Annotated in this window: 422 protein-coding genes, 3 tRNA genes, 10 pseudogenes and 2 riboswitches (1 of these 437 only partly in view); of the genes and pseudogenes, 213 read left to right on the top strand and 222 right to left on the bottom strand. The window is 54.0% G+C overall.

Going from position 1 to position 461373, the window contains the following annotated elements:
• Positions 1 to 321 carry the 5' portion of a TAXI family TRAP transporter solute-binding subunit gene (locus ACRBCU_RS02175; protein WP_431363711.1) on the bottom strand. 723 nt of this gene lie to the left of the window's left edge, so 321 of the gene's 1044 nt are visible here — the first part of the coding sequence; it begins with the start codon at positions 319 to 321; its stop codon lies off the left edge, out of view.
• 83 nt (positions 322 to 404) lie between these two features.
• On the bottom strand, positions 405 to 1013 hold the full coding sequence (locus ACRBCU_RS02170) for a LuxR C-terminal-related transcriptional regulator (RefSeq protein WP_431363724.1): 609 nt from the start codon (positions 1011 to 1013) through the stop codon (positions 405 to 407).
• Positions 1014 to 1106: 93 nt separating this feature from the next.
• Here ACRBCU_RS02170 and ACRBCU_RS02165 point away from each other — a divergent pair, with 93 nt between their 5' ends.
• The 6 genes from ACRBCU_RS02165 to ACRBCU_RS02140 all read left to right on the top strand — a co-directional run bounded on the left by ACRBCU_RS02165 (position 1107) and on the right by ACRBCU_RS02140 (position 6952).
• The gene (locus tag ACRBCU_RS02165) at positions 1107 to 2306 is read left to right on the top strand and encodes a substrate-binding domain-containing protein (protein ID WP_431363710.1); all 1200 of its coding nucleotides are present in this window, start codon (positions 1107 to 1109) and stop codon (positions 2304 to 2306) included.
• Positions 2307 to 2383: 77 nt separating this feature from the next.
• Positions 2384 to 3151, top strand: coding sequence for an ABC transporter ATP-binding protein (locus ACRBCU_RS02160; protein WP_431363709.1), 768 nt, complete (start codon positions 2384 to 2386; stop codon positions 3149 to 3151).
• A complete protein-coding gene (locus tag ACRBCU_RS02155; RefSeq protein WP_431363708.1) occupies positions 3148 to 3852 on the top strand; it encodes an ABC transporter ATP-binding protein in 705 nt (234 codons plus the stop codon). Before ACRBCU_RS02160 ends, ACRBCU_RS02155 begins: the two co-directional genes overlap by 4 nt.
• 8 nt (positions 3853 to 3860) lie before the next feature.
• Positions 3861 to 4853, top strand: coding sequence for a branched-chain amino acid ABC transporter permease (locus ACRBCU_RS02150; protein ID WP_431363707.1), 993 nt, complete (start codon positions 3861 to 3863; stop codon positions 4851 to 4853).
• A gap of 1 nt (position 4854) precedes the next feature.
• A complete protein-coding gene (locus tag ACRBCU_RS02145; protein WP_431363706.1) occupies positions 4855 to 5931 on the top strand; it encodes a branched-chain amino acid ABC transporter permease in 1077 nt (358 codons plus the stop codon).
• 91 nt (positions 5932 to 6022) lie between these two features.
• Positions 6023 to 6952: a carbohydrate kinase family protein gene (locus ACRBCU_RS02140; RefSeq protein ID WP_431363705.1), complete on the top strand. Its 930-nt coding sequence runs from the start codon at positions 6023 to 6025 to the stop codon at positions 6950 to 6952.
• 11 nt (positions 6953 to 6963) lie between these two features.
• Here ACRBCU_RS02140 and ACRBCU_RS02135 read toward each other — a convergent pair whose 3' ends face one another.
• Both ACRBCU_RS02135 and ACRBCU_RS02130 read right to left on the bottom strand, forming a co-directional pair.
• A complete protein-coding gene (locus ACRBCU_RS02135) occupies positions 6964 to 9399 on the bottom strand; it encodes a GcvT family protein (protein ID WP_431363704.1) in 2436 nt (811 codons plus the stop codon).
• Between the two features lie 81 nt (positions 9400 to 9480).
• Positions 9481 to 10434 carry a LysR family transcriptional regulator gene (locus tag ACRBCU_RS02130; RefSeq protein ID WP_431363703.1) on the bottom strand — a complete coding sequence of 318 codons (954 nt, stop codon included), beginning with the start codon at positions 10432 to 10434 and terminating at the stop codon, positions 9481 to 9483.
• Positions 10435 to 10514: 80 nt separating this feature from the next.
• On the opposite strand from ACRBCU_RS02130, the gene ACRBCU_RS02125 reads away from it, so the two are divergent.
• Positions 10515 to 12035: a trimethylamine methyltransferase family protein gene (locus ACRBCU_RS02125; RefSeq protein ID WP_431363702.1), complete on the top strand. Its 1521-nt coding sequence runs from the start codon at positions 10515 to 10517 to the stop codon at positions 12033 to 12035.
• Here ACRBCU_RS02125 and ACRBCU_RS02120 read toward each other — a convergent pair.
• The gene (locus tag ACRBCU_RS02120; RefSeq protein ID WP_431363701.1) at positions 12027 to 13679 is read right to left on the bottom strand and encodes a thiamine pyrophosphate-dependent enzyme; all 1653 of its coding nucleotides are present in this window, start codon (positions 13677 to 13679) and stop codon (positions 12027 to 12029) included. The two genes, ACRBCU_RS02125 and ACRBCU_RS02120, sit on opposite strands and share 9 nt — an antisense overlap.
• Positions 13680 to 13801: 122 nt before the next feature.
• Between ACRBCU_RS02120 and ACRBCU_RS02115 the strand changes: the two genes are divergently transcribed.
• Positions 13802 to 14596, top strand: coding sequence for a phosphate/phosphite/phosphonate ABC transporter substrate-binding protein (locus ACRBCU_RS02115; RefSeq protein ID WP_431363700.1), 795 nt, complete (start codon positions 13802 to 13804; stop codon positions 14594 to 14596).
• 12 nt (positions 14597 to 14608) lie between these two features.
• Here ACRBCU_RS02115 and ACRBCU_RS02110 read toward each other — a convergent pair whose 3' ends face one another.
• Positions 14609 to 15454: an EamA family transporter gene (locus ACRBCU_RS02110; RefSeq protein ID WP_431363699.1), complete on the bottom strand. Its 846-nt coding sequence runs from the start codon at positions 15452 to 15454 to the stop codon at positions 14609 to 14611.
• A 170-nt stretch (positions 15455 to 15624) separates the two neighbouring features.
• Between ACRBCU_RS02110 and ACRBCU_RS02105 the strand changes: the two genes are divergently transcribed.
• Positions 15625 to 17994 (top strand): DUF1989 domain-containing protein, encoded by a 2370-nt coding sequence (locus tag ACRBCU_RS02105; protein WP_431363698.1) that lies wholly within the window; start codon positions 15625 to 15627, stop codon positions 17992 to 17994.
• A gap of 64 nt (positions 17995 to 18058) precedes the next feature.
• A complete protein-coding gene (locus ACRBCU_RS02100; protein WP_431363697.1) occupies positions 18059 to 18469 on the top strand; it encodes a group II truncated hemoglobin in 411 nt (136 codons plus the stop codon).
• Position 18470: 1 nt separating this feature from the next.
• Here the strand turns inward: ACRBCU_RS02100 and ACRBCU_RS02095 are convergent, their stop codons facing one another.
• The 6 genes from ACRBCU_RS02095 to ACRBCU_RS02070 form a co-directional block, all read right to left on the bottom strand.
• The gene (locus ACRBCU_RS02095) at positions 18471 to 19070 is read right to left on the bottom strand and encodes a dimethylsulfonioproprionate lyase family protein (protein WP_431363696.1); all 600 of its coding nucleotides are present in this window, start codon (positions 19068 to 19070) and stop codon (positions 18471 to 18473) included.
• Positions 19071 to 19205: 135 nt separating this feature from the next.
• Positions 19206 to 20540 (bottom strand): flavin-containing monooxygenase, encoded by a 1335-nt coding sequence (locus ACRBCU_RS02090; RefSeq protein ID WP_431363695.1) that lies wholly within the window; start codon positions 20538 to 20540, stop codon positions 19206 to 19208.
• Between the two features lie 63 nt (positions 20541 to 20603).
• Positions 20604 to 21938: a type III glutamate--ammonia ligase gene (gene glnT / locus ACRBCU_RS02085; RefSeq protein WP_431363694.1), complete on the bottom strand. Its 1335-nt coding sequence runs from the start codon at positions 21936 to 21938 to the stop codon at positions 20604 to 20606.
• 71 nt (positions 21939 to 22009) lie between these two features.
• Positions 22010 to 23356, bottom strand: coding sequence for an FMN-binding glutamate synthase family protein (locus ACRBCU_RS02080; RefSeq protein ID WP_431363723.1), 1347 nt, complete (start codon positions 23354 to 23356; stop codon positions 22010 to 22012).
• Positions 23357 to 23371: 15 nt separating this feature from the next.
• Complete coding sequence (locus tag ACRBCU_RS02075) at positions 23372 to 24055, bottom strand: protein GlxC (RefSeq protein ID WP_431363693.1); 684 nt, start codon at positions 24053 to 24055, stop codon at positions 23372 to 23374.
• On the bottom strand, positions 24056 to 24985 hold the full coding sequence (locus tag ACRBCU_RS02070; protein WP_431363692.1) for a class II glutamine amidotransferase: 930 nt from the start codon (positions 24983 to 24985) through the stop codon (positions 24056 to 24058).
• Between the two features lie 211 nt (positions 24986 to 25196).
• Between ACRBCU_RS02070 and ACRBCU_RS02065 the strand changes: the two genes are divergently transcribed.
• The 6 genes from ACRBCU_RS02065 (at position 25197) to ACRBCU_RS02040 (ending at position 30803) form a co-directional block, all read left to right on the top strand.
• Entirely contained in the window at positions 25197 to 26603 is a 1407-nt protein-coding gene (locus ACRBCU_RS02065) for an ammonium transporter (RefSeq protein WP_431363691.1), read from the top strand.
• Positions 26604 to 26629: 26 nt separating this feature from the next.
• Complete coding sequence (locus tag ACRBCU_RS02060; protein WP_431363690.1) at positions 26630 to 26800, top strand: hypothetical protein; 171 nt, start codon at positions 26630 to 26632, stop codon at positions 26798 to 26800.
• Between the two features lie 155 nt (positions 26801 to 26955).
• Complete coding sequence (locus ACRBCU_RS02055; RefSeq protein ID WP_431363689.1) at positions 26956 to 28107, top strand: aminomethyltransferase family protein; 1152 nt, start codon at positions 26956 to 26958, stop codon at positions 28105 to 28107.
• Between the two features lie 63 nt (positions 28108 to 28170).
• Entirely contained in the window at positions 28171 to 28767 is a 597-nt protein-coding gene (locus ACRBCU_RS02050; protein ID WP_431363688.1) for a dimethylamine monooxygenase subunit DmmA family protein, read from the top strand.
• Positions 28764 to 29726, top strand: a complete 963-nt coding sequence (locus ACRBCU_RS02045) for a PDR/VanB family oxidoreductase (protein ID WP_431363687.1) — start codon at positions 28764 to 28766, stop codon at positions 29724 to 29726. Before ACRBCU_RS02050 ends, ACRBCU_RS02045 begins: the two co-directional genes overlap by 4 nt.
• A gap of 9 nt (positions 29727 to 29735) precedes the next feature.
• On the top strand, positions 29736 to 30803 hold the full coding sequence (locus ACRBCU_RS02040; protein ID WP_431363686.1) for a heme-dependent oxidative N-demethylase family protein: 1068 nt from the start codon (positions 29736 to 29738) through the stop codon (positions 30801 to 30803).
• 28 nt (positions 30804 to 30831) lie between these two features.
• Here the strand turns inward: ACRBCU_RS02040 and ACRBCU_RS02035 are convergent, their stop codons facing one another.
• From ACRBCU_RS02035 to parC, 8 genes are all read right to left on the bottom strand, one after another.
• On the bottom strand, positions 30832 to 31497 hold the full coding sequence (locus tag ACRBCU_RS02035; protein ID WP_431363685.1) for a helix-turn-helix domain-containing protein: 666 nt from the start codon (positions 31495 to 31497) through the stop codon (positions 30832 to 30834).
• Positions 31498 to 31635: 138 nt separating this feature from the next.
• Entirely contained in the window at positions 31636 to 32202 is a 567-nt protein-coding gene (locus ACRBCU_RS02030; RefSeq protein ID WP_431363684.1) for a sarcosine oxidase subunit gamma, read from the bottom strand.
• On the bottom strand, positions 32195 to 35134 hold the full coding sequence (locus tag ACRBCU_RS02025; RefSeq protein WP_431363683.1) for a sarcosine oxidase subunit alpha family protein: 2940 nt from the start codon (positions 35132 to 35134) through the stop codon (positions 32195 to 32197). The genes ACRBCU_RS02030 and ACRBCU_RS02025 overlap by 8 nt, the downstream gene beginning before the upstream one ends.
• Positions 35131 to 35418 carry a sarcosine oxidase subunit delta gene (locus tag ACRBCU_RS02020; RefSeq protein WP_431363682.1) on the bottom strand — a complete coding sequence of 96 codons (288 nt, stop codon included), beginning with the start codon at positions 35416 to 35418 and terminating at the stop codon, positions 35131 to 35133. Before ACRBCU_RS02020 ends, ACRBCU_RS02025 begins: the two co-directional genes overlap by 4 nt.
• Positions 35418 to 36668, bottom strand: coding sequence for a sarcosine oxidase subunit beta family protein (locus tag ACRBCU_RS02015; protein ID WP_431363681.1), 1251 nt, complete (start codon positions 36666 to 36668; stop codon positions 35418 to 35420). Before ACRBCU_RS02015 ends, ACRBCU_RS02020 begins: the two co-directional genes overlap by 1 nt.
• Positions 36669 to 37179: 511 nt before the next feature.
• Positions 37180 to 38355, bottom strand: a complete 1176-nt coding sequence (tuf, locus tag ACRBCU_RS02010) for an elongation factor Tu (protein ID WP_431363680.1) — start codon at positions 38353 to 38355, stop codon at positions 37180 to 37182.
• Between the two features lie 88 nt (positions 38356 to 38443).
• Positions 38444 to 39163, bottom strand: a complete 720-nt coding sequence (locus ACRBCU_RS02005; protein ID WP_431363679.1) for a hypothetical protein — start codon at positions 39161 to 39163, stop codon at positions 38444 to 38446.
• A 62-nt stretch (positions 39164 to 39225) separates the two neighbouring features.
• Complete coding sequence (parC, locus tag ACRBCU_RS02000; protein ID WP_431363678.1) at positions 39226 to 41529, bottom strand: DNA topoisomerase IV subunit A; 2304 nt, start codon at positions 41527 to 41529, stop codon at positions 39226 to 39228.
• Positions 41530 to 41709: 180 nt separating this feature from the next.
• Here parC and ACRBCU_RS01995 point away from each other — a divergent pair, with 180 nt between their 5' ends.
• From ACRBCU_RS01995 to ACRBCU_RS01965, 7 genes and pseudogenes are all read left to right on the top strand, one after another.
• Entirely contained in the window at positions 41710 to 42255 is a 546-nt protein-coding gene (locus ACRBCU_RS01995) for an SH3 domain-containing protein (protein WP_431363677.1), read from the top strand.
• 57 nt (positions 42256 to 42312) lie between these two features.
• Complete coding sequence (locus tag ACRBCU_RS01990; RefSeq protein ID WP_431363676.1) at positions 42313 to 43155, top strand: SDR family NAD(P)-dependent oxidoreductase; 843 nt, start codon at positions 42313 to 42315, stop codon at positions 43153 to 43155.
• Between the two features lie 69 nt (positions 43156 to 43224).
• Positions 43225 to 43425, top strand: coding sequence for a twin transmembrane helix small protein (locus ACRBCU_RS01985; protein WP_431363675.1), 201 nt, complete (start codon positions 43225 to 43227; stop codon positions 43423 to 43425).
• Between the two features lie 3 nt (positions 43426 to 43428).
• Positions 43429 to 44001, top strand: coding sequence for a cob(I)yrinic acid a,c-diamide adenosyltransferase (locus ACRBCU_RS01980; protein WP_431363674.1), 573 nt, complete (start codon positions 43429 to 43431; stop codon positions 43999 to 44001).
• 203 nt (positions 44002 to 44204) lie between these two features.
• Positions 44205 to 44797 (top strand): annotated as a pseudogene (locus ACRBCU_RS01975) (electron transfer flavoprotein subunit beta/FixA family protein); the annotation flags it as partial.
• A gap of 2 nt (positions 44798 to 44799) precedes the next feature.
• Positions 44800 to 44962: pseudogene (locus ACRBCU_RS01970) on the top strand (electron transfer flavoprotein subunit beta/FixA family protein); the annotation flags it as partial.
• A complete protein-coding gene (locus ACRBCU_RS01965; protein ID WP_431363673.1) occupies positions 44962 to 45888 on the top strand; it encodes an electron transfer flavoprotein subunit alpha/FixB family protein in 927 nt (308 codons plus the stop codon). The pseudogene ACRBCU_RS01970 and the gene ACRBCU_RS01965, both read left to right, overlap by 1 nt.
• A 57-nt stretch (positions 45889 to 45945) precedes the next feature.
• Here the strand turns inward: ACRBCU_RS01965 and ACRBCU_RS01960 are convergent, their stop codons facing one another.
• From ACRBCU_RS01960 to ACRBCU_RS01925, 8 genes are all read right to left on the bottom strand, one after another.
• Complete coding sequence (locus ACRBCU_RS01960) at positions 45946 to 46770, bottom strand: DUF6473 family protein (protein WP_431363672.1); 825 nt, start codon at positions 46768 to 46770, stop codon at positions 45946 to 45948.
• A gap of 118 nt (positions 46771 to 46888) precedes the next feature.
• Positions 46889 to 47782 (bottom strand): lysophospholipid acyltransferase family protein, encoded by an 894-nt coding sequence (locus tag ACRBCU_RS01955; RefSeq protein WP_431363671.1) that lies wholly within the window; start codon positions 47780 to 47782, stop codon positions 46889 to 46891.
• 51 nt (positions 47783 to 47833) lie between these two features.
• On the bottom strand, positions 47834 to 48112 hold the full coding sequence (locus ACRBCU_RS01950) for an HPr family phosphocarrier protein (protein WP_431363670.1): 279 nt from the start codon (positions 48110 to 48112) through the stop codon (positions 47834 to 47836).
• Between the two features lie 17 nt (positions 48113 to 48129).
• On the bottom strand, positions 48130 to 48522 hold the full coding sequence (locus tag ACRBCU_RS01945; protein ID WP_431363669.1) for a PTS sugar transporter subunit IIA: 393 nt from the start codon (positions 48520 to 48522) through the stop codon (positions 48130 to 48132).
• Between the two features lie 37 nt (positions 48523 to 48559).
• Positions 48560 to 49456: an RNase adapter RapZ gene (gene rapZ, locus ACRBCU_RS01940; protein ID WP_431363668.1), complete on the bottom strand. Its 897-nt coding sequence runs from the start codon at positions 49454 to 49456 to the stop codon at positions 48560 to 48562.
• 19 nt (positions 49457 to 49475) lie between these two features.
• Complete coding sequence (locus ACRBCU_RS01935) at positions 49476 to 49907, bottom strand: HPr kinase/phosphorylase (protein ID WP_431363667.1); 432 nt, start codon at positions 49905 to 49907, stop codon at positions 49476 to 49478.
• Between the two features lie 6 nt (positions 49908 to 49913).
• Positions 49914 to 51632, bottom strand: a complete 1719-nt coding sequence (locus tag ACRBCU_RS01930) for a sensor N-terminal transmembrane domain-containing protein (RefSeq protein WP_431363666.1) — start codon at positions 51630 to 51632, stop codon at positions 49914 to 49916.
• Positions 51632 to 52333 (bottom strand): response regulator transcription factor, encoded by a 702-nt coding sequence (locus ACRBCU_RS01925; RefSeq protein WP_431363665.1) that lies wholly within the window; start codon positions 52331 to 52333, stop codon positions 51632 to 51634. Before ACRBCU_RS01925 ends, ACRBCU_RS01930 begins: the two co-directional genes overlap by 1 nt.
• Before the next feature lie 364 nt (positions 52334 to 52697).
• Here ACRBCU_RS01925 and ACRBCU_RS01920 point away from each other — a divergent pair, with 364 nt between their 5' ends.
• The 3 genes from ACRBCU_RS01920 to selD all read left to right on the top strand — a co-directional run bounded on the left by ACRBCU_RS01920 (position 52698) and on the right by selD (position 57729).
• Positions 52698 to 54296: a phosphoenolpyruvate carboxykinase gene (locus ACRBCU_RS01920; RefSeq protein ID WP_431363664.1), complete on the top strand. Its 1599-nt coding sequence runs from the start codon at positions 52698 to 52700 to the stop codon at positions 54294 to 54296.
• 102 nt (positions 54297 to 54398) lie between these two features.
• Positions 54399 to 55436, top strand: a complete 1038-nt coding sequence (locus ACRBCU_RS01915; protein ID WP_431363663.1) for a lipocalin-like domain-containing protein — start codon at positions 54399 to 54401, stop codon at positions 55434 to 55436.
• A gap of 127 nt (positions 55437 to 55563) precedes the next feature.
• On the top strand, positions 55564 to 57729 hold the full coding sequence (gene selD, locus ACRBCU_RS01910) for a selenide, water dikinase SelD (protein WP_431363662.1): 2166 nt from the start codon (positions 55564 to 55566) through the stop codon (positions 57727 to 57729).
• Here selD and mnmH read toward each other — a convergent pair.
• Positions 57703 to 58764 (bottom strand): tRNA 2-selenouridine(34) synthase MnmH, encoded by a 1062-nt coding sequence (gene mnmH / locus ACRBCU_RS01905; protein ID WP_431363661.1) that lies wholly within the window; start codon positions 58762 to 58764, stop codon positions 57703 to 57705. The genes selD and mnmH overlap by 27 nt on opposite strands.
• 71 nt (positions 58765 to 58835) lie before the next feature.
• Between mnmH and ACRBCU_RS01900 the strand changes: the two genes are divergently transcribed.
• The 5 genes from ACRBCU_RS01900 to yacG all read left to right on the top strand — a co-directional run bounded on the left by ACRBCU_RS01900 (position 58836) and on the right by yacG (position 61796).
• Positions 58836 to 59735, top strand: coding sequence for a carbon-nitrogen hydrolase family protein (locus ACRBCU_RS01900; RefSeq protein ID WP_431363660.1), 900 nt, complete (start codon positions 58836 to 58838; stop codon positions 59733 to 59735).
• Between the two features lie 82 nt (positions 59736 to 59817).
• Positions 59818 to 60036 carry a translation initiation factor IF-1 gene (infA, locus tag ACRBCU_RS01895; RefSeq protein WP_085311012.1) on the top strand — a complete coding sequence of 73 codons (219 nt, stop codon included), beginning with the start codon at positions 59818 to 59820 and terminating at the stop codon, positions 60034 to 60036.
• Between the two features lie 76 nt (positions 60037 to 60112).
• Positions 60113 to 60691, top strand: coding sequence for a Maf family protein (locus ACRBCU_RS01890; RefSeq protein ID WP_431363659.1), 579 nt, complete (start codon positions 60113 to 60115; stop codon positions 60689 to 60691).
• Complete coding sequence (locus ACRBCU_RS01885; RefSeq protein WP_431363658.1) at positions 60688 to 61710, top strand: ribonuclease E/G; 1023 nt, start codon at positions 60688 to 60690, stop codon at positions 61708 to 61710. The genes ACRBCU_RS01890 and ACRBCU_RS01885 overlap by 4 nt, the downstream gene beginning before the upstream one ends.
• A complete protein-coding gene (gene yacG / locus ACRBCU_RS01880) occupies positions 61707 to 61796 on the top strand; it encodes a DNA gyrase inhibitor YacG (protein WP_431363657.1) in 90 nt (29 codons plus the stop codon). Before ACRBCU_RS01885 ends, yacG begins: the two co-directional genes overlap by 4 nt.
• A gap of 617 nt (positions 61797 to 62413) precedes the next feature.
• Here yacG and ACRBCU_RS01875 read toward each other — a convergent pair.
• Positions 62414 to 63337 carry a hypothetical protein gene (locus ACRBCU_RS01875; RefSeq protein WP_431363656.1) on the bottom strand — a complete coding sequence of 308 codons (924 nt, stop codon included), beginning with the start codon at positions 63335 to 63337 and terminating at the stop codon, positions 62414 to 62416.
• Between ACRBCU_RS01875 and ACRBCU_RS01870 the strand changes: the two genes are divergently transcribed.
• Positions 63336 to 64484, top strand: a complete 1149-nt coding sequence (locus ACRBCU_RS01870; RefSeq protein WP_431363655.1) for a hypothetical protein — start codon at positions 63336 to 63338, stop codon at positions 64482 to 64484. The genes ACRBCU_RS01875 and ACRBCU_RS01870 overlap by 2 nt on opposite strands.
• On the opposite strand, the gene ACRBCU_RS01865 is transcribed toward ACRBCU_RS01870, so the two are convergent.
• The 3 genes and pseudogenes from ACRBCU_RS01865 to ACRBCU_RS01855 all read right to left on the bottom strand — a co-directional run bounded on the left by ACRBCU_RS01865 (position 64465) and on the right by ACRBCU_RS01855 (position 67378).
• Positions 64465 to 64914, bottom strand: coding sequence for a hypothetical protein (locus ACRBCU_RS01865; RefSeq protein ID WP_431363654.1), 450 nt, complete (start codon positions 64912 to 64914; stop codon positions 64465 to 64467). The two genes, ACRBCU_RS01870 and ACRBCU_RS01865, sit on opposite strands and share 20 nt — an antisense overlap.
• A gap of 180 nt (positions 64915 to 65094) precedes the next feature.
• Positions 65095 to 66265, bottom strand: a pseudogene (locus tag ACRBCU_RS01860) (IS3 family transposase).
• Positions 66266 to 66640: 375 nt separating this feature from the next.
• Positions 66641 to 67378, bottom strand: coding sequence for a glutathione S-transferase family protein (locus ACRBCU_RS01855; protein WP_431363653.1), 738 nt, complete (start codon positions 67376 to 67378; stop codon positions 66641 to 66643).
• 101 nt (positions 67379 to 67479) lie between these two features.
• Here ACRBCU_RS01855 and ACRBCU_RS01850 point away from each other — a divergent pair, with 101 nt between their 5' ends.
• Positions 67480 to 68388 carry a LysR family transcriptional regulator gene (locus ACRBCU_RS01850; protein WP_431363652.1) on the top strand — a complete coding sequence of 303 codons (909 nt, stop codon included), beginning with the start codon at positions 67480 to 67482 and terminating at the stop codon, positions 68386 to 68388.
• A 30-nt stretch (positions 68389 to 68418) separates the two neighbouring features.
• Here ACRBCU_RS01850 and ACRBCU_RS01845 read toward each other — a convergent pair whose 3' ends face one another.
• The gene (locus tag ACRBCU_RS01845) at positions 68419 to 69363 is read right to left on the bottom strand and encodes a LysR family transcriptional regulator (RefSeq protein ID WP_431363651.1); all 945 of its coding nucleotides are present in this window, start codon (positions 69361 to 69363) and stop codon (positions 68419 to 68421) included.
• A 196-nt stretch (positions 69364 to 69559) separates the two neighbouring features.
• Here ACRBCU_RS01845 and ACRBCU_RS01840 point away from each other — a divergent pair, with 196 nt between their 5' ends.
• The 4 genes from ACRBCU_RS01840 to ACRBCU_RS01825 all read left to right on the top strand — a co-directional run bounded on the left by ACRBCU_RS01840 (position 69560) and on the right by ACRBCU_RS01825 (position 75268).
• Complete coding sequence (locus tag ACRBCU_RS01840; protein ID WP_431363650.1) at positions 69560 to 71191, top strand: alkaline phosphatase family protein; 1632 nt, start codon at positions 69560 to 69562, stop codon at positions 71189 to 71191.
• A 22-nt stretch (positions 71192 to 71213) separates the two neighbouring features.
• Positions 71214 to 72260, top strand: a complete 1047-nt coding sequence (locus tag ACRBCU_RS01835) for a TAXI family TRAP transporter solute-binding subunit (RefSeq protein WP_431363649.1) — start codon at positions 71214 to 71216, stop codon at positions 72258 to 72260.
• A gap of 65 nt (positions 72261 to 72325) precedes the next feature.
• Positions 72326 to 74674: a TRAP transporter fused permease subunit gene (locus ACRBCU_RS01830; protein ID WP_431363648.1), complete on the top strand. Its 2349-nt coding sequence runs from the start codon at positions 72326 to 72328 to the stop codon at positions 74672 to 74674.
• Between the two features lie 246 nt (positions 74675 to 74920).
• The gene (locus ACRBCU_RS01825) at positions 74921 to 75268 is read left to right on the top strand and encodes an MOSC domain-containing protein (protein ID WP_431363647.1); all 348 of its coding nucleotides are present in this window, start codon (positions 74921 to 74923) and stop codon (positions 75266 to 75268) included.
• Between the two features lie 82 nt (positions 75269 to 75350).
• Here the strand turns inward: ACRBCU_RS01825 and ACRBCU_RS01820 are convergent, their stop codons facing one another.
• The 9 genes from ACRBCU_RS01820 to ACRBCU_RS01780 all read right to left on the bottom strand — a co-directional run bounded on the left by ACRBCU_RS01820 (position 75351) and on the right by ACRBCU_RS01780 (position 85646).
• Positions 75351 to 76187 carry an NAD-dependent epimerase/dehydratase family protein gene (locus ACRBCU_RS01820; RefSeq protein ID WP_431363646.1) on the bottom strand — a complete coding sequence of 279 codons (837 nt, stop codon included), beginning with the start codon at positions 76185 to 76187 and terminating at the stop codon, positions 75351 to 75353.
• A gap of 3 nt (positions 76188 to 76190) precedes the next feature.
• Positions 76191 to 77402, bottom strand: a complete 1212-nt coding sequence (locus ACRBCU_RS01815; protein ID WP_431363645.1) for a pyridoxal phosphate-dependent aminotransferase — start codon at positions 77400 to 77402, stop codon at positions 76191 to 76193.
• The gene (locus ACRBCU_RS01810; protein WP_431363644.1) at positions 77399 to 78172 is read right to left on the bottom strand and encodes an HpcH/HpaI aldolase family protein; all 774 of its coding nucleotides are present in this window, start codon (positions 78170 to 78172) and stop codon (positions 77399 to 77401) included. Before ACRBCU_RS01810 ends, ACRBCU_RS01815 begins: the two co-directional genes overlap by 4 nt.
• Complete coding sequence (locus ACRBCU_RS01805; RefSeq protein ID WP_431363643.1) at positions 78172 to 79383, bottom strand: NAD(P)/FAD-dependent oxidoreductase; 1212 nt, start codon at positions 79381 to 79383, stop codon at positions 78172 to 78174. Before ACRBCU_RS01805 ends, ACRBCU_RS01810 begins: the two co-directional genes overlap by 1 nt.
• Positions 79380 to 81089, bottom strand: a complete 1710-nt coding sequence (locus tag ACRBCU_RS01800) for a hydantoinase B/oxoprolinase family protein (protein WP_431363642.1) — start codon at positions 81087 to 81089, stop codon at positions 79380 to 79382. Before ACRBCU_RS01800 ends, ACRBCU_RS01805 begins: the two co-directional genes overlap by 4 nt.
• The gene (locus ACRBCU_RS01795) at positions 81086 to 83173 is read right to left on the bottom strand and encodes a hydantoinase/oxoprolinase family protein (protein WP_431363641.1); all 2088 of its coding nucleotides are present in this window, start codon (positions 83171 to 83173) and stop codon (positions 81086 to 81088) included. The genes ACRBCU_RS01800 and ACRBCU_RS01795 overlap by 4 nt, the downstream gene beginning before the upstream one ends.
• Positions 83174 to 83268: 95 nt before the next feature.
• Positions 83269 to 84168, bottom strand: coding sequence for a LysR family transcriptional regulator (locus ACRBCU_RS01790; RefSeq protein ID WP_431363640.1), 900 nt, complete (start codon positions 84166 to 84168; stop codon positions 83269 to 83271).
• Between the two features lie 206 nt (positions 84169 to 84374).
• Positions 84375 to 84899: a hypothetical protein gene (locus ACRBCU_RS01785; RefSeq protein ID WP_431363639.1), complete on the bottom strand. Its 525-nt coding sequence runs from the start codon at positions 84897 to 84899 to the stop codon at positions 84375 to 84377.
• A 27-nt stretch (positions 84900 to 84926) separates the two neighbouring features.
• A complete protein-coding gene (locus tag ACRBCU_RS01780; protein ID WP_431363638.1) occupies positions 84927 to 85646 on the bottom strand; it encodes a DUF1499 domain-containing protein in 720 nt (239 codons plus the stop codon).
• A 77-nt stretch (positions 85647 to 85723) separates the two neighbouring features.
• Between ACRBCU_RS01780 and ACRBCU_RS01775 the strand changes: the two genes are divergently transcribed.
• The 3 genes from ACRBCU_RS01775 to ACRBCU_RS01765 all read left to right on the top strand — a co-directional run bounded on the left by ACRBCU_RS01775 (position 85724) and on the right by ACRBCU_RS01765 (position 90687).
• Positions 85724 to 86311, top strand: coding sequence for a TetR/AcrR family transcriptional regulator (locus ACRBCU_RS01775; RefSeq protein WP_431363637.1), 588 nt, complete (start codon positions 85724 to 85726; stop codon positions 86309 to 86311).
• A gap of 120 nt (positions 86312 to 86431) precedes the next feature.
• Positions 86432 to 87583 (top strand): efflux RND transporter periplasmic adaptor subunit, encoded by a 1152-nt coding sequence (locus tag ACRBCU_RS01770; protein WP_431363636.1) that lies wholly within the window; start codon positions 86432 to 86434, stop codon positions 87581 to 87583.
• Entirely contained in the window at positions 87580 to 90687 is a 3108-nt protein-coding gene (locus tag ACRBCU_RS01765; RefSeq protein WP_431363635.1) for an efflux RND transporter permease subunit, read from the top strand. The genes ACRBCU_RS01770 and ACRBCU_RS01765 overlap by 4 nt, the downstream gene beginning before the upstream one ends.
• A 398-nt stretch (positions 90688 to 91085) precedes the next feature.
• Here ACRBCU_RS01765 and ACRBCU_RS01760 read toward each other — a convergent pair whose 3' ends face one another.
• The 31 genes from ACRBCU_RS01760 to ACRBCU_RS01610 form a co-directional block, all read right to left on the bottom strand.
• Positions 91086 to 91445, bottom strand: a complete 360-nt coding sequence (locus ACRBCU_RS01760) for a Lin0512 family protein (RefSeq protein ID WP_431363634.1) — start codon at positions 91443 to 91445, stop codon at positions 91086 to 91088.
• Positions 91442 to 91786 (bottom strand): Lin0512 family protein, encoded by a 345-nt coding sequence (locus ACRBCU_RS01755; RefSeq protein WP_431363633.1) that lies wholly within the window; start codon positions 91784 to 91786, stop codon positions 91442 to 91444. The genes ACRBCU_RS01760 and ACRBCU_RS01755 overlap by 4 nt, the downstream gene beginning before the upstream one ends.
• Positions 91787 to 91869: 83 nt before the next feature.
• Positions 91870 to 92829 (bottom strand): lipoyl synthase, encoded by a 960-nt coding sequence (gene lipA, locus ACRBCU_RS01750; protein WP_431363722.1) that lies wholly within the window; start codon positions 92827 to 92829, stop codon positions 91870 to 91872.
• A 142-nt stretch (positions 92830 to 92971) separates the two neighbouring features.
• Positions 92972 to 94048 carry a 2,3-butanediol dehydrogenase gene (locus ACRBCU_RS01745; RefSeq protein ID WP_431363632.1) on the bottom strand — a complete coding sequence of 359 codons (1077 nt, stop codon included), beginning with the start codon at positions 94046 to 94048 and terminating at the stop codon, positions 92972 to 92974.
• A 195-nt stretch (positions 94049 to 94243) separates the two neighbouring features.
• Positions 94244 to 95296, bottom strand: a complete 1053-nt coding sequence (locus tag ACRBCU_RS01740) for an ABC transporter ATP-binding protein (RefSeq protein ID WP_431363631.1) — start codon at positions 95294 to 95296, stop codon at positions 94244 to 94246.
• Between the two features lie 23 nt (positions 95297 to 95319).
• Positions 95320 to 96240, bottom strand: coding sequence for a carbohydrate ABC transporter permease (locus ACRBCU_RS01735; RefSeq protein WP_431363630.1), 921 nt, complete (start codon positions 96238 to 96240; stop codon positions 95320 to 95322).
• A complete protein-coding gene (locus tag ACRBCU_RS01730; RefSeq protein WP_431363629.1) occupies positions 96237 to 97121 on the bottom strand; it encodes a carbohydrate ABC transporter permease in 885 nt (294 codons plus the stop codon). Before ACRBCU_RS01730 ends, ACRBCU_RS01735 begins: the two co-directional genes overlap by 4 nt.
• Positions 97122 to 97255: 134 nt before the next feature.
• The gene (locus tag ACRBCU_RS01725) at positions 97256 to 98572 is read right to left on the bottom strand and encodes an ABC transporter substrate-binding protein (protein ID WP_431363628.1); all 1317 of its coding nucleotides are present in this window, start codon (positions 98570 to 98572) and stop codon (positions 97256 to 97258) included.
• A 230-nt stretch (positions 98573 to 98802) separates the two neighbouring features.
• Positions 98803 to 99540: an ABC transporter permease gene (locus ACRBCU_RS01720; RefSeq protein WP_431363627.1), complete on the bottom strand. Its 738-nt coding sequence runs from the start codon at positions 99538 to 99540 to the stop codon at positions 98803 to 98805.
• Positions 99537 to 100190 carry a TenA family protein gene (locus ACRBCU_RS01715; protein ID WP_431363626.1) on the bottom strand — a complete coding sequence of 218 codons (654 nt, stop codon included), beginning with the start codon at positions 100188 to 100190 and terminating at the stop codon, positions 99537 to 99539. Before ACRBCU_RS01715 ends, ACRBCU_RS01720 begins: the two co-directional genes overlap by 4 nt.
• Positions 100190 to 100894 carry an ABC transporter ATP-binding protein gene (locus tag ACRBCU_RS01710; RefSeq protein ID WP_431363625.1) on the bottom strand — a complete coding sequence of 235 codons (705 nt, stop codon included), beginning with the start codon at positions 100892 to 100894 and terminating at the stop codon, positions 100190 to 100192. The genes ACRBCU_RS01715 and ACRBCU_RS01710 overlap by 1 nt, the downstream gene beginning before the upstream one ends.
• On the bottom strand, positions 100891 to 101559 hold the full coding sequence (gene tenA, locus ACRBCU_RS01705) for a thiaminase II (RefSeq protein ID WP_431363624.1): 669 nt from the start codon (positions 101557 to 101559) through the stop codon (positions 100891 to 100893). The genes ACRBCU_RS01710 and tenA overlap by 4 nt, the downstream gene beginning before the upstream one ends.
• Positions 101556 to 102491, bottom strand: coding sequence for an ABC transporter substrate-binding protein (locus ACRBCU_RS01700; RefSeq protein WP_431363623.1), 936 nt, complete (start codon positions 102489 to 102491; stop codon positions 101556 to 101558). The genes tenA and ACRBCU_RS01700 overlap by 4 nt, the downstream gene beginning before the upstream one ends.
• A gap of 13 nt (positions 102492 to 102504) precedes the next feature.
• Positions 102505 to 103461 (bottom strand): ThiF family adenylyltransferase, encoded by a 957-nt coding sequence (locus ACRBCU_RS01695; RefSeq protein ID WP_431363622.1) that lies wholly within the window; start codon positions 103459 to 103461, stop codon positions 102505 to 102507.
• Entirely contained in the window at positions 103458 to 104054 is a 597-nt protein-coding gene (locus ACRBCU_RS01690; protein WP_431363621.1) for a thiamine phosphate synthase, read from the bottom strand. The genes ACRBCU_RS01695 and ACRBCU_RS01690 overlap by 4 nt, the downstream gene beginning before the upstream one ends.
• The gene (locus ACRBCU_RS01685; RefSeq protein ID WP_431363620.1) at positions 104051 to 104821 is read right to left on the bottom strand and encodes a thiazole synthase; all 771 of its coding nucleotides are present in this window, start codon (positions 104819 to 104821) and stop codon (positions 104051 to 104053) included. Before ACRBCU_RS01685 ends, ACRBCU_RS01690 begins: the two co-directional genes overlap by 4 nt.
• Position 104822: 1 nt before the next feature.
• Entirely contained in the window at positions 104823 to 105020 is a 198-nt protein-coding gene (gene thiS, locus ACRBCU_RS01680; protein WP_431363619.1) for a sulfur carrier protein ThiS, read from the bottom strand.
• Complete coding sequence (locus tag ACRBCU_RS01675) at positions 105004 to 105987, bottom strand: FAD-dependent oxidoreductase (protein ID WP_431363618.1); 984 nt, start codon at positions 105985 to 105987, stop codon at positions 105004 to 105006. The genes thiS and ACRBCU_RS01675 overlap by 17 nt, the downstream gene beginning before the upstream one ends.
• Complete coding sequence (thiD, locus tag ACRBCU_RS01670; protein WP_431363617.1) at positions 105984 to 106769, bottom strand: bifunctional hydroxymethylpyrimidine kinase/phosphomethylpyrimidine kinase; 786 nt, start codon at positions 106767 to 106769, stop codon at positions 105984 to 105986. The genes ACRBCU_RS01675 and thiD overlap by 4 nt, the downstream gene beginning before the upstream one ends.
• A 57-nt stretch (positions 106770 to 106826) precedes the next feature.
• Positions 106827 to 106934: riboswitch (TPP riboswitch) on the bottom strand.
• Between the two features lie 6 nt (positions 106935 to 106940).
• Complete coding sequence (locus tag ACRBCU_RS01665) at positions 106941 to 107999, bottom strand: ABC transporter ATP-binding protein (protein WP_431363616.1); 1059 nt, start codon at positions 107997 to 107999, stop codon at positions 106941 to 106943.
• Between the two features lies 1 nt (position 108000).
• Positions 108001 to 109104, bottom strand: a complete 1104-nt coding sequence (locus ACRBCU_RS01660) for an ABC transporter ATP-binding protein (RefSeq protein WP_431363615.1) — start codon at positions 109102 to 109104, stop codon at positions 108001 to 108003.
• Between the two features lie 13 nt (positions 109105 to 109117).
• Positions 109118 to 110047, bottom strand: coding sequence for a carbohydrate ABC transporter permease (locus ACRBCU_RS01655; protein ID WP_431363614.1), 930 nt, complete (start codon positions 110045 to 110047; stop codon positions 109118 to 109120).
• Positions 110044 to 110901, bottom strand: a complete 858-nt coding sequence (locus ACRBCU_RS01650; RefSeq protein WP_431363613.1) for a carbohydrate ABC transporter permease — start codon at positions 110899 to 110901, stop codon at positions 110044 to 110046. The genes ACRBCU_RS01655 and ACRBCU_RS01650 overlap by 4 nt, the downstream gene beginning before the upstream one ends.
• Before the next feature lie 80 nt (positions 110902 to 110981).
• Complete coding sequence (locus ACRBCU_RS01645) at positions 110982 to 112613, bottom strand: ABC transporter substrate-binding protein (protein ID WP_431363612.1); 1632 nt, start codon at positions 112611 to 112613, stop codon at positions 110982 to 110984.
• Positions 112614 to 112713: 100 nt separating this feature from the next.
• Positions 112714 to 114444 carry a sigma-54-dependent Fis family transcriptional regulator gene (locus tag ACRBCU_RS01640; protein ID WP_431363611.1) on the bottom strand — a complete coding sequence of 577 codons (1731 nt, stop codon included), beginning with the start codon at positions 114442 to 114444 and terminating at the stop codon, positions 112714 to 112716.
• 164 nt (positions 114445 to 114608) lie between these two features.
• Positions 114609 to 115088 carry a peroxiredoxin family protein gene (locus ACRBCU_RS01635; protein ID WP_431363610.1) on the bottom strand — a complete coding sequence of 160 codons (480 nt, stop codon included), beginning with the start codon at positions 115086 to 115088 and terminating at the stop codon, positions 114609 to 114611.
• Positions 115089 to 115115: 27 nt separating this feature from the next.
• Positions 115116 to 115448, bottom strand: a complete 333-nt coding sequence (locus ACRBCU_RS01630) for a carboxymuconolactone decarboxylase family protein (RefSeq protein WP_431363609.1) — start codon at positions 115446 to 115448, stop codon at positions 115116 to 115118.
• Between the two features lie 137 nt (positions 115449 to 115585).
• Positions 115586 to 116686, bottom strand: a complete 1101-nt coding sequence (locus ACRBCU_RS01625; protein WP_431363608.1) for an acetoin dehydrogenase dihydrolipoyllysine-residue acetyltransferase subunit — start codon at positions 116684 to 116686, stop codon at positions 115586 to 115588.
• 6 nt (positions 116687 to 116692) lie between these two features.
• Entirely contained in the window at positions 116693 to 117700 is a 1008-nt protein-coding gene (locus tag ACRBCU_RS01620) for an alpha-ketoacid dehydrogenase subunit beta (RefSeq protein WP_431363607.1), read from the bottom strand.
• Positions 117701 to 117728: 28 nt separating this feature from the next.
• On the bottom strand, positions 117729 to 118709 hold the full coding sequence (locus tag ACRBCU_RS01615; RefSeq protein ID WP_431363606.1) for a thiamine pyrophosphate-dependent dehydrogenase E1 component subunit alpha: 981 nt from the start codon (positions 118707 to 118709) through the stop codon (positions 117729 to 117731).
• Positions 118710 to 118725: 16 nt separating this feature from the next.
• A complete protein-coding gene (locus tag ACRBCU_RS01610; RefSeq protein WP_431363605.1) occupies positions 118726 to 119766 on the bottom strand; it encodes an ATP-NAD kinase family protein in 1041 nt (346 codons plus the stop codon).
• Positions 119767 to 119870: 104 nt separating this feature from the next.
• On the opposite strand from ACRBCU_RS01610, the gene ACRBCU_RS01605 reads away from it, so the two are divergent.
• A complete protein-coding gene (locus ACRBCU_RS01605; RefSeq protein ID WP_431363604.1) occupies positions 119871 to 120323 on the top strand; it encodes an NUDIX domain-containing protein in 453 nt (150 codons plus the stop codon).
• A gap of 186 nt (positions 120324 to 120509) precedes the next feature.
• On the opposite strand, the gene ACRBCU_RS01600 is transcribed toward ACRBCU_RS01605, so the two are convergent.
• Positions 120510 to 121049, bottom strand: a complete 540-nt coding sequence (locus ACRBCU_RS01600) for a CoxG family protein (protein WP_431363603.1) — start codon at positions 121047 to 121049, stop codon at positions 120510 to 120512.
• 79 nt (positions 121050 to 121128) lie between these two features.
• On the opposite strand from ACRBCU_RS01600, the gene ACRBCU_RS01595 reads away from it, so the two are divergent.
• The 7 genes from ACRBCU_RS01595 (at position 121129) to ACRBCU_RS01565 (ending at position 129034) form a co-directional block, all read left to right on the top strand.
• Positions 121129 to 122406: a hypothetical protein gene (locus ACRBCU_RS01595; protein WP_431363602.1), complete on the top strand. Its 1278-nt coding sequence runs from the start codon at positions 121129 to 121131 to the stop codon at positions 122404 to 122406.
• A gap of 731 nt (positions 122407 to 123137) precedes the next feature.
• A complete protein-coding gene (locus ACRBCU_RS01590; protein ID WP_431363601.1) occupies positions 123138 to 124412 on the top strand; it encodes an ABC transporter substrate-binding protein in 1275 nt (424 codons plus the stop codon).
• 63 nt (positions 124413 to 124475) lie between these two features.
• Entirely contained in the window at positions 124476 to 125195 is a 720-nt protein-coding gene (locus ACRBCU_RS01585) for an ABC transporter ATP-binding protein (protein WP_431363600.1), read from the top strand.
• Positions 125192 to 125908, top strand: a complete 717-nt coding sequence (locus tag ACRBCU_RS01580) for an ABC transporter ATP-binding protein (protein ID WP_431363599.1) — start codon at positions 125192 to 125194, stop codon at positions 125906 to 125908. The genes ACRBCU_RS01585 and ACRBCU_RS01580 overlap by 4 nt, the downstream gene beginning before the upstream one ends.
• Positions 125908 to 126771: a branched-chain amino acid ABC transporter permease gene (locus ACRBCU_RS01575; RefSeq protein WP_431363598.1), complete on the top strand. Its 864-nt coding sequence runs from the start codon at positions 125908 to 125910 to the stop codon at positions 126769 to 126771. Before ACRBCU_RS01580 ends, ACRBCU_RS01575 begins: the two co-directional genes overlap by 1 nt.
• 3 nt (positions 126772 to 126774) lie before the next feature.
• Entirely contained in the window at positions 126775 to 127758 is a 984-nt protein-coding gene (locus ACRBCU_RS01570; protein ID WP_431363597.1) for a branched-chain amino acid ABC transporter permease, read from the top strand.
• A 145-nt stretch (positions 127759 to 127903) separates the two neighbouring features.
• The gene (locus tag ACRBCU_RS01565) at positions 127904 to 129034 is read left to right on the top strand and encodes a muconate/chloromuconate family cycloisomerase (protein WP_431363596.1); all 1131 of its coding nucleotides are present in this window, start codon (positions 127904 to 127906) and stop codon (positions 129032 to 129034) included.
• Positions 129035 to 129042: 8 nt separating this feature from the next.
• Here the strand turns inward: ACRBCU_RS01565 and ACRBCU_RS01560 are convergent, their stop codons facing one another.
• Positions 129043 to 129933 (bottom strand): LysR family transcriptional regulator, encoded by an 891-nt coding sequence (locus tag ACRBCU_RS01560; protein ID WP_431363595.1) that lies wholly within the window; start codon positions 129931 to 129933, stop codon positions 129043 to 129045.
• Between the two features lie 219 nt (positions 129934 to 130152).
• On the opposite strand from ACRBCU_RS01560, the gene ACRBCU_RS01555 reads away from it, so the two are divergent.
• The 3 genes from ACRBCU_RS01555 to ACRBCU_RS01545 are packed head-to-tail and all read left to right on the top strand — an operon-like array spanning position 130153 to position 132309.
• Entirely contained in the window at positions 130153 to 130539 is a 387-nt protein-coding gene (locus tag ACRBCU_RS01555) for a hypothetical protein (RefSeq protein ID WP_431363594.1), read from the top strand.
• Positions 130536 to 131396, top strand: a complete 861-nt coding sequence (locus ACRBCU_RS01550; RefSeq protein ID WP_431363593.1) for an alpha/beta fold hydrolase — start codon at positions 130536 to 130538, stop codon at positions 131394 to 131396. Before ACRBCU_RS01555 ends, ACRBCU_RS01550 begins: the two co-directional genes overlap by 4 nt.
• Before the next feature lie 28 nt (positions 131397 to 131424).
• Positions 131425 to 132309, top strand: coding sequence for a dioxygenase (locus tag ACRBCU_RS01545; RefSeq protein ID WP_431363592.1), 885 nt, complete (start codon positions 131425 to 131427; stop codon positions 132307 to 132309).
• An 85-nt stretch (positions 132310 to 132394) separates the two neighbouring features.
• Here the strand turns inward: ACRBCU_RS01545 and ACRBCU_RS01540 are convergent, their stop codons facing one another.
• On the bottom strand, positions 132395 to 132868 hold the full coding sequence (locus ACRBCU_RS01540) for a MarR family winged helix-turn-helix transcriptional regulator (RefSeq protein WP_431363591.1): 474 nt from the start codon (positions 132866 to 132868) through the stop codon (positions 132395 to 132397).
• 104 nt (positions 132869 to 132972) lie between these two features.
• Between ACRBCU_RS01540 and ACRBCU_RS01535 the strand changes: the two genes are divergently transcribed.
• Complete coding sequence (locus ACRBCU_RS01535) at positions 132973 to 134886, top strand: FAD-dependent monooxygenase (RefSeq protein WP_431363590.1); 1914 nt, start codon at positions 132973 to 132975, stop codon at positions 134884 to 134886.
• On the opposite strand, the gene ACRBCU_RS01530 is transcribed toward ACRBCU_RS01535, so the two are convergent.
• From ACRBCU_RS01530 to ACRBCU_RS01480, 11 genes are all read right to left on the bottom strand, one after another.
• Entirely contained in the window at positions 134867 to 136411 is a 1545-nt protein-coding gene (locus ACRBCU_RS01530) for an acyl-CoA dehydrogenase family protein (protein ID WP_431363589.1), read from the bottom strand. The two genes, ACRBCU_RS01535 and ACRBCU_RS01530, sit on opposite strands and share 20 nt — an antisense overlap.
• A gap of 2 nt (positions 136412 to 136413) precedes the next feature.
• Positions 136414 to 136878 (bottom strand): DUF3237 domain-containing protein, encoded by a 465-nt coding sequence (locus ACRBCU_RS01525; RefSeq protein WP_431363588.1) that lies wholly within the window; start codon positions 136876 to 136878, stop codon positions 136414 to 136416.
• Entirely contained in the window at positions 136878 to 137753 is an 876-nt protein-coding gene (locus tag ACRBCU_RS01520; RefSeq protein WP_431363587.1) for an amidohydrolase family protein, read from the bottom strand. The genes ACRBCU_RS01525 and ACRBCU_RS01520 overlap by 1 nt, the downstream gene beginning before the upstream one ends.
• Before the next feature lie 14 nt (positions 137754 to 137767).
• On the bottom strand, positions 137768 to 139585 hold the full coding sequence (locus ACRBCU_RS01515) for a feruloyl-CoA synthase (RefSeq protein WP_431363586.1): 1818 nt from the start codon (positions 139583 to 139585) through the stop codon (positions 137768 to 137770).
• Positions 139582 to 140070, bottom strand: coding sequence for a MarR family winged helix-turn-helix transcriptional regulator (locus ACRBCU_RS01510; RefSeq protein WP_431363585.1), 489 nt, complete (start codon positions 140068 to 140070; stop codon positions 139582 to 139584). The genes ACRBCU_RS01515 and ACRBCU_RS01510 overlap by 4 nt, the downstream gene beginning before the upstream one ends.
• Before the next feature lie 4 nt (positions 140071 to 140074).
• Complete coding sequence (locus ACRBCU_RS01505) at positions 140075 to 140842, bottom strand: crotonase/enoyl-CoA hydratase family protein (RefSeq protein ID WP_431363584.1); 768 nt, start codon at positions 140840 to 140842, stop codon at positions 140075 to 140077.
• Between the two features lie 10 nt (positions 140843 to 140852).
• Positions 140853 to 141656: an SDR family NAD(P)-dependent oxidoreductase gene (locus ACRBCU_RS01500; protein WP_431363583.1), complete on the bottom strand. Its 804-nt coding sequence runs from the start codon at positions 141654 to 141656 to the stop codon at positions 140853 to 140855.
• Between the two features lie 98 nt (positions 141657 to 141754).
• On the bottom strand, positions 141755 to 142063 hold the full coding sequence (locus tag ACRBCU_RS01495; RefSeq protein ID WP_431363582.1) for a thiamine pyrophosphate-dependent enzyme: 309 nt from the start codon (positions 142061 to 142063) through the stop codon (positions 141755 to 141757).
• Positions 142064 to 142129: 66 nt separating this feature from the next.
• Positions 142130 to 143629, bottom strand: a complete 1500-nt coding sequence (locus ACRBCU_RS01490; protein WP_431363581.1) for a TRAP transporter large permease — start codon at positions 143627 to 143629, stop codon at positions 142130 to 142132.
• Entirely contained in the window at positions 143630 to 144211 is a 582-nt protein-coding gene (locus ACRBCU_RS01485) for a TRAP transporter small permease (protein ID WP_431363580.1), read from the bottom strand.
• Positions 144212 to 144270: 59 nt separating this feature from the next.
• A complete protein-coding gene (locus tag ACRBCU_RS01480) occupies positions 144271 to 145311 on the bottom strand; it encodes a TRAP transporter substrate-binding protein (RefSeq protein ID WP_431363579.1) in 1041 nt (346 codons plus the stop codon).
• Between the two features lie 1008 nt (positions 145312 to 146319).
• Between ACRBCU_RS01480 and ACRBCU_RS01475 the strand changes: the two genes are divergently transcribed.
• From ACRBCU_RS01475 to ACRBCU_RS01445, 7 genes are all read left to right on the top strand, one after another.
• Positions 146320 to 147495: a tyrosine-type recombinase/integrase gene (locus ACRBCU_RS01475; RefSeq protein ID WP_431363578.1), complete on the top strand. Its 1176-nt coding sequence runs from the start codon at positions 146320 to 146322 to the stop codon at positions 147493 to 147495.
• A gap of 48 nt (positions 147496 to 147543) precedes the next feature.
• The gene (locus ACRBCU_RS01470) at positions 147544 to 149148 is read left to right on the top strand and encodes a site-specific DNA-methyltransferase (RefSeq protein WP_431363577.1); all 1605 of its coding nucleotides are present in this window, start codon (positions 147544 to 147546) and stop codon (positions 149146 to 149148) included.
• 3 nt (positions 149149 to 149151) lie between these two features.
• On the top strand, positions 149152 to 151794 hold the full coding sequence (locus ACRBCU_RS01465; protein ID WP_431363576.1) for a DEAD/DEAH box helicase: 2643 nt from the start codon (positions 149152 to 149154) through the stop codon (positions 151792 to 151794).
• 76 nt (positions 151795 to 151870) lie between these two features.
• Complete coding sequence (locus ACRBCU_RS01460; protein ID WP_431363575.1) at positions 151871 to 153091, top strand: hypothetical protein; 1221 nt, start codon at positions 151871 to 151873, stop codon at positions 153089 to 153091.
• Complete coding sequence (locus ACRBCU_RS01455; RefSeq protein ID WP_431363574.1) at positions 153092 to 153910, top strand: hypothetical protein; 819 nt, start codon at positions 153092 to 153094, stop codon at positions 153908 to 153910.
• Between the two features lie 81 nt (positions 153911 to 153991).
• Entirely contained in the window at positions 153992 to 154201 is a 210-nt protein-coding gene (locus ACRBCU_RS01450; protein ID WP_431363573.1) for a helix-turn-helix domain-containing protein, read from the top strand.
• A gap of 566 nt (positions 154202 to 154767) precedes the next feature.
• Entirely contained in the window at positions 154768 to 155793 is a 1026-nt protein-coding gene (locus ACRBCU_RS01445) for a tyrosine-type recombinase/integrase (RefSeq protein ID WP_431363572.1), read from the top strand.
• Between the two features lie 103 nt (positions 155794 to 155896).
• Here the strand turns inward: ACRBCU_RS01445 and ACRBCU_RS01440 are convergent.
• The 4 genes from ACRBCU_RS01440 to ACRBCU_RS01425 form a co-directional block, all read right to left on the bottom strand.
• Positions 155897 to 155973, bottom strand: a tRNA-Arg gene (locus ACRBCU_RS01440).
• A 64-nt stretch (positions 155974 to 156037) separates the two neighbouring features.
• The gene (locus tag ACRBCU_RS01435) at positions 156038 to 157426 is read right to left on the bottom strand and encodes a sensor histidine kinase (protein WP_431363571.1); all 1389 of its coding nucleotides are present in this window, start codon (positions 157424 to 157426) and stop codon (positions 156038 to 156040) included.
• A 93-nt stretch (positions 157427 to 157519) separates the two neighbouring features.
• Positions 157520 to 158938 (bottom strand): dihydrolipoyl dehydrogenase family protein, encoded by a 1419-nt coding sequence (locus tag ACRBCU_RS01430; RefSeq protein WP_431363570.1) that lies wholly within the window; start codon positions 158936 to 158938, stop codon positions 157520 to 157522.
• 2 nt (positions 158939 to 158940) lie between these two features.
• Positions 158941 to 159678, bottom strand: coding sequence for a TVP38/TMEM64 family protein (locus tag ACRBCU_RS01425; RefSeq protein WP_431363569.1), 738 nt, complete (start codon positions 159676 to 159678; stop codon positions 158941 to 158943).
• 289 nt (positions 159679 to 159967) lie between these two features.
• Here ACRBCU_RS01425 and rpmH point away from each other — a divergent pair, with 289 nt between their 5' ends.
• Genes rpmH through yidD form a run of 3 tightly spaced genes read left to right on the top strand, consistent with a single transcriptional unit; the run spans position 159968 to position 160750 of the window.
• Entirely contained in the window at positions 159968 to 160102 is a 135-nt protein-coding gene (gene rpmH / locus ACRBCU_RS01420) for a 50S ribosomal protein L34 (RefSeq protein ID WP_009831305.1), read from the top strand.
• A gap of 25 nt (positions 160103 to 160127) precedes the next feature.
• Positions 160128 to 160532: a ribonuclease P protein component gene (gene rnpA, locus ACRBCU_RS01415; RefSeq protein ID WP_431363568.1), complete on the top strand. Its 405-nt coding sequence runs from the start codon at positions 160128 to 160130 to the stop codon at positions 160530 to 160532.
• Positions 160529 to 160750: a membrane protein insertion efficiency factor YidD gene (yidD, locus tag ACRBCU_RS01410; protein ID WP_431363567.1), complete on the top strand. Its 222-nt coding sequence runs from the start codon at positions 160529 to 160531 to the stop codon at positions 160748 to 160750. Before rnpA ends, yidD begins: the two co-directional genes overlap by 4 nt.
• Here the strand turns inward: yidD and ACRBCU_RS01405 are convergent.
• Positions 160747 to 161682, bottom strand: coding sequence for an alpha/beta fold hydrolase (locus ACRBCU_RS01405; RefSeq protein ID WP_431363566.1), 936 nt, complete (start codon positions 161680 to 161682; stop codon positions 160747 to 160749). The genes yidD and ACRBCU_RS01405 overlap by 4 nt on opposite strands.
• A 138-nt stretch (positions 161683 to 161820) precedes the next feature.
• On the opposite strand from ACRBCU_RS01405, the gene ttcA reads away from it, so the two are divergent.
• Together ttcA and ACRBCU_RS01395 are read left to right on the top strand one after the other, a co-directional pair.
• The gene (gene ttcA / locus ACRBCU_RS01400) at positions 161821 to 162663 is read left to right on the top strand and encodes a tRNA 2-thiocytidine(32) synthetase TtcA (RefSeq protein WP_431363565.1); all 843 of its coding nucleotides are present in this window, start codon (positions 161821 to 161823) and stop codon (positions 162661 to 162663) included.
• Between the two features lie 75 nt (positions 162664 to 162738).
• Positions 162739 to 163869 carry a lytic murein transglycosylase gene (locus ACRBCU_RS01395; RefSeq protein ID WP_431363564.1) on the top strand — a complete coding sequence of 377 codons (1131 nt, stop codon included), beginning with the start codon at positions 162739 to 162741 and terminating at the stop codon, positions 163867 to 163869.
• Between the two features lie 4 nt (positions 163870 to 163873).
• Here the strand turns inward: ACRBCU_RS01395 and ACRBCU_RS01390 are convergent, their stop codons facing one another.
• Positions 163874 to 164701, bottom strand: a complete 828-nt coding sequence (locus ACRBCU_RS01390) for an SDR family NAD(P)-dependent oxidoreductase (protein WP_431363563.1) — start codon at positions 164699 to 164701, stop codon at positions 163874 to 163876.
• A gap of 122 nt (positions 164702 to 164823) precedes the next feature.
• On the opposite strand from ACRBCU_RS01390, the gene ACRBCU_RS01385 reads away from it, so the two are divergent.
• Genes ACRBCU_RS01385 through ACRBCU_RS01375 form a run of 3 tightly spaced genes read left to right on the top strand, consistent with a single transcriptional unit; the run spans position 164824 to position 170121 of the window.
• Entirely contained in the window at positions 164824 to 165390 is a 567-nt protein-coding gene (locus ACRBCU_RS01385) for an ImuA family protein (protein WP_431363562.1), read from the top strand.
• On the top strand, positions 165332 to 166816 hold the full coding sequence (locus ACRBCU_RS01380; protein WP_431363561.1) for a Y-family DNA polymerase: 1485 nt from the start codon (positions 165332 to 165334) through the stop codon (positions 166814 to 166816). Before ACRBCU_RS01385 ends, ACRBCU_RS01380 begins: the two co-directional genes overlap by 59 nt.
• Positions 166813 to 170121, top strand: a complete 3309-nt coding sequence (locus tag ACRBCU_RS01375; RefSeq protein WP_431363560.1) for an error-prone DNA polymerase — start codon at positions 166813 to 166815, stop codon at positions 170119 to 170121. Before ACRBCU_RS01380 ends, ACRBCU_RS01375 begins: the two co-directional genes overlap by 4 nt.
• On the opposite strand, the gene ACRBCU_RS01370 is transcribed toward ACRBCU_RS01375, so the two are convergent.
• From ACRBCU_RS01370 to ACRBCU_RS01335, 8 genes are all read right to left on the bottom strand, one after another.
• The gene (locus tag ACRBCU_RS01370; RefSeq protein WP_431363559.1) at positions 170118 to 170588 is read right to left on the bottom strand and encodes a hypothetical protein; all 471 of its coding nucleotides are present in this window, start codon (positions 170586 to 170588) and stop codon (positions 170118 to 170120) included. The two genes, ACRBCU_RS01375 and ACRBCU_RS01370, sit on opposite strands and share 4 nt — an antisense overlap.
• Complete coding sequence (locus ACRBCU_RS01365; protein WP_431363558.1) at positions 170581 to 172740, bottom strand: efflux RND transporter permease subunit; 2160 nt, start codon at positions 172738 to 172740, stop codon at positions 170581 to 170583. Before ACRBCU_RS01365 ends, ACRBCU_RS01370 begins: the two co-directional genes overlap by 8 nt.
• Before the next feature lies 1 nt (position 172741).
• Positions 172742 to 173239, bottom strand: a complete 498-nt coding sequence (locus ACRBCU_RS01360; RefSeq protein WP_431363557.1) for an isoprenylcysteine carboxyl methyltransferase family protein — start codon at positions 173237 to 173239, stop codon at positions 172742 to 172744.
• Positions 173239 to 174303, bottom strand: a complete 1065-nt coding sequence (locus ACRBCU_RS01355) for a type III polyketide synthase (RefSeq protein WP_431363556.1) — start codon at positions 174301 to 174303, stop codon at positions 173239 to 173241. The genes ACRBCU_RS01360 and ACRBCU_RS01355 overlap by 1 nt, the downstream gene beginning before the upstream one ends.
• 237 nt (positions 174304 to 174540) lie before the next feature.
• Entirely contained in the window at positions 174541 to 175788 is a 1248-nt protein-coding gene (locus ACRBCU_RS01350; protein WP_431363555.1) for a glycerate kinase type-2 family protein, read from the bottom strand.
• 82 nt (positions 175789 to 175870) lie between these two features.
• The gene (locus ACRBCU_RS01345; RefSeq protein WP_431363554.1) at positions 175871 to 178030 is read right to left on the bottom strand and encodes a PAS-domain containing protein; all 2160 of its coding nucleotides are present in this window, start codon (positions 178028 to 178030) and stop codon (positions 175871 to 175873) included.
• Positions 178031 to 178036: 6 nt separating this feature from the next.
• The gene (locus ACRBCU_RS01340) at positions 178037 to 179206 is read right to left on the bottom strand and encodes an FIST N-terminal domain-containing protein (RefSeq protein ID WP_431363553.1); all 1170 of its coding nucleotides are present in this window, start codon (positions 179204 to 179206) and stop codon (positions 178037 to 178039) included.
• 25 nt (positions 179207 to 179231) lie between these two features.
• Positions 179232 to 179942, bottom strand: coding sequence for a response regulator (locus ACRBCU_RS01335; RefSeq protein WP_431363552.1), 711 nt, complete (start codon positions 179940 to 179942; stop codon positions 179232 to 179234).
• Positions 179943 to 180133: 191 nt separating this feature from the next.
• On the opposite strand from ACRBCU_RS01335, the gene ACRBCU_RS01330 reads away from it, so the two are divergent.
• The 4 genes from ACRBCU_RS01330 to ACRBCU_RS01315 are packed head-to-tail and all read left to right on the top strand — an operon-like array spanning position 180134 to position 184356.
• Positions 180134 to 180646, top strand: coding sequence for a CoxG family protein (locus ACRBCU_RS01330; RefSeq protein WP_431363551.1), 513 nt, complete (start codon positions 180134 to 180136; stop codon positions 180644 to 180646).
• 38 nt (positions 180647 to 180684) lie between these two features.
• Positions 180685 to 181170 carry a (2Fe-2S)-binding protein gene (locus ACRBCU_RS01325; RefSeq protein WP_431363550.1) on the top strand — a complete coding sequence of 162 codons (486 nt, stop codon included), beginning with the start codon at positions 180685 to 180687 and terminating at the stop codon, positions 181168 to 181170.
• A 23-nt stretch (positions 181171 to 181193) separates the two neighbouring features.
• Positions 181194 to 183563, top strand: a complete 2370-nt coding sequence (locus tag ACRBCU_RS01320; RefSeq protein WP_431363549.1) for a xanthine dehydrogenase family protein molybdopterin-binding subunit — start codon at positions 181194 to 181196, stop codon at positions 183561 to 183563.
• A 13-nt stretch (positions 183564 to 183576) separates the two neighbouring features.
• On the top strand, positions 183577 to 184356 hold the full coding sequence (locus ACRBCU_RS01315; RefSeq protein ID WP_431363548.1) for an FAD binding domain-containing protein: 780 nt from the start codon (positions 183577 to 183579) through the stop codon (positions 184354 to 184356).
• A gap of 71 nt (positions 184357 to 184427) precedes the next feature.
• Here ACRBCU_RS01315 and ACRBCU_RS01310 read toward each other — a convergent pair whose 3' ends face one another.
• From ACRBCU_RS01310 to ACRBCU_RS01265, 10 genes are all read right to left on the bottom strand, one after another.
• Positions 184428 to 185699 (bottom strand): amidohydrolase family protein, encoded by a 1272-nt coding sequence (locus ACRBCU_RS01310; protein ID WP_431363547.1) that lies wholly within the window; start codon positions 185697 to 185699, stop codon positions 184428 to 184430.
• Positions 185699 to 186643, bottom strand: coding sequence for an ABC transporter permease (locus tag ACRBCU_RS01305; RefSeq protein ID WP_431363546.1), 945 nt, complete (start codon positions 186641 to 186643; stop codon positions 185699 to 185701). The genes ACRBCU_RS01310 and ACRBCU_RS01305 overlap by 1 nt, the downstream gene beginning before the upstream one ends.
• A 4-nt stretch (positions 186644 to 186647) precedes the next feature.
• Entirely contained in the window at positions 186648 to 187697 is a 1050-nt protein-coding gene (locus tag ACRBCU_RS01300) for an ABC transporter permease (protein WP_431363545.1), read from the bottom strand.
• Positions 187687 to 189228, bottom strand: coding sequence for an ABC transporter ATP-binding protein (locus ACRBCU_RS01295; RefSeq protein WP_431363544.1), 1542 nt, complete (start codon positions 189226 to 189228; stop codon positions 187687 to 187689). The genes ACRBCU_RS01300 and ACRBCU_RS01295 overlap by 11 nt, the downstream gene beginning before the upstream one ends.
• Positions 189229 to 189234: 6 nt before the next feature.
• On the bottom strand, positions 189235 to 190239 hold the full coding sequence (locus ACRBCU_RS01290; protein WP_431363543.1) for a BMP family protein: 1005 nt from the start codon (positions 190237 to 190239) through the stop codon (positions 189235 to 189237).
• A gap of 108 nt (positions 190240 to 190347) precedes the next feature.
• On the bottom strand, positions 190348 to 192780 hold the full coding sequence (locus tag ACRBCU_RS01285) for a GcvT family protein (protein ID WP_431363542.1): 2433 nt from the start codon (positions 192778 to 192780) through the stop codon (positions 190348 to 190350).
• Between the two features lie 8 nt (positions 192781 to 192788).
• Positions 192789 to 193664 (bottom strand): phosphotransferase, encoded by an 876-nt coding sequence (locus tag ACRBCU_RS01280; protein ID WP_431363541.1) that lies wholly within the window; start codon positions 193662 to 193664, stop codon positions 192789 to 192791.
• Positions 193661 to 195643, bottom strand: a complete 1983-nt coding sequence (locus ACRBCU_RS01275; protein WP_431363540.1) for an ABC transporter permease — start codon at positions 195641 to 195643, stop codon at positions 193661 to 193663. The genes ACRBCU_RS01280 and ACRBCU_RS01275 overlap by 4 nt, the downstream gene beginning before the upstream one ends.
• Positions 195644 to 196657: a quaternary amine ABC transporter ATP-binding protein gene (locus ACRBCU_RS01270; RefSeq protein WP_431363539.1), complete on the bottom strand. Its 1014-nt coding sequence runs from the start codon at positions 196655 to 196657 to the stop codon at positions 195644 to 195646. It lies immediately after the preceding gene.
• Between the two features lie 65 nt (positions 196658 to 196722).
• Positions 196723 to 197655, bottom strand: coding sequence for an ABC transporter substrate-binding protein (locus ACRBCU_RS01265; RefSeq protein WP_431363538.1), 933 nt, complete (start codon positions 197653 to 197655; stop codon positions 196723 to 196725).
• A 201-nt stretch (positions 197656 to 197856) separates the two neighbouring features.
• Here ACRBCU_RS01265 and ACRBCU_RS01260 point away from each other — a divergent pair, with 201 nt between their 5' ends.
• Both ACRBCU_RS01260 and ACRBCU_RS01255 read left to right on the top strand, forming a co-directional pair.
• On the top strand, positions 197857 to 198672 hold the full coding sequence (locus ACRBCU_RS01260) for an inositol monophosphatase family protein (protein ID WP_431363537.1): 816 nt from the start codon (positions 197857 to 197859) through the stop codon (positions 198670 to 198672).
• Positions 198673 to 198735: 63 nt separating this feature from the next.
• Entirely contained in the window at positions 198736 to 199506 is a 771-nt protein-coding gene (locus tag ACRBCU_RS01255; RefSeq protein WP_431363536.1) for a DeoR/GlpR family DNA-binding transcription regulator, read from the top strand.
• On the opposite strand, the gene ACRBCU_RS01250 is transcribed toward ACRBCU_RS01255, so the two are convergent.
• The 8 genes from ACRBCU_RS01250 to ACRBCU_RS01215 are packed head-to-tail and all read right to left on the bottom strand — an operon-like array spanning position 199503 to position 208694.
• The gene (locus tag ACRBCU_RS01250; RefSeq protein WP_431363535.1) at positions 199503 to 200648 is read right to left on the bottom strand and encodes an iron-containing alcohol dehydrogenase; all 1146 of its coding nucleotides are present in this window, start codon (positions 200646 to 200648) and stop codon (positions 199503 to 199505) included. The genes ACRBCU_RS01255 and ACRBCU_RS01250 overlap by 4 nt on opposite strands.
• A 4-nt stretch (positions 200649 to 200652) precedes the next feature.
• Entirely contained in the window at positions 200653 to 202026 is a 1374-nt protein-coding gene (locus ACRBCU_RS01245) for an aldehyde dehydrogenase family protein (RefSeq protein WP_431363534.1), read from the bottom strand.
• Between the two features lie 6 nt (positions 202027 to 202032).
• Entirely contained in the window at positions 202033 to 203415 is a 1383-nt protein-coding gene (locus tag ACRBCU_RS01240; RefSeq protein ID WP_431363533.1) for a glutamine synthetase family protein, read from the bottom strand.
• Positions 203415 to 204911: a phage tail sheath family protein gene (locus ACRBCU_RS01235; protein ID WP_431363532.1), complete on the bottom strand. Its 1497-nt coding sequence runs from the start codon at positions 204909 to 204911 to the stop codon at positions 203415 to 203417. Before ACRBCU_RS01235 ends, ACRBCU_RS01240 begins: the two co-directional genes overlap by 1 nt.
• Before the next feature lie 51 nt (positions 204912 to 204962).
• Positions 204963 to 205994 carry a TRAP transporter substrate-binding protein gene (locus ACRBCU_RS01230; RefSeq protein ID WP_431363531.1) on the bottom strand — a complete coding sequence of 344 codons (1032 nt, stop codon included), beginning with the start codon at positions 205992 to 205994 and terminating at the stop codon, positions 204963 to 204965.
• 44 nt (positions 205995 to 206038) lie between these two features.
• Positions 206039 to 207367 (bottom strand): TRAP transporter large permease, encoded by a 1329-nt coding sequence (locus tag ACRBCU_RS01225; protein ID WP_431363530.1) that lies wholly within the window; start codon positions 207365 to 207367, stop codon positions 206039 to 206041.
• On the bottom strand, positions 207367 to 207936 hold the full coding sequence (locus tag ACRBCU_RS01220; RefSeq protein ID WP_431363529.1) for a TRAP transporter small permease subunit: 570 nt from the start codon (positions 207934 to 207936) through the stop codon (positions 207367 to 207369). The genes ACRBCU_RS01225 and ACRBCU_RS01220 overlap by 1 nt, the downstream gene beginning before the upstream one ends.
• Entirely contained in the window at positions 207924 to 208694 is a 771-nt protein-coding gene (locus ACRBCU_RS01215; protein WP_431363721.1) for an N-formylglutamate amidohydrolase, read from the bottom strand. The genes ACRBCU_RS01220 and ACRBCU_RS01215 overlap by 13 nt, the downstream gene beginning before the upstream one ends.
• 129 nt (positions 208695 to 208823) lie before the next feature.
• Here ACRBCU_RS01215 and ACRBCU_RS01210 point away from each other — a divergent pair, with 129 nt between their 5' ends.
• The 5 genes from ACRBCU_RS01210 (at position 208824) to ACRBCU_RS01190 (ending at position 213814) form a co-directional block, all read left to right on the top strand.
• On the top strand, positions 208824 to 209696 hold the full coding sequence (locus ACRBCU_RS01210) for a MurR/RpiR family transcriptional regulator (protein WP_431363528.1): 873 nt from the start codon (positions 208824 to 208826) through the stop codon (positions 209694 to 209696).
• Between the two features lie 163 nt (positions 209697 to 209859).
• Positions 209860 to 210921: an extracellular solute-binding protein gene (locus tag ACRBCU_RS01205; protein WP_431363527.1), complete on the top strand. Its 1062-nt coding sequence runs from the start codon at positions 209860 to 209862 to the stop codon at positions 210919 to 210921.
• Positions 210922 to 210986: 65 nt separating this feature from the next.
• Positions 210987 to 212096, top strand: a complete 1110-nt coding sequence (locus ACRBCU_RS01200) for an ABC transporter ATP-binding protein (RefSeq protein WP_431363526.1) — start codon at positions 210987 to 210989, stop codon at positions 212094 to 212096.
• 3 nt (positions 212097 to 212099) lie between these two features.
• Positions 212100 to 212966, top strand: a complete 867-nt coding sequence (locus tag ACRBCU_RS01195; RefSeq protein WP_431363720.1) for an ABC transporter permease — start codon at positions 212100 to 212102, stop codon at positions 212964 to 212966.
• Entirely contained in the window at positions 212963 to 213814 is an 852-nt protein-coding gene (locus ACRBCU_RS01190) for an ABC transporter permease (RefSeq protein WP_431363525.1), read from the top strand. The genes ACRBCU_RS01195 and ACRBCU_RS01190 overlap by 4 nt, the downstream gene beginning before the upstream one ends.
• On the opposite strand, the gene ACRBCU_RS01185 is transcribed toward ACRBCU_RS01190, so the two are convergent.
• Positions 213811 to 214533 carry a type 1 glutamine amidotransferase gene (locus ACRBCU_RS01185; protein WP_431363524.1) on the bottom strand — a complete coding sequence of 241 codons (723 nt, stop codon included), beginning with the start codon at positions 214531 to 214533 and terminating at the stop codon, positions 213811 to 213813. The genes ACRBCU_RS01190 and ACRBCU_RS01185 overlap by 4 nt on opposite strands.
• 78 nt (positions 214534 to 214611) lie before the next feature.
• On the opposite strand from ACRBCU_RS01185, the gene ACRBCU_RS01180 reads away from it, so the two are divergent.
• Genes ACRBCU_RS01180 through ACRBCU_RS01170 form a run of 3 tightly spaced genes read left to right on the top strand, consistent with a single transcriptional unit; the run spans position 214612 to position 217829 of the window.
• A complete protein-coding gene (locus ACRBCU_RS01180) occupies positions 214612 to 215868 on the top strand; it encodes a cytochrome P450 (RefSeq protein WP_431363523.1) in 1257 nt (418 codons plus the stop codon).
• A gap of 11 nt (positions 215869 to 215879) precedes the next feature.
• On the top strand, positions 215880 to 217169 hold the full coding sequence (locus tag ACRBCU_RS01175; protein ID WP_431363522.1) for a glutamine synthetase: 1290 nt from the start codon (positions 215880 to 215882) through the stop codon (positions 217167 to 217169).
• A 9-nt stretch (positions 217170 to 217178) separates the two neighbouring features.
• Entirely contained in the window at positions 217179 to 217829 is a 651-nt protein-coding gene (locus ACRBCU_RS01170; RefSeq protein ID WP_431363521.1) for a GntR family transcriptional regulator, read from the top strand.
• 11 nt (positions 217830 to 217840) lie between these two features.
• Here the strand turns inward: ACRBCU_RS01170 and ACRBCU_RS01165 are convergent, their stop codons facing one another.
• The 5 genes from ACRBCU_RS01165 to ACRBCU_RS01145 form a co-directional block, all read right to left on the bottom strand.
• Positions 217841 to 219079 (bottom strand): Tm-1-like ATP-binding domain-containing protein, encoded by a 1239-nt coding sequence (locus ACRBCU_RS01165; protein WP_431363520.1) that lies wholly within the window; start codon positions 219077 to 219079, stop codon positions 217841 to 217843.
• Positions 219080 to 219118: 39 nt separating this feature from the next.
• Positions 219119 to 220603: an aldehyde dehydrogenase gene (locus ACRBCU_RS01160; RefSeq protein ID WP_431363519.1), complete on the bottom strand. Its 1485-nt coding sequence runs from the start codon at positions 220601 to 220603 to the stop codon at positions 219119 to 219121.
• Between the two features lie 5 nt (positions 220604 to 220608).
• Positions 220609 to 222126 (bottom strand): tripartite tricarboxylate transporter permease, encoded by a 1518-nt coding sequence (locus ACRBCU_RS01155; protein ID WP_431363518.1) that lies wholly within the window; start codon positions 222124 to 222126, stop codon positions 220609 to 220611.
• A 13-nt stretch (positions 222127 to 222139) separates the two neighbouring features.
• Complete coding sequence (locus ACRBCU_RS01150; RefSeq protein ID WP_431363517.1) at positions 222140 to 222679, bottom strand: tripartite tricarboxylate transporter TctB family protein; 540 nt, start codon at positions 222677 to 222679, stop codon at positions 222140 to 222142.
• A 68-nt stretch (positions 222680 to 222747) separates the two neighbouring features.
• Entirely contained in the window at positions 222748 to 223692 is a 945-nt protein-coding gene (locus tag ACRBCU_RS01145; RefSeq protein WP_431363516.1) for a tripartite tricarboxylate transporter substrate-binding protein, read from the bottom strand.
• A gap of 114 nt (positions 223693 to 223806) precedes the next feature.
• On the opposite strand from ACRBCU_RS01145, the gene ACRBCU_RS01140 reads away from it, so the two are divergent.
• From ACRBCU_RS01140 to ACRBCU_RS01115, 6 genes are all read left to right on the top strand, one after another.
• Positions 223807 to 224616 carry an IclR family transcriptional regulator gene (locus ACRBCU_RS01140; RefSeq protein WP_431363515.1) on the top strand — a complete coding sequence of 270 codons (810 nt, stop codon included), beginning with the start codon at positions 223807 to 223809 and terminating at the stop codon, positions 224614 to 224616.
• Complete coding sequence (locus tag ACRBCU_RS01135) at positions 224613 to 225959, top strand: aspartate aminotransferase family protein (protein WP_431363514.1); 1347 nt, start codon at positions 224613 to 224615, stop codon at positions 225957 to 225959. Before ACRBCU_RS01140 ends, ACRBCU_RS01135 begins: the two co-directional genes overlap by 4 nt.
• A 163-nt stretch (positions 225960 to 226122) precedes the next feature.
• On the top strand, positions 226123 to 227397 hold the full coding sequence (locus ACRBCU_RS01130) for a flavin-dependent oxidoreductase (RefSeq protein WP_431363513.1): 1275 nt from the start codon (positions 226123 to 226125) through the stop codon (positions 227395 to 227397).
• A gap of 261 nt (positions 227398 to 227658) precedes the next feature.
• Positions 227659 to 228825 carry a helix-turn-helix transcriptional regulator gene (locus ACRBCU_RS01125; protein WP_431363512.1) on the top strand — a complete coding sequence of 389 codons (1167 nt, stop codon included), beginning with the start codon at positions 227659 to 227661 and terminating at the stop codon, positions 228823 to 228825.
• 102 nt (positions 228826 to 228927) lie between these two features.
• Positions 228928 to 230271 carry a hypothetical protein gene (locus tag ACRBCU_RS01120; RefSeq protein ID WP_431363511.1) on the top strand — a complete coding sequence of 448 codons (1344 nt, stop codon included), beginning with the start codon at positions 228928 to 228930 and terminating at the stop codon, positions 230269 to 230271.
• A gap of 840 nt (positions 230272 to 231111) precedes the next feature.
• Positions 231112 to 232641, top strand: coding sequence for a peroxidase family protein (locus ACRBCU_RS01115; RefSeq protein WP_431363510.1), 1530 nt, complete (start codon positions 231112 to 231114; stop codon positions 232639 to 232641).
• A gap of 69 nt (positions 232642 to 232710) precedes the next feature.
• Here ACRBCU_RS01115 and ACRBCU_RS01110 read toward each other — a convergent pair whose 3' ends face one another.
• Complete coding sequence (locus tag ACRBCU_RS01110) at positions 232711 to 233388, bottom strand: GntR family transcriptional regulator (protein ID WP_431363509.1); 678 nt, start codon at positions 233386 to 233388, stop codon at positions 232711 to 232713.
• A 314-nt stretch (positions 233389 to 233702) separates the two neighbouring features.
• Between ACRBCU_RS01110 and ACRBCU_RS01105 the strand changes: the two genes are divergently transcribed.
• From ACRBCU_RS01105 to ACRBCU_RS01070, 8 genes are all read left to right on the top strand, one after another.
• Positions 233703 to 234677 carry a TRAP transporter substrate-binding protein gene (locus tag ACRBCU_RS01105; protein ID WP_431363508.1) on the top strand — a complete coding sequence of 325 codons (975 nt, stop codon included), beginning with the start codon at positions 233703 to 233705 and terminating at the stop codon, positions 234675 to 234677.
• A 74-nt stretch (positions 234678 to 234751) separates the two neighbouring features.
• On the top strand, positions 234752 to 235285 hold the full coding sequence (locus tag ACRBCU_RS01100; RefSeq protein ID WP_431363507.1) for a TRAP transporter small permease: 534 nt from the start codon (positions 234752 to 234754) through the stop codon (positions 235283 to 235285).
• Between the two features lie 3 nt (positions 235286 to 235288).
• On the top strand, positions 235289 to 236575 hold the full coding sequence (locus tag ACRBCU_RS01095) for a TRAP transporter large permease (protein ID WP_431363506.1): 1287 nt from the start codon (positions 235289 to 235291) through the stop codon (positions 236573 to 236575).
• A 15-nt stretch (positions 236576 to 236590) separates the two neighbouring features.
• Positions 236591 to 237025, top strand: coding sequence for a GlcG/HbpS family heme-binding protein (locus tag ACRBCU_RS01090; RefSeq protein WP_431363505.1), 435 nt, complete (start codon positions 236591 to 236593; stop codon positions 237023 to 237025).
• Between the two features lie 9 nt (positions 237026 to 237034).
• Positions 237035 to 237916, top strand: coding sequence for an NAD(P)-dependent oxidoreductase (locus tag ACRBCU_RS01085; protein ID WP_431363504.1), 882 nt, complete (start codon positions 237035 to 237037; stop codon positions 237914 to 237916).
• A 58-nt stretch (positions 237917 to 237974) separates the two neighbouring features.
• Positions 237975 to 238718, top strand: coding sequence for an SDR family NAD(P)-dependent oxidoreductase (locus tag ACRBCU_RS01080; protein WP_431363503.1), 744 nt, complete (start codon positions 237975 to 237977; stop codon positions 238716 to 238718).
• 17 nt (positions 238719 to 238735) lie between these two features.
• Positions 238736 to 239047 (top strand): cupin domain-containing protein, encoded by a 312-nt coding sequence (locus ACRBCU_RS01075; RefSeq protein ID WP_431363502.1) that lies wholly within the window; start codon positions 238736 to 238738, stop codon positions 239045 to 239047.
• 5 nt (positions 239048 to 239052) lie between these two features.
• On the top strand, positions 239053 to 239970 hold the full coding sequence (locus ACRBCU_RS01070; protein ID WP_431363501.1) for a sugar kinase: 918 nt from the start codon (positions 239053 to 239055) through the stop codon (positions 239968 to 239970).
• A 112-nt stretch (positions 239971 to 240082) separates the two neighbouring features.
• Here ACRBCU_RS01070 and ACRBCU_RS01065 read toward each other — a convergent pair whose 3' ends face one another.
• Positions 240083 to 240871, bottom strand: coding sequence for an SDR family NAD(P)-dependent oxidoreductase (locus ACRBCU_RS01065; RefSeq protein WP_431363500.1), 789 nt, complete (start codon positions 240869 to 240871; stop codon positions 240083 to 240085).
• Between the two features lie 143 nt (positions 240872 to 241014).
• On the opposite strand from ACRBCU_RS01065, the gene ACRBCU_RS01060 reads away from it, so the two are divergent.
• Entirely contained in the window at positions 241015 to 241926 is a 912-nt protein-coding gene (locus ACRBCU_RS01060) for a LysR family transcriptional regulator (protein ID WP_431363499.1), read from the top strand.
• 59 nt (positions 241927 to 241985) lie between these two features.
• On the opposite strand, the pseudogene ACRBCU_RS01055 reads toward ACRBCU_RS01060, so the two are convergent.
• The 18 genes and pseudogenes from ACRBCU_RS01055 to ACRBCU_RS00970 form a co-directional block, all read right to left on the bottom strand.
• A pseudogene (locus ACRBCU_RS01055) lies at positions 241986 to 245192 on the bottom strand (reductive dehalogenase).
• Positions 245193 to 245447: 255 nt separating this feature from the next.
• Positions 245448 to 246203 carry a hypothetical protein gene (locus ACRBCU_RS01050; protein ID WP_431363498.1) on the bottom strand — a complete coding sequence of 252 codons (756 nt, stop codon included), beginning with the start codon at positions 246201 to 246203 and terminating at the stop codon, positions 245448 to 245450.
• 220 nt (positions 246204 to 246423) lie between these two features.
• The gene (locus tag ACRBCU_RS01045) at positions 246424 to 247590 is read right to left on the bottom strand and encodes an ABC transporter substrate-binding protein (protein WP_431363497.1); all 1167 of its coding nucleotides are present in this window, start codon (positions 247588 to 247590) and stop codon (positions 246424 to 246426) included.
• A 49-nt stretch (positions 247591 to 247639) separates the two neighbouring features.
• Positions 247640 to 249520 (bottom strand): AMP-dependent synthetase/ligase, encoded by a 1881-nt coding sequence (locus ACRBCU_RS01040; protein ID WP_431363496.1) that lies wholly within the window; start codon positions 249518 to 249520, stop codon positions 247640 to 247642.
• Between the two features lie 9 nt (positions 249521 to 249529).
• A complete protein-coding gene (locus ACRBCU_RS01035; RefSeq protein ID WP_431363495.1) occupies positions 249530 to 250324 on the bottom strand; it encodes an ABC transporter ATP-binding protein in 795 nt (264 codons plus the stop codon).
• Positions 250321 to 251112 carry an ABC transporter ATP-binding protein gene (locus ACRBCU_RS01030; protein WP_431363494.1) on the bottom strand — a complete coding sequence of 264 codons (792 nt, stop codon included), beginning with the start codon at positions 251110 to 251112 and terminating at the stop codon, positions 250321 to 250323. Before ACRBCU_RS01030 ends, ACRBCU_RS01035 begins: the two co-directional genes overlap by 4 nt.
• A complete protein-coding gene (locus ACRBCU_RS01025; protein WP_431363493.1) occupies positions 251109 to 252215 on the bottom strand; it encodes a branched-chain amino acid ABC transporter permease in 1107 nt (368 codons plus the stop codon). The genes ACRBCU_RS01030 and ACRBCU_RS01025 overlap by 4 nt, the downstream gene beginning before the upstream one ends.
• Before the next feature lies 1 nt (position 252216).
• Positions 252217 to 253092: a branched-chain amino acid ABC transporter permease gene (locus ACRBCU_RS01020; protein ID WP_431363492.1), complete on the bottom strand. Its 876-nt coding sequence runs from the start codon at positions 253090 to 253092 to the stop codon at positions 252217 to 252219.
• A gap of 386 nt (positions 253093 to 253478) precedes the next feature.
• A complete protein-coding gene (locus tag ACRBCU_RS01015; protein WP_431363491.1) occupies positions 253479 to 253796 on the bottom strand; it encodes a hypothetical protein in 318 nt (105 codons plus the stop codon).
• Between the two features lie 11 nt (positions 253797 to 253807).
• Entirely contained in the window at positions 253808 to 255322 is a 1515-nt protein-coding gene (locus tag ACRBCU_RS01010) for a GMC oxidoreductase (RefSeq protein ID WP_431363490.1), read from the bottom strand.
• Between the two features lie 28 nt (positions 255323 to 255350).
• Positions 255351 to 256112 (bottom strand): SDR family NAD(P)-dependent oxidoreductase, encoded by a 762-nt coding sequence (locus ACRBCU_RS01005; protein ID WP_431363489.1) that lies wholly within the window; start codon positions 256110 to 256112, stop codon positions 255351 to 255353.
• Complete coding sequence (locus ACRBCU_RS01000) at positions 256105 to 256725, bottom strand: HD domain-containing protein (protein WP_431363488.1); 621 nt, start codon at positions 256723 to 256725, stop codon at positions 256105 to 256107. The genes ACRBCU_RS01005 and ACRBCU_RS01000 overlap by 8 nt, the downstream gene beginning before the upstream one ends.
• Positions 256722 to 258161, bottom strand: a complete 1440-nt coding sequence (locus tag ACRBCU_RS00995; protein ID WP_431363487.1) for an aldehyde dehydrogenase family protein — start codon at positions 258159 to 258161, stop codon at positions 256722 to 256724. Before ACRBCU_RS00995 ends, ACRBCU_RS01000 begins: the two co-directional genes overlap by 4 nt.
• Before the next feature lie 12 nt (positions 258162 to 258173).
• Positions 258174 to 258767 carry an HD domain-containing protein gene (locus tag ACRBCU_RS00990; protein ID WP_431363486.1) on the bottom strand — a complete coding sequence of 198 codons (594 nt, stop codon included), beginning with the start codon at positions 258765 to 258767 and terminating at the stop codon, positions 258174 to 258176.
• A 52-nt stretch (positions 258768 to 258819) separates the two neighbouring features.
• Entirely contained in the window at positions 258820 to 260631 is a 1812-nt protein-coding gene (locus ACRBCU_RS00985; protein WP_431363485.1) for a PEP-utilizing enzyme, read from the bottom strand.
• A gap of 25 nt (positions 260632 to 260656) precedes the next feature.
• Positions 260657 to 261730 (bottom strand): PEP/pyruvate-binding domain-containing protein, encoded by a 1074-nt coding sequence (locus ACRBCU_RS00980; protein ID WP_431363484.1) that lies wholly within the window; start codon positions 261728 to 261730, stop codon positions 260657 to 260659.
• 3 nt (positions 261731 to 261733) lie between these two features.
• Complete coding sequence (locus ACRBCU_RS00975; RefSeq protein WP_431363483.1) at positions 261734 to 262960, bottom strand: cytochrome P450; 1227 nt, start codon at positions 262958 to 262960, stop codon at positions 261734 to 261736.
• Positions 262961 to 263064: 104 nt separating this feature from the next.
• Entirely contained in the window at positions 263065 to 264498 is a 1434-nt protein-coding gene (locus ACRBCU_RS00970; RefSeq protein WP_431363482.1) for an AfsR/SARP family transcriptional regulator, read from the bottom strand.
• A 102-nt stretch (positions 264499 to 264600) separates the two neighbouring features.
• Here ACRBCU_RS00970 and ACRBCU_RS00965 point away from each other — a divergent pair, with 102 nt between their 5' ends.
• From ACRBCU_RS00965 to ACRBCU_RS00885, 17 genes are all read left to right on the top strand, one after another.
• A complete protein-coding gene (locus tag ACRBCU_RS00965) occupies positions 264601 to 266202 on the top strand; it encodes a GMC family oxidoreductase (protein WP_431363481.1) in 1602 nt (533 codons plus the stop codon).
• A gap of 39 nt (positions 266203 to 266241) precedes the next feature.
• A complete protein-coding gene (locus tag ACRBCU_RS00960; protein WP_431363480.1) occupies positions 266242 to 267495 on the top strand; it encodes an ABC transporter substrate-binding protein in 1254 nt (417 codons plus the stop codon).
• Between the two features lie 68 nt (positions 267496 to 267563).
• On the top strand, positions 267564 to 268520 hold the full coding sequence (locus tag ACRBCU_RS00955) for a branched-chain amino acid ABC transporter permease (RefSeq protein ID WP_431363479.1): 957 nt from the start codon (positions 267564 to 267566) through the stop codon (positions 268518 to 268520).
• Position 268521: 1 nt separating this feature from the next.
• Positions 268522 to 270285: a branched-chain amino acid ABC transporter ATP-binding protein/permease gene (locus tag ACRBCU_RS00950; RefSeq protein ID WP_431363478.1), complete on the top strand. Its 1764-nt coding sequence runs from the start codon at positions 268522 to 268524 to the stop codon at positions 270283 to 270285.
• Positions 270282 to 271019 carry an ABC transporter ATP-binding protein gene (locus tag ACRBCU_RS00945; protein WP_431363477.1) on the top strand — a complete coding sequence of 246 codons (738 nt, stop codon included), beginning with the start codon at positions 270282 to 270284 and terminating at the stop codon, positions 271017 to 271019. The genes ACRBCU_RS00950 and ACRBCU_RS00945 overlap by 4 nt, the downstream gene beginning before the upstream one ends.
• A gap of 205 nt (positions 271020 to 271224) precedes the next feature.
• On the top strand, positions 271225 to 272406 hold the full coding sequence (locus tag ACRBCU_RS00940) for a helix-turn-helix domain-containing protein (RefSeq protein WP_431363476.1): 1182 nt from the start codon (positions 271225 to 271227) through the stop codon (positions 272404 to 272406).
• Between the two features lie 244 nt (positions 272407 to 272650).
• On the top strand, positions 272651 to 273010 hold the full coding sequence (locus tag ACRBCU_RS00935) for a glycine zipper family protein (RefSeq protein WP_431363475.1): 360 nt from the start codon (positions 272651 to 272653) through the stop codon (positions 273008 to 273010).
• 187 nt (positions 273011 to 273197) lie between these two features.
• Entirely contained in the window at positions 273198 to 274049 is an 852-nt protein-coding gene (locus ACRBCU_RS00930) for an SDR family oxidoreductase (RefSeq protein ID WP_431363474.1), read from the top strand.
• A gap of 31 nt (positions 274050 to 274080) precedes the next feature.
• Positions 274081 to 274743, top strand: coding sequence for a hypothetical protein (locus ACRBCU_RS00925; protein WP_431363473.1), 663 nt, complete (start codon positions 274081 to 274083; stop codon positions 274741 to 274743).
• A 29-nt stretch (positions 274744 to 274772) separates the two neighbouring features.
• A complete protein-coding gene (locus ACRBCU_RS00920; protein ID WP_431363472.1) occupies positions 274773 to 275813 on the top strand; it encodes a serine hydrolase domain-containing protein in 1041 nt (346 codons plus the stop codon).
• Between the two features lie 130 nt (positions 275814 to 275943).
• A complete protein-coding gene (locus tag ACRBCU_RS00915; RefSeq protein WP_431363471.1) occupies positions 275944 to 277008 on the top strand; it encodes a serine hydrolase domain-containing protein in 1065 nt (354 codons plus the stop codon).
• A 332-nt stretch (positions 277009 to 277340) separates the two neighbouring features.
• Positions 277341 to 277997, top strand: a complete 657-nt coding sequence (gph, locus tag ACRBCU_RS00910; RefSeq protein WP_431363470.1) for a phosphoglycolate phosphatase — start codon at positions 277341 to 277343, stop codon at positions 277995 to 277997.
• Positions 277998 to 278067: 70 nt separating this feature from the next.
• Complete coding sequence (gene phnD, locus ACRBCU_RS00905; protein ID WP_431363469.1) at positions 278068 to 279042, top strand: phosphate/phosphite/phosphonate ABC transporter substrate-binding protein; 975 nt, start codon at positions 278068 to 278070, stop codon at positions 279040 to 279042.
• Between the two features lie 66 nt (positions 279043 to 279108).
• Positions 279109 to 279906 carry a phosphonate ABC transporter ATP-binding protein gene (gene phnC / locus ACRBCU_RS00900; RefSeq protein ID WP_431363468.1) on the top strand — a complete coding sequence of 266 codons (798 nt, stop codon included), beginning with the start codon at positions 279109 to 279111 and terminating at the stop codon, positions 279904 to 279906.
• A complete protein-coding gene (gene phnE, locus ACRBCU_RS00895; RefSeq protein ID WP_431363467.1) occupies positions 279903 to 280712 on the top strand; it encodes a phosphonate ABC transporter, permease protein PhnE in 810 nt (269 codons plus the stop codon). Before phnC ends, phnE (ACRBCU_RS00895) begins: the two co-directional genes overlap by 4 nt.
• A complete protein-coding gene (phnE, locus tag ACRBCU_RS00890) occupies positions 280712 to 281527 on the top strand; it encodes a phosphonate ABC transporter, permease protein PhnE (protein ID WP_431363466.1) in 816 nt (271 codons plus the stop codon). Before phnE (ACRBCU_RS00895) ends, phnE (ACRBCU_RS00890) begins: the two co-directional genes overlap by 1 nt.
• On the top strand, positions 281491 to 282417 hold the full coding sequence (locus ACRBCU_RS00885) for an HAD-IIA family hydrolase (protein ID WP_431363719.1): 927 nt from the start codon (positions 281491 to 281493) through the stop codon (positions 282415 to 282417). Before phnE (ACRBCU_RS00890) ends, ACRBCU_RS00885 begins: the two co-directional genes overlap by 37 nt.
• 24 nt (positions 282418 to 282441) lie before the next feature.
• Here the strand turns inward: ACRBCU_RS00885 and ACRBCU_RS00880 are convergent, their stop codons facing one another.
• Positions 282442 to 282789 (bottom strand): hypothetical protein, encoded by a 348-nt coding sequence (locus tag ACRBCU_RS00880; protein ID WP_431363725.1) that lies wholly within the window; start codon positions 282787 to 282789, stop codon positions 282442 to 282444.
• Between the two features lie 8 nt (positions 282790 to 282797).
• Positions 282798 to 283516, bottom strand: a pseudogene (locus ACRBCU_RS00875) (helix-turn-helix domain-containing protein); the annotation flags it as partial.
• Between the two features lie 177 nt (positions 283517 to 283693).
• On the opposite strand from ACRBCU_RS00875, the pseudogene ACRBCU_RS00870 reads away from it, so the two are divergent.
• Positions 283694 to 284328: pseudogene (locus ACRBCU_RS00870) on the top strand (tyrosine-type recombinase/integrase).
• Between the two features lie 576 nt (positions 284329 to 284904).
• Here ACRBCU_RS00870 and ACRBCU_RS00865 read toward each other — a convergent pair.
• From ACRBCU_RS00865 to ACRBCU_RS00845, 5 genes and pseudogenes are all read right to left on the bottom strand, one after another.
• Positions 284905 to 286419: a sulfatase-like hydrolase/transferase gene (locus ACRBCU_RS00865; RefSeq protein ID WP_431363465.1), complete on the bottom strand. Its 1515-nt coding sequence runs from the start codon at positions 286417 to 286419 to the stop codon at positions 284905 to 284907.
• Positions 286416 to 287906, bottom strand: a pseudogene (locus ACRBCU_RS00860) (tripartite tricarboxylate transporter permease). Before ACRBCU_RS00860 ends, ACRBCU_RS00865 begins: the two are co-directional and overlap by 4 nt.
• A gap of 107 nt (positions 287907 to 288013) precedes the next feature.
• Positions 288014 to 288556, bottom strand: a complete 543-nt coding sequence (locus ACRBCU_RS00855; RefSeq protein WP_431363464.1) for a hypothetical protein — start codon at positions 288554 to 288556, stop codon at positions 288014 to 288016.
• Positions 288557 to 288628: 72 nt separating this feature from the next.
• Positions 288629 to 288943 carry a hypothetical protein gene (locus tag ACRBCU_RS00850; RefSeq protein ID WP_431363463.1) on the bottom strand — a complete coding sequence of 105 codons (315 nt, stop codon included), beginning with the start codon at positions 288941 to 288943 and terminating at the stop codon, positions 288629 to 288631.
• Between the two features lie 24 nt (positions 288944 to 288967).
• The gene (locus ACRBCU_RS00845; protein WP_431363462.1) at positions 288968 to 289576 is read right to left on the bottom strand and encodes a Bug family tripartite tricarboxylate transporter substrate binding protein; all 609 of its coding nucleotides are present in this window, start codon (positions 289574 to 289576) and stop codon (positions 288968 to 288970) included.
• A gap of 125 nt (positions 289577 to 289701) precedes the next feature.
• On the opposite strand from ACRBCU_RS00845, the gene ACRBCU_RS00840 reads away from it, so the two are divergent.
• The 7 genes and pseudogenes from ACRBCU_RS00840 to ACRBCU_RS00810 all read left to right on the top strand — a co-directional run bounded on the left by ACRBCU_RS00840 (position 289702) and on the right by ACRBCU_RS00810 (position 296062).
• A complete protein-coding gene (locus ACRBCU_RS00840; RefSeq protein ID WP_431363461.1) occupies positions 289702 to 290190 on the top strand; it encodes a MarR family winged helix-turn-helix transcriptional regulator in 489 nt (162 codons plus the stop codon).
• Between the two features lie 3 nt (positions 290191 to 290193).
• Entirely contained in the window at positions 290194 to 290319 is a 126-nt protein-coding gene (locus tag ACRBCU_RS00835; RefSeq protein ID WP_431363460.1) for a hypothetical protein, read from the top strand.
• Positions 290320 to 290331: 12 nt separating this feature from the next.
• A pseudogene (locus ACRBCU_RS00830) lies at positions 290332 to 291639 on the top strand (sulfatase-like hydrolase/transferase); the annotation flags it as partial.
• Between the two features lie 35 nt (positions 291640 to 291674).
• Complete coding sequence (locus ACRBCU_RS00825; RefSeq protein ID WP_431363459.1) at positions 291675 to 293060, top strand: FAD-binding oxidoreductase; 1386 nt, start codon at positions 291675 to 291677, stop codon at positions 293058 to 293060.
• 43 nt (positions 293061 to 293103) lie between these two features.
• Complete coding sequence (locus ACRBCU_RS00820; RefSeq protein ID WP_431363458.1) at positions 293104 to 294177, top strand: AbrB family transcriptional regulator; 1074 nt, start codon at positions 293104 to 293106, stop codon at positions 294175 to 294177.
• A 9-nt stretch (positions 294178 to 294186) separates the two neighbouring features.
• Positions 294187 to 295005: pseudogene (locus ACRBCU_RS00815) on the top strand (SUMF1/EgtB/PvdO family nonheme iron enzyme).
• A gap of 424 nt (positions 295006 to 295429) precedes the next feature.
• Positions 295430 to 296062, top strand: coding sequence for a tyrosine-type recombinase/integrase (locus ACRBCU_RS00810; RefSeq protein WP_431363457.1), 633 nt, complete (start codon positions 295430 to 295432; stop codon positions 296060 to 296062).
• 255 nt (positions 296063 to 296317) lie between these two features.
• On the opposite strand, the gene ACRBCU_RS00805 is transcribed toward ACRBCU_RS00810, so the two are convergent.
• The 6 genes from ACRBCU_RS00805 to ACRBCU_RS00780 form a co-directional block, all read right to left on the bottom strand.
• Entirely contained in the window at positions 296318 to 302317 is a 6000-nt protein-coding gene (locus tag ACRBCU_RS00805; RefSeq protein WP_431363456.1) for a beta strand repeat-containing protein, read from the bottom strand.
• Positions 302318 to 303115: 798 nt separating this feature from the next.
• On the bottom strand, positions 303116 to 303784 hold the full coding sequence (locus tag ACRBCU_RS00800) for a site-specific integrase (protein ID WP_431363455.1): 669 nt from the start codon (positions 303782 to 303784) through the stop codon (positions 303116 to 303118).
• 621 nt (positions 303785 to 304405) lie between these two features.
• On the bottom strand, positions 304406 to 304618 hold the full coding sequence (locus ACRBCU_RS00795) for a MerR family transcriptional regulator (RefSeq protein WP_431363454.1): 213 nt from the start codon (positions 304616 to 304618) through the stop codon (positions 304406 to 304408).
• 47 nt (positions 304619 to 304665) lie between these two features.
• Positions 304666 to 305193: a hypothetical protein gene (locus ACRBCU_RS00790; RefSeq protein ID WP_431363453.1), complete on the bottom strand. Its 528-nt coding sequence runs from the start codon at positions 305191 to 305193 to the stop codon at positions 304666 to 304668.
• Positions 305194 to 305533: 340 nt separating this feature from the next.
• A complete protein-coding gene (locus ACRBCU_RS00785; protein ID WP_431363452.1) occupies positions 305534 to 306019 on the bottom strand; it encodes a tyrosine-type recombinase/integrase in 486 nt (161 codons plus the stop codon).
• A gap of 48 nt (positions 306020 to 306067) precedes the next feature.
• Entirely contained in the window at positions 306068 to 306574 is a 507-nt protein-coding gene (locus ACRBCU_RS00780; RefSeq protein ID WP_431363451.1) for a tyrosine-type recombinase/integrase, read from the bottom strand.
• Between the two features lie 289 nt (positions 306575 to 306863).
• Here ACRBCU_RS00780 and ACRBCU_RS00775 point away from each other — a divergent pair, with 289 nt between their 5' ends.
• From ACRBCU_RS00775 to ACRBCU_RS00705, 15 genes and pseudogenes are all read left to right on the top strand, one after another.
• Positions 306864 to 308039 carry a tyrosine-type recombinase/integrase gene (locus tag ACRBCU_RS00775; protein WP_431363450.1) on the top strand — a complete coding sequence of 392 codons (1176 nt, stop codon included), beginning with the start codon at positions 306864 to 306866 and terminating at the stop codon, positions 308037 to 308039.
• Between the two features lie 503 nt (positions 308040 to 308542).
• A complete protein-coding gene (locus ACRBCU_RS00770; protein ID WP_431363449.1) occupies positions 308543 to 311056 on the top strand; it encodes a heavy metal translocating P-type ATPase in 2514 nt (837 codons plus the stop codon).
• 10 nt (positions 311057 to 311066) lie between these two features.
• Positions 311067 to 311462 (top strand): Cu(I)-responsive transcriptional regulator, encoded by a 396-nt coding sequence (gene cueR / locus ACRBCU_RS00765; RefSeq protein WP_431363448.1) that lies wholly within the window; start codon positions 311067 to 311069, stop codon positions 311460 to 311462.
• A 799-nt stretch (positions 311463 to 312261) separates the two neighbouring features.
• Positions 312262 to 313728, top strand: coding sequence for a TolC family protein (locus ACRBCU_RS00760; protein WP_431363447.1), 1467 nt, complete (start codon positions 312262 to 312264; stop codon positions 313726 to 313728).
• 12 nt (positions 313729 to 313740) lie between these two features.
• Complete coding sequence (locus tag ACRBCU_RS00755) at positions 313741 to 315099, top strand: multicopper oxidase family protein (protein WP_431363446.1); 1359 nt, start codon at positions 313741 to 313743, stop codon at positions 315097 to 315099.
• A 151-nt stretch (positions 315100 to 315250) separates the two neighbouring features.
• Positions 315251 to 315475, top strand: a pseudogene (locus tag ACRBCU_RS00750) (copper-binding protein); the annotation flags it as partial.
• A 119-nt stretch (positions 315476 to 315594) separates the two neighbouring features.
• Positions 315595 to 317103, top strand: a complete 1509-nt coding sequence (locus tag ACRBCU_RS00745) for a multicopper oxidase family protein (RefSeq protein WP_431363445.1) — start codon at positions 315595 to 315597, stop codon at positions 317101 to 317103.
• A gap of 40 nt (positions 317104 to 317143) precedes the next feature.
• Entirely contained in the window at positions 317144 to 317578 is a 435-nt protein-coding gene (locus tag ACRBCU_RS00740; RefSeq protein WP_431363444.1) for a c-type cytochrome, read from the top strand.
• 34 nt (positions 317579 to 317612) lie between these two features.
• Positions 317613 to 317954 carry a copper resistance CopC family protein gene (locus tag ACRBCU_RS00735; RefSeq protein ID WP_431363443.1) on the top strand — a complete coding sequence of 114 codons (342 nt, stop codon included), beginning with the start codon at positions 317613 to 317615 and terminating at the stop codon, positions 317952 to 317954.
• Between the two features lies 1 nt (position 317955).
• On the top strand, positions 317956 to 318804 hold the full coding sequence (locus ACRBCU_RS00730; protein ID WP_431363442.1) for a copper resistance D family protein: 849 nt from the start codon (positions 317956 to 317958) through the stop codon (positions 318802 to 318804).
• Positions 318805 to 319511: 707 nt separating this feature from the next.
• Positions 319512 to 320684, top strand: coding sequence for a hypothetical protein (locus ACRBCU_RS00725; RefSeq protein WP_431363441.1), 1173 nt, complete (start codon positions 319512 to 319514; stop codon positions 320682 to 320684).
• On the top strand, positions 320685 to 321503 hold the full coding sequence (locus ACRBCU_RS00720; RefSeq protein ID WP_431363440.1) for a hypothetical protein: 819 nt from the start codon (positions 320685 to 320687) through the stop codon (positions 321501 to 321503).
• Positions 321504 to 321584: 81 nt separating this feature from the next.
• Positions 321585 to 321800, top strand: a complete 216-nt coding sequence (locus tag ACRBCU_RS00715; RefSeq protein ID WP_431363439.1) for a helix-turn-helix domain-containing protein — start codon at positions 321585 to 321587, stop codon at positions 321798 to 321800.
• 9 nt (positions 321801 to 321809) lie between these two features.
• The gene (locus tag ACRBCU_RS00710) at positions 321810 to 322235 is read left to right on the top strand and encodes a helix-turn-helix domain-containing protein (protein WP_431363438.1); all 426 of its coding nucleotides are present in this window, start codon (positions 321810 to 321812) and stop codon (positions 322233 to 322235) included.
• Positions 322236 to 322317: 82 nt separating this feature from the next.
• Positions 322318 to 323337, top strand: a complete 1020-nt coding sequence (locus ACRBCU_RS00705) for a tyrosine-type recombinase/integrase (RefSeq protein ID WP_431363437.1) — start codon at positions 322318 to 322320, stop codon at positions 323335 to 323337.
• Positions 323338 to 323472: 135 nt separating this feature from the next.
• Here the strand turns inward: ACRBCU_RS00705 and ACRBCU_RS00700 are convergent.
• A tRNA-Ser gene (locus ACRBCU_RS00700) sits at positions 323473 to 323562 on the bottom strand.
• A 227-nt stretch (positions 323563 to 323789) separates the two neighbouring features.
• Between ACRBCU_RS00700 and ACRBCU_RS00695 the strand changes: the two genes are divergently transcribed.
• Genes ACRBCU_RS00695 through ACRBCU_RS00665 form a run of 7 tightly spaced genes read left to right on the top strand, consistent with a single transcriptional unit; the run spans position 323790 to position 330192 of the window.
• The gene (locus tag ACRBCU_RS00695; RefSeq protein WP_431363436.1) at positions 323790 to 324641 is read left to right on the top strand and encodes an SPOR domain-containing protein; all 852 of its coding nucleotides are present in this window, start codon (positions 323790 to 323792) and stop codon (positions 324639 to 324641) included.
• Between the two features lie 27 nt (positions 324642 to 324668).
• Positions 324669 to 325847, top strand: coding sequence for a D-alanyl-D-alanine carboxypeptidase family protein (locus ACRBCU_RS00690; RefSeq protein ID WP_431363435.1), 1179 nt, complete (start codon positions 324669 to 324671; stop codon positions 325845 to 325847).
• A gap of 3 nt (positions 325848 to 325850) precedes the next feature.
• Positions 325851 to 326480 (top strand): dTMP kinase, encoded by a 630-nt coding sequence (gene tmk, locus ACRBCU_RS00685; RefSeq protein ID WP_431363434.1) that lies wholly within the window; start codon positions 325851 to 325853, stop codon positions 326478 to 326480.
• Positions 326477 to 327622, top strand: a complete 1146-nt coding sequence (locus tag ACRBCU_RS00680) for a DNA polymerase III subunit delta' (RefSeq protein WP_431363433.1) — start codon at positions 326477 to 326479, stop codon at positions 327620 to 327622. Before tmk ends, ACRBCU_RS00680 begins: the two co-directional genes overlap by 4 nt.
• Before the next feature lie 21 nt (positions 327623 to 327643).
• Positions 327644 to 328450: a TatD family hydrolase gene (locus ACRBCU_RS00675; protein ID WP_431363432.1), complete on the top strand. Its 807-nt coding sequence runs from the start codon at positions 327644 to 327646 to the stop codon at positions 328448 to 328450.
• Positions 328450 to 329247, top strand: a complete 798-nt coding sequence (locus tag ACRBCU_RS00670) for an MBL fold metallo-hydrolase (protein WP_431363431.1) — start codon at positions 328450 to 328452, stop codon at positions 329245 to 329247. The genes ACRBCU_RS00675 and ACRBCU_RS00670 overlap by 1 nt, the downstream gene beginning before the upstream one ends.
• Before the next feature lie 6 nt (positions 329248 to 329253).
• Positions 329254 to 330192 carry an AEC family transporter gene (locus ACRBCU_RS00665; RefSeq protein ID WP_431363430.1) on the top strand — a complete coding sequence of 313 codons (939 nt, stop codon included), beginning with the start codon at positions 329254 to 329256 and terminating at the stop codon, positions 330190 to 330192.
• 23 nt (positions 330193 to 330215) lie between these two features.
• Here the strand turns inward: ACRBCU_RS00665 and ACRBCU_RS00660 are convergent, their stop codons facing one another.
• The 3 genes from ACRBCU_RS00660 to ACRBCU_RS00650 form a co-directional block, all read right to left on the bottom strand.
• Positions 330216 to 331133: a dihydrodipicolinate synthase family protein gene (locus tag ACRBCU_RS00660; RefSeq protein WP_431363429.1), complete on the bottom strand. Its 918-nt coding sequence runs from the start codon at positions 331131 to 331133 to the stop codon at positions 330216 to 330218.
• A gap of 106 nt (positions 331134 to 331239) precedes the next feature.
• Complete coding sequence (locus ACRBCU_RS00655) at positions 331240 to 333708, bottom strand: PA14 domain-containing protein (protein ID WP_431363428.1); 2469 nt, start codon at positions 333706 to 333708, stop codon at positions 331240 to 331242.
• 231 nt (positions 333709 to 333939) lie between these two features.
• Entirely contained in the window at positions 333940 to 335088 is a 1149-nt protein-coding gene (locus ACRBCU_RS00650) for an MFS transporter (RefSeq protein WP_431363427.1), read from the bottom strand.
• 138 nt (positions 335089 to 335226) lie between these two features.
• On the opposite strand from ACRBCU_RS00650, the gene ACRBCU_RS00645 reads away from it, so the two are divergent.
• The gene (locus ACRBCU_RS00645; RefSeq protein ID WP_431363426.1) at positions 335227 to 335877 is read left to right on the top strand and encodes a 50S ribosomal protein L25/general stress protein Ctc; all 651 of its coding nucleotides are present in this window, start codon (positions 335227 to 335229) and stop codon (positions 335875 to 335877) included.
• A gap of 48 nt (positions 335878 to 335925) precedes the next feature.
• Here the strand turns inward: ACRBCU_RS00645 and ACRBCU_RS00640 are convergent, their stop codons facing one another.
• The gene (locus ACRBCU_RS00640; RefSeq protein ID WP_431363425.1) at positions 335926 to 336552 is read right to left on the bottom strand and encodes a LysE family translocator; all 627 of its coding nucleotides are present in this window, start codon (positions 336550 to 336552) and stop codon (positions 335926 to 335928) included.
• Positions 336553 to 336695: 143 nt separating this feature from the next.
• Between ACRBCU_RS00640 and pth the strand changes: the two genes are divergently transcribed.
• Positions 336696 to 337385 (top strand): aminoacyl-tRNA hydrolase, encoded by a 690-nt coding sequence (pth, locus tag ACRBCU_RS00635; protein ID WP_431363424.1) that lies wholly within the window; start codon positions 336696 to 336698, stop codon positions 337383 to 337385.
• Between the two features lie 92 nt (positions 337386 to 337477).
• Here the strand turns inward: pth and ACRBCU_RS00630 are convergent, their stop codons facing one another.
• Complete coding sequence (locus ACRBCU_RS00630) at positions 337478 to 337894, bottom strand: MerR family transcriptional regulator (RefSeq protein WP_431363423.1); 417 nt, start codon at positions 337892 to 337894, stop codon at positions 337478 to 337480.
• 73 nt (positions 337895 to 337967) lie between these two features.
• Here ACRBCU_RS00630 and ACRBCU_RS00625 point away from each other — a divergent pair, with 73 nt between their 5' ends.
• The 8 genes from ACRBCU_RS00625 (at position 337968) to ACRBCU_RS00590 (ending at position 343778) form a co-directional block, all read left to right on the top strand.
• Positions 337968 to 338603 (top strand): cation transporter, encoded by a 636-nt coding sequence (locus tag ACRBCU_RS00625; protein ID WP_431363718.1) that lies wholly within the window; start codon positions 337968 to 337970, stop codon positions 338601 to 338603.
• Positions 338600 to 339151: a methyltransferase family protein gene (locus ACRBCU_RS00620; RefSeq protein ID WP_431363422.1), complete on the top strand. Its 552-nt coding sequence runs from the start codon at positions 338600 to 338602 to the stop codon at positions 339149 to 339151. The genes ACRBCU_RS00625 and ACRBCU_RS00620 overlap by 4 nt, the downstream gene beginning before the upstream one ends.
• A gap of 188 nt (positions 339152 to 339339) precedes the next feature.
• Complete coding sequence (locus tag ACRBCU_RS00615) at positions 339340 to 340503, top strand: serine hydrolase domain-containing protein (protein WP_431363421.1); 1164 nt, start codon at positions 339340 to 339342, stop codon at positions 340501 to 340503.
• 3 nt (positions 340504 to 340506) lie between these two features.
• On the top strand, positions 340507 to 340887 hold the full coding sequence (locus ACRBCU_RS00610) for a DUF2237 family protein (RefSeq protein ID WP_431363420.1): 381 nt from the start codon (positions 340507 to 340509) through the stop codon (positions 340885 to 340887).
• Positions 340865 to 341794 carry an ADP-ribosylglycohydrolase family protein gene (locus ACRBCU_RS00605; RefSeq protein ID WP_431363419.1) on the top strand — a complete coding sequence of 310 codons (930 nt, stop codon included), beginning with the start codon at positions 340865 to 340867 and terminating at the stop codon, positions 341792 to 341794. Before ACRBCU_RS00610 ends, ACRBCU_RS00605 begins: the two co-directional genes overlap by 23 nt.
• A gap of 90 nt (positions 341795 to 341884) precedes the next feature.
• Positions 341885 to 342433 (top strand): tetratricopeptide repeat protein, encoded by a 549-nt coding sequence (locus ACRBCU_RS00600; protein ID WP_431363418.1) that lies wholly within the window; start codon positions 341885 to 341887, stop codon positions 342431 to 342433.
• A 71-nt stretch (positions 342434 to 342504) separates the two neighbouring features.
• Entirely contained in the window at positions 342505 to 343005 is a 501-nt protein-coding gene (locus ACRBCU_RS00595) for an RNA polymerase sigma factor (RefSeq protein ID WP_431363417.1), read from the top strand.
• Positions 343002 to 343778, top strand: coding sequence for an anti-sigma factor family protein (locus tag ACRBCU_RS00590; protein WP_431363416.1), 777 nt, complete (start codon positions 343002 to 343004; stop codon positions 343776 to 343778). Before ACRBCU_RS00595 ends, ACRBCU_RS00590 begins: the two co-directional genes overlap by 4 nt.
• A 30-nt stretch (positions 343779 to 343808) precedes the next feature.
• On the opposite strand, the gene ACRBCU_RS00585 is transcribed toward ACRBCU_RS00590, so the two are convergent.
• The 9 genes from ACRBCU_RS00585 to ACRBCU_RS00545 form a co-directional block, all read right to left on the bottom strand.
• Positions 343809 to 344720, bottom strand: coding sequence for a hypothetical protein (locus ACRBCU_RS00585; protein WP_431363415.1), 912 nt, complete (start codon positions 344718 to 344720; stop codon positions 343809 to 343811).
• 124 nt (positions 344721 to 344844) lie between these two features.
• Positions 344845 to 345369, bottom strand: coding sequence for a hypothetical protein (locus tag ACRBCU_RS00580; RefSeq protein ID WP_431363414.1), 525 nt, complete (start codon positions 345367 to 345369; stop codon positions 344845 to 344847).
• Positions 345362 to 345715: a hypothetical protein gene (locus tag ACRBCU_RS00575; protein WP_431363413.1), complete on the bottom strand. Its 354-nt coding sequence runs from the start codon at positions 345713 to 345715 to the stop codon at positions 345362 to 345364. The genes ACRBCU_RS00580 and ACRBCU_RS00575 overlap by 8 nt, the downstream gene beginning before the upstream one ends.
• A 71-nt stretch (positions 345716 to 345786) precedes the next feature.
• Positions 345787 to 347034, bottom strand: a complete 1248-nt coding sequence (gene trpB, locus ACRBCU_RS00570) for a tryptophan synthase subunit beta (protein WP_431363412.1) — start codon at positions 347032 to 347034, stop codon at positions 345787 to 345789.
• Between the two features lie 409 nt (positions 347035 to 347443).
• A complete protein-coding gene (locus tag ACRBCU_RS00565) occupies positions 347444 to 348121 on the bottom strand; it encodes a phosphoribosylanthranilate isomerase (RefSeq protein WP_431363411.1) in 678 nt (225 codons plus the stop codon).
• A 4-nt stretch (positions 348122 to 348125) separates the two neighbouring features.
• Complete coding sequence (locus ACRBCU_RS00560) at positions 348126 to 348476, bottom strand: lipopolysaccharide assembly protein LapA domain-containing protein (RefSeq protein ID WP_431363410.1); 351 nt, start codon at positions 348474 to 348476, stop codon at positions 348126 to 348128.
• Positions 348477 to 348479: 3 nt separating this feature from the next.
• Positions 348480 to 348761, bottom strand: coding sequence for an integration host factor subunit beta (gene ihfB, locus ACRBCU_RS00555; protein ID WP_424439891.1), 282 nt, complete (start codon positions 348759 to 348761; stop codon positions 348480 to 348482).
• 323 nt (positions 348762 to 349084) lie between these two features.
• On the bottom strand, positions 349085 to 350464 hold the full coding sequence (locus tag ACRBCU_RS00550) for an MATE family efflux transporter (protein WP_431363409.1): 1380 nt from the start codon (positions 350462 to 350464) through the stop codon (positions 349085 to 349087).
• Positions 350465 to 350776: 312 nt separating this feature from the next.
• Positions 350777 to 351724: an SDR family oxidoreductase gene (locus ACRBCU_RS00545; protein WP_431363408.1), complete on the bottom strand. Its 948-nt coding sequence runs from the start codon at positions 351722 to 351724 to the stop codon at positions 350777 to 350779.
• A gap of 136 nt (positions 351725 to 351860) precedes the next feature.
• Here ACRBCU_RS00545 and ACRBCU_RS00540 point away from each other — a divergent pair, with 136 nt between their 5' ends.
• The 6 genes from ACRBCU_RS00540 to ACRBCU_RS00515 all read left to right on the top strand — a co-directional run bounded on the left by ACRBCU_RS00540 (position 351861) and on the right by ACRBCU_RS00515 (position 363403).
• On the top strand, positions 351861 to 352754 hold the full coding sequence (locus tag ACRBCU_RS00540; protein ID WP_431363407.1) for an AraC family transcriptional regulator N-terminal domain-containing protein: 894 nt from the start codon (positions 351861 to 351863) through the stop codon (positions 352752 to 352754).
• A 368-nt stretch (positions 352755 to 353122) separates the two neighbouring features.
• On the top strand, positions 353123 to 354565 hold the full coding sequence (locus ACRBCU_RS00535; RefSeq protein WP_431363406.1) for a hypothetical protein: 1443 nt from the start codon (positions 353123 to 353125) through the stop codon (positions 354563 to 354565).
• A gap of 394 nt (positions 354566 to 354959) precedes the next feature.
• The gene (gene rpsA, locus ACRBCU_RS00530) at positions 354960 to 356645 is read left to right on the top strand and encodes a 30S ribosomal protein S1 (protein WP_431363405.1); all 1686 of its coding nucleotides are present in this window, start codon (positions 354960 to 354962) and stop codon (positions 356643 to 356645) included.
• A 191-nt stretch (positions 356646 to 356836) separates the two neighbouring features.
• The gene (locus ACRBCU_RS00525) at positions 356837 to 357394 is read left to right on the top strand and encodes a hypothetical protein (RefSeq protein ID WP_431363404.1); all 558 of its coding nucleotides are present in this window, start codon (positions 356837 to 356839) and stop codon (positions 357392 to 357394) included.
• Between the two features lie 715 nt (positions 357395 to 358109).
• Positions 358110 to 361226: a hypothetical protein gene (locus tag ACRBCU_RS00520; RefSeq protein WP_431363403.1), complete on the top strand. Its 3117-nt coding sequence runs from the start codon at positions 358110 to 358112 to the stop codon at positions 361224 to 361226.
• The gene (locus ACRBCU_RS00515) at positions 361226 to 363403 is read left to right on the top strand and encodes a hypothetical protein (RefSeq protein WP_431363402.1); all 2178 of its coding nucleotides are present in this window, start codon (positions 361226 to 361228) and stop codon (positions 363401 to 363403) included. The genes ACRBCU_RS00520 and ACRBCU_RS00515 overlap by 1 nt, the downstream gene beginning before the upstream one ends.
• A gap of 995 nt (positions 363404 to 364398) precedes the next feature.
• Here ACRBCU_RS00515 and ACRBCU_RS00510 read toward each other — a convergent pair.
• Complete coding sequence (locus ACRBCU_RS00510; RefSeq protein ID WP_431363401.1) at positions 364399 to 365313, bottom strand: SDH family Clp fold serine proteinase; 915 nt, start codon at positions 365311 to 365313, stop codon at positions 364399 to 364401.
• Between the two features lie 300 nt (positions 365314 to 365613).
• Here ACRBCU_RS00510 and ACRBCU_RS00505 point away from each other — a divergent pair, with 300 nt between their 5' ends.
• Complete coding sequence (locus tag ACRBCU_RS00505; RefSeq protein ID WP_431363400.1) at positions 365614 to 366516, top strand: IS1 family transposase; 903 nt, start codon at positions 365614 to 365616, stop codon at positions 366514 to 366516.
• On the opposite strand, the gene ACRBCU_RS00500 is transcribed toward ACRBCU_RS00505, so the two are convergent.
• Positions 366492 to 367280 (bottom strand): response regulator transcription factor, encoded by a 789-nt coding sequence (locus ACRBCU_RS00500; RefSeq protein WP_431363399.1) that lies wholly within the window; start codon positions 367278 to 367280, stop codon positions 366492 to 366494. The two genes, ACRBCU_RS00505 and ACRBCU_RS00500, sit on opposite strands and share 25 nt — an antisense overlap.
• Positions 367281 to 367405: 125 nt before the next feature.
• Here ACRBCU_RS00500 and ACRBCU_RS00495 point away from each other — a divergent pair, with 125 nt between their 5' ends.
• From ACRBCU_RS00495 to ACRBCU_RS00480, 4 genes are all read left to right on the top strand, one after another.
• Entirely contained in the window at positions 367406 to 368299 is an 894-nt protein-coding gene (locus tag ACRBCU_RS00495) for a DMT family transporter (RefSeq protein ID WP_431363398.1), read from the top strand.
• 191 nt (positions 368300 to 368490) lie between these two features.
• Positions 368491 to 369153: a hypothetical protein gene (locus ACRBCU_RS00490; RefSeq protein WP_431363397.1), complete on the top strand. Its 663-nt coding sequence runs from the start codon at positions 368491 to 368493 to the stop codon at positions 369151 to 369153.
• Entirely contained in the window at positions 369150 to 369767 is a 618-nt protein-coding gene (locus tag ACRBCU_RS00485; RefSeq protein ID WP_431363396.1) for a LysE family translocator, read from the top strand. Before ACRBCU_RS00490 ends, ACRBCU_RS00485 begins: the two co-directional genes overlap by 4 nt.
• Positions 369768 to 370211: 444 nt before the next feature.
• Positions 370212 to 370790 carry a hypothetical protein gene (locus tag ACRBCU_RS00480; RefSeq protein WP_431363395.1) on the top strand — a complete coding sequence of 193 codons (579 nt, stop codon included), beginning with the start codon at positions 370212 to 370214 and terminating at the stop codon, positions 370788 to 370790.
• Positions 370791 to 370835: 45 nt separating this feature from the next.
• Here the strand turns inward: ACRBCU_RS00480 and ACRBCU_RS00475 are convergent, their stop codons facing one another.
• From ACRBCU_RS00475 to irrA, 14 genes are all read right to left on the bottom strand, one after another.
• On the bottom strand, positions 370836 to 371348 hold the full coding sequence (locus ACRBCU_RS00475) for a hypothetical protein (RefSeq protein WP_431363394.1): 513 nt from the start codon (positions 371346 to 371348) through the stop codon (positions 370836 to 370838).
• A gap of 74 nt (positions 371349 to 371422) precedes the next feature.
• Positions 371423 to 372031: a (d)CMP kinase gene (locus ACRBCU_RS00470; RefSeq protein WP_431363393.1), complete on the bottom strand. Its 609-nt coding sequence runs from the start codon at positions 372029 to 372031 to the stop codon at positions 371423 to 371425.
• Positions 372031 to 372531 (bottom strand): hypothetical protein, encoded by a 501-nt coding sequence (locus tag ACRBCU_RS00465; RefSeq protein ID WP_431363392.1) that lies wholly within the window; start codon positions 372529 to 372531, stop codon positions 372031 to 372033. Before ACRBCU_RS00465 ends, ACRBCU_RS00470 begins: the two co-directional genes overlap by 1 nt.
• Before the next feature lie 5 nt (positions 372532 to 372536).
• A complete protein-coding gene (gene aroA / locus ACRBCU_RS00460; protein ID WP_431363391.1) occupies positions 372537 to 373889 on the bottom strand; it encodes a 3-phosphoshikimate 1-carboxyvinyltransferase in 1353 nt (450 codons plus the stop codon).
• Positions 373890 to 374063: 174 nt separating this feature from the next.
• Positions 374064 to 374789 (bottom strand): tRNA (guanosine(46)-N7)-methyltransferase TrmB, encoded by a 726-nt coding sequence (gene trmB / locus ACRBCU_RS00455; RefSeq protein ID WP_431363390.1) that lies wholly within the window; start codon positions 374787 to 374789, stop codon positions 374064 to 374066.
• A gap of 10 nt (positions 374790 to 374799) precedes the next feature.
• Positions 374800 to 375513, bottom strand: coding sequence for an alpha/beta fold hydrolase (locus ACRBCU_RS00450; RefSeq protein WP_431363389.1), 714 nt, complete (start codon positions 375511 to 375513; stop codon positions 374800 to 374802).
• Positions 375506 to 376306 (bottom strand): 3-oxoadipate enol-lactonase, encoded by an 801-nt coding sequence (pcaD, locus tag ACRBCU_RS00445; protein ID WP_431363388.1) that lies wholly within the window; start codon positions 376304 to 376306, stop codon positions 375506 to 375508. Before pcaD ends, ACRBCU_RS00450 begins: the two co-directional genes overlap by 8 nt.
• On the bottom strand, positions 376303 to 377511 hold the full coding sequence (locus ACRBCU_RS00440) for an endonuclease/exonuclease/phosphatase family protein (RefSeq protein ID WP_431363387.1): 1209 nt from the start codon (positions 377509 to 377511) through the stop codon (positions 376303 to 376305). Before ACRBCU_RS00440 ends, pcaD begins: the two co-directional genes overlap by 4 nt.
• Positions 377512 to 377515: 4 nt before the next feature.
• Positions 377516 to 378487 (bottom strand): threonine ammonia-lyase, encoded by a 972-nt coding sequence (locus ACRBCU_RS00435; RefSeq protein ID WP_431363386.1) that lies wholly within the window; start codon positions 378485 to 378487, stop codon positions 377516 to 377518.
• Positions 378484 to 379311 (bottom strand): alpha/beta fold hydrolase, encoded by an 828-nt coding sequence (locus ACRBCU_RS00430; RefSeq protein WP_431363385.1) that lies wholly within the window; start codon positions 379309 to 379311, stop codon positions 378484 to 378486. The genes ACRBCU_RS00435 and ACRBCU_RS00430 overlap by 4 nt, the downstream gene beginning before the upstream one ends.
• Positions 379312 to 379998, bottom strand: coding sequence for a haloacid dehalogenase type II (locus ACRBCU_RS00425; RefSeq protein ID WP_431363384.1), 687 nt, complete (start codon positions 379996 to 379998; stop codon positions 379312 to 379314). It abuts the gene before it with no gap.
• Positions 379999 to 380056: 58 nt separating this feature from the next.
• Entirely contained in the window at positions 380057 to 381043 is a 987-nt protein-coding gene (locus ACRBCU_RS00420; RefSeq protein ID WP_431363383.1) for an NADPH:quinone reductase, read from the bottom strand.
• Between the two features lie 10 nt (positions 381044 to 381053).
• Positions 381054 to 381848 carry a metallophosphoesterase gene (locus ACRBCU_RS00415; RefSeq protein ID WP_431363382.1) on the bottom strand — a complete coding sequence of 265 codons (795 nt, stop codon included), beginning with the start codon at positions 381846 to 381848 and terminating at the stop codon, positions 381054 to 381056.
• On the bottom strand, positions 381848 to 382267 hold the full coding sequence (gene irrA, locus ACRBCU_RS00410; RefSeq protein WP_431363381.1) for an iron response transcriptional regulator IrrA: 420 nt from the start codon (positions 382265 to 382267) through the stop codon (positions 381848 to 381850). The genes ACRBCU_RS00415 and irrA overlap by 1 nt, the downstream gene beginning before the upstream one ends.
• A 148-nt stretch (positions 382268 to 382415) precedes the next feature.
• Here irrA and fabA point away from each other — a divergent pair, with 148 nt between their 5' ends.
• On the top strand, positions 382416 to 382925 hold the full coding sequence (gene fabA / locus ACRBCU_RS00405) for a bifunctional 3-hydroxydecanoyl-ACP dehydratase/trans-2-decenoyl-ACP isomerase (protein ID WP_431363380.1): 510 nt from the start codon (positions 382416 to 382418) through the stop codon (positions 382923 to 382925).
• A gap of 65 nt (positions 382926 to 382990) precedes the next feature.
• On the opposite strand, the gene ACRBCU_RS00400 is transcribed toward fabA, so the two are convergent.
• Positions 382991 to 383935 (bottom strand): AEC family transporter, encoded by a 945-nt coding sequence (locus ACRBCU_RS00400; RefSeq protein WP_431363379.1) that lies wholly within the window; start codon positions 383933 to 383935, stop codon positions 382991 to 382993.
• Positions 383936 to 384343: 408 nt separating this feature from the next.
• On the opposite strand from ACRBCU_RS00400, the gene ACRBCU_RS00395 reads away from it, so the two are divergent.
• From ACRBCU_RS00395 to ACRBCU_RS00385, 3 genes are all read left to right on the top strand, one after another.
• Positions 384344 to 384760 carry a VOC family protein gene (locus ACRBCU_RS00395; protein ID WP_431363378.1) on the top strand — a complete coding sequence of 139 codons (417 nt, stop codon included), beginning with the start codon at positions 384344 to 384346 and terminating at the stop codon, positions 384758 to 384760.
• 161 nt (positions 384761 to 384921) lie between these two features.
• Positions 384922 to 386805 (top strand): SLC13 family permease, encoded by a 1884-nt coding sequence (locus ACRBCU_RS00390; RefSeq protein ID WP_431363377.1) that lies wholly within the window; start codon positions 384922 to 384924, stop codon positions 386803 to 386805.
• Between the two features lie 142 nt (positions 386806 to 386947).
• Positions 386948 to 387448: a hypothetical protein gene (locus tag ACRBCU_RS00385; RefSeq protein ID WP_431363376.1), complete on the top strand. Its 501-nt coding sequence runs from the start codon at positions 386948 to 386950 to the stop codon at positions 387446 to 387448.
• A gap of 185 nt (positions 387449 to 387633) precedes the next feature.
• On the opposite strand, the gene ACRBCU_RS00380 is transcribed toward ACRBCU_RS00385, so the two are convergent.
• The gene (locus tag ACRBCU_RS00380) at positions 387634 to 388440 is read right to left on the bottom strand and encodes a crotonase/enoyl-CoA hydratase family protein (RefSeq protein ID WP_431363375.1); all 807 of its coding nucleotides are present in this window, start codon (positions 388438 to 388440) and stop codon (positions 387634 to 387636) included.
• A 181-nt stretch (positions 388441 to 388621) separates the two neighbouring features.
• Positions 388622 to 389815 carry a hypothetical protein gene (locus tag ACRBCU_RS00375; protein ID WP_431363374.1) on the bottom strand — a complete coding sequence of 398 codons (1194 nt, stop codon included), beginning with the start codon at positions 389813 to 389815 and terminating at the stop codon, positions 388622 to 388624.
• A gap of 41 nt (positions 389816 to 389856) precedes the next feature.
• Here ACRBCU_RS00375 and ACRBCU_RS00370 point away from each other — a divergent pair, with 41 nt between their 5' ends.
• From ACRBCU_RS00370 to ACRBCU_RS00360, 3 genes are all read left to right on the top strand, one after another.
• Positions 389857 to 390729 (top strand): LysR family transcriptional regulator, encoded by an 873-nt coding sequence (locus ACRBCU_RS00370; RefSeq protein ID WP_431363373.1) that lies wholly within the window; start codon positions 389857 to 389859, stop codon positions 390727 to 390729.
• Positions 390730 to 390844: 115 nt separating this feature from the next.
• Positions 390845 to 392074, top strand: a complete 1230-nt coding sequence (fabB, locus tag ACRBCU_RS00365; RefSeq protein WP_431363372.1) for a beta-ketoacyl-ACP synthase I — start codon at positions 390845 to 390847, stop codon at positions 392072 to 392074.
• Positions 392075 to 392080: 6 nt separating this feature from the next.
• Complete coding sequence (locus tag ACRBCU_RS00360; RefSeq protein ID WP_431363371.1) at positions 392081 to 392872, top strand: enoyl-ACP reductase FabI; 792 nt, start codon at positions 392081 to 392083, stop codon at positions 392870 to 392872.
• Between the two features lie 82 nt (positions 392873 to 392954).
• On the opposite strand, the gene ACRBCU_RS00355 is transcribed toward ACRBCU_RS00360, so the two are convergent.
• Positions 392955 to 393866: a glycosyltransferase family 2 protein gene (locus tag ACRBCU_RS00355; protein WP_431363717.1), complete on the bottom strand. Its 912-nt coding sequence runs from the start codon at positions 393864 to 393866 to the stop codon at positions 392955 to 392957.
• Between the two features lie 89 nt (positions 393867 to 393955).
• Here ACRBCU_RS00355 and miaB point away from each other — a divergent pair, with 89 nt between their 5' ends.
• The 8 genes from miaB (at position 393956) to metK (ending at position 401929) form a co-directional block, all read left to right on the top strand.
• On the top strand, positions 393956 to 395281 hold the full coding sequence (gene miaB, locus ACRBCU_RS00350) for a tRNA (N6-isopentenyl adenosine(37)-C2)-methylthiotransferase MiaB (RefSeq protein WP_431363370.1): 1326 nt from the start codon (positions 393956 to 393958) through the stop codon (positions 395279 to 395281).
• Positions 395282 to 395723: 442 nt separating this feature from the next.
• The gene (locus ACRBCU_RS00345; protein ID WP_431363716.1) at positions 395724 to 396221 is read left to right on the top strand and encodes an OmpA family protein; all 498 of its coding nucleotides are present in this window, start codon (positions 395724 to 395726) and stop codon (positions 396219 to 396221) included.
• 9 nt (positions 396222 to 396230) lie between these two features.
• Entirely contained in the window at positions 396231 to 396542 is a 312-nt protein-coding gene (locus ACRBCU_RS00340) for a hypothetical protein (RefSeq protein ID WP_431363369.1), read from the top strand.
• 109 nt (positions 396543 to 396651) lie between these two features.
• Positions 396652 to 397686 carry a PhoH family protein gene (locus ACRBCU_RS00335; protein ID WP_431363368.1) on the top strand — a complete coding sequence of 345 codons (1035 nt, stop codon included), beginning with the start codon at positions 396652 to 396654 and terminating at the stop codon, positions 397684 to 397686.
• A gap of 70 nt (positions 397687 to 397756) precedes the next feature.
• Positions 397757 to 398245 (top strand): rRNA maturation RNase YbeY, encoded by a 489-nt coding sequence (ybeY, locus tag ACRBCU_RS00330; RefSeq protein WP_431363367.1) that lies wholly within the window; start codon positions 397757 to 397759, stop codon positions 398243 to 398245.
• A gap of 49 nt (positions 398246 to 398294) precedes the next feature.
• Entirely contained in the window at positions 398295 to 399197 is a 903-nt protein-coding gene (locus ACRBCU_RS00325; protein ID WP_431363366.1) for a hemolysin family protein, read from the top strand.
• 3 nt (positions 399198 to 399200) lie between these two features.
• The gene (lnt, locus tag ACRBCU_RS00320; RefSeq protein WP_431363365.1) at positions 399201 to 400661 is read left to right on the top strand and encodes an apolipoprotein N-acyltransferase; all 1461 of its coding nucleotides are present in this window, start codon (positions 399201 to 399203) and stop codon (positions 400659 to 400661) included.
• A 32-nt stretch (positions 400662 to 400693) separates the two neighbouring features.
• A riboswitch (SAM-SAH riboswitch) is annotated at positions 400694 to 400741 on the top strand.
• 6 nt (positions 400742 to 400747) lie between these two features.
• Entirely contained in the window at positions 400748 to 401929 is a 1182-nt protein-coding gene (metK, locus tag ACRBCU_RS00315; protein WP_431363364.1) for a methionine adenosyltransferase, read from the top strand.
• A 55-nt stretch (positions 401930 to 401984) separates the two neighbouring features.
• Here metK and ACRBCU_RS00310 read toward each other — a convergent pair whose 3' ends face one another.
• Positions 401985 to 402389 carry a DUF1801 domain-containing protein gene (locus tag ACRBCU_RS00310; protein WP_431363363.1) on the bottom strand — a complete coding sequence of 135 codons (405 nt, stop codon included), beginning with the start codon at positions 402387 to 402389 and terminating at the stop codon, positions 401985 to 401987.
• 1 nt (position 402390) lies between these two features.
• The gene (locus ACRBCU_RS00305) at positions 402391 to 403254 is read right to left on the bottom strand and encodes an AraC family transcriptional regulator (protein ID WP_431363362.1); all 864 of its coding nucleotides are present in this window, start codon (positions 403252 to 403254) and stop codon (positions 402391 to 402393) included.
• A gap of 91 nt (positions 403255 to 403345) precedes the next feature.
• On the opposite strand from ACRBCU_RS00305, the gene ACRBCU_RS00300 reads away from it, so the two are divergent.
• The 7 genes from ACRBCU_RS00300 (at position 403346) to ACRBCU_RS00270 (ending at position 409185) form a co-directional block, all read left to right on the top strand.
• Positions 403346 to 403852: a GNAT family N-acetyltransferase gene (locus ACRBCU_RS00300; protein WP_431363361.1), complete on the top strand. Its 507-nt coding sequence runs from the start codon at positions 403346 to 403348 to the stop codon at positions 403850 to 403852.
• Positions 403853 to 403942: 90 nt separating this feature from the next.
• Positions 403943 to 404308, top strand: a complete 366-nt coding sequence (locus tag ACRBCU_RS00295) for an STAS/SEC14 domain-containing protein (RefSeq protein ID WP_431363360.1) — start codon at positions 403943 to 403945, stop codon at positions 404306 to 404308.
• 53 nt (positions 404309 to 404361) lie between these two features.
• Positions 404362 to 404664: an ArsR/SmtB family transcription factor gene (locus tag ACRBCU_RS00290; RefSeq protein ID WP_431363359.1), complete on the top strand. Its 303-nt coding sequence runs from the start codon at positions 404362 to 404364 to the stop codon at positions 404662 to 404664.
• Positions 404661 to 405530: a sterol desaturase family protein gene (locus tag ACRBCU_RS00285; protein WP_431363358.1), complete on the top strand. Its 870-nt coding sequence runs from the start codon at positions 404661 to 404663 to the stop codon at positions 405528 to 405530. The genes ACRBCU_RS00290 and ACRBCU_RS00285 overlap by 4 nt, the downstream gene beginning before the upstream one ends.
• Before the next feature lie 48 nt (positions 405531 to 405578).
• Entirely contained in the window at positions 405579 to 406793 is a 1215-nt protein-coding gene (locus ACRBCU_RS00280; RefSeq protein WP_431363357.1) for a TCR/Tet family MFS transporter, read from the top strand.
• A gap of 77 nt (positions 406794 to 406870) precedes the next feature.
• Positions 406871 to 407956 carry a Zn-dependent alcohol dehydrogenase gene (locus tag ACRBCU_RS00275; RefSeq protein ID WP_431363356.1) on the top strand — a complete coding sequence of 362 codons (1086 nt, stop codon included), beginning with the start codon at positions 406871 to 406873 and terminating at the stop codon, positions 407954 to 407956.
• Positions 407953 to 409185: a mandelate racemase/muconate lactonizing enzyme family protein gene (locus ACRBCU_RS00270; RefSeq protein ID WP_431363355.1), complete on the top strand. Its 1233-nt coding sequence runs from the start codon at positions 407953 to 407955 to the stop codon at positions 409183 to 409185. Before ACRBCU_RS00275 ends, ACRBCU_RS00270 begins: the two co-directional genes overlap by 4 nt.
• Positions 409186 to 409234: 49 nt before the next feature.
• Here ACRBCU_RS00270 and ACRBCU_RS00265 read toward each other — a convergent pair whose 3' ends face one another.
• From ACRBCU_RS00265 to ACRBCU_RS00245, 5 genes are all read right to left on the bottom strand, one after another.
• Complete coding sequence (locus ACRBCU_RS00265; protein ID WP_431363354.1) at positions 409235 to 411115, bottom strand: acyl-CoA synthetase; 1881 nt, start codon at positions 411113 to 411115, stop codon at positions 409235 to 409237.
• A 216-nt stretch (positions 411116 to 411331) separates the two neighbouring features.
• Positions 411332 to 411772 carry a peptidoglycan-binding protein LysM gene (gene lysM, locus ACRBCU_RS00260; RefSeq protein WP_431363353.1) on the bottom strand — a complete coding sequence of 147 codons (441 nt, stop codon included), beginning with the start codon at positions 411770 to 411772 and terminating at the stop codon, positions 411332 to 411334.
• Positions 411773 to 411838: 66 nt separating this feature from the next.
• Positions 411839 to 413659: an ABC transporter transmembrane domain-containing protein gene (locus ACRBCU_RS00255; protein ID WP_431363352.1), complete on the bottom strand. Its 1821-nt coding sequence runs from the start codon at positions 413657 to 413659 to the stop codon at positions 411839 to 411841.
• A gap of 257 nt (positions 413660 to 413916) precedes the next feature.
• A tRNA-Gly gene (locus ACRBCU_RS00250) sits at positions 413917 to 413990 on the bottom strand.
• Positions 413991 to 414077: 87 nt separating this feature from the next.
• The gene (locus ACRBCU_RS00245) at positions 414078 to 414521 is read right to left on the bottom strand and encodes an Lrp/AsnC family transcriptional regulator (protein WP_431363351.1); all 444 of its coding nucleotides are present in this window, start codon (positions 414519 to 414521) and stop codon (positions 414078 to 414080) included.
• A 108-nt stretch (positions 414522 to 414629) separates the two neighbouring features.
• Here ACRBCU_RS00245 and ACRBCU_RS00240 point away from each other — a divergent pair, with 108 nt between their 5' ends.
• Together ACRBCU_RS00240 and ACRBCU_RS00235 are read left to right on the top strand one after the other, a co-directional pair.
• Positions 414630 to 415679: an ornithine cyclodeaminase gene (locus ACRBCU_RS00240; protein ID WP_431363350.1), complete on the top strand. Its 1050-nt coding sequence runs from the start codon at positions 414630 to 414632 to the stop codon at positions 415677 to 415679.
• 122 nt (positions 415680 to 415801) lie between these two features.
• Entirely contained in the window at positions 415802 to 416188 is a 387-nt protein-coding gene (locus tag ACRBCU_RS00235; RefSeq protein ID WP_431363349.1) for a cupredoxin domain-containing protein, read from the top strand.
• Here ACRBCU_RS00235 and ACRBCU_RS00230 read toward each other — a convergent pair.
• Positions 416185 to 416850: an SOS response-associated peptidase gene (locus tag ACRBCU_RS00230; RefSeq protein ID WP_431363348.1), complete on the bottom strand. Its 666-nt coding sequence runs from the start codon at positions 416848 to 416850 to the stop codon at positions 416185 to 416187. The two genes, ACRBCU_RS00235 and ACRBCU_RS00230, sit on opposite strands and share 4 nt — an antisense overlap.
• Positions 416851 to 416975: 125 nt before the next feature.
• Between ACRBCU_RS00230 and ACRBCU_RS00225 the strand changes: the two genes are divergently transcribed.
• The gene (locus ACRBCU_RS00225; protein WP_431363347.1) at positions 416976 to 417536 is read left to right on the top strand and encodes a flavodoxin family protein; all 561 of its coding nucleotides are present in this window, start codon (positions 416976 to 416978) and stop codon (positions 417534 to 417536) included.
• A gap of 63 nt (positions 417537 to 417599) precedes the next feature.
• Here the strand turns inward: ACRBCU_RS00225 and ACRBCU_RS00220 are convergent, their stop codons facing one another.
• Positions 417600 to 419162, bottom strand: a complete 1563-nt coding sequence (locus tag ACRBCU_RS00220; protein WP_431363346.1) for a bifunctional metallophosphatase/5'-nucleotidase — start codon at positions 419160 to 419162, stop codon at positions 417600 to 417602.
• Positions 419163 to 419351: 189 nt separating this feature from the next.
• Here ACRBCU_RS00220 and ACRBCU_RS00215 point away from each other — a divergent pair, with 189 nt between their 5' ends.
• Genes ACRBCU_RS00215 through arsC form a run of 4 tightly spaced genes read left to right on the top strand, consistent with a single transcriptional unit; the run spans position 419352 to position 421517 of the window.
• Positions 419352 to 419690 carry a DUF952 domain-containing protein gene (locus tag ACRBCU_RS00215; protein ID WP_431363345.1) on the top strand — a complete coding sequence of 113 codons (339 nt, stop codon included), beginning with the start codon at positions 419352 to 419354 and terminating at the stop codon, positions 419688 to 419690.
• On the top strand, positions 419690 to 420121 hold the full coding sequence (locus tag ACRBCU_RS00210) for a DUF1330 domain-containing protein (protein ID WP_431363344.1): 432 nt from the start codon (positions 419690 to 419692) through the stop codon (positions 420119 to 420121). Before ACRBCU_RS00215 ends, ACRBCU_RS00210 begins: the two co-directional genes overlap by 1 nt.
• Positions 420118 to 421179, top strand: coding sequence for a quinone-dependent dihydroorotate dehydrogenase (locus tag ACRBCU_RS00205; RefSeq protein ID WP_431363343.1), 1062 nt, complete (start codon positions 420118 to 420120; stop codon positions 421177 to 421179). The genes ACRBCU_RS00210 and ACRBCU_RS00205 overlap by 4 nt, the downstream gene beginning before the upstream one ends.
• Entirely contained in the window at positions 421176 to 421517 is a 342-nt protein-coding gene (arsC, locus tag ACRBCU_RS00200; RefSeq protein ID WP_431363342.1) for an arsenate reductase (glutaredoxin), read from the top strand. Before ACRBCU_RS00205 ends, arsC begins: the two co-directional genes overlap by 4 nt.
• Here arsC and ACRBCU_RS00195 read toward each other — a convergent pair.
• Genes ACRBCU_RS00195 through ACRBCU_RS00185 form a run of 3 tightly spaced genes read right to left on the bottom strand, consistent with a single transcriptional unit; the run spans position 421514 to position 423762 of the window.
• Complete coding sequence (locus tag ACRBCU_RS00195; protein ID WP_431363341.1) at positions 421514 to 422827, bottom strand: MATE family efflux transporter; 1314 nt, start codon at positions 422825 to 422827, stop codon at positions 421514 to 421516. The two genes, arsC and ACRBCU_RS00195, sit on opposite strands and share 4 nt — an antisense overlap.
• A complete protein-coding gene (locus ACRBCU_RS00190; RefSeq protein WP_431363340.1) occupies positions 422824 to 423336 on the bottom strand; it encodes a PaaI family thioesterase in 513 nt (170 codons plus the stop codon). Before ACRBCU_RS00190 ends, ACRBCU_RS00195 begins: the two co-directional genes overlap by 4 nt.
• A 3-nt stretch (positions 423337 to 423339) precedes the next feature.
• Entirely contained in the window at positions 423340 to 423762 is a 423-nt protein-coding gene (locus ACRBCU_RS00185; protein WP_431363339.1) for a PaaI family thioesterase, read from the bottom strand.
• Positions 423763 to 423875: 113 nt separating this feature from the next.
• Here ACRBCU_RS00185 and ACRBCU_RS00180 point away from each other — a divergent pair, with 113 nt between their 5' ends.
• From ACRBCU_RS00180 to ACRBCU_RS00140, 9 genes are all read left to right on the top strand, one after another.
• A complete protein-coding gene (locus tag ACRBCU_RS00180) occupies positions 423876 to 424244 on the top strand; it encodes a MerR family transcriptional regulator (RefSeq protein ID WP_431363338.1) in 369 nt (122 codons plus the stop codon).
• A gap of 275 nt (positions 424245 to 424519) precedes the next feature.
• Positions 424520 to 424927, top strand: coding sequence for a MerR family transcriptional regulator (locus tag ACRBCU_RS00175; protein WP_431363337.1), 408 nt, complete (start codon positions 424520 to 424522; stop codon positions 424925 to 424927).
• A gap of 78 nt (positions 424928 to 425005) precedes the next feature.
• A complete protein-coding gene (locus ACRBCU_RS00170) occupies positions 425006 to 426787 on the top strand; it encodes an acyl-CoA dehydrogenase C-terminal domain-containing protein (protein ID WP_431363336.1) in 1782 nt (593 codons plus the stop codon).
• A 46-nt stretch (positions 426788 to 426833) separates the two neighbouring features.
• The gene (locus ACRBCU_RS00165) at positions 426834 to 427046 is read left to right on the top strand and encodes a hypothetical protein (RefSeq protein ID WP_431363335.1); all 213 of its coding nucleotides are present in this window, start codon (positions 426834 to 426836) and stop codon (positions 427044 to 427046) included.
• Between the two features lie 25 nt (positions 427047 to 427071).
• Positions 427072 to 428199: an acyl-CoA dehydrogenase family protein gene (locus tag ACRBCU_RS00160; RefSeq protein WP_431363715.1), complete on the top strand. Its 1128-nt coding sequence runs from the start codon at positions 427072 to 427074 to the stop codon at positions 428197 to 428199.
• Positions 428200 to 428489: 290 nt separating this feature from the next.
• Positions 428490 to 429134, top strand: a complete 645-nt coding sequence (locus tag ACRBCU_RS00155) for a glutathione S-transferase family protein (RefSeq protein ID WP_431363334.1) — start codon at positions 428490 to 428492, stop codon at positions 429132 to 429134.
• Between the two features lie 13 nt (positions 429135 to 429147).
• The gene (locus ACRBCU_RS00150) at positions 429148 to 430359 is read left to right on the top strand and encodes an acetyl-CoA C-acetyltransferase (protein ID WP_431363333.1); all 1212 of its coding nucleotides are present in this window, start codon (positions 429148 to 429150) and stop codon (positions 430357 to 430359) included.
• 28 nt (positions 430360 to 430387) lie between these two features.
• Entirely contained in the window at positions 430388 to 430855 is a 468-nt protein-coding gene (locus tag ACRBCU_RS00145) for a hypothetical protein (RefSeq protein ID WP_431363332.1), read from the top strand.
• A 22-nt stretch (positions 430856 to 430877) separates the two neighbouring features.
• Positions 430878 to 433079, top strand: a complete 2202-nt coding sequence (locus tag ACRBCU_RS00140) for a 3-hydroxyacyl-CoA dehydrogenase NAD-binding domain-containing protein (protein WP_431363331.1) — start codon at positions 430878 to 430880, stop codon at positions 433077 to 433079.
• Between the two features lie 40 nt (positions 433080 to 433119).
• Here ACRBCU_RS00140 and ACRBCU_RS00135 read toward each other — a convergent pair whose 3' ends face one another.
• Positions 433120 to 433767: a sulfotransferase family 2 domain-containing protein gene (locus tag ACRBCU_RS00135; protein ID WP_431363714.1), complete on the bottom strand. Its 648-nt coding sequence runs from the start codon at positions 433765 to 433767 to the stop codon at positions 433120 to 433122.
• Between the two features lie 79 nt (positions 433768 to 433846).
• Positions 433847 to 434746 (bottom strand): DMT family transporter, encoded by a 900-nt coding sequence (locus ACRBCU_RS00130; protein ID WP_431363330.1) that lies wholly within the window; start codon positions 434744 to 434746, stop codon positions 433847 to 433849.
• A 77-nt stretch (positions 434747 to 434823) separates the two neighbouring features.
• Between ACRBCU_RS00130 and ACRBCU_RS00125 the strand changes: the two genes are divergently transcribed.
• From ACRBCU_RS00125 to ACRBCU_RS00105, 5 genes are all read left to right on the top strand, one after another.
• Positions 434824 to 436449 carry an AMP-binding protein gene (locus ACRBCU_RS00125; protein WP_431363329.1) on the top strand — a complete coding sequence of 542 codons (1626 nt, stop codon included), beginning with the start codon at positions 434824 to 434826 and terminating at the stop codon, positions 436447 to 436449.
• Positions 436450 to 436515: 66 nt separating this feature from the next.
• The gene (locus ACRBCU_RS00120; RefSeq protein ID WP_431363328.1) at positions 436516 to 437541 is read left to right on the top strand and encodes a hypothetical protein; all 1026 of its coding nucleotides are present in this window, start codon (positions 436516 to 436518) and stop codon (positions 437539 to 437541) included.
• A 38-nt stretch (positions 437542 to 437579) separates the two neighbouring features.
• Positions 437580 to 437951 (top strand): hypothetical protein, encoded by a 372-nt coding sequence (locus ACRBCU_RS00115; RefSeq protein WP_431363327.1) that lies wholly within the window; start codon positions 437580 to 437582, stop codon positions 437949 to 437951.
• Positions 437948 to 439180 (top strand): methyltransferase family protein, encoded by a 1233-nt coding sequence (locus ACRBCU_RS00110; protein ID WP_431363326.1) that lies wholly within the window; start codon positions 437948 to 437950, stop codon positions 439178 to 439180. The genes ACRBCU_RS00115 and ACRBCU_RS00110 overlap by 4 nt, the downstream gene beginning before the upstream one ends.
• A complete protein-coding gene (locus ACRBCU_RS00105) occupies positions 439177 to 440520 on the top strand; it encodes a cytochrome P450 (protein ID WP_431363325.1) in 1344 nt (447 codons plus the stop codon). Before ACRBCU_RS00110 ends, ACRBCU_RS00105 begins: the two co-directional genes overlap by 4 nt.
• Positions 440521 to 440629: 109 nt before the next feature.
• Here ACRBCU_RS00105 and ACRBCU_RS00100 read toward each other — a convergent pair whose 3' ends face one another.
• The 8 genes from ACRBCU_RS00100 to ACRBCU_RS00065 form a co-directional block, all read right to left on the bottom strand.
• Positions 440630 to 442255, bottom strand: a complete 1626-nt coding sequence (locus tag ACRBCU_RS00100; protein ID WP_431363324.1) for a hypothetical protein — start codon at positions 442253 to 442255, stop codon at positions 440630 to 440632.
• Between the two features lie 197 nt (positions 442256 to 442452).
• Positions 442453 to 443922 (bottom strand): SPOR domain-containing protein, encoded by a 1470-nt coding sequence (locus ACRBCU_RS00095; RefSeq protein ID WP_431363323.1) that lies wholly within the window; start codon positions 443920 to 443922, stop codon positions 442453 to 442455.
• 87 nt (positions 443923 to 444009) lie between these two features.
• The gene (gene upp, locus ACRBCU_RS00090; protein ID WP_431363322.1) at positions 444010 to 444642 is read right to left on the bottom strand and encodes a uracil phosphoribosyltransferase; all 633 of its coding nucleotides are present in this window, start codon (positions 444640 to 444642) and stop codon (positions 444010 to 444012) included.
• 3 nt (positions 444643 to 444645) lie between these two features.
• Positions 444646 to 445653 carry an adenosine deaminase gene (locus ACRBCU_RS00085; RefSeq protein ID WP_431363321.1) on the bottom strand — a complete coding sequence of 336 codons (1008 nt, stop codon included), beginning with the start codon at positions 445651 to 445653 and terminating at the stop codon, positions 444646 to 444648.
• Positions 445650 to 446828 carry a phosphopentomutase gene (locus ACRBCU_RS00080; protein ID WP_431363320.1) on the bottom strand — a complete coding sequence of 393 codons (1179 nt, stop codon included), beginning with the start codon at positions 446826 to 446828 and terminating at the stop codon, positions 445650 to 445652. The genes ACRBCU_RS00085 and ACRBCU_RS00080 overlap by 4 nt, the downstream gene beginning before the upstream one ends.
• Positions 446828 to 448132: a thymidine phosphorylase gene (locus ACRBCU_RS00075; RefSeq protein ID WP_431363319.1), complete on the bottom strand. Its 1305-nt coding sequence runs from the start codon at positions 448130 to 448132 to the stop codon at positions 446828 to 446830. The genes ACRBCU_RS00080 and ACRBCU_RS00075 overlap by 1 nt, the downstream gene beginning before the upstream one ends.
• A complete protein-coding gene (locus ACRBCU_RS00070; protein ID WP_431363318.1) occupies positions 448133 to 448525 on the bottom strand; it encodes a cytidine deaminase in 393 nt (130 codons plus the stop codon).
• Positions 448522 to 449613, bottom strand: a complete 1092-nt coding sequence (locus ACRBCU_RS00065; protein WP_431363317.1) for a cupin domain-containing protein — start codon at positions 449611 to 449613, stop codon at positions 448522 to 448524. Before ACRBCU_RS00065 ends, ACRBCU_RS00070 begins: the two co-directional genes overlap by 4 nt.
• Before the next feature lie 169 nt (positions 449614 to 449782).
• On the opposite strand from ACRBCU_RS00065, the gene ACRBCU_RS00060 reads away from it, so the two are divergent.
• Both ACRBCU_RS00060 and prpE read left to right on the top strand, forming a co-directional pair.
• On the top strand, positions 449783 to 452074 hold the full coding sequence (locus ACRBCU_RS00060; protein WP_431363316.1) for an NADP-dependent malic enzyme: 2292 nt from the start codon (positions 449783 to 449785) through the stop codon (positions 452072 to 452074).
• Between the two features lie 302 nt (positions 452075 to 452376).
• A complete protein-coding gene (prpE, locus tag ACRBCU_RS00055) occupies positions 452377 to 454263 on the top strand; it encodes a propionate-CoA ligase PrpE (RefSeq protein WP_431363315.1) in 1887 nt (628 codons plus the stop codon).
• A gap of 186 nt (positions 454264 to 454449) precedes the next feature.
• Here the strand turns inward: prpE and ACRBCU_RS00050 are convergent, their stop codons facing one another.
• The gene (locus tag ACRBCU_RS00050) at positions 454450 to 455211 is read right to left on the bottom strand and encodes an NAD kinase (protein WP_431363314.1); all 762 of its coding nucleotides are present in this window, start codon (positions 455209 to 455211) and stop codon (positions 454450 to 454452) included.
• Positions 455212 to 455379: 168 nt separating this feature from the next.
• On the opposite strand from ACRBCU_RS00050, the gene glyA reads away from it, so the two are divergent.
• Positions 455380 to 456669 carry a serine hydroxymethyltransferase gene (glyA, locus tag ACRBCU_RS00045; RefSeq protein ID WP_431363313.1) on the top strand — a complete coding sequence of 430 codons (1290 nt, stop codon included), beginning with the start codon at positions 455380 to 455382 and terminating at the stop codon, positions 456667 to 456669.
• A gap of 171 nt (positions 456670 to 456840) precedes the next feature.
• Complete coding sequence (locus ACRBCU_RS00040; RefSeq protein WP_431363312.1) at positions 456841 to 457722, top strand: DUF817 domain-containing protein; 882 nt, start codon at positions 456841 to 456843, stop codon at positions 457720 to 457722.
• On the opposite strand, the gene ACRBCU_RS00035 is transcribed toward ACRBCU_RS00040, so the two are convergent.
• Positions 457676 to 458050 (bottom strand): hypothetical protein, encoded by a 375-nt coding sequence (locus ACRBCU_RS00035; RefSeq protein WP_431363311.1) that lies wholly within the window; start codon positions 458048 to 458050, stop codon positions 457676 to 457678. The two genes, ACRBCU_RS00040 and ACRBCU_RS00035, sit on opposite strands and share 47 nt — an antisense overlap.
• Before the next feature lie 99 nt (positions 458051 to 458149).
• On the opposite strand from ACRBCU_RS00035, the gene ACRBCU_RS00030 reads away from it, so the two are divergent.
• Positions 458150 to 458917, top strand: coding sequence for an alpha/beta fold hydrolase (locus ACRBCU_RS00030; RefSeq protein WP_431363310.1), 768 nt, complete (start codon positions 458150 to 458152; stop codon positions 458915 to 458917).
• A 70-nt stretch (positions 458918 to 458987) separates the two neighbouring features.
• Here ACRBCU_RS00030 and ACRBCU_RS00025 read toward each other — a convergent pair whose 3' ends face one another.
• From ACRBCU_RS00025 to ACRBCU_RS00010, 4 genes are all read right to left on the bottom strand, one after another.
• Positions 458988 to 459173: a CTP synthetase gene (locus ACRBCU_RS00025; protein ID WP_431363309.1), complete on the bottom strand. Its 186-nt coding sequence runs from the start codon at positions 459171 to 459173 to the stop codon at positions 458988 to 458990.
• 177 nt (positions 459174 to 459350) lie between these two features.
• Positions 459351 to 460229 carry a PhzF family phenazine biosynthesis protein gene (locus ACRBCU_RS00020; protein WP_431363308.1) on the bottom strand — a complete coding sequence of 293 codons (879 nt, stop codon included), beginning with the start codon at positions 460227 to 460229 and terminating at the stop codon, positions 459351 to 459353.
• Positions 460229 to 460456: a DUF1150 family protein gene (locus ACRBCU_RS00015; protein WP_431363307.1), complete on the bottom strand. Its 228-nt coding sequence runs from the start codon at positions 460454 to 460456 to the stop codon at positions 460229 to 460231. Before ACRBCU_RS00015 ends, ACRBCU_RS00020 begins: the two co-directional genes overlap by 1 nt.
• A 4-nt stretch (positions 460457 to 460460) precedes the next feature.
• On the bottom strand, positions 460461 to 460874 hold the full coding sequence (locus ACRBCU_RS00010; RefSeq protein ID WP_431363306.1) for an Hsp20 family protein: 414 nt from the start codon (positions 460872 to 460874) through the stop codon (positions 460461 to 460463).
• A 168-nt stretch (positions 460875 to 461042) separates the two neighbouring features.
• Here ACRBCU_RS00010 and ACRBCU_RS00005 point away from each other — a divergent pair, with 168 nt between their 5' ends.
• Entirely contained in the window at positions 461043 to 461267 is a 225-nt protein-coding gene (locus ACRBCU_RS00005) for a YdcH family protein (RefSeq protein ID WP_431363305.1), read from the top strand.
• The last annotated feature ends 106 nt before the right edge of the window (positions 461268 to 461373 follow it).

Below are 461373 nucleotides of genomic sequence, written 5' to 3'. Positions count from 1 at the left end.
TGCAAGCTCTGCGCCCTTTTCCTTGCCGAGCGATCCATAAGGACCAACGCCGCGGCTCATCAGGAAGGGAAGAATATGCGGCGTGCCCGCGATATCTGTTTTGCCCTCAGCGACGTTCTGGATTGAGTTGGTCAGCGTTTGACCCTCAGCAAGCTGGATATTGGCGATGCCAAGCGTGCCGGCGATTTCGGTCAAATGCGCTGGCGAAAGATGCACAGCGCCGCCCGGACTGGCTGTTTCAGCGGTCAAATTGACCTGCGCCATGGCTGGTGTTGTCAAAATCGCGCCAGCAAGCAACGCAGCATATGCGGTGAATTTCATAGTTTCCTCCCAAAAACTTTATATGAAACCCAGCCTGTTCGAAATTTGTTAACATAGCAAGGAGTTTTCAACGAATGACGCACTTAAGACGTCGGACTTGTCGAAACGACGTGATTTCCGTCTATCGCGCCGAGGCAATGAAACAACCCACTCGTGTTGTTGACATTGAATTTGCGCAAAAGCTTGGCGCGATACACTTCAACCGTGCGATAAGAAATACTCAGTTGAAGCGCGATTTCTTTGCTGGTCAGCCCTTCGCTTAGATGGCTTAGAATCTCGCGCTCGCGCCGCGTCAGACTGATGTAGGGGCGATCAGCAGATAGGTCTGCAAAACTCCAGACTGCGCGCAAGAGTGGCTCGTCCGGCGTGAATGAATGTCCCCGCACACGGCACCAGAATAATGCCCCATCTTTGCGGGCCATGATCCGTTCGTCCCAATAGGTATTGGTTTCGCGAAGCTGCTTCACCCCGCGATCCCGAATATTCACGTATTCTTCGTCCGACGGATAAAGCACTGAAAACATCTGGTCGCGCAGCTCATCGCAGGTGTAGCCAAACATTTCTGCAAAGGCGATGTTACATTCACGGATCACCCTCATTTCGGTCACGACCAAGCCAATCGGCGCATGCATGAAGGCAAGTTCAGCAAAGCTACCTTTCGCAAAGCAATCTTCGATACGTATTTCCACGATCTTGCCCCGTTTCATCCCGTCAGTGATGCTCGCAGAATGTAAACGACAGGCCAATTGCGTGCAACGCAACGTTAGCCTGCATGGGAGGAAACAATGAAGACATTGACGCGGCTCGCCGCAACCGTCGCCACATCTATCGCGCTTGCTGGCGCAGCGTGGGCGCAAGATCCAATCAAAATTGCATTAATCCACGGGCTATCAGGGTCAAGCTTTGAAGCTTTTTCCAAACAAGCGCAAACAGGGTTTGAGCTGGGTTTGGAATATGCCACTGGCGGCACGAACGAGGTCAAAGGTCGCCCGATTGAGGTGATTATTAAGGATACGCAGTTCAAACCCGACGTTGCACGCGCGGTTTTGGCCGAAGCTTACGGCGATGACGAAGTTCTTCTCGCAGTTGGCGCGACATCTTCTGGTGTCACCAAAGGCATGCTTCCGATCGCAGAAGAGTACGAAAAAATCCTGATCGTCGAACCTGCCGTTGCGGACAGCCTGACAGGCCCAGACAGCAACCGCTATATTTTTAAAACGTCACGTAACTCTTCTATGGACATGCAAGCACAAGCACTTGCGCTAAAGCCTGACGAAAACCTTTTTGTGGCAACGCTCGCAGAGGACTATGCTTTTGGCCGCGACGGCATTGAAGCGTTCAAGGCTGCACTCGACGGTAGCGGCGCAACAATAGTGACCGAAGAATTCGTACCCCAAGGCACCACAGATTTCACCGCCGCAACCGAGCGCATGTTCAACGCGCTCAAAGACAAAGAAGGGCGCAAAGTCATTCTGGTCTATGTCGCAGGCAGCGGCGATGCGCCGGGTAAAATTCAAGCGCTTGATCCAGCCCGTCACGGCATCGAGATTTCGATGGGTGGTCACATCCTACCTGTTCTGCCAACGTACAAACGCTTTCCCGGCATGGAGGGCGCGGTCTATTACTACTATGAAGCTTACGACAATCCTGTGAACAATTGGCTTGTTGAAACGCATCAAGAGCGCTTCGATGGTCCCCCTGATTTCTTCACCGCTGGCGGCATGGCAGCGGCTCTGGCGGTGGTCAAAGCGCTTGAAACGGCAACGAGCTATGAGACTGATGACCTGATCGAAGCGATGGAAGGCATGTCTTGGGAAACCCCGAAAGGCACAATGACCTTCCGCCCGGAAGATCACCAAGCGCTCCAATCAATGGTGCATTTCAAAATCCGTGTGGATGATGATGTGGCTTGGGCAATCCCGGATTTGGTTCGCATCATTGAAGCGGATGAAATGAATATCCCTGTTGGTCGCACAAACGAGTAGTCAAGCGCGACCAAGCAACTGGTTCGGCCCATGTCCCCTTGTGGGCCGAACATATCTGTCAAAAGCGATATTCCAATATGCCCACGCCCTCTCTTACGACGCGCGACTTAACCATCCGGTTTGGTGGCCATGTCGCGGTCAATCAGGTCTCCTGTGCCTTTCATGCTGGTGAAACCACGGTGATTGTCGGCCCGAACGGCGCAGGCAAAACAACCTATTTCAATCTAATCTCGGGTCAGCTCCCCGCGAGCTCTGGCACAGTGCACAAAGGCGATGTTGATCTCACCAAGTTGTCTGTGTCCGCACGCGCAGGCCAAGGCATCGGGCGTGCCTTTCAGCTCACCAACCTGTTCCCCCAACTCAGCGTCTTGGAAAACATCCGCCTCGCAGTCCAAGCCCAAAGCGGTGCTGGCTGGGGACTTTTCCGCCCAGCGGTGCAACACCGCAATCTGACCGCTCGTGCAGAGCATTATCTGGAAGCGGCGCACTTGAATGACAAAGCCTTCATGCCCGCATCCGCGTTGCCGCATGGGGATCAACGCAAGCTGGAAGTCGCCCTGCTCATGGCGATGGAGCCCGATATTTACATGTTCGACGAGCCAACCGCAGGAATGTCACTCGACCAAGCGCCTGCCGTCTTGAACCTAATTGCAAAAATCAAATCCGATCCGAGCAAAACCGTCTTGCTCGTTGAACACAAGATGGACGTGGTGCGCGCGCTCGCAGATCGCATTATCGTTTTGCACAATGGTGAATTGCTCGCCGATGGAGCGCCCGAAGATGTCATGGCCAGCCAGATCGTTCGAGAGGTCTATTTAGGCACAGCAACAGAGGAAACCGCATGACTCTTTTGTCGCTTCGCTCGATGAAAACCAACATCGGCCAATATTCCGTGCTGCATGACATAAGCTTTGACGTGCCAGAGGGAGGCGTTTTTGTTCTTCTTGGGCGCAATGGCGCCGGCAAAACCACCACTTTGCGTTCCATCATGGGCCTTTGGCAGCCCTGCCCCGGCTCTGTGATTTTTCAAGGGCAAGACATTGCAAGCACGGCCACCGCAGACATTGCACGCAAGGGAATTGCCTACGTTCCCGAAAACATGGGCATCTTTGGCGGCCTCACGGTGGAGGAAAATCTGATCCTCGCAACAGCCAAGGGCAAATTCGACCAACAGCGATTAAAGCGCATTTACGATTTATTCCCCGCGCTTGAGAAATTCTGGTCCAAGCAAGCGTGGAGCCTATCTGGTGGGCAAAAACAAATGCTCGCTGTGGCCCGCGCGATCATTGAGCCACGCGCCTTGATCCTGATTGACGAGCCGACAAAGGGTCTTGCCCCCTCAATCGTTGCTGCGATGGGGGAAGCCTTTCGCGAGATTTCGCAAAGCACCACCATTCTCTTGGTCGAGCAAAACTTCAATTTCGCCCGCAGCTTGGGACGCGATATGGCCGTCATTGATGATGGCCGCGTTGTTCACACCGCATCAATGGCCGACTTTGCTGCTGATACCGCCCTGCAGGGCCAGCTTTTGGGGCTCTCCGCATGAGGACTATCATGACGAACTTATCTGAAACACTCGGGCGATTTGGCGGTGTAAACCTGCTACCTGTTGCTTTGGCAGCAATCGCTTTCGTGCTTATAGGCGCGCCCTCGTCTTGGGTGACGTTAACCATTGCCGGGCTTTCTATGGGCATGATGGTCTTTCTTATGGCCTCTGGCCTAAGCCTTGTTTTTGGTCTGATGGATGTCATGAACTTTGGCCATTCCGCGTTTGTGAGCTTTGGCGCGTTTGTTGCCGCCAGCACGCTTGCAGCCTTAGGCGGATGGCTAGAAAGCGATAGCGTTCTGCTTGCCTGCGCAGCGCTTGGGCTTGCTCTGATTGCAGCGATTAGTTTTGGCCTTGCGGCTGGGTTATTCTTTGAAACAGTGATTATTCGCCCCGTTTACCGCGATCACTTGCGTCAAATCCTGATCACAATGGGCGCTCTTATTGTCTCTGAGCAAGCCATTCTCGCGATCTGGGGCGGCACACCCGTCACGGTGCCGCGCCCGTCCTTCCTAGATGGTGCGTGGATTATCGGGGATGTGAGTATCGAGATTTACCGCGTCTTTGCCTTTGCCTTGGGCGCAGCGGTCTTTACCGGCCTTATCGTGCTTCTTAATCGAACACGTGTTGGTCTTTTGATCCGCGCAGGCGTTGAGAACCGTGAAATGGTGGAAAGCCTTGGCTTTAAGATCAATCGTCTTTTTATCGGTGTGTTCATGCTCGGATCTGCCTTGGCAGCGCTCGGAGGGGCGATGTGGGCAGGGTATGAAACTCTGATCACCCCTGCCCTTGGCGGAGAGATGATGATCGTTGTGTTTATCGTTGTGATCATCGGCGGTCTTGGCTCAATCGAAGGCACGCTCTTGGGGGCTATCATTGTCGGACTGACAGCCAATTACATTGGGTATCTGGCCCCGAAACTGGCACTCGCGTCCAACATGCTGCTGATGATGGCAATTTTGATGTGGCGGCCCAGTGGCCTGCGTCCGGCGGTGAAGTAAAATGAGTCAGGCTAAAAACACATACGGTACAATCGCCGTCAAAACCGCGATGCTGGTGATTGCAGCGATCTTACTGTTTGCACCATTCTTGTTCCAAGACGTACGCGCGCTCGAAGTTTCTGCGCGGATCTGTATCTTTATTGTGCTGGTCGCCAGCTACGATCTTCTGATCGGCTACACAGGCATCGTAAGCTTTGCCCATACGATGTTCTTCGGCTTTGGCTCCTACGGCGCGGCCATCGCTTTGAAACAAATGGGCCCCGGTTGGGACGCTGTCGCGCTTGGCACGATCGCGGGCGTCGCCATCTCTTTGATCGTTGCTACAATCATCGGATTGATCAGCTTGAGGGTGAAAGCAATCTTCTTTGCGATGATTACTCTTGCGGCCGCCTCCGTTGTTCTCGTGCTGGCGTCCCAGCTATCGGGGTTAACAGGCGGCGAAGACGGGATCACATACCGCGCGCCCGACGTGTTCAAAACTGCAAACAAGTTGGCGGTGGATGAAAACGGCAAAGTTGTTCGCTGGTTCGGCGTTAAGTTGAACGGAAAACTCGCTGCCTATTACTTCGTCTTCTTCTCTTCTTTGGCCCTATTCCTTGTTATGCTGCGCTTGACGATCTCGCCTCTCGGCACAGTGCTAAAGGCAATCCGCGAGAACGAATCCCGGGCAGAAGCTATCGGCTATCGCGTGGTTGCCTATCGCACATTCGTCTTTTGCCTATCAGCGGTTGCCGCGTCTATTGCGGGATCAATCTACGCGATTTGGCTTAAATACACAGGGCCTGACACAGCATTGTCTTTTGCGATCATGATCGACATTCTTCTCATGGTGGTCATCGGTGGCATGGGCACAATGTGGGGAGCCGTTATCGGCGCGGTTCTCATGGTCATGGCCCAGTATTATTTGCGCGACTTGATGGGCGCGGCCTCGGAAGCCACGGCAAACCTGCCCCTACTTCCAGAATTGCTTGCGCCAGATCGGTGGCTCTTTTGGCTCGGAATTATCTTTATCCTGTTGGTCTACTTCTTTCCGCGCGGTATTGCTGGGACGCTCATGGCAAAGGGTGCGCGCGAGTGAATTCTTGTTGAAGACCAGCGCGCTGAAATGCTATCCGAACGATCAAAGCGCATGTGAGCGCTAACAGATCACAAAATAGAGGATACGCGCCATGATCTTGAACTGCGGAGAAGCGTTGATTGATATGGTCGCCAGCCAAACGAGCGACGGGTTGCCTGCCTTCACACCGCATTCGGGGGGCGCTGTCATGAATACCGCTGTCGCGCTCGGGCGACTGGGTGTTCCTTCTGGCTTCTTTGCGGGGCTCTCAAGTGATATGTTCGGCGCACAGCTAAAGGCCCATTTGACCGAAAGTCATGTCGGTTACGAGCTCTGCCCGATTAGCGATGCGCCCACAACGCTTGCCTTTGTAAAACTGGAAAACGGTCAGGCCAAATACGCGTTCTTTGATGAGAACACGGCGCTTCGCACACTATCCACTGACGCACTCCCTGCAATTCCGGAAACCATTGACGCATTGTTCTTTGGCGGCATTTCGTTGGCCTATGGACCTTGCGCAGAAAGCTACGAGCAACTGATGCTGCGCGAAGCCGATCGCCGTGTCACGATGATTGATCCGAACATTCGCCCAAGCTTTGTGCGCGATGAGGCGGCGTTTCGCGCGCGCCTGAAGCGGATGATTGGCGCGAGCGACATTCTCAAGCTGAGCGATGAAGACCTTGAATGGTTAGAAGGCGCGGGCGAGTTTTCAGAGCGCGCCCATTCGTTGCTCGCAAAGGGGCCAAAGCTTGTTCTGATCACCCAAGGCAGTGACGGCGCAACGGCTTATCACACAAACTACGCTGTGCATGTGCCCGCCAACCCGGTCGATCTGAGAAACTCAGACACCATTGGCGCAGGGGATACGTTCAACGCAGGTATTCTGGCATCGCTTCATGAAAGCGGTTTGTTAACCAAATCCGCCATCGCCGAACTCTCCGAAGAAGATGCCAAGGCCGCGCTCAATTATGGAATGAAAACTGCGCGCGTGACTGTCTCTCGCAAGGGTGCCAACCCACCTTGGAAACACGAGCTCGACTGAGCGCAAAGCGCTCAGTTTCTTACCAACAGGTTTTCAGGATCATAAAGCGCCTTGTCGATGACTTCGGCCGCGATCAGTGTGCCAAGCACGTCAATCTCTACCGTCGTGCCCAGCGCAGTGAAATCCGGGTCAACAAAGGCGTACGCAATGTTCAGACCCGTTCGATGCCCCCAATCGCCTGATGTCACTGTCCCTATGACCTTGCCTTTTGACATCAACGACGCACCGCCATGCGCCGCTGCGTTTGTTGAGGCGAGCTTGAGCGTTACAAGTTGCTTGCTTGGTCCTTTTGCATAGCGCGCTTCGAGGGCGGCTTTTCCGACGAACTCGGGCTTGTCCAGCTTAACAAAGCGCTCCAGCCCTGTCTCGAAAGGATCAAACTCGGTTAGAATGTCCGCTTTCCAATGCAAATACCCCTTTTCCATGCGCATGGAATCGACGGCCAATGCACCGAACAAGCCCATCCCATGCGCTTTGCCCGCGCCGCGAAGGGCCAGATAGGCCGCATAGAGCGACGCATTTGGCACGTGGATTTCATAAGCAAGTTCGCCAGAGAAGCTCACCGACATCACTGTTGCAGGGGCATATCCGATGAAACATTCCCGCACAGACAGCCAAGGAAAGCCTTTTGCAGACCAATCTTCGCGGCTGACGCTTTGCATCACCGCACGCGCTTTAGGGCCCGCAAGTACGAGAATGGTTTGATCATTCGTAAGTGATCTGATGGTAACGTCTTCGTCGTCGCGCAGGTTGGATTGCAGCCAATCCATGTCATGAAACTCTGCCGCCGCAGCTGATCCATACCAAATGCGCGCAGGCCCGCGATCGGATGCGGGCAGGTTCGCAATCGTCGCTTCGGCTTTCAACATACCATGGGTGTTTAGCAGATACGCCAGACCAACGCGCCCTTCTTTACGCGTTAGGCGCCCACAGATCATTCGATCCAAGAAATTCTGAGCATCCGGGCCTGTCAGTTCGAAACGATTGAAACCATTGACTTCGGTTAGCCCGACCGCATTTTGAACGGTCGCGACTTCTTTGGCAACGATGTCGAAACTTTCATCGAAACAGAACCCATGCGTGACATGAAAATCAGGATCGGGCTTGAAGAATTCCGCGCGCTCCCAGCCGTTCACGACGGTAAACTCTGCCCCCTCCGCGGCCAAAGCAGGCGTCAAAGGTGTGGTCTTGGCATTGCGCGCCGCTGGACGGTGTTCGTTCGGAAAGTGAAAGCGGAATTCGTTTTGATAGTCTTCAATCGCCTTTAACGCCGTCATCTCGACATTTGCATGCCCTGTAAAGCGGCGCGGATCGATGCACCACGTGTCATAGCAGGCCTCGCCATGAACGATCTGCTGCGCGAGCATCCAACCGTGGCCGCCGCCCTCACCAAGGCCCGCGCGTAAACCGATGATACAAAAAGCGTTGCGTTTGTTCGGGATCGGCCCAACCAGTGGAGCGCCATCGATGGTATAGGTGATCGGCCCGTTTACAACGTTCTTGATACCAACGTCTGCCAGCGCTGGCATTCGCGCGAAGGCACCTTCCAGAACATCCATGACACGGTCCAGATCGTCCGGGCAAAGCGCGTTGACAAAGTTCGGATCAATTCCGTCCATGCCCCATGTTTTGCAGTCTTGCTCGTAAAAGCCGACAAGAAGTCCGTTCTTTTCCTGCCGCGAATAGTAATCACTGATCGGGCAACGGATCAGCGGCATACGATGCCCTGCCTCGATGATGGCTGGAATATCTTCGGTGACAAAATATTGATGTTCCATTGAGGCAACAGGGTGATGCACCCCCATCATTGCACCAACTTCGTTCACCCTGTAGCCACATGCGTTCACGACGATTTCGCAATCTATATCGCCCTGATCGGTATGCACGGTCCAACTGTCGTCTTTATGTTGGGTCAAGCCCGTCACAGGTGTATTGCGATAGACCTCTGCCCCTGCTTGGCGCGCGCGCCGCGCGAGCGCCTGACACAGAGATGCGGGATCAATGTCACCATCGTTTCCATCCCAAAGCCCACCAATTAAGTTATCGGTGGAAAGCAACGGATGACGTCGCGCGCACTCTTGTGCGTCAATCACTTCGAACTCAACATCCATTCCTCGCGCCATCGACGCAAAATGGCGATATCCCTCCATCTGCGCTTCGGTATTGGCAAGGCGAATGCCCCCGTCGCCGTGATTATACCCTACAGGGTACTCTGGATCATCCCGCAGCTCTTTATACAGATTGATTGAGTGCGTCTTGAGACCAACCATCGTCTGGTTCATGCCAAAATTGGTCACCTGCGCTGCGGAATGCCACGTTGTTCCCGAGGTCAGCTCGTTACGTTCAACAAGAACAACGTCACTCCAGCCCTCCTGCGTGAGGTGATAAAGTGTTGAGCAGCCGGCAATGCCACCGCCGATTACAACAACGCGAGTTTGGGTTTTCATAGCGACTCTCTCTGGCTTTTTTACACTTCAACAGATCGAGCGAAGTCGGGCAATCACCCGATAGCTTAAAGAATCTATGATTTAGGTATTCTGAATTATCGCCAAATCTGCGCCAAGATCACCCAGCCGCTCCGCCGCTTTCGGCAAAATGCGCTGACTGATACAACTTCGCAAATCGCGCGCAATCATCGTTGGCAACTCGCCCAAAGCCCCTGCTCTGGCATGCAACTCCAACTGCCGTGAAAACCTTGGGGTATCCAAAGGGTGCGGCGTCACCAATTCTTGCGCAAGAGGCGTTCCCAGATAGGCGAGCGCCGTGGTAATCGCCCAACCGTTCAATTCTGCGGTCATCGCAAACAAGGCTTGGTTCGTGGAAAACGCAAATCCTCGCGCTGGCGCTTGGCCGGATCGGCGCAGATGCGCTTCGATTTGCCGTCCAATCGGCAAGTTGGGTTCATATCGGATCATCGGAGCCGAGCCATCGCCGGGCTCCGTGCCAATTGCAGCGACACGAATAAACGGATCGCGCAGGATCGGGTGGCGCTCAACCCAATCCACTTTTGCCACGGTATCTACCGCGAGCGTCATATCTACCGAGCGCGAACTTAATGCGTCGTGGTTTTCATGGCTCGCGCCGCTGATGAGAGAAAGGGACGCCTTTGGAAACCGCTTGGACAGATTTAGGAGCCAAGGCGCTGTTACCGTAGCATCAAGTTCCTCCAAAGATGCGATGCGCAGAGAAAGCGGTGGCGTTTGATCTGCGAGCGCCAAACGCACTTTAGCGGCACCCACATCATCAAGAAGCGCTTTTGCAGGCTCCAAAAACAGGTTTCCAGCGCGTGTTAGGCGAAACTGGCGGGCTGAACGTTCGATCAAACGCGCCCCTAATGCGGCCTCTAACGATGCGAGTTGCTGGGATACCGATGATGGGCTGGTCCCAAGCACATGCGCCGCGCGGGTGACTGAGCTGGCTTCGACTGCGGCGACAAAATTCTGTACCGCGCGGAAGGTAAACGGGGGATCATCTTGGTTCATAACCAAATCTATAATTCAGTTTTTCTTCAAGTCATTGCATTTTCTTGCTTTGCTCCCGCGCGCGATAGACGGTGCTTTGCATGACAAACACATCCAAACGTGCAGGCGGTCGCCGCGCACGCATCGCCCAGCGCGCCGCGCCTCCCAAAGTAAATCCCGCACCTGCTGGGCAAATCGGCGGACAATACCGCCCGCTTAGCGAAACCGATCTTCAAAGTATCTATGCCACCGCCCTTAAACTACTGGCCGAGCTAGGTATGGGCGAGGTGCCAACGCGGCTTTGGGAAGATCTGTTGAATGCCGGGGCAAGCGATCTGGGAAACGGCCGCATCGGGCTTCCACGCGCTTTGGTAGAAGATTGCATCGCCAAAGCGGCCCAGACCTTTACGCTTCACGGTCGAGATCCAGACCGCTCGATCGAAGTCGGCGGCGACAAGGTCTATTTCGGCACAGGCGGCGCTGCGGTGAACACGCTTGATTTGCACAGCGGGCTTTACCGCCCTTCAACCCTCGCGGATTTACATAACTTTACGCGGCTGCAAGACACGCTTGATAATGTCGCTTGGTTTACGCGCTGCTGCATTGCGACGGATGTGGCTGCCCCTTTTGATCTGGACGTAAACACCGCTTATGCGCTTTTGAAAAACACCAGCAAGCCAGTCGCCACAGCCTTTACGCTGGCCGAGCATGTCGATCCAATCGTTGAAATGCTGGACATCGCGGCGGGCGGTGAAGGCGCATTTTCCAAGCGACCGTTCATAAAAACCCATATCAGCCCTGTAATTTCACCAATGCGCTTTGGCGAAGATGCCGTTGATGTGGTGTACAAATGCATCGAACATAACATCCCGATGTCATGCATCACCGCGGCCCAAGCTGGTGCAACAGCGCCTGCGACCCTTGCGGGTTTTTTGGCACAATCGCTTGCTGAAACCTTGGCCAGCCTTGTGATGGTGAATGTGATCTCTGCTGGATTTCCGATGATCTTTTCTAACTGGCCGTTGGTGATAGACCTACGCAGCGGTGCTTTCGCAGGCGGGGGTGGAGAAACCACAGTCCTTAACGCCGCCTCTGCCCAATTGTCCAACTGGCTTGGTTTGCCCTCAGGTATTGCGGCGTCGATGACGGATGCAAAAGCGATTGATGCGCAATATGGCGTTGAAAAAGGCATGACCTCGCTTGCGGCAGCGCTCGCAGGTGGCAATCTGATCTATGAAAGCTCTGGCATGACTGCCGCGCTTTTGGGGGCGAGTTTCGAAGCCTTCATTCTGGATGACGACATGCACGCAATGACCTATCGGGCGCTGCGCGGCATTGAAGTCAGTGAAGAGAACTTAGGCTTTAGCGCGATCTGCGACGCGATCCTTGGCGATGGCCATTTTCTCGGCTCAAGCCAGACCCACGCGGCGATGGAGCGTGACTATCACTACCCCAAACTGGCAGATCGTGAACAACCGCGCACTTGGGAAGAAAACGGAGCCTTAGACGCATGGACGCGTGCCAATGCGCGCGCTAAGGCGGTGCTCGCTGAGCATCATCCGAATTACCTAAGCGCGGCGCAAGATCGAGAAATACGCGCGAAATTCAAAACGCTAGTTTAGCCACTTTCCCGGGGCCAGCAGATTTGTGTCCTGCATGACTTCAATCAGGTTCAAACCACCGCGCGCGCGCGCCTCCGCGAGGGCCGTTTTGAAACCATCCAAGTCTTCGACCCTCACAGAAACAGCACCAAAAGAACGCGCGAAATCGCAAAAGTCTGGATTAATCATGTCGGTTCCAGACACCCGCCCCGGAAATTCGCGCTCTTGATGAACACGAATTGTTCCATACCGCGCGTTATTGACGACGATAACGGTAAGTCGAAGGTTGTGTTGCATGGCCGTCGCAAGTTCTTGGCTGTTCATCATAAAACACCCATCCCCTGCAACCGCATAGGCTTCGCGATCAGGGGCGACGACTGCGGCTGCGACCGCCGCGGGAAGACCATAGCCCATTGACCCAGACGTCGGAGCAAGCTGCGATCCTTTTGAGCGATACCGATAGAAACGGTTGAGCCAGCCTGCATAGTTCCCCGCCCCATTGCACATAATCGCATCATCTGGCAGCGCTTCTGCAAGATGGGCAAACATTGGCGCAAGTGGATCGTCTGGAACCGATGACGGTGAGGCATAATCTTCAAACTCTGCCCGTAGCGCTTTTGTACGTGCGGCGTGCCGATCTCGGTCAATTGCGTCCCAAGTCGCTAGGTCTTCGCAAAAGCTATCCATATCCGCGGCAAGACCCAACACTGGCTCATAGACGCGGCCAAGCTCGTTAGGGTCAGGGTAGACATGCACCAAAGGAACATGGGCCACAGGTGGTTTCAGCCAATTGTATCCTTGCGTCGTCATTTCCCCCAATCGAGGCCCTATGGCGATCAGCAAATCACAATCATCCAGAGCTTCTTTCAGATATGGCGTAGGCGCGACACTGAAATGGCCGACAAAATTGGGATGATTGTTGTTCATCAGGCTTTGCACACGCAAAGAAACAGTGATCGGCAGTCCTTGTACCTCTGCAAATTTTTCAAGCGCGGCGATGCCCGTTTCACTCCAACCGCCGCCTCCAGCCATAATCAAGGGCCGCTTGGCCCCTGAAAGACGCGCGCGCAGTTCATCCATTTGCGACGCGGAAGGTAGAAAGCGTGGAGGGCTCGCAACGCTCGGCGCAGGTGGCAAAACAATATCTTCGTAGAGCATATCTTCGGGAAGCGCCAAAACCACCGGACCGGGGCGGCCTGACATAGCTGTGCGGTAAGCGCGCGTCACAAACTCCTGAATGCGAGACGGATCGTCGATTTCTGCAACCCACTTGGCGACTTGGCCAAACATGCGGCGATAATCTAGTTCCTGAAACGCCTCGCGTTCTGTCATGTCACGGGCCACCTGACCAATGAACATGATCATAGGTGTGCTATCTTGAAACGCGATGTGAAGCCCTGCGCTGGCATTGGTCGCACCGGGACCACGTGTGACCATGCAAATCCCGGGGCGTCCCGTCAATTTGCCGTGAGCATCGGCCGCCATCGCGGCACCGCCCTCTTGACGGCATGTGATGAAAGAAATGTCCGCCTCGCGCCCATGAAGCGCATCCAAAACAGGCAAATAGCTTTCTCCGGGCACACCAAAAACATGGGTGCTGCCTTGCGCGACAAGTAGGTCAACCAAGTGATCGGCGGCGCGGCGCGTTTGAGGGGATGTGCTCATCTCAGCTCCATTTCAAATCGAAGACTCATGCGGGCGATAAAGCCCTTTGGCAAACTTTGCGCAGACTTTTTGAACAAGTAAATAGAGCGGATGCGCTATTCCCTAACGATGGACGTAACGGTATGGATACGGCGCGCTTTGCCGTTGCTTTGTGTTTTGAAAAGAAAGTCTGTCTGATGATTGCCAGTTTGATAATGTACGAACGCGCCGAGCTACAAAGCGCCCACGCGAGATATTGGCAATTGATCCACAGGCACCTTGAAAACGCTGGAATTTCCAGCCCCAAAACTCTTTCGCAGAGCGCAGATGCCACGGCGGTATGGCTGCATCCGGAACTTGCGCTTAGCCAAACCTGCGGGATGCCCTATCGCAATGATCTGCGAGAAAAAGTAACGCTCGTCGGCACCCCTGACTTTGATCTTGCCAATTGCCCGGCGGGTTATTACCGCAGCGCTTTTGTTGTTCGCGCTGAAGATCCCAGAAAAACGATTTCTGACTTCGAAAGTGCGCGTTTCGCATACAATCAATTAGGCTCTCAATCCGGTTACGCTGCTGCGTTTCAACACACCAAACCGCGCGGGTTCTGGTTTAACGAACGACTAGAAACCAAGGGACATTTGCTGTCCGCGCAAGCGGTCGCGCAGGGACGCGCTGATATTGCGGCACTTGATGGCGTCACTTGGCGCAACCTTGTGAAATACGATGATTTTGCACGTGACTTGCGGGTTCTGGAATGGACCGCGCCGACACCCGGCCTGCCGTATATCACGTCTCAAAAAAACGATGCGGATGCGGTGTTCGGCGCTGTAAAGGCAGCCATCGCCGAATTGAGCGCGGAAGATTCAGCGCTCCTTGGCATTAAGGATATCGTGCGCATTCCCAAGGAAGACTACTTTAGCGTGCCCAATCCTGATTGAAGTCACGCGACCTTAAATCGCAAGATATCCGATTCCACAAAATGCGATAACACAGCCAACCCACTGCAACGCGCGCATCTTTTCACCAAGAAAGAGCCACGCAAGTACAATGGTCAGCAATCCAAACGTGGAGGCCGCAACAGAGGCATATTGTGCGTCCGGCAGATGGCCTGCTGTATTGATGCTTAACAACGCAATGCCGTCAGCAACCCCCATCAACGCAAGGATCGCCAGCGCGCCTTTGCCCGGCCATAGGGGTAACTTCAAGGCGAGCATCCCGATCAGAAGCAATGCAATCGCAACCAACCGTGTGACCAACGTAACAGGAAGCTCACCCGCCTGGGCGCTGGCCATTTGCCCGAGTGCAAAAGTTCCTGCAAATCCGATGGATGCAATCGTTGCAAAGATGATCGTAAGGCCCTTTGGCATCGTTGGCCCGTCGCTTTCGTCTGACAGTGCTGCCACAACAGAAACGCCAACGACAATGGCGGCGACCGCGCTTAGTTGCCAAAAAGAGATGTGCGATCCATTCAGCGCGGCCCATCCCACTGACAGGACTGGGAAGCTTGCAATGATAGGCGCAACCAGACGTACTGGCCCCCGTTGAAACGCCGCATATAGTCCGAGGCTCGCAATCAAAAAGAACACGCCAGACAACGCTGACAGGCCGAGCGCATGAGAAGGCAGTGCTAACTCGCTTTTTTGTGCACCCATAACAATGAGATGAAACAGGGTGCCTGAGACCAGTACCGTTAAAAGAGACGCCATAAGTGGCGTTTTCTGGCTGATAAAACGAACGCAGACGTCGTGAAATCCCCACATAAGCGCTGCCAAAAGGCCTAGGGTCAAAGCGCTCATCTGCAAAGACGCTTTTCGCGAGTGCCTGCAAACGGGTAAATCCTGATCGCAATATGTTGTAACATCATGGCCTGCTCCGATTTTGTTTGCCGACTCTCATTTTTTCAGATTATTCTCACGGTTAAACAAATTTTCCACAGATGCAAATCTGTGTGTATTGGGAGATTACAATGCTTGATGACTATCCCCAGGTTAGGCCCGGCCCGCCAAAGCCGAGCATCATCATCGAACCCAAGGTATTCTCTCTGCCCCCCGGCAGCGAACGCTATGTTGTTGAAGGCGCGGGCGCAATCCTTGTTCCGATCCACATCGGCGACAAAATCGCGATTACAAATGATGAAGGCGGACAACCCTGCGAAGTGGTTGCCGCAGGCAAAGATGGACGCATTTCGCCTGAGATATTGAGCCAATCCAGCAGTGACATTGCGAATGGCCTGCAAGCCCTGCTCACAAGCGATGATCGCTCGCTTCGCGGGCTGCGAATGGGGCTAGATGCGCGTGGGATTGATCTGGGCCAAGCTGGCGCGATCACCCTTTTTGGTGCCACAACACCAGCAGGCACAAGCGAGAACTTCACAGCCAGCGCGGATGGCTGCGTGATCATCGCGGCCCCTGGTGGACCGATGGATATCGAAACGCAAAACACCGCAACGCCGCTAACGGTGCTGATCACACGCGCTAAAATCAAACAGCATGTGCGCTTCGAAGTGCCTACGCCGCTTGCTGATCCGGTTGCCGATATTCGTGTTCACTCGCAAACGGCACAGGCCTATTTTGTAAAGGCAGGAGACTACATCCAGATCCTTGATGTGGATGGGCGTCAGTGCACTGATTTTGAGTGCTTTTCTGCGCGCAAGCTCGACAAAGGGATCGAGCACGCACTTGACGTTACAACGACGCGCACCTTGATGGGGCATGCCTACCCCATGCCCGGATTGCATGCCAAATACTACGATCAGGAAATGGTGCCTTTGGTTGAAGTCGTCCAAGACACTTGCGGGCGCCATGACGCCTTTGCTCTGGCGTGCTCTGCAAAATATTACGACGACATCGGCTACCCGGGCCATGTGAATTGCTCGGACAATTTCAACCAGGCTTTGTCCGAATTCAACGTCACTGGCCGCCCTGGCTGGATGGCAATTAACTTCTTTTTCAACACGGGCCTTGATGATCACGGCGTTATGTACGCGGACGAGCCGTGGTCGCGCCCCGGTGATTACGTTCTATTGCGCGCGCTGACAGATATTGTCTGCGTGAGCTCTGCGTGTCCTGATGACACCACAGCCGCGAACGGCTGGAATCCCACAGATATTCATGTGCGCACATACTCTGGCAAAGAGACGTTTCAGCGTTCTGTCGCGTATCGCCCAACCCCTGATGCGGAATATAAGATGACTAAACAAACCGGCTTTCACGATCAATTCGCCAAGCTCACGCGCAATTTCATCGAATACAACGGCTACTGGCTCGCCAATTGTTACGCTGCGGCTGGCCCCATCGAAGAATACCACGCATGCCGCGAAAAATGCGTCATTCTCGATCTGTCCCCGCTTCGTAAATTCGAAATCACCGGCCCCGACGCAGAAGCACTTTGCCAATACGTCTTTACCCGCAACATGAAGACCCTTGCCGTTGGTGCCGTCGTCTACACAGCTATGTGCTATGAACATGGGGGCATGATTGACGACGGGACTGTGTTCCGCCTTGGCAAAGACAATTTCCGCTGGATCGGCGGCAATGACTACGGCGGAGAATGGTTGCGCGAGCAGGCTGAGAAACTCAATTTGAAAGTCATGGTGCGCTCATCAACGGACCAACTGCACAACGTTGCTGTGCAAGGGCCGGAATCGCGTGACCTTTTGAAGAAACTTGTCTGGACCGCACCGCATAACCCGGAGTTCGAACAGCTTGAGTGGTTCCGCTTTACGCCTGCACGATTGAACAATGAAAGCGGCACGCCATTTGTTATCTCCCGCACTGGTTATACGGGGGAACTGGGTTATGAAGTCATGTGCCATCCCAAGGATTGCGCCGAAATCTGGCAGGCCATCTGGGATGCAGGCCAAGATCACGGCATCAAACCTATGGGCCTCGAAGCGTTAGATATGGTGCGCATAGAGGCGGGCCTCATCTTCGCCGATTATGATTTTTCTGATCAAACGGACCCGTTTGAGGCGGGAATTGGATTCACCGTGCCGCTTAAGTCGAAAACTGATGACTTTATCGGACGTGACGCTCTTATACGGCGCAAAGAGAACCCGATGCGCAAATTGGTCGGGCTAGAAATCGATAGCAATGTTGATGTGGAACACGGCGATTGCATCCACGTTGGACGGGCGCAAATTGGCGAAGTGACCTCTTCTATGCGCTCGCCACTTCTAGGCAAAAACATCGCTCTGGCTCGCGTAGATGTGGCCCATGCCGCCCCCGGAACGCAGCTCGAAATAGGCAAACTAGACGGTCATCAGAAACGACTGCCTGCAATTATCGGCAATGCCACGGCGGCCTATGATCCAAAGAAAACCCGTCCGCGCTCTTAGTGCTTTTTCTGGGGCGTTGATTTAGATCAATGCTCCTCGGCCACCTCTGTAAGAAGCTCGCTCTATGAGTATGTTAGAAGATATTGGCGGCGAAGATCGCCTGCGTGATTTGGTCGAGCATTTCTACGATCTTGTGGAAACGCTGCCCGAGGGGTCCAACCTGCGTCGCCTTCATGCGCGCGGTCATGGCCTTGGGCATGCGCGGGTTGAGCAGTTCAACTTCCTGAGCGGCTTTATGGGTGGGCGGCACTACTACAAAGAAAAACACGGCCATATGGACGTAAAACTGATGCATGCCCATATTCCTGTGCGTCAGGAGGATGCCGACAATTGGGTGATCTGCATGAGCCAAGCTTTGTCCGATGAAGGGCATACTGGTCCTAACGCAGATCGCTTGAATCTCGTGTTTCGCCGCGTGGCTGATCTATTGGTCAATGACGTTCCCGATTGGGAAGACGTCGGAACGCGCAGTTAGGTTAGTTCTTTTCGCTTTCTGACCAAACCGGCCCAGTTTCAAACTCATCCCGCCAAACCACATATGCAAGGACAGGATGGTCGTGACTGGTCAATGCATGCGGAGCATTTGAAGGATGAAACGCCGCCTGCCCTGTTGTGAGGGTCTCTGAAGGCCGCCCGTCCAAATGAAACTCCGCTTCGCCCGCAACTACCACATAGATTTCATCGGCCGGATGATGATGCCACGGATAGTGCAAATGCGGTGGCTGAAAGACGAGGAAGCTGCGCATCTTCGCACTGGCATATGGCGCGTCTCGACCGATGATTTCATAACAACCGAAACGCTCCATAAAGTCCGCTGCAATATTGGTGTCCTTGTAGGTTTCGCGCCAAAGCATATCCGGACTCAACGCAATCAATGCGTCGCGCAGTTCGGGATAGTTAGAGGGCTGCAAACCAACCTGATTTTGAAAAATATCCGCTGCGGGAATATGATAGGGTATTAACTCTTGCCGCTTTACATCGTCTGGAAATGGGCAGAACGCGGCCAATTCCGCATGGTTTTGATGCAGCAGCCTCAAGTGGTGTAAGGTCATTTCTAAAGGACTTTTCTGGATCATCGCAAAGCTCCGCTCATCGCTAATGCCTTAGCTTCTGGCGCTACCCTGCAAGAAACATGTCAATCAGCGTCCTATCGAGGTCGCGAATGATCCGCACCGCAAAGAAAATGGGGGCCGAAGCCCCCATCCATTCGTTTAGTTCTGCAAGTAAACTTCCAGACTATCATCCAGTGCATCTTTCCAAGGAGTATGATGGATCGGAGCCATCGTCCCTGTGATCACCGACTTATAGGCATTGTTGCGGAAGGTCATAATGTCCTTCTTCTTATGGCCCTTCCATTCTTTGAACGCTTTGCAGGCACCTTCAACGTCAAAGCTTGGATAGTCGGTGTCCGCAACCAATTCCTTGATGTAGTCGCCCTGATACCAAATCGCATCGTAGTCATCTGCGCCCGCATCTTCACGCGCAACGCGATCTGCAACATCGGCTTCCATCGCGGCCCTGTCTGGCATCGCAATACGATCCATAATCACATCGCGCACATACCATGCTTGGGCATCAAACATATTAAACGTGAACCATTGATCCTGCATTCCAAGATAGAACAGATCGGGTTCAGGCACATATGAGACACCTTTATAGAGATCGGCAGCGGCCAAGCGGTTCGCAGTCTTCAAACGCAGCGAATCTGGCAGATATGGGAAGTGGTGCTTGTAACCTGTGCAAAGGATCACGGCGTCCACCTCCATCGTGGTGCCATCCTTGAAATGCGCGGTGTTGCCATCGACTTTGGTCAACAACGGAACTTCTTTCCAGTTGTCTGGCCAGTCATAGCCCATCGCGGCAGTGCGGTGGCTCACGGTGATGCTCTTTGCGCCATATTTCCAAAGCTGCGAGCCAATATCTTCTGCAGAATAGGACGTTCCGACGATCAACACATCTTTGTCGACAAATTCCATCGCATCGCGGAAATCATGGGCATGCAGCACACGACCCTTGAAGCTATCAAAACCTTCAAATTGTGGCACGTTCGGTGTGCTGAAGTGGCCAGAGGCAACGATCACATGATCAAAGCTTTCGGTATATGTGCGATCGTTGGGCAGGTCACAAACAGTTACGTCAAATCCGGTCTCCGTCTTTTCAACCCAGCGCACAGCCGTTTCGAAACGGATCTGATCGCGCACCCCTGCTTTTTTCACACGGCCTTCGATGTAATCGAATAGAACCGCGCGCGGGGGATATGAGGCAATTTGCTTGCCAAAATGTTCTTCAAACGAATAATCCGCGAACTCGAGACCCTCTTTGGGACCATTGGACCAAAGATAGCGATACATTGATCCATGCACAGGCTCGCCATATTGATCTAGGCCCGTGCGCCATGTGTAATTCCAAAGTCCGCCCCAATTGGATTGCTTTTCAAAGCAAACGACCTCAGGCACGTCTGCGCCTTTTTCTTTGGCCGATTGAAAGGCGCGTAGCTGTGCAAGGCCCGATGGACCGGCTCCGATAATAGCAACTCGTTTGGTCATGCTAATCTCCATATATTCAGAAAAATGATGCGTAAGGTGCGTGGTTTCCACGCACCCACCGACTTAAATATCGAGCGTGTTTTCACGCTCCCAATCAGAGAAGTAAGACACGAAGGAATTCCATTCCTGCATCTTCATCTTGAGATAAGAGCGCGAGAACTCTTCGCCCATCGCGGCCTTAAGCCCCTTGTCTTTGTCATACTCGCGCAGCGCATCCAGCATATTCAAAGGCAGCTTTGGCGCGCCGCGTACTTTGTGGCCCTCTGCGTACATATCAATGTCATGACGCTTGCCCGGATCAGCCTTCGTGCGCACGCCCGATAGGCCAGCGGCGATTATCACCGCTTGCAAAAGATAGGGGTTTGCCGCGCCATCTGGAAGGCGAAGCTCAAAACGGCCCGGGCCAGGAACACGCACCATGTGCGTTCGGTTGTTCCCCGTCCACGTCACCGTGTTGGGGGCCCAAGTGGCACCAGACATCGTACGCGGCGCGTTGATGCGTTTGTAGCTGTTCACCGTCGGATTGGTAATCGCCGCAAGCGCGCTCGCGTGTTTCATGATACCGCCAAGGAAATTGCGGCCCTGCTCAGACAGGCCAAGCTCTGCCGTTTGACTGCTATCATTCGCCTCCATGGCAAACACATTTTTTGTAGAGGCCTCGCCGGGTGCGTCCCACACAGAAACATGCGCGTGACAACCGTTACCCGTAAGGCCCTCGATCGGTTTTGGCATGAACGTGGCGCGATACCCGTGCTTTTCCGCGACGCATTTTGTCATGAACTTGAAGAAACTGTGCTTGTCCGCAGTCGCCAGCGCATCATCGAAATCCCAGTTCATTTCCCACTGGCCGTTCGCGTCCTCATGGTCATTCTGGTAAGGGTTCCAGCCCATTTCCAGCATGTGATCTGAAATCTCGCGGATCACATCAAGGCGGCGCATGAAGGCTTGCTGATCATAGCAAGGCTTGGCGGCGGTATCAAAGCCGTCGCTAATTTGATCACCCTCTGGCGTGAGCAAAAAGAACTCCGCTTCGATGCCAGTTTTTACGTGCATGCCCTCCTCAGCGGCTTCTGCAATCAGCCGGCGCAGAACATTGCGCGGAGCTTGCTCAACTGGCTGGTCTTCCATGACGCAATCCGCAGGCACCCATGCAATCTCTTTGTTCCACGGCAAGATGATGACCGCCTCCGGGTCTGGCACGGCGAGCATATCAGGATGCGCTGGCGTCAGATCCAGCCACGTTGCAAAGCCTGCAAAGCCCGCTCCATCCTCTTGCATATCCGCGATTGCGCGCGCTGGAACCAGCTTGGCGCGCTGTCCACCGAACAGATCGGTGAAGGAAATCATGAAATATTTAACGCCGTTGTCTTCGGCGAATTTTGCCAGATCAGTTGTCATTGTCTTTCCCTGTCGTCTTTAAATCATTGAAAAAGGCGCGTGCCACCGATGGGCCGCGCCTTTGTTAAACTTTAGAACCCTGAACCGGTTTTGCCCGGATACCAATCTGTGCCAGCCAAAGGCACGCGCGCCATCGCGGCGGCTTCCATTGTCAGGGCGACCAAGTCCTCTGGCTCTAGATTGTGCAGATGGTTCTTGCCACAGGCCCGCGCGATTGTTTGTGCTTCTAGCGTCATCACTTTGAGGTAGTTGCGCAAACGGCGACCACCTTCAACGGGATCAAATCGTTTCATCAATTCGGGGTCTTGCGTCGTAATGCCCGCGGGGTCTTTGCCCTCGTGCCAGTCATCATAAGCACCTGTTGTGGTGCCCAGCGCATTGTATTCCGCTTCCCACTTCGGGTCATTGTCTCCCAACGCTATAAGCGCAGCGGTTCCAATTGCGACCGCGTCAGCGCCCAGCGCCATCGCTTTCGCCACATCCGCGCCAGAGCGAATGCCACCAGACAGGATCAATTGAACTTTGCGGTGCATCCCAAGGTCTTGCAGTGCTTGAACAGCGGGGCGAATGATTGCGAGCGTCGGTTGACCCACATGCTCGATAAACACATCTTGTGTCGCCGCTGTTCCGCCTTGCATGCCATCCAGAACAATCGCATCTGCGCCCGCCTTTACCGCCAAAGTCACGTCGTAGTAGGGACGCGCACCAGCGACCTTCACGTAGATCGGCACTTTCCAACCTGTGATTTCGCGCAGCTCCAAAATCTTGATTTCAAGATCATCTGGACCCGTCCAATCGGGATGACGGCAGGCAGAGCGCTGATCAATCCCCTTGGGAAGATTGCGCATCTCCGCAACACGATCTGAAATCTTCTGGCCCAGCAACATGCCACCGCCGCCGGGTTTAGCACCTTGGCCAACCACAATTTCAATTGCATCCGCCTTGCGCAGATCATTGGGGTTCATGCCATACCGCGAAGGCAGGTATTGATAGACCAGCTTGTTCGAGTGGCCACGCTCTTCGGGGGTCATACCCCCATCGCCTGTGGTCGTTGACGTACCAGCCAGCGATGCGCCGCGCCCCAGAGCTTCCTTTGCAGGGCCCGAAAGGGCGCCAAAGGACATGCCCGCAATGGTGACAGGAATATCAAGCTCGATCGGATTAGAGGCATGCAATCCGCCAATTGTCACCGAAGTCTCACATTTCTCACGATACCCCTCTAACGGATAACGCGAAATCGACGCGCCCATGAACAGCAGGTCATCAAACGAAGGAACCTTGCGCTTTGCGCCGCCCCCGCGAATATCGTAAATACCCGTGGCCGCTGCTCGACGAATGTCAGAGTTTACGTCGTTACTAAACGTCGCTGACTGTCGCGCAGACGTGTGCGGGATACCATTTTCATCATGTGTCTTCATCATCGTTTGGTATCCTTAATAAGCCGCAGCATTATCGACGTCGAAATTATAGAGATTGCGGGCAGAGCCGTAGCGCGTGAACTCTTCCGCTTTGGCGTCAACGCCCGCTTCGTCCAGAAGGCCCTGCAAAAGCGTCAGATGCTCTTCACGCATTTCTTTCTTTTCACAATCTGCCCCAAGACTCTTGACCGAGCCGCGCACGAAAAACCGTGCTTCATAACAGCTATCCCCAAGCGCGTCGCCAGCGTCACCGCAAACAACCAAGTTACCAGACTGACCCATGAACGCGGACATGTGTCCAATGTTGCCCTGAACAACGATGTTCACGCCTTTCATTGAAATGCCGCAACGCGACGCAGCATTTCCTTTGACGACGATCAGGCCGCCATGTCCCGTCGCGCCAAGATACTGGCTCGCATCGCCTTCGATCACGATCTTGCCCGACATGATGTTTTCGCCAGTGCCGGGGCCGGCAGAACCGAGGATATTGATCGTCGCTTGCTGGTTCATACCGCCACAATAATAGCCGGTAGAGCCTTCTACATTGACTTCAATCGGAGCATCTAAACCGCAAGCGATCGCATGCGAGCCTTTGGCGTTCTTAATTGTCCAAGATGTTTGGTTTGTGTCGTCCGCTTGGGCATGAAGTGCAGCATTTACGCCGCGCAGGCCCAGCTCTTGTAGGTCAACTGTCTGCATTTATGCTGCTTTCTCTGTGCTTGTCGGGGCCGAGGTGTGGCTCCAGAAATAGACGGTAGCTGGTTCCGGCTCCCAAACGCGGGCGTCTTCGATACCAGGCAGATCGACCAATGCGCGGTACTCGGACCCGAAGGCAACGTATTGATCAGTTTCAGCCATCACCGCTGGCTTGCAGGCAATCGGGTCACGCAAAACGCCAAAGCCGTCCTTGGTTCCGACAAGAAACGTAAAGAACCCATCCAAATCATCAATCGCACTTTCGAGCGCCTCACCAAGGCTTGCCCCTTCGCGCATTTTCCACGTGAGGTAGGCAGCGCCGACCTCAGTGTCATTCTCTGTTTCGATGTGAATCCCTTCGCGGCGTAGTTTGCGGCGCAGCGAGTTGTGATTGGAAAGCGATCCATTGTGAACCAAGCACTGATCATCGCCAGTATTGAACGGATGGGCACCCATTGTCGTAACCGCTGATTCTGTCGCCATCCGCGTGTGACCGATTCCATGTGTCCCCGACATGGAGGTCACGTTGAAACGTTCTGCCACATTTTTAGGCAAACCGACTTCTTTATAGATTTCTAAAGTATCCCCGCGGCTCATAACGCGAACCTTTGGGCGCAGGTCCAGAAGTGCTGCGCGCGCGTCCTCAAAGCGTCCCTTCGGGATTGAAAGAACGGCATGCGTGCTCACCACCGACATTCCAACCGCGCAACCAAGCGCATCGCCAAGCGCATTTTCAAGCCCTGCAAAGTCCAGCTCCGGAGTGTCAGATTGCACCGTAATTTTCGTGTTACCGCTTGTTTCATCACCATAAATCGCGATTCCAGCACTATCCGGTCCGCGATCAGTCATCGTGATCAACATTGACGTGAGCATCGCGCCAAGTTCGGGCTCCAGACTTTTGTCTTTTAGGAAAAGTCCAACAATTCCGCACATATCAAAATCCTTGAAAAGTTATTCGCCAACTCAGCGGCGTTCGAATCTGACGCTAGCACCAAAAAAATGAGCACTCAACTGTTAGGAAACTTTTTTTCTTTTTAGGCAAAAATCATTAGGAAATGTTTAAGACTCATGTTTGTCTGCGACCCAGCGTCAGGCAGTTACGACCTGACCATCACAAGAAATGACAAAACACGGGAGTACTAACGTGGAAGAACAAATTGCTGCGCTCGTTGCCAAAGTGGCAGAGCTGGAAGCAGCAGGGGCTGGTGCGAAAGTCACCAACACCATGTTTGCTGAGACCTTCTATTATCTAACCATTCCGCTGATGATTATCATTCACGCGGGTTTCCTCGCTTATGAAATGGGCGCATCGCGCCTTAAGAACGTTCTAAGCTCTGGCGTTAAGAACATTCTCGCCTTCGCCTTTATGATCCCGACCTTCTATTTCTTCGGATGGTGGGTCTATTGGGGTTTCCCAACGGGTCTGACGTTCTCGGAAGGGCCAGCGGGCATTTCCGGTGCGGCCTATGCGAATTCCATTGCTCTGGGTTGGGGCGATGCGGCGCAATACATGGGGCCAAACATTGCTGACCAAGCCTCTGGCGTGTTCTTTGGCGCCTTCGCTTTGTTCGCGGCAACAACAGCATCCATCATGTCAGGCGCGGTCATCGAGCGCATTCAAACCGTCGGCTTTATCATCCTTGCAATCGTGCTTGGTTCTTTCGCGTGGGTCGTTGCGGCGGCGTGGGGCTGGCACGCAGATGGCTGGTTGGTCACAAAGTTCGGCGTACATGACTTTGGCGCAGCGGGACTTGTTCACGCGGTGGCTGGTTTCTTTGCACTCGGTGTATTGATCAACCTTGGGCCACGGATTGGTAAGTTCAACGCTGACGGTTCTGCAAACCACATCCCCGGTCACAACATGCCGCTGACTGTCACGGGCCTGATGCTGATTATCGTCGGTTTCTGGGGCTTCTTGATGGCCTGCGTGATCGTTCCGGGCGAAGCATGGAGCTGGTTCGGTGACAAACCATCAACGATCTATGGAACGCCAATCACGCTTTCTGCGCTTTCGTTTAACATCCTTATGGCTGTTGCGGGAGGTATCATCGGTGCATGGCTCTTCACACGTGATCCGTTCTGGATGATGTCTGGCGCGCTTGCTGGTATTATCTCGGTCGCGTCTGGTCTGGATATCTACTTCCCTGCACATGCGTTCTTGATCGCGTTCTCCGCTGGTCTCATCTTGAAACCTTGCGCAGATTGGCTCGAAAAGCGCGGCATCGACGATGCGGTTGGTGCGGTCACAGTTCACGGCACGATTGGCCTTTATGGCGTTGTCATGTTGGGTGTTTGGGCGTCTGGCTATCCTGCCCTTCAAGGCGCGGCTGGAGAAGCTCCGACGATCAACCTTGTTGGCCAGATCATTGGCGCTGTGGTCTTCTTCCTGCTTGGCTTCGTTCCCGGCTACATCGTGTCCTACATTCTCAAAATGTTCGGCATGTTGCGTATCCGTGAAGGCGCTGAACTGGCAGGAATGGATCTCGTGAAAGTTCCTGCCGCTGGCTATCCTGAGTGGGGCTCTGATGCACCAGTCACGCCTGCTGAATAATCAACTCATAGTCTAAGGAGAAACTCATGTTTCCATATTCTGAAGCCAGTTGGGACGTTGTTGATGGCGCGATGTTCATCGGCTGGGGCACTGCCCTGCCCGGCATCACAACACTGCTCGCAATCATTGTCTGCATTGCAGTTCTGGTGATCGGGCAGCGTTCCGAGACAGCAAAAGCAAAACAGTACGACAAGTAAATCTGCTGGATTTTCTATCGAAAGGGGGCCAAATGCGGCCCCCTTTCACATTTTATTGCCTGACAGGAAAAAAAGTTGAACACGAATGTTGCTTTTTGAAGAGCAGTCAGGCTGAATACTCACAACAAGACTCAACAACACACAGGGGGAATCTGATGGCCATTCTTTGGAGACATTCAGCACTTGCGCAGCGCCATGCTGAAATCGGCGGCGAATTGGAAGACTGGAACGGCATGGGAACCGCTTGGTTCTATGATCATACGCCGGAACGCGCCAAAGCCGATTACGAAGCCATCCGCACCAAAGCGGGCCTGATGGATGTGTCTGGTTTGAAAAAGGTTCATGTCAGCGGCCCAGATGCGGCCTATGTCATTGACCGCGCAACCACCCGTAACGTGGAAAAAATTGCGCCGGGTCGTTCGACCTATGCCTCAATGCTGAACGCTGAGGGCAAATTCATCGATGACTGCATTATCTACCATATTGCTGTGAATTCGTGGATGGTCGTTCACGGCACTGGAACAGGCATGGAGCAGCTGACAACCGTTGCAGCCGGCAAGAATTGCTCGGTCATTTTTGATGATGATTTGCACGATATGTCTTTGCAAGGCCCTGTCGCGGTTGACCTGCTGGCAAAAGAAATTCCAAGCATCCGCGATCTTTCATATTTCGGCATTATCAACACGCGCCTCTTTGGCCGTGATGTTATGATCTCGCGCACGGGATACACGGGCGAGCGTGGCTATGAGATTTTCTGCGCCCGTAAAGATGCGGTTCACCTATGGGACAGCATCCTTGCGTCGGGCAAGGACATGGGCGTGCGCCCGACACAGTTCTCGACGCTCGATATGTTGCGCATCGAGAGCTATTTGCTGTTCTATCCCGGCGATAACTCTGAAACCTTCCCGTTCGATGATGAACCATGCGGTGACACGCTATGGGAGCTTGGCCTCGACTTTACAGTGTCCCCTGACAAAGAAGGCTTTATCGGGTCTGAAAACCACTATGCGGCCAAAGGCAAAGAGCGTTTCAAGATCTACGGCGTTAAGCTGGCTGGCGATGCTATGGATCAAATGGAAATGTTTGCCCGCGTGATGCAAGACGGCAAAGACGTTGGCGTCATCACCTATGGTCTGTCCTCAGAACTGAATGGCTATTCCGTCGCAATCGCGCGCTTGGCCCCAGATGCGGCAAAAGCCGGAACTAAGCTAACCGTCGTGCAGCCTGATGGCACCGAGTTGGACGCAACGGCAGAGGAAATGCCATTCTACGACGTCGACAAGTCTATCCGCACCGCAAAGGGGTGATAGTTTGAAATCGGGGCGCGCACCCATTCGTTGCGCCCCTTTTACCGTGCCGCAGGAAGATCCATGTCAAAATTTGAATTCCCCCCCTCAATCCGTAGCCGCCCTGTATGGGGTACTTTAGAGCCGCGCGCTGGAAAGCATCATTTGATGATTGTCGATGCAAGTGGCGCTGAAGCTATTTTGGATATCGCGACGCCTGAACTTATGGCCAGCGCGCACCTTACCTATATCAGCAAAGGCACAGATTACGGTATTGCGTTACGCGCGCTAGAGCCTGCGCAATTTTATGAAGGGCCAACCTTTGCCGCTGCAGAACAACGGATCGAACGTGTTTTGCAGGACGCCAAGATGGGCACACAGGTCTACCTTGCTGGCACCGAAAGCCTAATGGGCCAAGCGATGCGTGCCTGCACCGATGCCGGGATTCCGCATACAGCAATTCAGACAGAGCATCGCGGAAGCACTGCGCGGCGGATGCAATGTGTTCACTGCAAAGGCATCACCGAAGATGTGGCGATTGATCCCTTCGTGTGTTCACATTGCGGGTTGAACCTTTTTGTCCGCGATCACTATTCGCGTCGCCTCGCTGCTTATCAAGGGGTGTGTATAGATGCGGAAGATCCAGGAAATGTGCCAGAAGCCAAAGGAATTTACGAATGAGCGGCGCAGAGAAAATCGACGTCACCGTCACTGAAATCGTACCCGTCAACGAGCTGGTGACGCGGTTCAAGTTTGAACGCAGCGACGGCGGGCTCCTCCCCACCTTCTCTGGCGGCGCACATACGGTTGTTGAGATGGAAGATGGCGATATCACCCGCCTTAACCCTTATTCTCTTATGTCCGATCCAATGGATCAAAGTGCTTACACCATTTCGGTGCGGCGCGACGACGAGGGACGTGGCGGATCGCTCCATATGCACAACAAGGTCTCCGTCGGGGACAAGATGGTTATCAGCTATCCTGTAAACCTCTTTTCCCTCGATTTGCGCGCCAAAAAGCACCTGTTTCTTGCAGGCGGCATTGGCATCACCCCCTTTCTTAGCCAGATCAAACAGATGGAACGTTTGGGCGGCGCGTGGGAGCTACATTATGCCTGCCGCAACGAAGCGCTTGGCTCATATGTAGACGAGCTCACATCGAAACACCCCTATGAGGCGCATGTCTATTTCGACGACGAAAAACAAGCGATTGCGCTGGAATCGCTTCTCGACGGGCAACCTATTGGAACACATATTTATGTGTGCGGCCCGAAAGGCATGATTGAATGGGTGCGCTCGACGGCTGAAAATCTCGGCTGGCCACGCGAAACCGTCCACTATGAAGAATTCCTTGCCCCCCAACCGGGCAAGCCGTTTGAAGTCAAACTCGCCGTGTCGAACAAAGTGATCCAAGTGGGCAAAGACGAAAGCCTGCTTGAAGCGATGGAACGCAATAACGTTGACGCGCCCTATCTGTGTCGGGGCGGTGCGTGCGGCCAGTGCGAAACCCGTGTCATCGACTATGCGGGCAACTTCATTCACCGCGATCATTGGCTCGACGACGACGAACTCGCCTCGGGCGAAAAAATCATGCCCTGCGTCAGCCGATTTGAAGGCAAGACTCTCGTTCTTGACCGCTAGGAGACGAAAATGACCATTCAATTCAACGACGAAACGTTTCGCGACGATTATTCATTCCACAACTCCGAATGGGCAATCAAACGCTTTCCTTTTCCATTCCATGAAGACAGCTACATGTATTCGGTCAATATGGAGCAACATCGCGGCGGACCTGAAGGGTCGGTTTTTGAAAAGCGCTTTGACGTAGATGAACATTATGTCGCCGAGATGCGCGATCGTGCGATGGTGCTCGATGATGATCCGCTGCGGTGCCAGTCTTTGCCGCATATGACGCTTGCGGGTTGGGATTTGCTGGAATTGATCATGGTTAGCAAATCGGAAGATTATCCCGACTTGTTCGAGTTGCACCGCGACGGCGATCAATGGCGTTGGATCAACAAGCCTATGGGCATCGATGATACGTTCACCTTCCTTGATGAAGCCACGCTTCCGTATGGGCCGATGGAATACATCACGCGCCAAGCGCAGGGTGATTTTGCTGTGCTGGATCAGCGCGACGACAATCTCTGGATGGATGCGGGCATGGTCACGACGCAAGCCGATTGGTCGCTCGATTTCGACATCGGCATGAACTTTTTTGAGTGGCATGCCCCTGTTCCCCTCGCCCATGAAAAAGGCATCTTTGTTCGCGCATTGAAGTTCCTGCTGAATATTCAGCAAGGCGCGCCAGCGCGGCGTTTGAACTGGACAATGACGGTCAATCCGCTGCTGGATACATCGCCAGAGAACTACCACAAATGGGGCATCCAAAAGACAACGCTCACGCCCGACAATATCGGATCGAAACAACACCTGCGCGTTGAGCTACAGACGTTCTTTCGCCTGCCCCGCTCCAATGCATTGGTCTTTCCGATCCGCTGCTACCTGTGCAGTTTCCAAGATCTCATGACGATGCCCAAATGGGGCCGCCGATTGCATCGTGTCATTCGCGATTTGCCCGATGAACTCGCGACGTACAAAGGCTTTATCGACAACCGCCCAATGATGCTGGAATATCTGTCAAAATTCGATGACGGGTTGCCGACAAGTGACGGCATCTGGCCCGATTTTGAGACCGAGCCGGCACTGAAATCGTAACACTCTAGGGCGCGTAACTCTACGCGTCCTACGCCCCCGACAACGATTGCGGGTAGCTGATGATCGACAGATAACGCGCAGGCAGTTCAACCAAGACTTCTGGTCCATGCGGCGCATCTGCATCAAAGAAGAGTGTATCCCCCGGCACAAGCGGATAGACCTCATCGCCATGGCGATAATCAACCTTACCTTCCAGCATATAGATGGTTTCGATGCCGCCATGCTGGAACATGGGAAAGGTATCAGATTTCTCTGACAGGGTGATCAAATAGGGCTCAACAATGACCCCGCTCGAATTCGCGCCGATGTGACCAAGCAAATTATATTGATGCCCAGCGCGCGTCCCTTCGCGTTCTAATTCAACGCCTTCGCCTGCTTTGGTATGCACCGCGGAACGTTGTTCTTCAAAACGGCGAAAAAAGCTGGTCAACGGAACGGAAAGCGCATTCGCCAACGTCTGTAGCGTATTGAGCGAAGGCGAGGTGTTCCCGTTCTCGATCTTTGAGAGCATCCCTATTGATAGGCCCGTCATAATCGCGAGTTCGGCAACTGTGATTTCTTTTTGCTTACGAAACGCGCGCACTTCGCGGCCAATCGCGACCTCAAGCACCTTCTCCCGTTCACCCGAACTGATACGATGCGGATTTTGGCTAAGCTTCAGGGCCGTTTCAGGCAATATCTTTTCTACATCCATAAGCGCACCCCATAGAGTTAAACGGCCCAATAAAACAAGGGTTTCTCGCACAATATCCTACGAGACTCAGGGTCGCTCGACCACTATAGGGAAATTTATTCCCTTGGGGAAAATAAATTCCCTAGTAGCAATAATTGCTCAAGCTACAGATTGCATCGCTGTAATAATCGCGTGATGCAGTGATGTTGCCGATGCGCGCGGCCCGAGGATGCGTACCCAGTCACTTGGCTCGCGCCGGATCACAAAACAGCCAAGGTGGTGAATAGACGTACGCTGAGCGTCACCAGTTTGCATTGCCCGCATATTGACCGGGCAAAGTAGCTCCATCACCGCGTCCATAGTCGCGCCTTGCAGATCAAAACAGGCCCATGCATCCGTTTGCTCGGTTATAGATGCCGTGCTGCCGAAACGTGCGCGCAATTGATCAGCCAATTCTTCGTGCGTGTCAAAAAGAGCGCCGACCATCCATTGATCCGGGCCAGTCCAAAAGGCCGCTTCAGGGTCTCGCAAAACCGCTTTGCCAATTGCAGGTACACGCCCTTCGAGCAGGTCTTGCAGGTGCGCGCGACACGCCTCTTCCTGACCAAGCCGCGCATGCACAGAGGCAAGGGCCAAGCCTGCGTTTTCGCGTAAAGTATTTTCGCCGATCCTATCGACGCGCGGCTCTTGCCCACCCAGCGCTGTAATCGCTTTTAGATTATGCACGTTGGCGCCCTCCCTCGGGATCAACAAAATGGGCCGAAGTGACCTCTACCACGACGTCGCTCTGGGTCACTGGGGACACAAGGCGCATGTGTTCGCCCAAACGGGCATCGCCGGACTTGATCAGGGCAAGACCAATCATCGAGCCAAGTTCGGGCGAATACGCTGCCGACGTTACATAGCCTTGATCGTGGGCCGCATCCACAGGGCCATCTTCGTTCATCAGATGGCCACCTGCGGTAATCTTGTCCGAATGTGCGAGGGGCTTCACGCCAACCAGCTTGAGCGCGTCCGGCTCGTTCAAACCATCACGCTCTGACAGGATCGAACCAATGCTGTCTTTTTTCTTGGAGACCATTCGGCCCATGCCAAGATTGTTCGCGGTGGTCGTGCCATTCAATTCATTTCCAGCCGCATGTCCTTTTTCGATACGCATAACGCCCAAAGCTTCTGTGCCATAAGGGACAACATCAAATTCTTCGCCCTGCTCCATCAACGCGCGCATTAATGCGTCTCCGTAACGCGCAGGAACCGCGATCTCGAAAGCCAATTCACCAGAGAAGGAAATTCTAAACAGCCGCGCGCGCAAGCCTCCGCAGACGGTGATGTTGGCGCAGGCCATGAAAGGGAACCCTTCATTAGACAGATCGAACGCGGGGTCGACGATTTTTTGCAAAAGCTTGCGTGAGTTTGGCCCAGCAACCGCATATTGCGCCCAAGCTTCGGTTGTCGAGATCAACTGCACATCCGCATCGGGCATCAAACACTGACGCACAAATTCCATGTGCTGATAAACAGGCCCCGCTTTTGCAGTGGTCGTTGTGACGACGAAATGATCCTCTTCCAACCGCGCCGCCGTGCCGTCATCCATTGCGATGCCATCTTCGCGTAGCATCAAACCATAGCGCGTCTTGCCAACGGCGAGTTTGGCGAACCCATTGCAATAGACCCGATTGAGGAAAGTCGCAGCATCACTGCCTTGCACGTCAATTTTCCCAAGGGTCGTACAGTCACAGACCCCAACAGAGGCGCGTGTTTGTGTCACTTCACGATCCACGGATTGCCGCCAATGTGTTTCGCCCGCAATCGGGAACCACTGTGCACGCAGCCAATTGCCGACTTCGACAAAGACCGCGCCGCGCTCTTTCGCCCAGAAATGCGAGGGCGTTAAACGCGTCGGGTGAAATTCCATCCCGCGCATACGCCCCGCGAGCGTGCCAATGGAAACCGGCGTGTAAGGCGGGCGAAAGATCGTTGTACCGACCTCTGGTATCGCTTTCCCAGCAAGCTCAGCCATGATCGCGAGACCGCCCATATTAGACGTCTTGCCCTGATCGGTCGCCATTCCCAGCGTCGTATATCGCTTGAGGTGTTCGACGGATCGGAACCCTTCCTGATGGGCCAGTTTCACATCTTTCACTGTCACATCGTTCTGCTGATCAAGCCATGCACGTTTACAGCCCTCAACATACCAGAATGGCGCTTGTTTCGCAGGCGTATCCTCAGCCGTTGGTATCTGCGCTGCTTTGATTTCAAGCGCTTTTGCTGCGCCCTTTGCCCCTGACAAAAGCGCACCATGCGTTGTGAAATCGCCCGCTGCTGCCCCTGCAACCATCATCCCTTGTGGAAGATCCTCTGGCGGTCCAAAGGCGGAGATATCCTCGTGCCACTGCGGTCGACCACGTTGATGGCACGTCAGGTGAATATTCGGATTCCATCCGCCGGAAACGCCAAGTGCGCCACATTCAATCGTGCGCATGGCGCCATCAGCCAGTTTCACGTCAACAAATGTCAGGCCCAGTCGACCCTTGGTGTTTGTCACCTGTGCGCCTGCGAGCACTTCAAAGTCCGCTGATTTGGGCGCATCGCTGCGCGTATCAATGACAGCCAAGACCTTTACACCCAGGCCATGAAGATCAACCGCCGTACGGTGACCATCATCGCAGGAGGTAAAAATTGCGACGCGCTGCGAAGGCGTTGCGGCCCAGCGATTTGCATAAGAGCGCATCGCAGAGGCAAGCATGATCCCGGGTCGATCATTGTTCTCAAACGCGATGGGCCGCTCTAAAGCGCCCGCGCAGAGCATGGTTTTCCCAGCATAGATGCGCCAGAGAATTTGGCGCGGTTTTCCGTCTTGGGGCTGCTTGAGATGATCCGAAATCCGCTCGACAGCGCCATAAATCCCGTGATCAAACGCGCCGATTACAGTTGTACGGGGCATCAAACGCACGTTTGGCAGGGATGACAGTTCCGCAACTGTTTGCGTGGTCCAATCAAGCGCCGATACGCCAGCAATCTCTAACCGCTCGCTCAACAAGCGCCCACCAAATGCGAAGTCCTCGTCGGCAAGGATGACCTCTTTGCCTGCGCGTCCCGCAGTAAGCGCCGCCATCAAACCAGAGGGGCCAGCGCCAATGATCAACAAATCGCAGTGGCGAAATCCCTTATCATAGGCATCAGGGTCTTCTTGCATCGAAAGCGAACCAAGACCCGCTGCCTTTCGGATGATTGGCTCGTAGACTTTTTCCCAAAAGGGCGCAGGCCACATGAAAGTCTTGTAATAAAACCCGGCGGTCAGAAAATCAGAAGCAGCGTCATTCACCGCCAATGCGTCAAACTTGACCGAAGGCCAACAATTTTGCGAGCGAGCCTCTAAACCATCGAACAATTCCGCCGTCGTTGCCCGTGTATTCGGCTCGGCGCGCGCGCCTGTGCGCAGGGTCACAAGGGCATTTGGCTCTTCGCTACCGGCGCTCATAACGCCGCGCGGGCGATGGTATTTGAACGAACGCCCCATGAGACGCACACCATTCGCCAATAGCGCGGATGCAAGTGTATCACCAGGATGACCTGCGTAATCCTTACCGTCAAATTTGAAACGAAAGCTCGCACCACGATCTATCTGGCCACCCGCAAGGCGGTTTATCTGGGTCATTTGGAACCTCCTTTGCTGCGCGCCACATCGCGGGCCATTTCGACGTTGGAAATTTCATGCGTGATCGTATTGCGCGTAACCACAAGCCACGATCGATCCCCGCCTTCATGGAACCATAACTCGCGATGCCAACCCGCTGGGTTTTCCCGAAGGTATGCGTAATCGTGAAAATCGGCAGGCGCGGTTTCGCCTTCCCAATCAGGGCGCTCGATCAAAGAGGCATCCCCTAGATAGACAAACTCTGAACTATCGCGCGGGCCAAGAAGCGGGTGGTTGATAATCATCAGTGCAAATTGGGCTGATTGCCCATCCCTTTTTCATCAATCATGTGGCCTGTCTTGAACCGATCGAACCGATAAGCTGTGGCGACTTCGTGCGGTGCATCCTTGGCCAGCAAATGCGCGAAGGTATAACCAGAGGCGGGCGTGGCCTTGAAACCGCCGTAACACCAGCCACCATTGAAATAGAGCCCCTCGATATGGGTGCGATCAATGATCGGCGATCCGTCCATCGACATATCCATGATGCCGCCCCACATTCGCAACAAACGGGCGCGCCCGATCATCGGCATGATCGCCATACCGCCTTCACACACGTCTTCGACCACGGGCAGATTTCCGCGTTGCGCATAGGAATTATACCCGTCCAAGTCCCCACCAAAGACAAGCCCGCCTTTATCAGATTGGCTGACGTAAAAATGGCCAGCCCCAAATGTAATCACGCCCGGGAGGACCGGCTTTAAGCCTTCGGAGACAAAAGCCTGCAAGACATGGCTTTCTATCGGCAGTCGCATTCCAGCTTTATCCATCAAGCGGCCTGAATTGCCAGCAACTGCGCAGCCCACTTTTCCAGCGCCGATAAAGCCCCGCGACGTTTCAACGCCTTTGCAAACGCCGTTTTCAATGCGAAATCCTGTAACTTCGCAATTCTGGATGATATCGACGCCATGTGCGTCTGCACTGCGCGCATATCCCCAAGCGACAGCATCATGGCGCACGGTGCCACCACGTCGCTGCGCAAGACCGCCCTTGATCGGAAAGCGTTGATCATCGAATTTCAAGAATGGGTACTCGGCTCGTATCTGCTCTTCGTTCAAATACTCCGCATCTGCACCATTCAACATCATAGCGTTGCCGCGCCGAACGAAAGCATCACGCTGAGCATCGGAGTGGATCAAATTCATGATCCCCCGCTGGCTAACCATAGCGTTGTAGTTCAAGTCTTGCTCCAAGCCTTCCCAAAGCTTGAGCGAAAATTCGTAGAAAGGTTCGTTTCCATCCAACAGATAGTTTGAGCGGATAATCGTTGTATTGCGGCCCACATTTCCGCCACCGACCCAACCTTTTTCGATAACGGCAATATTCTTTTGGTCGTAAACTTTTGCAAGGTAATGCGCAGTCGCGAGGCCATGCCCGCCGCCGCCTATGATGACGATGTCATAGTAAGGTTTTGGCTCGGGGTCACGCCATGCAGGGGTCCAGCCTTTGTGACCCGTCAAAGCCTCTTTGATGACTTTGAACCCAGAATACCGCATATGCTTGGACCTCCAGCGCACCTTAATCTAGAGCACTCAACCTGCTATCAAGACCACTTCTTTTCAAAGCGACTCTTTTCTACTGACAGAAGTAAGATCACCAGAAAACACCACGCACAAGAAAAAAATTTAATTCACAGGAAAATATTTGACGCATGCATGTCTGCCTAAGAAAATTGCATTTGTGAATGCCCATGCGACATCATCGTTATGTTTAGAGCCGCCAAAACGCAAAGCGCCCTGCCACGGAAGTTTAAGGAAGGTGCGTGGTGACCACGCACCTTACGTTTTGGGTCGTGTAAAACGGAAAACGGCACCCAGACTTCTCTGGGTGCCGTTTGGTTTTGGTGCACTGTCCTCACCTTAGTGGTGAGGATGTTTACGTCCGCGAAGCGGTACTAAAAGGAAAAGCGGCACCCAAGTTGCTCCGGGTGCCGCTCTCTACGTGTTTTGCGGGGCAAAAACGTATGCCGCGCACTCAACGTTTTTCCGCGAAGCGGAAAGAACGTTGTTACTCAGTGATTGCAGACACAACGCCCGCGCCAACTGTACGGCCGCCTTCGCGGATCGCGAAGCGCAGGCCTTGCTCCATCGCGATTGGCGCGATCAGCTCAACGTTGAACTTCAGGTTGTCGCCTGGCATTACCATTTCTGTACCGCTCGGAAGCTCAACTGTGCCCGTAACGTCTGTCGTACGGAAGTAGAACTGTGGACGGTAGTTCGCAAAGAATGGCGTGTGACGGCCACCCTCTTCTTTTGTCAGAATATAGGCTTCTGCTTCGAACTTTGTGTGTGGGTTCACGGACTTAGGTGCACAAAGAACCTGGCCACGCTCTACCGCTTCACGGTCGATACCACGCAGAAGTGCGCCGATGTTGTCGCCTGCTTCACCGCGATCAAGCAGCTTGCGGAACATTTCAACACCTGTGCATGTTGTTTTCTGAGTGTCTTTGATGCCAACGATTTCGATCTCGTCACCAACATTGATCACACCGCGCTCAACACGGCCCGTTACAACTGTACCACGGCCGGAGATTGAGAACACGTCCTCAACAGGCATCAGGAACGGCTGGTCAACCGCACGTGCTGGTGTTGGGATATACTCGTCAACCGCTGCCATCAGTTTGTCGATGGACTCTTTGCCGATCGCGTCGTCGCGGTCTTCCAGAGCAGCCAGAGCGGAACCCGCAATCACAGGGATATCGTCGCCAGGGTACTCATAAGAAGAGAGCAACTCGCGGATTTCCATTTCAACCAACTCGAGCAACTCTTCGTCGTCAACCTGGTCAACTTTGTTCATGTAAACAACCATGTACGGGATGCCAACCTGACGGCCCAGCAGGATGTGCTCGCGTGTCTGTGGCATAGGGCCGTCTGCTGCGTTCACAACCAAGATCGCGCCGTCCATTTGCGCCGCACCTGTGATCATGTTCTTGACGTAGTCAGCGTGACCTGGGCAGTCAACGTGCGCGTAGTGGCGTGTCTCTGTCTCGTACTCAACGTGCGCTGTGGAGATCGTGATACCACGCGCTTTTTCTTCTGGCGCGCCGTCGATTTCGTCATACGCTTTGAAGTCACCGAATTGCTTCGTGATCGCAGCTGTCAGCGTCGTTTTACCGTGGTCAACGTGGCCAATTGTGCCGATGTTGACGTGCGGTTTATTGCGTTCAAACTTTTCCTTAGCCATCTTGGCACCTCTTGGATTTAGGTGGGCTCTCAACGAACCCGTTTTTCTCTGCCGCGCACATATTGGCTTCGCGGATAAAAATCAAGCGTCAGTTCGCAGGAGTGGCTTCAACTGTTTCCTTCACCGCATCTTCCGTGGTTTCTTTGATGGCTTGTTTCGCGTCATCAACAGATTTCGCTGCGTTTTCTGGCGCATCTTCGGCCTTTTTTTCAACCGCGTTTGCCGCAACTTCTGCGGCTTCTGCCTGCTGAGCCGCCGCCGTTTCTGGGCGCCGTTTAAACCATTTTTCTGCGCGGTGCTGACGAGTGATATACCGCTGAATGAGCTTTGCGCCGTTCTCGGACAAGGTTTGCATTTGCTCCTCAGCCGTTTTCGTCAGACCAGAGCCGACAATCGTCTCACCATCGAGCGATTCAAGGACAGTAATCTGTTCTGGTTCGCCATTTAGCTTTTCGCCTGCGGCATCATCCCAAACGGTAAGCTTGAAAATAAGGACCGACTTGGGGGAAAGCAAAACAGGAATTCCTGGCTGCGCGAGGACATAGCCCTCTAACGAGATCCCAAAGTGATAGTGTTGATCGCCTTCATAGCGGGAAAAACGTTCATCGACCGCTTTGGTAAAGGTCTCGATCCAAACATCTTTATCCGCTTCGCGAGAGGCAGGCCCCATGACAAGATTGGGCGCAATAACGATATTATGTGCAAGAGAAAATTCGCCGATCGGAGACGGCGGTTTGGTTAGATCATTTATGTCTTCACAAGCACTTAGACTTAGGACAGCTAGAAGAACGGCACAGAATCGCAACATAGATCACCCCTTTGGCAGCCGCGCCCTGCTATCGCACAGACGCGCTAAGATCAATCGCTGCGTCAGGTAAAGCGGTTGTCACGCGGGAAGCCGCGCGGTGCCATCCGCCCTGTGCTCGCGCGTTTGCCCAACCATTCCGAGAGTTCCGTCTCGGTGCGCGTGCGCCCCGCAGGATCAAGCCAAGACAGCCCATCTTCGCGCGTAAAGGTTGTCAGATCGGACAAGCCGCCATCTTTGTATTTCTGAAGACGCACACCCTTGCCACGCCCCATTTCGGGGAGCTCATCCAAACCAAACACAAGCACTTTGCGGTTCTCACCAACGACAGCGACGCTATCCCCTGTCACAGGTTTACAGACCAACGCGCGCGTATCACCGCGCACATTCAGGACCTGTTTGCCAGAACGCGTTTGCGCAACAACATCATCCTCAGGGACAACAAATCCATCCCCCGCGGACGAGGCCACAAGCAATTTGCGGCCCGCTTTATGAATGAACAAGTCAACGATGTCTGCTTCATTCGGCAGATCGACGATCAAGCGTAAGGGCTCGCCCATGCCGCGCCCCCCGGGAAGGTTGGCGGCAGAAACTGTGTAGAACCGCCCGTTTGTGCCAAATACCAGCAAACGGTCGGTCGTTTCTGCATGAAATACGAAACGTGGTCCGTCCCCGTCTTTGAATTTTAGCTCGCGCTTGAGGTCGATGTGACCCGTCATTGCGCGAATCCAGCCCATCTTTGAGCAAACAACTGTAATCGGCTCGCGATCAATCATTGCCTCAAGTGGTACTTCTTCGACTTCGCCTGCTTCTGCAAAGTGTGAGCGGCGCGCGCCAGCGGGGTGGTTCTTGCCGAACTGCTTTTTCGTCTCGCGAATTTGCTCCGCGACGCGAGACCATTGCAAATCACCGCTATTGAGCAAATCATCCAGCCCAGCGCGTTCTTCCATCAAGGCATCGCGCTCGCGCTTGAGTTCCATTTCTTCAAGGCGGCGCAAAGAGCGCAGGCGCATGTTAAGAATTGCTTCGGCTTGAACTTCGCTCAGCTCGCCCTCGCCGGGCGCTGGAGAAACGTAGTCTTTTTCGTCCATCGCACGGGTAAATTCGCGCCCCCAATCCTCGCGCATCAGCGCAGCCTTTGGATCGTCGTCATAGCGAATGATATCAATCACGCGATCAAGGTTGAGGAAGGCAATAATCAAACCTTCCAAGACCTCAAGACGGTGGTCGATCTTTTCCATGCGGTGTTCAGAGCGGCGGATCAGAACGTCACGTCGGTGATCAAGGAAGGCACGCAGCACTTCTTTCAGTGAGCAAACCTTGGGTGTCAGCCCATCAATCAACACGTTCATGTTAAGCGAGAAACGCACCTCAAGGTCAGAGCTGCGATAGAGCATGTTCATCAAAATATCGGGTTCAACATTTTTGGAACGTGGCTCAAGTACGATGCGCACGTCTTCGGCGCTCTCGTCGCGAATATCGCCAAGGATGGGGATTTTCTTGTTCTGGATCAGTTCAGCGATCTTTTCGATCAGCTTTGACTTTTGGACTTGATACGGAATTTCTGTGACAACGATTTGCCATTGCCCCCGCCCAAGGTCTTCCACGTCATATTTGCAGCGCAATCGGAAAGAACCGCGCCCCGTGCGGTACGCCTCTGCGATGTTCTCTTTAGGCTCAACAATGACGCCGCCCGTCGGGAAATCAGGCCCCGGCACGAAATTCAAAAGCGTATCGTCGCGCGCATCAGGTGTTTTGATCAAATGCAAGCAAGCTTCGCAAAGTTCAGCGATGTTGTGCGGCGGAATGTTGGTCGCCATGCCGACCGCGATACCACTGGAGCCATTGGCAAGCAGGTTTGGAAAGCTGGCTGGCAATACGACAGGCTCGGTTAGCGTGCCGTCGTAATTCTCGCGGTAATCAACGGCGTTCTCAGCAAGCCCTTCGAGCAGGGCTTCTGCCGCCGAGGTCATGCGCGCCTCTGTATAACGCGAGGCCGCGGGGTTATCGCCGTCGATGTTGCCGAAGTTGCCCTGCCCGTCTACGAGCGGATAACGCACATTAAAGTCCTGCGCCAAACGGGCCATCGCATCGTAGATCGCGGCATCCCCATGCGGGTGATAGTTGCCCATCACGTCACCAGAAATTTTGGCCGACTTACGAAAACCGCCTGTAGATGTCAGTTTCAGTTCGCGCATCGCAAACAGGATACGCCGATGAACAGGCTTCAACCCATCGCGCGCATCGGGCAATGCACGGTGCATAATCGTTGAGAGCGCATAGGTTAGATACCGTTCCCCTAAGGCACGGCGCAATGGCTCGCTCAGATCAGGAACTAGGGGTGTGTCATCTTGGGTATTATCGCTCATGGATCTGCTTCTAACTTCCGCCAATCGGGGCGGCAAGATGCGATACGCTTTTGCCCTGTGGATATGTTTTCAAGCAACGGGGAAATAAAACATAAAATTCGCCCATCATTGCGTTGCAGAATCAGGTATAAGGATACCTAAGACGCTTACCGCGCCAGTAGTTTTGTATCCGGGGGGATCATGGGTAAGATCATTGTAATCACATTCGCTTTTTTGGCGTTTGCCTTTTATGAGTTAAGCGACGGGAACGAATTTGTGCCCATTGCTGATGAAAAGCGCGCCGCGCTGCAAATTGAACGCATCGAGAAAGAGCGTTTACTCGCAGAAGCTAAAGCCGAGAAGTTACGCAACCAGCCAAAGGCCGAACCGGTCGAACAAGTCGTATTGGCGAGCGCAATCGTAAGCACTGAGCAGCCGCAAACGCAGCAAGATGAAGTCCTTGAAGCTGTCACTGCGGCACTGGACGCTGACAAAGCCGAAGACATTGTTGCTGATGCCGTCGTCGAAGACGTGGCTGCACCGCAAGATATTCGCGAAGTGACCGCTGCACGTGTTAACATGCGAAATGGCCCGGGCCAGAACTTTAGCGTGGTGGCCAAATTGACCAGTGGTGAACAGGTGGAAATCCTGCAAGACCCCGGTGATGGTTGGGTCAAGCTGCGCGTTGCTGAAAACGGGCGCGTCGGCTGGATGGCCGATTTCTTGCTGACAGCGTCAAACAACTAAGTTGCCAGCGCATTCAAAGATGCTAAGCCCACCCAAGTCATTGAGGTGGGCTTTTTCATGGGTAATTCAAAAAACAGCAAAACGATACTGATCACCGGCTGCTCGTCTGGGATCGGGTATGACGCGGCACATGGAATGCGCGCGGCGGGCTGGCGCGTTTTCGCGTCCTGCCGAAAACGCGACGACTGTAATCGTTTGATTGGCGAAGGCTTTGAAAGCCCTTTGATAAACTACTCGGACTCGACAACGATCCAAAGCGGCTTGGCCGAGGTGATCGAGGCGACAGGCGGTACGTTAGATGCCGTCTTTAACAATGGCGCTTTTGCTTTACCCGGCGCAGTGGAGGATCTTCCGCGCGATGGTTTGCGTGACATTTTCGAATGCAACGTTTTCGGCTTGCACGAACTGACCCGCGCCGTTTTACCGATCATGCGCGCACAGGGGCATGGTCGGATAATCAATTGTTCGTCTGTTTTGGGCCTTGTGACAATGAAATGGCGCGGGGCCTATTCTGCCAGTAAATTTGCGCTGGAGGGGCTAACAGATACGCTTCGCATTGAAATGCGCGATACACCAATCGAGATCATACTCATCGAACCGGGCCCGATCACAACAGACATTCGGAAAAACTCGATTCCGCACTTTGAGCGTTGGATAAACTGGAAAGACTCCGCGCGCCGCGAAGAATACGAAGGGGGCCTCTTAGATCGGCTCTACACAGACAACGGCCCTGACAAGATCGACTTGCCCCCGAGCGCGGTTACCGCCAAGCTACTCCACGCTTGCCAGAGCCAACGCCCTAAACCACGCTACTATCTTCACAAAGCCACCTATGTTATGGGGGCATTGCGACGCATTCTCAGCACACGCATGCTTGATTGGGTGATCTCCAAAGGGTGATGGGGCAATTTGTCATTCGCTTTTTCGAGTTGGATCGCTACATGTGCAAGGAACAAAGCTAGGAACGAAATGCTAAAAGATCCACTTTTCATCATCATGGTTGTTGCGATGCTCTCTGTAGTGGGCATTTTGTTGACGGGCATCGGTGGCTTTGCAAAAGGCGGCGAATTCAATCGCAAACACGCCAATCGCCTCATGCGATATCGCATCTATGCCCAATTCGTAGCCGTTCTGGTCATCCTCGCCGTCGTCTACCTTTCAAGGGGGTGAACCATGGTTGTGCTGAACAAGATCTATACGAAAACAGGTGACAAAGGCGAAACAGCGCTTGGAAATGGCACGCGCGTAGCAAAGCATTCCATGCGTGTGAATGCCTATGGAACGGTTGATGAAACCAACGCTACAGTTGGGCTTGCACGTCAACATGCGAACGGTGACATGGATGCAAAGCTCGCAATGATCCAAAATGATCTTTTCGATCTTGGCGCAGACTTGTGTCGTCCTGACATGGAAAACGACAAAGATGCTGAATATCCACCCTTGCGGGTGAGCGATGCGCAAGTTGAACGCCTCGAAGCAGAAATCGATGTGATGAACGCCTCGCTTGAGCCACTTCGCAGCTTCATTTTGCCTGGTGGCTCTGCCCTTGCCGCGCAGATGCACCTTTGCCGTACAGTGTCGCGCCGCGCTGAACGCCTCTCTGTTGAACTGTCTTCGATTGAAAGCGTGAACCCCGCTGCCGTAAAATATCTGAACCGTTTATCCGACTGGTTTTTCGTCGCAGGGCGCATTGCCAATAACGGTGGCAAAGATGACGTTCTTTGGGTTCCGGGGGCCAACCGCTAGGCCCCCACCCACTAAAACACCAAAACAACGGCTGAAATTGACGAACGCGATTGACATCGTGAAAAATTCATACTTTTTTTCACAAACGCGACGTCATGACCGCAATCCTTGTCGATTTTGGTCTGTTGATTCTAAGCCACTTTGCATATTGCAGGCGGTGTAATTCTGCGCCCCTGTGCGCCTTTAAAAGGGAGTATCCGCCAATGAAGGTCCTCGTACCTGTCAAACGCGTGATTGATTACAACGTGAAAGTACGCGTTAAAGCGGACGGAAGCGGTGTTGATCTCGCCAACGTGAAAATGTCCATGAACCCGTTCGACGAAATTGCTGTCGAACAGGCGATCCGCCTCAAAGAGGCTGGCAAAGTCGACGAAGTCGTCGCTGTTTCTGTCGGCGTTAAGCAAGCCCAAGAAACACTGCGCACAGCTTTGGCAATGGGCGCGGACCGCGCAATCCTCGTGATTGCAGCAGATGATGTGCACTCTGACATTGAGCCGCTCGCAGTTGCGAAAATCCTCAAGGGTATCGTTGACGAAGAGCAGCCGGGCCTCGTGCTTTGCGGTAAGCAAGCGATTGACAACGACATGAACGCAACGGGCCAAATGCTCTCAGCGCTCATGGGTTGGTCACAGGCGACATTCGCATCTGAGGTCGACATCGACGGCGATAGCGCAACAGTAACGCGCGAAGTTGACGGTGGTCTTCAGACGATCAAAGTGAACATGCCAACGGTTGTGACTGTTGACCTGCGCTTGAACGAGCCACGCTATGCGTCCCTGCCAAACATCATGAAGGCNNGAAAAAGCCTTTGGACGAGAAAACTGCAGCGGATTACGGCGTTGATGTATCCCCACGTTTGGAGATTGTCAGCACGGTTGAACCAGCCGCGCGCGCAGCAGGTATCATGGTTGGCTCGGTCGATGAGCTGGTAGAGAAACTCAAAGAAGCGGGGGCTGTATAATGGCTGTTCTTCTTCTCGCAGAAGTAAACGATGGTGAGCTGGCGCTAGACGCAACAGCAAAAGCTGTCACAGCGGCAGCGTCTTTGGGCGATGTCACAGTGCTTGCAACTGGCGCGACATGCGCAGACGCGGCAGCAGCGGCAGCGAAGATTTCCGGCGTTGCGAAGGTGCTTTGCGCAGAGGATGCGATCTACGGCAAGCGTTTGGCAGAGCCAGTCGCAGACCTGATCGTTTCTCTTGCAGGCGATTACGAGCATATCGTTGCGCCAGCGACGACAGATGCCAAAAACATCATGCCCCGCGTTGCGGCATTGCTTGATGTGATGGTGATGTCTGACGTGACAGCGGTTGTTGATGGCTCCACATTCGAGCGCCCCATCTATGCGGGCAACGCGATGCAGACTGTTAAGTCTTCCGACGCAAAGAAAGTCATCACATTCCGTGGCGCGACATTCGATGCGGCTGGCGAAGGTGGTTCTGCCTCTGTTGAAAACATCGGTGCAGCGGCTGATCCTGCGCTCAGCTCTTGGGTTGAGGACAAGGTTGCGACCTCTGATCGTCCAGAACTCACGTCTGCGGGCGTTGTTGTGTCTGGTGGTCGCGGTGTTGGTTCTGAAGATGACTTCAAAATCATCGAAGCGCTTGCTGACAAGCTGAACGCGGCAGTTGGTGCATCCCGCGCTGCGGTTGATTCCGGCTACGCGCCGAACGACTGGCAGGTTGGCCAGACAGGCAAAGTTGTTGCGCCTGATCTTTATGTGGCTGTTGGTATCTCCGGTGCGATCCAGCACTTGGCGGGTATGAAAGACTCAAAGATCATCGTTGCGATCAACAAAGACGAAGAAGCGCCGATCTTCCAAGTCGCGGACTACGGTCTGGTTGCCGATCTCTTCGACGCAGTTCCAGAGCTAACCTCCAAGCTGTAAAGCTTCACTGGTTTCAAATTGGAAAGGCCCGCACATCACGTTGCGGGCCTTTTGCGTTTAATGCATCAAATGCACACAAGTTTCTTGCAGGGCTTGCGCCGCTTGTAGATGCGCCCCCTCCCCTAACACTTGCGTCGCAGCTTCTGGGTTGATCAAAGTGCGCATCATGTCCGCGTGATCGTGTGCGATCACCCGACGATCTGGTACGATCTCCACATAAGAACTGACTTTTTCACGCATTCGATTGACCATATCTGCGTCTATTAGCATCGGATCGCACGGTGTGTTTGTCCCGTTCTCTGGAGGTTTTTGCGAACCGAACCAAAGTAATATGGTCTTATCCCCCAAAAGCTTTAACAAGACCGTCATACGTGCGAGCCAAATCCCTTGAAGCTCGTTACATACCATCCTGTAACGCTCTCCCGAATGTGCCCGCAGTGCGCTTAGCATCGCGCGCGTAAAGTGAAACTCGGTAAAGTCTACTTCAGGGAACAAACGTTTGAGCGTATCTTGAGCGCAAACAAATCGATCGTTTCGGCGCGGATGAACCTTGAAGTAATGATTGGTTAGATTTAGCGCACCGATCACTTGAACCACGCGTAGTTCGGCCCGCTTTGCGACATCTAGTGTTGCAGGATCGTTAAGGTAGGCATCAAGCCCCCCATTGATCAAACCCAGATTGACTGGCGCCGCAGGCAGATGCTTTGCCAATAGGTTTGGGAACGGATCTGAAACGAATTTACCAAATGTTTCAGTGCCACCAAGGAACGCAACATAGGGTTTGTTTAGATCAATCTTCGGCCCGCGAAATTTCAGCCGTGATCCATCATATACACATATCTCATAATCCAAGCCACGAAGGCCGACTCCGTCATAGGTCATTTCACCCACCTTATTTTTCACACCCAAAAGAAAGCGTGACGCGATTCGGTGAACAAATGACTAAAGGTAAAATTCGTATTAAAGACTTCTGACGTTTGACGGCAGCTTCAGGCGCGGATTAGCTCTTGCCGAGCCCCATTGTATGTTCGCGCAGCCAAGCAACGAGCCCACGTGGATTGCTCGACAATTCTTTGATCTTCTCTTTGGGAATTGGCGCGCCGACGATCGGATGCTGCGGCTTGCCACAGGCGTGCATAACTTCATGGATCAGCAAACCTTGGCGCAGCGTCGCTGAAATACGATTTGCAATTTGATAGGCTCGGCTATTTTGGCCCGGAAAATGGATCGGTACAACTACCGCGCCAGAGCGCTGGATCATCTTTGCTGTAAAAGGGTTCCACTGCTGCTCAATCGCTGGACCGAACCAAGTCTCTGAGGACGCCACAACGCCAGATGGGAACAATACGATCACCCCGTCGTCATCCAAATGCGCCATCGCACGGCGACGCATATCCAAAAACTGTTCACGCGCATCTTCTTCGTGCGGGAACGGAACAGGGATCATGAACTCTTCGATCTCGCTAACGCCAGTCAAAAGCGAGCGGGTCAGAATACGGTAATCTGTTCGCACGCGGCCAATTAGCTCGGCCAAGATCATGCCATCTACCAAACCATGTGGATGGTTTGCGACGACGATCACTGGTCCAGTTGCGGGTATATTCGCGATTTCGGCATCAGAGGTGCGCAACTCAATGCCCATATGGCCCAAGGCTTGTGACCAAAATCCTTGTCCATCCTCCGCACCCGTTCGCTCGAACCTGCGCACCAATCGAATGAGAGGGATCTTGCCCGTTGTCCATTCCATGACGCGAATGAGATTCGCCTTCCAAGGATTGGTAAAGGTGTTTGCATAGGACAGCTTGCGCTTATCGTAAGGGGCGTTATTTGCAGCGGCGTTGGCAGCTCTTACAGGTTGAGAAAGTGTCGTAGGTCGCTGTGTTTGTTCCACCATAGTCAGGCCCCATCCCCCCAGCCTGCGCGAGCCACACAACAATGCGTCCGCTTAGCAATCTTCTCCAAAACGATCCGCAACCAGTGCTTCTAACGCGTCCGCAAGGGCGGCCGCATCAGGACCGCTTGTTGTCACGTCAATACTTGTTCCTTTGGAAGCTGCCAACATTAAAAGACCCATGATGCTGTCACCAAGCGCGCTCATGCCGTCTTTGCTTACATCAGCCGTCGCATCAAAACCTTCAACAACTTCGACAAGTTTAGCCGAAGCGCGTGCATGCAAGCCCTTTTCGTTGACGATTTTTAGGTTTTTTGTGACTGTCTCGGACATAAAATTGTGCCTCTATTTCAAGCATTTGAAATGTTTTGAGTGTTAATATATTTGCGCCCCGCGTCTATCGCAGCGCGCACAGCATCACCCACAGCCATCTCGCGGGATTTAGCAAGCTTGATCAGCATCGGCAAATTTGCACCATATAGGATGCGTCTTCCCGCTGGTTGACAAGCCATTAGCGATAAATTGGAAGGAGAGCCCCCAAACATGTCTGTCACGATGACAACACCATCGCCAGAATCAACGGTTTCTGCGGCATTGCAAATCTCGACTTGTTTCGTCGAGCGATCGTGATCCGCTTCGATTGATATCGCCTGAACACGATTCTGAGCACCGACGACATGCTCTATCGCAGAGAGATACTCGTGTGCGAGGCCACCATGCGCGACGATAACGATCCCAATCAAAGAACACACCTTTGTTCCAGCTTGCGCTGCGTTTGGCTCATGACACAGCCCCTTGCGCGCGCTCTAATTCCCGATGCCTACATGACACTTGCCACCCAGCAAGTGCAAGTATCTGCGCTAACGCTTCCGTAAGGGCAACCGAGCGGTGCTTGCCGCCAGTACAACCAAGAGCAATCGTAAAGTGGGATTTACCCTCTTCTAGATATGCAGGCAATAGGGTCGTAGTGAGATCGCAAACCTGTTTGAAAAACGCCTCATACCGCGGGTCGTCTTTGACGTAACGCGCCACGTCCTCGTTTTGACCTGTGAGTTCGCGCAGCCCTGCCTCCCAATGAGGATTCCTTAGAAACCGGCAATCAAACACCATGTCTGCCGATCGCGGAAGGCCGCGTTTGTATGAAAAAGAATGCACAGAAACCGCAAGTTTTTGCGCCAGTTCCAAAGAAAACATACGAGTAATTTCGGCGCGCAAATCATGGGGACTAAAGGCCGAGCTGTCTATCAGAATGCTGGCCCGATCACGCACGGTTTGTAGAGCTTTCTTTTCGCGCAAGATGCCTCGGAGCGGGTCTTCTGCGCCCGCCAAAGGATGACGCCTGCGTGTTTCGGAATATCGACGCAGCAAAACATCATCCGAGCAATCAAGGTAGAGCACTTCAAAATCAATGGAATCGCGCGCAGTCAAATCCTCAATAACCTCAAGCAAAGCATCGGTTGAAAATTCGCGATTTCGTACATCAAGGCCAAGCGCGAGCGGACGTTGGTGGGCTGGCCCCTGTAACAAGCGAGGCAAGAGCGACAAAGGCATGTTATCGATTGCTTCGTATCCTGCATCCTCAAGCGCGCGGATTGCAGTAGTGCGCCCAGCGCCCGACGGCCCGGTCACCAATACGAGCCGTTGCTTTTCCGTTTGCGTCGCGGTTTCAGCGCTCATTGTTGGGTGTCTCTTGCAGCTAGGAGGATTGTGATTTGCTCTTAAGATATTGCAAAAGACCGAAAGGTAAAACCTCAATGCCGGGTTTGTGAAATAGTCGCAGCTCTTGCCCGCACAAAGTGATGAATTTTGGGTCAGGCAATCGTTTTTCTTCCGCCACATCCAATGTCACAGCACACACGAGCTGGGCCATTACCTGAGTTTTTACATTCAAGATGCCAAAACCACGCGCTTCTATCTTGCCTTGAATAGCACTGGGGCAGCGCGCTATGAGCTGCCCTTCTTCAAACGTGATTTCAGTTTGATCGTCCGCTATAAGATCGCAGCCCAGCGCCATCATTTGCAGCGCAAGGCTGGATTTTCCGCTCCCCGAAGCTCCCAGAATGAGCGCTCCGTGCCCTTGCCAAGCTATTGTCGTGGCATGGACCCGCTCTGAAAATTCGCGTTGCATCTAGGTCTAAATCGGCAAACCAACAACGAAACGCGCACCCAGCGGTTCAGACGTAACATCAGCAGAGGTCGGGCGAATATTTTCGGCCCAGATTACACCACCGTGGGCTTCAACGATTTGCTTTGAGATCGCAAGACCAAGCCCGGAGTTGTTGCCAAACTGACCCTCTGGGCGTTCTGAATAGAAGCGCTTGAACACTTTGCTAAGTGCTTGCTCAGGAATGCCCGGCCCTGTGTCTTCGACGACAACAAGCACGCGATTTTCACGTTGACGGGCCCAAACGCGAATAGCATCGCCGTCTTCGCAAAAGCTGGTCGCATTGGTTATCAGGTTCACAAAGACCTGTGCCAAACGCCCCTCGAGACCAGAAATCATGATTGGATCGTTTGGCAAGTCAGAGATAAACTCGATCCCTTTTTCCTGTGCTTGCTGTCCAAGATATTCGGTCAAATTGCCAACCATGTTCAACAGATCAAAGGACTCTTCTTCTTCTTTGACCAATTCGCTATCTAGACGAGACGCGTTCGAGATATCGCTAACCAAACGATCCAGGCGCCGCACATCATGTTCGATGACCTGTAGCAGCTTTTCGCGCTGATCGTCGCGTTTCGCAACGCGCATTGTGCCGACCGCTGATCTCAAAGATGCGAGTGGGTTTTTAATCTCGTGAGCAACATCAGCCGCGAATTGCTCGTTGCTATCAATGCGATCGTAGAGCGCGGAGACCATGCCACGAAGCGCGCCTGACAAGCGGCCAATTTCATCCGGGCGCGCTGTAAGATCAGGAATTCGAATGCGCGCAGGGCTGACCTTGCCGTTGTCATTACGGCGTCCGACCTCTGCCGCCATTGCTAGATCAGCAAGTGGGTTTGAGATTGTTGATGCCAAAACAAGGCTAAGGCCAATGGAGACCAACGTTGCGATCAAGAACATCTGGAACACGCGCTCGCGCTCGCTTTTGACCAACTGTTCGATTTCACCAGACGCGCTGGAAAGTGCAACAACACCGACGCTCTGACCGCTTATCATAATCGGCGTCGTCACGGTGAAAATCGCGCCGCCCTCGGCATTTAGTCCTTTTCCAACAACAGTTTCCCCGCCTGTGGACTGATCAACCAGATCGCGCAATTGTTCTTCCAAAGGGGGAATGTCGACCTTTTCCGAACTAAAGAACGGCGACGTCGTCATGGCCCAGAACTTTGAAAGCGCATCGACAATCAATGTCTTGCTTTCTTCGCCACCCAGCTCAGCATTGAGGGTTTTTGCGCTGCCTGTCGCATTCGCAACGAGGCCCCCTTCGGAACCGAAAACAAAGACTTGAACGGAGTTGCGTAGGTCGAGTTCTTCCAAAGTCGTTTGAATGTCTTGATCTACGGTTGATAGTGCGGTTTCGCCGCTCGCGCCTAACTGTGCTTCGAACACATCAGCGATCAGCTCGACTTCTCCGACAAGCGCTGCGGCGCGCTGCGATGCAAGGCCATCGCGCGAAGAATTAAGGTACAGAATGCCTGCAACCAGAATATTGAGAGCGATCAAATTGAACGTAATGATCTTGCGCGTCAAAGGTGATTTCTTGAGCGAAAACAGTCCACGACGCTCTCTGCGATCGCGAACTTCCTTTTCAACAGTGCTGTCTGGCGAAATCCAATCATCGCCCAACACCACGTCCATTTCCTGCCGCGCCCTTGGGGCGTGGCGAGGCGTTATGCGTTCTGCGAGAGCCATTACTCTTCGTTGTACCGGTAGCCGATGCCATAGAGCGTTTCGATCGCCGAAAACTCTTCATCAACCGAACGCATTTTCTTGCGCAAACGCTTGATATGGCTGTCAATTGTACGATCATCCACATAAACTTGGTCGTCGTAGGCCACATCCATCAACTGATCCCGGCTTTTCACAAAACCCGGGCGCATCGCGAGTGCCTGCAACAGCAAGAACTCAGTCACGGTCAGTGTGACGTCCTTGCCCTTCCACTTAACCGCATGACGCAGTGGATCCATCGTGAGCTCGCCACGTTCGATCACTTTGTTCTCGTCTGTTTCAGGTACAACAACGCCCTCAACCGCGTCTTGGCGGCGCAAAAGAGCACGGATGCGTTCGACCAATAACCGCTGGGAGAACGGTTTTTTAACGTAGTCGTCCGCACCCATGCGCAGCCCGAGAACTTCGTCAATCTCATCGTCTTTTGATGTTAGAAAAATGACCGGCATTGATGTCTTTTGGCGCAAGCGCTGCAGCAAATCCATCCCATCCATTCGGGGCATTTTGATATCGAGAACGGCCATATCAGGCAGCTTACGATTAAACGCATCCAGCGCGGATTGACCGTCGTTATAGGTTTCAACCTCGAAGCCTTCAGCTTCAAGAGTCATAGAAACCGACGTCAGGATATTCCTGTCGTCGTCCACCAATGCAATTTTGGACATGCCTGTTTCCTTATACTGCTCAATTGCCAGTTATTTTTTTCTTTATGAATCGCGCGTTTCCGACGCCAGATCAATCCCCATGAGCGAATCGGCTGAGCCAGCGTGACTTATTTGGCACCCAAAAAAGTTATTTTTCGATCAACGCGAGTTTAGAACGATACATCAAAGCCATGAACCACTTCATGATTGCGCTAAACCTTCTTTGGTTGCGCTAACTGCGCCAAAGCGTCCTGTTCATGCTAGAAACCGTCATGCTATGAGGCGGGCATTGCGCTACATCACATTGCGCGATCAACCACACGAATGGCTGATGTGGTTTTCAAATTAAGACAAGCTGCGCAGGCGCGGCAACAGGAGTTACGACATGACAACTGGACGGGTGAACCCTTCTTTCAAGCTCGAAGATCAAGGCATCACGGAGCTTGGGTCAGTTTATTACAACCTGATGGAGCCCGCGCTGATCCAAGAAGCGCTTAAAAAGGGCGAAGGCGAACTGGGCAATGGCGGCGCGTTCCTCGTCACGACCGGCAAGTTCACAGGCCGCTCCCCTAAAGACAAACACGTCGTTAAGACTCCCGATGTCGTTGACACGATTTGGTGGGAAAACAACGCTGAAATGAGCCCCGAGGGGTTTGATGCGCTGCACGCCGATATGCTGGAGCACATGAAGGGGCGCGACTACTTCGTGCAAGACCTTGTTGGCGGCGCAGACCCTGCTCATTCCATTGATGTACGTGTTGTGACAGAGCTTGCATGGCACGGTCTCTTCATCCGCACAATGCTGCGCCGTCCAGAGCGTGACGCGCTAGACGAATTCACCGCTGATTTCACGGTCATCAACTGCCCGACGTTCCAAGCCGATCCTGCAAAGCACAACTGCCGCTCAGAAACAGTGATCGCGATGAACTTCGAAAAGAAGCTCATTTTGATCGGCGGCACCGAGTACGCGGGCGAGAACAAAAAGTCAGTCTTCTCGTTGCTGAACTACTTGTTACCAGAAAAAGGCATCATGCCGATGCATTGCTCTGCCAACCATGCAAACGGCAACCCTGTTGATACAGCTGTTTTCTTTGGCCTTTCTGGCACGGGTAAAACAACGCTTTCAGCTGATCCTGCACGTACGTTGATTGGCGATGACGAGCATGGCTGGTCCGATCGCGGCACCTTCAACTTTGAAGGTGGCTGCTATGCCAAGACGATCAACCTGAACCCAGAAGCGGAACCAGAGATCTACGCGACGACCGAAAAGTTCGGCACTGTGATCGAAAACATGGTTTACGATCCCGAGACAAAAGAGCTGGATTTCGAAGACGACAGCCTGACAGCGAACATGCGTTGCGCCTACCCGTTGCACTACATTTCCAACGCATCTGAATCTGCGCTTGGCGGCCATCCGAAAAACATCATCATGCTCACTTGCGATGCTTTTGGTGTTCTGCCTCCGATCTCACGTCTCACACCTGCGCAAGCGATGTATCACTTCCTCTCAGGCTTCACCTCAAAGGTTGCCGGCACAGAGCGCGGTGTAACAGAGCCAGAGCCAACATTCTCCACATGCTTCGGCGCGCCGTTCATGCCGCGTCGCCCAGAGGTCTATGGCAACCTGCTGAAAGAGAAAATCGCGCAGCACGGCGCTACTTGCTGGCTGGTAAACACAGGCTGGACAGGCGGAGCGTATGGCACTGGATCGCGCATGCCCATCCGCGCAACGCGTGCATTGCTGACTGCTGCACTTGACGGCTCACTCGCAGAAGCTGAGTTCCGCAAAGATGCCAACTTTGGCTTTGACGTTCCAGTCGCTGCCCCAGGTGTTGCAGAGGTTCTGCTTGATCCACGTCGCACGTGGGACAACCCAGAAGCGTATGACCGCCAAGCTGCGAAGCTGGTTCAAATGTTCTCTGATAACTTCAAGCAGTATGTCCCGCATATTGACGATGACGTAAAAGCAGCCGCAATCGGCTAAACTTCAACGTTTCAAATCAAACATGCCTTTGGCAAAACATTGAACGCCTCTGATCCTGTCAGGGGCGTTTCTTTTTGCACGAAGCCGTTTATGGTCAAACATATGAAATGGCTGATCTTCTTTATCGCGCTCCCCTTCTCGGTCTCGGCCCAAGGATTTGCCAACCTCGGCTCGAACGCAGATGGTTTCGCAGTCCCCGAACCAGGAAATGAATTCACTTTCCCGCGGGATCATGGGCCTCATCCTAATTTCAGAATTGAGTGGTGGTATCTGACAGCAAACCTATCGGCCGCAGACGGCACGCCTTACGGGTTGCAATGGACTTTGTTTCGTTCAGCCCTCGCCCCAATTGAAAAAGAGGGACTAGAAAGCCCTCAGTTCTGGATGGGACATGCGGCGGTTACATCACAAGGCGAACACTTTTTCAGCGAACGCCTCGCGCGCGGCGGGATCGGACAAGCGGGCGTAGAAACCGACGGAGGTTTCGACGCTTGGATCGACGAGTGGTACATGCGAGGAGGCACTGATTTTAATGCCCTGGCACTATATGCAGCGGGATCAGAGTTTTCGTTTGACATGGACCTATTGGCTAAGGGGCCATTGGTTCTACAAGGGAATTCGGGATATTCAGTTAAGTCCGAAGAAGGCCAAGCGAGTTATTATTATTCGCAGCCCTTTTTCGACATCACTGGCGTTTTGTCTTTGCCTGATGGCGAGGTCGCCGTGTCAGGCGAAGCGTGGCTCGATCGTGAATGGTCCTCGCAGCCCTTGGCCAGCGATCAGAGCGGGTGGGACTGGTTCTCGCTCGCGTTCGACGATGGATCGCGAATGATGGGATTTGTTTTGCGCTCTCAAACCGATGCGCCGTTCACCTCGGCAACTTGGATCGACCCTAATGGTCACAGCGAACCGATGCCGAATAGCGCATTTCAGGCCCGTGCTATGGCAAATACAAACGTCGCTGGACGTAGCATTCCAACCACTTGGGAATTGAAACTGCCGCAGAAGAATGTTGACGTGACCGTTCGCGCGCTCAATCCGCAAACTTGGATGAATACCTCTGTTCCCTATTGGGAGGGGCCGATTGTGATCACAGGCACACATGGCGGGCGCGGCTATCTTGAGATGACAGGATATTAAGGGGCCCTGCCCCGCCGATCAAAGATCGTCTCCCCGAGATATTTAAAGACCAAAGAAGCATGGACCTCGCGAGAGTGTGACGTGTTGCGTGCTGGCAGTGTCTGGCTCTCCAGTGTAGCAAATTAGAATGAAAACAGAATTTCCTTTGACACGCGATCTGGTGCTGGTTGGCGGCGGTCATGCTCATGCACTTTTGTTGAAGATGTGGGCGATGGCCCCTTTGGCAGGGGCGCGCTTAACCGTTATTAACCCGGCACCAATTGCGCCTTATAGCGGCATGTTGCCTGGCTTTGTCGCGGGGCATTATTCCAGTGATGAGCTTTATATCGATCTGGTGCGCCTTGCCCGCGCAGCCGGGGCGCGCGTCATTTTGGGAAAAGCCGCCCAGATTGATCGCGCTGCAAAGCAGGTAATCGTACCCGGACGCGCGCCGATTGGATACGACGTTTGCTCCGTTGATATCGGGATTACTTCGAGCATGCCCGATCTGGCAGGCTTTGCTGAAAATGCAGTGCCAGCTAAACCGTTAGATGACTTTGCGCGAATTTGGGATGAATTTTGCAGAGATGAAGGCAAAGCGGAGGTCGCAATTCTAGGTGCCGGCGTGGCTGGGGCAGAGGTTGCAATGGCAGCAGCGCATCGTCTTCAAAGCTTGAACCGCGAGGTTACCGTCACGCTGATTGATCGCTCAGACGCACTCAGCCGATTAGGCGCGCAGGCCCGGCGCAAGGTACTAAGCGCGTTGAAAGCGTTAGACGTTTCGCTCATTGAGCACGCTAACGTCACCCGTATTCATGCAGATTGTGTCGAGATCGAAGGGCGCGCACCCGTTCCCGCACGTTTGACTTTAGGCGCGGCGGGTACGCGCGCTTATGATTGGATCTCCGGCACGGGGCTTGCTCTGGAAAACGGGTACATTCGTGTTTTGCCAAGCCTGCAAAGCGTAACCGACGCGAGTGTCTTTGCCGTGGGCGATTGCGCCCATCTGGATCACGCACCCCGCCCGAAAGCTGGTGTTTTCGCTGTGCGCCAAGCACCGATATTATTCCACAACCTTCGCGCGGCGCTAAGCGGCGCGTCTATGAAGGACTATCATCCCCAGACGGACTATTTGAAACTGATCTCGCTGGGCGGCAAAACCGCTTTGGCTGAAAAGCAAGGCATCGCGTTGTCAGGCACGATCATGTGGCGTTGGAAGGATAGTATTGATCGCAAGTTCATGACGCAGTTTGAAGCGCTTGAACCGATGAAAGGGGCCGATTTACCGCTGGAGCATACATCAGGACTGAAGCAGCAGATCGGTCCAATTTGCGCGGGGTGCGGCTCCAAGGTTGGGCGCGGCGCGTTGGCCAAGTCTGCATTTAGCTACACTGGCGCTACGCGCAGCGATGTGGTTGCTCTCCCCGGAGATGATGCCGCCCTTTTGAAACTCGGCGAGACAGAGCAAGTCTTGAGCACGGATCATCTTCGCGCATTTTGTGACGATCCTGTCTTGATGACGCGGATAGCTGCGGTTCATGCGCTTGGTGACATTTGGTCCATGGGGGCCGAACCCCAAGCCGCGTTAGTTAGCTTGATCTTGCCGCGGATGAGCGCCGAGTTGCAGGAGCGTACTTTGAGCGAGATTATGCAGACCGCCAGCGACGCGATGGGGGATGCAGGCGCGCAGATCATCGGTGGACACACAAGCATGGGAGCGGAGTTCACGATCGGATTTAGCGTAACGGGCCTTGCAAAGCGCACACCAATTACGCTGAGCGGGGCAAAAGCAGGCGATGTTTTGGTGCTAACCAAGCCCATTGGCACTGGCGTCATCCTCGCCGCAGAAATGCAAATGCGCGCCCGTGGATCGCATGTGGCGGCGGCTTACCAGAGCATGTCGCGCAGTCTAGCGCGCGATGCATTGGCATTGCGCGCGGCCAATGCGATGACAGATGTAACAGGCTTTGGTCTTGCAGGGCATTTGGCAAATATCTGCCGCGCGTCCAATGTGAGCGCGGAGCTAAATGTCGACAAAGTACCTCTTTTAGACGGCGCATTGGCATTAAGTGAGGCAGGAGTGCAATCCAGCCTATACCCGGACAATCTGTCAGACGCTTTGACCATTATGACTGAACCAAAAACGGCTCGCGCGCGATTGATGCTAGATCCTCAAACCGCGGGCGGGTTGCTGGCGGCCCTCCCCGAAGCTAAAGCCGAAGAGGCGATTTCAGAGCTCACAAAACAAGGGATCGCAGCGGCTCAAGTCGGACGGATCGTCGAGGGTTCAGGTCGTCTGAGCTTGATTGAGTAAGTCGTTCACGCCCCGCGCGAGGCGCTCAATGTCGCTCGGCTGCAAAGCATCAGCTTTCAAAGTGCCCAGAACTTCACTTTCCCGCCCTTTGCGCGCGCGCTCGTAAGAGCGGTCGTAGTGATGCTCCATCAGTTCTGATGCGAGAGTTTCGTGTTGTCCTGCTTGCAAATAAACGAGCCACTGATCAACACGCGCATGGCTGCAATAGGGCCTTAACTTGTCTAAACGCTCGGCCATGTGTTCAGGGATTTCGAGCACATCCGCGTAGTCTTGAGTCAAAAACCTTGCCCGCGCAGGCAAGGTTGCAGCAATATCAATTCTCGCACCAGCGCGCATGGTTTTCCAAACGGAAGCTGGAATCAAACGCTCCCCAATTTTGCTGCTTTCAGCTTCGGCCACAATCGGGCGGTTCGGATCGAGCTTCGACAAGGCCAAGGCAAGACGTGTTTCGAACATTTTCTGGCTAGGTTGCTCATCCTTCATTGCTCCCAAAAGCGATCCGCGATGCTGCGCGAGCCCTTCTAGGTCAAGCACCTGAACCCCTTGGCGCTGAAGCTCATGCAGAATGGCCGTTTTTGCAGAGCCTGTGTTTCCATCCAGCAAAGTAAGGCGATGCGGCAGGGGGTCTTCGTAAAGCGCTTTCACTACTTGACCACGGTAGCTTCGATAGCCGCCATCCAACAATTCTGCGCGCCAGCCGATTTGGCTTAGGATTGAAGCGAAACTGCCAGAGCGTTGCCCACCGCGCCAGCAATAGACCAAAGGTTGCCAGCCGCCGTCCTTTTCACTCAGTTTTGTTTCGATATGAGTGGCTGCATTACGCGCCACGATGGCGGCCCCCAGTTTGCGCGCTTTAAACGGGCTTTCTTGAACGTAGATCGTGCCAATCTTCGCACGCTCTTCGTTGCTCATCACGGGCAAGTTGATCGCGCCCGGCACGTGGTCCTCGGCAAATTCCGCAGGAGACCGCACATCAATCACAGTGTCGAAATTTGAGAACGCATCGGGGCGTAAATTATCAAGCGTAAAAGCCATGGCGCGTGTTATCGCGCTTTGCACCTAGGTGAAAGGGTGGCAATCTGAATTTAACTTCAGAAGGATTGCACATGAGAATCGCTACTGCCGCTTATCCGCTTGATTGGCTCGAAGACTGGGCCGCTTTCGAGAAAAAATCGCGGGAATGGGTGAAGGAGGCCGCAGACGCAGGCGCTGAACTTCTTGTTTTCCCAGAATATGGCGCGATGGAATTGGCCTCGCTCGCAGGGCGCAACAGCTCAATGATTCTAGAGCCAAGTTTGCGCGCCGTTTCCGAGAGGATCCCCCAAGCCGACGAACTCTACACCACACTCGCTAAAGAATTCGGCGTTCACATTCTGACACCGTCCGCACCCGTATATGATACCGAGTGGGACGCAGATCGCCCCGTGAACCGCACGCGCTTGATCGCGCCGTCAGGAAAGAGCGGCGTGCAAGACAAGCAGATCATGACCCTTGCCGAGCGCGATCCGTTCGACATGGCGCTTGGCGGCCCCTTGGTTCTTTTCGACACCGAGCTTGGAAAAATCGGCGTATTGATTTGTTATGACAGCGAATTTCCACTTTTTGGGCGCGCTTTGGTTGAAGCGGAAGCGGACTACATCCTTGTCCCATCTTGCACGGATGAATTGTCAGGATATTGGCGCGTGCGCTTAGGCGCAATGTCGCGCGCGCTTGAGGGGCAATGCGTTACAGCGATGGCCTCGCTCATAAGCGACATTGATTGGTCAGAAACATTTGAAACTTGCACGGGCATGGGCGGCATTTTTGGCCCACCAGATACTGGATTTCCGGGAACAGGGGTTCTCGCCGAAGGTGAATTTGGAAAAGCTGGCTGGACATTTGCCGATGCACCAAAGGCCGCGATAGAGCATGTGCGCGCGCAGGGCGTTGTTCGAAACAAGACCCATTGGGCCGAACAAGGCGGGGCAAAAAAACCCATTCCCGTGACATATTGCGATCTGCGCTGAATATCCCTTGAAATCTAAGCAAAATGCGCCCATCTAAGCGCCACTTCCGCATCTTAGCGGATCAAACAACGATGGAGATACCATGGCCAAGGAAGATACGCTCGAATTTCCCGGTGTCGTGAAGGAACTCCTGCCGAATGCGACATTCTTGGTCGAGCTAGAAAATGGCCATACGATCATCGCACACACGGCAGGCAAGATGCGCAAAAACCGCATCCGCGTTCTGGCTGGCGACAAGGTTCAGGTCGAAATGACCCCTTATGATTTGACTAAGGGTCGGATCAACTACCGCTTCAAGTAAGCGCGGCCCCTGTGAAACGGGTTTTAGAAATACGAATGAAACCGGTCCTTTGGGCCGGTTTTGCTTTGAGGGACCTATGAAACTAATTCTTGGAAGCGGAAGCCCAAGGCGGCTGGAGTTACTCGCGCAGATCGGTCTGACGCCAGATGAAATCCGCGCGCCTGACATTGATGAAACGCCGCAGAAGGGCGAGCAGCCCCGCCCCTATTGCGCCCGCATGACACGTGAGAAGGTCGCCGCTGTCCCCGCGAGCACGGATGAACTGGTCTTATGCGCCGATACAACTGTTGCGCTTGGCCGCCGCATCATGGGCAAGCCCGAAGATGCTGGCGAGGCCGCTGAATTCTTGCTGGCTTTGTCTGGTCGTCGTCACCGCGTGATTACTGCCGTTGCCGTCAAGCTCGGCGATAAAGTGTGGGAGCGCGATGTCGTCACCAACGTCAAGATGAAGCGCCTTTCGGACATTGAACTCAACAGCTACCTCGCGAGCAATGACTGGCAAGGCAAAGCAGGCGGCTACGCCATTCAAGGCCCCGCCTCTGCCTTTATCCCTTGGATCAGTGGCAGCTTTAGCGCTGTCGTTGGACTGCCGCTTGCGGAATCTGCAGCCTTGCTTGCCGCCGCTGGCTACCCTGTATTTGGAGATCGCTCATGAAGGGCCGCACAATTGTTCTCGATCACATTAACGGGCGCGAAGCAGCAGCTCATATGGTTGACGGTCACCTTGATGATCTGTTGATCGCCTCAGACGCCCCTGCCCCCGGCACGATTTACCGCGCCGTTGCGGATCGCCCGGTCAAAGGCCAAGGCGGCATGTTCCTCAAAACGCCCGATGGCAACGCTTTCTTGCGACAAATCAAGGGCATGGCCCCTGGTGATGAGTTGCTGGTACAGGTCACAGGCTTCGCCGAAGACGGCAAGGCAATCCCTGTCGCACACCGCGTCCTGTTTAAGTCGCGCTATGTGATCGTCACGCCCAACGCGCCAGGCATCAATGTGTCACGATCCATTCGCGACGATGATCGGCGCGAAGAACTTTTGGCGGTCGTTCATGATACGGTCGAAAAAATACCGCACGGCATAATCCTGCGCTCCTCTTGTAGCATCGCCGACGATGAAGACATTGCAGAAGACCTTCACTCAATGCTTACGCTTGCAGAGCAGGTTCTAAGCGATGACGGCTCAGGTCCTGAAACCCTTTTTGAGGGCGACGCCCCACACCTGCTCGCATGGCGCGACTGGGTTGAGCCTGCAGAAATTGTCACCAAAGAAGGCGGCTTTGAGGACCACGGAGTTTTGGATGCAGTCGAAACGCTCGAAAATCCGCGCTTTGACCTAATCGGCGGTGCTTACGCCTACGTCGAACCGACCCGCGCGCTCGTTGCTGTCGACGTGAACACAGGTAACGACACCTCCATGACGGCGGGAACAAAAGCGAATTTCGCGCTCGCCAAAGCCCTGCCTCGCGCCTTACGTCTGCGCGGTTTGGGCGGCCAAATTGTGCTTGATCTTGCGCCCATGCCCAAAAAAGATCGCCGCGGCTTTGAGACTGCATTGAAAGCCGCGCTGCGCGCAGACAGCATCGAGACCGTATTCGTCGGCTGGACTCCCTTGGGGCATGTTGAACTACAACGCAAACGCGCCCGCTTGCCGCTCTCGGAACTTTTAGGATGAGCTGCCCAATCTGCGAACGGGCGACCATTTCCGCCTACAAACCGTTTTGCTCAAAGCGCTGTGCGGATGTGGATTTAGCCAAATAGATGAACGGCTCTTACGCGCTTGCGTCCAATGATCAAAACGACCCTGACGCCTTGATCGACGCAATAGAACAGGCGCTAGAAGCCTCTGAGAACAAACAAAATGAAAAACTGCATTAAAGTGGTGCGTTAGGTCTGGACACGCCCCTCATCCCAGCCTAGAACGCCCGCACCCAGACAATGATTTGTCACCCATGCCCGGGTAGCTCANNNNGTCGGTGGTTCGCTTCCGCCCCCGGGCACCATTTTGCTTCGATAAAACATGTGTTTAGCGATTTTTCTGCACTGCAGCGAAATCACTGTGCTAGTGCGATTATACCTAGCACAGTCTCAAAATCATCAATTAGCACAGTGCGTTGTGAGTGCCGCGCCGTGCACCTAATACAAGGCTAGCACAGCACGGTAGCAACGCTTCTTGCCGTGCTTATGGTGCTTTGGGAGTGATATTTTAAGTCTAGCCTGTTGATTTTATTGTGTGAAATTGGCTCCTGGAAATTGCTCACCAATTTTTCGACTAACAGCAGACCATCATAGCGTAGTTGCCTAAAATGGGGAGCGTTCGCACCAATGCTGTCCTTTGGGGCGAGTTGGCTTAGTTGCACAGAAAATACTGGGCGATGTCATTGCAGTGGTGCGGTAGGGCATTCTCTGGAAATGAAAGATACTAACGTGTCCGGAGCGAAATCCCGAAAAAACACAAAAGTAGCTGCCAAGTCATAAAGAGACTTGAAGTCAGAGGAGAAAAACTTCGTGAAATCAGATGTTAAAGGGATATCTGGATGCCCAGCCATAATAGCCAAGTCGGATACTTCCATCTTCGCCCCAACATTCCTTTGATAATAGGTGAGGGGAAAACCAAAGAACAGCGCACTATCGCTACTTGGTGCAAGTAGGATTTTCGAACGTAAATGAAAGTCACCTGTGATGTAGGTGAAACCAGTATTGCGAGAAAATCCCTCAACAGAAACGGCGACGGAATTGACATCGGCTAAGATCGCATTCTTTGTGTCTTCGGTCAAAAAATATCTCGACCTAAAGAAGTTGTCTGGCCAAAAATCCGCTTCCCGAACTAGATTTGCCATTCTTTGGTCATCAATGAATTCTTCGGCAACGTATCCGTCCAAATATTTAGTCAGTTGGGCCTCCTCCAGCGTATCTGGGTCAAGGTACGGCGGTATAGTGAAGCCCAATGGTGCATCTCGTTGTACGTGTCGTGCCATCGGACACACTGCAAAGAAATGCGCAGGCACTTCGTACTCCGCTGCATCTCCCGCGATGATCGACAATCGACCACCTTCGTTGATTCGGAGGTCTAGTTCAGTTGGCTGAGCGGGACTGTTGACTTCGAGATCGCCTATAAGAATCTCAGCCTCGCCTTTACCGAAGATGATACCTCCACCTGAAGGCCCAAACTTCGGCGCCCATGAGCGGTAAGTGGCAGACTGAGCTGAATAAAATCTGTTAGGATTAGAGTCTCCAAGCACCTGCGCTAAAACCGCTAACGCAGAAAACACCCAAATCAATAGAGAAAGATAGATTTTCATGACAAATACCGTAGCAGACAATACGCCACTACTCTATCATTGCTTTGCGCGTCCTTCACTAAGAAAGTTGCCGTGGGGTCCGACTGCGCGACTTAGATCGCCAAATGATTTAGGGGCCGGCTTCAACGTTCTAGAGTCAATACTAACCAACGGCTTGGTCTGCTCATCAGAAAAACTCACAGTTAGTACCGACCCATTGAGAGTAAGAAGTCTTTCTGTCGCAAATAAAGAAGAAATTGTGACCACTCAAACTCGTGCATGCTTCACTCACTGTAGTTTTTCTGAACTTGCCGAGGCGAAGGTTGATGCATTTTTTTGTTCACATGAAGGTGAGGACGCAGAAGTAGTTCGCAAAAGCGCCAGCCATTTTGATTTGTTCGGTAGCTTTGCGATTGCCATAGATCCTTTGGAAGCAAGACGTATAGGTGTTATGCCTGCTATGTACTTTTATAGCTTTCCAGATATTGATGATACTGGTCCAGAGGACTTGCTAAGGCGGCTATCCGAAACCCGCCAAACACTATTGGCATTGCACATGCTCGAAGAAATCGCGGGAAACGTAGAAATTCCATTTCTGCACTCACCGTATGAGCAAGAAAGATCTAGCTCAAAGGAGCTAGGTTTAGTTGTGGATGATGAAAATGCACGGAAAGTCCTTGAAAATACAAGGCGTTTCCGCGCTAGAAAAAGTCTGGCTGGGTTACAATTCGACCGAAGGACTTATTGGCAACTTGTAGACAAGATCGAATATCTACTCGGTCTCTTTCAAAATACGGACTCAACAATAGAAGAATCCCCGCTAGCATTTTTCGAACAACGTGAGTGGCGTTTGCCCTATAACTCACAAGTGAATACAACTTGGTTTTCACTCGGTGAACACCCGAAGATTCGCGACCCAAACTATGAGAGATTTGCTGAACCTCGTAGAGAAATACTCAAGATAGTACAAGGGACGAATGGGCGCAAAGCTTCATTAAGTGAACTAAAGGCCACTTGGGTCTTAAACTCGGTAGATGGAAAGCCCTTTAGTCAGTTAATAAGACGGATTGTATGTCCAGAACAGTGCTTCAAGCGAACCAAGGCACTAGTCGACAAGTCGAAACGTATTGGTTTGTTACGCAATGACACTAAGCTGGTAACAATTTGAACGCTAATGCAATGAAGCCGATGACAAATATGGCGTAGTACAGTGACCATAGCGCACTGAGCTTGGTATGTTTGAACGGCACAGTGCGAGTGAGCTCTGTTTTTGAGTTGTCGATATCTGCAATCGCGTTGTCTCCTAGTTGCGCTAAGTATGATCTTGCTGCTCTGGCTTTGGACTTTTCTCTTTCGATCAGACCAGCATATTTGGCGGTGACAATATAAAAGATGATTGAAATGAATACCCCAGCGACGCTGACTACCGCGCCAGATACATCGTCTGGAACAAAGTCGGTACTCGCTAGAGCAAGTAACCCGCTAAGTACTGCGAGGGCTACTCGATGGGTCGATGTGCGCTCTTTGTCGTAATGACGGATGGTCGATGTAGCATCAAAATAGACCTTTACGGCTGTGTCCCGTTCTTGCTCGTTCATTGAATTCGAGTCCTATGTACCTGTGGTGCGTAGTTGCACTATTTGTCGTGTGTCAGTGTATGGAGCTTTTGCCTCTTCACAATATCCATTTACTGTTCAATTGCTGATGTAGCTGACTGAAAAAGTCGATATCTCCTCGCAATGGACCTGTCACGGTTTCGTGCCGCCCCAAGTGCTCGTTTAAGTCACCTTTCGTTCGAAGGCGACAGGGCTTTTCCATCCCAGTGCTGAGTGTCGGCGTCGCGGATTATAGAACCCGTTTATGTATTCGAAGATCGCTGTTTCAGCTTGCCGCCCTGTTTCCCATGACCGCCGCCAGATCAGCTCGGCCTTGATGGTTTTGAAGAACGTTTCAACTGCCGCATTGTCATAACAGTTGCCCTTTCCAGACATCGACACCTTGAACCCGTGCTGGCGCAGGATCTTTTGATAGTCATGTGAACAATATTGCGACCCACGGTCCGTGTGATGGATGCAGCCCTTCGGTGGTGCCCGGAACGCGATAGCCATTTTCAAGGCCCTGATTGCCAGGTCCCGCTTCATCCGATTACTGACCGCTCAACCGATGACACGCCTTGAGTGCAGGTCCAGTATCACAGCCAGATACAACCAACCCTCGCGCGTCCAAACGTAGCTGATATCGCCCGCCCATTTCTGGTTCTGTTGATCCGCTGTGAAGTTTCTATCCAGCAGATTGGGCGCGATATTGAACTTGTGATCGCTGTCTGTTGTCACCTTGTGTTTGCGGGTTCTGACGACAGATATGCCGTTCTGACGCATGAGACGACCGACCCGACGGTGCCCAACATCTAAACCGATCTCCTTCAGTTCCTCCGTCATCCGAGGCCGACCATAACTGCCGAGACTGAGACGCGACTGTTCTTTGATGTGAGCTAGCGTGACCAGATCAGACCGCTGTCGGCGGCTGGCTGGGCGGCTGCGGAATGCACGTAACCCACGTGTGCTGACCCCAACAACGCCACACAAGCGGTTGGTTGGGAAGTCGGCCCTATGCTCTTCGACAAACCTAAATCTCATTGCTTTAGGTCCGCGAAGAACTGCCCTCTCGGCCGATTACTGCGTAATCGCCTGCCGGGTAATAGGTGGCCTTTTTTAAGATTTCCCTCTCCTCCTTGAGAAGACGGTTCTCGCGTCGAAGCCGGTCATTCTCCTTGGCGAGGTCCAAATCCTCATTCGATACCACATCCGTATCTTGGTGTGCTGTGATCCATTTATTCAGTGTCGACATCCCGACGCCCAGATCATCGGCCACCTGCTTACGCGTTAGCCCACTGGTCAACGCGATCCGCACCGCATCCTGGCGGAATTCGTCCGTCCGTTTCAAACCCATAGTCTGCCTCCTTTGTTGCAGTAAATGCTATCAAAGGAGCGGCATCAAACCGCGACAGGTCCAGCTGGACCCATAAACGCTGACGGCAGACACCTTTGCACTCGCCGCGGATCACTTGCTTCAGGACGACCCGTGTTGTTGGGAACTGTTTCTATTGTCCTCCCAATTCGAACACTGGCTACGCGATGTCCAAGTCTGAAAGTCTATACCAAGCATAAAAGACTAGACGAAAAGCAAAACAACCAGAAATTCGAGCGACCAGAACGTTAAGGCGCGTAAAGCTCACTCTAAAATCGACTGGTTTAGAGTAAACTAGCCACCACCTTTGCATCTCATTAACGACCAGATTGCCCCACCTTGAAAACGTCCTCCGATCTAACGGTTGTCTGGATTCGGGAAAGCATAAGCCTCAGCGTAAGCAGGCCGGGACTGCATTCTGGCGACCCATTCGCCATATCGTGGGCGCTTTGAGAAATCTGTCAGCATGTCGAGCTTGTTCGCTTGAAAGCGCTCCGGATACGGTGCCATGGCAATGTCGGCCAGCGTCATGTGATCGCCGCACAGCCAAGGCGTCTTTTCAAGTTGCCGCTCCATCATATCGAGCACGGTTTCGATGCGTTCTATCGCACTCGCTTCTTCGGCGGCCGACACGCCGTGTTCAAGCCGGTGAAGCAAAATGCGACGTTTTTCCGGGTTACCCACCTTCATCCATAGCGCTTTCAACTCTTCATGCGAGAGGCCGACGAACTTGTCACTATGAGATCTGCTGTGCGACAATGCGTTGATCGCTTTGTGCACGGCATATTCAAAACGGTCCATCCAGATGCGCATTGTTCCGCGCAGATAGGCATCGTCTGGCACAAGGCGTGTCCCAGTGTCGAACGCCTCATCAAGATATTGCATGATGACCAAAGACTCGATCAGGATTTTCCCGTCATGCTCAAGTGCGGGGACAAAACTGTTGGGATTGATGTCCTTATACCAATCTTCTAGCTGCTCTTTCTTGCGGTGAATGTCGACGTGGTGACTAACCCAATCGATCTTTTTCTCAGCGAGCGTGATCCGCACCCGACGAGAACAGGTGGAACTCCAATAATGATAAAGTTTCAGCATGTGAGGTCTCTCCATTCGTTGGTTCAACGAAGTGTTGGCTTAATCCAGATATGATGTAAAATTCGATTATTCACGCTAGCCATTGAAAGATTCTATACCTGATGGACCCCAAGCACCTCATGCAATTGGCCGTGATCATTGAGCTTGGCTCTGTCACGAAGGCGGCTCAGAAAATGAATGTTACGCAGCCTACCTTGTCGCGCGTCGTGAAAATCATTGAGGACCGAGCGGGCGGCGCGGTCTTGCGTCGGGGGCGATATGGCGTGAGTGCAACGGATATCGGTGCGCGTTTAGCCGAAGAGGGCCGTGAGATAATTCGTCGTTCCGAGCGGGCGCAAATTGCGATTCAAGAGTGGCGAAGCGGTTTGAAGGGCGAACTGCGGGTTGGCGTCGGCCCGATGCTCGCGGCAACGATCATGGGCGACTTCTTTGTCGAAGCTATTGAAGATCCACCGCCCTATAGCCTCAAATTGCATTGCGAGGTTGCGGCTCGGCTCGTCGAGCGCTTGAAAAACAACGAGTTGGATGTTGCGGTCATCCCATATGAGTTGAACAGGAAAGATGACGGTCTTTATCGCGAAAAATTGTTCACAGAGCACCTGTCAATATTTGTCGGAGAAAATGACCCTCTTGCTCGAAAGGCGAAGGTATCTCCAAAGGATCTAGCGCAGCATCACTGGATTTCGGTAGGCGCGATATCAGGCTTGTTCGATGTCACGCGCGAAACGCTCGATCGATTGGGTCTGCCGGATGTCGCACCGATTATTGAAAGCTCTGGCGATGTCACCATGACCTTTCGAATGCTGGAAAAGACACGATCCTGCAGCATGTTGCCTTTTCGCATGGCGGGAACATTTCAAGAGCGATTTCGCGTTGCGCCAGTCGATCTGGACGTAGAGCTACAAGCGCGCGATATCGGACTTTGGACAACGACCACTGGCCGAGACCGACCGGAGATTGTGGATTTTGTTGAGCGATTGACCGTCTTTCTCCAAAAAACGGTCAGGTAGGTTGCGCATCCTGCCGAAAGCGCGTTGCGTCTATTTGGCGGGTTTCAACAAAGGGGACGAACCTGGCGATTCCTTAGCGACGTAATCGCGCATATGAGATGCGAAGGCAGTCAAAAGAGGGCTATCAAGTCTGTTTGTGGGGGTCACCATGCCAACGGACATGAGTGAGGAGTTGAAACGCACCGGAAGCGGCGCAAGCTTGTTCATGTTTTCGCTATATCGAAGCGCATAACGCGGCAAAACCGTTAGAAAATCGGTGTGGCGCAACATTTCCAGAATGGCTCCTGCGGAACCCGTTTGAAACGCAAATTTCAAATTTCTTACGCCGTATGAGGAAAGGGCCGAAGCCATGTCTGACTGCAGCATACTATTCTCTGAATGGCTGATCCAACTGGCCTCTTCCAAGTCATTTGCCGAAATTTCACCTTGTTTGAGCAGCCAGTGATCTGCCCGCGCCACAATGACATGCGTATCCTCAAACAAGGGTTCGATTGCCACATCATCCTTGGATGCAGACAGTAATCGCAACGGGCAAATAACAACATCCAGCTGGTTCAGTTGTACTTTGCGCTCAAGCTCGGGGAAATATTCTGCGGCCAGTTTCACCTCGATACCGGGGCGTTGCTGCAAGAAGCTGGAAATTGCGTCGCCGACCAATCGTTCACAGAAAAACGGTGGTGCGCCAATCTTGAGCTCGCCGCTCATGCCTTGTCGCACGATCTGTAAATCCTCCAAAGCGCGACGGCGCGTCGAGTCAATCGCGCGACCGTGACTTGCAAGTTTCTTTCCCGCTTCGGTGGGAATCAACGGGCGGCTGCTGCGTTCAAAAAGCGGCACCCCGATGCGGGTTTCCAAGTTTGCGATCATGCGACTAAGCGCAGATTGTGACGTGCCCAGCCGCTTGGCCGCTTCGTTGAATGTGCCAAATTCTACAATGGCCGCAAGCTGTTCAAGGTGTCTGGGGTCAATGTTCATATCAAAATCGCAAGTTAGTATGCAAAATATCTATTGGACGGATATGTTCCCTGCGTCAATACTCTTCCCTGACGTTTGGAAATGCGAAGCTCTGGAGTGCGAATGATCTTTATATTCAGTGATGATCAGCGGGAGAGTTTGCCGCCAACTCTATGGCATCGCGCAAAATCGCATCAGGTTTTGATGGTGAGTGCCGATGTCTGAAAGTCAGAAAAACGTTCTGTTCATCATGGCCGACCAGCTTCGGTGGGACTACCTCAGCTGTTATGGCGCTGAGCATATCGACACACCTAATCTGGATTGGCTGGCTTCGCAGGGTGTGCGGTTTAACAAAACCTACGTGCAATCGCCGATCTGTGGTCCAAGCCGCATGAGTTTTTATACGGGCCGCTATGTGCGCTCGCACGGATCGACTTGGAACGGGTTCCCGCTGCGTGTTGGCGAACCGACTTTGGGCGATCACTTACGCGAAATCGGGGCGAAATGCTCATTGGTTGGTAAAACCCACATGACGCCGGATTTTGAAGGCATGAAACGGTTGGGCATTACGCCAGAAAGCACCATTGGGGCCTTGGTGTCTGAATGCGGTTTTGATGTGAAAGTGCGAGACGACGGGACCAATCCCAGTTCATATCCAAATCGCCACGCAGAAGATTACGACCAGTATCTGCGTGATCACGGAATGGATGGTGACAATCCTTGGGAAGAATGGGCCAACACAGCCATTGGCCCAGACGGAGAAATGCGTTCAGGCTGGCTTTTGGACAACGCGCCGTTGGCAGCGCGCGTACCAAAGGAGCACTCTGAAACTGCGTGGCTCACGACGCGGGGCATTGAGTACATCGAAGAGCAAGGTGATCAGCCGTGGTTGTGCCATTTGAGCTATATTAAGCCGCACTGGCCCTTTTTGGCGCCGGCTCCCTACAACGACATGTATAGCGCAAAGGATGTTCCAGCGTTTAATCGCAGCGAAGAAGAGCGACAATCCGAGCATCCATTGATGCGGGCATGGATGAACATGCGCGTGTGTCAAACCATGTCGAAGGAAGAAGTGCGCGATCTGGTTGGCCCTTGCTACATGGGACTTGTCAAAGAGCTCGACGATCAAATGGGTCGCCTGTTCGCTTACCTTCGAGACAGCGGGCGCATGGAAGACACAATGATCGTCTTTTGCTCGGACCATGGCGAAAATATGGGCGATCACTGGCTGGGTGAGAAAGACCTGTTTTATGATTGCTCGGCCCGAGTTCCTTTGTTGGTTTATGATCCCCGCACCGAGGCAGACGAAACGCGCGGCACAAGCACCGACGCTTTGGTAGAAGCTATCGATCTTGTCCCGACCTTTCTTGACTTCATGGGGGGCGAGCCCAAACCACACATCTTGGAAGGCCTTTCACTGACACCGCTGCTGCACGGCACTGCCACCGAATGGCGAAGCTTTGCGGTCTCTGAATATGACTATTCCACTCGCGATGCCCGTCAGGAAGTGGGCGTGGATCAGTCGGACGCACGCTTGACCATGATCTTTGATGGTCGCTGGAAGTACACCTATGTCGAAACCATGCCTCCGCTTCTTTTTGATCTTCAAAATGATCCCGGCGAGCTTGTTGATCTTGGCTCGAATCCGGAGTTCGCGAGTGAAGTGGAGCGACTACAGGGGCTTCATTTTGAATGGGCTCGCCGCCATCACACACGCATTACCCGCTCGGCAGAAGCCGTCGAAAGAATGGCCGCCAACAAAGAACCTCCAGGTATCCTGATTGGATTTCGGGACAAAGACGAGGTTGAGAAAGAGGGCCGGATCTTGCCGGACCATGTAATCGGATAAAGACAGTTTTGGGAGGAACATCATGTCTAAAATATCAACTATAGCTGGGGTCTTGCTGACGCTCGGAATGACGACGACAGCACACGCACAGGCGAATTTGACGGGGGAAACAACCCCGCCAACTGAAATCGCCGCGCAGAGCATGTTTGGGGTCGCAGAACTGGCGGCGGCCTCTGGTCTTGCCAATATCCAGATTGCTGCAGGCCAGACGCTGACCAATTCGGTTCAGAACGTGGCTGAGGGCAAGACTGACATTGCTGCAGCGCCTTTTGTTTTGCCATTCCTTTTGTCCAAAGGGGCAGGCCCCTATGCGAGCATCGGCGCTGAGACCGGGGCGGAGTTGGCGTCAAACCTCTCGGTGCTGTATACCTATCGGTTCGCCGTATTTGGCCTGTCCGCCTATGAGAGCAAGAACTTTGGCGGGTGGGATGCGATTGAAGGTGCCACGATTTATAACGGACCGCCACGCGGGGCTGCCTTGAACAAGGCACGCGCTATGGCACGGCTTGCCACAGGAATGGACGAAGGCAAGGGCTACACTGGCATTCAGGTGAATTGGGGTCAGGCTGTTTCCACGATCACAGAAGGATCGGCGGACGCGCATATTCTGCCAATGAACTTTCCAGATGCGCGCCATTCACAGGCGGCGTCCTCTGGCGGAATGGTCGTCCATTCCTTCCCGAAAGCGGCCTTTGAGGGTGAAGGCGGCACGAAGTTCGGTAAAGCTCCGGGCAGTGCGGCAGTCGTTCAGCCGATCGAAGATGACCTGTTTGGCCCCAACATTCGCGTTGTGTCCGAAGATGGGTTCTTTCGCGGATTTGCCGATATTGGCGGCGATGTCGTCAACGCCTCGATGGATGAAGAACTGGCCTACGGGCTAACCAAAACATTCATTGAGGGCTTGGATGAAATCAGAAAGCGCACGCCAAGCATGCCCAAGGGCTGGTTAGGCGAGGTCGACACTGCCAAAACTGGCATGTGCGGGCCTAACCCGATCAAATACCATCCCGGTGCGGTGCGCGCTTGGGAAGAAGCGGGGTACACGCTGCCCGACTGCGCTAAGCCATAAGACCTTGAAGCGTTGAGAGCGGCACCTAGTGTCGCTCTCGGCAAACCATTTCTTGGAGCGCCAGTATGAACCAGCCATTACCCCCTGACGCTAACCCATTGCAAAAACCCCGAGGGGTGCTGTTTTGGCTGTCGTTATTCATTGTCATCGCGGGATTGATGAACGCAATCCCCGGTGTCCCCGGGCTTGATGCTGGGCTGCGTAATCTGACAGGGCTGGACTGGATCAAGATCCGGAGGTTCCCGACCGAATGGTTCTATCCACTGGCCTTCGGTCTCATGATGCTTTGCGTCGTGCTAAAGCATTCCGCGTGGAAATCTTGGAAAAGCGAACCCAAAGGAAAACGCCAGTTCGGATTGCTTTTGGATCTGGCGATGGTCGCGGCGGCCTTCACCATCTCTTTCACCTACATCGTAGAAATCGAATCCATTTGCCTGATTGACCAATTTACCGGCGAGCGGGATCGCTTGATCGCCGAAGCTCTGAGAATTGAAACCGAGATTGCTGACACGATGGGGCTTCCGGCACCGACAACCGTCGAAGATCCCAGTTGCGTGGCAAATACCGGCGGTTGGCTGGTGCTGATTATCGGCCTCACGGTTCTGATTTTCCTAGCCTACAATGTCCGCGTCTGGGGCTTGGCGCTGGTCCTCGTCGCGCTTGTAGTGGCGCTTTATACCATCATCACAGTCTTGGTCTGGTACTTCCATGGCCCCGAAGACATCAACAAATATCTGATGACCAAACTGGCTGGCGAGCCACGTGCGCTCGCTGATGGTCGCCCACGCGTGCATGACATTCTGGTCAATAATTCCGCAGGCCTTTTGGGGCGGTTTATGAACATCATGCTCAACACGATATTCCCATATCTCGTGCTTGGATCGCTGTTTGGAGCCTCCGCCGGTGGGCAATCCCTGATCAAGCTGGCATTTCGTTGGACACGCAAATTGCGCGGTGGACCAGCCCATGCCGCAATCGTGTCCTCAGCCATGTTCGGAACTATATCAGGCGGGCCAATCGTAAACGTGTTGTCCACAGGTGTCCTGACAATCCCGATGATGCTGCGACGCGGATTTTCCAAGGTATTTGCGGGCGGGGTCGAAGCGGCTGCGTCCTCTGGCGGCTCCATCATGCCTCCCGTCATGGGAGTTGCTGCCTTCGTGCTGGCCTCACTCACCGTGGTTCCCTATTCTCAGGTCATCATCGCAGCGATCATCCCGGCGATCGCTTACTTCTTCTGCTTGTTTCTTTCGGTCATCTTTCAGACCCGCAAACAGAAGATCGAAGCCATTGGCGAGTTGACCGATGATATGCGCATGTCACGTCAGGATATCCTGAATCTGGCGATGATATTCGGGCCAATCCTTTTAATTCTTGTTTTACTTCTGACGACCAAGGAAATGGTGGGCTGCGGCTTGCTAGGCGGCGTTTTGGGCGCTGAGCGTAGTATTGTTGATGGGGCCTGCACCGTCCAAAGCCTGTCATGGTTTCAGCAGGCGGTGCAAAACGCCGCGGGCGATGCAGGAAGCGCCGGATGGTGGGCGGTTATGCTGCTGATCGCGCTGCTGTTCGTCGACCCCGAAGTGCGCAAGATGCCATCCAAGATCGTCGACGCATTGTCGGATGCCGGTATTTTGGTGTCCACGCTTTATCTGATGTTCCTTGCCGTCTCTATAATCGACTTTTGCCTGCAATTCACGGGCTTGCCGAATTTCATTTCATTGGATGTGCTAGGTTGGTTGCAGACGCTAAATCTTGGGCAAGACGGAGCAGTCGGTTTCCAATTGATTGCCCTGCTCGTCACAATGTTCATCGCCATTTTGCTCGGCATGGGGATGCCAGCTGTTCCAGCCTATATCAACGTTGCACTGCTGATGGGGCCGGTTCTCGCAGGCCTTGGGATCGCGACTTTCACGGCGCATATGTTCATCTTCTACTTCGCGGTGGCGAGCGCAATTACACCGCCAATCGCGCTGGCGGCTTTCGCGGCTGCATCAATTACCAAGGCAAACCCGATGGCCACCGGATTTTCCGCGGTGAAATCTGGCATTGTAATGTTTGTGATCCCGTTTGTCTTTGCGCTCTATCCAGAAATCCTTCTGATCGAAGCCGCCGTAATTGACCCGGTCAAAAGCGCCAGTGGAGTAGACGTATTCCTGCCAGGCTATGATGGGACAACGAACTGGCCTGCCTTGATGCTGGTGCTTTGCAGAATTGCTTTGGCGCTATACTTGCTTTCCAGTTCGCTGGCTGGATTTGACCATCGCAAACTTGCGGCTTGGGAAATTTTGTTACGCTTGGGCCTTGCGGTTTTGATCCTATCGTTCAGCATTCCATTTCAGCTTGTCGGAGTCATTGGTGCCATGGCGATACTGTTCTGGCACGCTTCTACTGAGCGCAGAAAGCCCGCATAACCTTGGATAGGCCGGAGAATGCCTTTCGAATGCGGTTGGCTTTGCGCCATTAGCACTGAATACTGTTAACGATGAGTCATCGAAAAACAGGGCTAGAACAAACAACCGTAATAAAGCTTGGGGGAATAGCTTGTGTGGCAGGGAACGTTGTTGAGTATTCACACTGCGGTTGAGCTACGCGCTCCAATGGTTGAGCACACAGAAATTCGCTTGATCCAAGGACGGGGATTGGAAGGTGACCGCTATATGACCGGACGAGGCAAATTTTCGGAATTTCCCGACATCCGCGAGGTAACTCTAATTGAAAATGAAACCCTGATCGCACTGAAGCGGGATCACGAAACTATCCTCACCCCAAATGAACACCGACGGAATCTCACCACGTCAGGCGTTCCGCTAAACCACTTGGTAGGTAAGCGATTCAGAGTTGGTGAAACAGTGCTTTTAGGAGGGCGATTAAACACCCCGTGTCGTTATCTCGACCTTGTAACGAAAAAGGCCGTTTGCGATTTGATGCACCACCGATCCGGGTTGAACTGCTCAATTATAAGCGGTGGCAAGATTTCTGTTGGCGATATCGTGCAGCCTGCCTAGAGGATCCTCGTTACAAAGCGCCCATGCCAGACACGCAAGCGGTGATCAGCGCCACTTTTGCGTCAGGCATGGGGCTTTCCCATCAGGTCTTCTTGGTGTCATCAATAATATTCATCGAAGCTACGCCACTATTGCCCAACTCCACCGAAGCGAACGGGCCACCGTGGCACATATTCCCCGGATCCTGAGAATCCATCGGCTCGGTCTCAGCCAAAACCGCCTCAGCGAATTGTTCTGCGTTGTCTTTGGGCCGATAACCCAAAAAGCTGGCCTTGGCGTTATCCACAGGCACACGATCATTGTTCGATACGCCGTAAACAATTGAAAACCCTGTCACAGGTGTCTCAAGAGAGCGTTGCACAAGCTGGATCAGATCATCGTAGGACAGCCATGAGCCAAGGGCGCGGGCGTTGTTAACCTGTGCGCAAGACAGAATGCGCATGTGAACACTCTCAAGGCCACGTTTGTCCCAATACATGGAACCAAGGTCTTCTGCGAAACACTTAGCTAGCCCATAAAACGTATCTGGGCGATGACGCGCTTCGGTATCGATAAATTCATTCTTAGGGTGCATGCCTACCGCATGGATAGAGCTGCCATAAACAACACGTTTAAGACCGCGTTGATAGGCCGCTTCCCAAATGTTGTAAGCACCAACAAAGTTCGGGCCGAGCAGCTTTTCAAATGGTCCCTCATCGGCATAAGCGCCCATGTGAACGACCATATCAGCGCCGTCCAGAACGCGCATCATATCATCAAGGCTGGCCAAATCGCCTTTGGCATAGGTTTCACCTTCATAGAGCGTGCCGATATCGTCGACGATGTCGGTCGAGACCAACTCGTCACACATTTTTGACAATGGTTCGCGCAGGTATGACCCAAGTCGGCCAGCTGCGCCTGTCAGAACTAGTTTTTTCATCGGTTAGGTCTTTCTTTTTAGTTTTGCAACAGAGGCCGCGATGCGATCCATCGCTTCGTCCAAGACATCCACGGAGGCAGCAGTTGAGATACGGAAGAACGGCGACAGCTCATATGCACTGCCCGGAACTGCGGCGATGCCAGCATCTTTCAGGATATAAGCGGTTACTTCAGCATCATTGTCCAGCGTTTCACCGTCTTTTGTTTGCGCACCAATGAAATCGGCGCAGCCGATTAGCCCGTAAAATGCACCGCCCGGCGCATCAAGGGTGAGCCCGTCCATCTTGGACACGCGCTTCACGACAAGATCACGGCGTTCTTCAAATGCAGCGCAAAACGCGCGCACGTCATCTTGCGGGCCGTTTAATGCAGCAGCGGCGGCGGCCTGTGCCACAGAACACGCGCCCGAGCATATCTGGCTTTGCACCTTGGTCATGGCCGCAATCAGTGGCTTGGGACCAGCGCCATAGCCGATCCGCCAGCCCGTCATGGCGTAGGCTTTGGACACGCCATTGACGGTCAACGTGCGATCCTTCAGTGCCGGATTGGCTGCGGCAAAGGACAGGAACTTACGCCCATCAAACAAAATGTGTTCATAGATTTCATCCGACAGGATCAACACATGCGGGTGTTTTTCAAGCACCGCCCCCAAAGCACACAGATCGTCGTCGGAATAGACTGCGCCCGCAGGGTTCGACGGCAGATTGAGCATGATCCAGCGTGTCTTTGGTGTGATCGCCGCCTCAAGTTGATCTGGCGTCAGGCGGAAACCGTTCTCAGCGGGGCATTTCAAGGCAACGGCTTGCCCACCGAGAATGAGAACGATGTCCTTGTACTGGCCAAAATATGGGGCGCACATCAGGACTTCGTCATCCTGCTCAAGGGTGGCCATCATCGCGTTGAACAGCACTTGTTTCGCGCCGTTGGACACGATCACTTCGTCCACTGCGAAGCTGAGATTGTTCTCACGTTGCAATTTGTCTACGACTGCGCGGCGCATCTCTAGCGTGCCATTGGTCGGCGGATAACGGGTTTCACCGCGCAAAGCCGCTTGGTGCGCAGCCTCAACAATATGGGCGGGCGTGTCGAAATCAGGCTCTCCCAAACCCAGATCAATGACGTCTTCGCCGCGCGCCTTGGCCTCTTTCGCAGCTTGGCTCACCCAAGCCGAAGCAGAGGGTTTGACAGGGTCAAGACGGGAGGCCGCAAACCTCATGCCAATCCACCTTTCACGGTCGCAAGCAACTGATCTGACGCTTTGGCCAAAAGGCTCGCGTCCGTTCCGCAGGCCACGAAAGTGAACCCCTCGTTCAGCAATTCAACCGCAAAGGCGGAATCAAGAACAAGAGTTCCAACGGGCATACCTTTTGCTATCAACTTTTGCGCCGCTGGCTTAATCAAGTCCCAAACCTCTGGATCCATCGGCTTACCAAGTTTGCCGATGTCGGCGGCGATATCCGCAGGTCCGAAGAAAATCCCGGTGACGCCCTCAACGTCGCTGATCGCTTCTGCTTGCTCTATGGCTGCGCGCGTCTCTAGCTGTAGCAATACCGTCGTCTCTTCCTCAACGCGCGCGGTGTAATCTGTGACCCTGCCAAATTTCGTCGCACGGGTCGCACCAGACACACCGCGAACGCCATGCGGTGGATAACGGGTTGCGGCGACGGCGTTCTTCGCCTCTTCAACCGATTGGATCATCGGGAACAAGATACCCGGTGCACCTAGATCAAGCAGGCGTTTGACTGCGACGGTGTCGTTCCATTCCACCCGTACTATTGCCGTTGTTTCGCTTGCGGCAAAGGCCTGCAATTGGCCTAAGACACTGATATAATCATTTGGGGTGTGCTCCATGTCAACGAGCGCCCAATCGTAGCCCGCAGGTGATATGACCTCTGCGACAACGTTACTGCACAGGCTGATCCAAAGCCCGATCTGTTTATCGCCAGCGGCCAACGCCGCAGTGAAAGCGTTTGTTGCCAATTTCATTAGATTATCGCCTTTTCAATGATCTTTTGCCCCGCAGGGATACGATCAAAGTGAAACTGTGTCATGTCTAGCGTTTTATATGTGCCATGCACCATAATCTCAGCAGTTCCGCGCCCCATCGCGGGAGATTGTTGCAACCCGTGACCAGAAAAACCGTTGAGGAAAAAGAAGTTTTCAACCTCCATATGCGGCCCCAAAATAGCGTTATGATCAAAGGTGTTATAGGCATAGTGCCCTGCCCATTCTGATTGCACTTTGATCGCTTCGAATTGGGGAATACGTGTGGCAAGGATTGGCCAGACATGATCCTGCCAAATGCTGTGATCCATGATAAAATCATCTGGATCAACGGCAGGATCGATGTCAGAATGCCCGCCACACTGATAGGTGCCACCACCGTTCTCTCGCACGTGAACCCCGGATGGATCGATGGTGAGCGGTAGATCACGATCAAGCGGTTGCTCGGCCGAAAAAATCCATGAAAAGCGTTTGCGCGGCTCGACCGGCACGTTGATCCCAGCCATCTGGGCGGTAGCGGCTGCGCGGGGCCCTGAAGCGTTCAAGACTTGGCCACAAGCAATGACCTCGCCCGATTTCAATGTAACGCTTTCGACGCGCGTGCCAGCGGCGTTTTTGTTCACCGCGACCACTTCGTTTTCGACATATTCGACGCCGCGTTCGCGCGCTGATTTGCGCCACCAGTCAAAGACAGCCGTGGCGTCCCAAAACCCTTCGTCGACCAGATTGATCGAGCCCAAAACGATGTCGTCCACGTTGTAGAACGGATAGGCCGCTTTGATCTGATTGGGGGTCATCAATTGAGTGGCCGCACCAGCGGCCAGTTGCACCTGCTGGCTTTCGCGCAAAACCTCTGCAAAGCTTTCGTTGTCCGCTAAATACATGTAGCCGAAGGAGCGGATCGACAGGTCAGGCACCCGATCATCATTGCCCATGTAGTGCGGCAGATTCTTTACGAAATCAGCGGCAAACTGGCTGATGCGCACGTTCAATTCGCCTGAAAACTGCTGCCGCATGCACGAATTGGTGTGCATCGTGGAAGTGTTTTCGTAAGTTAAATCACGATCGACAACCAAGACAGTGCCATCAAAATCCTTGTCATCAGACAAGAACCAAGCGGCAGAGGCGCCCATCATCGCACCGCCAATAATGACCACATCATAGGAATTGCTTTTGGGTGTTTGGGTTTTCATAGTGTCTCTCCTCGTGCGACGGCTGCCTGAACCTCTGCAATTTCTGCGGCGGATAGGTTGTAGTCTCTGGCGGCAGTCTCGGCCGAGATATACCCGCGCGCCAGATCACGTTTGACGAGATCCACAGATCGCTCGGACGGATCGCCGTAGCCAGCGCCGCCGGGAAAGGCCATGACAACTTTGCGCCCGTGGGCGACGAATTGTTTGCCTTTGCCATTCATCGCGGCGCCATCGTCTTGGACAATCGTTGTGGGCGCACCTGCCCCACCACCGCGCCTACCGCGGGCCGGATGATCAACGCGGTCAAACATCGCTTGGATGTCAAACTCATGCCCTTCCTGCGCGCCAACTTCCATGTATTGGCCGAGGCCGCCACGTGTCTTGCCAGCGCCGCCTGAATCGGGTCGCAGTTCTTTGCGCCAGATGATGACGGGACCTGCATGTTCCGTCGCCTCGATCGGCATTGTCATCACACCAGACGGAAAGGCGGTCGCGTTCAAACCATCATGTTCGGGCCGCGCGCCTGATCCGCCTGAGTTAAAGGTCAGAACCTCGGATCGGCGCGCATGTGCGGGGGCTGGCGCGTCCGTGCGGGGACGCAGCGAAACTTGGAAGTTGCACAGGCATCCCGCACCCTCAGCAGGCACCAGACCTGGTACGATCTTATCAAAGGCATTGTAGACTGCGTCCGGCACAAAATGCCCGACGATATGGCGCAACGCGACCGGAGCAGGATGCAACGCGTTCACGATCGAGTTTTCAGGGGCTTCGATCTCGAACGGCGCAAGCGAGGCTGCGTTGTTCGGAATTTCAGGCGCGATGGCGACCTTGAGGGCATAACAGGCATAGGCTTTTGCGTAGACCAGCGGGCAGTTTATACCTTTCTTATCGAGACCCGTCGAACCTGTGAAATCGGACACAATCTTGTCGCCCTCAACACTAACTTTCACTTTCAGCGTGATAGGACGGTCAAAGCCATCCATAGTCATCTCGCCCGTTGCTGATTGCTGTGGCAAGGCTGCGATCCGCTCAATCGTGGCACGGCGGGAATTGTCGAGGATGAAGTCAGCAATGCCATTGAGATCATCAAGGTCAAATTCCGCCATCATATCGACAAGGCGGCGATGGCCGATCTCGTTACAGGTCGCGAGCGCGTATATGTCACCGATCAATTGATCAGGCTCGCGCACGTTGCCACGGATAATGCGCGTCAGGGTTTCATCGACCGCGCCTTTGTCGGCGAATTTCATGATCGGGATATAGAGACCTTCTTCGTAAACGCTATGCGCATCAGCGCCAAAACCACGCCCGCCAATGTCCACGATATGGGCGGTACAGGCAAAGAAGCCGACCAGCGCGCCTTTATGGAACGAGGGCGTGACCATGGTAATGTCGTGCAGGTGCCCTGTGCCTTCCCAAGGATCGTTGGTGATGTAGATATCGCCGTCATGGATATTGTCGCGCCCAATACGGCGGATGAAATGCGCCACGGCATCGGCCATGGCGTTCACGTGACCGGGAGTTCCAGTGACAGCTTGGGCCAGCATATTGCCCTCGACGTCATAGACACCTGCCGACAAATCGCCGGCTTCTCGCACCGAAGTGGAAAACGCCGTGCGAACCAGCGCCTGCGCCTGCTCTTCCACGACCGAGATGAGACGGTTCCACATCACCTGATAGGCAACTTTTGAATGCTGCGTGCTCATTGATCGGCTCCTTTGATGATGATGTCGATGCAGCCGTCAGGTTGGCGGATAGCATCTCGGCTGGCCGGAACAATGATCGTGGTTTCGTCTTCAACAATCGCCACAGGTCCAGCCGCCCTTTCGCCCGAAGACATGTCAAAACGGTTCACCACTGACGCATTCAGAAACTCGCCCGCTGCGGCGTCAAACAATTGACGCGCGCCAACGCAAGACGCCGCTGTTTCGCCGATTGTCTCATCCATGCGCGCGACTGTCTCTGGCGGGGTTGTTGCGTTGACAGACCAAACGGTGATTTCGATATCCATGCCTGCAACAGGGCGGCCAAAGAGCTTGGTATAATCCTCGATAAACCGCGCCTCGAATGTATCGACATCAGGGTTCATCGCCTGATCTTCGGTCAACTCAATCGGGATCTCCCAACCTTGGCCCGTATAGCGCATGTAGACTTTGAACTCTGACAGGATCGGGCTGACTTCATCGCAGGTGCGCACGAAACCTGTGGCCTCAGCCTTGAGGTCCGACAGCAAAGACTTGATCCGATCACCGTCAAAATCAGACAGTTTCATATAGACCGAGCGATTTGCCTCGAAACTGAAAGGCGCGCGCAGGAACCCGATGGCGGACCCAACACCAGCGCCCAGTGGGACTAACAAACGCTCAACGCCCAGCTTTTCGGCCAGACGCCCCGCATGCAGTGGTGCGGCACCACCAAAGGCGATCATCGTATATTCAGACAGGTCTTCGCCGTTCTCCACGGCGTGAACGCGGGCAGCGTTGGCCATGTTTTCATCGACAACTTCCGCGACGCCAAACGCCGCCTCAACCGCATCCATGTCGAGTGTATCGCCAACATGGTTTGACAGCGCCGATCTTGAGGCATTCGGATCAAGTTTGATCGACCCACCGGCAAAATTCTCGGGATCAAGTTTGCCCAAGACAAGGTCTGCATCTGTTACAGCAGGCCGCGTGCCATCACGACCATAACAGGCAGGTCCTGGCTCTGATCCTGCGCTTTCGGGGCCGACGCGAATTTGGCGCAGCGAATCCACATGGGCCAATGATCCACCGCCTGCGCCGATTTCAACCATGTCGATCACAGGGATAGAGATCGGCATGCCCGACCCTTTCTTGAAACGATAGGTGCGCGCGACTTCAAAAACACGGCTGGTCTTTGGGGTCTGGTTCTTAATCAGGCAAATCTTGGCGGTCGTTCCGCCCATGTCGAAGGACAGAACCTTGTCCAGCCCATAGCGCGCTGCAATGTGGGCCGCGAAAACCGCGCCCCCTGCGGGACCGGATTCAACCAATCGCACAGGGAACTCTGCCGCGTTCTGGATCGAAATAATTCCACCACCAGAGTGCATCAGGAAGATGCGGCATGACACACCTTCGTCTTTCAAGCGATCCTCAAGGCGACCCAGATAAGAGGCCATCAACGGCTTGATATAGGCGTTTGCGACGACAGTGTTAAAACGTTCGTACTCGCGCATCTGAGGCGAAACCTCGGAGGAGATCGAGACCGCGACATCGGGCAGTTTTTCAGCCAACACATCCCGTACAAGCTGCTCGTGCGTGGGATTCAAATAGGAGTGGATCAAGCCGACAGCGACACTTTCAAATCCTGCTTCGGCAATCTGATCGACAACAGCCTCAACCTCTGCGCGGTCCATATCAACTAGAATTTTGCCGTTGGCATCGACGCGGCCCGCAACCGTAAAGCGCATCTGACGCGGCAGCAAAGGATCGGGCAAGTTTAGGTTCAGATCATATTGCTCAAACCGCGATTCTGTTCGCATTTCGATCACGTCACGGAAACCCTCGGTCGTGATGAGCGCCGTTTTCGCGCCGCGCCGTTCGATTAACGCATTCGTGGCAAGCGTAGTCCCATGAATGATCTGGTTGATCTGCGCAGGACTGACATCGGCTTTGGCGCACACTTGGTGCATGCCATCAATGATCGCGTTTTCGGGGGCAGCGTAGGTTGTCAGAACCTTTGTCGAGAACGCGACCCCATCCCTTTCCAAGACAACGTCCGTAAACGTGCCACCGATATCGACGCCAAGGCGAATGGAAGGTACGGTCATTTTGCGCTCCAACTGCAGAATAGACGCGCAGTTGGCTCAAAACGTATCAAAAAATCAAATCGATTAAAATTTTCACCCCAATCAATTTAGCTGATCTAAGAGAGCTGCATAGCAGCCTTCGCGATCTGCGCAGCTCTTTCGACATAAAGGCCAGCCCGCGCCGGGGCATAGCGCGCATAAAAAGACAAAGGTTCAGGGACCCAATCAGCCTCTACTCGGTGTAGCTCGCCTGATGCAATCTCAGCCGCTATCAACCGTTCAGGCAACAACGCGACCCCTAGCCCTTCAAGCGCCATCGGCACACATGCAGACAACGCGCTCGAATGCACAACCCGCTCCCCTTTCAATCCGCGCTCTTTTGCAAGGCTGTGCAGGGCGGCGCAGGCCTGTGTGTGTTTGGCATGCGTTAAAACGGTTAGGTCAAAAAGCTCTGGTAAAGTTAACTTCGCGCTCACCTGCGTGATCAGGTCTGCATTCACCACCCAACAATAGTTTTCCTGGCCCAGCGCTTCGCTTGTAAATGCCTTGGATTTGAACGGCCCCGTTTGGAGCGCCAGATCAAGCTGCCTTTCCATAAGCCTTGAATCAATCGCGGTTGAAAGATCAACTTCTAGCTGGATGCGTAGCTTGGGATAGACCTCCTTCATCAACCGAAGGAAATCTTGCAACCATGTACAAGCCACGAGTTCCGTCACGCCAAGCCGCAAGGTTTCCTCAATCAATTCCTGACGGCCTGCTTCTTCAATGAGAGCTTCACCAGCCCATAGCACGTCTCGCGTTTTCTTGAGCAGCCTGTCGCCATCTGCGGTCAAACGCACAGAGCCAGCATCGCGGATTAACAACGTAACATCGAGCGCTGCTTCCAGCGCAGCGATGCGGGCGGATATATTAGGCTGCGTCGTCCCAAGCGTTGAGGCCGCAGCACGAAACGTGCCCGTATCAACAACGAAAGCAAAGGCCTCGAGTTGTTTGAGTGTGATTTGGCTTTTGATCATTTTGAGGCCACCGATAAAAACAGTTGATACTCAGGGTATCCGCTCTGGTGGCTTGAGCAAGGCCGTTTAATGCCCGAAAGACCGCTCGCCGGCCATCCAACTCGCAACTTGCCTGAAGCCATCAGTAAGGGAAGTTCGTACTGCGCAGCTGGGGAAGCGGAGCCAAACCATGAGTTTGGCATGGCTCCAGCCAGATTCCGAATGTGTTAGCGTTGGATGACCCACTGCTTAAAGCGTGTCTCCAAGGAATCGCAGGCTGCCAGTATCAGGTCCCGGGATTGGTATGGCCCAGCGTTATCAATGGTGGGCGATACTGTCACGCATTGGGAGGTATCCATACCCAGACGGATTTCCATGCTCGCATCATCATAAACAAACCGCTGGGTTTCATCCGCCTGATCGCAAACGATCAAGCCAAAGGGGTTTTTGGTGTTTTGGGGGGCATTGTAAGACATGCACAGGCCAAAATAGGTCGCGGAGCCAATCGCGCCGCTATCCGCATCGTAAGTGAAAAGCACATCATCGCCCACTGGCTTACATGAATGCGCATGGAGTGTGTCGCTGAGTTCGCGGCCTTCAGTATCAATGCACCAGCCAAGCATCTCCGCTTCATCAAGGTTGTCCGCAAGGTGGATAATAGGTCCTGTGGTCTGGATTTTCGGCACCTCAGCAAATGAAGCCATCGGCAACGTCAGGCACAAGGTCGCGCAAAGGAGGGTAGTGGTTTTCATTAGACTATCCTTTCAAAAGGGTCGGAGTTAGAATTTTTGTTGAAACGCGCGAATGCGGGCTGCGTTGATGCCTTGATCACTGCGACCGATACGAGACACGCTGCGCAGATCTACGCGGCTGCCACTCTCTTGCTCACTCACCACGACAACAACATCATCAGCGAAATAAAAGACGGAGGTACGGGCAGTGGCTTCGAAGCGGCGGTGTTCAGCGTCCTTTGCGACAATATCCCACCCCATCGCCTCGGCCACTTCCAAGGCGCGTACGAAGGCGGAATCGGCATCTAGATTGGTTTCTAGCGGCGCGATATCGGGGTAAGCAGTTACCTGAATATCAGCGACCTTCGCGCCAGCATAAGCGAGCGAGGTGCGCGCTCCTTCCCGCGTCTCATCCAACACAAGAAAGACTGGGGGATTGGCCGTGTCTGTTGTAATGTCATTTATCGGCGCCGCCCTTACAGGTGGGTTAAGCGTTGAAGAAATCATCGGCACCAGCATGGCCACACCGATGAGGGCCGCAATACCACCAAACGCTGCGGGCACCTTTTCCTTTCGAAAAAGATGAACAATCAGCGCAATAAGCCCCACCGCGGTGACACCAATCGCAAGTAGGTCGAAATAGGAACGGTAAAGACCGAATCCCGTTATCGGCTGCCATAACCCCAAGCGCGCACCAAATACCATCAACGCCGCGGCCGCTGCCCCAATGGCAGCGGCCAGCAGGGCGAGTTTTCCTAGATGTTTCATCTTCTTTCCAATCCTTGACTTGCGCAACATTTTTTTGCTTGCTATGCAATAATTGCAGACTATGCAAGGTTTATAAAATGACACTTCCGTTACGAGAAAAAAGGCGACAGGAAACGGCGCTTCATATCCAGAAGGCAACCTTGGCACTGGCTATGCAGAATGGCCTTGAGCGCGTCACAACCGATGAGATCGCTGTTGCCTCGGGCATCAGCACGCGAACGTTCTTCAACTACTACCCAAATAAGGAAGCCGCCGCGATCGGCCACCCGCCGAAGTTCAGCGACAGCGGCAAAGAGGCGCTGCGCGATGGATCCGGCCTCTTGGCAGTAGATATCAAGCAGCTTTTAGACCGCCATATTGAAACGCTCTCGAAAGACGAGGCCATTCTGAGGATGGTGGGCAAAATCCTTCGAAGCAACGAGAAAGCCCGCGGAATCCTTGATGGGCTTCTCTCCGCCCAGCGCGAAGAGCTTGCGGCAACTTTTTACGAACGTGGGTTCAATCGCCAAACAGCAGCTGCGCTCGCTCACAACGCAACAAGCGCGATTGGCGGCGCAATTGCCCTTTGGGAGCATGAAGAGAATATCACCCTTGGCGCTGCATTGAATCAGGTCTGGGAAGGGCTGATTGACGCCTCACGGCTGCTCTCTGACACCGGCGGCTAGACTGCCGTCTCTCCCCGCCAAGAAAAAACGACGGCACTTGTTTGGTGCTGCGTATAACCACCGCACGTCCGGCTATGGGCGCGCTAGCACCGCGCCAATGGCTCGACGAAAGGCCAAAATATGAAGAAACTAATCTATGTCATCGCGTCAGTCGCAATCATTGCAAGTGCATATGTTTGGTCGTTTGGGATTCCCGGCGCAGCACCAACGGGCGCTAACGGGCAAGCCCCCGTTGCGCAAGGCCCGGGCGGGCCGGGTGGCCCAGGAGGTCCAGGAGGGCAAGGCAAACCCGGCGGCGGCGCGACGACCGTAGTCCTGACCCCATTGAAACAGCAGCCGTTCGAGGACACTTTTCGCTCCATTGGCAATTCGCAAGCCGTGAACAGCGCAACGGTTACTTCGGATGTTTCTGGCCGGATTGTCGAAGTCAACCTGAGCGCGAACGCGCAGGTCTTGCAAGGGGACGTGTTGGTCCAGTTAGACGCCCGCGCAGCTACGTTGTCTCTTGATATCGCGCAGAGCGAGCTCGAACAAGCAGACGCAACCGTGGCTCGATATGAGCGACTTCAACAATCAGGAAACTCGACGGTAACGACTGTGACGATCTCTGAAGCACGGCTTGCCCAACGCCTTGCTGAAGCCAATGTCGCACAAGCCGAGCTCGCTCTCGAAGACCTCACAATCCGCGCGCCCATTTCCGGAAAGGTCGGGCTGAGCGATGTTAAGGTCGGCGATCTACTCATCGCCAACACGCCCATTGTCACAATCGACGATTCTAGCGCGCTCCTTGTGGAGTTCGAGCTGCCCGAACGGTCAGTCAACTTCCTCTCTATCGGGCGAGAAGTCACGCTAGGAACCCCATCCCTGACGGGCCGCTTTTTCCACGGTGAAATCGCATCATTTGACAGCCGGATTGATGATGTCACCCGAAGCGTGACGGTCAAGGCACGCGTCGAAAATCCCGATGCAACCCTCTGGCCAGGCATGACTTTCACTGCGCGGCTCAGCGATCTTAGCGATCCATTGGCAGTCGTTCCAACAACGGCCATCACTTGGTCACGCGATGGAGCGAGCGTCTGGTTCGAAAAAGATGGCAAAGCGCAGAGTATCCCCGCGACCATCCTGCATCGCCGCGATGAAAGCGCCTGGTTAGATGTCGATCTGCCCGTCGGCACCATGATCATAACCGAAGGCGCGCACAAGCTAAGGACTGGCTCGCAAATCACCGATGCGGATGCTGCAAGCCAAATGTCAGATGGGGCACCGACATGAGCACGCCTACAATTCAACGCGCGGCTACTGGATTGGCCGATCTGTTCGTTGCGCGGCCTATCTTCGGCTTTGTTGTCAATCTATTGATCCTGATTGCTGGTCTGGCTGCGCTTGCTTCTGTCGACGTACGCGAGATGCCCGATGTCGATCAGCCCGTTCTTTCAATCCGCACTCAATACGAAGGCGCGACGCCTGCAACAGTGGATCAGGAAATCACACAGGTCTTAGAGGACGCTCTCAGCGCGCTCGAAGGTCTGTCCTACATCGAATCCAGTTCCTCAACTGGATCAAGCAGCATCACAATCGACCTGTCAGATGGAACCGATATTGACGTAGCCGCCAACGAGGCGCGCGAAATCGTGTCTGCAACGGTGCGCCAGCTTCCTGGTGATCTTGAAGATGATCCGACTGTTTCGAAATCTGACAGCAACGCCAGTGCGATTATTCGTCTGGCCGTGCTGGGGGATGTGACACTGGATGAGCTGACCGCCCTCGCGGAGGGCCCGATTTACAATCGGCTATCGCTTATCGACGGTATCGCCGAAGTTACGACCCGCGGAGAACGTTCCAACGAGTTTCGCGTCAGCCTTGATGACCGCCTTTTGCTAAGCCGTGGACTGACGGTTTTTGACGTGACCGCAGCCCTTGCTAACCTGCGCGATGATACCCCGCTCGGCGAGCTTGAAACCAGCGCCCAAACGATTGCCCTGCAAGTCGGAAACGCTGACGTTACTGTGGAAAGCATTGGAGACATCCTGATCGGCACAAATACGCGAATTTCGGATGTGGCATTGGTTCAACTGCTGCCCGAAGACACCGTGGTGTCAACTCGTGTGAACGGGCAAACAGCCATCGGGCTGGATATCACCCGCCAATCTGAAGGCAACACTCTAGAGATTTCGCGCGCAGTAAACATTGCCGTAGAAGAACTGCGAGATGTTCTTCCCGATGGTGTCGATCTTATTGTCTCAACAGATGATGGCATATTCATCGAAGGCGCTTTGAGCGAGGTGATCAAGTCCATCGGTTTGGCGACAGGGATTGTGATCCTTGTTATTTTCGCGTTCCTGCGATCCTTCCGCGCAACGCTTATCCCCGCTATCACCATTCCTGTCGCCCTGATCGGCACTTTAGCCGCCATCTGGTTGACGGGATTTTCGGTCAACACAATCAGCCTCTTGGCTTTGGTTCTTGCGACAGGAATGGTGGTCGATGACTCCATCGTCGTGGTCGAAAATATCGTGCGCAAACGCAAAGACGGCATGGGTGCCTTCGCTGCCGCTGCTGCTGGCACGAACGAGGTTTTCTTTGCCGTCATTTCAACCACTGCAACGCTTGCGGCAGTGTTTATTCCCATTTCCTTCCTCCCCGGTCAGGCCGGCGGCGTGTTCAGCGAGTTCGGCTTTGTGCTGGCTTTCGCGGTTACGTTATCGTCGATTGCAGCGCTGACACTAGCACCCGTTTTGGCGGCCCTTCTGGACCCCGGGAAGCAAAACGAGAAATCACCGCCCCAAGCAGCCCCCGGCCCCCTTTCTCGCGGATTCGACTGGGTGATTGACCGCGCCATTCGCGCGCCCCTCATGGTGCTGGCCGTCGCTTTCGGCTTTGCTCTCATCGCTCTGGGCGCGGCCAACACGCTCACGTCAACGATCACGCCGACAGAAGATCGCGGGTTCTTTTTGGTTCAAGCTCGCGGTGCCTCAGACACGACCGCGAGTTATCTGGATTCACAAATCGCCCAGATCGAAGACATCCTCGCGCCGTTTCAGCAGAGCGGCCAGATTACCTCGGTTCAAAGCATCATCGGCATCGGTGGCGGCACCACTGCCTTCGTTGTTGCACGCCTACCAGATTGGGCAGACCGCGATTGGTCACAGCAAGAGTTGATGGGCCCGATCAACGGCATGCTCTCGACAGTGCCCGGCGTGCAGGTTTTTGCAATATCACCGAACAGCCTGAATATTCGCGGCGGCGGTAACGGATTAACGTTTGCGGTGAGCGGAACCAACGTTGACGACATGACAGAGGCCGCATCCGATCTTGTTGCTGTCATGGCTCAGGACGACACCTTTTCCAATCCGCAGGTTTCAGGCGACAGCGTTCAGGCGCAGTTTGAAATCACAGTAGATCAGGAAATGGCAGGCGTCTTTGGACTGAACGAAGCCGACATTACCAAAACGATCAGTGCCTTGACCCAAGGCACCGTCGCGGTCAGCGTCTTTCTGGAGGATACGGAAACAGACGTACGCGTTGTCCCCGGCGGGCCGCCCATCAATGACCCCAACGATCTTGAGAACATCCAACTCCGCCTGCCCAGCGGCGCATATGTTCCCCTCTCTTCAACTGCGAAACTGACCCCCATCGTGAGCCAATCTTCGATCGAACGTCAGGGCGGCACGTTGGCTGTCTCGGTTCAGGCCAACCTCCCCGAGGGCGTTGATCTTGGCACAGCTATGGCCCGCGTAAACGCGCTCGCCGCTGAAACACTGCCTGAGGGCATGGGGATTGTTTACACAGGCGAGGCTGCGTCTTTGGGCGATAGCCAATCGGGCATGTATTTGGTGTTTGGCGTCGCTGGGATTGTGGTCTTCCTTGTTCTGGCCGCGCAATTCGAAAGCGTTGCGAGTGCAGTCGTGATTATGTTGACAGTGCCTTTCGGCATTGCTGCCGCGTTGCTGGCTATTTCGATCACAGGCGGCTCGCTCAACTATTACAGTCAGATCGGTTTGGTTCTACTGATTGGGGTCATGGCGAAGAACGGCATTCTAATTGTCGAATTCGCCAACCAATTGCGTGAAGCGGGCCAAGACATCGACAGCGCCATTCGAGACGCCCTGCGTCTTCGCATTCGGCCAGTGATGATGACAATGGTGTCCACTGTCTTTGGCGGCTTGCCTCTTGTTCTTTCAACTGGCGCTGGTGCCGAAGCGCGCGTGGCGGTCGGGTGGGTCATTGTCGGCGGGCTTGGTTTCGCTACCGTATTCACCTTGTCGCTGACGCCTGTGTTCTATCGCTGGATCACCGTTTGGGGCGCCGAACCCGGCGTGTCGGCTCGCCGCTTAAAGCAAGAACGCGACCTGTTTACGGAGGCAGAGCAGATCTGAACAGCACCTTTGCCGCGGCAGCGATAGCAGCTTTTGTGAAACGTGCGAAATCAAGCCGTGGCATTGGCAAAAAGCGCAATGTCTCGGTGAAACCCTTTTGAAGCAGAAAAACAGTGCAAATTTCTTAGCTGAAATCGGCTCCTGCGGTCCAAGTTGCCTTTTCGTTGGTTGGCTCGCCAAAATTCAGGTGCCACCCATGGTTCATTTTTGGGAGTTATCCTGCGCGTACTCGTCTTCCAAATACGCAGCTATTCGCGAGCACAGGCTTGAAGCTCGCGAATAGCAACGAACGAACAAAACGACATTCAACTGCCCGCCAGAGCCGAGAGCGTGAAAACCGACGTCATGCAACACTCCGTTTTTGCATATGCACACTCTAACGATTGCTCATTTTGCACTTAGCCGTCCGACAATTTGAATCCATGCCCCTCGGTATCTAACCAAGCTTTTACCGCGACTGCCGCAAGCGTAATGTCTTCAGCGCCCCCCATGCCCTTGTCATCAAGACCACCTTTGACAACGGTGACGCGGACATCGCCAAAAGGGAGCGCCGCGGCGACGGCCTCTTTGTCAACTTTGTCTGGTTCAGGCACACCCACCGTCACATCAACACGCATCTCGGAGGGGTGTTTGTAATTATAAAATATGGTCAAAGAGCTATGACGGATGGCATCAGAAATGCCACGCAAAGCAGCTTTGGTATAATCATGACCATGAACATCCGCGCCCATTCCAAGTTCACAAATCAGTGGTTTCATGAGGGTATCTCCACATCGTAGGAAACGGTAACGATTGCATTTGCAATCAAGGTTTTGTGCCCCATCATGCTAACTTCAAGTCCGCCCTTTACGGCTGCTGCCGAAACTGTTCCGACCGGTGCTTGGGCTTTGACCACGTCCAAATCTACAGCGTCTGGATCGGCTACGCCCACGCGGATATCAACGATCATCGCATCCAAAGGCAGATCGAAAGCCATACCTGCGACAAGAAAATTGCGATGCAAAGCATCATGCACAGCGCGGGCCGCTGCTTTGGTGTAATCCTGCCCTTTTAGATCGGTGCCCATGCCCATTTGAACGGCAAATTGCGTTTTTGGCATTGTCTCTAACCTCCCAATATTACGGTTTTCGAAAATTTCAATTCGGTGGTTCGCTGCTCGCGTGTCTTGCGCCTTGCCCCATCCTAGCGCGAGCTTGCTGAGTTCATCGATTGTCGCGCGATTTTTAGCTTCGCGAAGTCTTCTTCGGCGTGATAACTGGACCGTGTTAAGGGACTGGCAGAGACCATGGAAAACCCCTTGGCTTTGGCGATGCGCTCAAGCTTGGTAAACTCATTCGGAGTGACGTATCGGTGAACCGGATAGTGCTTTGGCGTCGGCTGCAGGTATTGCCCAATCGTCAGGAAATCGACCTCAGCAGCGCGCAGGTCATCCATCACCTGAAAGATTTCTTCTTCGGTTTCGCCCATGCCAACCATCAGGCCAGATTTTGTCGCAACATCAGCGTTCATGTCCTTCGCGCGTTTCAACAGATACAGCGATCCGAAATACCGCGCGCCGGGGCGCACCTTTAGATAAAGCCTCGGAACGGTTTCGATGTTGTGATTAAAAACATCCGGCCGCGCCGTCATCACGGTCTCAAGCGCCATCGCATCTGACATGCGAAAGTCCGGCGTGAGGATCTCGGTGGTCGTCTCAGGAGATTTGCGATGGATGGCGTTTAGCGTTCTGGCGAAATGCTCTGCGCCGCCATCGTCCAGATCATCGCGATCCACAGATGTGATGACCACATGGCGCAGACCCATTTTGGCGACAGTCGCAGCGACGCGCGCGGGCTCGAACACATCGAGAGCGTCGGGTTTGCCCGTGGCGACGTTACAAAACGCGCAGCCACGTGTGCAAATCTCGCCCATAATCATGAACGTCGCGTGCGATTTTGACCAACATTCACCGATGTTTGGGCACGCGGCTTCCTCGCAGACGGTCGTTAGGCGCTGGCCCTTCACTTCGGCATTTGTTTTTTCAAACATATCACCGCTGGGGGCACGCACGCGCAACCAAGGGGGTTTGGGCAAAGGCTTTGAAGCCTTTACTTTTGCCTTTTCGGGATGGCGTTCTTTCGACTTTTGGAATGCGGTAGCGATGTGCAACCTACCTTCGCTGTACGTGTTAAAATTTGGTTGCCTACAAGGTCCAACCAGTCGCGTTCCGCCTATTCATGGGGTCTCAAAAAGAACGGCGGAACGCAGTTGGACAATCAGAAAGCAATATGAGGCAAAGCTCTGATTACCCGTTGATGTCGATCAGGATTTTCAGGTGCTGCCCACCCGGATCGAGAAGCGCATCGAACCCTTCCGTCACGGCCTTATCCAGCGTCGTCTTCTTTGTGACGACCTGTTTGGCAGGGAGAGCGCCACTTGAAATCAGTTGGATCACCCGTGGCCAGTAATACGTCGGATAGCACCAAGAACCACGTATATCGATATCCTTGAAGGTCACTTGGAACCAGTCCAGCGGGTTTTCATGCGGGTGCAATCCCGTCACGACAACAGTGCCCTGTTTGCGCACGGCGTCCAGACAGTCTTTCAATGCGTGCTCATTGCCGACCGCTTCGATAGCAATGTCACAGCCAACACCGCCTTCGGTCGCGGCGCGAATGACCTCGCCGACGTTTTCTTTGGTTGGATTGATTGTCGTGATCCCGTCGACCATGTTTCGAACCAAATCCAAGCGCGTGTCGTTCGGGTCTGTTACAAACAACTGCCCTGCACCTGCTGCGCGCGCCGCCATCAATGTCAAAGCACCGATGGGCCCTGCCCCAGTGACCAGAACCGAATTCCCGGCCTGTACGCCAGCGCGATCGCAGGCATAGACCGCCACGGCAGTCGGCTCTACCAATGCGGCTTCTTCATCGCTCATTTCATCCGGGATTTTGGCGACGTTATATTCATTCAACGTGGAATATTCCGCCATACCGCCCCAGCCCCAGCTGAGACCCGTCACAGCGATCTCGTCGCTCAGGTGAAACAAGCCACGGTCTGAATAGTAATCACCGCTGCGCGGCATAATCAGTGGCTGAACCGAAATGCGATCACCCGGCTTGACCGAAGTGACACCTTCGCCCACCGCATCAACGACACCGCCATATTCGTGACCCAAAATTTGCGGCCCCTGCGCACCTGTAAACGGATGCGGCTCGGTCGGGATAAAGATCGGCCCGTATGCGTATTCATGCAGATCGGTTCCGCAGATGCCGACATATTTGTTGCGAATGCGAACCTGACCTGCGGCGGGCTTTTCGGCGGGTGCCTCAATATCCTCTAACCGTAGGTCCTTGGCAGCGTGAAATCTCAGTGCTTTCATTTCTTCCTCCACTCTTGATAATCAATATAAGCAACAAGCGTGCCAACGCTGGAGTCATAGCTATTTTGCAAACAGCTCACGCCTATGACTGAATGCTCTTCGAACTTGACCCAATCGCAGAAAAGCCGGCCCCTTATGCCCGCTTTACAAGCATTCGGAACCGGCTTTCAGCATTGTGAATCGCTTCGAACGCGCTTAGCGAATTCTGTTTGTGTCAGGTCCAAACACCAACAGGTCAGCGGGGTCGAAATGGATATTCACCTCCGCCTTGGTGTGCGTGCGCACATCGCGGCTCGCAGAGACTTCGATCTCTTCGCCGCACAAGTCAAAGAAAAATTGCAGCGAAGACCCAAGATCGAAATGGCGACTTTCGCTACAGTTCAGCGAATGGTGATGCTCTTGCTTGTCCAAGAAGATGTGTTCAGGACGAAGACCGATCTTGATTTCACCCTCTGCTCGAACCGGCAACATGATCTGTTGGCCATCCTTTAGCGTCGCAACGCCGCCAGAGGCTTGCGCTGTGATAAAGTTCATAGGAGGTGAGCCGATGAAGCCCGCAACAAACATGTTGTTAGGATCGCGATACAGATCGAGCGGGGTGCCGACCTGTTCTAACCCACCTTGATTAACCACTGCAATTCTATCGCCCATCGTCATAGCTTCGACCTGATCGTGGGTGACATAAACGGCCGTTGTTCCAAGGGTGCGTTGTAGATTTCGGATCTCCGATCTCATCTCGACGCGCAAGCGGGCATCAAGGTTCGACAAAGGTTCGTCAAATAGGAAGGCTGTGGGTTCGCGCACCATAGCGCGCCCCATTGCAACGCGTTGACGCTGTCCACCTGACAAAGCACGCGGGCGGCGGGACAGATAGTCCGTAAGCCCCAGCATCTCTGCCGCGTTTGCGATACGTTTTTCTATTTCCGCCTTGTCGAATTTGTGAATTTTCAAACTGAACGCCAGATTGTCCTTCACAGTTAGATGCGGGTAGAGCGCGTAATTCTGAAACACCATAGCGATGTTGCGTTCTTGGGGGGACAAGTCGTTGATCGGTTGATCATTGACCGAAATCACACCGCCGGAAATGTCTTCCAGTCCAGCGATTGACCGCAAAAGCGTGGATTTCCCACACCCAGACGGGCCGACCAGGACCATAAACTCACCCTCTTCGATAGAAAGCGACACTTCCCGAAGTGCATGATACGAGCCGTAGAACTTCTCTACATTGATGATGTCAATTTTGCCCATTTTGTTATCTCCGGTTTGTTTACTTACTTGACGCCGCCTTGCGTCAAACCACCGATCAGCCATTTTTGGCAGAACAGCGCGATGAAATAGACAGGGATGATCCCAGCGCTTGACGCTGCTGCCATGTGTCCAAAATTTACTCGCCGCTCGCCCTGAAAGAGCGAGATGCCGACAGTCAAAGTTCTGCTGTTGTCATCAAACGTCATTGCCTGAGCAAAGAGCAGTTCGTTGAAAGCCAATATGAAACAGATCAGGCCCGTTGCGATCATTGCCGGGTAAAGCAAGGGAACGGTCACGGTCAAAAGCGTGCGGAAGTAGCTGGCTCCGTCTAGCCAAGCCGCTTCGTCCAATGCCTTGGGAACCTGCAAAATGTAGCTGCGCATTAGCCAGAACGCCACGGGCACATTCATCAAGCCATAGATCAAGACCATGCCCGCCGTTGAGTTCAAAAGCCCCAATGACTGCATCAAGACAAACAGCGGGATCAAAGCGATGATCGGGGGCGCAACATAAGACGCAAGGATCATGTCTGGCAGGAAGGATTTCCCCACTTCCAGCTTTAGCATCGCATAGGTCGCCATAACGGCCACACCGAGCGTGACAAACACGCTAAGCGCTGCGGCTTGGATGGAGTTCAACACAAAGGACAAAAGCGGTATGCGCGTGAATGCGACGACCCAGTTCTCGGCCTCGACCGCTTCGGGAAGAAAGTTGCCTTCGACAACGTCGACCGGTGACTTGAACGAGGTCGAGACCAGGTAAGCGATTGGAAGCATGAAGAAGACGATTATCACTGCAAGAGCCAACCAGACCAGGATCATCCGACGCATACGGCCCTTTTCAGCCTTTGGCGTCCATGTTTTTGACAGCGTGATCAATTCGGGTTTGAAATCGAATTCTCTGCCGTTTTCAGGCGAGACGGGCTGCTGAATAGATTGGGTCATAGTCTGGCCTCCGCTTTGTTGTTTAGAAGCACGATGGGCAAAGTGACGATCGAGATCACAACGGCAAAATAAAGCGTTTGAGCTGCGGCAAGGCCGAGATCAAACTCCTGCAACGCAGTGCGCCAGATCACATAGGTTGACATATCTGTGGCTCCGCCTGGCCCGCCTTGCGTTAGAACAAAGATCAAATCGAAGGTCTTGAAGGCCATGACCATGCGGATCAGCAAAATTGACAGCAAAGCTGGTGCCAGCATCGGCAAGGTGAGTTTAAAGAACGTCGTCTGAGAATTCGCGCCGTCCAGCGCTGCGGCTTCAAAGACATCCTCTGGCAAGGATTGCAGTGCGGCATAAGCAAGGATCACAATGAAAGGCGTCCATTGCCAAGTGTCCGCCAGCATTATCGACGGAAAGGCAAATCGCCCGTCCCCGAGGATCGAAATCGGTTGCTCAATAAATCCAGCGCGAGACAGCAGGCTATTGATCCAGCCAGTCGGGCTGAGCAGCAGCTTCCAAGCGATGCCAACCATGACCGGCGGCGTCATTAAGGGGAGCAAAATGATCGCGCGTAGAAACTTTCCGTTTCTGACCGAAGTGAACAACAGATAGGCAATCAGCAAGCCCAAGACCAGTTGAAGCACCGAAACTGAAACGGCAAAAATAACGGTTGTAATGATACTTGAGGTAAAACTCGTACCTGTCAGCATCCAGCTGAAGTTTTCCCAGCCATCATAACTTTGAAACGTATTCGCCAGTGTTGATCGGCTGACTGACAACGCGATCAAATACACCAATGGATATACAAAAAACGCGGCCAGTCCGGCCATTACCGGCACCAGCATAAGCCAACCCGCGGTTGATCTTTTGCGAATTAAAGGTCTCATTTCACCTACCCTCCCCTCGTCTTAACAGCGGATGTTTGCTCGATTTCACGATCGCGCCGATTTCACAGCGACGTGCTGTGGTCTTCAAAACACGCGTTGCCCGCCCGAGGAGGGCAACGCGCAATGATGAATGATCAGCGCAGGATACGCTCCCATGCGCGCTGTACGCCGTTCATCGTGTCTTCTGGGGATTTCTGCCCAGCAAGCATCGTGGCAAGATCGCGGCTCAGGATTTCCAGCAGCTGCGGCGCATCCGGACCTGTGGGCCACGCCATTGCGTTGGCCAAAGCGTCACCGATGATCTCATGCGTCTGCGGCGCGGCTGTTTGATAAGTCGCGTTCTGGATCGTCGAGGTGCGGAATGGGTCAATGCCTGTCCCGTTGGTTGCCGACATCGTCAAGCACATTTCAACGCCAGAAATCCACTTGATGAACTCCCAAGCGATTTCCTGCTTTTGAGATTGAGGCGACAAACAAACACCAAAGCCCGCATTCAATGCAGCGCGGCTGTCGGCGGCGTTTCCGCTTGTCGTTGGAAGTGGAACAACGCCCCATCTGTCTTTAACCGCGGAATCTGTGTCTTGCGCAGCGTTCAGCGCCAGATCCATCCAGCCTTCTTTGGTCACAACCCGGCCACCAAGGAACAGCGCTAGACCCTCGGCATAGCCGATCTCGGGCGGCGTCGGTGACGCATGGGGGGACATCGCAGTGTAGTTTTCTGCAACCGCCAGCATCTCAGGCGTGTTCAACGCTGGTCGACCTTCTGCGTCGAGGAAGTTCGCACCAAAGTTGGCGACACGGTTTGCAAATGTCGAAACATTCAACAGTGGTACAGGCATACCCATCAACGAGTGGCCGTGAATGCCTTCGCTGCTTAGTTCCGACGTGGCTTGTTCTGCCAGCGCGTTCAGATCGTCCCAAGTCTTTGGCAGATCTGCGCCAAGACGGTCCAGCAGTTCCTTATTGTAGTAGAGCGCGTGGTTGTCTGCATCGTAAGGCAGCGCGTAGCGACGGTCTTCATATAGCGAATAGGCGTCATAGACGTTCTGGATGAAGTCATCGGGCTGCACTTCAGCCTTATCGCGTTCAATCATATCGGTGATATCGACGGCCAGACCGTTAGCAGCCAGAGCGCCGATGGTGCAGTACCAGTTTTGATAAACATCGTAACGGTTTGCACCGGACTGCTGATCAAGCGCGACCTGCTGGTACATCGCGCCCATCGGTACGGCGTCGATGTTAACAGTCACACCGGTTTTTTCTTTAAACGTTCGTGCGGCAATCTCAGCGCCGCCAACATGTGGCTGCGCGATCATTACCGTCAATTCATCAGTGCTCTGAGCAAGCACTGGCGCGGCCAAACCCGTTAGCGCCGTGCCACCAAAAGCAGCGGTTCCGGTCTTCAAAAGCGTTCTGCGACTAATTACACCCTTCGTTCTTGAGACAGTCATTATCTTCCTCCCATTCATTGTTAGTCTTGTGCAGGTGGCATCGAAAGCGCACCTTGCAGACTTATAAGCAACAAGCATGCCAAGATTGATAATTGTCAGAATTCTCTGAGGAAAATCGCGTTTCACGCTGAAGTCAGGCGACGTTGCAGCGCGTTTTTTTCGGCGCGATTGCTGCAGGGAAAAAGACGGCAGTTTCCGCCTGATCTGTTGCTGCGTCTGGACCTTGGGCTTTAAAAATTTCGATCCAGCGTTTTTTCACACAGCTTGTTGACCCCCGCATGCAGCAAGATGGTCAGCGTTGCCAAAACGATCAACGCAGCAAACATCAAATCCGTCTTGGCCCGCCCATTTGCCAATAGCATCAGGTAGCCAAGCCCTCTCGATGCGCCGACCCATTCGCCAATGATCGCGCCAATTGGCGCGTAAACAGCTGCCAGTCGCAAACCACTGCCAAAGCCCGGCAGCGCTGCGGGCACCCGGATCCGCCACATGATACGCCAAGGCGCTGCGCCCATCACGCGGGCCATGCCGATCCAGTCCCTATTCGTGCGCATCAACGCATCGAAAAAGGAGGATGTGACGGGAAAGTAGATTATGATCAAAGCCATCGTGATTTTCGACCACATGCCAAAGCCCAACCACAATGTCAGGATTGGGGCCAAGGCAAAGACAGGCACCGACTGTGAGAAGACCAAAATCGGTCTAACCAAGGCCCGCGCAGTGGGCGAAAACGCCAAGCCAATAGCCGAGACAAAGCCGAGCAATGCCCCCAAGGCCAGCCCTATCAACACCTCTGCCATTGTTATGGCCGCGTGTTCTGCCAAGAGCGCCCTGTCTTTCCAGATGGTTTCAAAAACCAACGCGGGGGGAGGCAAAATAAACCGAGCAACCCCTGTGGACCAAACGAGCAATTGCCATAAGGTCAGTGCCAAAAGAGTTGCGGCAATCGATGCGCGCCAGCCGCTCAACGTTGCACCTTGAAGCCGGCCCAAGCCGCATCGAAAAACGCGCGTTCCAGTGAAACTGCCTGAGCGAACATGTCTTGGACTTCATCGCGTGCAGCTTGGTCCAAGCCATCCCAAACCGCGTCGAGTTGGCCACGCAAATAGGCGACCACACCTTCAAAACCATCGCCCGAGTGCAGGGTGATCCATTCACCGAACCAGAATGGCAGCTCGCTCGCGCGATGTTCAACGGGGCGGGCCCATTCCAGATAAACCCATTCTGCCACGACCAAGACGGACAGCATAAGTTCATAGCGACCAGATATCCGCGCCTTGTGCATTAAGGCTTGGAACGCTTGCGTTTCGGGAGCAGCCGTCGCGACGCTAGGAACGTTCAATGCCTCCATCGATCGGAGGAAATATGTGTTTTCTGGCCCACAAATAAGGCCCAAGAACTGCGCGCCGGGAACGCCATCCGCCAACGTAGGCGCGTGCGCCACAGCCGAGGCGAGCAAGCGCACAAATCCATCGATGAACTGATAATCTTGTTGCAAATAGCCCGCCATTTTTTCGATCTCTAGCGTGCCTTGGGCAAGCGCGTCAGTAAATGGATGCTCGGTTGCGGCGCGCCAGTCCGTCGCCACCTGTTTTTTGAGATATTCGCTTGCTTGCATCATTGCTTCCTTAATTTCTTCAGCAGCGTTGCCTGCGCTAACAGCACATCCGCAGCATCCACTGGGCGCGGGATCGCTCCCGATGGTGCCTCGACATCGCTCAACCCGCTTTGTGTCATGATTAAAATGGTCTGCCCGAGGCGCGCCGCTTCGCCCGGGTCATGGGTGACCAGCAAAACTGTACGACCTACGAGCAATTCTGCTGTCAATTCCTGCATTTGCGCCCTTGTCAGAGCATCAAGAGCCGAGAACGGCTCATCCAGCAAAACAACAGAGCGATCCTCCATCAAGGTCCGCGCTAGGGCGACCCTTTGGCGTTGCCCGCCCGACAACTCATTGGGACGTTTATGCAGGTGTGCTGCAAGTCCGACACGCTCTAAAACCGCGCGGCCCATGGCTTTATTCGCGACCTCACCCCGAAGCCGCGCGCCAATCAACACATTGTCCAGAGCCGTCAGCCAAGGCAGCAAAAGATCATCCTGCGCCATAAGCGCGACGTTGCCGCCACCTGCCATAGCGCCGTCCAGATCAATACCATCGCCAAGTCCCGCAAAAAGCCGCAAGACCGTGGATTTCCCCACCCCGCTCGCCCCTAAAAGACAGGTCCATTCGCCTGCCCTCACCGTCAGGTCCAACCCTTCAAAAATTGACTGATCGCCAATTTTCGCGTGGCCTGTCAGATATAAGGCAGGAGCAATGCTCACGGGCGCAATCCCATGTCCCAAAACCCGACTTCGAGTTTTGTCGCCATGTCGAAGCGCCTGCAAAGTGCAGGCCATCTTGGGCAGGATTCAGGGTTGTCTCCTAGGCGGCGCTGAACTGCATTGTCTATCAATGCCCCCACATCACGGCAAAGCTGTTGGTATTCGTCGCTGGCGTATGTGTTGATCCATTCTGAATATGTATCACAGGTTTTGGCCGCCGCGAGCGCCGCCCCGATCTCACCATACCCCATAACGCAAGGGGCAAGCGCCGCCAGCAAATCCAAAAGATCACCAGAGTGGCCCGCATCCAGAACATATCGGGTATAAGCGAGGTTCTCGGGTCGCTCTTGCGTGGTGAACAAATCTGCTTCGCTCACCCCTGCCGCTGCACAGGTTTTCACATGTAACGCGATTTCATCATTGATCAGCGCATTCACCGTGCCTGCGGCAAGACGCATTTCGTCCACTGTATCTGCCTTGGTCACTGCCAGTGCCCAAGCGCGAGAGAAGTGGATCAGGAAGACATAGTCCTGCTTTAAGTAGTGCAGAAAAGCAGCGCGCGGCAAAGTACCATCACCTAGCCTTTCAACAAACTTGTGCCTAGTATAATCGGTCCAAGCGGGGGTTGCCCCCCGCCAAGACTGGAACGTGTTACCGTAACTCATTCTGCACCCAGATCAATCGCGAGGGCCGAAACGGGACGCGTTCCTTCAACCAACCCACTGTCGGCCAAGAACTGTTCAAACCGTGTGTAGCGGCCTTCATCTAGGGCTTCGGGGCGCAGCGCAAAACGCGGCAGAGTATCAACCCAAGCCTTGGCATTTAGCTCATCATCCAGTTCGGGGGCATACCCCTTGAACAGCTCCCACGAAGCGTCTGGGTTGTTGACAATATACTGCGTGGCCAATTCCGTCGCCCGCAAGAAGCCCCGCACTTGGCCGAGATCCATAAGATCGGGATTAGCCACATAAATCAGCTCGTCATAGGTCGGGACGCCTTCCTCTTCCACATAGAAACAATGGCCTTCGACGCCCTCAATTTCCATCTGATTCAGTTCGAAATTGCGATAGGCCCCGATGACCGCATCCACCTGCCCAGACATCAGCGATGGGGAGAGCGAGAAGTTCACATTGACCATTTCAACGTCACTCAAGCTTACGCCGTGATTGCCCAACATAGCGGTCAGAACAGCCTCTTCTACGCCAGCAACTGAAAAGCCGATTTTGCCGCCCTTTAGATCACCGATCTCTTTGATGGGACCGTCTTCCAGCACCAACAGGCAATTCAAAGGCGTCGCCACTAAGGTTCCAACGCGGATAAGCGGCAGACCTTCTGCAACATGCAAGTGTTGGCTCGGCTGGTAGCTGACAGCAATGTCGCCTTGGCCAGCTGCCACCAGCTTTGGCGGCGCGGATGGATCAGCGGGGGGGATGATTTCGACATCCAGTCCTTGGTCGGCAAAATAGCCCAACTCTTCAGCAACAATGATCGGCCCATGATCGGGGTTAATGAACCAGTCCAACAACAGTGTCATTTTCTCTTCGGCAACAGCCGGTGTCGCCAGCAAAAGGGTGGCGGCGGTAGCTAGGTATTTCATGTGTCTTTTCTCCTTAATCTCCGAGGGCGAGCAGCTTGATGTCTCCCCCCCACTGCTTTGAAAGTCGTTCAGCCGCTTGCCAGGCGCGAAGGCCCGAGCGGCACGCCAATACGGCGCGTTGATGTGTGTCAGGGCTTGGGCCATCTCGCCCGAAATCCGCGACTGAGAGGCGCTGCGCTCCGCGCAAAACTGGCCCGTGCTCATCAATCGCTCTTAGATCAATGAGCCAGTCGGTGTTCTCGACGGCGTCGGCGTCTATGAAACTTGGGTTCGCCCTTGGGTTTGGCGCGCTATCAAAACGAAAACCACCAAAGCGCAACGCGGCCGCGTCATAACTCACGAGTTGTCCTAAAGAAGCGCGATCACCGCTCGCCACAGCCAGCGCCATCTGCGCTTGCAAGCTGCCAATCACACCAACGCTCGGCCCCAACACTCCGTCGGCATCGCACGAACCCAAACGATCCGGCAAATTTGGGAACACCGCGCGCAAGCCCGGCGCGCCTGCGCAAAATCCGCCGCAGTACCCGTCGCGCCCCACAACGCTGGCGCTTATCAGCGGTTGACCCGTTTCTAGACAATGATCCGAGGCGATGTAGCTCGCAGCGAAACTATCAGCGCAGTCCAGAACCACGTCCATTCCCGCGCAAAGTGACGCTGCATTGCCGGGGTCAAACCGCGCTATCTGGGTTTCAATCTCAACCTCAGAATTCAACGCCCTCAGCGCTTGGGCGGCGACGTCCACCTTGGGTTTTCCAATATCATTTTCGCGAAAGAGCGTTTGCCGATGCAGGTTACTCAGCGCCACAACATCGCGATCCACCAAACGGACCCGCCCTACACCAGCGCCCACAAGATACTGCAAAACAGGTGCAGCCAAGCCACCCGCGCCAATGACTAGGACCGAAGCCTTAGCCAATCGCGCCTGCGCTTGCTCGCCTTGAACGGCGACCTGACGGGCGTAACGGCTCATGGGCAAACTCGCAGCCATTCGCGCACCCGCGCATCAGGATCATCGTTCATTGTGATGTCAGTCACGGCAGAGACAATGTCAGCGCCAGCCTCGAATGCACCGCCCGCTCGCTCAACCGACATTCCGCCAATGGCCACCAGCGGAATGTCACCAATCCGCTCTTTCCAGACGGATAGTTTTTCGACCCCCTGCTGGTGCCATTTCATCTTTTTCAGGATGGTCGGATAGACGGGCCCGAGGGCCACATAATCGGGCGATAGCGCCAATGCGCGTTCGAGTTCCGCCTCATCATGGGTGGAAACGCCTAGTTTAATATTGGCTGCCCGAATGGCGGTGATGTCGGCGATATCCAAGTCTTCCTGCCCAAGGTGCAGCCAGTCACAGCCAAGCTCAATCGCGAGTTCCCAATAATCGTTAACGACCAAGACTGCGTCATGCGCACGGCACAGGTCTCGCGCCTCGAGCAATTGCGCGCGAACGAGCGCAGCTGGCTGGTCTTTGATCCGAAGCTGCACCAGCTTCACGCCAAGAGGCAGGGTGCGGCGTAGCCACGCAACATCGTCAAAGATGGGATAAAAAGAATGCAACGTCACAAGAGAGCCTTTCCGATAACTGGCGTGGACGGCGCGGCCATATCGCGCGGCTCCATCGGATCAGCGGCGGCGGCCAATGCGCCCGCTTCTACCGCGCGGGCAAAACCTTCGGCCATCGCAGCGGGATCGCCTGCCTTGGCAACTGCTGTGTTCAAAAGCACCGCGTCAAAGCCTAGCTCTATTGCATGAGCTGCTTGACTAGGCAGACCGAGACCCGCGTCCACCACCAAAGGAATGTCGGGAAAATGGGCGCGAAGACTGCGCAGACCATAGATGTTGTTCAGCCCCAAGCCGGTGCCGATCGGCGCGCCCCAAGGCATGAGCACTTTGCACCCCACCTCGACGAGCCGCTCGCACAGCACCAAGTCTTCGGTGCAATACGGAAACACCTCGAACCCGTCTTCGATCAAAGTTTCGGCCGCTTCTACCAAGCCAAAAGGATCAGGCTGCAAGGTATCGCCCTGACCAATCACCTCTAGCTTGATCCAATTGGTATCAAACAGCTCTCGCGCCATTTGCGATGTTGTCACGGCCTCGCGCACCGAATGACATCCAGCGGTGTTGGGCAAAACAGCCACGCCCAGATCTTTGATCAATGACCAAAAATCCTGACCTGCTTGCTCACCACCGGCCTCACGGCGCACCGATACCGTGGCAATTCCCGCGCCTGAACGGCGAAACGCGTCAGCCAAGATCGCGGGTGATGGGTATTGCGCCGTGCCCAACATCAGGCGCGATTTGATTTCTTTTTCGTAAAATATCGGCATCCTATCCCCCTTGCCTTGGCGCAACCAATTCAACGCGATCGCCATTCTTGAGATTTGTCTGAGCGCGCAGGCCAACAGGTACGAAACCTTCATTCACCGCAGTGGCGACTTTGGCGTCAGCTTTGCCCAGCTCCATCAAGAGTGCTTCCAAAGTCGCGGCGTTGCTTTCAATGGGCTCGCCATTAACGATAATCTTCATACCAAACCTCCGGAGGTCTTCCGCCGACCAGCAAATCCGCTGTCATTTCGGCCATTTTGGGTGCCAACAAAAATCCGTGCCGGAACAACCCGTTGACGTAGACGCGATCTTGCATGTGACGAATGCGCGGCTGATTGTCGGGGAAAGCGGGGCGTGCATCGACGCCGATTTCCAGCAATTCCGCATCGCCAAAAGCTGGGTGCAGCGCGTAGGCTGCATTGATCAATTCGCTGACCGAGCGCAAAGTTGCTCGGCTGCGCTCGCCGCTCTCGATCTGCGTCGCCCCGAGCATGAACACCCCGTCACCGCGCGGCACAATGTAGAGCGGAAAGCGCGGGTGTAGCAGGCGCACAGGGCGGTGCAGTTTCACATCCTGACAGCGCACCACAAGCATTTCGCCCTTAACGCCGCGCAAATCAGGCAAGCGGTCTCTGGCCGCCAAGCCACGGCAATCAATGACTTGGCCATTTGACGCAGACCCATCGAAGGAAAAGGTAACACCGTCTTTGAGCAAGCGATCTAACAGACCTTGAAGCGTTGCCCTTGGATCGAGATGCGCTTCTTCCTCAACGAAAAGCGCTTTTGAGAACCCGTCACCAAGGTGCGGTTCTTTCTCTGAAAGATCACTCTTGTCCAACAGCATTGCGCGGGGCACACGTCGCGCAAAGGTCCTAAGCTCGCTTTGATCGCGCCCTAGGGCAACCACCAGGGTTCCTTTTCGCTGCACCTCTGAGCCTTCGCGCGCCCACCAATCGGCAGCAAGGCGTCCTTGCCTTATGACCTCTGGCTCGGCAGTCGCTCCTTCACATTCAGGGGCTAGCATCCCGCCAGCCCACCAACTGCAAGCGTGCTTGCTTGGCATGCCAGCGGGATCAACCAGCTGCACCTTAGCGCCGTGCCTGTGCAGCGCGGCCGCAACCGTGAGCCCGCACACACCTGCGCCCAATATGGTGAATTCCGACATCATCCCCACAGCCCGTGGAAGTGGTGAACTGGTCCGTGTCCGTGGCCTACATTCAATTCATCAGATCGCAAGATTGCGCGGTGCAGCCAGTCATGAGCGCTGCGCACCGCGTCTTCCAAGCCCTGCCCTTTCGCCAGACCCGCGGCAATTGCGGAAGAATAGCTACAGCCAGTGCCATGGGTGTTCTGGGTCGCGACACGGGGCGCGGAAAAGGCTGTTTCGCCATTTCTGGTGCACAGATAATCGGTGCAAATGTCCCCTTCTGCGTGCCCCCCTTTCATCAGCACGGCTTGTGGGCCAAGCGCCAACAATTCATGGGCTTGCGTCAAGACTGGGACATCTTTGCCACCCAGCAGCTTGCAAGCTTCGGGAAGGTTCGGAGTCAATACAGTAGCACGCGGCAAAAGATGGGTTTTCAAAGCGTCGATCGCGCTGTCAGCCAAAAGCGTATCGCCTGACTTTGCGACCATCACAGGGTCAAGAACCACAGGTTTCTCAAAGCCTTGCAAAGCACCTGCAACCGCCTCAATCAACGATGGAGTGCCAAGCATTCCAATCTTGATCGCGCCAATCTCAATGTCTGAAAGGACCGCCTCTATCTGCGCGACAACCACGTCGTCTGGTACGGCGTGAATGGCGCTCACGGTCTGCGTATTCTGCGCGGTAATCGCTGTGATGACGGACCCGCCATAGACACCAAAAGCGCTGAACGTCTTAAGATCGGCCTGAACACCAGCGCCGCCACCCGAATCCGAGCCCGCGATTGTCAGTGCCTTTGCCACCATCAGCTTCGTCCTCCTATTTTTAGGTTTGGACGGGCAAAGGACAGCCAGAAACGATCAATAGATCCAAGTGCTGTTTCCTCCGCCGGTCCTAACCGGTTCAGGTTCAATGGGTTTGCGCATGTCGCGCATCTCAGCCCTATAAAGGGGGCACCCCAACAGTCATGAGCGACGCTAGACCCTCTCTCCAGCATCGTCAAACAGATGCAAGTTTCGGACATCGAAACTCACAATCTCGGTAGTATTTTCTTCCAGTATCACTTGCCCGGGGGCGCGTATCTTGACGATCTGATCCCCAAGAAAAGCGTTGATGATCGTGTAGCTTCCAAGCGGTTCGACTGAACTGATTGTCACCTCAACGCTTGGGTTTCCTTCGCTATTGCCGATCCAAATGTCTTCGGGACGCACACCAAGCGTCCCCTTGCTGCCAATGCGCGTTGATCCATTGATTGGGATTGACGGCAGTGACCCGCTCTGAAAATGCGTTCCGGTTTCGGCAAATTGTCCCTCGAAAAAATTCATCGGCGGAGAGCCGATAACTTCAGCAACGGCAAGCGAACACGGCTCGCGGTAGACCTCGTCAGGGGTGCCGATTTGAGTGATTTTTCCGTCGATGATCACCGCGACACGATCTGAGATCGCCATCACTTCTTCTTCGTCATGGCTGACGTAGACAAAAGTTTGGTTGTTCTCGCGTTGAAGACGCTTTAGCTCAACTCGCATTTCTTCGCGCAAGCGGGCATCAAGTGCCGCAATGGGTTCATCAAGCAATATCGCGCGGCTTTCCGCAGCGAACGCGCGGCCCAGCGCGATGCGTTGACGTTCGCCGCCCGACATCTGCGCTGGGTTTTTGTGAAGAATGTGGCTTACGTGTAAAACTTCCGACACGAAATCGAGCCGTTTCGCGATTTCACTCTCAGGCGCATTGCGCTCTTTTAACGGAAAGATGATGTTCTCGCGTCCAGTCATATGTGGAAACAACGCAAGATTTTGAAAAACCATGGAAATATCCCGCTCGGAGACATCCAAATTGGCGCCGTCCCTACCAGATAGCGTGACTGTTCCTTCGTCGGGTTGAAGCAGCCCAAGGATCAGTTTCAGGATCGACGACTTACCTGTCGAAGGCGGACCAAAGATACCGAAAAATTCGCCCTGCTGCACGGTCATGTTAATTGGCCCAAGGGTAAATTCTGGGAACTTTTTGATCGCATTCGTAATTTCAATTGCCGACATTCTATTGCCCTCCCAGCCTGCGGCCCGTTTCCAAGTCAAAGGCCATGCTGGCCGCGGAAGGCAGAAAGAACTGTACCTCGTCCCCAACGTTCAGCCGTGCTTGATCGTCGAATGCGAGAAACATGGTTTCCTGCACTTGGAGGTGCGCCAGCCGCTTTGGGCCGACCCGCTCCAAAACTTCGACTCTACCGTGCATTTTGATGTCGTTGTCGGCGCGATTATCGCCAAAGTAGATGTCCTGTGGGCGGATCCCAAACGATCCACTATGAACCTTCGCATCAGAGGTGAAATCTGCTTTCACCTGCCCGAGCAACGGAATTTCAGCGCCGCCGTGCAACATTAGATGCAAGGCACCGCGTTCATCGCGCAACTCGCCATCCACAAGGTTCATGCGCGGGCTGCCGACAAAGTTGGCAACAAACCGGTTTTGCGGATCGTTATAGATGTCTAGCGGCGCGCCATACTGCATCAGCTTGCCCTGATCGATGATCGCGATTTTGTCGGCAAGGCTCATTGCTTCGATCTGATCGTGGGTGACGTAGATCATCGTTTGGCCGAACTCATGTTGAAGCACCTTTAGCTCCGCGCGCATATAGGCGCGAAACCCTGCATCGAGATTCGAAAGCGGCTCGTCCAAGAGGAAAATACGCGGCTCAACAATGGCAGAGCGACCGATGGCAAGTTTCTGCATTTCGTTGACAGAGAGGCTCGCGGCGGGTTGATGCAAGCGATGCGAGATGCTCATCCGCTCTGCCATTGCCATGACGCGGCGTTCGATCTCGGATTTTTCGACCTTCTTCACCTCAAGCCCGTAGGACAGGTTTTTGTAGACACTCAGATGGGTGAAAATCGCGTAATTCTGGAACACAAACCCGATGTTGCGATCCTGCATGCGTACGTGGCTCAGGTCTTGACCATCAAAGGCGATTGCGCCGTCTGAAACGTCTTCGAGCCCTGCAATCATATTCATGGTCGTCGTCTTGCCGCAGCCAGAGGGGCCTAACAGTGCAACGAACTCCCCTTCTTCGATGTCGATCGAAATATTGTCGACGGCGGTAAAGTCACCGAAGCGCTTGGAGACATTCTGGAGTTGGATGGATGACATTCTCTGCTCTTCCCTATTTCTTGGCCATGTAGGACAGGCCCTTGACCGCAAGGATGCTAAGCCCAATCAGGATCGAGAGGCCGATGGTTGCCACATAGGCCCATTCCAGCTCGCCAAAGGTTTGCTTGTATAGGAACACCGAGATGGTTTCGGTCTGCACGCCCGGCCCGCCTTTGGTCATGATGAAAACCAGATCAAAAATCTTGAAGCATTCCACAGCCCGCAACACGAGCGCGATGATGATTACGGTCTTCATGCGGGGCAGAATGATCTTAAAGAAGTTCTGCCAGTTCGATCCGCCCAGCAGTTTCGCCGCCAAAAGTTGATCGGATGGCACACCCAACATTCCCGCCAAAAGGATCAAGAACATCAACGGCGTCCATTGCCATATATCTGCGATAATCACGGAAATCATCGCGCGGTTTACATCCGTTAGCCACGAAAATTCTGCAGGCAGGCCAAGGTGGTCGTTGACCGGACCTGTGCCTTGGAAAAGCAGAAAGAACATCAGTCCAACCACAGCTGGGACGATCATCATTGGCGTCAACATGATCGAGTAGAAAACCTTCCGTCCCGGAAACTGGTCGATAAAGAGATACGCGAGCGCCATGCCAAGGAAAAACTGCGCAGGAACCGCGATGATCATGATCAGCACTGTGCGCCAGAGCGCGCCCCAAAAGCGGGGATCGGTGATCATAAACCAGTAGTTTTCACCCCAGTTGAACACCTCCCAAGCCTGATACCAAGGGATGCCTTCCAGCGGCGTCCACCACGTGAAGGAAAGGTAGAGCTGCATCAAAAGCGGGAAGACCACGATGAATAGCAATAACAGAAGTGTCGGCAGCACAAACCAAAAGCCCATGCGTGGCCCGTCGCGCGCGACCTCTTGCCAATAGCTCGTGCTCTTGTTTTGCGAGGTGTCGGGAACAGTTTGATCGCTCATTGCTTCAAAGCTCCAAAGGTAAGGCCGCGCACCAGATGTTTCTGAATCATCAGACCGAACACGACGGGGGGAATGGCGGCAATTACTCCGAGCGCGGCTTTCATACCGTACATTTGCCCGCCCATCGCCGAGGTCAGCGTCGCCATGTAAACTGGCAGTGTGACCCATTCTTTTTGCGTCAATAGCAGCGCGAGCAAGTAATCTGACCAATTGAGGATGAAGACAAAGAGCGCGCAGGTCGCCAGTCCCGGCTTCACGATGGGAAGGGTGATGCGATAAAACACACGCCAGTAGGAACAGCCTGCAACGCGCGCGGCGTCTTCGATTTCGACGGGCACTTCTTCAAAGAAGGTCTTCATCAGCCAGAACGCAAAGGGAAGCGTGACAATTCCGTAGATCAGGCTGAGACCCCACCAAGTATCGACGGCGCCGATAAAAGCCCACATCACCATGACAGGGATCATCACGGCAAGCGGTGGAAACAGGCGTAATTGTAGGACCGACAGCGGCAAAGATTGCGCAAGTCCAAAGCGGACGACGGCATAAGATGAAAGCGTCCCGCAGACCACAGCAATCAACGTTCCGACGGTCGAGGTTACTAAACTGGCAATCAAGGGGCCGCTAATTGTTCTGTCGAGGCTGACAACGAGGCCTTCGGCTTGGCCATAGAAAATGAACTCAAAGTTCTGCCAAGTGGGGTCTTTAGGCAGCCACGTCAAACCTGAAACAGTTGTCCATTCCGGATGCGGCTTGAACGCCATCGTGACCATCCACAAAAGCGGATAGAGGACCACTGCACTGGCCAAAAGAACAAAGAAGTATTTCAGCGCCATTGCGCCCGGTGACGTCTTCACAAGCCGACCCCCTGATATCTGTTGGATTAGGTATTTGAGACCCGAAAACGTGCTCGGGTCTCAAAAGTACGACTTGGACCTTAGGCGTCGTCGACGATCGTCGGCCAAGTTTCGCGGCTCGCTTTAATGGCGTCTTCAATGCCATTGCGTCGCTGGCGCTTGATGACCCGCTCCCATTTGCTCTGAGCGGCATCCATAGCTTCGCGCGCGGTCTTTTGTCCGGTGATCGCCGCTTGGATTTCTTCGTCGAGCGCGTTGTCCAGCGCGGTTTGACCCGCAAAGTTGATCGACGGAACCGAGCGCGCGATGGTCGCAGGGATCGAGTCCATCGCGTAGGAATGGTAGGTCGATTCCACCAACGGCTCTTTGAAGTTAGCCTGCTGCATCGGATCGAAATATCCACCCGGATTGCCAGCCATCCAAGTATAGGTTCGTGTGGACGACAACCATTGCAGGAAGAGATAGGCCGCTTCTGGATATTCAGATTTTGAGGAAATCCATGCGGTGATATGATAGTAGAGCACCGAACGGCGATTGATCTTATCGCCAAATTGGCGGCCCACAGGCAGGTGGCTGTCGATCATGCCCGTTGCTTTGGATTTCGGTGACCCATCTGCGTTGAAGCCGTCACCAAACTTCACCAAATTCGTGTAGATCGCCGTATGCGGGATTTGCAGGTTCCACATCGCAGCATAGGCTTCGGCCCAAGTATAGGTCAGCGCGTCTGGCGGCGTCCATTCGAAGGATCGCACATGCTCTTCAGCACATTGAATGCCCAATTCGGTGTTGAGCTGCGGGTTCGCATCCGCATCGAAGAAATGGAAATTCGGGAAATCCATCGAAGCAAAACGCGCATAGAACGTCGCCAAACCCCAGAATGGACTCATCAAGTTGCCGTTGCCATACATGGTGCCATTGCCAAAATCCTTACCGGTGAAGAATTTGGAAATCCGATCAACTTCGTCCCATGTGTTGGGGACAGCCAACTCGGCCCCTGTTTCCTTCATAAAGGCTTCCTGAACCTCGGGCTTTTCATAGATGCCCTTCAGGTAGAACCACGTTTGGAAATCCCCATCTAGCGAGAAGGAATAATAATCGCCCGCATAGGTATAAAGCAGTTGCTCCATTTCAGGCGTTGGCGTGCCGCGTTCGGGGTCACCCCAATCGGGCTGATATTGCGCGACGAAATCAGAGCAATTTACCGCACCACGAGAAGACACAAGATCACCTGTCGAATTCCACGGACCCGTATAAATGTCATAAGAGCCGCCACCGGTGGTGACGTCCTGCATCACTTTCTTAAAGATGTCTTCTGCAGGTGCGCCAATGATATCAATCTCGATACCAGTCTCACGCTCCCAGACTTCTTTTGCAGAAGGTGCGCCATCTGGGAACGGTTTGGTGATTTGTCCAATAGCACCATCTGTCAGCAACATGGTGAGTTTTTGCGGCACTTTTCCTGCCTCGCGAAGTGCCTTGATGCCTTCAATGGCGCGCCCTTCGGACATGGTATTGTTGTACTGGAAGCGTTCAGCGCCGTCGAAACCGGTCGGACCACCGGTCATTCCAGCAGCGTATTCCTGAGCGAATGCGGGCGATGCCATGAAGTTGCCCAACATTCCCGCGCTACCCGCCGCCGCCATTGTGGCAGTTGAATTTTTTAAGAACTCACGACGCGAAGGTTGAAACGGATTATTCACCTTTGTAGACATTATTTCCTCCCATTTAGACATTTGATGATGTCAAATAGTAAGAAGCAACAAGTGTACCAAAAGCCATTTGAGAGCGAAATTTAGGTGCTCTCAGACTTGGTTATCCAGCGATTTGTTCAGGTAAATCAGCGAGTTCGACAGTATCGTTGTCACGCAGCGCAAGGCAGACTTCCAACACGGTAATCATTTCGCGAATGTTGCCCGGCCAATCGTAGTTTAACAACGCTTCCTCGACTTCTTTAGAGAAACGCAGCGGCGCATCCTGAGACACAATACGTGCGATCTGATCTATCACCCAAGGTTTGTCTTCGCGTTCTCGCAGTGCTGGAATTTGCAAGACCACACCGTTCAAACGATAAAAGAGATCCTGTCGGAACTGCCCTGCATCAACGAGCGCTTTGAGGTTCCTGTGCGACGCTGAAACGACACGTACATCTATCGGCACCGGCTTGGCCGCGCCCACCGCCATCACTTCCTTTTCGGCAAGCACACGCAGCAGTCTTGCTTGTAGCGCTAATGGCATGTCACCGATTTCATCCAAAAACAATGTGCCGCCATTGGCCTGTTCAATAAGCCCTTTTTTGCCTTTCGCATGAGCACCCGTAAATGAATTAGGCGCATAGCCAAAAAGTTCGCTTTCGATCAGCGCCTCTGGCAGTGCCGCGCAATTGATCGCCACAAACGGCCCCTTCTTCTTGCGCGCTTCATGAAGGGCTTTGGCGACGAATTCTTTCCCGACGCCCGTTTCTCCCTCAAGAATGATGCTGATCTGTTTGTCGACAATTCTCGCGGCTTTGCCTGCAAGCAATTGCATCTTGCTGTCACCACCGTGAATGCGTGTCAGCGCATCAGGCACCGTAAGTTTTGAAACAACGCTTTCCGACTTAATCGGCGCGCGGACATCGGCAAACATGATCTGCTCGTCAGACATCTCTAGTGCCTGCTCTCCCGGTGTCTCAGCGCCCACCAGTCGCGGAATATCGTTGAAATCGAAATCAAAAACATCCTCAAACGGCTTTCCGATAAAGCCCTGACGCTTTTTCCAATCCTGTCCTAACGTTTTTGCGAAAAGGCGATGTGCCCCGTGCGTCAGACCGGAAATTGTACCGTCTGAAGCAACCGACACCGCACAACTTGGATCGACACCCAAGAATTCTGACGTCGTATTTAGCCGCAATATCCAATCCGTCTTGCGGGAATTCATCAGATTAGCGAGCTCAATCCTGCGCACGCAAGATTTCACTACTTCAAGCGTAAGCGCTTGGCTGTATTTCTCTGTTGGCGACATCAGCAAAGATACGTCCAACACCCCGATGAGTGAGCCATCGACATTATAGATGGGCGCGGCTGTGCAGCTCAGCGGCGTATGTGCCATATCGAAATGATCGGTCTGATGGATCGTCATTGCTTCGCCGGTCGTGAGACAGGCACCAACACCGCAAGTGCCAGCGTTCCCTTCGGACCATTCAGAACCGATATAAAGCCCCGCGCGTTGCAGTTCTCGATCGACTTTTTCGTCGCCGATGAAATCCACGGTGACGCCCTTTGCATCCGTCAACAGCAGCACATAGCCCATCGAATTGACGCGCCGATAGAGATCCTCCATGCCAAAACGAGCGATGGACAAAAGATCCTCGGCTTCTTGCTGGTGTTGGCGCAATGCGGCCTCTGGTAAAATGCGCGCTTCGCCTTTGTGCTCGGGATCTAGGTTGTGGTCCTGGATACAGCGCAGCCAAGACTGCACAACACCTGAATCGCGTGCGACCGCCTTTCCCTCAGCGGCATCAACAATTTCTTGAACATGCTGTTCAAACACTCTTGTTTGATTCATTTCGTCACCCCCCCCAAAGTGTCGAACTATGTGCCGCAATACCGAAGTTCGCAGGCGCGTAGATTTCTATCATGTTTTTCGGAAAAAAGCGAATCCTTCACGTGAATCCTATGGTTCTTAGGTCGCATAGACTTATGCGCCCTAAGTAATTTGACCCGATTTTGTCAGAGGCCGCTTAGAACAGCGTCCGCGCCCGAAACGCTCACTGCAGTCGCGTCGGGCTCGATCGCAAAGCTAATCACTTTGCCGTCACGAACCACCGCTGCATAGCGCTGAGTACGCATGCCTAGCCCAAGTTCTGTCAGATCGAGCAATTGGCCCGCCGCCTTAGCAAAGGCTTGGCTTCCGTCCGCCAAAAAGTGGACATGTTCAGGTGGGTTCAACCCATCAGCCCAAGCCTTAACAACGAAAAAATCGCTCGTGGCAAGGATCACGATTTCATCGACGCCTTTAGAACGAAAATCCCCCGCTTTGGCCAAATACCCCGGAACATGATCGTCTGCGCAGGTTGGCGTAAACGCACCCGGCATCGCGACCAAGAGTATTGTTTTTCCTTGCGAAAAATCTGCAAGATCGACCTGATTTATCTCGCCGCCAACAAACTGTTGAACTGGTGTGGACGGTATTTTTGATCCGACTTTCATGTACTTCTCCTAGAATGCTATGTGGCGCTAGAGATTGTCATAGGCATCAAGTGCCTTTGCCGCGTAGACCGTGCCGGGCCCACCAGACATCTCAATCGTGACGGCCAAAACTTCGACCAGAATGTCGCGTTCGACGCCATGGGACTTGGCTTCGTTCACATGATAGATGATGCAATCCTCACAGCCACGGGCGGCCGCGATTGCAACAGCGATTGCTTCCTTCATGGCCTTAGAAACTTTGCCATCTTTGGCTGCTGTATCTGCAAGCCCTTTGAATGCCATCATCGTTTTTTGATCGGCTTTGAACAAGCCCATCAATCGGTTATTGGCCTCGGCCAACTTATCTTTATGTGCAGTCATTTGCGTATCTTTCTTTCGTTTTCTCGTCCGGCGGGGGGAGAACGCCGGACGAGTCAGGGGATGTGCTCGCGACAAGACAGCTAAACGAGACACATCAGCTGCACTTCCGCATGTCTGCAGAAGTAAACTGACCGAGATTAAAGCTGCTCTTTGACCAGCTCGTTCACACGTCCAGAGTTTTCCATCATTGCCATGTGCCCAGCGCCTTCGATCACTTCGACCTTGGCTCCGCTCACTGCGCCTGAGTGACTTTGCGGAATCACCGCATCCTCTGCGCCCCAAATCACGGTCGTAGGCACGCCTGATCCAGCCACACTTTCGGCAATGCTCACGCCTTGTTTGCCTTCTGAAAACAGATTGCTACTAAGGGCTTCCAAAAACGCTTGGACACCATCGAGGCGTTTGTATTTCAACAGGTCGTCCACCATAGAGCGGCTGACAAGACCCGCGTCAGCAAAGAGGTGCTTCAGCTTTGGCTTTAGCTCTTTACGCGATGCCGCCGAGACAAATCCGTCGATGTAATCAGCGTTGATTTCATCACCGAGCCCTGCCGAGCAAATCAACGTCAACGAGGACACGCGATTGCTGTGCTTAATGGCCATTTGCCCTGAAACCAATCCACCCATGGAATGGCCAACAAGATGAGCCTTATCGATGGAAAGATGATCCATCAGCTGTGTCACTGCCTGCACCATCGTGCCAAGATCTGGCGACTCTATGGTTTTCACCGAGCCACCATGCCCCGGTAGATCAAGTGCATAGACAGGTGCGTCCGCTGCAATCGCATCCACGTTAAACAACCAGTTGTCACTGTCGCCGCCAAAGCCATGGATAAAGATAACCGGCGTGCCTTCGCCTTCGCGCGTCATGTAACGGATGCGCCCGATATCCAGATCAACAGTTAGATGACTTGGAACTTCTTCCTCATCTTCTTCGACTTCTGGCATCTCAAAGGCATCCACATAGGCGTCGACTTCGGCGTCAGACACTTCAACCGGTGCCATAACGCCAAGCAAAGCTTGAACAGGATAAACTTCGCCCGCCGCACCGACACAGCGTCGTAAGAGGCCACCGTCGGCGGCCTCCACAACGTTTGCGATCTTATCGGTTTCGACATCCATGATCTCGTCGCCGGGTTTGATTTCAGTGCCTGCTTCTACATGCCAGGCGGCTAGAGTGCCCTCCTTCATCGAGAGCCCCCATTTCGGCAACAGGATTGGTACGATTTGATCGCTCATTTGATATCAAGCTCCCATAGTCTTGCGCACAGCGTCGGCGATTTTGTCAGGCGACGGGATGTAGAGATCTTCGAGCGACGGCGAGAATGGCATAGGCGCGTGTGGCGCTGTCACCATTTCGATTGACGCTTTCAGAGACTTGAAGGCCTCTTGTGCAACCTGCGCCGAAACATCCGCAGCGATAGAGCAACGCGGGTTTGCTTCATCAACACAAACCAAACGACCCGTTTCCTCAACGCTTTCGATCACTGTGTCCATGTCGATTGGGCTAAGTGTGCGCAAGTCGATGACCTCAACGTCGATCCCCTCTTTCTTAAGGGTTTCGGCAGCCGCCAGCGAATTAGGAACCATCAACCCATAGGCAACGATTGTCACATCACTGCCTTCGCGCGCGATGTTGGCCTCGCCAAATGGAATTGCATAGGGCTCCTCAGGCACATCACATTCGGACGCATAGAGGTTCTTGTGCTCCAGGAAGATGACCGGATCATTGTCGCGGATCGCTTGGATCAACAGTCCCTTGGTATCATAGGCGTTTGACGGGCAAACCACCTTAAGACCCGGGATGTGCGTGACAAGCGGTGTCAGCATTTGGCTATGTTGAGCCGCAGCGCGAAAACCGCCACCACACATTGCACGGATCACAACCGGCGTTTCTGCCTTGCCGCCGAACATGTAACGGAACTTGGCAGCTTGGTTGAAAATTTGGTCAAAACAGACGCCCAAGAAGTCAACGAACATCAGTTCAGCCACAGGGCGCAAACCACAGGTTGCCGCGCCAACAGCCGCGCCGACATAGGCGCTTTCTGACAGAGGCGTATCGATCATCTGCTTTGGATGTTTGGCATAAAGGCCCTTAGAGACACCAAGAACACCGCCCCAAGCATCGTCTTCACCCTGCGCTCCTGCGCCACCGACAATATCTTCACCCATCATCAAAACGGTTGGGTCGCGCTCCATCTCCTGATCGAGGGCTTCGTTAACCGCGTCTTTCATACTCAATGTACGTGCCATTTATTCTCTCCTTTCTTTGTCTTTTGTGTCAGTAGGCGACGTAGACGTCGGTCGTCAGTTCTTCAGCAGCAGGCAGCGGCGCGGCCTTTGCTTCTTCGACAGCTTCTTCGATGAGCGCGAGAACTTCAGTGTCGATTGCATCAAGTTCTGCATCCGAAAGCACGCCAGCTTCGGTAACTTTCGCGCGGAAGATTTTCAGACAATCGCGGTTCTTGCGGTTGTCTTCGTTCTCACCGGGCGCACGATAGGTCTGTGCATCCCCTTCAAAGTGACCGAAGAAGCGGATCATCTTACATTCAAGAAGCGTTGGACCTGCACCTTCACGTGCGCGTTTGACGACTTCGCCAGCGGCCTCGTAGACGGCAAAGAAGTCAGTCCCGTCGACAGTGATGCCCGGCATGCCGAAACCTGTCGCGCGATCGACGTAGCTGTCTGACGCAACAGCGTAATCCACTGACGTCGATTCCGCATATCCGTTGTTTTCAACGACAAAGATTGCAGGAAGGTTCCAAATTGCGGCCAAGTTCATTGATTCCAGAACCGTGCCTTGGTTTGACGCGCCATCACCAAAGAATGTGATGCCTACGCCGTCGTGGCCAAGCTTCTGAGCAGCCAAAGCCGCGCCGCAAACCAATGGGGCACCAGCACCAAGAATGCCGTTTGCGCCCATCATGCCTTTTGACAGGTCGGCAATGTGCATTGAACCGCCCTTACCAGCACATGAGCCCGTCGCTTTGCCGTAGATTTCCGCCATCATGCCTTTCACATCGACGCCTTTGGCGATGCAGTGGCCGTGGCCTCGGTGGGTTGACGCGATGCGGTCATGATCTTCTAGATGCATCATGATACCAACGCCTGAGGCTTCTTCACCTGCGTAAAGGTGCACGAAGCCTGGAATGTCACCGCGACCGAAGTCGACATGCAAACGTTCTTCGAATTCACGGATCGTCTTCATCCGGCGATAGGCTTCCAAAAGCCCATCTTTCTCCAATGGGAATGGGTTGCTCATGAGGTCCTCCCTTTTCTTACTGAGCTACATGAAGCGAACCATTCGCTTCTTTCGTCAAAAGCCCGTGCTTGGCCGCATAGGCCATGCAATCGGGCACGTTGATTGTTCGGAATGCATCGGCTTGAAGCCGGATGCTCACTTCGTCGATTTCGCTGAAAGTCAGCTCGCGTTCTCCGTCGAGCGCAAAAGATCCGGCCGATACGCTAGGTAGATAAACGTCGTTAGGTTCAATCGTTTCGACCGCGCCAATGCCGACTTGTTCAATCAGGCCCGGCGCAATTGGGGCAGTCAGCTTTGCTTTCGCTGTTTCCAGCGGCAACAGTCGAACCCGTCTCCCTTTTGGCGTTTGTCGTCCGACCGGGGCCAAAAGGCCAATGATCGACGACATGCCGATCCCGTCAGGTTGGCCGAACGTCACAAAGAGATCGCGGAAGTTTTCTGTTTTCCAAATTGCGCGCGCACCGATGAAGCGCTCAGAGACGACCGCGACATCCACAAGCGCGATCTCGCGCAGATCGTTAACACGCACTTCCAAGCGTTTGTTGTACAAGAACGCATGCTCGCAAGGCACCTGCCCTGTCACCGCAAGACCTACTGCAAGGCCAGTAATCGTTGGCTCGCGCAACTCAGGGAACGCGTTGTTGGTTCCTGTAGACACGCCAGCAATCGGAATGTTCCCGCATTGGGACACGACAACACGGTTCGTGCCATCCCCGCCAAGGACGACGATTGCGCCAACGCCTTGATCGTGCATCTGGCGCGCAGCCTCTGCACTGTCATCGGACGTGCAGGTTACTGGCATGTTCAGATAGCTTACTTTTGGGAAGCGCTGGTTCCCTTGAGCAGCCTCGCGTTCGATTGTGCGCATGAGCTGCGTTCGAATTCCGCCATTCTCTGGCATGATCACAACTTCTTCGACACCCGTCGCATTGAGCCCAGTGAGCAATCGAAGAACAATATTTGCACGATCATTGATCGGCAAATTGCCCGCGTGGCTGACAATCCGCCGAATGTCTCGGGCAGAAACTGGGTTTGCGATGATGCCGACTTTGGTCACGAGCTTAGCCTCCCTTTATCACTGATAAGCAACAAGCGTGCCAAAGATGTAGACGAGAGATTTTTCAGCCTATAATCAATAGAGTGAACAGCGGAGAAGATCAGATGTATAAGGGTTTGCGTCTTGGAGTGCGCGCGATAATCGTTCAAGAAAACCGATTACTTTTGGTAAACGCCTATCCGGAAGGCTCTGGGCCAGAGCTATGGTGCGCACCCGGCGGAGGGGTAGAAATGCACAGCTCGCTTCCCGAGAATTTGAAACGCGAAGTTCATGAAGAAACGGGTTTAGAGATCGAAGTGGGGTCGATGGCGCTGTTGAATGAGTTTCACGATCCCGACCTAGCGTTCCATCAAGTTGAAATCTTCTTTCGCGCAAACGTTCTATCGGGCGAGATTTCGGACAAGTGGATCGACCCAGAAGGGATCGTGCAATCCCGCCGGTTCTTTTCGGCAGATGAGTTGAAGAGTTTGACGATTAAGCCTTCCTCTTTGACGCGGATCGCTTTCGATGCAGATGCGCCAATCTCATACGATCCCTTGGAAAGACTAATGCGGTGAATCCTTGTTTTGATGCTGGGATATCCATTTCGAACTGCGCGAAGACCTGCGTTGCGCCATAGCCCCCAGGGCTCAACATCCAGCGCGACAGGAATATCGATCAAGCGCAAATTTCAACAAGCAGTCCATTCCCCGTCACGTCGCCCCGAAACGGCATCTTATTTACGGCTACCTTGGTATCGGCCTTCAGCTTGCGCGCTTTGTGTATTCATTAGACTGAGCGCCATAGCTCACAAGCTTCTTAAACCAGCCTTTCCTTTCTGTTTCATCGCCAGCGGCTTGGGACGGTCCTTCGATTTGTTTTTGTAGGTTCGCGAAAAACTGATCCGCCATCTTCTTTGCAAATCCGTCGATAACCCGAGACCCTAGTTGCGCCAGCTTGCCGCCGACTTTGGCCTCGACGTTGTAATGGAGGATTGTCCCCTCTCCGTCGGCTTCCAGATGCACCTTCGCGCCGCCACTTGCGAGACCTGCAGCGCCACCTTTGCCTTCGCCGGTCAATGTCAAACTCGTGAAATGCACCATCTTGGAAAACGTGACCCTACCATCGAACCTTGCTTTGACTGGCCCAACTTTTTGCAGAACCGTTGCTTCGAAACCCTCTTCGGGCGAACCAGACATTTTACAACACCCTGGCACACAGGCCTCCAAAACCTCTGCCGACAAAAGGGCATGCCAAACCGCGCCTTTAGACGCCTTGATTGTCTTTGATCCTACTAGGTTCACAAATTCCTCCGACCATTTTTTATTGATTGCAAGCAACACACATGCCAACTTGCGACCCCAAAAGGGCAAGGACAGCACAATGCGCCAAATCCAGAAGCAAACGCAGACACAAAAACTCGCTTTGACTCAAACAATGCGAAGTTCATTGGCGCTGCTTGAGATGAGCCCAGAAGAGGCGACCGAAACGATAGAAAAGGAAAGGAGCCGGAACGCTTTTCTCTGCGCTATCCCTACGGGCGGACCGAGCGGCGGCAACGCAACCGCTGCTCTTGAAGGCTCTTCTGAAGAAACGATGCTAAATGATGTGGCTCGGCAGATTGGCATGATCCGGCTCACCGCCCAAGACGCTCAACTTGCAAACGAATTGCTGCACAGCTTGGATGATCGCGGCTTTCTGACCGATGATTTCAGCGAGATGGCGGGCTATCTCGGCAGCTCTGCCGATGCGATTGCGCGGCTCATTCCAACGCTACAAAAACATGTCGAACCAGCGGGTCTTTTTGCCACTTCTTTAGCCGAATGCTTTCGGCTGCAACTGGAGGCGAAAAATCGCTTTGACCCTTTGATCGAAATACTGCTGGGCCGTCTCGATCTTATCGCGAAACAGAATGTCCCAGAAATTTGCGCCGTTTGTGGCGTCGACGAAGAAGATGCGCTTGAAATGCTCGACGATATCAGGAGCCTCGACCCCGCTCCACTGGTCGAAAAGCAGGAATTAACGCAAACGCAAGGTGCCCCCGAAATCATCATCCGGGAAGATGAAGACGGCACCCTAAAAGTGGAACTGAATGCCGAGGCTTTGCCCTCTATTCTGACAGATGACGGTCTGTTCTCTGCGACGTTAAAGACGGAAACGGACGGGTATGCGCAAAGCTATTATCGTGATTGCTATCGCGGTGCTGGGAACATGGTCCGCGCCATGCAAAAGCGCGCAAACACCCTGCTTGAAACGGGTCATGCTATTGCGAGAAGGCAAGAAAAGTACATCAAATCAGCTCGCGATCGAAACAAGCTGCCTCTGACCATTGAACAGCTTGCAGCTGAGGTTGGCGTGAACAAAAGCACCATCAGTCGTGCGCTAAAATCATGCAGCATTTTGACTGACCAAGGGACCTTTCCAGCGCAACAATTCCTTGCACGCGGCCTAACGCCAGATCAAGAAGGCGACAAAACCCGAGACCAAGCGCTGCGTCGATTGTCATTGCTCATTAAGACGGAAAATCAAAACCAACCAAGCTCTGACGAACAACTAAAGCAGCAGTTGGAAACGGCAGGTTTCAAACTGTCCCGTCGCACCGTCGCCAAGTATCGAAAAATGCTAAATATTCCCGGGGCGCACGCACGAAAACTTAGCTAAGAAAGCCTAGACCAGCGCCGCATAAGAAACCCAATTCGGTTTTTAAAATATTGGCTTTCTGTTTCAACTATTGGGTTCCAAACTCATTAACCAATAATCAGGACAAGATGATTGCTGCGATTGCAGATAGGAGTTCTTTTGAGCACCTGCCGTATCTGGTTGCGATCCGTCGCCACTTTTCAGACAGGCGAACGTTACCTTAACCACTGTTCGCTAGGCGTTGCTTGTCGCGAGAGAGATCGATTTGTTATCGGGTGCTTGTGCAGCAAGTCCCGTCATGATCCTCGCGAGAATACCGATGTCGCCCTATCGCTTCCAGCTGTTATACAGCGTCTTGGGCGGGGCCAAACGCCTTGGACATATGCTTAGCTTCATTCACAAATTGAGATGCAATTTGGGACGTTACAATAGGCCGAGACGTCTTGTCTTGGGCGAAGCCAAACACAAAAAAAACACGGCCTAGACCCGTCAAAAAGTACAAATCATCTGCATCAAAGGTATTGCTGGATACCCTTAAGGACATTGCGCTGAACGGTCTGTGTCGGTCAATTCGCTCGAACAAAAGTTTGTAAGATTGACCAACGCGAGGGCATAAAGTTCGTCAGTAATTTGAGCTGCTCGGCTCAGTTCCTAGCGTCCGAACAAAACGTCAAATCTTTCAAAAATGGCAAATCGCCACAGAGTTCGATCGCCCAAACAGCGTTGCGACTCTGTTTCACTGGGAGAAGCAAATGACACATGAAGCGAAATTATCGCGCCGTAAATTCAACGCAGGGATTGCCGCACTAGGTGCAGCAACGGCGCTGCCAAAGCCTGCGATGGCGCAAGCCAAGACGATCAAGATCGGCTTTGTCACGCCGCAAACCGGCCCCTTGGCCGTATTCGCAGAATCTGATGCCTTTGTTCTTGAACAATTCCGTACAAAGCTCGCAAACGGGCTGGAAATCAACGGCGAGACCTACAATGTCGAGTTCATTGTCAAGGACAGCCAATCCAGCTCGAACCGCGCCGCGACGGTCGCGCAGGAATTGATGTTTGATGACGAAGTTCACCTTATCACTGCGACCTCAACACCAGATACGACAAATCCTGTCGCGGATCAGGCCGAACTGAACGAAGTGCCATGCCTGACAAACGACACGCCATGGCAGCCGCATTTCTTTGGTCGTCAGGGTGATCCTGCCAAAGGGTTTGATTGGACATTCCACTTCTTCTGGGGCCTAGAGGATGTCATTTCGACCTTCACCGGCATTTGGAACCAGACCGAAACCAACAAAGTTGTTGGCGCGCTTTGGCCAAATGATCCCGACGGCAATTCATGGGGCAGCCCCGACGTCGGTTTTCCGCCCGTGCTCGAAGCGCAGGGCTACACTTTGGTTGATCCGGGTCGCTACCAAGTGATGAGCGACGATTTCAGCGCGCAAATCAGCGCGTTCAAGGCCGCAGGTGTCGAGATTTTGACAGGCGTGGTGCCTCCACCAGATTTCACGACCTTCTGGCTACAGGCGGCGCAACAAGGGTTTGAACCAAAGATTGTCACCTTCGGCAAAGCTCTGGAGTTCCCGCAGGTTATCAGCTCGCTCGGAGATCGCGGCGACGGGCTTAGCACCGAAGTTTGGTGGTCCCCCGGTCACCCCTACAGCTCTGGCTTTACGGGACAAAGCTCTGCTGAATTGGCTGCGGATTATGAAGCTGCAACAGGCAACCCATGGACAATGCCTCTGGCGTTCAAGCATTCCCTTTTTGAAGTAGCAATTGACGCGCTAAAGCGTAGCGCCGATCCGATGGATCCTGCTTCGATCCGCGATGCTTTGCGCGCAACTGACTATCAATCTGTCGTTGGTCCCGTGAACTTCCAAACGGGACCAGTGCCGAACATCTCCAAAACGCCGTTGGTTGGCGGACAATGGAGCATTGAAGAGGGCAAGCCTGTTCTGAACATCGTTGAGAATGGTGATCACCCAGCCATTGCGACAACCGCGTCAGTCGCGCTGATTAACGGATAATCCTCTGAAGCTGGCCTTGCTCTGTAAAGAGCGGGGCCACTTTTTTGCTGAAAGGTCACGGCGTTGACTGCACTCTTAGAAACCCAAGGGCTGACAAAAAGCTTTGGCGCTGTGCGCGCTGTTGATGATGTTACTCTATCGCTGAATGCTGGCGACGCGCTTGGGATTATCGGCCCGAATGGCGCTGGCAAGTCGTCGCTTTTTAACCTGATTGCAGGCGTTATGCCCGCAAATGAGGGCAAAGTGCTGTGGCAAGGCCAAGACATCACGCGCATGACAGCGGCCGAACGGTGCTGCGCTGGGATTGGACGAACCTATCAAATCCCGAAACCCTTCAATGGGCTAACAGTATATGAAAACCTGCTGGTCGCTGCCGAATTCGGCGGTGGCGGCGGGTCGGAGTCAAAGGCGCTTTGCACGACGATACTTGACCAACTGGAACTTGCTCACGTTGCAGACGCGCAGGCTGGCGGGTTGCGTTTGTTGGAACGCAAGCGCTTGGAAATGGCACGCGCGCTCGCGACGCGGCCCAAGGTTTTGTTGCTTGATGAAATTGCAGGTGGTTTGACCGATCTTGAATGCGACAGCCTGATCGCAGCTATCAAAGACATCAAAGCGCAGGGTGTTTCGATCATCTGGATCGAGCACGTTGTTCATGCGCTCTTCGCCGTTGTTGACCGCCTTGCAGTGATCAATTTCGGGGCGAAAATGGTTGAAGGCCCACCACAAGAAACCTTCCAAAGCCCGGACGTTCAATCCATTTATTTGGGAATAGAAGCATGAGCGCTTTGCTGGATATCAAAAACCTCGATGCGTTTTATGGCGATTTCCAAGCGCTGTTTGGCATCTCATTTGAGATGGCAGAAGCCGAAACCGTCGCACTGGTTGGGGCCAATGGCGCAGGCAAATCGACGTTTTTGAAGTGCCTAACCGGGCTTTTGCCAACGCCACGCCAAAGCATTTTGTTTCGCGGCGAAAACATCGCAGGAACTCCGTCATTTCAAATAGCGCGCGGTGGGATCGCGATGTCGCCAGAGGGGCGACGCCTGTTCCCGTCCTTAAGCGTCGAAGAAAACCTGCTGCTGGGTGCAAACGTTGGGCGCAAAGGCCAATGGGACCTATCTGCTGTGCATGAGCTGTTCCCGATCTTGGCAGAAAAGCGCGACATTCCCGCGACGCTATTGTCAGGGGGCCAACAACAGATGGTCGCGATTGGCCGCGCTCTTATGAGCAATCCGGCCCTGTTGTTGCTTGATGAGGTCAGTCTCGGCCTCGCCCCTGTGATCGTGCGGGACATCTATGCGGCCCTACCCAAGATACGCAGCGGCGGCACGGCTGTGCTTGTGGTCGAGCAAGACATCGGCATGGCGATGAAAGTCTCGGATCGTCTTTATTGTTTTCAGGAAGGGCACGTCAGCCTCGTTGGCGACGCGGCGCAAATGACACGAGAGATGATCTCAGCCGCCTACTTTGGCCGCCAGAAAGAGGTGCAGTAATGGAGTGGATTAATGCCATCGTGCAGGGTGTGCTGCTTGGCGGGCTTTACGCGCTTTTTGCCGCCGGTCTGTCACTGATGTTCGGCGTCATGCGGTTTGTGAATCTAGCGCATGGGGACTTCATTGTTTTGGCTGCCTTTGGGGCGCTACTTTTGGTCGAAATGCTCGGACTGCACCCGCTTTTGACACTGATTGCAGTGCTGCCGCTGATGGCGGGTTTTGGGTATTTCGGGCAGCGCTTCGTGCTGAACCGCGTTGTCGGGCATGATATTTTGCCCTCGATTTTGGTGACTTTTGGCTTTTCTGTAATCCTGCAAAACCTGATGCTCGAGCAATTCAGCGCTGATACTCAACGCCTGAGCGCAGGTGCATTTGACACCGCCTCTTTCAGTACTGCGGGCCTGTCGATTGGCGCGGTGCCATTGCTGATGTTTGGGGTGGCTGTTGCGGTGCTTGGCGGGTTGAATTGGTTCTTTGCGCAAACCAACACGGGCCGCCTTTTGCGCGCAACGTCTGATGATGGCGAAATCATTGGCCTCATGGGGGCGGATCGTAAACATTTGTTCGCAATCGCAACCGCGCTTGCCAGTGCTGTTGTTGCGATCGCTGGCATTCTGATGGCCGTTAAAACCAACTTCGACCCCACTTCAGGCCCGATCCGTCTCTTGTTTGCGTTTGAAGCCGTAATCATCGGTGGTTTGGGTAGCCTTTGGGGGACGCTGGCGGGTGGCATTATTCTCGGCGTTGCGCAGGGGATCGGGGCTCAGATCGACCCGGGGTTGCAAATTCTTGCAGGGCATATCGTCTTTCTCATCATACTCGTCGTGCGCCCACAGGGCCTCTTCCCAAAACTAAGGGGTTAAATCATGCACCTTTCGGGTCCTAATATGCTACGCGCGGCCTTCCTTGGCATCGTCATTCTTACACTGCTCAGCGGGCCTTATTGGGCGGATCGCGGCACGATGCGGCTTTTGATTGAAGCCTTTTATTTCCTCGCTCTGGCGCAGCTGTGGAACCTACTTGCGGGGTACTCTGGGCTTATTTCAGTGGGGCAACAAGCCTTTGTCGGGCTGGGTGGATATATACTGTTTACCCTGACGATGTTTGCAGGGCTTCCCGTGCTTGTCGCCCTACCCTTGGCTGGTGTTTTGACTGGCATACTCGCATTTCCCACAGCCCTTGTCGCGTTTCGATTGTCAGGGCCATATTTTGCTATCGGCACTTGGGTCATTGCAGAGGTCTTCCGTCTTAGCTTTGCGCAGATTGGCAGCCTAGGCGGCGGGTCAGGGATTTCATTGCCGACCAATATTGTACGCGACATGGCGGATGGGCGCGCAGCGCGCGAAAGCTTGACCTATTGGATCGCCCTCGCAATCATGCTCGCGGTTGTCTTTGGCATTTGGTTGCTGATGCGCTCGCGCATTGGCTTGGGTCTTGGTGCTATTCGCGACAATCAAGAGGCCGCGAACAGCGTTGGCGTGCGCACAACCTATTTGAAATTCGCCGTATTCGTTGGCACCGCCGCGATGACGGGTGTGATTGGCGGGTTGATCTTCCTGCAAAAACTACGGATCACCCCCGAAGCCGCGTTTAGCGTGAATGATTGGTCGGTGCTCGTGATCTTCATCGTTGTGATTGGTGGCATTGGCACGCTTGAAGGGCCAATTATCGGATGTATCTTGTTCTTTGTGCTCAGAGAGTTTCTGGCGGATCTCGGCAGTTGGTACATGGTTATCCTGGGCGCGATATCGGTGGCCATCATGCTATTGGAGCCGCGTGGATTATGGGGGTTGATCACCCGCAATCGGAAACTAACAGTCTTCCCTACGGCACGGCGGATCGAACATTGAATGCATCGCATTGCCCCTCATGGATATTTACCGAACCCGCGCGCTGTTGTTGGCAAGTAAGGTATCAACCGAGACCGCGCAAATCATCGACAGTCCGACCGTCAGAACAGCATTCTGAAACAAATCGAAACTCAAACGCATGGTGATGCCTGTGACAAAAATCGACCAGATCGAAACGATGATCCTCGATCTTCCCACGATCCGGGGCCACGTGCTTTCTATGGCGACGATGCGATCCCAAGCAGCGGTTTTGGTACGGATCAAGTTTTCCGATGGCTCCGAAGGCATCGGAGAAGGCACGACCATCGGTGGGTTGAGTTACGGACCTGAAAGTCCCGAAAGCATACAATCTGCGATAGATACCTACATTACTCCTGCGCTGCTTGGCTTAAGCGGTAATAACGTAAATGGTGCTTTGCAGCTCATGGACAGGTTGGTGCGCGGCAATCGCATTGCGAAAACGGCTGTGGAGATTGCTCTTTGGGATGGTTTGGGCAAGCGTCTTGGCGTGCCTGTGTCGCAGCTCTTTGGCGGGGCTGTGACAGACAAAATGCCGGTTGCTTGGACGCTCGCCTCTGGCAATTCGCAAACGGATATCGCCGAAGCCCACGAGATGATCGAATCCAAGCGTCACAATATTTTCAAACTCAAGATCGGTAAACGTTCGGTACGTGAAGACATCGCGCATGTCGCCCGCATCAAAGATGCGCTTGGGGATGCAGCGAGCATTCGCGTGGACGTTAATACCGCATGGTCCCTGCAGGAGGCGCGTTGGGGCTTAAAAGGCTTGCAGGAGGCAGGTTGTGAGCTGATCGAACAACCTGTGTCGGCACGCGATCTAGATGCGATGGCAGAACTCACTAGCGCATTTGAAATTGCCGTTATGGCGGATGAATCGCTCAACGGTCCTGAGGATGCACTTGCTGTCGCCTCAAAACGGGCAGCTGACGTGTATGCGGTCAAGATTGCCCAGTCAGGCGGCTTGAAACGCGCCTCAGAAGTCATTGCCACAGCGCAGGCCGCTGGCTTGGGATTATATGCAGGCACGATGCTCGAAACCGGTTTGAGCACCGCGGCCGCGCTTCAGCTTTTTTCGACGGTTGAAACACTCCACTGGGGCACCGAGTTATTCGGCCCACTTTTGTTAACCGACGACATTTTGACAGAGCCGCTGACCTATCGCGATTTCTGTGTCGAAGTTCCCAAGGGCAACGGCATTGGTGTCGCTCTGGATCCTGACAAAGTTGCATATTATCGTCGTGACACGCGCGCCTAGACCGTTTTCTAAGTCAGTTTTCGCGCCACGCTTTGCGCAACCTTAACAAAGTTTTGCACATGAACGCCCTGTTCATCCAACCGATAGTTGATTGAAACCGCCGTGCGCCCGATTTCTGGCGTGATCCGCATAAACCGAATGCCGTTGCGCGTGGCCGAGCCTACGGATGCGGGAACCACACAAACACCTTCGCCAATCGCGACAAGACTTAACGCTGTTTGTAGATCCATTGTGAACACGCGGTTTGGCACATCGTATCCAGCATCTTTGCAGGCCTTCAAAACCATGTCGGCATAACTGGGGCGCGGGTATTCGGGATAAAGAATGAGATTGTGTTCGGCGAGCATATCGAGGTTTGTGGTGCGCCCTGTTCCAATCTCCATCGTATCAGGCACTGCAATCAGCAAATCCTCATCTACGAGCTTCTTCATCGCAAACTCGGAATCGCTGAGTGCCGGGCGCGCAAAAGCAACATCAATCATCCGCGACACCAACTGCCGTTGCAGTTGCGCGTTATTGAGCGGGATCAGGTTCATGTTGACTAACGGGTATGTCGCGCGAAAGGATTTGATAATGCTTGGCACAATCCCATAGGTCGCAGAGCCGACAAAACCAATGCGAAGACGCCCTTCTGCCCCCTGCCCCAAACGGCGAATTTCAAGTTTGGTATCGTCGAGTTGAGCAAGAATAGATTTGCTCCGCTCCAACAGTTTTTCCCCCGCTTGGGTAAGCGTGATGGCACTGCGTCCCCGATTAAATAGGGTCGCTTCAAGCTCTTCCTCGATCTGCTTGATTTGGCGACTGAGCGGCGGCTGCGCCATATCGAGCCTTTCGGCGGCGCGGCCAAAGTGAAGCTCTTCCGCGACCGCCACAAAATAGGTCATCTGCTTAAAGTTCATCTTTGCGTCGAGCTCCGCTCAAGTTGTTAAGCGGCACCATAATAGCGCCCCATGTCCGATAACCATAGGACAATCCGCGCATTACTCGTTCTGCAGGCACCGTCTAAAGTCTTTAAGCACCTGTGTTCGCCTCGGCCAAAGTATCAGCCGATACCACGCACGGTATGGCTAAGAGAACATCGCACATGGCACCACTGCAGAAGAGAACTGTAATGGGAGATGCAGGTGATCGAGGTATTCCACACCATTCAACATCAGTTGAATGCATCACCGCATCTTATCCGTATAGGACGTTTGTTCTCAGAGACGGTTCTGATCGAAATTGACGGCGAAGAAATCTATCTCACCTTTGAAAAGGGTCGGCTGATCGACGTAACCCCTGGACCCAGCCGCAAAACGCCTTGGCGCTTTGCGTTTCGAACCGATGCAGAGGCGCTGCAGAAATTCTGGCAACCCATTCCAGAGGCCAAGTTTCACGACATCTTTGGCCTCGTTACTATCGGACGCGGTAAGATCGACGGCGACATTCTAAGTCTCGTCAAGAACCTGCGGTTTTTCAAAGCGGTCATGGCGCTCCCGCGTTCTGTTGAAGGGGCTGTAGCATGAGCATTGAACCCATCACCGGTCGCTATGTTAGCATCAATGTTCAAGGTGCCCCCCGCCGCATCTATTTTGAAGAGGCTGGGCAGGGTCGCCCTGTTTTGTGCCTGCACACAGCAGGCGCGGACACGCGCCAGTGGCGTCATCTGATGAACGACGTTGAGGTAACGTCTTCAAATCGCCTGATCGCATTCGACCTACCTTGGCACGGCAAATCACTGCCTCCAGAGGACTTTGAGACGCAGGAATACCTCCTCACGACAGAGGCTTACATCGAAACGATCCTCGCCTTAATCGAAGCACTCGAATTGGATCGACCTATCCTTGCGGGCTGCTCAATGGGGGGGCGCATCGCGCTTCAACTGGCGGCATTGCACCCTGAAAAATTTAGCGGCTTTATCGCAATCGAAGCCTCAGATTTCCAACCAGCGTGGTATGACATCGACTGGTTCGACCGCCCCGACGCCCATGGCGGCGAAATGGGGGCGGCGTTGGTCTCTGCCAATATCTCCCCTCATGCCCCCAGCGCTGAGAGGGAAAACACGCTTTGGATGTTCAAACAGTCTGGGCCTGGCGTGTTTCGCGGCGATCTAAGCTTTTACACCCGCGACGATAGCCTGATCGCGCGCCTAGGGGACATCAATACGAGCAAAACGCCCGTACACATCATGGTTGGGGCTTATGATCTGACGTGCACTCCTGACGATGCGAAACGAACAGCAGATGCAATCAACGGCTCTACATTGGTTGTTATGGATGACTTGGGTCACTTCCCGATGAGCGAGCATCCCAAAGGATTCCGCCCGTATTTCATCGACGCCTTAAACAAAATGCCCCCGAGAGACGCAAAAGACTTGTCTTAGGGCAAACCCATTTAGGAGGAGAAACACCATGACAAATATTACCCCGACCAAGCCGATACAGGACCTGCTGGACCGTGCGAGCGGTATCAATCAATCTGAGGGCGATGAGCGCTTGAAAACGGTAACCCGCGATTTGCTGGAACAGGTTTTTGGGCTTATTGAACGTCACGATTTGACAGAGGATGAAGTTTGGGGTGCCGTGTCATTCTTGGGCAAAGGCGCTGAGGAATATGGCCTGATCATGCCGGGTGTCGGCATTGAACACTTCATGGATCTTGTCCTTGATGCACGCGATGCGGAAATCGGTATCGACGGCGGCACGCCGCGCACAATCGAGGGACCGCTTTATGTAGAAGGTGCTCCGCTCAGCGAAGGCTCCGCCACAATGAGCGAGAACGAAGACGAAGGCGAACGCTTGATCATTACAGGTGTGATCAGCGCTGAAGACGGAACACCCTTGGGCGGCGCGTTGGTCGATATCTGGCACGCAGACACGCGCGGTTTCTATTCACATTTCGATCCCACCGAACAAAACGCACCCTACAACAACCGCCGTAAAATTCGCGTCGGGGCCGATGGGCGTTATGAGGTCACAACAATCATGCCGTCAGGCTATGCATGCCCACCAGATGGCTCCACAGATCGTTTGATGACTGCGCTTGGACGACACGCAGCGCGCCCTGCGCACGTGCATTTCTTTGCCGACGCAGAAGGGTATCGCCACCTGACCACGCAAATCAACATCGCGGATGATCCGTTGGTGAATGACGATTTTGCCTTTGGCACCCGCGACGGCCTTGCGCCCGACATTACCCGCGAAAATGGCGTGGCGCGCATCCAGTTTGATCTAGTGCTTGTCTCTAACGCGAAAGGTGAAGGCGCACGGTCGCATCGTGAGCGCCTAAGCGCCTAACCCGACGAAACCGTCATAGGTAATGGTATTGAGGCGCTCTTCGATAAGAAGAGCGCCTTTTTTTGTTGGTCGTAACTTTGAGCGCTCAGCTTGGCGCGGCAACAACGCGCGCGGCGAGTTTCAAAAACATCTCTCTCTCCGCCGCATTTAAACCCGGCAAGATATCATCCTGCAAACCGCTGACGATAGGCATTGCAACGTCGAACAAACTGGTCCCTTCTTTGCTCAATCGAAGCGCCCGCGCGCGCCGGTCGTTTTTGCTAACGGATCGCTCAACATAGCCTTTTTGCACAAGCCGATCGATGACCCCGCCTATGGTCGCTTTGTCATATACAATGCGCGCCGCAACGCTTGCCTGATCGATGTCAGGATTTGAGTGGATCGCATCCATTGCAGCAAACTGAACAGGGGTCAGCGCAATTCCATGTTCTTGCATATGATGCGCAAAGGTTTGCGTCGAAATCTGGTTCAGACGGCGAATAAGATGCCCCGCCATAGTTGGTGATTTCATACCCATCACGTCGCTCACTTCATCCAAAGACATCTTTGCGGCCATCATAATCCAGCCCAATTAGGATGTACACTTACTTTCTTGACTCTCGTTGGTAAGTATAGCTACCAATGAACGAGCTTAGCCTTGACAGTTTTAGAAGGGAGTCCTTGATGCAACTCTACTTGAATGGTTTTCGCGGCGGCGATCCTGACATCAAAGTGGCCGCTCCGACGTGGCGAGAGTTCGGTTCAAACGCCGCTCTGCCTGAAAAAGTTGACGTTCTTATTGCAGGAACAGGTCCTGCGGGGCTTTGCCTTGCTGCGCAGTTGGCGCAGTTTCCTGAGATCAAAACAATGATCGTTGAAAGCAGCCCTCGCAACATTGAAAAAGGCAAAGCAGACGGCATCAACACCCGCACAATGGAAATGTTTCAGGCTTTCGGTTTTGCCGAGGATGTTAAACGCGAAAGCTATTGGGTGAACCAAACCGCGTTCTGGATGCCCGACGCGAGTAACCCCGCTCATATCAAGCGCATTGGCCGTGTGCAGGACGTCTCTGATGACAGTTCCGAAATGCCGCATATCTTAATCAATCAAGCACGGTTGCATCAGCTCTTTCTTGACGTGATGCACAACGCCCCATCGCGGTTAACCCCTGATTACAACTGGTCGGTTGAGGCGGTCGACGTTGACCCTGATGCGAGCGACCATCCCGTTACGGTCACTTTGAAGGACACTGGCGTGAACTGGGGCGAAACCAAGGTTGTTCGCGCCAACTATGTTGTTGGCTGCGACGGCGCGCGCTCAAACGTGCGCAAAGCCATAGGCGGTGAATTGCACGGCGATGCAGCGCATCAGGCTTGGGGCGTTATGGACATCTTGGCCAATACAGATTTTCCAGACGTGCGTCAGAAATGCCTGATCGCCTCACAGAGCGAGGGCAATATTTTGATCCTACCGCGCGAAGGCGGTTACCTTTTCCGAATGTATGTCGAGTTGGACAAACTTAACCCGGACGAGCGGGTCTCAACACGTAATTTCACAGCCGATCATTTGATTGAAGCCGCCAACCGGATCATGTCCCCCTACAGCGTCGACGTGAAAGAGGTCGTTTGGTGGTCCATCTACGAAATTGGTCATCGCCTCACAGACAGCTTCGATGATGTGCCCGCAGGCGAAGATCGTAATCCGCGAGTCTTTACGGCGGGCGATGCCTGCCACACACACAGCCCCAAGGCGGGGCAAGGCATGAATGTCTCGATGCAGGACACGTTCAACCTTGGCTGGAAACTGGTGCATGTTTTGACAAATCGCGCCGATGCGCGGCTTTTGCGCAGCTACTCGGCAGAGCGCTGGGTTGAAGCCAAGCGATTGATCGACACAGACCACGAATGGGCGCGGATCATGTCTGCGCCTGCGGGACAAAGCAAACTCGACAGTAGCAATGAGCCGCGTTTCGTGCAGGCTTTCAAAGAAAACCTCGAATTTACGGGTGGCCTTGCGGTGAAATACGAACCCTCCGCTCTTACCGCTTTGCCCACGTACCAAGCGCTCGCAACAGGTCAAGAGATCGGGCGACGGTTCCATTCTGCCCCTGTTGTTCGCCTTGCCGATGCCAAGCAGATGCAATTGGGTCATGTGGCGGAAGCAGATGCGCGTTGGAGGATCTATGCCTTTGCGGGGCAAGACCAAAAGCCACTCTTTGATCTCGCAGAGTGGTTGGAAAACGATCCGTCCTCTCCTGTCGTTAAGCATACGCCCCGCGACAAAGATTGCGACGCGATGATCGACGTTCGAGCGATCTTTCAGCAGACGTTTGAACAGTTGTCATATGAGAACATGCCAACTCTACTCAAACCCCATAAAGGTAAGTTTGGCCTTCAGGATCACGAGAAGATTTTCTGCGTCGATCACAAGGGACTGGGCGACATATTTGAGATGCGCGGCATTGATCGCACTGCGGGCTGCATGATCGTTGTGCGCCCGGATCAATACATCGCTAACGTACTGCCATTGACAGCCCGCGAAGATCTGTCAGCCTTCTTCGCAAGTGTCTTGCGTGATGTCAGGAGCGGTGGTGTGTAACAACGCGCTTTAAGCGTTCTGGATCGGGATGATGCGCTTTGGCCGCGTCCACCCGCTCCCATAGGCAGGCAAGGATCGCGTCGGTGCTGGCTTGCATAAAGCGATGCGCCAGTTTGCTTGGATCGCTCGCATTGCCCAGCGCCGCACGCATTTCACGCCACGCATCGAGCGTCTCAGCAATCGCTTCGCTCCCGCTATTGGACGCGTCACCCTGCACGAAGCTTTCAAAGGCATCACCAGCCGCGCCATTCGCCAAGCGCGTTGCAAGCACGCGCTCATGGATGCCATTCGCGCCCTCATAAATCGCGGTGATCCGTGCGTCGCGGTAAGTTTGCTCGATGCGATACTCCCGCAGATAGCCATATCCACCAAGAACCTGCATCCCGAGTTCCGCCGCGCGCATGCCTGCTTCGGTGCAATAGACCTTGGCAACGGGGGTCAAAAACTCAACCAGTTGAGGGTCTTGCCCTATTTCCATCGTAACGCAGGCCAGATGAGCCAAAGCGCGTCCACCGATGGCCAGCGCATCAATTTCATCCAGCATACGGCGCACATCGGCGTGCTGATCAAGCGTGACCGCCGCGCCGTCAGCGCCGCGCCCTTGCGTGCGTTCGGCTGCATAGCTGCTGGCAATGTCATAGGCCCGCGCGGCGTGGGCGACGCCCTGCAACGCCACATCGGCGCGCGCGTGGTTCATCATGGTGAACATCGCCATCAAGCCTTGCCCCTCCTTGCCGATCAGCTCTGCTTCGGCCCCGTCAAAGGCAAGTTGACAGGTCGGGGAGGCATGCAGCCCCATTTTCTCTTCGATCCGCGTGACGCTAACCGCATTGCGCGTTCCGTCTGAGCGTGTTGAGGGGCACAAGAATAGCGACAGCCCTTTCACCCCTTCATCAGAGGTGCGTGCGAGGACCAGATGCAAAATTTGCGCGCTCATGTTCTGATCGCCGCCAGAAATAAAGATTTTCTCGCCGCTGATCTGCCATGAAGTCCCATTGGGCGTGGCTTTGCAGCGCACAACGGATAGATCAGAGCCCGCGTTCGGTTCGGTCAAGCACATGGTTGCCAAGGTCTCGCCCGAGGCAAGCGGTGGAATATGGCTGGCCTTCTGCGCATCGGTGCCAAAGCGCATCAGCGTGCGGATCGCGCCAGGCACCAGTCCGGTGACCATTTGCAGGCTGTGATTTGCGCCTGAAAAGACCTCGGAGGTGATCGCCAGCATCAATGCGCCAAGCCCTTGGCCGCCGTATTCTTCGGGCGCAGTCAGAGAGGGCCAACCTTGCTCCGCATAGGCCGCATAAACATCAGCAAATCCATCCGGCATGACCACACGGCCATCCCTAAGTGCGCAGCCTTGCATATCGCCGCTTTCATCAAGCGGCGCAATTTCGCCCTCGGCAAACCCTGCAAAATGACCTCCAAGTTCGCCGGCAAACTCACTGTCCCATTCTGGCAGCGCCGAGGCGCCCGCAACATGATCGAGCGAAAAGAGAATGTCTGACAGCGGCGCTTGGAAGGGTTTCATGTTCAGAGCACTTTATAATAGTCGATTTCAACAGCAGAGGCACGGCGGATGCCAGCGCAAACGAAGAGCGTGTGGTTCAGCCAAGCATAGCGCTTATCGCCCGTTTCAAGGCGGGCCGCAGTGCGCATGTAGTAGCTGGCGGGATCAACATCTTCGCCCGCAGCAAGGCGCGCCATCACGTCGGCAGGGCCGTGTCGTGCACCGACGTTGACGATTTCGATCACCGCGCCGTCGTGCGTTTCAAGCGCATAACGCGTGTCCAGATGCACCGCGCCATCGGCAAAGATTGTCTGCCAATCAGCGCCAAGGTTCAAAACCTCGCCCGTAATATCCGGCCCAGAGGCCACGCCGCCAATGATCGGAATGATGCGGCGTTGCCCTGCCCGCCCTTCGCCCAGCTCTAGCGGTTTGCTCAGATCAACGCGCAAAGAGAAAGATTTTTCCAGCGTGGGGACAGGGCACTGCATCAGTCAGCCAAGCCCAAAAGACGCGCGGCGTTACCTTTGATAATGTCCTCGCGCAGATGGTCCTTGATGTCGATCTTTTCGAAATCAGAGAGCCAGCGATCAGGCGAGATCATTGGCCAGTCCGAGCCGAACAGAACCTTTTTCTTAAGGATCGAATTGCAATAGCGCACAAGGATCGGCGGGAAGTATTTCGGCGACCAGCCAGAGAGATCAATGTAGACATTCGGCTTGTGCTGCGCGACAGCCAGCGCCTCTTCCTGCCAAGGGAAAGACGGGTGCGCGAGGATGATCTTCATGTCTGGAAAATCAACCGCGACGTCATCCATATACATCGGATTGGAATACTTCAGCCGCATCCCGTTACCGCCCTTCATGCCAGAACCAACACCGGTTTGACCCGTGTGGAACAGCGCGATGGAGCCGTGCTCGGCCAGAAGTTCATAGAACGGATAGGCCATGCGATCATTCGGGAAGAAACCCTGCATCGTCGGGTGAAACTTGAACCCCTTGATGCCGTGCTCCTCGATCAAGCGGCGCGCTTCGCGCACGGCCATTTTGCCCTTCCAAGGGTCGATGCTTGCGAAGGGGATCAGCACGTCATCGTTCTGTTTGACCAGCTCGATCACTTCATCGTTGGAATAGCGGCGGTATCCTGTTTCGCGCTCTGCATCGACAGGGAAGATCACGGCAGCGATGTTCTTTTCACGGTAATGCGCGGCAGTTTCGGGGATGGTAGGCGGATGCTGCCAAGGCGCGCCAAAATAGCTCGCCATTGTTGATTGCAAGTCGTCATAACCGTCATCTGTATGGCAGCCGCAGGGTTCCTCTGCGTGGGTGTGAAAATCAATCGCACGGACTTTGGAAATATCAATCATGTGCTTTGTCCCTTTTAAATCGTAATGGAGGCTGGATCGGCGTCGTCATACAAACGATCAAGCAGCCCCTTGCGGCGCACAAGCACCTTGCGGAAGTTCAGGTTGCCTTTGGCGGTCATTTCGCCTTCGGGCATAGAGGCGGGTTCGGACAGAACGATCGCGCGGGAAATCAACGAAGAACTGCCCTTCGTGCCGCGTGCGCGTTCGGCCAAACGGCGGTGAATCTCACCCGCCAAGAGATCGCAGCGAATAGCTCCACTATCATCGCTGAGATCAAAACCTTCGCGCTCAAGTTCGCCCATGTCGGGGAAGATCATGACGCCGATCTGTTCCTTGTCTGCGCCTGTGATGATGAGATCGCTCGCCAAGGGCGCAAGGCATGCCAGCATCTCCATGCGAAGCTGCGCCGCGCGCACCCAAGTGCCTGTCAGCAGTTTGAAATCCTCAGAAATACGCCCGTCGAACTTCATGCCTTTGTTCACATCAGTTGCGTCAACGAACTTCATCGCATCGCCCGTGATAAAGAAGCCTTCATCGTCAAAGGCCTCTTTGGTTTTGTCGGGGTCTTCAAAATACCCCGTCATCACGTTTGGCCCTTTGACGCGCATTTCGCAGCGCATGTCTTCATCGGGGATCAGTTTGAGCGTTACACCGTTCATCGGCACACCAACAACGCCTGAGCGATCCGTGGGCTCGCATTGCATCATGGTGGCAGGCGCCGTTTCTGTTAGCCCCCAGGACGATGTCATCAAAGGAATTTCGCCTTTGACCTCCAGCGCCATATTTTCAAAGCCGCTCCAGACCTCTTGCGGCAGGGACGCGCCTGCATAGAACACCAAATCCAGATCCTGGAAGAACCGCTGACGCAGCGCAGCGTCGCCTTGCAATGCTTTTTCCAGCATCGCATAGCCAACAGGAACGTTGAAACTGAGCGAACCTGTGACCATCGACAGGTTTTCGAGCGTGCGCTCAAAAAGCCCTTTAACAGGCTTGCCATCGTCAATGTAGAAACTGCCGCCATTGGCGAGCATCATATTGAAATTGTGTGAGCCGCCAAAGACGTGGTTCCAAGGCAGCCAATCCACAACACTGGGTGTGCGTTCACGCAGGAATGGCAAACCGTCGGCAAGCATGGTCTGGTTCACACACATCATCGCCTGCGTTGTCATCACACCTTTCGGCGCTGACGTCGAACCGCTCGTCATCAAGATTTTGGCAACCGTTTCCGCGTTTACCTTGGCATAAGCCGCATCCAGATCAACGCCTGTATCGCCTTTGAGCAATTCATCAAAACCCGTCACGCTGGTGTTGCGGCCCTTGCGCGAGGCTACCACTTCGATACCGTCCAAGGCATCTAGCTCTAAAGCCTCGCCATATTGATCCGCGTCGATCACATAGGCCATCGTTGGCCCTACGAGTTCGATCGCATGCTGTAGCCTGCCGTGTGCGCCGTGAATCAACGAATATTGCTCTGCAACAGGTGCGGTCGGAACGCCCACATATTGCGCTGCAAGCGAAAGAAGGGCGTGATCGACGCCATTGCCAGACATGATGATAATCGGCGTGTCAGGCCCCATGCCGCGCGCCAACAATGAGGACGCAATCGCTCGGACCTTTTGCAAGGTGCTAGCATAGCTTTCTTCACGCCAGCCTGCGCCGCTGCGCTCTGCAATGAACGTAGACTCTGGCGTTTTTTCGGCCCAGTTGTTCAGCCAGACACCGGTCTTTTCAACCACTGGTCCCAAAGGATGCTCAGAGCGCAACAAGATAGTCCCGTCAGCGCGGTCTTCGCGTGACACAGAATGCGCAAGAAAATTAGTGGTGCGCTTCACGACTGATCGCCCTTTTTGGCCTTCTGGATCACCTTCATTGCAGCCAAAATCGTGGTGCGCGCATCTTCATCAAGATCACGAAGCAGGTCTGCCTCATGCGCGGTCACTGCAGCAATCGCCTTTTCATAAAGCCGCCTGCCTTTGAGCGTCGCCTTAAGCGCATAGGCGCGGCGATCCGTTTGCACCCGATCGCGCGTAATCAATTCGCGTCGCTCTAATTCATCAATGATAACAACCATATTTGGTCGCTCGACATCCATCGCTTCAGCAAGTTGAGATTGTCGAAGGCCCGGGTTATCCACGATCAACACAAGCGCCGTGTAGGTCAGCATACGTAGATCAAAGGGCTTTAGTGTCTTCACCAGATCACTCTGGATGACGTTAAACGCACGTTTCATTTGATAACCAACGAAGCTGCGCAGGGTTGCGTCAGACACTGAAACTGCGGCGGGACGAGGTCCGGATCGAGGAGCGACTTTTTTCATGTGATCACCTAAATTTCGGCGCACGTTTTTCGAGGAAGGCAAGAAGACCTTCTTCGGCATCGGGCGTCGTTTGAGACAGGGCTGCGGCAAGGGATTCCGTGAACAACCCGTCTGCTTGAGACATGTCATTGATGCGCGCAATCGACTGAACCATCAGGTAGTTTGACAAGGGCGCATTACGGGCGATTTTGCCCGCTAAGGACTGCGCCAGCTCCAAGCCAGCGCCGTCCTCTACCGAATAATGCGCCAAGCCCAGCGCAACGCCTTCATCAGCGCCATATTTGCGCCCTGTGAGCATCATTTCCGTCATTCTGTCAGCGCCAAGCAATCGACCAACACGCGCCGTTGCGCCGCCGCCAACGAAAATGCCGCGACGTCCCTCAGGCAGCTGGAAAATGGTCGATGCTTCTGCGATGCGTACATGTGTGGACGCAGCCAACTCCAAACCACCGCCAATTGCGGCACCAAAGATGGCCGAGACTGTGATCAGGCCACCGAATTGGATTTTCTCCATCACCGCATGCCAATGGCGTGAATGGTAGAGGTTCTCTTCGGCAGAGCGGTGCACATGTTCTGACAAATCAAGGCCAGAACAATAGTGCCCTTCAACCCCTTGCAAGATCACCACGCGAACCCCCTCTGGCGGGGTAAAGTAGAAAGCTTGAAGCGCCTCGAGCAGCTCTTCACACATCGCGTTGCGCTTGCCCGGACGGTTCATTGTCAGGGTGACAATCGCACCGTCGATCTCGATCTTCAGAATTGGGTCTGCCATGTCGCTCTCCTCAGCGTGGGGGAAGGCGCACGGCGCCGTCTAGTCGGATAGTCGTGCCGTTCAAGAACGGGTTTTGGGCAATCTGCTCAGCCAGAAGCGCATATTCATGGGCATCACCAAGTCGCGCTGGGAACGGAATATTTGCGGTGATTTTTGCCGTAACCTCATCGGGCAGGCCTTCCATCATGGGTGTATGAAAAAGCCCCGGCGCAATAGCCATAACCCGGATACCTGTCTGGGCAAATTCGCGCGCGGCAGGCAAGCACATCGACGCAATCGCGCCCTTTGAAGCTGCATAAGCCGCCTGCCCCAACTGACCGTCTTGCCAAGCAACAGACGAGGTATTGATGATAACCCCGCGTTCATTGTCCGCCAAAGGCTCGAGATCAGCCATATGCTTGGCCGCATGGCTCATAACGTTGTAAGTGCCAAAAAGATTGACGCGGAGGGTCTTTTCAAAAACATCGAACGAAAGCTTGCCTTCGCGGCCAACGATCCGCGCAGCCATGCCAACGCCAGCGCAGCTAATCGCGATGCGCGGCGCGCTGCCGAAATATTCAATCGCTGCGTCAAAGGCGGTGCCAACAGCGGCTTCGTCACCAACATCCGCTTGGACGGCAAATCCGCCAATCTCTTTCGCAACGGTCTGCGCCGAGTCGAGATTGAAATCCAAGATCGCAACACTAGCGCCCTGAGCAGCAAAGTGGCGAGCGGTCGCAGCACCAAGACCACTTCCACCGCCTGTGACCAGAACGTTTGTTTCATTGAGCTGCACGGCGTTCACTCCAACTTCTATTGCACGTCCAAAGGGCATTTCGTTGCTTGCACTAGAGCATAGCCCTTCGAGTCGCGCAATTACTTATGTGACATAAGTATATTCAATAATAGTTACATCTCTTGTTTTATCTGCCGCTACAGACGCATACGCGGAACTTTGTTCGGGTCTAGCTTCAGCTCGATGATCATCGGACTTTTGCAGGATTGGATCATTTTAATCGCGACTTCCAAATCTTCGGGTGAGGCTACAGTCACACCCTCCCCGCCGAGCGACTTGGCGACATCCGCGAAGGACGGCCAAACGAATTCGGTCAAGGACGGCTCCATCTGGCGATCGAGCATCTGGATATGTTCAGCCCCATAAGCGGAATCGTTGCAAATGATTACGATCAGATCGCGCTTTGTGCGAACTGCTGTGCTGAATTCGGTAACGCCGCCCATCATGAAGCCGCCGTCACCCGCAAACAAAACGACAGGTCGGCTGTGCGCGCCATGTGCTGCGCCAGACTTTTACAGCGTCAAAACGAAGAGAGTGATCGAAGGGAAAAGCACTAAGAGGATCACCCGAACGATGTCTGATCCCACGAAGAACATCACAGCCTTGTAGGTTTCCACCATCGGCGTTTCACGATCCATCGCATTGATAATAAAGAGGTTCATTCCCACGGGCGGGGTAATCAAACCAACCTCAACAACGATCAAAACCAAGATGCCAAACCAGATCGCGAGGTACTCTGCCTCGATACGGTTCGCCATGCCTTGCGTCATGCGGATATCGAGCGCCTTCATTTGCTCGCGGGTTAGCTCTGCGCCGTTAGCAATGGCTGTTTGAATACTATCGAGCATTCCTGCCGCCATGCCCTCAGGCACACCCACCGCCAATACCTCTAGCGCTTTCGCGGCTTGCAGCTCAGCCAATGAAACTAGACCGAAGTCCATCGCGGAAATGACTGGAAAGAAGATCGGGATCGTCAGAAGGATCATCGACAGCGAGTCCATCAAACATCCGAAGACCAGATAGAAGACGAGGATCAGCGCCAGAACCATCCAAGGCGTCAGGCCCAGTGACAGAACATATGTCGCGAGTTCTTGAGGCACTTGCGTGAGCGCGAGGAACGAGTTGTAGAACCCCGCCCCGAGGATAATGAAGAAGATCATCCCTGTCGTCGTCGCAGTCGCCAGAATAGCGTCGCGGAACAAAGTCCAAGTCAGGTTGCCAGAGAGGAACGCCAACAACCCTGTGCCAAATGCACCAACTGCCGCGCCCTCTGTCGGAGTGAACCAACCAAGATAGATACCGCCAACAACGAGGCCGAAGACCAATACAACGGGCCAGACATTCAAAAGCGCAGTCATTCTTTCGCTATAAGGAACAGGAGGCCGTGTGCCTGCGGCCTTTGGGAACAGGCGCACGTAAATCGAAATGGTGATCATGTAACCAACAGCGGCCAAGATGCCCGGCACGAAGGCCGCGAGGAAGAGCTTGGCGATGTTCTGCTCGGTCAGGATCGCGTAGATCACGAGGATAACGGAGGGCGGGATCAAGATGCCCAGCGTGCCGCCCGCCGCGAGCGTGGCCGTGGAAAAGCCCCCTGAGTAGCCATAGCGCTTGAGCTCAGGCAGGGCGACTTTGCTCATCGTGGCAGCTGTTGCCAGCGAGGAGCCACAGATCGCGCCAAAGCCTGCGCAGGCCCCAACGGATGCCATGGCAACGCCGCCCTTTCGGTGGCCGAGCATGCTCTCTGCGGCTTTGAACAAGGCAGACGACATGCCCGAAAGCGTCGCGAATTGCCCCATGAGCAGGAACATCGGAATAATCGTCAGCGAATAGCTGGAAAATGTGGAAAAGGTCTCGGTCTTGAGTTTAGCCAAGAACACGGAAGGGTCGCCAAGCGCCAACCAAATGCCAGCAATGCCCATTCCAAGCATCGCCAAACCAATGGGCGCGCGCAGAAATATGATCAACAAAAGGAGGGGAAAGGACCAAAATCCTAGCTCTAGCATCGACATTTAGGAAGCCTCGTGTTGGCCAAGATCGGCCTCAGCACCGCGTATTGCGGCGGTTGTGCGTACAAATGCGCAATAGAGCGCGACGATGGAAGCGACGATTGCGGCAACGAAGCTCGCGGCAAAGGCCCACCACTTTGGAAAACCTAAAAGAAGCGTGGTTTCACCATTTGCGATCTTGCTGCTCATCCCAACGCCAAGTCGCCAGGTGATGAGCAAAATCGCGAGGCACAAAACAACTTCCCAAAAAGCCTTGAGACGGACGTTCGTTCTCGCTGGCAAAAAGGATGTGAAAACGTCCACGGTCGCATGCGCGCTTCTGAGCTGGCAAAGCGGCAAAAATGCAAAGATGGCAAAGGCTACCGCGGCTTCGACAATTTCAAAATCACCCGGAACAGGCCCAATGCCTGCACCAAGCAAAAACGCTGATACGCCGGGCGCTGCCGATTGCAAGGCATCCCAGTGGGCAAAGGTATTGCCGCCGCGACCAAGGACGCTGATGCAGACAAGCAAGACAAGCGCAGTCAAAACAAGGCCGCCAAGGACGGCCATCACGTGTGCTAATTTGGTGATAAATTTGAGCATGCTAAAACCTAACGAGATAGCGATGCAGCCCCGCCCAAAGGAGCGAGGCTGCGTAGTGTTTAGTTGCTGTACTTCTCGATCAAAGCTTTCGCTTCGTCAATAAGAGCAACACCATCGATGCCTTTGGCTTTCATATCTTCGACCCACTTGTCGACCGTTGGCGCAGCTGCTGCACGCCAAACGTCGACTTGCTCAGGCGAAAGCGTTGTCACTTCGTTGCCAAGGTCCAAGGCCAACTCACGACCTGGCGCATCGTCGATTTGCATTTGCTTGCCGGCGAAAGCGGAAAACGCTGCGCCAGAGTTTTCGTCGAGAATTGCCTTTAGATCATCCGGCAACGCGTTGTACTTGGCTTTGTTCATCGCAAACAGGAATGTCGTCGTGTAAAGCGTCTCATCCCCGAACTCCAAGTGGTTGGTGACCAGCTCTGGCACTTTCAATGCGCCTGTAACCTCCCAAGGGATCACAGTCGCGTCGATAACGCCTTTTGACAGGGCTTCTGGAACCGCAGGAACAGGCATGCCAACGGCTGTCGCACCCATGCCTGAGAACAGCAGGTTCGTTACGCGCGTTGGCGCGCGCAGCTTCACGCCATTGAGATCCTCTGGCGTCATGATTGGATCGCTGGAATGGATGATGCCCGGGCCGTGAACCCATGCGCCAAGAAGATGAAAATCCTTGAACTCGCCATCTACCATATATTTCTGCGCCATTTCCCAATAAGCGCTGCTGGTGGCTTCTGCATCCGACATCATGAAGGGCAGCTCAAATACCTCTGTGTGCGGAAAACGCCCAGCCGAATAACCCGAAACGGTCCAAACGATGTCTGCTACGCCGTCAATGGCTTGGTCGATCAGCTCAGGCGGCTTGCCGCCCAGTTGCATCGCGGGGAAATGATCAATTTTGATACGGCCATTTGAGGCCTCTTGGATTTTCTCAATCCAAGGAATGATAATGTTTTTCGGAACATTTGCTTGTGGCGGCAAGAACTGGTGCAGGCGCAATGTAACATCTTGCGCGACTGACATCGTTGTCGATGCACCAAGGCTCAGCGCAGCCGCCGCTGTTAGTTTCAGTAGATTTCTGCGAAGTAAGGTCATGTTATCCTCCCAATGACAACCAATCCGATTTATTATTGCACAGTATTGTTATGCTCTATACCTAATTGAGTCCAGCGAAATTCGCAAAGAAGCAAGTTCACAAAGCCTAGCACAAAGACCACTCAGATGTTTTTCATCTGGGTATTGTGAAGCAATGTCCAGAGGCGTTTCAACCAACCCCGCAAGGCCTTGCACTGTTTCGCTGACACTTTGCCCCCTTTTCGCCTGCACAATCGTATGGCTACGACCCAACTAAGCGATGAAAATGCAATTCTGCCGAGCACCATGCATGCGTCTCGCCCAACGCCCCCCCTTCGAGCAAGGAAGGGTTAAACCTCCCGCATAAGCTCCAATTCCACGCATACAAATATTTTTGATTTCGACGAAATCGCCGAGCCCGTAGCGCAATCCTTCGCGGCAAAGCCCAGCCCCCCCCGCAAACGGTGCTTCAGTCGTGACTTTCGGGCGAGCTTTGGCTTGCAGACAGATGACTTTCCTCGACCAGCCAGTTGAACTCTGGCTTCTTTGATGCGGGAAACCTCATTCGTCGTCGCTCCCATCCATCGCCCGAGAGGCGATTGCGTAGCAATCTGCCGAGAAGGGCCAATCATGCTTTTTTGAAAAGCCGCAGTTCAAACGTCAGCTCCGCGACGACCTCCTTAAGATCTTTTCGCGTCGCGGCGCAGTTCCCTCACTTCGTCAGTGTTCACAGCAAATGCTGTTGCACCACCTACATTGGTGGGTTGCGCATTGATGGGCATGGTTTTCCTGCACAAAACTTTACACTTCATGAGACAAAAACAAAGCCTTAGCGGTTACCCGCTAAGGCTTTGTTTTTAATGGCGGACCGAGGAACCGTATAACCCCTGTTTTCTCGGGTTCGCTCAAATTCGCCATAATTCATTTTTATATAATAAAATCAGGATTATAAATTCATATCTGTTCCTTGAAGTTCATGTAGAAACGTCTTAAGTCACGTTTGAGTGTGGGAACAAATGTGGGAACGATATGCCATTGAGCGCGAGAAAAGTTGAAACTGCGGAGGCTGGTCGGCATGGCGACGGGCGCGGGCTTTTTCTATATGTCAAAGCATCCGGTGCGCGATCATGGGTGCTGCGCTATCAGGTTCACGGGCGGCGGCATGATCTGGGCCTTGGTGCCTATCCAGACGTAACTTTGGCAATGGCACGGGAAAAGGCGTTAGAGGCCCGTCAACTCATTGCGGCGGGCGGTGATCCGATTGCGATTAAGCGACAAGCCAAACCGAAAACATTCCAAGACGCTGCGCTGGAACTGATCGAAAGCAAACGCCCCGGCTGGAAGAGCGCCAAACATGCGGCGCAATGGACGTCTACACTAGAAGCTTATGTTTACCCACGCATTGGCGCGATGCAGATCGCTAATGTCACCACTGCGGACGTCGTAGGTGCGTTGAAGCCGATTTGGTCGCAAAAACCAGAAACGGCAAACCGCGTGCGCCAAAGGGTAGAGGCAGTTTTGGACTACGCGTCGGCGCTGGGCATTCGCGAAGGCGACAATCCCGCGCGTTGGCGTGGGCACTTGGATCACCTTTTGCCAAAGCCGAAAAAAGTAAAAGCCGTAAAACATCACCCTGCCCTGCCACACGCCGAAATTGCTGACTTTATGGCTGACCTTTCCAACCGAACTGGCGTTGCCGCGCGGGCGCTGGGCTTTACCATTCTAACCGCAGCGCGATCTGGCGAAACACGCGGAATGACTTGGGCAGAGATTGATCTGGAAAACAAAATCTGGACCATTCCCGCCCAGCGCATGAAAGCAGGAAAAGAACACCGCGTGCCCTTAACCGCAGACATGATCACTCAATTGGGACCACACCGCGAACATGACAATTTAGTTTTTGAAAGTCAAACCAAAGCGGGCCGCCCAATTTCAGATATGAGCATGACCGCGCTTTTGCGTCGCATGGGGCGGAACGATATTACCGTCCACGGGTTCCGTTCCACGTTTCGCGATTGGGCAGGTGAAACCACAGGTTTTGCACGTGAAGTCATCGAGGCCGCGTTGGCGCATGGGATCAAAGACAAATCCGAAGCCGCCTATGCGCGGTCTGACCTCTTCGACAAAAGGCGCACCCTGATGGAGGCTTGGAGCCAAAGAGCCATGCCAGACAATTCTGCCACGAATGTTGTTGCACTGGGATGAACCTGCTTTAGGACTGATACCAACCCATTTGTATCAGGACGATTGCACATGCCCACACTAGACTGGATCGGCAAGAAAGCCGTTGTGAACCATCACCGCGAAGTGCCGTATCGCTTGGTGCATTGTGATGGCGATCTGTCCACAGGCGACGCGGATGCGGGCAATCTACTGGTGCAAGGCGACAACCTTGAGGCGCTCAAAGCCCTTTTGCCCTATTACGCGGGCAAGGTAAAATGCATCTATATCGACCCACCCTATAACACAGGGAACGAGGGCTGGGTCTATAACGACAATGTCAATTCGGCAGAGATCAAGGCGTGGCTGGGCAATGTTGTGGGTAAAGAAGCCGAAGACCTGTCCCGCCATGACAAATGGCTGTGTATGATGTATCCACGCCTTCGGTTGTTGCGAGAATTTTTGCGAGAAGATGGGGTTATCTTCGTTAGTATTGATGATGTAGCCGTCAATTACCTTCGCAACCTTATGGATATTGTTTTCAAACCGTCAGACTTTATTGCACAACTTGTTTGGAAATCCCGACAAAACAAAGATAACCGCAACACCACAGGTGTATCCACGGACCATGAATACGTCCTTGTCTATGGAAACCGATTGCGCGGTGAAGAACGAAATGCCACTCAATACACAAACCCGGACGATGACCCAAGAGGCGATTGGGTTAGCGGCAATATGGTTGGGATTGCTACAATAGAAGCGCGGCCAAATCTGCACTATAATCTAATTGATCCAAATACTGGAATAGACTACGGGTGCCCTCAAATGGGATGGCGCTACGGTCAAGACCGCATGGCGCAAATGATTGCCCAAGAGAGAGTACTTTGGCCCAGCAGCCCTGATGGCAGGCCGCGAGCAAAAAACTTCCTAGAAGATTTGAAAGACAAATATACTGGCTATTCATCGATTGCTGGGGAAGGCATATATACTCGGAACGGTACAAGGAGCATTGATGACATCTTTGGAGAACGGAAGTTCGACTTTCCAAAACCACAGGAACTTGTTGCTCAATTTATCCAGCAGTCAACAGAGGCAGGCGACCTCATCCTAGACTCCTTTGCGGGTTCTGGAACTACTGGCCATGCAGTCCTTGACCTCAACAAACAAGACGGCGGTAATCGCAAGTTCATTCTTGTGGAAATGGATGAACAGATTGCACCAGATATCACCGCTGAACGGTTGAAACGTGTTATTAACGGCTATGACAAAGGCGGCGACCCTGACAAACCCGTCGAAGGGCTTGGCGGCGGGTTCCGTTACTGCCGTCTTGGCGTTCCTTTGTTCAACGAATTTGGCGATATTGATGGCGGCGTCACCTTCCCCAATTTGGCCGCGCATGTGTTCTTTGCCGAGTGCGGCGCGCCTATTCCAGCCAAGGCAACAGGCAACTCCTCTTATCTTGGCCAACATCAAAACAAAGCCGTTTACCTGCTATTCTCCCCCGCCGAGGCTGGCTTTGCCCGCGAAGCCTCTGGTAATGTGTTGACGCCCGATACGCTTGCGTCTCTGCCCACACCGCCCGATGGTTTTGTGGGTAAATGGATTATCTACGGCGAAGGTTGCACCGTAGGTAAGGAACGACTTGCCGAGGCTGGCGTGATCTTCAAACAAATCCCCTATCAGATTGAAGGGGCGTAAATCATGGCGGCGGTGAATTTTGAACTAAAGGAATACCAAGAAGCATCCCTTGGGGCCTTTCGCGATTATCTAAAACAAGCAGACCTGCACGGCGGCGAAACCGCCTTTGTGCTGCAAACAAAGCTGCCATTCTATCAGGCCCCATATGTAGCCGATGGCACGCCTTATGTCTGTTTACGTGTCCCCACTGGCGGCGGCAAAACCATCATGGGTGCCCACGCGGTTGGGATCGCGGCGAAAGAGTTTCTGCATGTAGCGAACCCGATGGTTCTATGGCTTGTCCCTAGCACGCCAATTCTGGAACAGACCGTTGCTGCGCTGAAAAATCAAGATCACCCATATCGCGTGGCATTGGCCAAGGATTTTGGCCGCAACATATCCGTCCTGACCAAGTCCGAAGCATTGGCTATGTCACGTGCCGATGCAGAGGGCGGCGCTTGTATCATCGTGTCCACCATTCAGGCGTTCCGAATTGAGGAAACCGAAGGCCGCAAGGTCTATGAAGATGCAGGAAGCCTGATGGATCATTTCTCAGGCTTATCAGAGGATCAAGTCGCGCGTTTGGATAAGGTGCCAGACACGCACCGCCCTGTGTCTTCATTGGCAAACCTGCTAAAACTGCATCGCCCCATGGTGATCGTGGATGAGGCGCACAATGCGCGGTCTGCTTTGTCGTTTGACACGTTGGCGCGGTTTGATCCGTCGTTGATCTTGGAACTGACTGCTACGCCGAATACTGACCACGTTCCCGCCAAAGACAAACACGCATCCAACATTCTGCATTCAGTATCAGCGGCGGAACTCAAAGCCGAACAGATGATCAAACTGCCCATCCGCCTGACCACGGACAGAGATTGGCGCAAGACGGTTGGCGCGGCATTGGATAGTCGTAACCAACTGGAAGAAGCGGCCAAAGCCGAACAGAGCGAAACAGGCGAATACATCCGTCCTATTGTGCTGTTTCAAGCCCAGTCCAAATCTAAAAATGACCCGCACAGGATCACGGTTGAGGCGTTGGAAAAGTACCTTTTGGAAGACAAGCGCTTGCCCGAAGACCAGGTTGCAGTGGTAACGGGCAACAAGACCGAAATCGACGGCGTTGACCTGAAAGACCCAGATTGCTCCATTCGCTACATCATCACGGTTGCAAAGCTGAAAGAAGGCTGGGACTGCCCCTTTGCTTATGTCTTGTGTTCTGTAGCAGAACAAACATCCAAAACCGCGATTGAACAAATCCTTGGCCGCATTCTACGTATGCCACAGGCGCGTCTAAAACGCCGTGACGCGCTCAACCGCGCTTATGCCTATGTTGCATCCCAAAGTTTCGATGACGCCGCCCAGCGGTTACGTGATGGGTTAATTGAGGGGGCCGGTTTCAGCGCCAAGGAAGCGGAAGAGCTGATCTCGAAACAGGCAAGTCTGCCCTATGACAAGGTCGCGGATGAAACGGACCATGAATCCGACGCAATCGAGGACGAGGCGGTCACAGCGGAAAGCATCGAAGAGATATTCGACAAGCTACCGTCATCTGTAAAGGCGCGGGTATCGTTCAATCCTGAGACAAAGACCGTGGCCTACAAAGGGCAGATGACCCGCGAAGGGCGCAACCTATTGCAACTCGCAACCGCGAAGATACCGCAATTCGAAAAGGTGATTGATCGCCTTTATGCTAAGTCCAACAATTTTCAAACTTCGGCGGCGGCAGATGAAACCAAGCCGCCCTTCATCGTTCCGCGATTGGGTTTTAGGAAACAGGGCAAACTGGAACTTTTCGGCAAGGAACACTTCTTGGACTTGCCGTGGCGTTTGGACGAATGCGATCCAAAGGCCATCGTTGAACGCTTTAAAGTTATCGACGAAAGCCAGTCTGGCGAAATTGATGTAACTGACAAAGGCAAAGTCGAAATCCATTTCGTGCGCCGCCTGCAGGGCGAACTTGGGGCCGTGATTCAAGAACCTGAATGGACCATGCCTCGCCTCGCCAATTGGCTTGATATGGGCATTCAGCACCCCGATGTGACCAAGCCTGCCGCAATCTTGTTTATCACTGGCACAATTGACGCGCTGATAGCCTCCGGTATCGAATTGGATGTGTTGGCGCGCAACAAATACGACCTTCGCAAGGTTCTTGCGGGCTTGATAAATGACCTACGCAAGGAACGTGAGAATGGGAACTATCAAGCCCTGTTTTCCAGCGACGCTGAAAGCTTTTCCACAAGTTCGGACATGGCGATGATCTTTGATGAAGAAGCAGTTCCGCATAAACCCTATGTCGGTACAACGAAATTCAACAAACACTACACCAACCTAATTGGTGACATGAAAGCCGAGGGTGAGGAATTTGAATGCGCCGTCCATTTGGACCGCCATGAAAAAGTTCAATATTGGATTAGGAACGTTGACAGGCAAAAAAACTCTTTCTGGCTTCAACTGCCTGACAAGAAATTTTACCCAGACTTTGTAGTGATGTTGAAAGACGGTCGAATTCTGATCGTTGAATACAAAGGGGAAGTATATAAAACCAATGACGATTCGAAAATTAAGATGCAAATTGGTGACGTATGGGCCGAAGCCAGCGATGGGATGTGTTTATTTTGCATGCCAACAGCTAGAGATTTTTCAATTATAGATAGAATCATCTCATAAATTCGTTCGCCCCTGACTTGTATCACGCGCCTGTGAACACCACATATAGCCCTTGAAACAATCAAAGGCACAATTCATGGCTTCATTCAACGGCTTTATCCGCAAATCCCCTGACGCACGATTGGCAGCGTTTCTAAAGGCAAAAGGGGTTCATGCCCCTGATGACTTTAATTGGCAAAGCGAGGGGCGCGGAACGGCGCTTGTGAATGAAATAAATAACCTCATTTCCGATTTACCTGACCTTGGCCAAGATCGCGTCAAAGCGGAATTGGATCACCTTGCCAGCTTGGCCACACCACAAACCATGACCGCAGCGGAACAGATTTGCAGCGCCCAGCGCATTGATTTGGAGGGTCTGCTGGGCATTCAAGACGTGTTGCTTATGCTGGCCACCGAGCATCCCAAGATTTTGGAGCGCGTGGCCGTACAGGCGTCCCTGATGCAGCGAACAGGCGGCAAACAATGGTCTGCTTTTCAATTTGATGACGACGGGAAACCTTGGGCGCTGGGCGATGACGCCGCCCGTGCAGGCTTTGTTGCGGATGCAATCGCTATTCTCGAATTACCTGAACACCGCAAACGCGAGGCGGATTGGTATACCTCTATTCGCGTCGACCCTATCACGGGCGAAGAAACCGAAATCTTGCAGGCAACAATCTATGTAGAGGCCAGCGCCGAAAGCGAATTGACCTTTGGCCCATCCGAAGGTTTGGAGCGGCAGATCGTTCAGCGGGTTATGGAAGTCGGGATCGCCTGCAACGCCGAAGAGCGGATTGTGGAAATCTGCGCCCGTGGAGGCAAGAAAATGCGCGACAGATACGCATCATCGTTCTCAAAGCACTTTGCGCCACAATCCGCACCGCCAGTTGAAACACCACGGCGGGATGTACTGTTAAGCAATTTGCGCTCGAACCCCACTTTTCCCATCGAACCTGCCGACCGTGTTACAAAGGTCGAAATGTCATCGCTTGAGTTTTATTCTGTTGGCGGCGGCTTTGCGCGGTTTGAACATCGCGGGGATGACGAAACCATTTACCAATTCCTTGAACGCCAGTTTGGTGGCCAGTCTCCAATTCATGCTGTGGGTTGGACAATCACTGGCGCAACACTTCGGATCATGCAAACGCCCGAAGACGGCAAGCGGGCCAAGACTTTGACAGTGACCTTGCGCAGCCCAAACACCACGACCATTCCCAACAAGACAGAAGCAGAGCGCCAGTTTGTTATGGCCCTTCTAGATCGGTGGAAATTGATCGCGCCGCCCCCCGAGACTGTTGATGTGATAGAGGCCGCATAATTGAATGCGATGGACCTCTTTGCCAGCCTACTGGCCCAGCGCGGTCGGGTTCGCAGCGTCGAATATTCTTCTTTTCCAGCGTATCGCGACCTAATCAAAGCGGGGCTAGTCGAAGAAACTGGTGTTGTTTCATCCGTTATCTGTGACGAATGCAACCAGCCCCATGATTCGGAGATCGTCTATGAGGGTTCGCAGTATGGCTTTTATTGCCCCGACTTTGGCTTTGTATCCAAAGCACGTTCCGAATTAATCGCCACGCAACCGAACCTGTCTGAATTTGTGGCGAAGATTGCAGATCACCTGAATTGTAGGAGACGCAAATCAACGCCGTTAGAAGGCCAAACATGGCGGGTCGGGGCGCTTGATACTCATCAAGGAGCTGTTGTTGTGTATGTGACGCCCAAGATGCAGGAGGCCCAAGACGTCAACGGCTTTCAATCAGCCACGTCGAGCGAACTAAAGTCCCCCTTTGGCATTGTGCTGACCTCAATCGGTACGTTGTCTGTCGCCCCCTACAACACCGTACAAATACGGGACATTATCGACCTTGAGCCGGAGACCGGAAAGCTCATTGTTGTTGCGGACCTTCAGGCCATCGCGGGCGTACCAAAAGAACGCAACGGGGGTCGGCGCAATGAGTACTCGAAACCATTAAGTGAACTTAGCGCTATTAGAGTAAAAGAAAAGCGCACCTTGAAAGGCCGTAACGAAGAGGCGAAAGCATTGCGTGCCGAATACAAGGTCCAGTTCCCAAATCAAAAAATTCCATCACAGTCAGTAGTTAACAAATTCGTCACAAAGTTCAGAGGTGGATCATAACTGGATCAAAACGCACGGTCTGTTTTGATCCACCCCACGTCCGCCAAGGTTCATCTGTCACCAAATGGCGGAGAATGAACAATGACAACCAAAAAGCAGAACAATCAACCAACACCCCCTATCGCAGTATCACCTGATGAGGCCGCGCGGCTGGCAGGCATAGGTCGGACCAGCCTTTACGCCGCCTTGGCCAAAGGTGACCTGAAAAGCATTAAGATCGGCACGCGCCGTTTGATCAAGATTGAGGCCATTCACGAGTGGCTTGCATCCTTCCAAACGGACACGGAGTAACGCGCCGTGCCAAAGCAAGCCCGCCTGAACGGGATCAAATCTTATCGTTGTTACACAAAAGCGGAGGCGGCGGCACTTGTCGGCGTTTCCATCCGCACAATTAGGAACTGGACGCGGGATGGGTTGCCACTTTTGGACGCAAGCCACCCGCCACTTATTCGCGGAGATGATCTGCACGACTACATCACCGCCCAGCGCGCAAATCGGAAAGTCAAAACAGACCTATGCGAGTTTTACTGTTTGCGCTGCAGAAAGGGCAGAGCGCCCGCAGCCAAAATGGCGGACTGCAAAATTGAAGGCAACAAATCTATGCTGACTGCGCTTTGTGGCGTCTGCGAGGGCATCGTTTGCAAACCAATATCGTTAAGCGACCTGCCAGAGGTTCACGCAAAACTGGACCTCACAATAACGCGGGTAGAAGTGACATTATAATGGTGGACATACGCCCCCCTGTATTTCCCTTTGCGCCACTGCCCTACGCGACCACCCAAAGCCACCCGGATTAATACGCCACTGCCCCACGAAAACACCTCTACCCAGACCAGCCCAAACAATAGGAATTTTCGATGACCAAACGACCCAATGAAAAGAACGAACGCCTGAAACGCCGCTTTCTTGAATATCGCAAGTTCGCCCGCCAACTTTCGGAAAAAACGCTGGATCGTGAGATCGCGGCCCTTGAACGGTTTGACGTCTGGAACGGGCGCAAAGACTTCGCCCGCTTTCATATTGAGCAAGCGATGGGGTTCCGTACTCACTTGGAGCAAAGCAAGACAAAGGCCGGAAAGCACTTAGGAAAATCAACTATGCGATCTATCTTGGCAACTTTACGGGAATTTGTCCTGTGGCTTTCCCAGCAAGACGGGTTTCGCAGCCGTATCAAAGCGGCAGACGCGGATTACTTCAATCTGTCCCGTCGTGACGAAGCAGAGGCCCGCGCGGCACCACCCCGCCCAGCGCCTAGCATAAACCAAGCCAAACGCGCCCTTGCCCTTATGCCCTGCACAACGCCGCAGCAAAAGCGCGATAAGGCAGTATTCGCTTTACTGTGCCTCACGGGCGTTCGTGTAGCTGCATTGGTATCGCTTAAGATCAAGCATGTTGATTTGCAGGAAAAATCTGTCACCCAAAACCCGCGAGAAGTGGCGACCAAATTCGGAAAAGTCATCGACACTTTCTTTGCCAAAGAGTTTTGCGAAGCCGAGATCGCCCTTTCCGGTTGGATGACCTATTGTGACGAAGTCGCGCTCTATGGACCGGATGACCCATTGTTCCCAGCAACCGCAATCGCCGCAAAGTCAAATTCAGGCTTTGAAGCAAACGGTTTTACGCGCAGCCATTGGAAAAGCACAGAACCGGTGCGCAAAATCGTCCGCAGGGCGTTTGAAACTGCAGGCGTTCAGAACTACGGCCCACACGCCTTTCGTCACATGCTGGCCCGCCACGCGGCCAAAAATGCGGCGTCTGTCGCTGAACTCGTGGCCACTTCGCAGAACCTTGGACACACCGATGTTTTGACGACTTTACGCAATTACGGCCAAATCAGTCGCGAAGATCAACGCAAATTGGTTACGGGCGAGAAAGATGGGTGACCAAAGGCAATTCAAACGAAAGCGAAGTGTGGGAACAGGTGTGGGAACGAAATTCGCGAACGGCCACAAAATTCCTAAAAAACAAATACTTAAGGGGCTTTAATGGCGGACCGAGGAGGATTCGAACCCCCGACCCCCTGATTCGTAGTCAGGTACTCTATCCAGCTGAGCTATCGGTCCGTGAGGGGGTGATTAGTTTAGCCGACAAAGCGATGCAAGGGCAAAAGTGATAAAATGTCATGCTTTATGCATTCGCGATATCGCCCTTCGGCAAACGTATCTCAAAACAGGTCCCGCTTTCATCACTTTTACCCATCTCAAGTGCGCCACCATGGCCTTTGATCAACTCAGCCGCGATCGCAAGGCCAAGGCCCGTCCCGCCTTTGCGCGCGCCGCCCTGAAATGGTGTAAACAGGTGCTCAAGCGCCTTTTTCGGCAAACCCGGCCCAGTATCTTGAACCGAGATTATCCAATTCTCTTCGTCCTCTAGCGCTCGAACAGATATCTCTCCTGCTTTGCCGGTTGCCAAAATGGCCTGACGCGCATTGCGAACCAAATTGGAAAGTACGCGATAGAGTTGCTCGGGATCCGCGCGAACCGACATTGCCGCAGGGATGTCTTCAGAAAAGCTGAGGTCATGCTCGCCGACGGCTAGTCTCTCAGACGCAATGACATCCGCCACAATACCATTCAGCATAAACCGCGAGAGCCTCGGCGCGGGTTCCTCAGCTTTTCCAAACGCCAACGTGGTTTCGCATAGATTCACGGCGCGCGTGATTGAGTTAACGAGCTTCGGAGCCATACGCTGCACAACGGGGTCTTCGCTCATTTCGATACGGTCGGTGAACAATTGCGCGGAGGTTAGAATGTTGCGCAGATCATGGCTCACGCGGGCGACTGCCCCGCCAAGTTGCGCAAGGCGCTCTTTCTGCTTCAAGGCCTGCGTCAGTTCCATCTGCATACTCTGCAACGCATCTTCCGCTTCTCGCAACTCCGTCACCCCAGCCGTCGGCTCGATAATCCGGCGTGCATCCTCTGGCGCTGCTGCATAGCGCTGCATATGATCAACGACGCCCTTTATCGGATGCACCAACAACATCCGCACAGCGAAGAAAAGCAAAGACGCGGTAAAGATGGATATGACCGCCGAGAGGATCAAAATGCGCAGGCCATAGTCTATCAACGCCATGCGCAAACCATCCGTCGGCATTGTAACCTCGATCAGCAACCCCGCTTCACGCACAGGTGCGCCGATGATCCGGATCACTTCTGCCTCCGTTGCAAGCAGGCGAGAAATCGCATCTCCAATCAGCTCAATCGCGCTCGGATCACGCAGATCAAACGTCTGATCAATCGGGCGCGGCATGGGCGAGGACAAAACAAGTTGGCGCACGGCGTCGCGCCTGAGTACAACATTATAGACCTCCGCATTGAGCAGCAGCTCTTCTTCAAGGTCCGCATCAATCATATCATCCGCCAAAAGCGCGAGCGAAGCGATCTGCGCGCGCTCCAATCGCGAAAGCAAATAATCCTCGCGAAAGCGCGCCACGGAAGGGAAAAAGATCAATACCTCAGCCAGCATCACAAAGACGGTGGTCAGGATCAAGAACCGCCCTGATAATGAGTTCAGCATACGCGCTGCCTCTGTATGATCGCTCTTGGCTTCATTTTCCTGAAAAAACTCCCCGCGGAGCGTCCCGCACTAATAACACACGCGCGCACCCAATCATGGGAGCCACTTCTGCACAAGCCGCACCACCTTCTTGACCGTATCATTCTCAAACAGGCGCGGTGTGAAGTAAGCCCCTGCCGCGCGTTTGTTCACTTCGAACACCGACGGATAAGGCGCGACCATAGCGGAAATCTGGCTCATCTTCAGCTTGTTCGCAATCGCGAGCGACCACATACCAATCAACTCGCCCGCTTGTGGGCCAGCAATGGACACGCCAACAGGGCGGCCCTTCACAACCATCACTTTGATCAATCCATAGGCTTTGCGCTCTGCAATCAAACGGTCGTTGTGGTGAATGTCAAAGCGCACCACTTCCAATTTATCACCATGCGCCTCTTGCGCCTGCGCTTCTGTCAGTCCGACCTGCGCCAATTCAGGGTCCGTATAAGTGGCCCAAGGGATGTGGTTAGTGCTTTGCTTTGCGGGCAACCCAAAGAGAGCGGAACGGATGATCACCCCTGCTTGATAGCCCGCCACATGAGTAAATTGCAGACCGCCCGCCACATCGCCGATCGCATAAACTCGCTTGTTTGTTGTCTTGAGACTGTCATCCACGGTGATGCCCGTGCGGTGGGTTTCAATGCCTGCCGCTTCAAGGTTCAGCTTGTCCATATTGGCTTTTCGACCAACGGCCATCAGAAGATGCGAGCCTTTGAACACGCGCCCATCTTTGGCATGCACTTCAATTGCACCGGCTTTACCTTTGATCTCGGCAGCTAAAGCGTCCTCTTCGATCACCAGCCCTTCAGCGCGCAAACGATCCAGCACGATATTTGCCATTTCTGGGTCGTCTTTACCAAGCGCCTTCATTCCTTCGATTACGGTTACTTTGCTCCCGAGCCGTAGATGCGCCTGTGCCATTTCCATGCCGATCGGGCCACCGCCAATAATCAACAGATGCTCTGGTTGCTCGCGCAGTTCAAACAGGGTTTCGTTTGTTTCATAGGGAACCGTCTCCAAACCGGGGATCGGCGGCACAAAGGGGGATGAGCCCGTCGAAATGACAATGCGGCGCGCTTTGATGCGGTAATTGCCTGCTTCGACCTCAGTCTCAGAAACAAAGCGGCCATATTCCCGGATAACTTTTACTCCGAGCCCTTCAAAGCGCTCTTGGCTATCCATTGGCTCAATCGTTGTGACAACATCTGCGACATGATCTTTTGCTGCCGCATAATCGACCTGGGGCACTGCATTTGCGATTCCGTATCCAGATGCATGAGCCTGTCCATAAGCTGCTTTGCCCGAGGCAATCAGCGCCTTTGAAGGGACACACCCAAAATTCAGGCAATCCCCGCCCATCTTGTGCCCTTCAAGAAGAACCACACTCGCGCCCATTTGAACTGCGCCAGCCGCAACCGACAAGCCGCCTGAGCCTGCACCAATAACCAGAATATCTGTCTTGATCGTTTCCATGATTAGATGTCCTTTTTGCCTGTGACGGCTTTTATGAGGATTGGCAGCAAAGAAAGCGCGCTGAGGCCGAGAATTGGGAGAAGAATATGTGGTTCAAAGATGATGCCTAGGTCTGGGGATTCGCCTTTCGCGAAAACTTCACCGAGCCCAGCGCCAACAGACGTAAAGACCAACGTACCGGGGATGATTCCCAAGAAGGTCGAAATGACATAGCGATGCAAAGGCACCTCTAGGAATGCGGGAATGAGATTCGCAATAAAGAACGGGACCGCAGGAACAAGGCGAATAATGAACAACATCGACCATTGGTTTTCATCGATACCGTCTTTGATCTTTTTCACTGCGCCGTCACTGGATTCCAACTTGGCCCCCAGTTTTTCACCAAACCCATAGCGCGCCGCGAGAAAGATAAGAGTAGCCCCAACCGTAGCGCCTGTCACATTAAAGACCGTGCCAAAGACTGTCCCGAACAAGAAACCACCGGTTAGTGTGACAATGGTTGCGCCGGGCAATGAAAACGCAACGACCGCAGTATAAATGGCGATAAAGCCAAGCACAGCAATAAGATAGTTGCTATCGCGAAAACCGATCAAGGCTTCGCGATTATCGCGCAGGGCGTCGAAACTGAGATAATCCTTCAACGTGAAGGCACCGACTATGGCAACCACAAGGATCACAATCAAAGGCAAATATCTGGCGAGCCCAGATTTGGTTTCGGGGGTTTGTGTCATATCACTCATCGTTCTCTTTCGGGCAAATCTTATGTTTTGTCTGACAGCAACATGCGTATTTGCGTTTGGTTACGATAGACCTATCACGTCCGCTTGATCGCGAGTGACAATTGACGTGATCAAAGCTGGACATTCTTGCAAAACTGAAACATTTAGCCCGCAGCACAAAGGTCAAATGTTGCAGAAAAACGCTCTGCAATGGTTTGACTTATCCCCACCGCCCCTCTATTGGACGGGCTTCTAGATACATTGGGCCACGCGAATCTGCGCATCGCCCTGCTTATACGGAGACGGAGCGATGAAACGCACCTTTCAACCATCGAATCGCGTTCGCAAGAACCGCCACGGCTTTCGCGCGCGCATGGCCACAAAAGCAGGTCGCAAGATCCTGAACGCGCGCCGCGCAAAGGGCCGTAAAGAGCTGAGCGCGTAAGCGCCCACCTTTTAGGTTTATGACTTTGACACCGCCGAAGGCCTCCGATGCGCTTGCCGCTGACGAGAACGCGCCTTCGGCGGTTTCGTCATGTTTGCCTGTTCTCAAAAAACGTAGCGACTTTCTGCTTGCCGCGCGCGCGCGCCGTCAGGGCACAGCCTCGATGATGGTGCAAATGCGTGATCGCCGTGATGATAATCCCGCGGTGCGCGTTGGGTTCACATGCTCCAAGAAGGTCGGCAACGCCGTTGCCCGCAACCGCGCCAAACGCCGTTTGCGCGAAGCTGCACGCGCTGTCTTGCCCGCACATGGCCAGCAAGGTTGCGATTACGTGCTGATCGGACGCGCCGACGCGACTGCAAACCGTCCCTTTGATTTGCTGCTCGGCGACTTGCGCTATGCGCTTAAAAAACTACATGGTGCCAAATGAGCCCGCTTGCACATATCGTCGCCCTGCCCGTTCGGCTGTACCGCCTGCTTTGGTCACCATGGGTCGGCCGCAACTGCCGTTATCACCCAACCTGCTCTGCCTATGCGATGGAAGCGCTGGAAAAACACGGCGCGATCAAAGGCAGCTGGCTTGCCGCGCGCCGCATTGGTCGCTGCCACCCTTGGGGCAGTTCAGGCATCGACAACGTTCCTGATTAACGCTGAAGAATGAAATCCCCTGCGACTGCGCGCCTGCGTGTGCCCTCTGCCAATCCATCTTTTCCTGCCAAAGCGCCTGCAAAATCGGCAAAGAACGCTTCGCTTTCAAACCACCAGCGATGTGAGACAAATCGGGTTTCTTCATAGCTCCCTTCGCCTGCTCGGTATTCTCGTGTGCAAGACACATCTTCGTGGCTCTTTTCTGCCGGAGACGCCAAACCTTCAGAACCAAGCCGCGCGCGACCAGAATTAATCCTGCGGGACCAACGCAAAATGGAATCGTCATAACTATAGTAATTGGTAAAACGTTTGCTGTGATGGGTCATCACGAGCGATCCCCAAGCCCCTTTCTCCATAAAATACTGGGGAACATCGGCTGCAGCGAAGACGACTTGGTCCACACTCCAAGGCCCTGCACCTGGCCCATGAGAATCGCCAAACCCAGCGAAACCATTCAATACAACGAGCCCCCCCATTGAATGAGAAAAGAGGTGGACGCGCGGTGCGTTCGGCATCGACAAGAGCGGCAAAATGATATCGCCAACAAGGTGTGGCCCGCATTCAATCGTCTTTTTTCTATCGCCATTGTAGTCGATATCTATGAAAAAGCGTGCGCCACGACTTGGCCAATCATAAGCGATGATTGCCCCCAAGTAACCTTGCTTGCGCAAACCTTTCTCAATCATCTCAAGACGTTGAAACGTATCTTGTTGCTCTGTATTGAACCCGTGAACGTAGATGAGAACATCATTTCCGTCGCCGCGACTAACGACCTGATCGAACCAGTCCGCTTGATCAAGACGCTCACTACTCCAACCTGTCTGAGTGGACGCATCGCGAGCGCACCGCGCATAACGCGTTTTTGCGGCAACGCCATATCCATATTGATCGGGCTTTTGTTTTCGTAAAGTACGCCGAGTTGCAAAGAACATTTCAAAATCCTCAATTGTCTAAAATAAAAGCAAACGTACAACCATCACGAGAAAACCAAAGCTTTTTCTTGAAAACCGCGTAGAGGCATCGACACATTCGCGCTTCCCAGCATCGCGCGAAACTGGCATATCGCGCCCATGCTTGATGATCACAACGATATTCACCCGCTTTTCGCTGGCGCGCCTTCAACCACTGAGTTCAAGAAGCTGCGCAAGCGCATCGTGCGAAATACGCGCGAGGCGATTGAGCAATACGGGATGATCGAACCGGGCACCAAATGGCTGGTTTGCCTCTCTGGTGGCAAGGACAGCTATACCTTGCTGGCGGTGTTGCACGAACTCAAGTGGCGCGGGCTTTTGCCTGTTGAGCTGGTGGCCTGCAATCTCGATCAGGGCCAGCCCGGCTTTCCCGCGACGGTGCTGCCCGAATTCCTTGAGAAAATGGGCGTGACGCACCGCGTTGAATATGAAGATACCTATTCGATTGTTATGGATAAAATCCCAGCCGGCCGCACCTTCTGCGCGCTTTGCTCGCGGTTGCGACGCGGTAATCTCTATCGCATCGCGCGCGAAGAGGGGTGCTCTGCCGTTGTACTTGGCCATCACCGCGATGACATTCTTGAGACCTTCTTTATGAACCTCTTCCATGGCGGTCGCCTTGCGACGATGCCGCCAAAATTGCTCAACGATGAGGGCGATCTTTTTGTCTATCGCCCCCTCGCCCATGTGGCCGAGGTCGATTGCGAAAAATTCGCCACTGCGATGAACTACCCGATTATTCCTTGCGATCTCTGCGGCTCTCAGGACGGATTGCAGCGCCAACAAGTGAAGCAAATCTTGGATGGCTGGGAGGCCAACAGCCCCGGTCGTCGCCAAGTCATGTTCCGCGCGCTGATGAATGCGCGCCCCTCGCATTTGCTGGACCCCAAGCTCTTTGATTTCGCGGGATTGATGCGCGAAGACATGCCAAAGCCCGAATAAACCAAGGGATTGTTTGCGCATCAGCAACAATGCGCTAGTGTCACGCAAAACAACGCACAAAGCGCGAGCAGTGATATGACATTTACCCGTAGACATTTTGCCCTGACCTTGGGTGCCCTTGGCCTGAGTGCCTGTGTGAGCAGTCCGAAATCCTCTGGCACGTCCCGCCCAAAGCCAACAGGCCTTGCCCCCGATATGCGCCCGCAGCCCAACGCGGGCTATGACGCTTGGGTCGCCTCCTTCAAGAATCGCGCCAGTGGCTATGGCATCAGCGCCGCCACGATTGCCGCAGGCTTTCGCGGTGCTGGCTATTTGCCGGGCGTGGTGAAACGCGACCGCAACCAGACCGAATTCAAACGCTCGCTTGAGGATTATCTCTCTATAGCCGCCTCGGACGAGCGCATCACCAAGGGCCGCGCCGCCTTTGCGCGCCATCGCGGGACTTTGAATGCGCTAGAAGCCAAATACGGCGTCGATGCAGAGATCATCTGCGCGATCTGGGGCCTTGAGAGTAAATTCGGCGAGCGTATGGGCGATATCCCGATCATCTCATCGACCTCAACGCTAGCCTTTGATGGGCGACGCGGGGCCTTCTTTGAAAAGCAGCTCGTTGCGGCGCTGAAGATCATTCAGAACGGTGACATCACGGCGGATCGCATGGTCGGCAGCTGGGCAGGCGCGATGGGCCATACCCAGTTTATTCCCACATCTTATCAAGGCTTTGCCGTTGATTACACAGGCGACGGACGGCGCGACATCTGGTCTGCGGACCCCTCTGACGCGCTCGCCTCTACCGCCGCTTATCTGCAACGCAACGGTTGGACGCGCGGCGTGAAATGGGGTTCTGAATCCGCCTCAGGCACGCTTCAACCGCAAGCGGGCGGGCCGAAATTTGCCACCACAGGCAATTTCCGCGCGATCAAGCGTTATAACAATTCCGACGCTTACGCGATTGGCGTCGGCCATCTCGCCGACCGTATTGGCGGCGCTGGCCCCCTGCGTGGCAAGTTCCCGCCAGACGCCAATGGCCTCACTAAAGACGATCGCGTCCTCTTGCAAAAACGCCTGACGGCACGCGGCTTTGACACAGGCGGCGCGGACGGTGTTCTCGGCCCCAAAAGCCAAGCCGCAATCAGCGATTATCAACGCAGCAAGGGCCTGCCCGTCACAGGCACGCCATCGCAGGATTTACTGCGCAGCCTCTAAGCGCCTAAATTCCAAAGGGAACACCGCCCGTCACAGGCAGGTTGATCCCCGTCACATAATTGGCCTCAGGCCCCGCGAGATAGGCAACGGCATTGGCCACATCGCGGGGCAATCCTGCATCCCTCAGCGCGACATTTGCATACCGCTGTCTTTTCATATCGGCCACGCTGATCCCCTGCTCACCAGCAAGGCGCACATTTGCAGCCTTGTGCATGTCCGTTGCGATGTACCCGGGGCAAACAGTGTTGCACAAAATGCCATCGGGGCCAAACTCTGCCGCCAAGGTTTTTGTCATCCCAACAAGGCCATGTTTCATCGCGGTATAGGCCCCAAACCCTGCTTCAGCGCCAAGGCTACCAGTTGAGCCAATATTGATGATACGGCCCCCACCCTGCGCGCGCATATGGGGAATAACCGCTTGCGACAGCATCATCGGCCCCAGAATATTAACCTCAAAACTGGCGCTCCATTGGACTGCTGTTGTGCTCAAGAAATTATCCGAGCCAGCCAAGGATCCGGCATTGTTCACAAGAATATCAAGCCGTCCAAACCGCGCGGTCACCTGCTGTATGACCTCTGTGATGTTATCTTCTGAGGTCACATCAAGCGGTAGCGCCAGTGCCTCGCCGCCCGCGGTTCTGATCCCCTCAGCCAGGTCTTCCAACATCGCGGTGCGTGTCGTTTCGACCCCATCAACAGAAATCCTTTGCGCGATGTCCGTCACCACCACACAGGCACCTTCCTCTGCCAAGCGCATCGCAATGGCGCGCCCGATCCCCTCTGGCGCAGAGGCCCCCGTGATTAAAGCGAGTTTTCCCTGAAGCGCTGCCATGTGTTCCCTCCCCGATGTACCTGTCAAAGCTAAGCCACCCCTAGTGCGTTACAAGCGCCTACTTGCGTAAATCAGCGCGGCACCCTGTTTGAAGCGCAGAACATTTGCGGTACATATGGGTCATGACGCCCGATTTCGCCAAATCCTTTCCCCTACGCCGCGCCCGTGTGCATGAGGTGTGCGGCCCTAGCGCCGCCAGCTTTGCTGCCGTTTGCGCAGCACGTAGCCAAAGCACTGTGCTTTGGATCCGCGAAGCTTGGCGAGCTGAAAACCTCAACCCTCTTGGCTTAACGCCCTTTTTTGATCCTGTCAGATTGCTTGTTGCACAGGTCAAAGACCAAGTTGAGGGGCTCGCCGTTGCCGAAGAGGCGTTGCGCGATGGCTCAACTCCTTTGGTGATCCAACAGATCAGCGAACCGATGGATTTGATCCACGGTCGCCGCTTGCAACTCTCTGCAAAGGCAGGGAAATCTACCGGGCTTTGCATTATCCCCGATGGCATGGGAAGCAACGCCGCCGAGAGCCGCTGGCATTGCACGCCGATTTTTGACCCTTTCTCAGCACCGGGAGACTCGACTCTGCAACGTTGGGAACTTATTAAAAACAAATCAGGAACATTAGGATCTTGGCATGTTCGATGGGATGCAGCGGCGCGTCGTCTCAATTTGGTTTCCCAGACTCGCGAGTGATCGCGCCCTGCGCCTGCGCCCGCTGGAAGGGCCGTTCGCGCTCACCCATCACCATGCCAATACCAACCGTATTCACTGCCTGAATAGCGCCGCCGAACGCGCTGGTCTGTCGCGTGGCATGCCCTTTTCCGATGCGCGCGCCTTTTGCCCTGATCTGCAAAGCCGCCCCGCCGATCCGCGCGGCGATCTGCGGTTTCAACATACGCTGCGCCGCTGGGCTTTGCGCTATTGTCCTTGGGTCGGGCTGGAAGATGAGGACGGGCTTGTCCTTGATATCAGCGGCTCCGCGCATCTCTTTGGCGGGGAAAGCGCGCTTTTGATGGACATGCGCCAACGCCTTTTGCGCGCTGGCATAACCGCGCAAATCGGCCTTGGCGACAGTCGCGGCGCGGCTTGGGCGCTGGCCCGTCACGGCGAAGGGGCCGCCGAGGTCGGCAAGGCTCTGGAGGCGCTCAAAGACCTGCCCGTCTCTGCCCTGCGCCTTGACGAAAAGACCACCGTCGCCCTTGGTCGGCTGGGCCTACGCACGATCAACGACCTTGCGAATGCTGCGCGCGCCCCGCTCACGCGCCGCTTTGGCCCGTCCTTGCTTATGCGGCTCGATCAGGCGCTTGGCGGGCAGCCAGAACAGATCACCCCGCTCAAAGATCCGCCCCATTACGGCGTGCGCCTCACCCTGCCCGAACCCATCGGCATCAATAGCGATGTGATGGAGGGCACCTCGCGTCTGCTCACCCAGCTTTGCGAGAAACTCAAAACCCAAGAGACAGGCGCGCGCATTCTCGCCCTCACCCTGCGCCGCGTCGATCAGGACAGCCAACAGGTGGAGCTGCGCCTCGCCCGCCCCATGCGCGACGCGGCGCGTATTCTGCCGCTGTTCGAACGCGGGATTAAGGATGTGGACGCGGGCTATGGCATCGATCAAATGCGCCTTGAAGCGGTGCAGGTCGAAGCGATGCCTGTGCAGCAACTGAGCCATGTGTCTACGGGTGGAAAAGACCGCCTCGATGATCTCATCACCCGGATCGGCACCCGCATCGGGCTTGAAAACATACAGCGTTTCCTGCCCTCGGACAGCCACATCCCTGAGCGCGGTTTCATCATTTCCCCCGCCGCCTATTCGACGCCAGATAGCGCGTGGTCAACCATACGCCCCCGTCCGCTTCATATCTTTCCGCCCAATCCTTTGATGGGTGCGCATACCGCTGCAAAGCCGCCAAAGCACTTCCGCTGGCGGCGCATGTCCTTTTCAACCGCGCGCGCCTCTGGCCCTGAACGCATCGCGCCGGAATGGTGGCTGGAGGACGACACATGGCGCTCTGGCGTGCGTGATTATTGGTGCGTGGAAACACGCCAAGGTCGCCGCCTCTGGCTCTTTTTCACGCCGCAAAGCCCAAGCTGGTATGTGCAAGGCGAATTCGCATGAGCTACGCCGAACTCGCCACAACCACCAACTTCACCTTCCTGCGCGGGGCCTCGCACCCCGAGGAAATGATCACACGCGCCGCTGAATTGGGCCTGCAAGCCATCGCCATCACCGACCGCAATTCGCTGGCGGGCGTCGTGCGCGCCTATGCAGCGCTGAAAGAGCTGAAGCGCGCCAGTGAAGACACCATACGCATCCGTTCGGAAACGCAACTTGACCACTCCTCGCGGCAAGAGGCAGGTGATCCCCAGCACATCCCGCGCCCCGCAGTGTTGCGCCTGCCTAAACTCATTGTCGGCGCGCGCCTTGTGCTGCGCGATAGTCCTGTTGACTGGATCGCCCTGCCGAAAGATCGCGCTGCCTATCGCCGCCTGACCCGCCTTCTCACCCTCGGTAAACGGCGCGCAGAGAAAGGCGAATGCCACCTCGATCTGCCCGACCTTCTGGAGGGCTGCGCAGGCATGATCCTCATCGCCCTGCCCAACGGCCCTTTGCGCCGCACCGCCAAAGAAATCACCACCATGCAGCGCCGCTATCCAAGCCACGTCTTCCTTGGCGCGGCTCCGCGCTATGATGGCTCCGATCAGGCCTACCTCGCCGCCTGCGCGCGCCTTGCGCTGCGCACCTCCGCGCCGATGGTGGCGGTTGGTGATCCGCTCATGCACCACGCAAAGCGTCGCCAACTCGCCGATGTGCTCACCTGCATGCGCGAGCACATCACGATCGATCAAATCGGCAAACGTGCGCTGCCCAATGCGGAACGCCGCCTCAAGGGGCATGCCGACATGGCGCGGGTGTTTCGCGACCACCCTGCCGCGCTGCAACGGTCCCTTGAAATCGCCGCTCGCTGCAGCTTTTGCCTGAGCGAGCTGTCCTACCAATATCCCGACGAAATCACCGATGGGGAACCGCCCCAAGAACGCCTCACACGCCTCGCCTATGAGGGCATGATGCGCCGCTATCCAAATGGCGCAACGGAGAAGGCCAAGGCGCAGGTCGCGAAGGAACTCAAGCTGGTTAAAGCCCTGAACTTCCCCGCTTATTTCCTCACCGTGCATGACATTGTAGAGTTTGCACGCTCGCAAGGCATCCTCTGCCAAGGGCGCGGATCGGCGGCCAATTCGATCCTCTGTTATCTGCTCGGCATCACCGATGTCAGCCCCGAAGTCATCACCATGGTCGTCGAGCGTTTCGTCTCTGAAGCGCGCGCAGAGCCGCCCGATATTGACGTGGATTTCGAACATGAACGCCGCGAGGAAGTGATCCAGCATATCTACGCCAAATACGGGCGTCACCGCGCAGGGCTTTGTGCCACCGTCACTCATTTTCGCACACGCGGTGCAATCCGCGAGGTGGGCAAGGTCATGGGCCTTAGCGAGGATGTGACCGCAGGTCTGTCGGGCCAGATTTGGGGGCAATCGGACAAGGGCGCGGACCCTGATCGCGTGCGCGAACTCGGCCTCAACCTAGAGGATCGCCGCCTTGCCCAGACCATTCGCCTGATTGGTGAAATCATCGGCTTCCCAAGGCATCTTGGGCAGCATGTGGGCGGGTTTGTCATCACCAAGGACCGTCTGGACGAGCTTTGCCCAATTGAAAACGCCGCGATGGAGGATCGCACGGTCATTGAGTGGGACAAGGATGACATCGACACGCTGGGCATTCTCAAGGTCGATATTCTTGGCCTCGGCATGCTCAGTTGCATCCGCAAATCGTTCGATTTGCTCAAACAACACAACCGCCAGAGCTTCTCTATTGCCACGGTCCCGCAAGAGGATAGCGCGACCTACGATATGCTCTGCGTCGCTGATGCGGTGGGGGTGTTTCAGGTGGAAAGTCGCGCGCAGATGAACTTCCTGCCGCGCATGTTACCGCGCAAGTTTTATGATCTGGTGATCGAGGTCGCCATCGTGCGCCCCGGCCCCATTCAGGGCGGCATGGTGCACCCCTACATCAACCGCCGCCAAGGCAAAGAGAAGGTGCATTTCCCGTCCAAGGAACTCGAAGGCGTGCTTGGCAAAACCCTTGGCGTGCCGCTGTTTCAGGAGCAGGCGATGCAAATCGCTGTGGTCGCCGCGGGCTTTGATCCGGCCGAGGCCGATCAGCTGCGCCGCTCGCTCGCGACCTTCAAACGCATGGGCACGATCTCCACCTTCAAGGAGCGTTTCATCGGCGGCATGTTAGAGCGTGGCTATGAAGAAGATTTTGCCGAGCGCTGCTTTGCCCAGATCGAGGGCTTTGGCGAATACGGCTTTCCCGAAAGCCATGCCGCCGCCTTTGCCATGCTGGTCTATGTCTCGGCCTGGATCAAAAAGCACCATCCTGCGATCTTTGCCTGCGCTTTGCTGAACTCCCAACCCATGGGGTTTTACGCCCCCGCCCAGATCGTGCGCGATGCGCGTGAACATCATATCGAGGTGCGCCCAATCTGCGTCAACGCCAGCACATGGGACAACACGCTGGAGCGGCGCGGCGATGGCGCGCTGGCCCTGCGGTTGGGGTTCCGCCAGATCAAAGGCATGCGCGAGGAGGACGCCAATTGGATCACCTGCGCGCGCGGCAATGGCTACCGCGACCCCGAAGCGGTCTGGCTGCGCGCGGGCGTTGCGCCCTCCGTCCTAGAACGCCTTGCCGAAGCGGATGCCTTTTCCGATATGGGCCACACGCGCCGCGATGCGCTTTGGCTGGTCAAGGCGATCCGTGGGCAACAACCCCTGCCCCTGTTCAATGATCCCATCGACGGGGAGAGCATATCAGAGCCTGACGTCATCCTCCCCACCATGCATTTGGGGGAAGAAGTGGTTGAGGATTACGTTTCCATGCGCCTCACCTTGCGCGCGCATCCGATGGAATTGCTGCGCCCGAATATTCCGAACCTCACGCCGCATGACAAGCTGCCAGACGCACCGCTGCACCGCATTTCCGTCTGCGGCCTAGTCATCACACGCCAGCGCCCCGGCACCGCGTCGGGCGTTATTTTCCTGACACTTGAGGATGAAACAGGGGTCAGCAATGTGGTCGTTTGGCCCAAGCTTTATGAAAAATATCGCCGCGAGGTTATGGGCGGTCGCCTGCTGCGTGTCACGGGGTTCTTGCAGCGCGAAGGCATCGTTGTGCATGTCATCGCGCAAGAGGTGGAAGACCTCTCGCATCGCCTGCGCGACCTTGGTCATCCACTGGATGAAGAGGTCGGCATCACCCATCCTGACGCCGACGATGCGCCGCGCCCTCGCAAGCAGCCCTCGCGTGCCATGCATCCACGAGATCAGGCTAAACGGCTCTTCCCAAGCCGCGACTTTCACTAACGCGCGAACGTAATATCCGACATCATAATGCTCGGATCGGCCCGATCGCTCGCACGCAGGTGCAAACCCTCACCCGTCACGCGCCACTCCACATTCTGTGCAATATCCGCGCCAGTATCGGGGTCTTTCGCGCGGAAGGTAAAGGCAATCACATCCCCTTGCTGCACCCCCGAAATGCGCACAGACCCAAGCCCGTCTGGATTAAACCAATGACCCGAAATCTTACTGCCAGCGGCGCGCATTTCACCTGCCAAAGCAATCTTGCGCCCCGGCACAACGCAGCGCCCTGACACAGTTAACGCACCTGCATCGAAGGAATTTTCCAAGCGGCAGCGCACTGCCTCTTTCGGGCCCGTGGGCGTTTCACGCGCCCAGCCCGAACCAGACCAATCACCTTGCATTTCAACCAAAGGGTCCGCCAACGCGGGTGCGCTTAACGCAAGAAAAAACAGTGTCGCTTTAAGCATTCAGCCTCTCCTTTCGGCCCAAGAGCGCAGGTAACAAAACCAAATCGAACAGCAATGCCGCCCAAAGCGTGATGATCATCATACCGCCAAACAAACGGATAGGGAAAAAATCACTGATCTGCGTAACCGCCAAGCCAAACGTCAACAAGACGGTTGTTAAAACCATGACCTGCCCAGCTGAACGTGCCGCGAAATCCACCGCTGCATTGGCGCTTTTGCCCTGCTTTCGAGCTTCGAAAAATCGATTTACGAAATGCACGCTATCATCGATCGCAATCCCAAACGATATGGTCAACGCAAGCACTGCCGTCGGTGACAATTGCCCCGCAGCCCAAAAATGTAAGGAAGCCCCTGTTATCATTAAGGGTAAGATATTTGGCACCAGTAAAAGCGGGAACAAGCGCAGTGATCCAAAAGCAATCGCAACCACGAAGGTCGCACCGATTGCCGCCAGCACCAATCCTCGCGAAAGTTGCGAAATCAAATTCACCGCCTCAAAGCGCATCACCGTCGGCAACCCCAAAATCCGAGACGCTCCCCCCACCTCCGCCGCGCGATAAAGCGCATCATAATGGGCAAGCGAAGCAGCATCGCGCATCGGCTCGGGAACCCAAACAAATATCCGGTGCGCGCCCTCTTTCGCGCGCAATTGGGCCTTCAGATCGTCGGGCACAGCGCTCTGCTCCTCAACGCTAGGCTGTCGACCCTCAACGCCAAGCCAACGCGCAACGGCAACCTCTGACAGAACAGCTTCAGTGCCGGCAAGCTTTGTAAGATCACCCACCAACGCGCTGGCCTTTTCCCAGTCCCCCTCAACTTCGATGATCATCTGAAAAACCCCGCCAAACTCTGCGGCAATGGCATCATTCATTTGCGCAGTTTCGCTGCTTTTGGGCAGGTTTTGATACAAGGGAAACCAAGCTTTGGTTTGCTGAAATCCAATGACCGAGACAAGCAACAGAACGAATGCGCCGCCGATTACAACACGCGGCGCGCGCGTACCAAGGTTTGACAAACGATCCGCAATACCAGACGTGAATTTCGGTGTTGCCCGTGGGATCGGTTTTATCACCAACGCCAGGATCGCAAAACTTGTTATCACAACACCAAACGCCAAAAGTGTTCCAAGCGCGCCTAAGACCGCGAATTCGAACAGCTGCTCATTGCTCGTCACCATGATGCAGGCAAAAGCAAGCGACGTTGTAATCGCGGTAAGCGCACAAGCTGGCCCAATACGCTTAACCGTTTCGCGCGCGCTCTCGCCAGTGGCTTTGATGTGCCCTGCCAAATGCACTGCGTCAGCCATGCCCAAAACCAAAATCAAGATCGGGATCACATTGCTTAAAACATTGATCGGATACCCCAGCCAAACAGACAGCGCCAAAACCGACGCCGCGCCGCTGAGGGCTGGAATGACAGCTAAAAGCACCATGCGCAGATCGCGCAGCAAAACGAGCGCCGCAAACCCGACCAGCAAACATCCCCAAATATTCAGAGCGATCAAATCGCTCTTAAGCCCGTTCACGATCTCAAGGCTAATCACATCTTCGCCTGTGAAAGAAACTTTCAAATCAATCGCTTTGACGCGTTCAAATTCGGCAGTGATGGACGTCAGAAGATCATCCATAGGTACCGTGCCAAGCTCAAGCCTGACCGCAATCAACATCGCATTAAACGAGGGCGCGACAAACGTCGGCAACCCCGTTTCCAACGCGCGAAATGCATCGATGCTATCGGCGTAATCCGCGTCAATTTCTACATCAAATACCGGCGTACCTTTCGGATTTTCCGTATTTGGCGGAAAACGCAACGCAAACGGCGATGCGACGCCGCTTACATTTTCCAGAAATTCCAAATCAAGCGCCACGTCTCGCAAGGTGTTCAATTGCGCTGCCGAAAACCGCCGTTCAGATTGGACATAAGCCAGCACAACGCTAGATTCTCCAGCGCCTTCGTTTCTATAGGCAATCTGCGCTTGCGACACAGCGCTGTCGCTTAAAAAGACGCGGTTGATATCATCGTCAAAGCGGATGTTCGGCAAGCTCAGTCCAATGAGCACCAAAAAAGCGATTAAAAGACTCGCCCCAAGCTTCGGCCACCGTATCGCTGCAAGGCCAATCCGCTCCGCACCAAATCCGACGCCAAACTTCACGTTACTTGCCCCGCAACTCGGAAAGTGCGTTTTCCTCAACCCCGATCCGCACATAAAGCATCGCTGCGTTCAGCACCGTGAAGATCGCCGCAACCCAAACCAATCCGAGCACCATCGGCGCGACGATGATTTCAGCAACGACCAACATATAATTGGGGTGGCGAAAATATTTGAACGGGCCAGCTACGACGAGAGGTTCGGGGAAAATGATCACTCGCGTGGTCCAACGCCCGCCTAGCGTTCCAAGTATCCAAACGCGGAACACTTGAAGCACTGCGAAAATCGCGAGCCAGCCCCATGCGACGCTTTCATCATACCCCATGAACAATAAACACGCGATCCAGAGCGAGTGCATACCAACCATTACAGGATAGTGCTCAGCCCCTATTTCATATGCACCTTTGGCCAACAATCTGGCTGTATTGCGTTTGGCAATGACCAATTCGCTCAGGCGCTGCGCGACAATAAAGCCAAGAAACAAAAGAGTCGCAGTTTCCATCAAGCGGCCTCCGCAGTGACGTGGAAGGGCAGATAAGACGCCGTGAAGCCCGGGCCAAGCGCACAGGCCATCATCTGGCCCGTATGACCTGCCTCCAGCACTGTCTTCATCACAAACAACACGGTTGGCGCAGACATATTGCCCGCCTCTCGCAAGGTTTGACGCTCCGCATCCAAACTCCCTTGAGGCAAATGCAAAGCGCCTTCTATGGCTTCGACGACTTTCGCGCCTCCCGGATGGCAAACATAACGATCAATTTTTTCGTGCGTCAGCTTGGCGCTTTCGAGCGCGCTTTGCGTCGCTTCCGCGAATTCTGCGGTCACGAAAGAAGGGATCGAGCGATCAAACACGACACCAAATCCAGCTTCATCAACGTCCCAGCCCATAATGGACAACGTGTTAGGCCACATCTTTTGATAGCCCTGCTCCAACTCAATGCGCGCCTTCGAGGCAGGTTGCACGCTACTCAAACAAGCCGCGGCAGAGCCATCACCAAACAGCGCGGTCGCGATAATGTCAGCCTTTTGCAAGCGATCCGCGCGAAAGGAGAGCGAGCAGGTTTCAATCACCACAAGCAAGACCTTTGCGCCCGATTTAGCTTTGGCGAGCGACTGAGCAACTGACAGGCCTGTCACGCCGCCAGCGCAGCCAAGGCCAAACAGGGGGACACGCATGATGTCGTCGCGAAAGCCCATGTCTGAAAAAACCTGCGCTTCTAGGGTCGGCGTCGCAATTCCCGTGGAAGACACCGTCACAACGCAATCCACGTCTTGGCTGCTCCAGCCCGCATCCAGCAACGCCGCACGCGCGGCATCAAGGAACATCGCTTTGGCACCGTCTATGAAAGCTACATTTCGATCCACCCAACCATGCTGGTCCGAGAACCAATCAATCGGCACAACCGAATAGCGTTTGTCTATTCCTGCGGTGGCAAAGCTCTTGGAAAGACGATCAAATTGAGGATATTTCTCGCCGAAGATAATCGCCGCCCTCTCGCGAACTTCATCTTGGGTTAGGCAATGTGGTGGCAACGCCGTAGACAAGCCGTGCAGGAAGACAGACATCTAGATTCCTTTTGCATCAGGCAGCGCGCAAACCGCGATCAACCTTAATTCATGAATACCTTAGAGCATTAACCCATGGCTTTGGGAAGAAAACAAACCGTTCCCTAAGATCGCCGCGAGTGGTGTAAGAAAGGCAGGAAAAACATCCAAAAAAACACCCGAATGAACGCTGCTCACTCAGAAACGGGCGACTAAGGCAAAGCTGAAAAACCGACGCCAATGCCAAGTCAGACGTGACTAGCCCATGCGCAACAGCAATTGAATGTCGGCAACATTTGTTCCTGTGGCTTTGGTCAACAGCAAGTTCCCAGCCGCTTGTAAAATCCGATAGCTGTCATTGTTGCTCAATGCGTCCTCTACGTTAACGCCCTTAGAACGCGCCCTTTGCAAGGTCGCGCTATCCACGATGCCGCCCGCGGCGTCTGTCGGACCATCGCGCCCATCTGTCCCTCCACTAAGAAAAACCCACGCTTCAGGTAGGTCTTGAGCAAGCGACGCAACATGTAAGCAAAGCTCTTGGTTGCGGCCACCTTTGCCCGTGCCGCGCAGGTTAACGGTGGTTTCGCCACCCCAGATAAGCAACTGTAAATCGCCAGACTTAACCGGATGGGAAAGCGCGTAGTCGACGATGTCGCGGGCCGCCTGCTCTACATCGCCAACCAACCTGTCCGAAACGATATGCGCGTCCCAATCGGTGGCGATTTTTTGGATCGCGGTCAGGCTTTGACGATTGGAACAAATGATCGAGTTGTCGCTTTCACGTTCACGAATATTGCGTGGATTGCTCAAGTGCGATTGAGCAGCCGCAGGTAGGTCTTCCCAAATGCTTTTCGCCTTCAAAACGGGAATGATTTGATCTAGCCCCCCCATCGCTTGCGCAGTCGGCCCGCTCGCAATGGCGCGGATGTCATCCCCAATCACATCAGAGATAACCAAACTGCGCACTTTTGCGGGATGCGCTAAATCCAATAGCCCACCCCCCTTCAGAATAGACAATTGCTGTCGCACAGCATTCATCTGAACGATATCTAACCCGCCAGAAAGCAGCGCTTCATTCACCGCAATTTTATCGGCCAATGTTAATCCGTCCCTTGGCGTTGGCAATAAAGCTGAGCCGCCTCCAGAAATCAGACAAAGCACCGCATCATTCGCTGTCAGCCGCTCAAGCCCCTCCATCACATAAAGGCCCGCATCCAAACCATTTTGATCCGGCAAAGGATGCCCCGAAGCAAAAACCTTGCAGCCCTTTATGTCCCTTGCATTTTCATAGTTGGTAACAGCGATTGCTGTCGCGCTCTGACCTTCCGGCAAGGACTCGAGCGCTGCTTCCATCATCGCGCAGGCCGCTTTGCCAAACGCAAGAACAAGGAGACGACCATTTGGCGTTGCCTCAATAGGTCTTTCGCTCAATGCTTGCTTTACGGCAAATGCAGGATCTGCGGCGGTCACGCCTTCTAGGAAAAGCGCTTTTGCTGCTGATGTCATTTCGGATTGCTTCATAGCGCCAGTATAGAAGCGCTTTCTGGCTTAGCAATTTTAGATTGCCGAATGCTCAAAACTTAACAGCTTAGTCAGCCAATGCCTGTTTTAGGAATTCCTTGATGTGGATTGCGTCCAAAGGTTTGTCCGACGCCATCGAATCTCGACTGACTTCGCACACCAAATGCTTGTCGGCACCCTCCCCAGTTAACAAACCGATTGGCAACGCGCCCAGTTTTTGCGTTGATAAAAGAGCATCGGCCGATCTCGAAAGAATAACATCGGGGGTTAACTGGACTTCCTTCAATATGTCGAAAGCCTCTGCTGAGCTATGCGCATGAATAACAGTTGGCCCTTCAGCCTCCACGATTTCAGTAAAAAGCATAGCTTTATCGGAAGCGGGCTCAATTAGCAGGACAATCGCGTTTGCAATCTTTTCTTCTGCTAGGCCACCGCTCGATAGTTCTGATTCAGGAGCGGCGTTTAGCGCTACATCTACGGAAAAACAGCTCCCCTCGCCGACTGTCGATTTCAAAGCGAACTGATGGCCGAGACCTTTGCAGGCTTGTTCTACGATCGACAATCCAAGACCAAGACCCACATCTGTATTCGTCGGAGACAGTCGCTCGAACTCCTTGAAAATTCGACTGTGATCTTCCTGCGCGATGCCTTTTCCTGTGTCAAAGACCTGAATCCGTGCGATCCCGCCAATACGGCGAACGCCTACCAGAACCCTGCCTGTGTCAGTGTAGCGTATGGCATTGGACAAAAGATTTTGCACAATTCGGCGAAGGTAACCTGGATCGCTCAAAACCGTTAACCCCGACTGCAGGACCGTCAACTCGATCCCTTTCTCAACAGCTAAAGGCGTCATTTCATTTCGCAACGGCGTAAAGACTTGTGACAAGGCGACAGGTTGTACTTCGAACACGGCTTGGTGCGCGTCTAACGTGGAAATATCGAGCAACGTTGAAATAAAGTGCTCAACGCTATTGAGAGCCATTTCAGTTTTATTAAGCACATCTTGTGCGCCCTCAAAATCGATCCGCTCAGACAAGGATGTTAGGTATAGCTTCGCCGCAGACAGGGGTTGCAGCAAATCATGGCTTGCAGCCGTTACAAATCGCGTCTTTGAGGCATTCGCGCGCTCGGCTTCCGCAAGGGCTACACCAAGCTCGCGCGTTCTATCCTGCACGCGTCGCTCCAACGAGGAATTGACCTCGGCAAGCGTACGGGCAGCGCTACGCTCTGCTGTGACATCGGTAAAGCTAATCACAAAGCCCCGATCCGGCATTTCTTGGGCAAAAACGCTAAATATCTGGGTGCGCCCCCGGGTCACTTCAAACGCCAAAGGCTGGCGGCGCTCCGTCTGGTTCGCCCATTTCCTCAAATGGGAAATCGAGAACCGGCCCTCAAATCGAAGCTGCTTTTCGAGGCGATCGAGCAAAACGTCAAAACCCATCCTCAGAACACCGCGTTGAGGCGCGCCAGCCAAAAGCCCGTCCATCCGGGAATTCCAACCCACGAGGGACATTTGATTATCGAAGATACACACCCCTTGGTTAAGGTGGTCCAAGGTCGCTTGGAGAATTTCTGCCTGCTTGTCACGCATCTGATCACGCGCTTGACGCTCGCGGCGCATGATCGTCGTGACATCGGTTTGCAGAATGACAGTACCGCCGCGCGACGTGCGGTGTTCACTAATTTGCAACCAACGATCCCACCTTAGCCGCACATTAAACTCAACATGTTCTTCGCCATGTTTTTCTAATCGATGTGCGGCCCAATGAGCAGGCGTATGGCCTTCCGGCAAAGCCAGATATTTGCTTCGAGATACAAGCTCAACATAGTCCTCGAACATTAGCCCTTCGACCAACTGCTCTTTGATGTCTGTCAGGTCTCTGCAAAAGCGACTATTGGAAAGAGCTAAGCCACCATCCGCTTCGAAAAGCGCAAAGCCTTCGTTGATCGTCTCGATTGCTTCGGTCAGGTTTGCACGCGCATTCTCTGTCTCATCGTTGGCAATGGCCAATCGCGCGTTGGATTCCTGAAGTAGGTCGAGCGCCCGTTCTAGATCATGCGTGCGCTGACGAACTTCGCTTTCCAGCAAAGCCGCACGTTCAAATTGTTGATAAGCAAGACCAGACTGCTCGTTCTTTTGCTCAACACGACGCATGAGCGAATGCGCAATTTGGAGCAATTTTTCATTTTGCCGCTCAATCGTATCATTCGGATTAATCAAAGACATGCGCGGCTATTCATTGCCTCGGTAAATCGCCACACCGCTCATTGTGTGATTAACGTGCAATGGCCCAATTTGCTCACCATAGGTGGAAAAACCAGTCACATTATGCTCGGACAAAATACTGGATAGCTCATGACCCATTTGAGATTGTTCCGCTTCGATGCGCCGCAAAATACAATCGCAACTCAGAATATTCACTGGAGTCGCTTCGCGCGAAAGCTCTGCCATTTTGCGACGCAAGTGACTTGCCATATTTTGCGGTTTTGCGACGGTTAGGACCATGCCCTCGTCTATCGCAGAGAAAAACACAAGCTCTCCCTTTTCGTTCACTTGCTGAATCGCGCGCACATGATGAGATCCGCCGATACGAACAACGACAGGATGCGATGCAAACGTGAAGCGATCTAATTGCTCGGGATCTTTACCAACGATACGCGCATATTCTCGTGCGGCAGGTTCGGCGTTGATTTGTTTAACGATACGCTGTTCTGGCACAGCTTCAGTCACAACCATTTGCTCATCCGTTGGCACAAGATGATCAAGGCTAAAGACTCGGGTTCTAAACTTGGTACGGACCAAAGTCAGCACTGCAGCGGTCTGAGCGACTTTACCATTTAGCGCAACGCGTGTTTCGCTAAAATCGGTCCCATCTCCTGCTGAGCCGCCAAAAACAGGCATGTCACGCAGAGCTGGGGAAATTGTGGCCGTCAACGTGTCTTCACTGAGTGACAAACCATCAACTATCAGAAACGCGAAGCCTTCTTTCATTTCCTGATAGCGCTCTTGCAAACGGACCCGTTCCAAAGCGATTTGATCGATCAACGGCTGTGCATCCAGATTATCAATAGCTTCGATCAACATCGCCGAAGCCGCGAAACCAGAGGCAGGAAAGCCAACTGCGATTATCTGCCCTTCGTCATAGCCAATATCGCTAATTTCGCCGGCAGTGGTGCAGGCAACAACGTCAGTGTCTGGAAAGCTCAGCTCGGCCTCAGCAACCAGCCCATCGAAATCAGCGTTTGGAGAAACGAAAAGCGTCACCAAACTGAGTTCCTGAGCTCCAAATTTCGCTTTTATTGCTTCTAGCGGTGCTAAATTTGAAGACGGCACACAAGCCGTCAACAACACCCCTCCATCTGCCATTTCAGGCAGACCTGCTGTCACAAGCCTAGCGCACATAGATAATTCTCCCCCGACAGGGAGATTAATGTGCATTCTCTGGAGTTGGCAAGGCTTTTGCGAAACGCGCATCTTGTACCGCCAAAACCGCTTGGGTTCGGCTTTGAACGCCCAGCTTTCGCATGATGGCGGTCACATGGGCCTTCACAGTGGTCTCAGCAATCGTCAAATCAAACGCGATTTGCTTGTTCAGCTTCCCCTCGCAGATCAGGTCCAAAATGCGCGCTTGCTGATTGGTCAAGGACGACAGCCGTTCTAGAATTTCACTCCGCGCACTCGTAACGCTGCTTTCCACAAAGCCTACAGGTTTGAAAACCTCGCCGCGTTCTATTGCATCGATGGCTTCTTTGAATACCGTACGAGAGCTGTGTTTTGGAACATATCCATTTGCCCCTGAGATCATAGCTTCGCTGATAGTAGAATTGTCGGTCATCGACGAGACGACAATTATTGGCGTCTGCGCTGAAGCCCGCTTGAGGCGCATAAGACCTTCCATCCCATGTGCGTCAGGCAGGTTCAAATCTAACAGAATCAAGCTCGGTTTGTCGCTACTGCCGACAACCTCAAGTGCGGCTTCAATGCAGTCAGCTGTACGAATCTCTGAAAAAGTTGCGATGGAGCTAAGCGTAAGCTCAAGCGCATCACAGAACAGCGGATGATCATCAATGACAAGCGCCCACCCCTTCGACACGTTGGGTTGGCAGGTTTCTGGCGAAGCGTTTTGATCTGCAGTCATATTGCAAAGAATAGACCTAACCCCTGCAATCAGTCACCTAGCAAATAGTCTCATACTCCAACTTATTTGCTCTGTTACATTCTGAGTGATCCAGCCTACGATCACCCAAGACTTTAGTAGTACACACATAGTCGAATGGCAGCGCGCAATAGGGTTGCTTAGGCTGCCATCAATTATCGAAGGACAAGAAGATGAAATTATCCGATAGCAGGGTGATAAATGCAGACATCGCGCATGTTTGGGCGGGGTTGCTAGACCCAGAAGTATTGAAAGCGTGTGTGCCGGGTTGCACAGAGATGAGCGGCGATGCTCAGAGTGGCTTTGAAGCGACGGTTGTACAGAAGGTTGGGCCCGTAAAGGCAACGTTTAAAGGCGCTGTCGAGCTATCAGAGATGGTCGAACCTGAGAGTTTGACACTGACCGGTGCCGGCAAAGGCGGCGCTGCTGGCTTTGCTAAAGGCGGCGCAAATGTCCGCCTCGAAGCAGAGGGCGAGACCACAATTTTGCACTATGAGGTTGAAGCCAAAGTAGGCGGCAAACTCGCACAATTGGGGAGTCGCATCATCGACGGATTCGCAAAGAAAATGGCGGATCAGTTTTTCGAGAACTTTTCTAAGGCCGTTGGCGGTCCTGTTGACTCAGAAGAGCAAGACGGGACTGATGAGACTCAGAAAAAAGGCTGGTTCAAGCGCATCGTAAGCTAAGGGCCATTCAAAAATACAATCTATTAGGGAGGAAAATGATGACGAAGGTATCAATGACCATAAACGGTAAGTCCGTTTCTGGTTCTGTAGAAGGGAACACGTTGCTGTCGTCCTTTTTACGCGAAGATTTGCAAATGACTGGCACACATATTGGCTGTGACACGTCCCAGTGCGGCGCATGCGTCGTGCATGTGAACGGAAAAGCAGTGAAGTCCTGCACAATGTTCGCATCCGAAGCCGAAGGTGCCGAGGTTTCTACGATCGAAGGCCAAGCAAACGCAGACGGATCTCTCAACACGATCCAGCAGGCGTTTCAGGATCATCACGGATTGCAGTGTGGTTTCTGCACGCCGGGCATGGTGATGACGACCGCGGCATTGCTCAAAGAGAACCCAAAACCAACCGTGTCCGAAGTGCGTGAGCACCTCGAAGGCAATATCTGCCGCTGCACCGGCTATCATAATATCGTCAAAGCGATCATGGCGGCATCTGGTCAAGACGTCAGCAATATCGCAGCCGAATAAACGAATTTACGGGAGGAAAATTCATGCCCAAAGATGATGGAATTGGCGCGTCAACAGTGCGCCGCGAGGACGTCCGCTTTTTAACAGGCGACGGTCAATATACAGACGACATTAACCTATTCGGCCAGACCTACGCTGTCTTTGCCCGCTCGAATGTGGCCAATGGTGTAATCAAAAGCATCGACACAAGTGCAGCAGAAGCAATGCCCGGCGTTTTGGCGATCTTCACCGGTGAAGATTTTGTCGAAGTTGGTGGCAACCCTGCTGGCTGGGCGATCAATTCGCGCAACGGCGAGCCGATGAAAGAGCCAAAGCGCCCTGTTCTGGCCCACGGCAAAGTACGTCACGTTGGCGATGCTTACGCGGCGGTTATTGCGGAAACAGTTCAACAAGCCAAAGACGCGGTTGAAGCAATTGAAGCCGACATCGAAGAACTTGATGCCGTTGTGAACATGGCGGATGCCTTGTCTGGCACAAACTACGTGCACGATGAAATCGAAACCAACGAATGCTTTGACTGGGGCTGGATCGAAGACAATCGTGACGCAACGGACGCAGCTATCAAAGGCGCGCATCACGTTACAACGCTTGAGTTGGTGAACAACCGCCTTGTGCCAAACGCGATGGAGCCACGCTGCTCTATGGCGCAATACAGCAAAGCGTCTGACGAGTATGTTCTGCACACAACATCGCAGAACCCGCACCTGACGCGACTTTTGATCTCTGCATTTGTTCTGGGTATTCCTGAGAACAAGCTGACAGTGATCGCCCCTGATGTTGGCGGTGGTTTCGGATCCAAGATCTATCACTACGGTGAAGAAGCACTGGTTCTGGCAGCAGCCAAAAAGATCGGTCGCCCTGTGAAATGGACTGCAGATCGTACAGAAGCGTTCCTGACAGATGCACATGGTCGCGACCACGTCACCAAGATCGAATTGGCGTTGGACGAAGAAGGCAACTTCCTCGCGTTCCGCACCGAAACAATGGCCAATGTTGGTGCTTACCTGTCGAACTTCTCGACGGCGACGCCGACATTCCTGCACGGCACATTGATGGCGGGCAACTATACGGTGCCGTTGGTTTACGTGAACGTGAAGGCCGTGTTCACCAACACCGCTCCTGTTGACGCTTACCGCGGCGCTGGCCGCCCAGAAGCGACCTATTCGCTAGAGCGCGTCATCGACAAAGCTGCACGTGAAATCGGCATGGACCCGATTGAGCTGCGCCGTAAGAACTTCGTTAAGCCGGATCAGTACCCATTCGCCTCAGCGGCGGGTCTTGAGTATGACAGCGGCAACTACGATGCGCTGATGGATCAGATGGAAATCGTTGCGGACAAAGCGGGCTTCCCTGCGCGCCGCGCGGCCTCTGAAGCCAAGGGCAAGCTACGCGGCTTTGGTGTGAACGCCTATATCGAGGCTTGCGGCATCGCGCCGTCCAACCTCGTCGGTGTTCTCGGATCGCGCGTTGGCCTTTATGATGCGGCGACAGTGCGTGTGAACGCGACAGGCAATCTCTCGGTCATGGTCGGTGCACACAGCCACGGCCAAGGTCACGAGACGGCCTTCCCGCAAGTGGTTGCAGAAATGCTTGGCATTGATGCCTCTGCGGTGGATATCGTTCATGGCGACACGTCGAAAATTCCGTTCGGAATGGGCACCTATGGCTCTCGCTCGCTCGCGGTTTGCGGCTCTGCAGTTGTGCGCGCAACTGAGAAGATCATCAACAAAGCCAAGAAGATTGCAGCGCATATGCTGGAAGCTTCAGATGGGGATATTGAGTTGAAAGACGGGAACTTCTCCGTTGCAGGCACCGATAAATCCGTCAGCTTTGGCGAGGTTGCTCTGAAAGCCTATATTCCACATGAGTTCCCACTTGAGGATATCGAGCCGGGTCTTGAGGAAACGGCCTTCTATGACCCTGCGAACTTCACCTACCCATCTGGTGCATATTGCTGCGAGGTCGAGTTGGACCCAGAGACGGGCAAAGTCACTGTGGAAAGCATGACGGCTGTCGATGATTTCGGCAACGTGATCAACCCGATGATTGTGACAGGTCAGGTGCATGGCGGTTTGGGCCAAGGTATCGGTCAGGCGCTGCTTGAAAACACCACATACGATGAGAACGGTCAGCTACTTAGCGCGTCCTACATGGATTACACCATGCCGCGCGCAGACGATCTGCCCTTCTACAATGTGGATCACTCCAAAGGGAATGCATGTACGCACAACCCGCTTGGCGTGAAGGGCTGCGGCGAAGCCGGCGCAATTGGCTCACCTCCCACGGTGGTCAACGCGGTGATCGACGCGATGCAATCGGGCGGCAAGAACGTCACCCATATCGACATGCCAGTGTCACCACACCGTGTGTGGTCGGCGATGAACAACGCTTGAAAGGATTAAGCACATGTATGCATTTGACATAGAGCGTCCATCCACAGTCGCAGAGGCCGCAGCGGCCCTTGGCGGCGAGGCGCAGGCACTTGGCGGCGGGCAAACTTTGATCCCGACGCTCAAAGCACGGCTAGCAAGCCCATCCAAATTGGTTTCGCTCAGCGGCGTGGCGGAGATGCAAGGCATCTCCTCTGCGGGCGGCGTGCTGACCATTGGCGGCGCAACAATCCACGCGGATGTTGCGGCTGACGGCACCTATGCAGCGTTGTCTGATCTGGCCTCCAACATCGGGGACGCCGCAGTGCGTAACCGTGGCACAATTGGTGGCTCGCTGGCGAATAACGATCCGTCCGCATGCTATCCAGCAGCGGCGCTTGGATCTGGCGCGACAATCGTGACAAACACACGTGAAATCGCAGCGGATGACTATTTCCAAGGGATGTTTGAAACATCATTGGAAGAAGGCGAAATCGTCACAGCGGTGAAATTCCCGATCCCTGAAAAGGCGAACTATCAAAAGTTCGTCCAGCCAGCATCGCGTTTTGCCTTGGTTGGCGTGTTTGTCTCCAAATCTGCGGATGGTGTTCGCGTTGCAGTGACAGGCGCATCCAATAACGGTGTGCACCGCTGGAGCGAAGCAGAGGCTGCCCTTTCGGCAAACTTCTCTGCGGATGCTTTGGACGGTTTGTCCGTTTCTGCGGATGATTTGATCGACGATCTGCACGGCTCGCCTGAGTATCGCGCACATTTGGTCAAGGTCATGACAGCGCGCGCAGTAGCCGCTGCTAACTAAATTATCTCCCTGAAACTCAAAAGGCCCGGTTCAATCCGGGCCTTTTTTTTCGCTTCCAAAACGCCGAGTTTTCAATGGTGCCGCCGGTTCATTGTCCCTGCGCGCTGGGGCAGTAACAATTCAGCATCCGCGCGCCCCGTTTTGCTAATCAACTTCCCATTTGAAACGACGAATAATCTGTTTGCCCTGAGTCGTAGCGCTTCAATCTTTGAACTCGCATCAAGAACAACAAGCGACGCTTTTGCCCCGACATAAAGCCCATAGTCACTTAGGCCCATGGTTTTCGCATTGTTATACGTAACCATATCAAAACAGGTGTTCATCTCTTCAGGGCTCGTCATTTGCGCGACGTGCAGCCCCATGAAAGCCACGTCGAGCATGTCCGCTGTTCCAAGCGAGTACCACGGATCAAGAACGCAATCTTGCCCCCAACCCACATTGATTCCCATCGCCAGCATCTCTTTCACGCGCGTCAGTCCACGTCGCTTGGGGAATGTGTCATGGCGACCTTGCAAAACAATATTGATCAGTGGGTTAGGAATTGCATTGATTTCAGCCTCGGCCATAAGCGGCAAAAGCTTCGAGACATAATAGTTGTCCATCGAATGCATCGACGTCAAATGCGAGCCCGCAACGCGCCCATTTAAACCCAAGCGTTGGGTTTCAAAGGCCAGTGTCTCAATGTGACGAGAATTTGGATCATCGGTCTCGTCGCAATGCATATCGACCTGCAAACCACGCTGCGCCGCGATAGCGCATAGCTCTTTTACAGAAGCGTCTCCCTCCGCCATGGTACGCTCGAAATGCGGGATGCCGCCGACCACATCCACTCCCATATCCAGTGCACGGATCGTGTTTGCCCGAGCAGTCGGGTCGCGATAAAACCCGTCTTGCGGAAAGGCGACCAATTGCAAATCGATATAGCCTTTCACCTTCTCCCTCACGTCCAGCATTGCTTCAACCCCAAGCAATCGGTCATCGCAGGTGTCAACGTGGCTACGGATGGCCAACACCCCCATGCTCGCAGCCCAATCACAATACGTGAGCGCGCGTTCGATCACGTCGTCCTGCGTCATCACCTGCTTTAGCTCACCCCAAAGGCCTATCCCTTCCAGCAAGGTACCAGACGCATTGATGCGGGGCTGGCCATAAGAAAGGGTCGCGTCCATATGGAAATGTGGATCAACAAACGGCGGACTAACGAAGTCGCCAGTGGCATCAATAATTTGCCCTGCATCCGCATCATCAAGCGCGCCGATTTCAGCAATCCGATCACCCAAAATACCTACATCGGCAACTTTGCCGTCAGGCAAAGTGCCTCCCTTTACTATAAGATCAAACATCAACGTTCTCCTTTGTTGAACGGCACCATCAACGCAGCAGGAACCTCTGCGCGCCGTGACATCGCAACCAAAGCTACGATTGAAAGCACATAAGGCATCATCAGAAAGACTTGGTAGGGTATCTGCGTTCCCAAGCTCGTTTGCTGCACTCTGATCTGCAAGGCATCAAAGGCAGCAAACAAAATCGCACCAACCAGTGCTTTGCCGGGTCGCCATGATCCAAAAACCACCAAGGCAATACAAACCCAGCCACGACCGTTCACCATTTCAAAAAAGAAACTGTCAAACGCCGACATGGTCAGGAAAGCGCCGCCGACCGCCATGAACCCGCTTCCAATGATGACGGCCCCCATACGGATGGCCGTAACAGAGAGCCCTTGCGCAGCAACTGCGCCGGGGTTCTCACCCGCCGCGCGGACCGCTAGGCCAAGCGGTGTTCGATAGAGGACAAAAGACACAAGCAGGACTAAAACAAAGGCAAGGTAGGTTAGCGGGGTTTGCGAAAACAAAGCCGGTCCAAGGATAGGAAGGTCTGATAACAACGGGATTTCGAAGGGTTGAAAGGCTTCGATCTTGGGTGGACTTGTGACCTCTGGCAGGGCAACACGATAGGCGAAGTAGGTCGATGAGGTTGCAAGCAACGTCACGCCCAAACCAACGACGTGTTGCGACAAACCGAAAGGAACAGTGAGCATGCTGTGAAGCACCCCAAAGAGCATGCCAACGATCATTGCAACGCAAACGCCTGTCCAAAGCCCTGTACCCGAATAAACCGCCATCCAGCCAGCGAATGCACCTGCAACCATTATCCCCTCAATCCCGAGGTTCAACACGCCTGCCCGCTCGCAAATGAGTTCGCCCAAAGTTGCGAAGATCAAGGGACTTGCGATGCGGATCGCCGCTGCCCAAAAGCTGGCGGTGAAAAGGATTTCCAGTATCTCCATGACGCTATCCTCTCACCACACGAAACCGCGTTAGCATTATCGCCAACACCATCAACAGTAGTGCGCTCGCAAGCATTATGTCGGCAAGGTAAGTCGGCACGCCCACAGCGCGGCTCATACTGTCCGCGCCAACGAAAATACCCGCAACGAACAGCGCAGCGACGACCACCCCAAGCGGATTAAGCAGCGCCAGCATCGCCACAATGATGCCCGTGTAGCCAAAGCCGGGCGATAGATCGAGCGTCAGACTACCTTTCAATCCCGCAACTTCCGAAAAGCCGGCGAGCGCCGCGAGGCCGCCAGACAACAGCGCGGTTTTGAGCAAAACCAAGTTCACTGGAATGCCTGCAAATGCTGCGGCCTCTTTGTTCAAACCAACCGCGCGCATTTCGTATCCCAACGTGCTGCGGGTCTGAATGATCCAAATACAAAAGGCCGAAATCAACGCCAATGCAAATCCCCAGTGTAAGCGCAAACCATCGACGATGCGCGGCAAGCGCGCTTCTGGAATGACGCGCGCGGATTTGGGCCAGCCCATGCCCATAGGGTCTTTGATAGGGCCTTCCAAGAGCATTGAAATGAACAGCAAGAAGATGAAATTGAAAAGCAACGTCGTCACCACCTCATCCACGCCAAATCGGGTTTTCAAAAGTGCAGGGAGCAGTAGCAAAATTGCGCCTGAAACGATGGCAACAAGAGCAATTGCAGGCACCAGAACGCCACTGGGCCAAGGCAATAAACCTGTCCCCAGCAAAACCGTAATCAAAGCACCTGCATAGAGCTGGGCCTCTGCTCCGATGTTCCAGAACTTCGCGCGAAACGCGACGGCGACAGCTAACCCCGTGAAGATCAGCGGCGTTGCGCGATTTAGCGTTTCAAGCAGGGCAAACTTTGACCCGAAGGCTCCCTTTACGATTAGTCCAAACACAGAAAACGGGTTGGCCCCTGCAATCATCGCCAAGAATGCCGCGATCACAAATGTCATCACGAGCGCGATGGTCGGTGGAGCGAGTTTGCGCGAAAGCGTCGGGTTGGTGATTGGTTCAAGACGCATCCGCAATCTCCTGCTCGAACCCTTGGCCCGCCATCCATAGACCTAATTCAGACGGCGTCATGCTCCCGCGCTCAAAGGCGGGCGAAAGTCGCCCATCTGCAATCACGTAAATCACATCGGAAAGTGCCATAACTTCATCGAGGTCTTCGGAAATCAAAAGCACTGCGGCCCCCCGATCTCTCGCCTCCAAAATCTGAGAATGCACATAGTTAACCGCACCGATATCTAAGCCGCGCACGGGTTGATTGGCCAAAATGATCAGCGGATTGGCTTCTAGAACCCGCCCCAAGATCAGCTTTTGCATATTCCCGCCTGACAGCAAGCGAATAGGTGTGTCAGGGCCCGGGCAGCGTACATCGTATTTTGAAATTATGCCTTTTGCGAACGCGCGCGATTTACTCCAGTTCAGCCACCCCTTTGTGCTGAATTCTGGCGATTGATAGCGCTCCAGAATGACATTCTCGGTCAGGTCGAAATCGGCAATAGTCCCCGTTTTGTGACGATCTTCTGGAATGCGCGCAATACCGCTTTGCACCGCGGCTCTTGCGCTCCAAGCTTGAACAGGCGCGCCGTTCAAGGCGACCTGCCCCTTTGAAGGTTTGATTAAGCCGGCAAGCATATCTGCCAAAGCGGCCTGCCCATTGCCCGAAACCCCCGCGAGCCCCACAATTTGGCCGCTTTTCAACGCCAATGACACATCTCTTAGGCCGGGCACATTGCCAACATCTGGAGACGAAACTTGGTGCAATTCAAACAAGGTCTCACCAACTTGCGCGCTTGAGATCTTTGGAGGAACGGCTTCCGACCCCATCATCATCGCAGCAAGCGCCTGTTTGTCCGTCTCACTGATTGCGACCCCGCCTGCCATTTTGCCGTGTCGCAGAACAACGACCCGATCCGCAATCGCCATGACTTCATGCAATTTGTGCGAAATAAAAATGATCGACAGACCTTCTGCGATTGCCAATCTGAGCGTTGCGAAAAGATCATCGGTCTCTTGTGGAGTTAATACTGCCGTTGGTTCATCTAGGATCAAAATCCGAACATCTCGATAAAGCGCTTTTAGAATCTCAACCCGTTGCCGCTCACCCACGCTGAGCGTGCCAACCCGCGCGTCTGGAGAAACCGCAAGATGGAATTTTTCAGACAGCGCTTTGATCCGAGCCCGCGCGCCAGCGCGATCCGCGTTCAAACTCAACAAAGAGCCAACACCAAGCGTGATGTTTTCCTGCACAGTGAGATTGTCGGCCAGTGTGAAGTGCTGATGCACCATCCCCACGCCAGCGTTCAGCGCCGCGCGTGAATTGCCGGGGGGCAAGGTCTTTCCAAACACGCGAACTTCGCCGCTATCGGCTGAGTATTGACCGAAGAGGATATTCATCAACGTCGTCTTGCCTGCCCCGTTTTCACCGAGCAGGGCAACGACTTCACCTCTATTTACAGAAAGACTGACCGCATCATTTGCGACCAGTTCTCCGAATGTTTTGGTTATCTTGTCGAGGCTGAGCGCCTCGACTTTTTCTTGCGTCATAAGTGATTACGACGACGTTGGCTCGTCATCATTGATCGTAACAGAAAATGCGCCAGAGTTTATCTCGGCAGTGCGTTTCTCGACCAATTCTAACGCGGCCGCAGGAACCTTGCCTTCAAATGTTCCAAGCGGGGCCAAAGTCGTTCCGCCTTCTTTCATGAAGGAATACACTCCATAATCAGCCGCAGAAAAGCGTCCTGCTTGGACCTCAGCAATCGCTTTGTCCAGCGTAGGTTCGAAATGCCAAATCGCAGACGCGACAACTGTCTCGGGATAATCTGCTTGCGTGTCGATGACATTTCCGATGGCAAGAATACCTTTTTCCTTGGCCGCGTCTGATACGCCAAAACGCTCGGCATAGAGCACATCAGCGCCGTTTTCGATCATCGCGAAAGCAGTCTCTTTTGCTTTGGGCGGATCGAACCAGCTGCCAATAAAGCTAACCTGGAATTTGATGTCAGGGTTCATTTCACGCGCACCCGCCATGAAGGCGTGCATTAGGCGGTTCACCTCCGGGATTGGGAAGCCACCGACCATTCCAATGCTGCCCGATTTCGTCATAGATCCAGCAATGATCCCCGACAAATAGGACGCATCTTGGATGTAGTTATCAAAGACCGCGAAATTTGGCAGCGCCGCATCTTCCTTGAAGCTCGAACCCATCAGAAAGGCAACGTTTGGATAATCTGCCGCGACCTCGCGCGCTTCTTGCTCGGCGCCGAAAACCTCACCGATGATCAGAGTGTTTCCCGCTTCTGCGTATTCTCGCAAAACACGTGCGTAGTCGGTATTGCTGACATTCTCGGAAAACGTATAGGCAATGTCGCCCCGCTCTTGCGCAGTTAGCGCAGCTTTGTGGATCCGGCTAACCCATTGCTGCTCTACCGGCACGGTGTAAATGCCTGCGGTTTTGATCGGCTCTGCAGCAAGTACAGGCGCAGCCCCAAGCAACAACGATGATGCCGCCGTCGTCATCATAAAGTGGCGTCTATTGAATGTCGGTTGTGTCATCAGTTCAGTCCCCCTTGGATCGGTTAAGTAACGTCTTATTTTATCATTCGGTCAAGAAAATACTCATGTTTCGCCGCGCGCGGTATCCAAGTGCTTAACAAATGCGCGTTACGTTTTGATCTTCTCCATCTTAGGATCATAGAGCGGCGCTAAACTGACCTTTGCTTTCACGCGTAGGGTGGCAACCTCTAGTTCGTACTCCCCTGACAACACATAGTCTTGGTCGATGACATGCGCGCTTCTCACGTACCCAAGGCCAATGTTCTGATTGATGGTATGGCCAAAACCCGCAGACGATAACCACCCGCATTGAACTCCGTTCCGATAGATGGTTTCGCGGCCAGACAGGTTCACATCCGCATCGCACGTAAACGTTGTCATGATCTTTTTGACCCCGCTCTCGCGTTGAGCCTTCACCGCATCACGCCCCTTGAAGGCAATGCCAGACTTCATCTTTATGGCCCAACCAAGACCAGCCTCATCGGGCGTATGATCAGGACCAATATCCGAACTCCACGCACGATACCCTTTTTCCAGTCTCAAGGTTTCAATCGCGCGATATCCTGCGTTTCGCAAACCGTATTCGCGCCCAGCTTTGTGCAATTCTTCGAACACACTCAACGCATATTCGGTCGGTAGGTGTAGCTCCCACCCCAGTTCGCCTACGTATGTAATGCGCAACGCAAGCACGGGGCAGCCCGCAATTCCAATCGTGCGCGCTTGCCCAAACGGATGCGCATCGTGGCTTACATCATCGCGCGTGCAGGCCTGTAATATGTGGCGCGCCTTTGGTCCGAACAACGAAAGAACCGCATTCGAGGAGGTCACATCAACCAACTGCGCGTTCATTCCCTTGGGAATATTGCGAGAAATCCAATCGAAATCATGCGTCGCAAAGCCGGTACCTGTGACAATGTAATATTCATCCTGCGCAATACGAACACAGGTTAGATCACACTCAATTCCACCAGCATCGTTTAGCATCTGCGTGTATGTAATCGAGCCGACTGGCTTATCCACACGATTGGCGGCAATCCAGTTTAGCGCGTCTTCTGCATCTGGCCCTTTCAAAATGAACTTGGCGAAAGACGTTTGATCAAACAAAACTGCGGCTTCGCGAGCAGCATTATGTTCACGCGCAACAGCGTTGTGCCAATTGGGCTGTTCAAACGTATAGATATCTTCTGCATGTTCTCCTGCTTCGGCGAACCAATTCGGGCGCTCCCAGCCGAGTTTCTCCCCGAAAACCGCACCGCTTTCTTTCAAGGCTCCATATAGCGGAGATCGGCGACAAGGGCGGGCGCTTTTGTGCTCTTCGGATGGCCAAGCCATTGTGTAGTGCTTGCCATAAGCTTCCATCGTGCGTTCGCGCACCCAATCCACGTCGCGGTGCGGACGACCAAACCGGCGAATGTCCACAGGCCACAGATCATAAGGCGGCGCGCCCTTGGCGACCCATTCGGCCAGCGCCATTCCCGCACCGCCACCTGAAGCAATGCCAAAGGCATTAAAGCCCGCGCCGATGAATACGTTCTGCATCTCTGGTGCTTCGCCAAGAATGAAATTCCCATCTGGCGTAAAGCTTTCGGGGCCATTGATCAGCTGTTTCACCCCAGCGGTTTCAAGCGCAGGCACCCGTGGCAACGCCAGTTCAACAAGTTGCTCGAAATGATCGAAATTGGACTCGAGCAATTGGAAATCAAATGGGTCGGGAATACCGTCTTTGGCCCACGCGATACCGTTGGGTTCATACCCGCCCATGACCAAGCCACCAACTTCTTCTTTGTAATAGGTCAGGCGATCTGGATCTCTCAGTGTAGGAAGATCGGAGGGCACCCCAAAGGCTTCGGTGATCATATATTGATGTTCCACTGAAACCAGCGGCACACTCACCCCGATAGATTTCGCCAGTTCGCGCGTCCATTGACCACAACATAGAACCAGCTTCTCACAAGCAATGTCGCCCTGCGAAGTGCGCACGCCATTGATCTTACCCTTGCTCGTTAATATTCCAGTGACGGGCATGTCTTCGATCAACACTGCCCCCTTGTTGCGCGCTCCTTTGGCGAGTGCCTGGGTAATGTCGGACGGGCTCGCTTGCCCGTCAGTAGGCAAGAAAGCTGCACCCACGACATCGCCAATATCCATAAGCGGCCAAAGGTCTTGCGCCTCTTGCGGGGTCAACAATTGCATATCAAGCCCAAAGCTATGCGCGGTCGTTGCTTGTCGCTTAACTTCGGTCCAGCGCTCGTCGTTACAGGCAAGGCGAAGGCCGCCGTTCATTTTCCAGCCTGTCGCCAGCCCTGTTTCTTTCTCAAGCGTATTGTAGAGATCGATCGAGTAGCCCAGCAATTGTGTGACATTGGCGTTTGAGCGCAATTGCCCCACAAGCCCAGCCGCGTGCCATGTTGATCCAGACGTCAGTTGAGCCTTTTCTAGCAGCAACACCTCATGCCCCATTTGAGCTAGGTGATAAGCGGTAGAACAGCCAATGATACCGCCGCCGACAATGATAATCTTAGAGGAGGATGGAAGCGTCATATGAACCCTTATGTCTGCTTGAAATCAGCAAGGGCCAAAGCCAGCTTTGCATTGTTTTCACTTGTGTATGCGGCGTAATCCACATCAAGTTCCGAATGAATTTCAGAGGTCATGGACCAAAGCGTTTCGCGCAAAAGCGAGCAGCATTTCATCGCCATGTACGAGCGCCAGATCGGATCTGAATTCGTTTCAAAATACTGCTCTAACATCGCGCGCTCTTGCTGCTCGGAAAGGCCATTATTTGATGCAAGACCCGCCAGATCAAACAGCGGCGAGTTAAAACCGCCATATTCCCAATCAATGAGCCACAGGGCGTTGCCATCGTCGATGAAGTTCGCAGCTAACAGATCATTGTGCGCGATTACCAAGTTTATTGGACCGATTGCCTGCTCAAGCATGGTGTTCTGTCGATGCAAATCAGGCAACGCTTTTTGATGCGTTGAACCCTCCGCTTGCAACCGCGCGAGATAGCTGCGGTTCACATGCGGTGGCCAAAACGTGAGCACGGGCTGCTCCAAATGGCGTCCCAGCTCTTGGTGCGTTGTTTTGATAAGGGTAATGATACGCAACAATGCGTCAGGCTCACGCACATCGGTTTCGTTAAAGGTGCGCCCCTCAACGAATTCCAAAACCAAAACACCCGGTTCATTGTGAACAATCTTCGGAGAGATGCCCAGCAGACTGGCCGCTTGCGATATCGCTAACTCGTTCCACCGCATGACACCATGTTCGGGAATATCTTCGCCAAGCCGCACGACGAATTTTCTATCCCCATCTCGCAGCAGCACATTGACGTTGGTCAGACCACCGCCCAATGCCTCGATGTCTTGAGGGTCCTCAAAGCAGCTCAAAGCTTTGATTTTCTCTGTGATCTCTTGCTTCATACCCCAAGCCTTTTGCGTTGTTTGTCTGCTAGCGCCGTCACAATGCGGTCAGTCATGATCGCGATGAAGGCCACAGATAGACCCGCGACTATTCCAGCACCTGCGTTAGCTTTGGTCAGTGCGATGTAAACCTCTTGACCCAAATCGCGCGTCCCGACCAAAGCCGTAATGACCAACATCGAGAGCGCCAACATCGTCGTTTGATTTAACCCTAACAAAAGATGCGGAGTCGCTAGCGGTAGTTTGATCCGTCTTAATATCTGTTTCGGCGTGCACCCCGCCATTTGTCCGGCTTCGATCAACTGATCAGGGACTTCGCGCAACCCATGAGCCGCGTAACGAACGGCTGGTGCCAAAGCGTAAAGCACAACTGCGATCATCGCGCTGAAATCACCTACGCGGAACAGCATGATGACGGGGATCAAATACACAAAACTCGGCAGAGTTTGCAGCGTATCCATTGCGCCCAATATGATCCTGCCAGCGCGAGGTTTCTCAGCCGCCCAAATGCCCAATGGAATACCGATAAGCGTCGCGATCAAAACCGAAACACTGCACAGGTAAATTGTGACCATCGCCTTTGCCCAAAGCCCACTGGCCGCAATGAAGCTCATCATCAACAAGGCCGCCACGCCCAGCGCTAAACCGCCAATGCGCCAGCCAATTAGTACCATTGCCAGAATGCCCCACGCCCACGGAATGCCTGTAAAAAAGCCCTTAACGGGGAGCAGCAGCCATTGAAGCAGAACCACCTTAATCGCTTCTAAAGTATCGAAAAAGTTAACGTTGATCCATTTCATTGCATCCGACCAGAACGCGCCAGTCGTTACGGTCAAGCTTGCGGGATAGGTTTGGATCGCTGGCACAGCCAGCCCGATCACCAAAGTAACGAGTGTCACCGCTATTGCGACAAAGCTATAGGGGTGGCGCTGTAGAAAATTACCCTTCAGGGCCGCTTGATAACCGCGCTCAGAGAACGCTTGGCTTGCGCGATCCAGCGCAATGGCCATAACCACAATCGCTAGGCCCGCTTCGATCCCCGCGCCAATATCCAGCCGACGCAAGGACGCAAGCACATCAAAGCCCAGCCCCCCTGCCCCGATCATGGAGGCGATAATTACCATATTCAGCGAAAGCATGATCACCTGATTAACGCCAACCATCAGCGTTGGTTTTGCCGAAGGTACAAGTACCTTCCACATGATCTGGCGCTTGGTGCAGCCCGCCATTTTCCCGGCTTCAACCAGTTCCGGCGGGACTGATTGCAACGCTACGATCGTCACACGGACCATAGGCGGAAGTGCGTAAATAACCGTCGCCACCAGCGCAGCGACAGGGCCAAAGCCGAACAATATCAGGATCGGAACAAGATAAGCAAAGACTGGCACCGTTTGCATCAAATCGAGGATCGGACGCAAAACATGGTTCACCCAAGCCACGCGATAGGCCGCAATTCCAAGGAACAATCCCCCAACCACGCCAATCGGCACTGCAATCAAGACCGAGGCAAGCGTGACCATTGCGCTCTCCCATTGGCCGAACACGGCGAGGTACAAAAAGCAAGCTCCGACCAGCCCCGCTAAGGTCCAATCCTTTGCATAGCGTCCGATAGCCGTAACAATGACGATAACAGCGATCCAACTAAGAGAGGGCAAAATTTGCGTAGCGCTTGCGCCAACACCCATCGAAAAACCTTCGATCAATAGGTTACGCAGGATCTGGTAGGGTGCCTCAATGAGCGAAGCGACAAACCGCGTCACGTCCTTGAAGCTGAATAAATAGAAGCCAGCGCTTTCGACCAGCCAATTCAGGAAATCGCTAATCACGCCGTCAAGGTTCAACTCCCATTGCTTGGGAAAGCGAATGATCCATCGCGCGTCCAGCGCTTTATAAAGCGCGAAAGAATAACTCGACAGCACCCAAGTCAGCGCGAATAGGCCAATCCAGAAAGCAGAGTTATATGTGAAGAGTTTCCGCATCTAACGTCGCCCAACGAGAACATCGACAACCGCTTGACGGGTGATCTGGCCGATCACGTTACCAGCATTCATCACCTGAAACGGATACTCTGCCCGCTCAACTTGGTCAGCGATCGTCTCGATAAGGTCGCCGTGCTCAACGCGGCCAGCGAAAGTTTCCGCGTTCAAAGGTTCAGCGATAGAGCCTGCGGTTATCACCTTGGCGCGGCTCACATGACGGGTAAATTCTGCGACGTATTCGGTCGCGGGATTGAGCACCAACTCCTCGGGAGAGGCAATCTGCTGGATAAACCCGTCCTTCATCACCGCAATCCTGTCAGCAAGCCGGATCGCTTCGTCAAAGTCATGCGTGATGAACACGATTGTCTTATGCAACATGCTTTGCAGACGTAGAAACTCATCCTGCATTTCCCGGCGGATCAAAGGGTCAAGGGCCGAGAACGGCTCGTCCAAGAACCACAGATCAGGCTCAACCACCAAAGATCGCGCGATACCAACGCGTTGTTGCTGCCCGCCAGATAACTCTCGCGGGTAATAGCTCTCACGCCCGTTTAGGCCGACCAGCTCAATTACTTCATGCGCGCGCGCCTCGCGGGTGGCGCGATCAACGCCCTGCACGTCTAATGGGAACGCCGCGTTTTCAAGAACTGTCAAATGCGGCAATAACGCGAATTGCTGAAACACCATTCCCATCTTGGTCCGACGGATGTCGATCAGTTCTGCATCACTCATTTCCAGAAGGTTCTTACCCTCAAAGAATATGTCACCTGCCGTCGGCTCAACCAAACGAGACAAGCACCGTACAAGCGTTGATTTACCTGAACCAGACAGCCCCATGATGACAAATATTTCGCCCTGTTTGATCTCGACATTGGCGGCGCGTACCGCTCCGATCAAACCAGCGGCCTTCAAGGCTCCGCGTTCAGGGTTTGGCGTTTCGGAAAGAAAACTCTCTGCCGACGTACCATAGATTTTCCAAACATCCCGGCACTCTAATAACGTCGGTTTATTCATGGGGGCCTCGGATCAGAAAGGGAAATCGGGCGCGCACTAGGGCGGCGCGCCCGAACTTACTGTGCTTACTTGACGATCCAAGACGACCAGGTGTCGGTATTCGCCGCCATCCATGCCGCAACGGTTGCGTCAACCGTTTGTCCGTTCAAGTCCACATCAGCAACCATTGCGCCCATTTCGGCGTTGCTTACGTTGAAGTTTTCGATTGTCTTCGCAGCATTGGGCCATTTATCCACAAGCCCCGCCCACGACACTTTCCAAATCGGGCCTGTCGGCTTGCCACAATCGTAAGCGGCATTTGGGTTCAGTCCCGTTGAAGCATCATTGTAGCATTCAGCCGAGTATTTCGGGAATTCGACAAAGCTGCCTTCATATTTTGCGGGTGCCCAATGTGGCGAATATATCCAGAGCATAATCGGATCTTCGCGTTGATAGGCCGCTTCAAGCTCCGCAAACAACGCAGCGTCTGTCCCTGCATGGATCACTTCGAAATCGAGACCTAAGGCTTCGACGCGTTCTTCATCAAAGCCCCCCCATGTGACTGGCCCGCCCAAATAGCGGCCAAGCGGCGCTGTTTCAGGCGTGGCAAACGCATCGGCGCACTCTTTTAATGCCTCCCAATTTGGTAGGCCCGGGCAGCGCTCTTCCATATACGCAGGATACCACCACTCTTCGATCGCCATCATGCCTGTTTCACCCAGACTGACGACATTGCCAGTTGCGATAGCTTCGTCCATCGCTTCACGTCCAGTCGTTTCCCAGATTTCCATCGCAACATGAAGATCGCCAGTTTTTAGCCCCGCGAACTGCGCAATATAGTCTGCTTGGACATACTCAACATTGTAGCCTGCTTCCTTCAGAACTTCCCCCATCAGAGTCGTCGTCACCAGCTGGCCAGACCAGTCATGAAGCGTCAATTTTATCGGATCGCTGGATTCTTGCGCGACGGCAGACGTCGCAGCAAGCAATGCCGCTGCTGTAAAGGACAGGTATTTCATATATTTACTCCCCATTGTGGACCCATCGCTCTTGCAGGTTTCTGATCGTTAGCCGGCGATGCATAGCTCATGGTTAGAGAGTTCAGCAGCGTTCTGGCGTTAAATCAACAAAAATCAACAAACAGTGTGATATTTTGTGGATAACGGAGGAAATATGCTAATACTTAAGTCATCCTTGCCCGAAAACCCCTTGAGGACCTGATGACCCAACTCGCCACTCGCCTCGCTCAAGCGCTCGAAATTACCCAAAACGCCGCAGACATTGCGCTGTCACATTTTAGAGCCGATCCTGACATTGAGCTCAAAGAAGACCAAAGCCCCGTTACGGCGGCAGACAAGGCAACTGAGCTCTCTATCCGCAAAGGACTGAGCAAAGCGTTTCCGAATGAAACAATTTTTGGCGAAGAGTTTGGCCAATCGGGAGAGGCTGACGAGATGTGGATTGTGGACCCTATCGACGGAACGCGTTCCTTCATTGCAGGTTTACCGCTCTTCGGAATGCTATTGGGACACATCACATCGCGCGGGCCGCAGCTTGGTATCATCCGCATGCCAGCCCTCAATGAAGTCTTTTCTGGAGCGATTGGACTGGGTGCCACTTGCAATGGAGAGCCGATTTCGGTGAGCGCCCGCACCTCATTGACTGACGCGCGATTGTTCATAAACGAAGGCGACAAGCTCGCGGCGCATGAACCCTCGGTGTTTGCGCGATTGATCCAATCGGGTTCGCTGCGTCGGATGGGGGCCGATTGCTATCCCCACGCGCTTGTAGCCGCAGGCCATGTCGATGCCGTGGTTGATTTTGATTTGCAGCCCTACGACTATCTCCCTGTGAGCGCCGTTGTCGAAGCCGCAGGCGGTATAATGACGGATTGGCAGGGAAACCCGTTAACACTTCAGTCAGATGGCCGCACACTCACGGCCGCAACGCCCGAACTTCACGCCGAACTCCTCGCCTTGGTCAACACGGTGCCTGAGCGCCCCGCCCATGCGCGGATCGACTTGTGGTCCATATGAAATGTTAGTTTCGCCAAAGGAAACCCTATTCCTTCCCCAGAAATGGCGGTGTAAGGACGCCTGATGTCAAAACACAAAGATCAGATCCTCTATTTCGTTGAAATGCGCGGCACGATTACGGTGCTAGAGCTTGCGCATTTGTTAGGTGTATCCGATCAAACCATTCGCCGCGTTTCTCAGCCTTTGGTCGAAAGCGGCGAAATTACAAAAGTGCACGGCGCGTTGGTGTCAAACCGCATTGCATCTGACCCGCCCTACCTCGCACGGATGAAATTGAACCGCGAAGCAAAAGTTGCGATCGCGCGCAAAGCGGTTGAAATCATCGAAGACGAAGCGAGCATCGCCATCGATACTGGCTCAACATCGGGCTTTATCGCGCTCGCACTACGTGCCCGTAAGAACCTGACCGTCGTGACAAATTCTGCCTTTGTTGCCAGCACGCTGGCAATTATTCCCGGAAACAAGGTTTCGATGGCTGGCACGCAACTGCGCGATCATGACGGAGCCGCATTTGATCGCTCGGCCTTTGACGTGATTGAACGTATGCAAGTTGACTATGTGCTTTTGTCCGCCTCAATGGTTGATGCAAACAAAGGGTTTCTTGTGCACGAGCAATGCGAGGTCGATATTGCAAATGCGATGTTCAACAGCGCCGCGCGCGCGATCATGGCTGTGGATCATTCAAAGTTTGAGCCGCAAACCCGTCGACCTGCGTTGCGCCAACCGACACTACGACACAATGACATTCTTGTCTCAGACCGCAATCCGCCGAAAGAATTTGACCCTTTACTCAGTCAAATTGATCGGCGGATCGCAGAAGCCGAGACCTTCTAAACACAGGCCAAAAGAAGCTTGGTCGTATTCTCTTTGGTCATTTCCACCGGGTTTCCGCCAGTGCTTGGGTCGATTAACGCACCCGCAACGACCCGCTCGACATCAATGTTCTCGATACCAAGCTCTGTGAGCGTTTTGGGAATGCCAAGCGAGGCATTCAGCTCGTCAACATAATCGCAAAACCCGTCATACCCACGTTGAATGCTCAGGTAGTTCGCAGCGCGCGCAAGTTTGCCGCGTATCTTCGATTTGTTGAATTGCAAAACCGCGGGCATGCATACCGCATTCGTTGTGCCGTGATGAGTATGATAGATCGCGCCTATCGGGTGGGACAAAGCGTGGATCGCCCCAAGGCCCTTTTGAAACGCCGTCGCACCCATTGCTGCGGCTGACATCATATGCGCGCGCGCTTCGATGTCGGTCCCGTCAGCATAGGCGCGCGGCAAGTACTCTTTGACCAACCGCATCCCTTCCAGCGCCATACCTTGAGACATGGGATGATAATGCGGTGAGCAATAGGCTTCGACACAATGCGCAAAGGCATCAAGGCCAGTCCCTGCGGTGATGAATTGCGGCATCCCGACCGTTAATTCTGGATCGCAAATAACGACAGTGGGCAGAAATTTGGGGTGGAAGATGATCTTCTTTTCTTCGGTTACAGAATTCGTGATGACCGACGCGCGCCCAACCTCTGATCCCGTACCTGCCGTTGTCGGCACAGCCACGATTGGCGCGATGGCATCCGCATCAGCGCGGGTCCAGTAATCGCCAATATCTTCAAAATCCCACAACGGGCGCGTTTGCCCCGCAAGAAATGCGACGAGTTTTCCAAGGTCCAAGCCCGAGCCACCACCAAAAGCGATCACCCCGTCGTGACCGCCCTCGTTGTAAGCAGCCACACCAGCCGCAGCATTTTTTTCATTTGGGTTGGGGTCAACATCTGCGAAAATCGCGCGGCCCAGCCCAGCCTCCTCCAAAAGATCAAGCGTATTGGTCGTGATCTCCATCTCGGCAAGGCCGCGATCCGTAATTAGCAGCGGCTTTTTGATACCAGCGACTGCGCAGGCGCCCGCAATTTCAGAAATACGGCCAGCACCGAAACGGATTGCGGTGGGATAGGACCAGTTTGCTGTAAGACTCATCGCGTTATGCTTTCTTAAGATGGTAGGATTTTGGACGTGTGAGGTTGTGGTATCCGATAACGGACAATCCACCACCGCGCCCCGTGTCTTTGCACCCAGTCCAACATAGGCCAGGATCCAGATAATCTGCGCGGTTCATAAAGACTGTTCCAGTCTCTATTTGATCCGCAATGCTTTCCGCGCGTTCAGCGTCTTGTGTCCAGAGCGAGGCGGTCAAGCCAAAGTCGCTATCGTTCATCAGCGCGATTGCTTCCGCGTCGTCCTTGACTGGCATGATGCCTACCACTGGGCCAAAGCTTTCTTCGCGCATAACGCGCATATCATGTGTAACGTTGGTCAAGATTTGCGGCATAAGATAAGCGCCGCCATCCTCTGGGAAGCTGCTCGGATCAATATGGGCAGTAGCGCCCGCGGCAATTGCATCCGCTATCTGGCCGCGCACTTCATCAGCAAAGCGCACGTGCGCCATTGGGCCAAGCGTTGTTGCTTCATCCAAAGGGTTGCCCAGTTTGTAAGCGCTCACAATCGCAACAGCCTTTTCGACGAATGCATCAAACAGGCTTTCATGCACATAAATACGCTCAATTCCGCAGCAGCACTGACCAGAATTGAACATCGCTCCGTCGATCAATGTATCCACCGCCGCATCGAGATTGGCATCTTCCATGACATATCCCGGATCTTTGCCACCCAGCTCTAATCCAAGGCCCGTGAATGTCCCGCTTGCGGCCGCTTCCATTGCTTTGCCGCCCCCCACAGAACCCGTGAAGTTAACAAAGTCGAATGCGCGATCTGCGATCAGATCGGAAGTCGTTTGATGATCCAAGAACACATTCTGGAAGACGTCTTCGGGGATGCCAACAGAATGAAAGGCCTGCGCCAAACGCTCGCCCACTAGCGGGGTTTGCGAGGCGTGTTTGAGCATAACTGCATTTCCGGCAATCAAAGCAGGCGCAACCGTATTGATCGCCGTCATATAAGGATAATTCCACGGCGCGACGACGAAAACCAAGCCATGAGGCACACGTTTTATTACACGGCGAAACGCAGCGCTGTCTTCGACCTCAATCGGGGCAAGCGCGTCTTGTGCAATCTGAGCCATGTAGCTCGCGCGTTCGTTAAATCCGCCAAATTCACCGCCATAGCGGACCGGGCGCCCCATCTGCCAAGCGATCTCTGGCACAATTTCGTCATTCATTGCACCGACCGCCGCGACGCCCGCCTGAACCAACTCTATACGGTCCTTCAAGGATCGCGCGGCCCATGCGGTTTGAGCAGCCTTCGCACGCGACACAGCACTGTCCGCGTCGCTGCGCGACAGACTTTCGCGCGTTGCATAGACGGAACCGTCGATAGGGGAAATGCAGGTAATAGTCATTGTCGTTTAAGCCCTTTCAAAGCCGCGTGCGATTTCCCAATCGGTCACAACGCGGTCAAATTCTTCTTGTTCCCATTCTGCGGCGCGGGTGTAGTGGTCAACAACATCCTCGCCCAATGCTTCGCGCAAGAATGCGGACGAGCGTAAGGATTGTGTCGCTGCGCGCAGCGTTTGTGGAATGTCGGCGGCCTTTGCATCTTCATAGACGTCGCCCTTGGTCGCCGCAGGTAACTCAAGCCTGTCTTCAATTCCTTTTATCCCCGCCGCGAGCATCACCGCTTGAGCCAGATAAGGGTTCAAATCAGAGCCACCAATGCGACATTCAACGCGCACAGATTTAGTGTTTTCACCACAAAGGCGAAAACCTGCAGTGCGATTGTCGACAGACCAAACCGTCTTGGTCGGCGCAAAGGTTCCTTTGGCAAAGCGTTTGTAGCTGTTGATATAAGGCGCAAGGAAGTAGGTGTAATCGGGCGCATATTTGATCAAGCCCGCCATGTAGTGGCCCATCAGTTCAGACATGCCATGCTTGGCACCCTTGTCATAAAACGCAGCTTCGCCGTCTTTCCAAAGCGATTGATGAACGTGGCTCGACGATCCAACGCGGTCCTTGTCCCACTTGGGCAAGAACGTCGCTGCGCGGCCATGTTGCCACGCAATTTCCTTGATGCCGTGTTTCGCAATCGAATGGTAATCCGCGCAATCAAGAGCGGGGGAATACCGTATATTCAGCTCTTCCTGACCTGCTTCAGCTTCGCCTTTGGAATTCTCAATAGGCAGACCAGCGGCATAAAGGTGGTTGCGGATTGGCCGCATCACACCCTCTTCCTTGGTGGTCTGAAAGATGTGATAATCTTCATTATAGCCGCTGATGGGTTCAAGATTGCGAAAGCCTTCTTTGCGGATCTCATCAAAGCTCTTTTCGAACAGGAAAAATTCCAATTCAGTCGCCATTTTCGCCTCAAAGCCAAGCGCCTCAAGTCGCGCAATTTGCTTTTTCAGGACTGCGCGCGGGGAATGCGGAACAGGTTGATGCGTGTGATGATCAAGAACATCACAAAGCACCATCGCCGTACCCTCAAGCCACGGCACGGGGCGGATCGTACTCAGATCGGGCTGCATGACATAATCGCCATATCCCGTTTCCCAACTGGTCGACGCATAACCATCCGGCGTTGCCATCTCTAGGTCAGTGGCAAGCAAGTAGTTGCAGCAATGGGTTTCCTTATAAGAGGTCTCCACAAAGTTCACCGCGTGAAATCGTTTGCCCATCAACCGGCCTTGCATGTCAACAAAACAAGCCAGAACCGTATCCACGGCCCCGTCTGCAACCGCTTTTTTGAGATCGTCAAAAGTCATTTCATAGTGCTCCGTTTGATCGCATTTCATCAGGTCTGCATCTGTTGCGATATTTCAATAACGCGAAATTCTACAGGGCGAACCAAAGCGACATTCAAGCGAACGCGCATGAGTCCATTGGCAACGTCATCGCCCGTCATTGTCTCACCAAGTCCGATGTCCACACGATAGGCTTCCGAAGGCTGCGTACCTACAAGGACGCCAGCTTTCCATTGGGTATCAAGAAATGATCCGATCATGGATTTGACGCCCTGCCAAGTCTGCGCATCATTGCTTGAAAACGCAAAAGCTCTCATTGCCAATCTGATCGATTGCTCAAACATGATCATTGTGCGGCGCTCGTTGATATAGCGCCAGTCGGTCGAATTTCCGTCCAAAGTTCGCGCGCCCCAAACCAAAATACCCCGGCCTGGAAAACTGCGGATCACATTGATTGCACGTCCATTTAACGGTGCATTCATATCGTGTTGTTGCTCCGCCGAGATTTCAACAGATAGCCCAATCGCGGAAACGATCCCAACGTTGGCGGGAGCCTCGTGGACGCCAACAGTGTTGTCCATGTGCGCCCAAATGCCTGCCATCGCGCCGCAGGGTGGGATCAGGTTTATGCGCGCCAACAGCGCAGACATCACGCGCTGGTAGGTCTCGCTAATCGATTCCAATATCGCCGCAGCGCGCTTTACTGCACCCGCATCGTCCTCGGCCCCTTCAACTTGTTTAATCGCTTCGGCAATAAGCTCGGCTTGCTCTTGGGAAAACGTTTGGTTGGCAATGAAAGCTTCCGTTTCAGCGCGCACCGCCGAGGCTAAGGATTTGCAGCTCTTTTTATCGAGGTTTGTAAAGTTCACCAATGAAGGCTCAACGAGATTGGTTTTCAACCAAGGCGCATAAGCTGTTCCAAATTTCAGATCATCTACTTGGACAAGGCTATCGCGGAAGTCTTGAATGGGCGTCGCAAGAGCAAAACCCGCACCATCGTCAATCCCTGCACCGTCATAAAGATCAAGGATCGCAACGCAGCTTTGAAGCTTTGCGCATTGCATCAGCATTGTGTTGCAAAGCTTGGCGTGGTCCGCTTTGCTTAAGGCAACCGCATCGGGGACAACGTAAATTGCTGGTTCTTGTAGCTCGGCGATACGCGGCCAAGCTACGTCAAAATCTTTCGCCTCAAACGCGGTGCCCTCGTAGCTACCAATCGAGACAACCCAGCATGCCCCTCCCCCATTATCGAAGAATATCTTCATCGAAAGGTAGAGCAAAAACTCTTGGCTCACAGGCGAAAAGCTGTCTTTTGCGTCGTCCTGTTCTGACCACGAAAAGCTCCAAGTTGGCGGGCCCCCGAACACTTGCTCAAATTCCACCATGGATGAGAGGCGAACAGGTGTGCCGCTCACATCTTTAGAATTTTGAATCGCCTTTTCAGTATACCCAACGAATGCGGGAACACTGGTTGAAACCTCAACCACCGAGTTTGGAAAAGCATTGCCCTCTTGCACGTAGACACCGGGGGTCTTTATCTGAGCCATTCGGGTTTCTTTCAGGTAACGGCGAGGCGCAAAAGCGCCCCGCCTTTGCACTTAGCCGTAACGGTAGGGGCGACCAGCCTTAACCATGTCGGCGTTGTATTTTTTGAAGATATCAACAACGCGACGTTTCGTTTCGCTCTCTGCTGCGATCTCTTCCCAGAAGTCTTGCGCAGCCGCTTCGACAGTTGCCCACTCTTCATCAGGAATAGAGGTCAATTCCAGCTTTGGACCGTTGACGCGCAGGTTGGCTTCACCGCCCCAATACCACCACTGACGATAGTAGTGCGACTGATCACAGCAAACGCGGAAGAGCGTTTGTAAATCTTCAGGCAACTCGTTCCAACGTTCCATATTGGCAAAGAACGATCCCGCCCATGCACCCGAAATGTTGTTCGTGAGGAAGTAGTTGGTCACATCTGCCCAACCCACCGTATAGTCTTCGGTGATGCCCGACCATGCGATGCCGTCTAGTTCGCCCGTTTGAACCGCGACTTCAATATCTTCCCACGGCAAGTTCACAGGAACCACGCCAAACTGGCTCAGGAAACGGCCAGCGGTTGGGAAGGTGAAGATACGTTTACCTTTAAGATCTGCAAGGCTGCGGATCGGGTCTTTGGTAGCAAAGTGGCATGGATCCCAAGCGCCTGCCGAGATGTGCTTGACGCCAACTTTGGAATATTCTTCATCCCAAATCTCGTTCAAACCGTATTGGTTGAACAACACAGGCACGTCGAGCGAGTAGCGAGAGCCAAACGGGAAATAGCCGCCAAACACCGTGACTTCGGTTGGCGATGCCATTGAATCATCATCCGATTGCACCGCGTCAATCGTTCCGCGCTGCATTGCTTGGAACAACTCGCCCGTTGGCACCAACTGGTCTGCGAAGAACAACTCAATCTGCATGCGATCGCCTGCAATCTTGTTGAACATCTCAATCGCTGGAACGATCACCTCTGCTGCCAAAGATGCGCCAGCATAGGTTTGCATGCGCCATTTGATTGTGTTCTGCGCCAGTGCTGGCGTTGCGAGCGCTGCAGCTGGGGCAACGGCTGCGCCTTGAATAAACTTACGTCTTGAAGTCATTTTAGTCTCCTTAGTTGAGGTTAGGCCACCTTGACGCGGCTCTTTTATGGTTTGTTGTAAATGTAATCAGGCAACCAAGTGGCGATGCCGGGAAAGACCATCACGAGGACCAAAGCAAAGACCATGATCATCACGAAGGGCGTAATGGAGGAATAGATGTCGCGCAGCGAAATCTCTGGCGGGGCCATCGCGCGCATCAGGAAGAGGTTATAACCAAAGGGCGGCGTCATATAGGCGATCTGCGTGGTGATCGTATAAAGAATCCCGTACCAGATCAGATCAAAACCCAGCTCACCCACCAGCGGGACATAAAGCGGCGCGACGATAACCAGCATCGCAGTGTCATCAAGGAAGGTTCCCATCAGGATAAAGCTGAGCTGCATCAGGATCAGGATCATCCAAGGGCTAAGGTTCAAACGTTCGGTAAACACAGCCTCAATCGCTTTGACCGCGCCGAGCCCGTCGAACACCGCGCCAAAGGCGAGCGCGGCGAGGATAATCCACATGAACATGCAAGTAATACCAAGCGTATTGCGCACAGAATTTTCAAACACTTCGCGCGTCATCCGCCCTTTTAGAACCGCTGCCAAAAAGGCCGCCAAAGCACCAATCGCAGAGCTTTCGACAAGCGATGTCCAGCCGTTCACGAATGGCACCATCATCACCGCGAAAATCGCAACAGGCAGCAAACCAGCCCGTAGAAGGCGCAGTTTTTCGGCGCGTGGAATATCGCGCTCGCTGGCATCCAAGACCGGGCCGAGAACGGGATTAATGCGGCAGCGCACAATGATATAAAGGATAAACAGGCTTGCCATCATCAGGCCCGGAATAACCCCCGCAAGCCACAATTGCCCGACCGGTTGGCGCGCGATCATCGCGTATAAAACAAGCACAACAGACGGCGGCACAAGGATGCCCAAACTCGACCCCGCTTGGATCACTCCTGTAACCATCCGCTTGTCATAACCACGCTTCAAAAGCTCTGGCAACGCAATGGTTGAGCCAATCGCCATACCAGCAACGCTTAGCCCGTTCATCGCGGAAATCAGCACCATCAGACCAATCGTGCCAATCGCCAAACCGCCCCGAAGCCCACCCATCCAGACATGGAACATCTTGTAGAGGTCATCGGCAATTTTGCTTTCCGACAGCACGTACCCCATGAAAATAAACATCGGTAGGGTCAACAACGGATACCATTTCATCAGCTTCATCGCTGCGGAAAAGCCAATGTCGAAACCACCCCGATCACCCCATAGCAAAAGCGCCGCGACGACCGCGATAAAACCAATCGCGCCGAACACCCGTTGGCCCGTCAGCAGCATCAGCATCATGGACGAAAACATCAAAGTCGCGATCAATTCGTATGACATCACACCACCTCGCCTTTGAGGCGCAAAACATCTTTCAGAAGTTCGGAAATGCATTGCAGGAGCATCAAAAACAGCCCGACAATCATTATAGATTTTACTGGCCACAGATAGGGCCGCCAAGCCGTCGAAGAACGCTCCATACGCCCGACCTCTTCTGCCCCGACAAGAACGCCGCCGAGATACGAGAACGGCTCGCTCCCCCAGTACCCCAGCGAATAGGCAGTCGAGCTGACCGCGCCATAGAGCAACACGCAAAGGTAAAAGATCAGGAACAGCACAGTAAACAGATCAAACCACGCTTTTTTGCGCAGCGACCATTCACCATAAAGCAAATCCATTCGCACATTTGATCCAAGCTGGATCGAATATGGCCCGCCAAGAATGTAGTAGGCAACCATCGTGAATTGCGCCATTTCGAGCGTCCAGAGCGATGGCACGTAAAAGGTTTTGCTAATTGAAGACCAGAGCAAGATCGCCATAAGAACGAAAATTCCGTACATAACGATCCGCCCGATGCGACGGTTTACGGCATCAACACCTGAAATATATGCGCGCATTATGCCGAGCATTCTGCGACTCCATTAACACCTAATTGCGCGCATGCATCGACAAGCCAACCTGCAATGAGAGTCGCCATTCTTTCTTGATCGCTTTGGGTCGAAATGAGGTCATTTCTAATCTCGAGCATCACATTCAAATGACCCTCTTTGATTGCATGCTCTTGCAGAGTGTGGGTCACGCCATCGCTTGCTCCGTAGGGGGCATTGCGTTTGACTTCGAACGAAACATGCCAGTTCGCTCTTTTGAGCATGGCATCCGCGAGACGGGTGTCTGTGTCGTGCAAAATTCCAATTTCCACCGATCGTCGCTTGCCGTGATAAACTGGCGTGAAGCTGTGAATCGTAACAATCACCGGCGTCGCGATGGCCTGAATGCGGGCGCGCAATTCGTCTCGAAACGGCAAATAGTAGGCCGCGACGCGCTTTGCTTTTTCATCTGAACTCAGGTCAACATTTCCTGGCACCTCAACCACTTCGCTGCGGGCTGGCATCGCATCTGGCGCGCTCGGGGGGCGGTTACAATCATATACAAGGCGAGAAACCCCACTGGCCACCAGCACGGCATCCAGAACTTTTGAAAGATGCATTGCCACCGCCATAGCGCCCGGATCCCATGCTGCATGGCTAAGCTGGTCCTGCTCGGCCAAGCCAAGATTTGCGTATGTTTCGGGGATCAGCGACGAGGCATGCTCACACACAAGCGCAACAGACGAGTGCCCAGTGGGGTTCACGACGAGCACCGTTTCTTGCAAGTTTTCAATGTCCATTTTCGCCAAGTGAGTCACCTTTCAAACTAAGGGTCTTGCCAAAACGAAATTCTGTCAACACAATTGTGAAAAATATAACACTAGAATCGTAGCTGATATTTTTGTCGCCAAAAAGGGATGCACCCTGAAATGAACGATGCGGTTTTAACGATCTCTGATCGAATTCAAAACCATCTGGACGAGTTGACTCGCGCCGAGCGCCAGCTCGCGCATTCTATACTTGAGGGCTATCCAGCATCGGGCTTGGGAACCCTGAGCGCGCTTGCAAAAGACGCAAAAGTTTCGGTTCCGACGGTCGCGCGGATGGTGCAAAAGCTCGGCTTTTCTGGCTACCCCGAATTCCAAGCGGAACTACGTGAAGAGCTACGCGCGAAGGTCAAAGACCCTATCGCTAAACATGATACATGGACCGAAGGCGCGCCGTCCGAGCATTTGCTCAATCGCTTCACCGAAGCGGTCATTGATAACATCCGACACTCGTTAGGGCAGATTGATCCTAATGAGTTTGATCGCGCCTGCGAGATCACTGCCGATACGGACAGCCACCTCTATGTTGTGGGCGGGCGGATCACCCACACTTTGGCGGAGTATCTGTTCCTGCATTTGCAAGTCATCCGCGGACAACTCACGCATATCCAGTCCACATCTAACGCTTGGCCGCATTATCTACTGGATGTGAAACAAGGTGACGTCTTCATCATCTTCGACATGCGCCGCTATGAGAACAACACGCTAAAGCTTGCCGAAATGGCCCAAGCCAAAGGCGCGCGCATTATTCTGTTCACAGATCAGTGGCGCTCTCCTGTACATCAATTTGCCGAGATTAGCTTTAGTTCTCGCATTATCGCGCCCTCCGCTTGGGATTCAGCTGTAACGCCAATGCTATTGTTAGAGACCATGATTTCCACAGTGCAGGATTTGACATGGGGCGACACAAAAGACCGCATGGAAGCACTGGAAGAGATCTTTGATCAAACCAAGCTCTTTAGAAAATTTACATAACCCTGTTCGAAGAGACTAACCTTCAAAACACGAGAAAGGACCACAACCCGCAATTTTCACCACCCCATCGCGATCTACCGCATCCAATCGGAGTGACGCAAAACTGTAATAAAACAGTGATTTAATACGCTTTGGGGATCACCCCGACAGTAGGAGAAATAACATGAAATCTGCATTCATCTCGTCCATCATCGTCGCCTCGGCGCTCGGCGCGCAAACGGCGCAAGCGGATACGCTTCGGCTTTTGACTTGGGGCGGCTATGCACCTGAGGATGTCATTGCCAAGTTCGAAGCGGAAACGGGTCATACCGTTGAAGTCACCACATCCAACAACGAAGAAATGATCGCAAAGCTACGCGCCACCAATGGCGGTGGTTTTGATTTGGCACAGCCAAGCCAAGACCGCATCACCAGCGCGCAAGAAGAGTTCGGCATTTACAAACCGATTGATATGTCCAAGATCAACGCCGATTTGTTCATTCCATCAATGTTGATGGCGACGGGCAGCAACTCGACCTACGAAGGCGAAGTTTATGGCCTTCCGCATGTTTGGGGCACCAGCGGCTTGGTCGTAAACACGGCAATGGCGGGTGATGTGAAAGACTACACCGATCTTTGCGATGCCTCCGTTGCTGGCAAAGTATCTTACCGTCTGAAGCGTCCAACGCTGATTGGTTTCGCGTTCTCGATGGGCCTTGACCCCTTCGCTGCATATGAAGACGCGGACGCCTATAAAGGCATTCTGGATCAGGTCGAAGCCAAACTGACCGACTGTAAACCAAACGTGAAAACCTACTGGGGCGGCGGCGACGAAATCAAAAACCTGCTCCGCTCTGGCGAAGTCATTGCCTCAATGGCGTGGGATACAGGTGGCTGGCAGCTAAACGCCGATAACCCGGACATTACGTTTGTTGCTCCTGAAGCTGGTGCATTGGGCTGGATTGACACGTTCGTTCTGCCTGCGCGTGGACGCGCCGATGATGCGGCCTATGACTGGATCAACTTTGTGATGCAGCCAGAGATCGCATCCATGATCACTAACACCGCTGGCAACTTCACCGCGTCTGTTGGCGGCGATGCAGGCGTGAGCGCCGATCTCAAAGCACGCTACCAAGGCAGCTTTGATCAAGCGGCTATCGACAACATCAAATGGTACCCACCTGTGCCAGCCGGTCTCGAAGCGCTGGAAGGCGCAACGCTGGACCGTGTTAACGCGGCAAAATAAGCGCGCGTCGCTAAGATCAAAAAGGGCGCGCCACTGCGCCCTTTTACTTATTGAAAGGCCTGAACGTGACCCAATCCGACCCCGATCTGATATGCCGCGATATCACTAAGAATTTCGATGATTTCTGCGCTGTTGATCGCGTCAATTTTGAAGTTCCTAAGGGGTCGTTCTTTTCGATCCTCGGTCCGTCGGGGTGTGGTAAGACAACACTGCTCAGGATGATCGCAGGGTTTCAGGCCCCGAGTTCGGGCGAATTGCTAATCAAAGGCAATTCTATGATTGGAGTGCCCCCAAACAAGCGCCCCGTGTCGATGGTTTTCCAACATCTCGCGCTCTTTCCGACAATGAATATCGGCGACAACGTCGGCTTTGGTTTGCGTCAGCGCGGGGTTGGGCGATCTGAAATCAAAAAACGTGTCGAGGCCGTGCTTGAGCGCGTTGGCCTGCCAGGCGTGTCATCGCGCAAAGTCGATCAGCTTTCGGGAGGTCAAAAACAACGTGTCGCAATTGCGCGGTGCATGGTTTTAGAGCCTGATGTATTGCTCTTGGACGAACCGCTCGGAGCGCTGGATTTGAAGCTACGTGAGCATATGAAGGTTGAGCTAAAATCCCTTCAAGCAGAGTTCAATACGACGTTTATCTATATCACCCACGATCAATCCGAAGCTCTGGTGATGAGTGACAACATCGCCGTGATGAATAACGGCAGGTTCGAGCAGATCGGCCCGCCACAAGATGTCTATCATGCCCCCGACACTGCGTTCGTAGCGGGATTTGTTGGCGATGCGAACAAGATTACGGCCAAGGTTGATGGCATAAACGGCAAAACGCTGACCCTGAGCGCAGAAGGCAATCAACACCTAACAATCGAAACCAATCGCGGCGGGTTTAACAAAGGACAATCCGTCGAAGTGTACTTGCGCCCGGAAGCAATTGAACTGCTTGCTCCAACAACCGAGACGCATAGCGCGCCCAACACGCGATCCAACACGGTCACATCTGTTCATTTCAACGGCGCAAACAGCGCACTGACTTTGCGCGATGATACATCGGGCGCTTTGCTGAATGTTACCTTGCCCCAAGCAGGCGCTTTCGCCGCGCTTCGCAAAGGCGATACTGTGACAACGCGTTGGGATCCAAAAAGCGCACGCTGTTACCTCGCTGGCGAGGTTTAGATGATGCGATCCGATACCTCCCGCCTTGGCTTTTATCTGTTACTCGCGCCAATTCTGCTGTGGCTGACCATATTGATCATCTTACCGCATGTCGGTCTTTTCATTGTCTCTATCAGCGAAAAAATTGGCCCGCGGGAATACGAATACGGGCTCGGCAACTATGCCGCCTTCTTTCAAGAACCCCTGTTCTGGCGCACCTTCATGCGCACGGCGATCATGTCGATCTTAGCGACGGCGCTGACCCTCCTGTTTGGGTTCCCTATCGCCTATTACATCGCAAAACTGACCCAAGGCCGCACCAAGACCACGTTGTTTTTGATGTGCATGATCCCTTTTTGGGTCTCCGAACTGGTCCGCACGTTCGGTTGGATGATCTTGCTTCGAGAAACAGGAGTCATTTCCCAAGGCCTTCAAAACCTTGGCTTGATCAACGCTCCGATAGAGTTCCTCTACAACGACGCAGCAATCATGCTGGGGCTGGTTTATACGTCGATCTTGTTCATGGTGGTTCCGTTGGTGACTACGTTGGACAGCCTCGACAACAGCCTTATTGAAGCGGGATATGATTTGGGTGGGACAAGTACCTCGGTCATGCGCGAAATCGTCATTCCGCATGCGATGCCCGGTATCGTATCTGGTTGTATCGTCGTTTTCATGCTTTCACTCGGGAACTACCTGACGCCGATACTGCTCGGTGGCAAAGACAGCCTTTGGTTCACCGGCATGATCTATACGCAGTTCATAACGCGGTTTAATTGGGAACTTGGCTCCGCCTTCGGTTTCCTATTGCTGGGCTTGTCATCGCTCGTAGTGTTCTTGGGCTTAAAACTCTCTGGGCAATCATTGTCAGAAACGATGGGCCGCGCATGATACCGACAGTCCCTCAACCCGCCTTTGCGAAATGGTGCTACCGCGCCTATGTGACCGCCTTTTTCATCTACCTTGCGTTGCCGCTGACAGTTGTCGCCTTATTCGCCTTTAACAACAGCGTCTTCCCCTCGCTTCCCTGGGAAGGCTTTACGATGGCATGGTTTTTCGGAACCGAAGCACCGTTTATCGGGGTTTTCAACGAGAGGTCCATTTTACGTGCGATCGGCACGTCGGCCTTTGTCGCCGCGTGGGTTTCGGTATTGGCCGTGAGCGTTGGAACCTGCAACGCCTTCCTCTTTGTACGTCACGAATTTCGCGGCAAAGCGGTTCTGTATATTCTGATGCTGCTGCCATTGATCATCCCCGGAGTGATCTTGGGCATTTCGATCCTTGTTTTCTCAAGCTCTGTCGCCAACACTTTAGAAGACGCAACAGGCATGTGGTTCGATGGACTTCGCCCCGGTCTGATCCTTGTGATCCTCGGGCAGTTTTCCTTTATCACAACATTCGCCACGCTGGTTATTTCTGCACGTCTCCAAAAATTTGACCCAAGCTTGGAAGAGGCCGCCCTTAATCTTGGGGCGAGCAAATGGGGTGCTATTCGCCAGATCACCTTGCCATTCCTGTTGCCAGCTATCGTAGCGTCGGCTGTCGTGTCGGTTTTGATGAGCTTCGAAAACTTTAATACAACGCTGATGCTCGTGGGGTCGGATTCACCTTTGACCATTGCGATGTTTGATAAGCTGAAACAAGGCTCAACACCTGTTCTGAATGCAGTGTCTTTGCTCTTGATCGGCGCATCGGCGCTTCTTGGGATAATGTCACTACTCTTTCAACGCGGGCGTTAAACGCGGGTCTCGCGGCAGTCTGCGGCCCGCGCTTTAAGCCTGTCCTCAAAGAACGCAGCCGCCCAGCGCGCGAGCGACTCCATATCGACGTTCAAGCCAAGCGTGCTTTCCGCTTTGTCACAGATGGCATCGCCCAACTCACCGCGCAGCTCTTCGACAAGTGCGGCAAAGAACGCGGGCGTCATTTCTGGATGATACTGCGTTGTAAGAATATGCTCAGCGATGCGATATCCCGCGATGGGGCAATCTTGCGTTCTGGCAACAACGCGCGCGCCCTCGGGAAGTCCGACCACCTGCTCTTTGTGCGCAGCGAACAGGTTCACGTCACGATCTTCGGGCAGAAATTTCGTTGTCACAGCACCGAACACCCAACCCTTTGGATTAGGCCCGACCGCGCCGCCGAGTGCTGTCGCGATGACCTGATGGCCGAAACACGCACCAAACATAGGCATCTGCGCAACATGCATTTCGCGGATCAACCCTTCGAGCTGCGCAATCCAAGTTTCACCGTCATGCACTGATGCAGGACTGCCTGTTATGGCGGCCGCGTCATAAGCCTCAATGCTTTCGGGAAACACCCCGTCCTTTACGGAGAATACATCATACTCCCACTCTGGACGCGCGCGAGAGAAAAACGTTGCAAACTTTTCGCCGTCTTTCGGATGCGCCTCAGCGAAATCGGAAACATCGGTATTGGTCATCAAAATCAGGATGCGCAATTTAGGGCCTTTACAGAAAGTTGAGTCTAGTTAGTATATTTTTACATATCTTAAATATACACGAAAGCCAAACCCCTTATGACAACCTGGACTCCGACAGACGATGGGTATGCAGACCTGTCGAGCCACGACACATTCGTCGACGGTGCCCCGCACAATACGTTTGCACGATTACGCCGTGATGATCCGATGCACTGGACAGAGAACGCGCACGGCTTGGGGTATTGGTCAGTGACGCGCCACGCAGATATTCTAGAGCTAAACAGGCAGACTGACTTATTGTCGTCAGCACGTGGAATACGCATCGAAGATCAAACGCCCGAAGAATACATGGCGCGGCGCACCTTTCAGGAAACCGACCCGCCCGAACATATGCAAACGCGCATCAAAGTCGCCAAAGCATTTTCAAAACAAGTCATCGCAGACTTTGAAGATCAAATCCGCGACATCTGCACGGAGCTGTTAGATCGTGTGCTTCCTCTGGGCACATTTGATGCAACGAGGCTGATTGCGCGCGAATTGCCCATGCGCATGTTAGGTCAAATTCTTGGAACACCCGACGAAGACCTGCCTTGGCTCGTTGAAAAGGGCGATGCGCTGATTGCCAACACTGATCCTGACTTTACGGATCACGTCTTGGACAAAATGCAGACAGATGAATACCGCCTGATGCCTTTCAACTCGCCCGCAGGCGCAGAATTATATGACTACGCGAAGGACTTGATGGAACGCAAAGCCGCAAAAGGCGACACCAACGGCATTTTGCACATGATCCTGAAGCCAAGCAAAGATGGCAGCACGATATCAGAGCTCGAGTTTCGCAACTTCTTTTGCCTCTTGGTCGCGGCGGGTAATGACACGACACGCTATTCTATTGCGGCAGGCATCCAAGCGATGTGTCATCAGCCTGAATTGCTTGGACAACTTCAGCAAGGCGACGTGACAGAGACCGCTGCCGATGAGTTTATCCGCTGGGCCACCCCTGCCACTTACTTTCGCCGAACCGCCACACGCGATTTCGAGTACCACGGCAAATCGATCAAAGAAGGTGACAAAGTGGTGTATTGGTTCGTGTCAGCAAACCGGGACGACGCGGTGTTTGACGAGCCATTCAAAGTTGATCTCTCACGACCAGCAAACCTTCACTTGGCGTTCGGTAAAGGTGGCCCGCATCTATGTCTTGGAATGTGGCTTGCACGGTTAGAAGTCCGCGTTCTTTTCGAAGAACTCGCCAAGAGGATCACTTCGATCAAAGCAGCAGGGCCTCATAAATTTTTGCGGTCAAATTTCGTAGGCGGCATCAAATCGCTGCCAGTAACTGTCACTCTGTCTTAAAGGCCTTTCTTATGAGCAATCGTCTTCGCGCAATCTTCTGTGATCATTTGAGCATCGTTCGAGGCAAATACCTGCCGGAATCCGCGAAATCTGGTGGTGAAACCCGATTCTGTCGCTCTACCTTTGGCGTGCATTTCGATCGCGATCTTCTTCCCTCCCCCGGCTCGATGATGATGGAAGGTCTTCCGGATATGGAGCTTCGCTGGGATGCAAACGACGTTCGCCCCAGTTGGTCTGAAGGCACTGACATCACACTAGGTGATCTTTACGATAGCGATGGCGCCCCCTTGGCTGTTTGCCCACGTGGGGCCTTGCGCAGAGCAATTGCCGCTTGGGAAGCAAAAGGGCTCACTCCAAAAGTTGGTATTGAGCTCGAAGCCTTTGCTTTCCAGAAAAACGATGAAGGGAAGCTTGTCCCCTATGATGCACCGGGCGCCGTTGTCTACGGAACTGGCCCCTGCACAGACCCAAGGGGCTTTAACGATGCGATTTGGGCCGCCGCTGAAAAGGCGGGCTTTAAGCTTGATATGATCACTGCCGAATACGACGCACCGCAGTTTGAATACACACTTACATTCGATGACGCGCTCAAAGCGGTAGACGATATTGTTCTCTTCCGCCTTTTGGCGCGCGAAGTTGCGTTCGAACACGGGATTATCCTATCATTCCTGCCCAAACCCATCGAAGAGGCGGGTGGATCAGGCCTACACGTAAACTTCTCGTTTAGTGATCAAGACGGAAACAATGCACTAAGCATGGGTGGAAAAAGCGGCCCTGATCATATGAACGATCTTGCTAAAGGCTGTGTGTCGGGCCTTGTCCACCACCACAAAGGTCTCGCGGGTCTTTTGGCTCCAACGACGATGTCATACAAGCGCCTGCAACCTGCAAGCCTTTCTGGTTACTGGCAGAACTGGGGCGGCGATCACCGCAACGTAACAACGCGGGTATCGTGTGAAGGCGGCAAGAAATCACGCCTTGAACACCGTATGGCAGATGCTTCAGCTAATCCTTACACCGTGGTCGCGGGTGTGTTGCAAGCGGCGCTTCTTGGCGTTGAAAACGGCTATGATTTGCCCGCGCGCGAAACAGGTGATGGGTTTGAACATACGGACGCCTCCGAAGGGGTCGCCGCAACCCAGTTGGCCGCGATGGACGATCTTGAGGCAGACACAGCGCTCAGTGCAGCGGTCGGTCAAGAATTGGTAGACAATCAAATCTTCATGCGCCGGGTCGAAGCGGAAAAAACGGAAGGTTTGGACGGCGAAGCCTTGCGCGACTTCTATATTCACTTCATCTAGACCGCTGAAATGAGTGGACAAAGCGAAACAGTCATAACGAACATTCTGCGCCAGATTGATGATGGCGTGCTCGACCCTGGCGATGTTATCGCCGAGGACGCTCTACAGATGCGGCTGGGGATCTCTCGCACTCCGGTGCGAGAGGCTCTGTTGAAATTGGAAGCGCTCGGGTTGGTTCAGCGATTGCCGCGCAAAGGCGCAATCGTGTTCAAGCCAAGCTTGGAAGAGTTTCTGGCAATTCTCGAAGTACACGCGAAACTGGAAGGCCAGGCTGCATCGCTAGCTGCGCGTCGCTTGTCACCCACAAGAGGCAAAGCACTGGAAAACGCAGTTCTCGCTTGTGAGACCCATCAAATAAACAAAGGCGAAAGCGACACAGCAGCTTATTACCAGCTTAACCTGACGTTCCACGCAGCGGTGGCGGAAGCGGCAGGCAACGAGTTTCTTTACGAGATGGTCAAATCCAACGCGCGCAAGTTAATGGCCTACTATCGCGCACGGTACAAATTTAGAGGCGTTATCAAAGCGTCGGCACACGAACACCGGCAGATTTCGACAGCAATTTTGGATCGGCGAGCAGATGATGCCGAGGATCTCATGGCGCGTCATGTCCACTTTGATCAAGTCACGGCTATGGACCTGCTCGCCTCATTCGATTGAGGTTGAGAAAACTAAGCGCTTGTTTTGATTGTTCCATCTGCAACCCAAGCATCAAAAATTTCCAAAACTTTCGCGACAAAAGGTGCGTCATTGATGTGGCAGTCCAGTTCGCTAAAGGCGATCGGGCTTTGCATCTGAAGGCGCATCTCGTCGCAAAATTCTGCAAATGCCTCGGGATCGTAGGTTTCATTTCCTTCACGATCCCATTCTTCAATACCGCGATTAGGCAAAATCACATGCGCCGGGGTGTCGGAAGCCTTTAAGCGCTTCGCAATCTCGCGCGCAGTTTCGCGCCGTTCTTTTCCATTCAGCCCCGCAGATTTGATCAAGCGATTATGTGCATGAAAGGGGCGATCTTGATATTGTAATGGAATGTCTTGCCATCCTGCCAGATCAACCAGATCGAGACACCCAGGCGCTACAATCTGCGGTATGCCTGCCGCACCTGCATTTAGCATACGATCCGCACCGCTATTTACGACGGACCCAGCCAGTAAATTGCTCAGTTCCTGCAATGCAAGATCAAGAACACAGGCAAAGCCACCTTCGCGCGCGATACTCTCATAGGCCATGCCGCCCATACCCGTGGCATGGAAGATCGCAACTTCGAAACCTCGTTTCTCTAACTCGGGCTTCAAGGGTTTCATGTATTTCAGGCAAGACGAGCCGAGTGACGTCATGCCGATCAAAGGTCGGTCGGTGTTTGGGGGTTCTACCGCACGAGCCGCTCCCAGAACAGCGCCTGCCGCTTGTGAAAGCGAGGATTTGCAAACCGAGTTCAACCCGTACAAGCCACCAGCCCAGAGGATCATTTGAATGTCCGCTGATAGTCGTGCAGGTTCAATTAATGGAGAGAATGAAACAGTCGAAACAACGTATTTCGGAACGCCTAGGGGCAATGCCTGACACACATCAAGCGCTACATCTGTTCCCATTGTACCACCCAGAATGACGACGCCGTCAAACTTGCCCTCGGAGAAGAGCCGCGCTGCAAGCGCGCTCGCGCCTTTGGCCATAATCTGCATAGCGGTGTTTTCATCGCCGCTGTCAATTGCCGCTTGGATCGAGCTATCGCCCGCGGCGGCAACATCGTGCTTGGAATAATCCGTTGGTTGTTCCGGATCACCCAGAACAGAAATATCCATGCTAAGCGCTGCCCCACCCATCGCTTCGAGGCGCTCAACCATATATTCCAGTTCATCATTCTTCGTGTCGTAGGTTCCAACGACCAGAATTGTCTTGTCTGCCATCTTTGCTCCCCCTGCCCCGAAACTAGCGCTCAATCGCTCTTAAAGCTTGATCCAAGCCGTCTTGAGGTTGATGTATTTTTCGATTGCGTGAAGTGATTTGTCGCTGCCGTTGCCTGATTGTCCGACTCCGCCCAAAGGCACAGTGCCGTCAGCGCCACCGTAGGTGTTGATATGCATTACGCCGGTTCGAATAGCGCGAACCATGCGGTGCGCTCGACTTAAGTTTGACGTCCATGCAGCGCCAGCCAAGCCGTAAACAGTGGAATTTGCGATGCGTATCGCCTCTTCTTCTGTTTCGAACGAAGTAACGCCAAGCACCGGTCCAAAAACCTCCTTTTGGCTTATCGTGGACTCGGGCGCTACGCCCGTCACGATTGTCGGTGCCATATAGTATCCGCCAGTTTCTTCCAGAATGCGGGTGCCACCTGCCATGATTTCCCCGCCTTCGTCCTGCGCGATCTTTACGAACCCGAGGTTTTGCAAAAGCTGCGTTTCAGAGTTCACCGCGCCAATTGCCGTGTTCAGCTTTAGCGGATCGCCAACACGCATACCCGCAGCCGCCTTTGCAACAGCGGAGACAAACTCATCATGAATAGACGCTTCAACCAAAAGCCGTGATCCGGCCACACAAACTTGCCCAGAATTACGGAAAATGCCGCCCGCTGCGACTTTCGCCGCTTCATCCAAATTCGGCGCGTCAGCAAAGATGATATTCGGAGATTTTCCGCCCAGCTCTAGGTAAACCCGCTTCATATTTGAACGTGCGGAATACTCCATAAGGCGGCGTCCTGTGCCGCCCGAGCCTGTGAAAACCAAGACATCAACATCCATTGATAGGCCCATCGCTTCACCAACAACAGCGCCTTCGCCTGTAACCGCATTTAGCACGCCTTCGGGCAAACCAGCGTCATGCGCCAATTGAACCATTCTCATCAAAGAAAGCGACGCCGTCTCTGCAGGCTTCAAAACTACAGAATTCCCCATGGCCAGCGCAGGCCCGAGTTTCCAAGCACCGATCATGAGCGGGAAATTCCACGGTATGATTGCACCTACCACCCCGACAGGTTCTTTGTGAATCATGCCAAGCACATCGTGCGACGTAGGGGCGATTTCGCCATAAATTTTGTCTAGAGCTTCGGCGTAATAACGAATGGTCCCTGCGGCCGAACCTGGTTCAGCCTTCATCGCCATGCCAATTTCAGTGCCGTTGTCTCGAACGCCAAGTACCGCCAACTCTAGCGCGTTGGCCTCGATCAAATCGGCCCACTTCAGCAATACCTTTTTGCGCGCTGCAGGCGGTTGCCCAGCCCAGCGCTGATCCTCGAATGATGCACGCGCAGAGGCAATCGCGCGCTCCATGTCAGAGACTGTGCCTTTAGCGATTGTAGTGAGCACGCTCCCGTCGATTGGCGAGATAACATCAAGCGTTGCGCCGTCTGACGCAGCAACCTGTTTGCCGTCAATGATATGCGTGAAAGGAGTGACTGCCTGCGCACGTAGCGCTTCAATTTGCGTTTGATCCATTTGGCCTACCGAGCTTGAGTGTCGTGAAGATCGTGATCTTCGTCAGTGTTTTTGCTGCGTACTTCCTTGATCAAAGTGCGCACATGAAGCGCCAGAACCAATAGGATGAGCATAAAGAGAATAAAGGATATCGGGCGGTCAATCATATCAAATGGCGTTTTCAGTCGCGGCATTGCAGAACGCAGTTTGACCTCCATTATACCGCCAAGAACCATACCAAGAATGATCGGAACAATCGGCAAGTTCAACCGCTTGAGGATCAAACCGAACACGCCAAAGGCAGAGGCAATCATGCAATCTGTCAAAGAGTTGCGCAGCGAATAGACGCCAACGAACGACAAAATCAAAATCATGAGGCCCAAGAAACGTGTGGGAATTCGAATGATCTTGGTCAGCAAGTTCGTTGAGAACAGCAAGAACACCATGACGATCACATTCAATGCGATCAGCGCAAAATAGAGCCCATAGACCAGATCGATATTATTCTGAAAAAGCTGCGGTCCGGGGATCACGTTGTGGACGTAGAACACCGACAACATCATCGCAGTTAGCGCTTCTCCCGGAATGCCCAGCGCCAAAAGCGGGATCATTGCGGCCGCGGGAACAGCATTGTTAGCGGCTTCGGACGCGATCAATCCTTCAGGTGATCCTTTGCCAAACAGATCAGGCTCTTTGGAAGTTTTTTGCGCGTAGGTATAGCTCATGAATTGCGCTGTGAACTCGCCCGTGCCGGGGATCATCCCCAATATGACACCAAAGCCCGATGCCACCGTCGCGATCCTCTTGTGCTTTAACAGCTCTTTGAAACCTGCTCCCATTTTGCCTTTGACGGGCTTTGCATCAGGGCTGTCATCGGGTGCGATAAGCAGGAAAAAGGCTTGGCTTAGCGCGAAGAGCCCCAAAACGACTACGATCAAATTGATGCCTGAACTCAGGAACGAATATCCAAAGGTAAATCGGTGGGTGTAGGTAACAGCATCTAAGCCAACCGTTTGCAAAAAGATCCCGAACATGGCGAGAAAACCCGCTGCAAAAATCTGTCCGCGATGGGCAAGAATGACCAAAATAATACCGAGCAATGCCGCCAAGAAAATCTCGCGCGAGCCGAACATTGGCGCAACAAGCGCCAGCACCGGCGAAAGCAAGATCAAACACACGATACCAAACATACCGCCCCAAAAGGACGCGCTGTAAGCAAGCGAGAGCGCGCGATGCCCCTGCCCGTCTTGGGTCATTGGGTATCCGTCATAGGACGTCAGCGCATTTACCGCCGTACCGGGTGTATTGATCAGGATGGCAGGAATAGCCCCCCCATACATCGACGACCCGTAGATGCCGAGCAGAATGGTGAGGCCAACAATCGGATCAAGCGAAAATGTCGCCGGCAACAAAATTGCAATCGCAACAGCGGGTCCAACGCCCGGAATTGCTCCGATGATGACGCCGCCAATTGACCCAATCAAGAGCGCCAACACAACATCCCAACGCGCGAGCATTTCGATGCCAGCAACTAGATTTTCCATCTTAGCAATCCAATCAGAAGTAGGTCAGCATGAATTGGCGCAGCCCATCTGGCAACGCCTCATAAATCCGCCCCGCTGGCAGATTCACTTTGAGCAGCGCTTTGAACAAAATAACGACGACAAACGCACTTATCGCCGCGGCGCTTAACATTTTTGCGCTGCGATACCCGACACGAAGCGCGAGCAAGACAGCAAAAGCAACAGTGGTCGGAAGGTAACCAGTGTATGGGACGGTTGCCGCATAAGCGATGAACCAACCTGCATACTCTAACGATGCGATCCAAGTCAGCACTTCGCGCCACCGCCCATAAATCCGCTCGGACAGAGCCGAACCTAGTAAATGGAACGCGGCAAAAAACGTCATACCTGCAAGCGAAACAGCTGGCCAAAAGCGTGGCTGCGCAAAGAGTTTGCCATTGTTCTTATATGCAGTTTGATCTGCTATCTGAGACAGCAAGAAGATCGAAACTATTAGGATCACCCAAGCAAAAACGATATCTCCGGGACGGCGATACCGTTTGAACAACGATTGTAGCGTCTTCACTTTTGACATTTGCTGTCCCTGCCTGCTGGCGCATTAGAAGGATCGGGCAGGTTTTCCGCCCGATCCATTAAGCTAGATTATTCAGAAAGCAGAGCCTCAATACCAGCCATTGTTTTGATATCGCGTTCGATTTGCGTCGCAACGTCCGCTGCGGATTGCCAATACACCAAAGCGCCTGTTTCTGCGGCAAGCTTCTGCGCGCGCTCGGACATCATGGTTTTTTCCGCGACCGCAATGATCTTGTCCTGCACGTCTTGCGGTGTACCTTCACGCACAAACAGGCCATTCCAAAGTGCCACATCCAAGTTCGGCGCAAGCTCGGAAACAGTTGGCGTGTCTGGCGTCAAACTGATGCGCTCGGCTCCGATGGAGGCAAGAACCTTCACATCATCAAGACACGGCAGGATCAATTGCAACGTCGTGTTGATCACGTCGACATCGCCCGACGCGAGCGTATTGCAATCCAGCGCATCAAACGCGGCGTCGGAAGCATAGGAAAAGCCCATTTCCTTTGCCAAACCCATTGTCACCTGCGTTGGCACCAAAGGCGCACCAAAGTGACCAAGAACAACATCATTGTCAGCCGCATGCGCCGCGAGACCCGCCATATCTTCATATGGCGCATCCCCGGAGGCCGCGATGACAAATGGATAGGTCAAAAAGTTGCCAAGGGGCACGAAAGGGTCTGGATTCAACTCGGGGATACCGATTTGCGGGCCAACAACAGGTACAGCAATTATGAACGAGCCAATTGTGTAACCGTCCGCTGGAGCTGTTGCGACTCCAATCGCGCCCGGGAATGGGCCGCCACCGCCACCGGGTTTATTCACAACCGCAGAAGGGACGCCATACGCCGCAGAGAAATCCTCAGCGATCATGCGCGTCAACACGTCCTCGAGATCACCTGGAGGCCAAGGAACAACAAACTCCACTGGCTTTTCTGGATATTCTGCTTGGGCCATGCCCGTAGCCGCGGCCATCGCGAGCGCTATGGCTGTGAGTGATTTAGTAAATTTGAACATTCTATTCTCCCTGATTGTCGGTTCATTATTTGAACCAGTGTTTTGAAAAAAGCTTGCCTTGTTAACAACAATGTGTCAATTTTTTTCTGAACTAAAGTGAATTGGATGGTGAAAATGTCCTCTGCAAAGAAGACACTTGAGTTACTTGCCTATTTTTCGACGGCCACTCCCGAGATAGGCTTGTCACAGCTATGTCGCCTAGCAGGGCGCGACAAAGCCACGACCTATCGCCACCTCCAAGCCCTTGAAGATGCTGGGTTTGTTGAACAAAACCCTTTGAGCAAACGCTACCGCCTTGGGCCAATGATACTACAACTCGCACAGACACGCGAAGCCACAGTTCCGCGCAACACGGGCGCGCAGGCCCCGCTGCGTGCCCTTGCAGATGCAACAGGTGAGACATCGCATGTCACTGTATTGTCTGGCAACACCGTCTATGGGCTATCAGCTTGCGAATCCCCCCAGCACAGCACCCGCACCATCGTTGACATAGCCACGTTCCCCTTGCATGCCACTGCATCAGGCCTATGCGCGCTTGCATTTGGACCGGATGAATTGTGGGAGTTTGCCAAGTCCAACTTACGAGAGTTCACCGATAAAACAGCCGTCACTCTTGCTGAACTTGAGAACGCTGTGACCATTACGCGCGATCAAGGATTTGGGCGCGCAGTACGCAGCTTTGAAGATGAAGTTTCGGGCATGGCCGCGCCCCTGTTTGACCAAACGGGTCAATTCGCTGGCTCTGTTGCCGTAGCAAGCGTCGCCACGCGCTTCGATTCCGAATTGGAACGCACTGTTCGTCAAAATCTCATCATCGCCAGCCGCGCGATCACGCATAATTGGGGCGGCTCTGTTCCCCAAAATATCGAAGCCCTTTGGGCGCAAACCTCTTCAAACTCGAACGCATTGGAAAACGCATCATGAAAGACTCAAACTTCCTCAAAGAGAACAATGCCCGCATGATGTGGCACCCGATGACGTCGCCAAAAGACAGCATCGACAATCCACCCAAGATTATCACCGGCTCCGAAGGTGTCACAATCACTGACATAGACGGGCATAGCGTCGTTGACGGCGTTGGCGGGCTTTGGAACGTCAACCTCGGATATTCTTGCCAGCCCGTCAAAGATGCGATCGCAACTCAGCTGGAGAAGTTGCCTTACTATTCCACATTCCGAGGCACGTCCAACGATGCGGCAATCGAACTTTCTTTTGAGCTAAACGATTTCTTCGCCCCAGACGGCATGTCGCGCGCGTTCTTCACATCGGGCGGATCCGATAGCGTAGAAACAGCGCTGCGCCTCGCGCGCCAGTATCACAAACTGCGCGGCGAACAGGGGCGAACCAAGTTCCTGAGCCTGAAAAAGGGCTATCACGGCACGCACATGGGGGGCGCATCGGTCAATGGCAATGCCAACTTCCGCACTGCATATGAACCGCTGATGCCGGGTTGCTATCACATCCCTGCACCCTACACTTACCACAATCCATTCAACGAAACCGACCCAGAGCGCCTCGCGCAGCTTTGCGCGCAAGCCCTTGAGGACGAAATCGCATTCCAAGGCGCAGGCACAATCGCCGCGATGATCATGGAGCCGATCTTGGGCGCAGGCGGTGTTATCCCACCGCACAAATCTTTCGCTCCGATGGTGCAAGAAATTTGTAATCGCAACGGAATTTTGTTGATCACGGACGAAGTTATCACCGGATATGGCCGCACTGGCGCGTGGTCTGGCGCACGGCTTTGGGGCATACAGCCTGACATGATGTGCACGGCCAAAGCCATTACAAACGGCTATTTTCCATTCGGGGCGCTGATGCTCGGACACCGCGTTGTCGACGTGTTCGAAGACAACCCTTCCGCAAAAATTGGCCACGGCTACACCTATTCAGGCCATCCTGTTGGTGCTGCCGCCGCGCTCGCGTGCCTTGCCGAAACCAAGCGGCTGAACGTGATCGAAAACGCTGCCGCACGCGGAACCCAGCTTTATGAAGGGTGCCTCGCCTTGATGGAGAAACACGATATCATCGGTGACGTACGCGGCGGACATGGTTTGATGACTGCGATTGAAATGGTTTCAGATCGCGCAACGAAAAAGCCAATAGATGCCAAGTCGGCACAAACCGTGCAGGACGTTGCTTACCAAAACGGCGCGATGCTTCGGGTCTCTGGTCCAAATCTGATCCTATCCCCGCCGCTTGTTCTCACCGAAGATGACGCGACCATCATTTTGAACGCGATTGATGCGGGTCTTACCGCCGCCTAAGCGTTCTGTTGCAAAACACGCGATCAATCTCTACCGAGAAGACACCTCAGGCCACCGTGTTGGCCTGAGGCATAAGTGAGTGCTTTAGTCTTTGCCGAGCTGCGATTAATATCGCTTTCAAGACCGATAAGACCCGTCACCCTACCCAAGGCAGGAACAAAAAATGGACGCGCAAGTTATTATTGCCGGTGGAGGAATTGGCGGGTTAACGCTTGCGCTGACGCTTCACCAAATCGGCGTAAGCTGCATAGTTCTGGAAAGCGCCAAGGAGATGCGCCCGCTTGGCGTCGGGATCAACGTTCAACCTAACGCAGTTCGGGAGTTATTCGACCTAGGCCTTTCAAGCGACGATCTGGATCGTGTCGGCGTTCCGGCCAAAGAATGGGCCTTGCTCGGGCTTAACGGGAAAGAAATATACGCCGAGCCACGCGGCACCTATGCAGGGTACAAGTGGCCCCAGTACGCGGCGCATCGCGGCGCATTTCAGATGCTGCTCTATCAAAAAGTCGTTGAGCGCCTGGGCGCGCAAGCCGTGCAATTGGGAACGCGTGTCACTGGATACGAGAACCTTGGTGAGTCCGTCGAAGTTCACGCCGAACATGCTGATGGAGAACGGAAATTTAGTGGCGCACTGTTGATTGGCGCTGACGGAATCCACTCAAAAATTCGCGCTCAAATGCACCCTTCTCAGCCGCCCATTCATTGGGGCGGCGCGCTTTTGTGGCGAGGCACGTCCCGTATCAAACCGCTCCGCAGCGGATCCTCTTTCGTCGGGCTTGGAACCCACAAAAAGCGCATGGTGATCTATCCTATTTCAGCGCCAGATGCCGATGGCTTGGTGCTAACGAACTGGATTGCCGAGGTGGTGGTTGAAAACTCTGGCGACTGGACCCAAGACAGCTGGTTCACGCCCGTGCCTGTCTCAAAATTTATCCATCAGTTTGAATCCTTCAAATTCGACTGGCTGGATGTACCCGAGATGCTAAAGCAATCCGACTCAGCCTTTGAAAACCCGATGATTGATCGCGATCCAATCCCGACGTGGATAGACGGATGTGTTGGGTTAATCGGTGATGCAGCGCATCCAATGTACCCAACAGGGTCAAACGGCGCCAGCCAAGCGATCGTCGATGCGCGAGTATTGGCAAGCAAGTTTTTGCAGCACGGGCTAAGCGCGACTGCCCTTCGTGCTTTTGACACGCAACTCTGCGGCCCAATATCAGAATTGGTGCTGCGCAACAGGGGCGCAGGCCCATTTGGCATGCTCAACACGTTGGACGAACGCTGTGGTGGCGTGTTCGACGACATTGAGACGGTCTTTCCTGCGAAAGAACGCCTTGCCTTCATGAAAAGCTACAAGTCAGCCGCTGGCTTTGCTCTGGAGACACTCAACGCCGCGCCGCCAACGATTCCTACAAGTGCAAAGCTGACGACGTAGCGAACGATTGAGTTTGCCCACCCAAAAAAGCAATCACAAATTGTAATTTCATACCGATACCCACCACAGGGTGCGAGGGTGCTATTGCAGCAGTCAATCGCTTGTCTCCTATCGTGAAAGTGCCGCAAAATTGCAGGTTAAACGACTGGTTTCATTGCGTGACTAGTCCCTTTGCGGTAAGGAATCTAAACTGAGCGCCCTCAAAATCGAACTATGATATTCGAGCGCCTTCGATCCGATGTCGGCTGTAGGAGATGTTAGTTGGAAACCAATGAGTTTCAAGATGTTGTGCTTGATATCTACAAGACGATTCATGAACCGGAAAATTGGCAACGTGTCCTTGACCGTCTGACCAAAAGCGTCGACGCGCGTGGATCAATCCTATTTGAATGGAAGTCTATCGACGGACAGTCGAAGAAACTGACTGCGCCCCTGTTTTCAAGCTATTATCAGCAAGCGACACTCGACCAATATCTGGAAAAGCACGCCTCGTGGGAGCGCGTTGATCAGGATGGCTTTGAGGTTCAGTCAGCACTTGCGCGCTCAAAGCGGCCAGATCAAATCGTGCTCGTCAACGACGCCGATTTGGAAGCCGATGAAGAGGCCTATCTCGCGCAGCCAAATGTCCAGGACTTGTTGAGTTTCGGGATACGCCACCGCTATGGGTGCCTTCTCGACATGGACAACCCGTACCGGGCGCGCTTTGCCATTCAAACGGGCCAAACCCGCGGGAAACTCTCGGAAGAAGATAAGTTGATGCTATCTGGATTGCTCCCACATCTCGCCAAAGCATTAGATTTGGGTAGCTCTTTTGGGCCAGCATCGGTAGAAAGACGCGCCTTTCTTGATGTGATCAGCCGCCTTCAAATCGGTGTCTGCTTGCTGGATCAGAACGGGCATGTCGTTGAAAAGAACCCCGAATTTGAACGGCAGATGAGTGAAAACCAAAACATCTGGGTTGATCGATCTGGCAAGCTAAGCCTGCATGGCGATGCGCAGGCCAAACATTTTCACCAGTTGTTGGAGACCGCGCTAAATCACGGAATTTTTGGCGCGCGTCCGCGCAAAGAAGCGATCATGCTGCAATCAGACGATGGTGCGTCTTCGCTTTGTGTCGAACTGGTTCCACCGAACCACTTTAGCGAATTTGGCACCTCAAACCAGAAATATGCCGTGATGCTAAGTCGCGACACAAAGCGCCCGATCTCAATTGATCTGGAAATGGCAGAACGTTCATTTTCGTTCACACCAGCCGAAGCCAGTGTCACCGAACTGGTCTGCAAAGGACTAACGAATTCAGAAATCGCTGAGCAACGCGAGCGTTCCAAGGAAACTGTAAACGCTCAGGTTAAGAGCATTCTGAACAAGACCGGAACACATAATCGCACGCAACTGGTCAGACTGCTTTGTAATTTTGCCGACGCCTGACTTTGTTTGAACAGTCGCTTTATCCAGCATCCCTCATTTAGGTGATGCCTCAGTTCAGTTTGCTCGCTAGGATGAATGAAATCCGGTTAGGGACCAAGCGACATGAGCAATCCGACCAAGGCAGAAGCCTACGCCGATCTGAAAAAGCGCGACCGCATCATTGCAGCATTGCTGACCCTTGGTCGTTATTTGCCCTTTGGTGCATTGTTCGGCACTCGCTTCGAGCGCGACTTCTCAAGTGCAACAGTCAAGCCTCAAACTGGAGAATTTCTTGTTCCAGAAGAGTTTCATGACAGTGATGAGACCGCGCTGTTCGAAGAACTGAGCCACCTGTTCGCAAGCGATGTGACCAAACATCCAAAGGGCATAGGCAAAAGAAATCCTGACCACCAAGACGCCCATTGGGGGCATTCCACGGGTTTGGTGAATGGAACCTTGACCATTGATCAGATCGACAACCTGCCCGAGCAGTTTCGCGTTGGACTTTTCGAAAGCAACGGCAACTACAAGATAATCGGGCGCCCCAATTATTTGTACGAACACCCGACAATCGCGGTAGCGCGGCTCGCGCTTAAGCTAGAATTCCCTGTGGACGTTCCAAACGTCTACGCTCCAAGCGGCACTGCGCGCGAATTGGATTTGTTGCTTTCAGAAGGCGTGCGGCAGTCAGAAACCGGCGATCAAGACGGCCAAGGTTTTTTCTTTCGCGATGCACGTCAGCTCTTACTTGCCAACTCGCTCAAGACGGGCGCTCTGAAGGCCTTTTGGATGTTGATCAATAGCGCAAACGGCAAGGTTTATACGCGTTGGAACGAGATTTTCAAAGCCAGCACCGATACGCTTTACAGCAAAGAGCAGCGTCAAAAAGGCTGGGCCGGCAAAAATTATTTCTCGGCAGGGCCATACGCATTGGGCGGCGGGTTGATGAAGTTTGCGATCAAACCCCTACAAACGAACCCTATTGCAGACATCGATCCAAAGCTTGAAAACCCCGCCACTCATCTGAAAGAGGCTTTCGCGTCATGGCGTCAAGCAGGCGTACCCGCAGAATTTGAGTTTCAGGTTCAGATCGCGCGTTGGGACAGCATCAAAGCGCCAGCAGATGAAGAACTCCCCCCCAAAGCCATTATGGCTGCGGAATTCACTGATCTGGTTTGGGATGAAGAGGTTTCGCCCTTTGTCAGCGTCGGACGTTTAACCTTGCAACCCGCTGACTGGGATGCCTTCGGCGAATGGTACGGTTCTGGCGAAGACCGTTGGAATCCAGAAGCAGGATTTGCGCCTCATGCTCTGCGCTTTAACGCTTGGAATACACTGGATGTGATGCGCCCTGTCGGGCAGCTTTTTCGCGCCCGCAAATTTGTTCACCACCACCACAGAGATGTCCGCCTAGAGCATAGCTTTCAAGAAACGCCCAACGGGCCAAGCAAATGTCCATTTGGGTGACGAATTTGCACTCAAATTCGTCGCCTCAATCTAAGTTTCTCTGCAAAATTCTCGCAAAAAACTCAAACCGTTAACGAAAAGTTAATACGGCTAACCCGTATGGGTGATGCGACGTTTGTTTCCCTTTGGTAAGCTTTACTCGATCCGCATCATTTTGGGTCCCGATCTGTCGACATTGTTCTCTCTGAGAACGGCTCACATTTTTGAGCTTTTGGAGGCAGATGCTTTTAGCCACATCCCCGTGAGTGAGGTTTCGAAAATGTGTATTTCAAAAGCAAATCGCAAAATAGAGCGATTGCACGTAGCTCTCAGCCCTCGTGTCAAAGTTTTTCAAACGCGGCCGGAGTGACCTGATCGCTCCCCTGTCACTGTAATCGAAGTGTAATTTAACGATTTGCCCAGCTTTCCTCATAACCTCCATATCTCGACCTTACAATTTTGACGTGTGACTTGCGAAATTCCACCAGCATTGCGAGACTGAGATAATCAACTCTAAACGGCGCCACCCATCGCCGCAAAAAAGTTAGCTGACCCAATGCGCTTAAAGGGGGCGCCGCGTTTATGTATGACGAGTCACATTGGCTAAAACGTACTTCTGCAAACATAAGTCTAGAGTTGCGCTCAACCGCGTTATCACTTCTCAAATTATCTGGCGCTGTGCTAACCCCTGCGATGCCAATGTTGAAGAAAGGTCTGGCGGCCTCTGCTTTCACATTTCAGGCCAAGTCCCCTGACACCTTCAAGCGCCTAACAGAGATTCGCTGGATCCGTAGGCTGATCACCAAGACAGTCGCAAATCAGTTTGGCAGAACAACACCCCCCCGCCCCCATAGCCACACGATGTTCAAAGACTACGCAACTTGGACCGGCTTTCAGGATGCGAGCTATACCGCACGGCATTTGCCTGCAAACGAAGCATTTGAGAACAACGGAAACAAACCAGACCCCGCAGATCTGCTTGAGCTGTTTGTACGCGACCAAGATACAGGCGCTCAAGTTGAAGATATTCGCTCGAACCTTTTGTTCGCCGCCTTCGCACAATGGTTTACTGATAGTTTTCTCAGAACTGCGCACGGCATCCAGTTCGATGAGAAAACAGGCAACGCTTTGGTGAAAGACGGGCGCGTGGTGCGCGATCCTAATCGCGTGAACAAAAACGAATCCAATCACGAAATCGACCTGTGTCAGATCTACGGAATGAATGCCGACGCCTGCGATGCCCTACGCTTTCTGGAAACGGACGATGATTTTGTAACAGCGAACAAAGGCTGCTTGCGCTTTGAGAAGGGCAAGGATGGAGAATATCCCGAAAGCCTTCTCGAAAAAGCACCCGATGCGATTACTGAAGAACTCAAAATCAAAGAACGCTACAAAGACCTCTTTGATGAACGCATTTTACGCGCGATTTTCAGCACGGCCCTCCCTAACAATAGCTACGACACGATTTTTGCAGTTGGCCTGGAGCATGGTAACGCGACAATCGGCAACACGCTGTTCAACGTCATTTTCATGCGTCACCACAACTGGGTCGCGCGTAAGATTGCCGAGGCTTATGATGATTGGGACAATGACCGCGTCTTTCACGCGGCTCGCAATACAACAATGGTTTTGCTGCTGAAAGTTGTGATCAGCGACTACGTGCGCCACATTTCACCTTTGAGCCTGCCATTCGAGATATTCGCGGGATTAGGTGACGGTGAAAACTGGCATAGAACAAACCGAATTCATGTCGAGTTCAATTTGCTCTACCGCTGGCACAGCCTGATCCCTGATGAATTCCCATTCTTACCGCCGCGCGACACGCAGCTCGAGCATTTTAACCAATATCGACACAACAACAATTGGCTTGTTAAAAATGGTATTGCAGCCGCTGTCGATGAGTTCTCAAAGATCCCAGCTGGGCGCATGACGATTGGAAACACTCCAACCGCGATGCGCGGGATCAAATATGACACGCTTAAACTGATGCGTGATGCAAAACTGGATAGCTACAACGCGTATCGCAAGCGCTTCAACATGAAGCCCGCTGAAACCTTTGAAGATGTTACTGGTGAGAAAGTAGTGTCCAGAAAGCTCTCCAAACTCTACAAAGATGATATCAATGCGCTCGAATGGTATGTCGGCATGATCGCCGAGAACCATGGTCACAACATGATGATGGGTGACTTGATGTTCAACATGGTAGCTCATGATGCGTTCACCCATGCGATCACGAACCCTCTTTTGGCGAAAGATGTTTTTGTACCCAGCACCTTTAGTGATGTCGGTTATGAAGTGATCAAAAACACAGAAACTCTCGCCGATATGCTTAAGAACGTAGCGCCGCTATCTGGTGATCAAATCGTGACATTCAGAAAGCCGGGCGCGTAGCGCGCGCAATGTTCGCATCAGCGATCGGTTAAGAGGTAGGAACCAAACGGGGCCGCCGCCTCGAATGCTTTACTCAAAGAAGTCAGGGTGGGACTTGTAGATGTACTCGATCGTTTGATCGAGCCGTGAGAGGTGCTTGCGCACCGAATTTTGCGCCTGCTCCAAACTACCAGACGCCAAACCCTCAGCAATCTCATAATGATCCGCCAAAATCGATTTCGCTTCGCTGGTTTGCTCAAGGCTCAACATGCAAAGACGATCGACTTTTTGCTTACACTCAAGCATCACCTCAAACGCCATCGGGTTGCCACCTAGCACATAGATGAGTTTGTGAAAGTCATAATCAAGCGCATGAAAGGCAGGCAAGTCGCCGTCTTTGACGGCCGTTTCTTGCAGGTGCAAGTTTTCGGCCAACTTATCTTCACGGCTAGCATCCCAAATTTGCGACGCACCATAAATCACTTCAAGTTCAACCGCTCGCCGTACAAGTCGGGCAAGTTCGATGCGCTCCATCGAAAAGCCCCTAACCACGGTCGCTTTTTGCGGACGAATGAGTAGCAGATCTTCATTTCCGAGTTTGGTAAATGCGTTTCGGACAGGCTGGCGAGAGATGCCAAAACGCTTTGCAACTTCCGTTTCTGACAGCTTCGTTCCAGGAAGGATTTCGAGCGAAACGATCTGATCGTGTAGCGTCTCATAGACCACGTCGGTCGATGTTCGGGTCCTAATGCCTTCCAAGGTATTCAAAGTCAGCCCTCTAACTCGCAGCTGGCTACAACATCGCCAACTTGATTTTAACGCTTTGTAACAAAAGGGATTTTTTTAACTTCCCCGACACTACTTTCGCGATCTTCTTAAGGCTTATCAAAGGTCGTGTCACTAGCTCTGTCAAGCCTGAGAGAAAATTTCAGGTAAGTGTTGACACAACTTGGATACTAGTCTCCTTATGAACGAAGCAGTGATTCCGGCTCTGGGAGGAAGCAGGAAGTTTCAATGCTTTTGTCCTCCCTTTGATAAGAAACGCCTGGGCGCTGCACAGTTAAAACGGGGGAGGAGAACCCATGACTTTTACGAAATCGCTTTTCGCTGCAGCAACTGCTGTCGCATTGATTGCCACTTCAGCATCTGCTGACAACTGGCGCGCTTGGAACATCCACAACGACGGCCACCCAAACACGGCTGCGATGGATAAGTTCGCTGAACTGGTCGATGCGGCCACAGGCGGCGAAGTTACAGTGGACGTATTCCACGGCGGTGTTCTCGGCTCTCAGCCAGACGCGCTTGAGCAAGTTCGCATCGGTGCGATCGAAGTGGGTAACTTCAACCTCGGCCCAATTGGTCCAATGGTTAAAGAAGCAAACCTTGTTTCGCTTCCATTCATCTTCAAAAGCGTTCCGCACATGTTCCGTGTGATGGAAGGCGAAGCAGGCGCAGCAGTTGGCGCAGCAATGGCAGAAGCAGGCGTTCTGCCGCTCGCATATTTCGACGCTGGCGCACGCTCTTTTTACAGCCAAAAGCAAATCGAAACGCCTGCGGACGTTTCTGGCCTGAAGATCCGCGTTATGAACAACGATCTCTACACATCCATGATCTCTGCAATGGGCGGCAACCCGTCCCCGATGGCCTTCGCCGAAGTTCAGCAAGCGCTTAAGACTGGTGTTGTTGATGGTGCGGAAAACAACTTCCCATCCTTCAAGAACGTTGGCCACTACGAAGTGACAACGCACTATTCATTGTCCGAGCACCTGATCATTCCTGAGTGCATCTGCGTGAACACAACGAAGTTCAACGCTCTTAGTGCAGAACTGCAAGACGCAGTGCGCGGTGCGGCGCAAGAAGCAGCGCTCTTCCAGCGTGAGCTTTGGGCTGTAGACTCCGAAAAAGCACGTATGGACGTTGAAGCGGCAGGTATCAAAGTCAACGAGATCGCCGACAAAGGTCCGTTCCAATCTGCAATGGACTCTGTCTACGCTGACTATCTGGCTGCAAACCCAGACATGAAAGCGCTGGTGGAAATGGCTCAAGCGACTGAGTAAGCTTTAGCGACGAACAACAGAAAGCGCCCCTTACCTTGCAAAAGTGGGGCGCTTTTTTTACCGGAGGAACGACGTTGCCCGAGACAAAATCCCCACCCAGTTTCATCAAGAAAATTGACGCCGTTTCTGAGGTCATAGTGCGCATCTGCATCCTCCTCGCGGCGGTTTCTTTGGTGGCTATGACAGTGTTTTACGTGTGGCTTGTTTATGGGCGCTACGTGCTCAACGACACACCGACATGGGTGGAACAGGTGTCCTTGCTCTTGGTGATGGTTATCACGTTCTTTGGCGCGGCGGTCGGCGTGCACCAGCATTCGCACCTGTCTGTTGTGGTGTTTCGCAATATGGTTCCGAGACGCGTTCGCAACGTTCTTGTTGTCATAACAGATCTGCTGATGATCGGCTTTGGTGGCATGATGTTCTGGTACGGCATCGAACTTACAAAATTCAAATGGAACACGTTGATCCCGCTGATCCAATGGTCAGAAGGTCTGAGATCTTTGCCGCTGACAATCTGCGGCGCGCTCCTGTTCCTCTTCTCAATCGGCCATTTGATCCGCCTGCTTACAGGCTGGGATGAACGCCAAGACAACATCGACGAAGGCTGATAAATGGGACTTTTCCTACTCTTGGGCGTATTCGCCTTCTGCGTGATGATCGGCGCACCTGTTGCCTTCGCGCTTGGTATATCTGCGGTAGCGGCATTCTGGTTTGAAGGTCTGCCAATGATGATTGGCTTCCAACGGATTGTTGCAGGCATTAGCCTTCAGGCCTATCTGGCCATTCCGTTTTTCATCTTTGCGGGTGATTTGATGTTCCACGGCGGCATCGCCGCAAGACTTGTGCGATTTGCGCAAGCAGCTGTTGGCGCTGTGCGCGGTGGCTTAGGTATCGTGAACGTCTTCTCATCCATGTTGTTTGGCGGCATTTCCGGCTCGGCAATTGCGGATATTTCTGCGCTCGGGTCGATCCTGATCCCGGCCATGAAAGAAAAGGGCTATGACGCGGACTATGCGGTGAACGTCACGGTCACCTCCTCTATCGCGGGCATCATCATCCCGCCCAGCCATAACATGATCATCTTTGCACTGGCGGCTGGCGGCGGTGTGTCGATTTCCAAACTGTTCCTCGCAGGTGTTGTACCCGGCATTTTGATGTGTGTGTGTTTGGCGCTTGCGGCCTATTTGGTTGCGATCAAACGCGGCTACCAAGCAGAGAAATTCCCCGGCCTTGCCGCATTGGGATACGCCTTTGCAGGTGCCATTCCCGGACTACTCACCGCTGTGATCATCGTCGGCGGAGTGCTCAGCGGTGTATTCACCGCAACAGAGTCCGGCGCGATCGGTGCAATTTACGCCTTTGTCATCACGCTTCTCGTCTATCGGACGCTCACTTGGGAAAACTTCAAAACGACCGTCGTGTCGTCAGTGCGCACAACATCTATGGTGTTGGTCCTGATCGCGTGCGCGGGCGCTTTTGCATACATGCTGACCTTCTATCGCGTGCCATCCAAGACCGTCGATTTGCTGCTTGGCATCTCGGATAATGTGTTCCTGATCCTATTGATGATCAACCTGATGCTGCTGGTGCTGGGGATGATCATGGACATGGCGGCCTTGATCTTGATCTGTACCCCAATCTTCTTACCGGTGATGAATGCTTTGGGCGTTGACCCTGTTCAGTTCGGCATCATCCTGCTGGTGAACCTTGGCCTCGGCCTTTGTACGCCGCCGGTTGGAACCTGCCTCTTTGCGGGCTGCGTGGTTGGGAAGTTACCGATGGAAAAAGCGGTCAAAACGATCTGGCCTTTCTATCTGGCGATCTTCGCGGCGCTGATGCTGATCACCTTTGTTCCAGCGATTTCTCTCACTCTGCCAAACCTCCTCATTGGCAACTAGGACGCAGGTGTAGCTATGCTGACGATCAAACGACTTGATATAGATGACGCCCATACGCTGATCGCAGGTGCGCGCGCCAAGGCCCAAGAAATCGGCGTGCCAATGTGCATCGCCATTACGGACGAAGGCGGGAACCTTATCGCCTTTGAGCGGATGGATGGTGGCAAAATCACCAGCATCAACCTCGCCATCGACAAGGCTTTCACAGCAAACGGCATCCAAAAGAGCACGCAAGCGCTCGGCGAGGTCAATCAGCCGGGTATGCCTGCACATGGCATCGCCTCGACCTTGGGCGGTCGCATGGTTGCCGTTGCTGGTGGCCTTCCGGTTCACGCAGGCACAGATGTGGTTGGCGCGATTGGCGTCAGTTCAGGATCGCCCACACAAGATCACGACGTTGCCCAAGCTGGGCTCGACGCTTTTTCAAACATCACTCAGAAGAACTTATAGGAGTCGCACATGACGAACCCCACAATCGGCTTCATCGGCCTTGGCCTCATGGGCGGCAACATGGCAGAGTGTCTGCAAGACAACGGTTTTGATCTTGTTGTTATGGGCCGCAATAAAGCAGCGGTTGCCAAAACAACTGCGCGCGGAGCAGTTGAAGTCAGCACACCAAAAGAGTTGGCCGCAGCAAGCGACATTGTCATGCTTTGCGTGACCACGTCTGAGGTGGTTGAAAGCCTGATCTACGGCGACGACGGTATCTTGGCTGGCATAAAAGAGGGCGCAGTTGTCATCGACTACGGCACTTCAATTCCCGCCTCCACCCAAAAAATTGGCGCTGATCTTGCTGCAAAAGGTGCGGGCATGATCGACGCACCTTTGGGCCGCACGCCAGCCCATGCAAAAGATGGGCTTCTCAATATTATGGCCGCTGGTGACATGGAGACCTATGAAAAGGTTAAGCCAGTCCTCGACGTTCAGGGCGAAAACGTCTTTCACCTAGGGGCGCTTGGCGCGGGGCATACGACAAAGCTGATCAACAATTTCATGGGTATGACAACAGCCTGCACGATGAGCCAAGCCTTCGCCGTTGCAAAGAAAGCTGGCATTGATGGCCAGCAACTCTTTGACATCATGTCAGCAGGACCGTCGAATTCGCCCTTCATGCAGTTCTGCAAGAACTACGCCGTGGACGGGGTGAGCGATCTAGGCTTTTCTATCAGCAACGCCACCAAAGACGTTAAATACTTCCTTCAAATGGCGGAAGATCTTGGGACCAGCTCTCAAATTGCTGAGGGCACCTCCGCCAATCTACAGGCGGCATTGGACGCAGGGTTGGGGAATGGCAATGTGCCCGAAATCTTCGATATGTTTTTAACACAGAGCGCGAAATAGACGCGCGCTTTTACTAACACCACCACTCACACAAGCTTTAAACCTCTAAGGAACCGACATGAAACTCGCTGGGAAATCTGCAATTGTAACAGGGGCTGGTCGCGATATTGGCGCGGCGACGGCACTCAAGCTGGCCTCAGAAGGCGCGCGCGTTGCAATCAACTATTTTGCGAGCAGCGCAGGTGCTGATGAGGTTGTCTCCAAGATCAAAGCAAACGGTGGGGATGCCTTTGCTTTGCAGGGGGATCTTACCCAACAAGAGGCCGTAAACGCGCTTGTCAACGCGACTGTTGAGAACTTTGGCGGCATCGATATTTTGGTCAACAATGCAGGCGGCTTGGTTGCGCGTAAAACGGTCGCGGACTCCACGCTTGAGCATTGGAAGTATGTGATGGATCTAAACCTCACCAGCAACTTCATGATGACAAACGCCTGCCTTGCGCACATGAAGAGCGGCGCAATTGTGAACCTCGCAAGCCAAGCCGCTCGCGATGGTGGTGGTCCGGGCTCTGTACCCTATGCAACGTCCAAAGGCGCGATCATGACACTGACACGTGGCCTCGCCAAAGAACTTGGCCCGAACATTCGCGTAAATGGCTTGTGCCCCGGAATGATCGACACCGATTTTCACAATATCCACACACCAGACGCGGGCCGTCGCGGTTTTGAAGCCGCCGCGCCAATGAAGCGTCAGGGCGTAGTTGAGGACGTTGCGAACCTTGTGCTATTCTTAGCATGCGATGACAGCGCCTTTATCACGGGCAGCAATATCGACCTCAATGGCGGCATGCTGTTCTCATAACGAAGCGGAGCAAATTTGTGTCAAGTTTTCCCATCGTCCCTACGGGCGAGAATGTCTCACGTCAGGTGCTCTCGGATCACCCAGAGCTAATGGTCGTTGCCTTTCGGTTCAGCGCCGAAGGCGCGATCGGTGCGCTGCATGATCACCCGCATGTGCAATCTACCTATGTCGAGAGCGGGCGTTTCCGCTTTACAATAGGAGAGGCAGAACAAGAGTTTGGCCCCGGCGACAGCTTTGTCATCCCGTCGGGTGAGACGCACGGATGTGTTTGCTTGGAACCCGGCACTTTGGTGGATAGTTTCACGCCGCGCCGCGACGACTTTCTGTAACGATCATGCGTGTTCTAGCAATCGGCGAATGCATGGCGGAATTAGCGCCGCTGGATAACCCAGCGGAGTTCAAAGTCGGTTATGCAGGCGATACATTTAATACCGCCTGGTATCTGAGACAGATCGCCCCCGAAATTGAGATCGATTATTTGACCGCTGTGGGCGATGATACGATCTCTCGGGAAATGCGAACATTCATCCGCGACAGTGGTATTGGCGACACCCACGTGCGGCTAATCGCAGGCTCGACGGTCGGGCTCTATTTGATTCACCTGATCAATGGCGAGCGCAGTTTTTCCTATTGGCGCGGTCAGTCCGCAGCAAAACAATTGGCCATTGAACCGCAAGCCCTAGATCGCGCTATGGCAAACGCCGATCTAATCTATTTCTCAGGCATCACACTCGCCATTCTCGACGCGCAATCCCGTGAAAACCTGCTGGGTGCGCTGTCGCGCGCGCGCACGGCTGGCAAGCTTGTCGCTTTTGATACGAACCTTAGACCACGTCTATGGGCGAGCATCGACGAGATGAAGCAGACGGTCATGCAGGCTGCCGCACAATCTGATATCGTTCTTCCATCCTTTGACGACGAAGCCGAATGGTTTGGCGATGAAAGCTCTCCGGCGACGCTTGACCGCTACGCAAAGCTTGGCGTTAACCGTATCATCGTAAAAAACAGCGACAAGCCTGTGCTGTTTCAGGATGGCAGCGAGCGCGGTGAAGTTGGCGTCAACCCTGCAACTGATGTGCTCGACACCACCGCCGCTGGTGATAGCTTTAACGCCGGCGCATTGGCGGGCATTTTGCAACACGGCGACATGACCGCTGGCATTTCATACGGATGCCGTTTGGCCAGCTATGTGGTTCAACACAAAGGTGCGCTGGTGGCGATTGATTTGGAAAAACTGTCCGCCAGTTGCTAATTGGTTGGCAAGGCTTGCACTTTTTCGACACGTGCAAACCTTGAATTGGCCGCGCGCAACGGCGCAGAGGTTCCCTCCCCCAGCGCCATCGCTTAACTCAGAACAAAACTCGTCAGCCAAGCTTTGCGACGGCCTCCCGAATGCCCTGCATTACAGACGCGCTGTGCGCAGGATCAAGCGCTGCGGCATGGGGATCGGTAAACATACGGGCGTCGTTGTCGAAATACCGACCCGACGCATGAGCAAAGGACGCGTCCAACGCCGCTTCGCGCAGAATATCCGCGCCGATTTGCAAATCGCTTCCTGCAACACCAAAGCCTTCCTTAACCATTTTCGAAGCCAACAAAGATGCAGGATTCACTGCGACCACTACAGGGCCATCGGTAAGCTCCTTAGCCATCTCACGCGTCCAGATCGTGATCGCCAGCTTGCTCTGCGCATAGGCCGACATATCGTCCACGCGCTTGCGACCGTGCAATACATCCATATCGACAGGAGCTTGCGCTGCCGAAGACAGGTTTACGACACGACCGTCTTTCGCAAGGATCGGCAGGAGATCGCAGGTCAAAACATATGGCGCAAAGGTATTCACCATGAACCGCAGATCAAAGCCCTCGCGCGTCACGGGTTGACCCGCCTTCAAAACACCCGCGTTATTGATCAGGCAATCAAGCTGAGAATGCGCATTGGATATGTCCGCTGCAAGCGCGTGAACATCAGACATGCTTGTTAGATCGCCGACATAAGTCTCACAGTTTCCACCAACTTTGTCTGCCGCGGCTTCAAGTTTAGCAGCGCTGCGGCCGTGAAGCAAAATTGTGTGACCTTCCGCTGCCAGATTTTCGGCGGTCAACAAACCGATGCCATCAGTGGAACCGGTGATAAGGATAGTCTTACTCATGTTGTTTCCTTTCGCTCATTGAAGACGCGCTTGAACAAGACTCGTTGTCGTCTCTACGTTTCAACTTGGCTTTGACATATCGCCCCCCAAACTGAATAAAAATAGAACAATCTGGACTTCAGTATTCCGAAAAAGTAAATAATATGGACACGCAAAGCCTTCGACTTTTTGTGCTCGCCAGCGAAACGCTTAACATAAGCGCTGCTGGCCGCGCTCTTGGCATGGCACCCGCTGTCGCAAGTACGCGCATCGCGAAGCTTGAGCGCTTTGTCGGCGCTGATCTTTTACACCGCTCCACGCGCAAAGTTTCTTTGTCATCGGAAGGGCACGACTTTCTGCCCTACGCCAAGGAAATGATCGCTCAGGAAGAGGCTGCACTTGCAGCGCTTGGAAAGGGCAAGACGAATATCAGCGGAACCCTTCGCTTTGCTGCGCCAAGCACGTTCGCCCAGCTCTATTTAGCGCCCTTGTTACCTCTGTTTATGGACAAATACCCGGACCTCACTTTGGACTTGCATCTGTCCGACACTCGGTTTGATCTTATTGAAGGCAGCTATGATCTCGCGCTGCGTAATGCGGTCCTTGAAGACAGCAGCCTTACGGCGCGCAAACTGGCGGACGATACGCGCATCCTGTGTGCTTCGCCCGACTATTTAGCGCGTTATGGAACTCCGAAAAATGCGTGCGAATTATCAGAACATCGGCTCATTGCGTTTCAACACCTTGAGCCAAGACCTCTTGTTTCTACAGATGGCAAGCGGGCTCAATTTGATCCAAAACACGCCGCGCATTACATCATTTTGAACGACGGTTTGACTCAAATGCACATCACGCGCGCTGGCGCGGGTATTTCCATCAATTCGCTTTGGGCCGTTGGGCATGAGATCGCGAATGGAACGCTTGTTCACGTGTTGCCCGAATTTTCCGTCGCTAATAAGCCTGCGCTCTGGCTTATCTATCCCAAAAGCAACGTTGTCTCCGTCAAGGTGCGCGCATTTATGGATTTTCTGATCGAACATATCGGCAAAGATCAAAGAATACGCTGGTCGCTCTGAAGACCGCATGGAACGCCATTGCCCTTTGAAGGCGTTTCAACTCAGCACGCCACCCTTCGTCACAAATCGAGGGTGATTACTCCCCCTTCGACAGCAGCGCGGGATTGACAGGTTATGATTTCGCCTTCGCGCTGTTTGTTCGACAATACAAAGTCGCGGTGCTCAACCTCTCCTGCGATCAAGCCGCACTTACACACGCCGCAAATCCCATCCGAGCATTTTACATCAATATGAATGCCGTTTTCGATAAGAACATCGGAAAGGTCTTTGTCGGCGGGGACGCGCAACTCGCGATTGGATTTCGCCAGCTTGACCATGAAATCGTGATTTACGTAGTCGGGTTGTTCGGGAACAGAGAAGTATTCCAAATGGCGGTTTTCTTCGGGAAACCCTTGGCGTTCGGCGGCTTGCATAACACCATCCATAAAGCGATCGGGCCCGCATGTATAAACATGCCAACCGTCCTGATAGCCTTCGAGCACCCTATCCAAATCTGCCCGCGATCCTTGGTCTGAAAAATGGAACTGCACATGCTCGGCCCAAGGCATCGACTTGAGATCGTCGATATAGCCAGCGCCGTCCATTTTGCTGGCGGAATAGTGCAGCTCAAACGGTGCACCCAATGCATGAAGGCGATGGGCGAAAGCGATCATCGGAGTGATGCCAATGCCGCCCCCCATCAGAAAGCTGCGCGTTGCCGTTTCATCGAGTTCAAAGTGATTGATGGGTTTGGAAATAAAGACACGGCGGCCTTCGTCAAAAATCCTGTGAAGCATCTTGGAGCCACCGCGCCCTTCGTCTTCACGCAGAACGCCTATCTGGTATTTGCACGTGTCCTTCGGATCGCCCGACATCGAGTACTGCCGCAGGTAGTGCGGCGTAACAACCACGTCCAAATGCGCGCCCGCGCTCCAGTCGGGCAACGGGCTGCCGTCCCATGCTTCGAATTCATACTTGGTCACGTCTGGTGTCATCTCAACCGCTTTGGTGAGGCGGGCCATAATCACAGGCGCATCATCAAAGACCGCGGGCGCATGCACCAAGCCATCCGTATCACCTGATGCCAACCGCGCTTTGTAATCATCGGCTGATATCATCGCTTCATAGGCTTTTATGCCCGCCTCACGATCCATCGCAAAGGGATAGGGCCAAGGCCAAGGTGCAAGATTCGCCGGATAAACCGCGAGCGTTTGATCTTCGTATTTGAGGTCAAGATCGGGCTGCAATTCGCGGCGGTTGATTGGCTCTGCCGGCTCTTTGTAGCCACCATCCTCTTTCAGTTCGAGATCCCACCACCATTTCTTGGCATCGTTCAGGCCACCATTCCCCAGCTTATCATCAAGCGATGCGAGTAGTGGCGCGGCTGCGGGAATATTCATCGCGGCCCAGCGAAAGGGCTTTTCTGCAAACAGCCCTTCTAGGTTCCATGGACAGGTTTTCATGCATCGCCCGCACATCGCCCCACCCTCGGTCGTGATCCTATAGGTGGTACATTTTTGACTGTCAGACTTCCAGATTTCGTAGCCGTTGAACATCCGCTTGGGTCCGGCGGTGATTGCACCGGAGGGGCATTCGCGCGCGCATTTATTGCAAGACTCGCAAAATTTTTGCAAACCAAAATCAATTGGCTTGTCATGCGCCAGCGGCATATCAGTCGTAACAACCCCCGATTTGAGACGTGGCCCGAGCAGAGGGTTCAAGATCACCTCGCCAATGCGGCTGACCTCCCCCAAGCCAGACAGCAACAATAGCGGCGGCTGCAACACTTCGCCATCCATCACCGAATGCGCCTTGGCACTGTAGCCCAAATTCCTGATCTGTTTAGCGATCACCCCGCCCTACAGAGAAAACCGAAGATAAGCGCGCATGGATTGTGCCACCGCGATCCAATCGTCTCCGCTCGCGCCTTCCATGGTTTCAAAGCCTTGATCCACGATCATCGAAATAGCCTGATCATGAGGCGGCGTAAGCTCGGCACCCGTGGCATCATGGCTATACCAAGTCCAATCAGGACAGCGCGAAATTCCGACAGCATCAATACCAAGGAAGTAACTTGCCGCTTTTACATTGTCGGCGTTGCGTTGCGCGTCGCTTGGTTTGGTATCTGGTGTTGCCGGCTCCCCGTCTTGCAACAACACAAACGCGCCCAACATTTCACGCTGAGAAAAAGCATGCGCGCTTTTTCTTGCGTACCAACCACCCGAAGCGGCTTGTTGTTGCTTCTTGCCAAGATCGCCAAACTGCGCACGTGCAAACATATCCGTGCGCTTTGGCACGCGGGCGACGCGCGCTTCGTCGATAAACGTCGTCGGATCATCAACCCGTTTGAGCTTTTCAAAAGGATGGGCACCGTTGACATATCTTCGCTTGGCGTAAGGGTCTCTGTTTAGCGCACTTTTCGACGTGCCTTTGCCAAACCACCACGCAGGCCCAAAGGATTGTTGCGCCAAGGGCGCAAGCGGTTGATCAGGTGCCATTTCCATATCGGTTGTAACAACCGCTAGGCTAAACGCCCGCCCTAGAAACGGCGCAACGATGGCGCCGTTGTCCAAAACTGCCAAACCGGAAGTAACGGCCAGCCTATTCAAGTCAACGTCCGATGAACTCGCCGTATGGGCGCGCGCACTAAAGCCCAACAAATGCAAATAGCTTGCGAGAATGACCGCGCCCTCACTCGCGCGCAGCGCCCCACGATGATCCTGCACGTCTTCGATCCACTCACAACCTGTTTCGCCTTCGTCGGGCGCTCTGTTGTGCTCGACCAAAACAACAAGAGCATCGGTATGCCCGCCTATCGAGCCAAGCGGTGCCTCGGTAGACTCGCGCAGTCCGGCCATGATTTCGTCGATGCCCGAGGCTAAGGTTTTGGTTTGCTTGCTTCGAATATCGTACGCGAGCCGATCAATGTCAGGGTTGCGGGTTGGCTCTTTCAGGAATGCTTCTTTCGGGAGTTTACAAACGCCCATCATCGACGCGTCCTGAAAGTAGCCAAACGCCTTCATGTGGTTGCTCCGCTCTTGCGGATCGGTAGGGGCAGTTGAGTGCTCTGGATTAACGATACCGTCTCTAAGCACGTCCATCATCGCCTGATATTCACCCATCGCATTTACTAGCGAATGCGGCGTGTCGAGCCGACGAAAATCAAGTGCTGGCGCGGCGGGAATTTCCGCGAGGTTTGCAGCAGTTGCCTCTCGCTTCAACCTTTCAAGCGGATAAGGCCCCAGATGAAAGGGTCTGTCTTTGGTTGAAAAGAAGCGAATTCCCATGTCTTCATATCTCTTTGCGCTGATGTCTTTTTAGCTTCTCGCAACGGCGAAGGTTCGTCCAGCCAAAGGTGATACTGACGCTTGGTTAAATCCTGCTCCCACCCTGTTGGCTGTCGCGAACAAAGCGCCAAGCGCGCTCCAATTTCGAACGTCGCAGTCGCTGCACGTATTTCGGACAGAGCAATCGTATCAACCAAATCGCAATTCCCGCTCCAGACTTATGCGTCCAGAGCGGGACCAAGTGCGCGCGCTGCGTTACAACATGAGCGCTTTGTTCACTTTCGCCGCTTTGTTAGCGTATTGGCTCAGATCAACGCCCCGATCGGAAAGAGCTTCGCCAAGTTCATCTTCGCTCAAAGCTTCGATTTGCGCGGCACTCAATCGCATGAGGTTGATCTTGCGCTTGAAAGGACCGTTTGTCTCGCCAAAGTAGCTTCGGTTTTCAAACGCAAACTCATCCGCATATTTGCCCATGAAATACGCAAGGAACGTGTTGATGCTAATGCGTACACGCGGATCATCCGTCATCAAATCACCAGACGCCTCGAGCGTTTCGAGCATCAGCTTGGACCAGAGCTCTGCGCCCTTTTCGTTCATCAATTGCAAGGCATTGTGATGATGATGAAAGCTCAAACGGTATTCCGCGCCATGATAGTAAGGCCCGCCTCCCATCACATCGATCCACATGCTCGCCTGTGTGTTGATATGATGATTGATGCCGCCTACCCGTTCGAACACAGATTTGAACCAATCCTCTTGTTCAAAAACACGCGTGTAGAAGCGCTCAACGATGCCAACAATTGGATCTTGCCCTAGCACGGAATAGAGCTGCCAAAACTGAATAGGCTTTGTCGTGTCGCTAGACGCCGTCAGGGATACAAGTTCAGCAATTCGATGCGCGTCTTTCGGCATCAAGCCATTCTCACTTGATACAGCGATATAGTTCTGCTGGGTTCTCTCGCTCATATAGCCATGGCGGGTTGGGAACTTGGGAAGATCAACGTGTTTCATGATATGCTTTCGTGGGGTGTTTGCCCTTTGCTCATTGATAGTGTGTTTGCCAATGCGATGATTGGCGGCGAGACGCGTACTTAAGAAGTGAGCCCACCGCATTCAAGCATCGCAGGTTTTCGAGCGCCCGCGACTTGCCCCCCAAGCATTTCAATAGAAAAGGGCCGGCCAACAATGTGGCCGGCCCTCTTTTAGTAGAGCGATGGTTTCAGCCGCAGCTTTACTGACGAGCGAGTTCCATCCAGTTGCCATCTTTAATGACAGAGATAACCACTTCATCCGCACCCTGATGGTCAGTCGCAGAGTAGTCTACAGTGTTACCAGAAACGACGTCTTCGTAGTTCAGGCTCTCCATACCCATCTGGAATGTTTTTGCATTCAGATCAGCGCCAGCGGCTTCCAAGCCACGCACCAGTGTTTCGGCAGCAGAGTGACCAAGCAAAGCGCCTGAGCCTGGCAGAGCTTCACCAGTCGCTTCAGTGAAACGCTTAAAGAACTTCTGTGCTTCTGGCTGGTCCATACGGGACAGCAGGTCAGCCCAACCCGATGCGGCATACATACCTTCAGTTACACCGCCCGGTACTTTCGCCATGACAGTGTGGAAACCCGCTGAGGAATTTAGGAAAGCCATGTTCGTCAAACCGAGCTTCTTTGCGGTTCCAGAAACAGTGATCGCCTGACGTACGCCCAAAGCAAGCGCAACGATTTCACAGCCTTCTGCGTTCAACTTCTGCAAAGCGCCGACGAAGTCCGCATCATCTGGCTTGTGCGTTGTTTCAGCAACGAAGTTCAAGCCTTCTGTCTCAGCCGAAATAGATTCAGCACCTTCTTTAATGTCCTTGCCAAAGTCAGTTGGCAAATACATTGCGCAGACATTGCTGGCGCCTTTTTGCTCTGCCAAATACGTCACGCCAATACGAATTTGATCATAGTAGGTCGCAGTACCTGAATAGTGCAGAGGCGAGAATGGCTCGGCCATCTGACGAGCAGCCGTGAGCGGAGAAACGTTAGGAACGTTCTTGGCATCCTGCAGTTTGAAAGCTGCGATGTTCATCGGTGTACCCAATGAAAGCAACATCGCAAAAACCTTGTCACCATTCACCAACTTGTTCATGCCCTGAATAGCTTTTGGCATTTGGTAAGCGTGATCTTCCACGATAAAGCGGATTTTGCGTCCGTGAATTCCGCCCGCGTCGTTGACCTCATCAAAAACAAGTTGCGCGGCTTTTACGGCGGGTGCGCCAAATGCAGCGAAGGGACCAGAAAGATCGTTATTAGACCCGATCAAAATCTCTGTGTCTGTGACGCCCTGCTCAGCAATCGCTGGTGCAGCGGCCATCGCGGCGGCAAAGGTTGCCGTCGCCAATTTGGTCGTTAGCTTTTTCATTCGTCTTCTCCCTATTGTATTCTCATGTGAAAAGCTGAGCCTGACGATGTCAATACATCTGTGCGATCAACTCTCCATGTTTGGTTTCCACAAAGCTGCGTTTGAGCTTCATAGTAGGCGTAAGTTCATCGTCATCCGCAGTCAGCAAGACATCTATCAAACGGAAATCTTTGATTTGTTCCACGCGCGCGAAGTCTTTGTTAACGTCTTCCACCGTCTCGCGGATCAATTCTTGCACTTCTTTAGCAGCGCATAATGAGGCGTAGTTGGAGAAAGGTACGCGTCGATCTTGCGCAAATTTTTCAACGTTCTCCTGATCAATCATAACAAGGCAGGTGAGGTATTTCCTCTTGTCGCCAATGACCACCACATCCGAAATATAGGGCGAGAACTTGAGCTTGTTTTCAATCTCGGCTGGCGTAATGTTCTTACCGCCTGCGGTGATGATGATATCCTTGAGACGCCCCGTGATCGTTAAGAACCCGTTATTATCCAAGAGCCCGACATCGCCCGTTCGCAGCCATCCGTCCTCTGTGAAGGTCTCAGCGGTTTTTTCTGGGTTTTTCCAATAGCCCTGAAAAACGTTTCCGGCTTTGTATTGTACTTCTCCGTCAGCAGCGATGCGAATTTGCGCTCCTGGTAACGGTGGACCGACCGTTCCGATCTTGTTGTTGTGCTCGCTGTTTATCGAAATGACGCCGGAACTTTCAGTCATTCCATAGCCTTCAAGGACAGGTACGCCGATGGAATGATACCATTTTAGCAGATCAGGTGAGATCGGCGCAGCGCCAGAGCCGCCACGTCGCAAGCGATCCATCCCAATCATGCGCCGCAGGTTTTGCAGCAAAGCGACGTTCCAAAAGCGATAGGCAAGGTTGGCTTTAAACGAAAGTGGCGTGCCTTCTGCCAAGCTCTCTGCGCGCGCGGCACCTGCCTTGAGCGCTTGGGCATAGGCCCATTTTTGCATGCTTGTGGCATCGCCAATTCGAATGGCGACTTGCGAGTAAATTTTTTCCCAAAGGCGCGGCACCGCGACAAAAGTTTGCGGGCTGACCTCTTGCAAATTGTCGAAAATCGTTTCCGGACTTTCGGCAAAATTGATCGTCGAGGCGGCAGCAATCGGTCCATTCACCGAGAAAACCCGCTCCAAGATATGGCACAGCGGCAAAAAGCAAAGCTGATCATCCGTATCAAACACTGGCGCATCGCGTAGACCTGCAGCCACGGAGTACATCAAATTGCCATGACTAATCATGGCACCCTTTGGCTTGCCTGTCGTGCCAGACGTGTAAACCAGAATAGCTGTGTCTTCCGGCTTAGTCGCATCGATCCCTTGCTCAAACGCATTCGGGTTAGCAGAGTCATATTGCGCGCCAATTTCGTAGAGTTCGTCAAGGAAAATGATCTGAGGATCAGTAAATCCGTGCAACCCTTCGCGGTCGATCACAATGACCTTTATCAGGCTGGGCATGTTGTCCCTGACCTGCAAAAACTTGTCGAGTTGTTCGTCGTTCTCAACGAAAAGAAAACGGCTGTCAGAGTTGTTGACCAGATATTCCAACTGGCTCGCTGAATCCGTCGTGTAAACACCCGAACAGATACCGCCAACAGATTGCACACCCATATCGGTATACATCCATTCTTTGCTGTCCTCGGATAAGATCGAAACGACCTCGCCGCGTTTCAACCCCAAAGACACCAGACCAAGCCCTAGTTTCTTGGCGTTATTGAAGTAGTCATTCCATGAGTGGGAACGCCAAACGCCAAAGGTTTTTTCGCGATGCGCGGTGCGAGATCCTAGTTTCTGGCACCGTAGCCGCAAAAGCTTTGGCGTTGTATCCATACCATCAATGTAAAAGGGGCCGCTGCTCAGATCCGCGTTGATCATCAGCCCATGAACGTTTTCCTGAGGGGGAAGAGTATCTGCCATGGTCAATCCCTATCGCCACGTCTTGCGTTGCTTCCAGCGCCGCTGCCCGCGCTGGTTCTCATCTTGGCTCACACCAAGGTAGAATTCCTGAATGTCTTTAGAAGCGGCCAGAACTTCGGCGCTATCGTTCATCACGATGCGGCCCAATTCCATCACATACCCGTAGTCAGCAGCATCAAGCGCGACTTTGGCGTTTTGCTCGACCAGCATCATCGTGACTTTCTGCTCTTTGTTAAGACGCACGATGATCTCGAAGATTTCCTGCGTCAAAAGCGGCGACAGGCCAAGACTTGGCTCGTCGAGCAGCATGAGTTTTGGCCGCGACATCAACCCACGTCCAATCGCCAACATTTGTTGCTGACCACCTGACAATGTGCCCGCGCGTTGTGCGCGTCGATCTTTGAGGATGGGGAAATAGGAATAGACCATTTCCTCGTCTTGCGCGATCGCGTTGCGATCCTTGCGCGTGTAGGCACCCATCGCGATGTTTTCGGCAACGGTCATAAGCGGAAAAATCTCGCGCCCCTCGGGGACGTGCACGATGCCCCGCCGCACAATCGCGTCAGGTTCTAGCGATTGGATCTCGCTCCCCTCCAGCTTAACCGTGCCTTTTTCGGGGTCCATAACGCCAGAAATGGTTTTCAGAAGCGTCGTTTTGCCAGCGCCATTTGCGCCAAGAACCGTAACGATCTGGCCCTCGTTCACTTTCAAACTGACGCCACGAATAGCCATGATCGGGCCGTAGTAGCTTTCAAGATTGTCGATTTGCAGAACGACATTAGGTGTAGTGGCATCTGTGCTCATGTGCGTGATGTCCCTGTTTTTGAGATATCGCCCGTGCCCAGATAGGCCTCGATTACGGCAGGATGAGATTGCACTTCGGACGCTGTGCCCGTCGCCAATTCCTTCCCATCCGAAAGAGCCATAACGCGTCCAGATACGGCTGAAACCAATCCCATGTCATGTTCGACCATCATGACCGAAATACCCATTTGTGTTTGAATGTCTTCAATCCAGAACGCCATATCTTGGGTTTCTTCAACGGAAAGTCCCGACGCAGGTTCGTCCAGCAACAACAGTTTAGGCTCTGACGCCAGCGCGCGCCCAAGCTCAACAACTTTGCGCACACCATAAGGCAATCCACCGATCATCTTGTCACGGTAGGCTTGAAGGTTGAGAAAATCGATCACCTCTTCGACGGCTTGGCGATGCCGAAGCTCGTCCCGATGGGTCTTGGGCGAAAATACGATATTGGAAAGCATGCCGGTCTTGCGATGCCGATGCCGCCCAACCAACAGGTTTTGCAAAACCGTCGCTTGTTCAAACAACTCAATGTTCTGAAACGTGCGCGCAATCCCGAAACTCGGAACTTGATCGGCTGTGTTTCGCAGCAAGTCATGACCGTCAAATCGGATGCTGCCTTCAGCCGGATCGTAAAAGCGGGAGATCAGATTGAAGACTGTGGATTTGCCTGCACCATTGGGACCAACAAGAGCAAAAACTTCGCCCTCCTCCACTTCGAGAGATACGTTATCCACCGCAACCAAGCCACCAAACCGCAAGGTGACACTATCAATTTCAAGTAAGCTCATTGGACACGATCCGTCTTCAGGTAGGATTTTTGACGCTTGAACATGTCCTTGCGATAGAAGGGGAACAGCTCAAAATAGGTGCGGATTTTCAGCCAGCGGCCATAAAGCCCCATTGGCTCAAACAGAATGAAGCAGATAAGGATAAAAGCAAAAAGCGCGCTTTCTAGCCCCGGAACATTGATGTTCACATCAAAGGTAGACGCAAGGAAAGAACGCCCATTGGCAATCGCCACAGGAATAATTCCAACAACAATCGCACCAAAGAAAGCGCCGTGGATAAAGCCAAGACCGCCAATCACGATCATCAGCAAAAGCGTGATCGACATAACAAGATCAAACGTTTCGTTCGTCACATAGCCCGCTGAATGCCCGAAAAGCGCGCCAGCTAGTCCAGCAACTGTCGCCGACAAAAAGAACGACTTTGCCTTAGTTCGTGTAAGGTTAATTCCCATTGCGCGTGCGGAAATTTCACTGTCGCGAACAGCGGTAAAGCTACGACCCGTCGGAGAGCGCAAGAGATTGCGGTAAAACCAAACGATCAAAATTGCGACGAACAAAACAAGGTAGTAAAACTTGTAAGGCGTTGAGTAGCGGTTAACTTCTATCCCGAAGATATTGATGTCAGGAACCGCCGCCCCTGCAATCCCACCGGTCCAAGGCTCGGCAATGACGACAAAGTCACTCGTCAAAATCGAGATCGCCAGCGTCGCCAGCGCCAGATAAACGCCATGCAAACGCAGGACTGGCAGCGCGATCAATGTCCCTAGCAAGCCCGCGATCAAGCCCGACAGAGGAAAGGCAATGAGCCATGGAAGACCCGCGCCAAGCAAGTTGATGTTTAGATAACACCCCAATGCCATGAACGTTGCGTGACCTAGGCTTGGCAACCCCGTGTGCCCTGTCAAAAGCATGAGCCCCATACCCGCAATGGCGAGGATCAAAACTCCGGTAATCTCACCCAGCAAATACGCATCGCCAATCGCAACAAAGTAAAGCGGCGTTGCTAAAACCAGCGCCAACAGCAAGGCATACCAAACAGCCTGTGCGCGATGCTTGAAGAGGCGAATGTCTGCATCATAAGAAGTCTTGAATACAAAGCGCATCTTACACCTTCTTTCGTTGGGTCTGAGAGAAGATACCGCCGGGGCGGAATATCAGGATCAGCAACAAAATTGCATAGGGCGCGATCTGGCTCACTCCGGCAGGCCCATAGCGCGAAGCAAGTGGCTCTACCAAACCGATGATCACGCCGCCAAGCAAAGCACCGGGCAACGAGCCGAACCCACCAATCGCAGCTGCTGCAAAGGCTTTAATCCCGAGCAATCCAGTTGATGGATCAATCGCACCTTTGGACGCAAACAAGATCCCTGCGACCGCCGCAACCATGCCTGACAATCCCCAAACAAGGCTGTGAATTCGCTTTACCGGGATGCCCATGTAGTAGGCCGCGAGCTGGTTCTGAGATGCGGCTTGCATCGCCAAACCGATCCGACTGCGCGAAAAAAACAGATAGAAAAGCAGGGTAAGGATGGCCGTCACCACAACAATCATCACTTCATCGACACCAAGCACGAGGCCACCCGAGCGAATATCCTGCCCTGCATAAGGCGTTTCAAGCGATGTCGGCTCATGGCTCCAGAAGAAACCTGCAAAGAAGCGTATGATGAACCCTGTGGCAATTGTCAGGATAACGATTGAAGTCTGAGACTGGCCAAACATATGGCGCAGAATGCCCCAGTTGAACAAATACCCAACGCCCCCCATCACAAGGATCGACAGCGGAACCGCCAGCCAGAAATCCAACCCCATATATTCGTGATTGGTGAAACCGATACAGACAAACGCGCCAAGCATCATGAAGTCACCTTGGGCGAAATTCACGGCTTCAGTGGCTTTGTAAATGAGCACGAACCCCAAAGCGATCAAGCCATAAACACAGCCATTGGCAAGTCCGCTGATAATGAGTTGTAGAAAGTCCACGATGCTCCTCCCAAAGCCAAAGTGGGTCAAAGTTACGCAGCGAAGCAAACTGATAGCAATGCAGTTCTTACTTAGGAACGTTACGTCAGCCAGCTTAACCCTTGGTCAAGCTGGTTTTTCTTGCAAAGGCTGGCCTTGCGGCAGAATGGCTGGCTCAGGTTAAGAAAAATATAGCCTAAAGCGAGCTACGCCGTGACTCACAAGGCAAGAAACAGGAAACACAACCCGTTGCCCTGTTTTCATTTTGGCACCGTGCATTAGCAACCAGTAAGATGACTTTATCGACATTGCGCGTGCTCTGACGGTGCTAATTCAATCACCAACAGCGCATATGTCCCTGAAAATCGGGCCTCAAACCTTACGTTTTTGCCGTACCGACAGCAATGTCAGCCTTCGTTTACACTCGTTTTGTCTTGTTCGTTATCAACGACAATCAACGTATCGACGTAAGTCAATTCTGGTGTGCAACCGAACTTTTCTGCGAAACCCGCGAGAAACTTATCTGAGAAAAATGCACGCGCTGCAGCTTCGTTTTCCCAAAGGTAAACGCTGTGACCAGTATTGCTGGCCTCGTCATAGCAAAAATATTTGCGGGTCAGTTTATCAAGCCCGCGAAAGTTCGCTTCGGACTTTTTGAAACGCTCCAACAGGGCGGAACGCGGGACTGGTTTTGGGAAGGTGTATTTCACGAGAACTGTGTGCATAGGATTTCCTTTCAGCTGGTTTCGTTGCCTTCACGCTCTAATAGCGCCTTGGCGGCATGGCTCGCGAATGCCGCGATTGAGAGAGACGGTGGGCAACCGACAGGCTGGGGAAAGACAGATGCGTCCGCGATGATGAGCCCCGGATGATCAAAAACCTCGCCCAGCCCATTCACAACGCCCGCCTCAGCGTTCTGCGCGATGCGGCATCCCCCCATTGGGTGTGCGGTGAAGACGCGATCTTTGGAGTATTTCACCGCTCGCCCTGACATTTCGGACAGGGCATCCATTGCCGCCATTGCGCGCTTGTAACTTGGTGACCCTTTAAGATCGAAAGCAAACTTGTGCTGGCCGTTCTCCGACCAAAACCGCCCGTCGGCCGCGTCTTGCGTCATCGCGATGACGTTGTATTTGCTGCGGGCCTTTTGGGCCGCGGCTTTGCGTTTGAACCACGGGACGGGTGCGGGTTCACCGCCAGAAAGGATCATATATCCCGCGTCCTCATGCCCCTTGATCTTGAGCCGCCCATGTACGGGCGGGCCTTTAGACGCATCGCGGCTGCCATCCTCTGGCACGGCCCAACCCCCGATCAAATCACCATTTGCGCCCAGCCCTTGCCCCAGCGCGGGTAATTCGCCAAGCGCGCCTGCATCAACACTAGAGCGCATCAGGCTATTGGTGTTCATGGTTCCGGCCGCGACCACCACAATCGGCGCGGAAACTTGATAAGTTCGATACCTGTGAAGGTCTCGCACTTTGATCAGATATCCATCTTTTAGGCGAGAGATCAAACGCACCTCGTTCAAATCACGCACCTCGAGACCAGTCTTTATTGCAGGCAAAAGATACAGCGCGTCTGTGGTGGATTTCGCGCCATCTGGATCGCCAAACTTACCCGGACCGGCATCGTATGACATCGCTTTGCGCGTGATGCCGTGTGCGTCCTTTATTTCAGGACGTGCGCCGTCTTTGGTCGGATAGAAAAGCCCCATGGGCGGCTGCTCACCCTGCTCGAGCGGCGTGAAGAACCCCTCTTCGCGCCAAGAGTGGTCTGTATGACCCGGCACATCTGTGGAATCCTCTGGCTGCACGGCCTTCAACTCATCAGCGCAGCGGGTGTAGTGCGGAGCTAATGCCGCATCGCTAATACCTTCCGCGCGACCTTCCCAAAATCCCGCCTCTGGCCAATCCATCATAGCCGCCCAAATATGACTGCCACCGCCTACGTTAGAAAAACACGGCGCTTCCATTCCCTCGCCGCTCCAAAGTTCGGAGTACCCATATTTATTAAGCCTAAACCCTTGCTTGGGCCCAAACGGCAGGCGAATGGAGCGTGCAAGCAACCACCACGCACCTTGGCTAGGAAGCTTCTTGCGCCGTTTGATGCCTGCACTTCTAGTGGGCAGTGTATCGCGCCAAGGGCCGCGCTCCAGCACCAGCACCTTTTTGCCAGCTTCGGTCAATCGCGCCGCCATGACAGAGCCGCCAAATCCGCTGCCAATTACAATTGCGTCAAACCCATCTGCCATCGTTACCCCATCACCAGTCGGCCAACGCCTAAATAAACTGTTTGCCGCCATCGATGACGAGGGTTTGACCTGAAGTGTATTTTGAAAGGTCCGAAGCGAGATAAAGAACACCGCCGCAAATATCATCGACCTCACCGTTGCGCTTCAAGGCCGCGCGGCTGGCACCATAGGTCTTGGCGTCATCCATCAGGGTCATGCTTGCTTCGGTCAGCGTGATCCCCGGCGCAATGACATTGGCGCGCACGTTATCGCCGCCAAGCTCTTTCGCCATGACACGGGTCATCGCGATGACTGCGCCTTTTGAGGCGACATAATGCATCCATTCAGGTGAGCCCGAATAAACGGTTGCCGAGGCGATGTTGATGATTGATCCGCTGCCTGAGGCCTTAAGTGCGTTAGAAGCAACGCGCGTCATATTCCAAACGCCTTTCACGTTCACCGAAAGAACACGGTCCCATTCCGCGTCTTCGAGTTGCTCAAACGGAGCGCGGTTGAGCGTGCCATAAAGCGCGGCATTGTTCACCAGAACGTCCACCCCACCGAATGCGTTAACCACCTGTGCAATGAGTGCATCGCAGCTCTCGCCACTGGCCACATCGACACCGCCAGAAATGCAGGTGTCGCCATTGGCGCAAATGTCCTTTGCCGTCTGCGCCGCCCCCGCTTCGTCGATATCGGCAGCAACAACTTTTGCGCCAGCAGCGGCAAGGCTTTCGCAGAACGCGCGTCCAAGGCCACCAGCAGCGCCCGTGACAATCACACGTTTTCCGTTCAGCTGTAAGTCAGACATGCGGTGCACCTTTCATGTAGGTCCCTAATTCTTGTTCGGCCCGAATCGCAGCGATATAGCCCTGCGCCATTGCACGGCCCGCATTCGTCAGCATGAAAGGCAGCGAAACCGCCTCTAGCGTTTCGACATATTCCATCACGGGGATATCGTACCAACCGCAGATGATGCGCATGCCATGCGGCGTCGCGCGCCACCCCTTGTCAGCGTCTTTGACAATCGCATCATTGATCGAGCGGGCGGTTTTGTCCGTGTCATGCCCGTCGATAATGGCGAGCACCGCGTCTACATCAATGTCTGCACCGCCATGCGCCGCCATGATCTCTCGCGCTATTTCAACGCCGTAAATCTCATGATCGCGCACAAGGTCTTTGCGCGTCGGGTTCTTGCCAATTGCAAGCAGCAAGAGATCAGGGTCGATCTTTTTCCAGCCTACATCGTGCAAAAGGATCGCAGGCAAAACGACGTCTTCATCCGCTTCGGGGGTCAGCTTCAGCAAGGCTTTGGCAAGGCCATAAGCAACCAGCGTGTGTTCGTCATTGTTGCGCACGTCCAAATAAGGACGCGCGGCATCCCACATGGCGATGTCTTGATCTCTCAACAAAGGCGCGCTCATTCCGGCACCTCATAGCTGAGGTAGATCGTTTTGTACTCTAGATAGCTTTCCACGCCCCAGCGCCCTTTTTCACGGCCCATGCCGCTTTGCTTGACGCCGCCAAAGGGCGCGTAGTGGGAGGAGCGTTGAATATCGTTGAGCCAAACAAGCCCAGCCTCAAGCCCTTCGCAAAGCATGATGCCTTTGGCCAGATCGCGGCAGAAAACAAAACCTGCGAGCCCGTATTCGCTGTTGTTGGCACGCTCTAGTGCTTCGCGCGCGCTATCCACAACGCAGATGCCCAAGACGGGGCCAAATGTTTCGCGTTGCAACACCAACATCTCGTCCGTGACATCGGCCAAAATCGTTGGTGGGAAATAGAACCCATCGTCATAGCCTGCGCCAGTAACGCGGCTTCCGCCACAAAGAACGCGGGCCCCTTTATCGCGCGCATCTTCGCTTTGGCGCACGGAATTGGCGAATATCTTTTCGTTCACCATCGGGCCAAGATCGCCTTCTCCTCCAGCGGGTGCGAGCGTCAGGGCGCTCACTTTGGCAGTTAGCTTGTCGAGGAATTCTTCATAGATGGCGCGTTCCACATAAATACGGTTCACGCGGTAACAAAATTGCCCAGAGTTCGCGGTGCCGTGCCGCGCAATTGCCGTGGTGGCCTTGTCCAGATCAGCATCCGCGCACACGATTGCAGGGCAATGGCCACCCAACTCAAGCGTCACACGTTTGACCGTACCAGCAGCCGCCGCCGCGATCGCTTTGCCTGCGACGCCGCCGCCTGTGAAGGCAATTTTGCGAGGAATGGGATGGTTCACCAACGCTTCGCCCACTTCAAGGCCAGAGCCTGTCACCACGTTGAACGCACCCTTTGGCAGACCCGCTTTGTGGAATATCTCGGCCAAGAGCAGCGTCGAGGTCGGTGTGTCCTCGGACGGTTTTGCAACAACCGTGCAACCCGCTGTCAGCGCCGCGCCGAGTTTGAACATCAAGAGCGTGATCGGGAAGTTGAACGGCGTAATCGCCACGACAACGCCAACAGGTTCGCGGGTGATGATCGTCTTTTCGCCAGCGCCGCCTGCAATGGGCATTTCGCCGTGCAGGCGCAGGCCTTCCTCGGTGTAGATGTCCAGCAATGCAGCAGAGCTTTTGATCTCGGCAATGCAACCCGCCAAAGGTCGGCCCAACTCACGATGTAGCGCCGCGCCAAGGACCTCTGCACTCTCCAGCATCGCTTTGCCGCATGTCTTCAAGACGGCGACGCGCTCGGCCATTGTGCGCTGGCTCCAATCCTGAAAGGCGGCTTGCGCGGCGTTGATTGCAATATCCGCTTCGACAGCGCCAGCGCGGGGAACCGTGTCAAAAACCTCTGATGTGCTCGGGTCTGTGACGGGGTCCGTCGCGCCAGATTTTGCGGCGACCCAAGCGCCATCAATGAACATTTCCATCAGTTATCTTTCTCAGAGAACATGTAGTTTCAACGCTTTGCGTGAGGCTTCGAGCGTTTCGGACGCCATTTTCACCCCAGCTTCGGTTTCAAACTTGGCAAGGCCTTTGACCAAGTGGTCCGCGTATTCATGCGGGGTCTTGCCGAACCAATCAGAGGCAATCGCGATGCCCGTCACCTCATACCGCCAGAGTTTGTCAGAATCGCGCACGATACGATCATTCAAATGATGCGGATCGGGGCGCGTGTCGTGCCCGTCGATGATCTCGCACACCGCATCAATCACCTCTTGCGACCAACCTGTCTGTTGCAAGATTTCCGTGCCAAGGCGCACGCCTTCGCTCTCATGCAGATAGCGCACATCGGAGGTCAGGAAGTTGTCAGAGCGAAATCCCTGCTCGATAATGTCCGCCTGATCAATCGAGTACCAACCGATGTCATGCAGCAGGATCGCGAGCGAGCAAATGTCCGCATCTGCTTCTGGATGCAGGGCAAGCAAGCGCTGGCACCAATCAAAAGACAGCGGAATATGCACGTCGTTTTTACGCGCACGCATATAGGTTTCAGCGCCGCGCCAGACAGGATCGTATCGGGAAAGGTCACTCATATCAGGCATCCAAATCGCAGCGCGCGAGGGAGACGCGCGCTGCTTGTTAGGCTCAGTCGAGGATTTCGACCGTGCCGTTGTTGCCATCCACGCGAATTTTCATGCCGGTTTTGATCTTGGCACTGGCTTTGCCTGTACCCGTCACAGCCGGCAGCCCGTATTCGCGGCAAACGATTGCAGCATGGCTCATCATGCCGCCAATGTCAGTCACAGCAGCGCTGATTTTGCCAAACACCGGTGCCCATGATGGCGCGGTCACTGGCGTCACGAGGATTTCACCCTTTTGAAGCTGGCTCAGCTCGTCAGGGCTACGCAGCACCCGCGCAATGCCTTCTGCAACGCCGGGCGATCCCGCCATACCGCGCAGGCCATCGCCTGCATCATCTGCCGCGACCCAGCTTTCGACAGCTTCCGAAGTGATGCCCCAAAGCATGATCGTAAACGGCTCTGTGATTACCTCTGGCGGGTTGTTGAGCGCAGGGATCGGCGGCTCGGATTGCAACGCTTTCAGAATGCCTGCGCGGCGCTCGATCTCGGCAGGCCAAATGCCGCCGCCATGGATCTCCGTGCCAATTGCCCAAGCTTGAGAATAGTCCCAAATCACATCGCGCACTTCTGTACGGTTGAGGTAGAACATGCCGTCCGTTTCTGGCCAGAAACCTTGATCAGAGAGCAATTCGCTCAACTGACGCATCTTGCGCCAGAAGGTGCCCAGCGCCCAATGCTCGATATAAAAGTTGTGATCTTCAACGTATGGGAACACGGTGCGCGCTAGGCCGAGTTTGCCGTCGAAGGCTTCTTGCGCCTCTGCGTCCATCATGTCGCGGTACTCTGCGGTGATGCGATCACGCTCTTTCAACAAGGCTGCTGTCGGGCGCATGATATCGTCGCCGTCTTTGAGGCGCTCGATGTAATCGCGGATATACCCCATCGGGATATCGAGGTGGTCGATCCAGTATTTATCGGTGGAATAGAAACCGTTGCCCGAGGTGAAGTTGAACCAAGGGTCTTTGGCGGCCTCCCACTGAGCGATCCATTTATCGCCGCCACTCGCCGCGCCAATCGCCGCCAGCGCCGCGTCAACGTCGCCTGTGTTCACAGCGTCCTCAAGACCCAGCTCAACCGCCAGCTTCGCCAGTTTTTTCAGCTCATCATCTGGACGGAAGAGTTCGGAATCCACGCCCTGCACCATCTTGGCAATTGCTTGATCCGGGATGGAGGGGAATTGCTCTTTCACGAAGCCGAAGAAGTCGAGATAGGCCGCGTACCCAAGGTTCAGGAACTCAAAGTGGTACTGCCAAATCTTGTAGCAAAGCTCGATCGCTTTCTCGTAGCCCTCAAAGAGGTGATTGGTGCTATCCAGACCAACGCCGCCCGTGACGACCTCCAGCTCTTCCTTTTCAGGGAGCGCGCTGAAGTTAATCTCGTTCAAGCCGTCAATCGCGTCTTTTACTTTGACCTTCCAATCCGCAAGAAGCTGATCCCAATTCATGAAATAGTGACCCGCGCGCTCCATAAAGATCGGCACGCGCGCTTCAATATCCTCTGGCGCAACGCCTACAGGCGAGAAGTAAACATAGCCGTTGTGAATACGGTAATCGATGCCGTTTGCAGGCGGAATGAGCAAGTGGCGCGTGTTGTATTGGCCCAAGCATTTGATCGCGAAGTCGAGCATGATCGTATCGAAAGGCTTAAACGGAGTTGGCCAGTGCTGTGAGTTACAGAACCAGAACTTTCCGTCCTCTTCCTCGCGGCGCGCTGGGTTAAAGCGCGTGTAGTAGGGGTACATGTCCTGCCAACCCTCAGCGCCTTTCGGGGCTTGCAGGTCATAGGCGCTTGGGAACATTGATGTTTTCGCGTCCATTGGTGATTTCCTCCCAGAAATTTTCTTATTTTGCTTTTACTTTGCCCGCGTATGGGTTGGTGAGCGTGTTGGTGATGCTCGCCATGCCCATCGCATAGGGGTTCTTTGGTTTCTCTTTGACCTTTTGCGACCAGATGGTTTCGGGTCGGCTTTGCAGGGCCAGCAGGTTTTCCCCGTCTGGCAAATCGGCATCGATGGCCCATTCCACGTCCTGCGGGCACTTCTTTTGACGCTCTAGCGACTTGGCCAGCATTGCAACGGCGAGCACCTCTTTATCGGTGAGGCTGGTCTCTGTGTTGCGCGGCGCTTCAACAGGGCGCTCAACGGCTTCGCCTTTCGAGGCATCGCCGATGAGTTCGATATGTTTGTCAGAAATCGTGCGGTCGAGGATTTCTTCCAAAACCTTTTCAACAACAAAATTGTCGGGCGTAACGGTGCCAGAAACGACGGTTTCCCCAAGGCCCCAAGCGGAGTCGATCACGATGCGCGTGCGATCCCCTGTGTTGGGATCAAGCGTCATCGCAACGCCCGCCGCTTTGGCATTCACCATCTTTTGCACGGCGACGCTCATTAGCGTTTCGATATGTGGGATTTCGTTCTTTTCGCGGTAGGCAATCGCGCGCGCTGTGAACAAAGACGCCCAGCAATCGCGCACCTTGTCGACCACATCATCCGCGCCGATCACCCAAAGATAGGTGTCCTGCTGACCCGCGAAGGAGGCATCGGGCAGGTCTTCGGCCGTAGCAGAGGAGCGCACAGCAACGGGAATATTGTCGCCCATGGCGGCGTAGGCGTCGCGGATCGCTTGCTCTACTTTCTTAGGCAGATGGTGCGAGCGAAAGCGCACTTGGATCGCTTGGGCCGCTTCGTCCAACGCAAAGAAGTCTTCTGGGTCTAACCCCTTTAAGTGGTTTTCCAATTCTGCGTGCAGATTGGTTTCCTCCAGCATCGCGACATAGGCATCCGTGGTCACCGCGTAACCCGGAGGCACCGCAACACCCGCGCCTGTCATGTCTCCGAGCGAGGCGCACTTGCCGCCGACGCGGTTGAAATCATCTTCATTGATCTGGTCAAACGGAAGTGTGTAAAGATTGCTCATGGCTCACCCCTGCGGCTTGATGAAGAGTTTGTCGGGCACGCGGAACGAGATGCTCGGCAGATAGTTGATCGGATGCCCGTCAGCGATTTGGAGATTGGGGAAACGGCGCGTGAGTTCCCGCAGCGTGATGCCGAATTCCAGCTTGGCGAGTTGAAAGCCGATGCAGAAGTGGATGCCGTAGCCAAAGCTAAGATGCGTGCGCGCGTTGCCGCGTTCGATGTCAAACTCTTCGCCGCCCGGAAAGACGCTGTCATCGCGATTGCCAGAGCCCATGATGACCAGAATATTCGCGCCCTCTGGAATATCCACACCGCCAATTTGCGTGTCTTTCTTCGCCATACGGCGCCAAGACACGATGGAAGGCGCATAGCGCAAGATTTCCTCAGTCGCGCTGCGGATCTTGCTTGGGTCCGCGCAAAGGGCGTCCCAGGCATCGCGGTTGTCCATCAACACCTTGAGCGAATTTGCCATCAAGGTCGTGGTTGTTTCGTGTCCTGCGAAAAGCACCGAGTACATGACGCCCGCGATCTCTTCGTCGGTGATATCCGCGCCATCGGCCTGCGCGCGCACCATATCGCTGGGGAAGTCATCACCCGGCTCGGCTTTGCGGGCGGCGACAAGAGCACGGCAATAGTTCCAGTAATCCACCATGCCTTGGGCGTGTGGGATTTGATCGTCGCCCTTAAGGTTACCCCATGTCAGAAGCGCGCGGCTCGTGGCCCAATCTTTAACCTTGTCGACGTCCTCATCAGGGATACCCATCAAGGTGAACAACACCAAAGCAGGCACGGGGTAAGCAACCTCGCGGAAGAAATCGATTTCCTCTTGGCCTTCCAGCTTGTCCAAATGCCGTTTCACGATCTCTTCGATCTGCGGCTCAATCGCTTTGAAACGGCGTGGGCTAAAGGCGGTCTGGGCGACTTTGCGAATGCGTGTATGCGTTGGCGGTGTGCGCGCGGAAAGGCCCGACGTAAAACCACCCGCCTTGACGATTTTTTTGGCGGCCTCGTCCAGCGGGGTCACAGGGGATTGCGCGTTTTCAGACGAAAATGTTTCCCAATCATCAAAGACCGCTTTGACGTCATCATAGCGTGAGACGATCCAGTATCCTGTGTCTTCGTGGTAGAAAACAGGTGCCTCTCCACGGAAGTTTTGCCAGTCACCATGAGGTGCGCTTAGGTCGTACGGATCGTACCCGCCCACAGGGCAGATTGGTCTTTGCACATTCATCGATTTTCCTCCCAGTGGCCGACTCTGTCGACCGTTCTTTCACCCTAGGAACAGTTCTTTGGTTTTTCTTTGGCTCTTCAAAAAAACGCCAAAACCCACCTCAATTACGAGGCTAACCGCTTATAAAGTTTATAAAATGCAGTGTTTTGCAAGTCAGCTTGGCGTTGATCAGAAGCCGCCAAGAACTGCTCATACTGGCGATCAATCGCTTCGAATCTCCCTTGAAGATGCAGCACGCGCATAGTCTCCATGTTCGTCGACTCATTGGCCATATCGATGCTGAGCGCCTTGTGGCATTTTTCCAACGCTTCATCAGCGAGCCCCTCGCTGCGCAACACGGTCGACATATCGCGCAACAGTTTCAACGCCATTTGACAAAGCCACCGACGGCGCGGGCGGCACCAGTCCTCCAGATCGTTATGCGTATATTCAATGGGCAGATCTTCAAACAAATCGCCCTGATACTGCCGCTCGGCTGCGCGATATATCCGCAGCGCACCGGTGGGGTCGTCCTGTTTGGCCAGCGCGAGACCACGGCGGCAACCTTGTTCAAACGCAGAGATATCCGTCCAACTGCCCTGCGGCGCGTTCAGGCGATAATACTCGCCTTCCCGCAGCACCGATGACTTATCGCCCAGCGCTTTGCGCAGCATTGCAATTGCATGGTGCAGGCGCGCGCGTTTGCGTGTCTCATCCGCTTGATCGGGCCAAATGAGTTCGCCAATCCTGTCCGCCTGAGCGCCGCTTTCACCGCTCAAAAGCAGATAACAAAACAGCGCCCGTGTCTTATGCGCCGCCCCTCCCGGCGTGGTCCATTCCACCAACCTGCCGCTTTGATAAACCCGCAGGCGCCCAAGGCACCTGATTTGCCAGCGATCCGCGGTGCGATCGGCGAGGTCAATCTTGTGACTGTTGTCCAGCCACATCGGACTGCTACCACGCGCATAGCCGCGATCATCCGGGTCCAGAATTTGCAAACCTGCATGATCCGGCACGACACGGCCCAGCAAAAACGCGAGCTGCTCATCGGCTCCAGCGCTCAAGCGCAAACGTGTCGGCAACCAAAACGGATTTTCGTAAACGCCAGACGGCGCTAGGAACTGGCGATGCCCGCGCAGCGCGACCTGCATTTGCGTCTCAAGCAGATGGGTATGGTTGTAGACAGAAATCACGCTGCACGACCCAGACTCGACGAGTTGCTCAACAACCCCGCCCCAGGTTTCCAGCGCGTTCTCCGCATCCAAAGCGTTGAAGCACCAAGCCATGTCCACGATCAAAACTGCGTTGCCAGAATGCCCGCCAAGCAGCACTCCAAGAGCATCTACAATCGACTGAGAATCCAGCAAATCGCTGTTCAGGGCGGCTTGTGAAAAAGAGATAGGAGCCTCTGGATACAGCGCATCCAGAAATGCTGGGCTGTCGGAAACCTTTAAAACAACTGATTCCCCATCTAGGCTGCTGAGCGCAGTGGCGATACCCTTACTATCTGATAAATCAGCGAAAAATGCTGCATCCCTAAGATTTTTATCTGCACTCATTTGGAATTCTCCCGACTGCCGCTCCAAGCATACCAAAGAAGAACCAAAGAAATCGCAATAGGCTTTTCTAGTGAGACAACACGTCTCAGTTTGGGAGACTCCATGACAATCTTTGATTACGTCATCGTAGGCGCAGGATCATCAGGCGCTGTGCTGGCTAATCGGCTGAGCGCCGATCCAAAGATATCTGTGTGCCTCATCGAGGCAGGTGGCACAGGCCGCTCTCCCCTTGTGACGACGCCGCTTGGTGTGATGCTTTTGCCGCGTCTTTCCAGTTTCAATTGGCAGTTCAACTCGACACCGCAAAGCGCCTTGAACAATCGCGAGATTGGTATTCCACGGGGCAAGGCCTTGGGCGGGTCCTCTGCGATCAACGGCATGGTCTACATTCGCGGACACCGCGATGATTACGACGATTGGGCAAATGATGGCTGTACAGGTTGGGGCTATGATGATGTGTTGCCCTACTTCAAAAAGTCCGAAGCCAACGCGGATTTGGACCTTGATGATGCGTTGCATGGCCGCAACGGGCCTTTGTCAGTCACGCAGCAACGCGACCCAAACCCTATGGATCAAGCCTTTATCGAGGCGGCAGGGCAGTTGCAGATGGGCCTATGCCCCGACTTCAACGTGGCCGCGCCCGAGGGCGTTGGCATCTATCAAGTCACGCAAAAAGATGGGCGGCGCCATTCCACAGCGGCTGCTTTTCTACAGGGCATCGAAACACGTCCAAACCTGAAAATCGAAACGGGCGCGGCTGTTCAGCATGTCGCGACCACTGCCGAAGGTGGCTCAGTCACCTTGTGCAGAGCAGATGGAACGCAGGCCATCGTCCAAGCGCGCGGCGAGGTCATTCTATCGGCTGGCGCGATCGGATCGCCTGACATCCTGCTGCGCTCAGGCATTGGCGCGGGGGCCGCTTTGCAAAGCGCTGGCGTCGAAGTTGTGAATGATCTCAAAGGCGTGGGTCAAAACCTGCACGATCATGTGGACGTCATGGTGATTTCCAAGAGCACGTCCATAGTGCCATATGGCGTGTCCCTCAAAGCTTTGCCAAAGCTTGCCCTTGAAGGGCTCAAATGGACCTTTGCCCGCCGCGGGATGCTCTCGTCCAATATGGTCGAAGCGGGTGGCTTTGTCCGCTCCAATCCTGCCGAGCCGCGCCCTGATATTCAGTTCCATCTCATCCCCGGCCGCAAGAGCCTGCGTGGACGGTTGATCGAATACGGCCACGGCGTTTCGCTGCACACTTGCGTTTTGCAACCCAAAAGTCGCGGGTCCGTGACGCGTAATAGTCCTGATGGCGCGGCGCAGATTGATCTCGGTCTGCTGACCCATGACGATGACATGATGCGCATGATCCGTGGCGTCAAACTCGCGCGGGAAATCTTGGCCCAAAGCCCGATGCACAAGCATGGTCTGAGCGAATTGCTACCTGGTGCAGAGGCGCAATCGGACGAACAGATAGCCGAGTTTATCCGCGCCGAAGCGCGCACTGTCTATCACCCTGTCGGCACCTGCGCGATGGGCACTGGCCAGAGCGCTGTCGTTGACGCACGCCTTCGCGTTCACGGCTCCCCCCGTCTGCGCGTCGTGGACGCATCCATCATGCCCAAGATTGTGAGCGGCAACACAAATGCCCCCGCAATCATGATCGCCGAAAAAGCGGCCGATATGATCTTGGAGGATCGAAAAGCCGCCTAACGAACCAAAGAAACCGTCATTTTCTGGGAGGAAAAACAAATGACCAAATTCAACACGCTTGCAGTCGCTGCGGGCATCGGACTTGCGGGATTTGCAGGCCAAGCCATGGCCGATCCGATCTGCGGCATGAACACCGGCGAGGCCGCGACAGGCGCGCCAGTCATTGTTGGCGGCATCCACGGCAACGCAGCGCCGGGTGATTTTTCTGCGTCGACAGATGCGGCAAAGGCCTATTTCGATTGCGTGAATGCCAATGGAGGCATCAACGGTCGTCCAATTGATTACCGCGTCGAGAATGATCAGTGGAACCCAGAGGCGGCGGCGCAAGCGGCAGCGAAACTGGTCGATGACGCGGGCGCGGTTGCTCTGGTTGGCAATGGCTCCTTCATGGAAATGGCTGTGAATGCGCAGACTTATGTGGACAAGGGCATCATGGTAATGGCCTCGGCCTGCGCGATTTCAGAGTGCCACGAGACGCCGAACATTGTTTCAACCAACCAAGGGCCGTTGCCGTCTAACTTGGGTGCAACGCAATATGCACAAGAAGAATTGGGCGCGACGAACGTTGCCTGCATCGCACTGAACATTCCCAACAACGGACCTTGGTCGTGTAAGGAAAGCATCGGTTTGATGGAAGCGCGCGGCGGCTCTGGCTCAATGGCGCTGCTGAACCCTGGCGCGCCTGACGTAAATTCCGCTTTGCTTGAGGCGATTTCAACAGGCGCTGATACGATCCTTCTGAACCTGCCAGCCGGCCTTGCGATTGCGGTTCTAAAAGCTGCGGAAGAGCAAGACCTGCGCGAGGCTTACAACTGGATTGCGCCGACGCCGCTCTATGATCTTTCTGTGCCTGCGGCCCTTGGCGAGTATTGGGACGGCGCGGTTTACGTGAACGCAGAGCTTGCGCCATTCTCGGTCAATGGCCCTGACGCGCAGAACTTCCTCAAGGTGATGGACGCGCATGCGAACCCGGATGACCCACGCGATACATTCGCGCAATCGGGTTATTTGTCCGCGTCCTATTTCGTCAAGCGTATGCTGGAAATGGATCCAGCCGATCTGGATGACCGCGCCAAGGTGACTGACGCAATCCGCTCTATCTCTGGCTACACGTCCGATTTGATGTGCGGGCCATATTATGTGGGCGATGCGGATTTCCACATGCCGAACCACGCGGGGTACATGACCAAGATCGTTGATGGTGGATATGAAATCGTGCGCGAATGCTATGAATTCGATAGCGCCTATTTCGAGCCGCATCTGGCGATTGAAAAAGAGCTCGGCCTGCGCTGATCCAAGCGACATCTGAAACGACTGGCGACGGGTTTTCTGCCGCCAGATATGGCTTGGGAGGTCAGCGCGTGACACGCGGAACCATTCTTAACGCGGTGCTTTATCTGGGTGCCATGACGCTTATCATTCTCCTGCTTGGATGGGGCAAACCCAGCAAAGTGCTGGGGCTATTCTTTGTCTCAGGCCTTGCGGTCGGCTCGCTTTATGCGCTTGGCGGCATTGGCCTTGTGGTGCTTTACCGCGCGACTGGCGTTCTCAATTTCGCCAACGGCGCGGCTGGTGCAGCGGGCGCTATGACCGCATGGCAGCTGGCGCAATGGCAGGTTTGGCCGCCCATCGCGTGGCTCTCCTGCATCCTTGTTGCCCTCGTTATTTCTCTTGCTTATGGACGTTTTCTCGCGCCGCTTTTGGCGTGGCGTGAACCCGTGGTGAAAGCCGTGGCGACATTGGGGTTTGCCCTTATTATCTTAGGTCTTGTCAGCTTTATCTGGGTTGATGATCCGCGCAGCCTAACGCTCCCCACGGATAAAATAGGTGTCCGCATTCTGGGCATGCGCGTGACCGTGACGCGGCTGATCGTGATCGTCACATCCATTGCACTTGTCATCGGCATTTGGGCCTATCTGAACTACACGGCTGTCGGATTGCAAATGCGCTCGCTCGCCAATGATCGTGACCTGTCCGCGCTCATCGGCATCCCGATCCTGCGCGTTGAAACAATCGCTTGGGCGCTGAGCGGCGTTATCGCAGGTTTCACGGGCCTGATGTTTGGCGATCTCATTCGTCTGGAGCCAACGGTCATCACCTTCATGGTGATCCCCTCTATTGCCGCCGCAATTTGCGGGCGGCTTGAGCATCTCTCTTTGGTGCTGATTGGTGGCCTGTCGATGGGCGTTATTGAAAGTCTCCTGACCCTGTCAACATTGCTCAAAGGCGTGCGCCCCGTCGCGCCCTTCGCAATCGCGGCGCTCGTGCTGCTTTGGTATCAGCGCAGCAATCGGCTGACATTCGGCGGGGGAGATTGATATGAATACGCCCCTCCTCCAAGTCACCCGCTCAGGCGCTGCTGGCCTCGCTTTTGCCGCTTTTTGCTTCTTTATCGTGCCGCTCATTGTCGGCTCTTTCTGGCTGAGTGTTTTCACCTCCACAGCCTGCTTTGCCCTTGCCGCCGCCGGCGTTGCATTCATGTATGCGCGTCTTGGCATGGTGAGCCTGACCCAAGTCGGACTGATGGGGGTCGGCGGTTGGGTCATGTTGCGGCTGAACTATGCTTTAGCCATGCCCTTTGAGGTCAATCTGATCCTCGCAGGTTTGATCACCATGACCCTCGGCATGATCCTAGCCCTGCCCGCCCTGCGCCTGCGCGGTCTCTATCTGGCCCTTGTCACATTGATGGCGGCAGGTGGGTTGGAGATCATCTTCGCGACCTTCCGGTTTCCTAATGGCGGCGGCGGTTTTTGGGGCGTCAAAACAGGCACGACCACGTCAATGACCCGCCCCATCTTTGCAGTCTCGGACGCAGGTTATCTGCGCTACACGATTTTTGTCGCAACGCTGGGTTTCTTGCTGATCGAACTGACGCGCAGACTGACACCGGGGCGCGCATGGGCGATGATCCGGCGCTCTGAAGCGGCGGCCATGTCGGCGGGCATCAACGTCACGCTCTATAAAACTGTGGCCTTTGCGCTGGCGGGGCTCATTGGTGGATTGGCGGGCGGTTTGCTCGCTGGCAGTCTCGGCTTGCTGGATGGCGGAACGTTCAGAGCGAGCGAGAGCATCCTGATCTTTGCCCTCGCCGTCGTTGGCGGCGCGCGCTACTGGCTTGGCGTCGTTATTGCCGCCGCGCTGTTTCGCATCGTGCCTGCATTGTTGAATAACTGGGGCGTTGATGCAGACCTGTCTTTTGTCATTTTCGGCGCTGGCCTACTGCATGCGGTGATCACTGCGCCTAACGGGATCGCGGGCCAAGTGCTGGATGGCCTTTCCAAACGCGCCAGCACCAAACTGCCCCCGCTTGAGCCATCGCAAATTGATGCACCGACAAGCGAGACTGTGAACACTACAAACTCCACCATCAAGGTCGACGACATCACAGTTCAATTCGGCGGCGTGCGCGCGCTTGATAATATCAGCGTTGAAATGAGCCAGCCGATCAGCGGTATCATTGGCCCGAATGGCGCTGGCAAGACCACTTTGATGAATGTCTTTTCAGGTTTCATTACACCAAAAGCAGGCAAGATCACCGTTGACGGTTTTGATCTGAGCACGCTCAGCCCACATCAACGAAGCCAATGGGGTTTACGACGCTCATTCCAGAAGGAAGAGATTTCCGAAGACCTCACCGTCGCTGAAAATGTACGCGTTCAGATTGATACGACCTCTATGAGCGCCTTTGAAAAAAACGAACAGGTCGCGAGAGCGCTTGCCTATGTTGGCATGAGTTCCAAAGCGCAGGTGAGCGGCGCGACCCTCAACACCTTTGAACGTCGACTGACAGACATCGCCAAATGCATCGTTGGTGCGCCTAAACTCATCATGTTTGATGAACCCGCTGGTGGCTTGTCAGTTCAAGAAACCCAAGCGCTTGGCAATCTGATCCTTGGCATTCACAACCATACGGGCGCGCATGTATTGTTGATTGATCACGACGTTGATCTGATCGCGCGCATTTGCGCAGAAACCTTGGTGATTGACTTTGGCGTACCAATCGCCTTCGGCACCACAGCCGACGTGCTCGCGGATCCCAAAGTCAAAGCGGCTTATCTTGGCACAGAGGAGATCACAGCATGAGCCTTGAAATCAAAGGCTTGAGCGTTCAAGCCTCTGGCAAAGACGTTGTCACCAATGTCAGTTTCTCGCTCGATCCGGGCAAGGTAACCGCCATTCTCGGCTCAAACGGCGCGGGAAAATCCGAACTGGTTCTCGGCATAGCTGGCGTTATGCCAATTAGCGCAGGCACCGTGCTTATCGAAGGCTCAGACATCACAGGAAAATCGCCAGATATCGTGCGCTCATCTGGCGTCGCGGCCGTACCAGAGGGGCACAAAGTACTCACTCAGCTCTCAGTCGACGAAAATCTAAGAGCGGCGGGATCACTGCGTTGGGCCGACTTGGAAGAAAATCTTCGAAAGACCTACGAACGCTTTCCCGAACTCGCAGAGCGCAAAGGGCAATTGGCTGGAACGTTATCGGGCGGACAGCAGCAAATGGTGGCCCTTGGGCACGCATTGATGAGCGCCCCGAACTATCTCATTATCGACGAAATGTCGCTCGGCCTCGCGCCATTGATCGTTAAGCGCTTATTCAGGGTCGTTGAAGAATTGCAGGCGCAGGGCGTCGGGATCGTATTGATCGAACAGTTCACCGACTTGGCGCTTAACCTTGCTGGTCACGCCATTGTTTTACGAAGCGGCCGGTGCCAATACTCTGGTTCTGCAAAAACGCTGTTGGCCAACCCCGATCTCTTGGATGAAGCCTACTTTGGAGCAGGACATCACCGCGCAGGAACTGCGATCGGCGCGTAACGCCCAAACGCAGATGACTCAGCAGAGACAACCCAAGCGCTATCCATCGCGAGTGCTTAGTTCGCGCATGACAGGATCGCAGCGATTCCCAAGGTCAGCTACTGAGAGCCAAGCGCCTTTCAATCACCACGTGTGGGCGCTTGAGCGTGCGACGACTTTGACTTTCGTTTTGCGGCACTAGATAAATCCGCCGTGAGGTCGCTGCATGATGGAAATCCACGAAAACCTGTATTTTGAACATCTCGGCGTAGCGGGCGCGCTTGCTGTGTCTGTTTTCGTGCTGTTCGGGTTATTGTTGCGCTTGCGCGAGACACCTCAGCCGCGCATGCATATTTGGGCGATGATCGCGTTCTTCTTGGTCAACATCTGCGACGGTCTGAATTCTTTCGCCTATTCGGATACATTCGACGGACCCGCGACGCTGTATCAGTGGAACAACGTGATCATTCCGGGATTCATGGTTGCGCTGTACTTCTATGTGCGCGCTTTGACCAGCGCTGCGCCCAAGCTTAAGCGCGCCGATATTATCCATCTCCTCCCCTTTGTCGTCGGTTTTCTATGCCTTTCGCCGTCCCTGATTTTGCCAGGCGACGTGCGACAAGACCTAGCCATCGGCACAGTATCAGACCGACACAGGGCGTTTATCGATATTGGCGAGACGGCATTCTGGATTGTTTGGGTGATCATTCTTGTTGTGTATGGCACGATCTGCATCAGGCGGCTGATCCTGCACAAACGCAATATTCGTGATGTTTTCTCTGATCTCGAAGGGAAAACGCTGCGTTGGCTCGATGGATTGGTCGCAACGATCCTGATTATTGCGCTGATCGTTATCATTGACGAGATTGGTCAAATGTTGGGATACCGCTCGCTGCGAGACGGGGTTTGGTCCTTGCTGTTCGACGTTACCCTGCCCGTATCATTTGGCATTTTCGCCCTGCGCGCAGATCCACCGTTGCCTGAGTGGACCGGAGCGGTACTGCAGGAAGCGCCCCCCGCAGAGCGCGATCAAGCAGCGTCGCGATACGCGCGATCCGGCCTAACGGAAATCGACCTTGATCGATACGCGGCACGTCTGGAAAAGCGCATGGCGGACAGGCAGCTTTGGCGCGATCACAATTTGAACCTGCGCGGCCTTGCCGCCGAGGTCGCGATCCCTCCTATTCACTTGTCTGAAGTGCTCAACACCAAAATCGGCAAGCCCTTTTACGACTACGTAAATCAATGCAGGATTCGCGATGCCTGTGAATTGCTGATCCATACCAATGATACCATCATTGAAATCAGCGAAACCGTCGGCTTCAACGCTAAATCTACATTCAACACCAGCTTTAAGAAGGTCACGGATCAAACGCCATCGCAATGGCGGGCCACGCACAAGCCATAAGCAGTGCTCCAAACGTTCAGATACGCTGGCTGAACGGTTTTCAGCCCAACAAAATCAGAAGCTAAGTAAATGAAATATAATAAGTTTACCTGAAACCAGTTCGAGCCAGCTTGTTCGAACGTTCGGGCCAGCCTGTCAGGTCGCACATAATGCCCGGCGCGCCGTATTCCTTTTCACATCGCTGTTGCACTGATCGGACCGTCCGGCAAATGCGGCGGCCAAAATGTTGAAAAGGACCAATTTGATGAAACAAATGATCGTACTTCCTGCCTTTCTTACGCTCGCTGCATGTGCGGATAGCGGGGCAAACTATCAACCCATTCTGGATGGCGCGCCGACCGCGGCGTACCAGTCTGATTTGGCGGCCTGCCAATCGCTTGCGCGCAATCAAAACCAGTTCGATCAGGAGACTGTTGGGGCCGCTGTTCTTGGCGCTGGCACCGGCGCAATTTTGGGCAAGGTGGATGAAGATGGCGACGCTTTGGGCGGTGCCATCGTTGGCGCGCTTGTTGGCGGCGCGGCTGGTGCTGGCAACGCGAGCGAGCGGCGGGAAAGCATTGTTATAGAGTGCCTGCGTGGTCGTGGCTATCGGGTCGTCGGCTAATGGCAAGTATAACGCCCGACATCTTTTACCTTCGCTCGCGCCGATTTTACGCGCTTTATCAACTTTTGACCGGCGCGCCGCATTGCGAGCTGCCAACCCAGACCGAACGCGCAGAGGCGTTGCCGCCAACGGGAGCGTTCATAACCGAGCCGTGCAAGCATGGCGCTCAAACAAGGAGAACAGAGACATGAAACGCGTTTTCATCGCGGGAGCGACTGGGTATCTGGGCAAGTTTCTTTGCCAAGAATACCAGCAACGTGGCTGGCATGTCACCGCATTGGTCCGCAAATCTAGCAAGGGCACTAACCTGCCCGCCGACCGTATCATTGAAGCAGAGGCGACATGGTCTGAGAGTTTGAAAGGGATCATGAAGGATATTGATCTGGTGGTTTCCGCATTGGGGATCACGCGTCAGAGCGACGGTGTGGGCTATTGGGATGTGGATTATCAGGCCAATGTGAACCTGCTGGAAGAAGCGTTAAGCAGCAATGTTGCGCAGTTTGCTTTTGTCCATGTGCTGAATGCGGATCGAATGGAAAACGTGCCACTTGTCGCGGCAAAGGCGGCTTTTGTGCGCAGGCTTCAATCTGCTGATATTCGCTCGACCGTCATCGCGCCGACAGGGTATTTTTCTGACATGGGCGATTTTCTGACGATGGCGAAAGCTGGCCGTGTTTGGTTGTTTGGCAGCGGGAAAATGAGGATCAACCCGATCCATGGAGCTGATCTCGCAGCGGCGATTTTTGATGCTGTTCATGAGGGCGCGGTCTGGGCAGATATTGGCGGGCCGGAAACATTCACTCAGAACGAACTTGCCGAGCTTAGCTTTGAAGCCTTGAAAGCCCGCCCGCGCATTACGCATTTGCCCGATGTCTTGCGGCGTTTGACACTGCGGCTTTTGCCGCGCCTTGCACCGCGCCGCATCGCTGGACCTGCACAGTTTTTCTTGACCGCGGGGGCAATGAATATGACCGCGCCGCCTGCGGGCACCCGCAAGCTGGCAGACTATTTCAAATCTCAAGTGGAGCAATCGCTGTGACGCGCAAATCGAAATGGACTGGAGAGCGGTTATGAAACTTCAAACAATCGGCGGCTTTGCTGGCCTGATCTGCGCCGCAACTTATGTGTTCGGTTTCGCCTTTCTGGTCACACTGCTCGCGCCATTGGGCTTTGGCACGGTGGCTATCGACGCCCATGCTGTCGTGCGTTTTATCGACGCCAACCCAGGGGTTCTGATCCTATGGAACAGCGTCATCTATATCTTGAATGCACTGGCCTTGGCGGTTTTGGTTGTTGCGGTTCATCAACGCTTGCATGCTAACACCCCCGGTTGGGCCTCTGTGACCCGAGCCTTTGGTCTAATTTGGGCGACTCTTGTGATCGGGGCTGGGATGATCGCAAACGTGGCTGTTGAGCGCGCGGCCTATCTCGCGCCGCAGGATATGGATCGCGCGGTTACTCTATGGGAGACACTTCATGCGGTCGAATTAGGCTTAGGCGGCGGCAACGAAATCGCTGGCGGTGTTTGGATTGGCTGTGTCAGCCTTGCCGGTTTACTGGGTCGCAGCCTTGGCAAAGTGACGTCCGGCTTGGGTCTTTTGACAGGCGCTGCGGGTTTGCTGACGCTGATCCCTATTTTCGGCGATGTGGCAGGTGCGGTCTTTGGGTTAGGAGCAATTATCTGGTTCATTGCGATTGGTTTGACGCTCCTTTTGAGCCGCACCAACGCATGAACAACTTCAAATTAAATAGGAATAACGCCATGGATCTCGAGCAAATCTTGCAAAAGCTGATCGACGAAGAAGCCGCTAAACCAAAGACACATGGCGTGCTGCTGCGTGTTCATTCCGGTGATGATCGCGTGGACTTCAAGCGCAGCGCAGGTCACGCCACTGACGATACGCGCTTCCCGATTGCGAGCATCACCAAGATGTTCACTGCAACGCTGATTATGCAGTTGGTGGAAGAGACGCAAATTGATCTGAAGCAGAGCGTCCAGAGCATTCTGACAGATGTGGACCTGTCAGGTTTGCATGTGGTGAAGGGAGTAGATTACGGGGCAACCCTGACCATTGGCCAGCTGCTTCACCAAACATCTGGCCTTGCGGACTACTATGAAGACGATTTGGCAACAGATTTGAAAGCAGGTAAGGATCGCAGCTATGGGCTGGCGGATGTGTTGCGGATGACCCGCGCCCTGCCGCCGCAAGCCAGACCAGATAGCGGGCGGTCCTATTATTCTGACACAAATTTTCAGCTCCTTGGCGCGGTGATCGAACGCGCCACAGGCCAGAATTTTGATCAAGCCCTGCAATCGCGCATTTGTGTGCCGCTCGGTCTGACGCAAACCGAGGTGCTGAACGGCACTGACGTCGGCCTTCCAGTCTTTCACAAGGACCATATGCTCGAAGTTCCGCAGATCCTGTCCAGCATGTCGGCAGATGGCAGCATTATTTCGACCTTGGACGAGATGTTGATCTTTTTGCGCGCCTTCATGCAAAATCAGATGTTTGCGCCAGTAACCGCCGCCCAAATGCGCCAATGGAACAAGCTCTTTTTTCCGTTGAATTACGGGTATGGTCTGATGCGGATCAAACTGCCGCGATGGCTGACCCTTTTTCGCGCGACGCCCGAACTAATCGGGCACTCAGGTGCCAGCGGATCATTCGCGTTTTATGCGCCCGCAACTGACATTTACGTAATTGGAACGTTCAATCAAACTGATGCCCCCCGTCGGCCTATCAAATTTATGTTCGATGTCCTGAGTTTGGTTGCGAAACATGGGGCCTCTCCGATCCAATGATGAAAGTGCTCGCCAATCACTCCCAACGCCCCGACAACAGGTTTGCGCCGCTGCATCTTCGCTGCGTCAAAAACGCTGATCAAACAACGCTTGCCAGCATGCGTGCCGTTTTAGACCGAGGCATTTAACGATGGCTCAGCAAAAAGACACATCCCTGCTTGATCAAATGACAAAGCCCTATGAAGGCAAGCAGCATACGGTCGTTGCGCTTAGCTTAAGTGACGGAAAGGTGCAGTTTATCGGGTCAGGACTGAGCGAACCCAAAGCACCAAAAGAGGATCTTATTTTCGAGATCGGGTCGATCACCAAGGTGTTCACTGGCATCTTGCTTGGCGTTCTCGTGGAAGACGGGGCAATCGATCCGCGTGCGCCTTTGTCCGAGACAACGCCCGCTCTGGCCGATGTGCCAAGCTGGATCACGCCGGAACGTTTGACGTCACACACAAGTGGCCTACCCAACATCTACGTTCCAATCTGGAAGGCCTTGTTCCAACAGCGACCCGAAGGCCCCTACGCCAGCTTTACACGCATGGACTTGCTTTCATGGCTTCGCAATTGGCGCGGTAAGGACCCGAAAGGCCATCTGCGCCACAACTATTCCAACCTTGGTGCAGGGTTGTTGGGAGAGGCAATGGCGATGCAGGCGGGCAAACCTTTCACCGAACTTCTTACAGAGCGGGTGCTCCATCCCTTGGGACTGAAAAACACGAGCGGTCATTTGAATGACGCGCAGCAAGCGCGTTTCATGCAACCGAAAAACACATCAGGAAAGCCTGTGCCGCCTTGGACCTTTGATGCTCTGTCTGGCGCGGGCTATCTGCGCTCAACGGCTCGCGATCTCGCGTCCTTCTCTCGAAGTGTCATTCGCGCCATCAACGCGCCCAACACCGTCCTTGATCATGCAATCAAACAAACGGCCAAACCGATTTTTGGTCTAGGTCGCAATGGGCGCGCATATCCCTTTGCCCAATGCTCTGGCTGGATGTCGATGTCGCCGGATCACTCTCAACCTCGCATTCTTTTTGCCAACGGAGGGACCGCAGGTTCAACCTGCGCGCTTTACGTTTGCCCTGAAAAGGAAAGAGCGATTGCAATACTCTCGAATAACGGCGTCGCGGCAAATCTCTGGGCAAGCACCAAACTTAGCTGGTCAAACCCGACGCGCGTGGCACATGACCTTTTAACTACGCCCTAAGCAACACAGTTCATACTAGGCTTTCCATTGGCAATCAGACTGCGAAAAAAAGCGTAACCCAGATAAGCGGCAATGACCCATTAGAACAATACGAAACGAGCTTGACCCAAACGCAAAATTCTGACGAGGCTGAATTTCCAGTTCGTGGAGCAAAGCGAGCACGGCTTATCGGCTCTATCATGCCAGTGTCATCGCACTCAAAACTACCCAACTATTGAATCACGTGAATTTATTGAGCTCAAAAAAACCTCTCGGAGATATCTTTAAAGGGACTAAACTCGACATAAGGTTTAAGCTTTGCGGAACCATTGAAAGAGCGATAAGAAACTTAAATGCACAATCCCAAAGCAATTATTTTTGACTTGGACGGCACGCTTATTCACAGCGCGCCCGATTTGCACGCTGCCGCAAACGCCATGCTAAACTCTCTTGAGCGCTCAGCGCTCGAGCTGCCAACTATCATCTCCTTTATCGGCAATGGCGTTGAGCGATTGGTGGAGCGGTGCCTAGAGGCAACTGGCGAGCATGACGCAACGCTTAAGCAAGTGGCGCTGAAAAGATTTCTGACCTTTTACCAACAAAATATGACGACATTGACCCAACCCTATCCCGGCGTTGTGGCTTCACTACAGACTTTTCGAGATGCGGGCATTCCGCTGGGCATTTGCACAAATAAACCGACCCAGCCCGCTCGTGAAATTTGTGATCGCCTTGAACTCACTCAATTTTTCAAAGTGATCACCGGAGCCGAGGACGGGCAGCTCAAAAAACCAGCGCCAGCGTCCTTGTTAACCTGCATCAGCGCGTTAAATGTTCGACCTTCAGAGGCGCTTTATGTTGGCGATAGCGAAATTGATTACTTAACGTCGACCAATGCCGCCGTGCCATTTCGTTTGTTCGCCAATGGCTATCTAAACGCGCCCTTGCCAAACTTACCTGCCTCAGACCGGTTTGAGCATTGGACGAACCACGGAATTCCCACGCACTAAAGTTTCGTAAGATACAGGCTTGCAAATTTACGGGTTCAGGATAGCCTCATGGTTCTGGGAGGATTCTTAAATGAGATTAATGACTTCACTATTGTCCGGCGCGGCTTTTGCTTTTGCACTTTCGCTCGCGGGTCCATCTATGGCGCAGGATTGCCCGCGTGGTGATTTGGATAAACGCTTTTGCGACGTGGACGGCGATCTAATTGCCGACACCCCCACCGATCCAGCGGATCTGGTAGATCCTGACACGTTGATTTTTGCCTACACACCCGTTGAAGACCCCGCAGTTTACAAAGCCGCATGGTCCGACTTTTTGACACATCTGGAAGCAGAAACAGGTAAATCGGTCGTTTTCTTTCCCGTACAAAACAACGCGGCCCAGATTGAAGCAATGCGTTCTGGTCGTCTTCATATCGCGGGCTTCAACACCGGTTCGAACCCTTTAGCGGTGAACTGTGCAGGCTTTAACCCTTTCACAATCATGGCTTCAAAAGACGGTAATTTCGGATACGAGATGGAAATCATCACCTATCCAGGTTCTGGCATTGAAAAGGTTGAAGACATCAAAGGCAAACAACTGGCCTTTACCTCGCCGACATCGAACTCAGGCTTCAAGGCACCAAGTGCTATCTTGAAAGGTGACTTTGACATGCTTCCTGAGCGTGATTTTGAACCTGTCTATTCAGGCAAGCACGACAACTCGATCCTTGGTGTCGCCAACAAAGACTATATGGCAGCATCAATCGCGAACTCGGTCAAAGCGCGGATGATTTCCCGAGATGTGATTACCGAAGATCAAGTTGTTACAATCTACAAGTCACAGACGTTTCCAACCACGGGGTTTGGCACGGCGCACAATCTTACTCCCGAACTGAAAGAACAGATTCGCAACGCGTTTCTGAACTTTGAGTGGGAAGGCACATCCCTCGAAGCCGAGTTTGAAAAGTCGAACGAAGGCCAATTTTTGCCTATGACCTATCAGGAATTCTGGGAAGTCATTCGTAAAATCGACACCGCAAATGGCGTCAGCTACGCCTGCGAATAACATCTGATTGGGCGGGTCTTTGGGCCCGCCTTTTCCAACAAAAACATAATTTGCAGGGGGGCTTTCATGCTGCGGCTTGAGAAGCTTGTTAAGACATATAAAACGGGCGATCAGGCTCTGAAGGCTGTCGATCTACAAGTGCCAGAAGGTCAAGTTCTGGCGTTGATTGGACCTTCAGGGGCAGGAAAATCCACCCTTATTCGCTGTATTAACCGGCTGGTTGAACCCTCTTCGGGCAAAGTCTTTTTGGGCGATGTTGAACTGACTGGACTGTCTTCAGGTAGCCTGCGCCGCGAACGTCGCCGGATGGGGATGATCTTTCAGGAATATGCTCTGGTAGAACGTCTAAGCGTCATGGAAAATGTTCTGTCTGGCCGCTTGGGCTATGTCGGATTTTGGCGCAGCTTTTTACGACGTTTCCCGCAATCCGATGTAGATGAAGCATTCCGCCTACTGGACCGTGTTGGCCTTGCCCATATGGCCGACAAGCGCGCGGACGAGTTGTCGGGCGGCCAACGTCAACGCGTTGGCATCTGCCGCGCCCTCATTCAAAATCCGGCTTTGCTTTTGGTGGATGAACCGACAGCTTCGCTCGACCCCAAGACGTCACGCCAGATCATGCGGCTCATTTGCGAGCTTTGCAAAGAGCGCGGACTGGCGGCGATCATTAACATCCACGATGTTGCCTTGGCACAGATGTTTGTGCAGCGCGTTATTGGTTTACGCTTTGGTGCAATTGAATTTGACGGCCCGCCCGAAGGGCTAACCCCCGAGGTTCTTACAACAATCTATGGCGAGGAAGATTGGGAAGCGACCATTGAAGCGGTCGATGACGAAGACGAAGAAATTGAGGCCGCCGAATGAGTGACGTGAACGCGCTTATCGGTAAGCCTTGGCGCAAACCATCGTTTATCAAACGACCTTGGCTAAGATGGGCACTGATACTTGGCGCCTGTGCTTACTTGATCGCAGCCTTCATGACGATCGACGTCAATTGGGCCCGAGTACACGAAGGCTTGGAGCGGGGCAAAAAGTTCATATTGGCCTTTACCAATCCGGATTTCACCACTCGCTCTACAGACATTTACGAGGGCATGATCGAGAGTATCATCATGACCATAGCCTCTTCAGTTGTCGGCATTGCGATTTCGATCCCGATTGCATTAGGCGCCGCACGCAACATTGCACCCTTGCCCGTTTATCTGATCTGTCGTTCGATCATCGCAATCAGCCGCGCCTTGCAGGAAATAATTGTTGCGATCCTTTTGGTCGCGATCTTTGGTTTTGGACCGCTTGCGGGTTTCCTAACACTAAGCTTTGCTACAATCGGGTTCCTGTCCAAGTTGCTGGCCGAAGACATCGAAAGCATGGACAAAGTGCAAGCCGAAGCGATCAAAGCATCGGGCGCTAAGTGGAGCCAATGGATCAATTACGGGGTGCAACCACAGGTTATGCCGCGACTGATCGGCCTGAGCATCTACCGCCTCGATATCAACTTCCGCGAAAGCGCTATCCTTGGGTTGGTTGGTGCGGGCGGGATTGGTGCCACGTTAAATACCGCGTTTGACAGGTATGAATACGACACTGCCGCCGCGATCTTGTTGCTCATCATCGTCATTGTCATGGCGTTGGAATACCTGTCCGGTATCATCCGCGCGAGGGTTCAATAATGCCAGTGCAAGACCTAAAGGGACAAAAAGTTTGGCAACGCCGCACTGGGCGCGAAAGCATAGCTCATTGGGTCATGTGGCTGATTGGCGTCGCAATTTTTGCCTACTGCTGGCAGCAGATATCCGCATCAACCACCTGGTTTTTTGTCTGGGATGCTCCGCGCATTGCCGAAGACATCTGGACACGCGCAACGCCCCCGCGCTGGGAATATATCTCGCAATTGGGTAAACCGATTTGGGACACGCTAAACATCGCAACGCTTGGCACGATTTTTTCATTGATCCTAGCCGTTCCGGTCGCCTTTTTGGCTGCACGTAACACCACCCCGTCTTTGCTTTTTGTTCGCCCTATTGCGCTGCTGATCATCGTTGCGACACGTTCGATCAACTCGTTAATCTGGGCATTGCTGCTGATTGCGATTATCGGCCCTGGTGTTTTTGCGGGGGTTATCGCGATTGCGATCCGCTCCATCGGATTTTGCGCCAAGCTGCTTTACGAAGCTATCGAGGAAATCGATCAAACCCAAGTCGAGGCCATCACAGCCACCGGAGCGTCGCGTTGGCAGGTCATGGCGTTCGGAATTGTTCCGCAAGTTCTGCCTGCATTTGCAGGGATTGCAGTGTTCCGCTGGGACATTAACATCCGCGAATCCACTGTGCTTGGGCTGGTTGGCGCGGGTGGCATCGGGCTGCAACTGTCCTCTTCATTGAATGTTCTTGCATGGCCTCAGGTATCATTGATCCTGCTGGTGATCCTCGCGGCGGTAGTTATCTCCGAATGGGTATCTGCCAAAGTACGCGGTGCAATAATTTGAACGTCGCCGAAGCCTTTACCAGTTACGAAAACGTGCGCCATCGGTTGCCGAGCGCAAAGTTTGGTCGGGCCTCTAAAGCACTGCCAAACCTTGATGCACTGGCAGATGAGATAGATGTTTTCCTACTTGATGCTTTTGGCGTTCTAAATATTGGTGACACCGCCATAAAGGGTGTGCCAGAGCGTGTCGCGCGGCTTCAAAAGGCAGGCAAGCGGGTTATGGTTGTTTCCAACGCAGCCGGCTTTCCGCACGCCAAACTGATGGAAAAATACAAGTCTCTCGGTTATAACTTCTCTCCCGAGGACGTCATCACCAGCCGCAAAGCAACGCTCCATGCGCTTCATAATGCACCATCATTGAAATGGGGTTTGATGGCCACACCAAGCCTTGGGCGTGGGGATATTGAGCCTTTCGACATGACCTATCTCGCAGAGGACGCCGCAGCCTATGACGAGGCCGAAGCGTTTGTTCTTTTGGGAAGCGCAGAATGGACTGAAGCACGACAATCTTTGCTAGAAGCGTCTCTCAGAAAGGCACCGCGACCAGTCTATGTCGGTAATCCTGACATCGTGGCACCACGCGAAACCGGATTTTCAGTTGAACCAGGCCATTTCGCGCACCGCTTGGCGGATCAGACCGGGATCGAGCCGGAATTTTTCGGAAAACCGTTTGGCAACATCTTTGATTTGGCCTTTGCCCGTCTAGGCGATGTCGACCCCGAGCGCACAGTCATGGTCGGAGACAGCCTCCATACTGATATTTTAGGCGGTCAGGCTGCCGGATTAAAAACAGCTTTGATTGCAGACTTTGGTTTCTTTGGCGGGCACGATGTTGAAAGGCCGATCAAGGCGTCGGGAATTCAACCGGACTACATTCTGAAAAGGCCCTAATGCCCCGCGAGTTGGAGATGAAGCTCATCGATATTGGTGAAATGCACAGTTGTTCAGAATAAGCTCGATGATTTTTTGAAATGCATTTCCGTGGCCAACGATTGCGATCGCTTCTTGGTTAACGTCGTTCAATTGGACGGCAAACTGAGCAATCCGGTATTGGAAAAGAGCCATTGGTTCGGCTGGCACAGCGCCCCCTGCTTCCTCATAAGCGTACCACCAATGGTTTGGCAAATGATCAAAATCAAGGTCGGGGAAGCTTCGCTTTAGCGCTTCAGACGGGAGAGCGACACCACCACTAAACCTTAGCAACTCATGGCTGCCGTGGCTTACTTCGTTTGGAACCGCCCTAACAAAAATCGCGTTCGCCAATAGTTTATGGCGGGGCTGGTGATCAGATCATGGGCCTTGAGTGTACGATAGACCGTGAGTTCTGAGACGAAATAGCGGTCTTGATCCGTGAACGTCACCGCCTGCTCCCGCGGTGATAGCTCTGTCTCTTTCAAGGAGAAGTCAACAACCTTGCGTTTCACGTCGTCAGGCACGCGGTTCCAGACGTGTTTTGGCTTGGGAGAATGATCAGCAAGGCCAGCCTCACCACGTTGCAGATATCGGTCATACTAACGGTAGAACGTGGTGCGGGGGATGCCCAGCTTAGCCAGTGTCCGGCGGGCCGACAGATGGCTTTCTTCCACGAGCCGAATAATCTCAAGTTTTTCTGAAGCAGCATACCTCATTCGCGGTCGCCCCCATCCCCGATGCATGCTTTTTTGAGAAGCCGCAGTTCAAGCGTCTTCTCGGCAACAACCTCTTTAATATCCTTTGCCTCCCGGCGCAGTTCCCTGACCTCATCAGTGTTCGCAGCACGCGCGGTATCGCCAGCCAGCCGCTTCTTACCTGCTTCCACGAAGTCCTTGGACCACTTGTAGTAGATACCCTGCGATATGCCTTCACGGCGGCACAGCTCAGCAATGCTGTCCTCGCCGCGCAGGCCATCCAGCACGATCCTGATCTCCTCCTCGGATGAATAGTGCTTGCGCGTTGCACCCTAGATGTCTTTGACGATCTTCTCGCCGGGGATCTTCGCTGTCTTTCTCATCGTCCACTTCTCAGTAGATACGATGAGCAACAAACCCTCTCTTAGCAAACAACCCTATTTGAACCCATAACCGCTGACGTCAGAAACTCGGATGCAGCGCAGCAATCCCGTGATACAGTACTGTCGTCAACGTCGGGTTGTCGTATTGGGAGGGCATGGCGGATCGGAGGATCAGTCATGGGAACACCAAACTTACCTGCCATTCGCGCAACTCGCCCCGCCTGGAACAAGGGTCGTTTCGTTGGTCAGAAACGGCCTTTGAAGCCTAAACACGTTTGGACAGTCCGAGTTCGGCTTGAACTGGCCGAGAACCATCGAGACCTCGCGCTGTTCAATATGGCGATAGATAGCATGCTGCGAGGCTGTGATCTCGTAAAAATGAAAGTCGTCAACGTAATGGCGTCTGATCAGATCAAGGAACGCGCGTCGGTGCTCTGCAAAGCAAGGCACAGAAACCAGTGCGATTTGAGATATCCGAAGGCACGCGCGCCTCGGTCGAAAAGTTGATGGAAGATGAGCTAATCGTCGGCTCGGAGTACCTTTGGTCAGGTCAGTTCCATGAACGCCGGCATATCTCGACACGCCAGTATGCGCGAATCGTCTGCGATTGGATCACGTCGATCGGTTTAGAAGTGAGCGCATAGGGCACACATTCGATGAGGCGAACAAAGGTGACCCAGATCGACAAAAAGACCGACAACTTGCGGGCGGTTCAGCTTTTGCTTGGACACACCAAGGTGGACAGCACAGTTCGGTATCTGGGCGTCGAATTTGAGGACGCCCTAGCGATCGCAGAGGCGATTGGAATCTAAGCTGCTTGGGCCGCTGTTGCTGGCGGCCCAAAGCCGACCTTGAGCGCGGTCTCCAAATGATGCGTTCGCAGCCCGCATTGCCGACATTCGCTGCAATCGCAAAATCGGGTGATGGGCTAATTCACACTTCGCGGACGAAGTTAGCTTTCGCTGCAATGGCCCCAAGGGCAGCTCTCGGCGCCTTGGGTATACAGAAAAAACACCAAGGACTGGCAACAAGTCATTCTCCTCGGGAGCAAGCTGGTCCAAATCCTTTGTCAAATTCATCATTCACGTTCTGCTGCCTAGAGGTCGTGTAGGACCTTCTGCCATAGGCGACCTCGATTTCACCGGCGGTGTTCTGGATGCCCAGCAAGCCGACCGACACAAAGGCGACAGGTGCCTGGGCCGCTGCACCGACCTTCATCCTGCGGGGATAGATGACGGAAACATCGACGCCAACGTGTTGACGGAATTGAACCTATTCGGAAACGGTTTCGTTAAGGGGGAACGTCGAATCCGCGTAAGGTTAACTTTCCGTTTGAAGAGCTGGCGAAAACCCTCAGCATATGTGGTCGTCGGCAAGTTGGGACCTCCTTACGCCATGCCGACCTGGACCTGATTGGGTCGCATATCATCAGGACGCGCCATCAGGATCTCGGTCAGGTCAGCCTGCATTGCAGTGTAGTCGGGATCATCGAAGACATTACGAAGCTCAAGCGGATCATTCTCCAAATCATACATCTCTCCGGCACCAGATTGCAGGTCCAGGGTCAGCTTAGCCGTCTTGCTGCGCACGGTGCGCAGAGACAAGCCGACGCCCACGCGTCCGGGGAGAAGCTCCCATTCGCTCATAGCGGCCTCGCGAGTGCCGTCTCCCGAGATAACATCGCGCATGGACTGGCCGTGAATGTCCATCAGGCTGACTGCCCCTGCCCAATCCATGAAGGTCGCGCCCAGATCGAGGGTTGAGAGGGGCTCAAAGCTGACTTTTCCGACGGGGACATCGGGGCCTTTCACGATGGCGCGGACATTCAACAGACCCTCAAATGGCATCGGCCCTTTCAGAACCAACCCATGGTCGCCCAGCCAATCGCCGTGGTCGGCGGTGTAGACGATATAGGTGTCGTCGGCCAAACCTTGTGTTTCAAGTTCGGCAATGATGCGCCCGACAGAATGGTCGATCAAGGACAACTGACCATAGGTATTGGCAATCACCTCGCGCAGGTGTTCATCTGAAATTTCAGGATAACGCGAATAGCTGGTGCGGATCTTGGCACCCTTGCCTTCGATCTTGGTCTCGACCGCGGCCTTGTGCCACCACGGACGACCCTCGAAATCGCGCGTTCGGTGTTCCGGCAGGTCCACCTCTTCCGGCCGGAGCAACGAGGCCCAGGGTTCGGGGCAGTCGAACGGATGGTGTGGGTCCGGAAAAGACACCCACATGCAGAACGGTTTGTCATGGTCCTGCTTGATGAAATCTATGGCACGATCCGCGATCCAGGTTGAATTGTGATACGCAACCGGCAGCTTTGATGACCAGACCTGCGGCGCGCCCTTGTGATCACAGTGGCTTTCCCACAGCAGCTTGTTTTTCTGTTCGCCCCGACCGTCGCCATAATACCATTCTTCATAGGCTAACCCGGCAGGTGGTTTTTCGGGAAGCCACCAGTTGTGGCCGATGTGGACAAGTTCCGTATGATCGAATCCCATATAGGGCCCGCGCCACCCCTCTGGCACTTTGGCAGACCCCGGAATGGACTCGACCGTGTCGCTGTCTCCAAAGGTGTGATAGGTCGCAAAATGCGCCTTGCCAATCTTGGCCGTGTGATAACCCGCCGCAGACAGCGACGCCGCAAAGCCCTTTTCACCCAGTTCCGGATCCAGATCGATCCCGTTGTCGTGCACGCCATGGGTACGTGGCAACAGACCGGTCAGGATCGAGGCCCGCGCGGGCTGGCAGACCACGCATGGGGTTACAACGGTTTCAAGGCTGGTGCCTTCCGCGGCAAGCATATCCAGATGCGGCGTATAGACGTTACGCCCCCGGAACCCATAGCAATCTCCGCGCTGTTGGTCGGACGTGATGAACAGGATGTTTGGGCGTGTCATGTCTTGTCTGCCTTTGGCTTGCGGAGAGAAAGAAAGATCACGGCGAAGGTGCACAGGATGAACGCCGCCGCGATCGGGCTTTTGAGTAGGAACCAGGGATCGCCTCCAGTTGCGGAAAACACCTGTCTTGCGGTGTCTTCGATGCGCCCGCCGAGGACAAACCCGATCACAAAGGGCAGCGGCGAAATTGCAAAACGCATCATAAAGTAACCCAGGACACCGAACCCGAAGGCGAACCAGATCGCGCTCATCGAAGTTTCCTGAACATACAGGGACGCGAAGGTCAGCAGCAGTACAAGCGGCAAGAGGTACTGTTTCGGGATACGCACAAGGGCACCAAGTGAGCGCATGAAGACCCCACCCACCGTCCAGTTCAGAAGATTGGCCAGTATCATGGTCGTGAATAGCCCGAAAGCTATCACAAGCTCAGGGTTCAAGTCGGACGAGAACTTGAAAACCGCCGGGCCAGGGTTGAACCCCCCGATGGATTCAGCAGCGAGGATCAGGAAGACGGCGGCCGTATTGCCGGGGATGCCAAGAGACAGGACGGGGATCAGGTTTGCCCCCGAAACCGAGGAATTTGCAGCCTCGGTCGCGGCAATACCTTCTGGGGCCCCTTGTCCGAACTCCGGCTCGTCCGGCTTTTTGTTCTTTGAGTGAATGCGTTTGCCGGTCGCGTATCCGATGGTGGCGGCAAGCGTCGAGCCGACGCCGGGAAGTGCGCCAATCGTGGTGCCGATGACGGCCGAGCGACCAATATAGGGAAGTATCCGCCGAATGTCGGCCCAGTGAAGGCGCTGGTCCCCTTCATCCTTGGCAACCTTGATAGCCCCGGCGTGGCGTTTTTGGTGCCAAAGGTTTTCGAGCTCGGTGAAAATAGCCCCGATGACGAGCACACCAATGACCGCAGCCGTAATCGGGATTCCGTCCGAAAGCGCGGCGCTGCCAAAGCTGAGGCGGGGATAAAAGTCTTCTCCGGTGCCGATATAGACAGCCAAAAGCCCAAGCCCGCAGCTGAGCAGACCCTTGGCCGCAGACCCCCCGACCACAGCCGCAATAAAGCTGAGCGACAGGATCAGGAGCGCCGTCTTCTCGGGTAGGTCCAGATAGGCTTCGACCAGGATCGCCAGGAATGGTGCGCAGATGATCAGAACTATATCCGAAAACGTGTCCCCTGTGACTGACGAGAAGTGGGAAATCCTCAGCGCTTTGCGCGCCTTGCCGGACTGGGCCATCGGATAGCCGTCAAGCGTGGTCATCTAGGCGTCGGGCGTGCCGGGGGTGTTGAACAGGATCGCCGGCACGGCCCCTCCGACAGTAGATCCTTTCATGACACCGATCAGGAAACCCATAACAGGCAACAGCGCGTCCGAATTGAACCCGAAAATCGAAATCAGGATGGGCAGGGAAATGGCCATCGCAATGACTCCCCCCAAGCCTGGGGTGGCGCCCACTACGATCTCGAGAACCAGCCCGAAGGCCACCATCATCACGGTGATCGAGACGGAAACGCCAAGGAGAGAGAATGCCTCTGGCCCCTGAAAGACCGCAAGAATGCCAAGCCAGATATAGTCAAGGGTGCCCAAACCGGTCATCAGACATCCCCGTTCGGTGGCAGAAGAACGTCGTCAAATGGCAAGTCATAAAGAACGATGATCCCGATAACAGCGGCCAGCGCGACCCACAATGCGCACCAGGTCATACGTTGTTCGACAAAGGACACGATGCAGAAGACCATCGTGCCGCCTCCGAGGACAAAACCGATGTATTTCCAGGGCGCCGTATCGCGTAGAAGCCTGTATTCCTCTCCCCCTAACAAACCGCTCGCAACCGGTCCGGCCCAACGCATCAGCAGGATGCCAATGACGCCGACGATCGAAATCGCTCCGATAAATACCAGATTGTGTCGGGAAGGGTGATAGTCAGGCGAGCGTCGTTCAAACAGCAGCATCACACCTGCCATCAAGATGAAACCCGCAGCCAGTGTCGGCGCAAGACTGTCACCGACGATATAACGGCCGCGTTTGCGTTCGACCAACCAGGTCTCGGTGTCGAGGGGTATCCAGATGAAGGCAAGGATCAAAGCGAAGGCAATGCAGCCCAGACCCAGTGCCGTGCTGGCAGAGAGGTTTCGCATATCGGTCTCTTTGGTTGGCTAAGGGGGGGAGCGGACGGCGCGAACGCCGCCCGCGATCAGAGTAGAGGGGACTTAATCAGCGGCTGCTGCGATCAGCGCGCCCGAGGAGTCGTATGCGTCCTGAACTGTGGCCTCAAGCTCTTCTCCGGCGAGGATCATTGGTCCGCCAAAACCTTTGGTGAGGAAGGCATTGGCCTTGCCACCTTCTTTGGTTGCAACTTCGGCAATCGCCGATGCAATGGCCGCGCGCGCTGCGGGGTCCATATCCTTGTGACCCACAAACAGGAACGCAAGCTCGCTCACGAAGTCGACCCCATATTCGGACAGAAGCGGGGCGTCTGGCGAGTTCTGCAACGGTTCGCTGCGTACGGATGCCAGTTCGACCATATCGCCTGAGGCAACGGCTTTCGCCTAGATACCAGCACCGAAACCAACATCCATGTCACCCGCGTTCAGGCCGTTCATGACAGCCTTGCCGCCCTTGACCGAGATGATGTTGAAATCGACGCCATTTTCCTTGCCAGTCACATAGGCAATGTCACCCAGTGCCGGAGTCATGACGCCAAACCGGATGTCCTGACCACCCTTGGCTGCTTCGATCACATCACCAAGCGTTTTCCAGCCTTTATCGGCAAGCGCGACGATCCCCATTTGCGTGCCTGCGGTAGTGGTGATCGGCGTCACGTCCTGCGACGAACCCGTTTTCGAGGCGATCATGCTATAACCAAGGCTGCTCGTCACGACCATGGCGATTGTTGTGCCATCCGCAGGCGCATCCTTTACCGCATTCACGGCGTTCAGCCCACCTTTGCCGGTGACTTGTTCGGGGATAACCTTCCAACCCTGCGCCGCTTCAAGCTCCTCCGCGATCAGTCGCGCCTGCGTGTCAGCACCGCCACCCGCGGCAAAAGCGATGATCATCTTGATGGGGCCCGGCGGGGTCCAGTCTGCTGCAAATGCGGCTGTCGACGTTCCGAGAATCACGGTAGCGACCACCGCAGATTTAAGCAACTTCTTCATGTTCTCCTCCCTGAAGCGCAAATTCGTTGACGCCATTTGTCGGGCAAAAAGGTGGAAAAGTCAACAATCAAGTTGACTTTTCCACTAACGTGATAGAAATTCAAATGAAGTGAAGGATTGTGGAAATGCCAAATTCAGATGATAGCGCGATTGGATTGGGCCTGTTGCTGCCCTTCCAGATTGCGCAATTGCACTCTGCGCTGAACGCGCAGGCGAAGGTCATCATCTCTTCCTATGGTGACCTTAATCTTGCGCAATGGCGGATCGTTCGCGTTGTCGCTCTTGGCATCGAAAACACCACAACACCGGTTCGCAAGGCGACCGGCATCGACAAGGGCCAGTTCAGCAAGATGCTGAGCGCGCTAGAGCAAAGGGGTTATGTGATTCTCCACCCTTATGAAGATGACAAACGCCAGCATGTAATCGAGTTGACCGACAAGGCGCGCAAGGCGCACGAGCAGCTTGGCCCGGTGCTGGACGAACGCCAGCGGCATCTGGTTGCGACGCTGACCGAAGACGAACTGGCCGTTATCTACAAGGCGATCAAGGTTATGGCGAACGCCGCGCAAAAGACCGATTTCAACAGCCCGGCTCCCGAGCTGGAAGAAGTATAAACGATGGAATCCACCCCCAACCTTCTCGTCATCCTTTCAGACCAGCACCAAGCCCGTGCCATGTCCTGTGCGGATCATCCGGTGGTGCAGACACCACATCTGGATGAACTGGCGGCGCGTGGCACATGATTTACTAACGCTTACACACCCTCTCCGATCTGTGTTCCTGCCCGCGCGGCCTTTGCGACAGGTCGGCAAGTGCACGACATTCGCAACTGGGACAACGCGATGCCCTATACGGGAACGCCGCGTGGCTGGGGGCATGCGTTGCAGGACAAAGGCGTTCGCGTTGAGTCGATTGGCAAGCTGCATTACCGCCATGGAGAGGACGACAGCGGCTTCGACGTGCAGCATATTCCAATGCATGTGGCCGATGGGGTCGGCATGGTGTGGGGATCTATTCGTCGCGAAGACGAGCGGGTCTATAACAAACATGTACGCATGATGGGCGACACGATCGGACCGGGCGAAAGCAGTTACACAAGGTACGATCGAAGCGTCACGGACATGACCTGCGACTGGCTATCCAAATCACAAGACAGCGTCGCGCCTTGGTGCCTCTATGTCGGACTTGTTGCGCCGCACCACCCGTTGATCTCGCCTCAGGAGTTTTATGACCTCTATCCATTGGACAAGTTTCCACCAGACAAGCTGCGACTTAAGGATGGGTACGCGCGCCACCCCTGGATGGACAAGATGGCGGATGCGATGGTCGGAGAAGATGGCTGGGAGGATGAGGAAGAGAGGCGCGTCGCGATTGCCTCGTATTACGGGCTGACCAGCTACATGGACCACAATGTCGGCCGGATGATCAAAGCGCTGAAAAAAAAGGGACAGTTCGACAATACCACGATCATCTATTCCAGCGATCACGGCGAAAACCTTGGCGTTCGCGACCTTTGGGGCAAGATGAACATGTATGATGAATCCGCAGCGATCCCGTTGATTGTTTCCCCTGCTCCGGATCTGGGGGCCGATCCCCGACCGACAAGCCACACGACTACAAGCCTTTTGGACATTTCGGAGACAATCATCGATCAACTTGATGCCGAGCTTCCGGGCGAACGCCCCGGGAAATCTCTCTATGACATTGCGGCGTCCGAAGACGACACCGATCGCGCCGTGTTCAGCGAATATCACGCGATCGGCGCGGTGTCCGGCGAGTTCATGCTGCGCAAGGGCGATCTGAAACTGATCGAATATGTTGGCTTTGAGCCTGAGCTTTTCAATCTGGCCGAAGACCCCGAAGAGCTGAGCAATCAGGCGCAGCACCCTGCCTACGCGGATGACCTTGCCCGGATGCAGGCAGAGCTTCGCAAGATCTGCGACCCGGACGCGGTCAACACGGAAGCCTTCGAAGATCAGGACGCGATGATCAAAGCCTATGGCGGCAAAGAGGCCGCGTCGAAACTGGGTGCGCCCTCGGCAACGCCGCCGCCCGCCACCTGAGCTGCGTCTGGGAAAATTCAACACGAGGATCTGCCATGACGCAGGACACTATTTCTTTGGCTTTGTCTGAACTGCAAGACCTTCTGGGTGACCGTTTATCCACGGGCCAATCCGTGCGCGAAATCCATGGTCGTGACGAAGCCTATTCGGAACCAGCATTGCCCGACGCCGTTGCCTTTCCTGAAAATACCGGCGAAGTGTCGGCGATCATGAAGATTTGCTCGGCGCATAAAGTGCCCGTTGTTCCGTTTGGCATCGGCACTTCCTTGGAGGGGCATGTGATTCCAATTCACGGCGGCATCAGTGTGGATACCAGCCGGATGAACAAGGTTTTGGAAATTCACGAAAGCGATCTGGACGCGGTTGTGCAACTCGGTGTCAAGCGGACCCAGCTGAACGACGATCTTCGGGCGACGGGCTTGATGTTCACGGTCGATCCGGGTGCCGATGCCTCGCTGGGCGGCATGGCCTCGACCCGTGCGTCAGGGACCAATACCGTGCGCTATGGCACCATGCGCGAAAACGTTCTCGCGCTTGAGGTCGTGCTGCCGGATGGCCGGGTGATTAATACGGGTTCGCGCGCGCGGAAATCCTCGGCCGGATATGACCTGACCCATCTGTTCGTGGGGTCCGAGGGCACCTTGGGCATTATCACCGAACTCACCGTGCGTCTGTTCGGCCGGCCAGACACCGAGCTTTCAGCCACCTGCGCTTTTGAAACCATTGATGATGCCGTGAACACGGTAATCATGGCCATACAAATGGGGCTTCCCATGGCGCGGATCGAGCTTTTGGACGAAGTGCAGATGAAAGGCATGAACATCTTCAACCCTGATCTGAACCTGCCCGAAAAACCGCATCTGTTCCTTGAGTTTCACGGGTCCGGCGCGGGTGTCAAAGAACAGGTCGACCTGTTTGAAAGCGTTGCGGAAGAATTCGGAGTGTCCGGCTTTGACTGGGCAACGAAGCTGGAAGATCGCGAACGGCTTTGGCAGGCGCGTCACAATGCCTATTACGCAGGCAAGTCGCTTCGCAAAGGCTGTGAGGGCGTTGTCACGGATTGCTGCGTTCCCATTTCAGCGCTGGAAGGTTGTATTGCGCACACAAAAGAGCTGATCGCCGAGTCTGGCCTGATTGCCCCGATCGTGGGGCATGTTGGTGACGGGAACTACCACCTTTTGATCCTGATCGACCCCGACAATGCCGACGAAATGACCCGTGCCAAGCAACTGGCTTCCGAAGTGAACCGGACGGCACTGTCCTTTGGGGGCACGGTGACAGGCGAACACGGCGTCGGAACCGGCAAGAAGAAATACATGGTGGAAGAACACGGAGAAGCCTATCTACTCATGGCACAGCTGAAGCAATCCATTGATCCGCTGAACATCATGAACCCCGGGAAGTTGGTATCGGTGAACTGACCGGAAACGCCGCGTTGCTCTGCAAAACAGAACCGCCATTCGCATGAAAGACCTCAGATCCAAAGTCCTGCAATTGACACTGGTCCTCGCAACCGCGTTGGCGGGGGCTTTCGCGGCACTTGCCATGGGCTGGCCAATTCCCTTCCTTCTCGGAAGCCTCGTGGCGACGGCGGTCCTTGCGTTGACATTCGCCGCGCGCACAGGCCGTCCGGTTTTCTTCCCCAAAACCTTGCGAGAGATGTTCATTTCCGTGATTGGCACGATGATCGGCACGACCTTCACGCCCGAGGTGTTGTCCATGGCACCAACCCTCGCTGTTACCCTTTGTGCGATGATGGGTTTTGTCGTTCTGGCGCAGGCGTCGAACTATGTCATTTTTCATTATCTGGGCGGCTATGACCGGCCAACCTCGTTCTATGCAGCTATGCTGGGCGGCTTGATCGAAGCGGTGGAAATGGGGACGAAAGCGGGTGGAGATGTCGAAACCCTGAGCATCCAGCATTTCGCGCGTAACGTTCTGGTGATCCTGATTGTTCCACTTCTTTTTTTGGTGGTGACCGGAGAAGCGGTGGGCAGTGCCGCAAGCCAGTCCTTTGAAAAGGGGACCCCCGACTGGCGGGATTGGCTGATGGTGGCTTTGATCGCTCCCGTTGGCCTTTGGATCGGCAAAGCCTCTCGTTTGCCAGCGGCCTCGTTGCTTGGTCCATTGGTATTGACGGCGTTCCTGCAATCTTCGGGAGCCATCGATCTGGGCGGGCCCCCGGCACTTCTCAACCTGGCGCAGCTAATCGTTGGCGCGAGCCTCGGCGCGCAGTTTGCCAAGACCACCCTGCGACAATTGTTGTCCGCTCTCGCGCTTGGTTTTGTATCGGTCATGGTGACGCTTGCCATTGCTTCGGGTTTCGCAATTGTGCTGGGACAGCTCCTTTCAATGTCTTTCCGAACATTGCTGATCAGTTTTGCGCCTGGCGGGGTCGCCGAGATGAGCCTGATCGCGTTAAGCCTCGGGGTTAGTCCGGTCCTTGTCTCGATCCACCATCTCTTTCGCATATTGTTCACCGTGGGTTTGGCCGGTTTGCTGTTCAAGCGGTTTGGAAATGGCTCACCAGGAACTTAAATTCACCCAATGCAACCAGACATGAAAAAAGCCAGCTGCTGTAGCCTCTCACGAAGTCCAGGGACAGACACACCACTTGCCGCGCCCAACGCCACCAGCGGAAAACGCATACCAGATGATGTCGTGCGCATTCCGAGGGGCAGGTCGCTCGTCGGCACCAGCCGCCCCGAGACCCCGGATGACGGCGAAGACCCGATCAGGAACCCCCGCGTGAAACCCTTTCGCATCGAGGCAACCACAGTCACGAACGCGCAATTCGCCGCGTTCTTTGCCGACACCAATTATTTCATCGAAGCCGAAAGGTTCGGCTTGTCCTTCGTCTTCTGGATGCAAGTGCCTGAAGGGCTTGGCCCGACATTGGGCGTCAAGGACGTCGAATGGTGGCGCCGCGTGGATGGTGCCAACTGGCGTGACATCAACGGGCCGGGTACCATGGAGGCTGCATGGGATCCGGACCATCCCGTCGTCCATATGTCGTGGAACGATGCGCAGACCTATGCCAAATGAGCCGGTGGCCGCCTGCCCACCCAGGCCGAGTGGGAACATGCCGCCCGTGGCGGGCTGGGTGACGTGCACTTTTCCGGGGGTGAACGCGAACCCGATGATGCCGATTTCCAACCCTGCAACATCTGGCAGGGCGATTTTCCCAAAACCAACAGCGCCAAAGACGGCTTCGTCACCACCGCTCCGGCCAGGTACTATGAGCCGAACGGCTATGGGCTTTACAATGTGGTCGGCAATGTTTGGGAATGGACGGCCGACGCCTATCGAATCAAATCTTTGAAGAAACACGTGCGCCAGAGGCTTGCGACGATGAAGGGCTACTAACTGTCCAAGGGCGGATCCTTCCTGTGTCACGCCTCCTTTTGCTATCGCTACAGGATCGCGGCACGGTCGGGGTATCGCCGGACAGCACCACCACCCACCAAAGTTTTCGCGTGGTCTGGCCGGAACAGGCAAGTTAACACTTCCCAGCATTCTTTCGATGATGCCGAACATTGCTGTCATGGCAAATGCCGGAAACGACGGGCCGCGCTGCAGCTTTGGCGACATCCATGAACTGCAGGATTGTGCTGTGCTCATTATCGCCAATGCCGGCTTTCGCCGGTTGTCAGCCTTTTATGCATTCCGCAGCATTTGTCATTTTGGGCTCGTTTCGGTCATCGGATGCGGCGCAGCATCCTGTGATATGTTGCGTTGGTCAACGTCGGGTTGTCGTTTTGGGAGGGCTTGGCAGATCGGAGGATCAGTCATGGAAACACCAAACTTACCTGCCATTCGCGCGCTTCGCCCTGCATGGAATAAAGGCAGCATCGTCGGACAGAAACGACCATTGAAAACGAAACATGTCTGGGCGATCCGCGTCAGACTGGAACTGGCGGAGAATCACCGAGACCTAGCGCTGTTCAATATGGCAATCGATAGTAAGCTCCGAGGCTGTGATCTGGTGAAGATGAAAGTAGTCGATGTCATGGCATCGGGCCAAATCAAAGAACGCGCTTCCGTTCTGCAAAGCAAAACCCAAAAACCGGTACGCTTCGAGATTTCGGAGGGCACTCGGGCTTCGGTCGAGAAATGGATGGAAGACGAACTCATGGTCGGCTCAGAGTACCTTTGGCCCGGTCGCTTTCACGAACGCCTTCACATCTCAACCCGCCAGTATGCTCGCATTGTCCGGGACTGGGTCACATCAATCGGCCTTGATGCAAGCGCGTATGGAACCCATTCAATGCGACGCACCAAGGTAACCCAAATCTATAAGAAGACCGGAAACCTTCGCGCAGTTCAGCTCCTGCTAGGCCACACAAAGATGGACAGCACAGTCAGATATCTGGGCGTTGAACTCGAAGACGCCCTTGCGATCGCAGAGGCCATTGAAATCTAGAAATTTGGGCCGTCTTCGCGGGCGGCCCGAACCTGCCGTTCGCGAGTGATCTGGATTGCTGCGGTGTGACTCACCATCTCTGCCTTTCGCTGCAAGTGCGCCAAAGTCCAGTTCGGCGGGGTAGTTGAAAACCGCGAGCTTAGGATGCTTTTCAAAACAGGCCTTAGAGCAACCCTCAGTTGTTGCTATGCAGATTTTCGAGAACTGAAAAGCTTGGATAGCAACCAAAATTTCCTTTTCCTCTTCAAGCATCCGCTAGAAAATGAAGTCGCTTTTTCCCAAGTCACCAAGATCGACATTCAGCAAGGTGATCGTCAAATTGTCTCCATCGTCGATTACCACATCGTTCCCGATCTGCTGCATGTGATTGGCAGCCAAATCCGCAAAGTCGACAATCTCCAGAACATCAGCAAGTTTGATGTCTTCCTTATTATTCGTGGCGTCAAAGTCCTCTATCGTGTCGTCGCCATCGCCGCTCTTGAAGATGAAGTCGTCCGAGCCAGAGCCGCCAACCAACTTGTCGTCACCTTTGCCGCCATTCAGCCAGTCACTAAAACTACCGCCGAACAGTTGGTCGTTTCCAGAGTTGCCCTCTAGTTCATCCCTATTGCGGCCTCCGTAGATTGTGTCGTTACCTTTGCCGCCCATCAGGCTATCGTTGCCAGAATTGCCTTCGATACTGTCATAACCGCTATTCCCGAACACTGTATCGTCGCCGTCATTGCCCAGAACCGTGTCTTTACCAGCGCCACTTTTGAACAGGTTGTCCTCAGACGAGCCCGTTAGATGGTCAGTTCCTGATCCTGTCACAACCGCTTCAAAGTTGATGATCTGGTCCAAGCCATGGCCCGTTTCCTGATCGGCGACACTCCCAAGGACGAGCGTCGTATCAGTGCTGCCAAGGAACTGTACCATATCAAAACCAGCGCCACCATCGAGCGTGTCATTGCCAAGGCCGCCGCTTACGGTATCGCTGCCTTCACCCGACAATAAGCTATTTGCGTTGCTATCGCCTAACAGCAGATCATTCCCGCTACCCGTTTCAACGCGCTGAATGTTAAGCAAGGTATCAAACCCGTGGCCAGTATTCTGGGCCGCCGTGATCCCTAGATCGACAGTTGTATCAATAGCGCCTTCAAACACCGCGGTACTAGAACGGTTGGCAGCTTGAGTGCCCCCATTTATCGTATCATTGCCAGCGCCACCAATAAGGATGACATTGCCAGCACCGCCATTTAGAACATCGTTGCCGCTGCCACCGTCTAGCGTATCTGCTTGATGAGAATAGCTTTCACTACCAGCATTAAGCGTGTCATGACCCGCGCCACCTAACAGTTCATTCTCATAATTTGCGCGGCCTGAGAGAACGTCATCTGCGTTGCCGCCAAGCACGTTTTCGACGAAATAAATATAGTCGAGACCTTCGCCTGTGTCTTGCGTCGAAAGGTTGCCCAGATCAACTGTAACGCTGGTCGTCATATGCGCGAAGGATATTAGATCAATCCCAGCCCCGCCATTGTATGTGTCGTTGCCATCGCCGCCACTCAGCGTATCATCGTCGTTCCCGCCAGCGAGCATATCGTTGCCGAGCCCGCCATAAAGCATGTCATCGCCGTCGCCCGAAAATAGGGTGTTACGGCCGTTGTCCCCAGTCAGCGTATCGTTGCCGCTGCCAGAGCTAATGTGATCTATGTTCCGTATAACATCGAACCCATGCCCGGTATTTTGCGCGGCAGTAACATTCAAATCAACACTCACATCGACTGTGCCATAGAATAATGCTGTGTCCGATCCGCCAAATCCATCCAGAGTGTCATCCCCAAGGCCACCCGTAATCGTGTCATGGTTCACGCCGCCGATGATCCTATTTGCTCCATCGTTGCCTATTAAAGTGCTCGACCCATGGCTGCCCTGGATATTCTCGAAGTTGAGTATTGTATCGACGCCGTGACCTGTGTTCTGCGCACCAGTGATGTTCAAATCAACAGCGACCGCGGTTGAACCTTCGAAGATCAACGTATCATTGCCAGCGCCGCCATCGAGCGTGTCATCGCCAAGCCCGCCTGTCACTTCGTTGTCGCTCGCATCCCCCGTAAGCACATCATTGCCGCTGCCTGCAATAACGTTTTCGATGTTGAGAACCGTATCGAGGCCATGACCAGTGTTTTGCGCAGCCGCAATTCTAAGATCAACGGTGGTATCAGTGCTGCCAAGGAACAGCGCGGTATCAATACCTGTGCCGCCATCAAGCGTATCGTTGCCAAGTCCGCCATTGAGCGTGTCGTTGTCCGCGCCGCCGCTCAGGTAGTTCGCAGCATCCGTGCCTGTCAGGCTATCGTTGCCGCCATCTGTCGTAATGCTTTCGATGTCGATCAAACTGACAATGCGATGCCCGAAGAATTGATCGCCGACAATCCCAAGATCAATCGTCGCATCAAACGTATCTAAGAATTCTGCGGTGTCAGAGCCCGCGCCGCCTTCAAGCGTGTCATAGCCAAACCCGAAGGGAAGCGTATCGCCGCCCTCTGCGCGCAATGTATCATCGCCTGCGCCGCCGGTCAGGCGCGTATATTGCTCGCCACTGCTGATTAAAAGATCATTGCCATCGCCGCCAGTCGCATGTCTGACGTTTAAGAGCGTATCTATGCCATGACCCGTATTTTGCGCCGTAGAGAGCCCCAGATCGACAGTGACAGCCACGCTGCCAGTGAACATCGCAGTAGCGGAGCCCCCACCGTTCAAGGTGTCGTCACCTGCGCCGCCGATCAAAACGCCACTGCCCGTCAGCACGTCATCACCGCCGCCGCCGTCGAGGGTATCAACGCCGCTAGGACCCGCAGTCAGGGTATCGTTACCAAGCCCGCCGCTCAGATGGTTATCCCCAAAGCCACCGCTCAGTGCATCGTTGCCGCTACCAGCTTCGACATTCTCGATATCGAAGAAATAGTCAGTGCCTTCGCCGGTATTTTGAGACGTGGAATTGTTGCTGAGGTCAACGGTCACAGCCGTCGTCATATGTGCAAAAGACACCAGGTCGATCCCAGTTGATCCATAAAATGAGTCTTCGCCCAAGCCGCCGATCATCGTGTCATTGCCAGCCCCGCCAGAAAATGCCGTATTGCCAGCATCGCCGATCAGCATGTCGTGGCCGCTTCCTGTCGCGAAGAACTCACCGTTGAGGAGTGTCATAACGCCAACACCGGTATCGACCCCTCCGCCAATGCTGAGGTCGATGGTGACATCGCTTGTCAGATCTGAAAAATTGATAACGTCAAAACCATCCCCTGCATCCAGCGTATCATTGCCACCGCGTCCAAAGATGATGTCGTTGCCTCCACCCGAAACGATGTGGTCCGCGCCAGTCGTACCGTAGATCGTGTCATTCCCTGTGCCGGTCTGTAGCCCTTCAATGCTGATGAATGTGTCAACGCCGTTACCCACATTCTGCGCACCCGTATTCGCCAAATCAATTGTAAGGCCTAATACCGTTTCAAAGCGCGCAAAATCAAAGCCCGCGCCTCCGTCTAAGGTATCATCGCCCAACCCACCGTTCAGCGTGTCATTGCCAAGACCACCGCTCAGCGCGTTATCGGCGCTTGTCCCGATCAACAGATCATTGCCGTTGCCGCCAGTCAGGTTCTCGATCCCGTAAAGGTAATCAACACCAGCGCCTGTGTTTTGGGTTTGGCCATTTTGCAGGCGTAAGTCGACGGTGACATTCACCGAAAGCCCCGCATAAGAGGCCGTATCAATCTCACTGCCCAACCCACCGTTCAGGGTGTCATTGCCAAGGCCACCATTGAGCGTGTCATTGCCATCATCTCCAAAGAGCACGTTGTTGCCAGCATCGCCCGTCAGGCTATCGTTTCCGTCCCCGCCATAGACGTTCTCGACACCCGTTACCGTGAGTAGGCCCTCGCCTGTAGCCTGCGCCGCGCTATTACTAAGATCGACAGTGATGTCTGCACTGCTACCTTCATATGTCAGCAGATCTATGCCAGCGCCGCCGTCAATCGTGTCATCGCCAAGACCGGCCCTAAGTGTATCGTTCCCACCGCCACTAGATAGTCGGTTGGCAAAGTCATCGCCAAAGAGCGTGTCATTTCCGGTTCCGGTCTCAACCGCTTCAATGCTGGTAAAAAGGTCATACGCACCGCCCGCAGCGATCTGGGAGTAGGATAGGTTGACGCCTGTGTTCGTGTTGTCCAAAAAGCGCACGGTGTCAAAACCAGTCCCGCCATCAAGGTTTCTAAAGCCCTGTACCACCTCGAATATGTCGTCGCCGTCACGTCCAAGGAAACTCTCGCCGCCAGAGGTGCCTTTAATCAGATCGTTGCCAGTGCCGCCCCAAACCGCTTCGACGTTGAGGATCGTATCAAGCCCGTCGCCAGTGTTTTGGGCGCCCGTGTTGTCCAGATCGACCGTTATACCTGTGGTGTTCTCCCAGAAACTGACTGTGTCAAATCCGTCGCCGCCATCAAGCGTATCATCACCACCGCGACCCATGAGATTGTCATTGCCATCGCCAGTGATGAAGTGATTGGCCACACTACTCCCTTGTAGATTGTCCCAACCTGATCCTGTCGTGATGTTTTCGATACCAGAAAGAGAGCCATTAGACTGCGATCCATATGCGAGGTCGTTGATGTCCAGAAAAACACTCGTCGACCCTTCAAAAAGCGCAGTGTCGATGCCAGCGCCGCCGAAAAGATAATCTCCCTCGTCATTGTTTGCATCGCCGCCGATCAATGTATCGTCGCCGTTGCCGCCCCGAAGCGTATCACGCCCTGCGCCGCCACGAAGGAGATCCTCGTCATTGCCGCCCTTCAGGGAATCGTTGCCGTTCCCGCCGAGCAGCGTGTCTTCGCCTTGCAAACCTTTCAGCGTATCTGCGCCGTCTAGACCGCTCAAGATATTGCCAAACCCATTGCCCGTCAGATGGTCATCGAAATTGCTGCCTGTAAGGTTCTCGACGCTCTTGATCCAGTCAATGCTCTGACCCGTGTCCTGAAAAATATTGACCGTCAGTAACGCCGTCACGCCAGCGGTCAAATCCGCGTAGCTAACCGTGTCGTCGCCGCTGCCGCCTTCTAAGCGGTTGCGGCCAATGCCGCCAAGCAGCAGGTCATTGCCAGCGCCGCCAAACAGATTGTCGTTGCCATCGAGTCCGCGCAACTCGTCGTTCCCGAATGGTAGATCGCCGCCAAATTCATCTTTCTCATTTGCATCATCGCCAAAAAGCACATCGTTACCAGTATTACCTGTGATCGTGTCATCGCCGCCAATTCCAAAAACAACGCCTTGCGTAGAAAAGGCAACGGTGTGGGTATCCGTTGGGCCCGATGCGCCCCCATCGCGATGATATGTTCCGTTGGTCAAATCCCCCAGACGGTCACTGATGGCTTCGAAATCATTTCCGCCAAACACGTCATATGCCAGATCCTGCACAGGATAGATTGTGTTAAGAACGATGTCTTGGCGATTGTTTACGTTTGCCCACTGCGCGAGCTCTGCCAAGCTGAACGGAGATGCGTAGGACCAGTCGGGTCCAGCAGGGAAAAAAGGTTCAGTTTCAGCACGGTGACGGATAATTTCAAAAGTTTGAACCAGCGAGTCGTCAGAAATCCATCCTTGGGGATAAACAGTGTATTCCAAAAATTCCAAATCACCGCCGCTATAAGTGGTCCCATAATAGGTAACCGGATCGGTGACCTCTTCGAAACGTGAGCCTCGATATTGCAGTAGAACGTTTGCGTTTACTTCGTCTTGCAGCGTATCGGCAAAATCATCGATAAATGTCTGCGCATCAAGCAATTCTTGTTTATGCGTGTATGAAGTATCACCATTTTCGATATCATTGATGACACGTACCCGTAGGGCAACCGCGGCCGTGACCATTGGAAGAAGCGCGGCCTTTTCGATTGAACCGACACTGGCGTAGTTTAGCAAGGCGGTTAAGGCGGCACCCGAACCAGTCACCGCTACGTCGCCGTTCGTAGAGTCCCCAGTTTTCAAATATCTGTGGTAATCCAGAGCAGCGTCGTCAATCTGGCTTTGAATGGCAGAGAGCTCGGTTTGGACAATTTCGCGTCTTGTCGCCTCCACCTCGGCCAGCACTTCGGTCACCAAGTCACTAAGAGCCTGAAGCTGCTCTAAAATTAGATCTTCTGGTGTAGGTTCGCCGAAACCATCAATGAATTCATAAAGGCCGTATGCTTCTTGAAAAGCGAGGGCCGCTGTATATGGATTTGCCATGATCGTGTCCTTATAGGCGCAAGGTCATTGCCCTTTGCCAAACATTTGTTGGTTCAAAAGAAAAGCCGTAAGAACGGGCCGTAAGCTTACCAAAAATTTAACAAGTGAAATACACAACGCTGCTGGTACCAGATGTTCTGGAGAACACGCGGCAGACAGTTGCTACCGGAGTTCCAATCACATATTGGTAGCAAATATTTATGAAACATTAGAAATGTTGGTATTTAATGTCAATTTGCCATCAGCTTTAGCAACTTAGGATTGTGGCGGCGGCACTTAGGTACCGCACCAGCCATCCCTTCGATTGCCAAAATTCATGGATCGCAGATTCCTATGTTTACGATGAATAGAACACATCGAAGTGTACGCGTCGAAGCCAGAAAAATCTTGATGCGTTCGATGAATGTATCGCACTCTAACTGTACATACTTAGCATTGACCACAATGGTTTTTTGCCGCCATTAGATCTGGCGCAACATTGTTGAATTCGACCACCAAATGAACGGCAGCTTTCTCGAGATTGCCCCAAAGACCGTGCAAATGAAGCGAAGGTCCGCTTTCCGCCCTTCATAACACCCTACTCCAGTTTGGAGGCTATCAAACATAATGTGCGTTATCGGTTGTGTTTACAGATGTTTCACAGCAAATAGTTGGCTTAGTTTCGCTACAGTCTACCTATTTTAGCCTCAAGGCATGAGTGAACAACGAACCTTGGGTCATTTGAGCACCAAAGCTTTATCCAACGCTGCATGCCACACCTTAAATCGCTGGGAAGTTTACGCTCCCTTTTCCACAAAATCACTCGCCAATAGCTTTAATCATGGCATCAAACGTCCGAGCTTTTTGATCGGTAGTTAAGTTTAGGGTATCGATCGTTTTTTTCGTTCCGATATTCTCGAGAACTTCAAAGCGCCAATCATCTTGCATTGTCCCATAGTGGCGCTCTGTGGTTCGTTCGTCATCGTGGCCCATGTTTAGCGACCAAGCTTTGCGCTCTTCTTGGGTCAGAGGAAGGCTATCACGGTAAGCACCGATGCTATGCTTTACACAATGCGGAGTATATTTCGCACCTGTCTGACTGCAGGCAGAAGCGAATGCTTTGGTTACTGCGTGTATTGTCGACATAACCGGAACGTGCGCAGAAGTGTATGCACTTGTGGAGACACGATGCTTCAAATGTTTCGTGGCGGGAAAGAGGGCATCTTGATCTGTAAATCCAAAAGATTTGAGCTTATTCACCCAGCCTATCACGGTTTCTTCAAAGACCTTCGGAATCGGAAACCAGAAGATATCGAGGCTCTTTCCTGCTTTGGCACGAACGATTTTTGAATGCTGCAAAATGAGCCTTCTTTCGATATCGAAATGCTCAAGACGAAGGGATATCAAGGTATCGGCTCTCAACGCTCCCAGAAAGCCAAGCGCAAACAACGCACGAGCGCGCTCGTCGACCAAGGATTTAGATGGCATTGCTTTCAAGAGGTCCTCGGCTTCTAAGATTGTTGGAAAATCCTTTTTTTGACCTGCGCTGATTGCGCTACAACTGCTTTAGGGAGCTTGAGATATCCATCAAAATCCCTTGGCAGGCGTCGATAGCCATCTTGTTTTAAAAGCCAATCGAAGAAACCAAGTAAATGCGAGACCGTGTGTTTTATCGAAGACGCTGACAGACTGTCTTCCATATCGATACGCGAACGCCGTTTCAGCTCTTCGCGCACTGAAGCAAAGTCATCCGTAGTAAGCTTAGGAAACGGCTTTCCATCTAGAGTGTTCTTAAAGAACCGAATTGCGGCAGGGTGCTGATCAGTCGTTTTGTACTTGAAGCAACCTGCATAGGTTTGCCATCTATGAATGATCCTGTCGTTCGCACCGTAGAAAAACCCGGCAACTTTTTCATCGATACTACAAATACCCCCACGCTCTGAACTGTTCCCTTCGCGAACTCATCAAAGTGCCCCAATTGCTCGGAATTTGCTTTGGCGCACATTTTCTAGGCCCGCCGTTGTTCAAAGTCGCAAGGTTGGCGCTCGCGACCCCTTGAGAACATATCTTGCGCCCAAAGACGTTTTGGGAATTGCAAAAGCTCCAACATCACGCATCCGCCTCTGATTTAGGGTCGATGCGAGCAGCGCCCGCCCAAGTATTGAGGTCGTGACCGTGATAGATAAACTTGCGGCCAAGCTTGTAGTAAGCTGGCCCCATTTTCTTTTGCCGCCACTGCGCGAGCTTTTCACGGTTCCCTATGAGATCGAGTTCTGAATCACCCAACACGTATGTTCGGCCATCCTCGAAGAGTTTGGGCATTGGTGATGTTCCTTGCGTTGCGTTCAGTTGCAACGAAGGAATGCGGCCTAAACTACGCCGAAGGGCGGCCCCCGATTTAGAAATCTGGGGCCATAAAGCTTTGATCTGTAAGTAAAATGAATTTGACCGCCCTGATCGACATATGCTTTCGACGTGCCCTTTGGGCAGTTTTCGCTTAATGTGCGCTCGAAAAGTTCAGCAAGATGCAGAACATGGAAACCTTGATCTGGGTACTCTTCACTGTAGTCGATCGCTAGCCCCAGATGAACAACTCCGCGATAGGTGTTCCAGTTCTTCCTGAGTGTATCAATATCTTTGGCTCCTCTGGTATTGGTTCTTCGGGCGTCATCGCTCACCTGTTCCAAAATTCCACCGAACGAGTGTAAGCCTTCGAATTTTTCATCTTGAACAGTATGGAAAATTAGCAGTCCTATGTGCTCTGCTATGTTCAATTTAAGCTCGTTTTTGCTTTCGAAACGCTGGCCGGTTTGAGACAACTCAAAACCCGCCTCGTGTCGCTCTGTAGTAGAGGACGCAATCCATTCTACGAACTCGGCGTTTTTAGGATCCTGCATCCAATCATTTCCGAACTCGCGATTCAATTTGTCGAGTCGAGCAGATTCTATATCCGCTTGATGCTCCTGATCGCTTTCAGGCGTTCTGAATTGTTAGGTTCGCTCAAGCCAAGCCTTAGAAATTCTATCAATTCAAGCTCTGGTTCATTAATAGGAACTATTGGCATTCAACTACTCCCTGGGCTTGATGCCCCTCAGTAAACTCCGCCCAGCGCTCCATCAGAGCCCGCCGCTTGTCCAGCAAATCAGACCTCGCATAGGCCCTCTAAACATCTGAGCCAACTCGATGTGCAAGACACATTTCAGCGACTTCACGAGGCGCATTGGCAACCTCAGACGCCTAATCGCGAAATGTAGAGCGCAGACCATGCACCGTCGCATCTTTCACGGTCATGCGCCGCAACAGCATCAGCATCGACATATTCGACAATGGGTTGTTTCGTTTCTGGCCCTCGAAAACGTAGTCTGATTGCATCGCCTTTAGCGGCTCGATGATAGCAATCATTTCATCAGTCAAAGGAATGCGGTGTTCTTCGCCTGTTTTCATCCGTTCAGCAGGACACGTCCAAAGCCGTTCTTCAAAATCAAATTCTTCCCATCTTGCCCCAAGGACTTCGCCAGTCCTTGAGCCAGTCAGACAAGTGAACATCAACGCCTTTGCCGCCATAGCAGGACGGGTTTGCAATTCGGCATAGAACGCAGGCACATCTTGCCAGCCCATCGCGCTATGACGTTTCACCTTTGCTTTGACTTTGGGGAGAGCTCCAGCGTCTTTAATCGCCGTGACGGGATTTTCGCCACTCCGAAATCCCTTTGACCGCGCCACGTCTAATACTGTTTTGATCCGTTGGGCCAGTCGTTTCGCGGTTTCATGCTATTCGGTCCAGATCGGCGCAAGGCACATCATCACTTCGGGTTGGTCGATGCTATCAACCGGCATTCTCCCGATCTTGGGAAACGCGTAGTCGCGCGATGTGTTGATCCACTGTTGCCCGTGCTTGACGTTCTTCCAAGTCGGCATCCGATCAATGTGGACTTGTTGTGCCACCTCTTCAAAGGTTGGTACCTCTTGGCGCGCATTGAACCGAGGGTTCAAACCTTGCTTGGCCATACGGCGATATTCCAGAGCGCGTTCTCTTGCTTGGTTGATCGTGATAATATCAGCCCCGCCCAAACAAAAATCAGTCCTAAGCGGCGCGCCTTTCTTATTTTTCTGCCCTTTGACGACAACGCGTACAATCCAGCGCCTTGCCCCCGACGGATCAACGACGAGATAAAGACCGTTGCCATCACCATGCCGCCCAGCGCTAAGGTTCTCGACCAGCTTCTTATCAGCTTTCCAGATAGCGCCATTCAAAATACCACATTCTCTACCACTCAAGGAAGGAATACTGACCTTACCGAAAGAAACTCAAGGCAACACAACAGCAGCCCTAAATGCTAGCAAACAAAAGAAAAAGGCCACCCAAGGCGACCTGATCAAACTTGACTAAATTGGATAGTGGCGGAGGCTCAGTCCGTATGCCCTCTGTTTTTAGGCGTTCATCCACATTCTCCAATATTCAATAAACATTTTTATATTCAGTATGTTAAATTCATCTCAAACCATTGACGTTCACGTAAGTTCATCCTAAATCTAACCCAAGTGTGGGAACATATGTGGGAACGCTATGAAACTGAGCGCTAGAAAAGCAGAGACCGCACTTGCTGGGCGTCACGGCGATGGGCGAGGACTTTTTCTTTATGTGAAGCCCACAGGCGCGCGCTCATGGGTTCTCCGGTATCAAGTAAATGGGCGACGCCATGACCTTGGTCTGGGAGCCTATCCTGACGTGACCTTGGCAATGGCACGCCAAAAAGCGACCGAAGCAAGGCGGGTGATCTTAGAAGGGGATGATCCAATAGCCAAACGCCGCCAAGCCCAACCCAAAACCTTCAAAGACGCCGCCCTTGAATTGATTGAAAGCAAACGGTCTGGATGGAAGAACGCAAAACACGCTGCGCAATGGACGTCTACGCTAGAGGCTTATGTTTTCCCCAGCCTTGGCCAGATGCAGGTTACAAAAATCTCCACTGCTGATGTAATCGCCGCGCTAAAGCCGATTTGGTCACAAAAGCCCGAAACTGCAAACCGCGTGCGCCAACGGATCGAAGCGGTTTTGGACTACGCGTCCGCACTGGGCATACGTGAAGGCGACAACCCCGCCCGTTGGCGTGGACACTTGGATAACCTGCTACCAAAACCAACGAAGGTAAGAGCCGTCAAACATCACCCTGCCCTGCCCCATGCCGAAATTGCCGACTTCATGGCTGCACTATCAAACCGCAAAGGTGTTTCTGCACGGGCGCTGACCTTTACCATCCTAACTTCCGCACGGTCGGGGGAAACCCGTGGCATGACTTGGGCAGAAGTTGACTTGGAAAACCGCGTCTGGACTATCCCCGCCCAGCGCATGAAAGCAGGCAAAGAACATCGCGTTCCCCTGACACGCTTCGCCCTTGCCCAACTTGGACCGCGTGGCCAAGACATTGATCTGGTCTTTGGCAGTGAAACAAAAGTAGGCAAGCCAATATCCGATATGAGCATGACCGCCCTATTACGCCGGATGGACTATAACAACATCACTGTTCACGGATTTCGTTCCACATTCCGCGATTGGGCAGGTGAAACCACCAGCTTTCCTCGCGAGGTAATTGAGGCAGCGCTGGCGCATGGAATCAAGAACAAAGCCGAAGCCGCCTATGCGAGATCCGATCTTTTCGAAAAGCGCCGAATGCTTATGGAAGCATGGGTCAACATGGCAAAATCGAAAGATCAAACGTCAAACGTCGTTGCTATTCCTTGATCAACTTAGTCGAAACAACCGTAGCTTTCGAGAATTGAAAAAACAAAAAAACTTGTTGTGAGTTTCAATTTGAGACCTCAGCGTTTGCATATTCAGATCATTGTGACCAGCGATGTGGTCCGGTGACTTCAAGGTCTGTTGTGCGCTCGAAGCTGCCATTCAATTCTAAGTTGCAAATGCTTGCCCTTCACCGCTCTGCTAAACCTTTGTTTACGCGCCCAACAAATATCCGAAATGCCGATCATTGTTTTTGATGATGATAGTGCCTTTAGCAAGTTGCCAAACCGACGCATATCACAAATCCAAGAAGGCGGCTCAAAAAAATCATGCGCCTGTATTGTCTGATCTCGCTTAAAGCTTTGCAGCGATTTCGCCTTTAAGTCAGTAGAATATCTAATAGGCATGATGGGCCGAATTGGAGAACAAATTCATTTCGCTGGCACCTTGACCTTCCAGTAGCTGGAAGCCCCATATTGAAGTAATCCAGAGCGAAAGGCCTCATTATGGAAAGCCAAAAGACACTATCATTCAATGTTGGTGAAATGAACTGCGCGTCTTGCGTGGGGCGAGTAGAGAAAGCCTTGCAAACGGTACGGGGGGTTAAAAGCGCTCAAGTAAATCTTGCCTCAGAATCCGCCACAATCGATGTATCAAATGATTTCAGAGCCAGCGACGCTTTTGAAGCATTGAAGGTTGCAGGCTACCCAGCGGAATCTCAGGTATATCGTTTTGACATCGAGAACCTGTCCTGTGCGTCTTGTGTGGGCCGCTTGGAGAGTGCCCTGGCAAACACCCCTGAGATTCTGTCTGCTGACGTAAATCTCGCACAGGAACAGGCAACTATTCGTGTCCTTGGAACAGCGCTTTCGCCCGCTGACATTTCTCAAATTGCAGGGGATGCGGGCTATCCGGCAAGCCTCGTGAAAGGCCAAAACGCTGACGGTGCCAAGGAAGATCGTAAAGCTGCAGAAGCCGATAATCTTCAGCGAATGACGGTATTGGCCGCCGTGCTGACTATACCAGTCTTCATTCTCGAAATGGGGAGCCACATGGTTCCTGCAATCCATGCGTGGGTCATGAATTCGCTTGGAATGGGTGTTAGTTGGTCCATCCAATTTGCTCTAACGACGATCGTTCTGGCTTGGCCTGGGCGGCAATTCCTTCTCAAAGGCTTTCCCGCGCTCGTTAAAGGAGCGCCTGACATGAACTCGCTTGTTGCGCTTGGATCATCTGCCGCTTGGGGGTTTTCCACAGTTGCACTTTTTGCGCCGGTGCTTTTACCCGAGGGAACGCGCGTGGTCTATTTTGAAGCGGCTGCGGTGATAGTGACTCTCATTCTATTGGGGCGCTTCCTCGAGGCGCGCGCCAAAGGGCGCACGGGCCAAGCCATTCGCAAGCTTGTTGGATTGAAAGCAAAGACTGCGCAAGTGGAACGCGATGGTCAAATGGTTGAGGTTCTTGTCGATGATATTGTCATTGATGACCTAATCCAGGTCCGACCGGGCGAAAAAATCGCGGTCGACGGCATTGTTGTTCAGGGGCAATCTTACGTCGACGAAAGCATGATTACGGGCGAACCTGTTCCTGTGGAGAAATCCGCAGAGGCTGAAGTTGTTGGCGGCACAGTCAACGGCACTGGCGCTTTGACGTTCAGGGCCACCAAAGTTGGCGCAGACACAATGCTGGCGCAGATCATCCGAATGGTTGAAGAGGCACAAGGAGCGCGGCTGCCAATCCAAAACTTGGTCAACCGTATCACGCTTTGGTTTGTTCCCGCTGTCATGGGCGTTGCCTTGGCAACCGTTTTAGCGTGGCTTCTGTTTGGTCCAGACCCTGCCCTAAGCTTTGCACTGGTTGCAGGCGTTGCTGTCCTGATCATTGCCTGTCCCTGCGCAATGGGTTTGGCGACACCAACGTCTATCATGGTTGGGACTGGCCGTGCGGCTGAACTTGGTGTGTTATTCCGGCGCGGCGAGGCGCTACAGACATTGAGTTCCGTACATACAATTGCTTTGGACAAGACCGGCACGTTAACGCAAGGCCGTCCAGAATTGACGGAGCTTACCATCACCAATGGTTTCGAGGAGGCAGAGGTACTGCGCCTTGTTGCGTCAGTTGAAGCGATGTCCGAGCACCCAATTGCGCAGGCGATTGTGCAGCGCGCTGAACGAAGCGGCCACGCGCTGGCGGAGATAAAAGACTTCACCTCCATGACTGGCTACGGCGTCAGCGCCGTCATTGAAGATCGCAAGGTGGTTGTTGGCGCAGATAGGCTAATGACCCGCGAAGGAATTGTGCTGGACGGCGTTCAAGGGGTTGGCGACAGGCTTGGACGCGAAGGTAAAACACCGCTTTATGCGGCAATTGACGGACATCTCGCCGGGGTCATAGCGGTGTCAGATCCGATCAAAACAAGCACTGCAGAAGCAATCGCGGCATTGCACGATCTCGGTCTTGAGGTCGCGATGATAACAGGCGACAACAAAGAGACAGCGCAGGCAATAGCCGCAAAACTTGGTATCGATAAGGTCGTTGCCGAAGTTTTGCCGCAAGGCAAAGTGGCTGCAATCGAAGACCTGCAGGCAGGGGCACGCACGGTCGCCTTTGTCGGAGATGGTATCAACGATGCGCCGGCACTCTCGCGCGCTGATGTCGGGATCGCGATTGGCACAGGTACTGACGTTGCAATTGAAACAGCGGATATTGTGCTCATATCAGGTGATCTAAGAGGGGTTGTGAATGCTCTGCGTGTTAGCCAAAAAACCATGCGCAACATTCGCCAGAACCTGTTCTGGGCATTCGGTTATAACGCATTGTTGATCCCTGTCGCGGCGGGTGTGTTCTATCCTGTTTTTGGATTGATGCTGTCACCTGCACTTGCGGCCGGTGCTATGGCTCTTTCTAGCGTGTTCGTTTTGTCCAACGCGCTTCGCTTGAGATGGATCGCGCCTGCTATCGTGGAAACCCACTCTAGCACCAATGCGGCCCATAGCTTTGTGCCAGCGACAATAGAATAGGAGCACTGTGATGAATATCGGGGAAGTCGCGAAACACGCAGGGTTGCCACCAAAAACGATACGGTATTACGAGGACATCGGCTTGGTGACGCCCTTGCGAGACAGCAACGGATATCGAAGCTTTCGCGAGAATGATCTGCACAAGCTCGCGTTTATCGCCCGCTCCCGCGCGCTCGGGTTTACGATAGAAGACTGTCGTAACCTCCTAGCACTTTGGGATGATGACAAACGCGCAAGTGCGGATGTGAAAGAAATCGCGAAGGAGCACCTCGCTCAGATCGAGAGCAAAATTGCGGATTTGCAGGCAATTCAAAGCACTCTCACGCATTTGGTACAAGAATGTGCGGGTGATGATCGCCCCAACTGCCCTATCTTGGAAACGTTGGAAACATTCCCGTCTTTGTAACGAGCGAAGGAAAACGAGATCACGATAAAGTTGACAACCTTCCAGCGCTGGATGGATTGACAGGTTCTCTAAAGTCTCTCAAGTGTTTGGTATGAACATGAAAATGGAAAACATCTTTGCGTCAGGGCTGAAGGCAATTGCTTGCTTCGCAATTGTTTTTTCTTTGGTGTTTTCTTCATCCTCGGCATCGCATGCCGCGAGCGGTGCGCACGCAAATCATCATGCTTTCGCTTCGAATGCCAGCCAATCACATGCGGGCCATTCCCATGCGGGTTATTCCAGTGGCGAAATGACGTTGGCTCCTGATCAGATCGATACCGAGCTCTCTGATAAGAACCAAACCTCTGGGAGTTGTTGCAGCGGCATTTGTGTAACAGCGGTGTTAGATGAGACGATTTCGATCGTTTTTCGGCGCGCGCAATCCGCCAAATTCCTGATTTCGAATTTACAGACAGCTTCTATCGAACCCTCTGGCTTCCTACGCCCTCCCCAATATCTGATCTGATTTAGGCCCCAAATGGGTCTTCGCGTCGCGCATGATTTGCGTGAGCCCAATGTCTATCAATCAGGTTTTGATCATGAAAATCCACCTTCTTACAGGGGCTTCGGCCCTTGCACTAAGCGCATGCGCTTACAAGCCGACGCCGCTGCCCGACGTGGCTAGGCAACAAGCTGTGACGAACACTGCGGTATCCTCACCCCTAAGATTTCGAGATCCCTTAGCTGGATTTACCTTTCGCGCGCCGACTGACCCTCGAGATTGGCGAACAGTCAACGAAGAACAGACGGAGGGTCACTGATGCGGCTTTCAAAATTCCCACTTGCCGTTGGCATTCCATTGGTTCTTGGCGCATGCGCAGCGACCATCCCCTCTGCCTATACGCAGCCAAAAGCAGGGTTCGCGACTGTGTCCAGCATGACGGCGGCTGCGATCGGAAAACGTAGCGCGTTTGCAATAACGCAATCCGAGAACTCTGAGTTGAAAAAGCAAGTTCACGGCATGGCACACCGCAAGACTATATCCGCCGACACGGCTGTACAGATTGCTCTTTTGAACAACAAAGGGTTGCAAGCGTCGTATGCGAATGTCGGTCTATCTGCTGCGGATGCATGGCAAGAACTGACGCCTGAAAATCCTGTTGTCTCAGTAGGGTTGCTTGGTATCGCAGCGCCCGAGCTAGGTGCCTATCGTGCGATTGAAAGCCTAATTCGGGCAAATATTCTGGATGCCACCACGCGCAAACAGCGCCTGGCCATTGCGGATGCGAATTTCCGACAAGCACAGATGAGTGCAGTAAACGACACGCTAACCTTAGCCAACGAGGTTCGCCAAGCGTGGATAAACGCGGTCGCTGCGTTTGAAACAGCGAGTTATCTCAAACGCGCGAAAGCGACGTCTGATGCGGGATCTGAGCTAGCCCGTAAACTCGGAGAAACAGGGGCGCTCAATAAGGCTGGTCAGGCGCGTGAGCATGCGTTTAATGCAGAGCTGGCAGGACAGCTGGCGCGTGCCCGCTTGAATGCTGCCAATGCCAAAGAAGAGCTCACACGATTGATGGGTCTCTGGGGCGCTGACGTGACTTATTTTGTTCCTGACGCATTGCCTGCACTGCCGCGTTCTATCGGCCCCGTCACAAATATTGAAGGCAAGGCGCTGCATAGCCGCGTAGATCTGCGCGTCGCCAAATTAGGTTTGGAAGCGCAGGCAAAGGCGTTTGGACTGACCGATCAAACGCGGATTGTAAGCGATCTTGAAATTGTTGGCGGTGCAGAGCTCGAACGCGAAGTAGGCGGGGCAGGTGGCATTGAGAAAAGCGTGACACCGCAAGTCGAGTTGGAGTTCGCAATTCCAATTTATGACACAGGTGAGGCGCGCATGCGCAAAGCTGAGTTGATGTATTTGCAGGCCGCAAACGTCCTTGCAGAAAAGGCGGTCAATATCCGTTCCGAGGCAAGAAGCGCAGAGACCTCCTATCACGCCTCCTACAAGATCGCGCGGCACTACCGCGATGTTCTTGTTCCACTTCGCGAGACTGTCGAGGAGCAAGGGCTGCTCTCCTACAACGGCATGATCACCAACACCTTCGAGCTTTTGACGGACGTGCGCGAAAAGCTCAGCGCGTCCCTCGAAGCGGCAAATGCAAAGCGTGATTTCTACATGGCTCAAGCGGATCTCAATGCCGCGATCTATGGCGGCGGTGCGGGTAGCTCTGGCGGCAGCGAAGCAAGCGCATCTCTGTCCGCTGGCGGCGGCGCAGGACATTGAAAGGAAAATGATATGATTAATCGACGTCAACTACTCGGAGCAGGCGTTACTGGCGCTGCACTGGTTTCCTCCCAAGCTTGGGGCAAGACCACAAACATGGGCCTACCTGAAGCGGCTCAAATGGACACCGCTGAAACGGCCATAACCAAACACCCTTCCTCGGGGCCTGATTACAATCCTGTGGTGACACTGAACGGGTGGACTTTGCCATATCGGATGAACAATGGCGTGAAGGAATTTCACCTCGTTGCTGAACCCGTTGAGCGAGAACTGGCAGACGGAATGATTGCGCATTTGTGGGGGTATAATGGTCAATCGACTGGTCCAACCATAGAAGCCGTTGAAGGTGATCGGGTCCGCATTTTTGTCACCAACAAATTGCCTGAACACACAACTATTCATTGGCATGGGCTGATCCTTCCATCAGGCATGGATGGGGTCGGCGGGTTGAGCCATCCGGGCATCCCGCCGGGCAAAACATTCGTTTATGAATTTGATCTGACCAAATCAGGCACCTTCATGTACCACCCGCACGCCGATGAAATGGTGCAGATGGCAATGGGAATGATGGGCATGTTTGTTGTTCATCCAAAAGACCCAGACTTCATGCGCGTGGACCGTGATTTCCTGATCATGCTGAATGCGTTCGACATTGATCCGGGCACATATGTGCCGCGCATCATGACGATGGCGGACTTTAATTTGTGGACATGGAACAGCCGAATTTTCCCCGACATTGACCCCTTGGTTGTGAATAAAGGCGACAAAGTCCGCGTGCGGGTTGGTAACCTGACAATGACGAACCATCCGATCCATATGCATGGGTATGATTTCAAGGTGACCTGTACAGACGGCGGCTGGGTTCCAGAGGCCGCGCAATGGCCCGAAGTCAGCATCGATATTCCGGTGGGCGCTATGCGGGCCTATGAATTTGTCGCCGAACATCTTGGGGACTGGGCAATCCACTGCCACAAGTCCCATCATACAATGAACGCTATGGGTCACGATGTGCCGACGTTCATCGGGGTAAACAAGAAACCTTTGACCCAAAAAATCCGCGAATTTCAGCCAGAATATATGCCTATGGGCACGGCTGGGATGGCCGACATGGGCGTTATGGAAATGGAACTGCCAGACAATACGGTTCCCATGATGACCGGTTGGGGTCCGCACGGACCAATTGAAATGGGCGGCATGTTTTCCGTTGTGAAGGTGCGCGATGGCATTGATGCAGACGATTACTCCGATCCGGGCTGGTACGAGAACCCTCCTGGCGAGCAAGCCTATGAATGGACCGGCGAGCTTCCTGAATTCGCCTCCAATAACAGCCCGAAAACCCTGCTGACACCAAAGCCAACCCAAAAGGGTTAGTGCGGTCAAAATTCCGAATTCAACAACTAACAAGACTGGATAAATGATGAAAAACCTACTTTTGACAACTGCCGTGACCCTAGCGCTAACGACACCAGTATTCGCAGGTGAAGGCCACGGCGAAGCGAAAACAGATCAGACCCATGACATGGCCGAAACCGTTGCGGAATACACGAAAGGCAAGGTCAAAAAGATCAACGAAAAAACAGGTAAAGTGACCATTGTTCATGGCCCTTTGGTTAAACTTGATATGCCCGCAATGACGATGGTGTTTCGCGCAGAAAAAGCAATGATCGCCAAAATGTCCGTCGGTCAAGATATCGAGTTCGTGGCCGACCGTGTGAAAGGCAAGCTTACTGTCGTTGAGCTAAAATAACGCGCTTTAGAGAGCGCGCGAACCGCCGCGCGCTTTCTTTGACAGTTGACCTTCCACCTACAGGAACCCGCAGGTTCAATGCACGACAATTGTTTGAGTAAACAAAAAAGGACATACCCTTGAAACCGAACCAGACCCGCCGCGAATTCCTGCTTGGCAGCACTGCCCTCGCCTTGACGTTGTTCTTTGGTTCGAGAGAGCCGTTACACGCGCAATCCAGCAGTTCATTTGACACTCCTGTCGCGATCCCGCCAGAAGATGGCGGCACGTTGGTAGACGGCGTTAGAGAGTTCACGCTGAGCCTTCAGAGCGGGAAGACAGAGTTCTTTGAGGGTGTTCAAACCGATACAATGGGGATCAATGGGAGCTACCTGGGCCCCGTTCTTCGGATGCGGACGGGCGAAACGGTCAGGTTTGATGTGACCAATACCCTAGCAATTGAATCAACGTTGCATTGGCACGGACTAAACCTGCCAGCCAGCACTGACGGCGGGCCGCATCAACCTATTGAGCCCGGCGGCACTTGGTCACCAAGCTTCAAGATTCACGACGTAGCATCCACAATGTGGTATCACTCCCATCAACTGCACCAGACAGCCTCGCAAGTCTGGGCAGGGCTCGCAGGGATGATCATCATCGACGATGAGGTGAGCGACGATTTGGATATTCCTTCAACCTATGGCGTCGATGATATTCCACTTGTTCTGCAAGATCGCCGGTTTAATCGTGACGGATCGATGCCCTATGAAGCCTCAATGCACGACGAAATGGCGGGCATGTCGGGGAATGTCCCTCTCATCAATGGAACGGTTCGCCCGTACGTCGACGTATCAACTGAGAAGCTTAGACTTAGGCTGTTAAACGGCGCAAACGCCAGCATCTACAATCTGGCTTTTTCCGATGGGCGTTCGTTTGTCCAAATCGCCAGTGATGGGGGCTTTTTGGGGCAACCCGCTGAAATGTCCGAACTGCTGCTCGCACCGGGTGAGCGCGCTGAGATCATAGTCGATTTTACTCAAAACGAGAGAGTAATTCTTGAGAGCAAAGCACTGGGTGGTCGCCGAGGCGGCGGGCAAGGTATGGGCATGGGGGGCGGCATGATGATGGCCGAGCAAAACCCCCAATTCCAGCTTGTCGAATTTAGAGCGGCAGACACGTTGGAGCCGTTGGCCGAGGTGCCAGATAAGCTGGCCGAGCTACCAAGAATCTCGGAAACGCAGGCCACTAAGACACGCGAGTTTCTGCTTGAAATGCCAGGAATGGGTCCATTGCGGATGTTGGGAATGGGTGGTGGCTTCACCATCAATGGCAACGCGATGAAAATGCGACGCGTCGATGAAGTCGTTAAATTGGGCGAAACCGAAATCTGGGAAATCGTCAACGCTGGACCAATGATCCACCCATTCCATATTCATAATACGCAATTCAGGCTGCTAGACAGAGACGGCCTGTTACCTGGCCCAAACGAAGCGGGACTAAAAGATACAGTTGTTGTTTTTCCCGGGGAAAGAGTGCGGCTGCTGGTGCGGTTTGACCACTACACCGACCCAGAGCGCCCCTACATGTACCACTGTCACATTCTTGAGCACGAAGACGCAGGAATGATGGGACAGTTTACAGTGGTCTAATTTGAACCGCGCTTGAAACTAACCAAAGGTAGCTATCTAAATGAAAAAATCGATCGTAATCATCGCAATCCTTGTCACCGTAGGAGCGGGCTATGCAATCTGGAAAGGTGCAGATGCAGCAGATCAAAAGACTGCACAAGCGCCTGAAACAGGGGCTGCATTGGTAGAGGTAAAGTTGCCCGGCACGCTTTCGCAAAATGCTGAAATCGGAAAGGCTGCCTTTGAAGCAAAATGTTCCGCCTGCCACGGTGCAAACGCTGCGGGGCAAGACGGCGTTGCGCCACCGTTGGTTCACAAAATCTATGAGCCTGGGCATCATGGTGATGAGAGCTTTCAGCGGGCTGCAGCCAATGGGGTTCGCGCGCACCATTGGCGGTTCGGTGACATGCAGCCCGTTGAGGGCGTAACCCGAGGCGACGTCACGATGATCATCGCATACATTCGCGAACTACAACGCGCCAACGGCATCTACTGATGGCCGATCACCCTAAACAACATGAGGTATTACGATGAAGTCCTTAATCTTAGCAGGCATGATTGGAATTTTGGCAACGGGAGCGTTTGCACATTCGCCGCTGACAAGCACAACGCCGCAAAATGAAACGGTTGTAACGGAGGTGCCAGAAGAAATCATGTTGAATTTCAAAGGTAAAATCCGCCTGACCCGCGTCGAAATGATCCATTCCGAGACGTCTGGTGTTAATCTTGATTTGAGCAGCCACAAGGGATTTGTTTCAGAATATGTGGTGCCATTACAGGATATGGGCGATGGGCATTATCTTATCGAATGGCGTGGGCTTGGCGCTGATGGGCATGCACTGAACGGCTCGTTTAGCTTTACGGTTCAATAAGATGCCAGACATTTGGGGAATAGCGGCGAGCACTTCCAAGTTCGCACTTTATCTGGGCATTTTGACCGCAGCCGGATCAGTTATCATGGCTTTGGCTTTTCGGTTAGAAGCGTATCGCCGCGCGGCGGTTGGATTTGCTTCAATCGGCATACTGGCTGCACTTCTGGCGTTCTCGTTGCGCGGTGCCCTCTTGACGGGCGACGCCAGTGGCATGTTCGATTTGGAAATGCTGGCACTGCTTTGGGGCACTCCTATCGGAACGGCACTTGCATATCGGCTCATTGGGCTTGGACTCTTGATCCTGGGTTTATTCATGGGGCGAAAGGGCCTTTGGCTTGCTCTGTTTGGCGGCATCTTAGCGCTCTGGTCCTTTGATCACGTGGGGCATATTCCAGATCGCGACAGCGTGCTTCTGAATATAGCTTTGACTTTCCATTTGATTGCGATTGCCTTCTGGATTGGCATTTTGATGCCACTCAAACGATTGGCCTCTCAGAAGGAAACTTGGGCACAAGCAGCGGATATTGGCCATAGGTTTGGACAGTACGCGTCAGTGGTTGTACCGTTATTGATCGTTGCGGGGGGATATATGGGCTATCACCTTGTTGGATCAATTTCCGCGCTGCTAACGACTGGCTATGGTCAGGCTTTGCTTCTAAAAATATTGCTCGTTACTATTTTGCTCGGCCTTGCTGCGGCCAATAAGCTGAGATTTATTCCAAAGCTCCGAGCCAGGGACGAAAATGCGGCGCATCACCTTGTTCAGTCTATCCGCATTGAATGGATCGTTATACTATGTGTGCTTGGCGTAACGGCGGTTCTTACGTCCAATTTAACCTTGCCTATGTAGGGCCTGAATTCGTTCTTATGTTATAGGTTTGGGCCGAGAGCCAGGACTTAGAGCCTCGAAGAGTTGGAGAAGCCGTTCTGGTCACGAGGGCAATAATTGTCTCAGCGACTTAATCTGCGACTCAAGCCCAAGATGCCCACAATACGCTAGGATCTGGATTCATGGTAAGTAAAGGGCGCGCGCAGCGTGAGCGAAAACTGAAAGGAACACTTTCGAGCATCTGCAATATCGAGTTGCGACGCGGAAGCAGTCTTTCAACCCATCGAATATGAATTCGATCTAGTTGCGGCGCTTGTAGCGATGCTTATCGTACATTAACAGATTCTTGCGTTGTTTCCGCCCTGGGATACTTACGTGTATTCCGATGTCAGAATGCAGCGATTAGGAACTCTGGATTATCCGAGACTGCGCCGAAATCGCGTGTTTGAATTCTAAAATCACCAAAGCCGAAGTTGACGCAATCATTTATTGATTTGTTTGATTTGAAACCCGGCGAATTCGCTCTACCTAAAGCCTAGAACTAATAGTTGAGGAAAGGAGGAAGCCAGTTTTGAACACACTAACTTTTGCCGTAGGCCCATAAAAAAAATTCAACCTTAACTTGCAACGTGCACGAGCGAACACCACATGTCTGCCACCCCACCCAAAAGGCACAACATATGGCGTCGTATAACGGCTTTCTCAGAAAATCCCCATCGCATCGGTTGATGACATTCTTTCAATCTAAAGGCCTCCAAGCGCCCGACGGTTTTGATTGGGCAAGCGAAGGTCGCGGTACTGCGCTGGTGGCTTCAATCGAAAGCCTTTTGTCAGACCTTACAGATCGCCAGCAAGACGCTTTGAAAGCCGAACTTGACCACCTCGCCAGCTTGGCAAACAGCAACGGGTTATTGAGCGCCGAACAAATATGCGCTGGGCAGAGTATTGATCTGGAAGGCTTGGAAGGCGTTGAAGACGTGCTGCTCTTGCTTGCGATCCAGTACCCACACCTGCTTGATCGCGTCTCTGCGCAAGCGTCCCTGATGCAGCGCACAGGCGGCAAACAGTGGTCAGCCTTCCAATTTGAAGACGACGGCAAGCCGTGGGCCATATCCAGCACAGCGGCGCGCGAAGGGTTTCTGAACGAGGCAATTGCAATCCTTGAGCTGCCCACCCATCGCAAACGCGAAGCTGACTGGTTCAAGGTCATTCGTTTGCACCCGATCACAGGCGAAGAGATCGAAATTCTGCAAGCGACGATCTATGTCGAGGAACGCGCCGAAAGCGAACTCGCCTTTGGCCCCTCTGATACGCTTGAACGCCAAATCGTGCCGAAGGTTCTGGAAGTCGGTTTAGCTTGCAATGCGCAAGACCGCGTTATCGAAATCTGTGCTAAAGGCGGCAAAGAAGTACGCGACCAATACGCGAAAGCCTTTGCCAAGCACTTCGCTCCTGAAAGCGAGACGCCTGTTGAAACGCCGCGCCGTGACGTCCTGCTAGACAAACTGCGCAGCGCACCAAAATTCGACATTGAACCAGCGGACGGGATTGAACGCATCGAAGTTTCTGCACTCGACTTCTTTGCGACGGGTGGCGGCTTTTCACGCTTTGAACGACGCGGCGACGGCGAAACACTGTATCAATTCTTAGAACGCCGCTTTGGCACAGCGTCCCCATTAAAAGCGAGCGGTTGGCAAATTGTAAGTGCTACGATCCGTATTGTTATCGCGGCGCGCGACAGCAAACGACGCAAAACGCTAACCGTGACTTTGAGAACGCCCAACACAACAACCCTGCCCAACAAGACAGAAACAGACCGTCAATTTGTTTTCGACTTGCTGGAACGCTGGCAGCTTATTGCGCCACCTCCCAAGGATGAATTCGTTCTAGAGGACGTATAATTGGGCGCTATCGAAACGCTTTCAGGCATCATCGCCCAGCGCGGCAAGGCGTCAATTGGGTTCTTTCAAGGTCAGTCAGGCTTTGAACAACTCGCCGAAACAGGATTGGTCCGCGAACGTGGGATTGTGCAATCCATCATTTGCGATACTTGCGATGATCCTCACGACGCCGAAGTCGTCTATGCCGATGGGGCATATGGTTTTTTTTGTAGCGAAGCCGGGTTTGTTCCATTGGACACACGCGACATTCGATCTGTTGAACCGGTAATCGACAGGCTCGTGACACAACTGGCAATCGCCTTTAAGACCAAGCGCCGCAAATCGACACCCGTTTATGGCAACACATGGCGTGTAGGTTCAATCGACACACCCGCTGGTGACTTGGTGCTTTTCTTCCACCCGTCGATGCAAGACGAAACGGACGTGGCAGAAGTCAAAGCTGCCCTAGCAAATGAAGTCGGTTCGGCGTTTCGCCTCGTTATCACAGCGAATGGTGCGCTCACTGCTTCACGGGCTAAAGCGGTTAGACTCTGTGACATTGTGGAATTTGTTGAAACGACGGCTAGAATCCTGCCATTGGCAGACCCTCGATCTGTCGCAGGAGCGCCCCAAGCTGCGAACAGCGGGCCGCGAAGCCCTTATGCGCAAAAGCTGTCGCCACTGATATTACAAAGAAGCGATTCTGGCGAAGCATTGCGCGGCAGAAATGAAGAAGCCAAGGCGCTATCTGAACTTTACCGCTCCAAATTCCCTGATGAAAAAGCGCCGTCTTTGGTAACTATCAAGAGGTTTGTCACCGTATTCAGAGCTGGATCATAACTGGATCACAACTATCAGCCTGTTTTGATCCACCTTCGATACGCGAACGTCCGCTTGCACTCATACAAAGAGGATTGAGCAATGACGAACGAAACACCCACCGCCAAGCCTACCATGCCACCAATCGCCGTCGCCCCAAATGAGGCCGCGCGTCTTGCTGGTGTAGGTCGCACGACACTTTATGCAGCACTCGCAAAAGGCGATCTGAAAAGCCTCAAGATTGGCACCCGCCGCCTGATCAAAGTTTCTGCTATTCACGAATGGCTGCATCAGAATGAACAGCGGAATGACGGGTAGGCTTAGACAATGCCAAAGCAAGCCAAACTGAGCAGGATCAAATCCTTCAAGTCTTATACAATCAAAGAGGCGGCGGACATTGCTGGCGTCTCAACTGCAACGGTTCACAATTGGTCAAAGAACGGTTTGCGCCTGATGGACGAGGCGCAACCAACCCTTGTTCGCGGCGACGATCTACGCGCCTACATCAAGGGCGAGCGGGACAAACGTAAGGCAGTGACAAACGCAGACACGTTCTACTGTTTCAGTTGCAAGAAGGTACGCCACGCTGCTGCGAACATGGCGGACTGCATCATCACGGGTAATCGTGCCAAGCTCACAGCGCTTTGCAAAGCCTGCGAAACAGTTGTCTCAAAGCCCGTGACAGTGACAGCGGTCCCCGCTCTTTCGCGAGTGTTCGATCTCACAATCACGCGGCATGAAGCAACATTATAGCGGTGCACAGAAGCCCCCTTGTTTTATCCCACGAACGCTCAACGAACCAATGACCCAAACTCCCAAGAGAAAAGAGACGACCATGCCTAAACAACCGAACGAAAAAAACGAACGCATCAAGCGGCGCTTTCTAGAATACCGCAAATATGCGCGCCAACTGTCAGACAAGACGCTGGACAGGGAATTGACCTCCCTTGAGCGGTTTGACGTTTGGAACCAGCGCAAAGACTTCGCACAGTTTCATATAGAGCAAGCAATGGGGTTTCGTGAACACTTGGAACAGGTAAAAGGAGCCTCGAATAGGCCATTAGCCAAATCCACCATGCGCGCCATTATGGCGACCCTACGCGAGTTCATTCTATGGCTTTCTCAGCAAGAGGGCTTTCGCAGCAAAATCAGACCGGCTCATGCTGAGTATTTCAACTTGTCCCGTCGAGATGAAGCAGAGGCACGCGCAGCGCCACCTCGCCCAGCACCAAGCGTGAAGCAAGCCAAGCGCACATTGTCACTTATGCCAGCAAAGACGCCAATTGATTTTCGGAACAAAGCTATCTTCGCTCTGCTATGCCTTACCGGCATTCGAGTTGCTGCTCTTGTGTCATTGCGCATCAAACACGTTGATCTGAAAGAAAAATCAGTGACACAGAACCCGCGCGAAGTCGCCACAAAATTCGGCAAGAGTATCGACACTTTCTTTGCCCAAGGTTTTGAGGACGCCGAAGCGCTATTGGCACAATGGCTCAAGCACTTGGATGAAGTTGAACTTTATGGCCCAGACGATCCATTGTTTCCATCCACAGCTTTGATTGCCAAATCGAACACCGGCTTCAAGCGCGATGGGTTTGATCGTCGGCACTGGAAAACGACAGAACCCGTTCGCAAGATCGTCAGTCATGCGTTTGATGCAGCTGGACAGCCAAACTATGGCCCACATTCATTCCGGCACATGTTGGCACGCCATGCCGTCGATACATCGCAATCTGTCGCGGAAATTGTTGCTACGTCGCAAAACCTTGGTCATTCGGGTGTTTTGGTGACGCTCACCAACTACGGCCAAATCAGCCGAGAAAGGCAGCGCCAACTGGTCACAGGGGAGAAGTAAAAACTCTTGAGCAGCATATCTGAAACGCAGATTTAGATAACGATCAACCAAAGTTCAAACGTGGGAACAAGTGTGGGAACGAAATTGATATTTAGGGGTATTTGCGTTTAGATTCAAGCACATAGATGGGTCTTGTGGCGGAGGCTCAGGGATTCGAACCCTGGGAGGACTTTCACCCTCGTCGGTTTTCAAGACCGGTGCATTCGACCACTCTGCCAAGCCTCCGACGCGCACTCCTTACGCGGGGAATGGGGGATCATCAAGAGCACAAACGCACAATTTTTTAGGTTAAGCGATGACAGTTGCCCTAAAATCCGCCCAACGCGCCTGCCGAGACTTTTCATATCAATGAAACTTGGCTACATTGCGCGCAACGCAGGTGAGACAGCCAGCGCATGTATGGACCGAAAAATCGGCTAATGCGCGCAGGGCTTTGGGGCAAAGGGCACAAAATGAATACCAACAACACGCGCCGTATCTGGATCGCACTCGCGATGACATCGACACTCGCACTGAGCGCTTGTCAGGATGGGCAGGGTCCAGCTTTCTTGCAACCCAAAGATAAAGCTGAGGAAAGCACTACAGGTGATCCTACCCGTTCGGTCAAATTGGTTGAACGCGATGTGGAAGCGCCGAACATCTTTCAGGTTACCGAAAGCGGACTTTGGGACGGGCGCCCCTCACTCGGGGGGGTATGGGTCGCGCATCCTGATGTGAAGGATCCCGAGCGCGTGATTATACGCAATGACAAAAACGGTAAATTCGTAATCGGCGCATTGTTCCGCCGCGAGCGTGAAAACCCCGGACCGCGCTTGCAAGTCTCTTCGGATGCGGCGGCAACGCTTGGCATGTTGGCTGGCCAACCTGCGAAACTGAATGTGACCGCGCTACGCCGCGAAGAAGTTGCAGAGGGTGGACCCTCGCCAGAAGCAGCGCCGCAAGTAGACGCCCCAAGCGCAATTAGCGAAACAGCGCTCGCACCAGCCGCTGACACGGCAAAGAGCGACGCGCAGCCCACCGCCGCCGCCCCCGCTGCGCCCAAACCGCAATCCAAGCCTGCAAGCAGCACCCTGAGCAAACCCTTTATTCAGCTTGGCATCTTCAGCGTCGAGCAAAATGCCAACAACACGGCCCAAGCGATGCGCGTTGCTGGCATGGTGCCAACGGTGAAGAAGGGCAACAGCTCGGGCAAGCCATTTTGGCGGGTATTGGTTGGCCCTGCGCAAACAAGCGCCGAACGCAGTGCGCTTTTGAAAAAGATTAAGGCATCCGGCTTTGCTGATGCTTATGCTGTCAGCAACTAAACCACTTGCGATAAGGACCGCCCTTTCATGCGCCATCTCATCAAGACTTTGATCGCCATGGCTTTGCCGCTTGTTCTGGCTTTGCCTGCAGCTGCATTTGATACCCGCGCGACCTCTGCGTTTGTCATTGATCAGACGACGGGCACGGTTTTGCTGAACAAGAACGCCGACGAAATGTTGCCACCTGCGTCGATGTCCAAGCTTATGACGCTCTACATTGCCTTTGAGGCTTTGCGCGATGGCCGCCTTTCGCTTGATGAAAAGCTGCCAGTCTCAAAACATGCGATGTCCTATGGCGGATCGACAATGTTCCTGGACACAACAGACCGCGTCAGTGTTGAAAACCTTATTCGCGGCATCATTGTGTTGTCAGGCAACGATGCCTGCGCCGTTATTGCCGAAGCGCTGAGTCCGAATGGAACCGAAGCTGGTTTTGCGCGGTATATGACGCAGCGCGCACAACAGTTGGGGATGACCAACTCAACCTTCACCAATTCAAATGGGTGGCCACAAGCTGGGCACCGCATGTCGATGCGTGATCTGGCATTGCTCGCGAACCGATTGATTTCAGACTTCCCAAGCTTTTATCCGCTGTTTTCCGAGCGTGAATTCAAATTCGATGGGCGCGCGCCCCAAAACACCCGGAACCGAAACCCGCTACTGGCGCTAGGCATTGGCGCTGATGGCCTAAAAACCGGACACACGAGTGAAGCGGGCTACGGATTGGTTGGATCGGCCAAACAACGTGGCCGCCGCGTAATTTTTGTCATTTCGGGACTTCGAAGCGCACAAGCGCGCGCCGAAGAAGCGGAATCCATTGTGAATTGGGCCTTTCGCCAGTTCGCAGTAAAACCCGTCGCAAAAGCAGGCACCGCAGTTGCCAGCGCAGAAGTTTGGATGGGCCGCGATCAAACCGTGCCATTGGTCCCCCTCGAAGATGTATCCATGCTGATGCCTGTCACCTCGCAAGAAATGGTCGAAGCCGAAGTGATTTACAACGGGCCGATCACAGCGCCAATCGCGAAGGATCAGAAGATTGCAGAGCTGGTGATCACGCCGCCCGGTTTGCCTGAAACGCGGATCCCACTCGTTGCGGGGAATGACGTGCCAAGCGGAGGCTTCGTTGCGCGTATCGGCACTGTCGCACAAATCCTTGCCTCACAAATCAATCAAGCCCCTGCTGCCCCTGCTGATCAAGGCTCATAAACGATGGACACGCCGAACGGGCGATTTATCAGCTTTGAAGGCATTGATGGATCGGGAAAATCTACCCAAGCGAAACGTCTAGCCGCGTCTTTGAAAGATGCGGGATATGACGTCGTACTAACCCGTGAACCCGGTGGCTCGGCTGGCGCAGAGGAAATTCGTGCGCTGGTGCTGCAAGGCGATCCAGACCGTTGGTCAGCAGAAACCGAAATCCTGCTTTTTACAGCGGCGCGCCGCGATCATATGGAGCGCACAATTCTACCCGCTCTGGCCGAGGGCAAGGTCGTGATCTGTGATCGCTTTGCCGACAGCACACGTATGTATCAGGGACTGTCGCGCGGCGATCTGCGCGCCCTTGTAGATCAGCTGCACGAATTGATGATTGGCCGCGAACCTGATTTGACACTCTTGTTCGATATGGACCCCGATGTCTCACACAGTCGCGCGGTTGAACGCGACAGCATTGATAGCCGTTTTGAAAGCTTCGGCGCTGGCCTGCAAAAAGCGATGCGCGCCGGGTTTCTGGAACTGGCCAAAGCTGCCCCAGAGCGGTTTCGCATCATTGATGCCGCAAGAGACATCGACGCCATTGCCGCCGATACGTTTGCCGTGATCAAGGCACACTTGGGATGAGCGACGAAAACCTACCCGCTCCAGACCGCGTCTCTGGCGCTCTGCATCCGCGTGACACGGCGCGCTTAATTGGGCAAAGCGATGCGGAACAAGGCTTTCTTGACGCATACAATACAGGGCGCTTGCACCACGGCTGGCTAATGATTGGCCCGCGCGGCACGGGCAAAGCTACCCTCGCCTATCGCATCGCGCGTTTCCTGCTGAGCCAACCCAGCGATGATGGCGGCATGTTCGGCGCGCCTGAAGCCCCATCAACACTAGACACAGACCCCCAGCATCCCGCCGCGCGCCGCATGGCCGCTGGCGCAGAACCGGGTCTCTTTGTGCTCAAACGTGGCGGCGCGGGAACCACCGAGAGCGATCAGCAAAAGAACTTTGAGGCGGGTAAATTCGCCAAAGAAATCCGCGTCTCCGAAGTGCGCAAGCTGAAGAACTTCTTCGCCATGTCTTCTGCGGATGGCGGACGGCGCGTGGTGATCGTGGATGCGGCGGATGAAATGAACGTCAACGCCGCCAACGCGATCCTGAAGCTACTGGAAGAACCACCAGAGCGCGCCACGCTCTTGCTCATCTCGCACCAACCCTCACGCCTGTTGCCGACGATCCGCTCGCGTTGCCGCGAGCTGCGCCTATCGCCCCTGAACGAGGCCGATATGGCAGAAGCGCTGCATCAAGCCCTGCCTGACACCGAGCTTGATCAAGGCGCTTTGGCTGCGCTCACGTCAGGCTCTGTCGGCGAAGCGATCCGCATGACCAATCTCTCTGGCCCCGCGATCTATAGCGAACTCGTTGGCCTTTTCGGCACGCTGCCACGCTTGGATCGCTCCCGCGCGATGCGCCTTGCGGATGCGGCCGCCCAGCGCGGGGCGGAGGACAAACTCGACATGCTCGTTGACCTCATCGCGCTCATCCTTGCGAGGCTTGCGCGCGCAGGCACGCTCGGGGTGACGCCAACGCCCGAAGCATGCCAAGGCGAGGCCGAGATGATTGCGCGCCTCTCCCCCAACCCGCACCAAGCCCGTCGCTGGGCCGAGGTCGCCCAAGAAGTCGACGCCAAATTGCGCCACGGGCGAGCGGTCAACCTTGACCCTGCCGCGCTCATCCTAGATACCCTGAGACATATTTCGCAGGCGGCGTCCTGAGCCGCGCGGCAAGGACACAAGATGACGACACCACCCCTAATCACCGATAGCCATTGCCATCTTGATTTTCCCGATTTTGACGGGGAACTACCTGACATTCTGACACGCGCCCGCGAGGCTGGTGTGCACCGCATGGTTACGATTTGCACGCGCCTGCGTAATGAACCCACCGTGCGCGCATTGGCCGAAGCGCACGCCCAAGTCTTCTACGCCGCTGGCACTCACCCGATGAGCGCCGCCGAGGAACCTCTTGCCACGCTGGATGAGTTACTTGCCCTGACCGCCCATCCCAAGATGGTCGGCATCGGCGAAAGCGGTCTTGATTACCACTACACCGCCGAAAGCGCTGATATTCAAAAGCAATCTTTGCGCGTGCATATCGAAGCGGCGCAGCGCACTGGCCTGCCGCTTATTATTCACGCGCGCGCCGCAGATGAGGACATGGCCGATATCCTAAGCGCCGAGCACAAGAATGCGCCCTATTCTTGCGTGATGCATTGCTATTGCTCTGGTCCGGAGCTGGCAAAGTCCTGCCTTGATCTCGGGTTTTACCTGTCTATGTCAGGCATCGCGACTTTCCCGAAATCCCAAGAAGTCCGCGATATCTTCGCGTCGGCCCCCGTTGATCGGGTTTTGGTGGAAACAGACAGCCCCTACCTTGCGCCTGTGCCACGACGCGGCAAGCGCAATGAGCCAGCCTATACCGCGTTTACCGCAGGTGTTGGCGCGCAGGTGTTTGATATGAGCGCCGAAGAATTTGCCGCGCAAACCGAGCAGAACTTTGAACGCCTCTTTACAAAAGTCGCCGCCTATAAGGTCGCGGCGTAATGGCAGAGCTTCGTTTCACCATACTTGGCTGTGGCTCATCTGGTGGTGTACCGCGCCTTGGTGGGCATTGGGGCGATTGCGATCCCGAAAACCCTAAGAACGCGCGCCGTCGTTGCTCCATGTTGGTGGAAAAAATCGGCGCTGAGGGCACCACCCGCGTTTTGATCGACACCTCGCCTGATCTGCGCTCGCAACTGCTCAGCGCTGGCATCGGCAAGCTGGATGCAGTCGCCTATACGCATTCTCATGCGGATCATGTGCATGGCATCGACGATCTGCGCATGATCGTTTTCAACATGCGCGCGCGCCTGCCAGTTTGGGCCGATGGGGCCACGCAAAACGATCTACTCTCGCGGTTTGGCTATGCATTTGTGCAGCCTCATGGCTCGCCCTACCCGCCCATCTTGGACCTCTTCACCATCGACGGTGACTTTACCGTAGAAGGCGCTGGCGGGCCCATCGACATGCGCCCCTTTGAAATCGAACATGGCTCCATTGATGCCCTTGGCTTTCGCATTGGACCCCTTGCTTATTTGCCCGATGTCTCCGCCATGAGCGACGAAGGCTGGGCTGCGATCAAAGGCGCCGACTGCTGGGTGCTCGATGCGCTGCGCCGCGCCCCGCACCCGAGCCATTCGCACCTTGAAAACTCACTCAACTGGATTGCCCGATCTGGTGTGCCGCGCGCTGTGCTGACCAATATGCACATTGATCTGGACTATGAGACCGTCGCGCAAGAAACACCCGAACACATCGCCCCCGCCTATGACGGGATGCAGATCAGTTACGAGGTCTGACACAACATGCAGGCGCTGATCGACGTCATTCTGCCTGTTTTTCTGGTTGTGGGGTTTGGCTATCTGGTCGTTTGGGGAAAGTTTCTAACAGACAGTGCAATCGACGGAATTATGAAGTTCGCACAGCAGGTTGCAGTGCCATGCCTGCTGTTCAACGCCCTTGCGCATCTCGATCTTAGCTCTGGGTTTGATCCCAAACTCCTGCTTAGCTTCTATTCTGGCGCGGCAACCTGTTTCTTTATTGGTATGTTTGCGGCCCGTTATGTCTTTGGCCGCTCATGGGAAGATAGCGTCGCAATCGGGTTTTGCGCCCTCTTTTCCAACTCCGTTCTGACCGGCCTCGCGATCACCGAACGCGCCTATGGCAGCGGAGATGCGCTGGCTGGCAACTACGCGATCATCGCGATCCACTCGCCGTTTTGCTATGGGCTTGGCATCACTGCGATGGAACTGGTGCGCGCGCGCGAAGCGGGAACCAGCATGGCACGCCTCCCTGCGACAGTGCTAAAGGCGATGTTTAGCAATGTGTTGATCATCGCTTTGGCCCTTGGGTTTTTGGTGAATATTTCAGGACTGTCGGTTCCTGCTACGCTACAAGGCGCGATCGACATGATGGTACGCGCCGCGCTACCAACTGCGCTGTTTGCACTTGGCGGTATTCTTTATCGCTATCGCCCCGAAGGCGATTTGCGCGTGATCCTCTTTGTCTGCGCGCTGTCGTTGCTACTGCATCCCGCGATCACCTATTCAATTGGCAATTTTGCAGGTCTGCCAGAAGCGGGCATGCGATCTGCGGTGATGACTTCGGCCATGGCCCCAGGCGTGAACGTCTATATCTTTGCGAGCATGTATCAACGCGCGCTAAGGGTTGCCGCTTCGTCCGTGCTCATTGCGACGGGGCTTTCCATCATCACTGCGTGGTTCTGGCTGACAATTCTTCCTTAACGACAGCCCAGAACTCGTCGCCCTTACGAAAGCGCTGCAAGCTTTACGTCCAATCGATTGATGAGCCGCGTCAGTTCCGCTTTGTCCACCTCGGTCAAGCTCGGTCCGGGCGCGCGCACTTTTGCGCTTGCCAATACGCCGCGGCGATGCAGGACTTCTTTGCGAATGGCGAGGCCAAGCCCCAATTGCTGCTCGTAGCGCACCATTGGAAGATAGGCGTCAAAGATATCCTCTGCCCCATCGACATCCCCCGCCAAGTGTCGCGATACCACTTGCACCATCATTTCAGGATAGGCAAAGCCCGTCATCGCCCCATCCGCGCCGCGCTGCATTTCCTGCGGCAAGAACAATGCCGAGTTGCCCGTCAGGATCGACAGCCCCGTGCCGCTCATGGCCTCGCGAATGCGCGACAGTTTGCTCAGGCCCGGCCAATCTTCATGCTTGAGCATAACTATTTGCTCATGCGCCCTGAAAATATCGAGCAAGGTTTCGACAGAGAACGTAACGCCCGTGGTCTGTGGGTAATCCTGCAAACAGATCGGCACATCAGGGCCGAGCGCGGCGCAAACCTGTGCGAAGTAGCCCTTTTGTTTGGCATCGGTGTTCAAGCTCGGCATCGGCGCGATCATGACGCCCGCAGCGCCGGCATTCATCACCTCGTTGGTCAACCGCGTCATGTTATCAAGGCCGGGACCAGACACACCAACGATGACAGGAACGCGCCCATCAATGCGCTTTAACACATGGCGCGCAAACACGAGGGATTCATCAGAGGTTAGCTTTGGCGCTTCCCCCATGATGCCAAGGATAGTGATGCCCGTAACACCGGCATCCAAATAGAAGTCGACCATACGATCCGTGCTTGCAAGGTCGAGCGCACCGTCTTCCGCAAATGGTGTCGCGGCAATAACAAAAACGCCGTTGCTTTTTCGATGGATCATGCGGCCTCTCCCATGTGTGTTTGTCAAAACACGATGTGGGAGAGGCGCAGCAAGTTCAAGGGGCATCGCACATTGGGGCAAACCCAAGGGCAAAGGTCAAATAGACTTAGAAGCCTTGCAGATCTTGTTCCAATTTGTCCGCTTCTTCGATTGCAATCGCAGCCGCTTCTTCATCAGAGCGGGCCGCGACGTCGTCACTAAAGAGCGCGTCAATTAGATCACCGCCAGGCGTGTCGCCAATTGGCAAAGGCTCTCCGTCGGTATCTGGGCCAGACCACGTAACGTTCAAAGATTGCGCACCGTCTTCGTCCAGATAGCGCACGTCAACGTTATGTTGCCCGCTAATCAAGAAGATCGAGTTGCTCTGCTCAGTGCCTTCATCATCTGCATCCGTGTACACGACAGGCAGACCGCTGATGAAGACCGAAGCCTGATCATCGCTGGACAGGCCGATGTCATAAAGGCCAGCAGTTTCGACCGAAATTTGCGCTGTAAATTGAACCGCGCCGTTTTCAGGGCCACCTTCAAGCAAGGCACCGTCTTCAGAGGCCAAAGTAACCCCGTTCGTTACGGTTTCTACGCAATCTTCTTCGTCGAAGTTGACCGCATACAGATTCTGCTCATCGGTCTCGCACGCGCGGGCCGCAAACTCGGTTTTTGCATCCGCTGTTTCAGGCTCTTCATTGGCGTCCTCGGAGTCCTCCTGCGGGCCTCTCGGTCCACGTGGTCCTTCGGGTCGTCCCTCGTCAACGATTGGCTCTGGCTCTTCTGGTGTTTCGTCTTCAACGATTGGCTCAGGAGTTTCAGGGGCCTCAGGTACATAAATATGATCAGGAACAGCCCCCGCGAGAGGTTCATAACCCTCGTTTGTTGACGGACCTTTCCAATCCAAATTCAAAGACTGTTCACCTTCGACTTCAAGATATTGCACCTGAACATCATACTCACCTGCGTCGAGATCAAGCCAAACCGTCGCCAATTCACCTGGTTCAAAGCCTGACGTCTCAAGCACCTGCTCACCATCGACGAAAATCCGTGCATCATCATCGGCGATCAAGAACAATTCGTGTGCACCAGCGGTGGTGACGTCCAAGACTGTGGAATACTGCACCGCGAAGTGATCCGCGCCCGCCTCTGGCGAAAAGGATTTGGCAACATCCAAAAATTGCAGCGACTCTACGGTATCGCTCGCGACAGGCTCCGCGTTGAAATCAACATCCTGCAAGGTCGCAACTTCTGACGACAAAGCAAAATACGAAGCAGCAAATCCAGCTTCACCAGACGCAGCAGGCACTTCAGGCTCTGGTGTTGGCTCCGGCTCTGGTGTTGGCTCGGGTTCGGGCTCCGGCTCTGGCGTGGGCTCAGGTTCGGGCTCCGGCTCTGGCGTGGGCTCAGGTTCGGGCTCCGGCTCTGGCGTGGGCTCGGGTTCGGGTTCCGGCGTTGGTTCTGGCTCAACAGCAACAACTTGGACATCAACACGGCCCTCAACAACACCGCCTTCGCCGTCACTCACGGTATAGCTAAAGCTGTCTTGACCGACATAACCCGCATCAGGCGCGTAAACCGCTTGATCATTTATGATCTGCACCGTTCCAAAGGCGGCAGTGCCAACACTAAGAATGCTAAGCGGATCACCATCCGCGTCAGTATCATTCGACAACAGATCAATCGTGATCACTTCGTCCTGAGAGACTTCAGCAAAATCGTCTTCGACCTCTGGTGCCGTATTCGGCTCGACAACAGGCTCTTCACTTCCTTCACCGTTCGCATCCAACAGCTCTGAAATACGCGTGTTGAGCGCGTCGAAGTTCTCGGCAACGAGCGGGTGGATTGTATCGGGCACGTCAAAGCCAGCGGGCGGCGCTTCGCCAAATGTCGCTGAATAAGTAATCATGCTCGCAAGGAAATACACGGTCTCTGTCCCGTGCGGTGCGCTGTCTACATACAGATCGTCCTGCGTAAGCCCCTGCAAAGGTCCGTCCAGAAAAAGCTCTGCCATGACAGAAGCGACTGGAATAAGCTGAACGTCCGCGCCGGGGACTGCATCATTTACTTGCTGCGTGTATTCAACAAACCAATCATGATACGCGCCAGCATTATACTCATGGTACTCGGTCAATTGGCTGGATGAAACGGGGAAGCCAAAGTTGCCGCCCAGATCAGCCCAACCTTCATAGACATAGATTTGAGCACCGGGTTGATCCGCAACCGTATCGCGCACGATATCAATCGTCGCCTCAACAGGAGAGCGCGTATCGCTGACATAGTCATCATCAGGAGCCAGATCCTGAATGAAGTTGCCGGGGGTAATCAAAACAGAGTTAAACCCTGCCTCGCTAAAGCTTTGCGTATCGGAGTTCCAAACAGGGTCGACGCCCTGAAAGCCCCACTCATCGCCGGGCGTTTCACGATCGGCATACTGGCGCAGAAAGCCGTAGCCACCATTGGCGGAATAGTCGTTGTCAGCAGCTTCCGCGAACTGACCTAGCCAATAAGGAACGTTGCTTTCGAACGACCCACCGGCAAAATTAACAAGACTGTTGCCATAAATATACTGGCTTACTTCAACTGGCATGCAACGTTTCCCCAAACCCAGAACGAGAGGTGAGGATACAGTCGCCACTCGCTACAAAATGCACTTATTTGTCTTGATAAACAAAATTTTGCTAAAGTTGTTCAAGGGGAAAAAGGGGTTAACGTAGGCGCACGTAGGGGCAGCCAGCGAAAATACGCCAAAAATATGGCGTTAGCGGTATCAATACACCTCAATTCATTGAAAACGCGTCATTGTTTCCAAAGCTAAACGTCACTGTTTCCGCATCAACGGCGCTAAAACTGCTGAAATTACAAGCAACAATGCTGCAACCGCGAAAAACGAAGCCTTCAAGCCAAATGATTCGGAAATCAAACCCATCATCGGCGGACCGACGAAAAACCCGAGATATCCGATCACGGAAATTCGGGTGATCGCCACCGCGCGTGTTTGGGAACTGGTACGCTTGCCAACCGCTGAATATGCCATCGGGGCCAGCACAGAAACGCCAAGCCCAAAGATCGTAAAACCAGCGTATCCCACGCTCAGCGAATTTGCTGCGCCAGCAATTGCAATCCCAGTCGCGGCGATCAGTGCAGCGCCTTGTAGAACCCGCGTTTCGCGCACATGGGCGGAAATGAATTGGCCAGAAAGTCGCCCAATTCCCATCGTCAAACCCAAGATGGCGGGCCCTAACGCGCCTTGCGCCGCACTGGCCCCTAACCCGCGTTCGAGGTGAAGCGCAGACCACGCCTCTGTCGCTTGCTCGGCAAGAAATGCAATCAGGATAATCGCGCCACCTAACAGAACCAAAGCGCGCTTGGCAGTCTTGCCATCGACCACGGTGCTGTCTTCTTCCCGCGCGGGCTGATGGTGCATAAATGGAAGCAACACCAAGGTTATCGCGCATGCGACAGCAAAGACGAACGCTGGGCTAAAACCCGCTTCTCGAAACAATCCCGCGCAAACAGCAGCACCGGCATAAGCAAATGAAAACAAGGCATGATTTAGGTTCATCAATGAGCGTTTGTTCGCCGCTTCGATACCGCTGACACGCGTGTTGATGATAACGTCAATCGAGCCAGAGCCTGAAGCAGCAAGCAACATCGCAAGCGAGAAGAAAACAGCTCCGCTCGCCAAACCAGGCAACAAAAACGCCAATGCAAGAAATAGAGCGCACCCTTGCATTGCCCTTGCACCAAGCCGCGCATCGACACGCGGGGCCAGCCACATCGCCGCGACCGCCCCGATGGACGAGACCAGCATCGCAATGCCGAACACCCCATCGCTTGCGCCAATCGCCGCTTTCAAATCAGGCACCAATCCGGCAAAACTGCCCCAGTAAATGCCAACGATAGCGAAGGCTGTTGCAGGCGCGCGTGAGAGCCGTAGATCTGTTGCAAATTCGTTCAAAAATCTCATGCACAGCGTGTGACGATCACACCCTTTGTTTGCAAGGAAAAATAGGCTTTCCCTAGACGCGATTCCCGTCTATACGCGCGGCTTCACGCGAGGTGACAGCCTTGGAGGCACTTCGCTCTAACATTTGGAGAATACAAAATGGCTGGAGAAATTCCTGATTTCCACGCTGAGGTCCGTACGGGGACAGGCAAGGGCGCCGCTCGTCAAGCACGTCGCGCAGACAAAGTACCTGGTATCGTTTTTGGTGGCGACGCTGATCCGCTACCAATCAACGTAGAGTTCAAAGTTCTACTGAAAGCCCTGAAAGCAGGCCGCTTTAAGTCTACACTCTTGAACCTGAAAGTCGAAGGCCACGACGACGTTCGCGTCATCTGCCGCGACGTTCAGCGTCACGTCGTAAAAGACTTGCCGACGCACGTCGATTTCATGCGCCTTCGCCGCACAACGAAGATTAACCTCTTCATTCCGGTTGAGTTCATCAATGAAGAAGCGGCGCCTGGCATCAAGCGCGGTGGCGTTCTGACAACAGTCCGTCCAGAGGTTGAGCTTGTTGTGACTGCGGGTGATATCCCTGAGAAGCTCGTCGTTGATATGACAGGTCTTGATGTTGGCGATACGATCAACATCTCTGACATCACGCTTCCAGCGGGTGCCAAGCCAACGATCGATCGTGACTTCGTTGTTGCAAACATTTCTGCGCCATCTGGCCTTAAATCTTCCGAGAACGAAGATGACGGCGAAGAGGTTGATGCAGCAGAAGTACCAGCAACGGCGCAGTCAGAAGACTAAGCACATTGCTTTACGTATTGTGATGAACGGGGCTCTTCGGGGTCCCGTTTATTTTTGCTCCATCGTCACGATGGAGAGGCCCGCTGCAATCAGTGTGAAACCCGCCCCGATGTTCAGACCCACGACCGCGCGGGGGCGCGATTTGAACCAATGCGACACGCGCGTTGCAAGGCAGCCAAGACTGGCAAAGACGAGAAACGCCAAGGCCGCGAACCAGCTTCCCAGTAAAAGCATTTGAAACGTTATCGCGCCTTCGCCCACCTGAATGAATTGGGGGATAAACGCGAGTATGAACACTGCGGGTTTTGGGTTCAAAACATTGGTCAGGAAACCCGTCCAAAACACGCTTCTAAGTGAAAGAACTTCACTCGCCTCAAAGCTCACCAAATCACGTGCGCGCAAGGCTTTGAAGCCAAGCCAGATCAAATAGCCCGCGCCGATCACCTTGACCGCCATAAAAGCCAGTTGCGATGTTTGAATAATCAGCGCCAGCCCAAAAGAAGCCGCGCAGACATGAACCATCAAACCCAGCGCTGCCGCCGCGCTTGTCACCAGCGCCGCGAAACGCCCTTGGCTCAATCCCCGCCCGATCGCCAATATATTGTCAGGCCCGGGCGAGATGATAACGATCAAACACGCCAGCGTATAAGTTAACAGCAAATCAAAACTGAACATTTCACTCACCTTTCGGGAACCAGATATGCGCCATCTGAAAACCATAGAGCCCCGCAAGTCGCAAATAGCTTTCATGAATTTGGTGGGGGCTACACTTGGGCCAAACGCGCTGATAGAGAGCTAGGCAAAAGAAGGGGAGCGAGATGCAGCTTTTTGTAGGTCTGGGAAATCCGGGCGGGAAATATGAAAAGAACCGTCACAACATCGGCTTTATGGTCGTTGACGAAATCGCGCGCGATCATGGCTTTTCCCCTTGGAAGTCACAGTTTCAGGGCCAAGTAAGTTCGGGCAATCTTGGCGGCGAAAAGGTGCTTTTGCTCAAGCCTTCAACCTTTATGAACCTCTCTGGTCAATCCGTCGGCGAAGCCATGCGGTTTTACAAAATGACGCCAGAAGACGTGACCGTGTTCCACGACGAACTCGACCTCGCCCCCTCAAAAGTGCGCGTTAAGATGAGCGGTGGACATGCAGGCCACAACGGGCTGCGCTCCATCCATCAACATATCGGCGAACACTACCGGCGCGTGCGCCTTGGCATCGGTCATCCGGGGCACAAAGATCGCGTCGCAAGCTATGTTCTCAGCGATTTCGCCAAGGCCGAAGCAGGCTGGCTCGACGACGTCACCCGCGGCTGTGCAGACGGGGCAAAAGAGCTTGCGGCGGGCGACGGGCCACGCTTCCTAAACGCCGTAGCCCTGCGCACCGCCCCTGCCCGTTCGTCAAAATCAGCAAAACCCGCCGATACCCCCAAGCCCAAGAGCGTCCCAACGCCAGAGCCCGAAATCGACACGCGCAGCGCAATGCAAAAACTGGCAGACAAATTTCGCGGCTAATGAGAGCGAAAACGGCTCGATTTACTCGCGCTCGCTCGGATCAAACAACAGCGTATATCGGAGAACCGGGCAAGTATTTTTGAATGACTTCGTTAATGTTCTCGGTCACATAGGCCGTGGTCGGCTAGCGATGCTAAAACGTAGCAATCACCTGAAACGCCATGCCCATCACAACCCTTTGATATTCGAACAAGCTCTTTTTCCAGTGCTTTGAGTCGTCTCATTTTTGCGCGAACGTCAGCAAGCTGAGATGTTGTGATGCTAGTTGCTGTTTCGCAGGAACGGTCTGGATGTTCTTGCAGTTCGATCAAGGATAAAATCGCTTCAATCGAGAACCCAAGATCACGCGCATGGCGAATAAAACTGAGCCGTTCCAAACCCGCTTTGTCATATCGCCTTTGGTTGCCCACTGTTCGATCAGCCTCGGCTAACAATCCCATTTCTTCATAATAACGAATTGTCGGAACCTTGACCTTTGTGCGCTTTGAAAGCTCGCCAATAGAAAACATAAAAAAACCCTTGAACCTCTAGTTACTGGAGACATTACACTACGAGCTACCAATGATGAAAGAGGATTCTCCCATGGCAGGTTGCTGCGGACATGACACCAAGTTTGATGGTGTTTCAGATGATTACAAACGGCGGCTCTGGATCGTCATAACCCTTAACGCGCTTATGTTTTTCGTGGAGATGACGGCAGGACATTTGGCAAAATCACAAGCGCTGCAAGCAGACGCACTAGACTTTGCAGGCGACGCACTCACTTATGGAATTTCGCTTGCTGTTATCGGAGCTTCACTGCGCGCACGGACTAACGCCGCACTGTTTAAAGGCATAAGTTTGCTTTTGATGGGTTTGTGGGTCTTGGGATCAACCGTGTATCGGGTCTTCTACGTTGGCGTCCCAACGGCAGAAATTATGGGCTTTGTTGGTTTTCTGGCGCTATTGACCAATCTGGCTAGCGTGCTTTTGTTGGTGCGTTACAAAGATGGCGATGCCAACGTGCGTTCAGTTTGGCTATGCTCACGCAACGATGCCATTGGCAATGTGGCGGTTATGTTTGCCGCCCTTGGTGTATGGGGAACGGCGAGTGGTTGGCCTGATCTCATCGTTGCGACAATCATGGCAGGTTTGTTTTTGTCCTCGGCGTTCCAAATCGTTCGGCAAGCCCTTACGGAAAAGCGGGAGGTGCTTAACCACGAGCACCTTCAAATATGATGCAGAGTATATTGGTTAGTCTCGGTCTGAGCGTTGCAGCGGCAACATTCATTGCAATGATCTGGTCAATCGTGGTTCCCACGCATCGCCTATGGCCGCCAAAGCGCTACACGGCGTTAACACCAATCGTGGTTTGGGTTCCGACCTTCACGCTGTTTGGTGTTCTGATTGCCTTGGGAATTTTAGAGTGGGGTAGTCTATCGGTGCCAAATTGGTTGCGGTTCGGTTTGGGCATTCCCTTGATCGTCGCAGGCAATATCGTTGTTTGGTCAGAGGTCGCACACTTCGGCGTTCCGCAAACAGGGGGTGCTAAAGGTTCGTTGCGAACAGGGGGTATGTATCGCTATTCCCGCAACCCGCAATACGTGGCGGATATCGCGATAGTTGGGGGCTGGATTATTCTATCAGCATCGGAATCAGCGGCCAACGTCGGCCTTGCAGGAATAGCTATTCTGATAGCGGCTCCATTCGCTGAAGAGCCTTGGCTTAAAACACAGTATGGCTCCAAATATCAGGACTACATAAGGCGGGTTAGACGGTTTTTCTAATATCGGATAGCTTGCCACAGTGGTCTAAAAAGCATCTTCAATCTCAACTTTAACCTGCAGCCCATAAAACCCGCAATCACCCACCCCCAAATCCGAAAAATCAAAATTAAGCGACGGCTGCAAATCGCCTCTTCATTTGCCTCCGCGCTCTTGCCGTGCTTACCTCCCTTCCAAAGGGAGCCACTCATATGCGCCGCATCTACAAAATCCTGACCCGTTTTTTCGGGGTTGTTCTCATCCTTGCCATCATCATTGGCATCTGGAAACGCGAAGAGATCACGCGGCTGATGGCTGTCAATTCGCTCTTTAGCGCAGAGAAAATTGTCACCAACTTCTCGGGGATGAATAAAGCTTTCCTGTCCGTGGATGTCCCGCGCGGCGATGGGGCAATCGCAACGTTGCCGGTCGGCGCAGCAATCACACTCACCCCAGACGTCGCGCAATGGATCACGGATCGCACGGTGACTGCGCTGGTGGTGCTCAAAGACGGCGCGATAGTGCATGAGAGCTACTACCAAGGCACGGGCGAGAACGATCTTCGTATTTCTTGGTCGGTCGCCAAAAGCTATCTTTCATCGCTCTTTGGCGTCCTTCTGCACGAGGGCGTGATTGCCTCGATTGACGATCCCGTTACAAAATATGCGCCCTCCCTTAAGGGCGGTGCTTATGACGGGGCAAGCATCCTCAATGTCCTGAACATGGCCAGCGGCGTGACCTTTGACGAAGACTACCTCGACAAAAATAGTGATATCAACAAGATGGGTCGTGTTTTGGCGCTCGGCGGTTCGATGGACGGCTTTGCCGCTGATCTGAGCGAGACTTTCGCCAAACCGGGCACAGACTGGCAGTATGTTTCCATCGACACCCACGTGATTTCGATGGTCATACGGGGCGCAACGGGAAAGAGTATTGCCGAACTGCTCTCTGAGAAAATCATCCAGCCGATGGGATTGGAAGCCAGCCCTTATTATCTCACCGACGGAAATGGCGTCGCCTTCGTGCTTGGCGGTCTCAACATCCGCACACGCGACTATGCCCGAATGGGGCAAATGTTCCTGCAAAACGGCAAATACAACGACACACAAATCATCCCCGCAGATTGGGTGGCGGCCTCGACTGTACCTTCGGCACCAACCAGCGAAGGCGAGTATGGCTACGGCTATCAATGGTGGATGCCGCGTGATGGCCGCACAGGAGAATTCCTCGCGCGCGGGGTTTATGGGCAATACATTTACATCAACCGCCCGCTGGGCGTTGTGATTGCCACCAACGCTGCGGATCGCAAGTTTCGCGAAGATGGCGTTGGAGATCAAAATGTCGCGATTTTCCGCGCAATCGCTGAAAGCCTGTAAAGCATGCAAAAAGATCCCAGTTTGAACGTCCTTGGCGAGCCATTGGAGCTTTGCAGTCTCGATCCTTTGACCGGATATTTTCGCGACGGGTTCTGCAACACCTGTAACGATGATCAAGGCAGCCACACAGTCGCCGCGATCCTTACTAAGGAATTCCTGGCCTTCTCCGCCTATGTCGGCAATGATCTCAGCACACCGCGCCCTGAATATGGTTTTGCAGGCTTAAAGGATGGCGATGCATGGTGCCTTTGCGCCGCTCGTTTCCTGCAAGCACACGACGATCTGTGCGCGCCGTTGGTCAATCTTGCTGCAACGCACAAACGGGCAACTGACATCGTTCCTTTGGAAATTCTCAAGCTCTATGACCATACCGCAAAATCCTAACGTAAGCGCGCTTGTGGGCGCACTTGTTGCTGACGCAGCCACGCTCGGCCTACATTGGATTTACGATCCACTGCGCATTGCTGAGGCCTGCGCCAGCGCGCCTGCGTTCACCCCGATTGACGCCAAGCATTACCACGGCGTGCCGTCCTATTTCGCGCATGGTGCGCGAAAAGATGGCGATCTAAGTCAATACGGTGAAGTGCTCGCTCTTGCGATGCGATCCATAGGTGATGAAGGCCGATTTGATCAGACGGTCTTTCAAGACGCTTATCTCGCCCATTTCGGTCCCGGCGGGTCGTACGTTGGCTACATTGATCGCCCGACACGGGGCACTTTGGACAATCTCGCTGCTGATAAGCGCAATCCCTCAGGCGTCGAAGATGATCAGCTTCCTGCCCTTGCGACTTTGCCTGCTGTTGTTGCGCGATACCGCAAAGACGCGGCCTTTCAAACCCAGGTCCACAGTGCAATCCGCGTCACCAACGTCGACAAAACCGCAGAACACTACGGGCGGATATTTGCTAATATGCTTGACGATGTTCTCTCTGGCACCGCATTGCGCGATGCACTTGCGAGGACCGCGCTCGAAGACCCTTTGCTACAAGCAAGCCTTGATACACCAGAGACCAACAGTGTCACTTATGGCGAAACCACAGGACGCGCATGCCATTTGCATCAAGGCATGCCCTTGGCTTTTCACATCCTCAAACATGCGACCTCTTACGCAAGCGCAATCGAGACCAACATACTCGCAGGTGGCGACAGTTGCGGACGCGCGATTATCATCGGCAGCCTCGCTGGCTCTGCTTTTGGATTGAACGCAATCCCGCTTGAATGGACTTTGGCAACCAACAATGCAGCCGCTTTTTTGACAGCTGCTGAAAAAATCGTAAGTTTATCCGAATAAACCGCACTGCCTGTCCGTTACCCTATTACAACGCCCGACATCACTCCCAGCGATCGCGCTGAACATCGGGCTCTAAAAAGGAATAGACCCATGTCAAAGTTCACAATTTTCTCTTCGGCCCTGATCGCCGCTAGCCTGATGATCGCGACACCACAGTCTGCACGGGCTGCGGGTGATGAAACGCCGCCAAAAACGACCAACACGACCAAAAAGTGTAAACAGGGGCGGGTTTATGATTCAATCACCAAGAAATGCCTGAAAGTTCAGTCCCACAACTTCACAGATGACCAGCTCTACCTTGCAGCCCGCGAATTGGCCTATGACGGTCAGTATCACAACGCGTTGCAGGTGCTCGATGCGGCAAAGAACCAGAACGATCCGCGCATCCTGAACTACCGTGGTTTCACTAACCGCAAACTGGGCAATCACGCCGTTGCGATGGAGTTTTATGAAGCCGCGCTCAGCATTGATCCCAACTACATCCTCGCGCGGTCCTACATGGGTCAGGGTTTGCTCGCCAATGGCGACGAAGTGGGCGCACTGGCGCAATTGAAGGAAATCCGCGAACGCGGTGGTCGCGACAGTTGGTCCTACACTGCGCTGGCTATGGCGCTGCGCGGTATGCCAAGCAACTACTAAATCAACCTGCGTGTTGTCAGCCTTGGCCCCTACGGGCTAGGCTGGCGCAACTCGCAATACAAGGCATCTTTGTGAACGCACTGAAGACAGGTCTCGTTCCACTTCTACCAAGGTTACGCAGATTTGCGTGGTCCTTGACGCGCGACTGGCCGGATGCGGATGATCTCGTTCAGACCTCGTGCACGCGCGCCTTGGACAAAGCCACGCAATGGGACAGTTCTACCAAGCTTGATGCTTGGATGTTCCGCCTAATGCGCAATGTCTGGGTCGACGAGACCCGCAAACGCAAGGTACGGATCGGCCAAGGCGTTGAAGATGCCACAGACAGCGCCGAATTGCTAACTGGCGCGGATAGCGAAACCAAGGCTTATGCCAATCAGGTTCTCACGCAGATTGCCGCACTTCCCGAAGGCTTTGGCACAGTTCTCTTGCTGGTCGCAGTAGAAGGCCATAGCTACGCTGAAACCGCTGAAATCATGGACATTCCAATCGGAACAGTCATGTCCCGCCTGTCCAGCGCCCGTCAGAAACTACGCAGCGCGCTCGCAGATCAAAAGGAGGTGCGCAGATGAGTGATCAAACCCCTCTAAGCGAAGAGCTTCTGGTCTGGCTTAGCGCCTATGTGGACGGCGTTCTGAACGAGGCCGAGCGCGCCGAAGTCGATGCGCTGGTTGCCAGAGACCCGCAGGTTGCTGCCGAATTAGAGGCGCTCTTTGCGCTCGATGATGACATTCGCGGTGCCTTTGACGGGTTGCTTGATGAACCCGCGCCGATGCCCGATGTCCTGAGCTCGCGACCTGCCCCTGCAAACACCAACCGCGCCCCATGGCGCGCCATGGCCGCGATGCTGGTCCTTGGGGCAGTGCTTGGCGCGGGCGGCATGTGGGCGGTGCGAGCAACGCCGGAACCTGTGCAAATCGCCGCCAAACGCAGCTGGCTGGGTGAGGTTGCCGAATACCATCAGATCTATGCACGCCAGACCCGCCACTTGGTCGAGGTGGGTGCCGATGAAAAAGCCCATATCGAAAAATGGCTGGGCAAAGAGATCGGGGTCGCCTTCACCGTACCTGATCTCTCGCCCGCGGGTTGGACCTTTCAGGGCGCGCGCCTGCTCGTGGCGGCAGGCAAGCCCGTAGCGCAGTTGATGTACACCGATGCAAACGGACGCGTCATCGCGCTTTGCGCATTGCAAAACGGATCAGGTGCCCCCGCAGACACGGCGCTCAAGCAATTTGGCGATGTCCATATGGCAACGTGGAAAAGCAGCGCAGGCAGCTTTGCCATCGTGGGCGAGACCCCAAGCGAGCTGGAAGCCCTCGCAGTGATCGCGCAGCCGTTGATTTAACTTGATTGCGCGCCTAGCAACGGTGCCTAACTACTTGCCCGCAATTTCTCTTAGCGATGTCGAGGGCGCAAACAAGAAAACGGAATCAAGATAACGCAATCCTTGGGGACGTCCTTCAACGTAGTAGGTCACCTCGAAATAGTCGCCCTTCTTATTGTAAACGAACGTGCATTGCTCTTCGAACATTTCCCCCATCTTCACCAAGGAATGTCCTTTAGGAACATCCGGTTGCGTAGCGTGATAGGTTGTTTCATAAAACTCCACGTCCTTGGCTGTCACCTGTGTTGGCGCGTCAAGCGGAGCAGTCTGAGGGTGCAACACATAAGACATGTTCTCGCACATCTGTGTATAGCCGACTTTCAGATCAAACCCCTCTGGTGCGCTCAGATCATGGGGCATGATATCAATCTGCCAGCGAAAGGTTTTGTGCAAAGTATCGGCATAAACAAAGCTGTCTGAGGGCGTGGCGAGCATATCTTTGAGCAAAGACAGCGGAATGATCGGGCGCGACGTCGCTGAAACCGTCGTCGCAGCGTTTTCGACCAACTTAGAGACATTTTGCATCGCAGCAGTATACGCCGCGTTAACCAGCGCGCCTGGAACCTCATCGGTAGGTGACATTTTCAAACCAAGGCTAGGCGCATGAAACCCGAGAACGCCTCCGGGGTGTAAAACGCGAAAATCGACAAATGTCTCCCAATAGGAGACACGACCATGCATGAATATCACTGCGCAGGCAGAAAGGCATTCTGCACCGCGCGGAACGTAGGTCCCCATAAACTGCTTATGAACGATTTCGCCAAGAGCCAGCCCTTCTGCAAGACTACCACCTTTGCTATCAAGGCAGAGAAGGAAATTCAGGTCATCATGATCTTGCATCGGTATTGCGTCGATCATCTCTTGCATTCGCTGCACATCGCCGGTCTCTATTGGGCCGCTCATACGATGCGTGCATATGCTGGAGCCTAGCTCTTTTTGCGACAAAGGCTTGAGACGGAGTGTTTCAAAATTTGCCGCCTGCGCCCCTGTCGCGAGCAAGCCGAGACACACCGCAAGACAAAGTTTTCTAATTCCCATGGCAACGACCTTTACTCAAAGCGTTTGCGCCATCCATGAGCCCCGCCACGTTCGCGCGCGCTGAGAGCAGCTTGACGCTGGGCTCGAAAACGCAGGCGAAGGACAATGCATCTGGCCCTAACAGTTCTTCCAATAATTCTGGCGCGCAGAGCTGTGCCGTCATGCAATCGCGCGCCGCATTAAAATAGTCAGCAATTCGCACAAGCGGGGGCAACATCTGAGTTGCCAACACTGGGTCAGTTGTCAGTCGCTGCGCAATCACAGTCCCCAAATCACGTGCGCCTAGATTAGCAGACGGGTATCGTCCTTGGGTCTCAATCAGCACTTCAAACAAGCGCACGCGCGCCTCAGACAATGCACTTTCGTTGTAGCGTTCAACGACGGCGAAGGTGTATTGGCGTTTCTGTTCTCTGAGGTCTGTCAAATAACCTGTCACACCAACAATTGCCGCTACGGCGACAAGAGGCAGAGCGATCACATCGCCGATTAATTTTATCCGCTCAAGCTTACTCACAAAGCGCCACGCGATCTATTTCGATAACGGGGCCAGCCGCATCATCCAAAGGCAAGCGACCAAAGCAACTCAGCTCGCTAGGTTGGAGAATGAGAACGTCATCACCTTCGCTGACGTTAAAAATTCCACTGTTTTGCGCGCTCTTTGCCATAGCGGCTGCAAGGTCTGTCTCTGGACAGGCCTTAACGACGATGACAAGCGGGTCCTGTTGGCTCGCGAGGTAATTCGCAACGTTGTCCTGAATGCACTTTGCTTGCTCGATATGGAGCCGCCAGACATCGCTGTCCGCGCAAAGTGGGGCCCCAACGGCCAGCGCAATCGAGAAAAGAAAAACAAATCTCTTCATTGAAAAATTCCAAACTACGAATATCCGTGAGGATAATTCGAGTCCAATTTTCAATCAAGAGACTTGAGGTTTCACTCGAAAACGCGCCCCTCGGGGCCGCTCATGTCAAAGCCAAGATGTTTCGCGACAGAGAAGATATCTTTGTCACCGCGTCCGCACATATTCATCACAAGCAGATGATCGCTCGGCAGATCACCCGCAATTTTCATCACGTGAGCAAGAGCATGGGATGGCTCAAGTGCGGGGATGATCCCTTCGAGCGCGCAAGACAATTGGAACGCTTCGAGCGCTTCTTTGTCGGTGATCGACACGTACTGAGCGCGGCCAATTTCATGCAGCCATGCGTGCTCTGGTCCGATACCGGGATAATCAAGGCCCGCTGAGATCGAATAGCCTTCCAGAATTTGACCATCGTCGTCTTGCAGCAAATAGGTGCGGTTGCCGTGCAGCACGCCAGGGCGACCGCCCGTGAGCGATGCGCAATGCTCCATCTTCATGTTGACGCCCTTACCGCCCGCTTCCACGCCGATGATATTAACCGAAGTGTCATCAAGGAACGGGAAGAACAGCCCCATCGCGTTTGAGCCGCCACCAATTGCCGCGATCACAGTGTCAGGCAAACGGCCCTCGGCCTCGTGAAGCTGCTCGCGCACCTCTTTGCCGATGATGGATTGGAAATCGCGCACCATTGCAGGATATGGGTGCGGGCCAGCGACGGTGCCGATGCAGTAGAAGGTGTCGCGCACGTTGGTCACCCAATCGCGTAGCGCATCGTTCATCGCGTCTTTGAGCGTGCCGCGCCCAGAGGTGACAGGGATCACTTCCGCGCCAAGGAGGCGCATACGAAAGACGTTCGGCGCTTGGCGCTCAACATCGTGCGCGCCCATATAGACCACGCATTTCAGACCGAACTTCGCGCAAACTGTCGCCGTCGCAACGCCGTGCTGACCTGCACCTGTCTCAGCGATGATGCGGGTTTTGCCCATGCGGCGTGCTAGAATGATCTGGCCAAGGACGTTGTTGATCTTATGCGCGCCCGTGTGGTTCAGCTCGTCGCGCTTGAGATAAATCTTCGCGCCGCCAAGATGCTCTGTCAGGCGTTCGGCATAGTAGAGCGGGCTTGGACGGCCAACGTAATGGGTCCAAAGATCGTTCATCTCGGCCCAAAACGCATCGTCTGTTTTGGCCTTTTCGTACTCTTCTTCGAGCGACAAAATAAGTGGCATCAAGGTTTCTGAAACGAAGCGGCCACCAAAGTCACCAAAACGACCATTTTCGTCAGGGCCGTTCATGAAAGAATTGAAAAGATCGTCTGCCATTTGAATGCTCCAAAGCGTGTTGGAATTGATGTAGCCGAAGCCGCAACTTGGGTAAAGCGGATCGTCACCTTAGACTTTCTTGCCAACACGAGACGGCCTCTGCTCTCGAAGGCACTTTTTCCGCTGTAAAGTGCAAGTTTATCGCAGATTTGATCACCTTTGATCCTTTGCGCATTATCTCTCCGTGCTCTCCCGCCCTGGCAAACACGGCCATGTCGGCAGCTGAGTTCCAAACAGAAACAACAAAGAAAACACGCTTGTAGCGGAAAAGATCGACAGACACATTTCCAGCGGTGGCGAGTGCTTGCTTGCGCATCGATATCGCCATTTTGAAAAACTTGAAGAGGTGGAAGACCCCGTTCACTTCAATGCCACCTATCGAGACAAAATACATCGCGGCATTCCTAGCTTACCGAACTGCTTTCATAAAAGCATCGATCATACCCGCATCCTTCACGCCCGGCGCGCTTTCGACACCAGAACTGAGATCAAGTTGGCTCGCCCCCGTCATGCGCACGGCCTCGGCGGCATTTTCAGGCGTTAAGCCACCTGCTAACATCCAAGGCACCGAAAATTCGTAATCCGCAATGAGACGCCAATCAAAGGCCAGCCCGTTGCCACCGGGCAAGTCAGCGCCTTTGGGTGGTTTTGCATCCACGAGTAATTGATCCGCGACAGCGCCATATTTCGCGAGTTGCGGCAAATCCTCTGCATCCGCGACACCGACGGCCTTCATAACAGGCAACCCATAGCGCGCTTTGACTTCAAGAACGCGCTCGGGCGTTTCTTTTCCATGAAGCTGCAACATATCTAATGGAACCGCCGCAGTAATCGCGTCGAGCTCATCGTTGCTGGCATTCACGGTCAGTGCGACTTTGGCGATGCCCACCGGCACCTCAACCGCAAGATCGCGCGCGGTTTCAATGCTTACATTGCGCGGCGACTTTTCAAAAAAGACAAAGCCCACATAATTTGCGCCCGCATCCGCAACGGCCTGAACATCTGCAAGCTTAGACAGCCCGCAAATCTTTACAGAAACGATCGAAGGCCGCGATGGGTCGCGGCCTGATCCGATTAATACGGGCATAGATTTAGCTTGCTTCGTCGAGAAGCGCGAGCACGTCGTCTTTGCCTTCGTGCTTTTCAGCCTTAAGGCGCTTCAACTCGCGGCGCATGCGATCCATTTCGCGTTTTTGTGCAGCGGCTTCTGCGCGCTGTTTGTATTCGCGGATCCACTCCCAGAGGAAGCCAATCAACAGACCAACACCAACGCCGCCGAAAATCACGACGAACAAAGGTAGCTCAATTGACTGGTTCAAACCGAGCAATGCAGCCAAATCATTGGTTAACAGCTTTACGGTTACAATTTCACGATTTGCCAAAGACACGGCAACAAGGACCACCGCAATAGCGGCGAGCATAGCATACTTAATATAGCGCATTGGTTACTTTCCGTTCAGCCGATCACGCAGCAATTTACCGGTTTTGAAGAAAGGCACATGCTTTTCTTCCACAGGCACAGACTCGCCCGTACGCGGATTACGACCAATTCTAGCATCGCGTTTTTTGACAGAAAACGCGCCAAAGCCGCGCAGCTCTACGCGATCACCGCGCGACATCGCATCGGTAATCTCTTCGAACACAGTGTTCACAATCCGCTCAACGTCGCGTTGATAAAGATGCGGGTTTTCATCCGCGAGCTTTTGGATCAATTCAGATCGTATCATGGCGCAGTGCCCCCAACTGTTTCTGCTTCGCGTGGCAGCGAACTTGTATACAGCGACTATATTGACTTTCGCGCGCCTTGAAAGGCTGAACCGTAAGAACCTGTGAAATTGACGGTTTTTTACGCCATTTTTCGCCTTGGCTAAACATTTTGGTAGGGCTTTACAGGCTCTTAGTGCCCTGTTGCCCATACCTCCAGCACTTTGATTCGCAAAACAAATGCCTCAAAGCGCCCTGCTTCAATCGCCACGTTCCGGCTGAACGCCCAGCGCCTAGCCGCTTCACCACATCTCTGGATCAAGCAAACCAAACGTTCAATCATGCGTCACGCGACCCTATGGAACACGCCCCATTTGAGCTGGTTGCTCCTTGCGGCTTGCTTGAGCACAAGCCCCGTTAGACCAAGCAACAACAGCTCTGCAATTGGCCCTGCAAACCAAATCCCGACTTCCCCAAGCCAAAGTGGCAGCAAGAAGGTCAAGGGCATCGCAAAGAGGTACGGTTTGCTTAGGCCCAAAATCCCGGCCCGTGTCGCATTTCCAATCGCCTGAAAATAAGACGCGATCATCATTAGCGGCCCCATGACAAAGAAAACAGAAGTCATAATAGGCAGGATGCGCACGACCTCGGAAATCACCGCCTGATCGTCAACGAAAGCCCCGGCGATTTGGCGCGGCAACGACATCACCACGAGCTGCACGAACGCGCAGTAGATAAAAGCGGCCCAAAGAGCGATGCGCAAACTTGCGTCCGAACGTAGCCAGAGTTTTGCTCCGTAATTGTTCCCTGTGATCGTTTGCATTGCAAAGGACAGGCCGAGCAAAGGCAAAAACGCGAAGGTCATCACACGCGTTGTGATCCCATAGGCCGAAACCGTATCGGCATAATTGGGCGCGCCGACCCACTGCAACGCGGTGATAAGCGCGCCTGATCCAAGAGCCAGCCCCAAAAAGTTCAGGCTTTGCGGCGCGCCAAGCGCGAGGATTCGCCCCCACGCCCCATAAAGCGGCGCCGCTGCTAACGCTGATGGTCGCAGAGCGGTTCGTCCGAACACGCGAAACAACAAGATGATGCTGAAAGACAGAGCCTGCGCTGCCGCAGTGCCATATGCAGACCCCGCCACCCCCATATCCAACAGTGCGATCAGCACATAGTTGAAGCCGATATTTGCGAGCGAAACAAACAGGCTCATTGCCGCCATGAACCCAACCCGGCCTTCATTTCGAAGGGCATCGGAATTGACCGACAGCACAAACAGCAAGGGCGAGAAAAAGACCGTGATCTTCAGGTAAATCAGCCCCATCTCGGCAAGCTTTTCTGATCCTGCCGCGGCAAGTAGCGCCATGCTCGGCCCCACGAGCAAGAAAACCCCGATCAAGCTCGCACCCAGTGCGAGTGCCAAGCCATGCGCCCCTGCGAACACTGCGCGCGCGCCATCCATGTCCCCAGCGCCCAGAAATCGCGCCAAGAGGCTCGACATGCCGTTGGAAACCAGCGTCGAAAGCGCGACGATCAGCATGTAAATAGGGAACATCAAGGTCACAGCGCCCAAGGCTTCCGGGCCAACGTAAATGCCCAAAAACAGGGCATCCGCAACGGAGAGCAAGCCGTTCATTCCCATCACAAAAATAATCGGCAGCGCAGTTTTTAGGTAGGTGGCCTTTAGGGGGCCTTCGGTAAACGTATTTATGGGTTCACTGGTCATATCCCATTTTCCTCAAGCTAAATCGCAAACCAGAATGGGATCCGCATTTCCATTCACGCGATAAGCGCGAAAAGGGGTGATCGAGACAAACTAACGCAAAACTTAACCAAGACAGAGTGTCAGCGGATGGCAGGCGAATGCGAGGCCTGCGCGTTGGTTAGAACCGCTCCTTACAGGTGTCAAGGCTTTCAGGCTTTTGGCAAGCTGCGGTTCAATTTGTGTCATGAGGCGGTCTTGCGCGGTAACTGCGTTGATTGCACTGCACTCAAAGGGCGCTAAAGCCGAGCGAAGACTGCGCCCTTTGAAACCCGTCTAAATCTGCCAAGTAAACCCAGTTTCCTGTTCAGAGCGAACCCATAGCTTTTCGATGGTGATTTTGTCGTAAGCGTAGGGTTCCAGCGTGCCTTGCCCAACAGGCCCTACCATCTCCATGCGTCCAGTTGGGCCGTAAAAGGCCAATTGCTCAAGCCCCTCTTGCGTCGCGCACATGATCTCAGGAAAGGCTCCCTGTTCAGCAGTTTGAACCATGGGGGATTTTGACATGAGCCACCAAACTGCGCGCGTGAGCAAGCCTCCACTCGTGCTAATCAGAGATGTCGCGGAAGACCCCGGGTGACACACATAGACTTGGACGTTTTTGCCGGCTGCTTTGATCTTGTCCTGCAACTCATAGGCAAACATCATTTGCGCAAGTTTGCTTTGGCTATAGGCAGGGTTCGCGCTGTAATTGTTGTCCCAGTTCATGTCATCAAACTGGATCGTGCGCAGTCCCAACTTATAGCCAAGGCTCGCGACAACCACGATCCGTCCATTGGCGTCCTCGATGCGATCAAAGAGCATGCCGCACAGAACAAAATGACCGTAGTGATTTGTCCCAAGTTGGCTTTCGAACCCGTCAACGGTTCGCTGTTGTGTCGGCACCTGCGCAATCGCTGCATTACAAATGAGCGCATCGATGTGTGAAACGGTTTTCAACACCTCTGCGGCAGCATTGCGAACGCTGTCCAGCACCGACAGATCCATTTGCACAAAAGAAACCTCCGCTTCTGCGCCGAATTCCTGTTTCAGCTCGGCGACAGCCGCGCGCGACTTCTCGGCGCTGCGGTTCAGCATCACGACCTTAGCCCCTTTGGAGAGCAGGATACGCGAGGCTTGAAACCCTGTGCCCGCGTTGGCACCCGTGATCAAATATGTCTTCCCCTTGAGTGAGCCAAGACGTTCGGGCGTCCAGCCCTTTGGTCCAAATTGCAAATCAGCCATCACAGTGTTCCTATCCATAATTCCTGAACACAGATATCTCTCCTATACACTTCAAAACAGGCGATATCATCGCGAATACTTGCCTATTCGTATCACATGCCTTGCTACGCCGCCTTTTCCGCACCAAGCTGACACCATGATACAAGATCAAATCAAACATCTCATTCAGAGCCAGATCCACGAAGACGGCATGATCGAGACTGGCATAAACGGGGTCCAACTATTCCGAGCCACCAGCGCAATTCCTTGCGCGCCGGCTATCTATGAGCCTAGCATAATTGTCATTGCCAGCGGCGCGAAAGAGGCCACGCTGGATGGTCGGCGCTATGTGTATGACAACCAACAATACATGTGCTGCCCGATGTCGATGCCTGTGAACGCGGGCACGCCGACAGCGTCAAAAAACGATCCGCTCTATGGTGTTTACATCTCGCTGTCGCCACGTGTGATGAATGAAATGTCGATAGAAATAGAAACATCCAGCGGCTTGCCTCGACCTCAAAACAGCGCCCTAAACACTCAGGGCATCAAGCTTGCGCAATGGGATGCCGCGTTCAGCGATGCGCTTTTGCGACTTCTTCAATTATGCGGCAAAACCACCGAAGTCGCCGTGCTTGGCGACGCGCGATTGCGCGAAGTGTTCTATGCAGTCTTAACCGGTGAAGCGGGGCAATTTGCGCGCCAGTCCTTCAACCCAGGAAACGCCATCGCGCGCTCTATTGCCTATGTATCGTCGAACCTGAAAACTCCGATCTCGATTGACGATCTGGCCAATCGCGCAGGCATGAGCCGCGCTGTGTTTCATCGTAAATTCAAACATGCCACAACGATGTCCCCGATCCAGTTTGTAAAAACCATGCGCCTCAACACCGCTGCGATGAGGATCGCCGAAGGCATGACGGTGAGCGAAGCCGCGATGGATGTGGGCTACATCAGCACGTCCCAGTTCAGCCGAGAATTCAAACGCAGCTACGGGCAGTCCCCGAAGCAATGGACCGCCGCCCAGCACGCCTTTGCGGGAGCCGCGTAGAGAGGCTGTTTCTCGGTGTGTTTTGAGCATGGCTTTAGGCGGCAAGGGCTGCTGCCCTGCCGCTATTTTTGGGTTTATGTATTTCCTGAATATGGCGGCCGCCAAAGGACGGATCGAAGGGCGCTGAGGTGTTTTAAACCCTAGCTCGCTCTCGGGGCTCGCACCCCGCCGACTTGCGCAAGATCGATGACGCTCGCAGGGGACGCGAGCCGATGATCCTGAGTTCAGTGGTTAACCGAGGGGGAGTTTGCGGGGAGTTGGTTAAGGATTGGTTTGGGGAGCGTGCGGCATAAATCGAAAGCCATGCTTGTAACCAAAAGTATGTTTAGGCATTCTAAACAAAAGTTGTTATTTGAAGGCTAAGCTATATGAGTGAAAAAATATACGTTCTCTTGAGAAAGAACGACGGCTTACATACAGGCCATGGGATTACTAGCGAAAAGCCTTCGACAGAGACAGTCAGTAGCTTTTTTGAGCAAGGTACAACTGAAGATAATGAGGTGTCTCGAAAGTCAGCCTCAGATAAAGAAAATGGGAAAATCATCAATTTCCGTTCTGTTGATAAAGCTTTCAACCAATCCATTGCTATGTATCGTGATGCGGTGGTTTCGACAGTTAAAATTTCTCCAATGGTGTCAGCTAGTGTAATTGCCCAGCAATTGGGGAGCTATGCAAGCGAGCAGGGAAATAAACTCGATGAGTTATGTGACGGCGACATCGAAGTGTACGAATTTAATAACGATTCAATTCACACAATTCTAAAGAAAAATGATGAAGCGATAGCTGCTGTCAATGGTGCAAAGTACTTGCCCCAGATAGCGGTCATTGGGCTAATTAGCGCTTATGATGCTTTTCTAGCGGATCTTCTTCGTGCTATATTCACAGTGAGGCCCGAGTTAATTTTGACGTCTGATCGTGAAGTGAAATTCTCTGATCTAACGAAGTATTCTAGCATTGAAGAGGTTAAGGAAAGTATCATCTCAGAGGAAATTGAGGGAGTTTTGCGTAAAAGTCATCACGAGCAAATAGTTTGGATGGAGAATAAGTTCTCAATGACGCTGCGCAGCGACCTTGAGGTTTGGCCTGAATTTGTTGAACTTTGCGAAAGAAGGAATCTTTTGACCCATACAGGCGGTATTGTTTCTAGTCAGTATTTGAACAATTGCAAGAACCATAAGTGCAAGCTCAAAGTAGGAGTCGGTGATCGTCTGGTCGTGGATTCGAATTATTTGACAACGGCAATAGAAATTATTGATGAAATTGGCACCAAGTTAGTTCACACTTTGTGGCGAAAATTTGTCGGATCAGAACGAGATCGAGCGGATAGTCGCCTCAATGATAAAGGTATGAATTTAATACGTATTAAGAAGTACAAAACTGCTGAGAGAGTTTTGCACTTCGCAGTTGGTCAAAAGAAACACTCTTCTGATCTTATTCGGCGAATGATGTGTGTTAACTTGGCAAATTCCATTAAGCTATCTGAGAGGAAATCGGATGCTTCGGCGGTGCTGAAGAATGATGATTGGAGCGCAACATCACCACAGTTTAGGATTTGTGTCGCGGCCATCAACGATGAACATGATGAAGTCTGCAAATTGATGGATTTGGGTCAAGAAACTATCGAAATAACTGCATCTGATTTCAGAGATTGGCCAGTTTTTCGTTCTATCCGAGATGTCGATCAGATTGTAAGAAAATTTGAAGAAATCTATGGAGAACCGCTAGTTAAAGCACCTAGGCTAAAAATAAATGATGCTGGTGACAGTGACGAGAACGAACTGAGTGAAAGCAAATCTGGTACAATTCATTAGAATTTCGACGTAGGTCGAATAATACCTTGAGGTGCGGGCAGTCATAGGTCTCTTAGTTGGGTTCGAGATTTCGTTGAGGTAAGCGCTCAGCTCAGATTGCGCTAGGACTTGGTGGGGATAAAGTTCAATTGAACAACAGTTGCGACGCAACCCCAGCGGTCTGGCGATTGCCCTGTGATGGATCACGTGCCCCCAACCCTCTCCCCCTTGCCACACGCCCGATTCCCCTCTATACGCGCGAGCGTTGAGATGGTGGGAAACACCGCAAACGTTGATGAGATGAGCAGGGTCGGAACCTCCGGCCCTCTTCTTTGTTTGCACATACCGGATCAACCAAAGCAACCCAAAGACCGGCGGAGACAACCGCGCGGCCAGTATAAACACGCTAAAGGATATGAAACGCCACATGGCTAATCTAATGGACGAGTTTGAAGCACTCTTGAACGAAAGCTTCGAAATGGACACACCCGACGAGGGGACAGTTGTCAAAGGCAAGGTCATCGCAATCGAAGCGGGCCAAGCTATCATCGACGTAGGCTACAAGATGGAAGGCCGCGTTGATCTTAAAGAATTCGCAAATCCCGGTGAAGCTCCTGAAATCGCAGTTGGCGACGAAGTTGAAGTGTTCCTGCGCTCCGCAGAGAACTCCCGCGGCGAAGCGGTTATCTCCCGCGAGATGGCGCGCCGTGAGGAAGCATGGGATCGCCTCGAGAAGGCATACGCAGACGAAGAGCGCGTTGAAGGCGCAATCTTTGGCCGCGTTAAAGGTGGCTTTACTGTTGATCTCGGCGGCGCGGTTGCGTTCTTGCCAGGCTCTCAGGTTGACGTGCGCCCTGTGCGCGACGCGGGCCCATTGATGGGTCTCAAGCAGCCGTTCCAAATCCTCAAGATGGACCGTCGTCGTGGCAACATTGTTGTGTCCCGCCGCGCTATCCTTGAAGAGTCCCGCGCAGAGCAGCGTGCAGAAGTCATCGGCAACCTTACAGAAGGTCAAGCGGTTGACGGCGTTGTCAAAAACATCACCGAGTACGGCGCATTTGTCGATCTTGGCGGCGTAGACGGCCTGCTTCACGTGACAGACATGGCATGGCGCCGTGTGAACCACCCATCCGAGATTCTGACAATCGGCGAGACGGTCAAGGTTCAGGTCATCAAGATCAACAAAGACACGCACCGCATCTCCTTGGGCATGAAGCAGTTGCAGGAAGATCCATGGGATCTGGTTGCTGGCAAGTACCCACTTGAGTCCACACACACAGGCCGCGTGACAAACATCACCGATTACGGTGCATTTGTTGAGCTTGAGCCAGGTGTTGAAGGTCTGGTTCACGTGTCCGAAATGTCTTGGACAAAGAAGAACGTACACCCGGGCAAAATCGTGTCTACGTCTCAGGAAGTCGAAGTCATGGTTCTGGAAATCGACGGCACGAAGCGCCGCGTTTCCCTTGGTCTCAAGCAGACACAGCGCAACCCATGGGAAGTCTTTGCAGAGCAGTTCCCAGAGGGCACTGAGGTCGAAGGCGAAGTCAAGAACATCACCGAGTTCGGTTTGTTCATTGGCCTCGAAGGCGACATCGACGGCATGGTTCACCTCTCCGACCTTTCATGGGACGAGCGCGGCGAAGATGCGATCCAGAACTACCACAAGAACGACATCGTTCAGGCGGTTGTTTCTGAAGTCGACGTTGAAAAAGAGCGTATCTCCCTCTCCGTTAAAGCGCTTGGCGGCGACAAGTTCGCTGAAGCGGTTGGCGGCGTGAAGCGCGGCTCTATCGTGACTGTCACTGTGACAGCCATCGAAGAGGGCGGCGTTGAGGTTGAGTATGAAGGCATGAAGTCCTTCATCCGCCGTTCTGACCTGTCCCGCGATCGTGCCGAGCAGCGCCCAGAGCGTTTCTCCGTTGGCGATAAGGTTGATGTGCGCATCACCAACATCGACAGCAAGACACGCCGTTTGGGCGTCTCCGTGAAAGCGCGCGAGATTGCTGAAGAGAAGGAAGCAGTTGAGCAGTACGGTTCTTCCGACTCTGGCGCGTCCTTGGGCGATATCCTCGGCGCAGCGCTGAAGTCCGACGACTAAGCTTTGCCGCTATAGAGATGAAGAGGCCCCGCAGGAGCGACCCTGCGGGGCCTTTTTGTTGAGTTGATGGGGAAACTTTGCAGGGAAGAGAATGGCCGCTGTGAGCCCATACCTACCGTCGGTGACATCTGGTTCTATTCGAAGTTTTTCGTTATTGTACCATTTCAACATCATTCTTGAGGTCAAAAAGCATGAGACGGTTTCTAGGCTTGGCACTGAAAATAGCAGGCCTCTATCTGTTGCTCTTAATCGCATATTTTGTCTTCGTTCTAGCATCCATGAAGAACGAAAAACTGGCGCTGTATGAACGGAAGATTAACCCCTCTACTTTCGTATTTTGGCAAGGTGGGGAGCTATATTCAACCCCCCCTCTGTTCTCCAATGTGATGACAGATGCCAAAGGCCAGCTCACGTCGCGTGAACTGGATGGACTAAGAGATGTTGATATTTGGGTGCTCCTTCTTGACGGGTTCAAAGACATTAAGAGTGTGGAGTTTGCATCTCAGTTAGGGATTGATGTCGAGAAAGTCGCAAATTCTAAATCTGGACATTCTTCGCGGTTGGAGGGAGTAAGTTTAGGCTTACGGTTTCATCCAATTCCAGTCTTTGTTAACCGAAAGTCTGTGCTCATATTTGATGCAAAATATCTTTTTGAGAATTACAAAAACGAGTGCCTAGATGAGATGGTTTATGGCTCGATGATAGGCCAACGTGATCAAGAACTTTGGGATCGTTGTAAGAAAACCTGAAAGGCAACAAAGTCCCGCATAGCGGACTTTGAGGGAGACTAGGATTGCATCTTCAATCCTCTGAAAGAAGGAAGCAATCGAGCAGTACGGTTCTTCCGACAGCGGCGCGTCCTTGGGCGATATCCTCGGCGCGGCGTTGAAGTCCGACGACTAAGCTTTGCCGCTATAAAGATGAAGAGGCCCCGCGGGAGCGATCCTGCGGGGCTTTTTTTGTGGCGCGAGAGGTTAGGTTTGAGATCTTTGCGTTGCAGAGAATGGCCGCTAAGAGCCCTGACTGTGAGTTCCATTTTCGTGCTGCGTGCGCTCGCAGCACGAAAATTTCTGCTGCCGGCCAGATTCCCATGCTGCATGGCTGCGGGCTGACCCGCCATTCGTCCTTTGAGCGTCAAAGACCGCGCTAAGCTTCAGAGCGGATCTGATTGATCGGCCTATTCGCTGGAAAATGCTCATAATTGGTATTCACTCACTGATCTCGTTTCCGTCTTGGAAGAGGATATCGGTCTGAACTTCTGGAAATGTCGCACAAGTGTTTCGAGGCCAAAGAGTTTAGCGTCTAAGTAGTTTACTGGAATTTGACGTGCGATAGGACCCCGCTGGCAAGGCCCATTTCTTATTGCTAGATCAAAACAGAGCAGTCGCTGATCGTTGACAGAGGACACGAAGTCGTTGCAAATTTCAAATTTAACTTTGTTGATTTAATTGGGGAGGAAGTTTCTTGGCTACTATTGCCAGATTTCTGTCAGCGCGCAGCGCAGACCTCGGTCTTGCGGTGGGACAGGAGGACCGTGGGTGGTCTCTTCTTCCGGAAGTGGAAAACGCAGCGAGCTTGACCGGCAGTGTTGTCGGATTAGTGTTCACACCCGTTCAAGTGGAACGGCTGTTCCCTAAACACCTAGGGCTGAAGTCCGGGGATGACGGGTTGGAACACCATTTCGATGGGGTGTTCAAGAAGCTGCAAGTTGCAGTTCGGGCCAAAGCGCTTAGCGACGTCGACAAACACGCCGAGGAGTTCATCGCCCGCATTCCCGAGATGATGCCCCAGATCGATGAAGATCTAGCGTCAACGGCCTTCGATTTCTACAAGTATCTGGCCAAGGATGTCTCATCCCGCCAGCGAGAAGCCTTCGTCGCCCAGTTCTGCGACGACCAAATTCGCGCCCATTTCAAGACCGCACGGCAACGGGTGGACGTGCTCAAGGGACAGGCGCTTGCCTTGGCAGCGCAGGGTATGCTTTGGGGGTATCACGATGACCCGATCGCGCAAATCCGGGCCGAGATCGCATTTGCCAGAGACGCGATCCAGCAGCTTGGCACGGGGAGCGAGAAGATGGACCTAGCCGACACACGGCTGCCACCGCGTGTCGAAGCCATGCCGGTCTTTCTGCCCGATTTCATATTTCAAATTGATCGCTGTGCCTGGCCGAACCAGGGCGAGACGGATCCCACGGAAACCGGTGGCGTGCCGCATTCTGGCTCGGGTGGCGCACACGCGGCTGTAGCAATACCGGACGCGGCGGCGAGCACGACTTCGAAATCGACCCCAAGGCGCGGTGACAAACCGTTTACTGACGACCTGCCGTCAACTGACCTAGACGACTACTTTGAGCTTCCCGGCGATGGCGTCGACCCAACATGCGGCTGCGATTGCGAAGAGCCGGAATGCGCACCAACGGAAGAGTGCTGCGGCGATATCAATTACTACATCGCCGATCTGCTTGAGTTGCGCGAGGAAACCGTCGAGTACGTGCCTGACGGGCTGGCGTACATAGAAAATGTTGCGCCCGGAGAGACTCGTGTGCGCGAGCATATGTTCGGCAAGACGATCGACGTCTACTCCGAAGACGAAACCACGACGCGGCGATTGGAAGAACGCGACCAGATTGTCACCGACCGTTCGCAATTGCGGAAGGAAATGAAGAAGCAGATGTCGGCGCGCCTGGATGTCGAGGCGACGATCACCGGCAAGGTCTATACGGTCAACACCAATGCCTCGGTGTCGCGCGACGTGGCCCACCGCGAAGCCCGCGAGAAGTTCCGCGAGATGGTGACGCAGGCAAAGGAAAGCATCGAAACCGAAACAAGATCGCTGCGCACCCGGCGGGTCACGACCGAAACCAAGGAAACTAACACCCACACACTGCAAGGCGGCAACGATGGTGTGGTTGCCAAATTCTTCCACGTGGCCGAGCGTAAGCGTGGGCAGGTGTTCTCGCACGGGCTGCACCTGATGCTGGATATCCTGATCCCTAGCCCGGCGCAGCGCTATGTAGAATTGCAGCGCCGAAAAGCCGAGAAGAGCTTCAAACTGGAAAAACCACGGCGGCCGTCGGTAGCCCCGGACGATCTGAAGCCTGGTTGGCATGACGCCTATGTGAAAGTCTATGAATTGGTTGATGCACCACGCCCGCCGGATCAGCCAACAGAAAATAAGTCTACGATCAAGGAAGGAAATCTGGGGAATACGCTCAGTATCGCCGTGCCAGATGGCTACGAAGCAACAACAATGACGATGTTGTCAAGCAAGGCGCTGAGAACGAGATTGAACGAGATACTGGGGAATGAAGGATCGATTTCGTTTCAGTTTGGTGGTGGCATTGTAACTGGATGGGTTGGATCAGGTACTACGAATATTCAAACGTCTTCGGTTAGCGCTACCGGTACAACCGACGCATTTATCAGCGGGTACAGGGTGATGGAGGAAGCGAGCATCAAGGTGAAAATCACCTTCTCCCCGATTCCGGTCGACATCCGGCCGTGGCAAACCGAACTACACACGCTGATCATGGAGGGCTACCAACAAAAACTCCAGACCTATGAAGACGCGCTGGCCGAGCACAACATGCGCTTCAAGGAAGCGGAAAAGCAAATGCACCCGTTCACCGCCGAAGAGCATATGCGCACCCAAGTCAAGCAATCCGCGATCTGGATGCTGTGCGACAAGTTCGGCGATGAAGGCGCGTTCAACCTGCGCGCCGAAGACGGCTGTGGCTATCCCGAGATCAACCGGCGCACCGCGACCGATGTCACCAAGCGCTGGCATTTCTTCGACCGGGTCTGTGACTGGGGGCAGATGGAGATCATGTTCTATGACTACTATCGCAACCCGGTGTGCAAATGGGTCGATACCTTTGATCCCGACGAGCCCAATTTCCTGTTCAAGACCTTCCTGCGGGCCGGCTATTGCCGGGTTCAGATTCCGGTGACCATCGCAATGGAATATGACATGCTCACCTATCTGAAGACCGGCAAGACCTGGGGCGGCAATGGTGAGCCACCACAGGACGCCACGGATCTGCGCTATGGCGCCGTTGTACGGGAGCTGAAGCATTCCTACGGTTGTTATCAGAACGACCGGCACGGCGTGATCACCGCACAGACCACCACCGACGCGGGGGGCAACCTGATCACCGCCAACCGTGTCACCCTAGCCAGCGAGGGAACTGATGACGCCCTATGGCCCTATCACGAGAATGGAGCCCTGATCCCTGATGCAGATCGCGATCTTGACCTTGGCCGCGAGATTTTCATCAATGGCGTTGCCTATCGTCTGGTTGCAATTGACACGCCGACCGGATCGCCAGCCACCGGCTACGAATGGACCCTGACACTGGACCGCCCGCTGGAAAGTCCGCCGCACGTGACCGAAGGCGACACGAGCAGCGACCTGCGCCAGTACAGGCACGCGATTGGCGCCAAGTTCATCGGTGATGCGTTCTACTTCACCATTCCGGTGGACGCGGTCTGGATGGGCGACATGTTCCAGCTCGATGCCAGTAGCGGCATCAGGGTCGCGAACATGTGCCTGCCGAAATACCCGATCGAGTGCGTGTGATGCTGAACGAGTTTCGGGATTGGGGGCCTTATGAGGTTTTCAAATCCGCCCACGAGAAAGCGAAAAGGCGGCTTAGCGAACAGCCCAAGCGCCCAGTGAAAGTTGACCCTGCCTGGCCCACCAAACCGGACCTTTTCCCGCCACCCGACACACCGACCATCGGCTGGGTCAGGAATGATTACATCAATGCTTATGCAACGTGGGAGGCTGGCACCGACGATGCGCGCATTCTGACCGTGTTGCCACGCGCGACCAAGCTCAAGGTCGTTGGGTTTCACAAGTCAAGTGGGTGGGCCAGGGTTCACCTTCTGGCCGATGACGACGATCCAGCGCCCGGGTCTTTCTTCGTCAGATACACTGACGTCTATTGGTACGCCAAAGGCGAAGCTGGCTATACCATGGGCGCGGATGATGAAAACGCCATCCTTTACACGGTGAAAGAGGACCAGACGTTGCTGGGCATCATGAAAGAACACCACTGGGGTGATCTGATGATGGACGACAACATGTTTCTGGCGAAGGATGACAGGGAGTACAGAGCGCCCCGCCTGGCAACGCTGATCATGCGAACCAACAGCAACACAGGGGCATTCAGGGAATCTGACGACCCCGAAACCTTGCAGGCCAAGACAACGCTGAAGCTATACAGCACCATCTATTTGCGGAGTCACTCTGATCTGTTCCTGCACATAGTCAAGCCGGTAGAATTCAGTGATGACTGGAAGGATCTTCTGAACCAGTACGTCGACGTTGTGGCACTCTCAGTTCAGAACTTTTCTGGATTGCGCGAGGCCCTTGCTGGCGTCGGGATCCTGGCCGGCCTGCTGCATGGCGCTTTTGCGATGCTCCGGGGTACGATAACAGGCATTGCCGATGATTTCAAAACAACGGCCGAAGTGATCTACGGCGTCTTTTCGGCCTTGTTAAGCCAATCACTCGACGAGTTGAAAAGCTTCCTGGAGAAGCTGGAGTCGCTGTTGTCGTTGGAAGCGATTGCCGGTCTGATGAAAGAGGTTTGGGAGGCGATCAAGGGGTTCGCTGATCTGTTGTGGCACGATTTTGTGACCGCATTCACGCACCCCAACCTGGGGCAGGACGCCTTTGCCGTTGGTGTGGCCATCGGGTATGCAATAGCGCTTTTGGTCACGACATTCGCCACGGGCGGGCAGGCGCTTGTCATTCGTATTTTGGGGCGTGTCGGGGCCAAGGTGCTGCGATTGATTTTCGACCTGGTAGAGGCAATAGCAGCCGCAGCCAACGCACTTTCCTTGGCAAGCGATGTGGAGATGAAGGCGAGGGACTTCCTGAAATCGTTGGAGACCAAGGGCCGTGAATTCCTGGAAGATATCCAGGATTCCGGACTTTTGACGGAGCGGCACCTATCGCCAATACCTCTGGTGAGTGGCAGCGCGAAAACGGTCGCGGCAAAAGTGGGTGTAAGAAAATACGGAGAAGCCGAGGGCCTAAAAACTGACGGTGTTCTCAAACGCAAGGGTCGCGAAGCGCCGGTTCACAAGGTCCTTCGCGCAACCCTCGATAAGGATGAACACCTTCGCGGCTACTACACCGTGAAAATCGACAAGAACGAAGGCTTCTACGTACTGGAGCGCCCGAAGAAATCACCAATTGATCTTGACGCGTTCGAGAAGATGGATCTGGAAGAGCAGCTCAAGCACGCCAAACTGGTGTCTGTCAGTGCGTCGTTGGTCGACATATTCCGGGGCAGCAAGCGTATTGACGGCTCAAAACGCAAAGAGTTCCGAGAAGAAAACGATATGAAGCGTGGTTATGACGCCGGGCACCCGATCGCCTACAAGTACTTGCCTGACAAATCGCTGGTGAACACCCTGTTCAAGCAACTAGCCGAACAGAATCGAAACCTTGGAAGACGCGGTGCAACCGATACCTGGAAGTGGATTGAAGACAACGTCCTCGATTCCAAACTCAATAAAATCAAGGCTCTTGGCGACCGCCGTCGCAGTGTTGGGTACAAACTCGTGCCGGTCCGCAATTCTGACGGATTGGTCGAAAGCTTGAAGTTCACTCTCTGGGAAGTAGCTGAAAACAGCGAGTTCCGCAAGGTCGTTGAATGCGACATTCCTAATACGCCGGGAAAAGGAGTCAGCAAGAAAGCTCTGGATGACATGGAGGCCTGGGCGAATCTGCCCGTACGCTGAGTATTCTTTGACCGCTCGCTCCATAGTCGGCGAACACAACGGACTTCGTGGCCAGGTTTTGAGCCCCCAAACCCCAATTGAATGGTTATATCTGCGGTTCAAGGAGTATTCCGTTTGTCTTGGCTCTTTCCAATCTCGCTCGCACAGCACACGGCGAATGCATAGACGGATGTCCGCGAAGAAAGTATGTGGGAATGGCTAATTGGGTGAAACGCACTGGACCGCAGTAATTGCGATGTTTCTGCACAAGCGAAAGCGGCGAGAGTAATAGGCGGGTTTGTCCCGCGCCTTGCTGGCCTGATCCGGCTTGTGGCGAAAGGGCACTTGGATTTCAGTGTTCAATCCAGTTTTCAATGACCGCTCTAGCGAAATAGACCGCAGCGCAGTGATGATCGTGATGCAAGAGAGAATGTATGCTGCGTCAGCAGTAGCCGCATGTGCACAGGTCCGGTAAGTCCGCATAGCGGACTTTGACGGAGACTAGGATTGCGTCTTCAATCCTCCGAAAGAAGGAAGCAATCGACCTTGGCTTGTGGCTACACCTAAGACCAGCATGATACCTGCTCCTAGTGATATGACCCCCATGAATTGAAACGACCAAGCGAGCATCAGCGGGGCGGGAATTCGGCCTTTAGGTACCCGATAGATTTTGGCGATAGACCCGCAGGTGTCATGCCGGTCAGCGCCTTGAAAGTGCGGGTCAAATGGCTTTGGCAAGAAAAACCGGTAGTGGGCCAGTTTGAAATGTAACAGATCGTGACAAGTAATTGCACCGCGTACTTGGAATGCTTACATTACTCATATGACAGACAAACCCAAAAGACCCCGTGATGCCAATCAGCTTGCCCATATGATTGTGGGGATAGCTGCTGGTGAGGATGTAGAACACAAGCCCGATGTGTCGGGACAAATTTCGGGAGGAAGGAAAGGCGGGAAGGCAAGGTCTGAGAAACTTTCACCAGAAGAAAAACACCGCATCGCCGCTGATGCTGCCGCTAAGAGGTGGTCGAAACGTCTTTGACGTGAGATATACCAGAATCATTTTCGATGATTTTTACAATTGGCGTATTCATTAAAGATATCATATATGAATGGTGTACGCATAAGATGGCGTTCTGCATGTCTTGGTCAGACTCAAAGTTCACAATCTTCAAGCCCGCTGCTTCGCATTCCTCGCGGTGCAAATGCCGCCCGTGGTTCATGTTAATGTTAGCATCGGTCAGAAATTCGACAATAGCGTCGGCTTTTGCCTCTTTATCTGGATCGTCTTTGAACATTGAAGTGATTAGGGCATTTTTCCCGATTTCTTTTGACCAATCTATTGCGTGCTTGCATGTAGATAGAAAAGTAGGCGGAATTTGCTCAAGGATCGGACGCCATACGTCAATCTTGTGCGGATCTTCTTTGATTTGCTGCAAGGCTTCGTCAAACTCAGTAAGCACCAACTGCGCTGGCTGAGGGCCAAATTGAGGGTCTATTGGGCCAAGATTACTATGGGAACCCATCCAGATTTCTTTGCCCGCAAGAGCAATCATCGTTCCGCCTGACATACTAAGCTGCGGCACGAAAACCCTTACATCATCACCAAATTTTGCTCTTATGTAGTGAATTATCGACTCGGTGGCGGCGACTGCTCCGCCTGGGGAATGAATAAATAGGTCAAGACCTTTGGAGAAATCCATTTGGTAGAAGCAGGCCATAAATCCGCCCTTGTCCTCGTCATTAATCGAAACAATATTGTTATACTGATACCCAGTCTTTTGTAGCCACCCGCTGTAATAGGCCACAACATTTCGACCAGTTCTTTCGGAAAATTCTTTAAGATACCTGTGGCGCACTGAATCGTGAGGGTTTTTCGCATCTCTAGCGGTTTGCTCAACTTCGTTATAGATCTTATTCCAATTGGACATCTACTTTTATCCGCCTATCGAAGCGGCACGTACCTTGGTAGGCACATATTCGTTAGCCCGCTCGAAAATTGACCTAGGGCTTGTGGGGCGGTACTTATTTCCCACGATTTGATTGAGGATAGCATCCCGATCAACACTATCTGTTGTGTCATTGTTCACGTTTTCTACCATCTGTGCTTGGCTACCTGACATATATTCTCTCCCGGAATTTCCTATAACCTGACACAGTTTTTAGGCTTGGTAAATCAATATTCCGTTAAATTGCTTGACTAAAGGTCAGTCTGAAAATAAATTTAGATCATGAGGAAGCTTGACACCAAATCCCGGGTCATGATCATCCGCCTACTGGTGGAGGGTAATTCCATTCGAGCCACCTCGCGCGTTGCTGACGTGTCCAAAAACACAGTCACAAAGTTGCTTGAAGATGCTGGCAAGGCGTGTGCCGTCTACCACGATGAACACGTAAAGGGTGTTGAGGCCAAGCACGTTCAAGCTGACGAAATTTGGTCTTTTTGCTATGCCAAAGCAAAGAATGTAGAAGGCGCAAAAGCTGCCCCTGCTGATGCTGGCGATATCTGGACATGGACAGCGATGGACCGCGACAGCAAGTTGATGATCTCCTACACAATCGGGGATCGTTCCGGCGCAACCGCACGTGAGTTCATGTTTGATCTGGCGTCACGGGTTGCAACTCGCATCCAGCTTACAACAGACGGTCACGGCGCTTACCTCAAGGCTGTCACAGACGCTTTCTCTGGCGATGTAGACTACGCTATGCTGATCAAGCACTACGGCGATGCGACAGGCAAGAAAGGCCACGAGTGCAAGTATTCACCAGCAGAATGCACAGGCGCGACGAAAGAAGCGATCTTTGGTAATCCGATCATGGAAGATGTTGGCACATCACATATTGAGCGTCAGAACCTCACAATGCGTATGGGTATGCGCCGCTTTACTCGCCTAACTAACGCTTTTTCTAAGAAGGCCGAAAATCACGCTTATGCGGTTGCGCTGCACTTCATGCATTACAACTTCGTTCGCACCCACAAGACGCTGCGCATGACGCCAGCCATGGCCGCTGGTCTTGTCGAAAGCCCTTGGGAGGTTGAGAATATTGTAGCATTGGTTGAGACGGCGGAGAACGTGGCACCAAAAAAGCGCGGTCCGTATAAGAAGCGTCAGAAAAAAGATATTTCAAACTGACCCACTACCGAAAAACCACAAGCCGTTGCAATCTCGGCAATTTTGCTTTCACTGCCTAGCCTCTCTTTGACGGCATCCACCTTTCGCATCGTAACCCAATTGTGCGGAGACGTACCGCGTGACGTCCGGAACATCCGGTGAAAATGATACTCGGAAAGACCCACCTCTGCTGCTAGGTCTGAGAGACGTATGGGTGCGCCAAGATTGTCGCCAATCCATTCGTCAATCGTTCTCAATTGATGGAATGTGAGCCCTCCCTGAAGCGTTTTGCGACGTTCCGGGAGGCGGTAGATCAACTCAGCGACGGCACTATCCGCCTGCAATGGATCATTCGATTTTGCGGCGAACACCAATTGAGTAAGCGGTTCTATCATCAAGGGGGCATCACTGTACGTGATCTCCGCAAGGTCAAAGTATCGGGCGTCTCGATCATGAATGTGGGAAAAGGCAGCGCGTAGCGGTTCATCTGGCAGAACGAGGTGCAAGAACTGGAACGGCGATGTGATCTCCCAATCGGACGTTTGCCCTTCAGGAAGCACGCATATTGCACCAGGCCGCCCCGTTATCCCCCCTGCATCAAGCCTGCGCGTTCCGGTTCCGCCCTTCAGATAAAGACTAAAGGTGTGACCTTTGGGTTTGTCATAGGAAATCCGGTCACTGTGGTTCTCCCATATGGTGACGGTTCGCCCCGTGCCCAAATTGAGTTGGGCGCGTTTGTGAGCGGTCGAAGACCACTCCAGATAATCTGAAACCGTTGATAGCATGGGTCTTCATAGCCGTTTCGCTCATTCGACAAAAGCCAGGCAAGACGACCGGCCTCCAAAAACCGCAAGATCGTGCAAGCCCGATGCTGCGCCTGCTGTTAATGCCTCCCCAGAAGGGAACAGTTTTGAACAACGCAGCATTATTCGTCGTCACCGTATTGATCTGGGGAACAAGCTGGATCGCAATCGCGCTGCAGATAGGTCCGGTGCCTGTCAGCGTATCGGTTCTTTATCGGATCGCACTCGCGGCTATTCTTCTGATACTGGCCCTTGCCGTCACAAAGCGTCTCGTCTTGCCTGCACAGTGGCGGTTCGTCGTTCTTCAGGCCATCTGCCTATTCAGCCTGAATTTCGTGGCGCTTTACAACGCCGCAGCATTGATTCCGTCAGGGCTGCTCTCCGTTGTTTTTTCATTGGCCTCAATATTCAACGCGCTGAATGCCCGTGTGTTTTTTGGTGAAAAAATCACACTCCGAGTGGTGTTGGCAGGCTTGCTGGGGGTGTCAGGACTTGCCCTTGTATTCTGGGACAGTTTGACCGTTTCGTTTGATCCTGACACTTTGCGCGGTGTTGGTTGGGCATTGCTTGGAACTATGATCTTTTCGTTGGGGAGCATGGCATCCCGGCGAAACAGCGCAACCGGCACAACGCCGATCATCGCGAACGCTTGGGGCATGGGTATCGGGGCAGCTATATTACTCATTCTGGCACTAGCGACACATCAGCCGCTCGTCGTTCCAACCGATCCAACCTACCTTGCTGCCCTGCTGTATCTGGCGGTCTTTGCATCTATAATAGGTTTCACGACCTACCTGATGCTCGTCTCACAGATCGGATCGGCTCAGGCTGGATATGCAACCGTGGTTTTCCCTGTCGTGGCGCTGGTAATCTCCACGTTCTTCGAAGAGTATCAGTGGTCGACCACTGCCGTGTTGGGGGTCGCTCTGGCCTTGTTGGGAAACGCTGTAATGTTCGCAAGGCTGGGTCGGAAACGGGCTGGCGGAAAGGAACCTTTTTAGCAACTCGACTCCATCCGTCTCTGGCACGTCTTTGGATGGTATCCTCTACTAAGCGCTTTAGAAATTGAAAACCACGGCAGGCGCGACCTTCGGGTCTCATTCGGATGTACGAGAGTTTTGGCTTGAGGTTTCGCGCTTAGTTTTTACATTGCAGCGAAGCTCAATTTCCAAGCAATTCCACGAGAAAAACAATGCGTATCGCCTTTCTACACACTGCAGATGTTCACGTTGCGACTTTCGATCAAATTTTCGACGGCCTAGATAGTTCTGTACAGCTGACCCATCATGTCGATGCGACCTTGCTTGAGAGTGCGCGGCAGCATGGGGTCGACGCAGTTCGTTCAGACGTCGAGACGTTGCTAACGGGCTTAAGCGCTGCTGATGCGGTACTTTGCACGTGCTCCACCTTGGGACCGCTCGCAGACGAAGCGGCACTATCGAACAAATCTATTGTCAGAATTGATCGCCCATTGATGGAGCAGGCCTGCGCAGATGGGAATAAAATCTTGGTTGCTCTTTGTTTGGATAGCACGCGCGAGGCGACGCTAGATCTGCTGGCTGATTGTGCGAAAGATGCAGGTCAGAACATAACCGCAATGCCACTGATTTGCCGCGAGGCTTGGGCGTTCTTTGAAGCTGGGGATATGGACGCCTATGCAGCGTCGATCGCTGAAACCATCAAATCAAAAATCTCGGAAGAACCGGATGTAGAGAGCATCGTTTTGGCGCAGGCGTCGATGCGTGTCGCAGAAGCCAAACTTACGGATTTGGGCATTCCTGTTCGTAGCTCGCCCGTTATTGCAGCTCAGCATTGCCTAAAAGTGGCTCGAGCGAACAAGGGCAACACAGCATGATAGAATGGGTTTTCTTTATTCCCGCATGTTTTGCGCTGAACTTGGCGTTTGGACCCAACAACCTCCTAGCGATGACGCATGGTGCAAAGGGGGGCGTCGTTTTCGCTCAAAAGGCGGCTCTCGGTAGGCTAATTGTTTTTGTTCCGATGATTGCAGTGAGCGCTCTGGGCCTTGGTGTTGTCCTCACAGCCTCAGCACTCATTTTCAGCATCGTTAAAACACTCGGCGCAGCTTATCTTGTATGGCTTGGCCTTAACCTGTGGCGCAGCGCTCGCACGACAGCGACTTCAAAGATCAACGCAACACCTGCACGCTTTGCGCGCGCCTTCAAAAGCGAGGCACTAGTGGCATTGAGCAACCCAAAAGCGATCCTTATTTTTGCAGCGTTCTTCCCACAGTTTGTAGTTCCTGAGAATTATTGGCAGAGCTATGCGATGCTAGGTGCTGCATTCTTGCTCATGGAGGCTGTTGCAATCTTTGTCTACGCTGTGTCAGGCCGCTTTGCCTCGAGCTTCGCCGCAGACAGGTTGCCTACGCTGCAGCGGGTGTCAGGTATTACAATGTGCATGTTCGGCATCTTGTTGTTGATCAGCCCTCAGCCATCGCGTCCCTAGAAAAAAACCAAGCTTTGACAGCAACTGGCCGCTGACTCGCTACTCAACAAACGGCTTTGATTCCAAATCTACGACGGGCACCTCGCAGCCCTCAAAAGCCGCGAGACTATAGTGAACACGTATCCGAGCCTCAAGGATCGCGAAGATACACCGAAGAAGAAGGAAACGCTCTCTGAGCACCGCCCTGTCGTCGAAAAAAATCTTGGCGGTGTGGCGCGATCGGGCAGCGCAAAGCGATCTCAATTGATAACCGGCTCAGACGTCGATTTTTCTGCCTTGGCCGAAAGGGTTCGGAACGCGCTCTTTCAGGATATCAGTTCGACGGAACACCCTGCGCAACGTCAAGACAAGTTCTGCGGCGTAAATGCTGCCGAAAACACCAAAATTTCTGCCAAATCACGCCGCATTCTTTGTCTAAGTCATCCTCAAAAGAGAAGGCAGGCCATGAGATTATTCCAACTTTCGACAAAATCAGCTGCGCTACTTTTGGCGATGACTGGTTCAACGTGGGCTGATCAGTTTCAGACCGTCACGCGCCCCGAAGTCGCAGCAAAGCATTGCAATACGGAGTGGAGCAGGTTTGAGGCGTTGAACCCAAATGCTTGGAGTAAATTTCCGCCATTTGAGATCGATCCAAATATCGAAGCCGCCACCACCGAAGCGCTCAATAAATATGAGATCGCTGTCATCGCATTGGCTGACTATTTCGGTTCATTTCTTGGTTTTGCGGACGCGGAAAATCAGAACCCAGCCTACTTCTCATCGACGCGCGCAAGATACGATCTGGCAATGTGTCTCTTTCCGACGAAGCCGGAACGCAATTTGGTTCTGGAATTGGCACGAACAAAATCCAGCGCGCCAGATGCAAAACTCCGCACTGACCTTTTTGGCTTGTTCGATCGATTTGAGTGCATGCAAGTGGCGAAGGCAAGCGAGGTTATCTTTGACCTTGATCCGACACGCCAGCCATTTTCGTTTGACTTCAAAACGATCACAAATGCCAATATGAAGAAGTGTAGCTAGGGACGAACGCAAATTTGTAGCGGCAATCCAAGTCCCATCAGGCGACTAAAGCGCCTCGCCCTTCTCAAGCAGTTCTTCAAGCAATTCTCGGTAGATTCCATTGCTGTCCCCACCCCCAAAGTGCTGCGCGCCGCCGGTGTAGGTCTGCCCATAAGATCGCGCGAGATTTACTGTTTGTATCAAGCCAGACAGTAATTGGCGCCGCTTTAACGGCGACAAGGGGTGAATAAAGACACCCCAAACACGGCCCTGCGCAATCGCGTATCGCGCATCCAAGGCCGTGTCAAAATTCGTTTGCATCATGCGCTGCAATTCTTCTGGCTCAATGCCCTCCGCGCTGCGGATCGGCACCATCGCGCGCATGCGATCTGCGCGCTCGTCCACAATGACCATGATCGGCACATCGTCGATGGTCAGCTCCGTCATCGCGCCGCGCGAAACAGCATCAGGGTCAATCGCTTGAAGGATCGCGCCCATTCGCACGCCAGTCATTTTTGGCTCGTCTTCGGCCCATAGGGGAAGCGCCAAGAACGCGAGACCAATCACCAATAACCGCATGAAATGCACCTCTTTGTCAGGGATGCATTATCATAGACAGGTCCACTTGCATTAGTCGAACCACGCTTGCGTGATTAGAGCGTGTGAGCTTGGATCGCAGCAATCGCTTTTGCAACCGCCTCGTCGATGCTTAGATCGGACGTGTCGATCAAAACAGCATCATCCGCAGGTTTCAAAGGTGCCTCGACGCGCTCCATATCACGCGCGTCTCTTGCTTGTACGTCGGCCAATACCTCGTCACGCGTGCTTGGATCACCCTTCGCAGAAAGCTCTAGATACCGCCGTTCCGCGCGCACTTCTGCAGAGGCCGTCACAAAGAGTTTCACCGCAGCATCCGGACAAATCACTGTGCCAATATCGCGGCCATCGAGCACAGCGCCCCCTGCCCGCGCACCGAACGCGCGTTGAAAGTCGACCAGCGCGGCGCGCACCTCTGCGATTACCGCAACGCGGCTTGCGGCTTGGGCAACATCAGGCGTGCGAAGTCCATCTACATCCAGATCCTCCGCAACCAATTCTTGTGCAGCTTCTATTGGCTCCGCGCCAAGCAAAGTTTTTGCCCCGACTGCCCGATACAAAAGTCCAGTATCCAGATGTGCAAAGCCAAAGTGCGCTGCGACCGCCTTTGACAACGTTCCTTTGCCCGCAGCAGCCGGTCCATCAATTGCTATTGTAAAACCCATCAATTCTTCCTTAATTTCTCAAACAAAGTGAAACCTATTAGCACTAGAAAGGCGATACCCAGAACGAGATACTTCAACTTTGTCGCGTCCTGCGCCGCCATCACCGCCGCCTCGAATCCAAGGTTCGAATCCAGCCTCTTCAAAAACGAATTCTCGGTAATATCTGCGATCAAATAGCCCAAAGGCAACAGGCTAAACACGCCGAGCGCAAGCATTGAACGCGCGCCGCTGATTTGACGGAACAACAGGATCAGCGACACCGCGAGCATCGGGGGAAAGAGCGTATCTAGCCACCTGTAGTATCCAAAAAACGCCGCCCGACCGGATACCCCAATCGCGTCCAGAAAGTCGCGCGCGTCAGCGGCTGAATACCCCAGCGCCCGTGTATCAAGCGCCCAATTTTGTTGGGTCGCGACGCCAAACACGAAAACCTGCACTGCATTCAAACACAGGAAAACAGCTATCGTCACCCAAAGCACTATCTTGGAGAAGGGTGCCACCTTGCTCACCTGTTATTGCGCACGATCTTCGCCCCAAGTTCAGCCATGAGCGGTTCAAAAATCGGGAAGGAGGTCGCAATCGGCCCCGCATCATCCACTCGCACAGGCTCTTTCGTGCTCATCCCAAGCACAAGGAATGACATGGCGATGCGGTGATCCAAATGGCTCGCGCAGAGCCCGCCGCCCGCGACATTGCCCATGCCTTGGCCTTTGACGATCCACCAATCGGGACCTTCGTCGACCTCAACCCCATTGGCGCGCAACCCTGTCGCCATGGCATCAATGCGATCGCTTTCCTTGACGCGCAATTCCTTAACGCCGCGCATCACTGTGTCACCCGTCGCATTGGCCGCAACAACGGACAACACAGGATATTCATCAATCATCGAAGCCGCGCGCGCTGGCGGCACCTCGATACCCTTCATGTCGGGCGAATAGCGTGCGCGCAGATCCGCCATCGGCTCGCCGCCTTCGATACGTTCGTTCTCATATGTCAGATCCGCGCCCATATCGCGCAAAGTCTCGAACAGACCCGCGCGCGTTGGGTTAAGACCAATGTTCGGCACCAAAACGTCTGAGCCTTCAGTGATCAACGCCGCACAGACAGGAAACGCTGCCGAGCTTGGGTCGCGCGGCACAGTAATCACCTGCGGCTTCAACTCCGGCTGACCCGTAAGCGTGATCACGCGCCCCTCGCTGGTCACCTCAACTGTCAACTCCGCGCCAAAACCCTGCAACATACGCTCCGTGTGATCGCGCGTCGCTTCCTTCTCGATCACCACCGTTTGACCCGGCGCATTCAATCCCGCGAGCAAGACAGCAGACTTCACCTGCGCAGAGGGAACAGGCGTTTCATAACGCACAGGCACTGGCTCTTTCGCGCCAACGATGGTCATTGGCAAACGCCCACCCTCGCGGCCAACCGCCTCAGCGCCAAACAAAGCCAGCGGATCGGTCACGCGCGCCATAGGACGCCCATTGAGACTCGCATCGCCCGTAAAGGTCGCCACAATCGGCGTCGTCGCCATCGCGCCCATGATCAAGCGCACGCCAGTGCCGGAATTGCCGCAATCAATCACGTTCTCAGGCTCGGCAAAGCCGCCAACGCCAACGCCGTGCACTGACCACTCGCCGCCGCCATGATCCGTGACCTCGGCCCCAAAAGCGCGCATCGCCTTGCCAGTATCAAGAACATCCTCACCCTCAAGCAGGCCGCTAATCCGCGTCTCGCCCACGGCCATTGCGCCCAAAATCAACGAACGATGCGAAATCGACTTATCCCCGGGAACATCCGCGCGCCCCGTCAAAGGACCGCATTTAGACGAGGACATAGGAACAGGAGTGCCGTGTGAAGACATGCGCAAATCTTTCTGCAAAATCGAGTTAATGCCCCTGATAGCGCAAGCACAAAACCGCGTCCATCATAAGGCCGCTTCATTTTCCAAGATAAACTCCGGGGGAGTCTTGGCCGCGCCAAGACGGGGGCTGGCCCCCTCTTTACGTAGGGTGCGTGATTTCACGCACCGCCCCCATCAGCGACGAATGAACGTCAAATAATGCGGTACACGCCCCTCGCGCAGGGCTTTCTGCTCATACCGTGTCGAAATCCAATCGCTCCACGGTGTTTTCCAATCCGCCGAGCTTTCAGCCGTCCACTCAAACCCCGCGCGCGGCACCTCTTCCAAAGTCTGGCGCACATAATCTTCGATATCCGTCGCAACACGCAATTCGGCGCCCGAATGCATGACCACAGCCAAAGCTTCCAAATGTTCAGGCGTTACAAAACGGCGACGATGATGGCGCTTTTTCGGCCAAGGGTCGGGGTAGTTCAAAAACACCTTCGACACGGACCCTGCGGGCAACACATCAAACAAGTGACGCGCGTCCCCTGGATGCACACGCAGATTGCTGACGTCAGCCTCGCGAATTTTGCCCAAAAGCATCGCAACGCCGTTCAAATAGGGCTCTGCGCCGATGATACCAACCTCGGGATAAAGCGCCGCCTGATGCACCAAATGCTCGCCGCCGCCAAAACCGATCTCTAGCCAAAGCGGTCGATCCCCGAACAGCCCTTCAATATCAAGGGTCTCGCGGGTCGGGTTTTCCTCCCAGCCTACTGCACCGGGTGACAAGGCCTCCAGATCTTCATCCAGATAGGCTTGCTGGCTGCTGCGCATGGTCTTGCCTTTAAAACGGCCGTAAAAGTTACGCCATGGCGCGCCGGAGGGGTGTTTTAAGTCGGGTTTTTCATCACTCATGGCGCGCCTGTTACCGCGCCTTTGCGATCTTGTCGAGCAATGCCGCCAATCCCGCAGGGTCCGCAAAAAATGGCGAATGGGACGTCGCCATCTCGTAACGTTCTTCTGGGCTCAAGCGCGCGGCCATTTCGATCTGAAATTCGGGCGGAATCGTTTTATCATTGGTGCAACGGATATAGGCCTTCGAGGTCCGCTCATAATTCGCGCCCAGCTCCAAACGCGTCAACTGCGGCAGGTTCGGTTCAGGAACGATATTCGCTTTGGCATAGGCGATTACCTCATCAGAGCAATCATGATAAAAAGCGGCTTTGGCGTGATCCAGTTTCGGCGACCAACTCAGGCGATCCTCGCTGATTTCAATAGCGTCCATCAAAGGTTGGCTCTTTTGCATTTTGCGCATGCTAATCACGGATTCCCCAGAAAACGGCGCATAAGCACATAGATAAATCAACCGCGCGATCTTGTCTGGAGCGGCCTCTGCCGCCGCGGCAATCGGAAAGCCCGCCATGGAATGCCCGACCAAAATCACAGGGGTCTCAATCGCGGCTAAAATCGCATCGCGGTATCCGTCGAGCGTTGCCTCCGCGATCGGCGTTTTGTCCTCCCCGTGGCTCGGCAAATCAATCGCACGTGCTGTGTGACCCAAGCCCTCAAGCGCCGGGATCACATCGCGCCAGCACCATGCCCCATGGCAAGAGCCGTGGATCAAAAGGAACTCAGCCATTCGAGCCGTGAGCAATACTATCCATGAACCTCATCAGGTGCTTGGCATATAACTCAGGCTGCTCCACGCAGGGCAAATGCCCCGCTTTACGCATCAACTCAAAGCCAGAGCCGGGGATCAACCCCATCAACTCGCGCACCATATCTGGCGGCGTGGCACCATCCTCAGACCCTGCAATGCCCAGCGCTGGCAGGCGCAACCCAGAGGTTGGCGTGATCATATCCGTACGGGCAATCGCAGCCATATTCGCGTTATATCCGTCCGCTGGCTGACGCGTCAGCATATTGCGCCACATGTGCAATTCACCGGTCTCGCGGAACGCTTTAGAGAACCAACGCTCCATCGTCGCATCTGCGGCTGCCTCGATCCCGCCCGTGGTGACCAAGTTGATACGATCGTTCCACATTTCGGTGTTGCCAATCTTTGCACCCGTGTTGGACAGGACAATACCTCGGATCAGATCAAGACGTTTCACCGCCAGCCCTTGCGCAATCAATCCGCCCATAGACAGCCCGACAAAAACCGCGTCTTTAACACCCGCATGTTCCATCAAGCGTTCGGTATCCGTGACCAAGCCACCCATATTGTAGGGGCCTTCAGGGCAAGACGACAGGCCATGCCCGCGCGTATCATACCGGATATAGCGCAAGCCCTCTTTGGGCATGAAATCCAAAACAGGATCCCAGAGCCGCAGGTCCGTGCCGAGCGAGTTGGAAAAGACCACAGGCGCGCCATCTGGATCGCCATCCTCGCGCCAGTGAAGCTGCGCATCGCCTGCATCAAACCATTTCATCGCGTCTCTCCTTCGCTGTCGTTCAGCGCCAAATGCACCATGATTTGACCATGATCCGAGGCGAGTTTGTTATACGGCGCATCCTCATGGCTTCCGTCGGTCAAATGATCGTTGAACACACTGAAATACTCCATCGCCCCCAATTTACCCCCCGCTTCTGGCACGAAATGACGCGAGAGATAGATTTGATCAACGCTCTCAAACACCCCGCCAAAGGCTGAGGTGTAGACCATATCACGCAGCGATTTTTTCACAAAAAGCTTTTCGGCAGAATGCAAACGCACCGCGCTGATCTCTGCTTGGATCTGCTCGTTCTCTTCCTTGCTATAGCGATCATTAGAGGCTTTCGCATTGTGGCGCAGCATCCATGAATAGTTCTTGAACGGCTTTTCGCCCGCGATAATTTCGCTGCTGACCGCATGTTCGCTATCGTTGAAATCCCCCATGACAATAACGGGGCGGCCTGCTTCCAGTTCAGCGACAATCTCGCGGCGCAGCACCCATGCTTCGGCCATGCGGCGCATCGCGGCGCGTGCTGATCCCAGTGCGCGGCCAACCGCATCGTATTCCGCCAGATCAGATTCAGGCGCGAACTCCGCACCCTCGGGGCGCACAAATTCGCCAAGCTTGGATTTCAGGTGGCAGTTAAAGACCGTTACCACCTCTTTGCCCATTGGTACCCGCGCCTTTAGGATAGGCCGCGAGAGCCGCGAAAAACGGTAAAACCCGCCATCGCCGCCGCCCATATCCTGAAATGGAATGTCGAGCGGTTCGGGCAGGTCTTGAATAATTTCAGGTGTTTCAACGAAACCAAAGCGCGACAGGAGCGCAACGCCCGGGCGACGCTGCCCCGGCTCGCCATCATTCACATTGGGCGCAAAGGCCAGCGCTGCATCGCGGTAGCCTGTGTATTTCAATTTACGAAAAATCGCCTTTTTACGATAGCGTTTGGAGCGGTCGGGGATCACATCCTCGTTGCTTTCCTCGCCAATCTCGTCGGCCTCTTCAATCACATCACGGAGCGCTTTTTCCTCGAAAATTTCTTGGAACCCAACGATATCCGCGTCCATGGTCACAATCTGATCGGCGAGCCATGCTTCTTTCCAAGCGTGCTCCTCTTCCGTGTAGATTTGGAACTTATAGTATTCTTTTTCGGCCCCGATCAGGTTTTTGACGTTAAAGCTGGCAATCGTTACGCGGTCCATCTGTCTACTCCAAGGTTGCCAAGGCGCGCATGAACACGTCCTTGTCGACATTGCCGCCAGAGGCGGTGACGATCACCGTATCCTCGTTCAAATCACTCCCGTGAAACAGCGCTGCCGCCAGCGCGACAGCGCCGCCTGGCTCGATCACCACGCGCAAACGCTCGAACGCGAGGGCCATCGCGCGTAGGGTCTCTTCTTCGCTCACCGCAAAGCCCGCGCCGCAGAGGCGGTGCATGATCGGAAAGGTCAAATCCCCCGGCTGTGGCGTGATGATCGCATCGCAGATCGAGCCTGTCAGCGCGTTGTTGCGCTGGATCGCGCCTGTGTGCAGCGAGCGGGCCACATCGTCAAATCCGACGGGCTCCGCCGTGCGCACTTTGAAATTTGGCGCGTCCGATTCCAGTGCCATCGCGATGCCAGAGGTGAGACCGCCGCCACCGCAGCAGGTGATGACTTCGGCGCGCTCAATGCCCTCTTCTTTCGCCTGCTCGGCGATTTCAATGCCGCAGGTGCCCTGCCCCGCAATCACAAAGGAATTGTCGAAGGGTTTGACCAAAGTTAGCCCACGCTCTTTGGAGAGTTTATCGCCAATCAAGTCGCGATCTTCGCTGCCGCGATCATACAAAACCACCTCAGCGCCCAGCGCGCGTGTGTTCTCGATTTTCACGCGCGGCGCATCTTCCGGCATGATAATCACCGCAGAGACACCGTGCATTTTCGCAGCCAAAGCAACGCCTTGCGCATGGTTTCCACTGGAAAAAGCAATCACGCCCTTGGCGCGTTTGTCAGGCTCCATCCCCGAGAGAGCGGACCAGCCGCCGCGAAACTTGAAGCTGCCTGTGTGTTGCAGGCACTCAGCTTTCAGGAACAGCTTGCGCCCAGCGATCTCGTCCAGAAACGGTGAGGACAAAAGCGGCGTGCGCCGCACGGTGCCCTTGCCACGCGCGTAGGCGGCGCGGATCATCTCGATATTCATTGCATTTCAGCGATCCACGCGAGCAGAAGGTCCACGGCTTCGGGTTCATCCAAGAACGGCACATGGGCGCGATCTGGCACCACTGCGCCCTTGGCTTCGGGCAGGCGTTTGAGCATTTCTTCGTAGGTTTCTTGTGTCAGCAGATCAGAGTTCGCGCCGCGAATGATCGCTGTCGGCAAGCCGTTTAACGCCTCAAGCCACGGCCAAAGGTCGGGCACGGCGGCATGGCTGCTCGCCTCCACCGCGTCGCGCAATTTGGCATCGTAGGTCAGTTCCAACCCGTCTGCGGTCTCATTGAAAAACTTCGCCACCTCTTCGTCCCAGCGCGTTTGCGGCACATTCGGGAAAAGATCGCGCATCACATGGGCGCGCGCAGCGGAGGCTTCAGCCAAGGTTTTGGCCTTCGGCTTGATGCCGAGATAGGTCATGATGACCTCGATCCCCTTGGGATCAAGCACAGGGCCAACATCATTGATCGCCACGCCAAGCAGGCGCGTCTTGAGCGTCGCGGCGAGGCCCATCGCGATCAAGCCACCGCGCGAGGTGCCAAGGATCGCGGCCTTTTCCAGCCCCAGATGGTCCAGCAATTCCACCGCATCCGTCGCTTCGCGCATGATATTATAGGTGTTGAAATCATCCGCCCAATCGGATTTTCCGCGCCCACGATAATCAAGGCGGATCACGCGATTGCCTTTGAGATGTGGCAGCACATATTCAAAGTCGCGGCTATCACGAGTCAGGCCAGACAGGCAGAGGATCGGCAGGCCGGTGCCTTCATCCTCATAGTGCAAAGAGAGACCGTCAGAAGTGTCAAATCGGGGCATTTAGAGACCTGCGAGTTTAGGAATTTCGGTAAGATCGGAAAGCACATGCTGCGGCTCGGCAAAGAGACGGTCCATCGGCTCGCCCGCGCGGTTGACCCATGCGGTTTGGAAGCCAAAGCCGCTCGCCGCGGCCGCATCCCAACCGTTGGAAGAGACAAAAAGCACCTCATCCGCGCTGCACTTAAAGCGGTCCAGCACCATCTGGTAGACCTTTGGATCAGGCTTGAACACGCCAACGTCCTCCACCGAAAGAACCGCGTCCAGATAAATCTCGAGCCCAGCCGATTTGACCGCGCCTTCCAGCATCTCAGGTTCACCATTGGAAAGGATCGCAGTCTTCATGCCAGCAGCCTTGAGCGTCGCCAGCATCATCGGAACTTCGCGGTAGGCCGCAAGTTCCCAATAGAGCGACAACAGTCGTTCACGCAGCTCGACGTCGCCATCAAGACCTGTGCGCTCTAACGCCCAATCGAGGCCGTTTTCCGTGACCGTCCAGAAATCAATGTGATTGCCACTGACGGCACGCAACCAGGAATAACTGAGCTGCTTTTGGCGCCAAAACTCGGCCAGCTCAGTGGCTTTTTCAGCGAGCTTCGTGCGCCCGGGCTCAGCGGCGGCAGTGCGCGCAGCCGCACCCACATCAAAAAGCGTCCCGTAAGCGTCAAAGACACAGATCTTTATTGGCATATGCGCCCCCCATTTTGCGCCACCATGGCGCGGGGGGCGTGGAGGGGCAAGGGTCGCGTTAGATTTTCAACAAAACCGCCCCGTTGCGCCCTGCACTCATCACTCGTTCATGGGCTTTTGCCGCGTCTTCGAGGGGCATGATGTCATGTATGGCTGGATGCAAGGCACCTGCGCTCAAGGCGTCATGAAGCTTTGCGATCGCCGCTGTGCGCGCAGTATCTTCAAGAATGTAGACCAGAACTATGTCGATGGTGATCGCTTTGAACAATAAAGGTCCGAAGGGCAGCGTCGGCGTCATATCGATTTGCGAGCCATAGGCGGCAATGGTGCCGTTGGCGCGCACAACTTCGGCTAATAGATCAATGTTCGCGCCGAATTCGACCTCCACGGCGCGGTCCACGCCTTTGCCATCGGTGAGAGACAGGATTTGCGCCGCCAAGTCAGGCGCTCGATAGTCGAGCACATGATCCGCGCCCGCTGCTTTCACGCGCTCGAATGCGCTGGGGGAGGCTGTCGCAATTACCGTCGCGCCGCCCCATTTGGCAAGCTGCACCGCGTTGTGCCCCACCGCGCCTGCGCCACCAGAGATCAACAGGGTTTGCCCTGCGACATCACCGCCGCCAAACGTCGTATGCGCCGCAGTAAGGGCGGGAATGCCAAGGGTTGCGCCCGCCTCCAAAGACACACCATCGGGTAAGGTAACCGCTTGCTCGGCTGGCAAGGTAATGGCCTCGGCCGCCGTGCCAAAGGCGCGTTGCCATTGGCCGTTCCAAATCCAGACCTTTTCGCCAATGCGTGCAGGGTCAACGCCCGCGCCCACAGCCTCGATCACCCCCGCGCCATCAGAATGCGGGACCACCAGATCAAAGGCGGGTTTGAGCACGCCGGGCCGAGTGCCAGAGCGGGCCTTGGCATCGGAGGGGTTCACACCAGAATAGGCGAGCTTAACGCGCACTTCGCCAGTCGCAGGTTCGGGCATTGCAATGTCGTGCATAGCCAGCACGTCGCTCGCTGCACCAAATTCTGAATAGCCTATCGCGCGCATAATTTTGTCCTTACAGTGCAGGCATGAACCCGTGATCTGCGGTGCAGAATGGTTCGAACTGAAGCCTTAGAATATCATCCGCATATGTCAGCACGCCAATCTCGGGTGGCTCATGTGCGGGGGTGAAACTGTCCCAATCCCATGCGGGCATCGGGGGCGGTGCCTGATAGAGCACAGAGCGGATCGAGGCAAAAGGCAAACCCTGCGTCACACCCTGCATGTGACGGTGTACATGGCCGAACAAGAGCTGGCGCACATTCGGCGCGGCGGCAAGCATGTTTAGCAATGTCGCACCTGTGTCGATGCAGTTCGGATCTAGCATGGGATAGCCAAGCGCAAGTGGCGGGTGATGACAAAACACGACCGTCGGGGTTTTTCTGTCACGGGCCAATTTATCCGCGAGCCAATCGCGGCGCGTCTCGCAGAACGATCCATCGTCGCTGTTCTCGGTCAGCGTATCAAGACAGATCAATCGCAGACCGTCCAGCGTTACGGCATATTGGAGGAACCCGTCCTGCACTGAATCGGGTAAAGCGAGCGCTTGTGAAAACTCAGATCGCAAGTCGTGATTACCGGTCATCGGCAGGTAGGGCATTGGCAAATGCGCCAATCGGTTGGCCAATTCCGCGTAGTTTTCGCGTGTTGGCTCATCCACCATATCGCCGGAAATGACACAAAGCGCGGCGTCACTGTGGTGTTTGGAGATATGCTCGATCAACACATCTAAACGCGCGCGCGGATCATAGCCGAACTGATCGCCAGCAGATGTGAAATGGAGATCGCTAAACCAGAGCAGTTTGACCATTAAGCCCGGCGCAGACGGATCACCACATCGACCTTGGCGATTTCCATACCCTCGGGCACATCCGGCAGCGACGCGATCTCCAGCTTGCTGGCGTCTGCATCGCTCAAACGGCCCTCATCTTCCCAATAGAAATGGGGGTGATCGTGGGTATTTGTGTCGAAGTAACTTTTGGAGCCGTCAACCGTGACTTCTTGCACCAAACCAACTTCGCAAAAGGCGCGCAGCGTGTTGTAGACGGTCGCGAGCGACACGCTCTCACCCTGCCCTTTTGCCGAGGCAAACAGGCTTTCGGCGGTGACATGGCGGTGATTGCCATCGCCTACCAAAAGATCCGCTAAAGCAAGGCGTTGCCGCGTCGGGCGCAGTCCTGCGCCAGCAAGCCAATCGGCGGCGCGGTTCTGAGGGGTCGGCTGGGTCATCACTCGTCCTTGCATGTATTGCCTCCATATAAGCGCTTTTGCGAGGCATTTTCAATTGCAAGAAGTATATCGCCGCGACGTCGCTCTCTTGCACCCCTCTGCACCGCGATGCTACACCTCGGAAAACATGCTTAATGCAGGAGCCATCATGTCCAATTTCCCCAGCAGCTTTGACAAAGACGACCTTCTCAAATGCGCAAGAGGCGAGCTGTTTGGCGAGGGCAATGCCCAATTGCCAGAACCACCCATGTTGATGATGGACCGCATTACCGATTGCTCCGCAGATGGCGGCGCACATGGCAAAGGCTATATCGAAGCGGAATTCGATATCTCGCCTGATCTGTGGTTCTTTGACTGCCACTTCCCTGGCAATCCGATCATGCCCGGCTGTCTTGGCCTTGATGGTCTGTGGCAGCTTACCGGATTCAACCTCGGCTGGCGCGGCTGGCAGGGTCGCGGCTATGCGCTTGGCGTGGGTGAAGTGAAACTGAAAGGCATGGTGCGTCCTGATCGCAAGATGCTGACCTATAAGATCGATTTCACCAAGGCGATCCAAACCCGCCGCCTGACAATGGGCGTTGCGGACGGCATCGTCGAAGCAGATGGCGAAGTGATTTACGAGGTCACAGGCATGAAAGTTGCTCTATCTGAGAGCTAAGCCGAAAGGCCGTACTTGTTTCACAGGTACGGCCAATTTGTTTGACTTCGGTTTTGTTTGCACCGCTACGTTAGCCAGAGCAACAGGCCACTTAAGGTCAAAAACGCAAATGCGGTCGCGACAAGCATTGCGATCGAAGCGACACCCTCTTGACCATACTCCTGCGCTAAAACCGGATAGATGCTAAACATTGGCATCGCGGCTGAAAGAATGACCGCGACCTGCAACTCAGCGGGCAAATATACAATTCCAGTTCCTGTAAACAGCAGCAGCACCAATCCCATCACCGCAGGATGCAAAACCAGCTTTGCAGCAGCAATCTGACTCGCAAATGCGCGGTTGCCTTTCAAGGGCAATCCAACCAACGAGCCGCCAATCACCACGAGCGCCACGGCCGAGGCAGAGGCTGATAACATCTGCAACAGGCGAGTGAAGGCGTCGGGCATTGGCACTTGAAACACCGACACAAAGACGCCGAGCAGCAGCCCAATAATCATCGGTCGTTTTAGGATTCCCCAAAACAGTTCAGCCAGCCTGCGCCGGATAGGCGTTTCGACTGTGTCTTGCGAAAGATCCAAGAGTATCAGGCAGATCGGGATCAGGAAAAAGTTCTCAACGAGGAAATTCAGCGCCAGTATCACCCCAGCCTCATTGGGCAAGATCAGTAGCATCATAGGATAGCCAATGAACCCCGAGTTCGGGCAACCGCTTCCGAACACCGCAACAGCGCGTCGCAACTTGTCTCGGCTGGTAAATGTGAACCAAAGGAAAGACAGCGCGAGCGTAGTGAGGCTGCCAATGAGAAAGATGAGAATGTAGCCGTAATCAAACACTTCGGCAAAGTCTCGTGAGGCCACAGCATTGAACAAAAGTGCGGGCAAAGCGATGTTCAAGACATAACTCCCCAGCACTTTCATAGCGGAGGGTGCGAACCACCCTTTGAAAACCACCAAATATCCGATGGCGATTGCTGCATAAATTGGGAAGGTAATCGTTAGAATTGCACTCATGCCCTAATCCCACGACGATCAAACGCAAAAGCGGCCAAGAAATGCGCTAAGCGGTTGCCCCGCCGCAAGTTAGGGGCCTTCTCAAAATATGTGTATTGGAATGAGCTGTCCCCGCAGAGGACACCATCTACGCATGAAAAACCTAACAATGGTGAAACCCTTTCAGAAGGTTGCTGTCGCTTGATCATCTCGCGCCCAGCAATCCGCCTGTTGAGACATGACAAAACCACCACTTATTCTCAAGCAATTTCGATAATGCGCCCGCTGCGAGGTTTCTCCAGAAGGCCAATAGAAAGGCTAAGATCGACAGCAGGCTTCGTGCCCCCCCTTCACTGGGTCAAATAAAGCGCTACACTCGAAGCAGGCAACAAACGCGCTGTGAAGATTAGTAAATAGCAGGAAGACCCAATGATCTCTTATGTCACTGTCGGCGCGGATGATATTGACCGCGCAAAACGGTTCTATGACGCGGTTTTGCCTGCACTTGGATATGGGCTGAAAGTAGGGCCTGAAGGACTTAGCTACGCTCTCCCAGTAGAGCCGGATCAGCCCCCTATTTTCGCGGATTTTTATGTGAAGCCGACGTTCGACAAACGCCCTGCAAGCGCAGGGAACGGCGTCATGATTGCGTTCGAAGCCCGCTCTCAGCAGCAAGTTCGCGACCTTCACGCGGCTGCGTTAACCTCTGGCGGCACGGATGAAGGGCAACCAGGGTTTCGCGCAGATTACGGGCCGCAGTTCTATGTCAGTTACTTGCGTGATCCCCAAGGAAACAAGATCGCGCTGTTTTCGAGCGATCCAAATGAACCCGCTCGAGACGATTAGGCAGTAATTGCACCGCCCCTTCGACGCCTCGAATTGGTGCCAATTTACCTTTATGGTTTACTTGATCGCGAGCCTGTTCCAAGCTGGTCCAACCTTTGCGCCTAACGGCTTCTGGTGGATGATTTTGGTATTTAGCGGCCGCGCGGGCAAAAAGAGGGACAATGGAAACACTGGCATTCACGACCGAGATGGCAGTGGTGATTGGACTATTAGGCTTTACTGTATTCCTGTTCGTGTCAGAAATCGTCAGGATCGATTTGGCCGCCGTTTTGGTTCTCGTGATTGTCGGCATTCTTAGCTACATTCCGGGACTAGAGAACCTCGCGGATGTGCCGCATTTGTTCGACGGTTTTGCATCGAACGCTGTGATATCGATAATCGCTGTTATGATCGTCGGTGCTGGGCTTGATAAAACCGGCATCATGAACAAAGTCGCAGCCGCAATCCTGAAACACGGAGGCAAGACCGAAGCGCGTATTTTGCCAATCATTTCAGGAACCGTAGGTTTCATTTCAAGTTTCCTTCAGAACGTCGGCGCTGCGGCGCTTTTCCTTCCTGTGGTCAGCCGAATTTCAACCCGCTCGGGCATCGCGATGTCACGCCTCTTAATGCCGATGGGGTTCTGCGCGATTTTGGGCGGCACAATGACCATGGTCGGGTCTTCCCCGCTGATTTTGCTGAACGATCTGATCCTCACTGCAAACGCATCGCTACCAGCTGATATGCAAATGGACACGTTTGGTTTGTTTTCGGTCACGCCAATCGGGATCGCGCTCGTGGCGACGGGCATCCTCTATTTCGTGCTGTTTGGCCGCTTCGTTCTGCCCAATGTCGCGCGAGACGATGTTTCGACAGGCATTTCGATCAAAGAATATGTGCGTAAACTCTACGGTGTTGAAACGGACTTGTTTGAGATTGATCTTCCAGCGGGCTGTAGCCTTGATGGTGAAATGATGGTCGAAGCGATGCGCCGTCATCACATCCATATTCTGGGATCCTACTATCAGGGACAACGCTTTTTAGCGCCGCCGCCAGTTACCACCGAAATCACAACCCCGTGTCGTTTGGCGATCCTCGGTGAGCGCCGCGAAGCGGAGAACCTTGCAAAAACACATGGCGCGCGTTTGCTGGATGATCTGGATATCTTCTCAGAGGAATACGCAGCTACAAATGCAGGTATCGCTGAAGTTGTCATTCCCCCAGGCTCTAGCCTGATTGGCAAAACAGCAATAGAGGTTGAAATTCGCAAAATCTATGGCTTGAGCATGTTGGCGATTTATCGCGGTGAAGAAACATTGAGCCTCGTTGAAACCGAAGATCACAAGCCCACGCGCATCGGATACGAACCGCTACAAGCCGGCGACACGCTTGTTGGGTTCATTCACTGGAATCGCCTCGCCAAACTGTCTAAGGATCGCGATTTCGTCGTTGTCACCTCGGATTTCCCGCGTGAAGAGCTACGCCCGCAAAAGGTAATGTGGGCGTTATTCTTCTTCGCGGTCTCCCTGTCGATGATCCTTTTCACCGACGTTCGGCTTTCGCTTTGCCTGCTCACTGGCGCTGTCGGAATGATGCTTTCGAAGGTTCTTAGCATAGACGAAGCCTATCGCTCTGTCGGTTGGAACACCGTCTTTTTGCTAGCTAGCCTCATACCGCTTGGGCAAGCAGTGCAGAACACTGGAACTGCCGCTTGGATTGCTCAGCAAATTCTGGTGCTTCTCGACGGCTGGCCGATTTGGGCGCTTCAGGCAGGTATAGCGATCCTTGCAACGGTCTTCTCTTTGGTCATGTCAAATGTGGGAGCCACGGTTTTGTTGGTCCCATTAGCCGTTTCAATCGCTCTCGCAGCAGGTGCCAACCCAGCGGTATTTGCGCTGACTGTCGCAATATCAACATCAAATTCGTTCATAATCCCGACACATCAGGTCAACGCCCTAATTATGGGACCCGGCGGATATAAGGTCATTGATTTTGTCAGATCGGGCGGCATCATGACCGTTCTTTTTCTGATCGTTTCAATGGTAATGCTGAATTTGGTTTTCTGAGCGATTGACGATGTAGGATGATAAGGCAGCTCATCGATAGGCGCGAACAAATCGGCTGTTGAACGACCTACCTAGCTTGTGCATCCTTATCTAAGGTGCCCTGAGCGCACGCATTTTGATTTCGATTTGATGGACCAACACGATGATAAAGCCATTCGCATTTTGTATTGCCTTTCTTGCCTCGCCTGCGTTTGCCGAGCAAAGCCTCGTTTTGTCCCCATGTTGGGACGGGATTGATAAAGGTGCCAGCCAGACAGAGGCAGAAATGGCAAAATACTTGTCTGGAACCTGGACCATGTCTGCCGCGGGAACGGGATTTACAAAGGGCACGAATATTATGACGGGAACGCTGTCAGCCGATCCTGCGAGCGGGGCTTTGCTGATGGAGGGGCGTGCGCTCACGCCGCTCGACGCGGCGAACGCGCCATTTGATATGTCCGCTGCCGCGCTTTCCCCCAATGGTTTGAACGAGACAGAGCTTGAAGTGCTGAATGGTTGCGCCAACCCTGCGCGCTATTTCTGGGAGTTTGGCAGTGGATCACGAAAAAGCTGGGGCGCGCTCATGTTCGTTGAAGGCGACCTTGCCGTTGGCTTTATGGCAAATAGCGCTGGTGGCTCGCGCAAGATTTTGCTGACGCGATGAAGAGACTTCAAGCGTATCTCGTCTTGGGCGTTTCGCTCTTGGCGCTTTGTAGTTGCGCCCCGTCTAGTGGGAGCAATGCAGGCCGTGCCACGGGATCGGGCAACACAGAGCTTTCTATCACTGGAAGCAGCACGATTGGCGTCACGTTCAGCTCGTCAGGGCGCGCATCAAGTTTACCCTAACGCCTAACCATCTCGCCTGATCCGCGCGCCGCTCTTGTCAGCAAAGGCGGCAAGACGCGCGCGGGCATCGGGCTGGGTGTTGACCACACCTGCCACAACGGCTTCGGCATAGGCCGCGTCCATTGCGGACATATTTTGCATGTGGCTGACCGCTGAGCAGATCGCAAAGTTCGAGAGCGGCAGGTTTTCCGCCGCGCGATTGGCCAGTTCCATCGCCTTGTCAAAGCTGGAACCTTCAACGCGATATTGCGCGAGGCCAACCTCTTCCGCCTCTGCACCTGAATAAACGCGTCCCATGAGCATCATGTCGATCATGCGTGCTTTGCCAACCAAATCTGTTACACGGATCGTCGCGCCGCCGCCTGTGAAAAGACCGCGCTGACCTTCTGGCAGGGCAAAGTAGGTGGTTTCATCCATCACGCGCACATGGGCGGAACTAGCAAGCTCCAAGCCGCCGCCAACAACTGCGCCCTGAAGCGCCGCAATGATCGGCACGCCGCCATACTCCATCTTGTTAAACGCCTCATGCCAACGCAGGCAGACATGCATGAAATCCGCAGGCGAGCGATCTTCATCGTGATGCTCGATCAGGTCGAGACCTGCACAAAAATGATCCCCCGCACCTGCGAGAACCACAGCGCTGACACCTGCACGCGGCGCGACAGAGAAAAAATCAACCAGTTCTTCGATCGTATCGATATCCAGCGCATTTCGCTTTGACGGACGGTTCAAGGTCACGACCCAAACGCCATTCTCATGCGCTTCAAGCGCGAGGTTCTTAAAGCGGGCGGTATCAATCTGGAGCGTCATGGAGCTACCTTTCACGAATTGAAAATCTCGTGATTGGGGTAACGAGTTGGAAGAGCCCTCGCAAGAACGCAAGCGCTTTACAGGCACATTGAACGCGCCGTCACTTTGTTGATCCAAGCAAACGGCGCGCACAAAAAAGGGCCACCCCCAACAGGATGGCCCGAATACTATTTACGAACAATCACTTGATGCTGAGACCTTCAACATCGGGCAATCGCCCCTGAACCGCCCAGCCTGTTGTATCGGCCACATCTTCGGTAATCGCCAAAACCAACTCGTTCTCGCCTGCTTTCAAAGGTAGATAGACACTGTCCCAATATCCGACAGTTCCTAAGAAACGGTAATCTCTGGTGCGATAGCGATCCGAAGCTTCAACCAGTAGCGCACCATTCAAGTAAACACGTACATCATCGCTAAATCCAAACTCGAACTGCTTGGTGCTGGCTTGTTCGGCTGTGATCGAAACCTTGGCAAACACCGTGTCTTTGCCCGCTTCGATCCCATGCAGCCGCGCAAGGTTCACAAGACCAGAGGCCTCAGCATCCAAAGCCTGATAGCTCGCACCGCTCGCCATATCGCCGATGTTGGTTTTGCTGTTCAAACTCGCACCATCAAAGGGATCAGACACCTGCCATTCTGCAATTGTACCAACCGCCATTGGCTCTGGCGCGCTAGGTGTTCCTGCGAGCTCGAGGCTCTCGGCTGGAGTGACGTTGATGTTTGAAATCCAAGCGGGTCCACCAAGGTTCAATCCCCAAAATCCGATCCCGCCGGGCATGATGTCGCGGCGCAGAACACTTGCAATCGCAGGTGTTTCCATATCGCCGATGTAGACGTCCATGCGATCCTCGGAGACTTCCAGCTTAACAGGCGTCCACGTCCCAAAGTCATAAGTTGTCGCACTGGAATAGGCTGGCCCGTAATAGAGTTGCCAAGACGGCACCCCGTTAAAACGGGGCATATATTGGTTGGCATCGGGGTTTCCCGACTGATGCGCACGCATATAGAACTCTTCATAGTTGTTTTGATCCTGCATACGAAAGTTCGCGCCGACAAAAGTGCGGGTATCGCCAAAGTTCACGTCATATTCAATCGTGCCGTTCTTCAGGCCAATGCCTTTCAACACCGCAGCGCCAAAGGAAAAGGGTGCGCCCTCGGCAGGGGAGGCAAGCACAATCGCATCGCGACCAGCGTGGCTTTCAAAGCCTGCATTGGCAATGAAGGCAAAATTCTCTTCGCTTAGCGACACGGGCGCGGCAATCGCCGCACCACTCAGCGCCGCGCCCGAGAGGACAGAAAGAACAGTCAAAAAACGTTTGGAATTGCGCATAACAGCCTCGAAATTGGTTTCACTTGTCGAAACTGTTTCATTCAAGTTTGTTGCGCTCAACACGCAAATTTGCAAAAGACTATTGCATGAGTGCACTAAAGCAAATTCCATTCGATGCGTTGAATCAATTCGCAGTCGTCGCCCAGCAGCAAAGCTTTTCCAAGGCGGCGGCGCTGTTAGATATGCAACCATCGACGCTATCACGTCACATCGCTGCTCTCGAAAAGACGCTAGACTTGCGTCTACTCCAACGCACAACACGCACCGTGACATTGACACAGGACGGAGCCGCGCTCTTGGAAAAAATCGCGCCGCTCTTGGAGGATCTTGGCCAAATCACAAGGACCGCAGCAGAATCCAAACGCGCGATGTCAGGATTGGTCCGCATTGCCACCTCGGCTACCATGGCTGAAATTTGCATCGTGCCGGTTCTACCGATGCTGCGAACCCAATTTCCTGAAATCCGTGTCGAATTGGTTTTGAACCCGCAGATCACCGACATGCGCAAAGATAGGGTCGATTTTGCAGTTCGGGCCGGAAACCTAGAGGACCAGACGCAAATCGCGCGCAAGATCGCAACGCATGAGTTCCAGCTTTATAGCGCGCCGTCCGAGCAAAGCCACGAGAGCGCGCGCGAATTGACCTTTGATCCACAATTCCCCTCGGCGAGAGCGCCAACGCTCATTTGCGAAGATTTCTTTATCCTGCGCAATCTTGTCATTGCTGGAGAAGGACGGGCATGGATGCCTGTCGAGTTTTGTCTTGAGGCAGAGCAAAGCAAACAACTTGTCAGGGTCACGCCCAACAATAGTGAGTTCTTTGACGTATTCATTGCCTACCCCAAAGGGTCATTAGTCACAGAGCGTGCGCGTGCGGTGATGAAGCTCGTCACACAGCAGGCAAAAGCAACAAGCGCGCATGTTAGCGAATTGACGCCGCAGCCCTCAAGGGAAAGGTGATCACGGCGCTTTACGGACATTCAATCGGGGCCTTTATGGTTCTCGCGGCTGCGCCCCTTGCACCTATCCCCCGCTCTGCCCTACATAGAGCTAACGTTACGAAAAGGAGTGCGCCATGCGCCGTGTCGTCGTCACAGGTCTGGGAATCGTGTCCAGCATTGGCAACAACGCCAGTGAGGTTTTGACCTCGCTGCAAGAGGGGCGCTCTGGCATCACCGCCAATGAGGATATGAAGGAACACGGGTTCCGTTCTCAAATCGCGGGCGCGATTGATCTCGACATCAAAGATCACGTGGACAAGCGCACGCTGCGTTTCATGGGGCCGGGTTCTGCCTATGCGCATATTGCGATGGGTCAGGCGATTGCGGATGCGGGTCTTACAGAGAAAGAGATCATCAACCCGATGACAGGTTTGATTGCAGGCTCTGGTGGTCCAAGCACCTCTGCCATGCTCGCCGCGCATCAGGTTGTTCTGAAAACAGGCGCGACCAAGCGCATCGGGCCTTTTGCAGTTCCAAAGACGATGTCCTCGACGGTTTCAGCGAACCTTGCGACGGCCTATCAAATCAAGGGCATGAATTTCTCGATCACCTCGGCGTGCTCGACGTCCCTGCACTGCATTGGCATGGCCGCGCAGCAAATCGCGCTTGGCCTGCAAGACACGATGTTTGCGGGCGGCGGCGAAGAACTCGACTGGACGCTGTCCTGCCTGTTCGACGCGATGGGCGCGATGTCGTCCAAATATAATGACACGCCTGAGAAAGCGTCCCGCGCCTTTGACGCAAACCGCGATGGTTTTGTGATCGGCGGCGGCGGCGGCATGGTTGTGCTGGAAAGCCTCGAGAGCGCACAGGCGCGCGGTGCGAAGATTTACGCCGAGGTCACTGGCTTCTCTGCAACGTCTGATGGCGCAGACATGGTAGCCCCCTCTGGCGAGGGCGGCGAGCGTGCGATGCGCGGGGCTTTGAGAACTTTGAACGAAGATCGCAAAATCAGCTACATCAACGCACACGGCACATCGACCCCCGTGGGCGATGTGGGCGAGATCGAAGCAGTCCGCCGCGTCTTTGGTGAGGGTTCAACGCCCCCAGTCAGCTCGACCAAGTCGATGACAGGCCACTCCCAAGGCGCAACAGGCGCACAGGAAGCCATCTACTGCCTGCTCGCGCTTGAGAACGATTTCATCATCCCGTCGATCAATGTCGAAACCCTCGATCCAGCGCTTAAGCCGGAAGAGATCGCAACGACGCGCATCGACAACGCGGGGCTCGATACGGTGATGACCAACTCCTTCGGTTTTGGCGGCACCAACGGCTCCATGCTTCTTTCCAAATTTCACGGGTGATTTGATATGACGGGTTCCATGCAGGGAAAACGCGGCCTTATTATGGGCGTCGCGAACGAGCGCTCCATCGCATGGGGCATTGCCAAAGCGATGGCGGAAGCAGGCGCAGAGCTGGCCTTCACCTATCAGGGCGAGGCTTTCGGCAAGCGCCTAGAGCCGCTCGCGGCCTCGGTTGGCTCTGACTTTATGGTCGATGTGGATGTAACGGATGACGCCTCGCTTGACGCGGCGTTTGAGGCGCTCGGCGAGCGCTGGGACACGATTGACTTTGTGGTGCATGCGATTGCCTATTCGGACAAGAACGAACTTACGGGCCGTATCCTGAACACCTCACGCGAGAATTTCAAAAACTCGATGGACATCTCTGCTTATTCCCTGATCGAAGTGGCGCGCCGCGCGCATCCGATGATGGTGGAAAATGGCGGTACGATCCTGACGTTGACCTACATGGGTTCCACGCGCGTTACGCCAAACTACAACGTGATGGGCGTTGCCAAAGCCGCGCTGGAATCTACAGTGCGCTATCTGGCCAACGATCTCGGCCCAGAAGGCATCCGCGTCAACGCGATCAGCCCCGGCCCGATGAAAACCCTTGCAGGGGCAGCCATTGGCGGCGCGCGTAAAACCTACAAGCATACGGATCAAAACGCTCCGCTGCGCTCCAATGCGACGCTTGAAGCCGTGGGCGGCGCTGCTGTTTTCCTTGCTTCAGACGTCGGCGCCTGCACCAGCGGAGAAATTCTGCGCGTGGATGGCGGCTTCCACGTGCTTGGTATGCCTCAGCAAGACAACCTCTAACGTCTTTCGGGATTTCTCAGCTTTGCTGAGGTGGGGGCAACGCCCCCACTTCAAATTCTTCGCAGAAGAATTTGGCTCTCGCTCAAAACCATTGCCCCGGCTCCATAAGACCAAGATCAAGCAATTGGCGAGAATGCCACTCAAACGCCGATGAATTATGCCATTGGAACGTTTCGATATCGAAAGATGATCCCGGATTTCGCTTGAGCGCCTTTGCAGTGCGGAACGACATGATCGCTGCCGATAAATTGTGATGCCATTCGCAGGCATAGGTATTGTATTCGGCTAGATTAAACGTGTGGTTTGCTCGCAGCTCTAGACCTTTGCAGGACTTGAACAGCCCAACGCGATCAATTTTGCGGCTCGCTTCAGAGATATGTTCTTCATACCGCCAACGCAGCCCACCAAAGAAATCAAGCTGCCGCTCTTCGGGCCACTCGGTTCCTGGCTTGTTGCGCGCCAAAGCGTAATACCCCGAGCGATCCATATGAGCATGCTCCAGCGAGACGGCATTCGGAAACTTTCTCAGATTATCCGCATAAAGATCGACAACATAGGTCAGAATCGTATCGCGCCGCTCTTCCATATTATAGGCGATCATTTCACCCACTGAACGCGTTTCGCAAAACGGGTAGAACAGGTATTCTGCGTTGTAACAATAATAGAACCAAGTATCTGGCGCGGCTTCAATAATTGCGTTTACTGCGGTTTCCAAAGCGCGATCACGCGCCATGTCATATGTAACGCGATGGGTTTTCTTGACGATATCATCGGGCAATTCGAAGGCGTCGGGCATAAATACAATGATCTGCTTGAACCCACAGTCAAAGTGATGGCGCAAGGTTGTACCAACTTCTACGTCGTCTTCGACAAAGATCATCGCAATAGGCCCTTTGGCCAACGCGTCTTTCCCAGTGGACAAGAAGTGTTTCAGCGATGAATAGCGCGGCACGGCACATTCCCTCTTCAAATTCCTGCCGCTAAATTCGGCCATTTGCGCGCGCATTGCAAGCGCCCTCACTTATGATGTAACACGCGCCAATCTACGCGCGTGTGCGCGCACACCTTCAGGGGCACTCTACCATGTCAGAGACTAAAAAACTCTTTATCAAAACCTACGGCTGCCAGATGAACGTCTATGACAGCGAGCGCATGAGCGAAGCTCTGGGCGCGCAGGGCTATGAAGAGACCAAAACCCCTGATGATGCAGATATGATCCTGCTCAACACCTGCCACATCCGCGAAAAAGCAGCCGAAAAGATTTACTCCGAACTCGGCCGCATGAAAGCCTTCAAAGCGAACAAACCTGATCTCAAGATCGGCGTCGCTGGCTGCGTTGCACAAGCCGAGGGCAGAGAAATCATGCGCCGCCAGCCAGCCGTTGATCTGGTTGTCGGCCCGCAAAGCTATCATCGCCTTGGCGAAATGGAAACCAAGACGCGGCGCGGCGAAAAAGCGCTCGACACCGATTTCCCGATTGAGGACAAATTTGAAGCGCTGAAAAACCGCCCGAAAGCGCGCCGTGCACCGGCTGCTTTTCTGACGGTACAAGAAGGCTGCGACAAGTTTTGCGCGTTTTGCGTTGTTCCTTATACACGCGGCGCTGAGGTCTCTCGCCCAGTGCAGCGCATTGTTGATGAAGCCAAAGACCTAGTTGAACGGGGCGTGCGCGAACTCACGTTGCTTGGCCAGAACGTCAACGCCTATCACGGCGCAGGACCAGACGGAAACGAATGGGGCCTTGCGCAATTGATTTGGGAGCTCGACAAAGTCGATGGGTTAGAGCGTATCCGTTTTACCACCTCACACCCGAATGACATGCAAGACGATTTGATCGAGGCGCACGCGCATTGCGCCAAACTTATGCCTTATCTGCACTTGCCGGTTCAATCTGGCTCAGATCGCATCCTCAAGCGGATGAACCGCTCGCATACTGCCGAGAGCTACCTGCGCCTGATCGAGAAAATTCGTAAATCCCGGCCTGATATTTTGATGTCCGGCGATTTCATCGTCGGCTTCCCGGAGGAAACAGAAGCCGACTTCCAAGCCACACTCGATCTGATCGAAGAGGTGCGCTACGGCTATGCTTATTCTTTCAAGTATTCGACGCGACCGGGCACGCCAGCCGCCGAACGCGCTCAGGTCGACGATGCAGAGGCGTCTGAGCGTCTACAACGACTTCAAGCGCTGATTTTCCGCCAGCAAATGGAAATTCAACAAAGCATGGTTGGGCGCGACGTCACTGTTTTGATCGAAAAGGCGGGGCGCGATCCCGGCCAGATGGTCGGAAAATCCGAATACCTTCACGCCGTCCACATCAATGACTGCACCGCGAAAGTTGGCGATCTGGTTCCAGCGCGCATTACCGAAGCCGTTCGCAACTCGCTTGCAGGCGCAATGATTACTTAAAGTTAGCGCGATGCATGCTTTGCACGCCTCGGGTTGTCTCGCAGGTGCGAATCGCATCTACTTGAACTTGAATAAGAATTGGGCGGAAGGCATCAAAAATGCTAGGACGCCTTAATATCTTGGCTTTTCCCCTTCCGAAGAGCATTTTGGCGGCGTAACTTGCCTTAATCTTGACACATTATGCTTCACACGGGGCATAGATTTGTTATGGTGACCGATATCTAGTGGGACGCAGAGTGAACCTACCGCTTATCTGGTGGTGCTCTGGGGGGATTTAAGACGAAGGACAACGGCTGTGGCGAATTTACTTTCCAAAGCACTTCGTACCGTTGCTAAAAGCGTCGCAATTGTCAGCCTAAGTGCATTGTCACTTGGCGGCGCTGCGTCAGCCCAGCAATATGGTACGCATCAGTATGGCAACACCCAAGGTGTCGCCAGCGCAATTCAGGGCGTGGCGACGGGGACATCGCGCACAGTTTTGGGCGAACGTTACATTCCAAACATCTGGGTCGACCCTGATGGATGCGAGCACTGGGTTATGGACGACGGCGTAGAAGGTTATATGACGCCTCACACCAACCGTCAGGGCATCCCGGTTTGCCGCCGTGGCAATGTTTGCGGCGTCATGAACTCCGATCAGTTCTTTGCGACCAACAGCCACCGCATCAGCCAATCTGGCCGCCAGCAGCTTATGAACTTCTTCAAAAGCTCAAGCGCCTCTGCCTATATCATCGCCGGTCATACCGACAGCCGCGCATCCGATGCCTACAACATGCGTCTCTCTTATAACCGCGCAACAACAGTTGCCGCCGTTGCTCAAAGCGTAGGCGCTCGCGTTGCCGACGTCCGCGGGTATGGCGAGCGTATGCCACGTGCATCCAACGGTACACGCAATGGCATGGCGCAAAACCGCCGTGTTGAAATCATCTGCATTCGCTGAGGAAAGAATATGAAACTCGCAAAACTCACCCTCGCGATTGTCGCACTGTCTGCCTTGGCAGCCTGCGAAGGCGGAGGAATTGGCCCGGACAAGGGCGTTGACCGTGGCACAGACAGCAAAGACCTTAGCCAGCTCCGCGCAGGTATCTGGGTTGATCCAAACGGCTGTGATCACTGGATCATTGACGATGGTGTTGAAGGTTATCTTTCTGCACGCCTCGATCAATACGGCAAACCTGTCTGCTCAGGCGCAGCCCCTGCAAACGTCGCGACTGGCCCATTCAAAGGCGGCGCAACAAGCATCTTTGGGGATCCGCTCTGATCTTCAGCCATCACCACATGACATTCCAAACCGCAGGCCTCCCGCCTGCGGTTTTTTTGCGTGCAGCGCATACATATATGAAAAAGCAACCCATTTTCAGGAGAACTGAGTGACTGCCACCACCCTATCGCCGGACCTTCCGAACGCCGTAGAAGCCCAAATTGAATTCCCGGACAATCGTCTCCTCATTGATCTGTGTGGCGAGTTCGATAAAAATTTGAGCCAGGTTGAAAAGGGTGCTGAGGTCCAGATCATTCGGCGCGGCAACCGGTTGGTCATCATGGGCGATCCTGACGCACGCGCTGCAGCAATTGAGGTCATTGGCACCCTCTATGCGCGCCTCGAAGCCGGCAAACCCGTCGAAGCTGGTGACATCGACCGAGAATTACGCATGGGCCTCACCCCACGAAACGTCCTCAGCGATGAACCCAGCGGTGATCAGATCGAGATGTTCAAAGGCGATCACATCGAAATCAAAACGCGCAAGAAACTGGTAGAGCCACGCACAGACGCCCAAAAGGGCTATGTTAAGTCGCTCTTTGACAATGAACTTGCCTTTGGAATTGGCCCTGCGGGAACAGGCAAAACTTACCTTGCAGTCGCGGTTGGCGTGTCGATGTTCATCGGCGGCCATGTGGACAAAATCATCCTCTCGCGCCCTGCCGTTGAAGCAGGCGAAAAGCTTGGCTACCTGCCGGGCGATATGAAGGACAAAGTCGATCCCTACATGCAACCACTTTACGATGCTTTAAACGACTTTCTACCTGCCAAACAATTGACCAAGCTGCTCGAAGACAAACGGATCGAAATCGCACCGCTCGCCTTTATGCGCGGCCGCACGCTTTCAAATGCCTTTGTGGTTCTGGACGAGGCCCAAAACGCCACAACAATGCAGATGAAAATGTTCCTCACGCGCCTTGGCGAAGGGTCTCGCATGGTCATCACTGGCGACAGAACCCAAATCGACTTGCCCCGCGGCGTCCCGTCTGGACTGGCCGATGCGGAACGCCTTCTCAGTCGCCTTCCTTCAATCAGCTTCAATTATTTCACCTCAAAAGATGTCGTGCGCCACCCACTTGTCGCGGCGATCATCGAAGCCTACGAAGCAGATCACGAAGCAATGCTCGCGCGTAAAAAGACCTAAGACCCATGTTTCCTCTCTCCAAAAACATCCCGGGGGTCTGGGGGCTGGCCCCCGGCTTCACGTGAACGCCATGTTGACCGACACGCTCTATGAAGATCAGCGCTGGCACAACACCGACTTTGAAACGCTCGCCGAAGCCGCGGCGCAAGCAACTCTGCGACACCTGGCGCTTGACCCGAGCGCATTTGAAATCGCTATCCTTGCATGCGACGACACCCGAATTGCCGACCTTAACACAGAATTTCGCAGCAAACCAACGCCCACGAATGTGCTCTCTTGGCCCTCTAGCGATCGCGCAGCTGAGAGCGACGGCGCAATCCCCGACGCCCCTACTCTCCCAATGGACGCAGAACTAGGCGATATCGCAATCAGCTTTGACACCTGCGCGCGCGAAGCAAAGGCCGCCGGCAAACCGATGCAGCATCATGTCACACATTTGATTGTCCACGGGGTGCTGCATTTGCTCGGTTACGATCATATTCGTGACCTTGATGCCACTTTAATGGAACAAACCGAAGTCGAGATACTTGGCACGCTGGGCATAGATAACCCATATTAACCGCATCGGGCAGAGAAACGCCCAAATGACATAAGGATTACAAAGCGCCATGGGCGACATTGACGGCCCTTCTATCGCAGCGCAAAGCGCGCAGCCAGTAGAGCAACCATTACATAACGATACTTCATCTGACAAAGACAGCGGCTTTTTCTCGCGCGTCATTTCTGCGCTGAGCCCGTCCCAAGACAACGCGCCCGAAAGCACTCCGGTTCAAAACACACCGCGCGCGCAGCCGCACGGAATGATCAACTTACGCCGTATGCGGATTGAAGATGTTGCCGTTCCAAAGGCGGACATTACTTGCGTTCCTGAGAATGTGTCAAAGGAAGAACTGCTTGAGGTTTTCAAAGACAGCGGCCTGACCCGCTTGCCTGTTTACCGCGGCACACTCGATACGCCGCTTGGCTTTGCCCATCTCAAAGACTTTGCGATTCTTCATGGCTTCAACCGCAACGATACCGCGTTTGATCTGCAAGCCATGTTGCGCCCATTGCTGTATGTCCCGCCCTCTATGCCGATCGGAATTCTGCTAACCAAAATGCAAACCGAACGGCGCCATATGGCGTTGGTGATTGACGAATATGGCGGCGTTGACGGGCTTGTAACTATTGAAGATCTCATCGAACAGGTGATCGGTGAAATCGAAGATGAACACGACACCGAGGAAGCAGAGCTTTGGAGCTTGGAGAAGCCCGGTCAATACCTTGCGCAAGCAAAAGCCCCGCTTGATGAATTCGAGGATGCCATTGGCATTCACCTCACCGAAGACGAAGAGATAGACGAAGAAGAAATCGAAACGCTCGGTGGTCTTGTCTTCATGCTCGCAGGTCATGTGCCCGCGCGCGGTGAAGTTGTGCGTCACCCCGCAGGATATGAATTCGAAGTCATCGACGCCGACCCGCGCCGTATCAAGCGTCTGCGCGTCCGGCTCACACCGCCACCTGCCGAATAAGGAATGAGCGAGAGGCGCATCCATTTCGCGCTCTGTATCATAGCAGGGCTTTGGTTCGCCGCAGGGCAGGCTCCGATTGGCTGGTGGCCTTTGATGCTTGCTGGCTTTTCACTCTCCGTGTGGCTTCTCAAGGCCAGCGAAACGAGCAAGCGCGCTGCATGGACAGGATGGGCGATCGGCACCAGCTATTTCGCTGCCTCACTCATCTGGATTGTCGAACCGTTCTTGGTTGACATAACCAAGCACGGCTGGATGGCCCCCTTCGCATTGGTTGGCATGGCAGGGGGGCTCGCGCTTTTCTGGGCGCTGCCCTTCGCAATCGCCGCGCGTTTCGGGCGACCCGCGAGCATTCTGGCACTTTGGCCCTTGGCTGAATATGCGCGTAGCACCCTGTTCACAGGGTTCCCTTGGGGCCTTCAAGCCTATGCATGGGTGGACACTCCCATCGCACAAATCGCAGCATGGACTGGCCCGCACGGCCTTGGCGCGCTGACACTATTTCTTGCCGCGCTCCCCGTCCTGACCGAGCAAAGAAAAAGCAACGTTGTGAGTGTGCTTGGATTGATGGCCCTTGCCGGAGCGGGCACGATATCCCTACGCGGCGCGAGCCAAGCAGAAACCAGCGCGCCTGTCGTTCGCCTCACCCAGCCCAACGCGCCACAACACCAAAAGTGGGACCCTGAATTTGCCTCGATCTTCTTTCGCCGTCAGATCGAAGCGACGTCGGCGATGCCAAAACCCGACCTGATCATCTGGCCCGAAACCTCGCTTCCCAATTGGCTTAACGACGCAGAACGCACTTTAGAGCATATTGCCCAAGCCGCAGATGGCACGCCCGTTCTTATTGGTGCGCAGCGTTACGAAGCTCGAAGCGCTTTCAACAGCCTTGCCGTTTTGCAAGCGGACGGCGAAATCGGCCAAGTCTACGACAAACACCATCTTGTCCCTTTTGGTGAATACCTGCCTTTTGATGGTCTGCTAAGCAGCTTGGGCATGAGTACACTGACCGAAACTTTTGGTGGCTTCGCAGCTGGCCCCGGACCAGAGCTGATAGACCTCGGAGCGCTCGGCGCTGCTTTGCCGCTCATCTGTTATGAGGCGATTTTTCCCCATGAACTGAATGCCATAAAAGAGCGCCCAACCTTTTTGCTTCACGTGACCAATGACGCATGGTTCGGCACATGGTCTGGCCCCTATCAGCACCTTGTGCAAACGCAATTTCGAGCAATCGAGCAAGGTCTGCCCCTATTGCGCAGTGCAAATACCGGCATCACAGCCACGATTGACGCCCATGGACGGGTGCTTGATTTCATCCCACTGGGACAATCGGGGTATATAGACACCCCACTGCCTCCAAGTGTTGCGAAAACTTTTTATGCGCGTTTGGGAGATTTTCCGTCACTCATTGCCTTGCTTTTCCTCCTTGCGGCCACACTTATGCCTTATCGCTCGCGCAAGGATTGACGCGAGAAACAAGCGGGCGTAGGCCCATCCCATGATCGCTACAACGGCTTCCTGACGTGGCGAGGTAACTTACTGGAGCACTATCCATGACACGGCAGAATTATACATTCACTTCGGAATCCGTTTCCGAAGGGCACCCCGACAAAATTTGCGACCGCATCTCCGATGCTGTTCTTGATGCTTTCCTTTCTGAAGAACCAGAAGCGCGGGTTGCAGCAGAAACATTTGCAACAACAAACCGTGTCGTCATTGGCGGCGAAGTCGGCTTGGCCGATCAATCCAAGCTCAAAGAATACATGGGTCGAATTGAGGACATTGCGCGCGCTTGCATCAAGGACGTCGGTTACGAGCAGGACAAGTTTCATCATGAAACTGTCGAAATCACCAACCTTCTGCATGAGCAATCCGCCCACATTGCACAGGGCGTTGATAGCGCGAAAGACAAAGACGAAGGTGCTGGCGATCAGGGCATCATGTTCGGCTATGCAACGAATGAAACCGATGCACTCATGCCTGCACCGATCCAATATTCCCACGCTATTTTGCGCCGCCTTGCGGAAGTGCGCAAAGACGGAACAGAACCCACTCTGCGCCCGGACGCTAAATCCCAGCTGTCCGTAGTTTATGAAAACGGCAAACCTGTTGGCGTCTCTTCTATCGTTCTGTCCACACAGCATCGTGACGAGAGCCAGACGTCTGACGACATTCGCGCCATTGTCGAACCCTATATCCGCGAGGTGCTTCCATCCGGCTGGATCACAGATGCGACGGAATGGTGGGTTAACCCCACCGGCACATTTGTAATTGGTGGACCTGACGGCGATGCGGGCCTTACGGGCCGTAAAATTATCGTCGATACCTATGGCGGCGCGGCTCCGCACGGTGGCGGCGCGTTTTCTGGAAAAGATCCTACCAAAGTTGATCGCTCAGCAGCTTATGCGGCGCGCTATCTAGCTAAGAACGTCGTTGCCGCGGGCATGGCGGATCGTTGCACGATTCAATTGTCTTACGCGATCGGCGTATCAAAGCCATTGTCGATCTATTGCGATACGTTTGGTACAGGCCAAGTCGGTGATGCGGAGATCGAAAAAGCGGTTGAGCAATGCATGGACCTCACACCGCGCGGCATCCGTGAGCATCTTCAAATGAATCGTCCGATCTACGAGCGCACTGCGGCCTACGGCCATTTTGGTCGTGAGCCTGACGCAGACGGCGGTTTCTCTTGGGAGAAAACCGATCTAGGCGAGGCTTTGAAAAGAGCCGTATAATCGTCGGTTTCTGGAATTTTCAAAAGGCCCTGCCGCATTTGTGGCGGGGCTTATTTTATTTGTTACGATGATAGGTTAGCGCCATAGAAACCAAAGCACGGGCCGCGAAATCTGGCAATTCTTCATCAAGCCGCATCGCAACTTCTCGGTTGCCAATATACTTGAACTCAAAAGGAAAGGCTTCGCTCATGCGGGGCACCAAATCCGTGTTGCAATTAAAATAGAGGCTGCAAGAGTTAGGTGACTTATCCTTCCAAGCCATGCGGATCGTACTGCCCGCCTTGGTTTTTGCTGTTAGGTAAGCAGGCTCACCCCATTTGAGCGTTTCCTCCAACGCCCCCACTTCGAGACGCGCGGCTTCTTCAAAAATGATGGCACGCAACTCAAGCAATCTGCTGCGCGCATCTTCTGGATAAGTCGCAAAGACCTCAGAAACCGGCGTCGGCATATCAAGCGTCATGTTAAGCTACCTCAATTGGTAAAAGGATCTCTGACAGCAACTCTGCGGGCGCGGTTGTTTTCGGATCGTTCAAATAGGCTTCCAAGATCGGCGCATCGCGAAGCTCATGCCCGCTTTCAGGCAACCAGATACCAAACAACCAATCATAGGCTGCCCGCATATCTGAATAAGGGCCCTTGTGACTAAGAACCGCGTAATTGCCGCCAGCGATCGTCATTGGCTTTAGCGTCCCGATAGGCTCGCTTGGTGTACCAAAGAGCGCAGCAGCAGCTGAGCGAAGCTCTCCATCAGGCAGCGCATCAGGATCATCGAAAAAGACACCATATGCGCCAATCATTTCAGAGAGTTTACCTGCCTCACCCAGTGTTGCCATGAGTTCTCCAAAGGCTTTGTCGATCCCCATATAGGTGCCAGTGCGGTGCGCCCCGAGCGCATGGGCCTCGGGCAACTCACGAACTTGCATCGGGAAAGCACCTGCATTCGCCGCTTGGGCCGCTTCCAGCAGAGCCACATGGGTTCCTGTTTTGCGATAGTTCCCTGGCGACGTCCCGTATGCCCCCGAAAAAGCTCGGGAGAACGCAACATCACTCGAATAGCCAGCGCGTTTTGCGATTTCAGGAATGCGGATTGCGCTGTTTGAAAGCTCGGACGCGGCACGCGCAAGGCGCAAGCGTTTGACAGTTTGCGCCGCAGTTTCCCCCATCACAGCGCGGTAAACACGATGCCAATGAAACCGCGACATAGCCGCGACATCTGCAAGCGTATCCAGATCAAGCGGCGCATCTAGATTGTCATGGATATGGTTGCTCACACGGCCGATACGATCGTAATAGGCAACAGATGTTCCTTGGGCTTGTTTGCTCATTTTATTTCTCCATTTTCACTATGAAGATTTCGTAGCTGACTTCAAATTGATAAATCTTGCTAAGTTGAACGCGACTACGAGAAAGGGCTTTATGACTGATTTGGCTATACGCGCATCATGTGCGGATGATCTTGCACAGATTTTGGCGCTATATCCTTTGGCTTTTTCTGACGAGGATCTGACAGGGCTGATCGCGCAATTGCTCGGCGGGGAATACCAAGTCACGTCGCTCTGTGCCTTTGAGAACGACGGTCTTGTCGGGCATATTCTCTTTACACGCGATCTATCAGGGCACGGCGCATTGTTGGGGCCTATGGCGGTCTCGCCTGCTCGGCAAAGACAGGGTATCGGAAGCGCATTGATCAAAGCAGGTCTAGACGCACTGAAAGCTCAGGGCGTTGCGCAAGTCTTCGTGCTTGGTGATCCTGGTTATTATTCGCGGGCAGGCTTTACCCCTGAGCGACACGTTCAACCTTGCTATCCTATTCCCGAAAAATGGCGTGACGCATGGCAATCCTACAAAATCGGCAAAGCCTCAGTGGATGCAGCTTCGTTAAAGCTGCCGACACCTTGGATGGAGCCATCCCTATGGGGCTAATTCAAATAGTTCACAGGAACGTTTGACGCGGATCAAGGTAGTTGATCACAAACTGTGCAACGCTTTGGTTAAAGCACAGGAGGCTCGACCATGTTCACCGTGACCAAACCCAAAGAGAACCGCGTTGATATCGAAATAGATGGCGGCATTGACGCCAACATAATGACTGCTGGGTTAGAAGAGCTTATCCGCCTCTCAGAAGATGTTGAAAAGGGCGCGCTTCTTTACACGATCACTGACTTCGATCTTCCCACATTGGGCGCAATTGGAGCCGAGTTTCTAGAACTGCCGAAAATGTTCAAGCTGCTTGGCAAGTATGAAAAATGCGCAGTTCTTGCCGACCACAGCTGGATTCGAACAGCAGCAGAGTTTGAGGGCGCGCTGATCCCGCACCTAGAAATCAAAAGTTTTCATCTTAATGAAGCAAGCGCAGCCGAGGCCTGGCTTGAGATTTGATGTTGTGATTTAGCAGGGTTGACTCGATTAATCTAGAAAACTAGTTTAATCGAATGATTCCTTCGCACAAAATTGCCGAGAGCTTCTCGGCCCTCTCTCACGCCTCGCGCGTTGACATTCTTCTTGCCTTGATGCCGCATGCAACAAACGGGCTTACGGCTGGCGAAGTCGCGGAACGCACAAAAATTCCGCCTTCGACCCTTGCACATCATTTGCGCGAGATGGAAATGGGCCATGTGATCCAACGCATTGCAGAGGGTCGCAAAACCATCATTAAACCTGACCTGACAAGCCTGTCGCAAATTGCGGGGCTGATCTCAGAGCTTTGCTGCTGCGCGGAGGATGAGACCCAATGACAGCACGCATTGCATCGCAGTTTTTTCTGCTTGGCCTAATCGCGGCAATGGCGCTGCTCTTTATTCTAACCCGTGGCACAGCAGATCAAGATTTGCTTCTGTCGGGCGCAGCACTGGGGTTGATCGGACTCTCGCTCGGGCTGGAACGCGTCTTTCCCCTGCATCCCAATTGGAACGAAGGGCAAGGCGACACAAAGGGCGATATTGCGTCGTTCGCGTTGATCTTCGGAGCATTGGACAGCGGTTTGAAATATCTCTCACCCTTCTTGATCCTCGCTCTTTTGCCAGATCTTGGGGCTGGTTTGGCGATGCCGCTTTGGCAACAAGTGATCGCGGTTACGTTGATCATCGAACTCGGTTCATGGCTTAGCCATTTCGCGCACCACCGTTACCCCAGCCTGTGGGCCTTGCATGCGATGCACCACGCGAGCGAGCGCTTGTACACCCTCAACAACTTTCGCTTTCATCCACTTAACCACGTGCTTAACCACGTCATCGCCTTCCTACCACCGCTTGCGCTTGGCTTTAACCAAGAAGCATTGCTTGCCTATACCGCACTTTCCATGCCCATCCTGTTGTTCCAGCACAGCAATGTTCGCTTTGAATTTGGGTTTCTAAATCGCGTCTTTAACACCAACGCATTGCACCGCTGGCATCATTCCAGCGCGCCAAGCGAAGGGACGAAAAATCTTGGCCGTGCATTGGTTTTATGGGATCACCTGTTTGGCACCTATTTCAATCCCGCTGAGACAAATGAGCCGCGCAGCATCGGGTTGTTCCAATCAAGCAAGTCTTATCCCAAACCGCGTCAGATCTGTCGCCAACTGATCTGGCCCTTTAACAAGTCCTGTTGCGCTACCCCGTAAACTAGGCAACTCTCGCGCTCAATTCAGACAACCCAAACTGGCCGCCCTATGACGACGTCTCGCCTGCCCATCTATTTCATTATTGCTACCGTCGCGATTGATGCGATGGGGATCGGGCTGATCATGCCGGTGATGCCCGACCTGCTGCGCGAAGTGGACGGCGGTGATTTGGGCGACGCGGCAGTTTGGGGCGGTATTCTTGCGACCACCTTTGCCGCGATGCAGTTCCTGTTTGGCCCGATTATCGGCTCGCTCTCGGATCGCTTCGGCCGCAAGCCAATTCTTGTGATTTCGCTTGTCATAATGGCGTTTGACTATGTGCTAATGGCGGTAGCTGGCACGATCTGGCTGCTTCTGATCGGGCGGATCATCGGCGGGATCACTGCCGCCACCCACGCCACCGCCGCGGCCTATGTCGCCGATGTCTCCAAACCCGATGAAAAGGCCGCGAACTTCGGCCTGATCGGCGCGGGCTTTGGCATTGGTTTTGTTCTCGGCCCTGTCATCGGCGGCGTTCTGGCGGAATTTGGCACGCGCGCGCCGTTCTGGGCGGCGGCTGTTCTCGCGCTCGCAAATGCGGCGTTCGGTTGGTACATCCTGCGCGAAAGCGTCACCGACGCCACGCGCCGCGCCTTTGACTGGAAGCGCGCCAACCCCTTCGGCGCGTTCAAATCCATCGGCAGCTTTCCCGGTCTAGGCGCGCTGTTGACTGTGTTCTTTTTCTTCCAGATCGCAAATTTCGTTTATCCTGCGGTTTGGGCCTATTACACGGTCGAACGCTTTGAATGGTCTCCCGGAATGATCGGGGTGTCTTTAGCGGTCTACGGGCTTTGCTTCGGGTTGGTACAAGGCTTTCTGGTGCAACCTGCGATCAATCGCTTTGGGCATCGGCGCACGGTTGTGATCGGCCTCGGTCTGGAAACGGTGATGCTAGTGGTCGTCGCCTTTATCACCTCTGGCACGCTGTTGCTGCTACTGATCCCGCTTAACGCGCTCGGAGCAATTGGCCTGCCCGCATTGCAAGGGATCATGTCGCGGCGGGTGAGCAATGATGCACAGGGAGAATTGCAAGGCGTTTTAACCTCGGTCGGATCCCTCTCCGCAATTCTCGCGCCACTCATCATGACCCGTAGCTTTGCCTACTTCACGGCGTCTGATACGCCGATCTACGCACCCGGCGCGCCCTTCCTGATTGCCGCGGTTCTGATGGCAATCTCGGTTGTGATCTTCCAAATGCGCAAACGGGCTTCCGTAGCGTCATAAACGGCGCACAATGTCGGAAAGTGGCTTGTGAGCGCGCGAGGCTTGCGCAACCCTGAACCTCAGTTCGGGAGAAACATATGTCTACAATCAAAGCCGCCGTTTGCCATGAATTTGGCGCGCCTCTTACTATCGACGACGTGCAATTGCGCGGCCCTGAGATGGGCGAGATCGAAGTCACACTGGATGCGGTGGCGATCTGCCATTCCGACATTACCTTTATTGACGGCGGTTGGGGCGGCTCGCTCCCTGCGGTCTATGGGCATGAGGCGGCGGGCATTGTTTCCAACGTTGGGACTGGTGTCGTAGGTTTGAGCGAGGGCGATAGCGTTGTGGTTACGCTAATCCGCGCTTGTGGGAATTGCTCCTCCTGCGCGGAGGGTGCACCGACGCTTTGCTCAACGCCTTATGATGGGGATCACGGGCCTTTGAAGACCGCAGATGGTGGCAAGCTGCATCAGGCCATGGCCTGCGGAGCATTTGCCGAGAAGGTTGTCGTCGATCAGCGCCAAGTGGTGAAGATTGCACCAGATATTCCAAAGGATGCCGCCGCCTTGCTCGCCTGCGGCGTGATTACGGGCGTTGGTGCGGTGATCAACGCAGCAGAGCTGCGTGCGGGGCAAGACGTTGTTGTCATCGGCGCGGGCGGCGTAGGACTGAACGCGATCCAAGGCGCGCGTATCGCGGGTGCGCGGCGCATCGTGGCTGTGGATATGAGCGAAGAAAAGCTAGAGATTGCCAAGAGCTTTGGCGCAACGGACGGTGTTCTGGCGACTGTTGAAAAGCCTTGGCGCGCGGCCAAAGCGGCGATGGGGCGCGGCGCGGATGCGGTTATCGTCACCGTCGGCGCTATTCCCGCCTATGAGCAAGCCCCGCAATATTTGGCCTATGGTGGTCAGGTGATCATGGTCGGCATGCCCCACTCTGGCGCGAAGGCAGTTTACGAGCCTGTGAACATGGCTGCCGTCGGTCAGGGCATGAAAGGCTCTAAGATGGGCGATGTGGTGATCCAGCGCGATATTCCATGGATGGTGGATATGTACGGGCAAGGGCGCTTGAAACTGGATGAGCTGATCTCGGGGCGCTGGACTTTGGATCAGATCAACGAGGCGATTGCCGATACCAAGTCAGGCTCCGCCAAACGAAATGTGATTATGTTCTCATGAAGCTGCAAGACCTGGAGATTATCGTCACCGCGCCCCCTGCCCCCGGTTGGGGCGGGCGCTATTGGATCTTGGTCAAAGTCACGACAGACACGGGGATTGTCGGCTGGGGGGAATGTTATGCTTCCTCTATCGGGCCAGAGGCGATGCGCCCCGTGATCGAAGATGTGTTCGAGCGGCACATGCAGGGCGAAAACCCCGAAAATATCGAGTTGATGTTCCGCCGCGTCTATTCCTCCGGCTTTACGCAGCGGCCTGATCTGACCGTCATGGGTGCGTTTTCGGGTCTTGAGATTGCCTGCTGGGATATCCTTGGCAAAGCGCGCGAACGTCCTGTTTATGCTCTGCTGGGCGGGAAAATGAACGAGCGCATTCGCGCCTATACCTATCTCTATCCGCTGCCGCACCATGATATGACAGAGTTCTGGACCTCGCCCCAGATGGCCGCCGAAAGCGCCGCTGATGCAGTCGCGCGCGGCTATACGGCAGTGAAATTTGACCCAGCTGGCCCCTATACGATGCGCGGCGGGCATATGCCTGCGATGAGCGATATCAGCCAGTCGGTGGCTTTCTGCAAAGCCATCCGCGCTGCGGTGGGCGATAAGGCGGACCTGTTGTTTGGCACGCATGGGCAGTTCAATACGGCGGGCGCGATCCGCTTGGGTCAAGCGCTTGAGCCCTATTCGCCGCTCTGGTTCGAGGAGCCGACACCGCCTGATCACATCGAGGATATGGCCCGCGTGGCGCGCGCTGTGCGCATCCCTGTCGCCACAGGCGAGCGGATGACGACAAAGTCCGAATTCGCAGCGGTTCTACGCGCGGGAGCTGCGGAAATTTTGCAACCTGCATTGGGGCGCGCAGGCGGTATTTGGGAAATGAAGAAGACGGCTGCAATTGCTGAAGTGTTCAATGCGCAGATGGCGCCGCATCTATATGCGGGCCCCGTGGAATGGGCCGCGAACATTCATCTGGCCGCGTCGATCCCGAATATTCTGATGGCGGAAACGATTGAAACGCCATTCCATGATGCGCTGATCAAGGGCAGCATTCGCGTCGAGGATGGGTTCATCACGCCGCCAAGCGCGCCTGGCCTTGGGATTGATGTGGATGAAGCTTTGGCGCGCGCTCACCCGTACACAGGCGACGGTCTACATCTGCAAATGCAGGAAGAGCCCTGTGATTACGCGAACGGCAATGCCTTTGAAGGCGGCGCGCCAGCCCCGAAGAGCTGACGCAAATCCTTAGCATAAGGATTTTGCAAGGCATAACCTTCGCAGAAGGTTATGCGCTGACCCATTCCCATGGGCGCGTAAAGCTACCGAGCACTGCTGTAATCGCGGCATCATCTTCACCGCTCGCAGACAGTTGCGCAACAAGGCCACGTTTCTTGTCATCAATCACCGCTTCAACACGCGCAGCGACGCCCGCCTTTTCAAGTGCCTGATTGTAGACACGGATTATCGCCATCTTACGCAGATCGGGCTTGAATACTTTGCCAACCGCAGTCTTTGGCAATTCTTCCAAAATTGTAAGATGCTTGGGTCGCGCCGCTTTCTCATGGACATGCGTATCGCAGAACTCGATCAGTTCTTTTTCTGTCACTGTCGCACCATCGACCAGCTCAACAAACGCGCAAGGTAGCTCACCTGCATGTGCATCTGGCTGACCAATCGCCCCCGCAAAAGCAACTGCGTTGTGTCCTAGCAGAGCTTCTTCAATTTCTGCAGGATCAATGTTGTGGCCGCCGCGAATGATCAGGTCTTTCGCACGCCCGGTGATCCACAAATACTCGTCCGCATCGTAGCGCCCCAGATCCCCCGTGCGCAGATAATCGCCATGGAACAATCCGACGTTTTTATCCGCTTCGGTATAGGTCGCACCAACCGAAATACCCGGATTAGAAATGCAAATTTCACCGATTTCATCAACGCCGCATTCAATTGCGCCACTTGGTGTATCTTTGAGAATTTTCACATCGGTATACGGGAAGGTAATCCCGATCGATCCAACTTTCTTTTCACCATCAACAGGGTTGCAAGACACAAGGCAGGTCGCTTCGGTCAACCCATATCCTTCGATGATTTGAACGCCTGTTGCCGCTTCAAATCGTTTGAATAGCTCCAGCGGTAAAGGTGCCGATCCCGAGAACGCGTTCTTTACGGTGCTCACATCCGCATCAACAGGGCGCTGCATCAGAGCCGAAATCGCGGTTGGAACTGTAATAATGAACGTCACTTTCCAGCGTTCAATCAGCTTCCAGAAATTGTCAAACACCCCGTCACCGCGATAGCCCTGAGGCGTCGGAAAGATCACGTGCGCACCGCTGGTTATGGCCGCCATCAAAATTACATGAACCGCAAAAACGTGGAACAAAGGCAGCGGACAAATCAGATTATCCTCTTCGGTATAGAGCAGCGTATCGCCGATCCAACCATTGTAAATCATGCCATTGTAAGTGTGCTGAGCCACCTTTGGCATGCCCGTTGTACCACCCGTATGGAAATAGGCGGCGACACGATCACCGGCGCTGTCCTTAAAATCAAGCGTGGTGTTTTGCTTTGCAACTTCAGTGTTGAAGTTCATTATCTTAGCATGGTGATCTGTCGGGTTTTTCGGACGTACCAACGGCACAATCCAGCTTTTTGGCGGCGTCAAATACCGGTTGAGATCAACCTCAAGAACCGTCTTCACATTGGGCGCATGGCGAACAGCTTCCGCTGTTTTCTGAGCAACGTCGGTTTTTGGAAACGCTTTTAGCGTCACAACGACCTTTGCATTCGTTTCCCGTAAAATCGCGGCAATTTGATCCGCTTCCAGCAATGGATTGATCGGGTTTACGATGCCGGCGATCATACCACCAAGCAACGCCAAGATCGTCTCGTTCGCATTAGGCAGAACATAAGCGACGACGTCCTTTTCACCGACACCGAGCTTGCGAAATAAATTGGCAGTTTGAGTAGCCTTGGCATGCAACTCGGACCAATTCAGAGTTTCTGCCTTATCTGTTGGCCCAGAAAACAACTGATAGCTCACCGCGTTGTGTTTCGGGAATTTCCCGGCGGTATTGCTCAGCAACTCATAAAACGTCGCTGGCACATCGCGTTTGTCCCATGGCATCTCTGCCTCTACCGCCCGTTTGTCTGCAATCGTCGCGAATGGCATGACTACTCCTCCCCTGTGTCATCTGCGCGCGCGTTGCACGCGTTTGACGCAGGATGCGTTACCTAACCAGGCAAAGGCAAGCTTTCCCTAACGTTTTACCTGCCAGAAACTCTGCCGAAAGGCGCTTCGCGAAAAGCGTGCCCGAAATGAGAAATTCTCCAACAAAAAAGGAGCGGCCAAACCGCTCCTTCTCGTGTTTCAAAAGCTAAGGTTGGCTTACGCCTCAACACCTTCCTGCGGGATACGCAGAACTTGACCTGGGTAGATCTTGTCAGGGTGGCTCAGCATTGGCTTGTTCGCCTCAAAGATCGCTTCATACTTTGCGCCATTGCCCATCGCTTTTTCCGCGACGGCCCAGAGCGTATCGCCCTTTTCGACCGTGTGAAACACAGGCGCAGGGCCTTCGTCCTCATCCGTTTCAACAGCGCCGATACCAGTGACATTGCCAACTGCAAGAATGATCTTCTCGCGGATTGACGGGCTAACCGCGCCAACACCTGCAACGCGCACTTTGTCGCCCTCGACCTGAAGGTCGAGACCTTCAGCTTCGAGGCCCAGATCGGCTACTTCCTTTTTCAGATCTTCTACCGACGGTTCAGCGTCATCGCCGCCAAACAGTTTTTTGCCAGCGTCTTTCGCAAAGCTCCACAAACCCATCGTAAATCCCTCCTTGATAAGTTGGCGAAACCTATGCGCGCAACAAGAGCGGACGCAAGAGGGAAATCAGACGTCTTCAAATCCAGCCGTGAATTGCAAACGTGCGAGGCGGGCGTAAAGACCGTCTTGCGCGACAAGCGCATCATGCGTGCCCGTCGCAACGATGCGGCCTTCTTCCATGACAACAATGCGATCTGCTTTCTTCACCGTGGCAAGGCGGTGGGCAACGATCAATGTTGTTCGCCCCTCCGCGAGTTCATCCACAGCCAATTGCACCGCGCGCTCGCTTTCGGCGTCAAGCGCGCTGGTGGCCTCGTCCAAAAGCAAAACAGGCGCATCGCGCAGGATCGCACGGGCGATGGCGATACGTTGTTTCTGACCACCCGATAGCATCACACCACGTTCGCCGACATAGCTGTCGTACCCATCAGGTAGCGCCGTGATAAAATCATGTGCCGCCGCCGCTTTCGCTGCGACCTCCACCTCGGCATCGCTCGCCTCAGGTCGCCCGAAACGGATGTTCTCCCGCGCCGAGGCTGCGAAAATAATCGGATCTTGCGGCACAAGGGAAATGTGACGGCGAAATGCATCACGGCTCATTTCAGGCAAGGCAACGCCATCAAGTCGGATAACACCCGATTTCGGATCGTAGAAACGCTGAATCATTTGAATAATAGTCGTTTTTCCCGCGCCAGAAGGCCCAACAAATGCGACCGTTTCACCCGAAGAAATCTTGAGGCTCACGTTCTCCAGGGCGGGCGTGTCAGGCCGTGTAGGATAGCGGAAAGAGACATCTTCAAATGCAATGTCGCCGCGCACGGGCTGGGCCAAAACAATCGGCGCATCAGGGTCATTCACCGTATCTTCCGCATCCAGCAATTCCACCAGCCGCTCGGTCGCGCCAGCAGCGCGTTGCAGCTCGCTCCAGATTTCTGACAGGGCGGCGACAGCACCGGCGACCATGACAGCGTAGATAACAAACTGCACGAGCGCACCCGTGCTCATCAAACCGGCGCGCACGTCATGGGCCCCAACCCAAAGAACGCCGACGACGCCGGAAAACACCAGAAAGATTACGATCATCGTCAGAAAAGCACGCACAGTGATGCGACGACGGGCAGCATCATAGCTTTTTTCTGTAAAATCAGAGAACGCGATTTGGCTTTGTACTTCATGGGTGAAGGCTTGCACAGTTTGCACAGAGCCAAGCGTTTCAGATGCATTCCCCGACGAGGCCGCGATCCAGTCCTGGTTCTCACGGCTAAGGACGCGCAAGCGGCGCCCCAAGAACAGGATCGGAATGATCACCGCAGGCACCAGCAAAAGAACAAGACCCGTCAACTTGGCAGATGTGAACAGCATCAACGTCAAACCACCAAGGAAGATAAGCACATTGCGCAGAGCAATCGAGATAGACGAGCCGATGACCGAAAGAATGAGCGTTGTATCTGTTGTGATCCGGCTCAGAACTTCGCCTGTCATGATATTCTCGTAAAACGCAGGGCTGAGCGAGATCACGCGATCAAAGACAGCTTTGCGAATGTCGGCAACCACCCGTTCACCCAATCGCGTCACCAGCGCATATCGCAGCGCCGTTCCAACCGCGAGCAAAGCTGCGATACCGATAGCCGCGCCAAAATACTGATCGAGCAAGCCACCTGCTGCCGTCTCAAAATTATCAACAACGCGGCGCACGGCCAAAGGCAGGATCAAAGACACACATGCCGTCAACGTAAGCGCGCACCCCGCAAGGAAGACCAACACCTTATAAGGCGCAAGGAATGGCCAAAGACGTTGGAGCGTCCCTATTTTCTTGGACTTAGCGCGCTCTGCTTCGCCTACGTTAGGCGGCGTTTGGCTGGATTGAGCGGTCGTATCAGAGGCCATCAGGTTTCCTTGCAAAGCGAATTTCGCGCATTAAAAGGACCGCATGCCTCGGGTCAAGAGCGGCACAAGCGCACGGCCATGCTTAGCATGCTCTTTTTTTGACGCCGCGAAGGGTTTTTCAAACGACGCCAAGGAAAAACCGGTTCGACATTTTGCCTAAGAGCCGAGCCGCAACGCAAAAACTACCACTTGAAAATCAAAAGCTTAACGTCGCTCTTAGATTATTATGAGGGGGCCGTTTTCGGAGGATTTGTGCTTGGAGCGGGCGGCGGGAATCGAACCCGCGTCATTAGCTTGGAAGGCTAAGGTCTTACCATTACACAACGCCCGCGCTCAGTTTTGATCTAGTATTTGATCCAATATTTGCCGTCAAGACCAATGAGGGAAAGAACTCGTTGGAAACAGTGGTCGCACGGCGTCAAATCGAACTTAGTAAGATCGACGTTTCGCTATTGATGATTCCGTCAACACCGCGCACTTCACGCAGAACGCGATCAAAGTCCGCCAAGCTCGCAGCGCTCAGCTGCGCAACCAGATCCCACTTTCCGTTGGTCGAGTGAAGTTGCCGCAACTCCGGAATGCCGCGAAGATTTCGAATGACCCGCGTTGTAGATTGGCCAGCAACTTCAACCATCATGATCGCCTGAACGGTGTTAGGCCCATGTTCTTCACTTGCTCGTATCGTAAAGCCCAATACGGCACCTGTATCGAGCAAACGATCCAATCTGCTTTGTACTGTAGCCCGTGACACACCCAAAATATCTGCAAGTTTGGACACAGGCGCGCGACCATCCTCGCGTAGGGCTGCAATCAGTTCTCTATCTAGATCATCAAAGTGTAACATAACAATATTGATAACCATCCTTAGCAATCTTTGCAATTTTGATTACAAAATTCGCCAAATGTATCGTACAAATCGTTAAGAAGCCCCTGTAACTTGATCCCAAACCTAGAAACTTTGGATAGATCAATGCCGCCGATTCCCTCAGAACTTGCCTTTGTGTCATTTGTGTCTGTCGAACACATGATGGGCCTTGTCCATCACCTCGGAATTGAGCGTATGCTGTGTGATCTCGCAGACGAGATTGAGGCCGACTTCAAACGTTGGGACCTTTTCGACAAAACGCCCCGCGTTGCCAGTCACTCTGATGTCGGCGTCATCGAATTGATGCCTACCTCCGACGGTGAAATGTACGGGTTCAAATACGTCAATGGGCACCCAAAGAATACAAAGGAAGGTCTGCAAACGGTCACCGCCTTCGGGCTTCTGGCCGACGTTGATTCTGGCTACCCGAAACTCTTGTCAGAAATGACTTTGCTTACCGCGCTACGCACTGCAGCAACCTCGGCCATGGCCGCGCGTCATCTTGCGCCAAAGGGCGCGACAACAATGGCAATGATCGGCAATGGCGCGCAGTCGGAATTTCAATGTCTGGCGTTCAAGGCGATCTGCGGTATCCAAACGGTTCGACTGTACGATATCGATCCAAATGCGACGAAAAAAGCGGCGACGAACCTGAAAGGATACGGATTGAACGTTGTGTCCTGTCGCTCTAGCGAAGAGGCCATAGAAGGCGCTCAGATCATCACGACCTGCACCGCTGACAAACAAAACGCGACGATCCTGACTGACAACATGATTGGCTCTGGCGTGCATATCAATGCCATCGGCGGCGACTGCCCCGGCAAAACAGAGTTGCATCGCGATATCCTTCTGCGCTCTGACATTTTTGTTGAATACCCTGAGCAAACTTGGATCGAGGGCGAAATCCAGCAGCTTGAGAAAACACACCCCACAACCGAATTATGGAAAGTGATTACAGGCCAAGTGCAGGGACGCAAAGACGCCAAACAGATCACTCTTTTTGACAGCGTCGGATTTGCGATCGAAGATTTTTCAGCCCTGCGTTACGTACATAAAGCGATCCAGGGAACCCGCTTTTTCACCCAACTCGACCTGCTCGCAGATCCCGATGATCCAAGAGATTTATTTGGTATGCTAGGCCGCTCCGAAGGCTAGGCCACTGCCGCATGCAATCCTAAATCTAGGCATGCTTTGCGCATTTTCGCCATATTTTTGCCGTTAGCTTTCTGTAACCCAGCACGGATCACGCGTTGTTAATAGGCGTTTAGGAGTTAACTATGTTCAAACCAATGATGTTTTCGATCGCTGCGCTGGCCGCAAGCTTTGGAACCAGTGCAAGCGCTGCTAATTTCAACATCCTCATCGTTGAAGGTGGCTTCTTTCCAGAAATCACCTACGTTCAGCCCGGCGATTCAGTCACTTTCGTCAACCAACTGACGGTTTCTGCGACCGCTACGGCCTCAGATGAAAGTTGGTCAACAGGCCCGCTTAGCGTGAACGCGACATATAACTTGCCAATCGCAGCTGAAACAGCTCTGATCTTTTCTTATGCCTCTGACTCTGGGAAATCCGGCGTGCTGTCGTTTGACTTCGCTCCTTTGGACGCAGATGCACCCTTGTTGGACGAAGTTGTCGAAACGGAAGAGCCTGAATCGCTGGACTAATCGGCCAGCGGCTCTATCAATTCTGCGCCACTGGCGCGATTGGAATTGACCGCGCGCGAGACACGTCGAAACTCTAGAAAATCCTCTGGCGCGGACCGCATCAAAGTCGCCGCGCCTTTGCCTTGCTCGCCAAGCCAAAGCCCCCAGTTCTGCGGCTCAATGATCACGGGCATGCGGTGGTGAATCTGTGACATTGCCTCGTTGGCACTTGTCGTCACGATCGCGCAGGTTCGATAGCTTTGCTCTTCCATGTGCCAATCTTGCCAGATGCCCGCAATCGCAAGCGGAGCTTTGTCGTGCGCTTGAATAAACCAAGGATCGCGCCCGCCGTCTTGGTCTTTGGTCCATTCATAAAACCCGCTAGCAGGGATAAGACAACGACGCGCACGGCACGCTGCCTTGAACGCAGGCTTTTCCGCAATCGTTTCCGCCCGTGCGTTTATGAGCAAAGGCCCGTCGTTTGTCGCTTTGTACCACGAGGGCAGAAATCCCCAACGCATAGGCCGAAAACGCCGTATGCCCTCTTCGGTCACGACCGTATGGATCTGCGTCGTTGGGCAAACATTATAATTGGGGACATCTGGAAGATCATTGGCGGGCTTAGCTGCAAATAATTGCGCCATCGCGTCATTGGGAAGAGTTACTGCAAGGCGTCCGCACATACCTATTCGTATATCGCAATCTCAACTGACTGCGAAGACTTTTGATTTACGCTTGGACTACGACGGAACCGACACTACTAACATAGTGAAAGACCCCATCGCCGCCCTATCTATGAGAGCCCTTAATGACACTTTGCGTTTTGTATTTTTCGCCCGATGGTCACACGCGCGCTTTGGCACAGGCAATCGCGCAAGGTGGCGATGGCAAATTGTTTGATGTAACGCGCCTCACCGCTGAGGACTGGGCAACTTTGGACAAGGCGGGTGCCTTGGTCATGGGCGCGCCCACATATATGGGCGGTCTGCCTGCCCCGTTTGTCCAGTTCATCGAAGATGCAGCGTCGCGCTGGGATACGGGCGGATGGCGCGACAAACTTGCTGGCGGCTTCACGACCGCGCTCCACCCCTCAGGTGATAAATTGAATGCGCTGACGAGCCTGTTCATATTTGCGAGCCAAATGGGAATGATTTGGGTGGGAGCGAGCGAAATCGGTGCGCCTGTCGTTCCCACAAACGAGGGCATCAATAGGGACGGATCTTGGGTTGGTGTAACCGCTGCCCATTCATCAGATGAAGGCGAGGTGCTGAGCGCTGGTGATATCGAAACAGGACGACGCTACGGGATGCGTATGCGTGGCGCTTTAGAGCGGTGGCAGGGGGCGCTGCCCCCATCTCAGCCAAGCTGAGATTCCCCCGGGATATTTTTGGAAAGAGGAAGGGCGCAGCGCGTGACACCGCGCCCAACACATCTATTTTACTGTGATACGACCATCGGTATAGGGCGCATATGAGCCGCTCTTTGCGAGATACTCTGCCGTGACATCGGCCAAGTCGGGGCCGTAGTCATAAGCATCCACCGCATCGCGGAACATTTTGTAACCGTCCCCACCGTTGCGCACATAGTTGTTCGAAACAGCGCCGTACATCTTGGCAGGATCAACCGGCGCGCCGCCGATCATGACTTCTGAAATACGGCTTCCAACTTCGGCATTGGGATCCACGGTAAAGCTCATGCCCGCAACTTGTGGGAAACGGCCTTTCACTTCGTCCATTTGGCTCACACCATTTTCAAGTGCCGCAACGAGGGTTGCGCCAGAAATACGAAACGTCGACAACGTATTCTGGAACGGCAAAACCGATAGAACTTCGCCCATCGTGACTTCACCTGAATCAATAGAGGCGCGCAAACCACCGCCATTCTGAATCGCAATTTCAACGCCCTGATCTTTGACACGATCCAGCATCGCATCAGCGACGAGATTACCCATTGAGCATTCCATCACGCGGCACACAGAACGATCTCCGTCCACGATGCCACTGGTCGCGGCAACCACACGCGTCTTCATTTCTTCAATCGGCGCACCCATTTCAGCAACGCGCGCTGAGATCGTGGCATCTGGCACAACTGAAGCATCCAAAAGCACTGGATTACCTTCAGCGCTGGTGACGTTGCCAGCATCGTCAAAAGTCACTGTCAAATGGCCAATGTACTTTGAATACGCATAAGCCTGCGCAACGGGAGTTCCTCCTACCATTTCAGGATAAGCAGGCGTGCCCTCATCATCATTCAACATCAACGTATGGCTGTGACCACCGATCACGACATCAAGCGAAGGCACGGCGCCGGCAATTTCGAGATCTTTGGAAAGGCCCACATGGTTCAACGCGATGATTTTGCTTACACCCATCTCTTCCAGCGCCGCTGCATCCGCCGCGAGGCTTTCAATCTCGTCTTGAAAAACCACGTTGTCTCCGGGGCTGGATGTATCAACGGTATCGGTCGCAAGCGCAGACACGATGCCGATTTTCTCGCCGCCGATTTCAAGCACCAGATGATTGGCAACTTTCCCGTTTAGCGCGCTTTCGCTCGTCAGATCGAGATTGCCTGAGATGACGGGGAAAGACACTTTTTCAATGAAATCTGCCAACCCCTGCGGACCATCATCGAATTCGTGATTGCCCACGGCCATTGCATCATATCCAATCGCCTCCATGAACTCGGCTTCAGCCGCTCCTTTATAGGTCGTGTAAAACAACGAACCTTGGAACGGATCACCGGCATCCAGCACAACTACATTCTGATTGCCAAGCTTTGTGCGCAGAGCATCCATTGCCGTTTTGATCCGTGCAACGCCGCCAAAGCACTTGTTCTCTGCTTCGCCTTCCGCGTTGCAGGTGCTGTCATATTTGTTGATGGATTCGATACGGCTGTGAATGTCATTAGTGTGCAAAATATGCAGCGTATATTCTGCGGAGGCCGTGCCTGCGAGCAATGCGAGGCTGGCTGCCCCTGTTAATAAGCGCGTCAGCATGTGTTGAAATCCCTATTTGTGTTGAACTCTGAGTCGGATCAAAGCGCTTTGCGCGCAACGAGTCAAAGGCGGACGTTACGCAAAGCGTCTTCGCGCCGAGTGCTGGCAGCATCTTGCCCCGCGTGTGGGCAAAGCGCCTTAAGCCAACTGACCTTGACGCCTGCCCCTTTGCATCGCATCACTCCGCCCATGAAAATATACAAAATCTTCCGCGCCGAGGAATGGGCGCAGCTTCGCAAGGACAAAGTGACCAAAGGCGCTCCGGTTGATATCGCCGATGGCTATGTGCATTTCTCGACAGCCGCTCAGGCACAGGAAACCGCCGACAAGCATTTCGCTGGTCAGGATGGATTGTTCCTTCTCGGTTGCGATGCTGAAAAAATGGGCGATGCGCTGAAATGGGAAGTCTCGCGCGGCGGCGCTGAGTTTCCCCATCTTTACCGCGAATTGCGCCTTGAGGATGTGGAATGGGCGCAGCCGTTTGAGTTGATCGACGGGCGTCACCAGTTTCCTGCGGGTTTAGAGTGATGGATAAGTTCATTGACCCCAACCGCGCGCAGTTCGAAGCCTTTAAGGGGCTGGATCGCGATAAACCAATTGAGATGCTCAATCTTGTGCGTTTGCGCGATGTTGCTGCCTACCCTGAGGATCACCCTCTTGCGGGCGAGGACCTGAGCGGGGCGGATGCTTATGCGAATTATGGACGCGCCACTGGCCCCATTTTTCAGCGCGTCGGTGGTACAATCCTGTGGCGCGGGACCTTTGAGACCACGTTGATCGGCCCTGAGGACGAAGCATGGCACGTCATGTTCATCGCCCATTATCCGACGGCGCATGCGTTTTTGGAAATGGCGACCGATCCAGATTACCAGCGCGAAGTCGTGCATCGCCAAGCGGCGGTAGAAACCTCTCGCCTCATCAGATGCGACACGGCGCAAGAAGGATCAGTATTCGGATGAAACGCATTGCAGAACAAATCGGCCTGAAAGCGCTGCGGCGCGTTGATCCTGAGCAGGCACATGGATTGGCCTTGAAAGCGTTGCAAAGCGGGTTGGCCGTTGCGCCCGGCACGATCACCAGTGCGCGTTTGGCAACGAATGTCGCTGGCTTGGACTTGCCAAATCCTGTTGGTTTGGCCGCTGGTTTTGACAAAAACGCAGAAGCGCTGGTTGGGCTGAGCAAGTCGGGTTTCGGCTTTGTCGAGGTTGGCGCAGCCACGCCGCGTCCGCAGGATGGCAACCCGAAACCGCGCCTGTTCCGCTTGCGTGAAGATAAGGCCGCGATCAATCGTTTTGGCTTTAACAACCAAGGGATGGAAGCGATTGGCGCGCGTTTGGCGAAGCGCCCGCGCGATATGGTGCTGGGCCTCAACCTTGGGGCCAACAAAGACAGCGAAGATCGAGCGGCGGATTTTGCCAAAGTGCTGGCCCATTGCGGCGCGCATGTGGATTTTGCGACGGTGAATGTGAGTTCTCCCAATACGGAAAAGCTGCGGGACCTGCAGGGGAAAGCCGCGCTTGGCGCGTTGCTTGGCGGTGTCATGGAGGTGCGCGCAGGGTTGGCAAAACCGATCCCGGTGTTCCTGAAAATCGCACCTGATTTGACCGCAGACGAGATCGCGGAAATCGCAGAGGTCGCGCTGGAAAGCGGTGTACAAGGCGTTATCACCACCAACACCACGCTCTCGCGCGAGGGTTTGCAGAGCGCACATAAGGGCGAGATGGGCGGCTTGTCCGGCGCGCCCTTGTTCGAGGCGTCAACGCGGGTCTTGGCGCAGATGTCCAAGCTGACCGAAGGCAAATTGCCCCTGATCGGCGTCGGCGGGATCAGCACGCCGGAGCAAGCCTATGCAAAGATCTGCGCAGGGGCCTCGGCGGTGCAGCTTTACACAGCACTGGTTTATGGCGGACTGTCCTTGGCAGGCGATATCGCGCGCGGCTTGGACAAATTACTCGCGGCGGATGGGCATGCAAATGTCGCGGATGCGGTGGGCAGCAAGCGAGGGGACTGGCTATGATCACGCTTTGGCACAATCCACGGTGCAGCAAATCGCGTCAGGCCTTGGCGCTGTTGCAAGAGGCTGGCGCAGAGGTTGAACCGCGCCTTTATCTGAAAGACGCCCCTGATTTGGCCGAAGTTCAGGCGCTTGTCGCGGCGCTGGATGTGCCCGTTATCGAGATGATGCGCCGCGGCGAAAAGGCGTTCAAGGAGGCGGGTCTGAGCAAAGACTCCGCTGAGGCTGATCTGCTGGCCGCGATTGTGGCGCATCCGATTTTGATCGAGCGCCCTGTCGCGGTGAAGGGCGGTAAGGCCATTATTGGACGACCGCCTGAGGATGCGCTGGGCCTGCTTTAAGCGGCGGCGCGCTCTAATGCGGGATACTTCCAGCCAAGCGTCACGCCGCGCGCGATGAAGGAAATCAGCAGCGCCAGCCAGAGTCCGTGATTGCCGATCCATGGCATCAGGATCAGCAGCGCTGCGACGTATATCACTGCTGAAATTGCCATCATATTACGCATGTCGTTGCTGCGCGTGGCTCCGATGAAAATCCCATCCAGCATCCACGCGGCGCAGCCCACGAGCGGCGCGGCGATCATATAGGGCAGATAGTTGCGCGCCTCTGCGCGCACGTCTGGCGCGGTTGTCATCAAATCGATGATCGCGGGGCCAAAGAGCGCAAAGGCGCTGGCGGTTATCAGCACAGTCACCACGCCCCAGAAGCTGGTGAGCAATGCCGCGCGGCGCACCCGCGATACGCTGCGCGCGCCAAGGGATTGCCCGACCAAAGTCTCCGCAGCGATGGCAAATCCGTCCATGGAATAGGCTGTGATTTCAAGGAATTGCAACAATACATGGTTCGCCGCCAAGGTCACATCGCCAAAACGCGCGCCAAGAAAAACGAAAGACATAAAGATACCTTGCAGCATCACCGAGCGCAGCAGAATATCGCGGTTCACGCGGGCAAATTGCACCATCTGCGCGCGCTCGAACACGCGGGGCCAGTCTTTCCATGCGGGCGTTTTTAGCGCATCGCGGCAAAGCCATAGGCCAAGCGCAAGACCCGTCCATTCAGCGATGAGAGTGGCAATCGCGACCCCTTCAACGCCCCAACCAAGGCCGAGCACGAACCACAGATCAAGCCCGATATTGAGCAGGTTCATCCAAAGCTGAACAACCAAAACCGCGCCTGTGCGTTCCTGCCCGATCAGCCAGCCCGTAGCGGCGTAGATCCCGATCGCTGCGGGTGCGCCGTAGATACGGATGCTCATGTAGGTGCGCGCGAGGCTCTCGACCTCATCGCTTGCGGGGGCGGTTTGCAGCGCGAGCCAGATGAAGGGCATTTGCAGCGCCATGATCACAAACCCCGCGCCCAGCGCGATGATCATGCCGCGCGAGAGCAGCGCGGAAACCTCGCCCTTGCGCCCTGCCCCATTGGCTTGCGCGGTCAGGCCGGCGGTGCCCATGCGCAGAAAGCCGAAAATCCAATAGATCGCAGTCAAAGCAATCGCGCCGATACCCACCGCGCCAATCGGGGCGGCCTGCCCCATCTGCCCGACAACGCCCGTATCCACCGCTCCAAGGATCGGCACGGTGGCATTGGACAGAACGACGGGCAGCGCGACGGTCAGAACGCGCTTGTGCGTCAGAGATTGCGTCTCGCTCACTCGGATTTGCTACGGGGCATCAGGAAGTGCGCCGCGCCATGCGCAAAGGGACGCGCACGGTTGTCTTGCCAGGCTTCGACCTGAACCGAGGCGTACCGGCGCCCAGAACGCGTTACAACAGCGCGCGCATAGGCATCACGAGGTAGGCCCGTGCGCATGTAATCCACCGAAAAATCAATCGTTTTAGGCAGACGAGGCAGACTGCCTGCTTGCAAATCTTCTAGGCTCAGCGCGCCGCTTTCGATATCTTCCCACAAAAGCGACCAGCTGAGTTCGATGATTGCTGCGGTTTCCAAGAACGCCGCTGTAACGCCGCCATGCAATGCGGGCAGGAACGGGTTGCCAATCAGTTTTTGATCGAAGGGCAAAAGCGCCGTCAACTCATCGCCGCGCCGCTCGAAATCAATGCCGAGGAATTGAATATAAGGAACACCGTCAACCAGCGCGCGCAGGGCTGTGTCGCGGCGCATCTTGACGTCTTGCATCGGTTCTGGGGGTTTACGTGCCATGCTCTATTTCCCCTCAACTGTGAATGCGCCCGTGGCGCTGGCCACAGGGTTTTCCATATCATCATCAAAGGCTTGCGCGCGCACAAAGGCGACAGATCGGGTGATGTGATAACAATGCGCGCGGGTGACGATATCCTGACCGGGTGTCGCAGGGCGCATATAATCTATGCGCAGATCGATGGTCGCTGTCGCGGAAGGGCTCTTGGGATGGCTCATCACTGCCGCTCCGCAACATGTATCCATAAGCGCAGAAACTGCACCGCCATGAATGACCCCCGTTTTGGGATCACCCACAAATTTGGCATTATATGGCATGCGAATTTCTGCGCTTCCATTTTCGATCTGGGTCAGTTCCATTCCCAATGCAGTGGCATGGGGAATCGCCTTGATAAACTGTCTGGCAATTTGCACGTTGTGCTCGCTCATTTGAGGCTCCTCGTCGGTTACTCCTTTATGAGCGCCAATCGCAAAGATGAGCAAGAGCGGTGGTTGCCCTTCACAAGCGACGGGCATAACGTTGCAGCAGGAGAGCAAACACAATGTCCGAACAAAAACTAACCTTCAAAGAAATGTGCGCACGATTTGAAGTGACTCCAAGAACGCTGCGTTACTACGAGTACATAGAGCTGCTCCAGCCCGAACGCGACGGGCGTTCGCGATTCTATAGCCAGCGAGAATGCGCGCGGATGACGCTGATCATGCGCGGACGTAGATTCGGGATCAAACTCGAAGAGATTCGCCAGTGGTTGCTCATCTACGAGAACGAAGGCACCCAAGCCCAGCGCGAGGCTTTTGTTGAAATGGCAGACCGTCAACTGATCGAACTTGAAGAGCAATCAAAACAGTTGAGCGAAGCAATCACCGAGCTAAGCGCGCTTCGGTTAGAAACGCTTAGAAAACTAAAATAAGAGAAATTCGCACGGTTTTTCCCCGCCGAGTCTATCGGATTTTCACTGAAATCTTCAAATTTTGCGTCACAAAAATTGGTTTTTTGCGATAATTGAGGCATGCCCGATCCTGTTCCCCGTTAAAAAAATACCTTTTGAACTAGATTACCTTTGCGGAAGTTACGTAAACTTTAAATTGACGTTACGTACAACTAACGTAAGCCTGATGAAGCATTGTAAACCCAAGGCAAGCTTCACAGGTGCTGTTGTAGAACGTTTGTAGAAGCGAGAATGAAATGAAACCGAGTGAAACTCATATGACGATCCGAGAAATGTGCGATGCATTTGGGGTAACGCCTCGAACTTTGCGATTTTACGAATCTAAGGAACTGCTATTCCCTCAGCGCGATGGACAAAAGCGCCTCTTCACACGTCGTGATCGCGCGCGCCTGAAACTTATCCTGCGAGGAAAGCGTTTTGGCTTTAGCCTCGAAGAAATACGTCAGCTGCTAGACCTGTATCACGTGAATGATCAACAGCAGTCGCAAATGAATCGCACCTTGGAAATCGCGCATGACCGCCTCAGCGATCTTGAAGCGCAGCGTGACGAAATGGAAAGCGCGATCAGTGATCTGCGCGAACAAATCAAGTGGGGCGAGAAGATCGTCGGCTCCATGAACCAATCCCGCAAAGCGGCCGAGTAAATCTCGGCCCTTTCGACCCGATCAATCCCACACAAGTGGGTAACAAGACATTAAAATTGACCGTGAAGGAAGTGGCCCATGCCTCGTTATACAGCCCCAGTTAAAGATATGCAGTTCGTTTTGCACGACGTTCTGAATACGACCACCGCCGGAATTCCGGGGTATGATGAGCTAGAGCCGGAATTCACGGCAGCAGTATTGGAAGAAGCGGGCAAGATCTGCTCTGATCTACTTCAGCCTTTGAACTCTGTTGGCGATCAAGAAGGATGCACGCTCGAAAACGGCATTGTGCGCACACCGACGGGCTTTAAAGCAGCTTTTGATCAGGTCAAAGAAGGCGGCTGGCCTGGTCTCGACATGCCAGAGCAATATGGCGGCCAGAACATGCCCTATTTGCTGGGCACCGCTGTTGGCGAGATGTTTTCTGCCTCAAACCAAGCCTTCACAATGTATCAGGGCCTGACCCACGGTGCTGCCTCTGCCATCTTGGCGCATGGCACGGAAGAGCAAAAAGACAAATACCTGCCCAAAATGGTCTCTTGCGAGTGGACAGGCACAATGAACCTGACAGAGCCACATTGCGGCACGGACTTGGGCCTAATGCGCACCAAGGCAGCCCCGCAAGAAGACGGCTCTTACAAGATCACAGGTCAGAAGATTTTCATCTCTGCTGGTGATCATGACATGGCCGACAACATCATTCACTTGGTACTTGCCAAGATCGAAGGCGGTCCTGCGGGCATCAAAGGCGTGTCGCTCTTTATCGTGCCTAAAGTGAATGTGAACGACGATGGCTCGCTCGGCGCGCGCAATGGCGTGTCTGTTGGTTCCATCGAGGAAAAGATGGGCATCCACGGCAACTCCACCTGCGTAATGAACTATGACGAAGCGACGGGCTATCTGCTTGGCGACGAGCACAAAGGCATGCGCGCCATGTTCACCATGATGAACGAAGCACGTTTGGGCGTTGGCATGCAGGGCGTTTCCCAAGCGGACGCGGCCTATCAAAACGCGGTTGATTACGCCAAGGATCGCCTGCAAGGGCGCGCGGTAACAGGCGTAGAAAACCCCGATGGCCCCGCCGATCCGCTGATCGTGCATCCCGACATTCGTCGCAGCCTGATGGATCAAAAGAGCTTTACCGAAGGCGGGCGCGCGTTCTTGCTTTGGGGCGCGACAATGATCGACGCCGCACACCGCGCAAATGACAAAGACGCCGATGGTCTTGTGTCCTTGCTCACGCCTGTCATTAAGGGTTTCCTGACGGACAAGGGCTATGACATGACCGTTCAGGCCCAGCAAATCTACGGTGGCCACGGCTATATCGAAGAGCACGGCATGTCCCAGTACACGCGCGATGCGCGTATTGCGATGATCTATGAGGGTGCAAACGGTGTTCAGGCGCTTGACCTCGTTGGCCGTAAACTGGCGCAAGATGGTGGCAAGCATGTTATGGCCTTCTTTGAGATGGTGAAGAACTACATCAAAGAGAATTCTGGTCAGGACGAGGCGTTTGATCGCGATTTCATCGAGCCGCTGAAAGCCGCCTCCAAAGACCTTCAAGCAGCTGGCATGTATTTCATGCAGAACGGCATGAAGAACCCGAACCACGCTTTGGCAGGGTCCAATGATTTTATGCACATGTTCGGTCATGTCTGCCTCGGGCTGATGTGGGCACGTATGGGCAAGGCCTCACTCGATGCGCTTGCGGGCGGTGCTTCAGACGCAACGTTCTACGAGACGAAACTGGCCACAGGGCGCTATTACATGGCACGTCAATTGCCCGCGACAGCCATGCATTTGACCCGCATTCAAAGCGGCGCAGATACGGTCATGGCGCTGGACGCGGCCAACTTTTAAAACGTGCGGTGCGTGGGAAACCACGCACCCTACTTAGGGATACGCCTTGCCAAAACGGTTCCGCCTCACCCGCCGATTTTCGGTCTCTATGACAGAAGACGGGTATCGCCGCCTCAAGCGGTTTTCTTCGGAGGCGGGATTGGACGAAGGCGAGGCGCTGTCATTCTTGTTTGAGAATTTTGACAGCGTCACAGATGACGAGAACTTGCCGCATCGCTTGCGCTTGTTCAACGCAGAGCTAGACGCGCGCAAACGGTAATGGGGAGATTACTTTGAGCCAGTGGATGACAGACGAGCACAAGATGCTCGCAGAGATGACTTCGAATTTCATCAACGCCGAATGGGCACCGCAGTTCGACAAGTGGCGCAAGCAAGGTGAGATGGATCGCGAGACTTGGGCGCAGGCAGGCGAGCTTGGTTTGCTTTGCCCTTCTATCCCCGAAGAATACGGCGGTCCTGGCGGCGATTTCGGCCATGAGGCCGCAATCCTGATCGAAGGTTCGCGCGCGAATTTGGCGAGCTGGGGTCACGGCATTCACTCTGGTATCGTCGCGCATTACATTCTGGCCTGTGGCACGGAGGAGCAGAAAAAACGTTGGTTGCCGAAGATGGTCACAGGCGAGTTGGTCGGCGCTCTGGCGATGACGGAACCCTCGGGCGGATCGGACGTGCAAGCGATCAAGACCCGCGCGCTCAAAGATGGCAATTCCTATAAATTGAGCGGACAGAAGACCTTTATCACCAACGGCCAACACGCAAATCTGATTGTCGTTGCGGCGAAGACAAATCCAGCTGAGGGATCTAAGGGGACATCACTGGTTGTCGTAGAAACCGACGGCGCAGAAGGGTTCGCGCGCGGGCGTAACCTCGACAAGATCGGCGCGCATGCGGCGGATACGTCTGAACTCTTCTTCGACAATGTCGAAATCCCGCCCGAAAATATCCTTGGCGGTGAAGAAAACCAAGGCTTCTACCAGATGATGCAGCAACTCGCGCAGGAACGCCTGATCATCGGCTGCGGCGCGGTTGGGGCTATGGAAGGCGCAGTCGAGCGGACGATCGAGTATTGCAACGAGCGCCAAGCCTTTGGCGGGCCGATCATGCAGTTCCAGAACACGCGCTTCAAACTGGCCGAGTGCAAAACCAAAACCACTGTCGCGCGCGCATTCTTAGATGAATGCATCGCAGAACACCTGCGCGGCGAGCTGACCGTCGAAAAGGCCGCAATGGCAAAATACTGGCTAACCGACACGCAGGGGGAAGTTCTGGACGAATGCTTGCAACTGCACGGCGGCTACGGCTTCATGCAGGAATATGCGGTTGCGGAAATGTGGACCGACGCGCGGGTGCAGCGCATTTATGGCGGCACGAACGAGATCATGAAAGAGTTGATCGCACGGAGTTTCAAATGAGCGTTGGTGCGCTTTGATATCGGCCCTCCGGGGGGAGTTTATTTTGGAAAATGAAGCGATGAAAGATCACCCCATCACCCGCCTCGCAGTCTCACTTGGTGGCACCTACGCAGGGCGATGGGGCTTCACTTCCCACATGGCTCAACTCTCCAGTCTACCATGCACCCTTAGAAATGGCGCATTAACCTTAATGGATGGTGAATCTTACCCCTTCATTTTCCAAAGAAAACTCCACGGGGGTCTGGGGGTGTGAAACCCCCAGCCTGCGCTCTGAAAAAAGGACCAAACCTATGACCCTTAAACTCTATTGTTTCGGCGAGAGCGGTAACGCTTACAAAGCCGCGCTGACGCTTGAACTGTCAGGCCTTGAGTGGGAGCCTGTTTATGTGGATTTCTTCGGCGGCGAAGCCCGATCAGATAAATTCAAATCCGACGTGAACAACATGGGCGAAGTGCCTGCGTTGACCGACACCGATCACGATTACACAATCACCCAGTCGGGGGCGATTCAGGACTACATCGTTCACTTGTCAGGCAAACTGACAGGCGCAACGCCCGAAGAGCGCCGAGAGGTTTTGCGCTGGGTGCTTTGGGACAATCACAAGCTTAGTTCTGTCGCAGGTCCAACGCGTTTCTTGATGAATTTTCTGCCAGAGGACAAACGTCCGCAGCCTGTCATCGACTTCAACCTTGGTCGCCTCAAAGCCGCTTATGCTGTTCTTAACGACCATCTCGCGGATCGCAATTGGATCGTCGGTAGCGCTATGACCGTCGCCGACATTTCTTGCTGTGGCTACCTCTTTTACCCAGAACCCTTCGGTTTCGACCGTGCGGACTGGCCCCATATCGACGCTTGGCTCACCCGTATCGAGCAAACGCCAGGTTGGAAACACCCTTATGATTTGATGCCCGGCAGCCCTGCTGATCGCGCTTAAAGGAGACCTATCAATGACCGAAGCATATATTTATGACGCGCTGCGCACGCCGCGTGGCAAGGGCCGCAAGGACGGTTCTTTGCATGAAGTCACCGCGCTGCGCCTGTCCGCGCAGACGCTGAACGCTGTGAAAGAGCGCAACAATCTGGAAGGTCACGCCGTTGAGGATGTGATCTGGGGCAACGTCACGCAGGTGATGGAGCAAGGCGGCTGTCTTGCGCGTTCTGCGGTTCTTGCCTCTGATCTGGACGAGCGTATTCCCGGCCTTGCGATCAACCGTTTCTGCGCCTCGGGCATGGAAGCTGTGAACCTCGCGGCGAACCAGGTCAAAGGCGGCGCAGGTGATGGTTATATCGCGGGCGGCGTTGAGATGATGGGCCGCGTTGCCATGGGCAGCGACGGTGCCGCGATTGCCGTTGATCCAAGCATTGCGATGGATCAGTACTTTGTTCCGCAGGGTATTTCTGCCGACATCATTGCGACCGAATACGGTTTCACCCGTGATGAAGCAGACGCGCTCGCGGTTGAATCCCAGCGCCGCGCCAAGGTTGCGTGGGATGAGGGGCGTTTCAGCAAATCCGTGATTGGTATCAAAGATCAGAACGGCATTCCGATCCTCGATCACGATGAATACATGCGCCCGCAGACGGATATGCAGAGCCTCGGTTCGCTGAACCCTGCGTTCCAAGCCATGGGCGAAGTCATGCCCGGTTTCGACAAAGTCGCGCTGATGAAGTACCCGCATCTTGAGAAAATTAACCACATTCACCACGCAGGTAACTCCTCTGGTATCGTGGATGGGTCTGCTGCGGTTCTGATTGGTAACAAAGAATTCGGCATTCGTCATGGTCTCAAGCCCCGTGCGAAAATCCGCGCGACAGCGAAGATCGGCACAGACCCGACCATCATGTTGACCGGCCCTGTTCCAGTGACCGAGAAAATCCTTGCGGACAACGGCATGAGCATTTCCGACATTGATCTCTTTGAGGTTAATGAGGCCTTTGCCTCTGTCGTCATGCGCTTCATGCAGGCGTTCGATGTGGATCACGACAAGGTCAATGTGAACGGCGGTTCCATCGCGATGGGTCACCCGCTGGGCGCAACCGGCGCGATCATTATCGGCACGCTTCTGGACGAGCTCGAGCGCACAGGCAAAGGCGTTGGCCTTGCCACGCTTTGCATCGCGTCCGGCATGGGCGCGGCGACAATCATCGAGCGCGTGTAAGGTCTTGAGCGGGCTCACTGACATAACGATGGATCCGTACCTTGTTGCGGATACGCTGGTTCAGCGCTCTGGCAATGCCATGAGCGAGGCCAGTTTCGACGCGCTGCGCAGGTGTTTTCATCTTCCCTATAAGTTTTCGACGTTCGAAAAAGAGCGGGTGATCACCAGTGAAGAAGAATTCAGGACATTGTTCGACGACGCTGTGGAAACGGCGCAGTTGGACAATATCACCGCCTGCATTCGCACCCTCGATACCGCCCATTTGTCTGAGCCCGACACAATCGTCGCCCTGCATTCAAGCCACTATTTCAGCGGCAGTCTACGCAAGGGCGAACCCGTCAATGTGCTTTCAACGATAACTTTTGAAAACAACGAATGGAGGGTGTCGGTAAGCAGTTACGCCATTCATCCGGCTTCGTTGCGGGCAAAAGCGTTGAATGGGCATCTGCGCTCTCAAGAGAACACCAACGCGCGCGCGGCGCGCGTTTCGAATTGAATCCGCTATCGGAGACGAGACTATGACTGATTTTACAATGATCAAAGACGGCGACGGGATCGCCACCATTACATGGGATGCCGTTGGCAAAACCATGAACGTGATGAACCAGCAGGGCTTCATCGATCTGGAGGCCCATATAGATGATGCGCTGGCTGATGAGGGCGTCAAAGGCATCATCATCACCTCTGGCAAGGCAGACAGCTTTGCGGGTGGTATGGATTTGAACGTGCTTGCAGACATGAAAGCGCAAGCGGGCGAGAACGCTGCGCAGGGTCTGTTTGAAGGCATCATGCAAATCCACACATTGCTGCGCAAAATTGAACGCGCAGGCATGGACCCCAAGACCAACAAAGGCGGCAAGCCGATTGCATCTGTGCTTCCGGGCACGGCCGTTGGTATCGGGCTTGAGCTGCCTTTAGCGACGCACCGTTCGTTCTGCGTGGACAATCCAAAGGCCAAAATCGGCCTGCCAGAAATCATGGTCGGCATTTTCCCCGGCGCAGGCGGCACAACACGTTTCGTGCGCAAAATGGGCGCGATGGCGGCCTCTCCGTTCTTGCTTGAGGGTAAACTCTTGGCCCCAGCCAAGGCCAAAGCTGCTGGCATGATCGACGAAGTATCCGCCGATCCTATGGCCGATGCACGCGCTTGGGTTCTCTCTGCCAAGGACGCGGACCTGCTGAAACCATGGGACGCGAAGGGTTACAAAATGCCCGGCGGAGCGCCCTATCACCCAGCTGGGTTCATGACCTTTGTTGGCGCGAGCGCTATGGTGAACGGTAAGACACAAGGTGCGTTTCCTGCAGCTAAGGCTCTGCTTTCAGCTGTTTATGAAGGTGCGCTTGTACCGTTCGACACGGCCCTCAAAATCGAAGCGCGTTGGTTCACCAATATCCTGATGAACCCATCATCCTCTGCGATGATCCGCTCGCTCTTCCTTAACAAGGAAGCGCTGGACAAAGGTGCTGTGCGCCCTGCTGGCGTACCTGATCAAAGCGTCAAAAAAATCGGCGTGTTGGGCGCTGGCATGATGGGCGCGGGCATCGCGCTGGTGTCGGCGCAGGCTGGCATGGAAGTCGTCTTGATCGACCAGAGCCAAGAGAGCGCGGACAAGGGCAAGGCCTATTCTGCATCCTATATGGACAAAGGCATCAAGCGCAAAAAGGCGACCGAAGAGAAGAAAGAGGCGCTGCTGTCCAAGATCACAGCAACGACTGATCTGAACGCACTGGAAGGCGCGGACCTGATCATCGAGGCTGTGTTTGAGGATCCAGCGGTCAAGGCGGATATCACTGCTAAGGTTGAGGCCGTGATCCCAGAGGATTGCATCTTTGCTTCCAACACCTCCACGCTGCCGATTTCCGATCTGGCCAAGGCGTCCAAACGCCCTGAGCAGTTCATCGGCATTCACTTCTTCTCACCTGTTGAGAAAATGTTGCTGGTCGAGATCATCAAAGGCGAGAAAACTGGTGATCGCGCGACGGCAAAAGCGCTCGATTATGTGCGCCAAATCCGCAAAACGCCGATCGTTGTGAACGATGCGCGTTTCTTCTACGCGAACCGTTGCATCATCCCCTACATCAACGAAGGTGTGCGTATGGTTGGCGAAGGCGTTGAGCCTGCGTTGGTGGACAACGCTGCGCGTCTGCTTGGTTTCCCTGTTGGTCCTTTGCAGCTCAACGATGAGACGTCTATCGATCTCGGAGTGAAGATTGCCAAAGCCACAAAAGCGGCGCTTGGCAATGCCTATGACGCGGGTGCAGCGGATGACGTTCTGTTCTACCTCTTCGATCAGGGCCGCATGGGTCGCAAGGCGAATGCGGGCTATTACGAGTACGACGAAAAAGGCAAACGCGTTGGCATCTGGGGCGGTCTGCGTGACAAGTTCCCTGTGTCCGAAGATCAGCCAACTCTCACTGACGTGCAACATCGTTTGATGTTCAGCCAGTGCCTTGAGGCTGTACGCGCGCTGGAAGAAGGCGTGCTCATGGACATCCGCGAAGGCGACGTTGGCGCAATCCTTGGCTGGGGCTTTGCGCCTTGGTCTGGTGGTCCGCTGTCATGGCTCGACATGCTCGGCTCTGCTTATGCGGCCGCGCGCTGCGACGAGCTGGAAGCGCAATTCGGCCAACGCTTTGCATGCCCACCGCTCTTGCGTGAAATGGCTGAAAAGAACCAAAGCTTCTACGGACGTTTCGGCGCAAAAGCCGACGCTGCTTAACACCTACTTGGGAGCAGGCACACCGCTTGCTCCCAAAGCCTTATTCAAAAGTGTAGCCAAACCGCGCTATATCATCAGCGCAGAGCGCACCGACAAATTCCGCCAAATCATCATCGTAGTATGAACGGTAATCATCCGCGCGTTCAGAGCGATTGACACGGCCAACCGTCAACTCAAACCCGAGATGGGCCTCAAGCGGTTTCAAATCTTGGCGCAAACATTCAATTCGCACATAGGCATCACAGCGCTCTCGGCCTGCCGCATCTGTCATATAATGCGCCGCCGGACTATTTCGAAACGCCGTAACCGTATCCACATGGCGCACAAATGGCTCGAACTCCAAGGTTTTGGCCAATTCAACAGCGGGGTGATCAAAGCCCTGCTCTCGCAGCCAATGATAATAACTAACAACACGATCCCAAGGATTGCGCACCAAGGTAAAACAAAACATTTCGGCCAGCTCATCTGCGCTGACAATTCCGTCAATATCGGCCAGAGTAGAATGCTTCCAAAGCCGCCCCGAAGGCGTCAAATTCGCAAGGCGTCGTTTTCGCTTTTGCGCTTTGGGGGTATCGCCAATGAGAATATCATCCTTCGCAGCGCGCCCTTCTAGCGCAAGCGTCAAGGCCGTACCGCCTGTCTTGGGAATGTGAACAAACACATAGTTGCGCGCCGAAGAGATAATCAATTGAACACCGCCCGCCTTCTTCTCTGGCAAAAATATCAACGCCGAAGGCAATATCTTTCGCAGAAAGATATTATCCCCCTCAAGGATCAGAGCGCAACGCGATTACGCTTCCAGCTACAGCAATCATCGCAATTCCAATCGCTTGGCTTATCGTCACGGCTTGCCCTAACAAAATATAGGCAAAGAGCGGACCGAAAATGAAAACCGAATACTCAAAGACCGCAACAAAGCTCGGCTCGCCGCTTTGATAGGCTCGGATCAAGAAGCCAACACCGATCAAAGACCCAACAGCTTGCACTCCAATCAATCCCCAAGTCAGCCCAACAGGCCAGACCAGTCCACGCAGCAAAAACCCCTCTGGACCATGCGGCGCGACAGGCTGCAATAGCGCCAAAAGGCCCAGAGCGCACAAACCGATCAAGCCTTGCAAACTGAACAACCCAGCCAACATCGCAATCGTGCTTTCATTTGCGCACAGCCTTTGCGTCGCAACGGATCCCATCGCATAGAACAGCCCGCCAAAGACCGGCAGAAAGTTAACCACGGTCAAAGCGCCATTCCCCGGCCCAAGCACCACGACAATGCCCGCAAATCCAAACATCACCGCGAAAATGCGCAACGCGCCCACCTTTTCGCCAAAGACGAAAACTGAAATGAGCAGAATGAAGATCGGCGCGGTGAACAATCCGGCGAGCGCCTGCGCTATTGGCATCACCGCCAGCGCTCCAAAATAAAACAGCATGCCAACCGCAATAAACCCGTTTCGCACCAGCACCGCCCATAACCGCAAGGGGCGCAGTGTGCCAAATCCCAAGAACGCAACCAAACCCAACAAAGGCAAGCCCATGCAGGCGCGCATAAACTGAAATTGCCAAAGACTCACATCGCGCGCGATCACAGCAACATAGTTGTCAATCAGCCCGATGATCAGCATCGCCAGCACCATGAAAGTCGCGGCTTGCCTAGGATGGTGCGTCATTGCTCTTTTCATCTTTCAAAAGTATTGCCAATTTGCAGATAGGATACGTCGTTAGTTTTGGGAGGATCGAACGCGGTATGGGATGGATGAAGGATGAAACCGGTTTAGACAAGCGCGCAGCCAACTTTCGCGCTCTCACACCACTATCGCACCTGCAACGTGCGGCTAAGGTCTTTACCAATAAAACCGCCGTCATTTATGGCGATCATCGTGTGAGCTACGGTCAGTATCATGAACGCTGCACGCGGCTTGCGTCTGGCCTCACCAAATTGGGCGTCGAGTCTGGCGATGTCGTTTCCACGTTGATCCCCAACCTACCAGCGCAAACAGAAGCGCACTTTGGCGTCCCTGCATGCGGCGCTATCCTGAACACGATCAACACACGGCTTGATACAGGCACCGTTGCCTATATTTTTGACCACGGCGAAGCCAAAGTGGTTCTAGTGGACACCCAGTTCCTCCCCCTTGCCGAGGCCGCGATCAATGCCCAAGACGGCGCAGCGACGATCATCGTAGAAGTGCCCGACGTGCAAGCAGGTTACCCCGCTACAGGCCGCCACATGACCTATGACGCTTTGATCGAAAGCGGTGATCCCGACTTTGAATGGATCATGCCCGAAGATGAATGGGAGAGCCTCGCGCTCAACTATACATCTGGCACGACTGGGCGCCCCAAAGGTGTCGTCTGCCACCATCGTGGAGCTTACCTTATGACGATGGGCACTGTTGTGAGTTGGCAGCTTACGCTCGCGCCAGTCTATCTTACCATCGTTCCACTGTTCCACTGCAATGGATGGAATCATACATGGCTGATGCCGATGCTCGGCGGCACTATCGTTTGCTGCCGCGACATCACAGCTAAGGCAATCTATGACGCAATTGCGGATGAGGGTGTTACGCATTTCGGCGGAGCGCCGATTGTCTTGAACACCCTCGTAAACTCAACACCAGAGGAACGCCGCGCCTTTGATCACACTGTCGAGGTCTTCACCGCAGGTGCCCCACCCGCCCCAGCGACGCTTGCCGCGATTGAACAGATGGGTTTTCATATCACGCAGGTCTACGGTTTGACGGAAACCTACGGCCATGTCACCGAATGCCTTTGGGATGGCGAAACTTGGGACGGGCTTGATCAAGCCTCCCGCGCCTCGATCAAGGCGCGCCAAGGCGTTGCTATGCCCATGATGGACGAAATCACAGTGATGGACGCCGATATGGCGCAAGTACCGATGGACGGAGCACACCAAGGCGAAATCATGATCCGCGGGAACTCGGTCATGAAGGGATATTTGAAAAACCCCGAAGCAACAGAAGAGTGCTTTGCCGGAGGATATTTCCATTCTGGCGATATCGCGGTGCAGCACCCTGACACGCATATCCAAATCGCCGATCGCGCCAAGGACATCATCATTTCAGGCGGCGAGAATATTTCCTCAGTTGAAGTCGAAGGCGCGCTTATGGCCCACCCTGCGGTTTCGCTCTGCGCAGTAGTCGCAAAACCCGATGAGAAGTGGGGCGAAGTGCCCTGCGCTTTTGTCGAACTGCTGCCAAACGCGCAAGTCACTGAACCAGAGCTTATCGCCTTTGCGCGCGAGAGCCTTGCAGGTTTCAAAACGCCCAAAGCCATCGTTTTCCAAGAATTGCCCAAGACCTCAACAGGCAAAATTCAGAAGTTTGAGCTTAGAAAAAGCCTGAAAAGTTAACCACGTTGCCTGCCTTAGCCGGGACATGTTACAATGCCTGTAAAAGAGGCAAAGCAGGCCCGCTAAATGACAGCGCTAACCAAATACGATCGGCTTGAAGCTGCGGGCCTATGGCGCGCGGCCCCTGATCAACAGCGCGTGGATGTGATCGTCAGCATCGGCGATGCGACCCTGACGATCAAAGATATGCGCGATCAAGCGCTTGCGCATTGGTCCTTGGCCGCTATCGCACGCTCCAACCCCGGCAAGCGTCCTGCGGTGTTTCACCCTGAGGGCGATCCAAGTGAAACCTTGGAAATTGCTGCAAACGAAGATGAAATGATCCGCGCGATCGAGAAATTGCGCAAAGCGGTCGAGCGCGCGCGCCCGCGCAAGGGACGTCTGCGGGGTTTCCTGACGCTTGGCACCCTCGCCGCCGCGCTCGCAGCGGCTGTGGTCTTGCTACCTAACGCACTTGTGGAACAGGCGCTGAAGGTTGTTCCAAACGTCAAACGCGCGGAAATTGGCAACGCGTTGCTTACGCAAATGCAGGGTGCAACAAGCCTGCCGTGCGATGGACAAGGAGCGAAGACCTCGCTTGTAGAGCTAACCCAACGCCTTACTCTCGAAGATAACCCCACCTACCTCGCCGTTATGCGCGCAGGTGTTACAGACGCAGTACATCTACCCGGCGGGGTTATCCTGCTGAGCCGCACCTTGGTTGAAGACTACGAAAGCCCAGATGTCGTTGCGGGCTATGTGATTGCAGAGCAGGTTCGCCGCAAGGCGCGTGATCCATTACGTCATATGCTCGAAAGCGCTGGCACCCTTGCGACATTGCAACTTCTGACGACCAGCAAACTGCCCAGCTCCGCAATCAAAGCGCATGCCAAGCAGCTTTTGACCGAAACCCCTGCCCCCATCAAAATAGAACCTTTGCTCGCGCAATTTGCGCAGCAAGGTGTGCCAAGCGCGCCCTATGGTTATGCGATTGACGTGACAGGTGAGACGACTCTGGCGATTATCGAAGGTGCACCGCTCGCAGGGAATGCCGCTCGCCCGGTCCTGCCCGATGGCGCATGGGTCCGCCTTCAGACGATTTGCGAGGGCTGACGCACGATGGGCGTCCTTGGCCAAAGGCCCCGCCACGCATGAATAGCATTCGCCCCAACTGCATCGCCTTTCTTTCCCTGATAGGAATTGGGCTATTCATTTGGCGCGCGATGCAAGCAATCTACGATCTCTTGGGCGGTGACGAGACGGGGTTTCTTGTCTTCCCTCTTGCCGTCATTCTGCCCGCCTTGGCGTTCGGCTTTTTGACGACCCGCCGCGACATGCGCTCACAAGAAGGCGCGCTGATGCAGCTCGGCGCGATGCTGCAACTTCTCCTCATTGTCGCGATCCCAAACCATGCACTGCTGCTGACACTTGGGTTTCCAGTCGTCTTTTTGTGCGTCGAACTTTTCGAAACCAAAGCCCCAAACGCGCTGCGCACAACGATCAAACGCATGGTGCTAAGGTGATCAACCTCGCGCTGCCTGAGCCCTTGATGCTGGCCCTACGATGGGCGCTTTTGCTGGGCCCATTGGCACTGGTGTTATTCATGGTCCGCTATCGCGAATTGCCGCGCCGCACGCAAGTTGCGGGCCTATTCGCTTTTCTCTACGGCATTTCGATGGTGTTTGTGACGCATTCTATCGCTCTCTATTTTGATTGGTGGCACTACGGTTGGGACGCTTTGATGCTCAACGGATTGCCTGCAGATATTATGGTCGGCGGCGCAGTTTTATTCGGCCCTGGCCTATATTTCACCTTTCCCCGCACCGCCCCTTTGATGATTTGCCTGCCAATCATCATCGGTCTGCATGGCACTGTTTTCAGCTCGCTAGAACCTTTGGTAATTGCAGGGCCAAACTGGTTCCTAGGTGTGCTCTTTGTCTTTGCAACCGCACATATCCCAGCAATCTATCTGGCAAAATGGACCGAAGAGGATCGCTACCTACCCCTGCGCTGCGCGCTGCTGGCGATCATGACGGGCGGGCTCATCTTTGCAATCTTGCCTGCCCTCATTATGCAAGAAATGGGCGGCACGTGGGACCTTCTGTCCAAACCCTTCTGGAGCTACGCCCTGACCCTGCCCTTACTCACACTCACCTCTGTGATCGGCCTATCGGCAAACCAAGTGCTCTGCCTGCAAGGCAAAGGAACACCCATCCCGCTCGATCCGACCAAACGTCTAGTGCGGACAGGGATTTACGCCTATGTCTCAAACCCAATGCAACTCTCTGCCGCGCTATCATGGCTCGTGCTTGGTCTGTTCTTGCAAAACATCTGGATCATGGGCGCGGCCCTGATGGCATGGGTCTTTGTGCAGGGCATGGTGCGCTGGCATCACCGCCATGACCTTTTGAAACGCTTCCCAAAGGGCTGGCCAAACTACAAAGAAAACGTGCCCGAATGGATCCCACGCTGGACACCGTGGACACCAAACACGGCAACACTTCATCTAGCAACAGATCACCGCGCGTTGCGCCGATTGCTGCGCGGTGCCAAGGGGTTAACCGTTCAGCAAACAGAGCAGCTTTCCCACTATGAAAATCCCGACGACGTCACCGCATATTCTGGCACCGCTGCTTGCCTGATGGCCCTGACCCATATCAACTTTGCATGGACGGTATTTGCCTACACCGCATTGATCCCGCTGCTGGGTCTTGCTTATCTCGCACAAGCCCTAAGATCACGGATGCCATGACCCTCCCACGTATAGTCCAATCTCAACCTACGCCCTATCTGCTTGGGCTGGACCATTTGGCGCAAATCAAACGGGATCAACTGCAATTCTACGCCCGTATGCGCGCCAAACACGGAGATGTTGTTCGCCTGCGACTAGGGCCATACCGCTCTCATCTCTTGTTTCATCCCGCCCATATAGAAGAGCTGCTAACTCGCAAATGGGACGCCTTTATTCGCTTTGAAAAACTGACCGATGTCGTGCGGCAATGGAATGGAGATAGCGTTCTTCTCGCTGAGGGTGATGAATGGCGCGCGCGCCGCAGGAAAGTGATGCCCGCCTTCCAAACCAAGCGCTTGCCACACTATGGGCAAATGGCGGTCGAACAAGCTGAACGCTTGGGCAAATCCATCGCAGCGCGCGCGGGCACGACAGGTGTTCAAATTGATACCGATGCAAGCATGGCGCATCTCACCCTTGATATCGCGATGCGCACTCTGTTTGGCGCTCCACCCTGCCCGAATGGCAACGAAGTCGAGCGCGCGATCCAAGTGCTCTCCAGTACCGCCTTTCGCGAATCCACATCGCCCGCAACCCTGCCTGATTGGCTCCCTCTTAAGGCAAAGCGCGACAAACGCTGGGCAATGAAAGTCATGGACGATCTGGTGTCAGGCTTGGTTCACCTGCGAATGAAGCGCGGCGAAAGCGGTGATCAGGACGATCTGCTGGCAAGCTTGATCGCGCAACATAACGGAATTTTCACCGACACACGAAACGATGTGATGAGCCTGCTTATCGCCGGACACGAGACTTCTGGCGCGCTTCTGGGGTGGCTCTTTGCCTGCCTCGCGCGCGAACCTCATTGGCTGGAAAAGGTCCAAACAGAATTAGGCACAGCGCTGGAGGGGCGTATGCCCAGCGCCGCCGATATCGTTCACCTGCCCATTCTGCGCGCGGTGATTGACGAAACGCTGCGTCTGTTTCCGCCAGCTTACACTTTGTTCTTGCGACAAGCGAGCAAACCCGTCGACATTTTGGATGTCTCGCTAAAGCGCGGCGATTTGGTGCAGATCATTCCCTATATGACACAGCGCGACGAACGGTTTTTTGAAAACCCTGATCGCTTTGATCCAACCCGTTTTCTGGGCGATCAAACGTGGCCCAAGTACGCCTACATTCCCTTCGGCGCTGGTCCGCGGGTGTGCATTGGTCAGAACTTTGGATTGATGGAAACCTGCCTCGTGGCCGCAACGCTCCTGAGCTACATTACGCCCGCACCGATGGCCCGTATTCCCGATACCCACCCGCAATTTTCGCTGCGCCCCAGGGACGGATTGAACATGATCTGGCACGCCGTCTAAATGACGAGGCCGCTGTGAATAAAATTTGCCAATCATTGAACGACAAAGAGACCGTGCTTTTCAATCACGGTCTCTTCTCACTCATTTACCTGAATAGACGTGAGCTGCGCTAAACCACATCCAAATCGTTGCTCAGCTGCGCAATCGTGGCGTTTTCGACCGTAAGCGTATCGCCGCTGCCAAAATCAAACACGACATCTGCATCAACTTGAGTTGCAAAGCTGAAGGCAGTTTGTCCGCCAGTGAAGGTGAAATTGTCGATCTGGATCAGATCAACATCATCCTCAAAGTCCTTGATCGTGTCGCTGTCTTCACCATGATCAAAGTGGAAAATATCAGCGCCGCCACCTCCAAACAAAATGTCATCGCCTTTGCCGCCATCAAAACGATCTGCGCCTTTACCGCCATAAAGCTTGTCCGCACCGCCGCCGCCGTAAAGCTTGTCGTCGTTATCGCCGCCATACAGCTTGTCCTTGCCATCGCGACCATAAAGCGAATCTTCACCGCCATAAGACCTCAGCGTGTTCTTCCCGTCCGTGCCCGAAATATCATCGGCACCGTTCTTGGACCCTTTGGCGCTTTCAAAGTTGGTGATTGTATCACCATCAGCCCATGATCCGGAAACAGCATCGCTTCGCAGATCAATCGTAACGCCGCCTGTGCTGTCGTAATAGCTGATGGTGTCTTTGCCATTTCCACCAAAAAAGCTTTCGTCACCTCCGCCAGCTTTGACGAAATCTTTGCCCTTACCGAGGTAGATTTCATTGGCACCATTTCCGCCGTAAACAGAATCGTTGCCGTCGCCAGCATCAATCGTATCAGCCCCGCCCTTGCCTTCGATAACATTCGCACCCGCTGTGCCAGTCAACGTATCGCCAAAGGCCGTCCCGATGACGTTTTCGATCTCCGCCCCATAAGCGATGACAAAATCATCTGTGTTGAAAACCGTATTGAACGCGCCTTCAGTCAGATCAAAATCAATCCCCGCACCCAGGCCATTCAGATCAATAGTGTCCTCACCCGCGCCATCCCAAAGCGCGCGCGGACCGTCTGCCAAGAACGCAGCAACATCGATCACAGTATCGCCCGCGTTATAGCTGTGATTGGCACCGTAGAGATACTGGATGGTCAGCATATCATAGAGCATCAAAGACGCAGGATTGACGCCGCTGGGATAGTACTCTGTGTAGGACATGACAGTGTATTTGTCGCTGTCAGTTCCCACAGGAACAAGGATGTCTTCGAATGGATGCTCGACACCCAACGCATGTGCGATCTCATGCAGCAAAGTGGTGTAAGATGAATCCCCCACATTAGCTTCATCATAGCCGCTTGCAGTGTTCGTCAGATAAACATTCGAGTTAGTGGTCCAAGCGTACTGCGGATAGTAAGAATAGCTAGAGTAGGCAACACCAGCCGTAAAAGACGATCCACTACTCGGCAGTGCGGCGGTGCCAAAATTCATATCCCCCAAGCCAGCGCCAACCAGATTAAAGGTTACGTTCGCTACATCCGAAAAATGCTGTAACGCCGTCAACGTATTCGCCTGAAGCCCCGCATCCATCGCGACAAAACCGCCGACGCCATTCGTTCCAGCCGACAAAAAACTATAATCCAGAGAAACACCTACGCCCAGCTCGTTGGCGGTTTGCCACGACAAGACTGGCGAGGAGAGACCGCTCACAGTAGTCAGCAAGCCATCAATACGTGCGTCGCCTGAAAGTTCTTTTGTCATACTTAAACTCCATCAATTTCACGCAAACACTAACCGCGAATTGAGAATTTAATAAGGTCTGGATACGGCAACTCAGCGAAAGTTCGCCTTAAACGAGCATACCTACCAACGCCGCACGCGAACATCAGTCACAGGTATCGACAAAACGAAAGGGCCCCGCCAGTCGGCGAGGCCCATAATCACTTGAAACGGCTTGCTTAGTTTCGTGCAAATGCGTCACGGAAACCCGCATTGCGTACGGCTGTCACCGCACCGTTCGTATGAGCCGCAGATGCAAATGGCCCCGCAAGAACGATGCGCATTTGTTTGCCGCCGCGGTTGAATTTACCGATGCGTACGGGCAAGCCCATTCGCTGGATACGCGAGGCCGTGCTTTGTGCGTTGCTTGCAACGCTAAACGTGCCCACTTGAACGAACCGCTTTCCTGCGGCTGGCGACGGTTTGCGCGGCGTTGTCGAACGCGTTGAGACCCGCGTTTGCTGACGCTGCACTGTCGCAGTCTTGCGGACAACGCGTTTAGCAGCCGTGCCTTTGGACGAAATCACGCGCGTTTGCGTTTGAACATTTTGACCAAGGGCCGCCGCTTGCTGTGCAAGAGAAGTGTAGGGGTAACGCAAGCCCGGGAAGGAACGCGTTACATCACGTCCAGTACTGCGTACAATCAAACGGCGCGGCACGGTTTGTGTCCAGATCACTTCCGTCTTTGCTTTACCAGCCAAGGTTTGATGCGCGCGGCGCGGGTTCAAACGATCGTCCGTCCACGCATCACGATAGCCACTTGGCGTAGGGCTCACAACGGCCGCAGCTCGCTGATTTTCGTAGACATGGCGCGGCACAATACGAGCATTCGGGTTTACATTTGTCAGAACCTGACCTGTCACAGAACGGAAGGTTCCGCCCCGCGCATCCCCTGCACGTGTCGTAACGATGGGACCACTTTGTGGACCACAGCGCACGGCAACGCCGCGCCCGCCAATATAACGCTGGCTCACAGCTGATGCACCACGGCAGTTCTGCGTGCCTGCGACTTGGCGTTGCACGTTGCTCGTCGCAACGCGGCGCGTTGTCTGAACCACAGGCTGTTGCGGCGCGATACGAATGACGCGTGGTTGCGCCTGTGGCCGAGCGACAGGAATGCGCGCTGTGTGCATACGCGGCGGTGCCTGAACACCGCTTGGCTGGGGAATGTTCACGCGTTTGATCTTAGGAGCCGCGCGCTTAACGACGGGCTTGGAGGCCACTGTGCGCACAGGCTTAGGAGCCAAAACGCTGGCAACTGTCGCGCGTGCAGGGCGCACTGCCGTTCTCGTGCTCGGTGCTGGCGCAGGCGATTTTGGTGCCGTGACGTTGGTGCCGATTTGCACGGGCTCCGCAGGTTTCGGTGCAGCAGCGACTGCCGTTGCCCCGCCAGAGCGGATGCTAGGCGACAATCCGCAAACCACTTTGCGCGACCGCGACACACGCGGAACCCAATTGGTGTTGCCATCAACACCAGCGCGAATGTAGACGCAGCCTTTGCTATCTACATATTGGTTCCCTTTGAACGACGCAGGCGGAGTTTCCGCTGGGCCAGCATCACGTGCCAGCGACTGCGCGCTCACATCAGAATAGGTAAATGCGCAAGTTGCCGCCAAAATCGACAATGCGACGAATCGTTTAACGTTCATTTTCTGCCCCCACAGATGAACTTCAAGTTTGCCTTAGTTTCGACACAGTGTCTAGCGCACCCGCGCGCTAAGTCCTGATAATACCACCTATTTAGTGCCAAACATGCGATCACCCGCATCCCCTAGACCCGGCATGATGTATCCGACTTCGTTCAGCTTCTCGTCCAATGCAGCTGTAACGATAGGAACGTCGGGGTGCGCTTCCTTCATACGTGCAACGCCCTCTGGCGCAGCCAGCAGGCAAAGGAATCGAATATTCTTGGCACCCGCCTCTTTCAAAAGATCAATCGCCGCCGCAGAAGAGTTCCCTGTCGCCAGCATTGGATCAACAGCAATCACCAAGCGATCCTCAAGCGCATCGGGCGCTTTAAAGTAATATTGCACAGGCTGAAGCGTCTCTTCATCGCGGTACAAGCCCACAAAACCAACTCGTGCAGAGGGGATCAGTTCAAGCACCCCATCCAACAGGCCATTTCCTGCGCGCAAGATCGAAATGAGCGCCAATTTCTTCCCATCCAACGTCGGCGCATCCATCTGCGTCATCGGCGTTTCAATACGCTTTGTCGTCATCGGCAACCCGCGCGTCACCTCATAGGCCAACAACTGGCTGATTTCGCGCAGCAATTGGCGAAACACCGCCGTCGACGTAGTTTTTTCACGCATCAGCGTGAGTTTATGTTGCACCAACGGGTGATCGACGACGGTCAAATGCTCTGACATGGTTTATGCCTCCAACTTCTTAAGAATTTCTGTGCGAGTCTCTTCATCGCAGAACGCGGCCTTGGCAGAGGCTTTGGCGATCTCGGTAAACACACCTTGGTCCCAACCAAACGTGCTGGCAAGGTTGCGATATTCATCGCGCATACTTGTGTGGAAAAACGGGGGATCATCGGTCGAGATGGTCACAGGCACGCCCGCGCGGCGCAGCACATCAATCGGATGGCTTTTCCAGTCGGGATAAACCCCAAGCACCACGTTAGAGCCGGGGCAGACTTCTAGCACCACGCCCTTTTCGGCCAATTCATCCACCAACGCTGCATCTTCACAGGCGCGCACACCATGCCCGATCCGCTCGACCCCGAGATCCGCCACCGCGTCGCGCACTTCTTGAGGGCCACGCCACTCGCCCGCGTGGGTGGTCAGGCGCAAACCCGCCTCTCGCGCCATGTCGAAACTATAGGTAAAATCGCGCTGACTGCCCTGATTTTCATCGCCGCCCATTCCGAAACCAGTGATGAACTCCCCCGCCGTTTCAGCAGCACAGAGCGCGGCTGTTTTGGCTTGCTCAGGACCGAAGTGGCGAATGCAGGTCACAATCCCGCGCGAAACGATGCCAAAATCGCGCTCCGCTTCCTGCGCCGCTTCATTCATCGCAGCCAGATAATCGCGCCACGCGCCCACATCGCCGCCACCGCAAAAATCAGGGCTGACAAAGCTTTCCATATAGATGACGCCATTGCTGGCCGCTTCCTCCAGTATCGCAAGGCCAAGGCGTTTGAAATCTTCAGGGCTTTGCAAAACCGTTGTCGCCGCCTCATAAACGCTAAGGAAATGAACAAAATCCTTAAACGCATAAGAGCCATCGGCGTTGAACACTTTCGAAATATCGACGTTCTTTTCCTGCGCCAAACCACGGATGAACGCGGGCGGCGCAGCGCCTTCGTAATGCGTGTGCAATTCGACCTTGGGCAGCTCTAGAATGCCCGCCAACTCTTCGCTCATCTCGCTCATAGAAAACTCCTTCCGGTGCCGTTTGATCGGGCACCCAAATGCGCGGCAATAGAAGCCGCAACATCGCAAAATCCGCAAATCCCGATCTCGCCAGCAGGCCCGCCATAAACAAGCACGGGCACTTGCTCGCGCGTGTGGTCCGTTCCGGGCCAGCTAGGATCATTGCCATGATCAGCGGTCAAGATCAGCAGATCACCTTCGCCAAGACGCGGCAAAAACTGCCCCAGCCAAAGATCAAACCGCTCCAGCGCTGCGCCATACCCCGCCACATCGCGGCGATGACCATAATCAGTGTCAAACTCGACCAGATTGGCAAAGATGAAATCGCCCTGCTCTGCGCTTTGTGTCAATCCATCCAGCGCGGCCATCAATTCGATGTCAGTCCCCTTCACGGAGGTATCAATTCCCGTCATCGAGAATATATCACCGATTTTGCCAACGCCGTGCACACGCCCGCCCGCCTCTTGGACCCAGTTGGTTAAAACAGGTTCTGGCGGCGTAATCGCATAATCGCGGCGGTTCTTGGTGCGCTTAAAGTCGGAGCGATCAGACCCCACAAACGGGCGCGCAATCACGCGCCCAACCCGCATTTCATGCAGCATCGGAGCAACATCACGACACATCTGCAATAGCCGCTCGAGACCAAACACCTCTTCGTGCGCCGCGATCTGCAACACACTATCGGCAGAGGTATAGCAAATCGGATACCCTGAACGTAGGTGCTCTTCACCGAAATCATCAATAACTTTGATGCCATTGGAATGTGCATTGCACAGGATTTTGTCTGTTCCCGCCGCGCGGCAAAGCGCTTGGGTGACGCGATCGGGAAACGCAGGTTGCGCATCCGGAAAATAGGTCCACTCCCAAGGCACAGGCAGCCCCGCAAGTTCCCAATGCCCCGATGGCGTGTCCTTACCGCGCGATATTTCGCGGGCAACGCCCCAACGCCCAGACGGAACCGCATCCAATCCGGGCGTCTCTATCCCTGTTGACAGGCGCACAGCCGCCCCAAGCCCCAGCGCATCCATGTTCGGTACATTCAACCCACGCTGCGCAATGATATGCCCCAGCGTGTTTGCACCTGTATCTGGCAAATCCCCGTTGAAAAACGCGCCTGCATCTGGCGCACCGCCGCAACCAACACTGTCCAAGACGATAAGAAATGCGCGCGCCATCAACCAATCACCTCACGCTCAAGAACGCGCTTACTCGGCGCTGTTGGAGAAATCACAATCGCGTCTCGCACCGCCTGCGCTGCGCGATCCGCTTGGCTCTCGCGCGCGCTATGCACACGCGCAATTGCCTGCCCCCGAGAAACCCGCGTGCCCAAGGTGACAACCTCAGAAAGGCCGACCGCCGGATTTACAAGGTCGCTCTCGACTTGCCGCCCTCCGCCTAGATCAACCACAGCCAGCCCCAAGACTTCCCCGTTAATCGCGCTGACAAACCCGTCGCTTTGCGCTGTCACCTCGCGAATGACGGGCGCTTCGGGCAAGTATCGTTCGGGGTTCTCAACAAAGCCGAGCGGCCCCCCCATAGCAGCGATCATCTTGCCAAATCGTTCTGCCGCTGCGCCGCTGGCAATTGCATTGCTCAACGCTTCGCGTGCGCCGTCTTTGCTTGCGGCTTGCCCTGCGCTGAACAGCAACTGCGTGCCAAGCGCCAGCGTCAATTCATACAAAGGCCCGCGCGCTGCGCCGCGCAGCACTTTCATCACCTCCGCCACTTCCAGCGCATTTCCAAGCGCAGGCGCAAGCGGTGCATTCATATCCGTGATCAACGCGCTGGTCGGGCACCCCGCGAGATTGGCCGTTTCAACCAAAGCCGATGCCAAAGCGCGCGCCGCGTCAATTTCCTTCATGAACGCGCCAGAGCCCACTTTGACGTCGAGCACCAATCCATCAAGCCCCGCCGCCAGCTTTTTCGACAGGATCGACGCTGTGATCAGATCAAGGCTTTCAACGGTCGCCGTTACATCGCGGATCGCATAAAGCCGTTTGTCCGCAGGGGCGATATCGGCGCTCGCACTCACAATTGCGCAACCTGCGGTCTCGACAATCTGATGAAAGCGCGCCTCGTCAACTTTGGTGGAAAGGCCGGAAATGCTCTCCATCTTATCAAGCGTGCCGCCCGTATGCCCAAGCCCGCGCCCCGAAATCATCGGAACAAATGCCCCACATGCCGCCAGCGCAGGCGCAAGAATAAGACTGACGCAATCGCCCACGCCGCCGGTTGAGTGCTTGTCAAGCACAGGTCCATCCAAATCCCAGCGTAACGTCTTGCCACTGTCGCGCATCGCAATGGTCAATTGCGCACGCCCCTCGCGATCAAGACCGCGCAAACATACCGCCATCGCAAACGCACCAGCCTGCGCATCGCTCACTCCATGATCAGCAAGCCCATGCGCGAACCACGTTAGCGCCTCTGGTTCAATCCCTTCGCCGCGCCGCAGCGCCGCTATGATCGCGCGCGCATCCAACTAGGAGCCGTCCATAAAGCTTGCGTCAAACGCACCGGGCAAAAGCTCTGCAACGCGCATTTGCTTTTCAACGCCGCCGGTTGTCGCGAGCGTTACAACCACATCACCGCTTGCGAATTCTGCGATCTTTTGACGGCACCCGCCACAGGGCGGAACAGGTGCAGGGCTTTGCGCGATGACGTAGACTTCTGCGATCTCCCGCTCACCCGCAGCGCACATCGCAGCGATTGCACCAGCCTCGGCGCAAGTTCCCTCTGGATAGGCGACGTTTTCAACGTTGCAGCCCTGAAACACCGCGCCCGTACTGGTCCGTATGGCAGCGCCAACCTTAAAGTTTGAATAAGGCGCATGTGCGTTTTCCCGCACTTCGCGCGCCGCGTCTTTCAGGGTCATTCAGGCACTCCCGTCCACGTCTTGAAGGCTCCGGGCAATGAGACCTCGAGCAATTCCAAATCTTCTGACGCATCCGAATAGCGCGTCATCATCGAGGGCGGTATCACAAAGGCATCTCCTGCCTGCAAATATTGCGGATCGCGCCCCTCGCCTTCTAACGTCATGGTTCCGTCCATGACAAATGTGAAGTGAATATCACTGTCATGCGCCGCCCATTCGGGCGCACCTTCCGAACGTTTAACAACATGAACCCCCGCAACATCGCGCGTGTTCTTTGCGATCAAAGTATCGCGACTTGTGAATCCTTTAAGACGGAATTCCTGCCACTCCGCATCCTCCGCCTTGTGGTGAACAAACCGCTGCCCTTGAAACTCCCGTTCAGGATTTACCACCCCGTTCGGAAGCTCCATCTGGTGATCAATCGTAGTGATATGTTCGGCTGGCACCCCGATCTCAATCACCTCAATATTGTCAGAGGCAAACAAAACGCGATGGCGAATTTCAGGCGGCTGGATCACACAGTTGCCAGCATATAAACGGAACGGCTCGCCTTGATCTTCATAGACCAAATCGACCCAACCACGATAACAAAAGATAAGCTGAAACCCGACCGTATGATAATGAACCATGTCAGGCACAGGACCGCCGTCGGGAATGCGGATATGGCTGGCAATGATGGACCCACCAAGGCGATCTGGGATCAAATCGCGGTAATGCATGCCCGCGCGCCCGACGACCCACGGCGCTTGATCCGCAAGGCGACGTACAACAAAGGAATGCAGGGTTTGGGGCAAAACCAAAGGCGGGTTCATCTCGCTGATCTCAACCAGTGTTCCGCCGGGTGCCACTTGCTCGCCGACGCCGCCCAAGTCATCTGGATCGCCGCAGCGCAAACACAACCGAACAGGGCTTGCCTCACTTTGTTGATCCAAACGCAAAGACACGCCAAAGCCTGAAAAAACAGCAACCTGCGGATCATCCGCAGGATAGATCGAGTCCATCTGAAAGCCGAGCGTCTTGGTGAAAAATGCAATGTCAGCCCGAATGTCGCTGGTCGGTCCACAAACCTCTGCCTTTATATGTGACATTCGTTCTCCTTGCCGCCGATTCTGTATCGGCTTTCTGAGCAGAGTGACAACGGGCAACGTCATTTGCAAGATATCAACGAAACTGCATCAAACCGACGTGGCGTATCCACTTGGCTTGGGATAATGCATCTTAAAGCCGACTGAACAGATATCGATTGAGGAGCGGGCCATGACGGACAAACCAGCAGACATCGCAAAGGAAAACACCCGCAAAGCTGCGCTGGAATATCACGAATTTCCCAAGCCCGGAAAACTGGAAGTTCGCGCAACCAAACCTTTGGCGAATGGGCGTGACCTTGCACGCGCCTACTCCCCCGGCGTTGCGGAAGCTTGCATTGAAATCAGTAAAACCCCTTCAGATGCCTCGCGCTATACTGCACGCGGCAACCTTGTTGCTGTGGTAACGAACGGAACTGCGGTTCTTGGTCTTGGGAATATCGGCCCTCTTGCCTCCAAACCCGTGATGGAAGGCAAAGCTGTCCTGTTCAAACAGTTCGCCGGCATTGACTGCTTTGACATTGAACTTGACGAAACCGATCCTGAAAAGCTTGCCGATATCGTTTGCGCACTGGGTCCGACCTTCGGTGCGATAAACCTTGAAGACATCAAAGCGCCTGATTGCTTTATCGTCGAGGACATCTGCCGCAAACGCATGAACATTCCTGTCTTTCACGACGACCAACATGGCACTGCGATCGTTGTCGGCGCGGCTGCGACCAACGCGATGCACGTCTCGGGCAAGACATTTGAAGACATCAAGATCGTCTCAACAGGTGGCGGCGCGGCAGGGATTGCCTGCCTCAATATGCTGCTTAAGCTTGGGGTGAAGCGCGAAAACGTCTGGCTCTGTGATATTCACGGTCTCGTTTATGAAGGCCGCGAAGTCGATATGAACCCGCAAAAAGCGGCCTATGCCCAAAAGAGCGACCTACGCACTTTGGAAGATGTAATCGAAGGCGCGGACCTCTTTCTGGGCCTCTCAGGTCCAAATGTTCTGAAGCCGGACATGGTCGCGCGCATGCAGGACAAACCGATCATCTTCGCGCTCGCAAACCCCAATCCCGAAATCTCGCCCGCCGATGCGCGCAGCGTTGCACCGGACGCAATCATCGCAACAGGGCGCAGCGATTATCCGAACCAAGTCAACAATGTGCTGTGCTTCCCCTTCATCTTTCGCGGCGCGTTGGATGTCGGCGCAACCGAAATCAATGACGAAATGAAACTCGCCTGCATCGCGGGCATTGCTGAGCTTGCTCGCGCCACCACCAGCGCCGAGGCGGCCGAAGCCTATAAAGGTGAACAGCTCACCTTTGGCGCTGACTACCTAATCCCTAAACCTTTTGATCCACGCCTCTCCGCTGTCGTATCTTCGGCCGTTGCGCAGGCCGCTATGGAAACTGGCGTGGCGACCAAGCCGCTCGAAGATATGGATGCCTACCGCGCGCAACTGAACGCTTCCGTGTTCAAATCTGCGCTTCTGATGCGTCCGGTATTCGAAGCCGCGGCGACCGCGTCCCGCACAATCGTGTTCGCAGAAGGCGAAGACGAACGCGTGCTGCGCTCGACCCAAGCCATCCTTGAAGAAACCACCGAAACGCCAATCCTGATCGGACGCCCTGACGTTATCGCTGCGCGTTGTGAACGCGCGGGCCTTACCATCCGGCCTGAGAAAGACTTCAAGATCGTGAACCCCGAAAACGATCCGCGCTATCGCGACTATTGGGAAACCTATCACGGCATCATGGCGCGGCGCGGCGTGACCCCCGACATCGCCCGCGCGGTGATGCGTACGAATACAACAGCAATTGGCGCTGTCATGGTGCATCGCGGAGAGGCTGACAGCCTGATCTGCGGCACGTTTGGCGAATACCGCTGGCACCTGAATTACGTCACCCAAGTTTTGGGCGACGATACCCATACCCCTCACGGCGCGCTATCGCTTATGATTTTGGAAGATGGGCCGTTGTTCTTGGCCGATACCCATGTTTGGTCCCTGCCCACGCCAGAACAGCTCGCCCAGACCGCAATTGGTGCAGCACGCCACGCAAAACGCTTCGGCATTGAACCACAAGTGGCCTTCTGCTCGCAGTCCCAGTTCGGCAACCAAGCGGAGGGGACAGGAAAACGCCTGCGCGCCGCAATGGCAATTCTAGACGAGATGGAGACCGATTTTGCTTATGAAGGCGAGATGAATGTCGACGCCGCGCTTGACCCTGAATTGCGCAACAGACTGCTTCCCAATGGGCGCTTAAAAGGGTCGGCAAATGTTTTGATTTTCGGACATGCCGATGCCGCTTCAGCAACGCGCAACATCGTAAAAATGAAGGCGGACGGGCTCGAAGTCGGTCCTGTGCTAATGGGCATGGGAAACCGCGCGCATATCGTAACCCCCAGCATTACCGCGCGCGGATTGCTGAACATGGCCGCCGTCGCAGGAACGCCCGTTTCCAAGTACGGATAACATGGGGCGCTTCTGAGCCAAACTTCGGATGCAAAAAGGAATCTGTTGCGCTTAGATCAGCAGGGTAAAACTCAACAACTCGATTCGCCTGAAGCGCTCACAAGGTGCAGTTTGCAATTTTGCAAAACACCAATCAGCTTCTTGCTGGATGGACGATTCCTGCGACTTTGCAAAAATCTGCAAGCGAATATCGCAAATTCTGCAAAGCTATTGCGGCAAACCGCCACCTGAACTGAGTTGCGGCTTGCCCGAAGCGCACTCCACAGCCTAACTCGCGTTCAGCATGAGTTGAGGAGGACCACATGGCCTATAAAGACGTCTATGAAAGCTGCCAAAATGACCCAGAAGCCTTTTGGTTAGAAGCTGCAAAAGCCCTTGATTGGGATGAAGCGCCGAGCAAAGCGCTTACCGACAAAGGCGATGGTCTTTTTGAGTGGTTCGCGGATGCGAAGATCAACACATGCTACAACGCCGTTGACCGCCACGTCGAAAACGGACGCGGCGATCAGGTCGCAATTATTCATGACAGCCCGATCACAGGTACGATCCACAAGATCACCTATAAAGAACTGCTGGATCGCGTGTCTTCCCTCGCTGGAGCGCTGCGCGCCAAAGGCGTCGAAAAAGGTGATCGGGTCATTATCTATATGCCAATGGTTCCCGAAGCGCTCGAAGCCATGCTTGCCTGCTCACGCATCGGCGCAATCCATTCGGTCGTGTTTGGTGGCTTTGCAGCAAATGAATTGGCAGTGCGTATCGACGATGCAACGCCCAAAGCCATTATCGCCGCTTCCTGCGGGCTAGAGCCGAACCGTGTGGTGCATTACAAACCGCTGGTTGATGGCGCGATCGAACTGGCTGAACACAAGCCCGACTTCTGCGTGATTTTCCAGCGCGAACAAGAGGTCGCAAAGCTTGGCGAGCGGGATGTGGATTGGCACGGCTTCCAAGCGGGTGTTGAACCTGCGGACTGTCTCCCTGTTGAGGGCAACCATCCTGCCTATATCCTCTACACCTCTGGCACGACTGGCGCGCCAAAGGGCGTCATCCGCCACACAGGCGGCCATCTGGTCGCGCTGAACTGGACGATGAAGAACATCTACAACGTTGATCCGGGCGATGTGTTCTGGGCCGCGTCAGATGTGGGCTGGGTCGTGGGTCACTCCTACATTTGCTATGCGCCGCTGGTGCACGGGAACACAACAATTGTGTTTGAAGGAAAACCAGTAGGCACGCCTGATGCGGGCACCTTCTGGCGCGTGATCTCGGAGCATAACGTAAAAAGCTTCTTCACCGCGCCTACAGCCTTCCGCGCGGTAAAACGCGAAGACCCCAAGGGCGAATTCGTCAAGAAGTACGACCTGAGCTGCCTGAATGTCGTTTACCTTGCTGGTGAGCGCGCGGACCCTGACACGATTGAATGGGCGCAAACACAGCTGAACGTTCCAGTGATCGATCACTGGTGGCAAACAGAAACCGGCTACGCGATTGCCGCGAACCCGATGGGCATCGAGCAACTGCCAGTAAAACTCGGCAGCCCCTCCGTGCCAATGCCTGGCTTTGACGTGCAAGTGCTCGACGAAGGCGGCCACCAAATGGCCGCTGGCGAACTTGGCGCGATCGCGATCAAACTTCCATTGCCCCCTGGCACGCTGCCAACGCTTTGGAACGCCGAGGACCGTTTCCGCAAAAGCTATCTCACGCAATTTCCTGGTTACTATGAAACTGGCGATGCGGGGATGATCGATGAGGACGGCTATCTCTACATCATGGCGCGTACCGATGACGTGATCAACGTCGCAGGTCACCGTTTGTCCACTGGCGGAATGGAAGAAGTGCTTGCAAGCCATCCCGATGTCGCTGAATGCGCAGTCATTGGCGTGACGGACCAGCTCAAAGGGCAAATGCCCGTTGGTTTCTTGTGCCTAAACGCTGGCGCAGGTCGCGAAGACGCGGATGTCATTGCTGAATGCGTCAAGCTGGTGCGCGAGAAGATCGGCCCGGTTGCGGCGTTCAAACTTGCCGTTGTTGTTGATCGTCTGCCGAAAACCCGTTCTGGTAAAATCCTGCGCGGCACAATGGTTAAAATCGCCGATAGCGAAGACTTCAAAATGCCCGCGACAATCGACGATCCAGTAATCCTCGATGAAATCAAACTCGCGCTTCAAAGCATCGGTTACGCAAAATGACTTCGTCTCACGACGAAGACAGGTCTTGCGAGGGCTAAAGCCCTCGCGGTGAGCCACGCCCAAGGGCGTGGCTCGTTTCAGCTCTAAAAGACAAATGATGCACCTCCATTGCATCCCCTTTCCCAAAATATCCCGGGGAATCTCAGTTTACTGAGATGGGGCAGAGCCCCTTTTTCGGCGCTTCCGTTAGACGAACTGCTCTCGAATGAGCCGTTCCTCCAAACCATGACCGGGATCAAACAAAATGCGATGCGCGATGTCAGGTGCGGATTGAATATCCACGTGCAACACATCCTTGACCGATCGCCCATCCGCATCCGCCATAACGGGGCGCTTCTTTGGGTCAATCACTTCAAAACGAACTTTCGCTGATTTCGGCACAAGTGCGCCGCGCCATCGCCTCGGGCGAAACGCTGCCATCGCGGTTAAAGCCAGCACATCTGCCCCAATCGGTAAAATCGGACCATGTGCCGAATAATTATATGCGGTTGAGCCCGCAGGTGTTGCGAGCAATGCACCGTCGCAGACCAATTCTTGCATCCGCAAACGACCATCAATGTAGATCCGTAGTTTCGCAGCTTGTGGGCCCGCGCGCAAAAGGGACACCTCGTTGATCGCAAGTTCGCTGTGCGTCACGCCATCCGCGTCCAGCGCCTGCATAGATAGCGGATTGATCACCTCTTCCTCGGCCTGCGCCAACCGCTCTTGCAGATCAGATTCGCTATACTCGTTCATCAAAAACCCGATGGTCCCCCTGTTCATTCCATAAACAGGCGCGGGCAATTCTTGAGTGCCATGCAAGACCGACAGCATAAAACCGTCTCCGCCCAGCGCGACAATCACATCGGCCGCCTCTTTGTCACAATTACCGTAACGGGTCACCAAAGCGCCGCGCGCGGCTTGCGCCGTTGCTGTATCACTGGCCAAAAAGGCGATCTTGAGAGTCATCAAATGTTTCCTGTGCGAAACCTATGTCCCCGAAACAATCACATGTTTCGTCCAGCCGCCAGTCATGGCGCGGCAAATAGGTGTTTCGTCGCATATGACGCTTGAGCTTAGCGATGTTTCCTTTAGGAAATGCGTCGACTCATGTCCTTGTTTCGTTGGAGAGACCCTATGACCACCACCAAGAGCGACTTTTTCACGCAATCCCTATCCGAGCGCGATCCTGAAATTTTTGGCTCGATCACGTCCGAACTTGGTCGCCAACGCGACGAGATCGAATTGATCGCGTCTGAAAACATCGTGTCTGCCGCCGTGATGGAAGCGCAGGGATCTGTGATGACCAACAAATACGCAGAAGGCTACCCGGGCCGCCGCTACTATGGCGGATGTCAGCATGTCGATGTTGCAGAGAACCTCGCGATTGAACGTGCAAAACAATTGTTCGCCTGTGACTTCGCAAATGTTCAGCCAAACTCAGGCAGCCAAGCGAACCAAGGCGTGTTCCAAGCGCTCTTGCAGCCGGGCGATACGATCCTCGGCATGTCTCTTGATGCGGGTGGACACCTCACACATGGCGCAAAGCCGAACCAGTCCGGCAAATGGTTCAACGCAGTGCAATACGGTGTGCGCAAGCAGGACAACCTGCTGGACTATGATCAGGTTGAAGCGCTCGCAAAAGAGCATCATCCAAAGATGATCATCGCTGGTGGCTCGGCCATTCCGCGCCAGATTGATTTCAAACGCATGCGCGAAATTGCTGACATGGTTGGCGCATATCTTCACGTCGATATGGCGCATTTCGCAGGTCTCGTGGCAGCAGGCGAGCACCCATCACCCTTCCCACATGCGCATGTTGCAACGACAACGACGCACAAAACACTGCGCGGCCCACGCGGCGGGATGATCCTGACCAATGACGAAGCTCTGGCTAAGAAAATCAACTCAGCGATTTTCCCCGGCATCCAAGGCGGTCCTTTGATGCACGTCATCGCGGCCAAGGCGGTCGCCTTTGGCGAAGCGCTGCGTCCAGAGTTCAAAGACTATATCAAACAGGTTGTTATCAACGCGCAAGCGCTCAGCGATCAACTGATCAAAGGGGGCCTTGATACAGTCACGCACGGCACAGACACGCATGTCGTGCTTGTGGACCTGCGCCCGAAAGGCGTGACAGGCAATATCGTCGACAAAGCTCTGGGCCGCGCCCATATCACCTGCAACAAAAACGGCGTTCCGTTTGATCCTGAAAAGCCAACAGTGACGTCTGGCATTCGCCTCGGCTCGCCCGCGGGCACGACGCGCGGCTTTGGCGAGGCCGAGTTCCGCCAGATTGCGGATTGGATCATCGAAGTCGTTGATGGCCTTGCGGCGAATGGCGCTGAGGGCAACGCAGATGTCGAAGCGAAAGTACGCAGCGAAGTCGCCGCGCTTTGCGCGCGCTTCCCGCTTTATCCGAACCTGTAACAACGGGCGGTGCGTGCAAAGCACACACCTTACCGCCCAAACAAACCGTAGGGTGCGTGATTTCACGCACCCTTTTTTGACATCCTTTACCGTTACTGCCCCGCATCGCCCCTCGCAAAGCCCGAGATGGAACGATTGCCAATATTCGCAAGCCTGTGTCACTAAGGCAGAATGAGCAGTAACCACACCACCCGCCATATCGAACGTCGCCTTGGCGATAGCATGCGCCGTCACCTGCCAAGGCCAATCGCTGAACTTGTCATGTTCACACTCAAGCAAGGCTGGGCCTGCCTATTTGGCGCGCTCATGCTCGCAGGGCTGATCCTGTCCGACGCCATTTGGCAGGACACTTGGGCGCTCAAACGATATGATGCGCTGGTGATCTATGCGATTGCTTTGCAAGCGCTTTTCCTGATCTTCAAACTGGAAACCCTTGCCGAAGCCCGCGTGATCCTGTTGTTCCACCTCACAGGCACCGCGATGGAAATATTCAAGGTCAACGCAGGCAGTTGGGCTTACCCCGAACCTGCGTTGCTAAAGCTCTGGGGCGTTCCGTTGTTCTCCGGCTTTATGTATGCCTCCGTCGGCTCATTCATGGCGCGGGTCATTCGCATTTTCGATATGCGCTTTGCACCCTACCCCCCGCTCTGGATGACCTTTGCACTCGGCGCTGCAATCTATTTGAACTTCTTCAGCCATCACTACATCTGGGATGCGCGCTATGTTTTGTTCGCGGCGACCCTCGTTCTGTTTTTACGCACACGCATTTGGTTCCGCGTCGCTGAAACAGACTATTGGATGCCCTTGCCGCTCGCGGCCTTTCTGACCAGCTTCTTTCTCTGGCTCGCCGAAAATGTGGGAACGGGAACAGGGACTTGGATCTATGCAGGCACAGACGGGCTCAGCCTCGTGAGCTTTGCAAAACTCGGCTCTTGGTATCTGCTGCTCTATGTCAGCTTTGTCACCGTAACATTAGTGATGCGCGACGCGCTAATTTCAGCGCCACTTACAAAAGGCCGCGCCACCACATCAGACCCACAACAAGCGCAATAACCGCCAACACATTTAGCGCCTGCGTTCCCAGCATCGCCAAGATCATATCCGTGCGGCGCTCTTTTGGATCAATCTTTTCCAGATGCGCATGCAGGGTTTGCTCGGCCGCATCGACAGCGCCATGATCCACCATCCGCGCGAGCTTTGGATGGGCGGAATGAACCTTTGCTTCGCCCAAAACTTGCGCGGCCCGGTGCGCTTCGCGTGGCAGTCGCCGGCCAGCGGATTTCATCGCACGCGGCAAATCTTTCGATCTCACACCAAGCCGCGTCCGCAAGGCAGCCAGCGCTTTTTGCTCGATCGCTGTGAAATCTAACTCGCGTTGCATTTTGCTCTCCTTGGCACGCGCAAACCTTAGCTGCACGCGACGCGGTGCTCAAGCAGTCGCATCTGGTCACGCATCAAATTTCGCGATACGCCTGCCGCCATGCTTAACTATCTTACCTATGGCACCGATACATCCCGCCCGCCCCTGATGATCGTGCACGGGCTTTTCGGCTCTGCACGCAATTGGAACGTCATCGCGCGGCGCATGTCCGAGACCCGCACCGTCATCGCGCCTGATATGCGCAATCATGGCAGCAGTTTTTGGGCAGACACCCACAGCTATCTCGATATGGCGAGCGATCTTAGCGATTTGATTGCTGCGCAGGGCGGCGTTGTCGATATGGTTGGACATTCTATGGGCGGCAAAGCTGCGATGACCCTGGCCCTTACCCAACCAGAACAAGTCGCTCGTTTGCTCGTCGCGGACATCGCGCCCGTCGCCTACAGCCATTCGCAGCAGCAATTCATCGACGCAATGCGCGCAGTTGATTTGTCCCAAGTCACACGCCGCGCCGATGCGATCGCCCAACTCGCGCAGAATATTGATGACACGACACTGCAATCCTTTTTCACGCAATCCTTGAACGTAAAAGAACAACGCTGGCTCTATAATCTGAACACGCTGGAACGGGACATGCCGTTAATTCTGGGCTTCCCTGACATCAAGGGCACCTACGATGGGCTAACTTTGTTCCTATCAGGTGCCAACTCGGACTACGTCCTACCCAGCCACCGTCCCAAGATCAGCTCGCATTTTACCAACGCCAAATTCGCAAAAATTCAAAACGCAGGCCATTGGCTGCACGCGGAACAACCGCGTGCGTTCGAGGCCTCTTTGCGCGCATTCTTAGAGTACAAGAACACGTAAAACAGTGGCGGTGGCACTGGCCTTCCTCCCAAACCGCGCACGCCGCCACTGGCCCACCTCAGTGGGAACCCTAATTGTTATCAACGATCGCTTTAGCAACGAGATAAGTCGCTGGGATCGCCGCCAACCCGCCAAGCGCCGCAGCCACCAGCAAGGGTTGAAGGGTGTCGTATCCCATGGTCAACGCAGCCACCATAAAACTACCCGCCAGCGTTGTCGCAATGAGCGAAAAAAGCATACCTGCAAGCCGTGTCATCCGAGTCTCCTAGGTTTAGTGAACTATTGAGAGCATGATAACGAGCAAGGGCAAAACCCACTTTGATCCGTGTCAGTTTCGATGAAAAATTGCCAACGTTCACAATCACGCACAGGCAAACAAGGACGGCAAAGCCCAACTCTAGCAGAACCAAGCGGCAAAACTCTTGCCGAGCGGCTACAAATGCAGCGTGCCGCTGATCAAAATGTGGCCATTGCCTGACACCTCGACGCCTTCAATGGCATCGCGCGTGCCAAGCACACGCACATTTGCGCGCCCCGGGCGGCCCATCAAATGGCCCTGCTCCGCAACAAATTCAGGTGTTTCAATCAGATTGTGATGCCACAGATAGCTCGCCATCGCCCCTGTTGCAGAGCCAGTAAATGCATCTTCGGCAGGGCTTGGCGGCATCAACAAAAGGCGCGAAAACGTATCTCCGCCCTCGGTAAAACCGCCGAGCGAGGTGATAAACGGCTCCATCACATCAGCGCCTTCAGGACCAAGCGTTTCATTCATCGCTTGCAGAGCCTTCGCGTTTAGCTGCGCGCGGCGCAGGGCAGCTTGATCGCGAAGCGGCACAATAATGAAGGGCAATCCAGTTGAAACCAGTTGCGGCGCCGCCAGCAAGTCGCCAGCGTCAACACCAATCGCAGCAGCCGCTAAGGTTTTATCAACGACAGGTCCAAACTTCGGCGCGATTTGGCGCATGCTCACACGTTTGCCGTCATCGCTCAGCGTGACGGGTATAATCCCAGCAAGCGTTTCAAGCGTTAGATCACCTACGCCAATCGTGCCGGCCGCATGGGCGGCAATGACGGAGGCAACTGTTGGATGACCCGCAAAAGGAATTTCGCGGCTCGCCAAAAAATATCGGACCCGCAAATCGGCAACGTCTGACGGGCCTAAAAAGGTGCACTCAACCAATGATGTCTCGCGCACAAAAGACGTGCAGGTTTCATCATCCAAATGGGCCGCGCCGTGCACAACAGCGCAGCCGTTCCCGCCAAAAGGTCGATCCGTAAACGCATCGACCCAATGGCAAGCAAAATCGCTCACTAGTGTACCGTTACAGGCGCATAGTCATTCTGGCGCGCCAGAACAAAAGCCATGTCGCGATCAGCAACAATCGCCAAACGCTCTCCCGATTCACTATGCACGGCATAAAGCGTTTCCATACCGCTTACTTGCTCTTGAACATCTGCGGGCAATTCTGCCGCTTCGACGGGGCGCACATATACGATACGCGCGTCTTTTACTTTCGCAAAATCATATGGGTCGGTCATTGGTTTACCCTTTCTTGATTGAAATCGTTTGAACAACAGCATCAGGACGTGCGCGGGTGAGATCGACGTGAAGCAGCCCGTTTTCCATCTGCGCCTCTCCAACCTCGACACCATCGGCAAGCACGAAACTGCGTTGGAACTGGCGCGCAGCGATTCCCCGATGCAGGAACAATCGCCCTTCGCTATCGTCGGTTTGCCGCCCTCTGATCACCAGATGGCGATCCTCTACCGTTATGGCCAGATCGTCTTCGCCAAACCCCGCCACTGCAAGCGTAATGCGATAAGAGCGGTCGGTCGTTTGTTCAATGTTATAAGGAGGATATCCTTCGTTACCGGATTTCGCGGTGCGTTCCACCAGACGTTCCAGTTGCTCAAAACCCAGCATATGCGGGTACGAGCCAAGCGTTAGTTTCGTCATAGGGTCTTGTCCTTCGAATAAAGCGACAGTCCAAAGGTGCGATCCCGTTACGGCAATCGCGGCTCCTTTGAATATGGGAAGCAAATGCGTGCCTTGCAAGGGCTATGCGTTCGCAGCATATCTCGGTATAGAGAAACCTCTGCACCAAAGGCCGAGCTGAGTTAACAAATGAATGAGCCAACAGATATTTCGATGAAAACCAATGAGGTTTTACGAGTTGAACTCGAAGTTCTCCGTCGTGAACACCGTGATCTGGATGAGTCGATTCATGCTCTCGCTGCCAAAGGAACCGCGGATCAACTCATGATGCAGCGCCTTAAGCGCAACAAACTGCGTCTAAAGGACCAAATCGCTCGAATAGAAGACCGATTGACCCCGGACATTATTGCCTAAGAGACGCATCTGGCTATAGTCCAGCGCTCACGAATAAGGGTGATAGATCATGGCAAACATCGAAGTAGGAATCATCATGGGAAGCCAGTCCGACTGGCCGACAATG

Origin of the sequence: Planktotalea sp., assembly GCF_050633725.1 — a bacterium.
Classification (GTDB): domain Bacteria; phylum Pseudomonadota; class Alphaproteobacteria; order Rhodobacterales; family Rhodobacteraceae; genus Planktotalea.
The sequence above is the reverse complement of the archived record's forward strand: the minus strand, read 5'-3'. Positions and strand labels throughout refer to the sequence as shown.

Bases quoted from the DNA above. Each gene is read 5' to 3' on its own strand.
- ACRBCU_RS01375 (WP_431363560.1), top strand. From the start codon at position 166,813: ATGAGCTACGCCGAACTCGCCACAACCACCAACTTCACCTTCCTGCGC.
- ACRBCU_RS00140 (WP_431363331.1), top strand. From the start codon at position 430,878: ATGACTGATTTTACAATGATCAAAGACGGCGACGGGATCGCCACCATT.
- ACRBCU_RS00080 (WP_431363320.1), bottom strand. From the start codon at position 446,828: ATGGCGCGCGCATTTCTTATCGTCTTGGACAGTGTTGGTTGCGGCGGT.
- ACRBCU_RS00620 (WP_431363422.1), top strand. From the start codon at position 338,600: ATGATGCAGAGTATATTGGTTAGTCTCGGTCTGAGCGTTGCAGCGGCA.
- ACRBCU_RS01885 (WP_431363658.1), top strand. From the start codon at position 60,688: ATGAAGGGCCGCACAATTGTTCTCGATCACATTAACGGGCGCGAAGCA.
- pcaD (WP_431363388.1), bottom strand. From the start codon at position 376,306: ATGAAATGGTTTGATGCAGGCGATGCGCAGCTTCACTGGCGCGAGGAT.
- rapZ (WP_431363668.1), bottom strand. From the start codon at position 49,456: ATGAGCGCTGAAACCGCGACGCAAACGGAAAAGCAACGGCTCGTATTG.
- lysM (WP_431363353.1), bottom strand. From the start codon at position 411,772: ATGGGTTTGTGGAGCTTTGCGAAAGACGCTGGCAAAAAACTGTTTGGC.
- ACRBCU_RS01665 (WP_431363616.1), bottom strand. From the start codon at position 107,999: ATGTCGGCAATTGAAATTACGAATGCGATCAAAAAGTTCCCAGAATTT.
- aroA (WP_431363391.1), bottom strand. From the start codon at position 373,889: ATGTCTTCACACGGCACTCCTGTTCCTATGTCCTCGTCTAAATGCGGT.
- ACRBCU_RS01655 (WP_431363614.1), bottom strand. From the start codon at position 110,047: ATGAGCGATCAAACTGTTCCCGACACCTCGCAAAACAAGAGCACGAGC.
- ACRBCU_RS00085 (WP_431363321.1), bottom strand. From the start codon at position 445,653: ATGAGCGAGATGAGCGAAGAGTTGGCGGGCATTCTAGAGCTGCCCAAG.
- ACRBCU_RS01370 (WP_431363559.1), bottom strand. From the start codon at position 170,588: ATGCTTAAAGCGACACTGTTTTTTCTTGCGTTAAGCGCACCCGCGTTG.
- ACRBCU_RS00585 (WP_431363415.1), bottom strand. From the start codon at position 344,720: ATGAGCGGCCCAATAGAGACCGGCGATGTGCAGCGAATGCAAGAGATG.
- ACRBCU_RS00535 (WP_431363406.1), top strand. From the start codon at position 353,123: ATGAGTGAAAAAATATACGTTCTCTTGAGAAAGAACGACGGCTTACAT.
- ACRBCU_RS00295 (WP_431363360.1), top strand. From the start codon at position 403,943: ATGTTCACCGTGACCAAACCCAAAGAGAACCGCGTTGATATCGAAATA.
- ACRBCU_RS01580 (WP_431363599.1), top strand. From the start codon at position 125,192: ATGAGCGCTTTGCTGGATATCAAAAACCTCGATGCGTTTTATGGCGAT.
- ACRBCU_RS01875 (WP_431363656.1), bottom strand. From the start codon at position 63,337: ATGAAAATCTATCTTTCTCTATTGATTTGGGTGTTTTCTGCGTTAGCG.
- ACRBCU_RS00940 (WP_431363476.1), top strand. From the start codon at position 271,225: ATGATGGAAATCCACGAAAACCTGTATTTTGAACATCTCGGCGTAGCG.
- ACRBCU_RS00040 (WP_431363312.1), top strand. From the start codon at position 456,841: ATGAGCAGTAACCACACCACCCGCCATATCGAACGTCGCCTTGGCGAT.
- ACRBCU_RS00300 (WP_431363361.1), top strand. From the start codon at position 403,346: ATGACTGATTTGGCTATACGCGCATCATGTGCGGATGATCTTGCACAG.
- ACRBCU_RS00475 (WP_431363394.1), bottom strand. From the start codon at position 371,348: ATGCGGTTATTGGTGATTGGTCTCGCGTTCTTGGCGCTTCCCCTATGG.
- ACRBCU_RS02115 (WP_431363700.1), top strand. From the start codon at position 13,802: ATGGATACGGCGCGCTTTGCCGTTGCTTTGTGTTTTGAAAAGAAAGTC.
- ACRBCU_RS00235 (WP_431363349.1), top strand. From the start codon at position 415,802: ATGTTCAAACCAATGATGTTTTCGATCGCTGCGCTGGCCGCAAGCTTT.
- ACRBCU_RS01475 (WP_431363578.1), top strand. From the start codon at position 146,320: ATGCCATTGAGCGCGAGAAAAGTTGAAACTGCGGAGGCTGGTCGGCAT.
- ACRBCU_RS00610 (WP_431363420.1), top strand. From the start codon at position 340,507: ATGCAAAAAGATCCCAGTTTGAACGTCCTTGGCGAGCCATTGGAGCTT.
- ACRBCU_RS01325 (WP_431363550.1), top strand. From the start codon at position 180,685: ATGACGAAGGTATCAATGACCATAAACGGTAAGTCCGTTTCTGGTTCT.
- ACRBCU_RS00840 (WP_431363461.1), top strand. From the start codon at position 289,702: ATGCCAAATTCAGATGATAGCGCGATTGGATTGGGCCTGTTGCTGCCC.
- ACRBCU_RS00600 (WP_431363418.1), top strand. From the start codon at position 341,885: ATGTCAAAGTTCACAATTTTCTCTTCGGCCCTGATCGCCGCTAGCCTG.
- fabA (WP_431363380.1), top strand. From the start codon at position 382,416: ATGTCCAATTTCCCCAGCAGCTTTGACAAAGACGACCTTCTCAAATGC.
- ACRBCU_RS02035 (WP_431363685.1), bottom strand. From the start codon at position 31,497: ATGGATGTAGAAAAGATATTGCCTGAAACGGCCCTGAAGCTTAGCCAA.
- ACRBCU_RS01120 (WP_431363511.1), top strand. From the start codon at position 228,928: ATGAGCAATCCGACCAAGGCAGAAGCCTACGCCGATCTGAAAAAGCGC.
- ACRBCU_RS01490 (WP_431363581.1), bottom strand. From the start codon at position 143,629: ATGTCGATGCTAGAGCTAGGATTTTGGTCCTTTCCCCTCCTTTTGTTG.
- ACRBCU_RS01180 (WP_431363523.1), top strand. From the start codon at position 214,612: ATGACAACCTGGACTCCGACAGACGATGGGTATGCAGACCTGTCGAGC.
- ACRBCU_RS01355 (WP_431363556.1), bottom strand. From the start codon at position 174,303: ATGTCTGTCTTCCTGCACGGCTTGTCTACGGCGTTGCCACCACATTGC.
- mnmH (WP_431363661.1), bottom strand. From the start codon at position 58,764: ATGGCTTTTACGCTTGATAATTTACGCCCCGATGCGTTCTCAAATTTC.
- ACRBCU_RS00695 (WP_431363436.1), top strand. From the start codon at position 323,790: ATGAATACCAACAACACGCGCCGTATCTGGATCGCACTCGCGATGACA.
- ACRBCU_RS01530 (WP_431363589.1), bottom strand. From the start codon at position 136,411: ATGAAACCCTTCCAAGCGCCGCTGTCAGACATTCTCTTTTCGCTCGAT.
- ACRBCU_RS00310 (WP_431363363.1), bottom strand. From the start codon at position 402,389: ATGACGCTTGATATGCCGACGCCGGTTTCTGAGGTCTTTGCGACTTAT.
- ACRBCU_RS01800 (WP_431363642.1), bottom strand. From the start codon at position 81,089: ATGAGCACGCAGCATTCAAAAGTTGCCTATCAGGTGATGTGGAACCGT.
- ACRBCU_RS01255 (WP_431363536.1), top strand. From the start codon at position 198,736: ATGTCAAAACACAAAGATCAGATCCTCTATTTCGTTGAAATGCGCGGC.
- ACRBCU_RS01840 (WP_431363650.1), top strand. From the start codon at position 69,560: ATGTCTGAAAGTCAGAAAAACGTTCTGTTCATCATGGCCGACCAGCTT.
- ACRBCU_RS00390 (WP_431363377.1), top strand. From the start codon at position 384,922: ATGGAAACACTGGCATTCACGACCGAGATGGCAGTGGTGATTGGACTA.
- ACRBCU_RS01080 (WP_431363503.1), top strand. From the start codon at position 237,975: ATGAAACTCGCTGGGAAATCTGCAATTGTAACAGGGGCTGGTCGCGAT.
- ACRBCU_RS00245 (WP_431363351.1), bottom strand. From the start codon at position 414,521: ATGGTTATCAATATTGTTATGTTACACTTTGATGATCTAGATAGAGAA.
- trpB (WP_431363412.1), bottom strand. From the start codon at position 347,034: ATGGCAGACGATCTTTTCAATTCTTTCATGAACGGCCCTGACGAAAAT.
- ACRBCU_RS01140 (WP_431363515.1), top strand. From the start codon at position 223,807: ATGTCCTCTGCAAAGAAGACACTTGAGTTACTTGCCTATTTTTCGACG.
- ACRBCU_RS01010 (WP_431363490.1), bottom strand. From the start codon at position 255,322: ATGGCAGATGGGTTTGACGCAATTGTAATTGGCAGCGGATTTGGCGGC.
- ACRBCU_RS01565 (WP_431363596.1), top strand. From the start codon at position 127,904: ATGCCTGTGACAAAAATCGACCAGATCGAAACGATGATCCTCGATCTT.
- ACRBCU_RS01030 (WP_431363494.1), bottom strand. From the start codon at position 251,112: ATGAGCTTACTTGAAATTGATAGTGTCACCTTGCGGTTTGGTGGCTTG.
- ACRBCU_RS00265 (WP_431363354.1), bottom strand. From the start codon at position 411,115: ATGCCATTCGCGACGATTGCAGACAAACGGGCGGTAGAGGCAGAGATG.
- ACRBCU_RS00670 (WP_431363431.1), top strand. From the start codon at position 328,450: ATGGCAGAGCTTCGTTTCACCATACTTGGCTGTGGCTCATCTGGTGGT.
- ACRBCU_RS01570 (WP_431363597.1), top strand. From the start codon at position 126,775: ATGCACCTTTCGGGTCCTAATATGCTACGCGCGGCCTTCCTTGGCATC.
- ACRBCU_RS01175 (WP_431363522.1), top strand. From the start codon at position 215,880: ATGAGCAATCGTCTTCGCGCAATCTTCTGTGATCATTTGAGCATCGTT.
- ACRBCU_RS00070 (WP_431363318.1), bottom strand. From the start codon at position 448,525: ATGACCCTGAAAGACGCGGCGCGCGAAGTGCGGGAAAACGCACATGCG.
- ACRBCU_RS01700 (WP_431363623.1), bottom strand. From the start codon at position 102,491: ATGAAATACCTAGCTACCGCCGCCACCCTTTTGCTGGCGACACCGGCT.
- ACRBCU_RS01305 (WP_431363546.1), bottom strand. From the start codon at position 186,643: ATGGAGATACTGGAAATCCTTTTCACCGCCAGCTTTTGGGCAGCGGCG.
- arsC (WP_431363342.1), top strand. From the start codon at position 421,176: ATGATCACGCTTTGGCACAATCCACGGTGCAGCAAATCGCGTCAGGCC.
- ACRBCU_RS01535 (WP_431363590.1), top strand. From the start codon at position 132,973: ATGCAACTCTACTTGAATGGTTTTCGCGGCGGCGATCCTGACATCAAA.
- ACRBCU_RS02045 (WP_431363687.1), top strand. From the start codon at position 28,764: ATGAGCGGCGCAGAGAAAATCGACGTCACCGTCACTGAAATCGTACCC.
- ACRBCU_RS01485 (WP_431363580.1), bottom strand. From the start codon at position 144,211: ATGCTCAAATTTATCACCAAATTAGCACACGTGATGGCCGTCCTTGGC.
- ACRBCU_RS00490 (WP_431363397.1), top strand. From the start codon at position 368,491: ATGCGTATCGCCTTTCTACACACTGCAGATGTTCACGTTGCGACTTTC.
- ACRBCU_RS00435 (WP_431363386.1), bottom strand. From the start codon at position 378,487: ATGAATATCGAGATGATCCGCGCCGCCTACGCGCGTGGCAAGGGCACC.
- ACRBCU_RS00690 (WP_431363435.1), top strand. From the start codon at position 324,669: ATGCGCCATCTCATCAAGACTTTGATCGCCATGGCTTTGCCGCTTGTT.
- ACRBCU_RS00325 (WP_431363366.1), top strand. From the start codon at position 398,295: ATGGGCGACATTGACGGCCCTTCTATCGCAGCGCAAAGCGCGCAGCCA.
- ACRBCU_RS00505 (WP_431363400.1), top strand. From the start codon at position 365,614: ATGAGGAAGCTTGACACCAAATCCCGGGTCATGATCATCCGCCTACTG.
- ACRBCU_RS00190 (WP_431363340.1), bottom strand. From the start codon at position 423,336: ATGGCACGTAAACCCCCAGAACCGATGCAAGACGTCAAGATGCGCCGC.
- ACRBCU_RS01135 (WP_431363514.1), top strand. From the start codon at position 224,613: ATGAAAGACTCAAACTTCCTCAAAGAGAACAATGCCCGCATGATGTGG.
- ACRBCU_RS01280 (WP_431363541.1), bottom strand. From the start codon at position 193,664: ATGAAGCAAGAGATCACAGAGAAAATCAAAGCTTTGAGCTGCTTTGAG.
- ACRBCU_RS02165 (WP_431363710.1), top strand. From the start codon at position 1,107: ATGAAGACATTGACGCGGCTCGCCGCAACCGTCGCCACATCTATCGCG.
- ACRBCU_RS02025 (WP_431363683.1), bottom strand. From the start codon at position 35,134: ATGACCCAGATAAACCGCCTTGCGGGTGGCCAGATAGATCGTGGTGCG.
- ACRBCU_RS00125 (WP_431363329.1), top strand. From the start codon at position 434,824: ATGGGATGGATGAAGGATGAAACCGGTTTAGACAAGCGCGCAGCCAAC.
- ACRBCU_RS00630 (WP_431363423.1), bottom strand. From the start codon at position 337,894: ATGTTTTCTATTGGCGAGCTTTCAAAGCGCACAAAGGTCAAGGTTCCG.
- ACRBCU_RS00205 (WP_431363343.1), top strand. From the start codon at position 420,118: ATGAAACGCATTGCAGAACAAATCGGCCTGAAAGCGCTGCGGCGCGTT.
- ACRBCU_RS01870 (WP_431363655.1), top strand. From the start codon at position 63,336: ATGACAAATACCGTAGCAGACAATACGCCACTACTCTATCATTGCTTT.
- ACRBCU_RS01050 (WP_431363498.1), bottom strand. From the start codon at position 246,203: ATGAAACACGTTGATCTTCCCAAGTTCCCAACCCGCCATGGCTATATG.
- ACRBCU_RS02050 (WP_431363688.1), top strand. From the start codon at position 28,171: ATGTCAAAATTTGAATTCCCCCCCTCAATCCGTAGCCGCCCTGTATGG.
- ACRBCU_RS01060 (WP_431363499.1), top strand. From the start codon at position 241,015: ATGGACACGCAAAGCCTTCGACTTTTTGTGCTCGCCAGCGAAACGCTT.
- ACRBCU_RS01160 (WP_431363519.1), bottom strand. From the start codon at position 220,603: ATGGATCAAACGCAAATTGAAGCGCTACGTGCGCAGGCAGTCACTCCT.
- ACRBCU_RS00985 (WP_431363485.1), bottom strand. From the start codon at position 260,631: ATGGACGCGAAAACATCAATGTTCCCAAGCGCCTATGACCTGCAAGCC.
- ACRBCU_RS01495 (WP_431363582.1), bottom strand. From the start codon at position 142,063: ATGATGGGCGGCGTTACCGAATTCAGCACAGCAGTTCGCACAAAGCGC.
- ACRBCU_RS01295 (WP_431363544.1), bottom strand. From the start codon at position 189,228: ATGACGCAAGAAAAAGTCGAGGCGCTCAGCCTCGACAAGATAACCAAA.
- fabB (WP_431363372.1), top strand. From the start codon at position 390,845: ATGCGCCGTGTCGTCGTCACAGGTCTGGGAATCGTGTCCAGCATTGGC.
- ACRBCU_RS01805 (WP_431363643.1), bottom strand. From the start codon at position 79,383: ATGAAAACCCAAACACCCAAAAGCAATTCCTATGATGTGGTCATTATT.
- ACRBCU_RS00210 (WP_431363344.1), top strand. From the start codon at position 419,690: ATGGATAAGTTCATTGACCCCAACCGCGCGCAGTTCGAAGCCTTTAAG.
- ACRBCU_RS00440 (WP_431363387.1), bottom strand. From the start codon at position 377,511: ATGGACCGCGTAACGATTGCCAGCTTTAACGTCAAAAACCTGATCGGG.
- ACRBCU_RS00755 (WP_431363446.1), top strand. From the start codon at position 313,741: ATGATTAATCGACGTCAACTACTCGGAGCAGGCGTTACTGGCGCTGCA.
- irrA (WP_431363381.1), bottom strand. From the start codon at position 382,267: ATGACCCAGCCGACCCCTCAGAACCGCGCCGCCGATTGGCTTGCTGGC.
- ACRBCU_RS00560 (WP_431363410.1), bottom strand. From the start codon at position 348,476: ATGCGCTATATTAAGTATGCTATGCTCGCCGCTATTGCGGTGGTCCTT.
- tmk (WP_431363434.1), top strand. From the start codon at position 325,851: ATGGACACGCCGAACGGGCGATTTATCAGCTTTGAAGGCATTGATGGA.
- ACRBCU_RS00500 (WP_431363399.1), bottom strand. From the start codon at position 367,280: ATGCTATCAACGGTTTCAGATTATCTGGAGTGGTCTTCGACCGCTCAC.
- ACRBCU_RS01090 (WP_431363505.1), top strand. From the start codon at position 236,591: ATGCTGACGATCAAACGACTTGATATAGATGACGCCCATACGCTGATC.
- ACRBCU_RS01830 (WP_431363648.1), top strand. From the start codon at position 72,326: ATGAACCAGCCATTACCCCCTGACGCTAACCCATTGCAAAAACCCCGA.
- ACRBCU_RS00845 (WP_431363462.1), bottom strand. From the start codon at position 289,576: ATGAAGAAGTTGCTTAAATCTGCGGTGGTCGCTACCGTGATTCTCGGA.
- ACRBCU_RS00660 (WP_431363429.1), bottom strand. From the start codon at position 331,133: ATGATCCATCGAAAAAGCAACGGCGTTTTTGTTATTGCCGCGACACCA.
- ACRBCU_RS01225 (WP_431363530.1), bottom strand. From the start codon at position 207,367: ATGTCATACGAATTGATCGCGACTTTGATGTTTTCGTCCATGATGCTG.
- ACRBCU_RS01205 (WP_431363527.1), top strand. From the start codon at position 209,860: ATGAAATCTGCATTCATCTCGTCCATCATCGTCGCCTCGGCGCTCGGC.
- ACRBCU_RS00360 (WP_431363371.1), top strand. From the start codon at position 392,081: ATGACGGGTTCCATGCAGGGAAAACGCGGCCTTATTATGGGCGTCGCG.
- ACRBCU_RS01210 (WP_431363528.1), top strand. From the start codon at position 208,824: ATGAACGATGCGGTTTTAACGATCTCTGATCGAATTCAAAACCATCTG.
- ACRBCU_RS01235 (WP_431363532.1), bottom strand. From the start codon at position 204,911: ATGGCTCAGATAAAGACCCCCGGTGTCTACGTGCAAGAGGGCAATGCT.
- ACRBCU_RS00930 (WP_431363474.1), top strand. From the start codon at position 273,198: ATGAAACGCGTTTTCATCGCGGGAGCGACTGGGTATCTGGGCAAGTTT.
- ACRBCU_RS00770 (WP_431363449.1), top strand. From the start codon at position 308,543: ATGGAAAGCCAAAAGACACTATCATTCAATGTTGGTGAAATGAACTGC.
- ACRBCU_RS01980 (WP_431363674.1), top strand. From the start codon at position 43,429: ATGGTTGTGCTGAACAAGATCTATACGAAAACAGGTGACAAAGGCGAA.
- ybeY (WP_431363367.1), top strand. From the start codon at position 397,757: ATGTTGACCGACACGCTCTATGAAGATCAGCGCTGGCACAACACCGAC.
- ACRBCU_RS01770 (WP_431363636.1), top strand. From the start codon at position 86,432: ATGAAGAAACTAATCTATGTCATCGCGTCAGTCGCAATCATTGCAAGT.
- ACRBCU_RS01275 (WP_431363540.1), bottom strand. From the start codon at position 195,643: ATGCGGAAACTCTTCACATATAACTCTGCTTTCTGGATTGGCCTATTC.
- ACRBCU_RS02105 (WP_431363698.1), top strand. From the start codon at position 15,625: ATGCTTGATGACTATCCCCAGGTTAGGCCCGGCCCGCCAAAGCCGAGC.
- ACRBCU_RS01395 (WP_431363564.1), top strand. From the start codon at position 162,739: ATGACATTTACCCGTAGACATTTTGCCCTGACCTTGGGTGCCCTTGGC.
- ACRBCU_RS00575 (WP_431363413.1), bottom strand. From the start codon at position 345,715: ATGAAGAGATTTGTTTTTCTTTTCTCGATTGCGCTGGCCGTTGGGGCC.
- ACRBCU_RS00980 (WP_431363484.1), bottom strand. From the start codon at position 261,730: ATGAGCAATCTTTACACACTTCCGTTTGACCAGATCAATGAAGATGAT.
- ACRBCU_RS01220 (WP_431363529.1), bottom strand. From the start codon at position 207,936: ATGCTCGGCATAATGCGCGCATATATTTCAGGTGTTGATGCCGTAAAC.
- ACRBCU_RS00865 (WP_431363465.1), bottom strand. From the start codon at position 286,419: ATGACACGCCCAAACATCCTGTTCATCACGTCCGACCAACAGCGCGGA.
- ACRBCU_RS01790 (WP_431363640.1), bottom strand. From the start codon at position 84,168: ATGATCAAAAGCCAAATCACACTCAAACAACTCGAGGCCTTTGCTTTC.
- phnD (WP_431363469.1), top strand. From the start codon at position 278,068: ATGAGATTAATGACTTCACTATTGTCCGGCGCGGCTTTTGCTTTTGCA.
- ACRBCU_RS00645 (WP_431363426.1), top strand. From the start codon at position 335,227: ATGGCTGGAGAAATTCCTGATTTCCACGCTGAGGTCCGTACGGGGACA.
- ACRBCU_RS01560 (WP_431363595.1), bottom strand. From the start codon at position 129,933: ATGAACTTTAAGCAGATGACCTATTTTGTGGCGGTCGCGGAAGAGCTT.
- ACRBCU_RS00995 (WP_431363487.1), bottom strand. From the start codon at position 258,161: ATGGAAATGTTCATTGATGGCGCTTGGGTCGCCGCAAAATCTGGCGCG.
- ACRBCU_RS00175 (WP_431363337.1), top strand. From the start codon at position 424,520: ATGAAACCGAGTGAAACTCATATGACGATCCGAGAAATGTGCGATGCA.
- ACRBCU_RS02150 (WP_431363707.1), top strand. From the start codon at position 3,861: ATGACGAACTTATCTGAAACACTCGGGCGATTTGGCGGTGTAAACCTG.
- ACRBCU_RS02135 (WP_431363704.1), bottom strand. From the start codon at position 9,399: ATGAAAACCCAAACTCGCGTTGTTGTAATCGGCGGTGGCATTGCCGGC.
- ACRBCU_RS01960 (WP_431363672.1), bottom strand. From the start codon at position 46,770: ATGACCTATGACGGAGTCGGCCTTCGTGGCTTGGATTATGAGATATGT.
- ACRBCU_RS00510 (WP_431363401.1), bottom strand. From the start codon at position 365,313: ATGTCCAATTGGAATAAGATCTATAACGAAGTTGAGCAAACCGCTAGA.
- ACRBCU_RS00790 (WP_431363453.1), bottom strand. From the start codon at position 305,193: ATGCAGGATCCTAAAAACGCCGAGTTCGTAGAATGGATTGCGTCCTCT.
- ACRBCU_RS01815 (WP_431363645.1), bottom strand. From the start codon at position 77,402: ATGAGGTTTGCGGCCTCCCGTCTTGACCCTGTCAAACCCTCTGCTTCG.
- miaB (WP_431363370.1), top strand. From the start codon at position 393,956: ATGTCAGAGACTAAAAAACTCTTTATCAAAACCTACGGCTGCCAGATG.
- ACRBCU_RS02080 (WP_431363723.1), bottom strand. From the start codon at position 23,356: ATGAAGACACATGATGAAAATGGTATCCCGCACACGTCTGCGCGACAG.
- ACRBCU_RS00285 (WP_431363358.1), top strand. From the start codon at position 404,661: ATGACAGCACGCATTGCATCGCAGTTTTTTCTGCTTGGCCTAATCGCG.
- ACRBCU_RS00625 (WP_431363718.1), top strand. From the start codon at position 337,968: ATGGCAGGTTGCTGCGGACATGACACCAAGTTTGATGGTGTTTCAGAT.
- ACRBCU_RS01045 (WP_431363497.1), bottom strand. From the start codon at position 247,590: ATGAAAAAGCTAACGACCAAATTGGCGACGGCAACCTTTGCCGCCGCG.
- ACRBCU_RS00775 (WP_431363450.1), top strand. From the start codon at position 306,864: ATGAAACTGAGCGCTAGAAAAGCAGAGACCGCACTTGCTGGGCGTCAC.
- ACRBCU_RS00100 (WP_431363324.1), bottom strand. From the start codon at position 442,255: ATGACAAAAGAACTTTCAGGCGACGCACGTATTGATGGCTTGCTGACT.
- ACRBCU_RS00655 (WP_431363428.1), bottom strand. From the start codon at position 333,708: ATGCCAGTTGAAGTAAGCCAGTATATTTATGGCAACAGTCTTGTTAAT.
- ACRBCU_RS01000 (WP_431363488.1), bottom strand. From the start codon at position 256,725: ATGAGCGCGCCTTTGTTGAGAGATCAAGACATCGCCATGTGGGATGCC.
- ACRBCU_RS02075 (WP_431363693.1), bottom strand. From the start codon at position 24,055: ATGCAGACAGTTGACCTACAAGAGCTGGGCCTGCGCGGCGTAAATGCT.
- thiD (WP_431363617.1), bottom strand. From the start codon at position 106,769: ATGGTGGCAAAGGCACTGACAATCGCGGGCTCGGATTCGGGTGGCGGC.
- ACRBCU_RS00650 (WP_431363427.1), bottom strand. From the start codon at position 335,088: ATGAGATTTTTGAACGAATTTGCAACAGATCTACGGCTCTCACGCGCG.
- ACRBCU_RS00810 (WP_431363457.1), top strand. From the start codon at position 295,430: ATGGAAACACCAAACTTACCTGCCATTCGCGCGCTTCGCCCTGCATGG.
- ACRBCU_RS01265 (WP_431363538.1), bottom strand. From the start codon at position 197,655: ATGAAATACCTGTCCTTTACAGCAGCGGCATTGCTTGCTGCGACGTCT.
- tenA (WP_431363624.1), bottom strand. From the start codon at position 101,559: ATGAGTTACGGTAACACGTTCCAGTCTTGGCGGGGGGCAACCCCCGCT.
- ACRBCU_RS00155 (WP_431363334.1), top strand. From the start codon at position 428,490: ATGACCCTTAAACTCTATTGTTTCGGCGAGAGCGGTAACGCTTACAAA.
- ACRBCU_RS00395 (WP_431363378.1), top strand. From the start codon at position 384,344: ATGATCTCTTATGTCACTGTCGGCGCGGATGATATTGACCGCGCAAAA.
- ACRBCU_RS01165 (WP_431363520.1), bottom strand. From the start codon at position 219,079: ATGGCAGACAAGACAATTCTGGTCGTTGGAACCTACGACACGAAGAAT.
- ACRBCU_RS01315 (WP_431363548.1), top strand. From the start codon at position 183,577: ATGTATGCATTTGACATAGAGCGTCCATCCACAGTCGCAGAGGCCGCA.
- ACRBCU_RS01725 (WP_431363628.1), bottom strand. From the start codon at position 98,572: ATGACTGTCTCAAGAACGAAGGGTGTAATTAGTCGCAGAACGCTTTTG.
- ACRBCU_RS00525 (WP_431363404.1), top strand. From the start codon at position 356,837: ATGAGACGGTTTCTAGGCTTGGCACTGAAAATAGCAGGCCTCTATCTG.
- ACRBCU_RS01925 (WP_431363665.1), bottom strand. From the start codon at position 52,333: ATGTCCAAAATTGCATTGGTGGACGACGACAGGAATATCCTGACGTCG.
- prpE (WP_431363315.1), top strand. From the start codon at position 452,377: ATGGCCTATAAAGACGTCTATGAAAGCTGCCAAAATGACCCAGAAGCC.
- ACRBCU_RS01550 (WP_431363593.1), top strand. From the start codon at position 130,536: ATGAGCATTGAACCCATCACCGGTCGCTATGTTAGCATCAATGTTCAA.
- ACRBCU_RS01845 (WP_431363651.1), bottom strand. From the start codon at position 69,363: ATGAACATTGACCCCAGACACCTTGAACAGCTTGCGGCCATTGTAGAA.
- ACRBCU_RS00800 (WP_431363455.1), bottom strand. From the start codon at position 303,784: ATGCCATCTAAATCCTTGGTCGACGAGCGCGCTCGTGCGTTGTTTGCG.
- ACRBCU_RS00805 (WP_431363456.1), bottom strand. From the start codon at position 302,317: ATGGCAAATCCATATACAGCGGCCCTCGCTTTTCAAGAAGCATACGGC.
- ACRBCU_RS00715 (WP_431363439.1), top strand. From the start codon at position 321,585: ATGACGAACGAAACACCCACCGCCAAGCCTACCATGCCACCAATCGCC.
- cueR (WP_431363448.1), top strand. From the start codon at position 311,067: ATGAATATCGGGGAAGTCGCGAAACACGCAGGGTTGCCACCAAAAACG.
- ACRBCU_RS00170 (WP_431363336.1), top strand. From the start codon at position 425,006: ATGCCTCGTTATACAGCCCCAGTTAAAGATATGCAGTTCGTTTTGCAC.
- ACRBCU_RS01630 (WP_431363609.1), bottom strand. From the start codon at position 115,448: ATGACTGCACATAAAGATAAGTTGGCCGAGGCCAATAACCGATTGATG.
- ACRBCU_RS00950 (WP_431363478.1), top strand. From the start codon at position 268,522: ATGAATACGCCCCTCCTCCAAGTCACCCGCTCAGGCGCTGCTGGCCTC.
- ACRBCU_RS00925 (WP_431363473.1), top strand. From the start codon at position 274,081: ATGAAACTTCAAACAATCGGCGGCTTTGCTGGCCTGATCTGCGCCGCA.
- ACRBCU_RS01645 (WP_431363612.1), bottom strand. From the start codon at position 112,613: ATGTCTACAAAGGTGAATAATCCGTTTCAACCTTCGCGTCGTGAGTTC.
- ihfB (WP_424439891.1), bottom strand. From the start codon at position 348,761: ATGATACGATCTGAATTGATCCAAAAGCTCGCGGATGAAAACCCGCAT.
- ACRBCU_RS01545 (WP_431363592.1), top strand. From the start codon at position 131,425: ATGACAAATATTACCCCGACCAAGCCGATACAGGACCTGCTGGACCGT.
- ACRBCU_RS00280 (WP_431363357.1), top strand. From the start codon at position 405,579: ATGACGACGTCTCGCCTGCCCATCTATTTCATTATTGCTACCGTCGCG.
- ACRBCU_RS01015 (WP_431363491.1), bottom strand. From the start codon at position 253,796: ATGCACACAGTTCTCGTGAAATACACCTTCCCAAAACCAGTCCCGCGT.
- ACRBCU_RS00030 (WP_431363310.1), top strand. From the start codon at position 458,150: ATGCTTAACTATCTTACCTATGGCACCGATACATCCCGCCCGCCCCTG.
- ACRBCU_RS01835 (WP_431363649.1), top strand. From the start codon at position 71,214: ATGTCTAAAATATCAACTATAGCTGGGGTCTTGCTGACGCTCGGAATG.
- ACRBCU_RS00400 (WP_431363379.1), bottom strand. From the start codon at position 383,935: ATGAGTGCAATTCTAACGATTACCTTCCCAATTTATGCAGCAATCGCC.
- ACRBCU_RS00795 (WP_431363454.1), bottom strand. From the start codon at position 304,618: ATGCCCAAACTCTTCGAGGATGGCCGAACATACGTGTTGGGTGATTCA.
- ACRBCU_RS00550 (WP_431363409.1), bottom strand. From the start codon at position 350,464: ATGACCAGTGAACCCATAAATACGTTTACCGAAGGCCCCCTAAAGGCC.
- ACRBCU_RS00220 (WP_431363346.1), bottom strand. From the start codon at position 419,162: ATGCTGACGCGCTTATTAACAGGGGCAGCCAGCCTCGCATTGCTCGCA.
- gph (WP_431363470.1), top strand. From the start codon at position 277,341: ATGCACAATCCCAAAGCAATTATTTTTGACTTGGACGGCACGCTTATT.
- ACRBCU_RS00050 (WP_431363314.1), bottom strand. From the start codon at position 455,211: ATGACTCTCAAGATCGCCTTTTTGGCCAGTGATACAGCAACGGCGCAA.
- tuf (WP_431363680.1), bottom strand. From the start codon at position 38,355: ATGGCTAAGGAAAAGTTTGAACGCAATAAACCGCACGTCAACATCGGC.
- ACRBCU_RS01635 (WP_431363610.1), bottom strand. From the start codon at position 115,088: ATGAAAGTCGGATCAAAAATACCGTCCACACCAGTTCAACAGTTTGTT.
- ACRBCU_RS01170 (WP_431363521.1), top strand. From the start codon at position 217,179: ATGAGTGGACAAAGCGAAACAGTCATAACGAACATTCTGCGCCAGATT.
- ACRBCU_RS01215 (WP_431363721.1), bottom strand. From the start codon at position 208,694: ATGGACATTGAAAACTTGCAAGAAACGGTGCTCGTCGTGAACCCCACT.
- ACRBCU_RS01085 (WP_431363504.1), top strand. From the start codon at position 237,035: ATGACGAACCCCACAATCGGCTTCATCGGCCTTGGCCTCATGGGCGGC.
- ACRBCU_RS00060 (WP_431363316.1), top strand. From the start codon at position 449,783: ATGACGGACAAACCAGCAGACATCGCAAAGGAAAACACCCGCAAAGCT.
- ACRBCU_RS01740 (WP_431363631.1), bottom strand. From the start codon at position 95,296: ATGGGCAAAATTGACATCATCAATGTAGAGAAGTTCTACGGCTCGTAT.
- ACRBCU_RS01245 (WP_431363534.1), bottom strand. From the start codon at position 202,026: ATGACTATTACCTGCATTTCCCCTATCGACGGTTCCGTCTATGCAACG.
- ACRBCU_RS00385 (WP_431363376.1), top strand. From the start codon at position 386,948: ATGATAAAGCCATTCGCATTTTGTATTGCCTTTCTTGCCTCGCCTGCG.
- ACRBCU_RS01595 (WP_431363602.1), top strand. From the start codon at position 121,129: ATGCGCCAAATCCAGAAGCAAACGCAGACACAAAAACTCGCTTTGACT.
- ACRBCU_RS02130 (WP_431363703.1), bottom strand. From the start codon at position 10,434: ATGAACCAAGATGATCCCCCGTTTACCTTCCGCGCGGTACAGAATTTT.
- ACRBCU_RS01330 (WP_431363551.1), top strand. From the start codon at position 180,134: ATGAAATTATCCGATAGCAGGGTGATAAATGCAGACATCGCGCATGTT.
- ACRBCU_RS01270 (WP_431363539.1), bottom strand. From the start codon at position 196,657: ATGAATAAACCGACGTTATTAGAGTGCCGGGATGTTTGGAAAATCTAT.
- ACRBCU_RS00255 (WP_431363352.1), bottom strand. From the start codon at position 413,659: ATGGCCTCTGATACGACCGCTCAATCCAGCCAAACGCCGCCTAACGTA.
- ACRBCU_RS00185 (WP_431363339.1), bottom strand. From the start codon at position 423,762: ATGAGCGAGCACAACGTGCAAATTGCCAGACAGTTTATCAAGGCGATT.
- ACRBCU_RS00515 (WP_431363402.1), top strand. From the start codon at position 361,226: ATGCTGAACGAGTTTCGGGATTGGGGGCCTTATGAGGTTTTCAAATCC.
- ACRBCU_RS01505 (WP_431363584.1), bottom strand. From the start codon at position 140,842: ATGGCAGACCCAATTCTGAAGATCGAGATCGACGGTGCGATTGTCACC.
- ACRBCU_RS01890 (WP_431363659.1), top strand. From the start codon at position 60,113: ATGAAACTAATTCTTGGAAGCGGAAGCCCAAGGCGGCTGGAGTTACTC.
- ACRBCU_RS01810 (WP_431363644.1), bottom strand. From the start codon at position 78,172: ATGAAATTGGCAACAAACGCTTTCACTGCGGCGTTGGCCGCTGGCGAT.
- ACRBCU_RS01745 (WP_431363632.1), bottom strand. From the start codon at position 94,048: ATGAAAGCACTGAGATTTCACGCTGCCAAGGACCTACGGTTAGAGGAT.
- ACRBCU_RS01405 (WP_431363566.1), bottom strand. From the start codon at position 161,682: ATGTTCTTTGCAACTCGGCGTACTTTACGAAAACAAAAGCCCGATCAA.
- ACRBCU_RS00240 (WP_431363350.1), top strand. From the start codon at position 414,630: ATGCCGCCGATTCCCTCAGAACTTGCCTTTGTGTCATTTGTGTCTGTC.
- selD (WP_431363662.1), top strand. From the start codon at position 55,564: ATGAAAACAGAATTTCCTTTGACACGCGATCTGGTGCTGGTTGGCGGC.
- ACRBCU_RS01950 (WP_431363670.1), bottom strand. From the start codon at position 48,112: ATGTCCGAGACAGTCACAAAAAACCTAAAAATCGTCAACGAAAAGGGC.
- ACRBCU_RS01195 (WP_431363720.1), top strand. From the start codon at position 212,100: ATGCGATCCGATACCTCCCGCCTTGGCTTTTATCTGTTACTCGCGCCA.
- ACRBCU_RS00825 (WP_431363459.1), top strand. From the start codon at position 291,675: ATGACGCAGGACACTATTTCTTTGGCTTTGTCTGAACTGCAAGACCTT.
- yidD (WP_431363567.1), top strand. From the start codon at position 160,529: ATGAGCCCGCTTGCACATATCGTCGCCCTGCCCGTTCGGCTGTACCGC.
- trmB (WP_431363390.1), bottom strand. From the start codon at position 374,789: ATGAGTGATGAAAAACCCGACTTAAAACACCCCTCCGGCGCGCCATGG.
- ACRBCU_RS02120 (WP_431363701.1), bottom strand. From the start codon at position 13,679: ATGAGCACATCCCCTCAAACGCGCCGCGCCGCCGATCACTTGGTTGAC.
- ACRBCU_RS00935 (WP_431363475.1), top strand. From the start codon at position 272,651: ATGAAACAAATGATCGTACTTCCTGCCTTTCTTACGCTCGCTGCATGT.
- ttcA (WP_431363565.1), top strand. From the start codon at position 161,821: ATGCTTGATGATCACAACGATATTCACCCGCTTTTCGCTGGCGCGCCT.
- ACRBCU_RS01115 (WP_431363510.1), top strand. From the start codon at position 231,112: ATGTTCAAAGACTACGCAACTTGGACCGGCTTTCAGGATGCGAGCTAT.
- ACRBCU_RS01850 (WP_431363652.1), top strand. From the start codon at position 67,480: ATGGACCCCAAGCACCTCATGCAATTGGCCGTGATCATTGAGCTTGGC.
- ACRBCU_RS01730 (WP_431363629.1), bottom strand. From the start codon at position 97,121: ATGAGACCTTTAATTCGCAAAAGATCAACCGCGGGTTGGCTTATGCTG.
- ACRBCU_RS02040 (WP_431363686.1), top strand. From the start codon at position 29,736: ATGACCATTCAATTCAACGACGAAACGTTTCGCGACGATTATTCATTC.
- ACRBCU_RS00730 (WP_431363442.1), top strand. From the start codon at position 317,956: ATGCCAGACATTTGGGGAATAGCGGCGAGCACTTCCAAGTTCGCACTT.
- ACRBCU_RS00290 (WP_431363359.1), top strand. From the start codon at position 404,362: ATGATTCCTTCGCACAAAATTGCCGAGAGCTTCTCGGCCCTCTCTCAC.
- ACRBCU_RS01155 (WP_431363518.1), bottom strand. From the start codon at position 222,126: ATGGAAAATCTAGTTGCTGGCATCGAAATGCTCGCGCGTTGGGATGTT.
- ACRBCU_RS00590 (WP_431363416.1), top strand. From the start codon at position 343,002: ATGAGTGATCAAACCCCTCTAAGCGAAGAGCTTCTGGTCTGGCTTAGC.
- ACRBCU_RS00850 (WP_431363463.1), bottom strand. From the start codon at position 288,943: ATGGTCGAACTGGCATCCGTACGCAGCGAACCGTTGCAGAACTCGCCA.
- ACRBCU_RS01915 (WP_431363663.1), top strand. From the start codon at position 54,399: ATGAAATGGCTGATCTTCTTTATCGCGCTCCCCTTCTCGGTCTCGGCC.
- thiS (WP_431363619.1), bottom strand. From the start codon at position 105,020: ATGAAGATTATCGTTAATGGCGAGCCCATTGAAAGCAACGCCGCGACT.
- ACRBCU_RS02095 (WP_431363696.1), bottom strand. From the start codon at position 19,070: ATGATCCAGAAAAGTCCTTTAGAAATGACCTTACACCACTTGAGGCTG.
- ACRBCU_RS00965 (WP_431363481.1), top strand. From the start codon at position 264,601: ATGACAATCTTTGATTACGTCATCGTAGGCGCAGGATCATCAGGCGCT.
- ACRBCU_RS01855 (WP_431363653.1), bottom strand. From the start codon at position 67,378: ATGCTGAAACTTTATCATTATTGGAGTTCCACCTGTTCTCGTCGGGTG.
- ACRBCU_RS00225 (WP_431363347.1), top strand. From the start codon at position 416,976: ATGACACTTTGCGTTTTGTATTTTTCGCCCGATGGTCACACGCGCGCT.
- ACRBCU_RS00005 (WP_431363305.1), top strand. From the start codon at position 461,043: ATGAATGAGCCAACAGATATTTCGATGAAAACCAATGAGGTTTTACGA.
- ACRBCU_RS01825 (WP_431363647.1), top strand. From the start codon at position 74,921: ATGACCGGACGAGGCAAATTTTCGGAATTTCCCGACATCCGCGAGGTA.
- ACRBCU_RS00615 (WP_431363421.1), top strand. From the start codon at position 339,340: ATGCGCCGCATCTACAAAATCCTGACCCGTTTTTTCGGGGTTGTTCTC.
- ACRBCU_RS01425 (WP_431363569.1), bottom strand. From the start codon at position 159,678: ATGAGTGATATGACACAAACCCCCGAAACCAAATCTGGGCTCGCCAGA.
- ACRBCU_RS00115 (WP_431363327.1), top strand. From the start codon at position 437,580: ATGAATAGCATTCGCCCCAACTGCATCGCCTTTCTTTCCCTGATAGGA.
- ACRBCU_RS02110 (WP_431363699.1), bottom strand. From the start codon at position 15,454: ATGAGCGCTTTGACCCTAGGCCTTTTGGCAGCGCTTATGTGGGGATTT.
- ACRBCU_RS02140 (WP_431363705.1), top strand. From the start codon at position 6,023: ATGATCTTGAACTGCGGAGAAGCGTTGATTGATATGGTCGCCAGCCAA.
- ACRBCU_RS00705 (WP_431363437.1), top strand. From the start codon at position 322,318: ATGCCTAAACAACCGAACGAAAAAAACGAACGCATCAAGCGGCGCTTT.
- ACRBCU_RS00010 (WP_431363306.1), bottom strand. From the start codon at position 460,874: ATGACGAAACTAACGCTTGGCTCGTACCCGCATATGCTGGGTTTTGAG.
- ACRBCU_RS01130 (WP_431363513.1), top strand. From the start codon at position 226,123: ATGGACGCGCAAGTTATTATTGCCGGTGGAGGAATTGGCGGGTTAACG.
- rpmH (WP_009831305.1), top strand. From the start codon at position 159,968: ATGAAACGCACCTTTCAACCATCGAATCGCGTTCGCAAGAACCGCCAC.
- ACRBCU_RS01760 (WP_431363634.1), bottom strand. From the start codon at position 91,445: ATGAAACCACTGATTTGTGAACTTGGAATGGGCGCGGATGTTCATGGT.
- ACRBCU_RS00425 (WP_431363384.1), bottom strand. From the start codon at position 379,998: ATGCCAATAAAGATCTGTGTCTTTGACGCTTACGGGACGCTTTTTGAT.
- ACRBCU_RS01105 (WP_431363508.1), top strand. From the start codon at position 233,703: ATGACTTTTACGAAATCGCTTTTCGCTGCAGCAACTGCTGTCGCATTG.
- ACRBCU_RS01465 (WP_431363576.1), top strand. From the start codon at position 149,152: ATGGCGGCGGTGAATTTTGAACTAAAGGAATACCAAGAAGCATCCCTT.
- ACRBCU_RS00640 (WP_431363425.1), bottom strand. From the start codon at position 336,552: ATGTTCAGTTTTGATTTGCTGTTAACTTATACGCTGGCGTGTTTGATC.
- phnE (WP_431363467.1), top strand. From the start codon at position 279,903: ATGAGTGACGTGAACGCGCTTATCGGTAAGCCTTGGCGCAAACCATCG.
- ACRBCU_RS02060 (WP_431363690.1), top strand. From the start codon at position 26,630: ATGTTTCCATATTCTGAAGCCAGTTGGGACGTTGTTGATGGCGCGATG.
- ACRBCU_RS00945 (WP_431363477.1), top strand. From the start codon at position 270,282: ATGAGCCTTGAAATCAAAGGCTTGAGCGTTCAAGCCTCTGGCAAAGAC.
- ACRBCU_RS01575 (WP_431363598.1), top strand. From the start codon at position 125,908: ATGGAGTGGATTAATGCCATCGTGCAGGGTGTGCTGCTTGGCGGGCTT.
- ACRBCU_RS01320 (WP_431363549.1), top strand. From the start codon at position 181,194: ATGCCCAAAGATGATGGAATTGGCGCGTCAACAGTGCGCCGCGAGGAC.
- ACRBCU_RS01360 (WP_431363557.1), bottom strand. From the start codon at position 173,239: ATGGAAACTGCGACTCTTTTGTTTCTTGGCTTTATTGTCGCGCAGCGC.
- ACRBCU_RS00370 (WP_431363373.1), top strand. From the start codon at position 389,857: ATGAGTGCACTAAAGCAAATTCCATTCGATGCGTTGAATCAATTCGCA.
- ACRBCU_RS00990 (WP_431363486.1), bottom strand. From the start codon at position 258,767: ATGAGTGACCTTTCCCGATACGATCCTGTCTGGCGCGGCGCTGAAACC.
- ACRBCU_RS01765 (WP_431363635.1), top strand. From the start codon at position 87,580: ATGAGCACGCCTACAATTCAACGCGCGGCTACTGGATTGGCCGATCTG.
- ACRBCU_RS00035 (WP_431363311.1), bottom strand. From the start codon at position 458,050: ATGCAACGCGAGTTAGATTTCACAGCGATCGAGCAAAAAGCGCTGGCT.
- ACRBCU_RS01435 (WP_431363571.1), bottom strand. From the start codon at position 157,426: ATGCTGAACTCATTATCAGGGCGGTTCTTGATCCTGACCACCGTCTTT.
- ACRBCU_RS00450 (WP_431363389.1), bottom strand. From the start codon at position 375,513: ATGGCTGAGTTCCTTTTGATCCACGGCTCTTGCCATGGGGCATGGTGC.
- yacG (WP_431363657.1), top strand. From the start codon at position 61,707: ATGAGCTGCCCAATCTGCGAACGGGCGACCATTTCCGCCTACAAACCG.
- ACRBCU_RS02155 (WP_431363708.1), top strand. From the start codon at position 3,148: ATGACTCTTTTGTCGCTTCGCTCGATGAAAACCAACATCGGCCAATAT.
- ACRBCU_RS00665 (WP_431363430.1), top strand. From the start codon at position 329,254: ATGCAGGCGCTGATCGACGTCATTCTGCCTGTTTTTCTGGTTGTGGGG.
- ACRBCU_RS01780 (WP_431363638.1), bottom strand. From the start codon at position 85,646: ATGAAACATCTAGGAAAACTCGCCCTGCTGGCCGCTGCCATTGGGGCA.
- ACRBCU_RS01450 (WP_431363573.1), top strand. From the start codon at position 153,992: ATGACAACCAAAAAGCAGAACAATCAACCAACACCCCCTATCGCAGTA.
- ACRBCU_RS01250 (WP_431363535.1), bottom strand. From the start codon at position 200,648: ATGAGTCTTACAGCAAACTGGTCCTATCCCACCGCAATCCGTTTCGGT.
- ACRBCU_RS00565 (WP_431363411.1), bottom strand. From the start codon at position 348,121: ATGCCCGTATTAATCGGATCAGGCCGCGACCCATCGCGGCCTTCGATC.
- rpsA (WP_431363405.1), top strand. From the start codon at position 354,960: ATGAAACGCCACATGGCTAATCTAATGGACGAGTTTGAAGCACTCTTG.
- ACRBCU_RS01865 (WP_431363654.1), bottom strand. From the start codon at position 64,914: ATGAACGAGCAAGAACGGGACACAGCCGTAAAGGTCTATTTTGATGCT.
- ACRBCU_RS00130 (WP_431363330.1), bottom strand. From the start codon at position 434,746: ATGACGCACCATCCTAGGCAAGCCGCGACTTTCATGGTGCTGGCGATG.
- ACRBCU_RS01230 (WP_431363531.1), bottom strand. From the start codon at position 205,994: ATGACTTCAAGACGTAAGTTTATTCAAGGCGCAGCCGTTGCCCCAGCT.
- ACRBCU_RS01285 (WP_431363542.1), bottom strand. From the start codon at position 192,780: ATGACGCTTCCATCCTCCTCTAAGATTATCATTGTCGGCGGCGGTATC.
- ACRBCU_RS02125 (WP_431363702.1), top strand. From the start codon at position 10,515: ATGACAAACACATCCAAACGTGCAGGCGGTCGCCGCGCACGCATCGCC.
- ACRBCU_RS01025 (WP_431363493.1), bottom strand. From the start codon at position 252,215: ATGCGCTTTGTATTCAAGACTTCTTATGATGCAGACATTCGCCTCTTC.
- ACRBCU_RS01795 (WP_431363641.1), bottom strand. From the start codon at position 83,173: ATGACCGTACCTTCCATTCGCCTTGGCGTCGATATCGGTGGCACGTTT.
- ACRBCU_RS01040 (WP_431363496.1), bottom strand. From the start codon at position 249,520: ATGGCAGATACTCTTCCCCCTCAGGAAAACGTTCATGGGCTGATGATC.
- ACRBCU_RS01145 (WP_431363516.1), bottom strand. From the start codon at position 223,692: ATGTTCAAATTTACTAAATCACTCACAGCCATAGCGCTCGCGATGGCC.
- ACRBCU_RS01300 (WP_431363545.1), bottom strand. From the start codon at position 187,697: ATGCGTCTTGAACCAATCACCAACCCGACGCTTTCGCGCAAACTCGCT.
- ACRBCU_RS02055 (WP_431363689.1), top strand. From the start codon at position 26,956: ATGGCCATTCTTTGGAGACATTCAGCACTTGCGCAGCGCCATGCTGAA.
- upp (WP_431363322.1), bottom strand. From the start codon at position 444,642: ATGTCAGAGCATTTGACCGTCGTCGATCACCCGTTGGTGCAACATAAA.
- ACRBCU_RS01430 (WP_431363570.1), bottom strand. From the start codon at position 158,938: ATGGAAACGATCAAGACAGATATTCTGGTTATTGGTGCAGGCTCAGGC.
- glyA (WP_431363313.1), top strand. From the start codon at position 455,380: ATGACCACCACCAAGAGCGACTTTTTCACGCAATCCCTATCCGAGCGC.
- ACRBCU_RS01500 (WP_431363583.1), bottom strand. From the start codon at position 141,656: ATGCCCTTTGGACGTGCAATAGAAGTTGGAGTGAACGCCGTGCAGCTC.
- ACRBCU_RS01005 (WP_431363489.1), bottom strand. From the start codon at position 256,112: ATGTCTGACTTACAGCTGAACGGAAAACGTGTGATTGTCACGGGCGCT.
- ACRBCU_RS01695 (WP_431363622.1), bottom strand. From the start codon at position 103,461: ATGAGCCGTTACGCCCGTCAGGTCGCCGTTCAAGGCGAGCAAGCGCAG.
- phnC (WP_431363468.1), top strand. From the start codon at position 279,109: ATGCTGCGGCTTGAGAAGCTTGTTAAGACATATAAAACGGGCGATCAG.
- ACRBCU_RS01935 (WP_431363667.1), bottom strand. From the start codon at position 49,907: ATGCAACGCGAATTTTCAGAGCGGGTCCATGCCACGACAATAGCTTGG.
- ACRBCU_RS00065 (WP_431363317.1), bottom strand. From the start codon at position 449,613: ATGTCACATATAAAGGCAGAGGTTTGTGGACCGACCAGCGACATTCGG.
- ACRBCU_RS01345 (WP_431363554.1), bottom strand. From the start codon at position 178,030: ATGTCTTTGATTAATCCGAATGATACGATTGAGCGGCAAAATGAAAAA.
- ACRBCU_RS00415 (WP_431363382.1), bottom strand. From the start codon at position 381,848: ATGGTCAAACTGCTCTGGTTTAGCGATCTCCATTTCACATCTGCTGGC.
- ACRBCU_RS02070 (WP_431363692.1), bottom strand. From the start codon at position 24,985: ATGTGCGGAATTGTTGGACTTTTCCTAAAAGACAAAAGTCTGGAGCCC.
- ACRBCU_RS01755 (WP_431363633.1), bottom strand. From the start codon at position 91,786: ATGCCAAAAACGCAATTTGCCGTTCAAATGGGCATGGGCACCGATCTA.
- infA (WP_085311012.1), top strand. From the start codon at position 59,818: ATGGCCAAGGAAGATACGCTCGAATTTCCCGGTGTCGTGAAGGAACTC.
- ACRBCU_RS00760 (WP_431363447.1), top strand. From the start codon at position 312,262: ATGCGGCTTTCAAAATTCCCACTTGCCGTTGGCATTCCATTGGTTCTT.
- ACRBCU_RS01240 (WP_431363533.1), bottom strand. From the start codon at position 203,415: ATGAAATGCGATCAAACGGAGCACTATGAAATGACTTTTGACGATCTC.
- ACRBCU_RS01615 (WP_431363606.1), bottom strand. From the start codon at position 118,709: ATGAGCAACCCATTCCCATTGGAGAAAGATGGGCTTTTGGAAGCCTAT.
- ACRBCU_RS00545 (WP_431363408.1), bottom strand. From the start codon at position 351,724: ATGGCTGATTTGCAATTTGGACCAAAGGGCTGGACGCCCGAACGTCTT.
- ACRBCU_RS00430 (WP_431363385.1), bottom strand. From the start codon at position 379,311: ATGCCCCGATTTGACACTTCTGACGGTCTCTCTTTGCACTATGAGGAT.
- ACRBCU_RS01510 (WP_431363585.1), bottom strand. From the start codon at position 140,070: ATGAAAAAAGTCGCTCCTCGATCCGGACCTCGTCCCGCCGCAGTTTCA.
- ACRBCU_RS01470 (WP_431363577.1), top strand. From the start codon at position 147,544: ATGCCCACACTAGACTGGATCGGCAAGAAAGCCGTTGTGAACCATCAC.
- ACRBCU_RS01820 (WP_431363646.1), bottom strand. From the start codon at position 76,187: ATGAAAAAACTAGTTCTGACAGGCGCAGCTGGCCGACTTGGGTCATAC.
- ACRBCU_RS01445 (WP_431363572.1), top strand. From the start codon at position 154,768: ATGACCAAACGACCCAATGAAAAGAACGAACGCCTGAAACGCCGCTTT.
- ACRBCU_RS00605 (WP_431363419.1), top strand. From the start codon at position 340,865: ATGACCATACCGCAAAATCCTAACGTAAGCGCGCTTGTGGGCGCACTT.
- ACRBCU_RS00975 (WP_431363483.1), bottom strand. From the start codon at position 262,960: ATGAATGTGCAAAGACCAATCTGCCCTGTGGGCGGGTACGATCCGTAC.
- ACRBCU_RS00105 (WP_431363325.1), top strand. From the start codon at position 439,177: ATGACCCTCCCACGTATAGTCCAATCTCAACCTACGCCCTATCTGCTT.
- ACRBCU_RS01520 (WP_431363587.1), bottom strand. From the start codon at position 137,753: ATGATTGATATTTCCAAAGTCCGTGCGATTGATTTTCACACCCACGCA.
- ACRBCU_RS01735 (WP_431363630.1), bottom strand. From the start codon at position 96,240: ATGACCCAATCTATTCAGCAGCCCGTCTCGCCTGAAAACGGCAGAGAA.
- ACRBCU_RS01590 (WP_431363601.1), top strand. From the start codon at position 123,138: ATGACACATGAAGCGAAATTATCGCGCCGTAAATTCAACGCAGGGATT.
- ACRBCU_RS01555 (WP_431363594.1), top strand. From the start codon at position 130,153: ATGCAGGTGATCGAGGTATTCCACACCATTCAACATCAGTTGAATGCA.
- ACRBCU_RS01390 (WP_431363563.1), bottom strand. From the start codon at position 164,701: ATGGCAGCGCTTCAGGGAAAACTCGCTTTAATCACGGGGGCCTCTGCG.
- ACRBCU_RS02015 (WP_431363681.1), bottom strand. From the start codon at position 36,668: ATGCGGTATTCTGGGTTCAAAGTCATCAAAGAGGCTTTGACGGGTCAC.
- glnT (WP_431363694.1), bottom strand. From the start codon at position 21,938: ATGACAACTGATCTGGCAAAATTCGCCGAAGACAACGGCGTTAAATAT.
- ACRBCU_RS00735 (WP_431363443.1), top strand. From the start codon at position 317,613: ATGAAGTCCTTAATCTTAGCAGGCATGATTGGAATTTTGGCAACGGGA.
- ACRBCU_RS00120 (WP_431363328.1), top strand. From the start codon at position 436,516: ATGACAGCGCTAACCAAATACGATCGGCTTGAAGCTGCGGGCCTATGG.
- ACRBCU_RS01685 (WP_431363620.1), bottom strand. From the start codon at position 104,821: ATGCCGATATTTTACGAAAAAGAAATCAAATCGCGCCTGATGTTGGGC.
- ACRBCU_RS00920 (WP_431363472.1), top strand. From the start codon at position 274,773: ATGGATCTCGAGCAAATCTTGCAAAAGCTGATCGACGAAGAAGCCGCT.
- ACRBCU_RS01525 (WP_431363588.1), bottom strand. From the start codon at position 136,878: ATGCAGTGCCCTGTCCCCACGCTGGAAAAATCTTTCTCTTTGCGCGTT.
- ACRBCU_RS00680 (WP_431363433.1), top strand. From the start codon at position 326,477: ATGAGCGACGAAAACCTACCCGCTCCAGACCGCGTCTCTGGCGCTCTG.
- ACRBCU_RS00470 (WP_431363393.1), bottom strand. From the start codon at position 372,031: ATGGGTTTTACAATAGCAATTGATGGACCGGCTGCTGCGGGCAAAGGA.
- ACRBCU_RS00270 (WP_431363355.1), top strand. From the start codon at position 407,953: ATGAAGCTGCAAGACCTGGAGATTATCGTCACCGCGCCCCCTGCCCCC.
- ACRBCU_RS00480 (WP_431363395.1), top strand. From the start codon at position 370,212: ATGAGATTATTCCAACTTTCGACAAAATCAGCTGCGCTACTTTTGGCG.
- ACRBCU_RS01480 (WP_431363579.1), bottom strand. From the start codon at position 145,311: ATGACCTTACTTCGCAGAAATCTACTGAAACTAACAGCGGCGGCTGCG.
- ACRBCU_RS01640 (WP_431363611.1), bottom strand. From the start codon at position 114,444: ATGAATCAAACAAGAGTGTTTGAACAGCATGTTCAAGAAATTGTTGAT.
- ACRBCU_RS01290 (WP_431363543.1), bottom strand. From the start codon at position 190,239: ATGACACAACCGACATTCAATAGACGCCACTTTATGATGACGACGGCG.
- ACRBCU_RS00380 (WP_431363375.1), bottom strand. From the start codon at position 388,440: ATGACGCTCCAGATTGATACCGCCCGCTTTAAGAACCTCGCGCTTGAA.
- ACRBCU_RS00855 (WP_431363464.1), bottom strand. From the start codon at position 288,556: ATGCGAAACCTCTCTGCCAGCACGGCACTGGGTCTGGGCTGCATTGCC.
- pth (WP_431363424.1), top strand. From the start codon at position 336,696: ATGCAGCTTTTTGTAGGTCTGGGAAATCCGGGCGGGAAATATGAAAAG.
- ACRBCU_RS00015 (WP_431363307.1), bottom strand. From the start codon at position 460,456: ATGACCGACCCATATGATTTTGCGAAAGTAAAAGACGCGCGTATCGTA.
- ACRBCU_RS00835 (WP_431363460.1), top strand. From the start codon at position 290,194: ATGGAATCCACCCCCAACCTTCTCGTCATCCTTTCAGACCAGCACCAA.
- ACRBCU_RS00150 (WP_431363333.1), top strand. From the start codon at position 429,148: ATGACCGAAGCATATATTTATGACGCGCTGCGCACGCCGCGTGGCAAG.
- ACRBCU_RS01190 (WP_431363525.1), top strand. From the start codon at position 212,963: ATGATACCGACAGTCCCTCAACCCGCCTTTGCGAAATGGTGCTACCGC.
- ACRBCU_RS00180 (WP_431363338.1), top strand. From the start codon at position 423,876: ATGTCCGAACAAAAACTAACCTTCAAAGAAATGTGCGCACGATTTGAA.
- ACRBCU_RS01920 (WP_431363664.1), top strand. From the start codon at position 52,698: ATGACAACTGGACGGGTGAACCCTTCTTTCAAGCTCGAAGATCAAGGC.
- ACRBCU_RS01070 (WP_431363501.1), top strand. From the start codon at position 239,053: ATGCGTGTTCTAGCAATCGGCGAATGCATGGCGGAATTAGCGCCGCTG.
- ACRBCU_RS00915 (WP_431363471.1), top strand. From the start codon at position 275,944: ATGGCTCAGCAAAAAGACACATCCCTGCTTGATCAAATGACAAAGCCC.
- ACRBCU_RS01990 (WP_431363676.1), top strand. From the start codon at position 42,313: ATGGGTAATTCAAAAAACAGCAAAACGATACTGATCACCGGCTGCTCG.
- ACRBCU_RS01775 (WP_431363637.1), top strand. From the start codon at position 85,724: ATGACACTTCCGTTACGAGAAAAAAGGCGACAGGAAACGGCGCTTCAT.
- ACRBCU_RS01310 (WP_431363547.1), bottom strand. From the start codon at position 185,699: ATGTTTGATCTTATAGTAAAGGGAGGCACTTTGCCTGACGGCAAAGTT.
- ACRBCU_RS01260 (WP_431363537.1), top strand. From the start codon at position 197,857: ATGACCCAACTCGCCACTCGCCTCGCTCAAGCGCTCGAAATTACCCAA.
- ACRBCU_RS00275 (WP_431363356.1), top strand. From the start codon at position 406,871: ATGTCTACAATCAAAGCCGCCGTTTGCCATGAATTTGGCGCGCCTCTT.
- ACRBCU_RS01605 (WP_431363604.1), top strand. From the start codon at position 119,871: ATGTATAAGGGTTTGCGTCTTGGAGTGCGCGCGATAATCGTTCAAGAA.
- ACRBCU_RS01785 (WP_431363639.1), bottom strand. From the start codon at position 84,899: ATGAAAACCACTACCCTCCTTTGCGCGACCTTGTGCCTGACGTTGCCG.
- ACRBCU_RS02100 (WP_431363697.1), top strand. From the start codon at position 18,059: ATGAGTATGTTAGAAGATATTGGCGGCGAAGATCGCCTGCGTGATTTG.
- ACRBCU_RS01715 (WP_431363626.1), bottom strand. From the start codon at position 100,190: ATGCAAGCAAGCGAATATCTCAAAAAACAGGTGGCGACGGACTGGCGC.
- ACRBCU_RS00340 (WP_431363369.1), top strand. From the start codon at position 396,231: ATGAAACTCGCAAAACTCACCCTCGCGATTGTCGCACTGTCTGCCTTG.
- ACRBCU_RS01460 (WP_431363575.1), top strand. From the start codon at position 151,871: ATGGCTTCATTCAACGGCTTTATCCGCAAATCCCCTGACGCACGATTG.
- ACRBCU_RS00885 (WP_431363719.1), top strand. From the start codon at position 281,491: ATGGGTATCTGCCAAAGTACGCGGTGCAATAATTTGAACGTCGCCGAA.
- ACRBCU_RS01995 (WP_431363677.1), top strand. From the start codon at position 41,710: ATGGGTAAGATCATTGTAATCACATTCGCTTTTTTGGCGTTTGCCTTT.
- metK (WP_431363364.1), top strand. From the start codon at position 400,748: ATGACACGGCAGAATTATACATTCACTTCGGAATCCGTTTCCGAAGGG.
- ACRBCU_RS02020 (WP_431363682.1), bottom strand. From the start codon at position 35,418: ATGATTATCAACCACCCGCTTCTTGGCCCGCGCGATAGTTCAGAGTTT.
- phnE (WP_431363466.1), top strand. From the start codon at position 280,712: ATGCCAGTGCAAGACCTAAAGGGACAAAAAGTTTGGCAACGCCGCACT.
- ACRBCU_RS00305 (WP_431363362.1), bottom strand. From the start codon at position 403,254: ATGAGCAAACAAGCCCAAGGAACATCTGTTGCCTATTACGATCGTATC.
- ACRBCU_RS00820 (WP_431363458.1), top strand. From the start codon at position 293,104: ATGAAAGACCTCAGATCCAAAGTCCTGCAATTGACACTGGTCCTCGCA.
- ACRBCU_RS01620 (WP_431363607.1), bottom strand. From the start codon at position 117,700: ATGGCACGTACATTGAGTATGAAAGACGCGGTTAACGAAGCCCTCGAT.
- ACRBCU_RS00725 (WP_431363441.1), top strand. From the start codon at position 319,512: ATGACATTCTTTCAATCTAAAGGCCTCCAAGCGCCCGACGGTTTTGAT.
- ACRBCU_RS00145 (WP_431363332.1), top strand. From the start codon at position 430,388: ATGGATCCGTACCTTGTTGCGGATACGCTGGTTCAGCGCTCTGGCAAT.
- ACRBCU_RS01540 (WP_431363591.1), bottom strand. From the start codon at position 132,868: ATGATGGCCGCAAAGATGTCTTTGGATGAAGTGAGCGACGTGATGGGT.
- ACRBCU_RS02090 (WP_431363695.1), bottom strand. From the start codon at position 20,540: ATGACCAAACGAGTTGCTATTATCGGAGCCGGTCCATCGGGCCTTGCA.
- ACRBCU_RS01965 (WP_431363673.1), top strand. From the start codon at position 44,962: ATGGCTGTTCTTCTTCTCGCAGAAGTAAACGATGGTGAGCTGGCGCTA.
- ACRBCU_RS00960 (WP_431363480.1), top strand. From the start codon at position 266,242: ATGACCAAATTCAACACGCTTGCAGTCGCTGCGGGCATCGGACTTGCG.
- ACRBCU_RS01335 (WP_431363552.1), bottom strand. From the start codon at position 179,942: ATGACTGCAGATCAAAACGCTTCGCCAGAAACCTGCCAACCCAACGTG.
- ACRBCU_RS01385 (WP_431363562.1), top strand. From the start codon at position 164,824: ATGACGCCCGATTTCGCCAAATCCTTTCCCCTACGCCGCGCCCGTGTG.
- ACRBCU_RS01065 (WP_431363500.1), bottom strand. From the start codon at position 240,871: ATGAGTAAGACTATCCTTATCACCGGTTCCACTGATGGCATCGGTTTG.
- ACRBCU_RS00970 (WP_431363482.1), bottom strand. From the start codon at position 264,498: ATGAGTGCAGATAAAAATCTTAGGGATGCAGCATTTTTCGCTGATTTA.
- ACRBCU_RS01985 (WP_431363675.1), top strand. From the start codon at position 43,225: ATGCTAAAAGATCCACTTTTCATCATCATGGTTGTTGCGATGCTCTCT.
- ACRBCU_RS02145 (WP_431363706.1), top strand. From the start codon at position 4,855: ATGAGTCAGGCTAAAAACACATACGGTACAATCGCCGTCAAAACCGCG.
- ACRBCU_RS00215 (WP_431363345.1), top strand. From the start codon at position 419,352: ATGAAAATATACAAAATCTTCCGCGCCGAGGAATGGGCGCAGCTTCGC.
- ACRBCU_RS00095 (WP_431363323.1), bottom strand. From the start codon at position 443,922: ATGAACGTTAAACGATTCGTCGCATTGTCGATTTTGGCGGCAACTTGC.
- ACRBCU_RS00355 (WP_431363717.1), bottom strand. From the start codon at position 393,866: ATGGCCGAATTTAGCGGCAGGAATTTGAAGAGGGAATGTGCCGTGCCG.
- ACRBCU_RS00230 (WP_431363348.1), bottom strand. From the start codon at position 416,850: ATGTGCGGACGCCTTGCAGTAACTCTTCCCAATGACGCGATGGCGCAA.
- ACRBCU_RS01660 (WP_431363615.1), bottom strand. From the start codon at position 109,104: ATGTCATCCATCCAACTCCAGAATGTCTCCAAGCGCTTCGGTGACTTT.
- ACRBCU_RS01625 (WP_431363608.1), bottom strand. From the start codon at position 116,686: ATGAGCGATCAAATCGTACCAATCCTGTTGCCGAAATGGGGGCTCTCG.
- ACRBCU_RS00675 (WP_431363432.1), top strand. From the start codon at position 327,644: ATGACGACACCACCCCTAATCACCGATAGCCATTGCCATCTTGATTTT.
- ACRBCU_RS00710 (WP_431363438.1), top strand. From the start codon at position 321,810: ATGCCAAAGCAAGCCAAACTGAGCAGGATCAAATCCTTCAAGTCTTAT.
- ACRBCU_RS01340 (WP_431363553.1), bottom strand. From the start codon at position 179,206: ATGTGCGCTAGGCTTGTGACAGCAGGTCTGCCTGAAATGGCAGATGGA.
- ACRBCU_RS01095 (WP_431363506.1), top strand. From the start codon at position 235,289: ATGGGACTTTTCCTACTCTTGGGCGTATTCGCCTTCTGCGTGATGATC.
- ACRBCU_RS00160 (WP_431363715.1), top strand. From the start codon at position 427,072: ATGACAGACGAGCACAAGATGCTCGCAGAGATGACTTCGAATTTCATC.
- ACRBCU_RS01955 (WP_431363671.1), bottom strand. From the start codon at position 47,782: ATGGTGGAACAAACACAGCGACCTACGACACTTTCTCAACCTGTAAGA.
- ACRBCU_RS01350 (WP_431363555.1), bottom strand. From the start codon at position 175,788: ATGACATCAGCAGCAAAAGCGCTTTTCCTAGAAGGCGTGACCGCCGCA.
- ACRBCU_RS01675 (WP_431363618.1), bottom strand. From the start codon at position 105,987: ATGATGTCGGAATTCACCATATTGGGCGCAGGTGTGTGCGGGCTCACG.
- ACRBCU_RS00420 (WP_431363383.1), bottom strand. From the start codon at position 381,043: ATGCGCGCGATAGGCTATTCAGAATTTGGTGCAGCGAGCGACGTGCTG.
- ACRBCU_RS02160 (WP_431363709.1), top strand. From the start codon at position 2,384: ATGCCCACGCCCTCTCTTACGACGCGCGACTTAACCATCCGGTTTGGT.
- parC (WP_431363678.1), bottom strand. From the start codon at position 41,529: ATGAGCGATAATACCCAAGATGACACACCCCTAGTTCCTGATCTGAGC.
- ACRBCU_RS01930 (WP_431363666.1), bottom strand. From the start codon at position 51,632: ATGGCTCTCGCAGAACGCATAACGCCTCGCCACGCCCCAAGGGCGCGG.
- ACRBCU_RS00025 (WP_431363309.1), bottom strand. From the start codon at position 459,173: ATGACACGGCTTGCAGGTATGCTTTTTTCGCTCATTGCGACAACGCTG.
- ACRBCU_RS00540 (WP_431363407.1), top strand. From the start codon at position 351,861: ATGATACAAGATCAAATCAAACATCTCATTCAGAGCCAGATCCACGAA.
- ACRBCU_RS00740 (WP_431363444.1), top strand. From the start codon at position 317,144: ATGAAAAAATCGATCGTAATCATCGCAATCCTTGTCACCGTAGGAGCG.
- ACRBCU_RS01150 (WP_431363517.1), bottom strand. From the start codon at position 222,679: ATGTCAAAAGTGAAGACGCTACAATCGTTGTTCAAACGGTATCGCCGT.
- ACRBCU_RS01035 (WP_431363495.1), bottom strand. From the start codon at position 250,324: ATGAGCACAGATGCCACTACACCTAATGTCGTTCTGCAAATCGACAAT.
- ACRBCU_RS01380 (WP_431363561.1), top strand. From the start codon at position 165,332: ATGTTCGATGGGATGCAGCGGCGCGTCGTCTCAATTTGGTTTCCCAGA.
- ACRBCU_RS01900 (WP_431363660.1), top strand. From the start codon at position 58,836: ATGAGAATCGCTACTGCCGCTTATCCGCTTGATTGGCTCGAAGACTGG.
- ACRBCU_RS02005 (WP_431363679.1), bottom strand. From the start codon at position 39,163: ATGTTGCGATTCTGTGCCGTTCTTCTAGCTGTCCTAAGTCTAAGTGCT.
- ACRBCU_RS00485 (WP_431363396.1), top strand. From the start codon at position 369,150: ATGATAGAATGGGTTTTCTTTATTCCCGCATGTTTTGCGCTGAACTTG.
- lnt (WP_431363365.1), top strand. From the start codon at position 399,201: ATGAGCGAGAGGCGCATCCATTTCGCGCTCTGTATCATAGCAGGGCTT.